The organism is Bacillus sp. 3G2 (genome assembly GCF_044324725.1).
GTDB classification, from domain to species: Bacteria; Bacillota; Bacilli; order Bacillales; family Bacillaceae_G; genus Bacillus_A; species Bacillus_A mobilis.
In genome coordinates this window covers 430343-891715 of record NZ_CP172246.1, presented here as the reverse complement: position 1 = coordinate 891715, position 461373 = coordinate 430343, and the positions used below count along the sequence as shown (strand labels likewise).

Sequence of the window (461373 nt, the reverse complement as noted above, 5' to 3'; positions counted from 1 at the left end):
GTTGTTGTGAAAGGTGCTTTCACATTACCGGATCTTGAGATCAAGGCGAATACTACAAAACCGTGGTCATTTGTCTTCCCTGCTTCATCTATATTAAAAGAAGATATGGATCTATCTTCTTGGAAAGCATTTGTACCACAAGACTAATAAGAGAGGCTGCTTCCAAAGCAGCCTCTCTTATTCTTTTTCATACAAAAAGCCTGTTCAAAAAGATGGTCATCACACCTCCTTGGACAGGCTTTTTCTTTATGTAAAATTTACTTCGTTACTAATAAACGTTCAATATGATATTCAGCTTCTAATTTGCACATTTCATCTGCGTGTTGCACTTTATTTCTCTTTAATTGCTCTACTTGCTCTTCGCTCGGCTCTTCATTAATAAGCTCGTTAATTTTTTCATTCACTTTCACTGCTAATGCTTGATGGAAATCTGGATGTCCTTTCAACTGATCATCTACTTTATTGATCCAAGTTGATTTTGTGTATAAGTATTGTTTCCACTGTTCAACAAATTGCTGCATATCAAATTTTTCTTCATTCCATTCAATTTCTTTCATATACTTCTCAAAAGAAACAACAATTGATCGCGTAATCCCGATCTTCACTCCATGTGGTAACTGTTTGTACATCAAATATTCCCTCCAGCTTAAAGCTCTTCCTTCTGAATATAAAGGAATCTCAAAATTCATATACCTTCTTATAATAGCACATTGATAATCTAAGATGTTACTATACTGTGTAGAAAATCAATTGTCAACAAACCTGTAACATCTAGATATACAAATTTCATATATGAAAAACACAGGAAAAATAATAAAAACTTTCACACTCTACAAAGCATTCCGTGTGAAAGTCCTTATTATTACATCGCTTCAGTTTCCGAAAATTGTAATTTACCTTTTTGCTCATCATTCGCCAACGTCACTATCGTCTTTTCAACGTGCGGATGTACATGTTCTAGTGTCACACTCGCGCCCGCTTTATCCGACTGCTCAACAAAGTTTAACAACGCCATAGCTCCTGATACATCCATATAGCGCACATCTTTCATGCGTAAAACAACGGGAGACTTTACGTCTTGTAAAGCATAAAAAATACGATCCACTGTTAGGAAAGAAAGTGGGCCTTTAATTTTATACGTCGCTTCCTTTTCTTTTACAATAGAAGCTTTACGTTCTTTACATTTCACCATGTATATAATGAACGAAAGAATAATACCGAACGCAACAGCAATCATTAAATCAAACTTCACTGTGACAACCATCGTTACAAGCATAACAATGACATCACCTTTTGGTGCTACATGCATTTTCTTCATGCTTTCCCAATCAAACATGCCAATACCAGTTAAAATTAAAATACCTGATAATACAGCAAGCGGAATATATTGTACGACCGCGCCAAGTCCCATAATGAAAATAAATAATATAACACTATGCATACATGCCGAAAGCGCCGTTTTACCACCGCTTCTTATATTCACGATAGACCTTACAGTCGCTCCTGCCCCTGCTAATCCGCCAAACAATCCGCTTACCATATTACCGATACCTTGTCCGACCAGTTCTTTATTGCTTTTATGACGTGTCCCCGTCACATTATCCATTACAACCGATGTTAACAGCGAGTCAATCGATCCTAATAAAGCAATACTAAGCGCTGGTAAAATAAGTTCTGCGATGCCTGTTCCACTTAAAGATGGAATATGAAGCGTCGGCATCGCTTCTGGAATCGTCCCAATCTTTTCAATCACCTTATTTAATGATAGGTTTCCGATAATCGGTAACTTCACTGTAAGCCCTTCTAACGCAGAAGAAAATAAAGGAAGCAACGCAGTCACACCGACTAATGCGACTAAACTAGATGGAATGGCCTTAATCCATTTCCCAGAAACAATCATTACAATAATCGTTAATACTACGAGTAAAAAACTATTTTGTACATGCTTCATTTCACCTAAAATAATAATTAATGCGATACCGTTCATAAATCCTGAAACGACAGGATACGGAATATACCTCACGTAAGATCCAAGCTTACATACACCAAATAAAATTTGAAATAGTCCCGCCATCATAAAGGCTATAAAACTCGCCTCTAATCCGTGCGTCGCAATAACGCCTGTTGCAATAACCGTAATTGGTCCAGTTGGCCCCGTTACTTGCCCAGGTGTCCCGCCAAATAAAGCCGCAAATAAACCTGCAAAAATCGCACCATACAATCCAACTAGTGCTCCCTCAGACGTTCCTGTTGCAGCAATACCAAATGCAATGGCAAGTGGCAACGCAACAATCGCAACAGTAAAACCTGCTAAACATTCCTTTGCTATTTTTTGAAACATATAAATAACCACCTTCATATAAAGTCCATTTTCCATTGTACACCTAAAAGAATATATTCGTTAGTCCACTTTTTACAGTATCGTGACGTAAACGCATTCAATTATAAGCCTCCCCTTACCTTTGGAAACCATTATAACTGTGCTATAATAAATAAATTAAATCTTTTATTATATATTTGGAGGCACTATGCTAACTTTTGAAGAAAAATTATCGATTATTGAATCTTTCCCAGAATTAGAAAGAAAGAACGTATCATTAAAACGCGTGAACTTTCACTTTGAAGAAAGTCGTTTAGATAAAAAGAACGTTGTATATCATTTACATCCAAACGGAAACGGATTTGTATATGCAAGTGGTATTAAAGGTTATAAAACGGATGATAAAGGTATGATTAACATCCGTGAATTTTCAGAAGAAGAACTGCGTTCATTAATTGAAAAAGTAATTGAACGTCTATCACAGGAGCCAGAAGAAGTTGTTGCACCAATGGAACCTGCTGCAGAAGAAGAATGGAAGAACGAAGACGGCCACATCCTAACTCTTATTCAAGAGGACGATATGTGGAACGTGTACGCTGGTGTAAACTTAGACGGTACATTCAACTCTTATCCAGAAGCTGCGGAATACCTTGATGAAGAAGGATTTTCACGTAAATAATATAAAAAGCGGAGACTTATCGTCTCCGCTTTTTTCTATACATTTGTTCCCAAACTAAAAACATAAGAACTTAACTCTCACACCCATTAATTTTTTTGGCGTCTAAACATGATCGCTCCCAAAATTAATGCGAACATACCTGCAAGAATAGAAGTAGATTCCGCTGCTGCTCCACCTGTTTGAGGAAGTAATTTTGATTGCTTATTACTTTCTTTACTAGATGATACTTCATTTTTATTTTGTACATCTTGTTTGTTTTCTGCTTCTACTTTACCTTGAATCTCTGGTTTGTTTGAAACTTTTGGCTGCTCTTTTACTTCTGACTTGTTTGGTTCTTCTACTTTTTCTTCTTCTGGTTTTACATGAATTTCCGGTTTCTCCGTAACTTCTGGCTTCTCTAGCTCATTTGATTCTTCTGTTACTTTCGGTTCTTCCGGTTTTTCTTCTTTGATTTCTTCTGTCGTTTCTTCTTCTACTTTTTCTTCTTCTGGTTTTACATGAATTTCCGGCTTCTCCGTAACTTCTGGCTTCTCTAGCTCATTTGATTCTTCTGTTACTTTCGGTTCTTCCGGTTTTTCTTCTTTGATTTCTTCTGTCGTTTCTTCTTCTACTTTTTCTTCTTCTGGTTTTACATGAATTTCCGGCTTCTCCGTAACTTCTGGCTTCTCTAGCTCATTTGATTCTTCTGTTATTTTTGGCTCTTCCGGTTTTTCTTCTTTGATTTCTTCTGTTGTTTCTTCTTCAACTTTTTCTTCTTCTGGTTTTACATGAATTTCCGGCTTCTCCGTAACTTCTGGCTTCTCTAACTCTTTCGGCTCTTCTGTCACCTTTGGCTCTTCCGGTTTTTCTTCTTTGATTTCTTCTGTTGTTTCTTCTTCAACTTTTTCTTCTTCTGGTTTTACATGAATTTCCGGCTTCTCCGTAACTTCTGGCTTCTCTAACTCTTTCGGCTCTTCTGTCACCTTTGGCTCTTCCGGTTTTTCTTCTTTGATTTCTTCTGTTGTTTCTTCTTCAACTTTTTCTTCTTCTGGTTTTACATGAATTTCCGGCTTCTCCGTAACTTCTGGCTTCTCTAGCTCTTTCGGCTCTTCTGTTACCTTTGGTGCTTCTGGGTTAGTTGGAGCTTCCATTTCTTCTATTGCTTCTTCTTTACCTTGTCCTTCGACTTCTGGTGCTTCATGTATCTTTATATTTGTAATATCATATCCGTTAACTTTCGATTGATATCCTGATACTGGTTGTTCTTTCACTTCATACGTATAAGCTTTTCCGGCATTATCAACTGCTTGTAACTTTCCAAACTCATATTTCCAATCATTTGCTGCCTTAACTTCTTTCGTTGCAATGACTTTGCCATTTTGCAATAAATCTACTTTAATCGTTTTTGGGCGATCATTTACTTTGTCGCCTTCCCACGTTTTCGTTCCTGCAACAGATGTAGTTTTCAACTTATTTGGAACCATAAGTTTTATGCCGTTTGTAGCATCCGTCTTAATTGTAAAAGGAATTTTCGCATGTAAATCAAACTCTACATAGTTCGGAGCAGAAATTTCTTGTACGTAATAATTACCTGGAGCAAGGTTTGGTGCTTCAACTATTCCGTCTCGATTTGTTGTATAGGAATCACCAATTTGCTGTCCTGACTCTGTAAACAATTTAAAAGAAACACCTGGAATAAACTTCTTCTCGTCTCCTTCAATATGTTTTACAATTTGCAGCGTTCCTTTCGCAGGTAAAACCCCTTCAGCTTCTCCACCAAATGATATATTTTCAACCTTTACACTATTAGATTCAGTACTAGGTTTCTCATATAAAATTTGATAATCAAGCTTGTAGTCATTCTGTAGATATTTCAACTTTTTCCCGCTATCAGTAATCGTTGATGTATAGAAAACGGTAAACGACGTAGCGTTCGCCATATGCCTATAAATTACAACTTCAAATGAGTTATCACTAGTAAGCTTAATGTATCCATAACCTCGGTCTTGAAATTGTTTAAGAGACAAATATTCTTTATTATTGATAGTGATGGTAAAGCTATCTTTATTTAGTGTTTGTCCTTCTTGTAACGTATCTTTTAAAACGATGTTGTCATGTAAATATTGTTTCTTTAAATTTATATTTAAAAACCAACGTACTTCATTACTTTTGTCTGGCTGAATATCACCAGACTTATAGAAAAACATCCCCGGTTCTGTACCTCCCCCTTTTGGATGTGTAATACTTACCGATTGCTTTTCTAAACTTGTTCCTAAATTCGTTTGTACATCTTTCGTTTTTCCTGCTTCTACATTCGTACCTTGAACAGCAAAATTAAACTTTCCTCGAATATTTTGGAGCTGTTCTACTGTATCATTAAATGTACAAACTACATTATTTGTATTAATCTGGCACGTACCAAAAACGCGCCCTGATTCATCTTTTAATGCGATAGTTCCACTATAGCCCTTTAATTCTGAAGGTAGCACTAACGTTAATGTATCCCCAGACTTCATCTTCTTTCCAGGCTTTTCACTAAAGTTTACATGAATGCTAGTCTTTTCCCCATAATTTAATGTTGTCTTTTCAAATGCAAAACTATCAACAAATCCTGTTGTGTTTAATTCTTGAGCATGCCCTATGATAGGCATAAAAACTTGTCCAATAAGAACAGTAAAAATAAAACAAATTACAGATATTCTTTTTAAATATGTACTCATAAACCCTCCATCTTTGGTTACTTCATTTTTCTACCCTAAACTACACTTTAAAATAAAGATTAGTTGCAGCATCAAACTATCTTTACTTGTCTTTTGGGCAGCCAACAATAAATATTAGTCCTTATAAAAGTGCATTACAAGACTGTTCATCCACCATTTAATTTGTTACTATTATAGTAGTAACCGTTTTGAACTGGATGACCACTTTACTCATAAGGTCATATGATGACTGACTATCTTTATCTTTTAAATATACTCCTCCAATCCCTTTATTCCACGCACACTAAAATTATATTATTTCAACATCCATAAAATTCACCTAAGCAAATTACTAAACCCTTATTTAAAGCGGGATATTTGCATTTACAATCAAAGCTCAATGCTACAAAAAAGCATTTTCACATAATAATAAAAGAGAATTTAACTAGAAGGTATACCATTTTTCCAATTGTTTTCAAAAAAATAAAGCTATCTTTTCTTATTAAAAAAGATAGCTTTATCTGTATAGACGACTGCTCTACTCCCTATTGTTTTGCGCCTTTTAACGACTCTCTCAGGACAAATTTTTGTAATTTTCCACTCGCATTACGAGGCAGTTCATCCACAAATAAATAATGACGCGGACGTTTATAATCTGCCAATTCATCACTTTCTTTACAGTATATTTCTAAATCTTCTTCTGTAATCGCTTTATCTTTCTTTACAACAACAGCCACAACACGTTCTCCCCATAATTCATCTGGCTCACCAAGCACCGCAACATCTAATACACCAGGATGACTATGAAGGAAATCTTCAATTTCACGCGGATAAATATTAACGCCTCCGCTAATTACCATATCATCCACACGATCTGCGACGAATAAATAGCCATCTTTATCGAAGTAACCTAAATCACCAGAGTGATACCATCCTTTATACATCGATTTTGCATTTGCTTCTTCTCGGTTATGATAACCAGCCATCATAGTCGGGCCACGCAAAATAATCTCTCCCACTTCATAAGGAGGTAATACATCATCTGGCTCTGCTGGTGCGTCTTCGTTTGGTTTTACGATGCGGATTTCATGACTAAAGCATGGTGTTCCCGCTGAACCTGCTTTCGTAATTTGATCTTCTTCTACGAGAAACGCAACTACTGGTCCCATTTCTGTCATTCCGTAAATTTGGACAAGATCAATATAAAGACGTTCTTTACATTCCTTCACCAGTGCTGGAGCCATCGCTGCTCCTCCATAAACACCAATTTTCATCGACGTTAAATCGTACTGCGCCAAATCTTTTTGCAGTAACATATTCCACATTGTCGGCGCTGCAAAAAACGTCGTAATCTTCTCTTCTTGAATCGTATGTAATACTCTATCCGTATCAAAGTGATGTAAAATCACATTCTTTCCACCAACTTGAATGCGCGGAATAATCCCAGCATTTAACTCGCCACAATGATATAAAGGCGCAACTACAAGCCCAACACTATCTCTATTATATTTTATAAAATACGTACAAATCATACTATGCTCAGTCATTTCACGATGGCGATGCAATACGCCTTTCGGATGACCTGTCGTACCGCTCGTATACAGCATAGAACAATAATCCATTTCATCAATTTCGATATCTACTTTGTCAGAAGATGCCGCATTGACTTTTTCATGGTAAGAACTTGCATAGGAAGGTGTATCGTCTTCTACATACCAAAAAGACGAATTTGGAAAATCTCGTTCAATGATAGCAACAGTAGATTCAACCGCTTTTTCAAAAACTACTACTTTCGAGGCTGCATCTTGAAGAATATACGATAATTCTTTTGCTTTTAAACGGAAGTTAATCGGGTTAAAGATTGCCCCAATTTTCGCACAGGCTAAGTAAACGTTTACAAATTCACGGCAATTATATAAGTAAACAGATACAGTATCTCCCTTTCTTACCCCTTCTTTCAACAGAGCTTGCGCCGTTTTATTTATTTGCTCATCCCACTGTTTATATGTCCAGCGAATATTTTTTTCTGGCTCTACTAACGCCTCTTTATTCGGATACTTACTAACCGCTAAATCAAATATTCTCCCTATCGTCATGTACATGCCAACAATTTCCCCCTTTTCTCTTTCATAAATCTATCATTTCGTCTATAAGTAGACATTGTCCTCTAATGATTTGACTAATTTTTCTGATTATTATCGACATAGTTTTACAAACAGTGCCGTTTATCGGTAAGTGAAATTATATCGGCCACAACTTGAATCAACCCATAAATAGCGGAATAAAAAAGAGGCTGTTCCAAATCGGAACAACCTCTTTCTTCTTATACAAATAGCTCTTCTAAAATTTTCAGTTTATCTTCTGTATATTTTACGAAGCCATCGTTATATGATTTTGGATCTTTCGGATTTGCGAAGTGCGTAATTGCACCTGTCTTCGGATGAACAAATTTACTTGATGCACCACAGCCAAGTCCGATAATTGATTGAACTTCTTCCATAATAACAATGTTATAAATACTTTCTTGTGTCGGCATTGCATAACCAACGTTCTCTAAGTTACCTAAAATATTCTTTTGACGATATAGGTAATATGGTACGTAATTATGCTTTTGCGTCCACTCTTCTGCTTCGTGCATCATCGCTGTGATTTCTTCGCGACCTGCTACTTTATATTTACGTTTGTTTTGCGTCATTTCTGAAGCACGTTTGAATGATAACGTATGAACTGTTAATGATTCTGGCATTAACTTTTCTGTCTCATCTAACGTATGCTTGAAGATATCTAGCCCTTCACCAGGAAGACCAATAATTAAGTCCATATTAATATTGTTCATTCCCATTTCACGAGCTAAGTGATACTTCTCGATTGTTTCTTCTACAGTATGATGACGTCCAATCGCTTTTAATGTCTCTTGATGGTATGACTGCGGATTAATACTAATACGGTCAATATTCCATTTATTTAACACTTCTAGCTTAGCTGGCGTAATTGTATCTGGGCGACCTGCCTCAACTGTTACTTCACGCACATTTTTCACATCTGGGAACGCTTCATACATTTCTTCATACAGCATATCCATCTCTTCTGCTGTAATACTTGTTGGTGTACCGCCGCCGTAATAAATCGTCGTAACTGTTACACCTTTTTCTTTTAAAAACTTACCAATTTCACGAACTTCATAATGTAATCCACCTAAGAACGAATCAACAGATCCTTGGCGTCCGTTAATTGCGTAAGCCGGGAATGTACAATATGCACATTTTGTTGGGCAGAATGGAATACCGATATAAATACTTACTTCCTCTTTCAAACGGTATAAATCTGGAACTACCGCTAATTGGCAATCCACAATACGCTGAAGAAGTTCAATTTTCTCTTCATGAATTAAATAGCTTTCACGAAGTTCTTGATGCGCTTCTTCTTTTGACATACCACTTTGAAGCATTTTATGAAGAAGTTTTGTCGGACGGACTCCTGTTAAAATGCCCCAGCTTTGTTCAAGACCAGTTAACTGCTGAAGAACAGAAAGATATACATAAGAAACAACGTGCTTCACTTGCTTCATACGCTCTTTTTCATCTGTGAAAGCAGATAAATCTTTTGCGAATGTTTCTTCATACACATTTCCAGTAGCAACATCTGTTAAACGAGCAGATGCTTTTACATTCTCTTCCATGTGTATATCAACGATAAGATTTGCTTCCTCTTGTTCAAATCCAATCGTACTATCTTCAAAAAATAAGCCGCCAATATTTTGCAGCGGACGTAAAAAACGATCATCTTGTAACGTTTTAATTGAAATTAACAACATTATCACCTTTTCATTTGCAAACTCTCTTTAGTTTACTTGAAGGGCGTTTGTAGGTCAATACAGAAGGTTTTACCTTATTTCTATATCCAATTTAAAACAAACTGAATATTGGTTTTTCACGAACTTTTCCTAGTTGTATAGACATTAGAATATGCTCTTGTTACAATCTAGAACGTATTAGTACTTACTACTAATTTAAATACATCTAAAGGAGGACTGTTAACACGACATAGATACTATAACGTGTTAAAAAACAACTATGAAAAAAAGGCTTTACAACATTTTAGCACTATCTTTGGCATCACAAGTATTTATAGCACCTACCCATTCATTCGCAGAAAATATAGAGAAAACTGCGGAATTATCTATTGATGAACAAGCTTTAAAAAGCATTGAAGAACATGCAAAGCAGCATAGACATGACGAAGAAAACGACCTTGAAATCTCGGGTGAATATCTTCTCCACTTATCAACAAAACTTCCACTATACGATGCAAACGACTTAAAAACCAAAACAAATATTGAAATTACTGAACCAGTAGTAAAGGCAACGAAGAAAAAGGGTAAAGCATATTACGTACAAACTACATCTGGTTCTGGTTGGGTTAATGAAGACAATAATAGTTTAGAAGTACAAGAGATTCATAAACTCTCGGGGCAAAAACTAATTGTGAAAGACGAAACATCAATATATTTATTCCCTTTCCAATCATTTAAAGAAGAAACAACATTACAGCCACAAACAGTAGCTCCTACTGAACAAGCTGGGAATTGGTTTAAAATTCAAATGAACGGAACTGAGAAATGGATTTATGCTCCTTCAGCTACATTTGAAGGTACGAAAGCATCATTATTTGAAAAAACAGGTTCTATCGAAAAGAGAAGCGCAACTTTCTTCAAAACACCATCTAATCTGCCTACAAATAACATTTATGGTGTTACATTTAAAGAAATGATCGTTCCAAAAGGGAATGAAAACATTCGTCCTGGCTACGCAATGGAACCGAAATACATTACAATTCATGAAACTGCTAATACGAGTAAAGGTGCTAACGCGTTAAATCATGCGAAATACTTAGATAGCCAAGCACGCGGAAATACTGATCGTTCAGCATCTTGGCATTTTACAGTAGATGACAAAGAAATTTATCAACATCTTCCATTAAATGAAGTTGGATGGCATGCTGGAAATAAGACTGGAAACTATGAATCTATCGGAATTGAAATTGCTGTGAATAGTGATGGGAATTATACGAAAGCGGTAGAAAACGCGCGCAAGTTAGCTGCTTATTTAATGAACGAATTAAACATATCTCTAGATCACGTGCAAAAGCATCAATTTTGGAGCGGAAAAAACTGCCCTGCATTTATGATTCAGCGCGGACAATGGGATGCTTTCTTAAAAGGCACGAACGCTTACTATAATGAAAATCGCAAAGAGGTTACTCCGCCGACAGAAGTCCCTCATGAAAAAGACGATATTACAGGTGGATGGTATGAACAAGACATTCGTCAGTTAGCAGCTAGAAAAATCATGTTCGGTGACGGCAATGGTTCTTACTGGCCAAACCGCCTTGTAACACGAGCTGAGTTTGCAAATTTAATGTCGAGAGCTTTAAAATTACCAGCTGGAAACGCTAAATTTACAGACTTAAACGAAGCACATCCATCTTTAGTAGATGGAATTAATAGTGCTGCTAGCGCAGGTATCATTAGTGGCCGTGGAAATAATAAATTTGATCCAACCGCTACAATCACACGTGATGAAGCTGTCATTATGATTGACCGTGCTTTAGCATATAACTCGGTTTATAGAAAAGAAATGAAATTACCATTCATTGACCAAAATTTAGCATACGATAAGAAGGCATTACAAAATGTTTATGCATACGGAATTGTAAAAGGGAACGAACGGAATGAATTCGTACCAAAAGGCACAGCAACACGTGCTGAAGCAGCCGCATTTTTAAATCGAATGCTTAAAGTTATTGAAGCTTAAACATGAAAAAACGTAGCGTTTTCGCTACGTTTTTCTTTCATCATTGCGGTGTATTTTTATGATTCTTCAAAAACGGAAGCGGGAATTACTTGCGGAAATGTTCTTTAATCATATATTCTACGCCGTTCTCACAAAAAACGATCATCCTGTAACTTTTTAATTGAAATTAACAACATTATCACCTTTCCATTTGCAAACTTACTTGAAGAGCGCTTGCATGTCAATACAGAAGGTTTTACCTTATCCTCTTTCATTTTGTTATTTTTAGATCCTTGACATTTAATTTTACAAATGTCATTTTATACTTTCATAAAACATTTCTTTTTCTATTCTCTGTTAATTACTTAATAAACATTTTTAACAAACTTAACTCTTCCTCTGTTAAATTACATAAATGAAACCCCACAATATCTTTATTAAAATCCAGCAGTACTATTAAATCATCTGTATATTCCACGCTTTGTCCATATACATCTGGATAAATGTCATCGGAAAACAAACAATATAAACTATTATTTTTTAATAAATAATTAATCTTGGACATTTTATCCAATACATTAAATTCATCAAATTGGTCTTTCAATTTAAAGATGGGGAACCCTTTACTAATTTGATTTTCAAATGTACTATCTGTTAACCGTAATTTATTTATCAAAAAGGTTATATTTGATATTATAACTCCATCAACTTCTTCTAACAGATCACCGCACAACTGTAAATTTATTGTTACTGGATATGCAGTTTCATTAATAGAGTATGGGATATTCTTCTTATGAAAATAAGGTTTGCTCGGCTTTGGATTTTCTACATTAACATTAACTAATAAAAATCCACCCATATCTTCGAAACTCCTACTAGATTGCTGCAAACAAGGTTTTATTTTTTCCAATATAATAGCCATCTTTAAAACTCCTTAATATTTTTTAAGGGCATGATATACTACCCCTGTTTCACGTGTTATACCAATTTCCCATCCATCAATATTCTTTAAGAAATTTACCACACTTACAGCAACACCAGCATCACGCTTATTTAATATGATTTTATAAGCAATTAAACTCATATATAATTCTTCATTTGCTTGATATAAAACAACAATCACCAAAAACCCTCAGACTTCACACCTCAAATTATTTGAATTTCAATACAATAAAAACACTTAATAAAAATATTAAACCACATATTCAGATTAGTAAATGTTTTCTAATATATTATTTTTAGCATATTAATAGGTTATTCGACTAAAGAGATTGCAAACAAAAAAACGTAGCGTTTTCGCTACGTTTTTCCTTTATCGTTTCGGTGTATTTTTATGATTCTTCAAAAACGGAAGCGGGAATTGCTTACGGAAATGTTCTTTAATCATATACTCTACACCGTTCTCACTATTTGAACGTGTAATCCAATCGGCTGCTTGCTTTAATTCTACAGGCGAGTTCCCCATCGCTACACCAAGACCAACATTTTCAATTACTTCTAGGTCTTCTAAACTATCTCCAATCGCAACCATTTCGTTTAGCGAAATATTTAAATGCTCTCCAAGCAATTGTAATCCACGTAATTTTGATACATTTTGCGGCAAAATTTCTATTCGTTTTGAATCACACTCAACATACTCTATATCTTGGAAGGCTTTTCGTAATGTATTTAGCCCTCGTTCTTTTTCACCTTTACTTTGGAAAATCACATCAATTTTTGGTGCCGCTACTGGATGATCACGAAGCGCATCACCTAACGAGTCTACAAACTGAACCGGATAAAATAACGGATCTGCACTTGATAATACAGTACGAGCAATTAAGTTTGGTGTATTTCTCTCACGATTTCCGATTGAAAACCGTTCATGAGAAATGCGGACGTTACAATCGAAGTGCTCTAACACTTGCACAATGTTAAACGTCTTCTCTTCTGATAATCTTCTTTGAACATACGGCTTATCTAACGTCGCTGAAACGAAAGCACCGCCATGTGTCACTAATATAGAATCTAATTTTAACGCCTTCGCTACCTTATAAGCGGACTGAAAATTACGGCTCGTAAATAATGTAACGTATACATCTTTTCTTTTCACAAATTCAATCGTTTCTCTTAATCCTTTTGCAATTTTTCCGTTGTTGTATAGTAGTGTCCCATCTATATTAAGAGCTAGTAAGCGATAAATCATGTCGCACTCCCCCTCTTCGCTGTTGTACTCTATCCATAATTTATGAAATAAATGTAGCAAATAGAACGAGTTAGAATTACTACTGAAAATTTGGTTTACTATATACATATACACTCAGTAAAGGAGATAGTACAATGCAAGCACCTCCTTCCTTTTATGAAGGCGATACGTTAGAAATCGCAAAGAAATTACTCGGACAAAAACTTGTACATATTGTAGACGGAATAAAGCGAAGCGGAATCATTGTAGAAGTAGAAGCATATAAAGGTCCCGCTGATAAGGCAGCACATAGTTACGGCGGGCGACGAACAGACCGCACAGAAGTCATGTTTGGCGCGCCTGGACATGCTTACGTATATTTAATTTACGGTATGTATCATTGTTTTAACGTCATTACTGCACCAGTTGGCACCCCACAAGGCGTTCTCATTCGAGCCCTTGAACCAGTAGACGGAATAGAAGAAATAAAATTAGCACGCTACAACAAAACAGACGTTACGAAGGCACAATATAAAAATTTAACGAACGGCCCTGGCAAACTATGCCGTGCACTCGGAATTACTTTAGAAGAACGAGGCATATCATTGCAAAGTGACACATTACATATTGAACTCGTCCGAGAAGAAGAACACATATCATCACAATATAAAATAACAGCAGGTCCTCGTATTAATATCGACTATGCAGAAGAAGCTGTACATTATCCTTGGCGTTTTTATTATGAGGGACATCCGTTTGTTTCAAAGAAATAAACATATGTAAAGGGAGAGACTATGAGGGGTAAACCTGAACTAAAAATAGAATCAGAAAAAGTATATAAAACGAAGAAAAATCCAAATGGAATGTTTGTAGCAAGAATACTACAAATTCCAAAAGAAGAAGATAAACTAGACTTTGTCCTTATTTTACAAAATATAAAAACGAAAAATATTACTTATAACAAAGTTTTAGTAACAACAGATAACGACTATTATTCTTTCCGACTCGCTCGTGGGAATATTAAATGGTCATCCTTATATACTGTTACAGTATGGGATGGGCTTGGGCATCAATTAGTAGAAGTATCAGCCTTAACTGGTAAAAAGAACTATTCTATTTCTGATGAGCATTGTTCCACATATCGGGAGTAACCCAAAATAAAAGAGAAGCCGAATCGGCTTCTCTTTTTACTCCGCGCCTTCCGCAGTCGCAATATTATCCTCTAAGTTTTCTCTTGATAATTCGGCCGTCATAAAGTCAGCTGTTTCTGGAAGTGCTAAATGCATATGAGCTTTTTGACAAATTTGGATCGTACAGTTTTCTACAACATAATCGAAAACATGTCCGCCTCCGCTTCTTGCATCGTCAATGTAATGTAAGTGGAAACCAGCTACACCAATACCTTGCGCGTAATCTGGTGTCCAAAATCCAGCAAGCGTACCTTCTGTATGTTTAAATGAAAAGATCGGTTGTGATTTCGTCACTTCAACGAGTGGTGTATACGGTTTTTCTTGTCTTGGAACAGTTCTCGTTCTTACTTCACGGAACGTACCATCCATTCGAATCGCGTAAAATAAGTTTTTACTCGGCAGTAATTCATGTAATAATGCCTCAACTTCTTCACGATTCATCGGACGCTCTACTGTATAACTCATTTCTTTTTCAAAAAACGTTACAGTCGCAAACGGTGTTGTTTCTTCTGGTTCTACTTTTTCTGCTGAACCGTCTGAACGTAAATGATAAAATTCGTTATCAAATGCAATCATTTCACCATCTAATTGATCAAATGTGCCGATACCGAAATCACCACGTTCTTTTAGTTCCTCAAAGCTAATCACACCATCATATATACCATCTAATAGCGCAAGCATTGTAGATGTTTGATATACTTCATTACTCGTTTTCATTTTTTTTGCATCAATATCAATGAATTGCGCAACAGTCATCTCAAATCTGCCTCCATTAGTTTAATTGGTTTGGTAATAATTTTTCGCTTAATTTAATGTTGTCACGATAGTCAATTGGAATATCAATAATGACAGGGCCGTCTGCTGCTAATGCAGATTTTAATACATCTTCTAATTCATCAGGCTTGTTAACACGAAGACCTAACGCCCCGAAACTTTCCGCATATTTCACAAGATCAACATCGCCAAACTCTGTAGCTGATGTTCTGCCGTATTTCATCATTTGTTGGAATGCAACCATATCATATGTGCCGTCTCTCCAAACAAGATGGACGATTGGAGAATTTAAACGTACCGCTGTTTCTAACTCCATCGCTGAGAATAAGAAACCACCGTCACCTGATACAGAAACTACTTTTTTACCTGGTTCTACTAAAGTAGCTGCGATTGCCCAAGGAAGTGCAACACCTAACGTTTGCATACCGTTACTAAATAATAATCTACGTGGTTCATAAGAACGGAAACATCTCGCCATCCAAATAGAATGGGAACCGATGTCACATGCAACGGTTGTATCGTCACTAATTAAAGAACGAAGTGTACGAATGACTTGAAGTGGATGCGTAACACCTTCTGAAGGACGATTTGGAACTTCTGCTTGTTCTGATAATTTCGCACGTAATCGTTCTAACACTGCTTCTGATTTCGTACTTAATACAAGTTTCGGTAATTTCTTCGCGATGCTATTTACAGTTAAGGCAATATCACCAATTAATTCACGCTCTGGTTGGTAATCATGATCGATATCTGCTTGATGATCATCTAGATGAATAATCGTTCTGTCTCCAAGTTTATTCCAGAACTTTGGATCGTACTCAATTGGGTCATAACCGATCGAAATAACAAGGTCTGCTTCTTCTAGTAAAATATCACCTGGTTGATTACGGAATAATCCAACGCGGCCGAAGAAATGATCTTCTAACTCACGTGAAATTGCACCAGCTGCTTGATATGTTTCAACGACAGGAAGTTCTGTATCCGCAATTAATTCACGAACGGCTTTCGTCACTTCATTTGTGCTCGATCTCATACCAAGTAAAATAACTGGTAATTTCGCTGCTTTTATTTTTTCTACTACGTATGTAATATCATGTGTGGGAGCGATTCCAAGCTGTGGCTTAGAAAGCGCACCGATAGACTCTACAGTCGTTTCCGCAGTCATAACGTCTTGCGGCAGACTTACTAAAGTAGCCCCTGGATTTGTGGAAGTCGCACTTCGAAATGCATTTGATAGTGCTTCTGGCACATTATCAGGATGCTCTACTTCTACGCTATATTTTGTGATTGGTTCGAATAGTGCAGCATTGTCCATAGACTGATGTGTACGTTTTAATCGATCCGTACGCGGAACTGCACCAGCTAAAGCAACAACGGGATCACTCTCCGCATTCGCAGTAACAAGACCTGTCGCTAAATTTGATGTCCCTGGCCCTGAAGTTACAAGACATACGCCCGGTTTTCCTGTTAATCTACCAATCGCAGCTGCCATAAACGCTGCGTTTTGTTCATGACGACAAACAATTAACTCTGGTCCTCTTTCTTGCAATACATCAAATACAGAGTCAATCTTCGCTCCTGGAATACCGAAAACATGTGTAACACCTTGTTTAATTAAACAATCAACAACAAGATCTGCTCCTTTTGTTTTTGTCTTCACGTCGTTTGCTTTTACACCTGTACTCAAACTAATCATCCCTTTATTTCATAATGTGTGTAATAAAGATTTTTAATTTCACCTAGTTAATTAATGTGGTGAAGTATCGTTTATCATTATATTACAAATGCATTATTTTTCCAACGATATGAATTTGACAGTATTTTGACAAACAATGAAGAATGCGCTTACAACCCTTTATTTATCCTAAAATAATATTTTTATATCTACTCTAAAAATACACGGAAAACTTTCATCTCATCACAGTATTAAAAACTTCACAGTACCTTGCAAAGAACACTAGTAAATGATATATTTGTAAATATTGGAATACCCATTAATTGGAACATATCTTGTATTTCGTATCCTCCCTTTCAAAAGATAGGATTTTCAGCTTTAATTCATCATTTTATAAAGGAAGTGATTGCTATGAACAAAAAGGAATTTTTGGAACAACTCCATTCTTCCCTACGGAATATGCCTAATGTAGAAAAGAAAGATATTATCTCAGAGTACGAAACTCATTTTATCAGTGGTAAACAAGATGGGAAATGTGAAGAAGAAATTGCTAGAAAACTAGGAAACCCTAAAACAATCGCGAAAGAACTTACTGTTTCCTATGCAATAAGCAATGCTGATAATAAACGAAGCTTTAAAAATATGATAACCGCACTATTTTCTGTTATGAGTTTAAGTGTTTTAAACTTTGCCTTTATCATTATCGCCTTTTTCGTACTACTCTTTTTATTACCGATTCTTCTAGCACTTATCATTGCCACTCCATTATTAATCATCTCACCTATTTTATTAATAGGACTAGGATTCTTTAAAGGGTTTCATCAAATCAGTTATTCCGATGTTTATAATGTGTTCATCGCTTTTTGCAGCGGTTTACTCATATCCGTCATATCTTACCAAATGGTAAAACATCTATACGCAACTTTAGTAAAGTATTTGAAATGGAATGTATCTATTTTACAAAGACAATAATGAATGTAAAAGGAGATTAAAATGAAGAAGTATACTTTATATCTACTCATGTTACTTACAATTTTATTTCTATCAGCTTGTTCAAACAGTGCTCAACCCAAGGAAGAAAACGATGTACAATCTATTAAAGATATTACGGTTAAAATTCCAGAAACTATATTCACTTCCTCAAAAAAGAATGAAACGATTAATGAAAACGAAATGAAACAAAATATAAAAACGTATTTAGATTATAGCGGAGAGTTAGACGAAAACATCGTCCCACTCTCGTCAGCCATGTCTGACGAGAATGTCACGGAATCCGACCGAAAGAAATTACAACAACTAGTAGATTTAGCGCAACAAAATGATACGAATTTCCATAATTTTATTAGTAACAATACGATCCCTGATGATTACAAAAAACCTTCGAAAGAAATGTACGAATTTATTTCAGCATCTACGGCACTTTCAGTAGAACTAGAGAAAGAATTAGATAAACTCGCTCAAGACGGTAACTTATTCAAGACTGATTTTTCTTTTACAAAACGCTTTGAGAAAGTAAATGGTAGGAAGCAAAAAGAAATTGAAAAGTTTTTGAAGGAAAAGAATATTGAGACTGAGTATTTCCACAAATAACAAACAAAAAAGACGCCCCTATCCGAGGGGCGTCTTCCACTATTACGCTTGTTGTTGCGCGTTATATAAATCTTCAAGTGGCTTCATGATAATTTTGTTAACGTCAGTGATAACGATGTTTAGGCGTTGTTCAGTTTCCATTAACTTTGTAATTTTAGCATCTTGTTGAATGCGAGCTACAACTTCTTGTGCTTTTTGGTTATCTTCTTCAGAGATTTCTTGACCTTGCATCATTTTTTGTTGTAGGCCAAGTTGCATTGTACGGAACTCATCGAATAAGTTCTTTGAAGCAGTATCAGCTTGAACTGCTGCATAGCTTGCTTTTAATGTTTGGAAATCTTCGTTTTCAGCGATTGCTTTTTGTAATTCATATGCAACATCATGAATGTTTTTTGTCATTTTATTTTTCCTCCTTTAGAAGGCTAGCGCTTTTCGCTCGCACTGCCTTTTAAGTGCGTTTACATACGCACCTCTTCTTACCATATCAAACTATGCAAGAGATGTGAAGAAATTTCACTTTTATTTCTATGTACTCATCTTATTATTTAAGAAACAACAGTAACAGTCCTTGCACGAGTCCAATCATCCCGCCTAATAAGGCACCTAAATACGTAATCATTTTCAGTTCATTTTTTGTAATGGATAACACTAAATCTTCTAGTCTCTCTGTTGAAAATGTGGATACTTCTTGCTGCACAATTTCCGCAAGATGGAGATTATTTAATATACTCGCTACGTTTTCTGTTCCCCACTTCAAGCCTTTCGTTACTGCACTTGGGACTACCTTTTCCATGATTGTTTCTCGAACTGGCTCACATACTTGTTGCACAGATTGGTTTAAAAACTTGCTCACTGTTTCCTCCACTTTAACTGCTGACAATATAGAGCTTACAATCATTTCTTTCTCTACAAACGTTTCTACTTCTTTTACATCTCTTCCTTTTAACTTCTCCCACTCTTTTTGCAGTACATCAGTTAATAGCTGTTTTGTTCCATCTTGCCCTAAAAACTTAATAACTTCTGGTTGCACACGATCCACTACACTTACATTCCCTAAAAACATTCCGACTAAGTTAAGCAGCGTTCCCCTAGAAGCAAAGAAATCATCAATCATTTTTGAAAGACGAGCTTTCCCTTCTTCACTTTCAAAAAAACTAATTCCTCGATCTAAAATAAACGCCGAAACATTTGGGATCGCATTCTCAATTTTTTCATGAACAGAATGAGGTAAAGCTTGTTCCCATGTATATGTATAGTACTCTTCTAAAAATGCCTGAATTTTTTCTGTAATCACATGCTCGATTTTCTCGGTTGCCTCTTTTTCTACATGCGCTACATTCCATTTTTCTAACATTTGTCGCAGTGATTGTTCATTCGTCATTACTTTATCCACTTCTACTTGTGCCCAGCGAATTAAACTTTTTTGAAACTCTTCATTTGTTAGCTTCTTTCCGATTCCTTCTGGCGTTAACAAATTCTCGACAACCATTTTTCCTAATTGAACAGCAAGCTCATCGCGGCGCTTCGGAATTAATCCTGGTGTAAATGGAACTTGAAACTTCCCAATATAAATAGGGCGATGAGGACGAAATAACATTTTTATCGCTAAATGATTTGTGAATCCCCCAATAATTGCTCCGAGCCCTGTCGTCGTTAACATACTTAACCATATATTCATTACAATCAACCTTTCGCTTCTCCAAAACTATAGCATATCATCATACGGACAAAAGTATAATGGTATAAAAACGTATTTGCAATATATAGCTTCGCCTATTGTGCCAACATTTTGTTAGTAAAGGAGTGATTTCGTTGGTTCTCGGTATTTTAACTTCCCACCCTCATTATGAGCAAACGTATTACACCGAAATCGCTAAACGCGCTCGGCTTTATCATAATGTCGTTGCCCAGTTTACGCCATTTGGTATGGATCCTAAAACAGATCTTATTTCTGGTCTGATTTATGATACTGATACAGGAAAATGGAAAGAGCAAACATTCCCTATTCCTTCTTATATATACGATCGTTCTTCTTTTAACGAGGAAACAGACTTCCAAAAAGCAAAGTCAATTATTCACTCATTACACAACCGTCCTACCACTACCTTTTTAAATAACACACTCATTGACTTAAGCGAACTACATGATGTATTTCTCACGAATAAAAAATTATCTCCTTATATACCAAAATTCGAAATAGCAACGATACAAAACATTTTCAAACTGTTATTAAAAACAAAAGATATTATTATACGTCCTACTAGTGCACATTCCAATGAAAGTCTGTACCGGGTCGCTTACAAAAACAAAACGTTTCATATCGATACGATAAATAACGACTATCACACTTCTACTCCAATCAAACGGACAGATGAATTTATATCTTGGTACAAATCTAATATACGGTCAGCGCGTTACATCACCCATACCATGCTGCAACCACCAAATCAATTAACTTACCCACTCCATATTCGAACCATTTTGCAAAAAAATAAAGAACAGAAGTGGAATGCTATCGGTCAATTTATACAAAAAAGCTCATTTCCGAATCAACTTTTACTTTCGGCAACAGATGATTCCTCGCTGCATTCATTTTCAAAAGTTAAATACGTATTATCTAGTACCGGTGTACAATTATTACAGGACGCTTTACACGATATTATAAATGAAGTGCTCCAAACATTAGATCAATCTTATTCTTCGTTATTCGAGCTAGAGCTTTCCACCATTATGGATCAAAAAGGGGCAATTTGGCTTATGTATGTCAACACGATTCCCCCATACGAACATTACATTCGTCATAGTGATTCATTAGCCGAAAAAATATATCACGGACCACTACAGTTTAGTCGCTTCACACCATAATGAAAGGGGGTAAACCCATTTTGAAAGAGCACATATATACGTTAAATATTTCAAATGAGCATCCAAATAGTATTACTTTACCTTATATTTTTTCCATTACACCACCCATTACATCCCTTTCCTTCGGCGTACGCCATGTTGCAAGTGACGAAGTAAAAATTCATTATTCCTTTACTCGTGAAATCATTATCGGACAACAAATTGCAGAGAAACTTTTGCTTCCTCATTCCACTACTATCCATGCATTCACGCAAAATGAAACCATTATTTTCGGACCATTAATCGGGATTTTCACAACTGGTTTTAACGATGACTCTTCTAACCCTTTAGGAAACCGTTCAACTTCTCTTGGCGAATTACTAACGCCACCATTCACCTTACGACCATTTGTATTCGTTTTTGGTGTACAACATATAAACTGGGAAGATGAAACAATTGAAGGCTATTTCTTTCAAGAAGGGCAATGGATTAAGAAAAAAGTCCCTTTACCGAATGTCATTTACGACCGATTACCAAATCGTAAAGCCGAAAATTATAAACCGATCGTAAGGGCAAAAAGAAAATTAGAGCATGACTATGCTATTCCGTGGTTTAATCCAGGATTTTTTAATAAATGGGAAGTACATCAACTTCTTATGAAAGATGAATCCATTATTCCGTTCTTACCAAACACAGAAACATTTCAACACTTCGAACAAGTAGAACGATTTCTCGGTACGTATAAATCGATTTACATGAAACCGATTCACGGCAGCTTCGGTAGAAATATTCATCAACTATTTTATTCTCAAGCAGAGAATTGCTACTACTGTCGTTATCGCGAAAATGAAGAAAACAAACTAAGAAAGTATCAATCATTAGAAACGCTTCTAAACCATGTATTAAAAGGACATGATTTAAAAAAGTTTATCGTACAACAAGGTATTTCCTTACTTCGCTTCGATGGGCAACCTGTTGATTTTCGCATTCATACAAATAAAAACCATTTCGGCCAATGGATGGTCAGTGCAATCGTTGCAAAAATTGCTGGCAAAGGTAGTTTAACAACACATGTAAATAGCGGTGGCGATACAAAATTACTACAAGAACTTTTTCCTGATTCAACGAAACAAGTTCAAATTGAAAACAAATTAAAACAAACTGCCTTACAAATCAGTTACGCGCTCGATGAACAAGTAACCGGAAATATTGGAGAAATTGGTTTTGACATCGGTTTAGACACGCAGGAAAATCCATGGCTCTTTGAAGCAAACTCTAAACCTGGGCGAACGGTATTCCAAGACGCCAAGTTAAAAGAACAAAGTGAACTGACGCGCCAATTATTTTACGAATATGCCATCTACTTAACTGAACATTCTTTGCGCGACGCAAAAGAAAAAATGTCTCAAGTAAAATCCGAAGCTCCATCAAACACGGAACATATCCCTTCCCCTATGATTCACTCACAAATACGAAAACAAAAACTTCCACCTCATTCATAAGGTGGAAGTTTTCTATTTACACAAGTTTTACTACAACTTCTGTTTCCACATTACATATCCCGCAATAAAAAACATGATTACAGTATTCTTGTGAATTACTATGTGTTAAACCATCTACTGCACTTAATAATTCTTGATCCATATACGCACTATAATCGTCTATGTAATCTACAGTTTTCCCATAATCTTGGAGTATACCTTCGCAATTTTGACAAGAATATGTTTGTGATTCTAATGCGTTGCAAAGCGGGCAAATTCCCATCACGATTCCTCCATACGTTATCATTTACAAGTTGATTGAAGAGAACATCTAGCTGTACATAAGAGTTTTCTGTCCCACTCCTACTCAAAACAGAACTATAAATGTTATAAGTCATACATAAGAAGTTAATGATTTTCCCCGGATTAGCCGGATATAAAAAACATATTTCAAATCGCTCTTAGTTTAGCCTTCTTTCTAAAAAATACAACGATTACTCTTATTTCATACTTTACGAAATCACTAATACTTTTTTACAAAATTTACAAATTATTATTTCGTATATCTTTCTAGGTAACATCCATACTATGAGTACAAACTTAATTACCGATGGATTAGCGCCAAACGGGGCGATAATCTGGTTCAAATCCAGCTATTCCAACCAAAAAAAATTTTTATAACTCTAAGGAGGATATATTCCTATGGCAAACCAAAGTTCTTACAATCAATTAGTAGTACCAGGTGCAACAGCTGCAATCGATCAAATGAAGTACGAAATCGCTCAAGAATTTGGTGTACAATTAGGAGCAGATTCTACGGCTCGTGCTAACGGTTCAGTTGGTGGAGAAATTACAAAACGTCTAGTTGCAATGGCTGAGCAAAGCCTTGGCGGATTCCAAAAATAAATATATATGGCAAAAAGGTCTCAAGGCATATGCCTTGAGACCTTCCTTAGTTTATTGCAACATTTGTAAAAACTTCTTCGTGCGTTCTTCTTTTGGATTTGTAAATACATCTTCTGGTGTACCTTGTTCGACAACAACACCGCCATCCATGAAAATAACACGGTTCGCAATTTGATGTGCAAAGCGCATTTCGTGCGTTACAATCACCATCGTCATGCCTTCTTTCGCAAGTTCTTTCATTACTTTCAGAACTTCTTGAACGAGTTCAGGATCAAGCGCTGACGTTGGCTCATCAAATAGTAACACTTCCGGCTCCATCGCAAGCGCGCGAGCAATTCCAACGCGCTGTTGTTGTCCGCCTGATAATTGGAACGGATATAAGTCTACTTTATCCGCAAGACCAACTTTTTCAAGGAAATAGTTTGCTTTCTTCTTCGCATCTTCTTTCCCCATCTTTTTCACTGTAACGAGCCCTTCCATGACATTTTGAAGTGCTGTTAAATGCGGAAATAAGTTATGGTGCTGGAATACCATCCCTGTTTGTGTACGAAGGTTAACAATATCTTTCTTCGATACTTTTTGAGAGAAGTCGAGCGCTTTGTTACCGATACGAATACTACCAGCGTTCGGCGTTTCTAGCACGTTAAGACAACGTAAGAAGGTCGTTTTACCAGATCCAGATGGTCCGATAATAACAACAACTTCTCCCTTATCAACTGATAAATCTATATGCTTTAGTACGGTATTATCTCCGAAACTTTTTTGTAAATGTTGAATTGAAATCATAAAAACAAAAACTCCTTTTATGAAAGGGTTATTTTAGAGTGTAACGTTCTGAACGTTTTTCTAATATTTGTTGCACGATAGATAATAAGAAGCAAATTACCCAATAAATAAGACCTGCTTCGAAATAAACAATTAAAAACTCGTAGTTCATTGCCGCAATTTCCTGCGCTTTTCGAAACATTTCTGTTACTAAAATTAACGATGCTAATGAAGTATCCTTCACTAAGCTAATAAATGTATTCGAAAGCGGCGGGATCGATACGCGCGTCGCTTGCGGTAAAATAACACGTTTTAGCGCTTGCGGATATGTCATTCCAATTGTGTAAGCTGCTTCCCACTGCCCTTTCGGAATGGAAAGAATTGAAGCACGAATAATTTCAGATGCATATGCACCGACATTTAATGAAAATCCAATAATTGCCGCTGTATATGGCTCAACTTCAATATTAAGAGTTGGCAGACCATAGAAAATAATAAATAGCTGTACAAGAAGTGGCGTTCCGCGAATGATAGATACATAGATACGAGCAATCCATTGTAAAATACGACTACCTGAAATACGTGCAAGCGCCGTTAACGTCGCAAGTATAATCCCGATAATAAATGTAATAAGCGTTAATGGAATTGTCGTAAACACAGCTTCCTTCAGCATAGGCATGAAGGAAGACTGCATAATATCTATCCAAGTAGACAATCGATCTGAAACCAATGCGCTACTTAGATACATTTTCACCGAACCATTTTTTCGCTATTTTATCGTACGTACCGTCTTTTTTCATATCTTCTAACGCTTTATTTACTTCTTGTACTAGCTTGTCGCTACCTTTACGGAATAAGAACCCACTTTGTGACGCTTCTTTTTCTGTATCTACAATTTTAATTTTTGCATCTTTTTTCGTTTCTAAGTAGTTTAACACTGATAATTTATCATTAATTGTGAAATCAACGCGGCCAGTGTTTAATAATTCTGCTGCTTGACTAAAGCCTTCTACATTTGTAATTTCTGCACCATTTTTCTTAGCAATATCCGCATAGTTACTTGTTAAAGATTGTGCTGCTTTTAGTCCTTTTACATCAGCAAATGTAGCAGGTTTATCTTTATCTTTTGCAATAACTAATACCGCTGAAGATGAAACGTATGGGCTAGAGAAGTCATATTTCTTTTGACGATCTTCACGAATACCAACTTCGTTTGCAACCATGTCGAAACGCTTTGCATCTAGACCAGCAAGTAAGCTATCCCATTGTGTTTCTTTAAATACAGGTTTTACCCCTAAACGTTTTGAAACTTCTTCTGCTAATTCAACGTCAAATCCAGTTAATTTATTGCTTGAATCGTGGAATGTGAACGGTGGATATGTACCTTCTGTTCCAATTACAAGTTCACCACTTTGTTTTATCTTTTGTAACGCATCTTGACTAGCTGTATCTTTTTTCTCTTCTTTACCGCAGCCCGCTACAATCCCGATCGCTAATGTAGTTACTGCAAGTACTGAAAATAATTTTTTCATGATGGTAATCCTCCAAGTATTCTGATAGGAATTTAAAAACTATATTGATTGTATGCAATCTTGAACAATTTTTCAATGAAAATGTTCTTATTTAGTTTATCCTTTTTCTTCATAATCAAACAAAAGGGAAAAATAACGCTACATACAAAAAATAAGTAACATTTTTTAATATAGCATTTATAAAGAAAAAGGTAAAACAATACTTCTTATTTAACTACCCTGATTCACTAAAAAAGAACTTGTGAAAATCACAAGTTCTCCTCCACACCTATTAAGCGCTCTGGTTTCCTTCCATTTGCGTTTTGTACATATCGTAATAACGCCCACGCTTTTTCATTAGCTCATCATGAGAGCCTTTTTCTAAAATCTTTCCTCTATCAAGCACAATAATTTGATCTGCGCTTTTAATTGTCGAAAGACGGTGAGCAATAATAAATGTCGTTCTCCCTTTTTTCACAACTTCTAGCGCTTGTTGAATCATCGCTTCCGTCTCCGTATCAATACTAGATGTCGCTTCATCTAAAATTAAAATGGCCGGATCAAAAGCAAGTGCCCTAGCAAACGATATAAGCTGACGTTCTCCGGTGGAAAGTGTACTTCCTTTCTCCGTAATTTCTTCATTTATATTGTTCGCAAATCGTTCAGCACCAACATCACGTAATGCTTTTACGATGCGCTCTTTTGAAATTTTTTCATTCTCTAAGCTAACATTAGATGCTACCGTCCCGCTAAATAAAAACGGATCTTGCAGTACGATTCCCATATGTTCACGAGTTGCTTGTTTCGGCATCTCTTTTACATCATGACCGTCAATCGTAAGCTTTCCTTTTTCAAATTCATAAAACTGAAAGAGTACATTCATAATGGAACTTTTCCCTGATCCAGTATGACCGACAAGTGCCACTGTCTCTCCTTGTTTCGCTTCAAAAGAAATATTTTTTAGTACTTCATCTTTTCCATTATAAGAAAACGACACATTATCAAACTTCACATTTCCTTGTAAGCGAGGCATACGCTCCTCTTCTACCGCTTCCCCTTTTTCCTCTAACAATTCAAAAACACGTTCTGATGCAACACGTGATTGTTCTAAGTTAGCAAGCTGGTTTACCATATTTGTAATCGGTGAGAACAATCGTGTTAAATAATCAACGAACGCATACAGTATCCCTAGAGAAATGACGCCTGTAGCACTTAATGAAGCACCACCGAAATACCAAATCACACCTGTGAAAGCGATATTTCTCAATACAGACACTAAGTTATGCGAAGTTGCTGCATTTAAATTCAAAATTTTATTTTGATATTTAAAATAATCGCCATTTAATTCTTCAAACTCTTTTTTCGTTTCACGCTCTTGACGGAACGCTTGAATAATTGGCATCCCTTGAATAGATTCATTCACCGTTCCGTTAATATCAGATAAACGTGAACGCATTTTATGATTGTATACAGACGCATACTTTCTATAAAGAATCGCCCAAACGATTAAAATCGGGATGATAAGTAAACATAACGTCGCCAATTTTACGTCGAGTAAAAATAGCGCGGCAAATATCCCGATAATATAAATGATACTAGAAACGAATGTCGCAAGCACCGTTACATATAAATCCCGAATGGCTTCCGTATCATTCGTGACACGCGATACAATTTTTCCTGCTGGTAAATGATCGAAATACCGAATCGGCAACGTTTGAATATGAGAAAACACATCTTCCCTCATAATTTGAATAATTTTGTTCGCTGCCTTCTGTAAGAAAAATTGCTTTCCGTATGCAAATAATGAAACGACTACTAATAAAGCGAAATAGCCACCACCAAGTAGAAGTAGACGGTTTATTTCTGGTTTATAAAACGCAAACACTTCTTCTTTCGTTAATGCTTTCGCTTTATACACTTGCACCGCCTTACCATTTTGAACGGTAATCATATCATCTTTTACAGTACGTGATCCTTCAGCATTCACTTTATTCGGCACAAAGTAATATTGAAAACCGACTTGCATCACGCGTACTTCTTTTCCTTTTTTCTCACCTTCTTCAAAGCGATCACTTCGCTTATAAAAGGTACCATTATACGGAACAGCCTCTTCACTCTTTTCTGTTTCATACCAAGGTTTCTCTATTCCAACGATATGATCGTCAATCATCGTTTTTGCGACGAAAGGACCCGCAAGCTCTGCGATGACAAAAATAAATAACATTAGCATCGCTGCAAATATCGTCCCTTTCACTTTCATCGCATATTGAAACAATCGTTTTGAAACGCTCATATTTTCACCCCACTATCCGCACTTTCACTTTCCCCTTGTTGTCTTTCGAACTGCTCAGCATACCAGCCTCCGCTTTTAATAAGCTGATCATGCGTACCCTCTTCCATTACTCCACCTTCATCCATAACGAGAATCCAATCCGCATGTTGTACAGCTGATAAACGGTGCGTCGTAATAATTGTCGTCTTTCCGCTTCTTTCTGTTCTTATATTTTCAATAATCGCTGCTTCCGTACGAGCATCAACAGCTGATAACGAATCGTCCAAAATTAAAATTTCTGGATTTTGAATCACAGCTCGCGCAATTGAAATCCTTTGTTTTTGCCCTCCTGATAAAGAAACACCCTTCTCTCCGACGAGCGTTTCTAACCCTTCTGGTAAAAACTCTAAATCCTTTGTAAACGCCGCAATTTCAATCGCTTTCTCGAGTTCTTCTTCAGTCGCATCTCGGTTCCCGAATAAAATATTTTCCCTCGCTGTTTTTGAGAACAAAATATGTTCCTGAGGTACATACCCAATCCAGCCGAGTACATTTTCATTCGTTATGTTATCTAACGTCACATCAGAGACTGCAATATCCCCATCTCCAAGCGGATATTGACGAAGAAGCTGACGTACGAGCGTTGTTTTTCCGCTTCCTGTTTTCCCAACAACCCCAAGCGTTTCCCCTTGTTTTAATGTAAATGAAACCTTCTTTAAATTTGTTTCAGTTGATGAAGGATATGAAAAGGTAACATCATCAAACTGAATATAATCCGGCTCTTGTACAAGCTTTGGATTTTTCGGATCCTTCACATCTGGTTCATACGCTAACGTTTCATTCACACGGTCGAGTGATGCATTTCCTCTTTGCATAACATTAATTAATTCGCCAATTGCAAACATCGGCCAAATCATCATCCCTAAATACACGTTAAATGAAACAAGTTCACCAAGTGTTACCTTTGATTGAAATACAAGATACGCGCCATACACTAAACCAATTAAATAACTAAGACCAACAAGCATTTTCACAGTTGGCTGGAATAAAGCATCGATTCTAGCTACTTTCATATTTTTTTCGTAGACGTCATCTCCTAAATGATGAAATCTTTCCTGATCTGCGTTCTCTTGTACGTATGCACGAATAACGCGCACGCCAGCGATCGATTCTAATACTTTATCGTTCATATCACCGAACGCATCTTGCGCAACTGTAAATCTTTCATGCAATTTCTTTCCATATATATTCATCGCATACGCCATAATCGGAAGCGGTATAAGCGCCGCAAATGTAAGCTCCCAACTAATTGTAAATCCCATCATAAAGACAATCGTAAGCATATATAAACTCGAATCCACGAGCGTTAATATACCAAAACCAGCTGTCATAGCGATGGCTTTTAAATCATTTGTCGCTCTCGCCATTAAATCACCAGTACGATTCTTTTGATAAAACGTCGGTGTCATTTTAAGTAAATGCCCCATAAATTTAGAGCGCATCGTCTTCTCCAGTACGAATGCTCCCCCAAACAACTGATGTTGCCAAACGAAAGTAAGACCGTATCCAACAATCGTAACCCCTATTAAAATAAGAATAGATTGCATAATTGCTTCATTCGATAACGTTCCTGTTTTTATGTTATCAATCGTAACCCCTAACACTTTCGGGGGAATAACTTCAACTATATTTACAATTAAAAGAGCTCCAATGGCGATACTATATCTCTTCCAATGCTCTTTAAAAAACCATTTTAACTTTAGTAATACTGATAACAATGTAACCTCTCCCTTCTCGTGCTCGTTTCCCTCTCATTTCTTTATCCACTATCCAGACCCATCACATTTACATTTCGTAATCCATACAATCTCATCACATTTTTCCACCTTCCAAAGTTTTATATAGTAACGTGGAAAACAAAAAAAAGCATACCGCCGCTTGACGATATGCACAGAAATGCATAAAAAGCGTACGTTACGATATACGCAACGTACGCTTTTTATAAGACAAAGATGCCCTATATATCCGTACGGGTTGCGTAATGATATGAATGTTTTCTGCCATTTAACAGAGCTAAGTTCATTACATTTACGATTACAATCATTACGCACACCCCCTTCATTTATTTTCCATTTATAATCTTACAACTTTATTGAGTATTCTGTCAATTATTTTTTTACACAACGAATAAAAATATACGCTACATCCGTTTGAAATAAGAGAATGTTCTGTAAGAAAGGGCATACAAAATAAAAAAAGAATAAGAAATCGTTTTCACAAACATTTCATTTGAAAAATGTTATCAAACCCCCTACAATCACCTTATACTCACTCTTACAAGTTGCTATTTTAGGAGGACTAATCATGACAACTAGCAATACGTACAAATTTTATTTAAACGGAGAATGGAGAGAAAGCTCTTCAGGAGAAACAATCGAAATTCCATCTCCATACTTACACGAAGTAATTGGACAAGTACAAGCAATTACTCGCGGAGAAGTAGATGAAGCAATTGCATCTGCAAAAGAAGCTCAAAAATCATGGGCAGAAGCTTCTCTACAAGATCGCGCAAAATACTTATATAAGTGGGCTGATGAGCTCGTAAATATGCAAGATGAAATTGCCGATATCATTATGAAAGAAGTCGGTAAAGGATATAAAGATGCGAAGAAAGAAGTTGTTCGTACAGCTGATTTCATTCGTTACACAATTGAAGAAGCTCTTCATATGCACGGAGAAAGCATGATGGGCGATAGCTTCCCTGGCGGAACGAAATCGAAACTTGCGATCATCCAACGCGCACCACTTGGTGTTGTATTAGCAATCGCACCATTTAACTACCCAGTAAACTTATCTGCTGCAAAACTTGCACCAGCATTAATTATGGGTAACGCTGTTATTTTCAAACCAGCAACTCAAGGTGCAATTAGCGGTATTAAAATGGTTGAAGCACTTCATAAAGCTGGCCTTCCAAAAGGTCTTGTAAACGTAGCGACAGGACGCGGTTCTGTAATTGGTGACTACTTAGTAGAACACGAAGGCATCAATATGGTATCGTTCACAGGTGGTACAAACACAGGTAAACATTTAGCGAAAAAAGCTGCAATGATTCCACTTGTATTAGAACTTGGTGGTAAAGACCCTGGTATCGTTCGTGAAGATGCTGACTTACAAGATGCTGCAAACCATATCGTAAGCGGTGCATTCTCTTACTCTGGTCAACGTTGTACAGCTATTAAACGTGTACTTGTACACGAAAACGTTGCAGACGAGCTTGTTAGCTTATTAAAAGCACAAGTAGCTGAACTATCAGTTGGATCTCCAGAACAAGACAGCACAATCGTTCCATTAATCGACGATAAATCTGCTGACTTCGTTCAAGGTTTAGTTGATGACGCTATTGAAAAAGGTGCAACAATTGTTATCGGTAACAAACGTGAGCGTAACTTAATTTACCCAACATTAATCGACCACGTAACAGAAGAAATGAAAGTTGCTTGGGAAGAGCCATTTGGCCCAATCCTTCCAATCATCCGTGTTTCTTCAGATGAGCAAGCAATTGAAATTGCTAACAAATCAGAGTTCGGCTTACAAGCAAGTGTCTTCACAAAAGACATTAACAAAGCATTTGCAATTGCTAACAAAATCGAAACTGGTTCTGTTCAAATTAACGGACGCACAGAGCGCGGCCCTGACCACTTCCCATTCATCGGTGTAAAAGGTTCAGGTATGGGCGCACAAGGTATTCGCAAGAGCCTTGAGTCTATGACACGTGAAAAAGTAACAGTATTAAACTTAGTTTAATCTTATATGTAGAAGCTGATCTAGTTTTAGATCAGCTTCTTTTTATACAATTGAGTTCACGAGTTGTTTTTCCATAGTTAAATTCACACATTCTACAGAAATTTGATACCCTAGCCATCGCTCAGCAATATGTTCAAATGATGAAACTGAGCCTGTTGTAAAAAATCGATGCTTCGGATCAAGATTGTCAGACAAAATTCCTTTGTGCTGTAAAATTGTGCTTAACTCTATCGCTGTTTCTTCTGCAGAACTAATAATTGTCACAGCCTCTCCTAACTCCTTTTTTATATAGGACTCTAAAAGTGGATAATGCGTACACCCAAGAATTAACGTATCTATATCTTCTTTCGTTAATGGCAGTAAAGCTTGTTTCACTTGCTGCGTTACATATGCTTCATCTTCTAATTGATTTTCTACAACTGTAGCTAAAGTCGGGCAAGCATGGCTATGCACTTCCAAATATGTATCAAGCTCGTGTAATGCTTTTTCGTACATATTAGACTGTATCGTACCTACAGTTCCAATTACTCCAATTTCTCCTTTCTTTGTCACTTTAATTGCAGCCCTTGCTCCCGGATGTATAACGCCAATAACCGGAATGGGAAGTACTTCTTGCAAATCAGTCAATGCAGCAGCTGCACCAGTATTACATGCTACCACTAGGGCTTTTAATGGAAACTGTTTGAGGAACTCAACCATTTCAAATATGAAAGATTGTACCTCCTCTACACTTCTTGGCCCATACGGACAACGCTCATTATCACCAATATAGTAAATACTCTCTTTAGGCAATTGACGGATAATCTCACTCGCAACTGTTAATCCCCCAACCCCTGAATCTAGTACACCTATTACGGAATTTTTATTACATGCAGACATATACTTCATCCCCTTCTCAATCTTCTAGTGCTAATAACATTTATTATATTATGAAAATTCGATATTAGATAACAATCCCTCTCACTTTTAATTACAAACTCTTCTCTATAATCTGATTATTACTATATCCATTGACGTATAAAAATTCATTTGTTACTCTTAAATACGTTAATTTAATATTTAAATCCTCATTCGTATCTCGGTGAGGTAGAGGTTGCAATCATTAAGAGTATCATTTCAGGAGATGTAGTGGCATTGATGAAGGAATGAGAAAGGAATGATTGCCGAAGTAAGTCGTGTCCACCATGCACACTTGCTGGGTCTGCATTTAATAAGTGCAGAACTGTCACAAACGAAACGTTTCGTTTGTGGAGAGCTATCGAGAGGTATGTCGTGGGTTTCTTATAAGATAGAAAGCATGTAGCGGCAAATTACGTGCTTTTTTTGTTTTGTTTGGAACTTCTCTTCTCTACTAAGAAGACATACATATCTCCTCGCTTGACTTGGTTATACTAACTTTGGAGGTATTTTCTATGCAACAAAAAAAATGGGGCTTTTGGGTACTAACAGCTTTCGTTGTCGGTAACATGGTTGGCGCTGGTATTTTCATGGTGCCAAGTACGTTGGCACAAACAGCAAGCCCTCTCGGTGTCACTTTAGCTTGGTTAACAACAGGGTTTGGTGTTTTAATGCTAGCTCTTGTTTTCGGTAATTTAGCAATTCGTCGTCCTGATTTAACGACAGGACCACAAAGTCATGCATATGCTTTATTCTCATCACCAAAAAAGAAAAAAATGGCTGGTTTCAGTATGGTATGGGGATATTGGGTTGCAAACTGGGCAAGTAACGTTGCCATCATTACATCTTTCGCGGGATATTTATCACTCTTCTTCCCAATTATGAAAGATACACGACTACTATTTTCAATCGGTTCTTTTGACATAGAAGTCGGAAAACTAATTACATTTACGATTTGTTCCATCTTACTTTGGGGAACTCATATTATATTAACAAACGGTGTAAGTGGAGCTGGAAAGCTAAACTTCTTAGCAACAACAACGAAAGTAACTGGATTCCTTTTATTCATCGTCGTTACATTATTTGCATTCGAAGCTTCTAAGTTTGGACAATGGTACACACCGATGATCGATAAATCAGGTGTATCACACGGCCTACTTTCACAAGTAAACTTAGCTGCTCTTACAACGCTTTGGGCATTTATCGGAATTGAATCGGCAGTACTTTTATCAAACCGTGCTACCTCTCCTAAAACAGTAAAACGCGCAACAGTTGCGGGATTACTTATTACAGTTGCGATTTACTTAGGAATTACAATTTTAACAATGGGTGTACTTCACGTTGATAAATTACAAGCTTCTGAACGTCCATTAGCAGATGCATTAAATGCTGCAATGGGTCATGGCGGCGGGAAACTAATGGCATTACTTGCTCTGACTTCCCTATTCGGTTCTATATTAGGCTGGATTTTATTAAGCTCAGAAGTACCGTATCAAGCAGCAAAAGAAGGTTTCTTCCCTTCCTTCTTCACGAAAACAAATAAAAAAGGAAGTCCAATTTACTCATTACGATTAACAAACATTATGTCGCAAGTGTTCTTATTCTCAACATTATCAGGAACAATTGCGGAAGCTTATACATTCGTTATTACCGTATCAACACTGGCCTACCTCATTCCATATCTCGTTTCACCAATCTTCCAGTTAAAACTAGTCGCAACTGGTGAAACATATAAAAATGAAATGCGGGCAAGAATTACAGATGGTATAGTCGCAGTGATCGCACTTTGCTACGCACTATGGGTTATTAAAACCGGTGCATCCGATATAAAAACGTTCCTTCTCGGAATTGGTTTATTCGTAATCGGCTTTGCCTTCTATCCATTAATGAATCGTGATCAGAAAAAAAATAACGAAAAGAAAAACGAGCAAGTTGCATAACGCAATTTTGCTCGTTTTTTCTTTTATAAAACATATATAATAGAACAAAGAGGTGAAAAACATGTCAATCGAATCACTATGGAGCAGTCGCTTCCAACAACATATGCAAAATATCATTACATACTTTGCACGTATGATTAACGGTTTACTATATAGCTTTATCTTTATTTCATGCGTTGGCGCATACTACTATGCTCAGTTTCTAAAAGCATCTCCTTCTAAAGGAATATCTTTACTACTCATCACGATTGTACTTACATTCATTATAACGAGATGCTCGATCCGTACATTTATTCAAAAACCTGATGCTGTCTATTTGCTTGCATTAGAAGAGAAACTAACATCTTATTTTAAAAAGTCTCTTCTATATAATTACATCATTCAGCTTTTCCCATTATTATTTACGTTCCTGATTCTCGTTCCACTTGCCCTGCAGTCATTACAAGTAACGGTACCTTTCTTATGTACAATCTTTATCGTTTTAATGATTACGAAAGCTTGGAATATGTACATACATTGGATGTGGCGTGATAGTCATGAAAAAAACATATGGTTCATTATTCGTATTGCTTGTAACGCCCTAATCATTTACATGCTGTTTTACTCAGCACATGTTCTTATATTAGGCGGATTGCTCTTACTACTTGCTTTCCTATTTCTATATACGAAAAAACAGCCTACAAAACGAATACCGTGGGATTACATAATCGAACAAGAAGAAAAAATGAATGTTCGTTTTTATCAATTTGCTAGTATTTTTACCGATGTTCCGCAACTGAATAAGCAAGTAAATAAAAGAAAATGGCTTACAAATTGGATTGAACCTTTATTACATAAAAAGCGAGCAACTTTCTTCTATTTACATACACTCGCATTTTTACGCGGGAATGATTATTTCGGTATATATATTCGCTTAGGCTTAATCGGTGCCTTCGCCTTATATTTTATACCAAACATATACGTAAAAGGCGCTATCGCATATATCGTCCTATATATGATTTCTATGCAGCTCCGTTCCCTGTGGAAATATTTTCCGAGAAATATTATCGTAGCATTATATCCAATTGATACTGAAAAACGAATGAATCAATTTCTTCACTTAATTTTTATATTGCTAAGCATGCAACTCATTGTATTTTCAATTGTTATACTCATTGCTACAGGTCAATTTTTACATAGCCTTATCATTATGATTGTCGGGTTACTCTGGATCAAATTTATTATTGTACCAAAAACGAAGAAACGCATTTCCTCGTTTTAACGAAAAGAATTATCTTAAAAGCCAAGGAGAAAATACATTATCTCCTTGGTTTTTTTATTTTTCTTCCTCAAACAAAAATCACCGGCATAACCGATATTTTATGATTTTACATACAAAAACGATAATACATGTTTACATCCTAATAAAAAGGGTATGTATTAAATTAACAGGGCAAAGGAACTGGAGGGAATGAAAAAACATGAATTAAAGTTTCACTTTATAAAAGACATTGCTCAAGGATGATTCTGAAACCGATAATATAATGTAAGGAGTGGATTAGAATGAGTAAAAAAATTGCTATTTTAATAACGGATTATTTCGAGGACACAGAATACACAGAGCCAGTAGAAGCTTTTAATGAAAAGGGATATGAATTAACAACTATTGAAATGGAAAAAGGTAAAACAGTACACGGTAAACAAGGAAAAAGTGAAGTCGTAATTGATAAAAATATTGATGATGTTTCTCCAGAGAACTTTGATGCCCTCTTCATACCAGGCGGATTTTCCCCAGATATACTTCGTGCAGATGAACGTTTTGTTCGCTTTAGCAAAGCATTTATGGATGAGAAAAAACCTATTTTTGCTATTTGTCACGGACCCCAATTACTCATCACTGCACAAACACTTGAAGGACGCGATGTGACTGGATATAAATCTATTGAAGTCGATTTGAAAAATGCCGGTGGACATTTTCATGACAAAGAGGTTGTCGTATGCCAAAATCAGCTAGTAACAAGTAGACAACCAGAGGATATCCCAGCGTTTATTGAAGAATCATTGCGTATATTAGGATAGTTGCTTTGGCTAACCTCATATATGTATGAAAAAATTTAATCAGTAGGGTTTTGTTCATCCCCTACTGATTATTAGCCCTCACCAACTGGTCGTTTACAGGCAATCCGACCCCCACAAATAGCAGGATAAATAAAAAGAGTGTAACCCAAAAGTGTAGTTTTCATGACCTTTTGGGTTACACTCTTTTCTCATCCCAAAATTTCCAATCACTTTTCATAGGCAATTCTCATATAGTGAAAATGACTATACAATTCCTATCCATAAGCTAAATCATGATTTTACACATATATAAATACAAAAGATGGGAGCCTTATTTATGAATAACAATCCACCTTCAACGCCCCCAAATCCAACGGAAACGAATAATAATGAAGTGAGCTTACAAACGTTACGCGTCATCGGACTTATTGTACTGATTAGTGGCTACATATTAGTAGCTCTTTCTGAAGTAGGAACGTTAAAAAATCTTTTGCTACAACCGAGCACCACTCCAAATTTAGCTGAAGTTGATCCGTTTTAAAGGCCATATGAAAAGCGATTTCTAGCATCGCTTTTCATATCGTTTTATCCAATCTGGGACACATTTCTTTCACCCTCATACTTCTCTTTCCCTATCGCTTTCATAAATAATAAAATACTACTCATACCAACGATAAAGTACAGAGCACTCATGCCCCAAGATGCAAGAAATGAGCCTATCATAACACCTAATGCCCCGTTCATTTTTGCCACTTGAAAAACCATTCCGTTAATCGCCATATAAGAACCTCTCGCCTCATTCGGCACCATATCTGCCATAATAGATTGACGTACTGGCACATACATCATCTCTCCTACTGTTTGGAAAAGCCCTGCGATTAATAAGATCCATAAACTATTGCTCGTTCCGAGTATGGTAAAGCCAATTGTATAAATGAATAAACCTACATATAAGATTTTCAAATCATTGAAGCGTTTCAGCATTTTAATAAGAAGCGCTGAACATAATACAATTAAAATTGTATTTTCTGCTGAAATCCAGCTCATCATGCGAATACCTGTTAAATCAAACGTAACACCATTCCAAAAGAAAAAGTGCACCGTTTCAAATTCCTGCTGCAAACGTACTCCTAAATAATTATTAACCTGAAACTCTAAAGATAATGTGCATATACTTGCTGCACAAAAAATTAGAAACGCTCTATCTTTCATCACGACTTTATAACTATCCGCCATATCTTTTAATACATTTTTCTTCTCTACCGTTTTTCGTGCTACATACACTTCTTCCATATATACGGCCATCACATATAATGTAATAACTGCAATAACTGTTAATCCGATAAACAATTGTAATCTATAGTTCTCAAATAGTAATCCGCCAAATATCGCTCCAATCGCAATGGATAAATTAATTGCCCAGTAGTTAATGCTGTACATCACTTTTCGGTTTTCCGGTGTACTCACATCAATTAACATCGCCTCTGTCGCAGGATTCATAAGTCCAGATCCTAAACTATTCACTAACATAAAGATAAATGTTAGCCACGGTGAGTCTACATAATCCGAATTCGCAACCCCCATACAAGCAATGGAAATGACTTGTATACTTTGACCGATAATCATCACCTTTTTACGACCGAGCCGATCCCCCACATATCCACCGTATAAACCAATTACTAATGAAGCTATGACATTAATGAGTAATAACGCACCTGCAATCGCACTACCTAACTTTATTGAAAAGTAAATCGCCATAAATGGAAAAATCATCGTGGACACAGCACGTGTTAAAAACGAAGTTATAATTCTAATCTTTATATTTCGATGCATACTCCAAAATCCCATTGTTCCCCCTCCTTATGCTTACTTATTTTACTTTGAAAAAGAGGAAGAAAAAGGTTAGAATATTCTAAAGAGTTTCCCCTTTTATTATAGAAGGAAGTGTATATATGAAAATTATGGACTATTACATTAGACTAAGACTACACGCACAAGATCAACAACATATCCGAAATAGCTTACAAGAATTAGCGGATATTTTATATTGCAGTACGAAAAACGTAAAAATTTTATTAAAGAAAATGAGCGAGGAGCAATTCATTCACTGGACTCCAGGGAGAGGCCGCGGGAATAAAACAGAAATTCAATTTATACATAGTCTCGTAGAAGCGATTGAATCCTACACCGATGAACTGTTAGCGCAAGAAAAATTAAAGGATATCTTTCTTCTTTTAAAAGAACCGCTACCTCTTGCACTTCAAAAAAAGATAGAAAATAAACTACATCATCATTTTGGATACGAACCTTCAAATGATATGTACGACATATTAAAAATTCCTATATCAAGAAAGATATTCCCATTAGATCCGGCTTTTGTCGCTGTAACTACAGAGAGCCATCTTACGAGTCAAATTTTTGACACGTTAGTCGTTTATAACGATGTTACTGAAAAAATGGAACCACACATTGCACATACGTGGGAATTAAGTGAAGACGGGCTTACATGGACCTTTTATTTACGAAAGGATATACATTTTCATAACGAAACAGTTTTAACTTCTAAAGATGTACAATTTTCATTTGAACGATTAAAGCAAGTTCACTCTCCTTTCGAATGGTTAACAGAAGAAATTGTTCAAATTGAAACACCATCACCACTGCAAATTCGATTCCATTTAGCAAAACCCAACTTTTTTTTCTTACACTATGTAAGTTCCATGCAACTAGCAATTTTGCCACGTGATGCTAGTATTCAAAATCATCATTATATAGGTACTGGACCTTTCAAACTTGCTCATTACTCTGAAGACAATATCGTACTCGAAGCGTTCACCCATTATTTTAAAGAGCGCGCGTTATTAGACCGTATTGAATTTTGGGGTATTCCTGATCATATACAAATCGATGCTGATTATGAACTACCAAATGAAGAGGGGAATGAAAGGCATGATATACAAATAGAAGAAGTAGGTTGTATTTATGCTAGCTTCAATTTTACAAAACCTGGTCCTCATCACGACATGTATTTTCGAAAAGCTTGGAGAGAAATATATGATGTTGAAACGATACTGCGTAGCATAGAGGGTAGACGAACAATTGCTGCATCAAGCTTTTTCCCTGAAAGAAGCCGCCAAGTTGCTAAAAGGTCCTACTCTTTAGAACAAGCGAAAGAGTATTTAAAAAAGAGCACCTATAATGGAGAAACGATACATATTTACTTCTTCGCATTTAAAGATAGTGCAAATGACGCACATTTCCTAAAGGAACGGTGTGAACAATTAGGAATACACGTAGAACTTCATCCATTTCTTGTTTCAGATTATATGGATCATTCTATCGATAAGCACGCCGATATTATTTTCATGGGAGAAGTGTTTGCTGCTGATCATGAACTTGCATTCTTAAATGTATTTAAAAATAAAAGTTGCTTCGTAAATCGGTTCATGGACCCGCACTATGAAAACCAAATTAACTGTTTACTTGATACCTTTCTATTAGAAGAAAATAAAAAAAAGCGCTATGAGCTCATGTATGAAATCGAAGAATTTTTACAAGCAGAACACATCATTTTATTTAACTATCACGTTTTAAAAAGAAAAACATACCCGTCTTCTTTAAAAAACGTAACAATTGATTCATTCGGCTGGGCAAATTTTGCGAAATTATGGATAAAGCCATCCATGTCTTAAAATGTGAGTCATTATAAAGTGAAACTTTAATCAGTGGTGGTTTTGTTCATCCCCACTGCCCGTTAATGCTGGATAAAAGGAGAGGACCATGAAACGCACCCTAGAAAAAAGACTTTCCTATCTATACACAGGTGAGTTATTTTCAGTCATTACTTTTATTTTCACAAGTTACTTACTTAATTATGCTTATCCTACGTTACATTTATATTCATTATATTCTTTTTGGGTCTCATTTCTTCTTTTAGAGTTTATCTTATTACAAGGAACACTTTACTGGTACCTAAAATGGAAACGACTAAAAAAAGAGAAAACATCTGTTACACCTATTAGGATGATTCAATATTTAAAAATACTTAAAAAGATAAATATAGCATTCATTATCACAGGATTTATTACGTTTACTATTGATTTTGTAATTTGGTATCCCCACTTACCTTTAGGTGGGCTATCATTCACTCTATTTATTTATATTTTCGCATTACTTGAGTACATTAACTATTATCACACTCAGCTTTCATACGATAACATCTCTGATATTAAACATTTAATCAAATCAAAAAAACTAAAACAGTCCTGTATAAGTAAAGACTTTCAACGTATTTCATGAAAGAGAAGGTACTACATCCTTAGTAGTACCTTCTTCACATACTATTATTTAATTACTCCATCTAAGTGATCTTTCAAGTTCAATAAATATTGTTCAATATCCGGATTCTTCACCACATCATAACAAGCAAAACTCTTTAACGGACTCATGCCAAGAAACTTTTGTACGCGGTGTAAGTGGCTAAGCGTTGACTCTAAACTTTCTCCCTCAAAAAACTTCGTCTTATCCCCAAATGCTTTCTCAGGTGCATTCCAAGTTGTAGAAAACATATACTCTTTCTCTTTTAATAAACCACCTGTTCCATATTCATCAGCACCTTTAAAGAACAAACCGTATTCATATACTTCATCCATATACGTTTTAAATAAACCTGGTACACTAAACCAGTAAATCGGCGTTTGATAAATTACAACATCAGCCCATAAAAACTTCTCTTGTTCTTCTTTAATACTATAGCCATCTTGAATCGTTGTTGTTTTCACATGGTGCTTCTCACTTAATACCGTTACCATATAATCAACTAACGTTCTATTTAAACGTCCTTCTTTCGTACCGTATTTTTCATGTCCATTTATAATGAATATTTTTTTCATCGCTTTTCTCTCCCCTATATAATTTACTCTTCAGCTATTAACCCAAGTTGCTGTTTCAGCGTAAGATTATCTTCTAAATGCCAGTCTTCCGTTATCTTTCCGTCTTTCACATGTAAAATATCAATAGCAAAAAAATTGATTTTCTTATCATTATGCGTTCCTGTAAAAGAAAGACGAGCTGTTACTTTATCACCGACGACTAATAAATCTTCAATCTCGCAATGTATGTTAGGAACGACTTTATGAAAATTTTGTGCCGCAAACTTTAATCCTTCCGTGCCTTGTGGTCGCCCTTTCGGCAATGTATTATCGAAAAAATTTTCAGTAACAGTCTGCGGAATAAGCTCCTCCTTACCTGTATCCCAAAATGCATAAAAACGCTGTGCTGCATGAACCATCTCTGTCGCTTCCTTTTTACTTAGTGAGGGATCAATTGTCATTGCTTTTGGCTTTGGCATTTCTTTTAATAACTGGACTTCCGTTTTTTCTTCCACGCCGCATGCTACAAGTACAATACAAACAACAAACAAACTAAGGAATCCAACCAACTTTTTTATCCCCATAAAAATCACCTCCTCCTCATCTAACCCCTTTGTATTCCGTATTGCTATTGTATATGCATTAACTTTCTTAATGGAAGTAGTGATATTTTTTTCATATAGTTACCAAAAGTATAGTTTTGTGATACTATAGAGCAAATTCATTCAAAAAAATTTTATGGAGGCTAGTTCCATGAACAATATAGATCCAGTTGAATTAACGAAAGGTTTACCTGGCATACCTTGTCCTATCGCTAAAACACTTGATGTAATTAGTACAAAATGGACATTTTTAATCATTCGCGACCTTCTTATTGAAGGAACATTGCGCTTTAGTGATTTACAAAAATCAATGGACGGGATTAGTCCGAAAACATTATCACTTCGACTAAAAGAACTAGAGTTTCAAGGAATTATAACGAGAAAAGTATATCCAGAAGTTCCGCCTCGTGTAGAGTACACATTAACGGATAAAGGAAAGCAATTAGAGGGGATTTTCATTGAATTAAAACGATTTGGATTAAGTTTATAAAACAAAAACCCCTTACCGTCGTAAGGGGGTTTATTACTTCGCAAAACTTTCAGCTAGTTGTTTCTCTCTCCACATAAATGTAATGCCGAGACCAACTATTAAAACAACTCCTGAAAATGCATATGGATAATGAATATTCATATCAAATAATATTCCGCCCATCGCTGGTCCTGCGATATTTCCTAAACTCGTATAAGTCGAGTTCATCCCAGCAACGAATCCTTGCTCTTTTCCGGCTGCTTTTGATAAAAACGTCGTTAAAGCTGGACGAAGTAAATCAAATGCTAAGAAAATGAAGCAAGTAACGAGAAGTACAATCCAATAATTAAAGACTACAGTTGAAACGAACGCTAATACTGCACCTACAATTAAACATATTTGAATTAACACTTTTTCACCGAACATGTCGACCAATTTGCCAAACATAAATACTTGCACAACTACCCCAAAGATGGAGCTGATCGTAATAATTGCTGCAATATCTTTCGGTGTAAATCCAAACTTATGATCAGAAAACAGACTAAACACAGTTTCATACGCTGATAATCCGAATGCGAGTACAAATACGATAATAAATGCAATTGCATACATTGGATGTAATGATTTCTTTAAATCACCAATAAAACTCGATTCTTTCGTATTAGCAGAAATCTCTGCAAGCTCTTCCTTCGTTAACGGTTCTTTCAAAATAAAGATCGAAATTACACATGCTATAAAGGCAATTGCTGCTGCAACGAAAAATGGCACACGTATACCGTATTCTGCAATAAACCCGCCAATTCCAGGTCCTATAATAAATCCAGTACTAATTGCCGCAGATAAATATCCCATCGCCTTTGGACGTTCTTGCATAGAGGTAATATCCGCAACATATGCCGTAACACCAGGCATAATAAACGCAGCACTAATTCCGCCTAACACCCGTGCTACATAAAGCATCCACACATCTTTTCCTAATCCAAAAAGAAGTTCTGAAACACCAAAAATAAATAATCCAATGATAATCATTTTCTTCCTGCCGTACAGATCAACCCATCGGCCTGTAATAGGTGACGTAATGAGCTGAGCCATCGCAAACACTGCAACGAGATACCCCATCGTCTTCCCTGTTAAACTCATGTCATTCATAAAGGACGGCATAACCGGAATGATTAATCCAATCCCTAAAAAAGCGATAAATATATTACTCAAAAGAATGACCAATACCATCTTTTGTTCTTTTATCGGTTTCTTCACTTTTTAACACCTCTTCCCGTAAGTTCCTCAAAAAAATAATGCCCAAGAAGCTTTTTCTTTATCCTGCTATTTGTGGGCTAATCATGAGTAGAGATGCCTCTACTCATTAGAATTTCACACTATCCTTCCACACATACATAAGCATTAGGTGAATGACTATCATTCAGTTTTTCTCAAAAATGAACCTACCTTTTCAGACAGGTTCATCTCACTATTTCTTTATATGTAGTGCATGTGTTAAAAAATCTAGTACTTCTGCCTTTTGTAGCTCGACTTGCTCATCATCTTTATGATCATATAAATAAACTTGTTCCGCTGCTGACTCAACAAGAGCGATAAATAACTTCGCTGTTCGCTCCGCATGAACCGAATCACGAATTTCACCAGCTTCTTTCGCCTCATTTAAAAACTCGCTTAGCCACATATAAAGAGGCTCATACACAGCTTCCCATTCTTTTATATGTTCTGTAGATGCAAGACCCGCATACATTAAAGCTTGTATTTCACGATATTCCGCTATAAAGTGAAACACCGCATCTATTACTTGCGTCACTTTATTTGAGAAAAGCGCATCGTTTTGCACTTTTTCTTTCACTGCCAGTATCATCTTTTCAACCATCACTTCTGCTATTGCAGGCATAACAGATAACTTAGAAGGAAAATATAAATAGAAAGTTCCTTGTGCAATGCCAGCTAATTTCACGATATCAGAAATCTTCGTTTTTTCAACGCCCTTTTCCTGAAACACTTCAATAGCTGCATAGACAATTTTCTCTTTTTTATTCATCATCTAAACCCTTTCAAACGCGTATTGAATGACTGTCACTCATTTTATAAAACAACTAGCTGTACTGTCAATTATCGTGCACTTTTTATAACAAAAATCTCCTAACGACTTGTTAGGAGATACAATATATTTTTACGACAGAGCCTTTAATCCTGTCACTCCGCATACAATAAGAGCCACACTAATGATACGTGCTTTACTTTTCGACTCACCGAACAGAAACATGTTTAATAAAACGGCACCTGCTGTTCCAATACCAATCCAAACCGCATATGCGACACTTACTTGTAAGAATAAGAAAGATGTATACAAGAATGCAAAGGAAGTTGCAAACCCGCCTATATAAAGCGCACCATTTGCTAATGTTTTATCTTTACTATACATTTTCAGACCGATCACACCGACTATTTCACTAATTGCAGCACAAAATACGAAAAACCAACCCATCTTTAAACAGCTCCTTCCACAGTTTCTTCTTTATTATCAGCTAACTTTAAACCGATAACGCCAGCTACAACCATCACGATGAAGAATAGTTTTCCTACGCTGAAGCTCCCGCCGAAAAGGAATACATCCATTAAGAAAGTACCTACCGTACCAGCTCCAGCAAAGATGGCATATACAGTTCCTGTCGCAAGATGTTCACACGCTTTAGTAAGAAAGTGAAAATCAACAGCGATAACTCCTAAAATAATAATCCAATGCCACCAAGTATCGGCCGTATTAAAACCAAACACCCAAAAAATTTCAAAGATACATGTTAATATGACATATAACCAAGCTCTATTTTTCATACCTCTCACCTCTTATGACTGACTATCAGTCATTTTTGTTTTAAAAAAATATTCTCTTTCATCACTACTATATATAAACAACTATCATCCTCATTTACCATTATATTTGTTCCATTTCCAAGCTAACTGCATCCTGTCACACAAAATGAATGAATGTCATTCATAAATATTGTACATGAATATTTTAAGAACTGTCAATGCCGAAAGATTATTTAAAATTTCTTTCATCCGATTTGTATATTTCCTAATAATCTGTCAATACTGCTAGTAACATAATATTTTCTCCACTCCCCCTTGGAGAGATCCCTTTAATAGAGCAGTTAGCGTTTGCTAGCTGCTCTTTTTTATTTGCCAACACACTATAAGATCAAATCCATTTTCATCATATATATGTTTTCTATTTATTTTCCAAAGAGGCCTTGTATGCACTAATCTTATTCTCAAGCATCTTCTCTGTAATGACTAAGTTTTCTCTTTGCATCTGAATAGATTTCCTATGATCTTCTAGGAGCTGTAAGCGAGCTTCAGTTGTATGCTCCCCTTCTAAATATAACCTAGCATATTCTCTTATTTTCGCTATTGGCATTTGCGTTTGTTTTAATTTCATGACAAACTGCAACCACTTTATATGTGACTCTTCATAAAGTCGATTCCCATTTGTATCGCGATTTGCAATTAATATATTTTCCTTTTCATAATAACGTAGTGTATGTGTACTCACTCCTATTAATTTAGCCACCTCGCTAATTGTGTACATACTCTAACTCCCTCCACATGCTTATCCTCATATATTTTATAGCCTTATCAAATTTATAAAAAACATTTGACTTAGAGTATACTCTAACAAATAAAATCTAACCATAATATAATTATTTGAACTTAGGGGGATTTTAGATGAAATACACTGTTATTACTGGCGCTAGTTCTGGAATTGGCTATGAATCGGCTTTAGCCTTTGCATCTCGCGGAAAGAACTTAATACTTGTCGCTCGAAGACAAGAAGAATTAGACGGATTAAAATTAAAAATTAACGAAATGAATCCAGAATTGGATGTTGTTATTCGAAGAACTGATTTATCTATCACGGAAAATGTTTATAAGCTTTATGAAAGCCTACAAGCCTTTCAAATTGAAACGTGGATTAACAACGCAGGGTTTGGTAATTTCGCCTCAATTGCTGAACAAAATTTAAATAAAATTGAAACGATGTTACATGTAAATATAGAAGCACTAACAATACTCTCTTCCCTTTTCGTTCGAGATTATTCCACGGTTGATGGCACACAACTTATTAACGTTTCATCAGGCGGTGGATACACAATTGTTGCTGATGCTGTTACGTATTGCGCTACGAAATTCTACGTAAGTGCATTTACAGAAGGTTTATCTCACGAATTGAAAGAACAAGGTGCAAAACTACAAGCAAAGGTTTTAGCACCTGCTGCAACTGAAACAGAATTTGCAAAACGTTCATTGGATATTGATGAGTTCCAATACGATAATGTTGTACCGAAATTCCACACTGCAAAACAAATGGCACAATTTATGCTTGATCTTTACGACAGTGATAAAGTTGTAGGGCTTGTCGATGGTTTCACTTATAACTATGAGCTTAAAAATCCCATTTTTAATTTTGCAGTAAGAAAAACGAATTCAAGTTCTTAATTCCTCTAAAATATAGAGTCCCACTATTACGCAAATAATAGTGGGACTCTATATTTTACCCAACATACCGAATCATCGCCACCTCATCACAATAATCCACCTTTGGACAATGTCTACAATCAATCCATACTTTCTCTGGTAACGCCTCTCTATTCACAAAATCAAACCCGCACTTTTGAAAAAATTCCGTTTCATATGTTAAAGAAATGACTCTATTTACTTTTATTTTCGCTGCCTCATTGATTACATGGTTCACTAACATACGCCCGATTCCTTTCCCTGCATATGTATGCGAAACGACTAACGACCGGACTTCTGCAAGGTCCTCTCCTAACACATGTAAACCAGCAACTCCAACAATTTCTTCCCCTTCTTTCATAACATATAGACATTGTAAATATTGATAGAGAGACAAAAGCGAACGTGGTAAAACAACTCCCTCTTTTGCATAAGCTTCAATGAGACTATAAATTTCTTTCACATCACTCGTAACCGCATTAAAGATTTTCATATTTTATCCCCTTGTCCCCGATATTAATATTTATAAACATAAATGAATTTTAATACACATTTTTATATAATAATACATCTCTCCTTTCTCCCCGTCAATTACTTTATACAAACAAAAAACCAAGCAATCTAATCGATGCTCGGTTCCTCATTTCGTATCGGTAATACGGTCGAATATTTAATTTCACGAAGGGCTAAACTCGTCTGTATCCTTGTGATACCAAGCTTGTTCAGCTTTCTAATAAACTGCTCTAGTTCTTTACGATCACGATTTGCAACCTTTAATAAATAATCATATTCTCCTGTTAAGCAGTGACATTCTAACACTTCCGGCATCGATTCTAATTCTTTTTCCAACACGTCAAGTTTATCCGATTGATGAATATTTGTACTCATAAAAATGAAGCATAACAAATCAAAACCAAGCTTTTCTTGATTTAAAATGGCTACTTGCTTATCAATGAACCCTTCTCCATCTAATCTTTTTATTCTCGCATGCATCGCAGCTGGTGATAAATTAACGCGTCGCGCAAGCTCTGCATTACTTACTTGTGATTCCTTCTGCAATATATCTAAAATTTGTACATCTAAATCATCTAACACTTTAATAACTGACGACTCCATCAAAATTCCCCCTTTTTATTACCGATGATTATTCGAAAAAACACCTTATAATCTATATGAAACTGAATATATTTCCGTAAATAGCATTCAAAACAAAATATCTTATCGACTTTTTCCCATTATACAAAAGAATATATTACATAATAAAGAAAAATGCTAAAATTATTTACAATTCACATTGATTACAACAAAGGGGATTTTAGTATGCCTTATTTTTATGTCTTTTTACTATTACTAACGAGCTTATTATGGGGAGGAAATTTCGTCGTTGGAAAATCGCTCGTTGATCACGCGTCTCCGATGACACTTACAAGTTTAAGATGGATGATTGCGATTGTTTGTTTATTACCGATGGTTTGGTTTAAAGAAAAGAAAATCATTCCACCTCGTGCTGCAATACTTCCGTTAATACTAATGGGGATTTCAGGGGTCGCTCTTTTTAACATCTTTCAATTTCTAGCACTAGAAAAAACATCCGCAACGAATGTAGGGCTTATTTCTACATTAAATGCGATTTCCATTGCACTATTTTCAGTATTTTTTCTAAAAGAAAAAGTAAATACACTTCAAATTCTATCCATGATTCTTTCATTCTTTGGGGTTATTCTTGTCCTATTAAAAGGTAACTTTGCACTTTTATTTTCACTACATTTTAATAGTGGTGATTTATGGATGCTTGCGGCTGTTTGTATTTGGGGCATGTATTCTGTTTGCAGTAAATGGGCAACAAAAACAACTACACCGCTCATGGCAACATTATACTCTGGTATTTTAGGTGTTATTTTATTACTGCCATTTAACATTGGGAGCTTCACTGTTACAAATATAAATACTTCTTTCATCACATCCATTTTATATACAGGGCTTATTTCAACAGTTCTTTGTATGGTATTTTGGAATGTTGGCGTACAAAAATTAGGAGCAACTACATCTGGCATTTTTCTAAACTTCAACCCGATTTTCACAGCTATTTTAGCATTCCTTTTCCTCGGTGAAGAACTAACGTGGATACAAATTTTAGGGACAATGATCGTTGTGACAGGATGTTATTTATTTTCCCATTTCAAAACGGTTGCTGTTCAGCCAACTAGAGCTTTAATGCGAAAGCATTCTTAATGAAAAAACATCGTCATCTGAGTGGCGATGTTTTTATTTACTCTTCATTTCTTTTATATACTGCTTTTCCTCTTCTGGTGTTAAACGTTCCGTTGCCTTGCCAGTATCTCCACCTTGAAGGCTCCATAAAAAGTTATGCTCCTCAACAGTTTGAGAAAAATCTCCTGTTTCCCATCTATTTATAATAGAAAATAACTTCATTTTATATTGAAAACCTGTACTATTTTCAATATCTCTTTTCACATTAGAAATTTCCTTGTTCGTCATTTCTACAAATCCCCATTTTTCAGAGGATTTTACCTTTTGGTGTACCATTTTGTGCATAGTAGAAATAATTTCACCTTCACTAATTTGTGGAGCTTCTTCTGCAACTTTCTTCTCTTTTTCATTTGCCGCTTGCTGGGTTTGAATATTTTTATTTTCTTTTTCCACATATGCCAGCAATTTCTTTCCGCCAACTATAGACGAGATAATTACCATAATTGTAATGCATATACCTACGATCCATTTAAAAAGCATTAGCTCTTCATCGATTCCTTAACAATATAACTGTCTACATACTGCTTAAACTTCACGATTTTTCCGTTTTCCAGCTGCCATACGTGAACAAAATCTGCTTCAAATGATTTTCCCGTTTCTTTATAAACTCCTGAATAAACACCTTCCGCAATAATTACATCTTTTGCGTTTACTTCATGGTACATATTTACTCTCGCTTTATAATCATCCCATTCTGATCCTAATCGGCTAAATACATTTTCCATTATCGCTTCCAAACCTATATAAGTTCCCCCATACGGGAATCCTTCTGCCTCTGTCCATTCTACTTTTTCAGAGAGGGCTTCTGCTAAATGTTTTGCATTCGAAGAAGCCGATCCTTCATATGTACTTCGAATAATTTCTAAATTTGATTTAGGCATGTTACTTCCTCCCATTCTATTTATTTTTTGCACAAGGTGTAACTAATATCGTTACACCTTGTACAAAAAAATATTTAAATTGTTTTATTCTTAATCCACACGTTGTAATCATTATAGTTACAATTATGATTCAAGTCAACAATTTATAAATAAGTTTACTTCGTTTTCATTACTTTCTCTTTTAAGAAACGATCTACATATCCTTCTGCTTTTACAACGAATAAATACGCACCCATTGCTAGTAATGCAAGATCTAATTCATATCCTGGATTCTTTCCATCTCCTAATAAACCTGCTGCTCCATTTACCTTTACGATAGCTCCAGCTAAAATAAGTGCAAATAACAATCCTACATATTTTACGCCTAAACCGATAATTAATAAGATGCCACCAACTAATTCCACAGTTGCCACGCCATACGCAAGACCACCCGGTAAGCCGATACTTGTAAACCATCCTGCTACGTTATCAATTCCTGATTGAAACTTCGCTAAACCGTGCGCAAAGAATGTCACTCCTAACACGATGCGAATAATTAAATTCCCAATATATTGGTTCATTTTGAACTCTCCTTTTTGTTTCGTTATGGTAAACTTTTATTTACAAGTCAAAACAATACGGTATTTCATTTCATTCGTCAAATACTTTTTTAAAGAAAACAAAAAACATTATCCCTTTTACGGATAATGTTTTCTTGCAAAATAGCGCTAATTCAAGCTTTTACTCTATTGCACAAAAAAGTTGAAACATTTTTCCAGCGCCAACATACGGCAATAAAGACAAGTCCTCTTCTACAACCATTCCAACAACATTCACTTTTTCATCTACAGGCAAATCATGTTTGGCAACTTGCATCTCTCCAGCATATCTACCGTATAATTCATTATCAATTGTAATGCTACCTTTCTTTCTTACAATGGTATGCATCGGCTGTACAATCACCTTGTTTTCTTCTCGTGATTCTACAGAGCGAATGACATCACGAGCTGGATCTAGTCTATTTGTATGCACTTGTTCTACCATCTTTAATACTTCATTTTTCTCTATCAATGGCTCATACCGCAGCGGAATAATTCCTCTACTCGCACTCGCTATCTCTTGTACACTTTCTACACTTCCGCTTATATCCCCGATTAACACCTTATCAACACCACAATCTTGTACAAGTTCTAAGTACGCTTCAAGTGGGCGCATATTACGGTGTTTTTCTAACGTTGGTAAGCCTTCATATAGCGGACCACGTTTTTCACCGTCTCCCGGAATAAATGCCATCGTTTTTATTCCGCACTCATGTAAGTATTCGTTTTGTTTTTGTAAGAAAGACTTTGCTAGTCCTGTTTCTGGACGTGGATAAAAATTATGCCATGCTTCCACATTCTCTACCTGTATCTTTTCAGTGATTAGCTCTTTCCAAAATGAATCCGTAATCGTACTCGCATTTAAAGCTACTTTCATTTTATGGGATACGCGTGCGATTTCTTTCGGTGTGATGCCATAGTCCATTCGTAAACCAGTAATGCCCCAGTTTACTAACTCTTCGACATTTTCGTACGTCATACCTAAATGGTGTAACGATTTTGGAGAAATATCGACCATTAATTCCATTTCATTTTCGAGAGCTTGCTTTCCAAGTATTTGAATTAACTCTTTATACGTATTTGGATCATCTTCTGGAATGTGCAATGATGTAAAAATAGATATAAATCCGTTTTCCTTCGCTACTTTTAGCCACTCTTCTTGTTTCTTTACTCGTTCTTTTGCAAGATAAATTGAAACTCCTATCATATGAATCTCCCTTTCTATGAATAGAAAAAGAGAAAGGAATCCCTTTCTCTATATGTTTTCTGCCATTTCTTCTTTGAATCCGAAGAAGTACGTAAAGATGAATCCGAACGTATATGCCACTACTAATCCAAGGAAATATAATAAATATTTATTATCAGCAATTAACGGAATTAAAGATAATCCTGATACGCCAATTCCAAGTGCCGCTGTTTTCATAACTGCTTGGAATGCACCGCCGACAGCTGCACCTAAACAAGCGGTAAGAAACGGTTTCCCAAGTGGTAATGTAACCCCGTATAATAACGGTTCGCCAATCCCTAAAAAGCCAACTGGTAATGCACCTTTAATTACGTTACGAAGTCGTTTGTTTTTCGTTTTTACAAAAATCGCAATCGCTGCTCCTACTTGCCCAGCGCCAGCCATCGCGAGTACTGGTAATAACGGTGTTACGTGCGTTTGATTAATAAATTCCATATGAATTGGTGTTAAGCCGTGATGCAATCCGACCATAACGAGAGGTAAAAATGTTCCCGCAAGCACAGCTCCCGCAAACGCTCCGCCAATACTTAAGATAGCATTAATTCCGCTTGTAATCCCTTCAGATAAGAAACCTGCAACTGGCTGAATTGCTAACATCGTTACGATACTTACAACTAACACAGTAATGAGTGGTGTCACAATAATATCAACTGCATTTGGTACTGCTTTTCGAACTTGTCTTTCCACTACAACCATAAGCCATGCTGCAAAAATAACTGCAAACAATCCGCCCCGTCCGGGTACGAGCGCTTCACCGAATAATTTTACATTCGCCATCGCTGGGTTAAAAATTAATATACCAGCAATTGCCCCAAGAACTGGTGTCCCGCCAAATTCTTTCGCTGTATTCCAGCCGACTAAAATGCCTAAGAATGTAAATATACCGCCGCCAATTAAAAGTAACATTTGTAGCCACGTTGCATTCGGATCAGCACCTGCATTTTTCGCAAAGTTAGCAACCCCGTTTATAATTCCTGATGCAACAAGACCAGGTATTAACGGAATGAAAATACTTCCTATTTTTCGTAAAAAGTTTTTCACTGGCGTATTATTTTTCTTCTTTCTCTCTGACTTCATCTCTTGTCCAAGGTCTTCAAGGTGATGATCTGCCACCTCACCAATTCGCAGTCCCGTTAAACCTTCCATTTCAGCTGCTACTTTATTTACTGTCCCTGGTCCAACAACAACTTGAAGCGTCTCATCTTCAATAACGCCCATAACCCCTTCAACCTTTTTCAAAAGGTCCATATTCACTTTACTTTCATCATGAAGCGTTAATCGCAGTCTCGTCATACAATGAGCAATGCCACGAATATTCTTTACTCCCCCAAGTTGCTCTGAAATTTCTTTGGCCATTCTCTCTTCTTTCTTCATAATAGAATCCCCCTCCCTATTACTTTATAATGCCTTCTTCACAAACCCTTTCGCTTCTTTTAATTTTTCCAGTGCTTCCCCATACTCACACTGCAATAACACCATAACAATCGCAGCTTTTACATTACGTTCTGCTTTTTCATAATACTCTGCTGCTACTTCATAACTAACACCTGTTGCTTCCACAATAATTCGTTTTGATCGTTCTACTAACTTTTCATTTGTGGATTGAACATCTACCATTAAGTTTTTATATATTTTCCCCACACCAATCATAGATGCTGTTGAAATCATATTCAGTACTAATTTTTGCGCTGTACCAGCTTTCAAACGCGTTGAGCCTGTTAAAATTTCTGCGCCTGTTTCTACTTCCACATTTAGTTTTGCATATTTACTTATTTCAGCATTTTTATTACAAGAGACACTTGCTGTACTTGCTCCCACGCTAGCCGCGTACTTCAAACCACCAATTACATAAGGAGTGCGACCACTTGCCGCAATTCCAATCACTGTATCTTTCTCGTTTAATCCAATACTTTTTAAATCTTCTTCCGCTAACTCTTCGCGGTCTTCGGCACCTTCCACCGCTTTGGTAAACGCTTTCAATCCACCTGCTATAAATCCTTGCACCATTTTATCATCGGTACCAAATGTCGGTGGACATTCCACTGCGTCCAGAATACCTAAACGACCACTCGTACCAGCCCCAATGTAAATTAATCGGCCTTCTTTTTCAAAAGATTGAATAACAACCCCTACAACCTTTTCAATTTCTTCTATTTCATTTTCAACTGCTAACGCAACAGTTCGATCTTCTTGATTCATATTTTGTAACACTTCTTTTATGCTCATCTCATCTAAATTCATCGTCTTCTCATTACGATGTTCTGTCGATAAATTTTCTAACATATTCCCACCCTCTTTGAAATTTAATTTCATACTTTTATTATAACTTCAAGAAATTTAAAATCAATATTACTTTATTATTTTATGAAATTTTATTTCTCTTCATGACAAATTTATCCCACTTTAACTGGCAGTAAGACCCCCACCTCAAATTCAGCGAAAGCAAAGAAGATAGGTGGGGGATGAACCCCCCCCACTTATTAAAGTTTCACTTTATGTCAGTATGCAAAAAAAGATGGGTTTCCCCATCTTTTCATTTTAACTTCCGTAACCGCAGAGCTTCTTCTCTTGTCTCCATAAATTGATCCAACACTTTATTACCAATACGATTAAAAGTAATCACATATAAAGCATCAATCATATTCAGTTGTGTCATTCTTGAAGCAATACTCGCAATACGATGATCTTGCTCTACATCTGGCATACAAAGACGAATATCCGCCTCTTTATATAACGGTGATGATTGATCGAGCTTCGTAATTCCGATAACTGTTGCACCTTGTCTCTTCGCATACTGCGCCATTTCAAGTACATCTTTCGTACGACCAGATGTTGAAATCGCAACAAATATATCGCCCTCTTTTAAATTCGTCACAAGCGGCAACATCATATGAAAATCAGATAGCATCATCGCCGTAAATCCGAGTCGTGTAAATTTATAAGCCCCGTCCATCGCCGGTGTAGCCGACCCTCCTACTCCGTAAAATATAATTTTATCCGCATTTACAATAAGATCCGCCGCTTTCTCAAGCTCCTTCTTATCAATAGCAGTAACGCTCGCCTCAATTGCAGCTTTATTCACATACGTAACTTTATTAAATAAATCGTACGGTCCATCTTCCGTATTCATCACTGAAAAATCATTAATATTATAATCAGCAATCGTCAATTCACGAACGAGCGCGATTTTAAATGCTTTAAAACTTCCGATTCCAATCGATTTACAAAAGCGAACAACACTTGCTTCACTTGCACCTGCATTCGTTGACACTTCTTTCGTCGTTAAGTTCGGAACAATCTCTGCATTCTCCATTATGTACATGGCAACCTTCTTTTCAGCTGGTGAAAATTGATCCATATTACTTTCAATTTTAAATAGTAATGTTGAAGCTTTCACTATTTAACCTCCACTTCTTACGGTTGCTTATATTCTTTAATCTCATTTGTATCATATAAATAAAAACCATCATTACCAGGTGGATGGTGAACAATTACAGTTCGATCCCCTTTTTTATATGACGTTATTTCACCTTCAGATTGCTGTTTTTCCCATCCACGTATCCAAATTGCAAAGTCAGGTACAAAAGCAGTGTACTTATAGTCTTTCGGATTTTCGTCTTCTACGTAGGAAGAAATAATAGAAACCGGAAAATCTTTCACTTTTGATTCTTTCCATGCAGTAAATGGTATACATACTGCAATAAGTACGATTACACCGATAACCTTCTCCTTCGTAATCTTCATACATTTTCTCCCCTCGACTTATCATATACGTAGATTTTACCATAATTACAACCTATTCAAGCTAATGACTATTGCTTTTTCCAATAAAAAAAGAGCTTACCTACATTAGATAAGCTCTTCCTCTCTATACAAAATACTTCTTCAAAAGCGGCGGCGTAATAATCGTCGTTAATATAACAACAATAACAATCGCTGTGAAATTTTCTTTCGCTAATAAATTCGCCGCAAGTCCATTCGCTGCGATGATAAGCGCCACTTCTCCGCGCGAAACCATCCCCGCACCGATACTAATAGAAGATTGAAGGTTGAACCCTGTCAGTCTTGCTCCTAAACCTGATCCGATTAACTTTGTGAAAATCGCGATAAGCGTCATGATGATAATGAACCAAAGCTGACTTCCGATACCTTGAAATGTAATTTCCATTCCAATACTTACGAAGAACACTGGCACAAATATCGCATACGCAATCGGTTCAATTTTATGTTCTACTTCGTGCTTATACTCTGTTTGAGAAATGGCAATTCCGGCTGCAAATGCTCCGATAATACCTGCAATTCCCATCATTTCACTGTAATACGAAAAAGAGAAACAAATAATAAGAGCTGCACTAATTAATGCCTCAGTTACACGAAGTGGCACGAGCATTTTCATAATCCAAGGAACAACTTTCCATGCGATAAAAACAATGCTGACAAAGAAAATAATTTTCTTTACGATAACAAGTGTTATATTCACATCTTGCGTTCCTAAAAAACTCATAACAAACGCTAATAAAATAACGACGATGACATCATCAAAGACGGCAGCACCTAAAATCGTTGTACTTTCTCTCGTATTCATTTTCCCTAAATCTCTTAGCGTTTGCACCGTAATACTAACTGACGTTGCGCAAAGTAGTAAACCTAAGAAAATTGCATGAGATTGTATTAATCCAAACAGTAGCCCTGTTACATAACCACCGATGAAAGGAAAAATAATTCCACCAGCCGCTACTGCAAATGATGATTTCAAATTCCGATTTAACTCTTCTAAATCTGTTTCAAGCCCTGCCATAAACATAAGCAGTAAAACACCAATCTCACTCAGTTCATCGATCAATTCAGAACTATTAATAATACCGAGTACAGCCGGACCGATAATAATACCGACAAGCAATTTACCAAGTACAGAAGGCTGGCCGAGTCTTACGCTAATATCGCCAGCTAATTTCGTACAAAGTAAAATGACAACAAGTTCAAAATAAAATAACATAGCATCTGCTCCTACTTTAACTTTAATGAGCGGGTCATTAACCCTCGTCCATTCCTGCCAGTAGTTTCCCCTATTCATTCGCATTTTATTTGTCACATTTTTATTTGACAAAATATTCTGAATTATAATAAACTTAATCCAGCAATTTTAAAAAACTACATACCATAACTGTACCTCCATTTACCTACATACTCTTTTCTAGTGGGCTCATACTATATTCGCAGTTATGGAAATGAAAAAACGGGGGGAGAGTCCAAAGTGAAGTCATTATTACGAAAAAAAGCGCTTAGTACTGAATCACCACGGCAGCTAGATAGAACATTAACTGCACTCGATCTAACATTTTTAGGAATTGGCGCCGTAATTGGGACAGGGATCTTTGTATTAACAGGTATTGTCGCAGCGAAACATTCTGGTCCTGGTATTATGCTATCATTCCTTATTGCTGCATTTACTTGTGCTTGTGTAGCCTTTTGTTATGCCGAATTTGCTTCTTCTATTCCTGTCTCAGGAAGTGTGTATACTTACGCATACATGACAGTCGGAGAAGTCGTCGCCTTCATCGTCGGCTGGTGTTTAATGCTCGAATATTTACTGGCAGTCGCGGCAGTAGCTGTCGGTTGGTCTGGTTATTTACAATCTTTACTACAAGGATTTAACATCCATCTGCCCGCCATAATCGCCTCGGCACCTGGCGTAGGAAAAGGTGGCATTATCGATTTACCGGCTGTTTGTATTTTACTACTCATTACGGGGCTTTTAAGTTTTGGTATACGTGAAAGTGCACGCATTAATAATATTATGGTTCTTATCAAGTTAGCTGTTATTATCGCCTTTATCGTAGCAGGCGCAAAATATGTAAAACCTGAAAATTGGACGCCGTTCATTCCGTTCGGATACGACGGTATCATTACTGGAGCTGCCACTGTATTCTTCGCCTTCTTAGGCTTTGATGCCATCGCAACCGCTGCGGAAGAAACGAAAAAACCACAGCGCGATTTACCAATTGGCATTATCGGTTCCCTTCTTATTTGTACTGTTTTATACATGATTGTATCTTTCGTTTTAACAGGTATGGTTCCGTATACACAATTAGATGTTTCTGATCCAGTTGCGTTTGCCTTACATTTCGTTGGCGAAGATACAATTGCAGGACTACTCGCTGTTGGAGCGATGACTGGAATGACAACCGTCCTCTTAGTCGTTATGTATGGACAAGTTCGCGTTTCATATGCGATGAGCCGCGATGGCCTACTTCCAAAAGCACTGGCACGTGTAAATAAAAGAGTAAAAGTCCCTTTATTAAACACATGGATTACTGGTGTTGTTGCCGCTTTATTAGCAGGACTTTTAGACTTACATTTACTAGCGAATTTAGTGAACATCGGTACGTTAACAGCCTTTACATTCGTTTGCTGCGCTGTACTTATTTTACGAAAAACACATCCTGACTTAAAACGCGGATTCCGCACACCTTTCGTACCTGTATTACCAATTGTCGCGATTCTTTGCTGTTTATATTTAATGATTAATTTGTCTAAAACGACATGGATTAGCTTTATAGCTTGGCTTATAGTCGGCTTATGCTTCTATTTCTTCTACTCTAGAAAACATAGTCATTTAGCTACTGAAAAAACAAAGGATGAAGAGAAAAAAGCATAACAAAATAGCTCGCCGATAAAACGGCGAGCTATCTTTCTGTATTATTATATTTTTTCGTTAACGATTGTAAAATGAAAAATATGCCGATGCAAGCTGTAAACGATGCCCAATTTCCTATTGGTGTAGAATATTTAAAAACGCCAATACCTACAAGCAATAGAAAAATAATCACCTGATATATAAGCTTCCACTTTTGCATATATTCCCTCCTTTACTTCGTTCCCTTCTTTTTCTTCTTCCACGCATTTACACTATCAAAGAAGAAATTAATAAATAACGTGCCTAAACCCGCTAATAAAAACGTCATTAAAAATAAAACCCATATACTTTTCTCTTTTAAGAAATAATATCCTACAAGGAGCACAACCGCGATCCATACATATTCAAGAATTCTTTTTAGCTTTTTCTCTTCCAAATTATTCGCTCCCTCATTCTATACTATTTTTAGTATAACAAAAAAGAAGCCTATCATGATAAGCTTCTTTTCTTCCCTCTTATTTGTTTATAATTTTTCAACTAGTGAAATCGCATACTCTAATGTGCGATTCATCGTATCTACTTGTGCATCTTTTACTTTCGCATCTTTTAATACAGCCTCTGCAACTGTAATTTTTTGCTGTAGTGATTTCACTGCACCATCCGTTACATTCGCATCTTGTGCTTTTTTCACTACCGCTTTTGCAGATTCAATATTGATTTGTAATTTTTCTTTCAGTGTTTTCGGTTGTTCTACTACTTTAGATTGTAAAAACGTTTGATTTGCAGTTTTTAATTCATTATACGTTTGAACGATTTGCTCTCCAGTACTTCCTACATTTTCAAATACTTGCTTTGCATTATTATAGCTTTTCTCTAATTCTTGAAATGCTTCCTTTGAGTATTGACCTGGCTTATCACCAAACTCATACGTACCAGCTAACACTTCTTTTACTTTCCCAAGTTCTTCATATAAAGCGTTTACTTCTTCTAACTTTGCACGGTTAGAAAACTCATTATATGCTGCTAATACTTCTGAAGAACTTAACGCTTTACTATATAATTTCGCAAGCGCAATTTGTCCATTTAACGGGATACCACCATTCCCGTTGCTATCTGGATCTGCACCAAGTGCAAATGGTACGTTCGGGTGATATACTTTCCCTGTAGCTGGTTGGCTATTTACTTTTTTACCATCTACGTAAATAGCTACTTCACTTCCATTATACGTTCCAGTTAAATGGTACGTTTTGTTTGCCGCTAATTGAACGCCAACACGCTTATAGCTACCGCCAATATGAGCCCATAATTCAACATATCCACTTCCTGTAGATTCAAAACCAATTCCACCAGATTCTGTATTTTGCAAAATACCTTGTCCACGGATTTGATTCATTGAAAATACCGTTTCTAACGTAAATGTATTTGCTACTTTTTCTTTTTGTGCTGCTGAAAATGGAAGGTATCCAAATGTATTAGATTGTCCGTTTAGCTTCATCACATTCTTTTTCAATGCTTTATCATATTCAATAGTCACATTGCCCTTCACATCACCTTTTGTACCAAATGGTGAATTGTCTTTAAATGTACCATCTGCAAAGTTTACATCAAAAACGTCCGCCTTTGGCACTTTTACATTCGGGTCAATATTATCTTTTTTCGTAGTGATTTCTGCTGTTAACGGCTGTACACTTTCATTGCCGAATGAATCAATCGCAACGACTTCAAGTAGATATGTTTTCCCGCCATCTAGTCCTGCAAGTGTAAATGTCAGTTCTTTCGGCACTGGATCACGATAAAACTCTGAGAATGCTAACAATTTATTCTTTATTTCTCCTGTTTGCTTATCTCTAGCTTGTACACGGTAGGAATGAACAAGAAGGTTGTCTAACGCTTGCTGGAATGTTACTGTTGCTGCATTTTCAGTTACATTTGATACTGATAACTTTGCATCTTTTGCAAAATAAGGCTTTTCTTTATCACGATCTTCTACATGTGTAAAAGTTTCTTTCTTTGATGGCAACTGAATTTTCCACGGTTCACCTGTCCAAGAATTCGTATGGAAATCACGGCGATTAATCGTTACTTCTTTATCATCTACTTCTACTAATAAACCTTGGCTTAATGTACTAGCTCCTGACGGGATATTTCCTTGTACTTTACCACCTTCAACCTCCATATAACTTACTGAAGATGTGCCAACTGATGTAAAGTCTTTTTGGTGAATCGATCTTGGATCATCTAGCGGATAGTGTGAATGGCCAGAAAACGTAATAACTTGTGGGTATTGTTTTAATACCTCATTAATTTTCGCACTATCCTTTGTTCCCCATTCTTGGCTACCGTATACTGTATCTTTAATATGCTGATGTAAAAATACGAAAATAGGTTTTTCCGGATCATCTTTTTGCGCCTTTGCCATCTCTTCTTTTAACCAATTAATTTGCTTGTCCGAATAATATCCATGAGTTGTTCCATCCTCTGGAGACATAACAAGGAAATGATAACCCTTTACCACATTATGATAATAAATTGATTTCATTCCTGTTTTTTCTAAGAAACGCTTCTGTGCTCCTTCTACAGATAAACCATTCCAATAATCATGATTACCAAGAGAGTTCATTCGTACCGCATCTTTATTTGCATTTTCATTATATACTTGCATAAAACGATCATATTGTTGTACCGATCCTGAATCAGTAAAATCTCCCACAATTACGAACGCATCTTGTTTAGGTGCAAGTGTATTAAGTTGCTCGATTGCTCGTTTCCAGCGAAACGTATCATCTGTTCCACTATTTTTAATATGTACATCACTTACAACTGGAAAAACTATCTTCTTCTCACTTGGTGCCTTTTCTTGCTTTTTCTCTTCCGCTTTGACTGATGTACTCCACGGAAATGATACGAATGCTAATACAAAAACCATTAATAATCCAATAAGACCTTTTACTTTTCGTAAAGCTGTTCTTTCCACGTAAATCCTCCTCATATAATAAATTAATTACAATGGTTATTGTATCGAACATATATTAACTTCATTTAAACTAAAAATGTATTTTGTTTAAATTTTGTAAATATACAGTCAATTTTATATTAAGTGCCACATTTACACAAAACAAGTACTTTTTGTCTAATAGATAACTAATTTTTTCCTATAAAAACTATTAAGAGATATGAGCCTATGAAACTATCACGATTTTATTTTTTTTGTTCATTCTTAACACATCGGCCATGCTGTTACATTTAATAATAATAAATACCTTTTTAAAAGGAGGGATTCCATTGAAGCCCCATAAAAACATCGGTTGTTTTGCTCCTTTATCTATCATTTGTCAACCTATTTGTCCCTGTCCTCCTCCTATTCCGCCACCTGAAAGATGTGATGCTGAACTCATTACTAATGAATTTGCTGGGGATATTCTTATCTCCAATGATTTTATTCCAATTTCCCAAAAACAACTAAAACAAACTTACTCCACAGTAACCATTTGGAAAAACGGTGGAATTGTTTCATTATCTGGTACTATCTCCATATATAACAATAGAAATAGTACTTCTGCATTATCAGTCCAAATAATCGGTTCTACCACAAATATTTTTACCGTTTTACCTGGAAACACCATTTCATACACAGGGTTTGATTTACTATCTGTTTCTATTATCGATATTCCATCAGATCCGTCTATTTACATTGAAGGGCGCTATTGTTTCCAATTAACTTATTGTAAATCAAAGCTAGATTGCCTATAACTACAAAAACTATCCTTTTGAATCTAATCAAAAGACTACAAAAAACGTGCAAACTAATAAATCGTTTGCACGTTTTTTTAAAATTTAAAAATCTATATACACTAAGATAAAGAGTATCGAATTGTCATACAAAATTCCCCAGTTTCAGCTGCTGCTGTACCAAGAATCGTAACAGTATCAAAACGACGAACTGTAAAAGATGCGCTACTTCCAGTTGCTACAACAATCGTTTCCAATGCTGTTCCTGCTATACCCCCAGTATAAAACACAAGTGTAACAGGTCCCGTCCCAGTATCTACTTTCAAATACCCCGATGCATAAATATCTTGAGATATATTATCTGCATAAATTACTTCAGCTGTTGCTGATGCAGTCCAGTCAATACAAACTTTATCTTGAACAATCGTTTTTTGCGAATTTGCACAACATGAAAGGTTAGTACTACAATTCCCCATCTTATTTTTCCCCTCTCTATGAAATTAAATAACGTGTAGTAATACAAAACTCTCCTTGGTAGGTTCCTAACGGAGTAGCTGGTGTCGTAATTTGAATAATATTAAAACGACGGAACGTAAACGCAATACTTGTTCCTTCAGAAACGGTAAATGATTGAATCGTTCCTCCGCCTGAATCGAGCACTGCCACTGTAATTTGGTTTGCAGGGCTCACACCCGGCCCGACATCGTAAGTTAAATAACCTGTTCCAACGATATTTTGATTCACATTATTCGCATACACAGTAAACGTACTAGCAGCGGCACTAGACCATGAATTACATACTTTATCTTGGACGAAGTTGCTACTATTATCCGAACAACACGTTAAAACTGTTCCTGAGCACTCACAAGCCATAGTCTTTCCCCTCTCTCTTACTTATTCCTTATATGTGTATGTCCCTCAGAGTCTTTTGCCTGTACTATTCATCTATTTTCAAAAAATATGCAAATTCCAGTACCAATGACTAGATAGATTCCGTTCTTTTTCTTTTTTTCATAAATTTATAGATTAAAATACCACCTACAACAATAACTACGACTACTAATATCGGTAACATGTACTGGCCAACAACATCCGCCGCTTTTGCCCAATGCGGACCTAATTTCATCCCAAAATAAATATACAAAGTCGTTAACGGAAACATTGCTACAAATGTATATATACTAAATTTCCATATGTTCATTTTCGCCATACCACATGGAACGGAAATAAGAGTTCGAACTCCCGGCACAAAGCGTCCAACAAACGCTACAACTGGCCCATACTTCTCAAAGAAATCATCTGCTTTTTGAATTTGTTCTTCTTTAATAAAGAAGTATTTCCCGTATTTTATTAATAGAGGACGACCACCGTAATAACCGAGTGCGTATAACGTTAACGGTCCTGTCGTTCCCCCCAGTGTCCCAGCTAATACAGCTAGCCAAAAATTCATATCTCCCTCGTATACCCAATATCCAACCATAGGCAAAACGACTTCTGCTGGAATAAATTCAAACGTTAAAGCCAGTACAACTCCAAAATATGAAAACTGCTTTAAAAACTCGATTATATCTAAAATAATTTGCTCCATATTTTTAACTCCTATCCAATATTTACATTATGTTTTTCTTGCAATTGCACTGGCGCCATTTTTACAATTCGGTTCAAAATGAATAATACAATTCCAATATCATCTAAAATACCAATAAACGGTAAGAAGTCTGGAATTAAATCGAGCGGCATCGCTACATACCCAACTAAAAAAGCAATAGATAAGATTTTCTTCTTTATTGAAACCTCTTTTGAAGTAAAAAAGTCAAATAGAAATGGAACAAAACGACGGACATGAAATACAACTCTTAATCTACTAATAAGTTTTTTCATTTTTATTTCTCCTCTCTTTGTATACAAAAAGGCCCCTACCAAGTATGGTAAGGGTCCTAAAAAAGACAAGAAGGGGCCTTTACCATTGCTGGTAAAGGTCTCACTAACAACGAAACGTTGCCAATAAAGCCGAGGGTTTCTCCCTGTAATGACGACTTTACTGTAATAAGTTACTCCCCTTTATATACACAATTTTATACAATCACATTAAAATATTTGCCTAAGCTTGTCAATATTTTTTTCATTCGACATCCAGATTATTACATTACAAAAGGCTCTCTTCCCTGTTCTCTATGGAAAGGAATTGGAGCATATGACCATCTGGATCATGAAATATTATGCTAACTTCTTCACCATGGCGCTTTTCTACAAATGATATTTGATAAAACGTTAACTTTTTCTTTAACCGCTCGATATTTGTAGTTTTTAGCAATAGTTCTTTCACTGATGAGATAACGGTCTCTCTATGTTCTCCCAGTCCCCTATTTACAACAAAACAAATTCTCGTTGAACCGATATCATACCACACACCTGTTACACGTATTTGCGGCCTCTCCTTGCTCGGTTTAAACCCTAGAATTCCTTCATAAAAATATAATGTTTCCTTTAAGTTTTTAGATTCTAATACGATACATGTTGTAACACTTTCCATCCGCACTCCCCCTGCCCCTTTTAGTTTTCTATATGAGTCATAATTTACAATTATGTACGAATACACTATGTAGTGATGAATATTTCATTTATAAAGGAGGCGTGTAACATGGATGAATTTATGAGATCCTACATACCTTTTCATGGCCCAAACGATCCTTGCCCTCCAATTGGAAAGAAATATTACTCAACTCCCCCACACCTATTTATGGGCTTTCAACCACCTAACCTACCCCAATTCCCACCAAAAGAAGCTTTACGAAAAGGAACTCTGTGGCCTGCTTTTTATGATTTTTATGAAAATCCTTATAAAAAAGGACGGTGAATAAAAACGTGACACAGATATTACCTGATGAATATTACAAATGGATTGAAGAACTACAAGAACTAGACTTTGTATTAGTCGAACTTACCCTCTATTTAGATACGCATCCCAACGATACTGCGGCAATAAATCAATTCAACGATTTCTCTTATAAACGAAGAGTATTACAACAAAAAATTGAAGAAAAATACGGGCCGCTTCAACAGTTTGGAAATAGTTATTCTAACGCTCCATGGGAATGGAGCAAAGGACCGTGGCCATGGCAAATATAAAGGAGAGAAACTATGTGGATTTATGAAAAAAAATTACAATATCCAGTTAAAGTGAGTACTTGTAATCCAGCGCTCGCCAAACTATTAGTGGAACAATATGGCGGTGCGGACGGCGAACTGGCTGCTGCTCTTCGCTACTTAAATCAACGCTATACAATTCCTGACAAAGTCGTTGGCTTACTAACCGACATTGGGACAGAAGAATTCGCACATCTAGAAATGATTGCGACAATGATTTATAAGTTAACAAAAGATGCAACACCAGAGCAAATGAAAGCTGCCGGATTAGACGCACAGTACGCTAACCATGATAGTGCCTTATTTTATCATAATGCTGGTGGCGTTCCTTTTACTGCTACTTATATTCAAGCAAAAGGAGACCCTATTGCAGATTTATATGAAGATATTGCTGCTGAAGAAAAGGCAAGAGCAACTTATCAATGGCTCATTGATTTATCTGACGATCCTGACATAAATGACAGCTTACGCTTTTTACGTGAACGAGAAATTGTCCATTCACAACGTTTCCGAGAAGCGGTTGAAATTTTAAAAGAAGAACGCGATCGAAAAATTTATTTTTAATACACGTATCCTAGCGATATGTGTTTTTTTACGTTCAGAGTTAAATCCTTCCTATTAAAGATATAAATAGTATATTTATTCGATTTAATGCATTATTTTTTAATATTTTCAAAATTCCCTATTGCTTTCTAGTCATCAGACCTTTAAAATAGTAACAGTTACTCGACAAATTATTTGAATTTTCGACAAAAACACTCATTAGGAGGATTTTCTTTATATGCGTACAACTTTAAAACCAGCGCAAATACTTTCGATTAGTTTATTACTATTCGCAGTTTTCTTCGGTGCTGGTAATATGATTTTCCCGCCCCTTCTCGGTCTTTCTTCCGGAGAAAATATGTGGATTTCCATTACAGGATTTATTATTACAGACGTCGGTTTATCTTTACTTGCTATCGTCGCTGTTGCCCTTGCCGGTGGTAGTTTTAATACTTTAGCAAGCCGTGTTCATCCAAAATTCGCAGCAATATTCGCTATCATTATTTATCTTTCAATCGGCCCACTATTTGTTATTCCACGAACTGGATCTGTATCTTACGAAATTGGGATTGCACCACTTTTCCCGGACCAATGGTACTCTATGTTAATCTTTAGTGCGATTTTCTTTACAGTCGTCTACTTCTTATCATTAAATCCATCAAAATTAGTAGATCATATTGGAAAAATATTAACGCCAATTTTACTTGGAATTATTGCAATTATGGCAACAAAAGCGATTCTTTCACCAGGAACGTTTGCAGAACCTGTTGGTGACTATAAAGAAATTCCATTCTTCAAAGGATTTCTTGAAGGATTTTTAACGTTAGATGCAATTGGAGCACTTGTATTATCAACGATTGTTGTCAATGCAATTCGCCAAAACGGGATAAAAGAGAAGAAATCGATTGCGAAATATACAATTATTTGCGGAAGCATTGCAGCTCTATTCTTAACAATTGTTTATTTCTTACTCGGTTATATCGGCGCTTCAAACGGCAACTTAGGACAATTTGAAAACGGTGGTCAACTATTAGCTACTGTTATGTACCAATTCTTTGGGACAAGCGGTAATGTTTTATTAAGTATCGCCATTATCTTCGCTTGTTTAACGACAGCAATTGGTGTTGTAAGTGCGTTCGCCAACTATTTCGCAACAGTACTAACAAACGTTTCATATAAGAAGCTTGTACTATACGTTTGTATCTTTAGCTTCGTGATTTCAAACTTAGGATTAAGCTTACTAATAAAAATTACATTACCTGTATTAATCATTTTGTATCCAATTACAATCATTTTAATTTTCGTATCATTTATTGATAAATATACGAAACGTAAACCTTCTGTCTACATCGGAGCAATGATCGCAGCATTCATTATTAGCTGTATTCACGCACTTGATAATGTGGAAATGATACCAAGTTTTATTGCGAATATCGTACACACCATTCCTTTTTACAACCTAGGAATCGGTTGGATTATTCCAGCAATCATCGGTGGTATAATCGGTTACTATATTCCGCAAACAGAAGCTGAAGGTGAAGTTTCTACAAAATAAAGAAAAGAAGCAAGCATGAACTCCATGCTTGCTTCTTTTTATTTTCACATCGTATGCTTAAAAGTAAATAACTCTTCTTTTGATTGCACAGCAGATTGTTCCTCTTCTACAACTTCCTTCTTTACCTCTCCTCCTAACCTTACTTTCATCATCGCCTCTTCTATACTTTTTACAATCATATTTCCTGAAAAAATAGTAAGTCCAAAACATGTAATGGGAACGAGCGGAATCCACGGATTCACTGTTAATGATCTAAAATAGACTCCAATTAAACCTGACCATTCATGCGTGTAAGATTCTATTTCTTCTATCGGTCCTAAAAACTGAACTGTTCCACCAAAGAATATTTCCAGTAATCCTAAGTGCAGTAAAATAGTAAGAGTTTGCGTAAACTGCTGAAAAAATACAAGTATAAACGTCATATAGAGATGCGGGAAAATATGCTTTATAACAATGTGCCTTCTCGATCCACCCAATATGCGCGCAGCTTCAATAAATTCTTCGGTTCTCAATTTACGTACTTCCTTCGCAACATACAGTGCAATAACTGGCGTCACAAGCGTTACAAGTAATAAAACTTGAAACGAAGCCCTTTCAAAGAAGGTTGTTGTTTCCTCTCCACTCCCAAATGCATTTGCAAAATGAAGAAAAAAGTACGCAATCATAACTGTTGGAATAACTGTAAAACTATCAAAGAAAGCCTCGATTTTTGAAAATCCTCTTTTTATGTACGTTCCGAGGACGACACCGAAAAAAACACCTATTACCATTCTAAGTGCCGCAATTAAAATAGAGATACCAATCGTCCACTTTGCGCCTTCAATGACTAAATGTAACAGGTCATACCCTTTCCGGTCGGTCCCAAGTAAAAATTGTAATGAAGGTGAAAACGGTGGTACTTGTGGATTTTCATCCGCATCATATTGCAATGTAACTTGTCTAATATGCCCATCATTCCATATCGTATTTCCGATGCTCAAAAGAACTAATATGAGAAGAAACCCAATGCTTATCCAAAATCTTTTATCGCGTTTTATATACGTCCACATATTATAGTCTCTCCTTCATCGCAGCTGGAATGAGATAATGAAACAATTTAAACACAATAAAAATCGGAATATAAATAAGCAGCACACTAACGATGAAAACTTCAACCCTAATACTCTCATACGATTTCAAAAACATAAAAATACCACCCGTATTAAAAATCCATTCTATAATATATAAATTAGATAACATAAAAAAGATATTTGTTTTCGCAAAGAAAAGTGTACTAAGCAACACATTTCGTAAAACATGACGATTTAAAATATGAAAACGATTTAGCCCTTTCGCCTTAGCAAATAGTACATAATCTTTTTCTAGCTCATTTTCAAAACGAAGCACTAACATTTTTACAAACAGAATCGTAGTCGGTATACTCAAACAAAATATTGGCAATCCTCTAATCGACTCGCCTCCAATTGATGCAATTTGAAAAGGTAAAAAACCTGTTTGTTTAAAAAACCATACAACTAAAATTTGTGATACTAAAATGAGTAGAATATCTGGAATAGATTCTAAGAAGATAAGAAATGATTTAATTCGATGTTGTATACGCGGTGAACTACTCATAATGACATAAACAATACAAAATGCTACAAATAATGAAATGAAAAAAGCCGCCAAAAAAATCACAATCGTTTCTTTATAATGGACGAACAACTGTGGAAATAAAAATTTACCTCTCACATATTGAAAATTGGAGATATCCATTAAGTTCACAAACACTTCTTTTAAACTCTGTATGTACTCTGATGCATGCAGCTCAAATCCGTAAAACAATTTCGGCAATGCCCCTAAACAAATAATACCCAAGATCGAAATAATAAATTGAACCGTCACTTCCATCCCATTCAGAAAAACTTTTTTGACCACGTTTTCCCTTCTCTCTTTATATAATTTACCCCCTAATTTTATTCTTAATTTTCTGAATTGTAAATATACTCACAAAAAAATCACTAGGTTACGATCCTAGTGATTCTTTATGCGCATGCTCTTCTCTTTTCGCAAATGGCATATACAAAATAAAACATCCAATAAGCGCAGCTATTTCTAATGAAATAATATAGTAAGGGTGCGGCCCTAACATATCAAGTAATGAAGCAGTTTCTGGCTTACGAGCTAAAAACATATAATTACCACCTGTTTTGTAGTTCACAAAAGAAACGATTGGAATTATTATGTTTAAAAATATCATCGTACGCTTAATTGATTGCAAGGTCGGTCTATATCCTTCTACCTACGTCATAAAGAGTGGTGCCCAAATGAGTAATACATGTGCAGCGAAGAATTCTATAAAGCGAAAATGCGGAAAAGCATATTGCACGTTCGGCGTTAAAATAGCTTGTGATGCACCAATAATTCCTGTAAAAAATACAATCTCATATATACGGTAACTTTTCGTTACCATCATAATCGACGCTAACAATAAACTAATCGTACATAACTCAAATGGTAATGAAGTGCCTAGTTCAAAAATCCCCGCTTTCCATTCCCACATATGGAGCCCAATTTCACTCCCAACAAATAAAAATGCAATCGCATATCGAACCGTTATATTCCACTCACTTTGACGTAATACATCTTGGTATTGATACAGAAAAAATATCCCCACCAACATAATAAATAATATAAGGACGTGTTGCCTTGAGTATGGAATAAATGGTTTTAATGGATGCGCACTAAAATAAGCTTCCACCTTGCCTCCTCCTCTCCTTCATACAATATTATTGTAAGAATGAAACAACGAGTCAATTCATTTGCTCACACTTAGACAAACTCTACCTTACATTTACATATTCATACCTTACAAAACTGTAAGGTTATTGTAAGCTAAAACGATTTGTCAGATTCTTCACCTCTTTTATACTGAATGTAGATACTAAAACGAACGAAAAGGTGATAAATAGATGAAAAAGAAAAATAAAGTGTTAATTACTAGTGTAGTAGCAATCGGAATTGCAGCTGGATCATACTTTGCATTTGCTGGGGGCGGTTCAGATGTAGCAATGGCATATAGCGGATATAAAGTAACCGAAAAACAAATCCAAAACGCGCAAAAATTTGGCGGTGAAGTCATTCCAAACGGAATTGAAACAATTTCATTTGATCCAACAAAAGGTACGTATGAATTAGCTGTAAAAAAAGGCGATGAAGTGAAAAAGGGTCAGCTTCTATTTAAATACAATGATCCGACTGCGAAACAAGGTGTAACAGAAGCAGAAATGCAAAAGAAAATCGCACAAAAAGAAGTAACCTTGCTCCAAAAACAAATTGATGCAGCGAAACAAAAATTACAAAAAGATAAAAATGCAGGCCTTCCTGCTGAAGCATTAAAAGCATCAGAAGCCGAAGTTGGGCAAGTAGAATCACAACTTGAAATGAAAAAGTTTGAAGTTGAAAAAGCTGATGAAATGATTAAAGCAGCAAAAGAGAAAGTAAACACTCTTTCTGTAACGAGCCCTGCTGATGGCGTAATTGATGATATCGTAAAAATCGCTGATGAAAAAACAGGTATGAGCGGCATTACACTTCGTCATGCTGGTCCATTTAAAGTAAAAGGTCAACTTTCTGAATATGAGCTTGCTAGTATGAAAGTTGGGCAAGAAGTAACTGTTTCATCAAAAACGGTCGCTGGTAAGACTTGGACAGGAAAAGTAACAGAAATCGGTTCTACACCATTAAAGAGCATGGACGAAAACAAAACTGTTTCTAACTATCAATTTACTGTTACATTAGACAACAGTGAAGAATTACAAAACGGCTTCCACGTTTACGTAACAAGTAAATCTGGCGAAGCAACTGGTACAATTGTTCCGAAAAGCAGCATCGTGAAAAAAGGTGACAAAAATGTTGTCTTCGTTGTAAAAGACGGGAAAGCGAAAGAACAAGCGATTACTGTTGAATTCGAGACTGATAGCGAAGCAAAAGTCGCTGGAGTGAAAAAAGGAGAACAAATTATCTCTAAACCGGAAAAAGACTTAAAAGATGGTATGGAGGTTGTCGTTGAATGATTAACTTAAAAGGCATCACGAAATCTTTCCAAAATGGTGCAGAATCCGTACAAATATTACACGGTATTGACGTAACACTGAACCAGGGAGAATTCACTTCTATTATGGGACCATCTGGTTCTGGTAAATCAACATTAATGAACATTATCGGTTGCTTAGATAAACCAACGACAGGTGCGTATGAACTAGCTGGTCAAAATATTTCAAACATGTCTGAAACAGAACTTGCACGCGTTCGTAATAAAGAGATTGGATTCGTATTCCAAAACTTCATGTTATTACCGAGACTTACAGCACTTCAAAATGTAGAGCTACCTCTTATTTACGCTGGAGTTGATAAAAAAGAAAGACGTGAGCGCTCATTAGCCGCTTTAACAAAAGTAGGTTTAGCTGATCGCGCTACTCACTTACCGAACGAATTATCAGGTGGACAAAAACAGCGTGTCGCAGTCGCACGTGCAATCGTAAATAATCCGAAGTTTATTTTAGCCGATGAACCGACGGGTGCACTTGATACGAAAACGAGTACACAAATTATGGACCTCTTTTACGAATTAAACAAACAAGGCTCAACAATCATTATGATTACCCACGATCGTGAAATTGGGGAAGCTGCAGCACGTCAAATTGTAATTCGTGACGGAAATATCGTCCAAGATTGGAGAGGTTAATTTTGAACACGAGTGAAAATATACGCATGGCCCTTTCCTCTATCTTTGCCCACAAAATGCGTTCTATCTTAACGATGCTAGGAATTATTATCGGTATTAGTGCCATTATTACTATCATTTCAATGGGTGATGGCACTAACGCAAAGTTTAAAAAAGAGTTAGGCCAAGGAAAAGATAATGAAGTAACAATTTACTACAACAACCCTGATTATGGAACAGATAGTGCCAAAATCACACCTGATATGCTAAGCCGTCTTCAAACCGTACCAGGCGTTAAAGATGTGTATCCAGATGTAAGTATGAAAGTAAAAGCATCTGCTGGTTCAAAAGATGTAAATCTTGATTTAAAAGGTGGAACAGGCGCCTTTATGACAGATTCGAAAATAAAATTAGTTCACGGTCGTGAATTAAACGACAGCGAATTAAACCAAGCAATCCCTGCTGTTATATTAAATGAAGAAGCTTTCAACAAATTATTTAGTGGTTGGGAATCAAATCAATACACAGATATAAAAGGAAAGCCGTATAAAATAGTCGGTGTATACGAAACGAAAAACGATTTCGGAATGCCTATGCCTGAAGGTTATACGTCACTTGAAAACGCCCCTGTCATTTCAGGAGTAACTGAGTATGATTCTGTAAGATTAACAATGACCTCTCCGACAGATCGTAAAAGTGTAGAAAAACAAGCCGTTTCTGTTTTAAACGAAATGAAGGCTCCTAAATTTGAGCATAAATTCGAAGCACAAGATTTAGGTGAATTTACGAAGCAATTAGACGAATCAATCGGTATGATGAAAATGGTATTCGGTGGTATTGCTGCTATCTCCTTACTTGTTGGTGGTATCGGCGTAATGAACATTATGCTTGTATCTGTAACAGAACGTACACGTGAGATTGGTATTCGTAAAGCACTTGGTGCAACACGCGGTAAAGTATTAACACAATTCTTAATTGAATCTTGTATTTTAACAGGACTTGGTGGTTTCATCGGATTTATGCTTGGTATCTTCTTCGCTTGGATCGTTTCCATCTTTGCCGGATGGCCACTCGTTGTCTCAAAAGAACTTGGACTTCTTGCAGTAGGTATCTCCATGTTAATCGGTATTATATTCGGTCTACTGCCAGCTAACAAAGCTGCAAAACTGGATCCAATTGAATGTTTACGATATGAATAAACAAAAACGTAGGAGCTTACACTCTTACGTTTTTTATTTATCTATTTAATCGTGTTTCTTCTATTATATACGTTTCACGTTATACATACCTTTCACTATTTTAAAGTATTAAAGCTATTATAGAATCCTATTATTGCAAAAATAATATGTGACAGACTAAAATCAAGGCGTAATTTTTTCCATACCTCGACTTATTTTGTAACAATTATAGCGATATTTTATCGATTTTCACCTCATTTATATTTCTCTACAACCAAAATAGTTATTTTTACATAACTACTTTTCTATTCCAACAGCAAAATACGCCATTTTTGTAACGATTAAGAAACATTTTCGTAACGTTACAGAAACATTATTAACAGATTAGAAATTGAAATACTCCTCTTTTTATGTATTGTGTGCCCTAACCTCCCCTATTAACTATAAGAAAGCGCTTTTAGGATATTACTGGAATTATTACAGAATATTAATGACCCGTTACGAATGCTTTGTAGTTTTGTGTTTTCCGCAAATAAGAAAATAATGGTTGCTATAATGAGGTCAACGAAAACAAATGCAATGGAGGCTATTATGAAAAAATTTATGGGTATAGCAACAGCAGCGGTTTTTGGTCTTGGGATTTTCACAACATCTGCTAAAGCAGAAACGATTGTAACAACTGACGTACTAAACGTACGAGAAAACCCAACTACTGAATCACAAGTTGTCGGAAAATTATTAGATGGATATAAAGTTAACGTTTTACATACAGAAAACGGATGGTCAAAAGTGAAATTGAACAGCGGTAAAGAAGCTTTCATTAGCGCTGACTATACAAAAGACACTTACTACGTAACAGCAAACGTATTAAACGTACGTGCTGGTGCAAACACTGACTCAGAAATTCTTGGTAAGTTGAAACAAGACGATGTAATCGAAACAACACACCAAGTACAAAATGACTGGATTCAATTTGAATATAACGGAAAAACAGCGTATGTTCATGTTCCTTACTTAACAGGTAAAGCTCCAGTTAAAGTTCAACCAGCAGTTAAAGTAGAAAAAACAATTAAAGTTCAAGATACAGCTAAAGCAGCGGAAGCAACTAAAGCTCGTGAAGTAGCTGAAACGCAAGCTAAAGCTAAAGTAGTAGAAGCAACTAAAGCTCGTGAAGCAGCGGAAGCTCAAGCAGCGGCTAAGGCTCAGGAGGCAGCTAAAGCTCGTGAAGCAGCTAAGGCTCAAGCAGAAGCTAAAGCTCAGGCAGCAGCTGAAGCTCAAGCAGAAGCTAAGGCCGAGGAAGCAGCTAAAGCTCGTGAAGCAGCTAAAGCTCAAGAAGCAGCTGAAGCTCAAGCAGCGGCTAAAGCTCAAGAGGCAGCTAAAGCTCGTGAAGCAGCTAAGGCTCAAGAAGTAGCTGAAGCTCGTGAAGCAGCTAAAGCTCAAGAGGCAGCTGAAGCTCGTGAAGCGGCTAAAGCTCAAAAACCAGCTACACAACAACCTGTTGCAAAAGAAACTGAAACAAGTGCACCATCATCTTCTCGTGAGTTACAAGTTGTAGCAACAGCTTACACAGCAGATCCACTTGAAAATGGTTATAAAGCAGGTGACCAAGTAAAATCAGCTATGGGTCATAACTTAACAGCTAATCCAAACATGAAACTAATTGCAGTTGATCCAAGTGTCATTCCATTAGGTTCAAAAGTATGGGTTGAAGGTTACGGAGTAGCAATCGCTGGTGATACTGGTGGAGCTATTAAAGGCAATAAAATCGACGTTTTAATGCCAGACAAAGGCACATCAAGTAACTGGGGACGTAAAACAGTTACAGTTAAAGTATTAAACTAGTTAGTTAAAAAGAGTCAGTCTCGTTGAGACTGACTCTTTTTTGGTTCTTACATTCTTTCCCCTTCACTCCCGTCCAATTCTATATACGATAGATTACTATTTCAACAGAAAAAAGAGGATGCCATAGCATCCTCTTCTTGCACTTCCCTATTCCACACAAGTAAACTGCGTCCAAGCTCCTACATAATCTAGTAAGAATAACTCCTCTTCCGCAATTGTACCGACGATATTTTTCCGTTCATCTATCGGCATTTCTTTTAAAATGATTTGCAGTTCACCTTTATACTTTCCAAATAAGTTATTACCAATTACAACTTGCCCTCTTTCCTGTAATACACTTTCGCGTACTGGGAATTCATAGTCTTTGTACTTTTTACGCACTTCTGTAGAACGTACCATATATTCTGTTATGTCGCCGCGTCTTACGTGTAATTCTTGCAGCGTGGCTTTCTTCTCTACTTCAGTCGCTTCGTCTACAAAGTGCACCTTTAGCTGTAACATGTAACGATTTAAGTTTCCTAGTCTCTCTAGCTCTTCTTCACTCGCATAAGCATTTCCGATAATCACATCATCAATAAGCCCTGTTGCCCATAAGTGTTTCGCTTGTACTTCAATCGGTAAGTTACGGTGTTGTTCTAACGTACATAATCCGTCGTTAATATCCCATGGGCCAATGTCAGCTGCATGTGACGTAATAAATGCTGCCGTACGAATACCGTGTTTTTTAAAGCGTTCACTACAGCGAATGAAGTAATCATACGGAAGACCAGTGAACTTTTGCGGATAAAAGTTATGACAACCAATTAAAGCTGGCTTATTCGCCTGGTGCGAAAGAATATTTTCTAAGTATGCAATATCATTACTTACGTTTAGTTCAATTTTTAAGCCATACGGATTATTCGTCATTTTTGCTTCTGTTAATCCGTCAAAACCTAAATCTAAACGAATACCATCTGCACCTAACTCTGCAAAGAATGATAGATCGCTATAGCTAATACCAAGTTGATCGAATACCGCCGGAGCTACATCTAAAATAACTTCCATATTATGATCTTTTGCATGATTAATAATTTCTTTAAATTCAGCTACAATCTCTTCTTTCGGTTGATTCACAGATAATAGACATGTGAATATTCTTGAAAAACCGTGGTGTGCCGCTGCCGAAATATATGCCATATCTTTTTCTTTCGTTGAATGCTCTGGATAAAGTGAAATTCCTAACTTACGCTCCATGCTTTTGCATCTCCTTCACACGTTGTATTAATGCCATGCTCGTAAATCTATATTTTGCAGATAAACATGTTGCACATAAAATCGTTGGTACAATAATTACGTACGGTGATTGTAACCCTAACATTACATAGGCACCCATTGAACTACCGATAAATAAAATTGATACGAGTAGTAACACTAATAAAGATTTACTTTGTACCCATTTTGAATAATGTGCAATACACTGCCCCGCTACGAATGTAATTAAGATGATAATTGCTCCGAGCATTTTTCTTTCTCCTCTCCTGCTACTTGTTGTTTCTCATACATTTTGAAGAATGGATAGTAAATAACGAATGAGATAACAAAGTTAACAAGTACAAGTACACCAGCCATAATTGTCCAGTCCGTACTAATAATCGCTGCAATTGGTGCTAACATCGTAAATGGCAATTTCGCCATCATCATCGGAATCATACCTGAAACAACTGCGAAATATGATACTGTCGTTGTCACTAACGGTGTAATAACGAATGGAATAATTAAAATTGGATTCATTACAATTGGTGCCCCGAAAATAATCGGTTCATTAATATTGAATAAGCCTGGCACGAATGATAATCTACCTAACTCTTTTAGGAACTTAGATTTAGAGAACATAAACATAATAACTAAAGCTAACGTTGAGCCTGATCCACCAATCCATACGAACCATTGAATAAATTGCTCTGTAAATAAGTTTGGTAATTGATGTGCATTTCCTGTAGCTGTGAATACTTCCATATTTTCAAGAATTGCTGAATCCCACATCGGACGAATGATTGGTCCTAAAATCGCAGGGCCATGTATACCGAATGACCAGAAGAACACGATTAAGAATACTGTTAATAAACCGCCGAATAAATTATTTCCTACTAATACTGATTTTAATGGTGCGATTAAATATGTGATTGTTGTATTTACATCAAATTTTAAACCGTAACGAATACCCCAGAATAAAAGAATAACGACTAAAGTTGGAATTAATGCTGCAAACGAATTTGAAACTGCTGGTGGTACACTATCTGGTAATTTAATCGAGATATTATGCTTAATCATAAAATGATAAATTTCTACTGCAATTAAGGCGGTAACAATTGCTCCGAATAAAGATGTTGCACTTAATGTTCCTACTGAAATGTATCTACCTGCATCAATAACACCTGGTACAGCTTTCGTAATTTGAATTGGTTCAACTGATGCTAGTAAAAAGGCGAGTACAGATAACAACCCTGCACTTAACTGATTGAGCTGATAAAAATTCGCGAGTGAAGCTCCTACCCCAAATGCTGCGTATAACGCCATTAAACCTACTGTAAATCGGAATGGAATATCTAAAATATGGCGAAACGGTGCAATCCACTCCATATATGCATCAATTGGTAAATTTAAAAAGATAACGAAAAATGATCCGACAATTGTTAACGGCAATGTAGAAATAACCCCGTTTCGAATTGCTAATAAATGTCGTTGTCCTGCAATTTTTTGCGTTGTTGGCATAATCTTTTGTTCCATAAAACTCATAAAACCATTCATCAATACCCCTCCTCTTTCTCTTTACTATGAAAGAATGAAATAAAGTTATAACATTATAATGTTTATATTTAAAAAAATATCATTATGCTAAAACTAATTGTTCTGCTTGCTTAAGCACTTTCAAACCATCACACATGCCATAATCTCGTTGATTTATAATCGCAACTGGTATATTGTATGAATTTGCAAGAAACTGTACAGCTGGAAATAAATATTTTACTTGTGGACCGATTAAAACGACATCGGCTTCCTTTATTTCAAGTTTCACAAGTTCTGAATCAACCGCCTTAATTTTATAATTCTTACCCTGTTTTTTTGCCTCTTCTTGCATTTTTCTTACGACCATACTCGTTGACATCCCTGCTGCACAACATAATAAAATGTACATCTTATACTGTCACTTTCTCTTCCACTCGTTTATGAAGGGTAATAAATTCTTCAGCCAGTTCTTTCACTGTAATTGCATTCATTAAATGATCTTGTGCATGCACTAACAGTAAACTGATTTCTGCATGATTTCCTCTTGCTTCTTCTTGAATTAAGTCTGTTTGAATGCGATGAGCTGCTGAAATTTCTTCACTAGCAAGTGTCATCTTTTCACTCGCATTCTCAAAATCTCCTTGTCTTGCAAAAGCGATTGCTTCCAGTGACGCGCTTCTCGCGTTGCCGCCATGTAAAATTAACGCAAATGGAGTTTGCATATCAGTCATTTTAAATTCCCCCAAGCTATCTTTTTTCTATATTGTTATCTTATTATGAAAACGCATACAATTAAACATAAAAAACTTCCGTTGTGTAACGGAAGTTTTTACATACTTTTCTTATAACGATAATAATACCTCTTGAAAATCTTCAATTACTTTAGCCTGAGCTAATTTCTCTATCGTGTTTTGACTAGACATAACATCATATAAAAAATCATACAGCTTTTGTAAATCTTCATTATTATTACGCTTTACACTAAATAAAATAATAACTTGTACTTTCTTATCTCCCCAGTCAACCGCTTTATCAAGTGTACAAAACATCAAAAATGTATTCTCACTTAATAACTGCATTGGATGGGGAATCGCAACTAAATTTCCAACTGCTGTAGGAGATGTATTCTCTCTTTCTATAACAGAATCATAAAAGTGTTCTGGTACATAGTTTTTTTCAGCAGCTTTCTCACATAAAAATTGGATAACCTCTTCTTTCGTAGAAGCGCTATGATTTAAAAAGATTAAATCTTCCTTTATATACTGCTGTACACTAGTATTCACATGCGTAAACAACTGCTGACCGATTGACTTAATCTCTTTATCATCAAATATTGAGTTCACTTTTATAACTGGAACAGGCAAGCCACTTGGTATATGAATCGTACTAATAATACAATCTATTTTATCTTTATAAATGTCTTCAACTTTCAACTGATAATAACCTGTAATTCCCACAATCTCTAATTTATCTCGGAACTGTGATAGAATTTTATATTTCAATAGCTGGGCGCTTCCTTGACCAGTCGCACAAACTAATAAACATCTTTTCTTTTGATTCTCTTCCTGTAAACGGCTCATCGCTCCGCCGAAGTGAATCGCAATATAACCAATTTCACTTTCCGGAATCGATTCTCCCGTATATTCACCAATTATATCTCCAACGAGAACCGCAATTTCAAAAGCATACGGATAATTCTTTTTCACTTCTGCCAAAAGAGGATTTCTCGTATTTAACTTATACTTCAAACGATTTAATAACGTTTTTAAATGAACACCAAAACCAAATAATAATTCTTCATCATAATAAAAAATAAGATTCCGTTCTTCCGCTACTTTAAAAAGAATATGTTGCATGAATGCATATAAATCTTTCCCTAATAGCTCTTCCACATTTTCATAACGATCTTTTGCTGTGACAGCAGTACTTAATAAATGCATTGTTACATATAAAACTTCTTCTTCTGGAAATGAAAGATGTAACGCTTTCTCTAAATCTCCTAAAATCTCTTTCGCAATTGTATATTCTTTCTTTATGATAAGCTCAGCTTGCTCTTTATTTAGCCCTTTCATAAAATGTTGATCTTCACAACGCTTTAATGCGATTGCAATATGAATGACTAAATTATCAATTTCTATATCTGATAAATATATCGTCCCTCCCTCGATATACTTTAATATAACCGAACGGATAAGCGGTATATGAGGTAACGATACATATGTATCACTCTGCTCAAATTGCTCATGAAACGGAGTATGGTCATAACGCGGTAAACCATATTGTGATAAACAAGAACGAATATTGAACTCTTCTCCCACAATACGTATACCATAATACGGTCTCTTTTCAATTTGTAATTGATAACGACCACATATATCTGTAACATCTTTCATAATTAAATTTACAGTCGATTTACTCACATAAATCTCCTCTGCTAACTGTGAAAGCTTCACATATCCCTCTGTCGTTAAAATACGTTGCAGAATGTACGCTATTCTTTCTTCATAAGAAGTTGGGATCTTTTCCGTCTGTTTTTGAAATAGACCCACGCAAAACTCTTCAAACTTCTTCGTTTGTATAATTTCTAGTTCGTATCCAGTCCCTCTTTGCGATTCAATTTTCGCCCCGTTTTCTTCCAATATATCATTTAATAATTTTATATCTTTTTGAATCGTCTTCGTTGATACATGTAAACGGCTCGCTAAAAAAGCTCGATTTAACATCGATTTCTCTTCTAAAAATTCCTCTAAAATAGAAACTAATCGCTGATGCACCTTTGTCATAGCTCTTCCTCTCACAATTTATATATAAAAAGGAAAAAGCTGCTGAAGTCAGTAGTTTTTTCCTTTTTTATTTAATCTATTTCTTTAATGTAAACCCGAATTTATCCCATGCTTGTAAATAATCTAATAAGAAAATTTCCTCTTCCACAATTCGGCCAACTACATTTGTTTTTCCTGTATTCACCATATCTTTTAAAGCAATTTGCAGTTCACCTTTATATTGACCATACTGTTCATTATCAATTAAAAGATCACCGCGTTTAATTTCACGTGTATTATGCGGTTTGAACTCTTCTTTCTTATATTTCACACGACTTTGTGTTGAGCGAATCATATATTCAGATACATCTCCGCGGTAAAAATGAGGCTCATCTAATACGATAATTTTTTCTAGTTCCGTTGTTGTATCATATAACCCTATATCAAATGTTTGTTTCTCTTTATTTAATGCACCTAGTGCTTGTAATTCTTCTTCTGACGCATACGCGTTTGCAATAATAACATCATCGATTAATTCTGTCGCAAATAAATGCTTCGCTTGTGTTGTCATCGGTAATTCACGATGCTGCTCTAACGTACATAATCCTTCTGTTACTGGCCAAGGTCCGTATGTTGCATCAAATGATGAAATAAACGCAGCCGTTCTCATACCGTAATCTTTAAATTGTTTCGAGCATTTAATGAAATGATCGTATGATAATCCTGAATAACGATGTGGATAAAAATTATGGCAACCAATTAAATTTTCACGGTTTGGTCTATGGCTCATAATGTTATCTACATATTTCGTACCATTACTCATATTAATTTCAATTTTTAAGCCGTATGGATTGTAAGTCATAATCGATTCTTCTAAACCAGAGAAACCGACATCTAACCGAATACCGTACGCTCCTAGCTCATGGAAGAACGATAAATCATTATATGAAATACCTAATTGTGTAAAGACAGATGGACTAATATCAACTAATACTTGGAACCCTAATGCATTTGCATGCGAGATCGTTTCTTTAAACTCTTCTATAATTTTCTCTTTTTCTCCATCTACAGACAATAAGCATGTGAATACACGATTAAATCCGTATTTACTTGCTAATGTTAAATATTCCTTATCTTTCTCTACTGTTGAATGTTCTGGATAAATAGAAATACCTAATCGTCTCATATGTACACGCCTCTTTCTTCATTGTTTTGTAAACCTTTTCAAATATATGTAGTGAAAAAGTATATATCCCCTTCTCATTCACTACTTTTTGAATCCGCTTTCTTTAAAGAAAAAACAATTTCTATCATTCATAACAACTACAAGTCTATACATCTATACTTTACATCTTTTTTTCATAGTTGTGTAGCTTTTACACAAATTTGTCAGTTTTTCACCTCAAAAATTGTTATACGTTTTCAAGGCACCTTCCTTGACTGTTACATTGACCAATACATATACTCGAAAGAACAGAGATAAAGTGAAACTTTAATCAGTGAGGGGGTTCCTCCCCCACTGATTATTAGTTGAACCAATCGGGCGTTTACGGGCAGCCCCACTCCCACCTAACTTCTTTGCTCCAGCCGGATTTGGAGGTGGGAGTTTTACTGCCCGCAAATAGCGGGGAAATTTTATATAGGGGATGAATATATGGGAGAGGCAATACTCGTAAAACGAGAACCGTTATGGACAAAAGAGTTTGTTGCACTAATTCTAGCAAACTTATGTATGTTTTTAGGATTTCAAATGTTAATTCCTACGTTACCTGTTTATGTGAAAGAAATTGGCGGCACAAGTTCCAATATCGGATTTGTTGTCGGTATGTTTACCGTGGCGGCACTTTTTATTAGACCACTAACTGGAAATGCCTTGCAAAAGTTCAGCAAAAAAATCATTTTAATGATCGGTACTACTATTTGTTTACTTGCTATGGGCAGTTACCTTTTCGCTTCAACCATCTTCCTATTGCTTGCCGTTCGAATTTTACACGGAGCTGGTTTTGGTATTACAACGACTACATATGGAACTGTCGTTTCAGATTTAATTCCGCAAGCTCGCCGCGGTGAAGGTATGGGATATTTCGGCCTTTCTGGAACAATTGCAATGGCGCTCGGTCCACTTATCGGACTTTGGCTGATGCAAACATATAGCTTCACGATTCTTTTTTTATGTGCACTTTCATGTACAATTGTTTCATTAATATTAACGAAACTACTTCAAATCAAAAAATCGCCGCAACCACCGCAACAAACATCTGGTACCTTTCTCGATGGATTTATTGAGCGTAAAGCTTTACTTCCTTCATTATTAATATTATGTATTACATTGATGTACGGAGGAATCGGGAGCTTTATTACATTATTTGCTACGGAAGTCGGCATTGTTGATATAAGCCTCTTCTTCTTATTTAATGCACTTGCAATCGCTGTCACTCGTCCGTTTTCTGGAAAATTATATGATACAAAAGGTCATGCATTCGTTATTATTCCAGGAGTTATTATTACGTTTACAGGGATTATTTTATTGTCGTATACAACTACCATTCCGAGTTTAATTATTGCAGCCGCATGCTACGGAAGTGGTTTTGGAGCAATTCAACCTGCACTACAAGCATGGATGATCGACCGAGTAGCGCCGCACCGACGAGGAGTCGCAACAGCTACATTCTTCTCAGCATTTGACCTTGGAATTGGTGCTGGTGCAATTATATTTGGATTCATTGCACATTTTACAAACTACGCAACTGTATATCGCTATTCCTCCCTGTTACTTATTGCTTTCCTGTTCATTTACATTACAAGTATAAAAAAACAAAAGCATGGAGATAAAAACAGAGAAAAAGCTGCTGGATAATTCAGTAGCTTTTTTATGTGCAAAAGCGGAATGTGAAACAAGAAAAAATTAATACAACCATTTCCCTACATATTTTTTTAACTTTCATCAAAAAATATACGATGAACTCGCAGACGCTTTCCTTCATATTCAACTAAACAATACTATTCTAAAAAGTGTGATTTCTTTACAAAAAACACTGTCTATATAGGTGTTAAACCAATTAAATCCAGCTGTTTCTTTAAAGAATTGTAAACTTTTCATCCCTTTGTAAATTTAGTGTAAATTTTACTAGTAAACCGTTTACAGTACCTCAAGGTTTAGTTAATAATTACAGCGTACATGAAATTTAAGGAGTGGAATGCGTGGAATACAATATTCAAGATATGATCTTCCAGTTCATTGGTGGATTAGGTATTTTCTTATTTGGTATTAAATACATGGGCGATGGATTGCAACAAGCAGCTGGAGATCGTCTTCGCGATATTTTAGATCGCTTTACAACAAACCCACTTATGGGTGTACTAGCAGGTATGTTAGTTACTGTATTAATCCAATCAAGTTCAGGAACAACAGCTTTAACAGTCGGACTTGTAAGTGCCGGATTTATGACATTAAGACAAGCAATTGGTGTTATTATGGGTGCGAACATCGGAACGACAGTTACTGCATTTATTATCGGAATTAAAATCGGAGAATACGCTCTTCCAATTATGGCAGTTGGGGCTATCTTATTATTCTTCTTTAAAAATAAAAAGGTTCATTCTTTAGGTCAAGTTATATTCGGTTTTGGTATGTTATTCTTCGGTTTAGAATTAATGAGTGCAGGTATGAAACCTCTTCGCTCTTTAGAGTCATTCCAAGAGTTAACGGTTAGCATGAGTGATAACCCAATTTTAGGAGTTGTTGTTGGTACAGTCTTCACTTTAATTGTACAAAGTTCAAGTGCAACAATTGGTATTTTGCAAGAACTATTCGGTCAAGGTGCAATCGATTTAAAAGCTGCGCTTCCTGTATTATTCGGTGATAATATCGGTACAACAATTACAGCTGTATTAGCAGCAATTGGTACTTCTATTGCCGCAAGACGTGCAGCATTAGTTCACGTTATCTTTAATATCGTTGGTACAATCATATTTACGATTTTATTAGTACCATTTACAAGCTTAATTCAATATTTCCAAACATCATTAAACTTAAATCCAGAAATGACAATTGCATTTGCACACGGAACATTTAACATAACAAATGCAGTTATTCAATTCCCGTTCATCGCTGTATTAGCATGGATTGTAACGAAACTTATTCGTGGTGAAGATTCTGCTATTGATTTCAAACCACAACATTTAAATCCAATCTTTATTGAGCAATCTCCAGCTATCGCTTTAACAGAAGCTCAAAAAGAAATCATCCGTATGGCGGAGTTCTCATTACATGGATTAAAAGAAGCAAATCAATTTTTAAATACACAAGACAAAAAACACGCTGATATGGCTACTCAATTAGAGGGCGCTATTAACAATTTAGATAAAAAAATTACCGAGTATTTAGTTTTACTATCAGAAAAGCCACTTTCACCAACAGACTCTGAGAAGCATTCTGTTTTAGCAGGTGTCGTTGGAGATATTGAACGTGTCGGTGATCATGTAGAAAACCTTGTAGAACTTGTAGATTTCCAAATTTCAAACCGTGTTTCTCTATCGGATGAAGCACTAGCTGAACTAAATGAAATGCTTGAGTTAACAATTTCAACATTACAAGACGCAGTTGAAGCTTTAACAAACTTCGATACTGAGCTAGCTCAAACTGTTATTGCGAAAGAACGTAAAATCGACCAAATGGAACGTGTTCTTCGTAAACGTCACGTATTACGTCTGAACGAACGTAGCTGTTCAGGTGATGCAAGTATCATCTTCGTCGATATGGTAAGTAACTTAGAGCGTATCGGTGATCACGCTGTAAATATCGCTGATGGTGTTTTAGGTGAACAAGGTAAAATCAATTTAAAACAATCATTATAATAGAAAAGAGACGCTAACGTGAGCGTCTCTTTTTTCATTTCATATTTACAACCGTTCTTCCTTTTAACTTTCCTTGCAATATAAGTGTAAACTTCTCATCTAACTCTTCTAATGTACATTCTTCTGTATAAGATAGTAACTCATTATTTTCCCATTCACTTGCTAAGAGCGTCCACACATCTCTTCTCACATCCAATGGGCATTGCACAGAATCTATCCCTAACAGGCTTATACCTCGCAAAATAAACGGATATACCGTTGTTTGTAATGCCTCGCCTGCCACATTACCACATGTCGTTACACAACCACCATACTTTACCGTTTTTAAAGCTGTTTCTAACATTCTTCCGCCTACAGTATCGATAACCCCGGCGTATATCCCTTTTAACATTGGTCTTCCTGATTCATCATTCAACTCCGTACGATGAATCACTTTTTTCGCTCCTAGATGTAGTAGCATCTCTTCCTCTTCCATTTTCCCTGTCGCTCCTACTACGTTAAATCCTAACTTACTTAAAATACTAACAGCTACACTCCCTACGCCGCCTGTGGCACCCGTTACTAACACATCTCCCATATTAGGCGTGATCCCTGCTCCAATAAGCTTATACACTGATAAGGCAGCTGTAAAACCTGCTGTCCCGTACATCATACTTTCCTTTAATGACATTCCCTCTGGTAAAGGGATAACCCAAGATGCCGGCACGCGAATATATTCTCCGAAACCACCAGAAGTATTCATCCCTAAATCATAACCCGTTACAATGACTTGATCGCCTACTTTAATAGTTTCACCTTTACTACCCACAACTTCTCCTGCTGCATCAATTCCTGGCGTATGAGGATATGTTCTCGTTACACCTTTATTACCAGTAGCTGAAAGTGCATCTTTATAATTTAATGAAGAATAATGAACCTGTATTAATACGTCCCCCTCAGGTAAACTACTTACTTCTCTCTCTACAACGTTTCTTACAAACTGCTTACTTTCTGTTTCGTTCACAACGATTGCTCGGAATGATGTATGATTCATTATGGTCTCTCCTTTATCCGTCAAATTCTTCTTTATTATATAGAAGAAATAAGTAAACCTACTCATTTCTTCTTGGCTATATTTCAACAAATCTTACTTCTCTATTACTTTCTCACAATACATATTTTCATTTCCACTAAAACAACTTATACTTATTCTACATCTCAAAAATAAAATATAAAAAATCTGACTTTTTATAAATATATTGAATTTTTACGAAATGTAAATGATTTGTAATGTTTTTTTTCGTCAAATTTCATTATAATAAGTGGATATGAGTGTCGTATTTCAATCCAAATGAAGGAGTACAAGAAATGGAGCAAAACCCATCTTTGCAAGAAAATACACGCAGTAAACCGAAAAAAGGTAAGAAAAAAACAAAAATTATTATAAGCGTTATTCTATTCTTTTTAATAATAGGTGGCGGTTATACTTGGTTTTTAGTAAATAAAGCATCTTCTGCTGTTCGAAATGCCGCACACGATTTAGCGCGCGGTGATAAATCTGATTTACGTGATAAAGCTGTAAAACCTATTGCGAACAATGTCTCTGTCTTAATCATGGGTGTTGATGAAAGCGATGTCCGTGGGAAAGAATATGGTGAAGCTATAAGAACGGATGCACTATTACTTGCAACGTTTAATAAAGATAGCAAAACTGTAAAACTATTAAGTATTCCACGAGATACATATACTTATATCCCAGTGGAAAAGAAAAAAGATAAAATTACACACGCTCATGCATACGGTTCTACTAAAAACGGAAAAGACGGTGGACCACAAGCAAGTATTGATGCAGTTGAAAAATTAATGAATGTTCCTGTCGATTACTTTGTAAAGTTTAACTTCAAATCATTTATGAAAATTGTCGATGATTTAGGCGGGATTGAAGTCGATGTACCAGTTGAATTTACTGAACAAGATAGCAATGATAATGCTGATGCAATTCATCTGAAAAAAGGTGTTCAAAAGCTAAATAGTGAAGAAGCTCTTGCTCTTGCTAGAACGCGCCACATCGATAGTGATGCAATGCGTGGACAACGTCAACAACTCGTTATTGAAGCAATTTTAAAGAAACTAACAAGCGTTGGATCTGTAACAAAAGTTGGTAACATCATTGATGATATTAACGGACAATTCGTTACTAACTTAACATTCGATGATATGCTTTCATTCTACAAGTACGGATCGGACTCAGAAATTGAGAAATTACAAATTCAAGGTGAAGACTGCTATATGGAAAAAGGTGACGATACATGTAGCAAATCTGCTGGTGGCGGCCGAACGTATTACTACAATCCAGATAAAAAAGAATTAGCAAAAGTTACAAACGAACTTCGTGCTCACCTTGGATTACCTGCATATACAAAAACAGACTCTGATTCGAAGAAAACAAGCACAGAGAAAACAAAAGAATCTAAGTCAGAAAATACAAGTGAACGCGAATCAAGTAACAATGAAGTGAAAAATAAGAATAAAAATAGCAGTGAAGATACAGAAACATCGTCTAACGACAATGAATAAAAAAGAAGTAGTTCTCTATGGAGGTAGAGAGCTGCTTCTTTTTATTTCTTCAATATCAAAAATCAGAACTTTCTAACTATCTTTTTTAATATTTTTAAATTATAATAAATAATAGCAATCTATTCCAATTATCAGGGGGCTCATACATATGAAAGCTGCAGTAAAACATAACATCTCAGATTTTAAAGACTACTTAAAATCCAACGATATATACATGGAAGAAAATATAGATGAAAATGATGGTTCTGTTCATTTTTCAGTAGGATTAGAAACAGAAGCTGGTGCAAAAATTCAACTAATCGCTGCTTTCCAAAACGAACATCCTACTGTGGATATATACTGCTTCAATGTTGCTCACGTACCTGATGCAACATCAACAAATGACATTTTGCACGTTATCAATGAATTAAACACATCTTATCGATTTGCAAAGTTCACATTAAACAAGCAAAATGCAATTGATATTTCAGCATCGCTTGCATTCTCAGAACCAAACTTTAATCCAGCACTTGTCTTTGAACATACGAGAATGCTATATAAATTAGCAAATGACGAATATAAAAACTTAATGAAAGTTATTTGGGCGTAAATAAAAGGATGGGCTGCAAGCAGCACCATCCTTTTATTTCGATATCATATCAATCCACATCTTAACAGCAGTGCCTACAATCAAAATCGATAACATATATTGCAGTGCTTTTTGATTGATCCTCTTCCCAACTCGCGCTCCAAGCGGCGCAGCAAAGATACTTGCAATCGCAATAATGAGAGCTGGAATTACAACTACTTGCCCAGTTATCACTTTTCCAGTCGTAATCCCTACTGAGGAAATAAACGTAATAGCAATAGATGTTGCTATTGTTGTACGTATCGGCAATTTTAAAATCACTAACATAATCGGTACTAATAAGAAAGAACCACCAGCACCTATAATGCCTGATGCTCCACCTACAATAAACGCTAGCAAACTTGCTAACCATTTATTATATTTCACTTTATCACCACTATTTCGCTTCGGTACGAACATCATAATAGCAGCAATTGTTGCTAACACTGCATAAACAACATTGACCGTATGTTCCTCTAATACGTTAGCACCAAAACTCCCGATGAAACTTCCTACTAATATACTAGCTCCCATATACATAACTAACGTTTTATCCATATCATTACTTTTCCGATAGGCCCATGCCCCTGCAAAAGTTGCAAAGAATACTTGCACTGCTGTAATACCACTCACTTCATGTGACGTATAGCCAGTAAATCCTAGCAATACCGGAATGTATAGGATCATCGGATAATTAATAATCGCACCGCCAATTCCAACCATTCCTGATATAAACGATCCGATAAACCCAATTATAAAAAGTAATACGACTAAACTCACCTTATATCCCCCGCCTTCTAAAAAGAAGGTGATTTAAATGAATAAGTTCACATTCCCATCCGAAGCATCTGCTAAATAAGCTCCTACTCCTGCAAACTCTACCCCTTCCATAATCTCTTCCTCTTTTAACCCTAATAAATCTACCGTCATTTGACAAGCTACAAGTTTAATTCCCTGTTCTTTCGCCAAATCCATTAAATCCGGTAAAGGCATCGCATTATGTTTTTTCATAATACCTTTAATCATCTTTGGTCCCATACCGGCAAAATTCATTTTTGATAATCCCATCTTATCCGCACCACGCGGCATCATCTTTCCAAATACTTTTTCTATGAACGTTTTCTTTACCTTCACATGTTCATCTTTCCTTAAAGCATTTAAGCCCCAAAAAGTATGAAAAATAGTCACCTCTTGATCATACGCCGCTGCACCATTTGCAATAATATAAGCAGCCATTGCTTTATCATAATCTCCGCTAAATAAAACGATTGTTGTTTTCTTCTGTTGTTCCATGTTGTTCTCCCTCCAATTACCTATAGGGGTATTTTATTATTTGTAAAAAGGCTCAAATCATTTATCTCTATACTATAAGACTTTACCTTCCCACGCTAACATACCACCTACCATATTGATCGCTTGAAAACCGTAACTCTCTAAAAACTGAACTGCTCTTGCACTTCTTCCGCCAGAGCGACAAACGATAATATACTCCTTCTTTTTATCCAACTCATGCATACGAAATTCTAATAATCCTAATGGAATGTTACATGCTTCTGGGATTTTTCCCTCGGCAACTTCTTCTACTTCACGTACGTCTACGATATTTACTGCTTCTTTACGTAACAATTTTTCTTCTAATTCTTTTGCTGTCATTTCTCTCATTTTAAATTCCCTCCTCACAAACCATTCATACCGCCTGAAACATTAATAACTTGCTGAAACCCTAATTTCTTTAATACTTTTGCTGCTTGCTTACTTCTCATCCCGCTCTGACAAATAACGATTACTTCTTTATTTTTATCTAATTGATTTGCTTTACTAGTTAACTCATTTAACGGGATATTTTGAAATCCCTTCATATGATTTCCTCTGTATTCACCTACTGTGCGAACATCGATAAATTGTTTTCCCTTTTTTCCTGCTATACTCTTTAATTCTTTCCTACTTATATTTTGAACACCTTTCACCGGTAAAAAACGTGAAATAACAAACGCTGCAGCCAGGACAATGAAAAGCGTACTTAATATTGTATTCATATAACCAACCTCTCTACATTTATAAACATGCTACGCCTTCTTAATCCAAAACTTTAGCACATCAGCTTCTTCTTCATGCTTTACGATGTCATGACCACCTTTATTTGCCCACGCTGGAATATCCTTAACTGACCCTTTATCCGTTACATGTACTTCTAACACTTCTCCAGTTTGTAAAGTATCCATCGCTTTCTTCGTTCTTACAATCGGCATCGGACATGCTAAACCTTTCGCATCTAATACTTGTTTTACATTCATCATCTATTCCTCCATTTTTTTATTTATTTATTTCATTATTCATGAACTGCACAACGGTTTGGACCAATCTCCATTTCACGCTCTTCATCCACACTCGGATGGATTTTACCCATATTCGTTTGACGAATTTCTTCGTAAGCATTCGGCTGAGGTGGTAAATTCTCCGTTACAACTTTACGAAACTCTCCCTCATCCTCAATGTTTAGTCCTGCATTATACGCAAATAAATCGTTTAACTTTGCGCTCACAACACCATTCTCATCCATTTCACTTATTTTTGAATAATGAGCTGGTAACACGATTAATTGTTGAGATAGTACTTTATATCGGTTATATAGAGTTTCTCGTAAATCACTCACCCAATCTTCAGCCTTTCCAGCAAGATCTGGACGCCCGATTGAATCAACAAATAAAATATCACCTGATAATAAATAGGAATCATCTACAATAAATGATGTACTTCCAATCGTATGCCCCGGTGAGTATAATGCATCAATTTCAATTTTAGTACCCCCCACCGTAATGATAGATCCTTCAACGAGCGGCTTATATGAGAAAACAACTTCCTCCGCATCTTTTGGCGGTAACCAATACGTACCACCTACTTTTTCAGCTAACTTACGTCCACCCGAAATATGGTCTGCATGTAAATGTGTATCCATTACATTCGTAATCATAACGCCATGCTCTTTCGCAAACTCTTCATATGCTTCAACTGTTCTGACTGCATCAATAACTGCCGCTTCACCATTTGAAACGACCATATAAGATAAACAACCTTTTCCAAGGCGATTAAATTGATATATACTTCCTCCGCCCTGTACATCTCCTACTTTTAGCGGCTTCACATATTCACTCCAAGCTTTCATACCGCCAGCTAAATAATAAATATTTTCTAATCCGGCCTCTGTTAATTGCTCTGCCACAAATATAGAAGACCCTTCTTTTGCACATACTACTAAAATATCTTTATCTTTAGGTAATTCACTTACAATATTTTCTACACCATCTAACAAATCAAAATATGGTTTATTTATAGAAGAAATTTGTCTCCCTTCAATTTTCCAATCTGCATAATCCGTCTCATTACGAACATCTAAAATAAACAACTCTCCGAATAAAACTTTCTCTGCAACATCTTTTGCTTGTAACGGTTTAACATTCATCTAATTACCCCCGTAGGTATATTTTTATTTAAAAAATTTTATTTTGCCACATTCCCTTGCCACTCTAACATGCCTGGAATGACATTTTTCACATTTGCATAACCTTTCTCTTTCAACATGTGGCAAGCTACATCACTACGGTTACCAGTTCGACAAACAACATAAATTTGCTTCGTCTGATCTAACGCTGCACTGCCTAGTTCGCCTAATGGAACTGAAATAGCCGATGGAATATGACCAAAGGCGAATTCTGCTGCTTCACGAACATCTACTACAATACATTCTTCACCACTTAATAATATCTCTTCCAATTCCGCATTTGTAATTATATGAGGATATTTCACTACTTCATTCACTTCATGCTCATGTGCTTTTCTAACGTAATGCATCAATAGATCACCTTCGTGTTTCGTCCCGATATATTGATGACCTACTTTACTCGCCCAACTTTGTATATCTACAGTAGACCCTTTATCTGTTGCCTGAACTTCAATCACTTGCCCTGACATCAACCCTTCCATCGCCTTCTTCGTCTTCACAATTGGCATCGGACATGCTAAACCTTTACAATCTAAACTCATATCCACTTTTATACTCATAGTCGATTCCTCCATAATGTATATACATATACCTGTAGGGGTATATTAAAATGTTTTTGAAAATCTGTCAACACTTATGTTTGACAGATTATCGGCTTTTTACAAGTAATTGAACAGCTTCTTTAATTAACTCTTCATTTGAACCGTTACCACTTTCAAACTGTTCACGTAAACATTGCTCTAAATTTGTCCCAACAACAAGTCCAATTGTACGATCTAGTGCAGAACGAGATGCCGTTAACTGTGTAATAACCTCTCGGCAATCTTTTCCTTCTTCCATCATACGAAGTACACCACGAACTTGACCTTCAATACGTTTCAATCTATTTTTCATATCTTGATTATATTCCATTCTATAATCACCTCATTACCATTATGTCACTATTTATAGCTTATGACAATATATTATACCCTACAGGGTATTTTGTAAACCCCTATTTTTAATGTTTATCTTATATGTGCATAAAACAAGAAGTGAAACCTTACTATATAGGCTTTCATCTTCCACCAAATTTTGAAGTGGAAGATGAAAAAATATTAATATACAACACGTTCTGGTAATACTGTCCCATACAATTTAAAGCCACCATCTACATTCTTTACCTTATATCCTTTTTCCATTAACATGCGCGCTGCAACATACCCTCTCATACCAAGCTGGCAAGTAATATATATTTCTTTATCTACCGGCACTTCATCCAAACGATCACGTAATTCATCTAATGGAATATGAATAGAGCCTTTCATCATTCCTTGTTTGAGTTCATTAGGCTCTCGAACATCAATAAGATATCCACCATTTTCAACAATACGATCTATTTCATGCCATTGTACTGTTTCCACAAAACCATCTACTATATTACTTGCTGCATACCCCACCATATTTACTGGGTCTTTTGCAGAAGAATACGGCGGGGCATATGATAATTCTAAATCTGGCAAATCAATTACAGTTAAATTTGCCTTCATTGCCGTTGCGATAACATCAATACGCTTATCTACACCATCACGTCCTAAAGCCTGAGCCCCATACATTTTTCCGCTTTCTTTATTGAAAATTAATTTTATTAGCACTGGCGTAGCATTCGGATAGTATCCAGCATGCGAATTCGCCTGTACATGTACTACCTCATGGGGTATATCTAATCGTTTTAATATTTTCTCATTTACGCCCGTCGCAGCAACTGTTAAATCAAAAACTTTAGCTATAGAAGTTCCCATCGTACCTTTATATAAAGAATCTGTATGACCATGAATAATATCTGCTAACATGCGACCTTGACGATTAGCTGGCCACGCTAAAGGAATCATCGTTTCTGTTTCTGTAACAAAATCCTTTACTTCAATCGCATCACCAATTGCATATATATGTGGGTCTGATGTTTGAAAACTCTCATTTACCTTTATCGTTCCTCTAACTCCTAGTGCTAACCCTGCATCCTTCGCTAAACTGCTCTCTGGTTGCACACCAATTGCTAAAATAATCATATCTGTCTTTATGATTGAGCCACTTTTTAAACGTACAACAGTCCCGTTCTCTTCTAATGCATCTACACCATCTTCAAAAACAAGCTCAACATTGTGCTTTTTCAAATGCTCATGTACATATGCTGCCATTTCATAATCGATTGGTGGCATTACTTGATTTTCCATCTCTACAAGAGTAACATTAATTCCTCGTTCTCTTAAGTTTTCAACCATTTCAACTCCAATAAATCCGCCACCAATAACCGTCGCATGACGTGGTTTCTTCTCATCAATATACGCTTTAATACGATCTGTATCAGGTACATTTCGTAACGTAAACATCACCTTCGCTTCTTCAATACCTGGAATAGATGGAACAATTGGTTTTGCCCCTGGCGAAAGAATTAAAATATCATATTCCTCGTTATATGTTTCATTTGTAGTTACATTCTTTATCGTAATTGTTTTCTCTTCTTTATTAACCTTTACCACTTCACTCAATACACGTATATCTAAATTAAAACGCTTTGACATCCTTTCAACAGTTTGTACTAATAACTTTTGTCTTTCTGTAATAACACCGCCAATGTAGTGTGGTAATCCACAATTTGCAAATGAAATATATTCACCACGCTCCACCATAATAATTTCATCTTCTTCACTTAAACGACGAAGCCTTGCAGCGACTGATGCCCCGCCCGCAACTCCACCTACTACTACAATTTTTCTAGACATATTTCAAACCTCCATCTTGTTTATTATTTAATTTTCTCATGCACCACAAATATCATATACCTGTACGGGTATATGATAGAGTATAAAAAAACGAATTTCAATATATATGTCTTTCTTTCACAAATTTGAAACAAAAAAGAACTTAGATATCTCCAAGTTCTTTTTCGTATAGTTCTATCACTTTTTGTACGATTAAATCTGCTGTATTTTCCTCCGGTGGCATCAATAAATTCGTAACAGGCCCATATACAACAGGATTTAATTCTACTTCATATCCACCATATGCAAACTCTTCCCTTGTCGGTAAATAACCAATATATCCATTCGTATATCCACCAAGAAAGACTATTTCATTTTGAAGACGTTCTTTCATTTCTAACGCAGTCTCTGAAAAAGGTTCCATCGGTATACCAGAGAATATACCATCATTAACTTGAAACAGTTGAACTTCTAAATCAATATGTAACTGCCGAATTCCTTGCTTATATTTCTCTAAAACGATAGTAAGCCATTCATCCGTATTCACACCCCACTGCTTCTCCGCCAATTGAGCCATGCTTCTTATCTCATTCATTTCAGGAATATCTTTCAACTTCATTTGCATCGTACTCGAAACTGTTCTTAAATTTACAATTGGGCTATATGTAACTGTTGGCAACATCGTTAATACATGTCCACTAAGTGTGTAAGCCATTTGCTTTACTGCTTCCCTTGAACCGCGATACTTCGCATTTACATTACCAGCAGCTCCTTGCACAATAATAACAGGACAGTTTACGATCTTCTCAAGAATCTCCCTCGTCATTCCAGGATAATCCGCTGATAATACATCGCTATCACCTTTTAAAACATTTGGATGCGCAGTACAAAATACTATAATCCCAGATAGCTCCTTCGTTTCAGCATTTCTTATTGCTAACATACCAATTTGTTTATCTACAACACCTTCTATATTTGTTCCCATCTTTGCTCTTCCATCAGATGTTCTCTCTCTTCGGTTTATCCCAATATCACCTGTCGTAACACCCCAGCCAACTTCACATAGCTCCAAGTTATTATTTGCAGTAACCGCACCGTGCACTATATTATTTAGTAAAATCGTTTTATACGACTTTACTAAAGGTTGCTCACCAACAGTTTCCGGACCAGAGTGTGTATGTGTATAAACAACTGTTATTCGCTCAAATGGCACATGAAGCCTGCTAGCTACGCGCTCACGAATCATATTCGTATCTTCTACTAACATCCCAATATTATCAATGCTTATAAACACAGTTTTCATTTCATCTTTTTCAAATACAAAAACTGTCCCATAAATACGCTCTTCAATATTATTTATTCCTGTCTCTCTATGGTATCCAACAAAATCAATACCTACAGGCGGCGTAATATCTACCTTGCATACCCCTATTCTGCTCATTTGAATCGCTCCATTTCTCTATGTAACTCCCTTTTTTCAAGAATAGCATATTTGGCCTTGTGCCAAATAAAAAAGAACGGACATAGCATTCTATGTCCGTTCTTTTCATCACACATACTTCCGATGCACCATCTTCCCATCATAAGAAAACACAACGCCCTTACTCTCCACAATGGACTCCATATGCACTGTTCTTCCCCATAATTGATGAAGGTATGGCAATACTTTTTCTAAGTATTTTAAATCGAGCTCAATTCCTTCGTAACTATGTTTAATGTACAATTCGCCGTTCTTTAAGTAGTCTCCATCTTCTACTACTAAGTATGGGAAGCCGCCATTTGTACGCATATTTACGAGCTGATCACGTACATGTTCCCACTCTTTATCTATTACTTTATATTCTTTTCCTTGGCGCTGGAATAAGTACATATCTTCTCTCATTACGAGATCTTTGTTTAAGTAGTTTCTTAAGAATGATACATCCCATTCAATTTCGCGTACTTCAAAGATTTTGTCGCGACCAGAACCTGGTTTTACACCGCGTCGTTTCATTTCTTCTGTCGGATTGTTGTAGCGTTCTTCAATATCTTCAAACATTTTAATACCGAGGTAGTATGGGTTAATGCTTGTTTTTGATGGCTGAACGACACCTGCATTTAATTTCGCAAATTCAATTGCTTCATCAGATGTTAAGTCCATTTCACGAAGTATGCGTTGATGCCAGTATGATGCCCAGCCTTCATTCATAATTTTCGTTTCAAGCTGCGGCCAGAAATATAGCATTTCCTCACGCATCATCGTTAATATGTCTCGCTGCCAATCTTCTAGCTCACGGCTATATTCTTCAATAAAAAGGAGTAAATCTTTCTCTGGTTGCGGCGGAATTTTCTTCTTTTTACGTACATTAGAACGTTCCCTCTTTTTATTGCGATCATCTAGATTCCATAGGTCATCGTATTGTGATGCCTTTTTCTTTTCTACTTCTTCCTCTTCCAAGTCATCAATACTCCACGCAAGTTTCGGGCGCATAAGCGACGGATCAATATGTTCTTGAATGGCAAGTACGGCATCCAAAAATGTTTCGACTTCTGCCTTTCCGTACTTATGCTCATATGCTTTCACTCGATCAGCCGTTGCCGCCATGCTCTCCACCATATCTCGTTTCGTATTAGAGAAGCGAATATTATTTTTAAAGAAATCACAGTGTGCTAAAACGTGCGCTACAATTAATTTATTTTGAATTAACGAGTTCGTATCTAATAAAAAGGCGTAACATGGATCAGAGTTAATAACGAGTTCGTATATTTTACTAAGACCTAAATCGTATTGTAATTTCATTCTGAAAAACTGTTTTCCAAAACTCCAATGTGAAAACCGCGTCGGCATCCCATATGCACCAAATGTATAAATAATTTCTGCTGGACATATTTCATAACGCATCGGATAAAAATCAAGCCCAAATCCAGTCGCAATTTCCGTAATTTCCGCAATCGCATATTGCAGTGCTTTATCGTCACTTGCTCTCATTATTTTCCCTCCTTACACTTTCCCTTAAGAAAGTGTATGATGAGGAACAAGCTTTCATGAGGATTGATTGCATAATAAAAAGACATCCTCATAAAAACGAGAATGTCTCATCTATTAACCTTCAATAATCTCCATCTTCTCCGTAATCGGCGTACGAGCTTTTCCTTCTGGCGCTTTATCAAAATAGCCAAGGTGAAGAATTCCAACAATGCGTTGACCTCTTGTTAAACCAAGTCCTTCTATAAATAATGGATTGTAGTTTAATCCGCCTGATTTCCAAACAGTACCTAATCCACGTTCCCAAGCAAGAAGTTGGAAGTTTTGCATAAATGCACATGTTGCAGCGTAATCTTCGTCACGTTGAATTTGGCGTGGGTCTTCATTTATATATACGACGATTTGTGCAGGTGTGCTTAAGAAACGATCTGATAAAATTTTACCGCGTTTCGCTCTTTCTTCTTCTGTGAAAGAGTTTAATACTGCGTCTACTAATTTCTGACGGCCTTCTCCAATGTATAATTTACAATTCCATGGCTCACGGTGTTGATGGTTTGGTGCCCAAGTTGCATCGTTTAATAGTTCAATTAATAATTCTTTTTCTACTGCTTTATCTGTAAATGTACGAACAGAACGTCTTTCTTTAATCACATTTGCGATGGAAGTATATGTAGTCATATTTTTCTCTCCCTTATTTTTATTTTTATCTATATGTATACGCTTGTTATTGATATTGATTTTCAATTTCGATTATACCCTAGTTTTTCACTATTAATCAATGTTTTATGTTGGAAAACTTCCAAAAACGTCATTTCATACTGTGAATAAAAAAACTTGATTTGTTCACAAGTATTTCACATTTTATGGAAATGATATGTGTACAGTTTTCCACATTATCCATCTAGGAGGAATTTATATGTACAAAAAAATCGCAGTAAGTATGACCATGGCAACATTATTATTCGGGGCAACCGTCTTCCCTACTTTCGCTGCCACACCAAAAGAAGTAGCATTCCATCATCATAAACCAATTTCAGAAGAAGAAATACAGTCACTCGAAAAACTCGGCTATAACAAACATGAAATTTGGAAAGCTTCTCACATTGCAAAAATGAGTAAAAAAGAAATAAAAGACGTTTTAGCTTACTATAAACAAAATAAATCTTGGGAGAAAACAGCAAAGCATTTCGGTGTAGATCCAAGTAAGTTGAAAAAGCATCATATGAATAAAGAGACGAAAAAAGCACTGCTGCAAGAATTAGCAAATATACAAAAATCGACACCAGACAGCCTAAAACAAAAAATGAAAGATTATAATATCGGATTACGTCAGCTCACGGTATTAACAATCATCTCTCAAAAGAGTAATACCCCTCTCGATGATGTACTAAAAATGAAAAAAGACGGAATGGACATTAAACAAATTGCAGAAAAATTAAATGTTAAAAGAGAAGATATACGAGCAGAGATGATTAAATTAGTGAAGTCTATTAAAGAGAAGAAAACAAATTAACACGCAAAAAAGGAAGAGGTATTCACTGCTCTTCCTTTTCTTTATGAACTTTCAACTTTGAAGTATAAATTCCCGTCTTTCCCAAAAACTAACATAAACAAATGATGTAGTAAGGGGTGAGAAAATGTTTCGTTTATCGTCTAAAAAGAAGAAAAAAATAATCTGTTCCATTCCAGAGTTTATCCTCACTATGAAAGAATCTAGTGATTTCGTTTCCTATAACATCGTAGAAAATGGGACACTATGTTTGTTTTATTATAAATCTACAGCTGAATCACTCCTCATTAATCGATTCATTTTAACACCTATAAAAAGAGAATTAGATCGCATTGAAAATATAAGTGACATAGCAAATATCGTTACACTCGAAGGGATCATCACCAATCCTTCTATTGATGATATTCGTGAAAAATTATTAGTTGGGTATGTACTCATACAGATAAAAAACGATTCTCAAGCAGCAGAATATGCACTTATTCGTGCTGAAAGTTCAGTTTTAGGTACACGATTATATAACGATACGGAAAATGAATATAGTGTAATCGGTCCAAAAGTCGGATTTGTTGAAAATATTGATACAAATACACACTTACTTCGCCGAAATATAGTAACAGAGCAATTGGTTTTCAAAGAAGTTATAGTTGGCTCTATATCAAAAACAAAGGTGATAGTTGCTTACATCGAAGGCATTACAAATGAACAACACATTAATACTGCAATGCAGCGCTTACAAGATGTTGACTTTGATGTTCCTTTTGATGCAACTATGATTGAACAGTTTATTAGCGATAATAGTAACTCACCCTTCCCTGTTTTACTACCTACAGAGCGGTTAGACCGCTCTGTGTACGCATTACTGAATGGAGGCGTTGTTATTTTAACAGACGGTTCACCTTACGCGTTAGCTGGACCAGCGACGTTACTTGATTTCTTCGTCTCGCCAGAAGATTATTATTTACCATGGATAGCAGGCTCATTTCTTCGAATGGTTCGCTTTTTCGGAGCAGCATTCTCGCTATTTTCATCAGCTATTTATACAGCTGTATTAACGTATCACTATCAAATGATTCCTGTGGATTTACTAGGTCCGATTATTTTTTCAAGAGCTAATGTACCCTTTCCGCCCATTTTAGAAGCACTTTTTTTAGAAATCACAATCGAATTGCTCCGTGAAGCTGGAGCACGATTACCTACAAAAGTTGGACAAACAATCGGCATCGTTGGCGGGATTGTAATTGGCCAAGCATCTGTTCAAGCTGCTTTAACGAGTAACATTTTATTAATTGCAGTTGCTTTATCAGCACTCGCTTCTTTTACAACACCAACTGTAAAAATGTCTTCTACTATCCGGATACTACGATTTCCACTTATTCTTTTAGCTGGTGCATTTGGGGGCTTAGGTCTTATTGTAGGATTCGTACTCATATTAGCTCATTTAATTCGCTTAAAATCACTTGGATCACCTTATTTATTACCTCTATATCCATTTCGCGGTTTAGGGACAGCAGAAGGACTACTTCGTTTGCCGTTTAGTCAAACTGCAGAACGCGCTTCTTTTCTAAGACCAAAAAAGAAATGGCGCTATGACCCAAACAAAGCGAAAGAAAAACGCGACGGTGAAGAGAAATGAAGAATATTTTATTATGCTTTTCCATTATCATTTTAATTTTTCAATCTGGTTGTACAGAAACAAATATAGTTGATACACAGCGAATGATTCACGTAGGTGGATTCGATATAGTGAAAGATAAAAAATTTCGCGGGACAATTTTATATCCCGATTACACAAAAGGAGTACAATCGAAACCAGAAACTCAATCAACTCATGCAGGTACAATTGAAACAATCTCTTCCCTTCTAAACGCCAAATCTCCACATACGATCGCTGTAGGTCAAATGCGTGTTGTCCTATTTGGAAAAGCATTTGGTGAACATGGACTTGGAGATGTTATTAACAACTTACAACGTGATCCTAACATTGGCCGTGATGTGCAGCTAGCACTTGTAGATGGTTCAGCAGAAGAATTACTGAAACATGTCAGAATAAATGGATCGCTTTATTTATCTGATTTATTGGAGCAAAATATAAAAAACGAGACAATCCCGCGGACAGCTTTAAATATTTTTTTATATAACTTCTATTCATCTGGATGCGATCCATTTCTTCCTTACATTCAAGTATCAGAAGACAAATCTGCTTCCATTAAAGGACTAGCTTTTTTAAAAAAGGATAAAGTAGCTATGTATACAGATAAAGCAGGATCTTTTTTATTTAAATTGCTCATTAATCCAACGAAAAATGGGCGTTACGAAGTTCCGATACGTCAAGGTAAACATAAAGGATTAATTGCAACCCAAAACTTATCTGGAAATAGTGTTTGTTCCCTTTCCGACACCGGTGACATTCCGAAAGTTCACATTCGGCTGAAATTAAATGGACTTATAAAAAATGCCCCTGACTGGCTTGATTTATCAAAGAGTAAAAATGTAACTTACGTAAAAAAACATGTAGAAAAAACGCTTGAGAAGGATTTAAATGAATTAATAAAACAATTCCAAGAAAAAGAAATTGATCCAATCGGTATACGTGAAGAAATTCGTAGTCACTCAAGAAAATGGAGCATGAAACAAATTCAAGATATGTATCCAAACGTAGCCGTTGCTGTTAAGGTAAAAATTAATATCGTACAATCTGGTATCGGAGAATAGTGAGGTGCTATCATGACTGGACAAGATAAAACACATACTGTTTCCCCTTATTTCACATTCCTTCTATTACACTCCCTTCAAATTGGGGTAGGTGTGCTAGGATACCAAAGGATTATTGCGCAATATGCTGGGTATGATTCTTGGATTTCCCTTATTGTTGCGGGCATTGCAACTCATATCGTTTTATTTTGCATGCTTAAAATGTTAGAAAAAGATAATGATTTGATGAATATTCATACGACATGTTTCGGAAAATGGATTGGAACATTTTTTTCCGTATGCTTTGCTGCATACCTTCTATTATTTTGTCTTACTGTTCTTCGTACATATATTGAAGTTATTCAAGTGTGGGTCTTTCCTACAATTAAGCCATGGAAATTAACGTTATTATTTTTACTTGTGGCTTATTACGTAATTAGAGGTGGCTTTCGCTCTGTAACAGGAATATGTTTTTGGGGCGTTATCATACCGATTTTCGTCCTATTTTTCTTAGTTTTCCCAATGAAATATGCACATGTCCGTAACATTTTTCCAATTCTAACTCATTCACCTTTAGACATTTTAACTGCAGCGAAAGCATCTGCATTAGAGTTTCTCGGGTTTGAAGCAATCCTTATTTTTTATCCATTTATAAAAAAAGAAAAATCGATAAATAAATGGGCACATGGTGGTATTGCTTTTACAACGATTCTATACGTAATACTAGCCATCGTTTCCCTTATGTACTATAGCCAAGGGCAACTACATCATACAATTTGGCCAACATTAACGATGCTAAAAATCATAAAGGTTCCTTTCATCCAAAGGTTTGAGTACATCATTATTTTCCTATGGTATCTTATCATTTTACCTAATCTTTGTTTAACCATTTGGTCCTCATGTTGCATTAGTAAAAAATCGTTTCACATACCGTTTAAAATCACACTACCATTATTTATCGCAGCCATATTTATTTCATCCTTATTTTTCACAAACCGTGAAAGTATTAATACATTAAATACGGTGCTATCTCAAGCTGGTTTATATATTGTATACGCCTATATCCCAATTCTATTTCTATTTCATTCACTACGATGGCGCTTCAAAAATCAGTCGAAAAAATCTTCAACCGATACACCATAATCTCTGATACAATTTGATTAATATATTTGTAAAGGGGACAAGCGTATGAAGAAATATGTATTTTCTTTACTTGCAGTACTGAGTTTAATTCTTGCTGGTTGCGGAGCTACTAGTACAAACGAAAAAAAATCATCTGAATCAAAAGAAGAGCATGACCACGCATCGCATACTCAGCAAGCTGACATTCAAGAAAAAACAAAAGGAGTCGACACACTTCCTACCTTCTTAGACAAGCTTGATCCACAAATGAAAGATATCTACACTGTCGCTGGGCAAAATGCAGAGCTATTAGATTGGATTCCATGTTACTGCGGTTGCGGTGAAAGTGTAGGACATAAAAATAATAAAAATTGCTTTATTCGTGAAATTAAAAAGAGTGGTGAAGTTGTTTGGGATTCCCACGCAACGACTTGTGTCAATTGCCTAGAAATCGCTGTTGAATCTGCTTCCATGAAACAAAAAGGAAAATCAACGCTGGAAATTCGCAACTATATTGACAATAAGTATAAAGAAGGATATGGAAAACCAACACCTACGCCAATGCCAAAAGCTTAAAAACGAGGATACACCTCGTTTTTTCTTTTCATTCACTTTTTTTCTTAACAAATTCTTTCAAGTGTATTTCTCCTTACTTGTCACACACTATATATAACTCCTCAGTAAGGAGGGTACACAGTGCAAACATATAACGACTATGACAAAGCTCTCTATTACACGTATAGCTGTAATTGGGATAAATTACTCGTTCTTATGGTTCAAACGAACGATCAACTATTTTCTAAGCGTATTGAACATTTTTTACACGCTTATCAATACAGTAAAGAACTACCAGAAGTTGATAAACAATTGCAGCTCCTATTTCAATATATTGACCATGCATCCCAGAAGTCACATATAGAAGAAGTAGAACAAATTCAAATGTAAAATATAGCGCTATTCTCTTCAGGAGAATGGCGCTTTTTTAAATATTGATATCAATAAAAGTTTCCTCTTATAAAACTTTTATTGATAAACATATTTTTTCTTTCTTTTCTGTACCACTTCATACTATAATTTAGTATGTAACTATTATAAGAGAGGTATAAAATATGGGACGAGAAAAAAAGCAAGAATATGCTTTACTTACCGCATGGGGAGCTTCTTTTATCGCTACACTAGGCAGTCTTTATTTTTCCGAAATCATGAAATTTGAACCTTGTGTACTTTGTTGGTATCAACGTATTTTTATGTATCCATTCGTTTTATGGCTTGGTATCGCTGTAGCAAAGAAAGATTATCGCATTGCAAGTTACTCTTTACCAATTGCAAGTATTGGTGCTTGTATTTCTTTATATCACTATGCAATTCAAAAAGTCCCAGCATTTTCAGCAGCTGGAGCAGCTTGCGGCCGTGTACCCTGCACCGGAGAATTTATAAACTGGTTTGGTTTTATTACAATCCCGTTTTTAGCACTTATCGGCTTTATTACAATCGCTGTATGTAGTTTTATTGTAATAAAAAACAAATAAGGAGATGAAACAATGAAAAAAATGCTTATATTTGGTGGTATTATTATCGCCCTGTTTGCAGCCATTTTCGCTGTCACACAAATGGAAGAAAAAAATGCTACTAGCCAAAAAATTGATAATGCTACTGATAGTAAAACAAATGGCCCTGACTACTATACAAATAAAATCTCTCTTTCAGATCTTCAAAAGAATTTAAAAGAGAAAAAAGAAGAAACAGTATACTTTTATCAAACATCTTGCGTTCATTGTCAAAAACTATCTCCTGTCGTAGTACCAATGGCTAAAGACTTGAACGTTGATATGAAAGTTATGGATATTGAAAAAATAGATGCTCCTTGGGATGACTATAAAATTAAAGGAACTCCAACAATCATTCACTTTAAAGATGGCAAAGAAGTAAGCCGTATTAGTGGTGAACAACCGAAAGACAAATTACAAGAATGGCTTGAGCAAACGAAAAAATAACGAGAAAAGGAAACTCCTTCTACACATGAAATGGGCGTAAAATCCCAAACTAATGTATAAGGAGGGGGTTTTATGCCAGAAGTAAAATGCTCTGTTTCCAATTGTTCATTTTGGGGACAAGGTAACTTTTGTCAAGCAAGTGCAATCGTTGTTCAACCAGATGCACAAGAATCTGGATCAAATGCAAATGATTCGTATACAGGCGCGGTTTTAACAAACGAGACGCTAGAAAGTTCTGTAACAACGAGTGTAGAAACTTGTTGTCATACATTTAAACCGAAATATTAAACATAAAAAGCATACGATTAACCGTATGCTTTTTTTACATTCCTCTCCAAAAATCATGCATTATAAAAAAGTACAAAATAACGAGAACAACTGTCCCACATAAGGTAATGCGCCGATATATACTCTTCTCTCCTTCTCTTGCTTTTACAAATGCCCAAATAAATCCGAAGAACAATATTAAATCAAAATATGGAACATAAAAAGAAAAGACGAGAAAAGCATACAAATACACGATAAATAAACAGGTCGTTACTAAGAAAACTTTAAAAGCAAATTCACTTTTCATAATGTAACCGCCCCCTATCTGTACTGTATTATATTCAGCAAAATACAATAGTTGCAGTTAAACTCAAAGTAGAAATAAGCTACCGTCCTATAATACGGTAGCCATTACGGAATATTATATTTCCGTTTATATATATTACTTAAAGTCGAAGGAGGAATTTGCTCATAACGAATTTTTTCTCCTGTTTCATCCATAATATACAAATTGTTTCCTATATAATATATTCCATCTTTTCGTTTTGAATACACTGTATATCTTTCGTTTGGCAATACCGTTTTCACTTTCGTTAACTGCCCATTTGGTTCTTGCCAATATATATCGGCGCGGTCTACTAACGTAAGCACGCCAATTTGCTCTTCTTCTACTTTACGACCATTCCAGCTTACAACACGGTAACCAAGCTTATTTGCTTCATATTCAGGACTCGTATGAAAACGAGAAATGATTACTTTTGTTTGTAATTGGACTCGGTCATATAACCACTGTATATCCCTGTCATGCATGCGAATACAGCCATTCGATTCTCGGCTTCCAATCGTCCATTCCCGATTTGTTCCATGAATTGCATATTCATTCTTATCTAGTCCAAGCCATCTCGTACCAAGAGGATTATTCGGTGCACCTCCAGCTATTTTTTTCCGATGGTATTCTTTATTTTTAAATTTAGTTATAATACAAAAATTACCTTCAGGCGTGGGTGTACGGTCTCTTCCAGTTGTTACGGGGAATGACTTTGTATAATTTCCATTTTCAAAAAAAGATAATTGGTTTGTCGTAAGATTCACTAATATTAAATGATCTGTATCAGCAAAAGCACTAACCGGTAGGATGAAAAATAATAGTATGACGAAACATAATTTTTTCATCTATCTCCCTCCCCTAGCGCTCACTATAATAAGTGGAATTTACTTTACTTTGCTCTTATCAATGAAAACTATCCATTTACAATAACGCCTCCATTTACATGTATCATTTGCCCGGTAACATAGGATGAATCCCCAGACGCTAAGTATACGTATGCTGGCGCTAATTCATATGGTTGACCAGGTCTTTGCATCGGAACATTGCTCCCGAACTGAGAAACTTTCTTCTCATCAAAACTCGATGGGATAAGTGGTGTCCAAATCGGTCCAGGCGCAACACCATTTACACGAATCCCTTTTTGCACTAACGACTGAGAAAGTGATCTTGTAAAAGCTACGATTGCTCCTTTCGTTGCGGAATAATCAATTAACGTTTCATTTCCTTCATATGCAACGATAGATGCCGTATTTATAATGACATCCCCTTGCTTTAAATGAGAAAGTGCTGCTTTCGTAATGTGAAAATAAGAAAAAATATTAATGCGAAACGTCTTTTCTAGCTGTTCTGCTGTAATATACTCTAATCCTTGCTGTGGATATTGTTGTGCGACATTATTTACTAAAACATGTAAACTGCCTAGCTGCCGAACGGTCTCTTCTACAATATCTTTACAATGTTGTTCACTACTTAAATCACCCGGTAACAGCACACACTTTACACCTTCTTGTTCTACACGTTGCTTCGTCTCATTGGCATCTTCTTCCTCATCTAAATACGCAATCGCGATATTTGCCCCCTCTTTTGCAAAAGCGATGGAAACAGCTCTTCCAATCCCACTGTCTCCTCCTGTAATTAATATATTTTTTCCTTTTAACTTTTCACTTCCTTTATAATTTGGATCTTCAAACTGCGGAAGTGGATTCATTAATGATTCAATACCAGGTTGTTTATTTTGATGTTGCGCAGGCATTGTTACAAAGTTTTTTTGCTGTGGCATAGCTTCTTTCAACTCCTTTTCCTTATAATGCGCACAATAAAAACTGAAATTCACACATCGGTTTACGATTAATATTCGAATTTAAGACACAAAATATGAATTGTTATAAACTTTTTATGCAAAACTATTGCAAAATAGTTAAAAAACGAATATTATATATAACTGTTGTGAAAATTATTCGTAAACAGAAAGGATGTTTATATGTTTAACCTTTCAAAACATAAAACTTCTATTAAAACTGAAATTATGGCAGGTATTATTACCTTCTTAACAATGGCATATATCATTGTCGTAAACCCTGTCATCCTTGGGGATGCGGGAGTTCCATTTGAACAAGCATTTACAGCAACAATTATTGCTGCTGTTGTCGGAACATTATTTATGGCGATCTTTACAAACTTACCAATCGCAATTGCACCAGGTATGGGATTAAATGCTTACTTCTCTTACTCTGTTGTAAAAGCTCATGAAGGCATGACTTTCGCAATTGCATTCTCTGCTGTATTCGTAGCAGGTATGATTTTAATTTTGTTATCATTTACATCTTTCCGTACAAAATTAATGGAAGTAATTCCTGAAAACTTAAAACACGCACTGACTGCTGGTATCGGTCTTTTTATTGCCTTTATCGGTTTACGTTTAACAGGTATCGTTACAAAAAATGATGCAAACTTAGTTGGACTTGGTGATCTTCACTCTGCTCCAGTACTACTAGCATTAGCTGGACTTGGAATTACAATTGTTCTTATGTCTTTAAATGTAAATGGCGCACTATTTATCGGAATGCTATTAACTGGTATTATTGCTTACTTCACAGGACAATTAACATTCTCAAACGGCGTTACATCAATGCCTGGATTACCAGAAGGAATCATCGTTTCAAATCCAATTACTGCTGTATCTGATGTAATTAACTACGGATTATACGGCGTTGTATTTTCATTCTTCCTTGTTACATTATTCGATACAACGGGTACCTTACTTGGCGTAGCTCAGCAAGGTGGATTTATGAAAGATGGAAAGCTTCCAAAAGCTGGACGAGCTCTTCTATCTGACTCATTCTCAGCAACAATTGGTTCTATGTTCGGAACAACACCATCAACAGCTTACATCGAATCATCTGCTGGTGTTGCAGCTGGTGGTCGTACTGGTTTAACAACTGTTACAGTAGCTGTTCTATTCGCACTAGCAGCATTCTTCGGACCATTAGTAAGTGCCGTTTCTGGTGTATCAGCTATTACCGCACCATCATTAATTATCGTTGGTAGTCTTATGATGGGTTCAGTTCGCCACATCGATTGGGACGCATTTGATGAAGCATTCCCAGCATTCTTAGTAATCTTAAGCATGCCACTTACATCAAGTATCTCAACGGGTATCGCACTTGGATTTATTTCATACCCACTTATGAAAATGGCAAAAGGACAATTCCGTGCTGTTCACCCGCTTGTGTATTTATTCGGAATCTTGTTCGCCTATCAATTAGTTTTCTTACCACATTAAAATCCCTCATAAAGAGGGATTTTTTTATACATAAAAAATAGAGCATCGAATTTCGATGCTCTATTTTCCTTTTGCAACAATCACACGAACTACTTTCAATGCAAGAAGTAAAAGACCGTTCACTATCGCTGCAATCCCTAAAAATACCGCTATTATCAGCTCTCCCATTCCATTATTCAATACAAACATAACAGAAGAAATGAAAGCCAAAATAAACAATATTAACGTTGGTATATATTTAATAACAGGCTTCTTATATGATTTTTTTGAAAGAAGAAACGTAATTACTAATGTCATAATGATCACAAAATATACTACAAATAAGAAAATCATACGAAAGCCTCCACTATTCTGAAACTATGAAAAAGATAAAAGAAGTTAAAGTTGATTAATATTTTTCATTCACCTGTACCTCTTCACATACTTTTATCCATATTATACCACACATCCATCAAGCAAACGTATTGTCCGCTGGCAGTATGCAGCTACCTTTTGATCATGTGTAACAACTAGTACCGTTTTTCCTTGGTTATTAATTTCTTTTAAAATACTCATAATTTTTTCTCCGTTTTCTTGATCGAGAGCACCAGTCGGTTCATCAGCAAGTATAATTTTTGTGTCTTGTGCTAAAGCCCTTGCTATCGCTGTTCTTTGCTGTTCTCCACCTGATAACTCGTAAGGATATTTGTTAATATGCCTCTCAATCCCTACCATTTCCAGCATTTCTGTTGATATTTGTATACGTTTCTTATGAGAAATTTTTCTATATATAAGCGGGAGCATTACATTTTCAATAATTGTATAATCATCTAGTAGCGAAAAGTTCTGAAACACAAATCCAACTTCCTTATTTCTATACTTATGATAGTTTGCCTTTAATGTACTCGTATCCATGCCATCTAAAAAATACTTTCCAGTAGAGGGGCTATCAATTAAGCCAATAATGTTAAGCAAGGTTGATTTCCCTGAGCCAGATGGTCCCATAATGGCTATCATTTCGCCTTTTTCTATTGTAAGGTTAATATCTTTTAAAGCACTAAAATTACTCTTTCCGTATCCCTTAGCCACATTTGCCAGCTGAATCATTTATAACACCTCTTTCATATATGTATTTTTTATTTTTAGTACATTGAAATAAATGATTGCATATATAACGAGGATCATTACAATTGATAGAGCACCTATAACAATCAATGATTCTATAGAGACTGTTAACGTTCCAAAGAAAGATACTACACTATTTTCTAGCCCTTTCTGAATTTCAATTACTCCGCTATTCTCCCATTGGAAATACATAATTCCTATACATATAGATAAAATGAATAACAACATATACTCAATAACAAACGGAAGACATAGTTGAAAAGTACTTGCTCCTAATGCTGATTTAATAGAAATATTTTTACGTTCCATATAAAGCGTGGCCATTGATGTTAATAAAATAGATAGAAATGAAAAAGATAAGACTGTACCACTTAATAATAAGGGATATGACATATTATCAATGCCTTGCTTTTCATTTTCTAACAATTTATCCGGATTTGTAACATAATACGAATACCCCTTACCTTCTGTTACCTTTAATACTTTCTTTTGAAATTCATTTATATTTATCTTCTCATTTGTTTCTATAATTAACCCATTGTATAAAAGTTCTACACTATAGAACTCTATTTCTTCTGTTCCAATTGGTAAAATCGCCATGTCATCTAATAACGTAATACGATTATCCAATATTTCACCGCTCCGTGGATATGTAAATGCTGAATTTTTTTCTAAAAAGCCAATTACTTTTAACTTCATTTTTCCAGATGGTATGATATCACCAATAGATGCCTTTCCTTTATAATTAGCCCCTAATATAACAGGTCTAATATCAAATACTGATTTATGAAATTCCAATTCCTCAAAATATCTTCCTTGTGAAATTCGTATATGAAAGTATTTATTAATATCTTTATCAACAATAAGAGTCTTTATCGTTCCATTTTCTTTTTTTACACTAAGTGAATAGTTACGGAACAAATAATTAGTTTTATTTGTTATTGGTATCGTATTAGATAATCCTTGAATGAATTGTTGATAATCATTTTTCGCTTTTTCTTCGCTAAATAATGTTATATCTTGCGTCGCATAAAGTTCATAGAAATTTTTATGAGTCGATAAATTATTTGCTACTGTCATCATTTTTCGATATCCCGACAGATTACTAATAAATTCGATAGCTGAAGAAAATGCAATGATTAAAGAAATTACTATAATCAAACTTGGTAACAACCGTTTTTTCACAGGCCGTATAGAATCAAATATAAAAAACATGAAGACCTCCTACGTTCTTAAATGTTTTCCGGGATATATATTTATAATGTGCTTGATTGGAATTACAGTAACAAAAATTGTAAGAAAAATTATAAAAACAACATTGCATATCAATACATATAGTGTTAATGGTTTTACTAAGTATGTCTGAAAATAGGTATGAATTGCTCCCGAAAATATTTCTAAAGTAATAAAAACTAAGAACATCGCTGCTAGAGAAATAAACAAAATTTGAATATATAGTTCGCAGTAAATAGATATATTAGAAGCACCTACTGCTTTTTTTAATGAAATCTCTCTTTCTTTTTTATAAATCCAAAATAAAACCGCAGAAATGCCAGAAACAATTGCAACAAGAATGAATTTATAATAATACTTATTTGCTGGATCTATATGTGTCACATGTAGTTCCTGAAGATCTCGTTCATTCAGTATTTGAACATCTCCCGAAAGCACTTCTTTACTCCTATCCATAAACTTTTTTATTTCGTTATGAATAGACGCTGTAGGATTAACAACTGTTAATTGTAATTGTTTACTCGCGATAATACCCTTTTTAGATATAGTAGGTAAGTTTTGAAGTGGAACGTATATGCCGGCTACACCGACGTCACTGTCTTTTCTCGATATAGTTCCTATTTTTTTATATGTATCATCAAATTCATATAACTCTTCTACATTCGTTTGATCGCCAACAACCATATCGTTTACATTTTCACGATGAAAATATTGTCCTTCAGAAATATACGGCTTCCAATAATAATCATCTTTTAGGTTCACAGCTATGATCTTTGTTGCCCCTGAACTATTTAATGCTTTTAAATGCTCTACGTAAATATCACTTGTAACAAAAGTATCTTGTATGAAAGGAATTATCTCTTCCAATTCAGTTGCATTCGCTATCGGAACAGTTAAAGTTTGATTCTTCTCTGGAAAACCGATTTGAAAAGCAGATATAAAGTTTCGTTTAGATTCTGTTAAAAGCGCGGCTACTGATATAGAAAGAAAAGAAATAAAAAATGCCATAAGAAGAATGACTGAAAACAGTTTGTTGTTTTTTATATTTTTAAAAGCTAAATACATGTCTCTGCTCCTTTTAGATAAGAAGGAGATGATAAATATCCCCTTCTCCTTATCCAAATATTTATAAAGACAACTGTTTAATGCTTTTTACCACTGTAATCGTAAGTTACCATTACTATCAAAAGTACCTTTGTGTGTATCTTCTTGATAGTCATTATTCTCATTAGCATAATGCTCAGAGTATAGCCCTTTTGCACCAAAGGCGTTATATGCACCATTACTCACAGTTGCGTTTAATGATCTTCCAGATTCATGGGATCCTAATTTGTCCGAAGCGCTTTCAATATATGAATTATTTCCATTTGATTTAATAAAAGAAATTGCTACTGAACAACGAGATGCATTTTGATTCGTAGTAGTTTGAGCTCTGTAAGATAGTAGGTTACCGCTTTTGTGACCGCTTAGAGTTGGATAGAATGCACTTGTTGAGATTGATGTTGCTAATATTACTAAAGTCGTAATTGAAAAAACTTTTCCTTTCATTAACAATCACCTCATAAATCTAATAGTTTAGTAGCGCTACATCATCATAATATCCTTCAAATAAATTCTCCTCAATAAGAAACCCGATGTTTTACAAACTCTTTAAACACTTAAACATTAATACATTTTTAAAAAGTAACGTATAAGTAGCAATATAAAAAGGCTGCGGAGAAACTCTTCTCCACAGCCTAATCATTATTTTTGTAAAAACGACTGTAAATCTGCAAACTGTCTCTTTGCATCTTCATAGCCTTGCTCATATAAATTTTGTAGTTTTGCCGTATCTTTTTCCATACGATCTACTTGAAGTTGTACTTCTGGACGAATAACAAATAAGTTCCCAGCTTGCTCTTCTTTTTCAATGTAGTGAAGTGTTTCATTATATACTTCATAACGATTCAACATCGTATTAACAAGGTTGGGATATTTTTTATAAGCTTTCGCTGCCACCCATCCAAACTTTGATTTTTTCTTAGCATAACCATGATTTCTCGTTAAAATAACGACTGATTTTTTAAATCCATCTTCCTGTGCTTTACGAACTGGAATCGGATCAGAAATTCCTCCATCTAATAACTGCTTACCACGGTAATTTACTACAGGTGCAATGAAAGGTAATGAACTAGATGCTTGTAATAAATTTAGCGCATCATCATTTGTTCCCTCTTTTTCAAAATAAACAGACTGTCCTGTTTCACAATCTGTTGTGCCTACAAGGAAACGCTCTGGACTATTAAAGTATGTTTCGAAATCAAACGGCACATGCTTTTCTGGAATTTCATGAAAAATGAACTCCATATCAAACAACTGGCGTTTTCTCCATAAATTTTTATACGATAAATATTGTGGATGTGATGCATAATCAATATTTACTGTTTTATTTCTATTTCTTTGTCTGGAAAGATACGACGCTGCATGACAAGCACCAGCTGATACACCGATTACATATGGAAAATATAAATCTTGTTCCATAAAATATTCCAATATCCCGCCTGTATATACACCACGCATACCGCCGCCTTCTAATACTAATCCCGTATTTTCAAGCATGTTATTCTCTCCTCTTTATATATTGACTCTTTAATTATTCACTATGTTAAGTATCTGTTTCTATTATATATGAGTTTTTTTAGAAATTATATTCAAAAGGCTTGAAATAAAGGAGTTTTTTCTTCCAATTATATTTCCAAATGTTCGGAGACATCCTTTATAAACCTTTGAATAAAATCTTGCTCCTCTTTCGTATATCTATCTAACAATAACAGCCACTTTTCTTCAGCTTGTTTATGCAATTTTTCATGAGCTTTATATATTTCATTTCCACTTTCCGTTAAGCGAAAGAAAATTTCTTTTTGATTATCTAACATTTGCATCTTCTCAACGAATTTCTTTTGAAACAACTTTGTACAAATTTTAGAGATTGCCCCCTTCGTCATTCCCATTTCTGTTGTAATAGCAGTTACATTCATCAAGCCATTTTTCCCGATACACTCGATAACATGTAATTCAGATAAAGACATACCACTTATACCCGTCTCATGAAGAAACTTCTCATTTTGCCCTTTCAAATGTTCTTCTTTTTTATGCAAAAGTGTACGAATGTCCGAAAGTATTTCCATTTGTTTCATTGTACGTTCCAATCCGTTCGCCCCCTAAGTTTCCAAAGAAACAATTTAACTATATACCATTTTAAAATCATTTTTTCATATTTACAAGTGAGAAAATCATGTTAAAATAAATTTAGTTTCCAAGGAAACTAAAAAAGGAGGTTAACATAATGAAAAAATCTAAACTAAATTTCATTTTATATGTTGTCTGTATTAGTGCCTTACTCGGTTCCTTTGCTCAAAATATTTACACACCTATCTTGCCCATGATTCAAGGTTCTTTTCACACTTCTCTTTATCTTGTAAATTTAACAGTCTCCCTTTTCACATTTGTTCTTGCGATTATGCAGCTCATATATGGGCCTTTAATTGATACAAAAGGAAGAAAATCTGTCCTTATTCCTAGTTTAATCATTAGTACAATCGGTTCAATCGGATGTGCTTTTTCGCCGAACGTTTATTTATTTCTATTTTTTAGAGCTGTTCAAGCTATAGGAATAGCAGCTATACCTATAGTTGCAGCAACGATTATCGGCGATTTATTTGAAGGAAAAGAACGAGGAGAAGCAATGAGCCTTTATCAAATGTTACTTGCTCTCGCACCTGCAATTGGCCCTCTCATTGGTGGTTATCTCGGCAGTATAAATGGCCACGTATCCGTATTTCTCTTTTTATCTATACTTGCCATTCTTTTATTAATTATAAACATTTCACTACTTCCAGAAACAAAACCAACTGTAATTAAGCAACCGCACTCAAAAAAAAATTACTGGTTTATCTTAAAAAACAAAACTGGATTTTCTATTACTCTTATTGGCTTTATTCAATTTTGTATTTACTTTTGTTTCCTCGTTTTTTTACCGAACATTTTAACAAATTTATTTCACTTAACTACAAGTGAAATTGGTCTTATGTTTGTACCGATGTCCCTTTCTATTATGTTAGGAAGTTATTGCTTCAAGCTTTTGCAAAAGCGTCTCACAACAAAGCAAGCTTTATTCATTACTAGTTTCTTCAATATTATATGTGTCACTTTATTCTCTTTCACATATAACATCAATATCCCATTCATCATTATCGTTACATTTTTGTACGGTTTTAGTATGGGCCTTTCTATGCCAACTCACACTACCTTATTAACAGAAGAATTCGTACAAGAACGCGCAACTGCTATCGGTATGTACAACTTTATTCGCTATCTCGGTATGGGCACAGGGCCACTTGTAGGTGGATTGCTTTTATTTAATCAAAGTTACTTTTGGATTTTCTTCCTAGGTGCAATTATGTTTCTACTCATAATCTTATATGCGATGAAAATGCTACGTTTTCATGTTGTACAAAAAACAAAATAGAGACCTACAAATGGTCTCTATTTTAAACTCTTTGATCCGCAACGATATGAATATCGATATACTTCGTTTGCCTCATAATTTCATTTACGATTGAACCTTTTCGAATTTCTTCCCACCTTGTTCTTGCCGATTGTCCGAGTAAAATTTGCGTTACTTGTAGTTTTTTCGCGACTTCAATAATAACATCAGCCGGCTTTCTACCGTTTGCTTCTTCTAATACAAAACTTGCATCAAATTGATTCGTTAGCGACTTCCACTCTTCAATTGTTTGCTTTTTCCCCGCTGAAAGAGAATCTATATTTTCCCTTTCAACATTTAATACATACAATTCAGCGTTTAGCCGATCAGCCATGCGCCATCCCCGTCTTATTAATTTTTCCGCTGTTGAACTGTATTGTACACAAACGAGAATTTTTTCTTTCACGCCAATCGGTTCTATAACGGTTTGGCTAATTTTCTCGTCCATATCATCTGCCACTTCACGAAGCGATAATTCTCTGAGTGCCCCTAAATTATTGAGCGTAAAGAAATTTTGTAAGCTTTGCTCTATTTTTTCTTCTTTATATATCTTCCCATCTATTAATCTCTTCCTTAATACTTCCGGCGTTGCATCAACGAGCTGAATTTCATTTGCTTTTTGTAAAATGAAATCTGGAATACGTTCTCGCACTTTGACATTTGTAATTTGGGCTACAATGTCATGTACGCTTTCTAAATGTTGAATATTAAACGCTGATAAGACGGATATACCGGCATCTAGCAATTCCTGTACATCCATATAACGTTTCTTATTTTTAGAACCAGGAATATTACTATGCGCAAGTTCATCCACAACAACGACTTGCGGTGCACGTTTTATAATTCCTTCCACATCAAGTTCATAAAATACTTTCCCTTTATACTCTATTTCTTTTAAAGGAACTTTTTCTAAATCAGCAATTGCTTCTTCTGTCTCTTTTCTTCCGTGCGTTTCAATTAAACCAATTACAATATCCGTACCATCCTTTTTCATCTCTCTAGCATCAAAGAGCATTTTATAACTTTTCCCTACTCCTGGAGCCGCTCCTACATATAGCTTTAACTTCCCCCGATTTTGCTGGCGAATATATTCTAAATACTCTTCCGGTGTTCGCCTTTGAAAAGTGGGTTTATAGTCATCCGCATACAAAACACTCACAACCTTTCTTTCGAAACAACGCTACCTCAATCCGTTAGATTGAGGTAGCATTGTTACTATTTCAGTAGTTTCTGTAATTCTAAATTTAACTTTAAGACGTTCACGCGATCTTCTCCAAATAAACCAAGTGCTGCACCTTCTGTTTGATCTTTAATCAACTGATCTAGCGTTTCTTTCGGAATATTCGTTAATTTAGCGATACGATCCACCTGTACAGCAGCTGCCTGTGGACTAATGTCAGGATCTAGCCCTGAACCTGAATTCGTCACTAAATCGATCGGCACTTCTGTAACTGGAACAGCCCCGTTTTGTTTCTTCCACTCTTCAATACTTTTCTCTACTCGTTTCGCCAAATCTGGATTAGACGGTGCATAGTTATTAGACCCTGATGCTTCTGCTTTATATTCAATACTAGAAACACGCCCCTGAAAATAACGTGGATCTGTGAAATTTTGACCAATTAATTTAGAACCAATTACTTCATTTTTATCATTATATATTAGACTTCCATCCGCATTATCCTTCATTACTGCTTGTGCAATACCGGTAACAATAAGCGGGTATACAAGGCCGCACAGCACTAAAAATGTAAAAGTAATACGGATGATTGGTGATAGTATATTTTGTTTCTTCGCCATCTTTTTCCCCTCTCCCTTATATAAACAAGCCGACAATTATATCAATTACTTTAATTCCAATGAACGGTACAATAACCCCACCAAGCCCATAAATAAGTAGGTTTCGGCCAAGTAGTGCGTTCGAACTCATCGGTTTATATGCGATACCTTTCATCGCCAATGGAATGAGTAATGGAATAATAACTGCATTAAATATTAATGCTGATAAAATCGCTGACAGTGGTGATGTTAATTTCATAATGTTTAATGCTTCCATTTGCGGAATCGCAAGTGTAAACATTGCTGGAATGATTGCAAAATATTTTGCAATATCGTTCGCAATACTAAACGTCGTTAACGCACCACGCGTCATTAACAATTGCTTACCGATTCCTACAACCTCAATAATTTTTGTCGGGTTCGAATCTAAATCAATCATATTCGCTGCTTCTTTCGCAGCTGTCGTCCCACTATTCATTGCTAATCCAACGTCAGCCTGCGCTAGTGCCGGAGCATCATTTGTACCATCACCTGTCATCGCTACAAGTTTCCCTTTATCTTGCTCTGCTTTAATAACCGCAATTTTATCTTCTGGTTTACACTCAGCAACAAATTCATCTACCCCTGCTTCTTTTGCAATGGTTGCTGCTGTTAATGGGTTATCACCCGTACACATAACCGTTTTAATCCCCATTTGACGCAATTGTTCAAAACGCTCACGCATACCTGGCTTTACTGTATCCTTTAAATAAATTAAACCGTAAACACGATTATCTACAGCAACGACAAGGGGTGTTCCGCCCTCTTTGGAAATGGAATCTGCTTTTTGATTTACATCTTTCGGAATCGTTCCGCCTTGTGACCTAACCCATTCAATAACAGCACCAACAGCACCTTTTCTCACTTTCGTTCCATCCTGTAAATCGACACCACTCATTCTCGTTTCTGCTTTAAATGGAACAAATTCACCTTGTTCTGCAAGTGCTCTATCATATGATAGAGCTTTCGTTTTTACATATTCGATAACAGATCGGCCTTCTGGTGTTTCATCTAAAACAGAACTAATCGCAGCCCATTTTCCAACTTGCTCAATCGTTTCATTACCTACAGGAAGCAGTGTATGTGCCATCCGGTTCCCGAAAGTAATCGTACCTGTTTTATCTAAAATAATTGTATTAATATCACCCGCAGCTTCTACCGCTTTCCCTGACATTGCTAATACATTGAACTTTGTCACTCGGTCCATCCCAGCAATACCAATCGCTGATAATAACCCACCAATTGTCGTTGGAATTAAACAAACTAACAACGCAACAAGTACAGCTGTATCAATTTGGAATCCTAAATAGTTTGTAAAAATCGGTAACGTCACAACAACGATTAAGAAAATAAGAGTTAAGCTCGTTAATACTGTATTTAAAGCAATCTCATTCGGCGTTTTTTGACGAGCAGCCCCTTCTACTAACGAAATCATTTTATCGATAAATGATTCACCTGGATTACTTGTAATGACAATCGTAATTTCATCACTGACGACCATCGTACCACCTGTTACGGAACAAAAATCACCGCCCGCTTCTTTTATAACAGGAGCGGATTCCCCTGTAATCGCAGATTCATCAACAGACGCTAGTCCTTTTATGACTTCCCCATCACTTGGAATCATTTCTCCTTGTTTTACAATAACAACGTCACCTTTTCTCAGATCAGTTGCTGAAACTTGAACAATATCTCCATTTTCTTTTACAACATTTGCAAACACATCTTTCTTCGATTGTTTTAAAGAATCGGCTTGCGCTTTCCCCCGTCCTTCCGCTAACGCCTCTGCAAAGTTAGCAAATAAAACTGTAAATAAGAGAATGAGAGAAACTGTTATATTAAACCATCCTGGTACACTACTAGAATGACTTGGAAGAAAAGATAAAATAAACGTAATGATAAATCCAATTTCTACAACAAACATAATCGGATTCTTTATCATGACTTTCGGATTCAATTTCGCAAAGGATTGCTTCATCGCGTGTTTCACGATATCACGATCCATCGTTTTTGCTTGTCTAACTTCATCTTCTACAGCATGTATTTGTGACTCATTTACTCTTTTTTCTTTTACTACTACCGGTCTCATCATTTACCCTCCATTACTTCAATGTAAGAAATTCTGCAATTGGGCCAAGTACTAACATCGGGAAAAATGTTAATGCACCGACAATTACAATCGTTCCGATAAAAATACCACCAAATAAACTATTATCCGTACGGAATGTCCCGACTGTTTCTGGTACTACCGTCTTTTCTTTCAATGAAGCTGCAACAGCTAGCATCGTAATTAAACTGAAATAGCGGCCTAAAAACATAACTAAACCAGTTGTAATATTCCAAAACGGTGTATTATCCGCTAATCCTTCAAATCCAGATCCATTATTCGCAGCTGACGATGTATATTCATATACCACTTGCGTCAAACCGTGGAAACCGGAATGAGAAATAGCATCCGTTCCTAAATTTGTTGAAAGAGCTAATGCTGAAAATCCTAAAATAAGCAGTGGATGAAATAGTATTGTTACCGCAATTAATTTCATTTCCTTCCCTTCAATTTTCTTACCTAAAAACTCTGGTGTCCGTCCAACCATCAATCCAGATATAAAGACTGCGATAATCGCATACATAATAATGTTCACAAAGCCTGCTCCAACGCCGCCGTATACTGTATTTAACATCATATTTACGAGTGGTACTAATCCGCCAATTGGTGTTAACGTATCATGCATCGTATTAACGGCTCCGGTTTCAGCAGCTGTCGTTACTGTCGCATAAAGGGAAGAAAATACTGTTCCAAATCGTACTTCTTTTCCTTCCGTACTTCCTTGTACATGCTGGATACCCATTTGATTCAATACTGGGTTTCCATGTAATTCAGATGTCGTAATCGTTATAAATCCTAGTAAGAAAACCATGAACAATGATACGAAAAGGATACGTCCTTGCTTTTTATTACCTACCATTCGTCCGTACGTAAATGGAAGTGCTGTTGGCAGTAACATCATAAGCATCATTTGCAAAATATTACTCATTTGTCCTGGATTCTCGAATGGGTGCGTAGAGTTCGCTCCGAAAAATCCACCGCCGTTATTTCCAAGTTCTTTAATGGAAACGAATGATGCAACAGGCCCGCGTAATATACTTTGCTTTGCCCCATCAATCGTTTGTGCTGTAACTGCACCTTCTAACGTTTGTGGTACACCAAGTGCGACAAAGATTAGTGCCGCGATAAATGCGATAGGAAGAAATACTCTCGTTAAAGCTCTCGTAAAATCAACGAAAAAGTTACCGAGTTCTTTTCCAGCAAGCCCTCTTATAAATGCCATAACGAGCGCTAACGTCGTTGCCGGTGCTGCAAACATTAAAAATGTAATTCCGATTAATTGTGATAAATAAGATAAACCATTTTCACCGCTATAATGCTGTAAGTTTGTATCAGCCATAAAACTAATTGCTGTATTAAAAGCGAGCGTAGGCTCCATTCCTTCAATGTGTGCTGGATTTAATGGCAATACTCCTTGTAGCCTGAAAATGAAATATACGACAACAATCATAAATCCATTTAATAAAACTAATGACAATGCGTACTGTTTCCACGTCTGATTGTATTCTTTTACACCCGTAATTTTAAAAATAAGTTTTTCAAAAGGCCCGAATACTTTATCTAGCTTTTTACTCCCTTGAAAGGCTTTTTCTAAATAAATTCCCGTTGGCTTTGCCACAAGAATAAACAACAGCATTGTAATAACAACTGCGACCCAGATCATAATGAATGACTCCCCCTAATTAAAACTTTTCCGGATTTAATAATGCATACACTAAGTACACCGTAATTGCTCCAACAATAACCGATAAGGCAATCGTCATGATTGCTTCCCTTCTTTCAAAACTTTATCTGACCAACTCGCAAGACTTGCCATCGATGCGACTAACACAACAAAAATCCCGATCATTACAACATCTAACATAGATATCCCTCTCTTTTTTGTAAAAATTTACCATTAAGTTATCAAAAAAAGAACACTAAGCTCTACTTAGTGTTCGAAATGAACAACACAAAGTAAACCTCCTCTCTAAACGCTTACGAGGTTAGCTGTCGGATTCGGGCCTAAAGAGTAGCCCTACTTTCAAAACTGAAAGATTCACCCCAAGTGACGATGCACAAAATTGGTTCCCCCGCTCCATTTCTGGAACTCAGCGATTTTAGGTTTTTTTGGAAATTTTATGAATGATTTATGAGAGTAAATATACTCCTCTATATTTAACTTGTAAAGAGGCAAATTACTGAAAATAAGAAAATATCCATCTATTTAAACGCTTACATTGAGTATTATTAATATTCTTTCATCTGTTTTCTCGTCTTTTCTTTCCTTTTCACAGAAATAGCCTTTTAAATACGAAATAAAAAGAGCGAATGACATGAAGTGCATAGCTTGTTGCACTTCGCATTCGCTCTTTTTTCACTCACTATTTATTCCCCTCGTAAAAAAGCACGTAAATTTCTCCCGCGAATATAAACTTGTGACAATTCTGCATGTAGTTGCTCATATTCGATAACATCTGTTTTTAAATATAAAGCGTCTTTTGTTGGCAATATAATATAGGGCCTTGGAAAAATAGGATCGAGCACCACCAATTCTTGAACTCGCTCTACCGATACCGCCCAACGATTCGCTATATCTCCTAATAACAACACTTTCATCTTCTTTTCCCCCGCCCTATTCAAAAAATAAAAAAGAAATATTATCACAATTCGTAAACACGACAAATGTAGCTCCCATTACTTCATAGAGCCTCGCTGGATATCGTTTATTCCTTGTAACAACAGTAATAGGTGCTTGAAAAGAAAAGCGAATGTGTTCTGTGAAGAAGCTAACGATTGGAAGCTCATCACCTAGTAAAATCACCTTTTTAATACACTCACAAATACTAGTAAAATCCTGCTCCTTACTACAACTATACGTCCAATCAAATCCACAATCCCTAACTTCATCCGCTATTTCTTCATTTGCTGTAAAGATGATTAACTCATGTTGAAATGCTACTAAATCTCTTAAACTATTTACCTTGCTTTCTTCTCCAACACAAATAAGTGTTAGTTCCATGTACCTCATCCTCCTTAGCATAAAGGAACTCAAACATAGATTGATATTCCCCTATACTAATCAGATCGATGAAGTGATGTATCCATTCTGACACCGCCCTCTCTCAAGACGCTTACGAAGTTAGCTGTCGGATTCGGACTTTGAGAGTAGCCCTACTTTCAAAATTGAAAGATTCACCCCTAGTGACACTGCACAAATTGGTTCCTCCGCTCCTTATATTTGGACTCAGCGTATTACAAAAAATATATTCTGGCTGATATATTACTCCTGTATTTGGAAAAAGTAAACAGAAAAAAAGCCAGTTAGCAAACTGGCTTCTCCTGTCTTTATACACGTGTATTATTCATCTTATACGCAAAATGATTCGTCGGCCCATGACCACTTCCAATATTCAATGGCTCTTCAATTGCTATACTAATAAATCGTTTTGCTTCTTGAACTGCCTCTTCAATAGAGTAGCCTTTCGCAAGTCCTGCTGTAACCGCTGAAGCAAATGTGCACCCACTTCCGTGCGTTTGCTTTGAAGGAATTCGCTCACTTCTAAATTCGATAAATTGCTCACCATCAAAGAGTAAATCAATTACTTCATTACCTTGATATTCTGCATGTCCGCCCTTCATAAGCACGTATTTCGCACCTAATTCATGCAGTACTTTCGCAGCTTCCTTGCTATCTTCAACATTATGAATCTCCATCCCAGTTAACACTTCTGCTTCAGGAACATTCGGTGTTACAACGGTTGCTACTGGTAATAAATATTCTTTTAATGCTTGTACTGCTTCTTGTTGTAATAATGATGCACCGCCCTTAGCAATCATAACAGGGTCTAGTACAATATTATTCCAGCCAAATTTATTAATATGTTCTGCTACAATTTGAATAATTTCGCTACTAAATAACATTCCTAGTTTCACAGCATCTGGTGTTAAATCCGTACCAATTGAATTCAACTGTTCCGTAATACCTTCTAACGGAACTGGATATACCCCTTGAACGCCAAGCGTGTTTTGAGCAGTAATTGCCGTAATAGCTGTCATTCCGTACACACCAAGCTCTTGGAATGTTTTTAAATCTGCTTGAATGCCGGCACCGCCGCCGCTATCAGATCCTGCAATTGTTAAAGCTTTATTTACTTTCATCCCACTCATCCTTTTCTATCCAAAATAGCGATGATAAATCGTTTTTGCTTCGCTTATATCTTTCGTTCCATGTACAAGTACACGTCCATCTTTGAAAGCAACTAATCTCTTTTCCTCCACAGAAAATGATAATAAATATGGATTTACATTTAAATCATTCACACGATCATTCAGCAGCTCTTTGTATCGTTCAAAATCCATTTCTTCTTTATGAGGTGGTCTAATTTGAACTGTATTTCTCCCGCATAAAACTGCTGTTTTCGATGTGTTTTCTTTATTTAAATACGGGTATATCGCATTCTCTCCACACGAAGGACAATTATGCTTACGAAGCTTTTGCACATTCATACATGAATATTCATTCTTCCATACATCAAACGACACAAGCCCATCTCTAAGTGATTCGTAATCTTCCACTAACAATTTAAGAGCTTCCGTAACTTGATGAGAAACGACGAGAGATACAGCAGGAGATATAATGCCCGCTGTATCACATGTCGCTCCGCCAAGCGGAATCGATTGTAATAAACAAGATAAACATGGCGTTTTACTAGGAAGAATTGTATAAGAAAGGCCGTAACTCCCTACACATGCTCCGTAAATCCATGGAATAGAATGTTTTTGCGCTATATCATTCACAATGAAACGCGTTTCAAAATTATCAGTTGCATCAATAATTACATGAACGTTTGTAACGAGTTCTTCTAATTCCTCAGCTGTTACATCTTGAACGAGAGCTTCTATTCTTACTTCACGATTGATCTCTTCTAGACGTTTTTTTGCCGCTACAGCCTTCGGAAGATTATTTTCTACATCACTCTCTGCATACAATTGCTGCCTTTGTAAATTACTCCAATCGACATAATCCCGGTCAACAATCGTTACTGTGCCAACACCAGCTCTTACAAACATCTCTGCATTTGCACTACCTAATGCACCTGCACCGATAATGAGTACATGCTTTTCTCTTATCTTTCGTTGCCCCTCTTCTCCAATTGGAGAAAATAATTCTTGGCGAGAATATCGATTATTCAACTACGCTCATTCCTTCTAAAGGACTACTTGCTGTTGCACAACGTTTACGTGCAATACGACCCGCTTCAAAGCCAATGCGCCCTGCCTCGATACCTAATTTCATTGCGTATGCCATCTTAATTGGATCTTTTGCTCCCGACACAGCCGTATTTAATAACACACCATCCGCTCCTAATTCCATCGCAAATGCCGCATCAGCTGGACTACCAATACCAGCGTCAACGATAACTGGTACTGTCGCTTGTTCAATAATGAAGCTTAAATTTAACGGATTTACAATACCAAGCCCTGAACCGATTGGTGATGCTCCTGGCATAATTGCATGCACACCTAGTTCTTGTAATTTACGTGCTAATACAACATCATCAGATGTATACGGAAGAACGATAAATCCTTCTTCTAGTAACATTTCAGATGCCTTTAACGTTTCTACTGGATCAGGTAATAACGTTCTATCATCACCAATAACTTCTACTTTGATCATGTCGCAAAGCCCCGAAGCTTTTGCTAATTTTGCAATACGAACCGCTTCTTCGGCATTTTTTGCTCCAGCTGTATTCGGTAATAACTTATATTTTTTCACATCAAGTTTCTCTAATAAATTAGGCTGCTTTGCATCAAATATGTCCATACGACGTACTGCGAACGTTAAAACCTCCGCCTCAGATACATCAATTGCCTTTTGCTGCACATCAAAATCAGGGAATTTTCCTGTTCCTAATAAAAGTCTAGAATGAAATGAAAATGGTCCAATATTTAACATAATCAACCGCCTCCTACGAAAGTTACAATCTCAATTTGGTCTCCATCAAAAACAGATGTATCTGTATGATCATCTTTTTGTAAAATATCTTTATTACGCTCTACTACAACGATTCTGTTTTCTAACTCTAAATGTGTAAGTAGCTCAGCTACTGTTTTTACACTCTCTGGCACTTCAATTTGATTACCATTAATTTTTAAATTCAAACTTCCAGCCCCTTTCTAAACTGTTTTAGAAAGCAATGAATCTAGCAAGTGATTCTCCTGCTTTCCTTCTATTAAATCCGCCATATACTGACCAGAAACAGGACTTAATAAAATACCGTTTCGATAATGCCCAGTACAAGCATATAAACCTTTTATTTCTTCATGCTCTCCCATATAAGGAGCTTCGTGATTCGATTGTGGTCTTAACCCTGCCCATGTGCTTTCCCACTCTGCTTCTTTTAAAGCTGGTAATATCGTATACGCACGCTCTAATATAGAAGTAATACTTTCTGGCTGCACAGTTTTATTAAACGTATGAGGCTTCATCGTTGCTCCAATTACGTAACGTCCGCCGCGCTTTGGTGCAATATAAAATCTTTCTTGGAAAATAGGAGCCTTTAAAAGTTGGTTTCTACTTCTTACCGCTACTACTTCTCCTTTAACTGGATATGTACCCCATTCGTGGTGAAAATGACGCAGTAACTTCGTGCTCCATGAACCACCCGCAATAACAACTTTTTCACATGTGATACTACCTTCGCTCGTCACAATCCCAGTCACTTTATTATTTTCAATACGAATATCAAAAACTTCTGTCTGTTCATATATATCAGCACCCGAAAATGATGCAGAATGTGCGAATGCTTTCGTAAGCTCTGGTGCAATAACATGACCATCTTTCGGATAATATACAGCACCTATGATTGACTCAGAAAGAAATGGTTCTTTCTCTCGTAAACGATCTCCCGTTAGAAAATAAGAATCTTCACCAGTTTTCTGCTGCCAATCCATAATGTGAAGAATTCTTTCCTTCTCCTCTTCATTTTGGGCAATGCGATAAATGCCTTTCTCTTCATACCCAATATCGATGCCTGTTTTTTCACGTAAAACTTCTGCAAGTTGTGGAAATATAGCACGGCTTTCTCTTGCAAGTTCAAATAGTGGGTCATATGCATCCCATTCTGCCTGAACCCCAAGTAAACCAGCGGCTGCTTTCGAGGCTTCAGATGCAATTCTTTGCTTCTCTATAATCGCTACCTTATGTCCTCTTTCTGCTAGAAAATGTGCAACTGAACTACCAATTACACCACCGCCAATTATCGCTACATCATACTTCTTACACATGTTTTTCCGCCCACTTTCTTATTGATTCCTTATAAGATTTCGCTTTGTTATACGGGTTACTACTACTTATAATTCCAGACATAACAGCAATACCACTGACGCCGTTAGTAAGAACATCCCTGGTGTTTTCTGTGGTAATTCCGCCAATTGCTGTAATCGGTATGGATAAACACTTTACAATGTCTGAAACCTCTTCAAGCCCTCTTGCTGGCACACCTTTTTTACAATCTGTCGGAAATACATGACCATAGACGAGTGAATCCGCTCCATTCTTAAATGCATCAATCGCCTCTTCTAAAGAATGCACAGAATAACCCACATGCAAATAAGAAAACTTTTCTTTCACTGACCTTACATTTGCGCTTCGATATCCTAGCTGTACGCGCGGAATGTTTAATAAAATAGCAATATCAATTCGATCATTTATCACTATCTTCGATGCCGGAAAGCCTTTCTTCAAAAGACTTTCCACACCTTCATACAATTCCTTCGTACTTTTCTCACGCTCACGAATATGCAAATAATCAATCTCACTTTCAATTTGCATCGCTACATTCACTAACTCTTCGAATGACATGTGACCATTTGAGATTACATGAAGCTCATTTTTCATATTCATTCGCCTACTTTAAAATGTTTTCGAATAATTCATCGGCTGGAACGATTTCTTTCGTCATTCCTTTATCCTTCAGCCATTTATTTTGTTTCTCCCATGATTCTTTTGAATCCGATAAGAATGGCTCATCTTTCGTTTCCATCTTCTCTAATAAAATTTTCATACTTTCTTTTTCAACTTCTGGTACAAGTGGGAAGTTTTCTTTTTCTTGGTGATTTAATAAAATATTTAATGCTTCATCTGGATTTTTCTTCATGAAATCATAGCCCTTTTTCGTACCACGTAAGAAAGCTTGCAACGCTTCTTTATCTTTTTTCAACGTTTTATCACCTGTTACAAATACAAGCTCATGATAATTCGGTACACCGTAATCAGCTGGATTAAAGTACGCTGGTTCATGACCTTCATGACGCATAACAGGTACTTCATGGTTAATGTATGCCCCCGTTACCGCATCCACTTTTTTCGTAATTAATGCCGGTACTAAATCAAAGCCCACATCGACTACTTTCACTGTATCTGGATTACCACCAGCTTCTTTTACCATCGTTTTTAAATACATCTCACTTAAAGGTGTTCCAGAATATCCAACTGTTTTCCCCTCTAAATCTTTCGGCGATTGAATGCCTGCTGATTTCAGCGATACAACATGATTTAATGGTGAACGTACGACAGCTCCAATTGATTTCACTGGAATTTGTTCATTTGCTTTTGCCATAACAACATCAGGCTGATAATATAAGCCCACTGTTACTTTTCCTGCAGCTGCTAAAGTTAATGGGTCAGTCGGATTGGAAGGGAATTTAATATTCACCTTTACTCCTTCTTCTTTAAAGTATCCTTTTTCAATTGCCGCATAAATAAAGCTATGTACCGCATTTGGGTACCAATCAAGCATGACCGTTATTTCTTTTTCCTTTTTACCCTTATCTGATGCTGAATTACTAGAACATCCAGCGATCATTGCAACTAATAATGTAAACACAAAGATGCGTTTTAAAAATTTCATGAATGCTTCCTCCAACTAATGAATTTCTTTTCTAATACCGAAATAAGTATGACGAAGAAAATAGCTAATAATGATAACAATACAATCGGTGCAAATACACCTGCTCCGTCTAACTGCGTCATCATTCTTTTACTGAAATACCCTAGCCCAGCTTGTGCACCGAGCCATTCACCAATTGCTGCCCCAATTACACTAAGCGGAACTGCAATTTTTAAAGCTGAGAAAAAATAAGGAAGAGCAGATGGCAACTTTAATTTAAGAAAAACATCTTTTTTCGTTGCCCCGTACGTAACTAAGAGCTCCTCCCATTCTTTTTTCGTACTCCGTAGTCCATCATACGTATTGACCGCAATTGGGAAAAACGTAATTAATACCGTAACAACAACCTTACTCCAAATCGTATATCCAAACCATAAAACGAAAAGCGGAGCAAGCGCTGTAATCGGAATCGTTTGTGAAGCAACTAATAATGGATAAAATGCTCTCTCCATCCAATTACTCGCATTCATTAACATCGCTAGCCCTACTCCAAGTACGATAGAAATAGCTATCCCTATTAAAACGACGTATAATGTTGCCGGCAAATGAACCGTGAATAATATATCTTTTAGTTTCCATATCTTCATTACAATTGCAGACGGTGACGGTAAAATGTACATTTCATCTACGATTCTTGCGCCTACTTCCCAGAAGACAAGTAAGATGCTAGAAAGTGTAAGAGCAGGTAATAGCTCCTTCAACCGGTTCATCATACGAGTACCTGCCTTTGTAACATACTAAGAAGCTCATCTTTAAGCGCTAACACTTCAGGCTTATATAAATCTTTTCTTGTTCGATTACGATCAAGTGGTACAACCCTCTCGGTTAAAGTAGTTATCGGTTGCTGCTCTACTACTAAAATTCGATTAGAAAGAAACAATGCTTCTTCCACATCGTGAGTGATAAATAAGATTGTTTTTTCCCACTCTTTCCATTGTTCAAACAGCCATTCTTGCAAAGATGCCTTCGTTAAAGCGTCCAACGCGCTAAACGGTTCATCTAACAACAATATCTCCCCGCCTGTTAATAAGGTTCGAATGAAAGATACGCGTTGCCTCATACCACCAGATAAATCTTTCGGATATTTTGTCTCATACCCTTGTAAGCCAAATTTATGTAACAGTTCCTTTGCCTTTATTTGTGCTTCTTTCTTCTGTACACCTTGGCACTCTAGCGGCAAAGCAGCATTCTCAATAATCGTTCTCCATGGCAGGAGCATATCTTTTTGGGGCATATAGCCTACAGGATGACTCTTTGTTTCTGTCAGCTCTATCTGTCCAGTACTCGCCTCTTCTAAACCTGTAATAAGGCGAAATAAAGTACTTTTCCCGCATCCACTCGGTCCGATAATACTTACAAACTCTTTATCTTGTATAGAAGCATTTAATTCATTGATGATTGGTTTCTCATCATAATGAAAAGAAACATTATGAAACTGTAGTATGTTCTTGCTCCTCAAATCCCCACATCTCCTTACGATAGGACATATCCCAGAATAAATATTCAAATCGACTGGAATATAGGAAAATCTCCTCTAATCGATCTAGCTCTTTTTCAGACTTTCCAACTGCCATTTCATTTAATAAATCTATTAACCAAATACAAAGATTACCGTATTCTTCAGAACTATATCCTTGAATCCACTCACCAAAGAACTCATGATCTCTTGCTCCAGGAATATCATTTAAACGCTTTCCAATTTCCCAATAGCTCCACATACATGGAAGAAGAGCCGCTATTAATTCCGCAAGTGTGCCATTTTGAGATACAGACATCATGTAATTTGTATAAGCTAAATTTTTAGCAGATGGTTTTGCTGACTCTATCTCCTCTATAGAAATTCCAAGTCTTTTTGCATACTGTTTATGGATTGTCATTTCTCCATTTAATATGCCATCAATTTGTTCAGCGAATTTCCCCATTACTTGTGGATTCGTTGCCTTTACAACACCAATCGCATATAGCTTTGCATAATCTAACAAATATAAATAATCTTGAATAATGTAATACTGAAACTTATCTTTTTCTAACGTGCCATCCCCCATACCTACTACAAACGGATGATTATGACTCATCTCCCAAACTGGTTGTACAGTTTCTAATAATCTATCGCAAAATTTCATTTCCCTATCCCCTTCCTGTATGTGTATATAAATAAAAAACCACTTCTAAATAAGAAGTGGTTACAGCAAATAAAATTATGATTTATTCGTTGCTCCACTTCCCTTCGCTAGTATTACCTAGATCAGGTGTTATAAGGGTTAAGGATTATTCCTCTCTCAGCACAACAAGCACCCCTAGTGGTTTCAATATGAAATTTTCAAACAAAAAAGCCCCGTTTCTATACGCAAAGAAACGGGGACTCATTATTAGTGTCCGAATTGCTTCCCTACGCTAGCATAATCTAGATCAGGTAATGAAAAGGATCAAAGGCTTACGGCCTACTCTCAGCTGGCAACACCAGCTCTCCTAGCAAACTATGAAATTAACACTGTCAGTATAACATCGTAATAAGACATCATCAACTGTTTTAATTTTCTCAATTGTCAACAAAGTAACAAAACTATATAATACTTATATTCTATCTTAAAAATTATTATCCTAATTAATTGGATAAAAAGGAATCATTATCCTCAAAAAATTTATTTTTATATTGATTTCATATTACATTTATGTGAATACACCCACTATATTATATCTTTATACTATAATAAAATTACAACTATACAACTAGAGGAGGTCTCTATTATATGAATATGAAAGCTACTGCTTTAACAGCAACTACTGTCGCAATTGCCTCTTTACTTCCTTCTATGGGAGAAACAAATATACAAACAGCCAACGCTGAACAATTATCTAATGTGAAAATTGGATATGTCAAAGTCGATCAAGTAGCCTTACATACAAAAGATAACGCAAATAGCTCTTCACTTGATACAATTCGCTTTAATACGAAAGTGAACATACTTGAAACAACTAATGGCTGGTATAAAGTATCTGTTAATAATAAAGTAGGTTACGTACAAAAAGATGCTATTCTACTAAAAAACAAACTTCAATCTAATAATCAATACATCGTTAATGCCAATGCATTAAACGTTCGTTCTGAGCCTAATTTAGAATCTTCAATTTTAGATGTATTACCAAATGGGAAATTCGTTACCATTCAAGAAGAACAAGGCGAGTGGTATAAAATTTTACATAATGGCAAAACAGGTTACGTACAAAAAACGTTCGTGTCTAATGGTTCACAGCCTTTAGTAAAAGGCATCACAGTTCAAAATAATACGAAATACACAGTTGCAACACCTAAACTTAATGTACGTAGCAACGCTAGTACAAGTAGTGCACTACTAGGTTCATTACAAAATGGTACACAAATACAAGTAGTGGAAACTGTGGGAACTTGGTATAAAATTCGTTTTGGCACAGGATACGGATACGTGGCAAAACATTATGTGATGCAAAATCAAACACAATCACAAGCTCAAACAGCTCAACCTACTTCCATTCCAGCAGTTTTCAAATTTCCTACTCAAGGAAGAATTAGCTCAACCTTTGATATTCGCTGGGAACAAATGCATTATGGTATAGATATTGCAGCTCAAGGTAATGTCTCTATCCAGGCGGCGGCAGCAGGTAAAGTGGTGAAATCCTATTATTCAGCTAGCTATGGCAATGTTGTGTTCATCGCCCATCAAATAAACGGGAAATTATATACAACAGTCTATGCACACATGAAAGATCGCGCTGTACAAGCTGGTGATCAAGTACAAGCTGGACAATTAGTAGGTCATATGGGAAACACAGGTCATTCATACGGGCAACATCTTCATTTTGAATTACACAATGGAGAATGGAATTTTGAAAAAACAAATGCAGTAAATCCACTGCCATATTTAGTTAGGTAAATTGTATGCCACGCAATATCAATATACCTCTCTTAATTGAATACTTAGCCTTTTTAGGCTTAATCTGTTGTTTAATCATTTACAATACAAATACTGTATTTTTATCTATTATCATTGCTTTTGTTGCTTTAGAAATTATGATGGAATCTTTTCAAGTACAACTAAAACAAAAAATTGCCCATATATATAATGCCATCTTTCTATTAAGTGCCCTAATAACAAATATTATTAGTAATGGTTTTTATTTATCTACCGTATTCCCTGTATTCTTTATGGCTGTTTTATTATTCATAGCCAGATACATCAATGTCCCTACTAACAAAAAACACGAACAAGAAGCTTAGAAAGAGGAGACACTGTGTACCGATCTTTCAAAGATAATCCGATAAAATATATATTGAATTTATACACAAAAATAAATACTTTTTTTGGTATACAAGGAAGCAATACGGCACAATTTCTCCTTTATGGAATGTTATTTCTCGTCTTAATTGCGTTCTCCTTGTTTTACTAATAAAAAAAGGATCTCAAATAAATTTGAGATCCTTTTTAATTTATATAAATTTTTTATATAGAAAATGCTCTTTATCCGCAAGCATATTTTTCATAAATAAAGCTAAGATTATATTTTTTCTCTAAGCTCATTCTTTGCTCATCATCGCACCAATAGAACAGAATGTCATGAATCGTTGCATAACGCTTATTTTTAAGAAATAGTTTAAAGAATGATGGCAAACAATCATGTAATTGTATAAATATATAATTGCGTAATATTTCTTCTTTATATTCAATGCCCTTACAAATATACAGTAATTCTTCACAATAATATGCATGTTGTGGAACTTGAATCATTTCGAAAAATGGCACATATGATAATAACTTCCCGATAAAATGATCATATCGATCCATTATTCCTATCGTCATATGCTCCATCATTTCTTTCATTACATATAAATAATCATCTACATGAGTAGTCTTGAGTGGGTCTAATCGATCTGAAATTTGAGAAAGTACAGCTCTTTGACAAGCTAACACCGCTTGACTAGGTCCATAATATGATAGGAAGTCTGTACACTTACGATATTTTCGTAATAAGTCATGTGTGTATAAGTCATACACAAACGTATTACAATACATCGCTAGACTCATCATATCACTATTTAATTGCTCTTTTGATAGTAATTTAGCTCTCTTACACATATAAAAGAATGTAAATTCCAATACTTCTTTATGAGATAATAGATGCTTACAATCCGTTATACATTTCTCATTAAATTTAACTCTATCCCAAATTTCTACATCCCCATCAGTCAATTCACCAATACGATATTTAATAATTAAATAGTTTAAAGCAACCGCTTGCGTCAAAAGATCCCACGTTTCATATTCCAATGAAGTGTGAACAAACTCAGCTAGTCCTTGAGTTATCATAAAAGTATTTGCTTCTTCATACCAACCAATCTCTTGGCATAAACGAAGAATACGTACTAGAGTTGGAATTTCATCTTTATGAAACTGCGGTAAATTCTTTACTTTATTCATTCCATATACGATAAATGCCGCTAAATTTTCTTCTTTATAAAATTCTTTTTCTTTCCACACTAATATAGTTCGTTCTTTCCCTTCACCTTTTGGATGACAAGGTACAAGTAAAGATAATAATTCAGCGAAATTATTTGGTTCTATATATGTATCTGTAACCAAATTCCAATTTGGATCGCGCTGTACAGCCCTCATATAATTCCCCTTCCCTTTTGTCTACATAGGAAATATTAATCCATTATTACATCATTAACAATGAATATTGTTATATTCGAAATCTTTCATAATACTTATATCTATCAGTATATCATTTTTTCTCTTATTTAAAATTAGGAATGACAAATTTAAATAAACTGTCGAAATTACTAACTATATACTTATTATATAATGTCTCAGATACATCATGCTAACATATTAGTTTAATCCATATACTAGAATAATGCATCTGATTTTGATACGTAACTTATCCCACTAATGAAAGTCTCTCTTCACTCCGTGTGCTCCGAGATTTCACTTAGAGCAAATCCAGCTTGATCATCTGCCGATTCTCTTATGGCTAAATCACCTAGTGCTAGCATCCCAACAAGTTGACCACCTTCAACTACTGGTAATCGTCTAATTTGATACTGTGCCATTAACTCTGTAGCTGTTTCAATAGAATCATCTGGAGAAACTGAAACAATGTTTGTTGTCATTACATTTGTAATTTTATTAGATCCAGGATGTTTCTCAGCAATCCCACGAACAACTAAATCTCGGTCCGTAACAAGCCCAACAACTTGCTCATTTTCAACAACTGGAATCAATCCAATCGATTCTTCTTTCATCTTTACAGCAGCCTCATATACATTGTCTAGCGGTGTACAATGTACAACATGAGTACTCATAAAGTCTCTCACTCGTGTCATTTTGTCTCCTCCTTTTTATACATACCATAGCTTTTCCTAAATTCCTTTATTTATTTCAGGAAAATCAGTTGATAACAGAGGATTCTACAAAATAAAAAAGAGTCAGCATATTGCTGACTCTTTTTTTTATGACCCGTACGGGATTCGAACCCGTGTTACCGCCGTGAAAGGGCGGTGTCTTAACCACTTGACCAACGGGCCATGGCTCCGCAGGTAGGACTCGAACCTACGACCGATCGGTTAACAGCCGATAGCTCTACCACTGAGCTACTGCGGAATAATATATGGTGGGCCTAAATGGACTCGAACCATCGACCTCACGCTTATCAGGCGTGCGCTCTAACCAGCTGAGCTATAGGCCCATATACTTACAGGGGCAGTAGGAATCGAACCCACACTGGAGGTTTTGGAGACCTCAGTTCTACCTTTAAACTATGCCCCTAAAGGATGCCGACTAGAGGACTTGAACCCCCAACCTACTGATTACAAGTCAGTTGCTCTACCAATTGAGCTAAGTCGGCATAAAAAAATGGTGGCTCGGGACGGAATCGAACCGCCGACACGAGGATTTTCAGTCCTCTGCTCTACCGACTGAGCTACCGAGCCAACATAAATGGCGGTCCCGACCGGGGTCGAACCGGCGATCTCCTGCGTGACAGGCAGGCATGTTAACCACTACACCACGGGACCATTTGGTTGCGGGGACAGGATTTGAACCTGCGACCTTCGGGTTATGAGCCCGACGAGCTACCGTGCTGCTCCACCCCGCGACAATATAATATTTTTAAAAAATGGAGGAGGTAGAGGGATTCGAACCCCCGCGCGACTCTCGCCGCCTGTCGGTTTTCAAGACCGATCCCTTCAGCCGAACTTGGGTATACCTCCATGAAGGAAAAAGAAATATTTTATTATTTATGTCTAAACCATTTAAAAATAAAATGGAGGAGGTAGAGGGATTCGAACCCCCGCGCGATTCTCACCGCCTGTCGGTTTTCAAGACCGATCCCTTCAGCCGAACTTGGGTATACCTCCGAGACATATAATAAATAAAGTGGAGCCTAGCGGGATCGAACCGCTGACCTCCTGCGTGCAAGGCAGGCGCTCTCCCAGCTGAGCTAAGGCCCCATGTTTTTGGGAATATCGGGAAGACAGGATTTGAACCTGCGACCCCCTGGTCCCAAACCAGGTGCTCTACCAAGCTGAGCCACTTCCCGTTAATAAAAGCGCGCCCGAGAGGAGTCGAACCCCTAACCTCTTGATCCGTAGTCAAACGCTCTATCCAATTGAGCTACGGGCGCATATGGTGCCGAGGGCGGGGGTCGAACCCGCACGGTGGTCACCCACCGCAGGATTTTAAGTCCTGTGCGTCTGCCTGTTCCGCCACCCCGGCATGTCATATTGAAAATTGGAGCGGAAGACGGGATTCGAACCCGCGACCCCAACCTTGGCAAGGTTGTATTCTACCACTGAACTACTTCCGCAAGACATGTTTGAGTTATTTTATTAAAAGTGCGGGTGAAGGGAGTCGAACCCCCACGCCAAAGGCGCTAGATCCTAAGTCTAGTGCGTCTGCCAATTCCGCCACACCCGCATATTTTGTTAAAATGGTGAGCCATGAAGGATTCGAACCTTCGACCCTCTGATTAAAAGTCAGATGCTCTACCAACTGAGCTAATGGCTCTTAATGGCTGGGCTAGCTGGATTCGAACCAGCGCATGACGGAGTCAAAGTCCGTTGCCTTACCGCTTGGCTATAGCCCATTAATTAAGAATGGTGGAGGGGGGCAGATTCGAACTGCCGAACCCGAAGGAGCGGATTTACAGTCCGCCGCGTTTAGCCACTTCGCTACCCCTCCGACATATATGGTGGAGGATGACGGGATCGAACCGCCGACCCCCTGCTTGTAAGGCAGGTGCTCTCCCAGCTGAGCTAATCCTCCATTTTGCCTGGCAACGTCCTACTCTCACAGGGACAAGGTCCCAACTACCATCGGCGCTAGAGAGCTTAACTTCCGTGTTCGGTATGGGAACGGGTGTAGCCTCTCTGCCATCATTACCAGACTGTATTCATTTAAGACAAGAATCATCATAACTTATTTAACTTTTAAAGTCAACAAGTTTTTTATATTCTTTCAAAACTAGATAACATTGCTTCATATTATATGGTTAAGTCCTCGATCTATTAGTATTCGTCAGCTCCACATGTCACCATGCTTCCACCTCGAACCTATCAACCTGATCATCTTTCAGGGATCTTACTAGCTTACGCTATGGGAAATCTCATCTTGAGGGGGGCTTCATGCTTAGATGCTTTCAGCACTTATCCCTTCCGCACATAGCTACCCAGCTATGCCCTTGGCAGAACAACTGGTACACCAGCGGTGCGTCCATCCCGGTCCTCTCGTACTAAGGACAGCTCCTCTCAAATTTCCTACGCCCACGACGGATAGGGACCGAACTGTCTCACGACGTTCTGAACCCAGCTCGCGTACCGCTTTAATGGGCGAACAGCCCAACCCTTGGGACCGACTACAGCCCCAGGATGCGATGAGCCGACATCGAGGTGCCAAACCTCCCCGTCGATGTGGACTCTTGGGGGAGATAAGCCTGTTATCCCCGGGGTAGCTTTTATCCGTTGAGCGATGGCCCTTCCATGCGGAACCACCGGATCACTAAGCCCGACTTTCGTCCCTGCTCGACTTGTAGGTCTCGCAGTCAAGCTCCCTTATGCCTTTGCACTCTACGAATGATTTCCAACCATTCTGAGGGAACCTTTGGGCGCCTCCGTTACACTTTAGGAGGCGACCGCCCCAGTCAAACTGCCCACCTGACACTGTCTCCCGGGTCGATAAGACCCGTAGGTTAGAATTTCAATACAGTCAGGGCGGTATCCCACCAGCGCCTCCACCGAAGCTAGCGCTCCGGTTTCAATGGCTCCCGCCTATCCTGTACAAACTGTACCAAAATTCAATATCAGGCTACAGTAAAGCTCCACGGGGTCTTTCCGTCCTGTCGCGGGTAACCTGCATCTTCACAGGTACTATAATTTCACCGAGTCTCTGGTTGAGACAGTGCCCAAATCGTTACACCTTTCGTGCGGGTCGGAACTTACCCGACAAGGAATTTCGCTACCTTAGGACCGTTATAGTTACGGCCGCCGTTTACTGGGGCTTCAGTTCAGAGCTTCGCTTACGCTAACCCCTCTCCTTAACCTTCCAGCACCGGGCAGGTGTCACCCCCTATACTTCGCCTTACGGCTTCGCAGAGAGCTGTGTTTTTGCTAAACAGTCGCTTGGGCCTATTCACTGCGGCTTTCCGTTAAGAAAGCACCCCTTCTCCCGAAGTTACGGGGTCATTTTGCCGAGTTCCTTAACCAGAGTTCTCTCGCACACCTTAGGATTCTCTCCTCGCCTACCTGTGTCGGTTTGCGGTACAGGCACCTTTTATCTCGCTAGAAGCTTTTCTTGGCAGCGGGGAATCAAAGACTTCGCTCCATAAGGAGCTTCCCCATCACAGCTCAGCCTTCACGATAAGCGGATTTGCCTACTTATCAGCCTAACTGCTTGGACGTGCACAACCAATCGCACGCTTCTTCTATCCTTCTGCGTCCCTCCATTGCTCAAACGATAAAGAGGTGGTACAGGAATATCAACCTGTTGTCCATCGCCTACGCCTGTCGGCCTCGGCTTAGGTCCTGACTAACCCTGAGCGGACGAGCCTTCCTCAGGAAACCTTAGGCATTCGGTGGACGGGATTCTCACCCGTCTTTCGCTACTCATACCGGCATTCTCACTTCTAAGCGCTCCACCAGTCCTTCCGGTCTGACTTCACTGCACTTAGAACGCTCCCCTACCACTGATACCATTGGTATCAATTCGCAGCTTCGGTGGTGTATTTAGCCCCGGTACATTTTCGGCGCAGAGTCACTCGACTAGTGAGCTATTACGCACTCTTTAAATGGTGGCTGCTTCTAAGCCAACATCCTAGTTGTCTAAGCAACTCCACATCCTTTTCCACTTAATACACACTTTGGGACCTTAGCTGGCGATCTGGGCTGTTTCCCTCTTGACTACGGATCTTATCACTCGCAGTCTGACTCCTAAGGATAAGTCATTGGCATTCGGAGTTTGACTGAATTCGGTAATCCGATGAGGACCCCTAGTTCAATCAGTGCTCTACCTCCAAGACTCTTACACTTAAGGCTAGCCCTAAAGCTATTTCGGGGAGAACCAGCTATCTCCAGGTTCGATTGGAATTTCTCCGCTACCCACACCTCATCCCCGCACTTTTCAACGTGCGTGGGTTCGGGCCTCCATTCAGTGTTACCTGAACTTCACCCTGGACATGGGTAGATCACCTGGTTTCGGGTCTACGACCACGTACTAAACGCCCTATTCAGACTCGCTTTCGCTGCGGCTCCGCCTCTTCAGCTTAACCTCGCACGGGATCGTAACTCGCCGGTTCATTCTACAAAAGGCACGCCATCACCCATTAACGGGCTCTGACTATTTGTAGGCACACGGTTTCAGGATCTCTTTCACTCCCCTTCCGGGGTGCTTTTCACCTTTCCCTCACGGTACTGGTTCACTATCGATCACTAGGGAGTATTTAGCCTTGGGAGATGGTCCTCCCAGATTCCGACGGAATTTCACGTGTTCCGCCGTACTCAGGATACATTCAAGAGAGAATGAAGTTTCGACTACGGGGTTGTTACCCTCTACGACGGACCTTTCCAGGTCGCTTCGTCTACCTCATTCCTTTGTAACTCCGTATAGAATGTCCTACAACCCCAAGAGGCAAGCCTCTTGGTTTGGGCTATGTTCCGTTTCGCTCGCCGCTACTCAGGAAATCGCATTTGCTTTCTCTTCCTCCAGGTACTTAGATGTTTCAGTTCCCTGGGTCTGTCTTCCTTACCCTATGTATTCAGGTAAGGATACCATACCATTACGTATGGTGGGTTTCCCCATTCGGAAATCTTCGGATCAAAGCTTACTTACAGCTCCCCGAAGCATATCGGCGTTAGTCCCGTCCTTCATCGACTCCTAGTGTCAAGGCATCCACCGTGCGCCCTTTCTAACTTAACCAAACTAAAAATTAAAAAATATGAGCTACACTGTTATCTAGTTTTCAAAGAACATACATTTATATATGAGATATAGTTCTCTCAAAACTGAACAAAACGAAACACGGAAACTTATATTGATGAACAGCGTTCATCAATTCTCCATAGAAAGGAGGTGATCCAGCCGCACCTTCCGATACGGCTACCTTGTTACGACTTCACCCCAATCATCTGTCCCACCTTAGGCGGCTGGCTCCAAAAAGGTTACCCCACCGACTTCGGGTGTTACAAACTCTCGTGGTGTGACGGGCGGTGTGTACAAGGCCCGGGAACGTATTCACCGCGGCATGCTGATCCGCGATTACTAGCGATTCCAGCTTCATGTAGGCGAGTTGCAGCCTACAATCCGAACTGAGAACGGTTTTATGAGATTAGCTCCACCTCGCGGTCTTGCAGCTCTTTGTACCGTCCATTGTAGCACGTGTGTAGCCCAGGTCATAAGGGGCATGATGATTTGACGTCATCCCCACCTTCCTCCGGTTTGTCACCGGCAGTCACCTTAGAGTGCCCAACTTAATGATGGCAACTAAGATCAAGGGTTGCGCTCGTTGCGGGACTTAACCCAACATCTCACGACACGAGCTGACGACAACCATGCACCACCTGTCACTCTGCTCCCGAAGGAGAAGCCCTATCTCTAGGGTTTTCAGAGGATGTCAAGACCTGGTAAGGTTCTTCGCGTTGCTTCGAATTAAACCACATGCTCCACCGCTTGTGCGGGCCCCCGTCAATTCCTTTGAGTTTCAGCCTTGCGGCCGTACTCCCCAGGCGGAGTGCTTAATGCGTTAACTTCAGCACTAAAGGGCGGAAACCCTCTAACACTTAGCACTCATCGTTTACGGCGTGGACTACCAGGGTATCTAATCCTGTTTGCTCCCCACGCTTTCGCGCCTCAGTGTCAGTTACAGACCAGAAAGTCGCCTTCGCCACTGGTGTTCCTCCATATCTCTACGCATTTCACCGCTACACATGGAATTCCACTTTCCTCTTCTGCACTCAAGTCTCCCAGTTTCCAATGACCCTCCACGGTTGAGCCGTGGGCTTTCACATCAGACTTAAGAAACCACCTGCGCGCGCTTTACGCCCAATAATTCCGGATAACGCTTGCCACCTACGTATTACCGCGGCTGCTGGCACGTAGTTAGCCGTGGCTTTCTGGTTAGGTACCGTCAAGGTGCCAGCTTATTCAACTAGCACTTGTTCTTCCCTAACAACAGAGTTTTACGACCCGAAAGCCTTCATCACTCACGCGGCGTTGCTCCGTCAGACTTTCGTCCATTGCGGAAGATTCCCTACTGCTGCCTCCCGTAGGAGTCTGGGCCGTGTCTCAGTCCCAGTGTGGCCGATCACCCTCTCAGGTCGGCTACGCATCGTTGCCTTGGTGAGCCGTTACCTCACCAACTAGCTAATGCGACGCGGGTCCATCCATAAGTGACAGCCGAAGCCGCCTTTCAATTTCGAACCATGCAGTTCAAAATGTTATCCGGTATTAGCCCCGGTTTCCCGGAGTTATCCCAGTCTTATGGGCAGGTTACCCACGTGTTACTCACCCGTCCGCCGCTAACTTCTTGAGAGCAAGCTCTCAATCCATTCGCTCGACTTGCATGTATTAGGCACGCCGCCAGCGTTCATCCTGAGCCAGGATCAAACTCTCCAATAAAGTTAGTTTGTCTAGCATCTAAAAATAAAAATTGACGTTTCACGTTGTTTGTTTCGTTCAGTTTTCAAAGAACTTGTCTGCCGCTTCAGAAGCGACTTCATCATATTAACATCTTCATTTTTCGATGTCAACTATGTTTTAAAATTTCTTTTTTGTCGTTTTCTGCGTTTCCGCATCAGCGACGTTTATTAATATACCATCATGTTTTTCAAATAACAAGTGTTTTTATAAAAAAACACAAAAAATATCCAACCTACTTTCTTCTATATAGAAACACCTCACCCCCTCTACAGAAAACAGCCATTTTAAATTGTATACCAATACACACTCTAATTGACCCAACTGCATTTTATAAACCTATTCTCTTCTATATTAAAGCCCATACCATTTACCTCTCTATAGGCCAACAATATAACATTACAAATCAATCCACACTAAAAAAAAGAGATTCAGTACTTCGCTCTCCAATCAGTATGTTCACTTTCTATAATAAAGCGAACATGCTGATTTTTGATTTTGTTCTTCCCCAAGATTATTAACGGATCAGACCGCTCGAATCCAACCGAATTTTAAAACGAGGGTCTTAGCGCCCAGCGAATAGTGGGATAAACAACAAAATTGCACTAAAAACATTAACTTAAGATTATTGTTAGAATTTTTTTACATTTAATTAATGAAAAATATCCATTTTTTGTTATATAGTAAGAAAGGACGTACTCAACTACAAATAAACCGATGGAGGAATTACTTTATGGATAGGTTAACAAAGTTTTCGTTAAAAAACCGCGCCGCTGTTATCATCATGGTGTTTCTCATTTCCATACTCGGCGTTTATTCCGGTTCCAAATTACCTATGGAATTTTTACCAAGCATCGATAATCCTGCAGTCACTGTCACAACCTTATCTCCAGGACTTGACGCTGAAGCAATGACGAAAGAAATAACGGATCCCCTTGAAAAACAATTTCGCAATTTAGAACATATCGATAGCATCACCTCTTCTACTCACGAGGGATTATCACGCATCGATATCGCGTATACGTCCAAAGCAAATATGAAAGATGCAGCACGCGAGGTTGAAAAAGCCATTAATACAATTAAACTACCTAAAGATGCAACGAAACCCGTAGTGAGCCAGTTAAATACTTCTATGATTCCACTCGCTCAAATTGCAATCCAGAAACAAAATGGATTTTCAAAAGCAGATGAAAAACAAATCGAAAAAGAGATCGTACCTCAACTCGAAAACATTGATGGCGTTGCCAACGTTATGTTTTTCGGAAAATCAACTTCCGAATTATCTATCGTACTAGACCCAAATCAATTAAAAGATAAAAACGTAACAACCGAGCAAATATTAAAAGTTTTACAAGGAAAAGAAACGTCCACTCCAGCTGGAGCCATTACTGTTAATAAAGAAGAATATAATCTTCGCGTCATTGGGGATATCAAAAATGTAGATGACATTAAAAACGTCACCGTTGCACCTCAAGTAAAATTGCAAGATGTTGCTCAAATTGAACTGAAACAGCACTACGATACAATCTCACATATAAACGGAGAAGAAGGCACTGGATTAATCATCATGAAAGAGCCTAGTAAAAATGCGGTTGCAATCGGAAAAGAAATCGATAAGAAAATCAAAGATATAAGTAAACAATATAAAGATCAGTTTTCTATTAAACTTTTAGCCTCAACTCATGAACAAGTTGAAAATGCTGTTACTAGCATGGGAAAAGAAGTAATCCTTGGGGCAATTGCTGCAACTCTAATCATCTTAATTTTTTTACGTAACTTCCGAACGACACTCATTGCTGTTGTCAGTATTCCATTATCTATTTTATTAACTCTCTTTTTACTACACCAATCTAACATTACACTTAACATCCTAACTCTTGGTGGTTTAGCTGTTGCAGTTGGGCGTCTCGTCGATGATAGCATCGTTGTCATTGAGAATATTTTCCGTCGTTTACAAAAAGAATCTTTCTCTAAAGATATTATTCTCGATGCAACGAAAGAGGTCGCCGTTGCAATTACTTCTTCTACTTTAACAACGGTTGCTGTTTTCTTACCTATCGGTCTCGTATCAGGGGTAATCGGAAAATTAATGTTACCTATGGTATTAGCAGTTGTATATTCTATACTATCATCCTTAATCGTCGCACTAACAGTTGTTCCACTTATGGCTTTTTTACTACTCAAAAAAACAAAGCACAGAAAGCCAAGTTCTTCACCACGATATGTCGCTACATTAAAGTGGGCTCTTTCACATAAATTCATTATTCTACTTACTTCTTTTTTGTTATTCGCAGGATCGATTGCAGCCTATGTATTACTACCCAAAGCGAATATAAAATCTGAAGACGACACAATGTTATCTATTAACATGACTTTCCCAGCTGATTACGCCCCTGAAACGCAAAAACAAAAAGCTTTCGATTTCGAAAAGAAATTACTTTCTAACTCGGATGTAACGGATGTTATTTTACGAATGGGATCTAGCGCAGAAGATGCACAATGGGGGCAAACGACGAAAAACAATCTCGCAAGTATATTAGTAGTCTTCAAGAAAGGCTCTAATATTGATCAATATATTAAAGAGTTAAAAAAAGAAAATAAAACCTTTGAACCCGCTAAACTTGATTATATAAAAATGAGTTATTCAAGCTCTGGCGGCGGCAACAATTTGCAATTTAACGTAACAGCAACCAACGAAACGAATTTAAAAGAGGCTGCTACTCTCGTCGAAACAAAACTAAAAGATATGGATTCTCTTTCTAAAGTAAAAACGAATTTAGAAGACTCTAAGAAAGAATGGCAAATCCATATTGATCAAACAAAGGCCGAACAACTAGGATTAACACCAGAATTAGCAGCTCAACAAGTGGCATTCCTTATGAAGAAATCACCTATCGGTGAAGTTTCAATCAATAATGAAAAAACAACTATTATGATAGAACACAAAAAAGAAAACGTTACTAAACGAGAAGACATTTTAAACACAAACATATTATCACCTATTAATGGACCAATCCCTTTAAAAAACATTGCAACTATTTCAGAAAAGCAGCTTCAAACAGAAATTTTCCATAAAGACGGAAAAGAAACGATTCAAATTACTGCTGAGGCCTCAAATGAAGATTTAAGTAAAGTAAGCGCAGAAGTAAACGAAACGATAGCTAAACTAGACTTACCTAACGGCGCAAAAGTAACTATTGCAGGCGCAACTGAATCTATGCAAGAAAACTTCACAGATTTATTCAAAATTATGGGGATTGCAATCGGGATTGTATATTTAATTATGGTTATCACCTTTGGACAGGCGCGCGCTCCTTTTGCAATTCTGTTCTCCTTGCCATTAGCTGCTGTTGGCGGTATTTTAGGATTAATCATTTCAGGAACACCCGTTGATATAAATTCCTTGATTGGCGCATTAATGTTAATCGGGATTGTCGTTACAAACGCTATTGTATTAATAGAAAGAGTGCAACAAAATCGAGAACACGGAATGGAAACAAGAGATGCCTTATTAGAAGCGGGATCCACCAGATTACGTCCAATTATTATGACAGCTATAACGACGATCGTCGCGATGCTTCCTCTCCTATTTGGTCAATCGCAAGCAGGAAGCATGGTATCAAAAAGTTTGGCGGTCGTTGTCATCGGTGGTTTAGCAGTCTCAACCGTTCTTACATTAGTAGTCGTTCCAGTTATGTATGAATTATTAGATAAAATCGGGAGAAAAAGACGCTCTCGTAGAAAAATAAGCACTTCTACAGAAACACCTGATATTTAAAAGAAAAAGCGTTATCTTCATTCATGAAGATAACGCTTTTTCTCTACCTACTCATATAAGCCATCATTTTTTGAGCATATCGCTCTAAAAGTTCACCAGAATCTATAATAAGATATTCAGCATTCGAAGGTCTTTCACTACCATCTAACCACTTTTTAAAAGCTACTTCCGAATCCACTCTTCCAATTTGACTGACCATACGCTTACGTGTTTGTAGCCTATTATTAATCTCTTCCATATCATTAAGGTAACATTCAATATATTTATATTTTACACCATGTTTATTAGACAGCTTCATTCCTTTTTCAACCATCCCTTCATATAGACATGGACTATCCAATATCACACTATGCCCTTGTTCTAAATAAGAATCAATCAATACCCATTCAATATCGTATGATACTCCTCCAACAATCGTCGATTCAATCCCTTTCATTTCTAATGATTGTAACAATGCCGATTTCAAAACATCATGATCTACAATTACAGCACCCGTTAACTTTGCTATATACTTAGAAACTGTGGATTTTCCCGATCCTGGAAAACCTGACATTTGCAGAAAAAACAAATTAACTTCCCCTCTCATTCGCACCTATTCATCTATATAATCAATTACAAATTCAACAACCCTTACATCCATTCCTTCTATATTAAAATACAAAAAGAACTCCCTACTTATAAGTGGAGAGTTCCTCTTTATCATTTATGCTGCTTTTACCTTCTTCGTCGTTTTACTTTTTCTTTTCGTTCCTGTAAAACGTTTGTGCAATACAGATGCTACCAATCGCGAAATAACGTTGAATAGTAATACCATAATAATTAATACAGCTGCAGATTTTGTCGCGATCAACTTCGCATCTGGAATAACTCCTTCAGAATTCAACTTCCAAATATGAACCGCTAATGTTTCAGCTGGTCTAAATGGATTTAAAGGATGCGCAGGACTTGAGAAGTCCGCTGCTGAATTTAAAATTGGGGATGTTAAACCCGCTGTGTAAATCAGTGCGGCCGCTTCCCCAAATATACGACCCGCCGCTAAAATAATACCTGTAATAATTTGCGGTAATGACGACGGAATAATAATACGAGCAATCGTTTGCCACTTCGTTGCACCTAAACCAAGACTTGCCTCTTTTACATTATGAGGAACTTCTGAAATTGCATTTTCACAAACACGTGTTAAACCTGGTAAGTTTAAAATAGTTAGAGCAAGAGCACCACCCATTACTGTGTACCCCCAGCCCGTCATTGTAACGAACACTAGCAAACCGAATAAACCAACAACAATAGAAGGTAAAGACGCCATTGTCTCAATACATAAACGAACAAAATTTAAAAAACGCCCTTGTTTTGCGTACTCCGCTAAATATATTCCAGCACCTAACCCAAGAGGAATAGATATAACAAGCGTTATAACAAGCATGTAGAAGGAATTGAATAACTGCGGACCAATCCCACCACCAGCTCTTGTATTACTTGGTTCTCCAAACAAGAAATTAGGATCCCAAAATCCCCAGCCCTTTTGCAAAATTTCAAACACTAAGAATACTAGCAAAGCTACAACTAAAGCTGCAACTGCGTAAAAGATACCTGTCCAAATTTTATTTACCGTTCTTGCGTTCATTATTATCGCTCACCTCTTTGCCCAATCGCTCGAATTACTAAAATAAACAGGAATGAAATAACAAGTAAAATCATCGCTAAAGTCCATAGCGCATTGTTCCAAGCAGTTCCGTTCAATGTATTTGTCATGTCCATTGTCAAAATACCAGTTAACGTTGCTGTCGGACTATATATTCCTTCTGGTAATTTAATCGTGTTTCCGATTACCATTTGAACCGCTAATGCTTCACCAAAAGCACGCGCCAAACCTAAAACAATACCTGTTAAAATCCCTTTTTTCGCAGCAGGAACAATCACTCGGCTAACCGCTTGCCATTTCGTTGATCCTAGACCGTAAGAAGCTTCTAAATAATCAAATGGAACAGAGCGTATTGCATCAGAAGCGATACTAGCAATAGTAGGTAAAATCATAATACTTAATACAACAATACCCGCAATTAAACTAAAGCCCACTCCCCCGAATGAATCACGTAATAGCGGTACTAAAATCGTAACCCCTAATAATCCGTATACAACCGAAGGAATACCAACTAATAATTCTAAAACAGGCTTCAACACTTTATTTCCAAACTTCGGCGAAATTAAATTCATGAATATAGCAAGTGCTATAGCAATTGGCGCACTAATAATAACCGCACCTAACGAAACTACTGTTGAACCTACAATGAAAATCAAAGCCCCAAAGGTTCCTTCGTCAGCATTCGGATTCCACTTTGTCGATGTTAACATCTCAGTAAATGAGATACCGCTTTGTGTAAAAGATTGAATACCTTTACCGCAAATAAACGCAATAATAGCTAATGTAATTAAAACAATAAAAATACCACAAAACGTAACAAGCGATCTTCCTATATACTCACTTTTTACGTAATTAATTTGTTTTTTCCCCTTCATCACAGGTCAGACCCCACTTCATAGATTGAAATGAACAGGACTGGCCTTGCAGCCAGCCCCATAAAATTTTATTACTTATTTAATTTAGACATTGGAATGTAACCCATATCTTCTACTTGCTTTTCAAAATCTTTACCTTTTACATAGTCAATGTAAGCTTTCGTTGCTTCTTTCGCTTCACCTTTTGTTACCATGTATTCATAAGACCAGAATGGATATTTACCAGACGAAATGTTTTCAACTTTTGGTTCAGAACCATCAATTTTCACTGTTTGTAGTGCACCTTTTTTATCGCCAACCATGTAAGACATTGCTAAATAACTTACTGACCCTGGCGTAGAATTGATCGCTTGCTCTACTGCACCGTTAGAATCTTGTGTTGTACCAGTTCCATCATTAATTTTCGCGTCTTTCATAACTGTCTTTTCAAATGTAGCACGTGTACCAGATGAAGCCGGACGGTTAATTACGTTGATTTTTTCATCTTTCCCGCCTACCTCTTTCCAGTTTGTTACTTTTCCAGTGAAGATATCTTGTACTTGTTGTACTGTTAAGTTATCAACTTTTACATCTTTATTTACGACAAGTGCGAATGCAATACCCGCAACCTTGTTATCTACTAATTCTTTTGCTTTTTCAGCATCTTTTATTTTATCTCCTGATGGAACATCTGAATTACCAATTTGTACTGCACCCGATGCTACTTGGTTAATCCCAGTTCCACTACCGCCACCTTGAACTTGAATCGAAACTTTTGAATTTTTCTCCATGAATTTCTTTCCAGCTTCCTCCGCAAGAGGTAGAAGAGCTGTAGAACCAGCCGCTGCAATCGTACCTGATAATTCTTGTTTTGTATTATCGCTTCCTTTAGCAGTTTCTTTACTAGCTGTATCATCTGCTTTCCCACATCCAACTAACGCTCCTGCCACCACTAAAGCTGCTAAAGAAAATTTAATACCTTTTTTCATAACCATGTCTTGTACCCCCATTTGGATTATCACTTTTCGAATTCATTTTCTTTCGAACACAAATTCATTGTAGGACAACAATATTATGTGAGTGTTAAGCAATTTTTAATTTTAAGTAAATGACCATAATAATCTTTAAAAGCTAGGAATCCCAACATTTATAGTTAAAGAACCCAACAAAATCCACACTAATTAAGCAGTAATGTAAATTTATTCTTAACAATGTAAATTCAATGTAAATGTTTTTTGCTCTTTTCCCCTTTTAATTAAAAATACATTTACAAATCCATTATATTTTTTAACTTTTGCACTCTTACTTCATTTACATTCAACAGAATTTCATTAATATTTTTTAGTACAACTAAATAAATTGGAACAATTCTAAAAATAAATGAATATTTTTAAAGTACCAATTGACAGCATCATCCAATGTAGTCTACTATATTACTAACAAAAAGTTTACCTAAGGAAACTTTTTAAACTTAAACTAACAATATAGAGATGAGGTAACTTTTATGGTATCGGCTAATACAAAACCACTTTCCGAATTTAAAACAGGAGAGTTTGTACAGATTGAGAAGATACAATTAGAAGGAACTATGAAACGACGTTTATTAGATTTGGGATTTATCCCTGGGGCAACGATTAAAGTATTACAACGCAGTCCACTTGGAGATCCGGTCGCTTATCAAGTAAGCAATACAACTATTGCATTGCGCAAGGAAGAAAGTTCCCTTATTTTCGGGGTATTAATAGGAGATGATTTCAGATGAGCAAACATCGTATTGCTTTAGCTGGCAACCCGAACACCGGGAAAAGTACATTATTTAATACTTTAACAGGCTTAAAACAACACACTGGAAACTGGACGGGAAAAACTGTTTTAAAAGCTGAAGGGGAATACGAACATAACGGAAATAAATATACATTAATAGATTTACCTGGAACTTACTCACTATATTCAAATTCTGCGGATGAAGAAGTAGCAAGAGATTATATTATATTTGAAAAACCAGAAGTAACTGTCGTTGTTATAGATGCAACTGCAATGGAAAGAAATTTAAATTTAGCACTCCAAGTGATGGAAATGACGAACAACGTAGTCATTTGTATTAATTTAATTGATGAAGCAGAGAAAAAAGGCATCGTTATTGATGAAAAGAAATTAGCAAAATCGCTCGGTGTACCTGTAGTTAAGATTTCTGCTCGTAACCGAGTAGGTATTGGGCATTTGCTAAGTGTTATTGCTAAAGTAGCAAATAAAAAACTAATTCCGACACCAATTAAGGTTTCTTACAGTGAAAAAATTGAAAGTATGATTCAAGAATTAGAACCACAAATTTATAAAGTGTTCGGTGATACGTATCCAGCACGTTGGATTGCGCTACGTATATTAGATGGAGATAAAAATTTCTTAACTACACTTCAAAAACACCATAACGAACCACTTGTAAGGGAGGTCGTAATGAATGGAATCTCACTCAGCCAGTAAAGCTCTTCCATTAGACTATATTATTCAACATGCACAAGCACTTTCAAAAGAAGATATACGAGATGATATTGTCGGAGATATTTATCGAACATCTGCAAGCATATGTAAAGAGTCTGTTCAATATACAAACACTGATAAATTGTATCGTTCTGAAAAACTAGATAAAATTTTCACATCTCCCATCTGGGGATTCCCAATTATGCTCGGTATTTTATCTATTATTTTTTATCTTACAATTGCAGGCGCTAACGTACCGTCTGATATGATTGCTGAATTCTTCGGATGGGCCGAAGGATATTTAACATCTTGGTTCCAGGCAGCACATGCACCTGAATGGTTACATGGCATTTTAATCCTTGGTTTATTCCGTGGTATCGGTGCTGTTATTAGCGTTATGTTACCACCTATGGCAATCTTCTTCCCTATGTTCGCACTATTAGAAAACTACGGATACTTACCACGTGTTGCATTTAATATGGACCGCTTATTCAAACGCTCAGGTGCACATGGCAAACAATCTTTAACAATGGCAATGGGCTTTGGTTGTAATGCAGCCGCTATTATGTCAACACGTATTATTGAATCACCACGTGAACGTATGCTTGCAATCTTAACAAACAACTTCGTTCCTTGTAACGGTCGCTGGCCTATGTTAATTTTAATGGCTTCATTATTTATGGCTGCTGGTTATACAGGTAGTATGCAAACATTAGTTACTGCTGGCGTTGTAGTTGGGATGGTTGTAATTGGTGTTATTATGACATTAACTGTTTCTTGGGTACTATCAAAAACAGCTTTAAAAGGTGTGCCAACTCACTACACCCTTGAGTTACCACCGTACCGTAAGCCAAAAGTTTGGAATACAATTGTACGTGCAACACTCGATAAATCTATTTATGTTTTAAAACGAGCTGTCGTTGTAGCTGCCCCTGCGGCTGCATTAACTTGGTTACTTGCTAACATTTTCATCGGCGACACAAGCTTACTTATGTATTTTGTAAACTTCCTAGATCCATTTGCTAAAATGTTAGGACTTGACGGTTTTATTCTAGCTGCGTTCATTCTTGGACTACCAGCTAATGAAATTGTTATCCCGATTTTATTAATGTCTTATTTATCAACTGGAGCTTTAACTGAAATAGATGATTTTAATCAAATTAAAAATTTATTCTTAGAAAATGGTTGGACTTGGTTAACAGCGTTAAACACAATGTTGTTCTCACTTCTTCATTTCCCATGCGGAACAACACTGGTTAACATATATAAAGAAACAAAAAGTGCAAAATGGACATTCTTATCGTTTGCAATCCCTACCGTTATCGCCATTGTTGTGACATTCCTCTCTACACAATTGGTACATTGGTTAGGGCTTGTATAAAAGCAAAGCATACATAGAAGGTATCCCCCTTCACATTTGCTTTGCGCAAAAGAAACCTGAAAATCATTCAGGTTTCTTTTTTTCTTTCCACGGCTGCGCTCCGTACGTTGAAAATTTTTTATGAAGGAAATATATTGCCCCGGGAAGAACCGCCATTAATATCGTGCAACTAATTCCTAGACCAGTAAACAACTTGCATCACCTTATTTCACTCTTTTCGGTAAGGCTGAACCTGAATGCTCAATTGTCGGATGAACATGAACGGTAATCTCAGCATTACTAAAGTAATTTTCACCTTGATCCCAATTCTTATCTATCTTCTTCCATTCTTTATAATTATGCCGCTTATATACTTCCCCTAACTCTAATACATCTACCTTATATTTTTTTTGAACAAGCTTAATCGATTTTTGAATGCGTTTCTCCATTTCTTCCGTGATGTTTTTCTTTAATCGCTTTTCATCCATAATTTGTTTATGATCACTAAAATGCAACTCAGCCAATGTTCCTTCCAAAAATAAGTGAATATCGAACGTCGGTTTTGTAGCATTTTCTGTAGATACTTTAATCTTCCGATGCATTTTATGAATTTCATATGTAATAAGCTGGTCTTTTTTACGAATGGTAAAGAATCCTCCAATTTTCTTACCTATTATATAATTTATTCCAAATGTTTCTTCTCCATTCAAACTACCTACACACTTATTATCCTCCCCGCGAAACAACGCTGCCCCGTTCATTTGTACCCCTTGCTTTGTTAATTCAAGAATAGGTAATACGAAGCTTCGGTTGGAAATCATCTTTTCCTGAACTTCACCAATTCTTGCAGCCTCAATCATTTGAGCATTTTTCGGAGGATGTTCAGCTAACATATCGATATACTGCGCCGGTAAATTTTCAGGTTTAGCGCTCTGCTTCAAAATAGCTTCTGCATTTTTCTTAGAAACGAACAAACGTATATTTCTTCTCATCTCATGATCACGAATATATACATCTAACGTATTTTGTAAAACATATGGATTCGATAATAAATCTTTAGAAAAAATTATCACTTGTATATGCGGAAAGAATAGTGAGCGACTAATTTTTTTGGCGATAATTCGTATTTGCTCAAAGACACTATCTGCCTTCGCACTCACATTAATATAATTTTCGCTATCTCCACCACCTTGTCCACTTTGTTGCGACAATTTACTGGGGAGTACCATCTGATACGTCCCTTTCATAATTGGATTCGCTTTCTTTTTTTTCACAATATCATAGGCTGCCCCTACTACAAATCCTCTTTCTTCTATTTCTTCTAACTCAGAGCACCCACTTATAGATCCAACTAAAACTATAAGCATTATGATTTTAAGAAGGTGTTTCATTTCTACCATTCCTTCTTTTTATTTTATATACAATAAAAACTAACAAAGGTGCTAACACGACAACCCCCATATCTATCCAAGCTAAATACGTTCCGTAATTTGACAAGTCATTCAAACTACTAGGTATCATATTCACCATAAAAATAATTGGGGCACTTACAAAAATGAAAATATGTTTCTTCACTTTCGGAAACATCGCACAAAATAATAAAGATGCGACGTCGTAATACATGGCTGTGGTGTTATAAATAGTAATAATCCAAGTTGTAAAAAAAATTGCATCAAATCTTTCTAAAAATCCTCCACCAATTTCAATTTCTTTCCCTAATTCAATTGTTGGGTACGTCAATCCACGAGTTGTCATATACGTAAAAACACTAATACAAGTTACATAAATTAAAATGTACGACAGCACATTTACCATTACCGCTTTCGCAACTGCCATTGGTGCTTTTTTTGCCGTCTTATCATTTAACAACACAGCATAAAACAGAGCTACTTCAAATCCAATAAATGTAAAAATAGAATTCTTAACTCCAATAGCATATTGACTCACTTTTGTTTGAAAAGCTGGTAGTAAATTATTTATTTCCATTAAATTTATATTCAATAAAGAAAGAAGCACGATTGCAATTAAAACAATAGGTAAAAATAGAACATTTAACCTTAATAAGGCCGCTCTTGATCCCGCTATTCCATAAATAACAACTAATAAGAAGAAGAAAGACAGTAGTTGTATCGGTGTATCACTAAATAAATACGTTTGGGAAATGACTGAAATCATTCGCGATTCATATGCTGTCAACGCAGCAAACGTTAATACTAAAATGCTACTAATCGTGTATGCAACAGGCTTTGTCAAATGCGCACTTGTATATTGAACAAAGTTTTGCTTCGGGAATAAAATAGCTACCCTCGTTACAAACCAACCTAAAACTGCACACACCAATCCACCCAAAAGCAAAATAATCCAACCATCCGAAAATAAAGTTTGGTTAGCGATATCTCTTGGCATAGACAATGCCCCTATACCAATAATTGTTGAAGATACCGCAAACCCAATTTCCCGAGATCCAATCTCTTCATCGCCATACTCAAATGGTTTCAATTATTCTCGCTCCTTTGGACGTATTGTAGAATCCTTCGTTTGTAAGTATTCCGGTCTCTCTTTCAGCATTGATTTTGGCAAACGAATAAGCTCTTCTTTCCAATCTTTATAAAAAGCTGGAGCTATAGGTGTTGTATAAGGAATACCAACACTCTTCAAATTTGTAATATGAACTGCAAGTGCGATAAGCGCTAAAATAATTCCATACAAACCAAAAGCAGTCGCTGCTAACACAAAGACGAAAAGTAAAATACGAAACGTAATCGTAATGCTATATACAGGAAGAGAAAAGGTAGCAATAGCTGTAACCGCAATAATGATAACTAAAAACGGATTTACAATTCCTGCGTTCACCGCTGCTTCTCCAATGACAAGACCACCTACAATCCCAATTGTTTGCCCCATCGGTTTTGGCAACCTAATTCCCGCTTCTCGTATTAACTCCATCGTTAATGCCATCATTAACGTTTCTATATAAGCAGGAAACGGAACGCCTTCCCTTGCCCCAGCAATTGAATACGCCAGTTTAGAAGGAATAAGTCCTTGATGATATGAGACGAGCGCTACATACATCGCCGGCATTAAAACTGCGACTATACCAGAACCCATCCGCAAAATTCTTAATAAAGTCCCAATTACCCAACGCTCATAGTGATCTTCCACAGATTGAAAAATATCAACAAATACTAGCGGAGCTATAAGAGCAAAGGGTGATCCATCCACCAAAATAGCTGCCTTTCCTTTCGCTAATGAGGCCACAATATTATCAGGCCTTTCCGTATTCAAAAACTGCGGAAACGGTGACAAATTATTATCTTGAATTAATTGCTCAATCGTACCCGTCTCAAAAACGACATCTGTCACGATTGATTGAAGACGCCGATCTAGCTCTTTTACAATGTAAGGATTAATAATGTCTTCTATATATACTAAAGTCACTTCTTTTTGGGATCTCTTCCCCATAATATAAGATTGAAATCTCAGCTTTGGGTCACGTAAGCTACGGCGAATTAACATTTTATTCACGTTAATATCTTCATTTAATCCAACCCTCGGTCCACGGATTAAATCTTCTGTTACCGGCGGTTCTAAACTTCTTTTTTCCCAAGCTCTACTATTAATCACGATAGCGGTTTGAATATTATCAATTAATATAACTGTATCTCCTGCTAAAATCGCATTTATAATATCCGGAAACGTTGTCTTCTTACCGACTTCCGCAATAGAAATCAAACGATCCAATAATGTTTGAACCACATCTGCTTCTTTTTGTACTTCTTCATATTGAAGCGTACGAACTACATACTTATAAACATTATCCTTATCTGTTAGCCCACATAAAAAAACAACAGCACAGCGTGTAAAACTACCAGCAAGAGCAACCTCCCTAATTGTTAAATCATTAGGCGAACCTAACTCATCCCTAATTTCTTTCATAACTTCAAATAAGTTACCTTTTAACTCTAACAATTCCCCCACCTAACTTCCTTTTCAACAAGTTTTTAGTTAGATTCCGCTAATAGAAGAAAATATATACAAAAAAGAGCTATCTCTTTTCAAAGATAGCTCTAGCACACGGATTACTTTTCTACTATTATATTGTCTGTCTTTATAGACACATTTTTCGTGAACCCACTAACGATAAACATCACAATCATATTCATTAACAATGCAACTATACCTACATTTAAATCTTTTATATATTGAGGGAAACCCGGAAACATCGTAGCTATAGTTGAACCAGATAAAGTAATATATGCGACTACTAATAACCCAATCCCCATTCCTGCAATTGCCCCTTGCTTCGTAATAACTTGCCGCGGAAACAAACTACATACAAGTGCAGGGAAAAGTTGTGTCACTATACTATATCCCATTAAAAGAAGTGCTCCTATTGTTTCTCCACCTTTAAAAGTGAACAAAACAGCTACAAGAGTTACTACAGGAACAAATAACTTCGCCACTTTAGCAACTTGTCTGTCTGAAGCAGATGGGACCATTGTTCGGTAAATATTTTTCGCTAATAATGTAGAAGCAGCCATGACAAGCATAGAACCAGGAACTAATGCTGTTAAAACTCCCGCACTACCAATAATCCCAATAAACCAAGGATCAAAAGTTTGAAGAGCCAGTCGGAATAACGAAAGGTCTACATCCCCTCCCTTTAACCCAGGAACTTGCAAGATAGCCGCAAAACCTGCAAAGAATACGAAAAGTAAAACTAAAGAATACAGTGGCATAATTGCCGCATTTTTACGAAATACTTTTTCATTTTTCGCAGAGAAAGCAGAAGCGAATGTATGGGGCCACATATAGAAACCGAGAGCTGTTAATACAATAGTAGAAACAAACCAAGAAATGCTCATTCCTTCATCAGGTAAAGATAAAAACCCTGGCTTCGCTGCTTCTACAGCTTCAAACATTGGCTGAAACCCTCCGTAATAATGGTACGGTAAATAGATACCTAAAAACATAACGATAAACAGGATCATAATATCCTTCAAAGCGGCCGTCCAAGCAGAGCCGTGTATACCTGAAACCATTACATATATCGTTATGACAATTGCACCAATCCAAACTGCAATAACTGGTGATACCCTTCCGTAAGATGCTTCCGAAACGATAATCCCCAACCCTTTTAACTGTAAAACAAGGTAGGGAATTATCGAAATAACCCCAATGATAGAAACGATAATGCCAAGTGTCTGACTCTTATATTTCTTCACAAAAAAATCTGGCTGTGAAACAAGATTATGCTCTTTCGCATACTTCCAAACTGGCGGCAATAAAAAGTAAGATAAAATATAAGCTAATGCACCATAACCTAAAATATAGAACGTAGGCGCACCTTTACTATATGCCCATCCACTTCCACCTAAAAATGTGAAAGTCGTATAAATCTCACCTGCCATCAGAAGAAAAACAAAAATAGTGCCAAATCCTCTTCCACCAACTGACCATTGCTCTAAATTCATATCTTTTCCATGTTGTGCCCGAATCCCTAAAAATAGTGCGAGAAACAAAAATAATATAATGATAAGTAATGCGGTCATTTCACATCCCCCTTATTAGCAGGATCAAATACGTACACAAGTCCCATACAAAGAGACGTAATGAGCACTGATAATAATACCCAAAATAATAAAAATGGCATCCCTAATACGTAAGGAGTAACTGAATTAGCAAATATGGGTCCAACAACTAAACAAAAAACTGGAATAAGCGCTAATACGTGTATTTTCTTCATCTCATTCTCCTTTACTTATAAAATTCATAATGGATGATACAAAGACTTCCACTCCAACTGGTAATGCATCTTCATCAATCGTAAAACGAGGGTGATGGTGAGGATATATAATTCCTTTCTCTTTATTTCCCGCTCCGATAAAAAAGAATGTCCCTGGCGCCTTTTGTAAAAACGCTGAAAAATCTTCCCCAGCCATCGTCGGCTGCAAACGAGTAACTCGTTCCCTTCCATAAAGCTGTAATGCTGTTCGCTCAATAACCTCTGTAACTTTATAATCATTTACTACCGGTCGATACCCATATTCATAAGAAAACGTATATTTCGCCCCGTAAGCTTCCGTCACATGCTTCACAATCCGTTCAATCCTTTTCTCTGTTACTTCTCGCAACTCATGTCTTAAACTCCGCACTGTCCCTTCAATCTCCGCTTGTTCTGGAATCACATTATGGGTTGTCCCAGCATGAAATTGCGTAACAGATACTACAAGAGAATCTAACGGATCTGTAAGGCGAGATACAATTTGCTGAAGTTGCGCAACAACTTGTGTACCGATTGCAATACTATCCACTGTTTCATGAGGGATTCCAGCATGTCCACCTTTTCCTTCTATCGTAATTTTAAAAACATCTGGGGCAGCCATTGCAGGACCATAAATTACACCTATTTTACCAACCTCTAGCGCTGCCCAAAGATGAGCACCAATAATATAATCCACCCCTTCCATTACACCCGCTGCAACCATTTCCTCTGCACCGCCAGGAAAGTTTTCTTCTGCATGTTGGAAGAGAAAACGAACCTCTCCTTTAACCTTCTCTCTTTCCTCTACTAACTTATGTACAACCCCAAGTAATATCGCTATATGTCCATCATGGCCACATGCATGCATCACACCTGGATATGTAGAAATAAAATCAAATTCATTTTCTTCGTGAATAGGAAGAGCATCCATGTCAGCACGAACCGCGATAGTTTTACCAGGTTGTTTACCAATTAACCTTGCCATTACACTATATTTAGTAGGTCTTGACACTTCTAAATGCGGAATTTTCCGAAGTATATCGAATACAAACTGTGATGTTTTTTCTTCTTGAAAAGATAACTCTGGATACTTATGAAAATGCCTTCTCCACTCAATCAACTGATTCTTTAATAAAACAAGTTCCTTTGCGACATCCATTTCTCTTCATCCCTTCTTCACTAAGTTAAATGTTATTATAACGTGAATTGTTAACTTTTAAAAGAATGTTCTGAATTTTCTATCACTAAGAATTAAAAATAAAAAGCCATCAAAAAGATGACTTTTTCATTATTATAAAATAGTGATTGCTTGTTTCCCCATTTGCTCCCAAGCTCTCTCAAACTCTGCTCGCGGAACAGCCAAACGCGGATTATTTTTCAGAGGATCATTTACATACACAAAGTTTTGATCATATCCAATTACTACTACACTATGCTCAAAATATGTAATTTTCACTTCGCCAGAGCTTGTATTCCATGTTTCAAAACTACTCTCAGCTAGTGGTTTAAACGTTGTATTAATAATGACCCATACTGGCGACCCAGAACTAACTACTTTATACATATCTTGCACGTCTCTACCTGTTAAATTAACTACTTTTCCAGGAATATATTTTTCTGCTAAATTAAAAATAGGTTGATTATATACACCATATCCTGGTTCTGCCTTCGTATAAATATTTCCAACGAACCCCTCATAAGGATTTCCACGTAAACCATTTTGCTCAAATGGAACACGATGAATCTCGCTAGCAAGTTGCATCTTATCTACTTGTATACCTTTGTATTGCAGCAACATAGCCAAACTTGTAACTTCACATCCACGAGGTAATTCTGGTAACTGTTTTATAAACGGAACATTTTCAATCATCGTTGCTTCTTTCATTTCAGATAGAAACTCTAAACGGAACACTTGCGCCTTTTGTATAATTTTATCTTTCCCTATAAAAAACGCGGCAGCAAATATAATTCCAAAAACAAAAAGATATTTTAACTTTTTCATTTTAAACAAAACTCCATTAATTATTATTTTACAGACATACCTCCTATCATTGTACCTTTCTTCTTACTAGTTTGCTAGAAAGATTCTGTGAATTATTCTTCACACTTCCACCGTTGTAAAATTCTAATTATTTTTAATAAAAAGAAAAAACAATATACTTTTCTGAATATTTTTGCTAAAATCTAAATAATTAACATAGTGAAGATATCACCTTGTTAATAAAAACATTCTTAGAGTATTTAGTCATAGTTCGCATTTTTACATACTCCATTCATTTCATAATAAATAAACCGAGTATGTGTCACATCCCCCACTAATGATTAAAAACTCGGAATGAAAATCAATTCATACATACAAGAAAATAACGAGGTGAGGGGCATATGAATCAACAAGTAGAACAAACAGATTTAAAACGAACAATGAAAAGTAGACACCTATTTATGATTGCACTTGGTGGTGTTATTGGAACTGGCCTATTTATGGGATCTGGTCAAATCGTCCATAACGCCGGTCCTGGTGGTGCTATTCTTGCATTTTTAGTCGGTGGATTTGTCATGTATTTAACGATGTTATGTCTTGGTGAATTATCCGTTGCTATGCCAGAAGCAGGTTCATTCCAAAGCTATGCAAGCAAATTTATTTCACCTGGTTTTGGATTTGTTGTCGGTTGGATGTATTGGTTAAATTGGGCTGTTACAGTTGGGGTAGAGTTAACAACTGTAAGTATTTTAATGAAACGTTGGTTTCCAGACGTGTCTTCTTGGATTTGGTGTGTTACATTTGCAGCAGCACTCTTTCTTGTAAACGCTTTATCAGCAAAGGCATATGCAGAAGCGGAATTTTGGTTCGCAAGTGTAAAAGTCGCAACCATTGTTGTTTTCATCGTACTCGGTGGTGCAGTTATGTTCGGTCTACTAGACTTTAACGGAAAACCAGCGCCAATGCTTCACAATTTCACTGAAAATGGCGGATTATTTCCAAACGGTGCATTAGCTGTTCTTCTTACGATGATTACAGTAAATTACTCCTTCCAAGGAACAGAATTAATCGGAATTGCTTCAGGAGAAAGTGAAAACCCTGAAAAAACAATTCCAAAAGCGATTAAAAATACCATTTGGCGAACTCTCTTCTTCTTCGTCCTAGCAATATCAGTTGTTGTAGGTTTACTCCCATGGCAAGAGGCTAATCTAGTCGAAAGTCCATTTGTACTTGTATTTGATGTGGCTGGTGTTCCATATGCAGCTGACATTATGAACTTTGTTATTATTACAGCAGTATTATCCGTAGCCAACTCTGGTCTATACGCAAATTCTCGTATGCTTTGGGCGATGGCAAAACAAGGAATGGCAAGTCCAGCTTTTACGAAGTTAACGAAAAAAGGTGTGCCACTAAACGCATTAATTTTCAGTCTAATCTTTGCAAGTTTGTCTCTATTAACAAGTATATTTGCGGCAGATACTGTATTTTTAGTTTTAACATCTATTGCAGCTATGGCTGCTGTCGTAGTTTGGATGTCAATCGCAGCTTCACAGTTTTTCTTCCGCAGAAACTTCTTAAAAAACGGTGGAAACATTAATGATTTAAAATATCGTACACCGCTTTATCCAATCGTTCCAATCGTAGCATTCTCACTCAATTTCATTACATTTGTTAGTTTAGCTTTCATCCCAGATCAGAGAATTGCTCTTTATTGCGGTATTCCATTTATGATTATTTGTTACATTTTATACCATTTAAAATATAAAAAAGTTGTCACATTTGAACAACAAATACATCTAAAAAAAGAAGTAAACTAAATATATTAAATATTCAGCTATCTTTCTTATGATAAGATAGTTTTTTTCTATTTCTTGGGTATCTTGGTATAACTTTATTTATCTTAAAATTTCCACAATCACGTTTTTTACTGGAAAATGGTTTACAATGTTATCAAGTTACAAATGATATTCACCTTAAAAAGTGTGCATTTGTGTCTATTTTTTAACAATATCACAAAAACTATTGCCATCTATAAATTAATAGGTTTATATTGTTTTATTGGCATAGTTTCAATCCAAGGAGAAAGGAGATTTTCAATCGTGCAACTAAAGAAAACGTTTTGGAAGCTGGCTTCGCTTCTTCCGTTATCATTACTTCTGTTCCTCGGCGGCTGTGATAAGAAACTCGCAGTATTAAATCCGCAAGGACCTGTTGCAAAAGCACAGTATGATTTAATTGTTTGGTCATTCTTGCTTATGTCATTAATTATCGCAATTGTATTCATCTTGTTTACAGTCATCTTGATTCGTTATCGTGAAAAACCAGAGAATATGGACTATGAGCCACCTGAACAACACGGTAACACATTATTAGAAATCATTTGGACGCTTGTTCCTGTTATTATCGTTATCGCATTATCGATTCCAACAGTAAAAGCAACTTATGCTTCGGAAGAGGTTCCGGCAGAGTCCAAACATATTAAACCAGTTGAGATTTATGTTACATCTGCAAACTGGAAATGGTTATTCAGTTACCCAGAGGAAAAAATTGAAACCGTTAACTATTTAAACATCCCTGCTGGTGTACCAATTCAATTCAAACTGACTTCTGTCGGTCCAATGAATGCTTTCTGGGTACCAGAACTTGGTGGTATGAAGTACACTATGGATGGTATGATTATGGATCTTTATTTACAAGCTGATAAGCCAGGTTCTTACCTAGGCCGTAGCGCGAATTTCTCTGGTGAAGGATTCACTCACATGGAATTCGAAGTTGAAGCAAAAACTAAAGAGAAGTATGACAAGTGGGTTAAAGAAGTACAACAAACTGCTCCTAAACTAACAGAAGATAAGTACAACGAAATTGTTAAACCTGGTGTAGTTGGTCGTATGACATTCTCTAGTCACCACTTAAGTTATGTAGATCCAAAATCACTTGAGTATTGTGATTACAACTACTACAAAAACAAAAAATAATAGCTATTATTCCAACAGATTGGAGTGAACACAGTGAAGCTTGATGAATTCTTTGTCACAGGTGACCCGATTATTTACGGTGCAGACGCTTCTATCGTTCTTGTGACATTAGCAATCATTTTCGTACTAACAAAGTATAAAAAATGGAAATGGCTTTGGGACGAATGGTTAACAACTGTTGACCATAAAAAGATTGGGGCCATGTATATAATTTCTGCGGTTATTATGTTATTCCGTGGTGGTATGGACGGTTTAATGATCCGTGCACAATTAACATTCCCAGAAACAACTTATTTAAATGCTGAACATTATAACGGAATCTTCACAACACACGGTACAGTTATGATTCTTTTCATGGCGATGCCATTCGTTATGGGATTAATGAACCTTGTAGTACCATTACAAATTGGTGCTCGTGACGTTGCATATCCGTTCTTAAATGCTTTAAGTTTCTGGTTATTCTTTGTCGGAGCAATGTTATTCAACATCGCTTTCGTAATCGGTGGTTCTCCAGACGCTGGGTGGACTTCTTACTTCCCAATGGCAGGTACAGAGTTTACTTCTGGTGTAGGAAATAACTACTACGCAATTGCATTACAGATTTCAGGTCTCGGTACGCTAATGACCGGTATTAACTTCCTTGTTACTATCTTAAAAATGCGTACACCTGGTATGACTTTAATGAGAATGCCAATGTTTACTTGGTCAATCTTAATTACAACGATTATCATTATTTTCGCTTTCCCAGTATTAACAGTTGCTCTTGCATTAATGACATTTGACCGTCTATTCGATGCTCACTTCTTTACGATGGCGAGCGGCGGTATGCCAATGTTATGGGCCAACCTATTCTGGGTATGGGGTCACCCTGAAGTATATATCGTTATTTTACCGGCATTCGGTATTTTCTCTGAAATCATTAGTACATTCTCACGTAAACGTCTATTCGGTTACAGTGCGATGGTATACTCAATGGTTGCAATTTCTTTACTAAGTTTCGTCGTATGGCTTCACCACTTCTTCACGATGGGTGCAGGTCCAGCGGTTAACTCATTCTTCTCGATTTCGACAATGGCGATTTCGATTCCAACCGGGGTTAAGATCTTTAACTGGTTGTTTACGCTGTATAAAGGACGTATTCGTTTTACAGTTCCAATGCTTTGGTCATTGGCATTTATTCCAAACTTCGTAGTCGGTGGGGTTACAGGGGTTATGCTTGGTATGGCAGCAGCTGATTATCAGTACCATAACAGTTACTTCCTAATCGCTCACTTCCACTACGTATTAATCGCAGGTACAGTATTCGCTATGCTTGCTGGATTCACATTCTGGTATCCAAAAATGACTGGTCATATGTTAAATGAACGCCTAGGTAAATGGACATTCTGGATCTTTATGAGCGGATTCAATATCTGTTTCTTCCCGATGTACTTCTTAGGTTTAGACGGTATGACTCGTCGTATGTACACTTACTCTGAAAGTCTTGGATGGGGATGGCTAAACCAAATCGCATCTGTTGGTGCGGTAATGATGGGTATTGGTTTCCTACTTCTTTGTTACAACGTAATTTGGAGTGCTCGTCACGGTGAACGTGACACAACTGGAGATCCATGGGATGGCCGTACACTTGAATGGGCAACTCAATCTCCTGTACAACATTACAACTTCGCGAAACTTCCTGAAATCAAAGAAGCTGATGCTTTCTGGTACATGAAAAAACGCGGAGAAACAGTTACACCAGCAGCAGAAGATATTAAACCAATTCACATGCCAAGTAACTCTGGCGTGCCTATTATTGCGTCTTTATTCTTCGGTCTTGCAGGTTTCGCATTAGTATTTAGCTGGTTCTGGCTTGCAGCAATCGGCGGCGTTGGTATTTTAGCTTGCTTAATCTATCGTTCATTCGATTATGATGATGGCTACTACGTAAGCGTTGATGAAATTAAAGAAACAGAACATATAGCATGAGAGGTGAAATGATATGGCGGCTTTAGATAAAAGCTTACCTTTGGAATATCAATCCGAGCAAAGCAGATTGAATATCCTAGGATTCTGGATTTTTCTTGGGGCTGAAATTATGCTGTTCGCAACACTTTTCGCCTCTTATCTAGTACTTGCTGGTCGTACGGCTGATGGCCCAACTCCAGCGCAACTGTTTGAACTTAAAACGCTTTTAATTCAAACATTACTACTTTTAACAAGTAGTTTCACATGTGGTATCGTAATTCACGAAATGCGTAAGCACAACCAAAAAGCAATGCTTGGATGGTTCATCCTTACATTACTTTTAGGTGCAGGTTTCCTATTCTTTGAAATCGAAGAGTTCATTATGTACATCGGTGAAGGCGCAACAATTCAAACAAGTGCTTTCCTATCTGCATTCTTCGTTCTTCTTGGAACACATGGTGCCCACGTAACAGGCGGTATCATTTGGGCAACTTGTGTTATTATCCAAATTTTAAAACGAGGTTTAACACCAGTTACAGCGCGTAAAGTATTCATTATCAGCTTATACTGGCATTTCCTTGATCTAGTTTGGGTCTTTATTTACACACTAGTTTACTTGAACGGGATGGTGGCGTAAATGGATCAAAATAACAACCAAGCAAACGGGCATGCGCATAGCGGATTCCCTTGGTCACACGTTTTCGGATTTATTTTATCGCTTGCACTAACGTTTCTAGCGTTATACGTGGCACTTTATACAAACTTGCCACTTTCAACGATCTTAACAACTATTATCATAATGGCTGTTGCGCAAGCGTTGTTACAATTAATTATGTTCATGCATTTAAAAGAAGGAGAAGGAAGAGTTCAAATTCTTACTATGATATACAGTTTCTTCGTTGCAACTGCAACAGTTGGTTTAACTGTATGGATCTTCTTCTCAATGTAATGTACATGAAAAAGACTGCTGAGATTACTCAGCAGTCTTTTTTTATCCCCTTCCCTATTACATCCACATTACGGAATTAACAACAGAATCATGAAAAATATACTTATTATGACAAATGTTAAGAAAACTCTTTCTTTATGAAATCGAATCCATATGCGTTGCTTTTCTACCTATTATATGGCTAAATAGGTACTATATTTATTTGAAGGGAGAGAACGCAATGGAACATCATACTTCTGTTCTATCACTTATGGTTGTCGTTGCAATCGCGTTTTTCGTTCCCCTTTTGTTACAACGCTTTAAATTAAAAGCACTTCCTGTCGTTGTTGCAGAAATCATCGCAGGAATCTTTGTAGGTAAAAGTGGGTTTAATATTATTGAGCCAGATATGTGGCTTCAAGTCTTATCGACACTAGGATTTATCTTCTTAATGTTCTTAAGCGGTTTAGAAATTGATTTTTCTATCTTTAAACAAAAAGGGAAAAAGAATACGACAAACGAACCAAACACATTCCAAGCAGCAAGCATTATCTTCTTATTTATTTTCATCTTATCTTATGCCCTATCATTACTATTCGTATGGCTAGGATTCGTGGATAATGCAATGTTTATGACTTTAATTATTTCAACTATTTCTTTAGGTGTTGTTGTACCAACATTAAAAGAAAATAACTTAGGCAAAACGGCAATCGGACAAATCATTTTATTAGTCGCTGTTATTGCAGATTTAGTTACAATGATTTTACTCGCTGTATTCGTCGGATTAAATTCCGAAAGCGGCCAAAGCATGTGGCTCCTTCTTCTTCTATTCGGCGCTGGTATTGTTATTTACTTCGTTGCAAAACGCTTTAAAAACATTCCATACTTAGATAACTTAAAAGCTGGTAGTGTACAAATTGATACACGAGCTGTTTTTGCACTCATCTTAATATTAGTTGGGTTATCTGAATCTGTTGGAGCTGAAAATATTTTAGGTGCCTTCTTAGCAGGAGTGCTCGTATCGTTATTATCACCAAATGAAGATATGGTTGAAAAACTGGATTCCATCGGATATGGTTTCTTCATTCCTATTTTCTTCGTGATGGTTGGTGTAAACTTAGAGGTTTGGTCAATTTTTAAAGAACCTTCTAGTATGCTAATGATCCCAATTTTAATTGTAGGACTCTTTATTTCAAAGCTGTTACCATCACTCGTCTTACGAAAATGGTATCCACGTAATATCGTACTAGGAAGTGCCATCTTATTAACATCGACACTTTCTTTAGTTATTGCAGCTGCACAAATTGGTGAAAAACTAGGGATCATTAGTCCAAGTTTATCTGCTTCCCTTATTTTAAGCGCAGTTATTACTTGTATTTTTGCACCTATATTATTTAAAAAAATGTTTCCAAAAGTAGAAACACCAAAACCAAAAGTTTCTATTATTGGCGCAAGCAGAATTACCCTTCCATTATCACTTGATTTAAAACGAGAAGATTATGACGTAACACTATATATGATGCGTCAAAATAAAATAAATGATGAGGAAGCGAAATCACATGACTTCCCTATCGTAAAATTAGATGACATCACAATCGCATCATTAACTGAACAAACAGCATTTCATGCAGACCGCGTTGTTGTCGCAACAAGCGATGATGAACAAAACTTATTATTAGCAGAACATGCAAAAGAACTAGGTGTTGAACATGTTATTGCAAGTGTAGAAGATCCACTTCTACAAGAAAAAGCAACGCAAGAACATATCGCCGTATTCTCAACAATTAACTCTACACGTATTCTGTTACGTGCACTAATTGATAAACCGAGTCTCGTTCGCTTAATTACAACAGCAAATGAAACAGTTCGTGAAGTTGAACTACGCAGCAATACATATAACGGTGTTGCACTACGTCGCCTTCCGTTTTTAGGCGATGTACTTGTTATTCAAATTTACCGCGGTAATAAAGCATTAATCCCGCATGGTGATACGAGACTACAACATGGTGACACATTACTTGTCACAGGTTCAAAAGAACATATCGATACTTTAAAAAACATATTAGAATAGAAAATGCCCCTCACATAATTGAGGGGCATTTTTTTCCATTTCATATGGTAAAATGTTACTATCACATATTATGAGGATGGATCACATTATGTCTATTGTAACTTTAGCTCTTTTATTATTGGCGGAAATACTCGTTGCCATTATTCTCATCGGTGTTAGCATTGAAATTTGTAGTTACGGATGGAAAAAATCGAATGGAATAAAATACTCTTGCCTCTTACTTTCACTCCTTCTCGGAACTGCTAGCATACTCGGACTTTTCGCAGCACCTGCCTATTTCTTTATACAACTAACAGAAAATGCCTTATAAGAAAGGATGTTAATATGATTACCGTGAAAAATATTGAGGGATCTGAAACTTACGTATTACGTCAAAAAATTTTACGCCCGAATCAAACATTAGCAGATTGTAAATACTCTTCCGACTATGAGACAGACACCTTTCACTTAGGCGCATTTATAAACGATGAACTGATTAGTATCGCTTCCTTCTCAAAAGAAATATATCCTGACTTACTAGAAGGTGTTCATTATCGTCTACGAGGAATGGCCACATTACCTAAATTTCGAAACAAACGCGCTGGAAGCTCCTTAATTCAGAAGGCGGAGCAAATCTTGCAAGAACGCCAAGCAAATATATTGTGGTGTAATGGCCGAATTACTGTAGCTGACTATTACAAACGCTTAGGCTTCCAGGAACATGGTGAAATCTTTGAAATTGAACCGATTGGCCTTCATAAAGTACTATATAAAAGAATATAAGAAAAGCTTTCCCCAATATGGGAAAGCTTTTCTTATATTTCACTCTTCACTTTTTATTCTCTTCATATATATGTATATAAACAAACTAGGAACTAAAAAACAAGCAAACATAATAAGTCCTGTCATACTAATTTCCTTTATCGAAATATCTGGTGTTACAACGATACAAATAGCTAAAATACCAATAATAATACCTACCGGAATGAATAGTAGCTTCATAAAATAACTACGCGATACTCCGCCCGTATGCTCATACACTTCCACCGAATTTTTTAAGTTTAAAAAATTAATAACTATTATCCCGCACATAAATACCATTAATAAATCTGAAACACTTTCATATCCTGCATCTTGCAAAACATAGCGATAAAAAACAATACCTAGTATGACGATATTTTGTAAGATGAAAACGAGTCTAATATGTTTTAGCCCCTCAATCATTAAACGTTCATCTTTCACGATTCTCATCCCCTCACTCCTCTTCCTCCCAAAATAAATCATTTAATGTTTTGTCTACCGCATAACAAATTTTCAAACATAAATCTAAAGACGGGTTGTATTTCCCCTTCTCAATTAAACTAATCGTTTGCCTTGTAACGCCTACTTTTTCTGCTAATTGTTGCTGTGTTAAATCTAACTGAACACGCGCGACTTTTATTTTACTGACAGCCATTCATGTTCCTCCTCTACCTGTATTGTAACATATATATTCCATTAAGTAATTTATATTTTACGCCATTAATTTGATTTTCACTTTATTATACACAAAAAAGGAGCCTCTCATAAGAAGCTCCCTCTCCTATATCTATATTATAAGAATAAATGACATCCAAATAAAATTGTAAATAAGTATAGTAACGGATGTACTTCCATCCCTTTCCCTTTCACAATTTTTAAGACTGGATACACTAGAAATCCAATTGCAATTCCATTCGCAATGCTAGACGTTAACGGAATACCAACGAAAATTAAAAATGCTGGTAATGCATCATCAAATTCATTCCAATTAATATCACGAAGACTTTGCGCCATTAAACTACCTACAATAATTAATGAAGGAGCTGTAATAGCGGCTACACTTGATAAAGAAGCAATGACAGGGCTGAAGAATGCCGTTATAATCGTTAGGCCAACAACGACAATACCTGTTAATCCTGTTTTACCACCTGCAGCAATACCTGCTGACGATTCAATCGTCGCTGCTGTTGGGCTTGTTCCAAAGATAGAGCCTGTAGTCCCGCCAATTGCATCTGCAATAAACGCTTTACCAAAACGTTTCTCAGTATTATCTGTAATTAAGCCTGCTTGTTTAATTAAACCAAGTAATGCACCTGTTGTATCAAATAACAGTACAAGTAAAAATGAAAATACAACACCATATAATCCGTATTCAATTACATCTGAAAAGGCGTTGATTGGGTTTGAAACGATAATTCCCTCTGGTAAATGAGGCATCGCAACAATTTTATCCGTAAACTTCAGTTGCCCTGTAAAGAAGGCGATAACTCCCGTCACAATCATACTAATAAATAATGCACCGCTCACACGCAATGCCATTAATACCGCCGCTAATATTAAACCAATTAAAGTTAAAATAACGGCTGGAGAATGAAAATCACCAATCGTAACTAAATTAGATGGATGATCAACGATAATTCCAGAAAGGCGTAATCCAATAAAAGCAATAAATAGTCCAATTCCACCTGCAATTGCATGTTTTAAACTATCAGGAATTGCGACAATTAGCTTTTGCCTAAATGAAGTGAAAGATAATAAAAGAAAAATGATACCTGTTACAAATACTGCCGAAAATGCAATGACATATGTAATCCCCTCTGCCTGTTGAACAACAGAATAAGCAAAATACGCATTCATTCCCATAGCTGGAGCAATAACAATTGGATAGTTAGCTAAAAACGCCATACATAGCGTCCCTACAACCGTCGCAATAATAGTTGCTGTAAAAGCTTGATCAAATGGTACACCTGCATCAGATAATATTTTCGGATTGATGACAAGAATATACGCAAATGTAAAAAAAGTTGTGATGCCAGCTAAAAGCTCTTGCTTCACAGAAGTGTTATATTTTTGTAATTGAAACATGGTTATGTACCCTTCCTACATCTGAATTATTATCACACATTCTTTTCTTACTAGTATGTGAGAAAATATAATACTTAATCTTAACAATCAATAAAAAGAAGAGTCAATATATTCGCTAATAGTTCGAATTTTAAGTTTAAGTCTGACAAGCACAGATGTAGTACAGTTAACTACGTTTATTTTTGTAGCATAACAGATGGAAATGTTTTATAATTTGAAATAGTTAAATATTTAGTAAACGTATTCAAATATCGTTCACTCTACAAGGAGGATTCTTCTTATGCAGCACACAAACAAATCTGGAACTTTAAATCGAGGTTTAAAAGAACGACATATTACTTTAATGTCACTCGGTTCAGCTATTGGCGTTGGACTATTTTTAGGATCCGCTTCTGCTATTAAGCTAGCTGGCCCTTCTATTCTACTAGGTTATATGATCGCTGGACTCGTTATTTTTTTCATTATGCGAGCGCTCGGAGAAATGGCAATTGAACAACCTGTTGCCGGTTCTTTTAGTAAATATGCTTCTGATTACCTTGGACCACTAGCTGGCTACATTACCGGTTGGAACTACTGGTTCTTATGGGTTGTTACTTGTATGGCTGAAATTACAGCAGCTGGTATCTACATGCAGTACTGGTTCCCAGATATCCCACGCTGGACTTGGGCGTTACTCGCTCTATTATTAATGAGTGCTTTCAACTTCTTATCCGTAAAAGTATTTGGAGAACTTGAATTTTGGTTTGCTCTCATAAAAATTGTCACAATTATCTGTATGATAATTGTTGGAGCTGGTATTATTTTATTCGGATTCGGAAACGGCGGTATCGCTACTGGTATTTCAAACCTTTGGTCACATGGTGGCTGGTTCCCGAATGGTTTTTCTGGGTTATTGCTCTCTTTACAAATGGTGTTATTCGCTTATTTAGGCGTTGAATTAATCGGTGTTACAGCAGGTGAAGCTCAAAATCCGAAAAAAACACTCGCAAAAGCAATCGATAACGTATTTTGGAGAATATTACTGTTCTACGTTGGGGCTCTATTCGTTATGATGGCAATTTATCCATGGAACGAACTTGGTGAGAAAGGAAGTCCATTCGTTTTAACATTCCAGCAAATCGGTATCGCAAAAGCAGCAGGGATTATTAACTTTGTCGTATTAACAGCAGCTCTTTCTTCTTGTAATGGTGGTTTATTTAGTACAGGCCGTATGCTATATACATTAGCTCAGCAGAAGAAAGCTCCTGAAAGATTCGGTCGTTTAAATAAAAACGGCATTCCAAGTCAAGGGATTGTAGCAACAGCTATCGTTTTACTCGTTGGTGTTATATTAAACTATCTTGTACCTGCAAAAGTATTTACATGGCTTACTAGTATTTCAACTTTCGGGGCAATTTGGACTTGGGGCATCATTTTAATCGCTCAAATTAAATTCCGTAAAGGATTGCAAACTGATAAAAAGGACAAGCTATCATATAAAATGCCTTTATATCCATTAAGTTCATATTTCTCACTCGCTTTCCTTGCACTAGTATTAGGTATAATGGCGTATTCAGAAGATACAAGAATTGCATTAATTGTTGGCCCAATTTGGCTTATTGGTTTAGCTATCGTGTATTATATGAAAGGGTTCCATAAAATTGATGAAACACCTAATTCCAAAATTAGTTAAGCCCAAAATCTCTTCCTACTTACTAGGAAGGGATTTTTTCATTATTCACACAAATATTTCTCAATTAAATTAACGATATCTTTACACTATTTAATATTTTCTATCTTTCTTTCCATAAAAAAATAGATTACATTATTAAAGCAAATATGTTTATTAGGGGGATTCTTCTATGAAGAATAAAAAATGGATTACATTTTCTTTAGCAACAGCAATTACACTAAGTATAGGAGCTTCATTCATTCCGTCTACTTATGCCGAAAGCTCAGTAGACTCAGCACCTGAAATTGCTGCAAAAGTTGTAAATCAAAATAGCGGGAAGAAAGTCTTATTCGATAATACACACGGTCAAACTGCCGGGACCGCTGACTGGGTTATCGATGGCGGCTTTTCTGACTTCGGAAACGGTATTGCCCAAAACGGATATCATGTAAAAGAACTTCGCAAATCAACACCGATTACGTATGAAGATTTAAAAGACTACAATGTATTTATCGTTCCAGAAGCTAATATTCCTTACAAGAAATCTGAACAAGATGCAATGTTACAATATGTGAAAAACGGCGGTAGTATCTTCTTTATTGCAGATCATTATAATGCAGATCGTAATAAAAATCGCTGGGACTCTTCTGAAGTATTTAATGGATATAGACGCGGCGCTTGGGATAATCCAGCAAAAGGAATGTCTAGCGAGGAAGCAAATTCACAAGCTATGCAAGGAGTAGAAAGCTCTGATTGGCTATCTGATAACTTCGGTATTCGCTTCCGCTACAATGCAATTGGTGATGTTTCCGCTAAAAATATTGTGTCACCTGAACAATCATTCGGAATTACAAAAGGTGTTTCATCTGTAGCGATGCATGCTGGTTCTACTCTAGCAATCACAAACCCAAAACTAGCAAAAGGACTTGTTTATCTTCCAGAAAACCCGTCAAAATGGAATAATGCTGTTGATAGCGGTGTTTATAACGGCGGTGGTATTGCAGAGGGTCCTTATGCTGCTATCGCTAAAGTAGGACTTGGAAAAGCTGCCTTTATCGGTGACTCTTCTCCTGTTGAGGATGCATCGCCAAAATACGTTCGTGAAGATTCTGGCCAAACAAAGAAAACTTACGATGGTTATAAAGAAGAAAACGATGCTATCTTACTAGAAAATATCGTAAATTGGCTATCGAATAAAGAAACATTTACAAGTTTAGATCAAGTAAATGGTTTACAACTTGATCTACCTACCACTTTACAAACATTTGAACAACCAAGCTTATCAACTGAGCCACAACCTGAACCTTGGAGTGCACCAAATGCAGGTTATCAATGGTTTAATACAAATACTTTTAAAGCAGGTTCATACGGTTATAACGGTGCCGTAACAGCAAACGACTACGTAGTTACACACCCTAGTACTCTACCAAACAATGAAGTGTTCCAAATCAAAATTCAAGTAAATAACTTATTACCAAACACAACATACACTAATTACTCTTTAGGTATATTCACTACTGGCGGTACACAAGTAGCAAAAGTTCAAAATACAAATGGTACTTGGCCATCTACTTTTGGATATAGCAGTGCATTTTCTTTCACAACAAACAGCTTAGGTTCCGCTGAGAAGATTGTAAATGTGCAAATCAATCCAAATACGACTGGACAAGCAACGCTTCGTCTACGCCAAAATACAACAGCGAAATACAATGAAGCTGTAATAATTGATAAGAAATAACAAAAAAGGCAATCCTCATACGGATTGCCTTCTTTTTACTTCTCTTCTTTTGAGAAAAACATCCTTGAAATAACGATACCTATACTACCTACTATTAAGAATAACACTGCCCTGATCATCATCGATACTTCTGGTAAGTCCAAAAGGAATAGCTTCCCTATCGTTACGACTAACACGACTAAGCCGGCATACAATATTTCATTCATATTTTTATTCCGTCCAAGCCAAACGGCAAATAATGCATATACCATCCATAATAACGATACAGATACGCTTATTATACTTCCATCTGTAGAAAGCACTTCACCAACTCTAGTAATTGCAATAAATACGATAACCATAAACCAATAGAGTGCTATAGAATAAACATATTTTCCAAAGCTCCTTAACACATTTTTCGCTTGTTTCATGCAGTAATAAAATGTACCTATTAAAATAATATGAGCAACGAACCCAGCTGAAATGAAATGATCAAATGGGCTAAAAATAGTCTGTATCATTCCAATCGCGTAAATCGTCGCACTAACATACAATTTCACCTGTTGTTTTACTTTAATAGCAGTCACCATACCGAGGAAACCTTGTAATAACAATACAATCGCTGCATTCACTAAACTATATTCATATAAAATCGCTAAACTAAATGCAACCATTGCGAAACCAAATAAAAGATTTGTAAATGTAGAATGTCGATTCTTCCTATATTCAAACACGAACATAATAGCGTGCACGAGTGCGCTAATCATTAATCCCCATGTTGTAAATTCATGTATTTTTGAAATGGCTAATATAAAGAAAACTGCATTCGCACTAAATATCGCCAAACGTGGTTCTACTATAAAACTTCTCTCCGTAAACATATGCCAAAATAATAGTAAGTGAATCAAACCATAAACAACTGTTAACTGTACTTGCAAACCCTCTACTAACATGGACATAATAGCAAAGAAGACGAAAAGGACAATAGCAGCAACAACATAAGAAATCATATATAAATACTGATAACGATTTTTCAACGCATACCATAACAAGCTAAGTGTTAGTATCGTCTCATATCCAAAGAAAATATAAGGATTAGGAGTCGTACTATTTAATAAGAATGGTACGAAGAAAGCTCCTACCGCTACGAAGATAGTCAGATATTCCGATTGATACCTCTTCGCTACATAAATACCTAAGATGACCCATGCAATATTACATACAAACGCAACACTTGCTGGAATAAATCCATATAAATAATGTGCTGCAAATGTCGTTAAAACTATACCCGTAATACTTCCACCTGCTAATACTAAACCCAACGCTTGCCGCTCTCGTTTAATTTGAATATCCCCTATATAATAAAAACCGATTGATAGGACAATACCAAACACAATTCGTATTGCTGGTGTTAATAATCCGGCATCTACCCCTGCTTTAAATAACCATATTACTCCAAGTAACATAATGCCAACAAATATGCGTGGTAACCAAGTTTGGCAAAACTTAATAATATTAAAGGGTTCTGGTTTAAAAGCAGATATATCTACTTGTTTTATCTCAAGTTCTTGCACAGGCTCTTTTATTGTAACTACTTTTTCTTTTTTCTTTTCCTCCATCACCGTTTCAATACATTCTTTCTTTTCCTTCCTAACATGTTGCTGAGCATTTTCTATTTCTCTTTGTTTTGCTTTCAATTCAAAAAGAGCTTCTTGCATCGTTTCAATTGTCGTTTCGAGTGCTTCTATTTTCTTATTTAAATCTTCCTTCATAAGCTCTCCCCTCACCACTGATTTTCACTCAACCTATATATTACCAATTATCTTTATCATACTCTTAGTCTATTCGTTTTCAATACTCTTTTCCCCAAAAAAGAAAGGTGTTTTCCGAAATAGGAAAACACCTCTTGCTTATTTCTTCTTATTTAAAACAATACTCACGATAACGCCAATACAAACACCTATAATAGCCGGAACAATCCATCCCACACCTTCTGTATAAAACGGAATGTATTTCAATACTAATGTCCACTGATTCATCATCACATTTTTATTGAAAATATCAATTGCACTAAATACCGCTACAATCCCGACTGTTACTGCATATACGTATGCATACTTTCCAATATACTTATGGAATAACCCTAAAATAATAAGCGTTAATGCAACTGGATAAATAAATCCAAGAATCGGTACTGATACTTTTAAAATTTGTGTTAATCCTAAATTAGCTAAAATCATACTAACAAAACTTAATATAAATGCCCAAACTTTATAAGTTACTTTCGGAAATGCACTTGCGAAAAATTGACTACAAGATGTAACAAGTCCAATTGAAACACATAAACACGCGATCGTAAAAATAAGACCTAATAAAACGACTCCACCTTGTCCAAATAACGTCGTCATCACTTGTGCTAATACATTTGCCCCATTATCAAATGTACCTAACGAACCGCTAATTGAACCAACATATCCAAGTATGACATAAATAATAGATAATAATAGTCCTGCCCCAATTCCAGCAACACTCATATATTTCGCTAAACCTTTATCATCTTCAATACCTTTTGCACGTAAAGCATTTGCAATAACAATCCCAAAAATTAAAGCTGCTAATGCATCCATCGTTAAGTATCCATCTAAAAACCCTTGGAACATAGGAGCTTGTCCATAGTTTCCAGTAGCCTCTTTCACACTACCTACTGATGTAAACATGCTCTTTATAAAGATAAGGGCAATCATACCTAATAATAACGGTGTCAAAACTTTTCCGAACAACCCCATTAATTTAGACGGTGATAAACTTAACCAGTACACAATACTAAAGAAAATAACCGTGTAACATAATAAAACTATACTTCCCGATTCTGTGAAGAACTGACCTGGTCCCATCTCAAACGCTAAACTTCCTGCACGTGGTATACCAAGTCCTGGTCCAATAAATAAATACACGAGACACGGAAAAATAATGGCGAATGAAGAATGAACTCTACCCGCTAGCGTTTGAAAACTTCCTGCTTTTGCAATCGCAATAACGCCCAATATAGGAAGACCTGTTGCTGATATAATAAAACCTACTAATGAAACCCACACATGTTCTCCTGCTTCATACCCAAGAAAAGGTGGGAATATAAGATTCCCCGCTCCAAAGAACATCGAGAATAACATAAGACTAATAAGTAAAATTTCTTTTTTCTGTAACAATTTCATTTCTTTCTCCTTCTATAATTTCATCTTTTATGAAATCAATTTCACATATAAAAAAGTGCAATAAACCGTATCCTTACAAAGAAAACATAGTCCATAGTCTAACATAAAAGAAACACCCATTCTATAGCTATATCTCTTTTCCAATTTCTTCTGAAAAATCAACCTTTATTGACTTATAATAGTTAATAAGGTAAAATATTAAATGTACAAAATTATTAACTTTGTTTTTGTTTGTGTCAGGAGGAAAATAACATGGAATCAGCGATACAACTAGAAAGAGAACAACAAAGAAAAAAGAAACATCCTCCAGGTTTATACTTACTCTTCTTTACAGAAATGTGGGAAAGATTTAGTTATTATGGATTACGAGGATTATTAACATTATATTTAACAACAGCTTTAGTAAGCGGTGGTCTTGGATTTAGTCCCGCATGGGCACTCTCTATTTACGGATTTTATACTGGAGCCTGTTATTTCACACCAATGATTGGTGGATACTTAACAGACCGGTTCCTAGGTAGACGAAAAGCGATCACAATTGGTGGTATAACAATGGCAATCGGTAACCTTACACTATTTGCCATGCAAAACCAAGTCGGCCTATACCTCGGATTAGCGCTTATTATTATCGGTAATGGATTCTTCAAACCGAATATCTCTACACTTGTTGGAGAATTATACGAAGAGAATGATCCAAAACGTGATAGTGCATTTACCATTTTCTATATGGGTATTAACGTCGGATCATTTTTAGCTCCACTCGTTTGCGGATTTTTATCAGAAAATTTATTCAAAACAACGGTTGATGGCGTCGTACATTACGGATTCCGTTACGGATTCTTAGCCGCTTCAATCGGAATGATCATTGGACAAATTTTATTTACAACACTATCAAATCGCTTCCTTGGTGATATCGGTAAAAAACCAACTCGCGATTTACAAACAACAGATGGACAACCATCAGTAGGAGATACACCGTTAACAAAAAAAGAAAAACAACGTACCGCAGTTATCGTCATTTTAACATGCTTTGTTGTCTTCTTCTGGGCTGGCTTTGAACAAGCTGGTAGTTCATTAACATTATATACAAACAAATTTGTAGACCGCTCTGTGTTCGGATGGGAAGTTCCAACATCTTGGTTCCAATCGGTCAATCCATTATTTATTATTTTACTTGCTCCAGTCATTTCGGCATTATGGGCAAAACTTGCAACTCGCAAGCGCGGGGATTTAAAAATCCCAACAAAAATGGGACTTGGTATGATCCTACTCGGTATCGGTTATATCATTCTCGTTATCGCTACATTAAAAACAGGTAGTGATGAACATAACATTACAGAAAAAGCAAACTTACTATTTATCGTCTTTACGTATCTTTTCCATACATTAGGTGAGCTATTCTTATCACCTGTTGGACTATCAATGGTCAGTGCACTTGCTCCAGTAAAACTTGCTTCTTTATTAATGGGAGTATGGTTAGCAAGCTCAGGAATCGCCAACATTTTAGGTGGACAACTGGCAAGCTTCACAACTTCACTTGGATATGCTGAAGTATTTACCGTAATCGGAGCTGTAGCAATTGTATTAGGTTGTGTTTTATTACTAATTTCTAAGAAACTAGTGAAATGGATGGATTAAAAAAAAGATGAGGGGAAATCCCCTCATCTTTTTTACTTCTTCGCCTTCGTTCCTACTAAATCACCAGCAACAACGTAACGCTTAGAATTATCCTTAACAGATACACATGTAATAAGCGTTATTTCATCTTTCCCATGATCCTCGACAACTTCCCACTTATCAGGAGTTACTTCAGATACACCAGTAACTGCATATTCATATTCGTTTTCATTATCATACAAATAAATTTTGTCACCTTTTTTTAAAGAGGCTACATCACTAAATAAAACACCTTTTTTAGACATGTTATGTCCTGCTAATGCATAATTCCCTTTTCCCATTACTTGATTTTCTTTTACCGTTGCTGCACCTGATAATAGGTTTTTCTCAGTAGAAGATTTTAAAACCGGAAGTTCTAATGAAACACTCGGGATTGAAATACGACCAATTACTTGTTTCTTATCTAATGATGCATTCGCTACTTCCGCCAAGTCTGGTTGATCAATTTTCGAAGCATCTACAAATTCCGTCTCATGTTTTTCATAATCCATCTTTTGAACAGCCTGTACATTTTCAGTCTGTTTCTTTTCAGCCTGATATCCATCATAAAATGGCTTTCCGATTAACACACCACCTACAACAAATAGAAGGATTGCTACTATACTATAAATTCTTTGCTTATTCATATACAATTCCTTTCCCTTACAAAATCTTACTCTATATAAAATGATAAGATAATATTGCTATATGTACAAGTATAAGCTGAAAAGAAACCTTCTTGCATCGGCAAGAAGGTTTCTTTTCAAGCTAATTTATTTCTGTATAGTGATACGTGGAATACTGTCATTTGAATTAAATAAATTAAATACACAACATATAAAGGATATGCCGAAATATATAAATTTGCTACAGGTGTAAATATTAATAAACCGAGTGCACAAGGTAATACAAACCATAATGATACAAATGTTGTGCGGCATGCTTTATCTGTAATATCCTTCTCACGTTCATCCTCTTGGGGAAATAATAAAGGATATAATTGCAATGATGATTTGTTATATTTCTTCTTATGCAATCTTTTAAAATACGCTAATATGATGGCTACAATAAATATTAATACAACAGGTGTCAAACTCATTGTTATTTTAGATGGTAAACTTTCATTTTTAATAACATCAGCAAACTGTATATAAAAATCATAAAACTCTACGAATGCCCAGCATGCCAATACACTGTAAAATAAATTTATAATATACGAAGCAACAATTCTATTCATCCTCTTTCCCCTCCTTATTTAAAACAAACACGTCTTCCATCTTTAAATCAAATACATCACAAATCGTAAGTGCTAATAACAGTGAAGGAACATAATCCCCTTTTTCAATTGCAGCGATTGTTTGTCTCGTCACTCCAACCTTTTCTGCTAATACACTTTGCGAAAAATTAAACCGAGCTCTTAATTCCTTCACCCTATTTAAAATGGACAAATTTACCACCTCTCATTTTCAGTGTATGCTATCCTTAACAAAATGTAAACTCAACTTAACATTGTTTTTGTAAAAAAATCCAACTTTACGTATTGTAAAGTTGGATTACGTGTTAGTTTAAAATTGTAACCTTAACATTTTTTCTGCCCCAATTACTAGACGAAGCTTTATCTGGCATTAAAACATCAATCTTGTGGCCTTTAATTGCGCCACCAGTATCTGCTGCAATTGCTTCTCCGTATCCTTCAACATATACACGAGAACCTAATGGGATAACAGATGGGTCCACCGCAATCAATTTCATTCCTGGGTTTGCAGTTAGATTATAGCCTCCCCATGCAGAATATACTTGTTGACCTGGTGCATAGCCATTTTCACCTGGATCTGCTGTATAAGCTGTTGCATGTACATAAAGTTCTTTTCCACCAGCAGTTGGCTTAGAAGGTTGTGCAGGTTCTACATTTGAATTATTATTTTTAGCTTGTGCTGGCTTACTAGCTTGCTCTTGCTTTTGCTTTTGCTGTTCAGCAACTTCTGCCTGCGCCTTAGCTAACGCTTCTTGCTCAGCCTTTGCAGCTGCTTCTGCTTTTGCACGCTCTTCTGCTGCAATTCTTGCCGCTTCTTGCTCACGAGCAATTGTTTCTTGAACTGCCTTCATATTTGACTCAATTTTAGCCTTTTCTTCTGCTGCTAAATTAAGTTGGCTTGCAATCGCATTATATTTAGCTTGAACTGTTTGCAAGTTATCTTGACGTTTTTTCAAGTTATCTTGCAACTCAGCTTGTGCTTTTGCTAATTTTTGTTTGTCTACTACTAAAGACGCTTCTTTCTCGTCAATTGCTTTCTTATCTTCTTCAATTTGACGAAGATCTTGTTCTTGTAGACGTAAAATTTCTTTATCTGCTTCTAGAATAGTAGAAACTGCGTTCATACGTTGTAAGAAATCTGCAAAGTTTTTTGACTCTACTACAACTTCTACTACTAAACTTGTATTTGAACTGTTTTGAACAGAAACCATACGTTTTCTCATAATATCCTTACGAGCAAGGACTTTATCCTCTAAAACGACAATTTCATTCTTTTTTTGCTCAATCTGCTTATGTGTTTCATCGATTTTACGTTGAATAGCAGCTTGATCCTCTTTATTTTTTGCAATTGTATTATTTAAATTATGTAGTTCGTTTTCGATACCTTGAATTTCTTTATTAACAGCTTGCTTCTCTTGCTCTTTCTTTTGCATATCTGCATCGTTTTGCTGCAATTGCTGTTGCATGTTGTTAAGTTTCTCGTCGTTTGACTCTGCTTTTACAGCGACTGTACTAGAAAGACCGATAATTCCTGCTAATACTAGACTACTGATTCGCTTAAAATAGTTCATAATCCGACTCCCTTCTTATACAGTTATACATGATTTATTTTACAGTTTGTTTACAATACCATTAAATACAGTTTATTTTTCATGACGAAAAAAAGGGAATTATGAATAAAATGTAATAGATTCTTAAATATTTAACAATTCCTATATTTAAAAATTATAAAAGATGCTAAAATCCAAATATAGAGAAAATATAACTTCTAAAGGCGGTTGAAATAAATATATGTTTACGCAAAAAAAATCACTCCAACATAAAATTGATCAATTAGAAAGTCGTATACAAGAACTAGAAGCAGAATTAAAACAAAAAGATATCGAACAACTAGAGACTATTTCTTCTATCCACGATCGTGTACAAAGCGTTGTTCAAGAACATAAACTTGTAAATAACCAGCACAATACACTCCAAAATTTAGTTCAACAATTAAGCTCATGTTTCGAAAATGTTTCAACGCGTACAACACATTCCAATGAATTGAATAATGAAATGTTACAAAAAGAACAAAGCTTAATTCAATCAATTGAAGAAATTATTGACTGTTCTAATGAAGGAAAAGAATCTGTTCATCGCTTACTTATTGTAATTAATAAATTAGGTGAACAATCTCAGCGCACGTCTAACAGTATGAATCATTTAAGTGAGCGCTCAAAAGAAATCGAGCAAATTGTAGAAGTCATCCAAAACATTGCAGCACAAACAAATTTACTTGCATTAAATGCGAGTATTGAAGCTGCGCGTGCTGGAGAGCACGGTAAAGGATTCGCTGTCGTTGCCAATGAAGTAAGAAAACTAGCGGAAAGTACAGCCGAAAGTACAAAAAACATCGGCAACTTAACGAAAAAAATTCAAGAAGAAATCGAAAAAGCATACGATAACACAAAAGATAATTTACACTTAGTCGATGAAGGTGTAGAAATGAGTGCCGATACAAACGCTAGAATTGAAAACATCTTAATTATGATTCAAACGTTACAAAGCGGTGCTACAAATGTTATTAAAGCTATTGAAAATCAAAAATCTTGTAATGATGATATATTACGTGAATTCGCTAATACACAACAAATGTTCCAAAAGTTAAATACGACTATTATGAATCATATTCATGATGCTGAGAAAGTCGATGTTCAATTAACGAAAAGTCTTGAAGAAACAGTAGTTTCTCATTAATAATAAAAATCCCTTATACTGTTATAAGGGATTTTTATTATATTTCGAATATTTATTTCTTCTCAATATTCATCCGTATCTTTGTTATAATGGACAAGTTGTTTCTTTCGACTAATAAACAAGGAGGTTATTATGGAACAATTTTACTACATTTTAAAATATTTAATTCTTGGTCTGTTCCAAGGACTAACAGAACCAATTCCGATTTCTTCAAGTGGTCACCTCGTTTTAGCACAGCATTTGCTAGGACTAAAAATAGAAGGGTTTAGCTTCGAACTACTTGTTAATTCAGCTTCATTATTAGCTGTATTACTTATTTATAGAAACGATTTAATTCGTCTAACGAAGAATGGTCTATCTTATATATTTACAAGAGCAGCAGACGCAAAATCAGATTTCTTCTTTATTATTTACCTTGTTATTGCGACCATTCCAGCAGGCGTTATTGGTGTTTTATTTAAAGACTATATCGACCAGTACTTAAAAGGCGTGAAGATGGTTGGGATTTCCCTTCTTATTACTGCTGTCGGTCTTTGGATTATTAGAAACTTGCGTGGACGTAAAAATGATGGCGACCTTTCTATGAAAGATGCAATTATCATCGGATTAGCACAAGCTTGCGCACTAATTCCTGGAATAAGCCGCTCAGGTGCAACAATCGTAGCAGCGATGTTACTTGGTATGAAGCAAGAAACAGCTCTTCGTTTCTCATTCTTACTATATATCCCTGTTAGCTTAGGTGGTTTATTACTAAGTATTACAGACATTGCAAAAGATCCAAACCTAGATACATTATTCGTACCATATGTCGTTGCATTTATCGCAACATTTATCATGACATATATTTCGTTAAAATGGTTTATGAACATTATGGCAAAAGGAAATTTAAAATATTTCTCTTTCTATTGTATTATCGTAGGTGTACTTACTCTTATTTTCTTATAAAGTGAAACTTACAAAGCGAAAAGCGAGTCATTCTATTAAACTAGGAGGACTCGCTTTTTTATACCTTTATAATGATAAAGCCCCTCTTACTTTTTTGTGCAGTAAGGGGGGCCCTTTTATGCGTATACTTTCTTTTCTTGACAATACAAACGAATAACATGTTTATTTTGTTGAAATACATCATGCGTTAGGCGGATAATAATAAAATTTCGTTTTGTTTGATTATCATGAACAAAAATCTGTTCTCCCTCCTGAAAATGCCATGCACTTTCAAAAGTTGTAATATGATCCCCACTTACAGAAAAAAGCTCATATCGCATATCTTGTACCCTCTCTCAACTAATGATAATCATAATATTCTTATATTAAATTTAGTATAACTTAATTCCATTGAAATTTGTAATTTTTCTATTTCGAAATATTTTAATTTTGTTTTAAGGTTCTTTTAACGTTATAATGATAAACGAATTTTCATTGAAAGGAGCTTCATTTTGACTGCATATTTATTTCCAATAAAAACAGCATTTATTTTATTTCCTATTTTAGCGATGTTTCTATTAATCCCTTTTTTAATATTTAATTATCGCAAATACGGTTATTTGAATAAATGGCGTTCATTTATTTTATATTCACTATTACTCTATGTATTAAATGCCTATTTTCTTGTGATTTTGCCATTACCACAAACGTATGATACTTGTAGCCTACAACCGGCTAATACACAACATATGCAACTCTCGCCATTTTATTTCATACAAGAGATTAGTAATCATACCTCGGCAATTTTAACGAAGCCAGCTACCTACTTCTATTTATTAAAGGAATCTGCGTTTTTACAAGTCGCTTTTAACGTTCTATTAACCGTTCCATTTGGTATGTACTTACGCTATTATTTCCGACGTAGCTTCTTACAAACAGTGTGTATTTCTTTTTGCCTTTCACTGTTCTTTGAATTAACACAAGTAACTGGATTATATGGTATTTATAATTGTGCCTATCGCTTATTTGATATTGATGATTTATTTTTAAACACACTAGGCGGTATAATTGGCTTTATCATTGCACCAATATTTACGTACTTCCTTCCGAAAACAAGTGAACTAGATATTCATATTGATTTAGAAACGAAACCAGTTGGATTTATTCGTCGTCTCATTGCTATGCAAATTGATTGGATTTTCTTATCTATCGTTGTACCGTTCATTAAAAACAAAGGAAATTCACTATTTATCGCTAACATCCAATCTTATACAAATGTATACGAACTTCTTTTCATTACATGTTCAGTCTTCATTTACTTTATTATCATTCCATACTTTACAAATGGAAGAACAATAGGAAAAGCATTGCTTCGGATTTACATTAAAGGCCAAGCAGAGCGTATTACACTAAAAGAATTATTCATCCGCTACGGTATATTCTATTTCATTTTAGGTGGAATTAATTATATTCTTTCGAGTAGCTCTATCTTAAATCTTAAAGAGCCTTTAGTATTAGTAGTTATATTATTATTCCAACTCGTCATTAACGGTCTATTTATTATTCATGTTTTATTACATGTATTTAGTCGTGATAAGTTACTATTTTACGAGCACATTAGTCAAACAAGAAATGCGATCATACTAAAAAAAGCTGACAAATAATACTTTGTCAGCTTTTTTTCATAATCGTAAATAATTTTTCTGTGTAAGGGTTTGAAAACATTTCTGCCTCATCTAATAACTTCCTCACCTTTAGAAACGAATGCAATTCTGGATATATATTTTGTAATTTTTCGTACGTTAACGTATGCATTTTCCCCCAATGCGGGCGGCCTTCATACTTTAGAAAAATTTTCTCCACCTCACCAAAATAAGCCGCATACTTCATACCTTTATACATATGAACAGCAATATACGCTGAATCTCTTCCATACGCTGGACTGAGCCATATATCATCGCTTTTCACATAACGGCATTCAATTGGGAAGTGCACTTTATACTTTTTCTTTTCAATAAGGTTTGAAATTTCTTCTACAACGGCCCGCATATACTTTGAAGGAACACTATACTCCATTTCATAAAATGGAACCGCACGCGATGTAGCAAATACTTCATAACTCGGACCAATTATTTTTGTATTCGGTACAGCTTTAGCCGATAATCGACTTACACCTTTACTGATAAAAGGAAACCATTTACATCCTTTAGATAACAAAGAAAACATCTTATTTTCAAGCAAATCTACCTTTAGTTTATGCCATTTTAAATCACTTTTTTTACCTGTTGTTTCATTTGTAAATTTCACTTGCACTTCATCTGAATAAGGAAAAACGAAAAATTCAAAATGACGATTCTTCTTATATTCTTCTAGCTTGTTCATTACAGTAGATAATGACTGTTTTTCACTTTCATACACAAGTGAATACGCCCTGATAACTTTCAATTTTATCTTTACAATGATACCTAGCATCCCAAGTGACAACTGAAAAGCTCTCCAATATTCCACATTCTCAGTTTCCGAACAAACTATACTCTCACCTGTAGATAAAACTGCGGTAATCTCTATAACTTGTGTTGATAAACTTCCAAAGGTAATACCCGTCCCATGAGTCCCTGTACTAATCGCTCCTGCAATAGATTGTGAATCAATATCCCCTAAATTTTCTTGTGCATAACCTTTTCCTGCAAGTAACTTCCCTAAATCATGTAACTTTGTTCCTGCCCATACTTCGGCAACCATCTTCTCTTCATCGATATTCATAATACCTTTCAATTCATCTAAAGAAACTAAAATTTCTTCCGTTTGTACAAGAGGTGTAAACGAGTGACCTGAACCAACAACACGAATTTTCTTCCCTTTTTTTTGAGCAAGTTCCACCACTTCTACTACATCTTGTATACTTTCTGGATACATCGTATAATGCGGTGTCCCTTCTACATTCCCTGTCCAATTTCTCCATTTTTGTCCCTTTATAGAAAGCATTGGCCATCCCCCCGATATGTTGAATACTCCCCAACAATCTCTCCTTCTTTCACACGATATAAAAAAGGAAAACGCTCACATAATTCTCCAGCTTTACTATGGCGAAACAAGATAGGATCTCCTATCTCTACCCGTTCCTCACCATTATAAAAAATCGGTGTTTGTACCTCTCCAGCACCTTCTAAAGCTAATAGTTTGGCGCCATTTGGCCTCCAAATCTCAGGTTCTTTATCTTTACCAATTGCGCCTGAAGCAATATATCCCCCACCTAGACAAGTGTAAATATACGGGGCTGGTTTACGTACAACTGGTAAAGCAAATCCGACAGCTGGATGAAATTGCACCTCTTTATAATAATCAAACAGCTTCGGGGCATAAAAAGCAGAGCCTATTGTAATCTCTGAAACTGAGTTATCTTGCTCGGTTGTTTTTACACTTCCTGTTCCTCCCCCATTTACAAACCTTAGTTCAATACCTAGGTTTTGTATTTCTTTTACGATATGTCCTCTTCTTTCTTTAACTTCTAACACCGATTTCTTCTTTAAATACGAAATCACTTTACTTTTCACTCGCTGATTCGGTATATGATCTCCTATCCCAGCAATTTGGGCTTCATATCCCATTACACCATCTAGTATTAAAAATGATGATTCTTTCACCCTTTTTACTATTTTCAAAGCACCTTGCACACCTTTTACCGGTGATCTGTTTACCCCAAAATGAAATTGAAAAAAACGACTACTCATATCAATATCCAAACAAACACGAAAACACCCTTTAGACTTCTCAGCAATTTTTTCTAAATAAACAATATGGTCTTCACAATCCACCATACAAGTTATAATGAGCCCTTGCTTTGTTAGCAAACTTATTTCATGTAAAGCTCTTTCATCATAAGCAGGATATCCGAGTAATAAATCATTGAATCCTTGTGCAATTAAAAATAAAGCCTCCCTAGGTGAGAAACACATAATACCTTGAAATCGATCATTTGCTGCTAAAATCTTTTGCATAACCGGAACAGAACGTAACGATTTACTCGCTATACGAATCTTCTTATTTCCACTTAATTCTATAATCGATTGAATATTTCTATCTAAAGCCACTTCATCCAAAAATGCACACGGTAATGGAACTTCTTTAAAAATTCCTCGATCCACAATTTTTCTCTCCTCTTCTCAACATGTCTTATACATATTGGAAAGAAAGTTGGAATTTCCTCTACAAAATAAAAAAGTTTCTTCCTATTTAAGAAGAAACTTTTTTAGGACTACTTCATAGAAATAGTTGCCTCTACTGGATAATGATCAGAATAATCATCATACGTATATTTTTTGAGCCATGATGTAACAGTCCACTGTGGAGATTTCGGTTGTAATACTTTATTCTCTATAAATGATGGATTCGCATGATCTTTACTTGCAATAATATAATCTAAATACTCGGCAGGGCTATCAGGGAAATTATATTTTGCAATACTGTTTGTCGTCGCATCCCAAGTTGCTGTATGTCCTGTATAAGATGGAATAGAAGCGTGCAATGTTTTGAACATGGATGCGTACTCTGAATCACTATTGTTCTCTGCATTTACTTTGTTCACGTTCATATCACCACCAAATAAGACGTACTCGTCATTTGGTATATTCTTATTTTTTATAAAATCTTGAATTTCTTTTAGCTGATTTGTACGTACAGATGCAGGGGAAGTTTTTCCGCACATACTATCTTCAGCCTGCAAATGCGTCCCAATTACATGAACGAAACGATCATTTTTCTTGATTTTCGTGTATACAAATCCTTTATTTGATAAATTATCTGGGCCGCATCCTTTTGCAAATACATATTGAATCTTCTCAACGATCGGCCATTTACTCACGATTGCAACGCCCCCATCTTCAGGCGTTGAAGATGAATAGCTGCCTAACGTTTTATCCCATTCATTTCCGTTACTACGACCTAATACCGCTGTTTGATTTGGATATTCTTTCTTCAAATTCCCTAACAAACGATCTGATGCGCTATTATCAAACACTTCATTTAATATAACTACATCCTGATTCTTTATATAATCCGCTGCCCCAATTAAATCAGCACGCTCGCTTTGTCCCCAGTTCGGATATAAGTTTGTTGATAGCATGTACACGTTATGCGTCATCACTTTCAAAGTGTTATTTTGATTTGTAGCCGCTTGAGCCAAGGATCCACTATATAAAGCCGATAAACCGACTCCGACGCTAAGTATACTTTTTAGCAATTTCCTTCTCACGTTTCATACCTCCATGTGTATAGTGATAAAAAGGCCAAATGCTCTATTATGAGATTTGACCTTTTTTAAATACTTAACGATCTCCGTACGTATCAAACCAAAGCTGAATGTATCCAGCAGTAACACGTTGTGCATCCATTAATCGCTTACCTGTCATTGGTGTAACTTCAGCGCGCCATTTATCTGCATATTCTTGTGATACAGCTGCTTTTACAAACCAATCTTTCGTATTATCATTTACAATTCCAGAGTAATCTTGTTTCGCTGCTACTGCCGCTCCATGAATCCACTCTTCTGGATTTGTACCTTTCCAGTTCCAATATCCATTTCCATCCGTTACTTTATAATTGTCTTTTATCGTATCCACAAAGTTTTCATATTTAGAATGGAATCCTTGTGGGTATGAAAGATTTGTAAAGTTTGCCGCATGCATCGGTTGGTTTACATCTCCCAAATAATGAAGAGATAATCCTAAATAGAAGAATGCTTGTTTCATATCTTTATTTTTGTATGACTCACCAGCTAATTTAAAATATTTAGCCCCAGTTTCTTTTGCCTGCTTTGCAAGTGGAATATATGTTTTTCCATTGTCTGGATCATAGAAATGTGAAGCAAATGTGCTATTATCATAATAAGGATTTTCATAGTCAGCAGCATAAATACCGTTCTCTAGCTCTGTACGCCATTCATTTAATTGTGTAACTCGATCTTGTTTTACAAGTGTTGTATTACGAGACATAATATCAATGGCACGGTTTACAATCCATAAATGAGAGTTTACGCCTTCTTTATGCTTATCTTCAGCAGACCAGCGGTGAACTATTTTTATTTTACTTCCCCCATCATTTTCATGAGCAAATGCAACACTTTGTAACGGAGCTACTAATGTAATAGCTGCTGCTAAAGCAAGTACTTTCTTTTTCATCTGAAATCCTCCATTTTATAATTGAATTATTGTAAACTTTTTGTTAGGATCCTATGATATCGTCCGGTTAACCTATGACTAGAATATCCCACCTTTCATGAAATTTCTATCACTAAATTAAAATATGCAGATTTTCATATCATTATAACTTTATACATAGTGAATATAATGAATGAATGCTCTTATATTGTAATAAAGTATTGTTAAGCTACTGCAAATACTTGTCTAAACTAATGTAAAAAAGAGTAAAGCATCCACATGCTTTACTCTTTTTTTCTACTTGATAATATACTTGGCAGTTGTACATTAACTGCCAACTTATGAATAAATCCAAATACTAGTCCAATCCCAATAAATATGTATAAGATTGTAAATACCTTTCCGAAATCCGTTTGCGGACTAAAATTCCCATCACCTACAGTCGTCAACGTGACCACACTAAAATATAAAGCATCAAGAGGACGTAATCCTTCAACTGTACTATAAAAAATTGTACCAGACGTTAATGTTAAAAATGTTAATACGAATAACACTTGAAATTCTTTATCTTTCCACGCTCGTAAACAAGCTTTTAGCATCCGTTTCAATGTCAACATAAATGAAAGCATTCGACTTCCCCTTCCAAACAAAATACCTGTAGTTAAAGGAAAGTCTATCACCTTTCTGTATAGAAAAAAAGTAGCCCTCCTCTATTTCTAGAAAAGGGCTACTTTTTACTATTCTCTATTATTTAGGTGAAACAAGAATTTTCACTTGTGTTTTATCTTTTACAAGTGCTTCAAATCCTTCTTCAACAACTTGATCTACTGTGATTTTTTTCGTAATTAATTTCTCTGCTTGAATTTGGCCAGAGCTAATTAATTTAATAACAGCTGGGAAGATATGACGGTATCCAAGAATACCGATAACTTCTTTTTCTTTTAATACAAGGTTGTTTGGCGTAATTGTTGCGTCTTTTTCCCATACACTAACAATTACAGTTTGTCCTTCAAAGCTTGTACTTTCAATTGCTTGACGAAGTACTACTTCAACACCTGTTACTTCAAAGCTCACATTTACACCTAAACCATTTGTTAAGTTACGAATTTCTGCTAGTACATCTTGAGTAGCTGGATTTAATACGTAATCCGCACCTGCTAATTTTGCTAACTCTTGACGTTCTTTAGAAAGTTCTACTGCAATAACAGGAGTTGCTCCTGCTGCTTTAGCTGCTTGAATGACAAGAAGTCCAATTGGACCACAACCAAATACTGCTACAGCTTCCCCTTCTTTTAATTTACTTTGACGTACTGCATGAACGGCTACTGCTGCTGGTTCTACAAGTGCACCTTGTTCATACGTCATTTCATCAGGAATATGGTGAACCATATCTTCTGGTACTACTGTATATTCAGAGAAACCGCCGCCTTCTCCGCCAAGACCGTGGAAAACAAGTTGTTCACAAACATTGTAATGTCCATGTTTACAAGCTTCACATTTACCACAAGAATAAATTGGTTCTACAACGACGCGATCTCCCACCTTATGAGAAGTAACTCCTTCACCGATTTCAACTACCTCACCACTAAACTCATGACCTAAAATAACCGGTGCTTTTACGTGTGTTAATGGGTGCTCTTCTGTTGGAATAAAAATAGGTCCTGCTAAATATTCATGCAAGTCTGTTCCGCAGATACCACACCATTTAACTTTAATCTTAACTGCTCCTGGTCTTACAGTTGGTTCTGGTACTTCTTCTACTCGTACATCACGTTGATTATGCCAAAGTAGTGCTTTCATTTTATACATCCCTCTCTACGTATATACTTAACCTGGTGAAGTTTACAAATCTATTATAATACTTTCATCCATATATTTCAAAAAAACAATCTCATTTCCACTAAATTTTAACAAATAATGTTCAATATTTTGTCACTTTGTACTTTTTTCCACATCTGTTAATTCAATTTCATTGCGGTTGAAATTAGCAGTATGCCATAATAGCATAGGAGAGGTGAATATCGCTTGAAATATTTTATTTACTTTATTGTTATCGTAGCGTTTCTAGATACATTTTCACAATTACCTATTATGAGTACGTTCGCTCAAAGTCTTGGAGGATCTCCTCTTATTATTGGGCTAGTTGTCGGTATGTACTCATTCGCTAATATGATCGGTAATATTATTGCTGGCGCTGCTGTCGATAAATTTGGTGCAAAAAAAATACTTTATATAAGCATGGGGCTTACGAGTTTCATAGTCTTGTTATACACCGTTGTTCAAAGTGGTGAACAACTATTAGTTGTGCGCTTTATGCACGGATTTAGTGACGGATTTTTAATTCCTGCTGCCTTTACGTTTTTATCAAAACAAACAAATTCAGCAAGACAAGGTAAGGCAATGGCTCTATCTGGTGCTGCTGTTGGAACAGCGGCAATTGTAGGACCCGCTTTCAGTGGGATTATGAAAGCTACCGCTGGTATAGAGTGGGTGTTCATTACCATTTCTATTTTAATGGTCCTTGGTACAATCGTATCTCTATTCTTCTTACCAAATAACGTATCAAGAAAAGATACTTCAAGAACACAAATGATGAACAAAGAAGATATGATTGAGCTATTGAAATCAGAACCGTTATTGCAAGCATATATTGGTGCTTTCACACTAATGTTTTCACAAGGAATTGTCACGTATATGCTCCCAGTGAAAGTTGAGGCATTAGCACTTAAAGCATCTACAACAGGTATGATGTTAAGTGTATTCGGAATTACCGCTATCCTCTTCTTCTTGCTGCCAACAAACCGTATTTACGATCGATTTAATCGTTCAAAACTAATGTTAATTGGGATTGCAGTAATGGCATTCGCGTTATCTTTACTTGGATTATTTGCAACAAAAGGTATGCTCTTTATCGTTATGATGATTTATGGCATTGGATTCGCTATCCTTTTCCCATCAATAAATGCATTACTTGTTGAAAATACGACAGATGATAAACGCGGAAAAGCATTCGGATTGTTTTATGCTTTCTTCTCATTAGGAGTTGTTGCTGGATCTTTTACAGTTGGAGCAATCGGGGCATCACCTAGCGTCAGCTTCGTTATTGGAACTGCATTCTTATTAACATTTGCCGGTATGATTTACGTAAGAAGCAAAGTAAAAAAGACAATGATGGGTTAATTCCATCATTGTCTTTTTTTAAAATGCATATTGATATAGTCCGTAATATAATGGCAGAGTTGGGATAATACCAATTAATTTGAATATAAAAGGTAGCGGGTCATCCTTATCTTCATATAAACGTAAAACAAAAACTGCAGTAAAAGTCCAAATAACGCTAAACACGAAGATGCACTTCCAAACGAGTGGGATTACTATCTCTACATCAAAAACAAAACCAAATAGCCCAATCCATGTAATGATAGTCACTACAAAATCAAACTTTTGAATTGGTGTTTGAAACATACCTCTTACTAACGAAGTAATAGCCAATATCGCTACAATTACTAAATAAACTTTCCACAACATAGTGATAATCTCCTATTCAACTTTTAACTTTCAATAATCCGTATTTAATAAACAATATGGCATTATATTTTTCATAGAGATAATACAATGGGTAACAAAATAAGAAGAAAATAAGTACAGTTGGTACATCGTCTATAATAGAAAAATATTTTACCAGTAATTCCTTACTACTCTCTCCAATTATAATAAACAGCGGAATGATACAAATTGCCGCTAATATTAAGCATGGTGTGATCCTCATTTCTTTTAGCCTGACCTTACAGTGTGGACACCTGAATGAAAAAGGATGCGGTAAATCAATAATATGTTGCGTAGTAATATTCCCTTCACACTGTGGACATTTAATTATTTCTTCCATTTAACTCACTCCTTTCTATCCATAAAAAAGAGCACTATCTAATAGCGCTCTTTTATTGCCGAATATATTACTTTTGTGTATAGCCAAATAACAATGTAAATAAATTAAACTATAATGGCAATACTACAGTTCTTCTTTTACAAAAAAAGTGTATAAATACCAACGATACTTCGACAATTTCCTCGGAAATATTTCCTTTCTCCACATAATTTGATACACTACATGTGAACAGACATTTGTATTACATAAACTAAAATAATAACTTACTGTACAAATTAAAAAGCACACTCTTCATAGGAAGAATGTGCTTTTATGTTATTAACGCTTAATCCAAACAGCGCCTGCCGATTTATCCTCTGCCTGTCCAACAACTTGGAATTTAAGTCCAAGGTTTGGAACTGTTCTTCCTGCGTCTGCAATTTGTTTGTTACTATATACTTTTGAATCATCAAAAGTGGTAACACCTTGTAACCCAGAATAGTTAAACTGCCCACGTGTTAATGAATTTACACTCCATGCTGGTGTTTGATCAAATGAAAATGCAGCGTCTGCAATTTGCATGCCCGTATTACCGTAAGTTGGTCTTCCGTTTAAATTGCCAACAAGTGCCTCTGGATGAGAATCTACCACACCAAGGAATCCTTCACCTGGATGCACCCCAACCCAGTTATCTTTGAAGCTATCATCTGCATACCAAACGACAAGACCTGTATTATACACAGGGCCTTTTCCTGCTTTTAACCCATTATCTGATCCCGCATAGTTTCTCCACTCTAAGTAGTAATAATGAGCTTTCTTCTCTGTTCCATCAGAAACAACAAAACCATTTAAATTCATTTTAGACTGTCCTTCTGCATCATCAGAAAATACAACTTGTCCATCAACAGTTACATTTACATTATCCATCGCAAAACCTTTATATGTTACAGCTGGATCTGTAATATAATCGAATTGTAGTTTCACCTTTTTCCCTTTAAATTGACTTAAATCATATGATTTATCCATCCATTTCCCATCTGTTGTATCTTTATCTCCTTGGACTACTTTTTCTCCAAGTCTATCAATTAATGTTTTCGTTCCATCTTCTGTTACTGCATGCACTTCGACAAAATCACACTCTGCTTCTAACTCATAATTTGCTTTATAATCGAATTTTGCATTTGTTCCTTTCGTTAAATCAATGAATGGTGTTTCTAATGTTGTATGCATATCATCGCCTCTTGTACTATAATATGCATGCTTTCCAAACTCCGGTTTAATCGTTTCAACACTTTTACCTGGTAAGTTAACACGTACAACGCCTGGACGATTGGATTTCGTAACACTTTGATCAATATATGTAGGAACTCCTACTCCACCCTTAATTTTATCGTAATCTACTTCTAAAATTTTTGCCCAGTTTCCGCCCATATTCTTTTGTAAGAAGTCTTTATTTTGTGGTGAGAAACTAGTTGGCTCTGTTCCTGCAATTTTCCCTGTCCAACTACCTCCACTCATTAATGACCATGCTTCAACAGGTGAACCCATTCCAGTATATTTCGTGTCATATTCATCCGGTAAGCCAAGGTCATGTCCAAATTCATGTGCAAATACACCTACTGCTCCATCTTCTGGTTCAATTGTGTAATCATGTGCTGCTACTTTTCCACCAAAGTAATCTACCTTTGATTTTGTACCTTCAATCGCTACTGGATCTACTGCTAATTTTGAACGATGTGACCAAATTGCATCATCACCTAATTTACCGCCACCAGCTTCTTGACCAACACCAGCATGGATTACCATTAAATGATCAATTACACCATCAGGTTCATTTTGATTTCCATCACCATTTGTATCATATCTATCGAATTGATCAAATTGAGATAAATCTAACCCTTTCTCAGCAGCTGCATGTAAAGCTTCTTTCACTAAATCACGTGCGCCTTTTGGTCCTTTATTATCGTGACCACTGCTACCATCAGCACCGTAGTCAGACGCTTTTCCTGGAACAGTTAGCCATTCCGTTACATATCCATCTGTCGTATAACTTCCGCCAGACTGCTCTTCATAATATTGTTTAAACGTTTTTACTTTTGAACCATCAAATAATGTGTACGGTTCATTACCAAATAACATTTTTTGATAATGCTCTCTACTAAAGTCATTCGAATACATATACCCTGGTGTTTGATCAATATTATTATGTTTATAGTCACTAAATTCAACGAGTAATACTAATACTTTATCAGTTCGAACAGAGCCCTTATAAGGCGCTTGCTTTGCTTTAGAAGTTGGGACTTGTCCATTCAATTGTTTTTTATTTGGTTCTGTTTTTTTCTCAGGACTCACATTTTTTTCAGGTTTCTTTACTTTCTCCTTTTCTTCCATTTTCTTTTCTTTTACTTTTTTCACATAATCAGATGCCTCTTTAGCAGTGTCTGCTGGAAAAATTTCTTTATTTGCCTGATCGCCTTGTTTCTTTTCAATATACTTTTCTACAGCTTTTTGCGTTTCTTCTTTAGATGATGCTGGATTAATTGTTCCTCTTTCTTTCAACGCTTCCGCTAAACGATCTTCTTGAATTAAATTGTAATCAATTGATGTTGTAGATACATTTTCTTTCTCTTTTGCAGGCGTTTCTGCGTATGCTAGCGGAGTACTCATTACAGATGTGCATCCGATAATTGCCGCAATTGCTAATGATGACAACACTTTAAATGGTGCTTTTCTTTTCATTCTATTTCTCTCCTTTTATGTATAAAACTTAAAATTCAGATAAATCGCTACGTTTTTGTCGAAAGCTCTATTTACTACTACCCTCCCTATATAAAAAGGCATAATTCTATAAACATTAAGCTTTCTGTTATAGAATCATGCCCTCCAGTTTTCTGGTCAGACCCTCTATCCTTTTATATCAAAATATGAAAAATAAAGAGTGATTTGTATATATTAAATAGTTTATATAACAAATTTAAAAGACAATATGCAAAATTGCATGAAAATTCTTTTAAATAAAAAAAGAATCCTAGTCAATTAAACTAGGATTCTTGATTTTCTATTATTTCTCTTGTGTTTTTTCCCAATCAGCTAAGAATTTCTCAATTCCTTGATCTGTTAATGGGTGCTTCACTAATGAAGCAATTACGTTTGCTGGGATTGTTGCAATATGTGCACCGTTTAATGCTGCATCAGTTACGTGAACGCTGTGACGTACAGATGCTGCAATGATTTCTGTTTCGATGCCATGAATTGCAAAGATTTCTGCGATTTGACGAATTAAATCCATACCGTTATGACCGATATCATCTAAACGACCTAAGAATGGTGAAACATATGTTGCACCAGCGCGAGCTGCAAGTAATGCTTGAACTGCTGAGAATACTAATGTAACGTTTGTACGAATTCCTAAATCTGAGAATGCTTTTACTGCTTTTAAACCTTCTGTTGTCATTGGAACTTTTACAACAACGTTTGGAGCAATCTTCGCTAATTCTTTTCCTTCTTCAATCATTTTATCAGCTTCTAAGCTAATTACTTCTGCACTTACAGGTCCTTCTATAAAGCTACAAATTTCACGAATACGCTCATGGAAATCTACGCCTTCTTTTGCTACAAGTGATGGGTTTGTCGTTACTCCAGCTACTACGCCTAATGCATTTGCCTCTTTAATTTCGTTAATATTTGCTGTATCAATAAAGAATTTCATTTGTTATTCTTCCTTCCTAATTTTCATTTTATATTTATTTATTTTTCTTAATAAGCTCTAATTCAATCGGAATAGATTTGTCCACTTTTTTACCTTGTGTTATCTCTTTTGCTGTTTGCATCGCCTTCTCTCCGATTAATTCCGGTTTTTGAGCGACTGTTGCAGCCATACGCCCATCGTTAACCGCTTTCACAGCATCTTCTGTTGCATCAAATCCAACAACTACCACATCTGTTTTTCCAGCAGACTTCAATGCTTCAAGTGCACCTAATGCCATCTCGTCGTTATGCGCAAACACGGCTTTAATATCACCATTTGCTTGCAAAATGTTTTCCATAACAGATAATCCTTTCGCTCTATCAAAATCAGCCGCTTGTTTGGCAACTACTTTTAAAGACTTATCGGCTACGTTATGGAATCCTTTCCCACGTTCACGAGCAGCAGACGATCCAGGGATTCCTTCTAACTCAGCAACGTTTGCTCCTTCGCCGACTAATTCACGAATGTAATCACTAGCCATTTGACCACCTTCGATATTGTTAGAAGCAATGTGAGAAACAACCTTACCTGAATTCGCAACGCGGTCTACTGTAATAACAGGAACATTTGCTGCATTTGCCGCACTTACCGCTGAAGCAACAGCATCTGAATCGGTCGGATTAATAACAACTACATCGACACCCTTTTGAATTAAATCTTCAACATCGTTCGTTTGCTTCGCTGCATCATTTTGCGCATCAACAGCAATCAATTCGATGCCGCTATCTTTTGCTTTCTTTTCTGCACCCTTTTTCAAAGTTACAAAGAAGGGATTATTTAAAGTTGAAACAGAGAATCCAACTTTAATAGTTTTATTTCGACCTTTATCGCTAGAATCCTTTGCCCATTCTGGTGGTTCCATTGAACAACCAGCAGTAATGACCATAATACATGCAACGAGTATAAGTAACCATTTCTTCATGAACTGTCCCTCCATTACGCTTCTTTTCGGCGATCAATTAATACAGCTAGTAAGATTACAAGTCCTTTTACAACTTGTTGGAAGAACGAAGATACACCTAATAAATTTAAACCGTTATTTAGTACACCGATAATTAGTACACCGATGAATGTACCAACAATCCATCCTCTTCCCCCAGAAAGACTTGTTCCACCTAATACAACTGCTGCAATTGCATCTAATTCGTAAGAAGTACCTGCAGTTGGCTGTGCAGAATCTAGTCGTGATGTTAAGACAATACCTGCAAGCGCTGCCAAAATTCCGGAAAGACCATAAATCATTACTTTAATTCTCGTAACATTAATACCTGATAGTGCTGCTGCTTCTTCATTTCCACCAATTGCAAATGTACGGCGACCAAATGTCGTTTTCTTCAAAATGAAGTACAATACTGCGAAAGCGATCATCATTGTAACAGCTGGTACCGGAATACCGAGAAAATAACCGCGTCCAAACATTTGGAACATTAAATGATCACCAAGACCAGTGATCGGACGTCCGTCCATATAAACAAGCGTCAACCCACGAAAAATAGTCATTGTTGCTAACGTCGCAATAAATGGAGCTACTTTTCCCTTCGCAATAATGATACCGTTTACAATCCCCATTACAAGACCAGCCAATAATCCAACTGCCATTGCAAGGAACGGATCCATGCCACTTGCCATCATTCCAGCAACAAGTGCACTTGATAATGCTAAAATAGAACCTACCGATAAGTCAATACCCCCTGTTAAAATTACAAAGGTCATTCCGAATGCAATAAGCGCATTAATCGATACTTGACGCAGTATATTAAATAAATTTGGAATTTCAATGAACGCTGGATTTAAAGCTGTAATTACGACGATAATTAATACTAAACCGATTAAAGAACCGAGTTGTTGTAATACATTCCCCTTCTTAGCCATCCTTACTCTCCCCCTGTAGCTAGTGCCATAATAGACTCTTGTGATGCCTCATCTTTCCCTAAAATGCCGCCGACTTTTCCTTCATGAATAACAAGAACTCGATCACTCATCCCTAAAACTTCCGGAAGCTCAGATGATACCATAATAACGGCATCGCCTTGCTCTGTAAGCTTATTCATGATAGAGTAAATTTCTTTTTTCGCTCCAACATCTACACCTCTTGTTGGCTCATCTAAAATGAGTAATTGCGGATGAATGCCTAGCCATTTTGCGATTACAATCTTTTGCTGATTTCCACCAGAAAGAGATTTCACTGCCTGCTCTCCGCTAGATGCTTTCACATTAAGAAGCTTCATCATATCCGCTGTAAACTGCTGTTCTAGTTCGTTACTAAGGACACTTCCCTTTGAAAGACTTTCCAAATTCGGTAAAGCTAAATTTTCTCGAATTGAGAAATCTAACACTAACCCTTCAGATTTTCTATCCTCTGTAATGAAAGCTATTCTTTGTCTAATCGCATCTATCGGACTATCAATCTTTACTTCTTGTCCATTTATGAAAATTTGGCCAGAATCTAACGGTTCGTACCCAAATATCGCTTTCATAATATCTGTACGGCCAGCTCCCATCAAGCCAGCAACACCAAGGATTTCACCTTTTCTCACTTGAAACGAAACATTTTCAAATTTCCCTTTCTTCGTTCCGTTACGCATTTCAAAAATGACATCACCAATTTGACTATTTCGCTCTGGGTAACGTTCACCAATGCTGCGCCCCACCATCATACTCACTACTTCATCAAATGATGTTTCTGGAATTAATCTCTTTCCGACGTATTCTCCATCACGCAAAATCGTAATGGCATCACATATTGAGAAAATCTCTTCCATACGATGCGAAATGTACACGAATGAAACACCTTCTTTACGTAACTTATTGATTACTGTAAAGAGCGTTTCGATTTCACGATCCGTCAGTGCCGCAGTAGGTTCATCCATAATAATAACGCTCGCGTTTGTCATTAACGCTTTCGCAATTTCAATAATTTGCTGTTGTCCAACCGATAACTCCCCGGCCAACATAGCGCCTTTTACATGTAACCCTAACTCCGCTAGTTGCTGCTGCGCAATCGCGTTCATTTGACGCGTACGCAAAATACCTGTCTTCCCATACATTAACTCTTTACCGAGAAACATATTTTCAGCTACTGTTAAATTCGATAATATGTTCAATTCTTGATGTATAAATGCAATTCCGTACTCTTCAGCTTCTTTCGCATTTTTAAAAGTTCGTTCTTGCCCATCAATCGTGATTGTTCCGCCATCTTTTTTGTATACACCTGTTAAAATCTTCATGAGCGTTGATTTACCCGCTCCATTTTCTCCCATCAATGCATGAACTTCTCCTGTTTCAATCATAAACTGTGCATTCTTCAAAACAGGATTGCCATTGAACGCCTTTGAAATATTTTTCATTTCAATACGCATTCCCATCACTTCCCTTTATTAAAAAATCACGCCTGCATGTAAAATTACATTGGCATAAGGAGTAGCCTCTCCTGTACGAATAATCGCCTTCGCTTTCTTCGTATGCTCTTTAAATCGTTCATGAGATACATATTCAAATGCTGGTTCTACTAATTTCAGCTCGATCTCTTTATTTACTTCCACATTATTGTTAATGACTTCTTCTGCTAACGTTACTTTTTCAATTGCCATATCATTAGCTACCACTTGCAATACGTCTAAAAAGCTAGGTTTTCCAAGCTCAACTGCTAAATCAATTCGTTTTACTCCGTCTGGAATTGGTAACCCGCAATCTGCGATTACAATTGTATCTGTATGCCCAAGTGAAGCAAGAACTGATGCAATCTCACTGTTTAATACACCGTGCTTTTTCATCCGACAATCACCTGCACTTCACGTACTTTATCTCTCGTTGGCATACCGCCTTGCGCCCCAAGCTTCGTTACAGAAAGGCCACCAGCAATATTCGCAAAACGAATTGCTTTTTGAAGTGCTTCTCCTTCAGAAAGCGCAACTGCTAATGCTCCATTAAATGTATCACCAGCTCCAGTCGTATCTACTACATCAACAGCAATGCTAGGAACATGTACAATCTCCGTCCCATTATGGAAACGTACACCGTTAGAACCTTCTGTCATCAATAGTTTATTTGGATATTTAGCTAGTAAATCTTCAATTGGTGATGTGAAATCATCTAATACGATGCGGCACTCATGTTCATTTGGCGTAATATAAGTTGCCTTTTCTAAAATATCTTCTGATAACACTTGTGCTGGCGCTGGATTTAGCATAACCGGGATTTTGTGTTCCTCACAAATAGCCAATACATATTTTACTGTTTCAAGTGGAATTTCTAGTTGAAGAACAACCATATCCGCTTTTACAAGAAGGTCTTTGGAGCGATCTACAACTGACTTATTTACAAGAGCATTTGCCCCTTGTACGACAACAATACTGTTATCTTCTTCTGCTAAAACGATATGAGCAATTCCTGTCGTTCTATCTGTAACCGGTACCACATAATCGATAAAAATGCGTTCGTTCTCTAAATTTTTTCTAACTACTGTTCCATAATCATCATTTCCTACCGCTCCAACCATTGCTACATTTGCTCCTAACCTAGCTGCAGCAACTGCTTGGTTTGCCCCTTTCCCTCCTGGGATTGTATGAAACGCTTCACCAATTACTGTTTCTCCTGCTTTCGGCCGTTTTTTTGAAACAGCCACTAAGTCCATTGAAATGCTTCCTACTACTGCAATATTTGGCATCTGTTTCATCTCCTTACTTCGTTGTATTTCGTTCTATAATTTCAATCGGCAAACGATAGTGTTTCTCTTCTAATGTATTTCCTTCCATTTGCTCTAACAACAACTCTGTTGCAATTTTCCCCATTTCATATATCGGTTGTGCAACAGTTGTAATAGATGGATACATCATCTCTGTTAAAGAAATCCCATCAAATCCAATAATTTGTAAATCATCCGGAATAGAAATCCCCTTTTGAAGTGCAGCCTTTACAATACCTATTGCAATTAAATCATTTCCAGCAACAATGCCATCAATATGTGGGTATTCTTCTAATAATTCCACCGCTACACGCTCACTATTAGCTGGATCAAATGTACTCTCTGCGATCATATAAGAAAGATTATTTTGCGTAATAACGTCTACAAAACCTTCAAAACGTTCATTAGCGGTGCTTACGTCACGCGGTCCGCGAATATGTGCAATATGTTTACAGCCTTTATCTATTAATAACTTTGTCGCTGCCTGACTCCCTGCATAGTTATCTGCATATACAGTAGGAATACGCTCATTAAACATACGGTCAATTGCAACAACTGGAACAGACAACTTCATGTAATTAACACTATTTTGTGGATTTGTTGCTACAATAAATCCATCCACATTATTTTGCCTAAGTACATCAATATATTGCTTTTCTTTCTCTAAACTCTCATCAGAGTTACAAAGGACAACTGTGTATCCTTGCTTATGCGCTACATCTTCTACGGCACGTGCAACTTCCGGAAAGAATGGATTCACGATATTGGGAACAACTAAACCAATTAAACGAGATTTTTTATTATACAGTGAACGCGCTACTGTACTAGGTTTATAATCTAGCATCTCAATTGCTCGCTCTACTTTCTTTAATGTATCTTCATGAACATATCCATTTTTATTTAACACTCTGGAAACGGTCGCAACAGATACTCCCGCTAATTTTGCAACGTCTTTAATCGTACTCATTCTCTTCCCTCTCCATTTCATGTAACCGTTTACAGAAAATAATATAACGCATTTCTATAAATACGTCAATCATTTCTCACGAAAAAGCTTTTAAGGTTATACTCAAAAAAAGCACCGCCATAAGGCGATGCTTTTTCATTACGAATATGATACAGTTTGTTCTTTTTCTTCTGCAGCTGGCTCTTCAGCACCTTTTTTACGATCTGATAGTTTAATCTTCTGTAAGAAAATCGTAAAGATGGCACCTACCACGATAAATACTAATCCTGTTAAGAATACAGTATGAAGCGAGTCTACTAAAGAGTTTTTCAAAATAGGTACAATGCTGTTAGCAAACGCTTCTGGCATTTGTTTTAATGCCTCTGGACTAAATAGCATCGAATATAAACCTTGTGGATCTGTGTGAATCATATCTTTAAATTTCGTTACCATTTGTCCCGCTTCTTTCGGGAATGTATCTAATACAGGTACTAATTTATTTGTTAACGTTGTACCTGAAGTGTTATTCATAATTGATCCTAAAATTGTAATACCAAATGTTCCACCAATTTGACGGAAGAACTGACTTGATGACGTTACGACACCAAGGTCTTTTTTCGGGAAGCTTTCTTGTAACGCTAATGTTAATGTCGGCATTACAAGACCCATTCCTAAACCGATAACCATCATATAAGAAGTAGCTGTAAGCTTCGTTGTGTGCATATCCATCGTTGTTAATAACCAGAAACCACCGGCCATAATAAGCATACCTGCGATAATTTGTGGTTTTACACCAACTTTTAATACAAGTTGCCCACCGATAATACTCATTACAATCATTGTAATCATCATTGGAGTCATAATTGTTCCTGATTCAGCAGCACTTACTCCTACAATACCTTGCATGAAGAATGGTACGAACATAATCGCGCCGAACATTCCAATACTCATAAAGAATCCAATCGCATTCAGTATTGTAAATGTGCGATTTTTAAAGAAATGCATTGGTAAAATCGGCTCTTCAGCTTTCGTTTCAACAATAACAAAGCTAACGATACCAATTACAGCTAGTGCGAATAAACCGATAATTTGCCAAGAATCCCATGCATAATCTTTTCCGCCAAACGTTAGCGCAAGTAATAAACTTACAACACCTAGAATCATCGTAAAGATTCCAGCGATATCAATTTTAATTGGTCCTGTTTGTTTATGTGATTTTAATCCCATTGCAATAAAGATTGTTGCTAAAATACCAACCGGTAAGTTAATGTAGAATACCCATCTCCAGTTCACTGCATCTACAATCCAACCACCAACTTGTGGTCCAATTACAGAAGCAAGACCGTATAACGCACCAAAAATACCTTGCCATTTCGCACGTTCTTTTCCCGTGAACATATCTCCAATAATAATCATAGCCATTGGCATCATAATACCGCCACCAAGACCTTGAATACCACGGAAAATAATTAATTCTGTCATACCATTCGCCATACCACATAACGCCGAACCAATCATGAAAATAACTAGCCCTGTTATATATACGTTACGACGACCAAGTAAATCCGCTAATTTACCTGCAATTGGTACAACTGTCGTTGATGTTAACATATAAGCTGTCGTTAACCATGTCATTAAACTTAATCCGCCTAGGTCACCGACGATACGTGGCATTGCTGTACCAACAATTGTTCCATCTAATGCAGCAAATAGCATCGCGATTACTAAACCGATTAACAACAACTTTCTATTTTGATTTTCTTGTTGCTCCATGTAATCTCCTCAATTCCTCTTAGTTATTCTCTTTTTTCTCTTGTGTCCCGCAAATAATGGTTTCTAACTTCTCAAAGAGACGTAATAAATCTTCTCTTTCTTGCAACTCTAAATGTGAAAAGTATTTTGCAATATGCTCGTTGCGAGCTGTCATTGCCTCTTCTACTCTAGCTTTCCCCTTTTTCGTTAACTCGATGATGACAACACGACGGTCATCTTTGTCGTGATAGCGTTCTACAAGTTCTTGATCGATTAGACGATCAATCATCACTGTAATCGCGCTAGGCTTCACATACATCTTTTTTGCTAATGTTGTCGCTCTTGAAGCCCCATAATGATCTAAAATCTTTAAAATATAAAACTGCGGTGGTGTAAGTCCTGTTGCTTGCATTTGTTCTAATAACTCCGTCTGCATTTTCTTTCCAATCGAAAAGGCAAGAGCTTGAATTTTATCGATATGCGTCATATCATTTGGCATGTTATCCACCTCTTATTTAAACAATAAAATATTTAACGTATTTAAATATTAATCCTACGAACAAAATCCGTCAATACTTTTATTTATAAAAACGTTTACATTTTTGTCACAAAGTTGTATAATTTTCGACGAAGTTAATATTGACAGTCACGGAGAAACGGAGTACACGGCTATGAATCATAAAAAAGGAAACTTTTTTATATTTCATGGCCTTTTTATATTCTCTGTCTTAAAACGCTTCGAATTCATTAGGGGAGGATTTTCATTTTATGTTTTTCACACAATTATTTAAACCTGCGCCCCATGCGGAACGCTTACCAGCTGATCGCGTTGATAGCGAATACCGTAAATTACGTTTACAAGTATTCTTAGGTATCTTCATCGGCTATGCAGGTTACTACTTTGTTCGAAAAAACTTTTCACTAGCAATGCCATACTTAATCGAACAAGGCTTTAGTAAAGGGGAACTTGGGGTTATCCTTTCAGCAGTATCTATCGCTTACGGATTAAGTAAATTTCTTATGGGTATCGTATCCGACCGTTGTAATCCTCGCTACTTTTTAGCAGCTGGGCTATTTTTATCAGGTATCATTAATATTATTTTCGGCTCATTTTCTTTCATTACAACGAGCATTATACTTATGTTTGTCCTTCAGTTTTTAAATGGATGGGTACAAGGTATGGGATGGCCTCCTTGTGGTCGTACGATGGTTCACTGGTTCTCTATTAGTGAACGCGGTACAAAAATGTCTATTTGGAACGTCGCTCATAATGTCGGCGGCGCACTTATGCCTTCTCTTGTAACATTAGGCCTATATTTCTTTGCAAATGACTGGCATAGTATTTTTTACTTCCCAGGTATTCTTTCAATTTTAGTTGGTATTTATGTGTTAATTACGATGAAAGATACACCTCAATCTTGCGGATTACCTTCTATTGAAGAACATACTGGCGAATATCCACCAGATGAAAAAGTACAAGACCGCGAACGTGAACTTTCGGTAAAAGAAATTTTATTTAAATACGTACTAAACAATAAATTTTTATGGTACATCGCTATCGCGAACGTTTTTGTTTATTTCGTTCGCTACGGTGTTGTAGACTGGGCTCCTACTTATTTAGTAGAAGAAAAAAGCTTTACTCATAGTAGCTCACGTACAGCTTACGCTCTATATGAATGGGCTGGTATTCCAGGTACACTTCTTTGTGGCTGGATGAGTGATAAACTATTTAAAGGACGCCGCGCACCTGCTGGTATTTTATTTATGGTTGGTGTATTTATCGCCGTTCTTGTTTATTGGCTAAACCCTCCTGGGAATCCAATGGTTGATAGTATCGCACTTGTCGCGATTGGATTTTTAATTTACGGACCTGTTATGTTAATTGGTCTACATGCCCTTGACCTAGCGCCAAAGAAAGCTGCTGGAACTGCAGCAGGATTAACTGGCTTCTTCGGTTACTTAGGCGGAGCTTCTTTTGCTAGTGCCGCTATGGGCTTTATCGTAGATGCATTCGGATGGGATGGCGGATTCATCTTATTACTTGCATCTTGTGTACTTGCAATGTTCTTCCTTGCCCTTACTTTAAACACAGGGTCTGCAAAACAAAAGCAAGCTTAAGTACTAATATTATTCTTATCAAAAAAAGAGAGACTGTTCTTTCCAGAACACCTCTCTTTTTTCTACATATAATACTTTTTTCCTACAAAAGATTTATTTCCCTCTCACATATATGTTAGCGTTTTCAAATAACTTCAGCTACCACTACAACTGCATTCAATTTTTGTATAAAAAGATTTTTGAATATTTTCTCAACTTATGCTTGTCAAACATTGTCAATTTATATTAAAATAACAACAACATACAAAATATTTAGTCTTTTCTGAAAAGATGGAGGGATAGCCATGAAGAATCCACTTCTTCGCATTGAAAACTTACAGACTTCCTTTCGCATACAAGATCACTATCATGCCGCAGTTGATGATGTTTCGTTAACTGTCCATGAAAATGAAATTGTCGCGATCGTTGGTGAATCAGGTTGCGGAAAAAGTGCACTTGCCCTTTCTATTATGCGACTGCATAATGAAGCAAATACAAAATTACAAGGGCAGCTTAACTATAGAGATAAGGATCTACTAACTATGTCAGCCGCAGAGATGAATAAAGTACGCGGATCAAACATCGGTATGATTTTCCAAGAACCTCTTACAGCACTTGATCCTCTCATGACAGTTGGAAAACAAATCGAAGAAAACTTAGACTACCACACAAGCCTTTCAAAAGTTGAGAAGAAAGAACGCACCTTAGAACTACTCCATCAAGTTGGTATTCCAAAACCAGAACTTACATATAAACAATACCCACACGAATTATCTGGCGGAATGAGACAAAGAATTGTTATCGCAATTGCAATTGCTTGTAACCCAGCACTCATTATTGCTGATGAGCCAACAACGGCTCTTGACGTAACCATCCAAGCACAAATTTTAGACTTACTAAAATCTATTCAAGAACAAACGAAAATGGGCATCATTTTAATTACTCATGATTTAAGTGTTGTCGCAGAAACAGCCGATCGTATCGTCGTTATGTACGCTGGACAGGTTGTAGAAACAGGAAAAGTTGAAGAGATTTTTAATAACCCTCTTCACCCATATACTCGTTCTCTATTAAACTCCATTCCATCTGCGTATGCTGAAAAAGAAAAATTGCATGTAATTCAAGGGGTGGTTCCTACGTTAGCAAAGCTTCCTCGCACAGGTTGTCGCTTCCAAGCTCGAATTCCATGGATTAGACCTGATCAGCATGAGGAAAATCCAATTTTACATGAAGTAAAACCAGACCACTGGGTGCGTTGTACTTGCTACAAGCATTTCAACTTCCAAGATAAGAAAGGAGATGACGTAACTCATGGCACTGCTTAAAGTAGAAGACTTAAAAGTACATTTCCCAATTAAAGGTGGTTTCTTCGGCCGCACATTAGATTACGTGCGTGCTGTCGATGGTGTAAGTTTTGAATTACAACCGGGTGAAACATACGGGATCGTTGGTGAATCAGGAAGTGGTAAATCAACAACGGGTAAAGCAATTATGCATTTAACGAAAGCAACAGAGGGTAGCATTCATTTTAATAATAGAGATTTGACAAAGTTAAGTCGCTCTGAGCTACGTGAACAACGAAAAGATATTCAAATGATTTTCCAAGATCCATATTCATCATTAAATCCGAAGAAACGTGTTCTCGACATTATTGCTGAGCCTCTTCGAAATTTTGAGAAGCTCTCACCTGATGAAGAACGTAGAGCAGTTCAAGAATATCTTGATAAAGTTGGTCTAAATCCAGAGTCAATTTATAAATATCCACATGAATTTTCCGGTGGGCAAAGGCAGCGGATTGGTATTGCACGCGCTCTTACATTAAAACCGAAGCTTATTATCGCTGATGAACCTGTATCTGCGCTTGACGTCTCTGTACAGGCACAAGTATTAAACTTCTTGCAGGATCTACAAGCTGAGCTCGGACTAACATACTTATTCATTAGTCATGATTTAGGTGTCATTCGTCATATGTGTGACCGTATCGGTGTTATGTATCGTGGACGCATTGTCGAAGAAGCAACTAGTGCAGAAATTTATAGTAATCCGCAACATATTTATACGAAGCGCCTAATATCAGCAATTCCTGATATTCGTCCTGAAAATCGAGAACAACAACGTAAATTACGTCGTGAGGTCAGCACTGAATACGAAAAATCATACGAAAATTATTTCAATGAAAATGGCCGTGCTTACGATTTAAAACCAATCTCGCCAACGCATCGGGTGGCATTACCATAAGGGAGTGATAAATCATGTGGAAGTTTATATTACGGAGATTTTTAGTAATGATCCCGCAATTATTCGTGTTAAGTGTACTTGTCTTTCTACTAGCTAAGGCAATGCCAGGCGATGCCTTAACCGGCAGAGCAATGAATCCAAAAGCGGATCCAAAAGTAATTGAAGAACAACGTGAAAAGCTTGGATTAAATGACCCAGTTACAACACAATATGTTCGCTGGATTAAAAATGCAGTCCAAGGTGACTTTGGTATTTCCTATGCACATAAAATGAAAGTAACCGAATTAATTGGAGAACGACTTGGAAATACAGTATCTTTAGCACTTGTTATTCTTATTCTTACTTATTTAATTGCCATACCACTGGGAGTTATAAGTGGACGGTGGAATGATACATGGGCTGATCGACTCATTACCATTTACAACTATCTAGGTTTTGCTACACCACTATTTATATTTGCACTAGTTATGCTCTTCCTATTTGGATTTAAGTTTGCAATATTCCCAACCGGCGGTAGCGTAGATCCTCAAGTTGCAACAGGTACATTTGCTTACTATTTAAGCAAATTGAATCACATGCTACTACCAGCTTTATCCGGGGCATTAATTGCAACAGTTGGTACTGTTCAATATTTACGAAGCGAAATTATTGATACGAAACATAAAGATTTTGTTCGTACAGTAAGGGCAAAAGGTGTTCCAGAATCAAAAATCTATTCTAGACATATTTTACGAAATTCATTCTTACCAATTGCAGCCTTCTTAGGCTATGAAATTACGGGATTAGTTGGCGGTGCCATCTTTTTAGAAAGTATTTTTAGCTATCCAGGAATTGGACAACTATTTATACAATCTATCTCTCAACGTGATTTTAGTGTAATAACTGCACTCGTTATGTTTACTGGATTTGCAACGTTACTTGGAACTCTCCTTTCAGATATTATTCTAAGCATCGTCGATCCACGTATTCGTATTGATTAAAGAAAGGAGATGACGTTATGTTAGCAAACCCTGAAAAACAAACTGAAGTTATTCATTACGAAAAAAGCCCTTCTGGTTTCTCTATTATGTGGCGAGAACTTCGTAAAGATAAATTGGCAATGTTTTCACTTATTTTCCTAGCAATCTTATTACTAGCAGTCTACGCAACATCTTTTATTATGAAACAAGAAGATATTGTACGAGTTGATCTATTCGCTATTTATGCTCCTCCCTCTGCTGAACATTGGTTAGGAACAGATTACGGAGGACGCGATATTTTCGGTCAACTTATTATTGGTACACGTAACTCATTTACAATTGGATTAGCAATTACTATTCTTTCTTGTTTAATTGGACTTTCAATTGGATTAATTGCCGGGTATTTTGGAGGAGCTATTGATAATATCATTATGCGCATTATCGACTTTGTTATGGTTTTACCATTTTTAATGCTTGTAATTGTATTCATTACACTTGTTCCTACATTCAATATTTTCACTTTCATTTTAATTATGAGCGTGTTCTTATGGACAGGAAAGGCCAGATTAATTCGTTCAAAAGTATTAACTGAAAAAGAACTAGATTATGTCTCTGCATCTAAAACTTTAGGAACACCAAACTGGAAAATCATTCTTTTCCAAGTACTACCTAACTTAAGTTCAATTATCATTGTTAGCGTTACATTAAATCTTGCTGGAAACATCGGTATTGAATCTGGTCTAACTTTCTTAGGATTTGGTCTACCAGAAAGTACACCAAGCCTTGGTACACTTGTTAGTTATGCTAGAAATCCAGATGTATTACAAGAGAAATGGTGGATTTGGTTACCCGCATCAATCATGATTTTAGCATTGATGCTGTGTATAAATTTTATTGGTCAAGCGCTACGTCGTTCGGCCGACGCAAGACAAAGAAAAGGATAAGGGGTGGAAGAAATGACAAATAAGCCAAAGTTTTTCAAAGTATTAAGTACACTTGCAGTTTCAACATTACTACTTTCAGCATGTGGGGGCAGTGGTGGTAGTGAAAAAACGAGCAGCACAAAAAAAGTAGATACAAATAAATTTAGTGCATCTGTTAAAAATGATAAAAAGGAAATTAAAGATGGTTCATTAACATATGGTCTTGTTTCTAACACACCATTTGAAGGACTTTTAAATTTCGCTGTATATGAAGGAGATCCTGATAACCAAGTCATTACAATTTTTGATGAATCTTTATTATCAAATGACGAAAACTGGGAATACACGAATGATGGCGCTGCTACATATGAAATTTCTAAAGATAAAAAGACAATTACACTAAAAATCAAAGATAATGTAAAATGGCATGATGGAAACCCTGTTACTGCTGAGGATTTAGAATACTCTTATCTAGTGATTGGTAGTAAAAAATATGCCGGTTCTCGCTATGACACTCAAATGCAAATGATTGAAGGTATGGAAGATTACCACAATGGAAAAGCCGAAAAAATTTCGGGTATTAAGGTAACGGATCCGAAAACAATTTCGATTACATTTAAAGAGCCGAATCCTTCAGTGAAAACGGGACTTTGGACATACCCTCTTCATAAAAAATATTTAGCAGATGTACCAATTGATAAATTAGCAGAATCTGATAAAATTCGTAAAAATCCAATTGGTTTCGGACCTTTTAAAGTGAAGAAAATTACACCAGGAGAATCTGTTGAATTTGAACGTTTTGATGACTACTATGGCGGAAAACCAAAACTAAAAAGTATGGTTTTAAAAGTTGTTAACCCTTCCGTTGTTAACGCGTCCTTAAAAAATGGTGATATTGACATTGCTGAAGTAAGTGCAGATCAGTATCCAAATGTAAGTAAATTAAAAAATGCACAATTAGTCGGTAAAACCGATTTATATTATAGCTATATCGGTTTTAAATTAGGACATATGGATAAAGAAAAAGAAGAAGTAGTGATGGATAAGGAGAAATTTAAAGATGTTCGTGTACGTCAAGCAATGGCGTATGCTATTGATCGAAAAGAAATTGGTGAAAAGTTATATCATGGCCTACGCTATCCAGCTAACTCACCAATCCCACCATCTCTACCAAAATATCATAACAATAAAATTGGTGCCTATGATAAAGATGTAGAGAAAGCTAAAAAATTATTAGATGAAGCTGGCTATAAAGATACGAACGGAGATGGATTCCGTGAAGATCCGAATGGTAAAGAATTTAAAGCTAATTTCTTATCAATGAGTGGTAGCGATGTAAGTGAACCACTTGCAAAATTCTTTATTCAATCTTGGAAAGACATCGGTCTAAAAGTAGAGCTGCTTGATGGTCGCTTACATGAATTCAACTCATTCTACGATATGATTAAAAAAGATGATCCAAAAGTAGATCTTTTCGCGGCAGCTTGGGGAACTGCATCTGATCCAGATCCTTCTGGTATTTGGGCTAAAGGCGCATCGTTCAATTACACACGTTGGGCTACTGACAAAAACACAGAATTATTAAAACAAGGTATTTCTCCAGAAGCTGCTGATGAAAAGTACCGTAAAGATGTCTACGACAAATGGCAAAAATTAGTTCATGATGAAGTACCATTAATTCCACTTCATTATAAATTTGACTTAAAAGGTGTAAATAATCGCGTAAAAGATTATAAATATACACCAGAAGATCAATATAAATGGGGTAAAGTTAGCGTAACAAGCGATAAAGCAGAAACAGAGAAATAATAAAATAGCTCCTGGCACTGAGATACATGCCAGGAGCTATTTTTTATTTACAATCCTTTTCTTACTATTTATAACAACCAATTCCTTCCCTACTCTAAGATTAAAAAATTTGATGAATCATCTTTATTACAACGGCTAACGTAACCGATGCAACAAATCCCCCTAAACAAATAAGACCGACACCTTGGCTATATGATAAATTTTGAAGTGTTTTCATCTTTTTCATCCTCCCTATCTCTCCTTCGTTATTTTTATTTTACCAACGGAATAATTTTCATAACATCGATTTTTCTGACAACAAACTTACAAATTTGTAAGTTAACGATTTCTCTTTAAACTTATATATCTAGTATGTCCACACTCTCTCACTTTATACGCAAAAAAAGACCTCGAATTACATCAAGGTCTTGCTTACACTACAGAATATCTCACTCAATTTATTTTATAATCATTACCGGACATTTCACACGTTTTGCTATTTTATGACTGACACTACCAAGCACCATCTCTTGCAGTGTATTTAATCCTCTACTTCCAGCGATAACAAGATCTATATCCCCTGTATTTACATATTGAACGAGCGTATCTCCAGGATCACCATGTAATATCGTAATTGTATAAGAAATGTTCTCTTTCTTTAATAAACCTTCAATCTCTTTTAATTTATCTTTTCGACTAGCCGATATTGTTTCTAAATCTGTTTGACCTTGTATAATATCTGATTTTGCCGTTCTATTATCTACTACGTACACAACTTCAACATTTGTTTCTTCATTAAATTTCGCAATATATGTTGCATGTTCCGCTGCTCGAAGTGCATGTTCAGAACCGTCACATGCTAATATAATTTGTTTGTACATATGCTGAATCCCCTTTTCGTTATCCTACTCGTATTATATAATAAAGCCCCCTAAAAAGGAGGCTTCTAACTTGCAATTCTTTTATTATAAGTAGCTAAATTTGAAATGATTTTCGAGCTTCGTTCATTTAATCCCGTTATACTTACTTTCACGCCACTTTGCTCATACTTCATGATAACTTTATCAATTGCGACTACCGCTGAATCGTCCCATACGTGTGCGTTGGTAAAATTCAACTCAATTTCTTTTACATCTTCATTGAATGAAAAGTTATTTATAAAGTCTGCTGTAGATGCAAAGAACAGTTGACCGTGAATTTCGTATATTTTCTTATTTTCAATATATAAATGTTTCACGTGAATCTTTGCCATATTGAATGCAAATAAAACCGCACTAATTACTGTTCCGATAATTACACCTAACGCTAAGTTATGTGTAATTAGGACAACAACAACTGTTACGATCATAACAAATGCGTTCCCTTTTGGTACTTTATGAATCGTTGTTACAGAGTTCCAATCAAACGTTCCGATTGAAACCATAATCATAACTGCAACTAATGCTGCCATCGGAATATGAACGACATAGTCACCTAAAACAAATAGTAATACGATTAAAAATCCACCCGCTACAAATGTTGATAAACGACCTCGTCCACCTGATTTAATATTAATAACAGATTGTCCAATCATTGCACATCCTGCCATTCCTCCGAAGAAACCAGCGACAATGTTTGCAATACCTTGCCCACGTGCTTCCTTATGTTTATTACTTTCCGTATGCGTCATATCATCTAAAACTGAAGCTGTTAATAAAGACTCTAGTAAACCGATAATTGCAAGCATAACTGCGTACGGTAAAATAATCCCTAATGTCTCAAGTGTAAAAGGTATGTCAGGAATGCTAAAGAACGGTAACTCTTTCGGCAGGCTTCCCATATCCCCGACTGTTTTTAACTGTAATCCGCTCATAAGTGCAATACTTGTCACAATAATAATGGAAATAAGTGTAGACGGTACAGCTGTCGTAATACGTGGAAATACATATATAATTGCAAGTCCTAACGCGACAAGTGCATACATTTGCCAAGTTGCATTTTTAAAATGTGGCAATTGCGCTGTAAAAACTAAAATTCCAAGTGAATTTAAAAACCCACTCATAACGGATTTAGGAACAAACTTCATAAATGAACTCAGTTTGAACACGCCAAAAATAATTTGGACAATACCCGTTAATATTGTTGTAGCAAATAAGTATTGCAAACCGTGATCTTTAACGAGCGTCACCATTAATAATGCCATTGCACCTGTTGCAGCTGAAATCATCCCAGTTCGTCCACCAACAAATGAAATGGTAACTGCAATACAAAAGGCTGCGTATAACCCAACGGTCGGATCCACGCCTGCAATAACAGAGAAAGCAATCGCTTCTGGAATTAACGCTAAAGCGACAACAATTCCTGATAGTACGTCCCCTCTCACATTGGAGAACCAATCATTTTTTATCGTTTGAAACAAAATACCACTCCTCTACTCTTTTATCCCGCATTAACGGGCAGTAAGACCCCCACCTCAAAATTCAGCGGAAGCAAAGAAGTTAGGTGGGGATCAACTGCCCATAAAAGCCCGATTGGTTCAACTAATAACCAGTGGGGGATGAACAAAACCCCCACTGATTAAAATTTCACTTTATCATTTGATTTTCTCCATAAGAAAATCTAAGCCGACTGCACGAAGGCTATTATATAACGAGTAGAGATATTTTTGCTATGTAAAAGTTTCCTAAAGAAAAAGGCACTACCTTAGTAGCGCCCTTGTTCATTATATTAATGTCCACCGTGCCCTTGACCACTTTCTTGTACAATCTCTAACCTCTCATCCAATATACCTTGTGTTTCAAATGAAATATCACTCGTACTTCCTAATAAGAAACCGTGATTATACGGTCCAAGCGTTGGGTCATCTTTAAACTTCGGCTGAATACTAGCAAGGAAATCATACACTGGTTGTGAAGCTTTACCTTCTCCTAACAATACGACAGGTGCGTGTTTACCCATATGCGAAAAAGGTGCTCCTGCAACTGCTAAGTCTGGTGTTTTGCTTGAAACAAATGATAAACCGTGACCTGGTTTTGTGAACCCCCAGCCAAATTTCGTTTTTGTATCTTTAAATTTCGCAAAGGCAACGGAATTTTCTGTTGGGGTTTCACCACTAATACGCGTTACTTTCCCATATTTACTTAACTCTTTTTCTACTGTTTTTGAAATGATTTTTTCTGGTCCTAATACATATATATTCACTTTATCTTTCCTCATCTTTAATGCCTCTATCGTCGCTTCTGGCACCTTATCTTTTTCTGTATATAAAAGCGGTTCTGGCATATGAGAGATCCAATTTACAGCTGGTGTTGTATATAAACGCCCTTCTTCTTCAGACGAACCGATAATAACACTATTTGGATAGCTTCCTGTTATATCGGCATATTCTTTATCCACATCTTTAGCAAATATAGCTGGATCCGTTTCTTTTATTTGCTTTACTTTATACTCTTTCAATTGCTCTAGGATAGATGCACCTACATCCCCCATCACCATAATTTGTGTGCCATCTTTCGTTCCGAGCGGATTTAATCGTTGTATTTCTTTTAACGTCATTTCAGGTACCTTTTCTTTTTCTATAAATAAAATCGGCCCGTTATTCGGATGATGAATAAGATCCGCACTCGCAATGCCTAATTGCCACTCGTTTACTGGTACTAAAATAATAGCGCCTGGCTGATTCTCTTTATGCGTTGCTGGCCATATCGTTTGCGAAGTTAATACTGCCATTTGCAAAGGATCGCTTGCGTTTAATCTCGTTACATTTTTTAAGCTTGTCGTTAATAAATCATTCGATGCCTCTTCGTTCATTTCTTTCGGCGCAGTTACCTCCTGATTCATTTTCATTTCCTTTTGCTCTGTTTTTTTCTCTTCTTTAGATTCATGATTTTTATGATCCGTTTTCGTTTGTCCACATGCAGCAAGACCAACTGCCGTAATTATTGTTATCCCAAAAATTCGGGTCATCTTTTTCACTATACCGCCTCCGTATAAATCGTTTTCGAGCCAATATGATTACCTAAAATGGAATTTCAACTTTACAATAACAAGCAATTCTGAAGAAATTATGCAGATGCATGATAATCTGCACCATTTCTTCATGATTTTGACTTACAATTTAAGTAATAACTACAAATGTGGAGGTACTCTATGGTCGATATACTACTCGTAGATGATGAGCCGAGAATGCTTGAATTATTAACACTTTATCTTACTCCAATCGGATACAACTGCGTATGTGCAGTATCCGGGGAAGAAGCTATTTTACATATAGAAAATCGAAGCTTCAAATTTGTTTTACTCGATATCATGATGCCAAAGATGGATGGTTGGGAAACGTGCAAAAGAATTCGATCATTTAGTAACGTTCCTATTATTATGGTAACGGCCCGTGATCAAACAGTAGATGTCATTCAAGGGTTAAAACTTGGAGCAGATGATTACGTAACGAAACCTTTCCATGAAGAAGAGCTTTTCGCAAGAATTGAAGCTGTTTTAAGGCGGACGAATCAACGTACGCAAATCCAATATCACGGTATTTTATGGGATGAGGCAAAGCATTTCATCTCTGTCGATAATGAAGAACTTCTTCTCACTCCAATCGAATTCTCTTTACTCGGATTATTTTTACGTCATGTGAACTACGTATTAAGCCGTGATCAGCTCATTGAACGAATTTGGGGACTAAATACAAATACGGAAGATAGAACAGTCGATTCACATATTCGTAATTTGCGTGATAAATTACGAAAAGTAAATTTCCCTATTGATCACCATTTAAAAACTGTTTACGGAGTCGGGTATCGATGGGTTGATACTCTAGAGTAAGGAGCAAAACGATGAAGCGAATTTCTATTCAACTCGGATTTTATTTTTTAATTGTTACACTGTTAATCGAAAGTGTTCTATTTGTCTTGCTTTATTATAGCCTTGTCAACAATAGAGTAAATGAAGAAATGACGGCTTTATTAAAGCGTGGAAATAGTCACCGAGATGTCCTTGAAAAGTATTTTGATAAGCAAACAATCTCCCATGTTGCACTAATGGAATCCGAAGCCGAAACCACTGTTGTTATTACAGATGCAAATAAGGGTGTGCTAGCTAAATCCAATGAAATAAATACTACGATAAAAAAGCATATTGAAAAGATGCAAACACGGACAGATCATGACGGAGCAATTATAGAGAATCATTGGAAAACATCTAATTATATATGTACAGTAAGCCCCATTGTAGTGGCTGGAAAAACGGAAGGCTATGTATATATGTTTCTCGGAACAGAATCAATCGAGGAAATGGTTAACGGGCTAACAAAACAATTCATTATTGCCGGAGTCATTACGTTTCTATTAACAGTCATCACCATCTTTCTATTATCACGGTTGTTAACAAAACCATTGTTACACATGAAACATGCCACTGAAAAAATGAGTAAAGGCGATTTATCCGTTTCGTTAACGACTACTCGAAATGACGAAATTGGTGAACTAGCATCGTCTATTCAAACGCTTGCTAATGATTTACATTATATGAAAACAGAGCGAAGTGAATTTCTAGCAAGTGTTGCTCATGAATTACGAACACCGTTAACATACGTAAGAGGCTATGCTGACATTGCTTTAAAAGAAACCACATCTCCTGAGCAACGTTTGCGATATTTATCTATTATAAAAGATGAGTCTGATTATATTACGAACTTAGTTCAAGATTTATTTTCACTTGCACGAATGGAACAACATAACTTTTCTATTCGAGTAAAGGAAGTACATTTACACACCTGCCTTACTCGCATAGCCGAAAAAGTAAATGCCATGTATAAAGAAAGATACATTACAGTTTCTTTCTCTTGTCCTCCTACACTGCTAGTAAATTTAGATGACCAGCGATTTGAACAAGTTATAATAAACATTTTAAATAACGCTTATAGACATTCAAAAGAACATTCTCATATAAACATTTCTGTTACAGAAGAACATAAAAATATCTCTATTACAATTGAAGATGAAGGCGAAGGCATTCCTCCTGAAGACCTCCCTCACATCTTCGACCGCTTTTATCGAGTTGATAAAGCAAGATCACGAGCTACAGGTGGAACTGGTTTAGGACTATCTATCGTAAAAGAAATTGTAGAACTACACGGCGGGAATATTGCTGTAACGAGCGAAGTTGATCACGGGTCTTGCTTTATCATTTCATTACCCTCTATACAAAAACACGACTATTGATGGTAGTCGTGTTTTTGTATCATTTTACTTTATAATATAAATTTACAAATTGCCCAAAACGTTTCGTATCGGTTAAAGTTAAATTAATTTCTGGATTCTTGTCTTGAAATAATGGAACTCCAGAACCTAATATATGCGGTGTAATCGTAACGATATATTCATCAATTAGATTATTTTTAAAGAACTCACTCAGTAAACTTCCTCCACCAACCATCCATATTTTAGATCCTTCTTGTGCTTTTAACCTTTTAGTAAACTCCACTACATCTTCATTTACAAACTCCACGTTTCCGTCTGAGCCTTTTTCTGAACGAGAAAAAACATAACATGCTTTATCTAAGTAAGGGAATGTTTCCGTATGCTCTACTACATAATCGTACGTTCGTTTCCCCATAATTATTGTATCAATCGTTTCATACATTTCTGTATAACCGTTATCTCCCTCTCCTTCGGTTTCCATTAACCACTCTAAATCATCATTCTCTTTCGCAATATATCCATCCAAACTAGCTGCTATAAATAAAACAACTTCACGTGACATCTCTTTTCCTCCTTGCATCTCATCTTGATTACATTATGATGTAAACAATATACTATCAATAAAACACGACAATTTATGTCATGTTTAAAAAGAAAAAGGTGATACATTTGTCAAAAGCTAAACGCTTATTAGATATTCTTATATTCGCTTCTACAAAAAGAACATTTACAGCTCAAGAAATAGCTGATGAATTTAATATTTCCGTTCGTACTGTCCATAGATACATTTTAGATTTAAGCGATATGGGATTACCTATTTATGCAGAACAAGGTCGTAACGGGGGATATAAAGTATTAACGAATAAAGTCATTCCCCCTATTTTATTTACCGAAGAAGAAGCAGTATCCATCTTTTTTGCTTTTCAGTCTTTAAGCTACTACAGGGACTTGCCTTTTAACACAGAAATCAACTCCGTTACGCATAAACTGTATAGCTCTCTACAACATGATGCACAAGCGAAAGTTGATAAAATACGTTCTTATATCGCTTTTTGGAATCCGAAGAGAACAATTGATACCCCTCTATTAAACGAAGTGTTAACCGCGGCTATCGAAAATAAAAATTTACACTTTCAATACGAATCTAAATCAGGGATAAAAACAAAACATGTTCATCCTATCGGTGTATACGCTCACGATGGGCTATGGTACTTACCATCCTATGACTTCAGCAGAAAAAAAGTATTACTGTATCGCGTTGATCGTATTCTTTCCATATTATCAACAGAAGAAAATAAAGATACGTTCATGAATTTAGAAGAATGGTTCGACTCTAACTCTAACGTCATAAAAATTCCTATCCAATTACATGTTTTATTAACAACAGAAGGCGTACGCCAATGTAAAAGTGTTCCTTACCTTGAAGAGTTCGTTGTAGTAAACGAGGACGGGACCGGATATATACATTCAACAATTGATAAAGGTGAAATTAACTTTATTACCCCTCTGTTTTATAGACTTGGAAAAGATGCAAGAGTTTTAAAACCGAAAGAATTAATAGATGGTTTACGTATACGTGCGAAAGAAATTTTACATATGTATGAAGACGAAAAAAGCTGCTAGATATAAGCAGCTTTTTAGTCTAGTTGTTTCTATTTTTTTGAATGTTGACGAATGAAGAAGTAAAGAAAAGCCAAATTCCTCTATTTCAACTGAGAAATTTGGCTTTTTAATATTAAGATTGCCCTAACATTATAAATCCGCATTTTCCTTACTGTACCCCATCGCTATCAAGCAAATATTTTGGTATCTCTGAAACAAAAAAAATGTACATTTTCATCTTGAGATGTCAAGTTTCTCGTTCTGGGATATTTGCTTTTCTTAGATTAACGGGCATGGGGTACTGCCACATCCCCATCAACCTAAGAAAACAAATTAACCCCAAAACAAAAAAATCCTTCACATAATATATGAGAGAAAAGGATAGATAAAGGGATTTTAGCCTTATCTATCCTTTTCTGTATTACAAGTGATTACGTTTACTACTCAAAACTTCTATTACTGTTTTTATACACCATAACAAATTTAATTAGGTTGTGGTGTACTTTAAAGGCGGTAAACTATCATATCTTAATAGTTCAGAATGTCTTCTAATAAAAGGAATAATCCACATTAATCCAATTGTTATTAGCACAACAGACATTAAAAGAATGATAGTTAATTCAGGTTGTGCTGAAGATGTGCTTGTAGTTGTAGATTTTAAAGCAGAAAAGATATCTCTTAAAGCTACAATTATATTATTAACCATGTGAGCTATTATAGAAGGGAATAAACTTTTAGTTTTTAAGTACATCAAACAAGAAATAATCCCGAATATTGTGGTTCCAAATACATTGTTTAGATGCAAAACACCGAAGCAGATGGAAGAGAATATAACTGCTTTTTTTATTCCGAATTTATATGTAAAACGACTAAGAATAAAGCCTCTGAACAAAATTTCTTCACAGATAGGAGCAATGAAAGAAAGAGTTATAGCTTTCATTAAAACAAACCACATGCTTTGTGTTTTAATTATTTCGTTTGTATCCTCTAGCGAAGTGCTCTTTGGTATTAATGAGAATACCATTACGATTAGCAATAACATACCTAACCCGAAAATCATAGTCATAATTGCTGATGCAAAAATTTTTTTGAAAGAAAAGGAAGATGGTTTTGACAAGTAAGTTTTAAACGAGATATTATATCTTTTAAATTTAAAACCAATCCAAAACATAGGAATAGCATAAATTGAAATAATAAGAGCAATATTCAACTTTACATCTTTAGGAATTCCTGTGAATAATAAAGGCAAAATAAACATCATTATTGCAAAAGAGATAATAGCCCACATTAAAATAAACCTGGTTTTCATATGTTCAAAAATTTTATCCATTAATAGCCTCCTGTAGTTTCATGTATAGTATTCTATATTTTATTATATCATTTTAAAGGTATATTTTGGTATTTTATCTAATGTAGGTTGTCCGCCATTTTGGGTCACGTTAGATTGATATCAAGCTAAGATTTTACACTACCCATACAGCAACAATGAAGTGATTTCTATAGAATTATAGGAAAGGATGGCGTTTCTTTATGAATCTTTCAATTCTTGACGAACTTCAACCGATTGCTGAAGAATTACAACGACATATGTCACCTCATAATCTAGAACTCCTAGCCAAAGAAAAAGGATTTGTTCAGCGAAAGAGTAAATATCAAGCACAGGAGTTAGTTGCTTTATGTGTATGGCTTAGCCAACAAGTCGCAAGTACATCACTCACGCAATTATGTAGCTGTCTAGAAGTATCTACAGGTGTTCTTATCAGTCCTGAAGGACTTAATCAACGATTTAATGCTTCCGCAGTAAAGTTTCTTGAACAAGTTCTAGCTAACCTTCTAACCCAAAGAATTCATTCAACACAAGAAATAATTCATCAATATACCACAATATTTAAGCGTATTCGAATTCTAGATTCTACAACATTTCAGCTTCCAGATAGGTTTTCTTCACATTATCAAGGTTCAGGTGGAAGTAGTCATACGGCCGGTGTCAAAATTCAATTGGAGTATGACTTATTGAGTGGGAAGTTCCTGTACGTTTATGTAGGAGAAGGAAGAGAAAATGATAAAACCTTTGGTTCAAAAAGCCTGAAAACCATTCAACCAAAAGACTTGTATATAAGAGATTTAGGCTATTTTGACTTACATGACTTACAGAAGATCCATGATAAAGGAGCTTACTATATATCACGTTTGAAATTAAATTCTCGAATCTATCGTAAGAATGATGAGCCAGAGTATTTTCGAAACGGGACCGTGAAGAAAGGAACACTCTATATTCAATTAGATATGGAAGAACTCATGAATCAATTGCCCCCTGGTCAAACACTAGAAATTTCAGAAGCATACATTGGACAGTATCAAAAATTACCAGCGCGTGTTATTATTCATCGATTAACAAAGGAACAAACAGAGAAAAGATTGAAAGAACAAGCCAAAAAAGAAAAAAAGAAAGGTATTACCTACAAAGAACGAAGTAAACGGTTGAGTGGAATCAACGTGTATATTACAAATCTTTCTGCAGAAAATGTTCCAACGAAACATATCCATGATTTATATTCATTACGCTGGCAAATTGAAATTTTGTTCAAAACATGGAAATCTTTCTTTCAAATTCACAAGTGCAAAGAAATTAAGAAGGAACGCTTAGAATGCCATTTATATGGGCAACTTATTAGCATTTTACTCTGTACATCTACTATGTTTAAAATGCGTCAGTTACTCTTGGATAAGAAAAAGAAAGAGTTAAGTGAATACAAATCCATTTATATGATAAAGAATTATTATCTATTGTTTTACCAAGGATTACAAAGGGGCACCCAAGAATTATCAAAGATTTTCCTACGTCTGTTCAACCTTTTAGAGAAAAACGGACGGAAATCTCATCGTTACGAAAAGAAAACAGTCTTTGATATCCTCGGCGTTATGTATGAGTGTACGTTGTTAAAGAGTTTCAAAGTCGCATAATATTTTTCAAAACACCTCTTGGTAGGTTTATTTGTTATGCACATTTTTAGTGTAGTCGTAGAAATTCCTCAAAAATACACTCGCATATACCGTCATGATACCCTTAGCTTGATGGTGATGGGGTACTGCCAGCATTTCGGAAAAAACCCACACTAAGAGCATGTAGGATTTTATACAGTTTTTCGGCTAATCCAGTAACAAATGAAAATCTTAAAACCCATGCTAAGATAGGAATATATAAAATGAATAGAGTCATAGAAAAAGAAAAAGGATGTTCCCTAATCTCACAAGGAATCTGCTTTTTCTACGCTATTAATAATGAAACGTTATGTTAACTTTACATGAATATCTTATTCATCCAAATTTGTACAAAATTGCCCTTATTGATGGTACAATTAAATTCGCATAGGAATATTATGGGATTTATTTTATGTTTTATTATGGAGTACTGTTTCTTATAATTAGTACAGCATTATTTTTATTTATTATGACTGTATTACCAAAGATTAAGAATAAAAATCTATCATTCGTAATGGTCGGTTTAGAGATAAATATACTTGCCATTCCATTGTCTTTTTTTATAGGAGGGATGTCAACAGATCCACAAGGTAGTACTATGCTCGATTTTTGGGATGGATTTCTCTTTATTCAAGCAATACCGCTCTTCTTACTACTTCTAATTTTGGTTTGGTGGTTTATTCGTCGGAACAAAGAAAAAGTTCGCATGTAGAATTTTAAAATCCCTTAGAGTATCAAACACCAAATAGTTATAATGCATAAACTAAATAATATATTTATGGAATTATGATTTATATGGATATTTTATGGATGTTTTTTGTAAAAAAAAAACTTTACTACCTTTTTTTTCTTGATTATGGTAAAATATGAAATGTTATGTTCTTTAATTTAAATAAAAGGAGGAAATGATATGAAAAAGTTTAATTTCAAAAAGATTTTATCTGCTACTTTAGTTGCAGGCTCTTTAGCCACAATTGTAGGTGTTCAGACAACACAAGCGGCTTATGACTATAACTATGTTTTTAATGCTATGGGTGGAGCTGATACTACTTATTATGCAAAAAAATACTCTGCTTCTTCTGTTCAGCAAAATATTAATAGCTGGACTAATAGAGGAGAAAACTTTAATGCATGGGTAACTGCAAGAAATAGCTCAAATGCAATGTCTAAGACAGTAAATTTTGATGATAGTGATATAGGTAAAGCTTACTATTTTAGTAACCAGGTTTATGAAACTTATGGTATTACAGATTGTAGAATCAATGCTAGAATGTCATCTAATTGGGCATCTAGTACAGTATATGGTACATGGAAACCTGACCGATAAGAACTATATAGCACTATATAATTTTATTAAATAATTCCTTATTGTTCTAAGATTATAAAATTATTGTTGGCATATTTTTACGAAAAAAATGTGTTAACAGTAAAAGGAATGCATAATATGAAATACACTCACATAAAATTTTAAGAATATAACATTTAAAAAAGTGGTGTAATTTTAACATCACTTTTTTATTTTTTAGGAGTGAAAAAATGAATAATATATTAAAATTTGAATTAAAAAGATCTTTTACTAATTATAACTTTATAATTATCTTTGTTTTACTCACCTTATATGGGCTTTACAATATTTTTTTTCAAATTATACCTGTGTCAAAAATTCAATTTATGACTGTTGAATATAATACCCCCACTTATTTATGGCTTAATACACTTATTACAGATATGTTCTCAAGGATTTTTTTATTTTTAACCCCTATTATAGCTGTTTTACCATTCAGTTGGTCATATGGGTCAGATTATAGTACTAACTATGTTTATTTTATTTATTCTCGATCCAAAAAAATCAATTATATATTCTCTAAATTTATAGCGACCTTTTTATCCGGAGGTGTATTGTTTGTATACCCGTTTATTTTACAATTTATTATTCTAACATGCCTTTATCCTAATTGGCCTTCTTATTATGGAACTTATCCAATACCTAGTGGCTCTATGCTAATTGACTTGTTATATACTAATCCAAATACTTATGTATCTGTATATTTCTTACTCATGTTTTTATATGCTGGTTTGTTTGCAGTAATTGGTTTGATTATAGGTTTATTTGTGTCTAAGAAATTTGTTATCTGTTTAGTTCCCTTTTTATTGTGGATTTTTTCTAGTATTGTTTTGGAATTTACTGGTTTTAATTATCTATCACCAGAGCGTTTCCTGAGACCAACTGGAATCTCAGGTTCATCTCTTATATTTGTTATCAGTCTATGGATTATTTTGATGAGTATATGTTTTGGATTATTCTTAAAGGTAGGTACAAAACGTGAATTGGTTTAGAAGAAAATTATATGAACTGAATATGGTTATGATTAATCTTATTTCTGTAATTATTATATTTCAGGCTATATCTCTTACTATGATCTATCTTATGGAACAAATAAGGAATTCTGATGAATCAACATTTATATTTTTAACAACTAATGAAAATATTGTTTCCTTATTGTTAGTTCCAATCTTTTTATTTTTTATAGCATTATTAATTAGTACCTATCAGGAAGATGTTTTTATTATTCGTTTTAAAACAAGGTACAAATTTTGGAGATCACAATCTATAAAAATAGTTTTATCTTCATTTATATTTACTAGTTTATATGGTATTACCATAGGGGTATACTCTTTACTCTTAAATTTAAACTTTGATGAGAATAACATAGATAATTTATTTCGACTATTTCTCCTTTTCATAGGTCTCACAGCTGTGGGATTATTTTTCTTGTTTATGAAACTGTTTATAAATCAAGCTATACTTATTGTTATGATAATTGTTGGATGGTTTATGAGTGAATTATTTATGGTGAATCCTCTAAGATTTTTCATATGGCAAATGACTTTACAAGAAACTGAAAAAGGAAATATAACAACATTCATTCTATCTTCTATATCACTTATATGCCTATGTATTTTCTTCTATATTGTTGGTTCATATATCATTAATAAAGTTTCATTTATAACTAAAAAAATAAGGAGTGAAGAGTAACTATGAATAAGAGAACAATAACAATATCTATTATTATTCTGATTTTAACTTCTATATATATTTTTCGTTATATGACAGTTAATGTAAATACACCTAAAAAACTCAATGTGATAACCCATAAATCAGGTGATTCGATTGATTTTGAAAATACTACTGTTACTGTAAAAAATGAATCTTCAGATACTCCAATTGATAATATGTTTAGTCATGTTTCTTCTTCAAATGTTCATAAGTATATAAAAGTAAGTATTACTTTTAAGAATAATGGTCAGAAAGAACTAGATCTTAAACCTTTTTTTGACAATGAAGATTTAGTTATAGGAAATAAATTACGAACCATGAGTTTCAAAGATGATAATGAAAAAAACATGAAAGTTCTACCTGATGAAAATAAAACTTATGTGAAATATAGTTTTATTAACAAAGATGAAATAAAATATAAAACTTCTTATATTATAATTCCTACACTTAAACCTCTTGGATTTATAAGTGAGGAAGAACAAAAAGAGATACTTATTAATCGTCATATATGGCCAATAATTATTAATTAGATAGAGAGGGAATAAGATATTGTGGAAGTTACTTAGGTATGATATACAAGCTGGTTTTTATTTAAACCGTTGGAAATGGATAAGTGTTATTTTTATATTTAGTCTTATAACTATATTATATTCTAGATTAAACCCAAACATAACTAGTAGTGATTTTATCTATAACTTTTTCAGAGGAGCAATAAGAACAGATTACAATATTGAAATACCTTATATGTTCTTGCTATTACAAATATATTGCATATTTCTAGTCGGTCACTTTGTATACGATGATTATATGACATTTGGAATTTACGTAATTACTAAAGCAGGAACAAAAACTAAATGGTTATTTAGTAAAATATGTTGGATGTGTTTTAATATTACTCTATTTTACATATTAATTTTTTTGATTTTTATATCCATTACGGGTTTTAAAATAGAGTGGGGTATATTTACTAACCTTAATATTTCACCATTTAATGCAATATTAAGTATTATGCTTTTATTATATTCGACATCTTTATTTATGGGCCTAGCACATGTCACTCTAAGTTTTATATTAAAACCAATTTATAGCTATATTATTATTTCAGTTTTATACATACTACCGATATTTAGTGATTCAGTTTACATACCTGGTGCTCAAGCAATGTTGACTAGATATTCACCGTTTACAGTTATACCCATATATGAATCCTATATTTTTAGTTTTTTGTTATTTGTTTTTTCTTCGTTCATTTTGTTTAAAATTATTTACATTAAAGATATTATAAGAGAACATGAATAAGGGGGATATAGAATGAGTTTCTTTGTAGAATTAAAAAATGTTACAAAGACAATTAGAGGTCATAGAGTATTAAATGATATAGAATTAAAATTACCTGCAGGTAAGATTTATGGATTTCAAGGAAAGAATGGATCAGGTAAAACAATGCTATTACGTGCGATAAGTGGTTTAATTAAACCTACTTCTGGAGAAGTTTATATAAATAAAAAAAAATTGCATAATAACTTTCCAGAAGATATGGGACTATTAATTGAATACCCAGGTTTTTTACCATCTTACACGGGATTTAAAAATTTGAAAATTCTAGCTTCAATTCAAAATAAGATAAATGATCAAAAAATAAATGAAGCTCTTAAAAATGTAGGATTAGATCCAAATGATAAAAGAAAAGTAAAAAAATATTCATTGGGAATGAAGCAAAGGTTGGGTATCGCACAAGCCTTAATGGAAGATCCTGATTTAATAATATTAGACGAACCTACAAATGCCTTAGATAAAAGTGCTGTAGAACTAGTTAGAAGTTTATTGCTTCATTTAAAAGATAAGGGGAAAACAATTATTATTGCTAGTCATGACCAAGAAGAATTACAAGCATTATGTGATGAATTGTTTACAATCGAAAATGGTGAAATTATTGAGAGAAAAACTATAAAAATATCAGTCTAAATTAGATTATAGGGTAGCACCACACATCCATCAACTTAAGGATTTTGACTATTCTTGAAATTGAAAGTGCGTTACTATTTTCTTATATTAATGAGAAAGGGTGACGTGCTTTTTATGAATATGCATCAAAAACAAGAATTGTCTTTATTTGCCGAAGAGTTGTATAGATATATGTCTCCCGCTACACTTAATCGATTAGCTATAGAAGCTGGCGGAATGAAACGAAAACGTAAGTGCCATGGGCACCATTTTCTATCTTTGTGTGTATGGTTAAATCAACAAATCGCTACTACCTCTCTTACTCAACTTTGTAGTCAATTAGAAACCTCAACAGGGGTTTTGTTAAGTCCAGAGGGACTTAATCGACGCTTTAACTCAGCTTCGGTAGCCTTCTTTCGAACTGTATTTACTACACTTCTACAAGCTAAGATTGGAGGGTTATCTAAGATTTCTCATTCTCTTTCTGCTTACTTTGAGCGCATTCGCATCCTTGATTCTACAACCTTTCAAGTTCCAGATCGATTCGCATCTACTTATCCTGGTGCCGGAGGATGTAGTCATAAAGCTGGTATAAAAATTCAATTAGAGTATGACTTGTTGAGCGGAGAATTTTCTGATGTGAAAATTGAACCAGGAAAACGAAGTGATCAGGCATATGGTGCAACTCGAACAGGCATGATACAAAAGAATGAACTATATATTCGTGACTTAGGATACTTTCGTTTACAGGACTTTAAGTCTATCCAAGATAAGCAAGGATATTATTTATCACGTCTTAAATTACCAACTAAAATATATAGGAAAGAATTCGAAACAGTGGTATTTAAAACAAAACCTGCTCAATTGAGACCCGTATATATACAAATTCATTTAGAAGATATCATGAAACAATTACAACCTGGTCAAATGTATGAGTTACATGATGTATATGTAGGGAGTAAAGGCAAGTTGCCTACTCGCATTGTGGTTTATAGGTGTACGGAGGAGCAAAAACAGAAACGCTTACGTGATCGAGCTATTCGCGAAAAGAAAAAAGGGATTACATATACAGAGCGTACGAAACTCTTACAAGGAATTACGGTATATATGACAAACATTCCTACGGAATGGGTGCCAAAAGAGAAAATCTATGATTTATATTCATTGCGTTGGCAAATTGAGCTGTTATTTAAAATATGGAAATCTTGGTTTCAAATTCATCGTTGTAAATCTATTAAACAAGAGCGACTAGAATGTCACCTTTATGGACAACTCATTAGTATCCTATTATGTTCTTCTACTATGTTTAAAATGAGAGAACTTCTGTTACGTAAGAAACAGAAAGAGCTAAGTGAATATAAAGCGATATACATGATTAAAGATTATTTCTTACTTTTTTATCAAGCATTACATAAGAACACCCAAGAATTATCAAAGATTCTTCTTCATCTGTTTAACCTCCTACAGCGAAACGGACGAAAATCCCACAGATATGAGAAAAAAACGGTCTTTGATATTTTGGGCGTTGTTTATGAGTATACCACTTCAATCCATCAGGTAGCATAGTTATAGTAAAAAAATTGAAACCCGTCAGGGTTTTTATGATATCTATAAAAGATAATAGAAAACTACATGGAAAGATCAGTTTTTGTATAAACATATAGTTTAAGTTGATGGATGTGGGGTAGCACCACATGCCATCAAGCTAAAGTTTTATTAACCCACAGAACCAAATGATAAATAGGCTTTCTTGTGAAAAAAGCTTATTTATCATTTTGGGGGTAACCTGTTTTCTTAAGTTGATGGCCATGTGACTGTGCCCCTAGAAATCCCTCTTACGCCTTTTCGGTATGCAGTATTCGCTCTATCACTTCTTGTATGTAACAAATACTTTGTCTCTTCCAAGTTATAATTCTTCTTTTCTCCTAGTTGTACCGTATAAAACTCGGCAAACGAGCGCTCTTTATATCTCGGTACGACATGCATATGGTAATGCGTTAACTCATTAAAGATTCCACCATTTTGACAAACTGTAACTCCATCTGGTTTATATAATAGCTTAATCACTTTTGCAATAAGCTTAGAAGCATCCATAATTGCTTTTGCTACAACATCATCTAATTCGTCCACTTCTACAACATGCTGCTTTGGCACAATTAAAGTATGTCCTGGATAGAAAGGTTCATGATCTAAAAGGCATGTTACATACTCATCTTCATATACTTTATATATTTTTTCCTCTTCGTTTGCTAATTTACAGCCTAAACAGTCCATAATACTTCACCCTCTGTTAAAAACATAAAAACGTGAGAGCCGTATTCTCACGTTTTTATGTTTCATTTTATTAGTTCAATTGTTTCCGTAACCTTGATACTATCTTTTACAGATTGAACAATCGTACAATTTTTCACTGCCAGTTGCAGTGCCTTGTCCAACTGCTCTTCTGTAATGTTTTGTGCTTTAATTTTATAGTGCAAATGAACACTTTCAACTGGTTTTGATAAAGCTTCACTTCTACCAATTTCAGTCTCAATTGTAAACGTATCGTATGTAATACGTTTCTTTTCTAAAATTGTTCGAAAGACAATTGCACTGCATCCTGCGATAGAAGAAATGAGTAATTGTAACGGTGAATACCCATTTTCTTTTCCAATTGCTAATGGACCATACGATAAACCTGCTTCTATATCATCGTGTTTGATTGTTAGTTTCATTTGTATTTTCCATCTCCACTTTCATCGGTTTCTTCCGTTTCTTACTCATATAATAATATATATAGCAGAAAATGATAAATGGAATACCACAATATAACGCCATTCTTTGTTCCGGAATAAACGCTAAACTAATAACAACGATACTATTTGTAATTAAAGCTAAAATAGGAACAATCGGATATAACGGTGTTTTATATTTTAAGTCCTCTAACTTTCCTCCGCCTTTTATATATTGACTTCTAAAGCGAAGTTGCGATAGAGCAATAATAATCCAACTTGATACAGCTGATAAACCAGCTATAGATAATAAGTACATGTATACTGTATCTTCTGCAAGGAAACTTGTGAATAAAGAAAGGCCAGCTACCGCAATCGTTACAACTAATGCTGTAATTGGAATACCTCGTTTATTTACTTTCTTGAAAGAAGTTGGTGCCATTCCTTCATTTGCAAGTGACCATAATATACGAGTTGCCGCATATAATCCTGAATTCGCTACAGATAGTAACGCTGTAATAATAACAAAGTTCATAATATCAGCTGCGTACGGAATACCAATTTTATCAAATACAACTACAAATGGACTTTCAATTACGCCAGCTTCTTTCCAAGAAATTAATCCGACTAAAATTGTCATTGTTAAAATGAAGAATAACATAATACGCCATACTGTATTACGAATCGCACGTGGAATTGTTTTTTCTGGATTTTCACTTTCTCCCGCTGCAATCCCGATTAATTCTGTTCCTTGGAACGAGAAGTTAACTGTAATCATTGTAAGTAATACAGCAGCTAGTCCATTCGGGAATAATCCACCATCGCTTACAAAGTTAGAGAAAAGAGGTGCTGCTTCTTTTCCGTCATATGATATAAACCCTAATAATGCACTACCACCGAGAACAACAAATGCAAGAATTGTAACTACTTTAATACTAGAGAACCAAAACTCTAATTCAGCATAACTCTTCGCTGAGATAGCGTTTGAAGCATATAGAATAACGCCGAATACAAGACACCATACCCAAACATCAACATTCGGAAACCATCTTTTCATCATTAAACCGATTGACGTTAATTCTAGTCCTACTGTTACTGCCCAGCCAAGCCAATATAACCAGCCGATCATAAAGCCCGTTCCTGGTCCAATAAACTTCGTCGCATACTTTTGGAAAGAGCCTGAAACTGGCATTGCTACCGTTAACTCTCCAAGACAAAGCATTGTTAAATACATAATAAATCCGCCTACTAAATATGAAAGGATGGCTCCCCCTGGTCCAGCCTGATTAATGGTGTAACCTGAACCTAAGAAAAAACCAGTTCCGATTACACCACCTAATGCGATCATAAATAAATGTCTACTCTTCATCGTACGATGTAATTTCTCATTTGTTGGTTGCTGCATCTAAATCCTCCCCCTACCGATACCCCTATATCTTGTTAAAATTTTCTGATAATAAAAATATACACGAAAGCGGTTACAATTTCTATATAAAATTAAAACTTTTCTGATAAAATAATATAAAAATCGAATTATCGCGAGAATTAGATTCTAATTAGAGGAAAATAAGGTTAAACAAGGAAAAACCTTTACATATATTGTAAAGGTTAACGGAGTTCTAATCTTCTCGATAAAATTGATAAACTATAATTTACGATAAAGTACATACAAGCTACTACTATAAACGTTGGAATCATATAATTTACATTCTGTCCGCTAATAATTTGAGCATTATGCATAAGCTCTGGCAGTGATATACCAACTGCTAATGATGTATCTTTCAGCAATGAAATAAACTGACTGACAAGTGGCGGGACCATTCTCCTTAATGCTTGTGGCAAAATAATATGCCAAAGCGCTTGAACATACGTTAATCCTGAAGATCTTGCGGCCTCAATTTGCCCTTTTTCAATCGATAATAGACCACTTCGAACAATTTCAGATATCATTGCTGCTTCAAATACTGTTAAAGCAACAATTACAGCTGTTATAATTTCTAATTTCAATCCTACTTCTGGAAGTGCAAAATACGTGAAAAATATAATTAAAAGTAGTGGTAAGTTTCGAATCACTTCAACGATAATTCCTAATACTTGTGAGACTACAGGAATTTTCATATAGCGCAATATCCCTATTACACTACCAATAATAAAGCTAAGTACAATTGCTACGAGAGCTACCTCTAACGTTATAAGTAATCCTTTTAATAAAAACAGAATATGATCACCTGTTATTGCTCCCTTAAAATCCATTTACACCGCCTCCTTTGCTAAGCGTTTTTCTAAATAACGCACTAGCATACTGAGCGGAATTGTTAATATTAAATAAAACATCCCTACAAATATATAGACGTCGAACGTAACAAACGTCTTCGTTGAAATTAAATCTCCTTGATACATCAAATCCGTACCAGCGATAATTCCGAGTATGGAAGAGTTTTTTACTAAATTGAGAAATTGATTTCCTAAAGGAGGAATTACGATTTTCATCGCTTGAGGTAAAACAACATGGTACATTGCTTGCGTATAAGTCAATCCTGAGGAACGTGCTGCTTCCATCTGACCTTTCGCGACTGATAGAATACCAGCGCGAATAACTTCCGCAATAAACGCTGCCGTATATACTGTAAGCGTAACTGTCCCTGCTACAAAACCATTTAAAGTGATTCCTATTACAGGTAAAGCGAAATAAAATATAAATGCAATTAATACGAGTGGAATATTTCTTACAAACTCCACAAAAGCTGATCCTATCCAATTTAAAATACGAATAGGTGCAATACGCATTACAGCCAAAATTACTCCCAAAATAAAGCTTCCTATTAATGCAATTACACTAGACATCACTGTATATTTAAAGCCTTCTACATACATATCAATGTTATTCGTTAATATAGAAAAATCAGGCACATATTCTCCCCTCTTTCTTTACAAGAAGAGGATGAGTATCCCTCATCCTCTTCCTATTTATCGATGAGAATAAAGCTCCATTCATGAAACTCTCACTTTACTTCTCTTGTTTTTGCCCAATCCATTTTTCATACAATTTATCGTATTCTCCGTTTGCATTCATATCTTTTAGTAAACTATTAATCTCTTTCGTTAAATCGTCTGCACCTTTTTGTACTGCAATTCCGTACGGCTCATCCGTGAAAATTTTCCCTACAACTTCATAATTTGAATCTTGTTTCGCCATGCCGTAAAGAATTGCGTTATCTGTCGTTAAAACATCCCCTTTTCCTGCTTTTAACGCCGTAAATGCCTCACTATAATTTTCAAATTCTAATACGGTCGCTTCCGGTGACTTTTGACGAATATTATTTGTAGACGTTGAACCTTTTACAGCTAACACTTTCACACCCTTTTTCACATCATCAATACTTTTAATATCGCTTCCTTTTTTTACAAGTAACGATTGCCCTGCTTTAAAATATACATCTGAAAAATCTACTTCCTTTTTACGTTCTTCCGTAATTGTCATTGTTGCGATAATTGCATCAATATCACCGTTTTTCAGTAGTGGAATACGCGTTTTAGACGTTACTTCTTTTAATTCTAGTTTCTTTTCATCTCCAAGGATTTTTTTCGCAAGCGCCTTTGCGATATCGACATCAAATCCTTCTACTTGCCCTGTTGAAGGGTTTTTCAAGCCAAATAAGTTCGTATCATTCTTTACTCCAACTACTAACTTCCCGCGCTTTTTAATTTGCTCCACAGCCCCGCCTTGCTTCGTATTCGTTTCTTTCGCCTCATCTTTTTTACTTCCGCAGCCAGCAACGACAAGTACGAATAAACATGAAAATACGATCAACGTAAACAACTTTTTCATTTTAAGCATGAAATTCCTCCTTTAATGATTTAACACTCTTCTTAAAAACAGACGCGCCCTTTCTTGTTCAGGACTTGCAAAAAATTGCGCCGGTGTTGTATCCTCAATGATCTTGCCATCATCCATAAATAAGATCCGATCTGCTACTTCTCGCGCAAATCCCATTTCATGCGTAACAACGACCATCGTCATCCCTTCATTAGCTAGCGTTTTCATAACATCAAGTACTTCTCCGATCATCTCTGGATCAAGGGCAGACGTAGGCTCATCAAATAGCATAATTTCCGGCTGCATTGCGAGCCCCCTAGCAATTGCTACCCTTTGCTGTTGTCCTCCAGATAGTTGATGTGGGTATACACTAGCCTTCTCCGGGATTCCTACCTTCTCTAAATAAAACATCGCTGTTTTCTCAGCTTCTTCTTTTGAAACTTTATTTACTTTAATCGGTGCTAGTGTAATATTTTGAAGAACCGTTTTATGTGGATATAAATAAAAATGTTGAAAGACCATTCCAATATTTCGGCGTAATTCATTCATATCTGTTTTTGCATTGTGTACCTCCGTACCTTGTACAATCAACGCTCCATCTGTAATTGTCTCTAACTGATTTATACACCGTAGCAACGTACTTTTTCCTGATCCGGACGGCCCAACAACTACTACCACTTCACCTTTTTTCACTTGTACATTAATATCTTTTAAAACTTGAAAGGTACCATAATATTTATTTACATTACGAAACTCTATCAACATACTCCCCCCCTTCCCCTAACAAAGCATGTACATTCTTTTTATATTCAAAAATAGGCAAAAAAATAACTGCCTGCCTCATTTTGGCCATAAAAAAAGCAAAGGGATTTTCCCTTTGCTCCTTCATTTCTATTCGATTAAGATACTTCTTCTTTCTTATCTTTCCCGTATTCATGCTCCCAGAAATCAGCATTTTTAATGCCTAATGGCCCTGGATCGAATACTGGATCTTTTCCTTCTTTTTTCTGCTTTTCATAATCTTTTAATGCGACTAATGCAGGTTTTTGTAATAGTAAAATCGCAATGATATTTACCCATGCCATAATTCCTACACCGATGTCACCTAAAGCCCAAGCCGTTGCTGCTGTTTTGATACAGCCGTAGAATACAGCTCCTAAAAATACAAACTTTAGTACCATAGACATCCAAGGGCGGTCTTTATCACGATTTAAGTACGCGATATTCGTTTCTGCAATGTAGTAATACGCCATAATTGTTGTAAATGCAAAGAATAGCAGTGAGATGGCAACGAAACCGTTTCCAAATCCAGGAAAAACAGATTCTACCGCTGCCTGTGTATATCCTGGTCCTGGCTGAGCACCATTTAATTTATTTACGATAAAGTTTTTTCCGCTTGCATCAAATACGTTATACATGCCTGTAATAATCATCATAAATGCTGTTGCTGAACAAACAAATAATGTATCAATGTAAACGGAAAATGCTTGCACTAAACCTTGTTTAGCTGGATGTGATACTTCCGCAGCAGCTGCTGCATGTGGTCCAGTCCCTTGTCCTGCTTCGTTGGAATAAATACCACGTTTTACTCCCCAAGAAATTGCTAAACCGATAATACCACCGAAAGCCGCTTCTAATGCAAAAGCACTTCTTATAATTAACATAAATGCTTCTGGCAATTTTTCAATATTCATAGCAACAATAACGCAAGCTACTAAAATATAACCAACTGCCATAAACGGTACGACAACCTGTGCAACGTTAACGATTCGCTTTACGCCACCGAAGATGATAATAGCTAATACAACTACTAATAAAGCCCCTGATACGGTAGTGTTAATTCCAAAAGCGGTTTCTAAACTTACGGCAATACTATTTGCTTGCACACCTGGCAATAAGAGCCCCGTTGCAATAATTGTCGCTGCAACGAATACTAATGCATACCATTTCACACCTAAACCTTTTTCAATGTAATAAGCAGGTCCACCACGAAACTGTCCTTGATGTTTCGTCTTATATATTTGCGCGAGTGTTGATTCTACATAAGCTGATCCTGCTCCTAAAAAGGCTACTGCCCACATCCAAAATACAGCTCCTGGTCCACCGAATGCAACCGCTGTTGCTACCCCAGCTATATTCCCTGTCCCAACGCGTCCTGATAACGAAAGTGCTAACGCTTGGAATGAAGAAACACCAGCCTCTGATTTTTCTCCTTGAAATGTCAGCTTCACCATTTCCCCTACATGCCTTACTTGTAAAAACCTCGTTCGAATGGAAAAATATAACCCTACTCCTAAACATAAATAAACAAGTGCTGGACTCCAAACAATATTATTTATCCAATTTACGATAGCTTCCAATATTCCCCCTCCTTCTTTATAAAGAATATTCTGAATATATATAAAATTATAAGTGTATACCGAATCTATAACAATATTATTTTAATAAAACAAACATATTTTTGTATAAAAAAACAAAGTATATATTTATTTTATATACTTTGTTTTGAACAAAATGTATTATATATTCACAATCGCTTCTTTGCTTATAATTCTTTCATATAATTCTCCACATAATTCCCGGAAGTTATCTGGCATATCTTTCCCCTTAAACTTCTTTTGCAGCGTGCCATATAAACCTATATCGCGTAAGCGTAAAAATAGCGGTAACGATTCATACCAACTATCCGCCAGCTGATGTTCATATTCGTACCCTTTTCTTAACACTTGTAGCTGTTTACGAGCAAAATCAGTCTTCTCTTCCACTGTCCACGGTGTAAATAAAACAGAGTAATAGAGAACCATCGCTAAATCATGTATAAAGTAATTATAAGCCGCATCATCAAAATCAAAGATTGTTAGCTCTTTTCCATCATAATGAAAATTACCGGGATGGATATCACCGTGCATAAGACCGAACGTTTCCCTTTCAATTGGCAGAGCCTTTATTTCATCCATTAATACCGCTGCAATCTTTTGCACTTGATCATCTTCTAATTCATTCACAATCCCACTTTCGTCTTCTTCCCACGTATCACGATAGTCTGTTTTAGGATAGTTCATTGTTAGGCGGTGCAGTTGTCCAATCGCTTTTCCCCATGCTTCAAAATAAACATCTCCCCAATAAGGCGATTCTTCTCCTTTTACTTGCTCACCTTTTGCATATGTAAATAAGGAAGCGAAAAAGAAAGTTCCATCCTCTGCCCCGATTTCTTCTACAAGATTTTGAGAAGGTGAATAAAGAGGTCCTGCTACCTTTGCTCCTTTCTCCGCAACATATCGTAAAAAATCTAGTTCAGCCTCTACCTCTTTTTTGGAACGGTGAGAAGAGTGGGTTAAACGTAATACGTACTCTGCACTACTATCACCCTTCGCCTTAAAAATATAATTTTCAAAGTCTCCAAGTGGTTTTTCTTCCACAGTTACATGAAATACCTTTGCTGCCCCTGCTAAAATCTCTCTTGTAAAAACTCGTTCTACAGCTATTTCCATCTATATCCCTCCTATATATCTTCTTAATTCGACACAAATGTGAGAAGTACTGCTATGAAATTGAATAGTGCGTGGGCAATCATAGCTGATAAAATAGAATTTGTTTTCTCATATAACCATGCAAATACTACCCCACTCAAAAAATTAACCGGCAATGTGTTATATGTAGGAATATGGACAACGGTAAATATTATGGAACTTATAAACATACCGCCCCATATACCATATCTATCACGAAAAAATGTATAAAAAACACCTCGATATAAAATCTCTTCATAGATTGGTGATATAACCGCTGCTCCAATTACCGCGATACAGAACGAATAGATTGATTTATCATTTTTAACTGTCTCCGTCTTACTGTTTGCAAAAGAAATACCCATTTTCTCCATTATCACTAATACAGCAATACTAACCCCAATTAAGAGAATAACCGCTCCAACTGTCCATAAGAAATCTTTCCATGAAAGCTTCCGAATTCCGATATCTTTCCACGAGAGTTTATATCTTTTTATACAAAAAAGATAAACTACAGTAGTAAATATCACTGCCATTATAAGTCCCATTAATACTCCAGCATATAATGAGTTACCTATTATTTTTAAAGCATACTCATAAAAAAGAGATTCAACTGTTACTGGAACAATAATGAATACAAACACAAATAAATATAAGATTTCTTTCCATCCCCCACATATTCCTTAAAGTCATCTATCTCATCCCCTATATCCTATTTTCTATAGTATAAAAGGTGACGTAACGTAACTTTCAACTCCCTTTTTTAAAAAAATAATTCAAGCATAAATTTCTCACAAACGACAAAAATTAACAGAAACAATTACACTTTAAAAGAGGTGGAAATTATGACCGAACAAAAAAGTTCACAACAAGATAATAACAAAAAGCATATGTTTCCATCACTTCCGGAGAACATTAATTACATTGAAAATAAACTTTTCCATTCTGATGATATAAAAAAATTAGATCTCCCTTTTCAAAACGGAAAAGGAACGATCTTATATATCGAATCTTTATCAGATCCAAATTTAATTCATCAATTAGCTCTTGAGCCATTATTAACGCGGTCTGATTTATCTTTAGAGAAAGCTTTTTCCACGTTAAATATGAAAAAAGAAACGAATTTGAATTATGGGGTACAGCTTTTATTACAAGGAAAATCCTTATATTTTCATGAACATGTCGACAGTTTTTGTATTTTCGAAACGGCTTTATCTTTAAAGAGAGATATAACAGAACCTGATAATGAAGGTATTGTACGTGGAGCGCATACTGGTTTTGTAGAAGATTTAGCAACCAATTTAGCTTCTATTCGTAAACTCATAAAAAGTCCAAATGTCGTCGTTAAATATTTCACACTTGGTGAAGAAATGCACACGAAAGTGGCAATTGCTTATATGCAAAATATAGCGAATGACGATCTCGTTACAGAAGTAAAAAGAAGGTTAGAAACGATTAAAACGGACGCACTTATGCCTCCAGGATACATACAAGAATTTATAGAGGATACGTCTTTCTCACCCTTCCCGCAGCAATTAAATACAGAACGTCCAGATAGAGTCGCAGCAAATTTAATGGAAGGACGAGTTGCTATTTTATCTGACGGAGATCCAACAGCGCTCATCGTACCTGTTACATTATTCGCTTTCTATCAATCACCAGATGACTATAATAACCGCTGGATTGTCGGTTCTTTCGTCCGAATGATTCGCTTAGTAAGTTTTTTAATTGCCTTTCTCTTACCAGCTTTATATATTGCAACTGTCGCTTTTCATCCTGATGTGTTGCCGCTCGAACTTGTGTATACCATTAAAGCTTCATTAGAGAAAGTACCGCTTCCTCCTATTTTTGAAGCGCTCTTAATGGAGTTAATTTTCGAGTTATTACGGGAAGCTGGTATTCGCCTGCCGAGCCGTGTTGGACAAACGATCGGTATTGTAGGTGGTTTAGTAATTGGGGATGCGATTGTAAAAGCTGGACTCGTTTCTTACACAATGATTATCGTTGTAGCTTTAACTGCAATCTCATCTTTTCTAGTCCCATCAAACGATATGAGTTCAGCAGTTCGAATTCTTCGTTTTCCATTAATGATTCTTGCTGCCATATTCGGATATGTAGGGATATCATTCGGTCTAATTATAACTTTCGTTCACTTATGTCAGCTTCATTCTTTTCATACACCATATCTTTCTCCTGTTGCCCCGATGCGGATTAAAGATATGAAAGATTCTTTCGTAAGACTACCAATTTGGTCATTTTGGGAAAGACCTCATGATCCAAAACCGAAAAAAATGCAGCGCCAACATGTAACGAGAGAGGATGAGGACGGTGACAAACACGCAAAGTAAAATTTCGCTAGTTCAATTTACCTTTTTCGTTATCCAATGCCAAATCGGAGTGGGTATACTTTCTCTCCCAAACCGTCTTCACCCAATAGCAAAAGGTGGTGGATGGATTTCTGCGCTCATCGCTGGACTTGCAATTCAGCTTATTATTTTACTTATGTGGCTTTTCTTAAAACGATTTCCTGATGCAGATATGTATGAAAGTGTTTGTATGCTATTTGGTAATAGATTTGGCAAACTATTAGGTTTTGCTTATGTTTTTTATTTCACTCTTATCGGTATGACGGTTATGTTAAGCGCTTGTAACGTCATTAAAGTTTGGATTTTACAGGCCACTCCTTGGTCTGCCATTCTCATGCTATTTACAATAGCTTGTTGTTATGTAGCTTATAATACGTTTAAAGTCATCGTACGATTTTATGTCATGGCCTCTATTCTCATTTTACCTATGGCACTTTTAATTGCCCTAGGGCTTTCCCGGGCTGATTTTTCTTATATTTTTCCCATTACAGAGGCTGGATGGTGGAATATTATTCAAGCATCGAAAGAAACAATTACAGCTATGTATGGTTTTGAAATTATTCTTATTGCCTTTCCAAAAGTAAACGGGAGTTCTGTCGCAAAACTGAAGGCCATTTCTATCGCTAATGGATTTGTAACACTTTTTTATACTTTTACTGTTTGGATTTGTTTTATCGTATTTAGTCCAAAACAAGTTGAGCTTATTCCAGAACCAGTTGCTTACTTATTACGCTCCTTACATATCGGGATTATAGACCGAACTGATTTATTATTCATACCAATTTGGATGATAACTGTTGTAGCTTCTATTGCTAGTTATTACTGTGCCGCTTCTATAGGAATTGGACATATATTCAACCTTGCTAATCATAAAAAGGCTGTTCCAATCGTTGGTATTATTGCTTTTAGTGTAGCTTTATTTATAGATACACCTGAAGAATTAAAAGTAATTTCAACTTTCACTGATAAGTTCACCTATATTTTTATCGTTGTTCTCCCTCTTTTATTTCTACTTTATTCAGTAATAAGAAAGAAGAAAGGAGAACAGTATGTTCAAAAAAAGAGTTAGACTACTTTTTATATTATGTACTAGTTGCCTCCTTTCTGGCTGTTGGGATCAAGAACCATTAAGAGAAGCTAGATTAGCTTATAGTATTGGATATGATATTACGGAAGAGAATAAGCTTCAGCAAACGCTTGAACTCGTAAAAAGCTCAAGCGGAGAGCAATCTTCATTCGAGAATGAAATACATTCAGCAACCGGGCATAACATAAGGGATACAAGCGATGCCCTAAAAAAAAATGTAACTGGAAATATTCGCTATTTTAAATATGGTGTTCAATTACTAGGAACCAAAATTCTAAAAAAAGGTATACTACCCTATTTAGATGTCAGCTTTCGGGACCCAACAAACCCAACTGCTTTAGTAAAACTTATTGCAGTAAATGGTGAAACATCCGAGATACTAGAAAAAAAGAAAGTAGGAAATTTACTAATTGGAGATTTTCTAAAGAAAAAAGTAAAAAGTTTAGAAGATATGAGTGTATTTCCAAAAGAAACTTTAGAAACAGCTGCTACAAAAATGTTAGATCCCGGTAAAGACTTTACCCTCCCTTCTATAAAAATAAAAGGAAAAGAAGTAATTACAAACGGGTTAGCTTTATTTAACAATGATAAATTAACTGGGCATTTACCTTTGAAACAATCTGTTTTATTCGTATTATTAACCGGAAAAATGGGAACAAGCGCCCGTATAACCCAAAAACTTACTAACGAAGAATCAGAGAAAACATCTGATTATTTAACAATGGAAATTAGCAATCGAAAGTTAAAACGCGACTTAAAAATAACAACAGATAAAAAAGGAAATGTTTATGCTCATATTAAGCTCCAACTAAAAGTAATAGCACTTGAAGCCCCAAGAGATAATATTTATAAAATGGAAGCCAGAAAAAAACTAAATAAGGAACTATCAAAACAACTTACGAAAGAAGCGAAAAGAATAACAAACAAACTACAAAAAGCAAATTGTGATGCTTTCGGAATTGGTAGACATCTCATTGCTTATCATCCTGACTTATGGAAGAAAAAAAATTGGAATAAAGATTATGCAAAAGTAAAATTCAAACCAGAAGTAGAAGTCAGCATTTTGTATAGCGGTGTCTTAAAATAAAAGGTTGTATGCCACGCGGGCATACAACCTTTCTATTTCGTATAACGATATACGATTGATTCATATGGTCTTAAGTTAAGGTTTGTAATATCCTTGCTGGAACCTTTATAATTCGACAGTAGTATTTCTTGTTTCATTCCATCTAATTGAACATGTGCTGATACAGCGTATGTTATTTCTTCTCCATAGAAGTTATTGATAACAAGTAATATTTCATCATTTACAGTACGTGTGTATGCCCAAATCTTAGGATGATTTTCATCTAAAATAGCATATTCTCCTTCTGTAATAACATCATACGTTTTTCTAAGTTCTATTAACTTTTTATAATGATAAAATACAGATTCCTTATCTTCTAATGCCTTCTCTACGTTTATTTCTGTAAAGTTTTCTGCCACTGAAATCCAAGGTGTACTTGTTGTAAAACCACTGTTTATCTTTTCATTCCACTGCATCGGAGTACGGGAGTTATCACGAGATTTTTGTTTTAAAATCCCGATAATCTCTTCTTTTGATAATCCTTCTTCTCGCTTTATATCGTATATATTTAACGATTCTACATCACGATATTGCTCAATGGACTCGAATTTAGGATTCGTCATACCGATTTCTTCGCCTTGATAAATGTAAGGTGTGCCCTGCAACATATGCATAGCTGTCGCTAACATTTTTGCAGATTCATTTCGGTACTTTCTATCATCACCGAAGCGTGACACAATACGAGGCTGGTCATGATTACACCAAAATAATGCATTCCATCCTCCGCCCTTTTGCATTTCAATTTGCCAATTAGACATAATCTCTTTTAATTTAATAAAATCAAAATCGGCTTGCGTCCACTTGTCTCCATTCGGATAATCTACTTTTAAATGATGAAAACTAAACGTCATACTTAATTCATTGCGCTCAGGGTTTGAATATTTAATACAATTATCAATTGTCGTAGATGACATTTCTCCAACTGTAATTACATCTTTCCCTTCAAAAACACTTCGGTTCATCTCTTGTAAATATTCATGAACACGCGGACCATCTGTATAATATTTACGTCCATCGCTTGTCGCCGTACTTCCGTCATCATTTAAGAACTGTTGATCTTTTGAAATTAAATTAATAACATCTAATCGGAATCCAGTTACCCCTTTATCAAGCCAAAAGCGCATCATTTCATATACTTCTTCACGAAGTTTTTCATTTTCCCAATTTAAATCGGCTTGCGTCTCATCAAATAGATGTAAAAAATATTGCTCTGTCTTCTCATCATATTTCCAAGCAGACCCACCAAACTTAGATTGCCAATTATTTTTTTCATCACGCCAAATGTAGTAATTACGATATGGACTATTTTTATCTTCCTCCGCTTCCTTAAACCACTTATGCTCCGTTGAACTATGGTTTACAACGATATCAAGCATAATTTCAATGTTACGTGCCTTTGCTTCTTCTAAAAGCTCTTCAAACTCTTCCATCGTTCCGTAAGATGGATCAATACTGTAGTAATCACTTACATCATATCCATTATCATTTTGTGGTGATTGGTATATCGGTGTTAACCAAATATAATCTACTCCGAGTTCTTTTAAATAATCTAGTTTCTCTGTAACCCCTTTTATATCACCGGTTTCTTTATTGTAATAGCTATTAAAGCTCTTCGGATAAATTTGATAAACTACACTTTTATGCCAATCCTTCATGTTCAACTTCCTCCTACTTCTGTTTTACTCGTTTTGCAAATAACCACGTTAACGTAAATGGGATGACAACTGCGATAATCATTCCGACAATAAACATTGGAATCGATTTCGGAATGATAGAAATAAATGCTGGTAATCCGCCAATTCCGATAGCAGGTGCTAATACACCATTTAACGTAATAAATATAGCTGCAATAGCCGATCCTATAATCGCTGCATAGAACGGGAATTTATTTCGTAAGTTTACACCAAACATAGCTGGTTCTGTAATACCGAAATATGCTGAGATTGCTGATGTAGATGCCATACTTTTATCATTTTGATTTTTAGAAATCCAGAACATCGCAAGTGCCGCACTACCTTGCGCAATGTTAGAAAGAGCAATCATTGGCCAAATGAATGTACCACCGTGCTGTGCAATTAATTGTAAGTCGATAGCAATAAACATATGATGCATACCTGTAATGACAAGCGGTGCATATAATGCTCCAAACAATACTGCTCCAACTACTGGTACTGTTTCATATACACCTACTAATCCAGCTGTTAATAAATCTCCAATATGACGTGTAACTGGACCAATAATTCCTAATGCTAACACACCTGTTACGACAATCGTTGTAATGGGTACAACTAATAATTGAATTGCATTTGGTACATGTTTCTTCAAGAAAATTTCCACTTTACTTAATACAAATGCTGCTACTAAAACCGGTAAGATTTGACCTTGATACCCTACCTTTTCAATTTGAAATAGTCCTAAAATATCGAAGTACTCAATCTTTTGTCCATCTAAACCAGTCGCTGCCTTACCATAGTCCCACGCGTTTAATAAGGCTGGATGCACAAGCATTAATCCCATAACAATCCCTAATATCGGACTACCACCAAAACGCTTCGTTGCTGACCAACCGACAAGTGCTGGTAAGAATACAAATGCTGTATTCGCCATCATATTAATTAAATCCCAAAGCCCACTTAAGTTTGGATACACATCTAATAAATTTTTACCTTCAAAAAATAAGTCCTTTGCCCCTAATAGATTGTTAATTCCCATTAGTAAACCAGCTGTTACGATTGCTGGTAATATCGGCATAAATACATCTGAAAATACTTTTACAAACTTTTGAGCTGGATTTAACTTTTGATTTCCAGAGTCTTTCACGTCAGCTACTGTCGCTTCCTTCATACCTGCAAGCGTTATCAATTCCGCATATACTCGATCCACATCTCCTGGACCAATTACAATTTGAAATACCCCAGCGTTATGAAACGCTCCCTTCACTAATGAAACAGACTGCAATTTATCGTTATCTATTTTACTTTCATCTTTTAAAGCGATACGGAGCCTCGTTACACAGTGCGCAGCTTGTTCAATATTGTCTTTCCCACCAATATACTGCAACACTTCCTCTGCTGTTTGACGATAGTCTTTCCCCATATTCCCGTCCCTCTTTTCTTTTTTTGATACCGTTTACAATTACATATTAACTCGTATATATAAGTTAGTCAACACTCGTATATACGAGTTTGTATTTTTTTTATAAAAAAAGAGATGAAACAATAGTTTGTTCCACCTCTTTACTTCCTCCGCGCCACATCCGAAAAATGAAAAATATCTAAACGATGGCGTGATTCTGTATATTCGAACTGACTTCCATCATAAAAATGCGTAAAGTTTTTCACAACGACAACATAATCTGTTCCATTTAAATCTAAATACTTTCTATCATCCTCTGTACATGACTGCACTTCAATTACCCTCTGTGAGTAACTAATATGAAGATCTAGTTCTTTCTCAATGTATTTATAAATGGAATCCGCTGCAATTTCACTCGTTAATCCAGGAATATATTCCGATACAAAATGATTGATATCCAAAATTACTTTTTCTCCATCAATATTTCGTACGCGTTTAATATGATCTATTTCTGTTTTCTCTTTCACATTTAATAGCTTTGCAACCTCTTTTGTTGCTTTTACTTTCTCCATTTCCACGACTTCTGTAATACAATGGCGTCCTAAACGTTCATTTTCTTCTTGGAAACTTATAATACCACCAAAATTGAATTCAATGTTTTTTCGCTTTAAAACAAATACACCTTTTCCATGTATTTTTTGAACATACCCACGCTCTTGTAATAAATCTACAGCTTTTCTTACAGTACCGCGGCTTGCTTCATACTGCTTCATTAATTCGGTTTCTGATGGGATTTTGCATCCCTCTTTTAATTGTTTATTATCAATAGACTTGCTGATTGCTGTATAAATTTGTTCATACTTACTCATCATCTACAATAGCCCCTTGTCACCTTCTAATTCTATATGTATTATACCATGCTACACTCTTCTGCCAATCTCTCACTTATTTTCCAGTACAGGAAAAATACAGGTAAATATTTAATCTCTAAAACGTATTTTTATAAAAATTTTTATATTTTTCTTTTCATTCAAAAAAACATGTAGTATACTAACTTCAAAATCAGAGGAGAAAGGGAGCAAAGAACTATGCTTACTTATACAACAATTGTAGTTACATTTGCACAAAAACATCATCATCATACGTAACCCTTGAAACCTAGCGGAAAAATTACGCGTAGGTACAAGGGTTATTCCCGTTGTACCTACGTTAGGCGAAGAGCCATGTAGGTATTTTTTATCTACATGGCTCTTTTTTTATTGCCAAAAAGCTAGTAAAAAATGATGTTTACGCAAAACTTACTACAAAGGAGTTAACAAAAATGGAAACGAAAAAATGGGGATTATGGATTTTAACAGCTTTTGTGATTGGAAATATGGTTGGCGGTGGCGTATTTATGCTCCCAGCAAATTTAGCACACGTATCGGGTCCAATGGGTTCTACACTTGCGTGGAGTATTACAGGACTTGGCGTATTTATGATTGCACTCGTATTTGGAAATTTAGCAATCCGAAAACCAGAATTAAAAGCTGGACCACAAAGTTATGCTCAAGCAATGTTCCCTTCAAAAAAAGCGGGTAAAGTTGCAGGATATAGTATGGCATGGGGCTATTGGGCTGCGAACTGGGCTGCAACCGCATCTGTTATTATTTCCTTTGCTGGATATTTATCAACATTCTTTCCAGTTTTACAAAGTAAGCAAATTCTCTTTTCAACGAACGGATTTTCACTAGAACTCGGAAAAGGATTAACTTTCCTCGTATGTAGCCTTATGTTATGGGGAATTCAATATATTCTTTCTCAAAATATTGACCGAGCTGGAAATATGAATCTTCTTGCTACCATTGCCAAGATTATCGGATTTACAATGTTTATTGTAATCACATTATTCATTTTCAATGCCTCTAATTTCGGAGACGGTCAAACATTTATGAATGAAGCAGGACAATCCATTTCGTTAGGTGGACAAATCAATTCAGCTGCTATCGCAACACTTTGGGCATTTATCGGTATTGAATCTGCAGTAATGCTTTCTAACCGTGCAAAATCTCAGCGTGATGTAAAAAAAGCTACCATTTTCGGATTAATTATCGCTCTTCTTATTTACATGTCAATTACTCTACTTACAATGGGAGCTCTCTCACAAGATGCTTTAAAAGAATCTCAAAAACCATTAGTAGACGCGTTAAATTTAGCAATTGGTACTAAAGGTGCATATATCATGGCTTTACTTGCACTTGTATCTTTATTTGGATCTACAGTTGGCTGGATTGTTGTTAGTTCAGAAGTACCTTACCAGGCAGCAAAGAATGGACTTTTCCCTAAGTTTTTCGCGAAAACAAATAAAAAAGGTAGTCCTTCAAAATCATTATTTATTACAAATGTGATGACGCAAATTTTCTTATTCTCAACGATTTCTGGTACTGTGTCAGAAGCTTATAATTTCGCTATCGTTGTCGCAACATTAGCTTATTTAATTCCATACCTTGTTTCTACGCTGTACCAATTCAAATTGGTTATTACAGGAGAAACGTATGATATAATGCCTGGCTCTCGAATAAAGGATGGGATCATTACTACATTAGCATTTGTATACTCTATTTGGGTTATCAAAACGGGAACGGCTGATTTAAAAACATTCTTCTTAGGAATCGGATTGTTCGTACTAGGTCTTATTCTTTATCCAGTACTAATGAAAAACTCACAAAAAATGAATTAAAAAAAGAGAAGCTACCGGCTTCTCTTTTTTATTCAAAATCTGTAATTAACTTTTCTTTTAACTCTCCTACAGATAAAGGTTTCGCATAATAAAATCCTTGTACATAATCACAACCCATAGATTGTAGTAAACTTTCTTGCTCTACTGTTTCTACCCCTTCAGCAACTACTGCTAAATTTAAACTATGGGCAATTTCAATAACAGATTTTACAATCGTTCGCTCTGGCTGTGCATGATCATAATGGAATTCACGAATAAAGTTACGATCAATTTTTACTATATCCAGTGGTAATTGTTTTAAATAATATAAAGAAGAATAGCCCGTTCCGAAGTCATCTAACGCAATTAAAATACCCATATTTCTTAATTCTTGTAATGTAGCAATAATATAATCAAAATGACGAACAGCAATGCTTTCCGTTATTTCTAAAATTAAACGATTCGGTGGAAATCCCGTTCTCCTTAAAATACTACGTACAGATAAAATAAAACGCTTTTGCATTAATTGTTGTATAGATAAATTCACAGATAGCTTTAGACCTTCTTCGTAATCTGGCAATGTTTTAAACAAGCGACATGACTTTTCTAATACCCAGTCTCCTAATTTTATAATAAGTCCAGATTCTTCAGCTACTGGAATAAATTCGCCTGGCGAAATAGGTCCTTCTTCTGTCGAACAACGTGCTAAAGCCTCAATACCAGTATATTTCTTCGTTTTCAAATCAATAATAGGCTGCAGTGCCACGTCTAACTCTTCATCACGAATTGCCTTTTGCAGAGCAAATTCAATTTTCATTCTACGATTTATTTTCGCACGTAATTCATCTGTAAAGAAACACGCGGCATTTCTGCCTTGCTCTTTCGCTCTATACATAGCTAAATCCGAATTTTTCAATAGAGTTTCTACATCTTGTCCATCTTGCGGATATGAACACAGCCCTAGACTAGCTGAAATGTATACTTCATGACCTTCAAGCATAAATGGTGCCTGAAAACACGACAACACAGATGTCGCTAACTGCCTCATTTCATCTTGTGTATGTTTTTTTGTTAACAACACAAATTCGTCGCCACCCAGCCTAGCCAGAACATCTTTCTCTCCTAGCACATAATGCAACCGTGAAGCAACTTCGCTCAAAAGTAAATCGCCTATCATATGACCTAGCGTATCGTTTACTAATTTAAAACGGTCTAAATCAAAGTAAATCATACCAAATTCTTTTTTGCCTGCAATCATCTCGTTTACAGTCGTTATTAACTGTAATCGGTTCGGTAAACTCGTTAAAGCATCATGATACGCAAGCTCCCTATAACGACTTTCGCTTAACCGTAACCTCTGTTCTGCTTCTTTCCTACTACTAATATCATTTCGGATCGCAATAAATTGGTATGGCTCTCCTTTTTCATTTAAAAATGGAACAATTGTTGTTTTAACCCAATAATATGTCCCATCTTTTGCTTGATTTCGAATCTCACCTCTCCATACTTTTCCGCTCAAAATGCGCTTCCATAGAATTTGAAAAAATGTTTTCGGGTGATATGCTGAATTTAAAATACGATGATCTTTCCCTATTAACTCTTCTCGTGTATATTTGGAGATTTCACAAAACTTATCATTTACATATGTAATACGACCATTTCGGTCTGTAATCGCAACAATTGAAGACTCATCTAATGCTAACTTTAAATCTCGCAATGAAGAGTCATATAATGCATGACCTCTTTGTTCTAGCATGCGCATCTCTCCTTGCTTCCTATCTGACTAAAGCACAACTTGTTTCTTTTCATAGAAATAGAGATATTTCATTTCCTAATAATCGTCCTTTACATAAATCACGTTTTGAAATATGCCGATTAAAATAACATAATATTATTTGTAATAAAAAGCAATATAATACCGTTTCAATTATAAATAGTAGTTTCTGATCGTTATAATTAGCTTACTTTATTATACCTTATTCATTCTCTTACATTCCTTTATAGCTATCTCCATACAATCACTGTTTCCTACTAATCCCGCTCACATTTGACCTCTTTGCTTTACTAGCAAAATAGAAATTTGAGCACACTATACAACTATTCACGAATAATAATATAAAAATTAAAATTAGTATATATGTTTTTGAATTACAATAACAAAATATTAACATATTTTCACCTTAATTTTGGAAGTATTTTATAAATAAATACTTTATTAAACGAAAAAAAGAGGATAGCCTCTTTTTTTCGTTTAATACGGATATGGCATTTGCTGATACCCCGGATATGGCGTTGGATATGGTGCTGGGTATGGTGCTGGATAAGTTACTGGGTACGGCGCTGGATAGTAGCCTCCACCTGCTGCACCCGTTAATGCACCAGCTGTAAGTCCACCTAACATGCCTCCAGCAAAACTTCCTGGGAGAAATCCACCACCCCATGAGCCGCCACCCCAGCCCCATCCGCCTCCATGATGGTGGTGATGATCGTGGTGATTGTGTCCTCCATGATTGTGATGTCCACCATTATGATGGTGCCCTCCATGATTATGACGATAATACAATCCGTTATTTTCTATATAATTCATGTTTCCTCTCTCCTTTTCCATTTTCTCATCTTAATAGGTATTATATGAATAGTACGGATCTTGTTAGTAACCTATATAATAAGAAGAAACCACGTAATACGAATAACCATATCCTAAGGTTCATCATGCATCTGCTAAAAATCCACGATATGGTTATCCCCTTTCCTATATAAGGGGCAAAAGTTTTGCCCTTCCTACACCAATAAATAGCGGGATAATGACGTAATGATATACTGTATGTAGGACAAATGCGGAAAGCATGAGGAAACTGCCTATATTTTGTAAAAAAAACAAAACACTTTATAATAAGAATGTCGGATTATACCTTTTTATATTAGAAGTCTATATTTAAGAAAGATTAGAGGAATTTTATAGAAATGAAGAAGCCTATCGTTCAATTATTATTGGTATTTACAATTATATCTATCGTACTCTTACTTTTAGATACGTCTATCCTCTCGCTATATACCTTTGTCGGTGCATTATGGTCTCTTACAATCATAGGGATTTCTTTCGTTATTTTTATTGAAAATAGATCCCCACAAAGCACTTTAGCATGGTTTTTAGTATTAGCACTTCTCCCTGTTGTAGGTGTGCTTTTATATGCACTTTTCGGGCGTAGCCGTTGGAGAAGAAAAAAACATCTACATCGTTCAGAAGAGCAACGAAAATTATTCCGTGAAATATTAGAAGGAAGACGAGTAGAACTATCACTCACAGTCCCCTTACATGAACGTTCTACACATTTGACAAAAGTCGTTCAAAAATTTGGAGGCGGACCTGCCGCAGATAAAACAACTACAGAACTTTTAACAAATGGCGATCAAACATTCTCAGAAATTTTGCAAGCTATCGACCAAGCAAAACATCACATACATATTCAATACTATATTTATAAATCTGATGAGATTGGTACAAAAGTTCGAGATGCTTTAATAAAAAAAGCAAAAGATGGTGTTATTGTACGATTCCTTTATGATGGACTCGGAAGTAATACTTTAAGAAGAAGATTTTTACAACCTATGAAAGAAGCTGGAATTGAAATTGTTGAATTTGATCCTATTTTTTCAGCTTGGTTACTTGAAACTGTCAATTATCGTAACCATCGAAAAATCGTTATTGTAGATGGAGAAATCGGTTTTACTGGTGGGCTCAACGTCGGTGATGAATATCTTGGTCGTTCAAAAAAATTTCCTGTTTGGCGTGATAGTCATTTAAAAATAGAAGGAAAAGCACTATATAAATTACAAGCAATTTTTCTAGAGGACTGGCTCTATGCCTCTAGTGGTTTAAACAACTATTCTTGGGATCAATTTATGAATAGACAATACTTCCCAGGCAAAGAAATTTCAAATGCAGAAGGTGCTGTGCAAATTGTAGCGAGCGGACCAAGCTCAGATGATAAAAGCATTCGTAATACATTATTAGCCGTTATGGGATCTGCAAAAAAATCGATTTGGATCGCTACACCATACTTTATTCCAGATCAAGAAACCTTAACATTATTACGTTTAAGTGCAATATCAGGCATAGATGTACGCATTTTATATCCTGGTAAAAGTGATAGTATTATTAGTGATCAAGCATCACAATCCTACTTCACTCCACTTTTAAAAGCTGGTGCCTCCATTTATAGTTATAAAGATGGTTTTATGCATGCAAAAATTGTACTCGTTGATGATAAAATCGCGACAATTGGAACAGCAAATATGGACGTACGTAGCTTTGAATTAAATTACGAACTTATTAGCGTACTATATGAATCAGAAACCGTTCATGATATTAAACGTGATTTTGAAGATGACTTTAAGCATTCCACTGAAATTAAATGGAACGCTTTCCAAAAAAGAAGTATCAAAAAACGAATATTAGAGTCTTTTATGAGGCTCATCTCTCCTTTACTGTAAGCAATCAATGTACTATTGATTGCTTTTTCTTTTCCATTTCCCCTCTCTCCTTTTCTTTGCATACCATATTAAAACAAGTTATCATAAGATGTATTACTTTATGAAAATAATGTTAGGTGGGAAATACATGTTAGAACAATTTCATATACATGCTGATTTAAAACAACAGCTCTCAAACATTCACGAAAAGAATAAGCAAGAAGCTGGTGAAAATGCACATTTAATTGGTAAGAAAATATATAAAGCGTCTGATAACAGCATTATTGAAGATGCTATCACAGCACTTCTTCTTGGCAAAAACATTCTATTAAAAGGACCAACTGGTAGTGGTAAAACAGTACTAGCGGAAACTCTTTCTTCTTTATTCCAAAAACCAATGCATAGCATTAACTGTTCTGTTGACCTAGATGTAGAAGGTATTTTAGGATACAACACGCTACAAACAAAAGATGGCGCATCTGAAGTTACATTTGTTAACGGTCCTCTTATGAAAGCAATGAAGAGCGGTCATTTCCTATATATTGATGAAATCAATATGGCAAAACCTGAAACGTTACCACTTCTTCACGGTGCGTTAGATTACCGTAAAATGATTACTAACCCGTTTACACAAGAAGTTGTATACGGTGATGACGAGTATCGTGTAATTGCGGCAATTAATGAAGGGTACGTTGGTACAAGTGAACTAAACGAAGCACTAAAAAACCGTTTCGTTATTATTGAAGTTCCTTACATTCAAGGTGATACATTAAAAGAACTATTATTAGCTGAATCAAAATTAAATGATGTTGCAACAATTGAAAAGTTCGTTGCATTTGCAAGCGACCTTATGCCTTTAGCTCGTGATGGACGTGTAAGTGAAGAAGCAGCAAGTATACGTGGTATTATCGATGCATGTGATTTAGGTGTATATATTCCTGTTATGCGTGCAATTGAACGTAGTATTATCGCAAAATTAAACGATGAAACAGAACAAATGACTGTCCGTGAATTAGCAGAAAGTTATTTCTTTGAGGGATAATTCATGAGACAAATTTTTAGTGACAAAAAAATTGATGCGTCGCTGTTTCTACAAATGGAAAACTTAATGTATGCTCTTCTAAAAGAAGACGATGCCTACCTTGAGTATGGCTATAAAGCATACTACGACGAAATTGAAAAAAAGGTTGTCATTAGTCACTTTTGGGATGATCGAAAAGAAGAAGATACAGTAATCGGATTAAAAAGCGAAGTGTTTTTAAAAGCACTTGGTAATAAACATTACTCGGACATGACTTTAATTCGTTCTTATGCGATTGAATTACAAGAATCACCTTTAAAAAAGTTTTTAACACAATTATTTGTTCTATTAGAAGATTTACGTGTTGAGGAAATCGTAAAAAACTTACGCCCTGGCACAAAGCATGTTTTTAAAAGAAGAAAAGAAATGTATCGCAATTACTTCGGCTCACAAAATGAAATCAATCGTGTTCGTAACTATCACGGTGATTGTCTATTTTGTCTCTGCTATCTTTCATTAACGAGCGATAAATATGAAATGTTTAATAATGAATATTTCGAGCAAATTGAAGCAATTTTGCATGAAACATTCCAAGCTCGTAATACGGAAGATATTATGTATATCGTTGAAAAAATTCGCTATCGCTTAGAGGAGCTTCTTGAAAGTGATATGCTTAATAATTATTTCGGACATGCTCCGCTTTATTTATCTGTCATTGCAGATGAAAAGAACTGTCGCGTCGAAGATTTAGCAAATGATGATACGCAGCTCATAGATGACGATGAAAACAAAAACAAAATGGATGAAAGTTTCTCGACATGGCATCGTGAAAATAAAAACAACGAAAACGAGAACTTTTTACGCTTCGAATTAGAAAGCGGAACAAAAACAAATATGATGGGCGATACTGCTCGTGAGTCAGAAGATGGCGACCAAGCACTTGGTTCTGTACAAGGTACTTCTCAAAAGAGTACACAATCCAATTTTGATGGCGCTGATACAGAAGAAGCAAGAGCTTCACACGCTTCTAGCCAAAACGAGGGCGCATACGGTAAGTATAACGTTGGTGCCTCTCATACATTTAAAGAAGCTCGCAAAGCAAATACCGATGAGAAAAAAGATTACCAAGCTATCAAATCAGTCGTTAATAAAGATGTAAAAGAATTAAAGAAAATTATCGAAAAAACGATTGAAAATAAAACGAATGCAAATAGTGATAAATACTACGGAAGACTTCGTAAGAAATTCCTTCGTATTTATACTGAAAAGCAGCCGCGCATGTTTTATAAAAAAGGACAAGAATCACAAGAACTCGATGTTGCATTCCAATTGTTAGTGGACTGCTCTGGTTCTATGTATAACAAAATGGAAGAAACGAAAAAGAGTGTGGTCCTATTCCATGAAGCGTTGAAATCTTTAAAAATCCCGCACGCTATTAGCGGGTTTTGGGAAGATGCTTCTAGTGCTAAACCTGAAGATAAGCCCAACGTTATCCATGAAGTTGTAACGTATAAAAACTCAACGTTACCAAACGTTGGTCCCGAAATTATGCAGCTTCGCGAAGAAGAAGATAACCGCGACGGATATATTATTCGTATCGTTTCTGAAAAGCTTGCGAAAAGACCAGAAAAGCATAAATTCTTACTTGTCTTTACAGACGGTGAACCTTCTGCGCTAGACTATCAACAAGACGGTATTTTAGATACGCATGAAGCTGTCAAACTTGCTCGTAAAAGTGGTATGGAAGTAATCGGAATCTTCATCGAAGAAGGCGAAGCGAAAGAAGCAACTTATCAATTAATGAAGAACATTTATAACCATCACTTCTTAGTTGCAAATCACGCTGAAGATTTACGCTTGAAGATTAAACCACTATTGAAAAAGTTACTACTGAAGACGATTGAATAGAAAAACAGGAGCCTTGCGCTCCTGTTTTTTTCTTTCAATCACTTTGTTTCTGGTTGAAACTTGTATGGAATGACTACTTCTAATAATGCCTCGAATCCTCCATCATAGAATGGGAATCGTTCATTTGCGATCGTTCGATCCACCCACTCTATTGCAGAAATTTCTTCTTCATCTTCCGCAATCAGTTCATCTTTTACTACATTGGCTCGGAATGTAAAAAGTATTGCATGATTCCCTGATGCTTCAAAGAATTTTTCATTGATTGCAACAAGTCCACCTGCCACGGCAGTTAAACCTGTCTCTTCTTTTACTTCTCTTATTAGTGCTTCCTCTAATATTTCACCTTTTCCAACAGCCCCACCTGGCAGTGACCAAACGTTTTGTTCTATATTATGTACCATTAATATTTTATCTGTTTCTTCATCATGTATTAGTGCATATACGACGTCAACTCTTTGCATGTTGCTTTTCTCCTTCAATTAACTCATCCATTGTAAATAAAGAATGTAGCTGTAAGCCATCTTCTAATAAGTTTTCTCTTCCCTCTTTCGTTCGTTCAATAACACCTAGAACATGGTGTACTTTCGCACCCAGTTCCCTTAAATCTTTCGTACTTAATAATATTTGCCCGCCTGTCGTAATAACATCTTCAACAACACAAACATTTTTCCCAGTAATATCAACGCCTTCAGCTAACTTACATGTACCGTACTTCTTCGCTTCTTTCCTTACAAATACAACCGGTATACCCGTTTGTAAAGATAATGCTGTTGCTACTGGAATTCCTCCTATTTCTAAACCCGCGAGTACTTCTGTCTCTGGAGGAATGAACTCTTTCAATTGTTTAGCAATTTCTAATAACAGTACTGGATTAGATTCAAATAAGTACTTATCAAAGTATTGATTTGATACTTGTCCCGATCGAAGTTTAAATGTTCCCGTTAAACGTGACGTATTGTAAATTTCCTTTGCTAATTCCCATTTCTCCATTGTATCTCTCCCCTTTATGCACAAATTATCTCATTCTATCACACTTGTAATTATTTGTATATTTCTAAAATACAAATAAAAGGGCCGATTCCTAAGAATCGACCCTTCCTATTAATTCATCACTAACTCAGCTGTGAGCTTTTTTTTTAACTTAGCCAACATGTCCGTTGTCATTTTGTCTAAATCGTATTCTGCTTTAAAGCCCCACTCTTTCATTGCTGCTGTTGCATCAATAGAGTTTGGCCAGCTATCAGCGATTGTTTGACGAGCAGGATCTACAGCGTAATCCATTGTAAACGTCGGGATGTGTTTACGAATTGATGCTGCAATTTGCTCTGGCTCAAAGCTCATTGCTGTAATATTGAACGCGTTTCTATGCACAAGTTTACTTGGATTAGCTTCCATTAATGAAATGATCGCTTGTAAAGCATCTGGCATATACATCATATCCATGTATGTTCCTTCTGCAATGTATGAGGTGTATGTGCCTTTTTTAATCGCCTCATAATAAATTTCAACTGCATAGTCAGTTGTTCCGCCTCCAGGAGGAGCTACGTAAGAAATTAAACCTGGGAAACGTACACCGCGCGTATCAACGCCAAACTTTTGATGATAATAATCACATAGTAATTCTCCTGCTACTTTGTTTACCCCATACATCGTAGTAGGACGCTGAATTGTATCTTGTGGCGTATTATCTTTCGGCGTTGACGGACCGAATGCACCGATAGAACTTGGCGTGAAAAACTTACAGTTTAATTCACGAGCTGCTTCTAATGCATTTACAAGTCCACCCATATTTAAATTCCAAGCAAATAACGGATTTTTTTCTGCTGTCGCTGAAAGTAAAGCTGCTAAATGAATAATTGTATCTACTTCATTACGCTTTGCAATATCATGTAGTTTTTGTCCATCTGTTACATCTAATGTTTCAAATGGACCGGACGTTACTACTTCACTATCTGTTTCACGAATATCTGTTGCAATAATATTTGATGCACCGTATACATCACGAAGTTTCATTACTAGTTCAGAACCAATTTGCCCTAAAGAACCGGTTACTAGAATTTTTTTCATTTTCCCCACTCCTCATTTGCAAGCTATTCAAAAGATGTCGTTACTTAAATGATGCCCATTTCTTTCCCTACTTTTTCATACTTACGAATTGCTTCATCTAACATTTCTTTCGTATGAGCTGCTGTAGGCATATTACGAACGCGTCCTGTTCCTTTGGCTACAGTTGGGAACACGATAGATTTTGCGTAAACGCCTTCTTCATTTAGACGTTTACTAAATTCTTGTGTCAATACCTCGTCACCAATGATACAAGGTGTAATTGGCGTTTCACTTTCTCCGATGTTAAAGCCAAGTTCTTTTAACCCTTGTTTTAAATAGCGACCATTTTCCCATAAACGATCGTGCAACTCTGTGCTTTCCATTAAGATTTCAATTGATCTCATGCAAGCTGCTGCATCAGCTGGTGTTAATGCTGTAGAGAATAAGAATGGACGTGAACGAACTTTTAACCAGTCAATTAAGTTTTGTTTCCCTGCTACATATCCACCAATTACCCCAATTGCTTTTGATAATGTACCAATTTGGAAATCAACTTTATCAGATAGACCGAAGTGCTTTACAGTTCCTGCGCCTTTACCAAGTACACCTGAACCGTGTGCATCATCTACGTATGTCATTAAATCTAATTCTTCTGCAATCTCAACAATTTCTGGTAGTTTTGCAACATCTCCATCCATTGAGAAGACACCGTCTGTAATTACCATTAATTTATTGTAAAGACCTGATTCTTTCGCCGCGATTGCTTTTTGACGTAAATCTTCCATATCAGAATGTTTATAAACAATAATTTTTGCTTTTGATAGACGACTACCATCAATAATAGAAGCATGGTTTAATTCGTCTGAAAGAATCGCATCATTTTTATCCATAACGGCTGAAATCGCTGCCATATTACAGTTAAATCCTGATTGGTAAGCAATTGCTGCTTCTGTATGTTTAAACTTTGCAATTGTTTCCTCTAATTTAATATGCAAATCTAAAGTACCGTTAATTGTACGAACAGCTCCTGCTCCAACGCCGTACTTATGAATAGCACCAATTGCTGCTTCTTGCAAACGGCTATCTGTTGCTAATCCAAGATAGTTGTTTGAAGATAAGTTAATATATTCTTTTCCGCCAATTGTAATGATCGGTCCATTTGAACTCTCAAGCGGATCAATTACGTTATAAAGCCCCTTTGATTTTAAATCCTCTAAATTTTCTTCTAAAAATTTCGCAAGTGTTTTACTAGACATTGTGAAGCCTCCCATCGTTCATGTAAGCGAATTATTGTCTTAATAGTTCCAATAATCCCTCTACTAGCTTAACACGTTTTCAGAATTTATTATAGAAAAATAGTTTAAAGTAACCGCTTACAATTCTAGATTATATATGATTCATTACAAGAAATCTATCATTTACTTTTCATATTTGGTAGAATAAAAAAAATATTTAGGGGGGCTTCAATCATGGCATTTACTGAATCTGATGTATATAATAACGAAGCATTTTTTGAACAATATATGAAACGAAGATACCGAGAAAATAGCCCAAATGAATCACTTGAAAAACCAGCCTTCTTTCAACTCATTTGTGATGTGAAAGGAAAGCAAATCCTCGATTTAGGCTGTGGGGACGCTAAATTCGGTGAGGAGTTATTAGAAAAAGGCTGCCACTCTTACACTGGTATTGAAGGATCCGAACTTATGTATGAAAAAGCTAAAAAACAACTAGAAAATAAAAATGGGACCGTCCATTTTTTAAACCTCAAAGACTACACATACCCTCCTGCTACTTTTGATTTAGTAACGTCTAGACTCGCCTTACATTATATTGAACATCTTCCTATCATTTTTCAAAATGTGTACGAAACTTTAAAAACAAATGGAACCTTTACTTTTAGCGTTCAACACCCTGTTATTACCTCTTCATTTGAAAGCTTGCAAACGAGCGGAAAAAGAACGAGCTGGCTCATCGATGATTATTTTAAAATGGGAAAACGCGTTGAACCTTGGATTGACCAAGAAGTTATTAAATATCATCGTACAACAGAAGAATATTTTACATTGTTACAACAAGCCGGATTTACGATTACAAACATAAAAGAAGCTACACCAAATCAAACTTATTTTCAGAGTGAAGAAGAATATGAACGTCGGTTACGTATTCCCCTCTTCCTCTTATTCTCTTGCCGAAAATAAAAAGGACGATGAATCCTCATCGTCCTTTTTTATTATCTCATTACTTGAGCAACCTCTTTACGTACACGTCTTCCTTTTCCATGTGGGATACAAAGTGGTGTCCCAAATAACGGGTCCGTACTGATTTGACACTCCATTCGGAATACATCACGTACTAACTTCTCATCTACTACTTCTTCTGGCTTACCTTGTGCATATATTTGTTTATCTTGAATGGCTACAATATTGTCTGCATAACGGCATGCTAAATTTAGATCGTGTAATACCATAACAATTGTTCTTTTTTCTGTTTCATTTAATTCGAATAATAAATCTAGCACTTCAATTTGGTGAGTCATATCTAAATATGTAGTAGGCTCATCCAGTAAAATAATATCGGTATCTTGTGCAAGCGTCATTGCAATCCAAGCACGTTGACGTTGTCCCCCTGAAAGAGCATGCACATCACGCTCAGCAAACTCTGTCATACCTGTTGCTGCAAGGGCTTTTTGTACCATTTCCTCATCTTTTTCTGACCATTGCTTCAGCCACGTTTGATATGGATAGCGTCCTTGTTTTACAAGTTGCAATACTGTAAGCCCTTCTGGTGCTTGCGGTCCTTGTGGTAAAATTGCCATTTGACGAGCGATTTGCTTCGTTTGCATACTTTGAATTGCTTGATTATCTAACAAAATATCACCAGTTGTTGGCTTTAATAATCTAGCTAGTGAACGTAATAAAGTTGATTTCCCGCAACCGTTAGAACCGATAAATATTGTAATTTCGCCTTTTGGAATTTCTAAATTCAGCTCATCAATAATAATTGCTTCACCATAAGACAGCGTCAAACGTTTCGTCTCCAATGCTTTTTGCATATTCATCTCCCTTTATGAATTCCGACTTTTATAAAGTAAATAAATAAAATAAGGTGCACCAATTGCTGATGTAAATACCCCTGCTGGAATTTCAAGTGGTGTGAAAACTGTACGCCCAATTAAATCTGCAGCAAGTACTAAAATTGCACCAACAATCGCCGCAACTGGGAGTAATGCACCGTATAAAGAACCAACTAGTCTTCGTGAAATATGAGGCGCCATTAAACCGACAAATCCAATTCCTCCGGCGAAAGCAACTGCTCCACCAATTAAAGCTGTACTCAGTAATAACATGAATACGCGTGACTTCGTTAAAGGAACACCAAGCCCTACCGCAATATCATCCCCTAGCTCCTGAGCATTTAAATGTCTAGCAGCTATAAATGATATTATCGTTAAAATGAGAACCCACGGCGCAAGTACCATAACGTTTTGCCATGAAGAACCGTAAACTGTACCTGTAATCCATACATTCGCTTGGCTCGCTTGATAAATTGGCGCTAACAACATAAACAAAGTCGTTGCTGCTTTCGTCAATGCCCAAAAACCAACACCAATTAAAACAAGACTAATCGGTGATAATCCATCATTTCTCCATGCGAATAAATATACAAAAAGCGCTACAATTGTGGCCCCAGCAAAGGCTGCTAACGGCATATAATGAATGCTTACAGTTAGCGCATTATTTTTATCACTAAATATAGCTAAAAACAATACAACAGCTACACTCGCACCACCTGTAATCCCGATGATATCAGGTGAAGCCAGTGGATTTCGAACGAGACCTTGTAAAATACATCCTGCTACAGCAAGTGCGATTCCTACAAGGATGGCAATCAAAATACGCGGCATACGAAATTTATTTACAACCATATTTGACATCGCATCGCCATTTCCAGTAATCGCTTGCCATACATCATAAGGAGCAATTTTCATGTCTCCCATACCTGCACTCGCAAAAAATAATCCTATTAAAACAACTAGTAAACTGAATAAGACGAGACAAGCTCGTTTATACATTAAAAACGAGAGCCCGCCTTTTCCTATACGAAACGGAATATACTTCTTCATTTGCTAAGCCCTCTCTTACGTGCAATATAAATAAAGAATGGGGCCCCGATAAATGCTGTCATAACCCCTACTGGTACTTCTTGTGGCATAATGACATATCTTGCTGCTATATCAGCTAAGATTAATAGTATTGCACCTAACAACCCGCTATACGGTACTCTCCACCTATGATCTACTCCAACTAGAAATCTGGCAAAATGCGGGGTAACAATACCAATAAATCCAATTGGACCAGCGACCGCAACTGAGCCACCAGACAACAGGACAATAATAAGTAGTACGAATGATTTCATTAAAATCGTTCGTTGTCCAAGTCCTTTTGCAACGTCTTCCCCCATCATTAATGTATTTACTTTCCCTGCCATCATAAGAGATGCGATCCAGCCTACTAATAAATACGGCAATACAGATTGTAAAATTTCTAACTTTCTTCCTTGCACAGATCCGGCAAGCCAAAATAATACCTCTTCAAGCGCTTTTTCATTTAACACAAGTAATCCTTGTGTTAATGATGAAAATAACGCACTAATTGCGACCCCTGCTAATGTTAACTTAAGAGGCGTCGTCCCTTCTTTTCCTAAAGAACTAGAAGCAAATACAAGCACAGCTGCAATTGCTGCCCCTAAAAAGGCAATCCATGTGAAAGCTGATAATGATGTCACGGAAAAAATAACAATTGCTACAACTATGAAGAAAGCAGCACCTGAATTTAATCCAATAAAATCTGGAGAAGCAAGTGGATTCTTCGTTAAAGTTTGCATAAGGCAACCTGCAATGGCTAAACTAGCACCAACACTAGCTGCAATTAATGCCCTTGGTAGACGCACATTTTGAATAATAATATGTTCATTAGAACCATTAAAATGAAAAAAAGCATCTAACGCTAATTTCCAACTCGTATTTGTATATCCGAAAATAATACTTCCCCAAATACAAATAATGACCGCAATGATTCCAACAAATAATCCAATCCATTTTGCTTGATTTGTTTTTAATAACATGCAGCGTTTCCCCTTCAATGTATAATGATACGTTGTAAGTGTATTTCAACTTAATTCTCATTGTCAACGATATTGAGAATTATTTTCATTGACAATTGGACCATGAAGTATTATTATCATGCTTGCTATTGAAAAAACTTCTCAGTATGTAGGGGGTACATAATGAATTTAACACGAAAGAAATCGTTTACAGTATTTGTATTTTTACTAGCCTTTTCATTACTTTTAAGTGCTTGTGGAAAATCAAATACGCAAGAGGAAACAAAAGAAGATACGAAAAAAGAAATGATTACGGTTGAACATGCAATGGGTAAAACAGAAGTTCCTGCGAATCCAAAACGTGTAGTTATTTTAACAAATGAAGGAACTGAAGCTTTACTTGAACTAGGTGTGAAACCAGTTGGAGCTGTAAAATCTTGGACTGGTGATCCATGGTATCCACATATTAAAGATAAAATGAAAGATGTAAAAGTTGTTGGTGATGAAGGGCAAGTGAACGTGGAAACAATCGCATCTTTAAAACCAGACTTAATTATCGGTAACAAAATGCGCCACGAAAAAGTGTACGAGCAACTAACAGCAATTGCACCTACTGTGTTCTCTGAAACGCTACGTGGTGAATGGAAAGATAACTTCAAATTTTATGCAAAAGCATTAAATAAAGAAAAAGAAGGTCAAAAGGTTTTAGCTGATTACGATAAAAGTATGAAAGAATTAAAAGCTAAACTAGGCGATAAAGTAAATCAAGAAATCTCTATGGTTCGCTTCATGCCTGGTGATGTTCGTATTTATCACGGTGATACATTCTCTGGTGTTATTTTAAAAGAACTTGGGTTTAAACGTCCTGGTGATCAAAATAAAGAGGACTTTGCAGAGCGTAACGTTTCTAAAGAACGTATTTCAGCAATGGATGGCGATGTATTATTCTACTTCACATTCGATAAAGGCAACGAGAAAAAAGGTTCTGAATTAGAAAAAGAATATATCAATGATCCTCTATTTAAAAATTTAAATGCAGTGAAAAATAATAAAGCATACAAAGTTGACGATGTTATTTGGAATACAGCTGGTGGTGTAATGGCTGCTAACCTACTATTAGATGATATCGAAAAACGCTTTGCTAAATAATATTTCCTTAACCAGCTCCCCTTCTATGGAGCTGGTTATTTTTCAATTCACTTAAATGTCACATTATTTCATTTTGTATTTTTATTCCCAATATGTTATATTATAAAAGTAAATAGAATATATTTTCTCTATATCAGAATAAATGTTTTAATCTAAATTTTCTGATTAATCACTATTTTATTTTCTTTTAGAATTCAATTATTACATTTGAAAACGCTTATCATCTCGTTTTCAGGGCAAAATACAGTAACGGTTGAAGAAAAATAGAATTTTTTTAGGAATTTTCTTTCTATTTCCATATAATTCTATTGACTTCTAAATATTTTGTAAATTAAAATGATTACATAAATATCCGTTATACAGGATTAGGGGGAAACAAACATGGATGCAGCTTTAAAATTAGACAAAGCTGGAGAGCAACAATCACCAAAAAAACATCCACCAGGATTATATTTGTTGTTCTTTACAGAGGCATGGGAAAGATTTAGTTATTACGGAATGCGTGGCTTATTAGTTCTTTATTTAACAACGAGCTTAGTAAGCGGCGGTTTAGGATTTGATAAAGCAGTTGCAGTTCAAATTTACGGTATTTTCACAATGTTAGTATACTTCACACCAATTATCGGTGGTTGGTTAACTGACCATTTCATTACGAAGCGCCATGCCATTACTATTGGTGGTATCATTATGGCAATTGGTAACTTTGTACTATTTTCAATGAACACTAAAACTGGACTATTTTTAGGATTAGGATTATTAGTTATTGGTAACGGATTCTTCAAACCAAATATTTCGACTTTATTAGGTCAATTATATAGCGAAAACGATTCTCGTCGTGATAGTGCCTTCACTATCTTCTACATGGGAATTAACTTAGGGGCTCTTATTGCTCCATTCATTTGCGGTTACTTCGCAGATTATAGATACGGTTTCTTAACAGCTTGTATCGGTATGATTATTGGACAGCTTGCCTTTAATTTCTTAGCACCTCGTTACTTAGGGTCTATCGGAACAACTGTTGTTGGTAAAAAATCTAAAGAAAAAAATGCAAAAGCAATTGAGAAAAAGCCTTTAACAACACAAGAGAAAAAACGTACTACTGCAATTTTAATTTTAACTTGTTTTGTTGTATTCTTCTGGGCAGGATTTGAACAAGCTGGTAGTTCTTTAACACTTTACACAGATAAGTTCGTGGATCGTACAATTGGTGGATTTACAATTCCAACACCTTGGTTCCAATCTGTAAACCCACTATTCATTATCTTACTAGCATTACCGGTTTCTGCATTATGGATTAAACTTTCAAAAACGAAAAATGGTGACTTAAAAATCCCAACAAAAATGGCATTTGGTATGATCTTGCTAGGGATTGGGTACTTAGTTTTAACTTTAGCTGTATTAAAAACTGGTAGCGACGAAGGTAACATTACAATGAAAGCAAACTTACTATTCATTGTATTCACTTACATGTTCCATACAATCGGTGAATTATTCTTATCACCAATCGGATTATCTATGGTAAGTGCAATCGCTCCTGTTAAATTAGCATCATTATTAATGGGTGTATGGTTAGCTGGTACTGGCTTCGCAAACTTGTTAGCAGGACAATTAGCTGCTTTCACTCAATCTTTAGGATATTTAGAAGTATTCGCAAGCATCGGTGTTATCGTAATCGTACTCGGATTAGTACTTCTTATGTTCTCTAAGAAAATTGCACATATGATGGAATAAATAAGAAGACGCTTCTAGATACTAGAAGCGTCTTTTCTATTACTTCTCCTCTAAAGCCGTCACGTTCACGTGAACGCTTTCTCCAGGATTAGATACATCATACACTTGAGCAACTCCACTCTGCTCGTCACAGCTCTCAATCCATACTGGGACGCCCTCATATGTAACGTCAATTCTACTTGAAGAAGATAAAATTTGTTTCACACGTTTTACATCCATACTACTATTCCTCCTTTTACTTACTACACTCCTTTCTATCTTTTCTTTCCCCTTTAGAATATATTCCATATAGCAGCATTTTAATGGATAGCCTTTTCTTCCTTTCCTGCTAACATTTTCTCTCCTATTACCTTTCTGACAAATAAAAAAAGACGTATATCCCACACGTCTTTTTCCATAATATTCAAATTTTAAGAAAATAATGTTTTTACAACTTCACTTACTTTATCATTATGAATTTGATAATACACTTCTAGTCCTCGTCGTTCAAAGCGCACTACTTTATTTTGTTTTAATTTCGTTAAATGTTGCGAAACCGTTGATTGTGGAATTTCTAGCACTTCCTGTAATTGTGTTACATTACAAGTTCCACGTTGCATTAGTTCCATTACTAGGCGTAAACGTAACGGATGCGCTAACGCTCTTAACATTTGTACATCTTCTTCTGAAATACGACATTCGAATTGATTTTGGCTCATAAAGTTCCCCTCATTTTCGTTTTTATTTTCTTTTTATTTATTTATATATCTGTTCTTATATTTCCTGTTACGACATAACTTTATCAACCTAAAAAGCTGAAAATTTTTTCCACCTTAACCAGCAAAGAGCTCAGGAAAAATTCCTTGCTGATTTTGAATATTATACTATATGATATAACGAAAAAGCAAAACAACGAGCTGCAAATACTTTGCTTGCAAACGTTGTTTTATCAGGCTTTTTGTTATATTTTCACCTCACTGCAACGTATAGTAATGATATTGTAAAATACCGTCTATAATTGATAACCTATCGTAACGTATTTGGGTTATATTTAACCTCTTTGTTATGCTAAAAGGAATTTTAAGTAAAAAAATAATATAATATTAAAAATTAACTTATTGTTGTTTTAATTCGTATTGTACTTGCTCAGACTGTTATTCAAAACTTCCTATTAAATGCATTTGCTTTCTCTTTCTTACTAGATCAACTCGGACCAGAATATGACACCTATCAAATTTCAACTATTCCAACATCCTATATACTTAATGCAAAGACTTCATCTAACATATGGAATCAATGATATATGAACAGACAAAACAATATGGAAATAACTTCAAAAAGCGCACTCAAATCCATTTGAGTGTGCTTTTTGTCTACTTTATGAACAAAGTATTTCTTTTAACACTATTATGGAATAATTATACTTTTTTACGTTGACAATAGTGTTGAAGGAGAATATACTAAGCATGTAAGTTGATTGTGAATAGTTTCACAAATAATGTGAATTTCTTCACATAAAATAGATAGGAGTTGTCATTATTATGAGTACTTGGACACAAATTTATGACCCATTAAACAATATTTGGTTATCTGCACTAATCGCAGCACTTCCAATTTTCTGCTTCATCATTTGTTTAATGGGACTGAAAATGAAAAGTTACATGGCTGGCCTTTACAGTGTGATTGTCGCTATTATTCTTGCTATATTCGTTTATAAAATGCCAGCAACTGTAGCTGTAGCATCTGCCGGATTCGGTGTTTTATCTGGATTTTATCCAATTTGTACTATCGTTATCGCAGCAATTTTCCTTTACAAATTAACTGTTAAAACAGAGCAATTCAATGTCATTCGTGATAGTATTTCAAGCATTACAAATGACCAACGTTTACAAGTATTATTAATCGCTTATTCTTTCGGTGCTTTCTTAGAAGGCGCAGCTGGTCTAGGTGTTCCAGTTGCTATTACAGCAGCATTACTGGTAGGTATGGGCTTTAACCCATTAAAAGCAGCAGGTATTTGTTTAGTAGCAAACATCGCTGGTGGTGCTATGGGGGCTATGGGTATCCCAGTTACAGTACCAGCACAATTAACTGAACTAGATGCATTAACTATCGGTCGTCAAACTGTTCTTATTTTACCTTTCATTAGTATTGTTTTACCTTTCTTACTTGTATCAATGGTTGATGGAATTAAAGGCATTAAAGAAACTTGGCAAGGTATTCTTGTAAGTGGTGTTTCTTTCGCAGTTACTCAGTTCCTTGTAACTTACTTCTTAGGTGCAGAACTTACTAATATTTTCGCAGCCGTTGTAAGTATGATCTCTCTTGCATTATTCTTACGTGTTTGGCAGCCAAAATCTTCTACTAAAGAAGAAAAACAAGAAGAAAAAGTATCTCATACATTCAATCAAATTTTATATGCTTGGTCTCCATTCGTATTCTTAACTGCATTCGTAACAATCTTTAATTTAAAACCAATTAAAGCTTTATTTGCTCCGGATGGCGCACTAGCAAACTTAGTATTTAACATTCAATTCCCTGGTCTTCATAATGCTGTTATGAAAACTACACCTATTACAAAAGCTGATACACCTTTCGCAGCTGTTTTCAAATTTGATGTATTCTCATCTACAACTACTGCAATCGTATTAGCGATTATCGTTTCACTTATCGTGTACCGCGTAAAAGGTAAAATGGTTAAAGAATTAGTAGTGGAAACAATGAAAGAACTAAAAGCTCCAGTATATACAATCTGTAGCGTTATCGCTTTAGCTTACGTAGAGAACTACTCTGGTATGTCATCTACACTTGGACTTGCATTCTCTTCTACTGGTAATGCATTCCCAGTTCTCTCTCCAATCTTAGGATGGATTGGCGTATTCATTACAGGGTCAGTAGTATCAAGTGGTTCATTATTCGCACCTCTTCAAGCAGTAACTGCAGATCAATTAAACATCGTTCCTTCTACACTTGTTGCATTAAACGTAGTAGGTGGTACAATGGCAAAAATGGTTTCACCACAATCTGTAGCAGTTGCTTGTGCAGCAGTTGGACTAGTTGGTAAAGAATCTGCCCTATTTAAAACAGCAATGAAATACAGTTTAATCTTCTTGGCTATTATTAGCTTACTGCAATTAAACTCTGTATTTAATATCTTTTAAAAATAAAACACCGATCCAAATGGATCGGTGTTTTTTCACATTACATCTTCTTATTCTTTAGTAAAGAAGCTCCAGCAATTTCAGGATGCGTCATTTCGAATGGATCTAAAATAATATCCAATTCTTCTTCTGTCAGTACACCATGTTCTAAACATAACTCCCTAACAGATTTTCCTGTTTCAATTGCTTCACGCGCAATACGAGATGCTGCTTCATAACCAATATGAGGGTTAACTGCCGTAATAATTCCAACACTCTTCTCCACATATTGCTTCAGCAATTCTTCATTTGCTGTAATTCCTTTAATACAATATTCACGGAATACACGGAATCCGTTATTCATAATACTAATAGATTGAATTAAATTAAACACGAGTACAGGCTCCATTACGTTTAACTCTAATTGTCCTGCTTCTGATGCTAAGCAAATTGTATGATCATTACCAATTACTTGGAAAGCAACTTGATTAATTACTTCTGCCATAACAGGATTTACTTTCCCTGGCATAATAGATGAACCTGGTTGACGAGCTGGTAATTGAATTTCCGCCAATCCAACACGTGGACCAGATGCCATAATACGAAGGTCATTCGCAATTTTAGACATATTCATCATACATACTTTTAATGCTGCAGATACTTCTGTGTATGCGTCTGTGTTTTGCGTTGCATCAACTAAATGCTCTGCACCAACAAGTGGGAATCCGCTAAATGTTCGCAAGTGTTTAACCACTTGTTCAATGTACATAGGGTTTGCATTTAATCCCGTCCCAACAGCTGTCGCCCCCATGTTCACTTCATATAAATGTTGGCGAGACTGTTTAATTCTTTTTATATCACGCTCAAGCACGCGGCTATACGCTTCAAATTCTTGTCCAAGACGAATCGGAACAGCATCTTGTAAATGTGTACGTCCCATTTTAATGACGTGATCAAACTCTTTTGCTTTTGCACGGAAAGCAACATGAAGTTCTTCCATTGTAATAAGAAGTTCTTCTAACATCATAAGAGTTGCAATATGAATTCCCGTTGGAAACGCATCATTCGTGGATTGAGCCATATTCACATGCGTGTTTGGGCTAATCTTTGCATACTCGCCTTTTTCATATCCCATACGTTCTAACGCTCGATTAGCGATTACTTCATTTGTATTCATATTAATAGAAGTTCCAGCACCGCCTTGGATCGGATCCACGATAAATTGATCATGGAATTTTCCATCAACAATTTCTTGCGCTGCTTCTGCAATTTCATGTCCAATATCTTTAGATAAGTAACCAGTATCCATATTTGCAAGTGCCGCCGCTTTTTTCACAATTGCCATTGCCGTAATGAGTGACGGATGAATGCGATATCCTGTAATCGGGAAGTTTTCAACAGCACGTAATGTTTGTACACCATAATAAGCTACACTCGGTACTTCCTTTTCACCTAAAAAATCTTTTTCTATACGTATATCCTTCGTTGCTATCATTTTCATCACCTATGCTTTTCATTCTAAATCCTTATCTAAAAAATTCGCCATCTAAAAATACGAGTATCATTCAGAAGAATTTTTCAGTATCCACCTTCACTATATAGCACCTCTTTTGAAAGCGCAAACATTTATTTTTCTATATATACTTTTTATAAAGTGAAACCTTAATCAGTGGGGATTTTGTTCATCCCCCGCCTAAATTCTTCGCTTTCAATGAATTTTGAGGTAGGGATCTTACTGCCCACAAATAGCGGGATAACAATTTATAGAAAATCATTCTTCTACCTTCTTTATTTCCACTCGTTTAATTTGATGCATATCCTTTTCGAGAACTTTAAAAGAAAAGCCGTGTTTTTCAATAACATCTCCTTCAGCAACAATTTGCTTTTGTACCATAATCCAGCCACCAATTGTATCTACATCATCAGCAATTAAGTGTATGCCAAATAAATCATTTACTTCACTAATAAGCACTTTTCCCTCTACGATTTTACACCCTTCACTTATATGCTCTATAGGCGGGTGCTCGTCTTCATCATATTCATCTCGGATTTCTCCAACAATTTCTTCTAAAATATCTTCTAATGTAACAATCCCCGCTGTACCACCATATTCATCATATAATACAGCTAATGGAATTCGTTTTCTTTGCATTTGTAATAGCAAATCATGTATAGGAATATTTTCTAGTACCTCAATAACTGGCCTTGTATACGGTATAATCGAGCACTCCTCATCTCGATTACCATCCATATAACGAATAAATAAATCCTTTACATTAACCATCCCAACAATTTCATCTTTATCTTCACCAAATACGGGATACCTCGTATATTTTTCTTGTGCGATTATTTTAATATGTGTTTCAAATGATTCGTCCTCATATAAACCTACAACTTCCGTACGAGGTACCATAATTTCCTTTGCGACTCTATTATCAAATTCAAAAATATTATTTACATATTTAAATTCCCTTTGATTAATCTCTCCACTCTCATAACTCTCAGATAAGATCAATCGTAATTCTTCCTCCGAATGAGCTACTTCATGTTCAGAAGCCGGATGTAATCCGAATAAACCTGTTACAAGCCTTGCTGAACCATTTAAAGCCCAAATAAACGGATACATTACTCGGTAAAAGTAAATAATTGGCTTCGATAATAATAAGCTAACTTGCTCTGCCCTTTGTATAGCGAGCGTCTTCGGAGCAAGTTCACCAATGACAACATGTAAAAACGTAATCACTGCAAAGGCAATAATAAACGAAACTGTACTTGCAATTGCAGGAGATAAATGTAGTTTTAAAAACAACGGCTCGAGTAAATGTTTTATAGTCGGCTCGCCTAACCACCCAAGCCCTAAAGCAGTAATTGTAATACCTAACTGACATGCTGATAAATATTCATCTAAATTCGAAGTTACTTTTTTTGCTGCCAATGCTCCTCGTCGTTTTTCACTAACGAGTTGATCAATACGACTGCTACGCACCTTAATAATTGCAAACTCAACAGCTACAAAAAAACCTGTTAATGCAATAAGAATGACTACCATCAATAATTTTAAAATATCCACATATACCCTTTAGCTTTCTTAGCTAAAGTTACACCTCCTTTAAAAAAGAAGTTTCACTTTAGTTTCTTCATTTACGCAAAAGCAACCCTATATAAAATTCACCAATTTCAAACCTCATACAATTCTAAAGGTAGTCCATCAGGGTCCTGGAAAAAGACGAATTTTTTTCCGGTTATTTCATCCATACGTATCGATTCAGTCTCTACACCACATTCATTTAAATGTTTCACAGCTTCTCCTATATTTGTAACAGCAAATGCTAAATGTCTAAGTCCAGCCGCTTCCGGGAAACTTGAGCGCTCAGGCGGACTTGGAAATGAAAATAATTCAATTTGATACTCTTCCCCTACACATAAATCTAACTTATAAGAATCTCGTTCCTTTCTATATACCTCGTTTATCGCTTTAAAACCTAATATCCGAGTATAAAAATCCTTTGACGCTTCATAATTCGAACAAATAATTGCAACGTGGTGCACTCTACATATATTCATGCTCTCTCTATTCCTTTCTTTACCAAAGATGCATATTCTCCCTTGAAATGAAAAACATATATAGCAGAATATCTCTTTTAGGGGGCTTACTATGAAATTTATTACTTTTTTCGTGGGACTTATCGTTGTTTTCTTCCTTGCTTATATTGCTAGCAACAATAAGAAACATATTAAATTTAAACCAATTTTCATCATGCTTATTATACAGTTGATCTTAACTTATTTATTATTAAATACAGAAATCGGCCTCATACTTATTCGGGTCATTTCCAGTCTGTTTACAAAGCTACTCGAGTATGCTGCTGATGGTATAAACTTCGTATTTGGCGGTCTTGCCAATAAAGGTGAAATGTCATTTTTCCTTACTGTATTATTACCAATTGTCTTCATTTCTGTCTTAATTGGTATACTACAACATTTCAAAATACTACCATTTTTTATTCATTGGATCGGTTACTTCCTTAGTAAAATAAATGGTCTTGGGAAATTAGAATCTTACAACGCTATCGCCTCTGCCATTGTCGGCCAATCAGAAGTTTTTATTACGGTAAAAAAACAATTAGCTCAAATTCCAAAACACCGTCTGTATACACTTTGTGCTTCTGCTATGTCAACCGTATCTATGTCTATCGTAGGTGCCTATATGACAATGATAGAACCTAAATACGTAGTAACCGCACTCGTTCTCAATTTATTTAGTGGTTTTATTATCGTACTTATCATTAATCCTTACGACGTTAAAGATGACGAAGATATTTTAGAAATTAAAGGCGAAAAGCAAAGCTTTTTTGAAATGCTTGGAGAATACATTCTAGATGGCTTTCGCGTAGCTATTGTTGTCGGTGCTATGCTCATCGGATTCGTCGCATTAATTAGCTGTATTAATGACCTATTCCTCATTATATTCGGCATTACTTTCCAGCAATTAATCGGCTACGTATTTGCGCCTGTTGCATTCCTTATCGGTGTACCAAGTTCTGAAATTGTCACAGCTGGTAGCATTATGGCAACGAAGCTTGTGACGAATGAATTTGTAGCAATGATGGACCTTAGTAAAATTTCTAATAATCTTTCTCCCCGTACAGTTGGTATTATTTCTGTTTTCCTCGTTTCTTTTGCCAACTTTTCTTCTATCGGCATTATTTCAGGTGCGGTAAAAGGATTAAACGAAGAACAAGGAAACGTCGTTGCCAGATTTGGCCTTAAATTACTATACGGAGCTACTCTCGTTAGCATTTTATCTGCAATTATCGTAAGCATTATGTTGTAATCAGGTAAAATTTTATCATTTTCTTATCCCTATCTTTTGTATACAATAACGAATAGATGTCTTTATAAATAATCAAGACATCTATTTTTTATACATGTACAATCGCTTTTATTTAGCGTACAATATTTTTTATGTGTTTGAATACGCTTCTAGATGTATACACTTTGATAGCTTTAAAGGAGAAAAAATGATGAAATCCGATATGAACAAAGATACTCGAGCCAAAAAAGGACGCTCAAAGAAAAAACGCCTCCTTTGGTTCCTTCTTATTCCATTACTGATTATAGCACTTGGAGCAGGAGGCTATTCCTTCCATATATACAGTAAAGCAAAGTCTGTATTAAGTAATGCTTATTCTGAACTGGGCCGCGGGGATAAATCCAACAAACGTGAAAAAGCCGTGAAACCTATGACTGACAACATTTCCGTACTTATTATGGGTGTTGATGAAAGTGAAATTAGGGATAAGAATTACGGAAAAGCAACTCGTACGGATGCGCTATTACTTGCAACAATTAATAAAAACGACAAATCTGTTAAACTTGTCAGTATTCCACGTGACTCACGTGTCTTCATTAAATCACGTGATAAATACGATAAAATTACACACGCGCACGTATTCGGTGGTGTAGACAGCACGATTGATACCGTAGAGAACTTTTTAGATGTTCCAGTTGATTACTATGTAAAATTCAACTTTAAATCATTTATTAAAATTGTCGATTCCCTTGGTGGTATTACTGTCGATGTTCCAGTTGAATTCACAGAACAAAATAGTAAAGACGAAGCAGATGCTATTCATTTGAAAAAAGGACGTCAACATTTAAATGGAGAAGAGGCATTAGCACTAGCTAGAACTCGTCATATCGATAGTGATTATATGCGCGGTCAACGACAACAGCTTGTTTTAGAAGCTATTGCTGAAAAAGCACTATCTCTTAATTCCATTAATAAAATCGGTGGTCTACTCGATGCTGTCGATAAAGACTTAAAAACAAATTTAACTTTTGACGATATGATGACCATTGCCAAAAATTCAATGGATTCCAATTTGAAAATGGACAAAATGCAAGTAGAAGGTACTGATAAATATATAGGTGGTATTTATTATTACGTTCCAAATGAAAAAAGCGTCAATACTATTTCGACAACATTACAAGAACATCTCGGTGTGACGAATAAAAATGAACATAAAAAATTATAATAAAAAGGCTGCTAGATCTTTCTAGACAGCCTTTTTATTATAATTTTCAACATATTTCTCGTGCATATTGTGACAAAAAGAGACAATTATTACAACAGTGTAACATTTTTTATAAAAACATTACACAGATAGTGGAAATAATAGTATACTAGTACGTATATAATGTTATTTTCATCATTTTTATACAAAAAATGTAATACATATATTTATACAAAAATTTCTGGGGGGAAATAAATGAAGCTAAGTAAAATACTGATCGGTTCTGCAATTACTGGAGGCATATTACTTTGTGTAGGCGGTGTTGGTGGATATCAATATGTATCCAAACTAAACAATCAATTAGATACTACTGCATTACCAAATACTACATTTGAAGGTATTTCTCTCGATGGAAAAAACAAAAAAGATATTCAAGCAATTATTAATCAAAAGGTAACTGAATTAGATCAAAAATCTCTTACGTACATATTCCAAAATGATAAACAAACGTACACATGGAAAGATTTAGGGATAAATTATAAGGAAAAAGATATTATCGACAAAATCTTTAAAGAACAAGAAGGAAATGCCATGAGTCGTTACAAAATGCGGAAGCAGGCTGAAAACGGTCAATTAAAACGTGATTATAAATTAACAGCTCAATTAAATACAACTGCCTATGAAAGCTTTATGAAGGATAAATATAATGACACATTAAAAAATCCTGTTAATGCAGAATTAAATGTTGAAGGCTCTACAGTAAATATTAGCCAAAGTCAAAATGGAGAAAAAATTGATAAAGGAAAGTTAACTGATTTAACGAAACAGGCCATCACTTCTGGCACATCAGACGTTACGTTACCAGTTACACTCTTAAAACCTGAGCGTTCTACAGAAGATATACAAAAAATGGGGATTAAAGAAGTAATTGCTGAATATTCAACTCCAATGGCTGGTCGTAATGGCAACCAATCCTATAACGTAAATAAGTCAGCTAATACTTTAAGTGGAGTTATTGTCGCACCTGATGAAACGTTTAGTTTTAATGGCCGCGTTGGCGTAACGGATGCTGCACATGGTTATAAATCCGCAGCAGTATTTTCAGAAGGTAAAGTTATACAAAGTGCAGGTGGAGGCGTTTGCCAAGTTAGTAGTACTTTATATAGCGCAGCTTTAAGGGCAGATTTAGGAATTGTTTCTCGAAGCAATCATTCTATGCCCGTAAATTATTTACCACTTGGGCAAGATGCAGCAGTGGCAGATTATGGTCCGGATTTAAAATTTAAAAACAATACAGGCAATCATATTTATATTCAAGCATTTTCAAATGGAGGTAGTATTACTACTCGTATTTTCGGTACCAATACTGGTAAAAATGTTGAAGTTTCTTCTCAAGTAATTAGTAGAGCTAATGACAAAATAACAGCGGTAACGTATAAAAAAGTAACACAAAACGGTGAAGTGATCTCAAATGGACAAATTTCAAAAAGCGTATATAAAAGCGCTCCAAAACAATGAGGTGCTAATAAACAGGCAAATTTCAAAAAAGAAAAAGGCGTGATCTACTCACGCCTTTTTCTTTTGCAATAATAGTAAAAAAGTTTCAAGATGGTCTTTCGTTTCTTCTAAAGACCACATGCGATTTCCTTGCTTCGCAGCTAATACGCACGCCTCTTCCCAAGCATTCTTTTTCTTCATATATAATAATTCATCGCGTAATTTCAAAACAATTTCTTCATCCTCTTGCTCTATAAACTCTTCCATCACGCCTACTATTTCATCTTCATGAACACTTAACGTACAGTACGATTTAAGAAAGTATTGTAATGTCGTATACATATGTACTCCCCCTTCTTATTTGTCAGATGGATAAGAAGTAATGATCTTATATCCTAAATCTCCTGACTTATCTCTCGCCAAAACAGTAACAGTTTTTACTAGCTTGTCTTTTACATTCATATTTTTCTTTATTACCGTTTTTCCAACCGGGAATGAATGAGTTGTATTTAATACGAGACGAGCCTCTTTAGAATTTTTTAACCAATCTTGAATTTCCTTATCATGCTGCTTCAAACTATCTTTTACAGCTTTCGTCGCTGTTTCCTTATCATAGTATGTACTTGCCGCTGATACTTTATCTGTCTTCAAGCGATTCTTCAAATCCTCTTCTGATTTCCCTACATGTCTTTCAATCGTATGACCATTTTTTGGTGGTCCTTCCATTTCATCTAAAATATTATCACTAATTTTTTCTACTGATGTCGATTGATTTCCTGTTTGTTTCTCTGTTTTTTGTTCTTTTCCTGCACATCCACTTAAGATCAGCATGAATGCCATTAAACCACTCAAGAAAAGACTACTTATTCGTTTCATCATATCACCTCTTCCATGATTATTATCGTAACTTCACTAAAAGTCAATTTCACATAGAAAAAACATATACATTTTTAAAATTCCACGCCTATTTTGCCATATTATCACCCCAATTTCATAAAACTACTATTTCGGCCCTCATCTGTAATATACCCCTATATTTTTTCGATTATTTCCCGAATCAAATCACCTCTTAAAACATCAAATAAACCTTTTAAATACAAGGTTTATTTGATGTTTTTTAAAGCATAAAAATATACCCCTGTTTTTATATACCCAATACCCTTATAAGGTATGTAGATGGTGTTTCATCAACGTTTTCCTACATTATGTAAATTTGCACTTGCCTACACAATAGAAATATGGTGTAATGCAAAAAAAGATAAAGGATTTTAAACAATGGCTGAAACAATTCAAAACTTCTTAACAGACTATTATTCAATCGCAATTCCACTTAGTATCTTAATCAACATCATCATCAGTCTTTTAGGTTTTATCCCTAGTATTTTTTTGACCGCCATTAACATACAGCTCTTTGGCGTAGTAAACGGTACAATCATTTCGATCATAGGTGAGGCCTTAGGGGCTATTATCTCGTTTTATATTTATCGTCTAGGCCTTCAAAAGCTCACTCACGATAAAGTAAATAAGTATCCTAAGGTAGAACGCCTTCTTTACGTAGAAGGTAGAGAGGCCTTTCTACTCGTCCTATCTTTTCGTTTTATTCCATTTATTCCGTCCAGTATCGTGACTTTATTTGCGGCTCTAGGCAAAATGTCATTACTATCCTTCAGTATTGCCAGTACAATAGGTAAAATACCGTCCTTATTGATTGAAGTATATTCTGCATACCATGTCATGAATGGTACAAATGAAGCGAAGTGGATTGTAACAATCGCAGGTTGTATCGGATTGTATTATTTGTGGAAAAAATGGAGAAAAAAATAAAGAAGGAGCCTATGCTCCTTCTTTATTTTTGAGGTATTTTATTAATAGCTATCTCTTACAGCCTTAGTTTATACCAACAGCACTAAATGATTGCTTAACTGCTGCTACTTCAGCAGAATTTGCACCATATAAATCAGCTGCAGCTTGTACTGCACCAGCACGCGCTTGGCTAAATGTAGTAGATTGCGTGAAATATTGTGTGTTTGCACGGTAATAAATTGCACCTAGCTTATCTTTACCGATACCAGTTACAGTTACACCAGAATGCGTACCGCCATTTGCTAATAAATACGCTTGTTTGTTAATAATACCACTGTTTGTATGAACTCCACCGTTATCGCTAGTACCTGTGTAACGCTTAGAGTAGTGGTCTGGATCACCATATTTCGTTGGATCACTCATAGAGCGAAGTGCATCTCCCGCTTTTCCAGGCGTGTAAATGTCTTCACCAATCTCCCAATCTGGATTACGATTATCATAGAATTCTACTAAAGTACCAAAGATATCAGAAATTGCTTCATTTAGCGCTCCTGATTCGTTTTGATAAATTAAATTCGAGCTATTTTCCGTAACCGCATGCGTTAATTCGTGACCAATTACATCAATACCACCAGATAATGAAGTGAATGTTACACCATCACCATCTCCGTATACCATTTGTGAGCCGTTCCAGAATGCATTATTATACTTACTTCCATAATGCACAGTTGATTTTAACGGAGCTCCTGCATCATTAATAGAGTTTCTATTAAATGTAGCTTTATAATAATCATATGTTCTACCTGCATAGTAATGAGCATCTACTGCCGCCGCATCATATGCTGCATTGAAAACATTATCTGCATCTGCCCATAATGTTCCTGGTAATGTTGAACGGTTTTTCGCATCATATGTGAAAATCGTTGCTCCGCGCGTATTATCTTGTAAGTAGTAAGATGATCCAGATAATGTTGTATTAAGCGACTTCGTATCTCCTAATACACCTTTACCAGTTCCTACTTTATTTGTTCCTGTTACAGGCTTTATAACCGCTTTTGCATCCTGCTTAGGAGCATCTTGTTTAACTGGAGACTTATCATCATTCGTCACATGATCAATTGTATTAAATTTATTTAACACTTTACCGCTGTCTGCTTCAATGAAATAGTAGTAATTTCCTGGACTTGGATCTAAGAAGTTCAGGTTTACAACGTATGCATATGTTGTTTCTTCACCGTTTTGATATACATATAAGTCCGCTTTTGGTTCTACCTCATATTTCGGCGTTACACCTAAATCTTGCTGCGCGATTTCAATTGCCTTTGCGCCTTCAATCTTATTTTTATTTTTCAGCTTGTCCTTTTTGTCTAAATCAGGCGCAACCGTTCCAGACAATACTTTTAAAGAGCCATCTTTACTTACGTGAGCTACTTGAGTAGACCCCCATACAGGTACTCCTTCGTAAACCTGTTGCAAACGTACTACTGTTGAATCAGTTACAGCATCTTTCTTCACTTGTTTCACTTTGAAAGAATCTTGCGCACTCTTTTCCCCTAGCTTGTAATCACCTTTCGCTGCGTTTAAGTAATCAAACACAACAGATTCCGCTTTCTTCCCAGTTGCTCCAGTTAAATCACCAGAAATAAACTCCGGTGACTGCACCGTCTCATTATACTTCTTCGTAGAGAGTACATTTTTAGAATCCGCAAATGCAGAGCCTGTCCCTCCAAACGTTGTAACTGCCATTCCTGTTGCTAACACTAATGCTAAACTCTTCTTTTTCATATAACCTTCCCCCTAATAAAAAATTTTTGTGAAAAAGAGTAGCTTTATCGTAGCATTATGTTTCCACTATTAATATACTAAAAATTCAATTAATTATTTTCTCAAGTTTTGTAGATTTTTGAGGAACAAATATTGAAAAACCCCTTTCCGGTTGGAAAGGGGTTTTTCAATATTATACATTTACAGTTTGTGATACACTAGAATCCAATCCATAAGTATCTGGCTTACTCGTATACTGTACTCCACCGACAATTGTAAGTACTACTGCAACTGCTAAAATCCCAGCTAATGCTTTTTTCATTTTTCATCCTCCTTATGATTTTCTAACATTTCAATAACTAGCTTATAATAGTGATTACTTTGCTCAAAATTCAGTGATTTTGAAAAGTATTCCGCAAGCTCCACATATACTTTCTTCAGTTCTATTTTATTACCTGCTGATTTATAAAACGGAATAGCTTCTAATTCCAAAAATTGTTTATACTCTCGCGCCTCTTCAAAATACTTATTTCTAAGCATAAGCAGTAAATATAGTTTTGTATTAAATCTCTCTTCACGTTTGGCAGCGACAATGCCTTTATCGATCCATTCTCTCGCTTCTTCAAACTGCTCTAATTTAATACAAGCTAATGCCATTTCATATAATGTGTCTATATAATTTAAATCTATTTGTTTTTGAAGTTGCAAACTCTCTAAATAATAATCTTTCGCTTGATTATATTTTTTCTTTTTATAATATATATTCCCAATATTACTTAAAGTAATAGCCATTAGAACGTCTTTATCCGCAAAAGCCTCTGATTCCCTAAGTATGCTCTCATACATTTCTAAAGCTTCTTCATATTGCCCTTGTTCCGCATAACTTAATGCAATAAGAATTTGACAGTTTATCACGTTCCGAAATTTATACTCATTTCTAAATGCCTCTAGTGCAATATTTGCAAAGTGCAACGTAAGATGTTGAATTTCCAAATGACTATAAGTAAGAGCGATATTATAATAAATTCCTGTCTCATGATACCCTAGATTTTTTGCCATAATTTCTGTCTCTAATAAATAACCTAATCCCTGTTTCCACTTATATTGTAAACAGCATAATAATCCTTTACTATACGTATACAACAACTTCTGAAAAGGCGAGAATTTCTTATATGCCTTCTTAAGCTGCTCTAATTCTTCTGCGATTACCGGCAAGTCCCTTTTCATCAGTAAATAACGTATATTAAGTAGTTTATAATAATTTATAATTTCAAAATCTAAAACGTGTTGCATATCCTCTTGCAATTCATTATAGATGCGCTCAACTTGCGCCTTCTCCAAACGGATTAGTGCATTCAACCACTCATCCAGCTTCCCCTTCACATCTTCTTCTACATCTCTCAAATCCGTCACGGCAATTTCTAACCTTGTGCAGAGCAATTGTAGAATCTCTTCTGATGCTTCGATCTTTCCATTTTCGATTTTACTTAAGTATGAGACAGAACAAATGCCCTGACATAATTCTTCTTGTGTCATTTTTTGCTGTAGCCGTTTATAAAAGACTTGTTTGCCTATTTTTTCTAATGTTTGTTGCATTGTCCTCCTCCATTCTCATTACCCCCATTACTCTAATAATACATAAAATCTTGAGAAATATAAATTGATAAATGTTAATTTTCTAAAAAATATGCAATATTTCATTTTTTTCTTTCTTGACTATACTTTCATATCCATTCTTTGCTACGAGCGATGAAAAATTGGTATACTATAACCAAATTATGGAGGTGTTTTCGCGATGACTTATTATAAAGACGATAGCTATGCCTTACATACAGATTTATATCAAATTAATATGGCTTATACATATTGGAAAGATGGTATTCACAATCGCCGCTCAGTGTTTGATTTATACTTTCGAAAGCTTCCATTTGAGAACGGTTATGCTGTTTTTGCTGGTCTTGAAAAGATTGTAGAGTACATAGAAAACTTCAGCTTTACCGAAAGCGATATCGCTTATTTAGCAGAATTACAATTTGAAGAAGAATTCCTTCAGTATTTACAAAATATGAAATTCACTGGGACCATTCGAAGTATGCAAGAAGGTGAAGTTGTATTTAATAACGAGCCTTTATTACGTGTTGATGCACCGCTCGGTGAAGCACAAATTATTGAGACTGCCCTGTTAAACATTGTGAATTACCAAACATTAATTGCAACAAAAGCTGCTCGTATGAAGCACGCTGCAAATAATGATGAACTTTTAGAGTTTGGCACAAGACGTGCTCACGAGTTTGACGCTGCTCTTTGGGGCACACGTGCTGCCTTTATTGGTGGTTTCTCATCTACGAGTAACGTTCGTGCTGGAAAACGATTCGGGATACCTGTAGCCGGCACACACGCTCACTCTTTCGTTCAAGCGTATCGCGATGAATATGTCGCGTTTAAGAAATACGCTGAAACTCATAAAAAATGCGTCTTTCTCGTTGATACATACGACACTTTAAAATCAGGTGTTCCAAATGCGATTCGCGTCGCAAAAGAGTTTGGAGATCGTATCGATTTTTATGGCATTCGCCTTGATAGTGGTGATATGGCTTATTTATCTAAAAAAGCAAGAAAACTACTAGATGAAGCTGGATTTACACATACAAAAATTATTGCTTCTAGCGATTTAGATGAATACACAATTATGCATTTGAAATCTCAAGGAGCAAAAATTGATGTATGGGGCGTTGGAACAAAATTGATTACATCCTTTGAGCAACCGGCATTAGGAGCTGTTTATAAACTAGTTGCGATTGAAGATACGGATGGAAAGTTAAATGATACAATTAAAATTTCATCTAACCCTGAAAAAATTACGACTCCAGGACTGAAACGAATTTATCGCATTATCAATCGAGTTAATGATCATGCCGAAGGCGATTATATTGCATTAGATTCTGAAGAACCCGGAAAAGAAGAACGCTTAAAAATGTTTCACCCTGTTCACACGTATATAAGTAAATTTGTAACAAACTTTGAAGCTCGTGAACTGCATAAAGACATTTTTGTTAACGGCGAAAGAACATATGAACTACCAGGTATATTAGATATTCAAAAATATAATGAACAAAGTCTCGCGCTATTTTGGGAAGAATATATGCGAACTTTAAATCCCGAAGAGTACCCTGTCGATTTAAGTCAAGAATGTTGGGATCATAAAATGAATTACATTCAAACTGTTCGAGAACAAGTTGAAAAAAATATACAAAAATAAAACAGAGAAGCTTCTCCTTCTCTGTTTTTTCAATACGATATGTATCTTTGCGAAAAATATATTAAAATAATAAGACAAATATTTTTTATTTGTAAATTTTAATATTACGTTATTTATTTACAAAATAATATTTGCTATTATTTTATTGAGTCAATTTCAACAAAATAACCTAAAAAAGAGGACGCAGGTTGCGTCCTCTTTTTTATAAATCTTTCACTCGTAGTACACGCATTGCATTTAACACTGCAAGTAGTGTCACACCAACATCTGAGAAGACAGCTTCCCACATTGTTGCGATACCAAAAGCACCAAGTAATAAAACTAATCCTTTTACCCCTAATGCAAAGATGATATTCTGCCATACAATGCGTCGTGTACGTTTTGCGATGTGTAAGGCTGTTGCAATTTTTGAAGGCTCATCAGTCATAATAACGATGTCTGCCGCCTCAATCGCTGCATCTGATCCTAAACCACCCATCGCAATACCAACATCTGCTCTTGCTAATACCGGTGTGTCATTAATACCATCACCAACGAAAGCAACTTTTTCTTTTCCGCTCTTCGCCGCATCAATTTTTTCAATCTCTTCTACTTTTTGTTGCGGTAATAGTTCCGCGTGAACTTCATCTAAACCTAATTCCTTACCGACAGCTTCACCAACTGCTTTTGCATCACCAGTTAGCATGACTGTCTTCTTAATACCTAGTTCTTTTAATTTTTGAATTGCTTGTTTTGAATCTTCTTTTACCTCATCAGAGATAACGATATAACCTGCATATTCCCCATCTACAGCAACGTGAACTAATGTACCTACCGTTTCTGGTTGCTTAAATGTAATATTTTCTTTTCTCATTAACTTAGCATTACCTGCAAAAATTTCTTTTCCTTGTACTTTTACGACTGTACCGTGACCAGAAATTTCGTTATAATCATCGATTATTTTTTCATCAATTGATTTTCCATATGCCTTTCGAATCGATTGTGCAATTGGATGATTAGAATACACTTCAGCAAATGCTGCATACTCTAATAATTCTTCATTTTTAATGCCTTCGCTTGGTTCCATTTTTGTAACTTTGAAGACACCTTTTGTTAATGTTCCCGTTTTATCAAAAACAATATATTTCACATCATTTAAAGCTTCTAAATAGTTACTTCCTTTTATTAACACACCACTTTTAGATGCACCACCAATTCCTCCAAAGAATCCAAGAGGTATAGATACAACTAACGCACATGGACAAGAGATTACTAAGAACACTAAAGCTCTATAAATCCATTCTGAGAATGTAGCTCCTTCTAAAATAAGTGGTGGAATAAACGCCATGATCGCTGCTGTAATAACTACAACTGGAGTGTAGTAACGCGCGAACTTCGTAATAAAGTTTTCTGTTGGCGCTTTTTTACTGCTTGCATTTTGAACTAAATCTAAAATTTTTGATACAGTTGATTCACCAAATTCTTTTGTAACTTCAATTGTTAATACACCATTTTGGTTCACAAAACCACTTAATACATCATTTCCAACTTCGACTTCACGTGGTACAGATTCACCAGTCAATGCTGAAGTATCTACCATTGATGTTCCTTCAACTACTTTGCCGTCTAACGGTACTTTTTCACCAGGCTTCACGATAATATAATCGCCGATTTGTACATCTTCTGGTGATACTTGTTTCGTTTCATTTCCAGCCTTCACATTCGCATAATCAGGACGGATATCCATTAATGAAGTAATTGATTTTCGGGAACGATTGACAGCAATACTTTGGAATAGTTCCCCTACCTGATAAAATAGCATTACCGCAACAGCTTCTGAATATTGTTGAATCGCAAAAGCTCCTAGTGTTGCAATTGCCATTAAGAAGTTCTCATCGAAAACTTGACCGCGAGTTATGTTCCTTACCGCTCTCCAAACAATATCTCCACCTATTAATAAATACGCAAGGACGAATAACGGAATTGTTATCATTTGTGGTAATCCAGCTAATGCAGCAGTTGCTGTCAAAATTCCGCCGACCACTAATCGTCCTACCATCTTTTTCACATTTGCTTCACCATGGTCGTGACTATGTCCGTGGTCATGACCACCTTTTTCTTCACGAACAACTTTCACATCTGGTTCTAACTTTTGAACAACATTCGTTATATTTGCTACAGTCGCTTCTAATTCTCTTTTATTCGCTACTTCAACTCTTAATTTCTTTGATACGAAATCAACAGTTGCTTCTGAAACGGTCGGCATTTCTTTCACTTTATTTTCAATTTTCATCGCACAGTTCGCACAATCTAAACCTTCTAATATAAACACTTCTTTTGCTACTTTTGTGTTTTTTTCTTCTTGTACTTTAATATGCGGTTCTAATTTTGTAACGAGTTGCTTTGCTTCTGTAACAACTTCGCTTTCTTTATTTTGTGCTGTTTCTAAAACCATTGTTTTTGTCGCGAAATTTACAGAGCAAGAATTTACTCCTTCTATATTTCCAACACCTTTTTCAATTTTCATTGCACAGTTCGCACAATCTAAACCTTCTAACATCAGTTTCTTTTTCACTAATGCTTCAGCCATCGTTCTCCCTCCTCGCGTTCTTTTTTATTCTTCCTCGTTTACGTGTTCAAACGCTTGCTCGAAGATATGAATTACGTGCTGGTCAGCTAACGAATAATAAACGACCTTTCCTTCTTTACGATTCTTTACAAGTTTTGCTTGCTTTAACACACGAAGCTGATGTGAAATAGATGATTGTGTCATTCCTAATAAATACGCTAAATCACAAACACACATTTCAGCTTCAAATAACGCATGTAATATTCTCGTACGTGTACGATCACCTAATACTTTAAATAATTCTGCTACTTTACTTAAACTTTCATCAGTTGGAATTGTTTGTTTTACTTGATCAACAACTTCTTCATGAATTATCGTTTGAGAACATGTCTCTTGTGGTGTTTCTACTTTATTTCCAGCCATTATAGCTCACCTCTTCATTTGAACATATGAACAATCATTCATATATCTTATACTCTTATTATATGAGCGCCTATTCATATGTGTCAATGAAATCTCATACATTTTTTTGAACATTTCGTTCACATTTAAAAAAGATCTATCCATATTTTCCGCATCCATTACATTCTCATACAAGAAAAGATGTACGTTTTGCACAAAAGAAAAAGCCTTGCGCGTTCCCTAGACGCACAAGGCTTACTTATACTTATATCCCTTTTAATTAGCTGTTAATTAGCTTGTTCTAAATTATCCTGCGAACTTCCATCGTCTTTTAAATGACTATGTTTTTTCGAATAAACAAAGTATACAACCACTCCGATTGCTAACCAAACACCGAAGTATATCCATGTTTTTAATGGTAAATTTACCATTAAGAATAGACAACATGCAACTGAAATAATCGGTAAGATCGGTACAAGTGGTACCATAAATCCACGTTGTAATTTCGGATGCGTTTTACGAAGAATGATAACAGTTACACCAACCATGGCGAATGTTAATAACGCTCCAATATTCGCTAAATTCGACAATTCTTTTAAATCGATAAATCCAGCAATTAAAGCACTACCAATTCCTGTTAACCAAACTGAAAATGTTGGTGCTTCAGTCTTCTTGTTAATTTTCGCGAAAGATTTTGGTAATAAACCGTCACGGCTCATTGCGAAGAATACACGAGTTGTTGCATAAATGTAAGCGAAAATTACAGCCATAATACCGATTACAGCTCCAATAGCAATTACACCAGCCACTTTATCTTGTCCTACAACTTCTAACACATATGCCATAGCTTCAGGTACATCTAATTCCTTATAAGAAACCATACCTGTCATAACAAGACAAACTACAACATAAATGATTGTACAAATCACTAACGAAGCAATAATACCAATCGGTAGATCACGTTGTGGATTTTTTACTTCTTCAGCAGAAGTTGCTAATGCATCAAATCCTAAGAAAGCAAAGAATACTGCTGCTCCCCCTGCGAACACTCCACTTAAACCGTACGGTGCAAATGGTATCCAGTTTTCTGGTTTCACGTAGAATACACCAACTGCAATGAATAAAACAACAATACCAATTTTAATTAATACCATTATGTTATTCACACGCTTACTTTCTTTCGTACCTCGTGATAATAACCAAGTTATCACTAACGTAACGATAACTGCTGGTAAGTTTACCATACCACCTTGTGCTGGAATCGTTAGCAATGCTTTTGGAATTTCAAGTCCCAATCCACTCACTAGGTTATGGAAATAACCCGTCCATCCTCCGGCTACCGCCGCAGTCGTTACGACGTATACGGATAGCAGTGTCCACCCCATTAAGTGGGCAACAAACTCACCAATTGTTGCATACGAATATGTGTACACACTACCTGAAACAGGCAGTGTCGATGCAACTTCTGCGTAACATAAAGCTGCAAATCCACAAACAATCGCTGCAATCATGAATGAAAAAATAACTGCTGGACCAGCATCTCTTGCTGCTACTAATCCTGTTAATACTAGAACTCCTGTACCGATTATCGCACCAATCCCTAGCATTGTTAGGTCGAATGCCCCTAGCGTTTTCGTTAAAGTTTTACTTTTACTTTCCCCTAACAATTGCGTAACGGATTTCTTTTTAAATAGGTTGGCCACGATGTATGCCCCCTTTTGCCAAGAAGAGCTAAGAGATATTCACTCTTAGCTCTTATCATGTTGGTTTATATATTGTTCGATTTTGTTTTGTATAATGCTTCTATTAGCAAGATACTGTTTCTGCTTCTAATAATTCTTTAGCACCTTTGTATTCTACACCGTGAGCTTCTGCAACTGCTTCGAATGTTACATAGCCATCTAATGTGTTAATACCTTTTAGTAATGCAGAGTTGCCTAGGCAAGCTTCTTTGTAGCCTTTGTTAGCAATTTGTACTGCATATGGTACTGTTACGTTTGTTAATGCAAGAGTTGATGTACGTGGAACCGCACCTGGCATGTTTGCAACTGCATAATGAACAACGCCGTGTTTTTCGTAAGTTGGGTTATCATGAGTTGTAATACGGTCAGTTGTTTCGAAAATACCACCTTGGTCAATCGCGATATCTACAACAACAGAACCTGGTTCCATTGATTTAATCATTTCTTCTGTTACAAGTTTTGGCGCTTTTGCACCTGGGATTAATACTGCACCGATTACAAGATCAGACTCTTTTACAGCTTCTGCAATATTGTAAGGATTAGACATTAAAGTTTTTACTTGGTTTCCGAAAATGTCATCTAATTGACGAAGACGTTCTGCACTTAAGTCGATGATTGTTACATCCGCACCTAGTCCAACTGCAATTTTAGCAGCATTTGTACCAGCTTGTCCACCACCGATGATTGTTACTTTACCACGTTTAACCCCTGGAACACCTGCAAGTAAGATACCTTTACCGCCTTTGTTTTTCTCAAGGAATTGTGCACCAATTTGTGCAGCCATACGACCAGCTACTTCACTCATAGGTGCAAGTAATGGTAGAGAACGATTTTCTAATTGTACTGTTTCATATGCAATCGCAACAACTTTCTTCTCGATTAACGCTTTTGTTAATTCTGGTTCTGGAGCTAAGTGTAAGTATGTGAATAAGATCAAACCTTCGCTGAAGTGTTTGTATTCGCTTTCAATTGGTTCCTTAACTTTCATAACCATTTCCATGTTCCAAGCTTCTTCAGCTGTATCAACGATTTTTGCTCCCGCTTCAACATACTGAGCATCTGTGAAACCAGATCCTAAACCTGCACCCTTTTGAATGAATACTTCGTGATTGTTACGAATTAAATGTACAACACCTGCTGGTGTCATTGCCACACGGTTTTCGTTGTTTTTAATTTCTGCTGGTACCCCAATACGCATAATGAAATGCCCCCTTATAATTAACAGAAAAAAGAAAGTCTTTTTTCTTTTTGTAATAATTAATAACTTATGTCCTTATTCTAGCATAACTTAAAAGTTATGAAAACGCTAACATATCATTTTTTTAAAGTTTATATATTTAGAATAGTGTAAATATATGGAACATTGATTCTATTAGCCTCTTCGTTACATTCCATTATCTATCACCCTATTTTCATTATACTCCTTAAAAATAAGCAGCAATCATTTATTATTCAACAATAATGTAACAATGTAAAAAACCCCAATAATGCCGTATACATATACAATTATTAATTTACACAATACTTTAGGGATATATTCTTTTCATAAAAAAACAGCTGCGGGCATCTAGCCAGCAGCTGGGTAACTTATAAATAACTTGGAAAATAAATCATCTGTTGTTTCACTAATTTTATCAAACAGATCACTTTCTTCCGCTTCTTGTTCTTTTAGCATCTTAATCGTTTCACGTGCATCTTCAGGATAATCGGTAATGATACCATCTACGTTTAGCTTATAATATCCCTTTAAACTTTCCATATCATTTACTGTCCATACGTAAATTGGCTTATTTAACTTCCTTGCTTCTTTTACTAACTTCTTATTTAACATATATTCTTCCGCTACATAAAAATCAGCTTTCACATTCTTTAAGTTAGCTCTACTTGCATACAGTATATATCCGACTTTTATATCTGGATTTGCACGCTTAAATTCTTTAATAAGCGGGTAATGTAACGTTTGAATGACACATTGCTTCTCAAATTCATTATCTTTAATCGCTTTTAATACTTTGTCTACGAAGTCTTTTTCGCCACCATGAAGCTTCACTTCAATATTAAGCTTAATTTTCCCCTTTGCCAGCTTAATGATTTCATCAAGTGTACTGATTTGTCCTGAAAACCCATCTTGACTAAGGGTAAGCTGTCTTAACTCGTCCATCGTTAAATCTGACACATGAACATTAGCATTAGCAAGGCGTTTCAGCTTCAAATCATGTATAACTGCTAGTTCACCGTCTTTTGTTTGCAGTACATCAATTTCAGCATAATCTGCTTTCGCATCAATAGCCCCCTGCACAGCTTCTTTCGTATTCTCTACACCTTTTGAAATATAACCACGATGAGCCATAATAATTGGTTCTTTATATGTGTTTGTAATAAAGGTCACAATGAAAGCAACTACCATCCCCGCAGTAATAATTCCTACAATATATACACCAATAAATTTCCAACGATGTTTTTGGAAGAAACATTTATCTGCTTTCGTTTTTGAATAATCTAATCCTTCTTCTAATAAAACATCTTCAACCGGAACCTTTTGTAAATACAATCTTGTTAACGCCATAATGTAAAACGGCGTCATAATAAAGCTAAATAGATACAATGTACTTGTTAAGAAGACTGAAATAGTTGACTCTGCTAGCAGCGCAAATGTCCCTTCTGGGTTTGTAAATTCATATACTCCCCACAGACAAAGTAAATAAATTCCTACACATAAAAGAAAGACGATTCCTACAGATATGAAAAAACCTACTAAAAAGAACAATACTTTAAAGAAGCTTTCTTTTACTAAGTTTGCGCTTTTTCGTGCTGCCGTGCGGAACGGCTTTTCCTCTAAAACAATAATAGGTAAAACAAAAATCCAACGAAGATTTAAATAGGCAACTACAGCGAAGAAAGTATAATACCCCACTTGCCCCATTGTTGTCTTAAATAGTTCACCTGTAATAAAATTAGGAATTTGAATTTCAGGAATCAATGCCGATTTATACCCCATACTTAATAGCGGTAATAGTACAACTGCATACAAAACAAATCCAGGTAAGCAATATGTAAACAGGGAAGGTAAATACGTTACTGTTTTATACAAAATTGGACGTAATCTCACCTTTTGCCTTTTATGAGCGAAGTACGAAATGATAATAAGTACTGCAAACTCTGTAAAGATAAGAAACAATGCCAATATAGATAAAATTACAATCGCCAAAATCCCGTATGGTGTTTTCAAAAATGCTAATAACTCATCATTTGTTGCATTTGCATACCCACCAAAGTACAACAACTTATTGAAAATAATACCGAAAAGTGGGATAAACACAATCGCTGCTAACAATTTATAAGCAAGTTGGAATGTTAACACATTCCAAAAGGCAAATCTAACAGTTTGAAAGGAATGTCTCATTACTCCTGGTATAGATAGTCTTTTACGGTGTTGCATATATTCCTCCACATTCTAAAACAATATTTGAGATGGATTCCATATTTCCATTTCTAATCCATCTTTTTAATAATAATATATTCCGCCTAACATGAACACTCTTATACATACATTGAAAAAAGTGATGGCTACTTCCCATCACTTTTTTCATTTACTCTATTTTTTCTCTAACCCTTGTCCAAATGCTTTCAAGAAGCTAAAACCGAATGTAATGGCTCTATTGATATCTGGATCTTTTAACACTTTAAAGAAATCCATCACTTTTGTTTTTTTACCATTATTTAATTCATCTGTTGCAAATTGCAATCCAGTAACTAGACTCGATGTGATTTGCTTCGTTACTTCTGGGTCAACTGCGGATAGCGCTTCTCCCGCTCCCATCATATTGTTGAGTGCATTTTTAACTGGTTCACGATTTAATTGCTCCACAGCGATTTTTGAAACATCTTCCTTCGCAGCAAGTAAACTAATCGCCGCATCTAATATCCCAGCCTTCTGCAACTGTGCTAAAAGCTGCATCGTTTCCTCTACCGCTTCACGATTATTAGATAGCTCATTTAGAAGTTCATCTGCTACTTGTTGTTTCTGTTCTTCCTCTGTTACAACTTTCTTTTTAATTAACGTAATTTCTTTCGCCACTATCTTCGCCCCCTAGTCCACAAGTGATACGTATTGTTTTCTTTGCCACTTTTGCTCGATTTCAACACCATTTTGCGGATTACGCTTTTTATCTCGCGGGTTTGAAGATGGTAACGGACGATTTCCTTTTTCACGTAATACACGCATTTTCACCATCGTTTGTTTATATGCTGGTGTACACGTATAAAGGTCTGTTGCCGTCCCAGTTAAAATATTAATCGCTTCTTCATTTATCGTTGCATGCATCGGTAAATATAGCTCTTTCCCCGTTACACGATCTGTAATAAGCGCTTGTACTTTAATTTTTCCAAATGGTGATGCTAATTCCACAAGACCACCATCTTTCACATTGCGCTCTATAGCGAGTTCAGGCGAAATCTCAACGAATACTTCAGATACTTTAGATAAAATACCAGCCGATTTATTCGTCATATTCCCTTCATGGAAATGTTCTAGCATACGACCATTATTTAAAAGTAAATCATACTCATCTGGTGCTACAACCGGTGGTACCCATTCATCTAATGATAAACGAGCAAGTTTATCTGGGAAGTTAAATCCGTCTACATATAATAACGGTGTATCGCTACCATCATGACTACCCCAACATAAACTATTCCATCCTTCTAGACGGTCGTACGTTGCTTGAGAGTATAACGGTGCAAGTGATGCGATTTCGTCCATGATTTCACTTGGACTTTCATAATTCCAATCCCCGCCCAGTGCACGAGCAACTTTTTGTAAAATCCACCAGTCTGGTTTGGAATCACCTAGTGGTTTCAATACTTCATATAATCTTTGAATACGTCGCTCTGTATTCGTAAACGTTCCTTCTTTTTCTAAACTTGGTGCCGCTGGTAAAATAACATCAGCAAAGCGAGCTGTTTTTGATAGGAACATATCTTGCACAACGAGGAAGTCTAAATTCGATAAAATATGTTGCACATGGTTCGCATTGGAATCGACTAAAGCCATTTCTTCCCCCATGACATACATACCACGTAGTTTTCCTTCTTCCGCCGCAAGTAACATTGCAATATTATTTAATCCTGGTGCTTTCGGAATAGTTGTACCATATGCTTTTTCAAACTTCGCACGAAGCGTATCATCTGATACTGCTTGATAACCTGGAAGCCAGTTTGGTAATGTTGCCATATCACAAGCACCTTGTACGTTATTATGCCCTCTTAATGGATATGCACCTGCACCAGGACGACGATAGTTCCCCGTAACAAGCAGTAAATTTGAAATTGCAGCGGATGTTGTACTTCCTCCTGTATTTTGCGTTACACCCATTCCCCAAAGTATACAAGTACCATCTGCTTCATATACCATACGAGCCATGTCTTTCAGATTTCCTTTCGAAATCCCCGTAATTTCTTCTGTATAATCAAGCGTATACTTTTCTAACATTTTTCTATATTCATCAAAGTTCTTCACATTTTCAGCTAAAAACTTTTTATCGTGCCAATCTTGATCAATAATATATTTCGTAATACCAGCAAGCCATACGTAATCCGTACCTTGGCGCGGATGAATAAATAAATCCGCACGCTCTGCCATTTCATGTTTACGAAGGTCGGCTACGATTAGTTTTTGCTCGTGTAATTTATGAGCACGTTTTACCCTCGTAGCAAGTACAGGATGTCCTTCTGTTGGATTCGCACCAACGATAATAACAAGGCCTGCTTCCGCTATATCTTTCACTGTTCCAGCATCCCCGCCCATACCGACAGTTTTAAATAAACCGTCTGTCGCTGGAGATTGACAATAACGAGAACAGTTGTCCACATTATTCGTTCCATATATTTGTCGAGCTAGTTTTTGCATAAGGTAATTCTCTTCATTTGTTACTTTCGAAGAAGAAATGAACCCAAATGCATCGCTGCCGTATTCAGATTTAATATGCTGCATGTTAGAAGCAACAACCTCTAATGCTTCTTCCCATGAAGCTTCAACAAACATATCTCCTTGGCGAATTAATGGCTTCGTAATTCGATCTTCACTATTTACAAAGTCCCATCCAAATTTACCTTTTACACATGTGGAAATACCATTAACCGGTGCATCTGAAACAGGTTGAACTTTTAATATATGGCGATCTTTCGTCCATACTTCGAAGGAACAACCGACACCACAAAATGTACAAACTGTTTTTGTTTTATTCACTTTCGTCTTACGCATCGCAGCCTCTACTTCTGAAACCGCTAAAATACTACTATATCCTGGCTCAACATCCTTTACAAAATCAATCATCGGATCTAACACATCTGATTTTAATCCTGTCATAAACCCAGCTTCACCTAACATTGATTTTTCCATTAACGCATTACACGGACATACTGTTACACACTGTCCACAACTTACACAAGATGAGTCATTTATGCTTACACCATGATCCCATATAACACGTGGACGATCTAAGTTCCAGTCTATCGATATAGTTTCATTAACCTGTAAGTTTTGACATACTTCTACACACTGTCCACAAGCAATACATTGATTTGGATCATACCGATAAAACGGATGTGACATATCTACTTCACAAGCACTTACTTTCGGCTCATACGGATATTTCTGTTCTTCAATTCCCATCATATGTACGGTGTTATGGACTTTACAGTTACCATTATTGTTATCACAAACGGTACAATACAATAAATGATTCTCTAATATACGATCCATCGCCTCAGTCTGTGCCTCTTTTGCACGCTGGGACTGTCTTTCGATATGCATACCGTTCTCTAATTTCGTTGAACAAGCACGCAATAACTTCCCATTTACTTCTACAATACACGTATCACAAGTTTGAATTGGATCTACTTCTGGTACATGACAAATTTGAGGATGTTCCAAATTACTCTCGTTAAATAATTGTAGTATCGTCTTTTCACCCGATGTGGAAAATTCTTTACCATCCACGGTTACACGGACTGTCTGTTCTGCCATAGTTTCCCCTCTCCTTACAACCAACTGTACAACACAATTATGAATCCGTTTTCAAAATCGCATTACTGTACATATTTTTGAAACGCTCTGCCCGAATACTTTTCTTATGAAGTCGATTCTAGATGTTATAAGGTATAACTACGAAAGCTTGAAAATATCACTATTCTACAGTTCTATTATATCGTACATATACAATAATAACCAAAATAATCTGTGATCTTCTTCCTAATAGGTGTTTTTATTTTTCCCATTGTTTTATGATAAATATGGGAGAGAAATACATAAAAAAAGGGGAATTTAATATGGAGCCTACGCAAGAAACTTATACAATTGTGCGCTATCAATCTGGTACATTTTCAAAACAGCTTGATGAAATTGTTACAGAATCTCCTATTACTATTAAATTGAATGGTGAAGAATATGTAACAGTCGTATGCACACCAACCTATATTGAAGATATGGTAATTGGTTTTTTAATTTCTGAGGGAATTATTTCTTCTTATAAAGATGTGGAAGAACTATGGGTGCAAAAAGATAACGGAATTGTCCATGTAAAATCATCAAAAGTAAATCCGCTCTATCAAACTTTATATAATAAGCGATACATCACTTCTTGCTGCGGAAAAGGTAGACAAGGTTTTATTTTCGTTAACGATGCAGCAAAAGCAAAAGATTTACATGATATACACGTGAAAATTACTCCTGAAGAATGCTTTTACTTAATGAATACTTTACAACAATCTTCCACTACATTTCGCCAAACCGGCGGTGTTCACAATACCGCTCTATGTGATCGAAACAATATTCTCCTATCAAGAATGGATATCGGGAGACATAATGCATTAGATAAAATATATGGCCATTGTTTGCGCAACGATATATCCGTTAAAGGAAAAATCATTGCATTTAGCGGGCGCATCTCATCCGAAATTCTACTCAAAGTTTCAAAAATCGGATGTGAAATTGTTCTATCTAAATCCGCTCCAACAAAATTAGCATTGCAACTCGCTCACGATTTAGGCATTACAGTCGTAGGATTTATTAGAAATGAATCTTGTAATATTTACACCCACCCAAAGCGAATTGAAGGTTATCAATCGAATAACTAAAATAACTCCTCAACCGAGGAGTTATTTTAGTTATAAAAATGTAATATATTAAAAGCTTGAATAGTTAATAAAGTTAATATATAATTTCATTACATATTAAAAAACAAAACATTGTAGCATATATCTTTTCATTCTTTTACAAATTAAAAGAGACTGCTAACAATACACATACTCAATCTTATAAAAGTAATGAATTTATTTTATTTGAAATCGACCAAGGAGGTTACAACTATGGAAATTCGCTTATTAACGACAGAGGACGCAGAAATATATTTAAAAGTTTGTATGGAAGGTTTAACGAAAAATCCGGAAGCTTTTAGCTCTTCTTATGAAGATGTTCTGAAACATGAGGATCCTGTAGCTGCTATGGCAAAACGATTAAGCAATCCGGATAAGTATACTCTCGGGGTCTTCAAAGATAACGATTTAATCGGCATTGCTACTTTAGAAACAAAGCCTTTCATTAAACAAGAACATAAAGCAAAAATCGGTTCCGTTTTTGTTTCCCCAAAAGCGCGTGGCCTTGGAGCAGGAAGAGCTCTCATTAAAGCAATTATCGAAAATGCCGATAAATTACATGTAGAACAACTTATGCTCGATGTTGTTGTTGGTAACGCTGGTGCCAAAAAATTATATGAGTCATTAGGTTTCCAAACTTACGGCGTACAAGAGCGTTCATTAAAACATAACGGTCAATATTGGGACGAGGAACATATGGTTCTGTTCTTAAATGATTAATACTTCAATATAGTTTTTTTAAAGCATCTTCTTATTAAGAAAGGTGCTTTTTTCATTACAACAATGTAATCTTCATGTCACCTTTATCGATCGTACCAAACCTTTCCATTCATTATACTAAAAGTATAAAGTAAGGCACCAATCATGAAATGAACGTATAGCATTCAATTGATATATAAAGGAGAATGTGACATGAAACAAAACAAACGAGCTATGCTTTTAATATTTACTACAGCAATCGTAACTTCTGGGTTAGCAATTTTACCTTGGTTTATTATATAAAAATACTCCCCCTAACAACGAAAAAAGCTTATTGCTTCTTAAGAAGCAATAAGCTTTTTTTATATTATAAAATCCCCAAAATTTTATTTACACAACTTATAATAATAACCATAGATACGGCAACGCACATGACAACCGTATTACGATCTTGCTTTTCTTTTTTTGAAATTTCTTCTTTTGGATTCATGTGTATGATCTCCTTTTAAAAAAAGTGTGAGATAGGAATTTTTTCTTATCCGATGCGAGGTGAATACGAAAAACCTCTCTATCTCACATACACAATAGAATGGAATTGTCATTTTATAAATAAAATGACATGACGTTATGTCGCAACATAGGGTATTTTGTGTCGCTACGTTTTCTATTATAAAAAATAGTTGTGCAAAACTAGTGCATTTTTTATGTCAATTACTCTGAGCGAGAAATCACTCTTCCACTCAATCACATAAAAAGAGTTTTTTATTATTTTCATGTAAACTATACAAGTAGAATGAACAGTTTGGGGTGCACAAGATTATGGTAAAAATTTTATTAGTAGACGATGAAGAACGTATGTTACGATTATTAGATCTGTTCTTAAGTCCTCGTGGCTATTTTTGTATGAAAGCTACCTCTGGCCTTGAAGCGCTAAAGTTAATAGAACAAAAAGACTTCGATATTATTTTGTTAGATGTTATGATGCCGAATATGGATGGATGGGATACTTGCTATCAAATCCGCCAAATTTCCAACGTTCCAATTATTATGCTAACAGCTCGTAATCAAAATTACGATATGGTGAAAGGCCTTACTATGGGCGCGGATGACTATATTACAAAACCATTTGATGAGCATGTATTAGTTGCACGAATTGAGGCTATATTACGGCGTACAAAGAAAGATGGATTTGTTAGCTTCAATGGTATCGAGTGGGATAAAACGAAACATACTGTCACAGTATATGACGAAAAAATCTCACTAACACCTATCGAGTTTTCGTTACTTGGACTATTTTTACTAAATACAAACCGTGCTTATAGCCGAGATGATTTAATCGAAAAAATTTGGGGTTATGAAACAGACATTGAATATAGAACAATCGATTCACATATTCGCAATATCCGTGATAAATTACGCAAAAAAGGATTTCCAATTGAAAATCACTTAGAAACTGTTTATAAAGTCGGATATAAATGGAAAAGTGAATAATTACTTCGGTCAGTGGACAATAGTATACCACTGACCCTTTATATGAAATAAGGTATGGTGAGAAAATGAGTAAACTTTCACTTAAAATTGGGACATACTTTTTAATATTAGCTTTATGTATTGAAACAATTGCTTTCGTATCTTTTTATAAAAGTATTTCAACAATGCGGATTGAAGAGGAAACGCTCGCTCTTTTAGAGAAAGGAAATCGTTATAGTAAAACACTAAAAAAACGTGCAGAGTGGAATGAACGTGCTAAACAACAGCCATACACTGAACGTCCAAAACGTTATGGGTATCAAGAGTTCACTATCGAACATGCGGCTGAAGGATTAATTGAATCCGAGTTAATTGCTAACTCGGATATATCTATCATTATCACTGACAATGAAGGGAAAATTATTTCTAACTCAGAAACCGTAACAAAAGAAATGAAAAAACAACTTACTTGTAAAACAGAACCTATCCCAAAAGACGGATTAATCATTGAAAGAAATTGGAAAAAATCAAAATTCATCTCAACAGTAAGTCCAATTGAAATTCAAGGATTTCAAGGTAAGTTATATATGTTATTAAAGACATCTTTCTTAGAAAAAATGTTACTTAAACTCATGAATCAATTTCTGATCATTAGTGTTTTAACGATTATTTTAACGACTATTTCTGTCTTTGTTTTTTCTCGTGTTATTACAGAACCGCTTATAAAAATGAAGAGGGCGACAGAAAAAATGTCAAAATTAAATAAGCCAATTCAATTAGGTATTAAACGGAATGATGAACTTGGAAGCTTAGCAAAAACGATTGAAGATTTATCCAGTGAATTGACTTATATGAAAAAAGAACGCAATGAATTTCTCGCTAGTGTCGCCCATGAACTATTAACTCCATTGACCTATATGAAAGGTTATGCGAAGGTAGCAAAAAGGGACTCTTTAACGAAAGAAGAGCGTGAAGAATACTTACAAATCATTGAGGATGAAACAGATAGTGTGACTGATCTCGTCCAAGATTTATTTATGCTGGTGCAATTAGAACAACACCAGTTTGTTATCAAAAAACAAAAAGTGATTCTTAAGCCATTTTTAGAACGAATGGTTGAAAAAACAAAAACAACATTAACAAATAGACAAATGCAACTCCATGTATATTGCAAAGATAATTTAGAAGTTTGCATAGACGAAAGACGTATGGAACAAGTTATGTTAAATTTGTTACACAATGCTTATCAACATTCGCCAGAAAACACATCTATTACGATACGTGTACTCACGGAAACAAATTCTTTTACAATAAGTGTAGACGATGAAGGAGAAGGTATTCCTGAAGAAGATATCCCGCATATTTTTGATCGTTTTTATCGTGTTGATAAATCCAGAACGAGAGCGACTGGAGGAAAAGGTATCGGGCTTGCTGTTGCAAAAGAAATTGTAGAATTACATAACGGTTCCATTCTAGTAACAAGCCAATTAGGAGTAGGAACAAACTTTATAATTGAGCTACCTTTTGAATAAGATGCGTGTGAAAACACCAGTAGTAGTAAACACTACTGGTGTTATTTTGTTCATAAAATCAGCTCATATAAGCTAAGCTTTTGAAATTATTCTTATTTCAATATAAAATAAAGGTACATTTGCAAAGATTTGGAGGGTGATATAATTGGATATCCATGTATTAACAAAAGACGAAGCGGAAATTTACTTAGAACTTCGTGTAGAAGGATTAAAGCAAAACCCTGAAGCTTTCAGCTCTTCTTATGAAGATATTATTAATAAAGAGTGTGCGATTGAATATAAAGCACAAAAATTAGCACAAGATGAAAACTATACGCTAGGTGCATTTAAAGATGGACAATTAATCGGGGTTGCAACACTGGAAACGAAACCATATGTAAAACAAGAACATAAAGCTAAAATCGGTTCTGTATATGTGTCTCCAAAAGCACGCGGACTTGGGGCAGGAAAAGCACTTATTAAAGAATGTCTTGAACTTGCTAAATCTTTAGAAGTAGAACAAGTTATGCTTGATGTTGTTGTTGGCAACGATGGAGCAAAAAAACTTTATGAATCATTAGGATTTAAAACATTTGGTGTACAAGAACGTTCGTTAAAATATAACGGACAATATTGGGACGAAGAGCATATGGTCTTATTCTTAGATGAAAATAAATAATAAAAAACATCCTCATGCTTGGAGGATGTTTTTTTACTTTCTTGTATACCATGCCTTATGTAATAATTGAATCGCTTTCGCAATTTCTTCTTCTGATAAAATCGCAAACCCAAGTAAAACTACATTTTCAGGTGCAGTACCGTCCTTATAGTACGTAGAAACAGGATATAGTTTAATACTATATTTCGCAGCTTCTTTAATGAGTTCTTCTTCTCGCATTCCATTATGCACTTGTAATAAAATGTGTAATCCAGAATCTTCTCCTATTACTTCAACACGATTAGAGAAATACTTTTCTATTTCAAAAACAAGTCGATCTCTCTTTTTCCGGTAGACGACACGCATTTTATGAATATGTTTTTCCCAATAACCTTCATTTAAAAACTTTCTAATCACTTCTTGGTCCATTCTTGAAACACTTTGCGTATAAAACAAATATTCCTTTTGATACTTGTTAATTAAATTCTTCGGTAATACTATATAGCTCATCCGTAATGAGGGCAACAAAGCTTTTGATAGCGTCCCCATATAAATAACTTTCCCATCTGTATCTAACCCTTGCAGTGCCGGAATTGGCTTTCCTGAATAACGAAATTCACTATCGTAATCATCTTCAATAATATACCTGTCTTTTTCTTTCTTTGCCCATTGTAAAAGCTGCGTCCTTCTCGTAATAGGCATAATCATTCCATATGGGAATTGATGAGAAGGCGTTACAAATACAACATTTGCATCGCTATTCTCTAAATCCGCCATACAAATTCCATCCCTATCTAAAGACAACATTTGAACCTTCTTTTCTCCCTGTTCAAAAACGACCATTTTCCTATGATAACCTGGGTTTTCAACGGCATAATTACTTCCCTTCAACAATTGAAAAAGTAGCTTCACTAATATTTGCGTTCCCGCTCCTAATACAATTTGACTAGCTGAACAACGCACACCTCTAGATTCATACAAATAGCTCGCAATTTCCTCCCTTAAGCTCAATTCTCCTTGAGGGTGTCCAAGAAAAAGCAACTCATTATTATGTGGCTGCCATACATCATTTATAAGCTTGCGGTACATAGTGAATGGAAACGTATTCGTATCAACCCCTGTTTGGGTGAAATCAAATGTATAGTTCTCCTCCCGAAACGGCACTTCTTCTACTTTCACTTCGCTTCCTTCTACATCAATCATTTGTTCAACTTTACATACAAAATAACCTTTTCTCGATGCCGACTCAATATAACCTTCTGCAAGTAATTGCTCGTAAGCCGCTTCTACTGTATTCTTACTCACTTGTAAATAGCTCGCCAGCTTTCTTTTCGCAGGTAATTTTGTTAAAGCCGGAATCGTTCCATCTTTAATCTCTTTTTTTATATACTCATACAATTGCACGTACAATGCTATTTTACTTTTCGTATTTAAATTAGGCGTTAATTCTAACACAATATCTGACCCCTTAATAAAACTAATATCTGATACTTTTTACAGTACCAGAAGTTATATATAATTCCTTTTATCATGTCACACATAAAAAATCAAATACCGGAGAGGAGAAACATGATAATGAACAATGGTAGACGTATCGGACTCATTATGATTATTACAGGGGCTACATTATGGGGGTTATCTGGTCCAATGATTCAGTGGCTATTTCAGCATACTAATGTATCCTCAATTGATTTTTTAACAATTCGCTTGTTGCTTGCGGGAATATTTATTTTATCTTTCTTGCTTATAAAGAAACAAAACATATTTCAAATTTGGAAACATCCTAGACATTCTATACAACTTATTATTTTCTCGATTCTCGGCATGCTCGGTGCCCAATATGCCTTTATCGAAACAGTTCATATTAGTAATGCTGTCACAGCGACATTGTTTCAATTTCTAGGTCCTGTTCTTATTACCATTTATGTCGCATTTGAACAACGAAAATTCCCTGCTTCTCTGCAACTACTCGCAATTATAACAGCACTAACAGGGACGTACTTTATTATTACAAACGGTTCAATTGAAAATATTGTTTTATCAAAAGAAGCCATTATTTTTGGTCTATTAACAGCAATTGGCTTTGCATTTTATACCCTTCATCCAGCTTCTCTTATTAAAGAATGCGGAACAACTGTAGTAATTGGCTGGGGGATGTTAATCGGCGGCATTGCCCTGCTTATTTGTAATCGCTCGTTTGAATGGAATCAGCTTTCACAAACTTTTACACCAAAAACTTTTTCTATGCTTATTCTTATCATCATAAGTGGCACCCTTTCTTTCCTTCTTTATATCGGTAGTTTGAAATATTTAGCCGCAACTGAAACAAGCATTTTATCTAGCATCGAACCGCTTGTAGCTGCCATCGTTTCAATCGCTTGGCTAAATGAATCCTTTGGAGCATATCAATTACTAGGCGGCGCATGTATCGTTCTTTCTGTTATTTTCTTAACGATGCCGCAAAAAGAACGAGAACCAACCTTTACAACTGAGCAAATATAAAAAATGTCAAAAGAGGTCGTACAAAACTTACGACCTCTTTTGACGTTTTAAAGGAATTGTCCCGCTTTCTGGCAAATACAATTACACTAACAGTCAACTACCCCCACTGAGATGAAACGTTTCAGTGGGGGCTTGAGTTCAAACGCTAGGTCTTTTCATCTATCGCTAGACAGTTTGACGCTCTAGCATTCATGCAACCTTACGGTAACACCCCAAGTATGTTTTTGGTTGGTACTGGCAACGAACGATTGTTTTCCCACTTGCACCACCCTTTCGAAAAAAAGCAGTTCTTCCTTGTAGAAGAAGCCACCACTCAGATGAATCCGGCGTGTGCTACAAGCCCCGACAAAGTCGAGTACACATGGATGGTTGACGCACCCACTAAGCTATGCACGAGGCAACAGCCTTACGTTTTTGCACTTCTAATAGAATCGGCGCTTTCACTTTGAGGTTGTCATCCAATTGTACAACTTTTGATTTTTGCAATATATTCAATGCACCATAAAATTATTTCTTTCCTAAGATAATATTTGAAACGAAACGGAACAAAATGTGAATATAGTCTTCATCGTAATTCCTTTTGGCTCAAGTAACCGAATGATTATGATTATCATTATTCAATTTCGTTGTCCTACGATCTATTCCCTCCTTATCTAAGGGTATATTGTATCGTAAGACAAAAAGAAACAAAAAAGTTCAGCCTTATTGACTGACGGCAATTCATCTCCATCTGAATTGCCGAAAAGGATAAAAATTAGGAGTGTGAAACCATGAAAAAAATTGGAACTATGCTACTTTTCTCCTTTCTCATCGCTGGATGTACACAAGCGCAGCCAGATTCAGAAGCACCTAAAAAAGAAGCTATCGCAACGTCATCCACTCAAGTTAATGCACCTTCCTTCTTTCACCTTAGCGTTTTAAAAGATGTAAATTGGGAAGAAACACCCTCCTTCATACAAGAAAAAATACCTTTAAAAGGCATCGAAGAAAAAGTCGCAATGGCTGATAAACCTATTATCGCAAATGAACACAATGAAATGATGTGGTACTTTTTAGATCCTGAAATGCCAACTGGAAAACTATCTATTGTTGCACTAAAACAAGGATCAGTAACCCCAACACCCGTACTCTTTCAACAAGAAACTTCTAAACCAACTTGGACTACTTCAAATACAATTGATTCTACTACAACCGAACTCCCACTCACTATGTCACTACCTTCATCTGGATTATGGGTATTAAACATATATGTAAATGAAAAATATTATGAGCAATTTGTAATCACCGCTAAGTAAAGTGACAAAAATAAAGCACTTTCTTACAACAATGTAATTTCTACGTCATGTACTTCGATAGTTGAAGTATCTCTCTTCTCTTATACTTAAAGTAAGAAATGAAACGAGGAGAGATGAGAGATGAAAAAAGTGATAGAAGTGATCGTAGCAGTAACTGAGGTTTTAGTAAATGGTAAACAAGTTGCAATGGAATTAAATAAATAGTGAAGAAACATAAATAATTCTACACTTCTTCATTATTTTGATTTCTTATCTCAAAAAAGCAGTGCCTTTTAGGCACTGCTTTTTGCTATTAATAACTTGGTATTGTCGTAATTTGCGCCACGCCTGAATCAATAGCTGCCTTCGCTACTGCTTTCGCAACACTTGGAACAACTCTTTTATCTAACGGATTCGGGATTACATAATTCGTATTACGTTCTTCGTCCGTAATGATGTTAGCGATCCCATATGCTGCCGCTAATTTCATCTCTTCTGTAATATCCGTCGCGCGCACATCTAACGCACCACGGAATATCCCTGGGAACGCCAATACATTATTTACTTGATTCGCATAATCCGAGCGCCCGGTTCCTACTACAGCTGCCCCAGCCTCTAATGCATCCTCTGGGAAGATTTCTGGAATTGGATTCGCCATAGCAAACACAATTGCTTTCTCATTCATCGTTTGTACAAGTTCTTTCGTTAATACGTTAGGAGCAGATACGCCAATAAAAATATCAGCTTGATGAATCGCTTCTTTTAACGTTCCACGCACATATTCTCGATTTGTCTTTTTAGAAACTTCAATTTGTGCTTCGTTCATCCATGATTCACCTTCACAAACAATACCTTCTAAGCTAACTAACGTAATGTGTTTTGCACCAGCCTTTAATAATAATTTTCCAATTGCAATTCCTGCCGAACCCGCACCGTTAATAACAATTTTTACATTATCCATTTGTTTGCTAACAACTTTTAATGCATTAATAACAGCTGCCAAGACGACAATAGCGGTTCCATGTTGATCATCATGGAATACAGGAATATTTGTTTCTGCTTTTAATCGCTTTTCAATTTCAAAACAACGTGGTGCCGCAATATCTTCTAAGTTAATTCCTGCAAACGTAGGCTCTAGATTTTTCACAAGGGTAACGATTTCATCCACATCAGTCGTACCTAAACATAACGGGAAAGCATCTACATTCGCAAATTTCTTAAATAAAATACTCTTCCCTTCCATAACAGGCATAGCTGCTTTCGGTCCAATATTCCCTAAACCAAGTACCGCTGTTCCATCTGAGACAACTGCCACCATATTACCGCGTGCTGTATAGTCATACACTGTTTCTTCATCCGCCGCAATTGCTTTGCAAGACTCCGCTACACCTGGTGTATATGTCAGGCTTAAATCATCCGCTGAATTTACTTCTACTTTACTTGTAATTTCAATTTTCCCTACTAATTCTTTATGCAATAACAATGATCTTTCATTAATTTGATTCTCTAACATACTTATAATCTCCCCTTAATTTGACAAGCTAGCTATATGAATATAGCTAGCTTGTTTGATCATGAAAACATTTTTAATAAAATTGTCGCTGTTACAACCATTGCTGCCCCGCCTAAACGTGTTGAAATTTGCGCAAACGGCATTAATTCCATACGATTTGAAGCTGATAAAATAGCAACATCTCCAGTTCCACCTAAACCACTATGACATCCCGTTACAATTGCTGATTCAACTGGATACATTTTCATCATTTTCCCTACAAGAAAACCTGATGCTACCATTGTAAGAACAACTGATGCGCACACAACAACATATCCTACTGAAAGAACTGCTGCTACGTCTTTTAGCGGAATATATAGCAACCCTAATCCGACCATTAACGGCCAAGTTAAATTCTTCGAAATAAATTTATATAAATGGAATGCTCCTTGCTCCATTTTTGCTGGCATTAATTTAAAATATTTCACAAGTGCTGCTGAAAAAATCATAATGATTGCTCCAGGAATACCGATGAACTTAGAAGCAAATCCTCCAAAAATGAAGAACGTACACGCAATTAATAAACCTGCTCCCATTAATGAGAAATCAATTGGCTTCTCTGTATTTTGTTCTTTTAATAACTCTGCTTGATTATCTGTTTTCACTAATACACCGTTACCACTAAGTTCCGGCTTCTTCTCACCTAAACGCTTCATATACCCTGCACTCACGATTGCGAACATATTTCCAATAATAGCCGCTGGAATAAGCTGCGATACAAACGTTGCTGATGATTCATTTAAAATATCACTATAAGCTAATGACAATGGTAAAATCCCTTCCCCGATACCACCACTCACAATTGGTACGATGATAAAGAAAAATGTTTGCTTCATTTCAAATCCAAATAGTGAACCGACCAATAATCCTACTGCTACAGAAGCTAACGTCCCTACTACTAAGGGAATAAACATACGAACGAAACCTTGTACTAACACTTTACGGTTCATTCCTAAAATACTTCCGACTACTAAACAAGAAATATATAAATATAAAAAGTTCGATTTTTTCATTAACATAGTTGCAGCTTCCATTGAAGCTGGATTCATCCAGTTAAAGAATACAAGTAATGATGGAATAAATAACGAAAGTATTGCTGGACCACCGATATTTTTCAAAATTGGAATTCTCATCCCAATGTCGCCTAAGAAAATACCCATGATCATAATAACTGCAAATCCACCAATCATATCTGCTGGCAATTTATTATATACAGATGCCCCATAAATAATAGCAGCCAATACTACATATAACGGTAAAGGTATAACACCGATTTTTACATTCATAATTTTAGAAGCGAACGATTCTCTTTGTGCTTCATTTCCTCCAGAAAATGATACCGCTTCCACATTCTTTTGAATTCCCATATGGCACCCCCTTGTTTTCTTAATAACCATATTAAAACGCTTTCAATAGTAAAAATAGTTTTTGTAAGTTTTGTAATTGATTTTGTAATTAAAAAAAGTATAAGCGACTTATAATAAGTCGCTTATACGTAAAACTCTATTTTATTTTGGTCAATACATCTTAATTTACTCACTGGTCTTCCCACATTTTGATACACCATTTCGTTTTCTAATACTCCAATTTCAGTCAAAAACATTACATACTTTCGAATAGACACTCTTGAAACTCCTACTAATTGCGCCATTTCATCTGTTGTAAACGCTCGTCCATTCAGCGAATCAATATTCTGCCAAATTAATTGCATCGTTTGCTTCGTTAATCCTTTCGGAAGCTCTTTAGTAACAGTAGGCTCTCTTTTTTCTTTTTGTAAAATTAACGAATCTAATTCCGATTGACTAATTTTTTGTTGTTCTTTCATGAAAGTTAGTTTTTCTCGATATATAGTTAATGCCTTTTTAAATCGTTCAAATGTAAATGGTTTAATTAAATAATCTACTACACCATATTGTAATGCTTTTTTAATACTTCCCATGTCATGTACAGCTGAAATCATCATAATATCGATTTCTTTTTCTTGGTTCCGAATATACATTAAAAGCTCAAATCCAGTTTCTTCAGGCATAAAAATATCAAGTAATACTAAATCTACTCGTGATTCCTTTAATACTTCTATCGCTTCTTTAACGGAGTTAACTGCTTGAACAAGTTCAAACCCTCCTACTTGCTGTAAATAATGCGTATTTAACATCGCTACCATCGGGTCATCTTCTACAATTAAAACTTTAATCATATTTGCCTCTCATCCCTACCTCTAGGTATTTCAATTGTTATCGTTGTTCCCTTTCCTACTAATGAATGCATATGAATTTCCCCATTTATTCTCTGTATACTTTCTTTTACAAGATACAAGCCATAACCACGGTTATCTCCCTTTGTGGAATAACCTTTCGTAAATAATGCCCCTATTTCTTCTTCTGGTATACCTTTCCCTGTATCTCGTACTGTAATGGTTAATGTATCCCCATATTGTATCTCAAGTTCAACTTGCTTCTTTTCACAATTCGTCACTGCCTCTAATGCATTATCAATTAAATTTCCGACAATCGTAATTAGTTCATGAATAATACTTTCATCATCTATTTCCGGCATGTAAGAATCTTCACTTATGATTAATTTTATATTTTTCTCTCTAGCATAGCTAAGTTTCCCAAGTAAAAAACCAGCAAATACTGGACTTTTTATTCTTTCCATAACCCCACCAATTTCATATTGATGCTCTGATACCATACCGCTTATATACTTCTGTAATTCTTCATACTGCTTCATGTGTGTAAGCCCTAATACGACATGCATTTTATTCATAAATTCATGCGATTGTGCCCGTAATGCTTCCGCATATAGTCTAATACCAGTTAATTCTTCTGCTAATTTTCTAATCTCTGTTTTATCACGAAATGTTGCAATCGCACCAACTATTTCTCCTTTTACATATAAAGGAACACGATTCGTCACAATCGTAATTCCATAAATATTTTGTTCTTCGTTTAATTGCACCTCTCCCGTTTGTAATACTTCTTTTATACGTGAATTAGGCATATATAACTCAACATCTTTACCAATAAAATCTTCTTCAAGACCACTTTTCTTAAACAATCGTTTTGCCTCATTATTTATTAAAGTTACATTGGCCTCTTTATCTACAGCAATAATACCTTCCTTTACAGATTGTAGCATCGTATTTCTTTCTTCAAGAATTTTTGCTATCCTGTGAGGTTCAAGACCAAATAAACTTTTCTTTATATGTCTAGCTAGTAATATTGCTCCTATAATTCCGACTAGTACTCCAACTCCAACTCCAATATAAATGATATGTCTACTTTCCTTAACTCTCTCTTTTACATTATCTGCTGAAATACCAACGGCCACCGCCCCAAGTTGTTCACCTGTTTCAGAAAATACAGGTACAAACACTCGCATTGAAATACCTAAAGTTCCTTCTGCCAGCGATACATGTTCCTTTCCTTTCAATGCAGGCCCTTCATCTCCCCCAATAAAATGATGACCTATTTTTTGAGGATCTGGATGTGATTTTCTTATTCCATTCATGTCCATAACTACAATAAATTGAACACCTGTGTTTTTTAATATTCTATTTGTATACGTTTGGATTGCAGAAGTATCTGCTTTCCCAGTCAAACCATCGATTACAATCGAATCATTCGCCACAATGTGTGCAATTGTTTTCGCTTTCTCTGCTTGGCTATCCTCCGTCGTCCGTTCTACATTATGACTAATTAATATATCTGTCACAAGTAAAGAAAAAATTACAACTGTACAAACTAACAATGTAATCGTTTTCCATAAATTCCATAGTCTTTTTCTTTTTTTCATCCCGTTAATGACTCCCCTAATTGCTAAATAGAAAAATAAGTAAGGTGATATTATTTTCACCTTACTTATCTGCTGTTATTATACTTTAAATTTACTAGTCATCGCTTGTAGTTCTTCGGCCATCTCAGCTAAATTTTGCGAAGCTGAACTAATTTCTTCCATTGAATTCATTTGTTCCTCTGTTGAAGCAGCAACACTTTGCATACTAGCTGTATTTTCTTCTGCAGCCGCTGCAATTTCATCAATAGCATTTGTCACTTCATTTGCATCTCCAGCAATTCTCTTCGTTGTTTCTACCATTTGATTTACTTGAGAAACAATATGTGTAGTAGAACTTAAAATTTCCGTAAAACTTACTTTCGTCTTTGTTACAACATCAAGGCCTTGTTGAACTTCCCCATTCACATTATCCATCGCCTTAACAGTATGTTCAATATCAGCCTTAATTTCTGCAATTAAATTTGCAATCTCTCCAGATGATTCTCCTGATTGCTCCGCTAATTTTCTAACCTCATCTGCTACAATAGCAAACCCTCGGCCCTGTTCACCTGCTCTTGCTGCTTCAATAGCCGCATTTAAAGCTAATAAGTTCGTTTGAGTAGCGATGTTTTGAATTGCTTCAGAAATAGCTCCTACCTGTTTTGATTTCTCATCAAGAAGTTTAATAATAGCATCTGACTCGGATACCGATCTAGAAATAGACTGCATTTGTTTTGCTGTTTGTTCAACCAATTCTTCCCCTTCTTCAGCTCTTTCTCTCGCATGTAATGAGGAGATAGAAATTGATTCCGCGCTTCCATTTACATCTTGAATTGCTTTATTTACTTGTTGTAATGTAGCCGCACCTTCTTCAACACCTTGACTTTGTGATTCAGCCCCACCTGATACTTGTTCCATTGCAATTGTAATTTGATCTGTCGCATCATTCGCTTGCTGTACGCTCGCTGTTAACTCTTCAGCCGATGCAGCGACATGTTCTGCTGAAAAACTAATTTGAGTAATCACATCTTGTAAAGAGGCAGACATTTCATTGAAGGAATCCCCTAATTTCCCTATGTCATCCTTGGAATGGATTGTAATTTTCTCTGTCAAATCTCCCTTACTAATTTTATGTGCCGAGTCAGCTATTCTTCTTAATGGTCTTGTAATAGACTTTGTAATGAAATAAATTAATACACTACCAAATACAATAGCGATAGCTATGACAATAAAAGTCTTATAAAATACTGGATTCGTAGCTTGGGTAATTTCTTCGTCGAACATAACTCCAACTACTTTCCATCCTGTTTTCTCATTTGTTGCAAAGATTAAATTTTTTTTATCACCTTGTTCTGTATAAGACACATTTCCTTGTTTATCTTCATAAATTGGTTTAATCCAAGGATCAGTAACTTTTGCACCTGGTTTTCTGGATGGATGACTAACAATTTGCTTATTTTGATCTAAAATAACTGCATAACCTTTTTCACCAATATTAATCATTTTGGAAATTTTTAAGATATTATCTAAATTTAAGTTAATTCCTATAACACCTTTACCATCTTTTACTTCTTTAGCAATTGTCACTACCATATTTTTGGTAGATGCTGATTGATATGGTGCAGTAACAATTACTTTCCCTTTATTTTCATGCGCTTCTTTATACCAAGATCTATCTGTTGGATTATACCCATCAGCCATTTGAATAAATGGTTCTCTTATAAACTTTCCCGTCTGCGTTCCAATATAAATACCTTCTACTTCTGGATGAAGTTTTATATATTGTGCTAACTTCGTTCTTACTATTTCTTCTTGCCCGTTTGGATATGTATCCTCTGTTAAGATGTCTGCAAAGTATGCTGCATCAACAAATTTCTCTTCTATATTTTGAGAAATAACAGTATTTAAAATCGAAATGTTTTCCTTTGCTTTACCTGTGATTTGTTGTTCAAAATTTGTTTTGGCAGTTTGATATGAAACACCACCGATAATAAGTCCTGGTATAGTTAAAATAAGAAAGAATGAAATGATTAATTTTTTCTTGATACTCATACATTTAACCCAGTTAAATATTTTTTGCATAATAAGCCTCCTTTATGTAATGTGAATACTTGTGTAATTTTATACAATCAACATATATAAAACAATATATAATGATAACATGTAATTTTTTCGTCAATTATGCATTTTTACATATTCACTACTTCTAAAGATTTAATCATAAAAAATAAGAGAACTTCAGCTTATATAATAAGCTGAAGTTCTCTTATTTCTTAACAAAATATACCCACACAAAATCCTCTTATAATTCCTTACATCCCCTTCCTTATTAATTGCTTTTCACATAACTAATCGCCTGACTCCCCATTTGCATCCATGCCTCTTCAAAACGATCTCTCGGTACTTTTACATCCAAACTTTCACTGAGAGGATCTCGAATATATACAAATTCCTTATCATATCCAACAAGCACAACACAATGCTCATTATACGTAATAGAAACATCTCCGCTATTTGTTTCCCATGTAGTAAATTCATCCTCATCTAATGGTGCAAATGTTGCATTTGTAATCATAACTACCGGTTGTCCTGCTTTTACACTCTTATACATTTCTTCTATACTCTTCCCTGTTAAGTCTACAGCTTTATTAGGTAAATATTTTTTTGCTAATTGAAAAAGTGGTTCATGATATACACCATATCCAGATTCAGAAAAAGTATAAATATTTCCTACAAATCCTTCATTCGGATTCCCTCTTACACCGTCATCTAAAAAATTAACCTTTTTGATTTCACTTGCCAATTGCATCTTATCTACTGAAACACCTGCATATTGTAATAACATCGCTAAGCTCGTTACTTCGCATCCTCTATCTAGCTCTGGTAATTGCTGAATTAAAGGTACATTTGATAAGATAACCTTTTCATCATTATTACTAAACTCCGCTTCTTTTCCGCTTTGTATATTGAAAAATGTTAACTTCTCCATATACTTTGTAATTCCATTTGTATATACGTTCCATACTGCTATACCGAGTAAGGCCATACATAAATACCACTTCCATCTCCGTATCACTCTCACGCCCTTTTTAGTTCGTTAAATAAGAATAAAACGCGTCAGCATCCGTGCGAATCACCGGTACAAAATTTAGTTCTTTTCCTTTTTCAGGCTGATCTTTTTTTATTTTTTCGGCTAATTCTTGAACGTTCATATTCGTTTTATCCACATTAAGCTCATCTGCCATTTGTAATACTTTTTGCTCATTAATTTCTTTTAATACTTGATATATATCTTTACCATACAAATCAATATGATATTTTTTTGCTTCTTCCTGTACTTTTTGTTCATACACTTCTTGTGCTAACGTTTCTATCTCTTTTCCTTTTTGGGAAATACCTAACTCCCCTGCTTCCTCTCTTACTTTCGTTCCATAGATCTCTTCCTCAATGTCCTCTATTTCTTTTCCATTTGCCGAAATTCCTAATTTATCCGCTTCATTGTTAATTTTAATCGTATTAATTTGATTAATTAAATTTACAATCGTTGTATTCTCTATAGATATGCCTAGCTTTAACGCTTCTTGCTTTATTTTTGTTTCATAGATTTCTTCTGAAAGAGTTCCAACGTCTTTTCCTTCAATCGAAATTCCTAACTGTTCTGCTTCCCTTCCTACTTCCGTCTCATGGATTTCTTTTTCTAGCGTGATTTGTTCTTTCCCTTCCGTTTCAATCCCTAAATTCTCTGCCTTTTCTTCTGTATGTACCGCATGTATCTTTCCATTATTTAATTGTTCTTTACTACGCTGCGTGTAATTTGTCTTTCCTTTTGGTGTTTCAGAAGGAGAGGCACCGCCTAATATACTTAAACTCATTACTCCAATAGTGAATACCGTCATCATTTTCTTTTTCAAAATTAATTCCTCCCTCTTACACTTTCTTTTACATCATTCCCTATACATAATCGAAATAACGTTATGATCGATATAATCTGCTCAAATACCTTTTTATAATTGCTTCTTCATACGGCGAACTTTCTGTATATCATACATGTTATAAATAGTTTCTTAACTTTCCCTTAAAAAAAGACGACCTTGTAAAAACAAGATCGTCTTCTCACTTATATTCTTTGGTTTTTAGGAAGAATCACTTCAAAACAAGTACCCTCTTCCCATTTGCTCTCTACTAATATTTTTCCATAATGCTTGTCTACAATCCAATTCGCGATTGAAAGGCCTAATCCAGCTCCTTCTGACGCACTTCTCGCTTTATCCCCTTGATAAAAACGATTAAATAGTTTGGGGATTTCCTCATCTTTCACTCCTATCCCATCATCTTTCACTCGTATACGAATCGAACTGTTCGTTTGCGTACAATCGATTTGAATATGACCACCTTCATTCGTATACTTCATCGCATTGTCTAACAATATGACCATCATTTGATGAATTCTCTCTCTATCACCCATAAATGATATACCATGCTCTACTTTTAATATCATCTCTTTTTCTTGATAAGAAGCAATCTCCTTATATGGATCTACTATTTCTTCTAACAATGTATCCATTTCAAATGTTTTCTTATCCATCTCAATTTGATTAGAATCCGAACGTGCTAACAATAATAAATTAGCTACAAGCTTAGATAACCGTCTACACTCCTTTGAAATCGTAGAAATATCCATCGCTTTTTCTTCTATTGTCGCAGATGGTGACTGAAATAATATATCTGTTTTGGATTGAATAACCGCAAGCGGTGTCCTTAATTCATGCGATGCGTCCGAAACGAATTGTTGCTGCTTTTCCCATGAATTTTGAATGGGTACGAGTGCCCTGCCAGCTAAGAAAAAGCCGATTCCTATTGCAAATAGGCTTCCTACACTACAACCTATAACAAGAATTAAAAATAAAGTATTTAACATTTCTTCTTCAGCTGTTATATCGCGTACGATTTGAACAATTTTTCCACCTTGTTGAAATGCAAATGTTCTAAAATATATTCCTTGCACCTCTATATCTTGCAAAGTTCCTAATTTCTTTGGCGAAAACTTTTCCAAATTGTCTTCAAAGATAAAACGGCGTTTGCCGTTTTCAACACCTATCTCCACTGTGTTTCCATTCCAAGTTAATTCCATTATCCTCGTATCCCCAATTGGAGGATATCCTCTAATTTTTTTAGGTAGTTTTTTATCATCTGCATTCTCTCTATATTGAACGGCTTTTTCTATCGATTCATTTACTCCACTATAAATCCGCTTATATGTGTACGAATAAATGATACTACCTAATACGCCTATCAAAATGATAAATACTAACGAATTCAATATAGTCAATCGAATGCGCGTCTTCTGAAACATACTTCCCTTTTTCATTGTTCTTTTAATATGTATCCAATACCTCGAACGGTTTGAATATCTTTCTGATAACCGAATGGCTCTAGTTTTTTACGTAAATGATGTACATATACTTCTACAATTGCTACTGTCGTATCTGAATCAAATCCCCAAACACGATCAAAAATTTGTTCACGCATTAAAATTTTACCGCTATTTTGAACAAGGTACTCTAGAAGCTCATATTGTTTTAATGTTAACTTAATACCTTGCCCATCTACTTGAACATCTTTATCTTTTCCGAACAGTTCAATCCCTTTATATCGAATGGTCTGCTTTGTTGTTAGACTACCGCTTCGTCGTAACAAAGCGCGAATTCTCGCCTTTAATTCTGGGGCCTGAAACGGCTTAACGATATAGTCATCCCCACCAAAATCTAACCCTTTCACTCGATCCTCTAAAGAATCTCTCGCTGTCAAAAATAAGACAGGTGTTTCAATCTTTTCATCACGTATTTTTTGAATTACTTCAAAACCATCCATTTCTGGCATCATCACATCAAGCAAAATGGCATCATATATATTTTGTAACGCTAGAAATAATCCATCTTCTCCATTCAATGCTGTATCTACTTCAAATTCATCGCGTAATATTTGGACAATAGACTCTAATAACGAAGCATTATCTTCTACTACGAGTAAGCGCATATTCTCACCTTCCACCATAGGGTTCAATTCTATTTAGTATTACATTTCTTCTCTTCATAACGAAAGAATGTAGTCGCATTATGTAATTTCATTTTTAACTATTTCCTTCTGAAGTTTTGCTTTATATAAAGTTTTATTATAAAAGCTTTGTCTTAAATTTAGCTTAATAAAAAATTGAAAGAAATACGATTCCTCTTATCTCTTTCAATTTTTTATTACATATACCTTTTTACTCGGCAACTCCAAACAATTTAGCTGACCACCATACACAGCTCCACCATCAATTCCAATAATACGATTACTACCAAAATATACTCCGCAATCCTCACGACCATGAAGCGTTTTTGTTTCCGTATGACCGAATACAACAACCTTTTCCCCACTATATCCATTATGAAATTCATTACGGATCCACATTAACGTGTATGGTTCAGATTCAGAAACTCGTTTCATTGGCTCAACACCAGCATGTACAAATATATATTCTTCTGTTTCAATGTAATGATCTAATTCTTGAATAAACTTTACATGTTCATCTAATACACGAGATTGTAAAATCGTTTTTTGAAAATCTCCCTCATTAACCACAATATCTTCTTCTACAAAGCCATAGCTATATAAAGTCTTATCTCCACCATTCCTTTTTACCCAATGATTCCATGAACGTTCCTCATCAGTCGTTAACGCCTTAATCATCATATCTTCATGATTTCCTTTTAAAACAAAGGCACCTTCTTCTTTTAAATCTTTTACCTTTTCAATTACAGCACGCGCATTTGGACCACGATCTATATAATCACCTAATAAAATTAATTGATCCTGTCTTGCATCGTATTGAGCTGCTTCTAATAACTGTTCGAACTTTTCTATTTCTCCATGAATATCACTAATAACAAGAATTCTTTTCATATTATCCCCTTCTTTCTAAGGCACTCTCTTTCTAATTATAGTTCAAAACAACAGAAATTTCTGAACTCAACTTCATTTCAAATAAAACGCTTATCCTTACAACAATGTAAGTCTCTTGTCATCCAATTCGATAGTTGCAAGTGTAATATTTCCTTATACTAAAAGTAAGAAATGAAACAAAGAACAAGGAGAGATGAGAAATGAAAAAAGTGATAGAAGTTGTAGTAGCAGTGGCAGAGGTTTTCGTAAATGGCAAACAAGTTGCAATGGATTTAAACAAATAATGAAAAGGACAAAATTCACTCTAGACCCTTTACTCATATAAAAGAGATAAGACTTCTTCATTTTTTTGATCCCTTATCTCCTTGTAAAGAAAACCGCATTCCGAAAAAGAATGCGGTTTTCTTATTGCCATCTTCATTTACGCACTTTATTATTCCTAGTTGATTATAGACAAGTAAAACCTCTGCTTACATTGTTTTTAACTCAAGTTCTGAAAATCTCACTTTTCTCCTCCTTAGTCCCTATGTATCTATCCCTCTCTTCAAACAATTTGTCCAACAAAAAAATCCCATTCAAATACACATTACTGAATCCATCATACTAAATGACTTCTTCATTCTGTCTATCTAAATGAGATTATTTCGTACTTTTTATTTCTTTGTTTTGTTATTCCACCGGTTGTGGTTGTGGCTGTACGACTTCATTCGCTCCAGCTACCCTCAACATAGTTGCAATATCTTTAAAACCTCTTTTTTCAGCATATTGCAGTGGTGTAACATTTTCCTTATTGGCCATATTTACATCTGCCCCGTGGTCAATAAGCATTTGAATTACTTTCTTATGGCTTTCACTACCATTTCCTAATACGATTGCTTCTACTAAAGCTGTTCCACCACGAGCATTTCTATAATTCACATCAATATCCGTATGCTCTAATAACTCTTTTACTACCTCTACATGGCCACGTTCAGATGCGGAAATGAGTGCTGTTCCACCTGATTTAGTAATTTCTTTCGTATTAACCCCTGCATTAATTAGTAGCTTTACTATGTCTGTATAGCCTTCTCTACTTGCATAAAGAAATGGATTACTTTGTTTCTCATCTTTACTTTCAAGATTAGCCCCTGCACCAATTAACGCTTTAACTGTCTCTACATGATTTTGATACGTTGCTGCAAGGATTGGCGTTTCTCCATTGTCACCTTCTACGTTTATATTGGCTCCATCTTGAATCAACTTCATAGCTGTTTCAGTGTCTCCAAGAGTCGCAGAAAGTAGCAACTGTTTGTCCATTAAATTTATACTTTTTTCTTCTTTAGGTTCTTCCTGTTCTTTATGCTTTTCTTTTTTCTTTTCGTTTTTCACATGAACCGGTTTCGATTCTGGCTCCTCTTGCTTATCGCAAGCCACTACCGTCATTAAAAGTCCTAATAACATACATAATAAAATTTTTTGTTTTCTCACAACTACAGCTCCTATGAAAGATAATGTTTTCTTAACCATTCCTCCATCACATACAATAACTCTTCTTGATTACATTTATCCATAAGCCCTTTATATTCCTTCTTTAATCGGATTATCTAAACTTATATCTACGTTTCTCAACCTATATTAGCGAAGCAATTAGTTTAGCACGATTTTACCGCATTTGTATACATTTCTAAAAAGTACATACATGATTGCTTTAGGTTACTATATTCCATTGTAACCGTTCTTCTAAAAATTTTACACCTTTTCTATATTTGCACCTGAGTAATAATAAAAAAAGACAACTATGTAGTTGCCTTTTTTATTATTAATGGTGCCCACCGTGATTTCCTTTTTTCGGGTTCCCCATCATCTCTTTATTCATTTCCCATTTATGCGCTGCTAGCTCTTTATATGAAAGAACTTTTCCTTTATAGTTAGACACAAAATTCTCTGCATCCTTTTTACTTTCAAATGAAATGACATTATAAGCCATCGGTGTCGTTATTGTTTTATCATATACGTAAGTCGCATCTTCTAATGAAATCCACTCTTTCGAATCATAATCGCGAACAAATTTTTCTTTCGTCTTTTCTCCTGGATTAATCTCCATCCATTTATACATACAACCGATATCATCAAACTTTAACGCTTTTCCATTTTCTAAAATAACTTCTGTTGCAAATTGATTATCCATTACCCCAATTTGGCAAATATCACATTTATCATGTTTCTCATCAATTGCCACAGCCTCTACTTGTTTCTTACCACATCCTGCTATTGCAAAGACAAAAAATAAGCATATGGCAAGCATCACATACTTTGTTCTCATTTTATTTCCTCCCTAACCGTATCTTCCACTAGGAGAATATCAAAAACTTGTGTGAGATTTGTGAAAAAACAATGTTCTTTTTGTAATATATGGAACAAAAAAGATGTGTAGTCATATCTACACATCTCTCATCATTCACAACCTGTAATTAATAAATCATCTTCTAACTTAACTAATAATGTATCTGTATTAATTTGCTGTCCAACAACTACATTTACTAACCTTATATTTCCACTGATACCGATCGCAACTTTTTCAAGTTCACCGTTATTTTTTCGGATCATCATTAATTTTTCCCACTCATATACGTAAGAAGATTCTTTAACAAAAATCTCTTCTACTTTTCCTTCATAAGAACTATAAATCTCTTCCATTCTCGTTTTCATATAAAATCTACTCCCTATTTCACACTTCAATATTTTCATCTTATTCTACCATTCTTACGGAGAGTAGCTTACTTTTTAAAAATTCAAATTAACTCCTGTGAACAAAATGACCAAAATAAAAACTATGCTTCTAATGATGTTATTTTTCAAATTATTTACCATTTGAATGATTGATTTTATGATAAACAAAAAACATTTTATCTGAATTTTCACTACTTTTTTTGAAAGCGCAATCATTTTTGAGGGGGAGATTACATGTTAGCACTACTTGGATTTGCGATGGTATTTGTCTTTATGTTTTTAATTATGACGAAACGTATGTCGGCACTAGTAGCATTAATATTAATTCCAATTACTTTCGCATTAATTGGCGGTTTTTATGCAAATATGGGACCTATGATGTTAGAAGGGATTCAAAAACTAGCACCTACTGGTATTATGCTTATGTTTGCTATTTTGTATTTTGGAATTATGATTGATAGCGGTTTATTCGATCCTGTCATTAGTAGGATTTTGAAATTTGTAAAAGGAGATCCTTTAAAAATTGTTGTTGGTACAGCGATTCTTACGATTATCGTTTCATTGGATGGGGATGGAACAACAACGTATATGATTACTGTTTCCGCAATGTATCCACTATATAAACGCCTAGGAATGAATCCACTTATATTAGCCGGGGTTGTTATGTTAGGGGCAGGAGTAACAAATCTTACACCGTGGGGTGGACCGACAGCTCGGGTTATGAGTGCTCTTGGGCTAGATGCATCAGAACTCTTTACACCACTTATACCAGGAATGATCGCTGGTGCAATTTGGGTCGTTTTCGTTGCTTACTATCTTGGAACAAAAGAAAGAAAACGATTAGGAATTATGGATGTACAATATTTAAAGCAAATGCAAACGATGGATGAGCAAGCTGCAACAGTAGAAGCTGCCGTTCATAAACGCCCTAAGCTTCTATGGATTAACTTTTTATTAACTGTTACCTTACTTGTCTGTCTTATACTAGAAGTTATGCCGTTACCTGTTTTATTTACAATTGCTTTCGCTATTGCTGTTATGCTTAACTATCCGAACTTAGAACAACAGAAAGAACGTATTGCTTCTCACGCAGGAAACGTATTAGCAGTTGTTTCTCTCGTATTTGCCGCTGGAATTTTCACTGGTATTCTATCAGGAACAAAAATGGTAGATGCAATGGCTCAAAGTGTAGTCACTCTTATACCAGACGCTCTTGGACCACAACTACCAATTATTACCGCTCTTCTTAGTATGCCGTTCACATTTTTCATGTCCAATGATGCATTTTACTTCGGAGTATTACCTATTTTAACGAAAGCTGCCGCTGCTTACGGAATTAGTGCAGCCGAAATGGGACGCGCTTCTTTACTTGGTCAACCTGTTCACTTATTAAGCCCTCTTGTCGCATCCACTTATTTATTAGTCGGAATGGCCAAAGTTGATTTTGGTGAACATCAACGCTTCACTTTATTGTGGGCAGTTGGAACAACAATGGTGATGTTGATTACTGGAATTGTAATTGGGATTATTCCAATATAAGATAAAAAAGAGTAGAGGACATATATCCTCTACTCTTTTTCTATTATGAAGAAACAAGAAAATACCGTCTCTCAGGTCTACCTACACTCCCATATGTAAGCTCCGCATGGACTTTCTTTCCAGATATTAAATACTCTAAATAGCGCCTCGCTGTTGACCGGCTTACTCCGACCATTGTACTTAACACTTCTGCTGTAATTCCTTCTTCATTCACTATTAACATATGCTTTTTTATTTTTGCTAAAGTTAAAGGATCGATCCCTTTCGGGGCATATTCTATTTCATTTCCCTTTACGCCTCTTTGAGACCATAAATATTCTATTTGTTCTGTAGATAATTGATTATTTTTCTTCAGCTGCACAACCTTTTTTTGATAACCTTCCAAACTTGCTTTAAATCGATCAAACATAAGTGGCTTTACGATATAATCTGTTACTCCGCCCCGTAAAGCATGCCTTACTACATCTGTTTCCGATGCAGCTGTAATCATAATAATATCTGTATCATGTAAATTACGCCTAATATATGTGACAAGTTCCGTTCCTTGCATATCAGGTAAATACACGTCTAATAAAACGAGCTGCGGCTTCACAAGATCTAGCCATTCTTTCGCTTGTTCTCCAGTCGTCGCTGTTCCAATTACTTTAAATCCCTCAACTTTTTCAGTAAAACGACGATGAATGTCCGCAATTCGAATATCATCTTCTACAATCAATACTTCAATCTCCTCACCCATTACAATTCGCCTCTCTCTTTTGGTAATGCGATAATAAATAATGCACCACCTAAATCCCCTGTTTCGATTGCAATACTTCCATTTAAATCTTCTACTAACTCTTTCACTTTTGCTAATCCATATCCTCGCTTCCCGCCCTCTTTCGTCGAGAAGCCTTTATAGAATATGCTAGTAATGACTTCATCATGAATCCCTTGTCCTGAATCTTCCACTTCAATTACTATTTCTTCTCCGATATCAGTTACAAACATTCTTACCTTCTTATCATTCTCTTCATTTCTTTCAATCGCTTCAAATGCATTCGTAATTAAATTTCCTAAAATAGAAACGACATAATTACTCTCAATGTGCGGACTTAATTTGTCTAAGCTACTTTCTCGATCTAGCATAAAATCAATCTTTAACTCTCTTGCTCTATTATAGAATCCAATTAAAATCCCACCTAACCACGGATTTTGAATTCGCTTCATAATAAATTGAACAAAATCTTGATATACCGCTGTTTCCTTATGAATAAGTTCTAAAGCATCCTCATATGATTCTAGCTGAATAAGACCTGAAAGCGTATACAACAAATTGTTATATTCATGTGTTTGCGCTCGTAATGCCTCTGTATATTGCTTCGTCTGAGATAATTCTGCTGTTAATTGATCCATTTCAGATTTCAAACGCAAGCTCGATACAACGCCAGTTACTTTATTCTTTACTTTAATAGGTAGACGGTTCGCAATCACAGCCTGCCCTTTTATATTTAATTGACGATCAAACTGTTCTTCTCCAGTTTGAAATACATCTAGTATTGTTGAATTAGGAATTACATTTAAAATAAATTCTCCAATAATATTTCGTTGTCTATCTAGCGAAAGAATATCATAAGCCGCTTGATTGACTAAACTAATCATGCCATTTTGATCAATAACAATAATCCCTTCACGTACAGATTGAATCACTGTACTATGCTCTTCATATAAAGATGAAATTTCTTCTGGCTCCATCCCAAACATCATTCTTTTTATACTTCCCGCTAAATATATAGAGCCAATTATTCCAATTAAAAGACCGATTATTGTAATCCAAAATACACGCTTTCCATACACTTCTACCGCTCCATGAATATCATCCATTGAAAATCCAACAGACACCACGCCAATAATTTCATTTTCCTGATTACGGATTGGAACTTTGCCACGTAATGAAGGGCCTAATGATCCAGTTGCTCTCGAAACATATGATTTTCCTTCTAATAGAACCCCTTCGTTATCTCCACCAACCATTTCTTCTCCTATTTTATCTCGCTTAGGATGTGCATATCGAATCCCCTCTTTGTTTCCAACTACAATAAAATCAGCATCTGTATCAATTCGAATTTTTTCTGCAATTGGCTGAATAATAGAAGCTGGATCTTCTTTTTGAAAAGCTTCCGTTATTTCAGGTATAGCAGCAACTGTTTTCGCAACGTGCAAAGCCCGTTTCCCAATTTGCTCTTCTACCGTTTCAGACAATATGTAATAAAATAAATAACTTGTTAATAGAAGTACGACTAGAATAAGCGTACTAATTGTTATTGTAATTCTCGGTTGTAGTTTTAACTTTTTAAATTTCAAAACCATTCCCCTAACATAATTAAAGATAGAATTTAATGAATTTACAGTCTTTTGTAATTACACCTAATCATAACACGGTTACTCTATATTTCTTTATTTTTTATCTTCATAAAGCGAAACTTTAATCAATCCACAAATAGCGGGATAAAAAAAGAAACGAAGTACAATTACTACCTCGTTTCTTAACATTTTTTATTACACTTTAAATTTCCCGATCATCTCTTGTAATTCTTCTGCCATTTGCGATAGATGAACTGCTGCTGCATTGATTTCATCTACTGAAGCTAATTGTTCTTCTGAAGAACCAGCAATATTTTGAACGCTTGCTGCATTTTCTTCAATCGTAGCTGCAATTTCATTAATAGATGCACTAACTTGCTTTGCATCTACTGTCATTTGTTCCGCTACTTCTACCATACTATCAATTTGTACAACTGTATCATCTGTAGACTTCAATATTTCAGCAAAGCTTTGCTTCGTTTCATTTGCAACTACAAGTCCTGATTGTACTTCTGTTCCAACTTGCTTCATAGAACTTACTGTCTCTTTTATGTCAAATTGTATCTCTTTTACTAGTTTTCCAATTTCCGTAGAAGACTGTCCTGATTGTTCTGCTAACTTTCGCACTTCATCTGCTACAATTGCAAATCCTCTTCCTTGCTCTCCAGCTCTCGCAGCCTCAATCGCAGCATTTAATGCTAGTAAATTTGTCTGCTCTGCAATATGTTGAATTACCTCAAGGATTGCTCCAATTTGTTTCGATTTATCATCTAACAACACAATCACTTTATCAGATTGTGAAACAGACTCATGGATTAATTGCATTTGATTCACAGTTTGTTCAACTAACTTCCCACCATCTTCAGCCTTTTTCTTCGTATACATAGATGCTGTGGATACTAATGAAGAACTATCTGCAACACGCTGAATTCCTTCTGTAACTTCTTCTAATAATGTTGCGCCTTCTTCAACTTCTTTCGTTTGTATTTCCGCTCCACTCGATACTTGCTCTATCGCTTGTGTGATTTGTTCCGTCGCTTCACTCGTCTGCTTCATACTAGCTGTTAATTCTTCTGAAGATGCCGCTACATGACTTGCTGAAGTATTTATATTGGAAATGACATTCTGTAATGATGTTGCCATCTCGTTAAAGCTTTCTCCTAGCTGTCCAATTTCATCTTTAGAATGAACTGTAATGGATTCTGTTAAATCGCCTTCACTAATTTTTTTCGATGATATAACAAGTTGTTTTAATGGATTAATAATAGAAGCGATGATGAAGTAAATTAAAATCCCGCCAATTATTAATGAAATACCAATAACAGTTATCGTTTTATAGAAAATAGGTTCAGCTGCTTCAATAATTTCTTTTGAAGGCATAATTCCTGCTATTTTCCATCCAGTTATCTTATTCGTTTTAAAAGTGATATGACGCTCTTCACCATCTAATGTGAAATTAAACTCACCTGTTTCTTGTTTATACAACTCTTTTTCAAGCTTCTCTTCTACCTTATCCCCTGGCTTCATCGTTGGATGTGCTACCACATTTTTATCTTGATCAAAAATTGCTACATATCCACTTTTACCGATATTAACCATCTTTGAAGTGTTTACGATATCATTAATAATTAAATCAATACCGAGAACACCGCTCTTATCCTCATTTTGTTTTGCTATTGTAATAACAATATTTCCTGTCGTTTTTGATTTATATGGAGCTGTAATAATTACTTCTCCACTTTTTTTCGCTGCCTCTTTATACCAATCTCTTTCTGTAGGATTATATCCTTCTGGCATTTGAATAGACGGTGATTGAATAAACTGCCCATTGCTGGTTCCAGTATAGATGGCTTCCAGTTCTGGATGTAACTTATTATATTCTTCTAGTTTATTTTGGATATTTTGTATTTGATCCGCTTGGTAACTTGATTGTGTAAATAACTTCGTAAAATAAACTGCATCTACTTTTTTACTATCCAATTCTTTATTAATTACATTATCCAAAATTTTTATATTGTCTTTCGCCGATTGTGAAATCGTTTCATTAAAATTTGTCTTCGCTTGCTGATAAGACGTCCAACCAATTACAATACTTGGAAGAATCAAAATGATAACAAATGATACAAGTAACTTTGCTTTTAAGCTACTACTCCTTAATTTTCCTTGAAACATGTTTCTACCCCTCCATACCGTTTTAAATGTAATTGCCTTACATTTAATTTCTTTATATAAATCTTACGATTGAAATGTATCAATGTGACTCTCTATATCTTTCTCTATTGAAGAATTGATACATACCTTTTTCATTCTATATAATTTATATAATTAAAACAATATATAAAAATGTATATTATTCGAAATATTATAATTCACAGAAGAACCTCTAGTATCTCACTTACTAGAGGTTCCTCACTTTGCTATTCTTTATCTTTTGCTACTTCTTTTTTCTCATCTTCTACTACAGATACAACGGGTTTATCGTTTGATAATTGTTGTACTGCTCCTTTTCCAGCAAATCCTTCTAATAACTCTTTTAAGTCAATGCCAGAAGAAGCTTTTAATGTTTCTTGCATCGTTGCCATTAAATCAGTCGCATAACCTGCAACTTTTCCGGCACCGCTATTTTTACCACCGCCGCCTGTATCGACAACTGTAATTTTATCAATGTTGCTAAGTGGGCTTGCAACTTCCTTCGCATAACTTGGAAGCATGTTAAGAACCATATCCATAATTGCCGCTTGGCCATATAACTCAAATGCCTCTGCAATTTTTTGTTTCGCTTCTGCTTCTGCTAAACCTTTTAACCTAATAACATCTGCTTCCGCTGTACCTTGTGCTTTTTGTACTTCTGCTTTTGCTTGACCTTGCGCTTTTTCGATTTCCGCTTTCGCTAAACCTTCTACACGTACTTCTTCTGCACGAGCTCTCGCTTCAGCTTCAATCTTATATTGATCCGCATCTGCCTTTTTAATTTGTTTTACTTTCTCTGCTTCCGCTGATTGCTCAACAGCATAGCGATCTGCATCTGCTTTTTTCTTTACTTCTGCATCGTATTGCTTTTCACGACGCGCAATCTCTTTTTCTTCTAATTCAATTTGTTTCTCACGCTCAATGATTTTAACGCGCATCTGCTCTTCTGTAACACCTTGTTGCGCTTTCGCTTGTTGTAATTCGTAAGAAAGATCCGCATCTGCGCGAGCTTGTTCTTGCTCTCTCTTATAAGATTGTACTTTTAACTCTTTATGTTTTTCAGCTTCAGCGATTTGGGCATCACGTTGGTATTCAGCTTCTTTCGCTTCTTTCTCAGCACGAGCTTTTTCAATACGAGCTTCTTTTTCACGCTCTGCATTCGCAATTGTTGCATCACGCTTAACTGTCGCAATTTGCGGCTGACCAAGTGCATCTAAGTAACCGTTCTTATCCATGATTTCTTTAATTGTAAAGGAAACGATGCGAAGACCCATTTTCTTTAAATCTGTAGAAGCTACTTCATGCACCTTCTGAGCAAATTGCTCTCTATTACTATACGCATCTTCTACTGTCATAGAAGATAAGATAGCACGTAGATGCCCTTCTAAAACCTCTTTTGCTTCTATTTTCAATTCTTCTGTTTCTTTTCCTAAATATTGTTCAGCTGCTGTAGAAACTTCTTCAATGGTAGATCCTACTTTAATAATAGAAACACCGTTTACTGTAATCGGTACCCCTTGTTTCGTATACGTATCACGTGTTCCCACTTCTAATTTGTAGTTTAATAGACTTAAAGGCTCTGCTCTTTGCATAATTGGAACTACGAAAGTACCGCCACCACGAATAATCTTAATCTTCTTTCCATCATCAGTGGTAACTACATTTTTCCCGCCACCAAGCCAGTTTCCAGTAACAATTAATGCTTCATCTGGTCCAACTGTTCGATACTTTGTAATGAATACTAAAATGAGTAGAATTAAAATTGCGAGTAATACTCCACCGATAATTAATGGAATCGTCATGTAAATTCCCCCTTATAATTTTGGTTTCTTTAAAGAATAAGCGATGTTCTGTACAAGCAAAACACCATCTTGGACTCCCTCGATAATAACTTCAGTTCCTTGTGAAATATCTTTCTTCCCAACTGTTTTAGCTAGGATTGCATTGTTTCCAAACTGAGAGGAAATTAATACTTCACCAAATCCTTCTGTAGGAATAGTCGTAATGACCTCTCCCTTACAACCAATGAATTCATCCATACGCTGCACAGTGTTTTGTTCTGCTTCTGCGATTGGCTTTAAAATTAATATTTTCATTATGAAAACACCAATAAAAGATATAGCAAATGCAGCCCCGAAAATAAGAATACTATTAAAGGAAAATAAATATTCTCCTATATAACTAAGTCCACATAACATGGCGAAAAAACTAAGTAATAAAGTAACAACGGATACAGATCCGCCTCCAAAACTAAATATGGATTCAAATATATCTCCAAAAAAGATATAAATAACAGTGAGTATAGTAGCAATAATAAATCCGTATAAATAAATTGTTTCAAGTGGATAACCAAACAAAGCCATTTCTTATCCCCCTCTCTTAAACAATCCTTTTTTGTTATGTGTATGCCCCACCTCTTTCAAAGATTATTGTTCTTAATTTTCAGTTATTTACTTTTTAAAGAAAAGCCTGTAAGATAGGCCTCTAAAAAAGAACAGGAGAAACCTATTGTGACAGGCTCCTCCTAGTAAATAACCGATATATTGTATATCTATATAATATACTATTTTCCACAAAAAGTAAAGTTAAACATACATTGGAAAAGCGCTTATTTTATTGATAATTTGTACGTTCCATCGCTATTATCATATTTATATACATACAAATAATACTTCCCTGGTTTTGCATTAAATTTTGCTTCTATATGATTTCCATTAGCTTGACCGTAAGCTGCATAATTTTGCATGTCTGATTCATGGTGAAGTACCCATGTCATCCCGATTCCATACTCATTTAAAACGGAAATATCGATATCTTTCGCTGATGCTACATTAAATGTATAAACATCAGTGTGATCTCCGCCGATAAGGCTACCTTTTATAGTAGTGTTTAGCCCAATACGATTTGCTTCCTCTGGACGATTATTTGGTTCTGATTCTGTTAAACTTCCATCTTTAATCGTAACAGTTGTTTCGCTTCTGCTCTCTTTACCTTTATCATCTTTTACTCTTAACGATACTTTATAAGTTCCTTCTCTTTCATACGCATGTACTGGATTAACTTCTGCACTTGTGCTTCCATCACCAAATTCCCATAAATAAGAAACGATTTTTCCATCTTCATCATTTGAGCCATCACTTTTAAATCGAATACCTTCTTTTACAAGTCCGTTATAAGGCCCATTTATATTAACTGTTGGGGCTTTATTTTCTCCGTCATCTTTTGCGATACCGTGGAAGACTACATCATATTCAAATTGCTTTGAGCTATTCACACGGTAATTGACGAAGTATGCTGTAATAGTTTTGTAGCCACTCCATTCTTTTTGTGCCAGTTGTTCTAGCGCTTCATTTACTTTCTTACTCATTGCATTCCAATCTTCTGCCTCACCTTTTGTTGCACTACCCGTATACGTACCTTCTAATGTAAATGTATTAAAGAATTGTGAGCTATGTTTTGTCATTTTCCCATCTTTCATAGGCATCGTATCACTAATTTCTTTCTCTACTGCTGTTAGTGATTTCGGTGCATGTTCAGCTAAATAATCATTTGCTACTTCCGGCACATTATATTTATCTTGATTATCAATTAGCTGTTGCATATAATCTTGATACTCTTTATTTAGTTTAGAATCTTTACTTAGCTTTTCACGATATACATCATAATTTTTCACATCATTTGCACGAATTAAATCTTGAATTTTATCAAATGTTTCAAATTGATGTGTATATAAATAAGACTGCAATGCGAATGAGTAATTATAGAAATCCCAAGAACCATATTTAGCAAATAATGTGCGCTCTGCTGTATAACGGCTTGCAGGATCAGATGATAATCCACTAATAATGCTCTTTCTCGGTACTACATTATTTGTACGGGTAGATCCTGCGAAAAATTCTGCATTTCCTTCTTGGAACCAAGTTAATCTTTCATTTTGATACATATCCCCTCTTCCAAATAAACCTGGCACTTCATATCTCCCTTGAAGATAATGAGTAAACTCATGACGGAATAACTCTTCTAAACTATAAATACTTTGCTCTGGCGTACGCTCATATGTAAAGAATGTTCCTGTTTCTTCAATATAAATTCCACCGTTGTTTGTTTCATATCCATACAGTTGTCTATTTAACTGATACTCCTCTGGACTGTTATAAATTACTATCGTTAATACATCATCTGCATTGCCTGGCTCTAACGCTTTGTCATTTCCAATTACACGATGATACTGTGCTTTTACTTCCTTTGCAGCCCAGTATAGTCTCTTAATTTTTTCTTCTGATACTTTATCCCCTGTTTTAAACACAATAGATCCATCATCGAATGTGTACGTTTTTGGTAAGTACTGTTCTTTTCCTTCTTTACGTATTTTCTCTAAATCTACTGTATTCCCGCTATAATCTTTCCCGTTATAATTTGTTGTAATTTGTTCTACTGCAACAAAATATGGCTCACTTAAACGCGGGTACATATGCATTGCTTTTGTAACAACCTCTAATCCTTTATTAGGATTACTATGAAACTTCCCTAAACGACTAGCGAAATAAATTCCATTATTAACGAGCCACTTGTTTTCTGGTGTTACTTCATTTAGAAGAGCGATACGATTTATTTCATTAATAAACCCATCTACTTTCCCATACCACATTGTATCTTTTGCCTCTTTACGAGTTTCAAATAAATAAGATTGCATATCATAATCAATACCCTGCATCATATCGTATACAGCTTGTCCTTTCATACGATCGTCTACATACGTACGAAGATTATCATTGTATTGTTTTAAAATATTAGCTGCGTATTGAACCGTTTCTACATCACTTGAAGCATTGCTGATTAATTTACCGTATGCAGATACGACTGAATCTTGCTCATATGTACCTAGCTTAAAGTTTGGATTTGTTGCGATTGCTTTTAAAGCAGGTAAACATTTATCCTGGAAGCTTCTCTCATTTAAATCGCTTAATTCATTATTGTAAAATGCAAGATAAAAAGCTGAACGTAACACTTCCGTAAACGTTTGAATTCCTTTTGAATCATCTTTCGTAAATGTACTACCTCGATGAGCTAATTCATCTATAATCACTTGCATTTTTCCTTTGTCTTTATAAAAAGCCTTTGCATCTTCATTGAACTGGAATAAGTCTGTAATTTGGTGCCACTTAATACTGCCTAACGTTTCAACTAACTCTTGATCATTCATTTTGTTTAAATCAGCCATTGAATAGCTTTCTTTAACTTGCTTTACTGCCGCTTTGTTCGGAATAGATGCTGGTCGCTGTGAAAAGTCTCCTACTTTTAACCGTTCTTCAAACGATAATGTTTCCTCCGCTTTAGAAACGTGTCCAATCTCATCTACTGGTTTTTCAATTCCAACTGGTTTCGAATGCAATACATTATATGGCACCTTTTCTTCTGCTGATGCATGAGTTTGAATTGCCCCCAGCGATAGAGCCATTGTACTAATGCTAAGCATTACTTTATTAATTTTTGATTTCTTGTTCATATCCTTGCCCCCTATTCAAATATTCCATTCACGAATTTAACATAAAATCTAGATACAACAATATAAAATGCAATATTTCATATTATTTCTTCTTACATTTTGTACATATCGTGAACAAATTCCCTTTTTTCTCCCGAAAGTAATCCGAATCCTTTCACGTAATAAAAAGAGAATTTTTTGACAATTATCCCTTTAATTGTTATGATTAATATAATTGTTAACTTTATTAAACAAGGGTGGGATTCTATGATAAAAAAAGAGAACAGTGTATTTTATATCTCCATCTTGCTAACAACATTATTCATCATATGGGGAATTACCCCGGCAAGTTGGATACAAGGCTATGATTTACAAAGTGTTACATCTTCCTTAAATTCATTTATCCTCAATAAATTTGGATGGTTTTACTCTCTACTTATGACCGCAATGATTATTTTAGCCACTTATTTAGCATTTTCTAAGTACGGTTCTATTCGTCTTGGTAAAGATGGAGAAAAACCAAAGTATAGTTATCCATCTTGGCTATCCATGTTGTTTGGAGCAGGAATGGGAATTGGACTCCTCTTTTATGGGATTGCTGAACCAATTTCACATTTTACAGATCCATTAATCGGAAAAGCAGGTACAGAGGAAAGCGCCAAGCTCGCTATGCAATATTCATTTTTCCACTGGGGTCTCTTTCCATGGTCACTATACGCAATGGTTGCTTTAACAATTGCATATTTCACATTCCGCAAACAAAAAGGTAGCACAATTGGGGCTACAGTTACTCCATTATTTAATCGATCGAAAAATTCTCCTATCGGAAAAACAGTCGATATTTTAGCTGTTTTAGCCACAGTATTCGGTATTGTGCCATCTGTTGGGATTGGTGCTCAACAAATCGCCGGAGGATTAAGCTATTTATTCCCTTCTATTCATAACACTTTACTTACACAGCTCGTACTTATCGCCATCTTCGCTGTTTTATATTTAACAAGCGCACAAACGGGCTTAGATCGTGGGATTAAATATTTGAGTAACTTAAATTTCTCTCTTGCAGGTATATTACTCATCTCCTTTTTACTTTTAGGACCAACTGTATTTATTATGAAATATTTCACATCTACACTCGGTTCTTATATCGGAGCTTTACCTAGTATGGGATTAAATTTAGGAGCATTTAATGAAAAATCTTCTTCTTGGATTGAAAACTGGACTATTTTCTATTGGGGATGGTGGATCTCTTGGTCTCCATTCGTCGGTACATTCATCGCTCGTATTTCTAAAGGACGCACAATAAAAGAATTTATTATTGGAGTTGTATTAGTCCCAACTCTTATATGTACATTTTGGTTTGCAGTATTTGGCGGTACGGCTATCCATATGGAAATGTTCCAATCGCTTGGAATAGCTGATGAAATTGCAAAAAACGGTACAGAGATTGGATTATTTGCTGTTATTTCACACCTACCATTCTCTACATTTTTAACGGTTATCGGGTTAATTTTAGTAGCCACATTTTTCGTTACTTCTGCCGACTCGGCAACGTTTGTTGTTTCAATGCAAACGAGTAACGGAAGCTTATCACCGAAAAATAGTTTAAAACTTATATGGGGATTAACGATCGCGATCATTGCAGCTCTTTTATTACAAGCTGGAGGATTAAATGCACTACAAATTGCAGCTGTAATCGCAGCACTACCATTTTCTATCGTAGTCGTTCTTATGGTTGCTTCGCTCTTTAAAGAGCTGCGAAAAGAAGATGTTAATTCGCAAACGAAAGAAGTTCCGAAAAAAATAAAAAAAGTTATGTAACGATTAGCACCCAAATCCGTTATTACTGAGGGCGGCAAAGTAAATTAAATAAAACCCATTCGTATGAATTATAATCTTCATACGAATGGGTTTTTACTCTATTATATAGTGTTGTAAACATGCTTTCTCCTCAAAACCTACTTTCTTGTACAACTTCATCGCACGATCATTATTCGTATTCAAACATAACTCTATCTCTCTCATCCCGTGGAACGAGAAAATATACTGAATAGCAGCTTGTAATAACCGCTCTCCGACACCTTTTCTTCTACTATTTTCAGCAGTTGCAATAAATTCGATATTCGCTTCTTGAAACTCCGGATTTACTTCAACATATACGTAACCTTCTAACTTATCATTCTTCATACTTACAAATAATTTATTCGTATCACTTAAACGTTCGATAATTTCATTTCCTTCATAATATGTATTAGGAAAAGCATTATTGTGTAAAGAGATAAACTGCTCAAATACTTTTGGTAAGGCTTCTTCTACATTACATATACTACGTTCTTCCACAATACTATGGCTTAAACTGAAAATACTATGTCGATCTTGTTCTTTTGCATATAATTCCTTCATTAAGCGGGTACAATTATTATTTTCTACATGATAAAAACCATAAAACTTTTCAATATGAAAAGGCACCTTTTCGATAAGTTCCTTCCACATATGTAAAGCAACTTCTTCCCAATTCGCTGAAAGAATAAACGGTCCCCAAATCTCTGCACATTTTTTTACTTCATCCACATCAAATCCTAATACACCTATTAAATTATTATTCTCATAAGTAGCAACAAAAGATTGTTCCCATCCTATATCCGAAAAATCATGAATAATTGTCTGCAACAACTCCTCTTTCTCATCTCCACAATAACCAACATGATGAGTAGCATCTTTATTCATATTCGCAATAAATGCTGCCACCTCTTCAATTTTCAAAATAGAACTAACATGCATAGCCTCTCCTCCTTCTCTAATACATTTACACTTTTTCCATTTATATCCTTCAAAAAAAGACATTATCATAAGCATATTTCAAAATGAAATCGCCATAATAATGTCTTCTCAAAAAATCATATAATTATTTTACGTTATAGCAAGATAAAACGTTTTTATTTCTTAAATAATTTCTTTCTAAATACAAACATACTTAATGCTGAAAGAACTAATGCTAGGCCACCAAATAAAGATACATTATTTTCTTTCCCACCTGTTGCTCCTAGTGATTTCTTACTTTCTTCTTTCTTAGTAACAACTGGTTTATTTTCTTTCACACTTTGATTCGCTACTACTTTTTCTGCCACAACTTGATTATTCACGTTTTGTTCTTGAACTACTGCGGATTGATTTACTGCGTCTTTTGAACCTTCAACTCCTGGTGTTGGTTCTTTTGGCTCTTCTTTCGGACTTTCAACTTCTTTTGTTGGTTCTTTTGGCTCTTCTTTCGGAACTTCAACTCCTGGTGTTGGTTCTTTTGGTTCCTCTTTCGGAACTTCAACTCCTGGTGTTGGTTCTTTTACTTCTTCTTTCGGAACTTCAACTCCTGATGTTGGTTCTTTTGGCTCTTCTTTTGGAACTTCAACTCCTGGTGTTGGTTCTTTTGGCTCTTCTTTCGGAACTTCAACTCCTGGTGTTGGTTCTTTTACTTCTTCTTTCGGAACTTCAACTCCTGGTGTTGGTTCTTTTGGCTCTTCTTTCGGAACTTCAACTCCTGGTGTTGGTTCTTTTGGCTCTTCTTTTGGAACTTCAACTCCTGGTGTTGGTTCTTTTACTTCTTCTTTTGGAACTTCAACTCCTGGTGTTGGTTCTTTCGGTTCTTCTTTTGGAACTTCAACTCCTGGTGTTGGTTCTTTCGGTTCTTCTTTCGGTTCTTCTTTCGCTACTATATTTTGCATAACCGTACCACTGAATAATAGAGATAGACCGTGATAATTTCCATTTAAGGAGAATGCATAAACTTTTTCTCCTGGGGTTTTCCATACGACTGTTCCTCTATCGGTCACGATACCGTCTTCACTCTTCAGTTCAATATCTTCGAAGATTTCTCCCTCTAAATCGTAGATAGGAATTTGGATTTCTTGATTCATTTGTCCATCTTCTAAAACAATTTTTTGGTTTTTAATATCAACTGTTATCCATTGAGCCAATTGAATGACCGGTCGTACATCACGAATCTCATTTCCAGCTAATTTTAAGCTAAGTAAATCAAGCATAGAAGATAAAGTAGAGATATCTTTAATCTTATTATCAGATAAATTTAACCACTGTAAGTTTTTCAGGCTAGCTAATGGAGAAATATCTCGTACTTTATTGCCCATCATTTCAAGCTTATTCAATTTGCTAACTTTGCTAATCTCATCTAAATTATTGATTTCATTATTATTTACTAACAATGCATCTAGATTTTCCAATTGATGAATTCCATCCAAAGCAGCATTATCCAGTTTATTATTTGAGAGGTCTAGAGTTTTTAATTTCTGCATCTTAAATAGTTCGGGAACATTTTTTATACCGTTATTGCTAATATTTAATTTTTCAAGATTCTCTAATGAATGAAGTGGTTTAATATCTTCAATTTGATTATAGGACAAATCTACTGACTTCAAATTTCTCAAACCTGAGATAAATTCCACATTTTTCATATTAACATTTTGTAATGTCAATTCTTCCATATTTGTCATTAATTCTAATCCAGAAAAATCTGTTATGCCCTCTTTTTTCCCATCCGTAATTTTCAAAGCCTTAACTGTTAATAAATCTTCTTTCGTTATAGGTGTATTTACATTTTTACGTTCAAAATTATGTTTATTCATGTATTGTCTTAGTTTCATATCTTGAATTACGTTCGAACTCTCTTCTCGTTTTTCAACGATATTTTGTATTATCCTTCCTTGGAACCTTATCTTACTTTCGCCAGTATCCATCTTAAATTCATACGTTTTTTCTCCAAGGCTATTCCATTTTATTGCTCCGTTCATAATACTTCCGCCTTCACTCTTCCACTCAATATTTTGAAGTGCTGTCCCATTTAAATCATATACAGGAATTTTCACTTCTTCATTCATGTAGGCTTCATCTAAAAAGACTTTTTGTCTTTGAGCATCAATCTTAATTCGTTTTCCTAATTCATGAATAGGTCTTATATCACGAATCTCATTTGTCGCAAGTTTTAAATCATATAAATTGTTCAAATTACTAAGTGGTGATACATCCGAAACATAGTTTTCTTCTAAGTTAAGTGATTGTAAGCCAGCTAGTTTAGATAATGATGTAATATCTTTAATATCATTTTTTTGAAGATCAAGTTCCACAATGCCACTCATCTTACTAATTGGTTCAATATTTACAAGCCCATTACTTCCTACCCCTAATGTCCCTAACTTATTCATTTGCTCAATGCCTGTAAGATCAGTAATCTTATTATTACTTACATATAGCTTTCTTAAAGAAGAAACATTATATAAAGGCTTTATATCACTAATTGTATTACCTGATAAGTTAATTGTTCTAACCTTTTTAAGTTGACTCAGTGGAGTAATATCAGCAATTCTATTATTTTGTAGCTCTAATATATCCAGTCTTTCTAAGTTTACAAGCGGCTCAACATTTTCTATTTTATTAAAAGATAGATCAACTACTTTTAAACGTTTTAGCTGTGAAATAGGAGCTATATTTCGTACATCAGACCCTTGTATTATTAGTCTTTCTAGATTTTCCATATACTCTAATCCTTTTAGACTCTCAATTCCTTGACCTGCATATATATTTAACTCTTTAATTTCTTTTAAATCTTCTTCAAATATAGGCTCATTTACATCTTTTCTATTTAATACATTTTTATTAATTACTTGTTGTAATCGTTTATCACGTATGATATTTTGTGTATCTTCAATTTGTTCTTCTTCATCCTCTTCTATATCGCTTTCTACAAATGTACGCATATTTACTTCAAACTGAATTTTGAATTCCTTATCGTACCCTAAAGTGGGAATTAAAATATGCATTTGCATATTATATCTTTTTCCTAACTCACCTACTTCGAATTGTATAACTTTCGTTCCATGTTTTCTTTTATCTTCTGAAAGCACCTTTACATCATGGAAGACACCTGGCTCTTTACTATCTTCGACTTTCAGATAGTCAAAGAAATCACTATCTTTTAATGTTGCTGTAATTATTCTTTTCCCATTTTCAATCGTCAGCTTTGGATCTTTTATATATATAGTTGCATATGACTCTTCATTTGAGTTATCTTTATAAGCCTTAATTACCGCATCAAAAACATGCTTTTTTGAACTTTGTGCAGCCATATTCTCTGTAACAGCAGTAGCCGCTAAGACCGGTGTAGCATAAACCGCAAACGGCAACGATAATGTCGCAGCCACTAACATTGCATTTATATGTTTTCTTTTATTTTTGTTCAACTTTACATCTCCTCCAAAATATATAAATCTAAATGTAATCACATCTCGAATAAATGATAATGATTTTCATTTTCATTGTCAACTAGAAAAATAAAAAGTTTACAAAAAAATAACCCCTTTTTTTAAGGGGTTATGCCATTTTCTCTCCAGATTCTTCTCTAAAGAAGCTCTTCATCGCGTGGAATACATCTGCTTTTTGCTTTAAAATATAATATCTGAAATTCTCATCTTTAATATTTTTATAGGCTGACATGAGGGTACTGTGGCGATTGTATTGGTTCACTTCCCCATATCCAAACATGTTACACTTCTTCATCAACTCTTCAACAAGCTTTACGCATCTAGCGTTATCTGATGTTAAATTATCACCGTCTGAAAAATGGAATGGATAAATATTATAGCGGTCTGGTGAATATTTATTATCGATTAACTCGAGTGCTTTTTTGTATACAGAAGAACAGATTGTTCCGCCACTTTCTCCTTTTGAGAAAAACTCTTCCTCTGTAACGACTTTTGCTTCCGTATGATGGGCAATAAACTCAATATCTACTGTTTCATACTTCGTTCGTAGAAATCTTGTCATCCAGAAAAAGAAGCTACGTGCCATATACTTCTCCCATATTCCCATCGATCCACTCGTATCCATCATCGCTAATACAACTGCTTTTGAATCTGGTTTTAATACTTCATTCCAAGTACGGAACTTTAAATCTTCTTGGTGAATTGGATGGAAGGATGCTTTACCACGCATTGCATTTCGTTTATATGCAGATATCATCGTTCGTTTCTTATCAATATTTCCCCATAATCCAGTTTTTCTAATATCATTAAATTCAACATGTTCAATCCGGTTTTCATCCATTTCTTTTCTCTTTAAATTAGGCAGCTCTAACTCTTTGAAAAACGCTTGCTCTAATTCTAGAATAGAGACTTCAGCTTCATAATAATCTTCTCCTGCCGCATCTCCTGCTCCTTGCCCTTTTCCTGGTCCTTTTTGCTTTTGACCACCTGATCCATCTCTCGCAACGACATCACCAACTTTGCTGTCACCATTTCCTTGCCCAACGTGTTTGTTTTTATCATAATTGTATCTAATCTTATATTCATCTAGAGAACGAATTGGTATTTTTACAACATCCTTGCCATTAGACATAACTATACTTTCCTCTGTTACAAGATCGGGTAAATTATTCTTAATTGCCTCTTGTACTTTTTCTTGATGGCGTTGTTGGTCGTCATATCCTTTGCGATGGAGGGACCAGTTTTCCTGTGAAATCGTATAATTTGGTTGGTTTTCTTCACCCATTTCTTTCCCTCCTTACTGTAATTGTCTTTCTATATGAACAGCAAACTAGAAATTTTATTTTATACTGTGCAAGCAAGAATGAAAGGTAACTGCCCATCGAAATTCATCCCATAAACATATATAACGTTTTTCATATAATACCCCGAGCATTCTAAACAAAATTTTGCCGCTCACATACTAGAAAGAAACATTCAGCCGTTGATAAGAAAGAAACACAATGCATAGTTGCACACATTTACACTTTGCAACATATTGTATTGTGTTGGCTTTTTTCGTATGAATGGTTGGTTACTCTATCATATGCATATTGTAAAAATAATTGACAATAAATTCATGAAATTGCATCTTAATTTATTATATTTGGACAAGGTATGACACTTTACACATATAAATGGATAATAAAACGCTGTCCCGCAAAATACAAGAGACAGCGTTTTGTTATCAAACTATCGGTTTAGCAGGCTACCTACATAGCGTAATAATTCATTCGCAGATGAAGAATTATAGCCGTGCTCATCAATTAAGCGTGCAACAACATCATTGATTTTCTTAAGCTGATTTTCGTCTGGCGTTTTCGTTGATGTTGTAATTTTCACTATATCTTTTAAATCAGCAAATAGTTTTTTCTGAATCGCTTCGCGAAGACGCTCGTGTGAATTATAATCAAAGCGTTTTCCTTTACGCGCATAAGCAGAAATGCGAATTAAAATTTCTTCACGGAATGCTTTCTTAGCATTTTCTGAAATTCCAATTTGCTCTTCAATTGAGCGCATTAGCTTTTCATCTGGACTCATTTCTTCACCTGTTAATGGATCACGTAATTTTGATTTATTGCAATATGCTTCAACGTTGTCTAAGTAATTATCCATAAGTGTCTTCGCTGATTCTTCATATGAATACACGAATGCTTTTTGTACTTCTTTCTTCGCAATTTCATCATATTCTTTTCTCGCTAATGAGATGAAATTCATATAACGCTCTCGATCTTCATTACTAATTGACGGATGCTGATCCAACCCGTCTTTTAGCGATCTAAGTACATCTAATGCGTTAATAGATGGTACCTCTTTTCGAATAATTGTAGAAGAGATCCGGTTAATAACATAACGAGGATCGATACCTTTCATACCTTCATCTTGATATTCACGTTGTAGCTCCTCTACATCAATCGCATTATAACCTTCTACTGTTTCTCCATCATATAAACGCATCTTTTTAATTAAATCAATATCCGGACGCTTCGGATCTTTTAAACGAGTTAAAATCGTAAACATTGCTGCAACGCGAAGTGTGTGCGGTGCAATATGCACATTGGATACATCACTTTCACGAATCATTTTTTCATAAATATGTTCTTCTTCACTCACTCGTAAATTATATGGAACTGGCATTACAATAATTCTTGAGTGCAATGCTTCATTTTTCTTGTTTGCTATGAAAGAACGATACTCCGTTTCATTCGTATGCGCTACAATTAATTCATCTGCTGAAATAAGCGCAAATCTTCCTGCTTTGAAATTCCCTTCTTGCGTAAGCGATAATAAATGCCATAAAAACTTCTCGTCGCATTTTAACATTTCTTGAAATTCCATCATCCCACGGTTTGCCTTATTCAATTCTCCATCGAAGCGATATGCTCGTGGATCTGATTCTGAACCATATTCTGCGATTGTTGAAAAGTCCAGACTACCTGTTAAATCGGCGATATCTTGTGATTTAGGATCAGACGGGCTAAATGTACCAATCCCTGTACGGCGATCTTCTGAGAAGAAAATACGCTCTACAACTACATCCTCAATTCTTGAACCATATTCTTGCTCTAGGCGCATAACGTTTAGTGGTGATAGATTCCCTTCAATTCTAACTCCATACTCATCAAAGAAATCATCACGTAAATGATGCGGAATTAAATGAAGTGGATCTTCATGCATTGGGCAACCTTTAATTGCAAAAATTGCTCCTCGATCTGTTCGAGAATATGTTTCTAATCCTCGTTTCAACATCGTAACTAATGTTGATTTCCCCCCACTAACAGGACCCATTAATAATAAAATACGTTTTCTAACATCTAATCGTTTTGCAGATGGATGAAAATATTCTTCTACAAGACGTTCTAAAGCATCCTCTAATCCAAATAGCTGATTACTAAAGAAGTTATACTTTCTTCTACCATCTACCTCTTCAATTCCAGCATCTTTTATCATATTGTAAATGCGAGAGTGTGCTGTTTGAGCCACCCATGGTCTTTCCTTCACAAGCTCTAAATACTCCGCAAACGTACCTTCCCATTGTAAGCGTTCTTCTGCTTCTCGATGCTGTTCAATTTTTTTTAGAATATCCATTATAGCTCCTCCCCCATCTCCTTGTTCAATCGGATTATTATAAAAGGTATGCTAGGATGTCCTCAAACATTCTTTAAATCAAAATGAAATATACAGTAGTGCAATAAAATTCTCTCCAAAATTCAAAGAAAATTCTGTATAATATAGGTATTAAAGATTTTACACCGCTATTCATTTTAAATAAATTCTTTTCTTCCAAGAACCTTACATACATTTCGATTCATATTTAAGATTCATAAACTGAAAAATTAGGAGGGATATTAGTATGAAATTATTATTAATTTTAGGTGTATCACTCACATTTCTTACAGCTATTTTTACATCTGGTTACAATGATAAACCCGGTACACATAAAAAGTGATGTGCTTTTGGCACATCACTTTTTTTATGAATTATTTATAATACACATTTTCCACATCGTATTTTGATAGTGGTTTGCTATAATAATAACCTTGTACAAACTTCACATTCTTTTCCTTCAAAAATTGTATTTGTTCTGCTTTTTCTACTCCTTCTGCAATTACATTCAATTCCAAAGTATGAGCTAAATGAATAATTGCAGCTGTAATATTCGTATCACGTTCATCTACATGTATACCTTCCATAAAGGAACGATCGATTTTCAAAGTATCAATTGGATACGTTTTTAAATAACTTAAAGATGAATATCCCGTCCCAAAATCATCTAAATGAATCTTTAAATTTTGTTCTTTTAATTGTAGCAATACTCTTTTCGATATGTCTTTATGTATAAGGGCTCCTTCTGTAACCTCTATTGCTAATAGATGAGCTGGTACATTGTACTTATGTAACGCTCGTGTAATCATCTCTATTAGTGTAATAGAACGAAAGTGCCTGGCTGAAATATTAACTGCAATCGGGACCACTTCATATCCTTTATTTAACCATTCACGTATTTGCTGACACACTTCATTTACTACCCATTCATCAAGCTTAATAATAAATCCTGTTCTTTCGGCTAACGGAATAAATTGATTTGGAGAGACAAATCCTAATTCTTTATTCTCCCACCTTATTAAAGCTTCCATACTGACTATTTTTTTCGTTTCAATATTCATTTGTGGCTGATAATATAAGAAGAATTCGTTTTTTTCTATAGCACGATGTAATTGGTTTTCTATTATAAATCTTTGTTCACGTTCACAATCTAATCCATTGCAATAAAAATGATAGTGCCCTTTTCCTTTTTCTTTTGCTTTTTCCAAAGCAGCATCAACTCTTTGGAATAATATTTTTTCATCCTCTCCATCTGTTGGAGCCATTACAATTCCGATTGACGCACTTAAATACACGTCCTCTTCTTCGATTACAAAATGTTCACTAATCTTTTTTAGTATGCTTTTTGCAACTACCTCTACACGTTCTTTCGTTATATTTTCTATTAACATAACAAATTGATCATCGTGTTCTCTAAATAAGTGCATACCGTCTATTTCAAAACTGCTTAAACATTCTGTAACTTTTTGTAATACTTTATCTCCTTCTTTATGGCCAAAAGTATCATTAATAAGATGAAATTCATCTAAATCTATAAAAATAAACGCAAAATCTATCTTCTCATTTAAAATACCATTTAACTTATTTGTACATGAAATTCTATTCATTAATCCTGTTAACTGGTCATAATAAGCTAAATATTCCGTTCTCATCTCATTTAATACTTGCCTTGTAACATCCCTCGTAACAATATATATCCCGACAATTTCCCCGTTCACAATAATTGGAATAGTTCTTAAAGAAATATAGAGCTCGTACCCTTCTTTATGAACATATTTCTTTGAAACAATTTGCTTCGCTTTTCCTTGCATGGATCCTTTAAATATAATTTTGAAATCTTTTTCATATTCTTTATTAATAAATTCAAAAATAAATTTATTGTTTAATTCTTCATATCGGTATCCAAATATTTCATACGTCGCTGGGTTTGCATATGTAATTCTACCTATAGAATCTATAGATATAATGGAGTCATTATTATATTCTAGTAATGACTTAAATAGCATTTGTTTTTCCTCTATTTCAATCTTCTCCTCAATTTGAGCTGTAATATCCCTCGTAATACAAATAATAAACTGACATACTCCTTCTTCATCAAATACAGGATTAAGTGAAGATTCATAATGTAAATTACCAGTTGGTAAACTAACTACATCACAAAAGGTATGTGCTTTCGCTTCGCTCGCTACTTTTGCATACTGCACTTGTAATATTTCCGCCGTATCTTTCGGTAATACTTCAGCGAACGTTTTTCCATAACATTCTTCGCTTAGCTTCGCATAATCCATACCTATCTTATTTACATAAATATATTTAAAGGTTTCCTCATCAATAACTTTCACAATAAATACTAAATCTTGAATAGCGTGTAATAGTCCTCTTCTTATTAAATCCATATCTATCATACTTAAAAAGGTATTTTGATTATTATATTGTTCCTTCATATTTATCTCAACCCGTCTGATCTATTTTTATTCATATATCCCATTCTATATGAATATGCACCCTTTTTTAAATGTATGATTATATATTATTTTTATTTTTAGAAAAAAAGTCGCCATATGGCGACTTTTAATAAACAATTTCTAAATCTAATCCTGGATAATTTTGTTGACGAAACGCTTCATAAATTAAAATAGCCGCTGTATTGGATAAATTTAATGAGCGCACTTTATCAGTCATTGGAATACGTAAACAATGATCGAAATTTTCTTCGATTACATTAGCTGGTAAGCCGTTTGTTTCTCTTCCAAATACAAAATAGTAATCCTTCTCACGTTTGCTGTAATCAAACGCTGTATGAGCTTTCTCGCCATACTTTGTTAAATAGAAGAATTCACCGTCTTTATTTTTCTCATAAAATTCTTCAATTGAATCATAATACGTAACTTTCACGTGCTGCCAATAATCTAATCCTGCACGCTTTAACATTTTATCATCCGTTGAAAATCCAAGCGGTCTAATCAAATGTAATTCTGTTCCAGTTGCTGCACAAGTACGAGCAATATTCCCTGTATTTGCTGGAATTTCTGGTTGATATAAAACAACATGTACTCCCACGCGATATTCACCTCTATTTTTTGTCTACTACGTATTATACCACTTGAGCGAAAAATCTCTACCCATTAATAATGTGAAAGAATTTATATTTCATTTGTGGTGTATATTTACTAGAATCTTCATAGTTCCAATAACGCCGACGGCTATTCGCTGAATGTGCATTTACAAGTGGCATACCATCTGCGTCTTTTGCTACTACAATCGTCGTATGATTCCACCTACCATCATCCTCAAAATCATAAGCAATGACATCACCAAGAATAAGATCCTCTGGCCTTTCTACCGCTTCTGCTCGAAGCCCTGTTGTAGAACCTGATAAATACCAATAAAAAGAGTGTGCGACAGCCCAGCTCCAACTCCACTGATTCTCCCTTTGCCACCATCCTTTACGAATATTAGGATATCCATTCATTGGTACTTCTCCAGTATGAAGACATTGAGAAATAAAATTCGTACAATTATCAGGGAAATTACGATATACAGGGTTTCGATCATCCCACCAACGCTCTGCATATTTAACTGCCTCTAAACGATTATACTGATAAGAACCATACTTCTCTTTTATAACTTCTCTTTCTAAGGTCTCACTCATGCCAACTGCTTCTGGCACTTCAATATCATAATCACCTATTATCCGGCTATTATTTAAACAAACTCTTCGTTTTAGTTGTTCCTCTTCGATATAAAATAATTCTTTATGCTTAATTAAATATTTAAAATGTATTTGATAATCAATTTCTTGATGATTGCTATTATTTAATTGTCTCATGAAAGAAACGTCCGCAGTTGCTTTCACTATATGTGCATTACGCTTTTGAAACAATTGTTTCTTTCTCTGTGCTATCTGGAATAAATCTTCAGCAATCCCCTCTACATTTGTTCTTTTTTCTGTTATATAGGCTAAAAATTGTTGTACTTGCTTTTCAATATTTATTTTTACAACCATTTCGTCTCCCTCCCATATTACAATATGAAAAAGGGAGATATTATCTACTCTTTTTTCTGCGCTAACAATTCAAGTCCGCGATTCATTTCATGAAGAACCTCTTCATCTTTCTCACGCTGCATTGCTTTTTCAATGGCTTCGCCCACGCCATCTCCACCAATTTTCCCAAGTGCCCATGCTGCCGTTCCGCGAAGTACTGGTCTTGGGTCATCTTTCATAACACCTATTAAATCAGGAATTGCTGATGCCTCTTTAAAATGAGCAAGTGCCAAAATTGCATTTCGTTGCAACGGCTTTTTACCTCTCCATGAACCAGACATAATTCCATATTTCTCTTTAAAATCACGATTACTAATTGTTAAAAGTGGTGTTAATAGCGGCTTAACTAACTCAGGATCCGGTTCCATCTCAGGGTGGTTATGAAAATCCATTCCCTTGTTTTTTGGACAAACAGTCTGACATGTATCACATCCATATATACGGTTTCCTATTTTGTCACGATATTCTTCCGGTAGGAATCCTTTCGTCTGTGTTAAAAATGCAATACATTTCTTCGAGTCTAACTGTCCTCCTTGTATTAAAGCACCTGTAGGACAAATATCAATACATTTCGTGCAGCTCCCGCATTGATCTTCTATTGGCTGATCTGGTGGGAATGGAACGTTTGTAATCATTTCTCCTAAATATACATACGAACCAAATTCGGGTGTAATAATAGCGCAATTCTTACCGCTCCACCCAATACCGGCACGCTCTGAAACAGCTCGATCACTTAACTCTCCCGTATCAACCATTGACTTAACTTCTATATCGGGAAGTTTTTCGATTAAATATGCTTCTAATTTTTGCAAACGATCTCGTAAAACAAGATGATAATCTTGTCCCCAAGAAGCACGACAAAAAATCCCGCGGCGTTCTCCACGCTTACTTAATGGTGCATTTTTTAATTTTGAAGGATACGCTAATGCAATCGCAATAATTGATTTTGCACCAGGTAGTAAAAGTTGTGGGTTCGTTCTTTTTTCTATATCAGGCTCTTCAAATCCAGATTGATAATTTAATTGTTGCTGTTGGATTAAGCGCTGCTTTAATTCCTCAAATGGTGAAGCACTAGCAAAGCCTATTTTATCTATACCAATTGTTTTACTATACGCAATTACATCTTGCTTTAATTGTTCAAAATCCATTCCTAATCGCCTCCTCAGATGAATTCACCCTTTATGTAACGTCTATATTAGTTAGCAATTCACTTTTGGAATACTATTCTTTACTTCTATTTTCGCATACAATTATCTTTTTCAAACATTAAAAAACGCAATGCCTCGTTTATCTTAGAAACGAAACACTGCGTTGATCACAATTTATAGAAAAACATTTAATAAAATTTGGAGCGGGTGAAGAGAATCGAACTCTCGACCAGAGCTTGGAAGGCTCTTGTTTTACCACTAAACTACACCCGCAAATATGAAATAAATATAAAATATTAGAATAACTTATGTAAAGTAGTATAGCATGTTAAAAAAACGGAAGCAAGAATTTTATCGAAAAAAGTCGAAAAAGTGATGAGTAGCTCATCACTTTTTCAATTCTTTATCAATCGCCTTCTTCATACTATCGAAATCAGGGTTTGCAAGATTTCCGTTTATGTATACTGAAGGAGCACCTTGAACTTTTAATTTTTGAGCACGATCTGAATCTTTACGTACTTTTTCTTTTATTTCTTTACTGTGTAAATCTTTCTTAAATTGTTCTACATCAACTTTCGGAAGCTTCTCTTTCACAATGTTAAGAAGTAATTCTTCTGTAATCCATTCTTCCGTGTCTTTCTTTTGACTTTGATAAATCTCATCATAGAAAGTCCAGAATGAATCTTGATCTTGTTTATAAATTGCTTCACCAGCTGCTGCACCTAAATCAGAGTCTTTTCCAATAAACGGGAAGTTAATAAAATATAACTGCACTTTACCTTTATCAATATACTCTTCTTTTAATCGTGGTAATACTGTTACATCCCAAGTACGACAAGCAGGACATTTGAAGTCTCCAAATTCAACTACCTTAACTGGTGCATCATCTTTCCCTAAAGATTGTTGTGTGGAATAAGCAAACATCTCATTCCCTTTATCTTTTTTGTCATTTATGATGCTATACGCAATTGTTCCAATTACAATCAATACTGCGATAGAAAAAACTATACCAAGAGCCATGAGTTTGTTTGATTTCATATACATTCCTCTTTAAATTCATATTCTGTATACAGCATTGTACACAATACACATAATATCAACACTTATATGCGTCACGCAATGAACACGCTCACATAAATTACAAAAACAGAACATTTGTGACAATATTGTGTCGCCTTTTGTCACAATTTATTCAAAAAAAGAAGCTCCTATGTAGGAACTTCCTTTAGCTTACTGCTTTTTCACGCGCATTATTTAACATCGACTGCTCTGTTTTGATATCATGACGAATGACTAACTTCTCACTAACTGCTTGCACATACTCATCATGACTGATATAGCCTTCTTTCTCCATCAATCTCAAAACGACATTTCGTCTCTCTACGGCCTTATCATAATTTTGTGCAGGCGAGTAATAAGCAGGTGCCTTTACTACAGCAGCCATCATTGCACTTTCAGCCAGCGTTAATTGGCTTACTTTTTTACCGAAGTAAAGGTTTGCCGCTTTTTCAATTCCCCATGCTCCTTCTCCGTAATAAATATTGCTTACATACAATTTTAAAATTTCATCCTTCGTAAATGTGCGTTCAATTTTTTTCGTATAGAAAATCTCTTTCCACTTACGAGAAAATGTACGTTCATTTGTTAAAAAAGCATTTTTGGATAACTGCTGTGTAATTGTGCTTCCGCCTTGCACAACACCACCAGCCTTTATATTCTCAACAGACGCTCTGACAATCGCTATATAATCTAAACCGTTATGATGATAAAACCTTTTATCTTCTGTCGCAATAAATGCATGTGTTAATGATTCTGGCACCTCTAACTTAGCCGGTACATGTAATTTACTAATATCACTTTGCTCGATCATTACATTTCCAACGAATAATAACGTACAACTTAACAATAATAATAAAATAATGGCTTTATAAAAGAATTTAGTCATTGGATTTAATGCAACTTTTTGATGATAGTTCACCCTAGATAATACTCGTTCTTTCATCTTAAACACCTCTTTTCCACACAGCGTATAACTCTTACTTTAAGAATACCTTGTTGTAAAAAAATATCCCATCGATTTCTCTTACACGTACCTTACATCATTGTAAGGTATAAAGTGAAACTTTAATCAGCCCTCCCCAATCGGGCTGTCCGGCAAATAACGGGGTAAAAAAGTATTGTATCACAGTCTTTTTTTATCTACTATTCATCTGAAATATTGAATATAGAGTATGCTAAACCAATAGTAGAGTATACCTTAAGCCTATACTTCCCTATTAAAACACCCTATTTTCATTATATCATCTACAAATATATATATTTGTAATTATCTAGTAATCTAAATGTATACAATATATCATACATTATACAGAACGAACGTTCTTGAAATCAATATTAGCACTATTATTATTTTGACCTTTTTCTTAAACAGTATACAAAAAAGAGTAGTGATTTGATTGTATCTCAAACCAGCTACCCTTTTCTTTATAATCTAGCTATTAAATTATACGGCTGCACTTCCCACGTTTCGTATGGAATAAAATGTGTCGCCCTCATCGCATCAATCGTTCTGGATTTCATATGAGGACGCGTTATGTACTCATCTATGTTCTCTTCATTTAAAGCAACAAATTTAGCCTCTTGTATTTCTTCAGACTGAATTTGTATTTCACCGCTCACGTATGCCACTTTAAAAACGACAGCTAGAATGTGCATGGAAGCATTATAATAAACTCCTGTAATACCGATAGGCTTCACAGTTAAACCCGTTTCCTCAAACATTTCCCTGCAAACTGCTTTATCGAGCGCTTCTCCTTCTTCCACCTGTCCTCCTGGCAACTCCCACGTATCCGCTCGCCAATGTACTTTAGCCAATAACACTTCACCTTTTTCATTTGTTAAATAGCCCTGCTACGGCAACGATATGCTTCGGTGTTTTATGCTCCATATTAAGCCTCCTAGCAATAATGAATATTTCACATATCCCTATAAGCATATTCCCTGTCTACAACAAAACCCCTTTACTAATTCATCAGCTTAAAATTAACCTCATAAAAAAAGCCCCCTATCCGTTAAACGAACAGGGGGCTTCTATCGAATTATTCTCCTAAGTCTACGTTGTGGTAAACTTGTTGCACATCTTCTAGATCTTCTAATGCATCAACCATTTTTTCAAATTGTACTTGAGCATCTTCAGGAAGTTCTACATCACTTTGTGCAAGCATTGTTAATTCTGCAACTGTGAATTCTTCAACACCTGCATCTTTAAGTGCAGATTGTACAGAATGGAATTGATCAGGTTCAGCATACACGATAACAGCATCTTCTTCTTCAAGAATGTCACGTGCATCTACATCTGCTTCCATTAAAATTTCAAGAACTTCATCTGATGTTTTACCTTCAAGACCGATAACAGCTGTCGCATCAAACATGTAAGCTACAGAACCGTTTACACCCATGTTACCACTGTTTTTGCTAAATGCAGCTCGTACATCTGCTGCAGTACGGTTTACGTTATTTGTAAGTGTATCTACAATTACCATAGATCCATTTGGTCCGAAGCCTTCATAACGAAGCTCGTCATAATTTTCTTCTGAACCGCCTTTTGCTTTTTCAACTGCACGATCAATAATTGTTCTTGGTACATTGTATGTTTTCGCACGTTCTAATACGACTCTAAGCGCTTGGTTTGATTCTGGATCTGGCTCACCTTGCTTGGCTGCCACATAAATTTCACGTCCAAATTTCGCGTATATACGGCTTGTATTTGCATCTTTTGATGCTTTTTTATCCTTAATATTATTCCATTTACGACCCATACTTTCCACTCTCTTTCCCGTTTTAAATCTACATAAAAATATTAATATGAAATATAATGTGTATTCAACACATTTTTAAAAGAAATATAAAAAGTTCATTTTTGATTCATATTACAGACATAATATAAATCACTATCATTTTGTTCTTTCGACAAGTTATATTATACATGAATTCCTACGTTTATTACGAATTTTAGAAGCACATAGCACAATTTAACAAAAAAAACTCTATACAGTTAGTATAGAGTTTTTTACGCCGTTCATGATACCGATGGTCGGGGTCGAACCGACACTCCCGAAGGAACACGATTTTGAGTCGTGCGCGTCTGCCAATTCCGCCACATCGGCACAAAAGAAAAGGCGGCAACCGGATTTGAACCGGTGATAAAGGTTTTGCAGACCTCTGCCTTACCACTTGGCTATGCCGCCATATGAAATTTTATTGGAGCGGAAGACGGGATTCGAACCCGCGACCCCAACCTTGGCAAGGTTGTATTCTACCACTGAACTACTTCCGCGAAAATGGCTGGGCTAGCTGGATTCGAACCAGCGCATGACGGAGTCAAAGTCCGTTGCCTTACCGCTTGGCTATAGCCCATCGATTTCTTACTTAATTATATGTAAGTATCCATTAGATTATTTGTAATTTTTAAAATAAAAATGGGGCGACTGATGGGAATCGAACCCACGAATGCCGGAGCCACAATCCGGTGCGTTAACCACTTCGCCACAACCGCCATGTTGTGTAAATATATTTGGCAGGGGCAGTAGGAATCGAACCCACACTGGAGGTTTTGGAGACCTCAGTTCTACCTTTAAACTATGCCCCTATGTAAATGGTGGAGGGGGGCAGATTCGAACTGCCGAACCCGAAGGAGCGGATTTACAGTCCGCCGCGTTTAGCCACTTCGCTACCCCTCCGAAACTTACATGGTGCCGGCTAGAGGACTTGAACCCCCAACCTACTGATTACAAGTCAGTTGCTCTACCAATTGAGCTAAGCCGGCGTATATTATTAAGATAAATGGTGGCTCGGGACGGAATCGAACCGCCGACACGAGGATTTTCAGTCCTCTGCTCTACCGACTGAGCTACCGAGCCTTATTAAAATGGCGGTCCCGACCGGGGTCGAACCGGCGATCTCCTGCGTGACAGGCAGGCATGTTAACCACTACACCACGGGACCATTTGGTTGCGGGGACAGGATTTGAACCTGCGACCTTCGGGTTATGAGCCCGACGAGCTACCGTGCTGCTCCACCCCGCGATAATACTATTTATATAATTTATATGGTGGAGGATGACGGGATCGAACCGCCGACCCCCTGCTTGTAAGGCAGGTGCTCTCCCAGCTGAGCTAATCCTCCAAAGTGGTGACCCGTACGGGATTCGAACCCGTGTTACCGCCGTGAAAGGGCGGTGTCTTAACCACTTGACCAACGGGCCAAATATTATAAATCCTATGGCGGAGAGCAAGGGATTCGAACCCTTGATACGCTTGTGACGTATACACGATTTCCAATCGTGCTCCTTCGGCCAGCTCGGACAGCTCTCCAATGGCTCCGCAGGTAGGAATCGAACCTACGACCGATCGGTTAACAGCCGATAGCTCTACCGCTGAGCTACTGCGGAATAATATTGCCTGGCAACGTCCTACTCTCACAGGGACAAGGTCCCAACTACCATCGGCGCTAGAGAGCTTAACTTCCGTGTTCGGTATGGGAACGGGTGTGACCTCTCTGCCATCATTACCAGACATTATTCTTTTGAGACAATCATTATTATAACTTATTCACTTTAAAAGTCAACAAGTTTTTTATATTCTCTCAAAACTAGATAACATTTGCTTCATATTATATGGTTAAGTCCTCGATCTATTAGTATTCGTCAGCTCCACATGTCACCACGCTTCCACCTCGAACCTATCAACCTGATCATCTTTCAGGGATCTTACTAGCTTACGCTATGGGAAATCTCATCTTGAGGGGGGCTTCATGCTTAGATGCTTTCAGCACTTATCCCTTCCGCACATAGCTACCCAGCTATGCCCTTGGCAGAACAACTGGTACACCAGCGGTGCGTCCATCCCGGTCCTCTCGTACTAAGGACAGCTCCTCTCAAATTTCCTACGCCCACGACGGATAGGGACCGAACTGTCTCACGACGTTCTGAACCCAGCTCGCGTACCGCTTTAATGGGCGAACAGCCCAACCCTTGGGACCGACTACAGCCCCAGGATGCGATGAGCCGACATCGAGGTGCCAAACCTCCCCGTCGATGTGGACTCTTGGGGGAGATAAGCCTGTTATCCCCGGGGTAGCTTTTATCCGTTGAGCGATGGCCCTTCCATGCGGAACCACCGGATCACTAAGCTCGACTTGTAGGTCTCGCAGTCAAGCTCCCTTATGCCTTTGCACTCTACGAATGATTTCCAACCATTCTGAGGGAACCTTTGGGCGCCTCCGTTACACTTTAGGAGGCGACCGCCCCAGTCAAACTGCCCACCTGACACTGTCTCCCGGGTCGATAAGACCCGTAGGTTAGAATTTCAATACAGTCAGGGCGGTATCCCACCAGCGCCTCCACCGAAGCTAGCGCTCCGGTTTCAATGGCTCCCGCCTATCCTGTACAAACTGTACCAAAATTCAATATCAGGCTACAGTAAAGCTCCACGGGGTCTTTCCGTCCTGTCGCGGGTAACCTGCATCTTCACAGGTACTATAATTTCACCGAGTCTCTGGTTGAGACAGTGCCCAAATCGTTACACCTTTCGTGCGGGTCGGAACTTACCCGACAAGGAATTTCGCTACCTTAGGACCGTTATAGTTACGGCCGCCGTTTACTGGGGCTTCAGTTCAGAGCTTCGCTTACGCTAACCCCTCTCCTTAACCTTCCAGCACCGGGCAGGTGTCACCCCCTATACTTCGCCTTACGGCTTCGCAGAGAGCTGTGTTTTTGCTAAACAGTCGCTTGGGCCTATTCACTGCGGCTTTCCGTTAAGAAAGCACCCCTTCTCCCGAAGTTACGGGGTCATTTTGCCGAGTTCCTTAACCAGAGTTCTCTCGCACACCTTAGGATTCTCTCCTCGCCTACCTGTGTCGGTTTGCGGTACAGGCACCTTTTATCTCGCTAGAAGCTTTTCTTGGCAGCGGGGAATCAAAGACTTCGCTCCATAAGGAGCTTCCCCATCACAACTCAGCCTTCACGATAAGCGGATTTGCCTACTTATCAGCCTAATTGTTTGGACGTGCACAACCAATCGCACGCTTCTTCTATCCTTCTGCGTCCCTCCATTGCTCAAACGATAAAGAGGTGGTACAGGAATATCAACCTGTTGTCCATCGCCTACGCCTGTCGGCCTCGGCTTAGGTCCTGACTAACCCTGAGCGGACGAGCCTTCCTCAGGAAACCTTAGGCATTCGGTGGACGGGATTCTCACCCGTCTTTCGCTACTCATACCGGCATTCTCACTTCTAAGCGCTCCACCAGTCCTTCCGGTCTGACTTCACTGCACTTAGAACGCTCCCCTACCACTGATACCATTGGTATCAATTCGCAGCTTCGGTGGTGTATTTAGCCCCGGTACATTTTCGGCGCAGAGTCACTCGACTAGTGAGCTATTACGCACTCTTTAAATGGTGGCTGCTTCTAAGCCAACATCCTAGTTGTCTAAGCAACTCCACATCCTTTTCCACTTAATACACACTTTGGGACCTTAGCTGGCGATCTGGGCTGTTTCCCTCTTGACTACGGATCTTATCACTCGCAGTCTGACTCCTAAGGATAAGTCATTGGCATTCGGAGTTTGACTGAATTCGGTAATCCGATGAGGACCCCTAGTTCAATCAGTGCTCTACCTCCAAGACTCTTACACTTAAGGCTAGCCCTAAAGCTATTTCGGGGAGAACCAGCTATCTCCAGGTTCGATTGGAATTTCTCCGCTACCCACACCTCATCCCCGCACTTTTCAACGTGCGTGGGTTCGGGCCTCCATTCAGTGTTACCTGAACTTCACCCTGGACATGGGTAGATCACCTGGTTTCGGGTCTACGACCACGTACTAAACGCCCTATTCAGACTCGCTTTCGCTGCGGCTCCGCCTCTTCAGCTTAACCTCGCACGGGATCGTAACTCGCCGGTTCATTCTACAAAAGGCACGCCATCACCCATTAACGGGCTCTGACTATTTGTAGGCACACGGTTTCAGGATCTCTTTCACTCCCCTTCCGGGGTGCTTTTCACCTTTCCCTCACGGTACTGGTTCACTATCGATCACTAGGGAGTATTTAGCCTTGGGAGATGGTCCTCCCAGATTCCGACGGAATTTCACGTGTTCCGCCGTACTCAGGATACATTCAAGAGAGAACGAAGTTTCGACTACGGGGTTGTTACCCTCTACGACGGACCTTTCCAGGTCGCTTCGTCTACCTCGTTCCTTTGTAACTCCGTATAGAATGTCCTACAACCCCAAGAGGCAAGCCTCTTGGTTTGGGCTATGTTCCGTTTCGCTCGCCGCTACTCAGGAAATCGCATTTGCTTTCTCTTCCTCCAGGTACTTAGATGTTTCAGTTCCCTGGGTCTGTCTTCCTTACCCTATGTATTCAGGTAAGGATACCATACCATTACGTATGGTGGGTTTCCCCATTCGGAAATCTTCGGATCAAAGCTTACTTACAGCTCCCCGAAGCATATCGGCGTTAGTCCCGTCCTTCATCGACTCCTAGTGTCAAGGCATCCACCGTGCGCCCTTTCTAACTTAACCAAACTAAAATTAAAAAAATATGAGCTACACTGTTATCTAGTTTTCAAAGAACATACATTTATATATGAGAGATAGTTCTCTCAAAACTGAACAAAACGAAACACGGAAACTTATATTGATGAACAGCGTTCATCAATTCTCCATAGAAAGGAGGTGATCCAGCCGCACCTTCCGATACGGCTACCTTGTTACGACTTCACCCCAATCATCTGTCCCACCTTAGGCGGCTGGCTCCAAAAAGGTTACCCCACCGACTTCGGGTGTTACAAACTCTCGTGGTGTGACGGGCGGTGTGTACAAGGCCCGGGAACGTATTCACCGCGGCATGCTGATCCGCGATTACTAGCGATTCCAGCTTCATGTAGGCGAGTTGCAGCCTACAATCCGAACTGAGAACGGTTTTATGAGATTAGCTCCACCTCGCGGTCTTGCAGCTCTTTGTACCGTCCATTGTAGCACGTGTGTAGCCCAGGTCATAAGGGGCATGATGATTTGACGTCATCCCCACCTTCCTCCGGTTTGTCACCGGCAGTCACCTTAGAGTGCCCAACTTAATGATGGCAACTAAGATCAAGGGTTGCGCTCGTTGCGGGACTTAACCCAACATCTCACGACACGAGCTGACGACAACCATGCACCACCTGTCACTCTGCTCCCGAAGGAGAAGCCCTATCTCTAGGGTTTTCAGAGGATGTCAAGACCTGGTAAGGTTCTTCGCGTTGCTTCGAATTAAACCACATGCTCCACCGCTTGTGCGGGCCCCCGTCAATTCCTTTGAGTTTCAGCCTTGCGGCCGTACTCCCCAGGCGGAGTGCTTAATGCGTTAACTTCAGCACTAAAGGGCGGAAACCCTCTAACACTTAGCACTCATCGTTTACGGCGTGGACTACCAGGGTATCTAATCCTGTTTGCTCCCCACGCTTTCGCGCCTCAGTGTCAGTTACAGACCAGAAAGTCGCCTTCGCCACTGGTGTTCCTCCATATCTCTACGCATTTCACCGCTACACATGGAATTCCACTTTCCTCTTCTGCACTCAAGTCTCCCAGTTTCCAATGACCCTCCACGGTTGAGCCGTGGGCTTTCACATCAGACTTAAGAAACCACCTGCGCGCGCTTTACGCCCAATAATTCCGGATAACGCTTGCCACCTACGTATTACCGCGGCTGCTGGCACGTAGTTAGCCGTGGCTTTCTGGTTAGGTACCGTCAAGGTGCCAGCTTATTCAACTAGCACTTGTTCTTCCCTAACAACAGAGTTTTACGACCCGAAAGCCTTCATCACTCACGCGGCGTTGCTCCGTCAGACTTTCGTCCATTGCGGAAGATTCCCTACTGCTGCCTCCCGTAGGAGTCTGGGCCGTGTCTCAGTCCCAGTGTGGCCGATCACCCTCTCAGGTCGGCTACGCATCGTTGCCTTGGTGAGCCGTTACCTCACCAACTAGCTAATGCGACGCGGGTCCATCCATAAGTGACAGCCGAAGCCGCCTTTCAATTTCGAACCATGCAGTTCAAAATATTATCCGGTATTAGCCCCGGTTTCCCGGAGTTATCCCAGTCTTATGGGCAGGTTACCCACGTGTTACTCACCCGTCCGCCGCTAACTTCATAAGAGCAAGCTCTTAATCCATTCGCTCGACTTGCATGTATTAGGCACGCCGCCAGCGTTCATCCTGAGCCAGGATCAAACTCTCCAATAAAGTTAGTTTGTCTAGCATCTAAAAATAAAAATTGACGTTTCACGTTGTTTGTTTCGTTCAGTTTTCAAAGAACTACTTGGTCGCTCATTTGCGACTTCCTTATGTTAACATCTTCGTTTTTCGATGTCAACTAAGTTTTTTAATTTCTTTTTTGTCGTTTTCTGCGTTTCCGCATCAGCGACGGTTATTAATATATCATGCAGTACATACAGGGTCAATACTTTTTATAAAAAAATTTCACATCCCGTTAAAATCTTAAAATCATGTTCCAAAAACCATTATAGCCTCCCTTCATTCTTCATCATACTCCATATCTCATATCTTATCGGTTTATCACATTTACGAACGAGTGAAAATTCTAAATTTTATGTTATATTATTATTATAGGGGAGTGGTGAGAATGAGCATTAAGTATTCAAACAAAATCAATAAAATCCGGACCTTTGCATTAAGTTTAGTATTTATCGGCCTCTTCATTGCATACTTAGGAGTCTTTTTCCGTGAAAACATTATTATTATGACAACATTTATGATGGTTGGCTTCTTAGCTGTTATCGCTAGTACTGTCGTTTACTTTTGGATTGGCATGTTATCTACTAAAACTGTACAAATTATTTGTCCAAGCTGCGATAAGCCAACAAAAATGCTCGGTCGTGTCGACGCATGTATGCATTGCAACCAACCTTTAACAATGGATCGAAATCTAGAAGGAAAAGAATTTGATGAGAAATATAATAAGAAGAGCTATAAATCATAGGTATATACGGGTACAATGTAGCCTTACAAAACTAAACAGTAAAAGGTGATTTCTTAACCAAGAAATCACCTTTTGTATTTATCCTTAACTAAATTAGGTTCTTCACTGAACATTGTAAACCCTCCTGAACCTAACGCAATTCCCATATATAATAAAGAAAGAGGCTGACGTAAAGCCGTCAGCCTCTTTCTTTATTATATATTACGCCTTATGACACTCTGGACAAACGCCATAAATTTCTAAGCGATGACTATTAATAACGAAGCCTGTCGTTTTCGCAGCTTCCTCTTCAAGCTGTTCCAAACCTCCATAAGGAAAATCAACAATCTTACCACATTTTTCGCAAATCACATGATAATGTTGACTTGTAACATAATCAAATCTACTTGAAGCGTCTCCATAAGTCAATTCCTTTACAAGTCCAACCTCTTTAAATACACGTAAGTTATTATAAACAGTTGCAACACTCATATTTGGAAACTTACCTTCTAATGCTTTATAAATGTCATCCGCTGTTGGGTGCGTCATAGATTCCACAAGGTACTCTAAAATAGCATGACGCTGTGGAGTAATGCGTACACCCGTATTTTTCAGCATTTCTAGCGCTTCTTTTAATTCTTCTTTGACCACCGTCATGCACCCCGATTCTATACGGATTATTATTTTATAATTCTTATAAAGAGTGTACTCCTTTTCTTATAAATCGTCAATATTTCTACTATAAGTATGTGGTTTATTTTTGTATATAGCCTTATTCTTATATATCTTTCCCCATTTTCTATACATTTACATAGAAAAAAAGTGCGACATAATCGCACTTGGAATACTATCATCTGAGGAGGTATGCCCTACACTTCACTTTATGTAAGACGATAAAATATGTATAGACACTTGCCTTACTTCTATATATTTTATCTCCACAGTGAATTTACTTTATATAAGAAAGAACATCCTCAATATGTCCTTTCACTTTCACTTTACGCCATTCTTTTACAAGCTCACCGTCTTTATTAATAAGGAATGTAGAACGCTCGATTCCCATGTACTCTTTCCCAAAGTTCTTTTTCAATTTCCAAACATCGTACAATTCTGCTACCTTATGATCTTCATCTACTAAAAGTACAAATGGAAGTTCATGCTTCTCAATGAATTTCAGATGTCTGTTCGCTGAATCAGGGCTTACACCAAGAATAACTGTATCTTTCTCTTGAAATAATCCGTATGCATCTCGAAAATCACACGCTTCAGTTGTACATCCTGGAGTCATATCTTTCGGATAAAAATATAGAACTACGTTTTTACCACGAAAATCAGCTAAGCGAACTTCTTCCCCGTTACTTCCCTCTAATGTAAATTCTGGAGCCATTTCTCCTACTGTGATCATTGTTATCACTCCTACTCTTTTCTTTTACTATATCAAATGCTATCTTATTTTTCATTGTCTATTACAGACCTCATGACAAAAGCAAACGGTAATGTATATCCAATTAGCGCTTCTGCAATCGCAATCCATCTCCCTATTCCAATCGGAGCTATATCACCGTACCCAACGGACAATAAAGTAACTGCGCTAAAATATAAGCAAATTTCTACAAGTTGAAAAGATTGGGCATGCAAGCTTTCTCCATCTTCTTTCAAAACTGCAAAGCCCATTTCTTCTAATACAACATAACTTAACCCAAACGCAATCAATACCGTTGTATAAATTAAAAATAAGGAGGCTAAATTATAAAGCGAAAAGAAACGCCTAGAATCTGAATATGAACTCCATAACAATTGGACACTTCTCAAAATAGCAATTGCTACAATTAATAGAATAAATCCCCATAACATGTCCTCCACCTCATTTTATATGTATGAGACAGCTATTGGATTTATCCCTTAGAAACAAACAAGCTTCTATAATTAATTCCCAGCACCACGGTACCTTTTTACCCCTTGATTCCAAAGAGTAATTGCAATCGTAAAACAGATAACACCAACGAATGGTGTTGCAAATGCATAGCTATTCCACTCTGTTTTTCTTAAAAAGTATGCTGCTGGATACACTCCGACAAACGCAAATGGTAAAACAAACGTTAAAATGAAACGAATCACACGGTTATAAATGTTAACAGGATAGCGACCATAGTTACCTATGTTATACATTAGCGGCATAATTGAACTTTTCGCATCCGACCAAAAACCAAGGCTTGCAAGCGTAACAAATATCCCTCCGTATACAAGGGCGCCCCCTCCTACCATCAGTAAGAATAAGAAGAAATCGTACCAGTAAAAAGATAATTGCAACTCCACCGCTGCGTAGCCCATTACAATTATTCCTGTAATCGCTCCAATTAAAGATTCAAGCTCCATTCTTTCTAATATAATTTGGAACAAACTATGAATCGGTCTCGTTAATATACGATCCATTTCTCCTTTAATAATGTAACGATCATTAAAGTCCCATATGTTAAAGAAAGCTGAGAAAATGGCAAACGGCACTAAAAAGAAACCATAAATAAAGATAACTTCTTCTCTACTCCAGCCTTTTAATGCTTGCGTATGCCCAAACACAACGAGAATAAAGATTAAATTAACAGCCTGCAGTGATAAATCAGAAAGTAATCCAACGATAAAATCGCCCCGATACTCCAATTTTGTTTTTATATATTGGCTTGCATATTGTAAAAATAGGTTTATATATATCATCTCATCATCCCCCTTGTACAATTAGACGTTTTCTCGCCGTTCTCCACATGAGTACAATTGGAATAATAAGTACAATTGCCCAAATTACTTGGAATAATAATGCCTCATACAATTTACTTCCTTGTATACCTTCTGAAAAAATCATACTCGGAATATAACTAATGGCCTGAAACGGTAAAAATACCATTGCCTTCTGAGCCCATAACGGATAAAAACTAATTGGTAATAATAGACCTGAAAATAAATCAATAACAACACGTTTTGCATACATAATTCCACTATTATTAAATAGGAAGAACGTGAGCATTCCCGTCATTAAATTAATTTGTGTATTAATAATAAAACTAAATATTAAAGATAAGAAGAAATATAACCACGTTTGAAAATTCGTTGTAATTTGCAATGAAAATAATAAGGTAACGATAACCATACCTGGAATTGAAAAGAAAGCAAAACGAAATATCCCTTCACCGAGACCTTGCATTACTTTCATCCCTAAATAGTTATATGGACGAATCAGTTCTACCGCTACACGCCCTTCTTGAATTTCCATCGCAATTTCCCTATCTATATTATTAAAATAAAAGGCACGTGCCATCCACGCAATTGCGATATACGTAGTCATTTGCGAAATAGATAAACTTTCAATATTCTCTTTTCCACTATAAATTGCTTGCCATAAAAAATAATACGCACCGATATTAATTGTATAAATTAAAATCCCGCTATAATAGTTTGTACGATACGCAAGCATCATTAAAAAGCGAATCCGAATCATTTCAATGTACTTACCCATGTTTAATACCCTCTTCATAAATGTTACGAATGATTTCCTCTGTAGACACTTCGTTAATTTTTAAATCTTTAATTTGAAATGCTTGTACTACTTTAGAAATAAGCATTGAAATGATAACTTCTTCATTCGGTATTTTTGCAACCCACGCGTTTTCCTCTTTCGCTTTCGACCAAACGACATGACTATCTGGCATAACCATTGATAAAGCCTGATAGGAAACTGGTGCAATAAATTGAAAGTGTATTTCCTTCTCCGCTCCCCACTGCGTACGAAGATTATTTAAAGAACCGTCATACATAATATTTCCTTCATCCAGCATGATAACGCGCTCACACAAAGCTTCAATATCAGTAATATCATGGGTTGTTAATAAAATTGTTGTTTTATAACGCTCATTCATTTCTTTTAAAAATTCACGTATTTTCAATTTCACAAGAACATCTAACCCAATTGTAGGTTCATCTAAAAATAATAACGGCGGATTATGAATTAATGCTGCCGCTAATTCACAACGCATTCTTTGCCCTAGAGATAACTTTCGAACTGGCTTATCTAATAAAGGACCAATATCTAACGTTTCAATTACGTGCTCCATATGCTCTTTATACTGAGCGTCTGATACACCGTACACCTTTTTTAATAAACGAAACGATTCTTGTACAGCAATATCCCACCAAAGTTGCGAGCGTTGACCGAAAACAACACCAATTGTTCTTACAAATTCTTCTCTCTGCTTGTGTGGGTTCATCCCATTTACTAAAATCTCTCCTGATGTCGGAGTCAAAATCCCCGTAAGCATTTTAATTGTCGTTGATTTACCGGCACCATTCTCACCAATATACCCAACCATTTCACCTTGTTTCACAGTAAAAGATACGTCATTTACTGCTGGTACTATTTTATAATTACGATTTAATAAATCGCGAAATGCACCCTTTAAACCTGGACGACTTGAATAGGCTGTAAACTCTTTACGTAACCCTTGTACCTCAATTACCGATTTCATAACCGGACCCCCTTCCTAAATGTCACAACGAATAGTTTACCCAACTGCCTTCTCTATCACAAACAATACGTCTTTTCGAAAAACATGTTAGAATAATACATAGATTTTTGTAAGGAGATGAATTGTAGTGAAATTCACAAAATCAGAAGCATTACATAAAGAAGCTTTAGAACATATTGTTGGTGGCGTTAATAGTCCTTCTCGTTCTTTTAAAGCAGTTGGCGGTGGCGCTCCTGTTGCTATGGAACGTGGAAAAGGTGCTTATTTCTGGGATGTAGACGGAAATAAATATATCGATTATTTAGCAGCATACGGTCCTATTATTACTGGACATGCTCACCCGCACATTACAAAAGCAATTACAACAGCTGCTGAAAATGGTGTACTTTACGGAACACCAACAGCGCTAGAAGTAAAATTTGCAAAAATGTTAAAAGAAGCAATGCCTGCATTAGATAAAGTCCGCTTCGTAAACTCTGGTACTGAAGCAGTCATGACAACAATTCGTGTCGCTCGTGCTTACACAGGCCGCACAAAAATTATGAAATTCGCTGGTTGTTACCACGGTCATTCTGATTTAGTACTTGTAGCAGCTGGATCAGGCCCTTCTACGCTAGGAACTCCTGACTCAGCCGGTGTACCACAAAGTATCGCTCAAGAAGTTATTACTGTTCCATTTAATAATGTAGAAACTTTAAAAGAAGCATTAGATAAATGGGGACATGAAGTAGCAGCTATCCTTGTAGAACCGATTGTTGGAAACTTCGGTATTGTAGAGCCAAAACCTGGCTTCCTTGAGAAAGTGAATGAACTTGTTCACGAAGCTGGCGCACTAGTAATTTATGATGAAGTTATTACTGCTTTCCGCTTCATGTACGGTGGTGCTCAAGACTTACTTGGCGTAACACCAGACTTAACAGCGCTTGGTAAAGTTATTGGCGGCGGACTTCCGATTGGTGCTTACGGTGGTAAGAAAGAAATTATGGAACAAGTTGCCCCGCTTGGACCTGCCTATCAAGCTGGTACAATGGCAGGAAATCCTGCTTCTATGGCATCTGGTATTGCTTGTCTAGAAGTTCTTCAACAAGAAGGGCTTTATGAGAAATTAGATGAACTTGGTGCAATGCTTGAAAAGGGAATTTTAGAGCAAGCTACAAAACATAATATCGATATTACATTAAACCGACTAAAAGGTGCTTTAACTGTATACTTCACAACAAATACAATTGAAGATTACGATGCAGCACAAGATACAGACGGTGAAATGTTCGGTAAATTCTTCAAGCTTATGCTGCAAGAAGGCGTTAACTTAGCACCTTCGAAATATGAGGCATGGTTCTTAACGACAGAACATACAAAAGAAGATATTGAATATACAATCGAAGCTGTAGGCAGAGCATTTGCTGCTTTAGCAGAGGATAAATAATCCCGTCATTACAAGGAAAAAAGAAAGCACATCTTTCTTTTTTCCTTTTTTCTATTTCATAAATCCCTCATTAATAGTATAATTATTCATAATTATCTGTTTAATTTTTCTTTTATATCCTTACTATCCTTGTATACAAGGCTGCTCACGCCTTAAATAGTAAGATTATTCAAACTTCAATAAGAGGGGGGATTGACGGATGCTCAATAAAACAAATACATGGACACCGTCTTTATTTCGAGGTTATAAAAATGCAGAACACGATGCGTGTGGAATCGTTTCCGTTATGGAGAAACGAAAAATTCCTACAAAAGAAAACATTGACCTTTGTATACAATCACTAGTCAAAATGAATCACCGGGCTGGCTTCATTAATGGTGAAGGAGATGGAATCGGCATTCACATTGATGTCCCAAAAGCACTTTGGAATGAAAAACTAAAAAGTAGCGGATATAATCCAACGATCGTGGATCATCCCCACTTTATCGTTGGACATTTTTTTCTAAACAAAAATGCAAATATAGTTAATTTAAAGAATCATATTCGTACGCAATTAAATAACGAAAATTTCACTATGATTTTCGAAAGTGACGACGTAATAAATTCCGATGCACTCGGTCCACTTGGTAAACAGGAAGAACCTTTATTTTGGCAAGTTGCTCTTATCGCGGAAAATGAAGTTAAACATATTGAGCAAACATTATTTTCAGTAACGATTAAAATAGAGGAAAACGAAGCGATTCATGTTGCTTCTTTAAGTCGTGACCATGTTGTATATAAAGTTCTAGGTGCTGGGGATACACTGGTTGCCTATTACAATGATTTACAACACCCACTTATCGCTTCAACTATGACACTTGGACATAATCGCTATTCTACTAATACATTATCTAATTTTTTTCGTGTACAACCATTTAGCGTTCTCGGACATAATGGTGAAATTAACACAATTGCAAAATTACGCGATCAAGCTGAAATGATCCATGTTCCACTTACTGCTGGGGGCAGTGACTCCCAAGATTTAAACCGCACCTTAGAAACTCTACTTGTTCAATACGACTACAGTTTATTTGAAGCAATGGACATACTATTCCCACCAATTATTAATGAAATTAAACTTTATGAACCACATTTACAAGATTTATATACGTATATACGTGAAGCTTGGGGCCATTTTGCGCAAGGTCCAGCTGGCATTATTTCACGTTATAAAGATGAAGCTGTTTTCAGCGTTGATTCCCTTGGACTACGACCAGTATGGAAAGTTGAAACAGAAAGCTCTTATATTTTCTCTTCTGAACCTGGAGTTGTATCACCAACTGAATATGTAGCAGAACCGAAACCACTCGCTCCTGGAGAAAAAGTCGGCCTAAAGTGGAATGAACAAGATGAGCTTGTACTCTACGAATACGATGACTACCAAACTCAAGTATATAACCGTTTAAAAAAACGAGTGGATACGAAAGGTTATCATTTAAACTTATCTACCCCTGAAACGAAAGAAACCTCGGGACTATGTGATTCTATGCAAGTTGAGACGAAGCAATATGTTGCTTTTGGATGGGATCGAGAGCATATTCAACTTCTTGAACAGATGGCAACAAAAGGCGTTGAGCCAATTCGCTCACTTGGGCATGACTCACCACTTGCCGCACTCGATACTGATAGACGAAACATCGCTGACTTCATTAAGGAAAGTGTAGCCGTTGTTACAAATCCAGCAATCGATCGCGATCGAGAGGTCGAACACTTCTCCACACGGACGATACTTGGAGAGCGTCCAAGTTTATTAAGCGGCGCTAAACAGCCATTTGTAGTTGAGATGCTTTCCCCCGTTATTTTAGAAGGAAGTGTAGCACAATCTATCGCAGAGGAATTACAAACAATTACGTACGAACAACTTATACAGCTATTCAATACTCATAGCTCTATCGCTACAATCTCTGCTACATTCAGTCCGGCAGAAACTTTACAATGCGCCTTAAATCGAATTAGTTCTGAAGCGATAACAGCCGTGAACGATGGAGCTTCCCTACTATTAATAGACGATGCCGACGCTCATCTAAATGAACGGTTATGGATTGATCCGCATTTAGTTACCGCTAAAGTACATCAAGTATTAAGCGAAAATAAATTACGCCGAAACTGCTCTCTCGTTATACGTTCTGGTGCCCTTCGCTCCTTACATGATATCGTCACACTGTATGGATTAGGAGCAGATAGTATTAATCCATATTTATTATTTGCAACCGTAAATGATGGGACAAAAACACCCATTACAAATTTATATCACGCTCTTAATAAAGGGCTGGAAAAAGTCATTTCAACAATTGGAATTCATGAATTACGCGGTTACGGTCGCCTCTATTCTTCTATCGGATTACATGAGGAAATCGCAAATATATTACAAATTACGAATTTCTTGGGTTCAAATAATTTAGCCTTTTCGCTTGCTTCACTTGCTGAAGATGCACAAATGCGCGCAGATGATTACAACGATCCTAAAGTTAGAATGCGAAAATCTTTTCATATATTCCCGCGAATTTGGAAAGCAATCGGCGATGTCGCAAAAGGAAACTCTTATGATGATTATCGTGACAAATTAAGTGAATTAGAAGAAAATAACCCAATTGCAATTAGACACCTTGTTCAAATGAAAGAAACAAAACATATCGTTCCGGCTGAAGAAGTGTCGATCCGCATTCAAAATCATGATTTACCATTTATTATTAGTTCCATGTCATTCGGTTCTCAAAATGAAGTTGCCTTTCGTTCGTATGCAGAAGCAGCTGACCAGCTAAATATGATCAGTTTGAACGGTGAAGGCGGCGAAATTAAAGACATGATCGGAAAGTATCCACATACACGTGGACAACAAGTTGCATCTGGGCGATTTGGTGTAAACGCCGAACTACTAAATTCATCAAACTTAATTGAAATAAAAATTGGTCAAGGTGCAAAGCCTGGTGAAGGTGGACATTTACCAGGTTCAAAAGTAACAGCCAAAATCGCTGAAGCACGTAACGCTACAATTGGCTCAGATTTAATTTCACCTTCTAACAACCATGATATTTATTCCATTGAAGATTTAGCTCAAATGATTACAGAAATTAAAACCGCCAATCAACTTGCGAAAGTAGCTGTAAAAGTTCCTGTTGTCCCTAACATTGGAACAATTGCTGTCGGTATCGCAAAAGCTGGCGCTGATTTTATTAACATTAGCGGATTTGATGGCGGTACAGGAGCTGCACGTATTCACGCATTGCAACATGTAGGCCTTCCTGTAGAAATCGGTGTGAAAGCCGCTCACAATGCTTTATTAGAAGCAAATATGAGACACAAGGTAGAAATTTGGGCAGACGGTGGTATTCGAAGTGTGAATGACGCCTTGAAAATCATGCTCCTTGGGGCAAACCGTATTGGATTTGGTACATTATCCATGATTGCAATCGGCTGTACAACTTGCCGTGGATGTCATCTAGATACTTGTCACGTTGGAATTGCAACACAAATTGAGTCTGAAGCTCAGGCGAAAGAACACGGATTACGCCGCTTCGTCCCACGCGAATTAGAAAGCGCCGTTGCTGGATTATTACATTTATTCACCACTTTTGGTGTAGAACTAAAACGATTAACAGGAAATCTTGGTTATACAAATTTACAAGAAATTGTCGGGCGTTCCGATTTATTAGAACAAGTTCGAGGCGAAAATTTATTAGACTTATGTAATTTACTACAAACGATAGAACATCCATCTGTTACACAAACAGAATACGTACCGGAAAAACAATTTGAAACAGTTCATTCCCCTCATTCGAAAGAATTAGTAGGAGTTGGCGTAGAGCAACGCGTTATGGGTGGTCTAGAATCTTGCTATCGCGTTCGTAGTAAATTATATGAAGACACGAAGCTTGAACCACTTACATTAAAGTATACGAATGGTTCTATTCCTGGAAATGGATTAGGTGCTTACAATAGCGAGAACTTATTTATACACGTAAATGGCGGTGCACAAGATGGCATTGGTAAAACCTCCTTTGGTGGTGGTATTTATATAACGAAAGCAAAAGGAAAAGACGGCATATATTATAACGGTTCTGTCGGAAAAGGTTTTGGATACGGTGCACAAAAAGGATCGCTATACGTTCAAGGTAATGCTGATGCTCGCGCTGGTATTCGCCTCTCTGGAGCAGACATGATAATTGGAGGGCGTATGACAAAGCCACTCCGTGAAAAAGAGCAAGGGAATATAGGGGCATACTCTAATATTAAAGGTTTCGCTTTTGAATATATGACAAATGGGCGAGCGCTTGTTTTAGGGGATCCTGGTCCATGGATCTGTGCTGGTATGACTGGCGGTGTTGTATATTTACGTCATGATTCAAGCTTAGGTTTAACTGAACAGGCTTTAAAAAGAAGAATCGCAAAAGGAGCAAATGTTACATTACAACCAATTAGTAAAAATGGTGTGCAAGATGTAACTGAGTTATTGCTAGATTATATTCGTGTATTAAATGAGCATGAGCAATACGAGGAAGTTGCTTTATTAACACCGTTACTCGATGATATGCAGCAACAGTTTTTTGAAATTATCCCGAAGAAGGAGCAGGCTGATCCATCTATCTCAACAGAGTGATATACCTAACTTTCATTTTCAAGAATAAATTGACGAAGTACACTTCTCATAGTAATCTATAGTAACAATTTGAAACCTGCTGAAATTCAGCAGGTTTTTTTACTAAAAATTGATGTTTAAAAAGAATTAGGAAAAAGTATAAATGAATCTTAATTTCTTATTAACGTCACTAAAATATCACTTGCTAACATATTGTAATGAATGTATAGTATCATGTTGTACATTCATTATGACAAGAGAAAGGATCTTATTAAGGGTATGAAACTTGGTGCTCGCATTTTAAAAACGGGTATTGCCATCACATTAGCTTTATTTGCTTGTATTTTACTTCAATTACCGAGTCCGGTATTTGCGGGAATCTCAGCTATATTCGCTGTTCAACCGTCTGTATACCGCTCGTATTTAACTGCTCTTGAGCAAATTCAAGCAAACGTCATTGGCGCGGTATTCGCTATCGTATTTGCTACTGCTTTTGGACATAATCCTTTTATTATTGGATTAACATGTATATTAGTAATTGCGCTTACGTTACAATTACGATTAGAAAACACAATATCAATTGCTTTAGTAACAGTTATCGCCATTATGGAGTATCAAGGCGAAGATTTCTTCAGTTTTGCCTTACTTCGCTTTGCGACGATTATGATTGGAATTATTGCGGCTTCACTTGTAAATTTAGTGTTTATGCCGCCAAAATACGAAACAAAATTGTATCATCGTATCGTTGATAATACAGAAGAAATTGTAAAGTGGATTCGAATGAATAGCAGGCAAGCTTCTGATTTTACAACGCTAAAAACTGATATTGATCGTATGAAAGAAAAAATGATCAAACTAAACCATTACTATTTGCTGTATAAAGAAGAAAGAAGCTACACGAAAAAAGTACAGTTCGCCAAAATTCGGAAGCTCGTTTTATTCAGACAAATGTTAGCGACGACAAGCCGTGCTTTAAGTACGCTAAAATCATTACATCGTACTGAAAATGAACTGCGCTATATGCCAGAAGAATTTCAAGAATCTATCCAAAACGAACTTGATTCATTAACGCATTATCATGAACAAGTGCTATTAAAATTTATTGGTAAAGCAAAAAAACAACAATCCGTTGAAATGCTTGATGAAGTTGAAACAGGTAAACAAGAACTAATTGATATCTTTATGGATTATCAAAACAAAGACGATGAGGAAGCGTATAAAACATGGCTACACCTCTTTCCTCTAATTTCTGCCATTATTAACTATAGTGAAGAAGTAGAGCATTTAGATTTACTTGTGGATAGCTTCTACACATACCATAAACCAGAAGCAGAACTCCAAATCGAAGATAAAAAAGAAGACGAATAAAGAAAACAGCTCCTTTTACGCTAAAGGAGCTGTTTCTGTTATATGTTGAAGTTGATATAAATTGTAATAAAACCCTCTTTTTTTCATTAACTCTTCATGAGAACCTGTTTCTTTAATTTCACCATCTTCAATATAAATAATCGTATCCACATGCGTAATCGTCGCCAATCGATGTGCGATTATGATCGTCGTTCGATCAGCAGCTAACGTCTGAAGCGCCTCTTGAATATACCGTTCATTTTCTAAATCTAAAGCGGATGTCGCTTCATCTAATATAAGTAACGATGGATTCTTTAGAAACACTCGTGCAATCGCTACACGTTGCCTTTGCCCACCAGATAACTTCACACCGCGTTCCCCAACGACCGTATCATAACCATCAGGTAACTCTATAATAAAATCATGAATTTGCGCAGCTTTGGCAGCTGAAATCACTTCTTCCTCTGTAGCTTTCGGATTTCCATATAAAATATTTGCCCCGATTGTATCACTAAATAACAAATTATCTTGCAGTACAATTCCAATATGACTACGTAAATTTCTCATATCATACTTTCTAACATCTATCCCATCTACATAAACTGCGCCTGAAGAAACATCATAGAAACGCGGGATTAAACTAGCAAGAGATGACTTCCCTCCCCCACTTGCTCCTACAAGTGCTACCTTTTCTCCTGGCAACATAGTTAATGAAATGTTATGTAATACCTCTCTTTCATCTGAATTGTAACGAAAAGATACATTATCAAATATCACTTCACCGTTTAATTTTTTCGTTTGTACCGCACTTGGCACATTCACAATATCGTATTTCTCATCTAACAATTCAAACACTCGATCCATCGATGCGAAAGACTGCGTTAATGTCGTAGAAGAATTAACAAGTCGGCGAAGCGGACTATACAAACTATCCATATATCCAACAAAGGCAACCATAGTCCCTAATGTTAATTGCCCCTGTATCACTTCGTACGCTGCAAAACCGATCACAAGTAACGGTCCTAAATCTGTTAACGTATTCACTGCCGAAAATGTTCTCGCCGTCCAACTCGTATGTGTTAATGCTTTCGTCAAAAACTCATTATTTCTTTTTTCAAACTGCTTACCCTCATACTCTTCTAATGCAAAGCTACGTGTCACTTGCATCCCTTGAATACGTTCATGTAAATACCCTTGCATCGTTGCTAAAGCTTGTGAACGCTCTTTCGTCAATTTCCGAAGACGCCCGAAAAAATATTTCACTGCCACTACATAAATAGGTAAAATTAATAGCGCAACAAATGTTAATTTTACATTCATAGAAAACATAACAATAATAGCAATAGCAATTGTTGCCGTATCTAACCAAACATTCATCAAACCAGTAATTACAAAATCCTTCGTTTGTTCTACATCATGAATGACACGTGAAATAATCTCTCCTGTTTTTGTATTCGAATAATAGCGTAAACTCAACTTTTGCAAATGACCAAAAATATGTTTTCGCAAATCATATAGTATTGTGTTCGCGATACGCTGCGCGAAATATTGACGATAATATTCAATCGGCGGTCTTACTACTGCAAAAATAAAAAAGGCAATCCCAACAGCTGTTACTAATTGATAGGTTTTATCTTGAAGTGACCCTCCGCCTTGAATCACATCATCGATAATATATTTTAATAACCACGGCATAATAAGCGGGATGCCGAATTTAACTAGACCAATCATAATCGTAATAGCAATAAGCCATCGATATGGTTTAACAAATTGCAAATATCTTTTTATACCTTGCACATAATCCCCCCTCTAATAGGACAAACCTGCCGGGAAATCCCCTGCAGGTTTGTTTTAATTTCTGTACATTAAATATCTTTCATACCACATATCTACGAAATCTGGCGCGAATGGCCCTTTTCTCTGATGAATCCATTGTGTTAATTGTGCTACATTTCGTTTTAAAATAGTATCAATAACAGGTGGGTACTGCATAATTTGACTATGCTTTTCATACTCATCTTCATCTAAAAGCGTATATGTCATATCTGGATACACTTTAATATCTAAATCATAATCAATGTACTTCAATGCTTCAGAATCATATGCAAAAGGTGAGCCTAAATTACAATAATAATATACTCCCTCTTCCCTTAGCATCCCAATCACATTAAACCAATAGTTTGCATGAAAATAACAAATTGCTGGTTCACGAGTAATCCATGTTCGGCCATCTGATTCTGTCACTACTGTACGATCATTTGCTCCGATCACAAGACTCTGTGTCCCTTTTAAAATTGTTGTCTCTTCCCACATTCTATGAATGGAGCCATTATGTTTATAACTATGTATTTGTACTCTTTCTCCTTCTTTGGGAAATCCCATATATGCTCCCTTCTTTCAACTGCAAATGCCCTTTGAACTGCATCCACTTTTTTTCTATTATAACTTTTTTGTCGAAATTTTAAAACTAAAGCGACAAGACTCTGTTTTTTCACACTGCATACCATATCTCTAAGCTTCTTAGGGGCTAGATCCTTCGCTACATTATTTAGACACGCGGAAGTGAGAATAGAAAAAGCCCTTCCTTATTTCTATCTAAAGAAGGACCTTTCACCGAAAGGTAACAATATGTCTTACCCTAAATTCGAAATCATTTTTTCAGTTTCAAAAGATTGAATCACACTATTTGTTTGCTCTTCAAATTTCTCATGTAACAGTTTTAACGCTAATTCTGTTCTATATATTTCTTGGCGGATAAAATGTAATTCCTTTTTATCGCACGTATCCTTTTCGCTCATTTCAATTTGCTGATACTTCTCTAGATGAGCTTGTAACTTTAACAACTCATCCATCGTTTCCAATTGCTCTCCTACCAACTTATCAAAATCGTTCATTACTTACCCCCTTTTGGACTTATTTACCAGTTATTATTCCTCATTACATATTTCTAATCTTTAGCTTCCTTCTCCTTTGACTACATTTGTTGACTTATTAGAAGTTATGTCGTTCACTTTTTTTTCATTACCATGACCCAAGCACAAAGAAAACACTTCTCTTGAGTTAGAGAAGTGTTTTTCTTTCATTACTGATTTGAACTAGAAGATTGTGATTGTTTTGCAGCTGATTTTGCATTTTGTTTTTGTACAGCGTGCACATCTGTTTCAGTTGCAAATTCTGTACCATAACTAGCGTTTGCACTTTGTGCACCAGAAGCTTGCGCTTTCTTCGCTTCTGATTGTGCGTTTGCTTGTTTTACTGCTTGTACATTTGTTTCAGTCGCAAACTCTGTACCATAACTAGCATTTGTACTTTGAATGCTAGCGCCAGAAGTTGCCTTGTTATAACCTTGTTGTTTTTTACTCATCTTTCTCACCTCCACAACCAATAATGTAACCAATTCCTTTAGAAGCTATCCGTCATTTTCTTTCGAAAAAATTTTGTATATATCTCTCATCACCCATTCAAACTATAGAAAATGGAGGTGGAAATATGTATATAGGACGCGATATGACTGAACTAACGATGGTTTCAAAAAGTGAATGGCAAGAAGATGAATTGGCTTATTTTCATCATTCATTACAACAGATTCTGCCTTATTTAAATGCAGAAGGTCAAAGTATTTACAAAGAAATTGTAATAGAAATTGAAACAAGAGGCGGCTTACAAGAAGGTGAGGCTAGTTGGACTCATGGGACAAAAATTTCTTACGATTAAAAAAGTGTTCCCAATATAGGGAACACTTTTTTATTTATCCCGCTTTAATGGGCAGTAAGACCCCCACTGATTAAAGTTTCACTTTATTGCATCGTAATTTTCTCAACGCAATTCTCATAAATCGTACGATGCGATTTCGAGAAAGGTAACTGCTCAAATGCTTCTTTCGATACAAATTTCAATGTATCTGTTTCAACAATATCACCGGTTACTTTTCCGTAAAATACGAATATATCCCAAGTACGATGTGTAAACGTATGTTGTACATTCATTGCGTATTCTTCAATAGAAATCGAAAGCTCAAATTTTTCTTTCATATAATCTGTAAGCTGCTCTTTCTGGTTCCGAATCCCTTCGCCAAGTTCAGCATTTGGAAACTCCCACATGTTAGCTAATAACCCGGTACTTGGACGCTTATTAATGACGTAACGACCATCTTCTGTTTGAAGCACCCCTGCAACAATCGGTACCATTGTCGGAGCCTTCGCTTTACTTTTTACTGGTAACTCTTTTTGAACGCCTTCAGCATATCCTCGGCAATGCTCGCGTACAGGACAAAGTAAGCAAGATGGATTTTTTGGAATACAAATTAGTGCACCTAATTCCATCAAACCTTGATTAAAATAAGATGGGTTTTCAGCCGAAATAATTTCACGTACAATCTCTTCAAACACTTTTCTAGTTTTCGGTTTTGCAATGTCATCCCATACTGATAAAATACGGGATAATACACGCATAACATTTCCATCAACTGCCGGCTCTGGTATACCATATGCGATACTTAAAATAGCACCTTTTGTATAGGGGCCGACTCCTTTTAATTTTTCGATTTTCTTTACATCACTCGGTACGATTCCGCCGTATACTTCTTTCACTTCTTTTACGGCCGCATGTAAATTACGTGCTCTAGAATAATACCCTAAACCTTCCCACGCTTTTAACACTTCTTCATCATCTGCATTTGCCAAAGCTTCTAGAGTAGGAAACTTCCCCATAAAATTCGCGTAATATGGTTTTACAGCTTCTACCCTTGTTTGCTGCAACATAATTTCTGAAACCCAAACGCGGTATGGATCTTTATTTTTACGCCACGGTAAGTCGCGTTGCTCTTTTTCAAACCAACCAATTAAATCATTTTGAAACTGCTCTATGTTAAAATTATTTAATATTTCAAGTGTCAAACTTGATCCCCCTCATTTTTTTGCATATAAGTACTATTATAAAGATTTTAGGAAAAAATTTAAGTAAGATGACATAGGAAATAGAAGGCAAAGGACTTGAGGTATCGAATAAAAAGAGTTACATTAATAAAAAACGGAGGTGTATTTCTATGGACACAGCCACTCACCTTGTTATGGGCGTTACTCTAGGCAGTTTGGCAACGTTAGATCCAGCCATAGCACAAAGTGATATTGGGCCACAAGCAGTTATGCTCGCTACAATTGCCGGTTCCAATATTCCTGACATCGATACAGTTTTAAAATTGCGTAATAACGCTAAATATATAAGAAATCATCGTGGGATTACTCATTCCATTCCTGCAGTGATTCTTTGGTCATTCCTTATAAGTGGCATCTCTTTCGCCTTCTTTTTAGACGCCCCATATTTGCACCTACTACTTTGGTCATTTATTGCCGTCTTTCTTCATGTCTTTGTAGATATTTTTAATGCCTACGGTACACAGGCATTACGACCCTTCACAAAAAAATGGGTAGCGCTCGGTATCATTAATACATTCGATACCGTCATTTTCTTTATTCATCTACTCGCTATTGCATGTATGCTCGTAGGTTCCCATAAAGGGTATACTGCCTTAGCAGCGTATATATTGATGATCGTTTACTATATCGGACGGATTATGATGCATAGAAACATACGTAGCGTCGTATATAAACGTTTCAATAACGTTGAGAAGATAATCATTTCCCCTTCTTACAGATTTTATCATTATCATTTAGCAATCGTTACAACTGATTATTACTACGTTGCTAGATGGCATCGTGGTAACATCATGGTCTATGATAAGTTCGACCGGGTACCGTTCCCAGATAACGCTATTATGCGCGCAGCGAAACAAGATGAAAACATCTCAGCATTTCTATCTTTCTCCCCTGTGTATCGCTGGGACGTTTTCGATTATGATCATTATTACGAAGTTCGATTCATTGATTTGCGATATCGCAGTAAAGATTATTATCCATTCGTTGCAATCGTTCAACTCGATCATAATTTAAATATTATTAGTTCCTATACAGGATGGATTTTTAGTGAAGAAAAACTCCGCAAAAAGCTGGAGTTACTTCCACATTAAAAAAAGCGACTTAAGTCGCTTTTTTTAATGTTTCAAATGATCTTCCTGATTGATTAAATGGCTATATTTCGGATTATTTGTACGCATTTCATGAAGACGCGCTCCATGATTATTAATCCATGTTCTTACCACTTGTTCAGTCATTTCATCACCTTGGTAACGACCTGACTTCGCATAAGTTGTTTGAAAATCTTCCCATAGTAATTCAACCCACGCACGAGCCTGCGCGTAAGAAAGCTGGTCATTTTTGTCTAATAGTTCTTTCGTTAATGCTTCATACATATCATTCATGTTCTAATCTCCTTTTACCTATTTATCCCTTCATTTCTAAAGGATAGTTTCTTCAATTTTGCACATTCTATAATTGATACTTCTTCAAGAGGTATCAACTGATGATGAGGAGGGCGTTCGCAATGGGTAAACAAGCCGAATTTTGGTCTGAGTCAAAAAACAACAGCAAAATCGACGGTCAACCGAAAGCGAAATCACGCTTCGCTTCGAAACGACCTAACGGCACAATTAACACGCACCCACAAGAACGTATGCGTGCTGCAAATCAGCAGGAAGAGTAGTACAAATTAAATTAACTTCCTACACGAGGTGATAAAGATGAGCTACCGTGATCGCTTAGATAGTCGTTCTGAATTATTTAACCATACGTGGACTCGTCCGAAACATGCTAAAGCGCAGGTTAACGGACAGACGCAACAAACCCAGTCTCTCATTATATTGGCGAATGAATGTAAAAAGCGCCAATTTTAGAATCTCCTATCTCCTGTAACGCCTACCAAAGATGAAAACCAGAGAGATATTCGCTCTCTGGTTTTTATTTTTCTTGCAATAAGGAAATCGGTATTCCAATCTCTTCATTATCATTTTGCTTATGTCCCCAAGCAAATACCCCATTGAAATACGTAATTTTAAATAATATACCAGGTTCTTCTACCAATTCATATGTCTCACCAATATGGAATTTATTTATGTCAGTCATATAAGCGCGAGCCATTGCCATCTTTCTCATTAATACATCGAACTCATTTACAATTCCAAGCTGCTCTGCCTTTATCGATTGCTCTTTCAAAAGGCCAATTTCTTCCCTTAGCTCATGTGGTGTCATTTCACTGTAGCGCTTTGGCATATTCATCTTATTCCCCTCATCCCTCTTCGCGTTTCATCTGCAAAAATATCTCTATCTCATCAATAGAGAATCCTTTGCGATATAACGCTTGTTTCATCTTATTTTCGAATGTCCATCCATCATACTTCTTATATTTCTCATAATATTTATTCCCATGATAGTGTAACGCTTCTTGTTGCTGTTCGTCATCTTTTTCGTCTTTCAATTCTTCCAAACAAATTTGAATCACATCTCTAGAATATCCTTTACGAACGAGCATTTCGTCTAACTTTAGCTTCATTTGTAAAAAGGAATGCTTTTGATAAGACCTTTTCTTCTTTTCTATAAGAATTAAAGCATTCTCAATTTGCTTTTCCTTCGGATATTCTTGTAAACTATGCGTAATAATTAGATCCTGAACACCCTTATTTAACAACTCTCTTTTAATAACAGTGGGACCTTTTCGATTCACATTACTTTGCGTTCTCGTATATAAAACAGCGTACTCTTTATCATTAATATATCGGTCATGTAATAATTTCGAAACGACTTCAGAGATGATGGCCTGTCCCGCTTCTTTTTTTCGTAAAAAATCTTCTATTTCTTGTTTCGTTCTCATTTGATAGGATAAATAGGAGACTGCTTGTAAATATGCTTTTTGTACCTCTTCATTGTACAAAATATTTCCTAACGCTATTTCATCAATTTCTAAGCCCTTTTGTAATCCGTGTTTTATTAAGATTACTTCATTCACACTAAACCCGTACTCTTCACCTTGACCTTTATCAATATAAATATTAAACCGTTCTTTCGATCGTTTTTGCACTTCTATTTTTGTAATGACAGCCATACTCTCACCTCTCTATTATTTTACCATAGTCAAGGAACGTTTTTGCTTTTCAAGAATATATATAATGAGGAGGAAATAATTGTGAGAATCGCAATTTCTGGTGGTACCGGCTTTATCGGTAATTACCTTTCTACTTTTTTTATTCAAAAAGGATATAATGTTTACATTCTTACTCGAAACAAAACTATTGAAACTTCATCGCCTAACCTTCAGTATGTACAATGGTCACCAGATTTACAAACCTTCCCCCTCTCTTCTATCGATGTAGTTATTAATCTAGCTGGAGAGTCTATTAATAGTAGATGGACAAAGAAACAAAAAGATTCCATTTTAAACAGTAGAATTCAAACAACAAAAGGGCTCATTAAACAATTGCAAACACTTGATACAAAACCAAATACATTTATTAACGCAAGTGCTATTGGATATTATGGAACGTCTGAAACTGATTCTTTTACAGAACAGCATGAGATTCCTGGAAATGACTTTTTAGCAAATACAGTATATGCATGGGAACAAGAAGCATCTAAAGCACGTTCTCTTGGAATGCGAACAATCTACGCAAGACTCGGAGTTGTATTAGGCGCAGACGGAGGAGCTCTTCCCAAAATGCTACTCCCTTATCAATTCTATATCGGAGGTACAATTGGATCTGGAAGCCAATGGTTATCATGGATTCATATAGACGATGTCGTTCGCCTTATTGATTTCATCATACACAAAGAAGAAATTGATGGACCTCTTAACATTACAGCTCCCCTACCTATAAGAATGAAGGAATTTGGAGAAACCATTGCAACTATAATGAAAAAACCTCATTGGTTACCTGTCCCTTCATTTATGCTTCACACTTTATTGGGTGAGATGAGTATTCTTGTACTAGAAGGACAACATGTATTACCTAGTAAAGCAATTGCACATGGGTATCAATACACATTTCCGACAGTAGACCATGCATTACAAAATATACTTTCGCATACAATATAGTACTTCTAAAACACAGTTTTACAGGGGCCCCTTTCAAAACTTTCATTTTCTAGAATCCGGAGCATTATTACACAAATAATCTTTCAGTTACTTTCCCTTAAATTCCATTAGCATTGTAAAGTAACAGAAATGAGGTACCTATGAAAATATTGCTCAAACAAGCCATTGTCTATCCTATTACATCCCAAAAATTTCAAGGGGATGTACTCGTTATAGGAGAAAGAATTGCCGAGGTCAAGCCTTCCATTCAACCTACCCAAGATATGACAGTTATAGACGCTCGTGCTCTTCATCTTTTACCTGGATTTATTGATGTTCATACTCATCTTGGTCTCTATGATGAAGGTACTGGTTGGGCTGGCAATGATGCAAATGAAACATCTGAAGTATCAACACCACATATCCGTTCCTTAGACGGAATCCACCCTTTTGATATTGCCTTTCAAGATGCTGTACAAAACGGAATCACAACTGTTCACGTTATGCCAGGAAGTCAAAATATTATCGGTGGTACTACTTGTGTAATAAAAACAGCTGGAACTTGTATTGATCATATGATTATTCAAGAACCTGCCGGCTTAAAGATTGCCTTTGGAGAAAATCCTAAAAAGGTCCATAGTAACGGAACAAAAGAATCCATTACACGTATGGGAATTATGGGGTTACTTCGAGAATCATTCTATGAAGCACAGCACTACGGACATGAAGCTGATTTTCGAATGCTTCCGATCTTAAAAGCATTACGCCGAGAAATACCCGTACGTATCCACGCTCACCGAGCAGATGATATTAGTTCTGCTCTACGCTTTGCAACAGAGTTCAATCTCGATCTACGTATTGAACATTGCACAGAAGGACACTTTATTGTTGAAGAGCTTTCAAAACACAATTTGAAGGTTTCAGTTGGCCCCACTCTTACACGCCGTTCTAAAATCGAACTTAAAAACAAAACATGGGATACTTACCATATATTATCGAAAAATGGAGTGGAAGTTTCTATAACAACAGATCACCCTTATACACCAATTCAATATTTAAATGTTTGTGCTGCTGTCGCAGTAAGAGAAGGATTAGACGAAAAAACTGCACTAGAAGGAATCACTATATTTCCAGCACGAAATTTACGTTTAGAGGATAGAATTGGAAGCATTGAGGTTGGAAAAGACGCTGATCTCGTGTTATGGACTCATCATCCCTTCCACTATTTAGCCAAGCCTGTACTAACCATGATTGATGGAAAAATAATTTACAAAAAAAATAAAAAAAACTAGTTTATTTTTTTGACTAGATAAAGTATTATACGATTATAAACTGAATGAAACCATAATCAATTTGTGTCGTGATTATCATTTTCAAATTGATGAATGGGGAAGGCAAATGGTGCGCCACCAGCGTTAGAAACTGGTTCTAGTGGGTTCGATTCCCACCCCGAAATTTTTTAAAGATTGATATAAAAATTTCGAGGGTGGGGTGCTTTTTCGTCATGCTACCCTCGTGTGAGGAGGAGTTAGTATGTTGAAAAAACGCGACTTACACGACAGCCACGTTCTATACGAGTTAATGGTGGATCCAGCTGTCTTCCCTTTTGTGCGTCAAAAGGCTTATTCTTACGAGGAGTATTTATTTTTAACGAAACAAACGATTGAAGCTGAAGAGCGTGGGGAATTAATTTCACGCACAATTTTAGATGAATGGGGTAACCCTATCGGAACAATTACTTTATTTGATGTGCAAGAAAAAGCCGGATTTCTCGGAACATGGCTTGGCAAACCCTATCATGGAAAAGGTTATAATAAATTGGCGAAAGATTCATTTTTTAGTGAACTTTTCTATGAATTAGATATTGAAACAATCTTTATGCGTATTCGGAAAATAAATATTCGTTCTATTAAAGCTGCCGAAAAACTACAATATGTTAATCTAGCAAACGAAACAAGAAAAGCCGTTTATGATGAAATTAACGCAAATGAAGAAGTATATAACTTATATGAAATTCCAAAAGATCAATATACACTTGCTACAATGCGAGATACAACGTTCCAAGATGCTCATCAATTAAAAGAAGCGTAATCTAAATTTTTAGAAAAAATAATTAACCATTAACATTTTGCCATATACGTATATCACCCCATGTCTTTGGAAACGATAGATAGTGACTTTAGGACACGAGGTGATTTGTAATGGATAAAAAGAAACGTGACAAAGCAAAAAATACATTATCTAGTACACAAGAGGTTCTCTACCAACGAGAATTTCGCAAAGCAGATCGCGCAGCGGGTTATCGCTCGAAAAGTATTTAAAGTGAGAATGAATAATTAGAAGTTTTCCCCCCTAATTATTCATTCTCATTACATATCTTTTCTACGTGATAGAATACACAAAAAAGGGTTCCTTATAAATAAGGAACCCTTTTTTGTGGATAACGTTATCCACAAAATTTATAGAATTGTGAATAAATTCCGCAAACCCTTCACAAATTTATATGTTGTAACGCATAGTAAATGTTAGAATTGTGGATAATTTTCTAAAAATTGTGGACAATGTGGATATAGTTGTTAATATTTAGACTTTACTGTTTAATGGAAGCGCAATCTTCATGTGGATAAGTTAATACTTACTTTATCTTATAAAGTGAAACTTTGATCAGTGGGGTTTTCTTCATCCCCCACTGATTATTAGTTGAACCAATCGGACTTTTATGGGCAGTTGATCCCACACCTAACTTCTTTGCTTTCGCTGAATTTTGAGGTGGGGGTCTTACTGCCCATTAAAGCGGGATAAAACATAAAGAACCCTCTTTAAACATATAAAAGAGGGTTTCATATTAAGTAAATAATTGTGCAAGAGCAGGTGATTTAATAGGTATATGATTCGGTTCTACATGATTTTCTGCCAAAATTGTATCCACAATATGACCAGCTGGCTCCGGACGATAAATGCTTTTCATCGCTTCTTTCATTTGAAGAAGCTTCATATCATCTTGTAATACCGCCTCTGTCTTTGCAAAAACCTCACTATCATCACGAATGACAACTGCAGCTCCTTTTCTTTCAAAGTACATTGCATTTTCATTTTCTTGTCCTGGAACAGGCTTATATAAAATGACAGGTACTTGCAATGCTGCCGCTTCACTTAACGTAATACCGCCGGGCTTCGTAATCATACAAGAAGTAACACGGAATAATTCATCAATATTTTCAACATAACCAAATACTTTTAATGCATCAGGATTTTTTTCCTGTAACCCTAATAAATCCTGCTTTAACGCTTCATTTTTCCCACAAACGACAACTACTTGTAAGTCAGGTACTGACATAAATGATTGGCATAGTTCTTTTACACTTCCTAATACCCCATGAGCACCTGCTACAATTAGTAAAATCTTCTTATTCTTACATAACTGATATTTATTATATATAATGTCTGGATTGATCTTTAGCTCAAAACTACTACGAATCGGAATTCCAGTTTCAACAATTTGCTCCGCGGGCACACCGATATCAACCATAACTTTTTTCACGTGATCAGTTGCTACAAAATAACGATCTACTTCCCGATGAATCCATATTTTGTGCACACAAAAATCCGTTAATACGTTATACACAGGAATTGAAATACCTGTTTGCTTTTTTAACTCTGGTACAGCTATGATCGGAAAAGTATTAATAACAATATCCGGTTTCTCTGTTTGTAAAAGTAATTTCAAACGTTTTCTTCCAAAGTTCGCATACCAAGATGCTATTTTTTTATCATAAATTTTTTCTACGCCGTAATAAAACAAGCGGTACAATTCTTTTCCTATTGTATAACTTTTCAAATATAAATATTTTGTAATATCGGTTATAACTGGATGTGATTCTCCGAACAAATCACATACAATTACATCTTCAATTCCTTTTTGGCGAAATGTTTGTTCTAATGTTTTCGCTACTTGCACATGACCATTACCGTAATGTGCAGTTAATATTAAAACCTTGGGGTTTTTTATCAAACAAATCCACTCCTAGCTTATTGTTTCTCCATATTGCATATACGACAATAGGAAAAACATTTTCCTTAAAAATTACATAAACAGATTCTAATACTTCTCTTTCAGCTATGTACCTGTCGTGGATATGCAAAGCATATAAGATTGACCCCTTAATCCTATCTGTGCTCATATCTTTACATTATACTTTCCTATAAGAGCTTTCGCAATAACTTACAAATGTTCTCTATTCCATGATACTCACTCTTTTACTTCTTAATTCTTTTTACTATTTTGATTTCCCTTTACAATTATGTAAATTTCTCCACTTATTCCTTACAAAAATATGGATATTCTATTTTCAGTATACTCTTTTCTATATACATACTCTAGGTTTTATTGTAAAGAAAGCAAAAAGCCTAATCCAATATTTGGATTAGACTGCTTGTAAAATATGTCTTGCTTGTTCTACATTTTTTTCAGTAGGTGGTTCTACATTTGCAAGTGGATACTTATGCCCAAGTGCCTCCCATTTATATACACCAAGCTTATGATATGGTAGCACTTCAACTTTTTGAACATTAGATAGGCTTTGAATAAAACTAGATAATTTTTGCAGATCCTCTTCATTATCCGTAATACCAGGAACTAATACGTGTCGTACCCAAATCGGTTTATTTTTATCCGATAAATAACGAGCAAATTGTAAAATATGTTCATTTGGTTTTCCTGTTAATTTACGATGTTTCTTTGAATCAATATGTTTCAAATCCAATAAAACTAAATCTGTGTAATCCATTAAAGTATCTAGCTTATTTTGGAATTCTGGTTCTTCAGAATAACAACCACCCGAAGAATCGATTGTTGTATGAATTCCAGCTTCCTTACATTTCTTAAATAATTCAATTAAGAAATCTAGCTGTAATAATGGTTCCCCACCACTAACTGTTATACCGCCTCCAGAAGCTTCAATAAAAGGAAGGTAACATGTCACATCCTGCATTACTTCTTCAACTGTTATTTCTTTTCCTTTACCGATCTCCCACGTATCAGCATTATGACAATATTGACAACGTAATAAACACCCTTGTGTAAATATGACATAACGAATTCCTGGGCCATCAACAGTACCACAAGACTCTACAGAATGAATTCTTCCTTTTACCATGTTACTTCCTCCTTTATTGAAGCAGCCTCCCTCTGCTATTTATATAAAGCAGAGGGACACTTTTTCACTTACATACTTTCATGCATTGTGCGGTTAATTACATCGATTTGTTGTTCACGTGTTAATTTAATAAAGTTTACAGCGTAACCAGATACGCGAATTGTTAATTGTGGATATTTTTCAGGATGTTCCATTGCATCCATCAATGTTTCACGATTAAATACGTTAATATTTAAGTGATGACCTTCTTTTACTGCATAACCATCAAGCATTGATACTAAGTTACGTACTTGTACATCATCTTCTTTACCAAGTGCTTTTGGAATAATAGAGAATGTATTAGAAATACCATCTTGTGCATCTTCATATGGTAATTTAGCTACAGATAATAATGAAGCTAATGCACCTTTCGTATCACGGCCATGCATTGGGTTCGCACCTGGTGCAAATGGTTCTCCAGTACGGCGACCATCTGGAGTGTTACCAGTTTTCTTACCGTATACAACGTTAGATGTGATTGTTAAGATCGACATTGTATGAACAGAATTTCTGTATGTTTTATGTTTACGAAGTTTATTCATAAATGTTTTCACAAGATTTACAGCGATTTCATCTACACGGTCATCATTGTTACCGTATTTAGGGAAATCTCCTTCAATTTCAAAGTCAATTGCGATTCCGTTTTCATCACGAATTGGTTTTACTTTTGCGTGTTTAATTGCACTTAAAGAGTCTGCTACTACAGATAGACCCGCGATACCTGTTGCCATTGTACGCAGAACATTTGTATCATGAAGTGCCATTTCAATACGTTCGTAGCTATATTTATCGTGCATGTAATGAATAACATTTAATGTGTTTAAATATAGACCCGCTAACCATTCCATTGTCATATCAAACTTATGCATAACTTCTTCATAATCTAATACTTCAGAAGTAATTGGTGCGTACTCAGGACCAACTTGTGCTTTAGATTTTTCATCTTTACCACCGTTAATCGCATATAGTAACGCTTTTGCTAAGTTTGCACGTGCACCGAAGAACTGCATTTGTTTACCAATTCTCATTGCAGATACACAACAAGCAATTCCGTAGTCATCACCGTAATCAGCACGCATAATGTCATCATTTTCATATTGAATTGCTGATGTTTTAATAGACATTTTCGCACAGTAGTTTTTAAAGTTCTGTGGTAATTGTTTAGACCAAAGAACTGTTAAGTTTGGTTCTGGAGCTGGTCCTAAATTATCTAGTGTATGCAAGAAACGGAATGAGTTCTTTGTTACTAATGGACGACCATCTAATGCCATACCACCGATAGACTCAGTTACCCAAGTTGGGTCACCAGAGAATAATTCATTATAATCAGGTGTTCTTGCAAATTTCACAAGGCGTAATTTCATAATGAAGTGATCCACAATTTCTTGTACTTCTTCTTCTGTTAAAGTACCATTTGCTAAATCTCTTTCAATATAAATATCTAAGAATGTAGAAGTACGTCCAAGACTCATCGCAGCTCCGTTTTGCTCTTTAATTGCTGCAAGATATGCGAAGTATAACCATTGGAATGCTTCTTGCGCGTTTGTGGCAGGCTTAGAAATATCAAAGCCATGAGAAGCAGCCATTTGTTTTAACTCTTGAAGTGCACGCATTTGCTCAGATAACTCTTCGCGTAAACGCATTGTATCTTCGCTCATTACACCGCCAGTTAAATTCAAATCAGCTTTTTTCACTTCAATTAAATGATCAATACCATATAAAGCTACGCGTCGGTAGTCACCGATAATACGTCCACGTCCGTATGCATCTGGAAGACCAGTAATTACACCTGATCTACGAGCCGCTTTCATTTCTGGTGTGTATGCATCAAATACACCTTGATTATGCGTTTTTCTCCAGTCTCTGAAAATACGACTAAGTTCTTTATCCATTTCGTATCCATAAGATTCACAAGCTTGTTCCGCCATACGAATACCACCATATGGTTGTAAAGAACGTTTAAATGGTTTTTCAGTTTGGAAACCGACTACTTTTTCAATATCTTTATTTAAATATCCTGGTTCATGTGATGTAATAGAAGAAACAATTTTTGTATCCATATCAAGAACGCCACCGTTTTCACGTTCTTTCGTTGTTAAATCCATTACTTGATCCCAAAGTTGTTTCGTTGCTTCAGTTGCTCCCGCTAAGAAAGATTCATCTCCTTCGAAAACGTTTACATTATTTAAAATGAAATCGCGAACATCAATCTCTGCTTTCCATTTTTCACCTTTAAAGTTTTCCCATGCGTTTTTAACATTTTCTAATACTTGAGTCATCCTAATCTCCTCCATTTTTGATTAGTACAGGACTAAGATTTTTTATATAACAGCTTACACACTTAGAATACTACTTTTTGGCGAAAGTGAACGAAACAGTTGTGACATGTTTGTGAAACATTGAGCAAACTACTATATGCATAGTGTTAACTTCACTTAAAAGTCTTTATAATTAACCCTTTCCTTAATTGTATTTTTTTGGTATCCTTATATACGAGTCCTATTTTGTAATACAAAAACAATACCCATTGTAGAGCTGTAATACTCTTATCTCCTAAACTGTTATAGTTTTTATAACAGAACAAAAAAGTGTACATATGTTGTACACTTTTTTTGTTACTACTCTAAAACATCTCTTTTTCTATTCCCATCATAGAATCCACCGCGACTACCTTCTAATACAATTAATTGCTCTAATCCTTCTATATGATCACCTATAATTCGCAAGACAGCTGGAGGATGACCTATTTTTGCAAAATGTTCACTGGGACGAATACGGTTCATCTTATCGACCTCTACACGACTTACACACGCAATCTCGAACCCTGACAGAATAGCTTTTACTTGAGCTACACAAGGTGAAAGTAAAGATCTATATCCGATTTCTTTCAAGCACTTACGACTAAACGCATTCGGTACAGCGATAAGAGAGCCTACTCCTAGATCTTTTCTATCACAAGCTAAATTTAATGCATATTTAAATGCAGTTACAAGATGAAGCGGTACTCTTAAATCTAAATAATGATTTAGATCATTTAAGGCGACATCCATTCCATCTGCAATAGCTTTTGCGAAAGGATATAATTCCCTAGCTGGAATAACAAAGTCACCATCTATAAATAACACAATCTCCCCTTTTGCAAAATAAGTTCCAAGTGAACGCCCCACATCATTTCCAAGTGCTTCTTTATATACAATTGTTGTTGCTCCCTTTTCTTTTGCAATCGTTGCTGTTTGATCAGACGAACCATTTACAACAACGATAATTTCAAAAGGTTCAATTTTGCGGAGCTCTTCTATAACGTTTCCAATTGTTTTCTCTTCATCTTGTACAGGAATAATGACCGATAATTGCTTTCCTTTATACAACTTAGATGTGACGCCCCATCCTTGATAAAAATCTTCGAAATCTAAAGTATGATAAACACTATCTCTTTTCCTATTTCCATCATAATATCCTCCGCGCTCATCACTACCCACTATTTGCTCCGCTACAGCTTCTATATGATCACCTATCATCCGTTTTTCAGATTGAGAAAGACCCGTGCCATACGCTGCATGCTCGGTCGGCCGAAATTTATTCGGCGTAATAACGTCAATTGCACAATGACGACTAATTCTCCATTTGCTTTGTACTAGGCGTAAATGAGCTACAATCGGATTAATAAAACTTTCATATCCAATGCTTTGAACAACTTCTTTCGTCAACGCATGAGGTACAGATAATAAAGAATCAATTTTTAACTCTTCACGTTCTAACATCGCATTTAATATTTGGCGCCATACTGTCACAGAGTGTGGTTTTTGTTTCTTTAAAAATAATGCATCCAAATTATTTAAAACGATGTCGGCCTGATCATGTAAAATTGGGTTCAGGAATAATTGTAATTTTGAAGTTTGAATAGCAAAATCTCCATCTATAAATAGTAGCACATCACCTATCGCGTGTTTTGCGCCGACTGCACGTCCAACATCGTTCCCGAGTAGATCTGTATACTCGATTACTTTACACCCTAAACGACCAGCAACCTCTTCTGTACCATCGTTACAACCGTTTGCTACTACAATAATCTCTACTGGATTTAATCCTTTTACCGATTGAATAACGTCTGAAATCGTATCTGCTTCATTACATACAGGTATAATAATTGATAGCGACTTAGCCATTGTTTTCTTCACGAAACCATTTAATAGTTTCTTTCAATCCTTGTTCCCACGTTACTATCGCTTCAAACTGCACAAGTTCTTTTAATTTCGTTACATCTGGTCTTCTATTTGGAATTTCTTCAAAGCCATGTGGGTATACCTCTTCGAAAGGAACTTGGACAATCTTTGAAGAAGATTTCGTTAACTTTTTAATTACTTCTGCTACTTGTTTTATACTCTTTTCATTCTCAGAACCTATATTAATAATCTCACCATTTACCTTCTCATCCATCGCTCGAATCGTTGCCTCTACCGCATCACTTACATACGTAAAGCAACGTGTCTGCTTTCCATCTCCATATACGAGAATGTCTTCTCCTTGCAGTGCCGCACTGATAAATCGTGGGATTACCCCTGCATACGGACCATCTTTCGCTCTTGGACCATAAATATTAAAATAACGAACAATCGTTACAGGTAAACCTTCTAAAGCGTATCCTAAACACAATGTTTCTTCTAACGTTTTACAAATTGCATAACTCCAACGTATTTTGGAAGTCGCCCCGTATAATCGATCCCCCTCTTCAGAGAAGGGTGGCTTTGCCTTACCATATACTTCTGAGGTAGATGCAAAGACTACTTTCTTCTTTTCTTTTAGCGCTGCTTGTAAAATATTTCTCGTTCCATCAAAATTCGTTTCAATCAGCTCTATACTCTTTTCCATTGTCGTTTTCACACCTAAAATTGCTGCTAAATGAAACACGACATCATGTTGATTTACTAATTCATAAATTGAGCTTTTATCTAAAACGCTTATTGGAATAACCCGGATCTCTTTCATTAACTCATCATGATATTTATTTTTTCCTTTATAGAAGTTATCAACGATTGTGACCCCATAACCTCTTTTCACCAATTCTTCAGCTAGATGCGATCCAATGAATCCTGCTCCACCTGTAATTAAACATTTCTTACTCATACACTCACCTTCTTTACAATTCCACGTGTATCTATTACTCGCTTCATTCCTTTAAAAAGCTTCCAATCGATATTAGAGTGATCAGTTAAAATTAAAATACAACCGGCTTGTTTCATGGCTTGTTCATTCAAAGAAACAGATTGGTACACCTTATCTCCAAATTTTGCAGAAGAAATATATGGATCATGATATTCTATCTCATAGCCTTCTTCTATTAACAATTCAATAATTGGCAACGCTGGTGATTCTCTTAAGTCATTTACATCTTTCTTATACGCAATTCCTACAATTAAAACTGATGCGGGTGATTGCACCATGCCTTTTACTTTCCGAACTATTTTCTCTGGCATTTCTTCATTAATTACATGTGCCGCCTCAATTAATTGACTAATTGCTCCATTCTTTTTTATTCTCCATTGAAAATATAAAGGGTCTACTGGAATGCAATGTCCCCCTATCCCTGGCCCTGGCCAATATGGAGTAAATCCAAATGGCTTTGTAGATGCAGCTTCAAGCGCCTCATAAAAATCAATTCCTAAACTTTCACATAGTGTGTTTAACTCATTTACTAATGAAATATTGACTAGACGCTGAATATTTTCAAATAACTTACACATTTCCGCTACTTTCGGAGAACTAACTGGAACAACTACATCAAATATAGTGCTATATAACTCCTGTACTTTTTGTTTACACTTTTCTGTTTGTCCACTAATAACTTTTGGAATCGTTTGAACGGAATAGTGACTATTAGCCGGATCAATTCTCTCAGGGGAATATCCGATATAGAAATCTTCTCCTACCTTTTGGCCTGCTTGAGAAATAATCGGAATGATAACTTCCTCGAGCGTACCTGGATATGTGGAGCTTTCGAAAATGAAGGTTTGTCCTTTTTGAAGGTGTTGTTGTATATAATGCGAGGCTGAAATGAGGGCACTTAAGTCTGGTTCTCTTTTTTCATTAATTGGAGTCGGAACAGTGACAATAACATAATCACTATTTTGAAAATCAGCAATACCTTGATCCGGTGTATTTACTATTAATTTTTTTTTAGACAATAAACTTTGTAATAATTTAGAAGAAACATCTGGAATATAACTTTCTCCTTTTATAATTGATTCTATTTTTCTAGTATCTTTATCTAATCCAATTACTGTATGTCCTCTCTCTGCAAAATGAACTGCCAAAGGAAGGCCAACATATCCTAATCCGATAATAGCGACTGTACTACTAACATTCATCTGTATTCTCTTCTTCCTTTCTCAATTGTTGAATTATATTTCTATCCCGCTCTCCATCTGTAAAACTCCCGCGTTCATCTGTGGATTGTAATAAATATGCAATTGCCTCAAGTTGGTCACCGAAAATACGGTCAAATGCTGGAATACGTCCATTTACAAATCCGTGTTGCTCTGGGCGTACCCGATTTGTTTTTATAACATCTACAAACTCTACCGCTGTAATAGAGAATCCCTCCAAAATAGCTTTCATTTGAGCTAGTGGCGGAATGATAAGAGAATCGTATCCTATTTTCTCTATTACCTTTTTATGCATAGCATGTGGTACTGCCGTTAATGAGTTATTCCATAAATCTGGTCGTTTCGCTACCAAATTCACAAAATATTTTCCCATGCTAATTGGATCTGCCGGATGAAACATATCTAATAAGCACTGTAAATCATTTAATGCCACATCATGCCCATCTTCAATCGCATGTAAAAATGGAATTAGTTTTTTTCCCGGAATAACAAAATCACCATCGACAAATAAACAAATATCGGCCGTGGCATGCATAGCTCCTATCGCTCGGGCCACATTATGTCCGAGCGCTTCCTCGAATTCAATAACGATAACATTCTCTAACTTTGCTTGTTTAATTGTCTCAATATCAGCTCCATTCGCAACCACTATAATTTCATCTACACCTGCTTTTTTTACTTCTTGTATAACAGATTTTATAGTCATCTTCTCTTCTGATACTGGGATAATCGCACTATATTTCGCTTTTCTCTTTTGTAATACAACTGGTTTATACTTTCCTACAAACTCTCTATCCCTATTTCCTTCTGAAAAACCACCGCGCTTACCATATATTTCGATTACGTATTGCAAAGCACGTAAATGATCTCCCATAATACGACTAGTCGCTTTCGGATAAGGCGAACCGGGCGATGTACCAGTATGAACAGGACGCACTTTATTGGTATGAATAACATCGACCGAAGCCATATCGACAATATCTACTCCTCTAGACATCGCCATCGCTTGAAATAGTGCGGGGTCGGCTAAATTCCACCAACCAAATTTCTGAATAACTTCTCTACTCATTGCATGTGGAATTGCGATTAAAGAACCAACAACAAGCTCTTTTTTATCCAAATAACGATTCAACATAAACTTTCCAACTGTCGTATAATGTGGCCTCATCTTTAAATAAACGGACCATGTTAAATTATTCACAACAATTTGGTTGCCTTGCTGAATTCCTTTTACGAAACGTTGCAGCTCTTTATTATCAATAACGATGTCACCATCTAAAAATAAAACAATGTCACCTCTCGCTTCTCTTGCTCCGATTGCCCGTCCAACATCATTGCCAAGAGAATATTTATAATAAATTACTCGGCAATGGTGTTGTAACGCTATTTCCTTTGTCCCATCTGTCGATCCATTATCTACTACGATAATTTCATAAGGTTTCAATTTCTCTACTTCTACTAAAACTTGTGATACAGTACTTGCTTCATTATGCACTGGAATAATAACTGATACTCTCATACTTGTATCACTCTTACCCTTCCAAGCGAACATAAGAAATAATAGGAATACGTACAACTACATCTTCTGGTGGTCCATAAGAGGGAGAAGTACGAACACTTACTGCCCCGTCTGTCACAGATAACAGAATACCCGCAACAATTTCAACCGCTGTCACAATTTGCACTAACTCACCAACATGGTTACGCAATTCATCAGTAAATAACATATATAAGTCTCCTTTCTTACGCCTCTTTAATTGATATAATACTTGTAAATGGTAATAAAACTTCCGTTCCTATTCCTTCTTGCAGTGTTAAGAAATCATCACCCACTGCTACAATCACACCTGTTAACTGTCCCACCGTCACAGTAATTTCAACGTTTTTACCTAAATATTGCTCTGCAATTTCTTTAAAAGGTGATGTATTACATTCTTTTAAAATGTTACAAATAATAGATTGAAATCTACTTGATTCAATAAATTCTTCCGTAGCTTGCTTAGAGTTTCTTTGAATAAACCTTGCAAAGTTTTGCGAAAATAAAAGTCGTTCCACAGCAGGTAATAATTTGTCATCTAAAAAATAGCCTAATTGTCTATTAAATAATCGGGATAATTTATGCCAATATTTTTTGAACAGACACATATACTTCTCCTCCTATTATTTTTTAAAGTTTAAAAATTACATCCATACATCTTAATGTATACAAATCAGGCTTTTTTTGTGATAGGTAAGGCATACATTTTTCAAAGAAACAATATGTTCTAATCACAAAAAAAGATAGATGGTGTCCCATCTATCTTTATATATATCTTAATTTTTAATTGTAATTATGGCAGAGACGCTATAATAAACCGCTCGTGGTAATTCTGCCTGTTCACTTATAGAAGCTGTAACTAGTGAACCACCACTTGCCGAGAAATACTTAACAGCTTCTAACGGAATACCATCTTCTTTCACATCAATATGCGTTCCATCTCGCCAATCTATTTTCTGCATTGTTGCTGAAAGGTCCCCAGTCACTTTAGCACATTCTTTACCATCCACCCCTAAAAAAATCCATTCCCACTTTGTTAAACTTAGTACTTGTTTCAATTCTCCAATTTTCTTTCCCTCTACATCAGAAAAAATATAGAAATTGCGTACTCCCGTCTTCTTTTGAACACGCAATAATTTTTCTCCCGAGTGATTATACAAATAAAATTGTTGCTTATGTAGTCCCTTAACAAAAAAGGAAAGTACAGCTTGCCATACACGTTGCATAATAAAATCATACTCTTCTTTAAAAAACCCTACTGCACTGCCATCTAATCCAAAGTACGTTATTACTTGAAATACCCCTACCTCTTTGCGAACAACAAATTTTTTTTGCTCAAATAATTCAGAGGCTTCTATATTATAATTTTCCTGTTTCAGCATTTTTGATCTTCTTTTTTCTGTAAAACTATATATTAACAATCCAAATGCTGGTAGTACAACACCTATTAATTTTAGATTTTCTTTCTCGGAAGTGAATAGCATCCCTTTTTTATATTCCATCATTAATCCAATTGCGACGATAATCCATACAATGACGGATACAAAAAAAATGCGTTTCGCGTTACGTGCGTGATGCTTATGTATACTCATATCCCTCCCCCTTTTCCATTTATCCCACTATTCGCCGGGCAGTAAGAATCCCACTGATTAAAGTTTCACTTTATTTCATTATCTCATTGCCCCCTACACTTCCTCAATAAAAAAAGACCATCCAAAAGGATAGCCTCTTACACTTCAACATTTCGCAACATCGTGTAAATGTCGTTATTCACTTTACCAAATGATTTAATGTTGTTTTGAATGTTAGATAATAAAACGACATACACACTTCCGTTTTTACTAAATCCATTTAAACAATTCCATCCTGGCATTACACCGTGATTCGAATAACTTCCTGGGTCTACATACCAACCAAATCCGTAATCCTTTTTCACGGCCGTAAACATTTGATCATAACTCTCTTTTGAAATCAACTTTCCAGAGAAGAGTGCTTCATTAAATAAATATAAATCATGTGCACTTGTATATATATCACCACAACCATATAGTTGTGACATACTTGGAATATTAGGTGTTGTCATATTGTTATTTACTATTTTATAACCTGTCGATGGAAATCTTGTTTGCTCTAGTGCTTTGCCGAAACCAGACTGCTTCATACCCGCAGTAGCAAAAATATGTTGTTTAATATACTCTTCTAACGGTTGTCCACTTACCTTCTCAGCGATGTAGGCAAGTATCGAATAGTTCGAATCGGAATATTTCCATTTCTCCCCTGGACTCCCAATACGCTTTTGTTTTCCTATTCGTTTTATCAATTCTTCATGAGAAATATCCTCTGTTCCCTGTTCATACTCTGGAATCCCTGATGTATGCGTTAGTAAATGTTTTAACTGAATACCATTACCTTGAGGGAAATCTGGAATATACTTTGCAACCGTATCCTCTACGTTTAATTTATTTTGATCTTTTAATTGCATAATAGCCGTCGCTACAAATGCCTTTGAAATAGAACCAATATAAAAAGTTGTCTCTGAATTATTCGGTACTTGTTTCTCTTTGTTCGCCATACCGTATCCTTTATTCAAAAGAACTTTTCCGTTCTTCACAATAACAGCTGTCCCGCTAAATCCTGCGTTTTGTAAATATTGATCTAATTGAGCGTTTTCATTAATTTCTTGAGGTGGTCCCTCAGCAGGCTTTTCCACAGCTTGTACTTGCTTCACTTGTTCTTCCTGCTCTTTTTGTTTTTGTGCTTCTTGTTTCTTTTTTTCTTCTTCTTTCTTTTTCAGCTCTTCTTGTTTCTTCATTTCTGCTGCTGCTTTTAAAGTTTCTTCTTTTTTATTATCCGCAACAATTTTTGTATACATGAAATATACAACTGAAAATAGTAAGACGAGAATGATTGTTCTTTTTATGTATACAATCGGCCGAAGTGACTTCCCATTCGCATTAATTTTTTCCTGATCCATGATTGCTTTTTTCCCCTTATTTACCGATAATTTAATTCCACTACACAAGATTCATTTCGGATCTTTTTCATAGATTTTCGACATTCCATTCGACGTCATCCCTACTTTATCACGCACTGCACATATTACCAACCTATATGTATAAAAAAGAAAAAGAAAATTTACAAAAGTAAGATTGCTGTTAAAATTTTAATATAAAAAAGAGGATACCCACAAAAAATTGATGTTATCAATCTTTTGGGATATCCTCTTATCTCATTATTTATACGTGTTTTTTCATATCATCGGCAACAGATTCAACATTTGTGCCTACGATAACTTGGACACTCGTGTTACTTAATTTCATAACACCTTTTGCACCAGCACGTTTTAATGCTGCTTCGTTTACTTGACCAGCATCTTTCACTTGTAAGCGTAGACGTGTTGCACAGTTATCAATAACTGTTAAGTTTTCTTTTCCACCTAAAGCTGCTACGTAAGTTTCACCAATTGAACCTGCAACTGGAGCTTCTTCACCTTCAGCTAGCTCCTCTTCGTCTTCACGACCAGGAGTTTTTAGGTCGAACTTCTTAATTAAGAAGTAGAATACTACAAAGTAAATTGCTGCGTAAATTAAACCGATACCTGCTAGTAACAATGGTTTTGTTGCAATACCGAAGTTTAAGAAGTAATCGATTGCCCCGGCACTAAATGAGAAACCATCGTGAATGCCGAGAGTTGTTGTAATGAATAGAGACAGACCTGTTAATACAGCATGAATTCCATATAATACTGGTGATAAGAACATGAATGAGAATTCAATTGGTTCTGTAATACCAGTTAAGAATGAAGTTAATGCTAGACCACCTAACATACCTGTAACCATTTTACGTTTTTCTGGTTTAGCAGCTGCAATCATTGCGAAACATGCTGCTGGTAAACCGAACATCATGATTGGGAAGAAACCAGTCATAAACATACCTGCTGATGGATCTTTTGCAAAGAAGCGTGCAATATCACCATGAACGATATCGCCAGCTGCATTTGTAAAGTCACCAAGTACGAACCAGAAGTATGTGTTCATTACGTGGTGTAAACCGATTGGAATTAATAAACGGTTTAATAATCCGAATAAACCAGCACCAACTGAACCTAAGTTCACGATGCCATGTGCTACCGCATCAATACCACTTTGAATTGTTGGCCAAATTTGACCGAATACTAATCCTAAAAGAAGCATTACGATTGAAGTAATGATTGGTACGAAACGTTTTCCTGCAAAGAATCCTAACCATTCTGGTAATTTAATCTTATGGAATTTGTTGTATAGTAACCCAGCAACAACCCCTGCAATAATACCACCGAGTATGGCCATATTAATCTTCGGCGTTAACGCCGCTGCTTTTGAAACCTTTGTCATTGTATCTGCTAATTTAGTTGGATCTACTGAACCGACTAAATCTTGAACACCTTTTAATTTATCATTTAACTCTGCTGCTGAATATGTCTTACTTAGAGCATTCGTTGTATTTTGTAAAACAAGATATCCGATTGCTCCGGCAAGTCCAGCTGCTCCACTACCATCAATAGACAAACCGATTGCAACACCAATTGCAAAAATAAGTGCTAAATTATCAAAAATTGCTGCACCGGCCTGTGCCATAACAGGAATGTTAAATACGTCTTCTTGTCCTAAACGAAGCAATAATCCTGCTGCTGGTAGTACGGCGATTGGAAGCATTAACGCTTTACCAATACGTTGTAGAAACTGCAACATTTTAATTCCCCCTATCAAATTTATGAAATCGTTATCATTATAAGTACGCCTTAGAAAACGCTTTCTATTTACATAACCATAATAACATATAGTTGTATAGATGTGTAGTTTTTATTTTCGAATTTTTTATGGATAAATCTCCTATTTCCAAACTGTTATATAAAAGGGAAATTCTCCTTTTTTTATACAGAATACTCAAAACAAAAGACCTACTATAGAACATGTAACTTTCGTTTTATCATTCCACTTTTTCATGTTATTATTTATTTCCGAGCATATCGGGAAAAGTAAACTTAGTTAATTCGAAATAGGAGCGTTGGTACTATGCAGTGCATTGAGACAAACAACTTACAACAGTTGTTAGAACAAGTAAAACCATATACGAAAAAAGGAAATCTTGCTACTTATATCCCCGAACTAGGAAATGCAAATCCAGATGATTTAGGGATTGCCATTTTCCATAAAGAAACAGAATACATCCATGCTGGCAACTCACAAACACTATTTACTCTTCAAAGTATTTCAAAAGTAATTACACTTGCACTTGCCCTTTTAGATCGTGGTGAAGAATATGTATTTTCTAAAGTTGGAATGGAACCAACTGGTGATCCATTTAATTCTATTATTAAGTTAGAAACGACAAGTCCCTCTAAGCCACTTAATCCAATGATTAATGCAGGGGCACTAGCCATTACAAGCATGTTAACAGGAAAAGATAATGAGGAAAAAATGGAACGTATCCTTCATTTTGTACGTGAAATAACAGATAATCCTACTATTAATTATTCTTCTAAAGTTGCCAATTCAGAATTAGAGACAGCGTACTTAAACCGTTCACTTTGTTACTATATGAAACAAAACGGAATTATCGATTGTGACATTGAAGAACTTATGGATTTATACACTCGTCAATGTGCAGTAGAAGTAAACTGTATCGATCTAGCACGTATCGGGTTAATTTTTGCGATGGATGGATATGATCCATATAAGAAAAAACAAATTATCCCTAAACATATTACAAAAATCTGTAAAACATTTATGGTTACATGTGGTATGTATAACGAGTCTGGTGAATTTGCGATTCGTGTTGGTATTCCAGCAAAAAGTGGTGTAGCTGGTGGCATTTTTGGCTGCGTAAAAGGAGAAATGGGAATTGGTATTTTCGGACCGGCTTTAGATGCAAACGGAAATAGTATCGCTGGTTTTAAAATTCTTGAACTTCTTTCTGCTCAAGAAGGTTGGAGCATTTTTTAATTGAGAGTTATCCTGCTATACTAGCAGGATTTTTTTATTTCATAAAATCCTCAACTTTATCAGCTATCCGTTCCCCTACAAAAACCGTACTGAAAGTTTCTCTATATCATGCATATTTGCTCCCCCCTCCTGAATAATATAGTACAACCTAGCGCTATATGTGGAGGTGTGAAAGATGAAACTAATATTTCAAATGGAAAAACAGCCTGTTCTTGAAAAAACAATTCTTCTTTTTATATTGAGTATTGTAGAAAGCTTGAAGTTAAAAGTGGTTTCACTCGATGAAGCTCACCGATACATATTCAATTTAGAAGTACTTGAACTATTAATGGATCGGAACATCGATGATCAAGTGCTTGAACTTATTCATTTCGGAATGGGACTTGAAGACATTCATCACGTGCTTCCTGAAGAACTTGAACATACTATCGAAGAACTAAAGTGGCTCTGCATTCAAGTTTTAAGTGAGTACAGTATGCATGAAGAAACGGAACAATTAATTGAAGATATACGTTGAAAAAGCACCTATGTAGGTGCTTTCATATTTATAGAAACAGTAACGTCTCGGTAATTGCGCATCCGATGTCGATATATGCAATTCATTCGAGTATTTCCGAGGAAATGCTCGAACATTGTATGTTACAATAACTGATCTATCCCAATAAGAATTAATAGCACGCCCGCAATCACAGTAGCCCATTTCCCTAAGTATGCTGCTAAAAATCGTTTCCCTACATACGCAAAACCACTAATACAAATAAAACTAAACACCCCAGAAATACATGCCGTAAGCCACAGATTCAAGTTTGTTACCCCAGCATCAAATCCACCTGCGATATTATTAATAGACAACGCTACACCTAACACAATTGCTTCAGAAAAACTAATTGTTTTAGAACCATCAAAATCTGCTTTTTCTGGATCACGTAAAATCTCCATAAGTACATTATCATCTTTACAATCTACGGTCTCTTTTTTACTCAAGAAAGGCTGACATAAAATAAACACTCCAATTATTCCTAAAACAATTGCCCCAATCAAATTTGCCGTAAACTCTGAAATAAATAATGCGATCCAGTTCCCAAAAAATCCAGCTAATAAAGTAAATAAAAATCCAAAAAATGCAATGATAAAATTATTAAACCACGAAATTCGAATTTTACGAATGCCATATGCAATCCCAACACCTGCATTATCTAAATTAGAAGCAATTCCGATTAAAAAAATTGAAAACAAACCTGCCGTACTCATCAACATTCACCCCTTTTTCTCACTTTTCCATGCATCTTATGAAAATGTTGAGCAACTGTGCCTGTCTATTTCATATACATGTAATAAATGCTCAACATTTTTTCAACAATAAAAAAGGAGTGCCTTCACAATGCCTAAAGAAAATCCAAATGAACGGCTTAGTACATTAATAAAAAAACTTTTGAAAGAACGTGCCTTATCCATGCGCCAATTAGGAATGCATACAAATATTGATCCCGCAACAATCTCAAGAATTATGAATGGTAAACAACCGCCAAAACAAAAACATATACAAAAATTTGCAGAATGCTTGCAAGTTCCACCCCAATTGTTATTTGATGAGATGTATCCTGATTCTCCTCACATTAATAAAGAAAAGACGGATATGTACACATCTCTTGATACAATTCAGCAAACACTACAATCCTCTAACTTATTCGATTTCGACTATACAACTACGCGCGTAAAACAAGAACTTGAAAACTATGAACGCTATGCTCAAACAACAGAAGGTGAAAAACGTATTCATGAAAGTTTCGCGAGTAAATTAGAACAAATCGATAGCGCTGGCCCTTTTATTGAACAATTAACAGATATGTATCAACAATTTTGCAATGAGACTATTTCAAATGAGGAACGTGCGGTTCTCGGAGGCGCATTACTGTATTTCATTTTATCAACAGACATTATCCCTGATTATCTCTTTCCAATTGGCTATTTAGATGATGCAATTGCTGTTGAGTTAGCGAAAGAGAAATTAATCGAACTAAAACGAAAGACATAAAAAAACAAAAAACTATTTCAGTTGTTTCTGTTCAGCTCTGAAATAGTTCACTAAAAAATCGTACAAGTATACATACCTGTACGATTTCAACATACTAATCTATTTTTTTGTGTGACACCATTCATATATAAATGCTGTTATTACTTTTGTAAATTCAATTAACTGTTCTACTTCAACTTTTTCATTTATTGAATGAGCTTCTTCCAATGTACCTGGTCCGTAAATAACAGCTGGAATATGAAATTCACTAAACCAACCACCATCCGTTACCGTTGCAGACATATCTAAAATTGCATTTTTAGATAGAATGGATTCGTGTACTGAGCTAAGAGTTTTTACTGCTGCATGTTCACTATCTACTTCTAAAGAAGGGAAAATTTCGCCACGATCCACAATCATTGATTCTCCGCCCCACTTAAATTGTGGTGGATTTTCACTTAACCATGGGTCAGCAGCTGCTACTTTCCCAATGTACTCTTCAATCTCTTTTATTATTTGTTCATGTGTTTCATTCGGATAGAAGTGCACTGTTATCCATAACCGGCACTCATCCGCAATAAACGCTGCATGCCGTCCGCCTTCAATAACAGCTGGGTTAATTGTTGTTGTTCCAGATGGATAACCTTCATATGTTTTCATAACTGCCCAATGACGCTCTAAGTCTTGTAAACTTTGCACAATTTTCATCATTTTTTCAATCGCACTCGCTCCGAATAAACGTCCTCCAGCATGGATCATTTGCCTGCGTGTTGCATCATGAAACGTTTGAGGGCTTTTCACAGTAATCCATCCAGTAATTACGCCGCCCTGTCCTTGCATATGTAAATCACTCGTATCCACTACGACTGCAAAATCAGCATCATACCCCCTTTTGCAGCATTGGAGTGTACCTGCCTCTCCAACTTCTTCCCCAATTACTGATTGAAAGATTAAATCTCCAGGTAATTCAATACCTGCTTCTTGTAAAATCTGAATAGCAAATAGCGCTCCAGCCAGTCCACCTTTCATATCTGCCGCACCACGTCCAACTAGCCAACCATCTTTTATAAACGGATCAAACGGATTAGTCTCCCATGCCTCATCTGCTGATACTTCAGCTACATCCATATGTCCGTTAATAATAAGGCTTTTATGTGTGTCACTTTCTATCCCTTTTTTCACCCCAACAACGTTCGGGTCATTCGGATATACATCCCATTTATCAACACAAAAATTTCGATTTCTTAGAAAATCCGCAACAAATTCTTGTGCCTCATTTGTGTTTCTCGCCGGCGGTGCTGGTGTTTCAAAACAGATTAAATTCTTTGTAAGCTCTAGTAACTCGTCTTTTCGTAAATCAATCTGTTCTAATAGCTGTGAAACTTCTTGATTCATCGCTAATTCCCCTTTGCATACATAGTATATTTGCAGCTTTATTGTCACAAAAAAAGAGACTGTTTACAATTTTACAGTCTCTTTTTTCAGCATAAGTTTCTAATATATTTATAAACTTTCTGCTTCTGTTGTATTTACTTTTTCAACATGTTCTATCTTGCTTCCCTTATTCTTTGTCGCACGGTAAAACAGTAAACAAACAATCATAAATGGAATTCCACAATATAACGCCATTCTTTGCTCTGGGATAAAAGCCATAGCAACTATAACTGTTACATTTAATGTTAATGCAAGGAGTGGTACGAATGGATATAGCGGGGTTTTAAATTTCAAGTCCTTCACATCCCCGCCCCGCTTAATATATGACCTTCTAGCTAATAAGTTAGATAGAGCAATAGATGCCCAAACTAATATTGCCCCAAATCCGGCAATAGAAAGTAGCCATAAATAAACAGTATCTTCCGCATAAATACCTGATAGTAATGAGAGACAACCTACAATTGTACTTACAATCAATGCATAAATAGGAACTCCATTTTTAGATAACTTACCGAAAATTGGACTAATCATTCCTTGATTAGACATAGACCATAGCATACGAGAAGTTGCATATAACCCTGAATTCGCAACAGATAGAACTGCTGTAATAATAACGAAATTTATAATATCAGCCGCATAAGGAATACCAATTTTATCAAATACAACTACGAATGGACTTTCTATTACTCCCGCTTGCTGCCAAGGGAATAGTCCTGCAAGAATAAAAATAGATAATACAAAGAACACCAGTATACGCCAAACTGTATTATTAATTGCCTTCGGGATCGTTTTTTCTGGATTTTCACTCTCTCCAGCCGCAATACCAACTAGTTCCGTGCCTTGGAAAGAAAAATTAACTGCAATCATCGTAATTAAAATGGCTGATAGTCCATTTGGAAACAACCCACCATAATCAGTAAAGCTAGAGAACATCGGTGCTGGTTCGTTTCCTTTCATATCTAGAAAACCAAACATCGCTGCCCCGCCCAAAATAATAAACGCAATGATTGTAATGACTTTAATACTTGCAAACCAAAATTCAACTTCTGCAAAACTTCTTGAAGATAATGCATTGATAGCAAAGAGAAGCACCGCAAACGCTACACACCAAATCCATGACGGTACATCAGGAAACCATCGTTTCATTAAAATACTAACTGCAATCAGTTCAATACCTATCGTAGCAGACCAGTTTAACCACGACATCCATCCGACTACATAACCCGCTGCAGGGGAAATGTGCTTTGTAGCATACGTTTGGTAAGATCCTGCGTCAGGCATCGCAACAGCTAACTCTCCAAGACAGAGCATCGTTAAATACATAACAAATCCTCCAACAAGATACGCTACAATCGCTCCTCCAGGCCCAGCTTCATGAATGGTATACCCAGATCCTAAAAAAAGACCGGTACCAATAACTCCTCCAAGTGCAATCATAAATATGTGCCTACTTTTCAATTCCCGTTTTAACCCTTGGTTTTGATCCATCATATAAATCCCCCCTTTTCCCTTTGGAAACCCACTTAATGTAAGCGTTTTTAAAATTATTCATCATAAAAATAATGATTGAAAAGAGCAAAATACGTAGCACTTATTAATCACTACCTGTTATTAAAAGATCATCCCTCACTGTTATTAATAATTTTTTATCAGCGATAGCTTGTCCTTCTACTACTTCTAATGATTCGATATATCCACTGATTCCTACCCTAATTTCTACTTTCTGTTTATCTATTGTTTCAATTAACGCTAATTTCTCCCACTCGTATACGTATGAACTTTCCGCAACAAATAGCTTCTCTACTTTCCCGTAACAAGGACTATACACGCCTTCTATAACCATCTTCACTTTATAAACTCCTCCTTCTTATTAATTGCTACTGAAACGTTGCATATCCCTCCTTTAGAGATTTCAACTATTATTTATGCAAAATACGTACCAATCTCCAATTTCTATTTAAAATGATGGTTTCTCCCAAAAAAATCTTCATAACCGCAAAATTTTTCTATCATTTGAGAAGTTTTAAAAGGAAAATAGCAAAAAAATTTTGCGATTTTATAAGAATTTTAATAAAATTATAAAAAGTCAGTCTTCATAGGGTGAAATGAGGAGAAGATAATCTATGCGTACAGAAGAAATTAATTTTAAACAGATCATTGAAATGAATATGCTATATGAGACTTTGCTCAATGAGCTCGATATCGGGATTCATATTATTAATGAGGAAAGTAAAACGATTATCTACAACCGCAAAATGATGGAAATTGAATCAATGGAACGCTCAGATGTGCTATATAAAAGTCCTTTAGAAGTATTCGCATTTGAAGAAAATAAAAATAGTACTCTTATAGAGGCATTAAAATTAGGAAAAACAAACAAAAATATAAAACAAACGTATTTTAACAATAAAGGACAAGAAATTACGACGATTAACAACACTTTCCCTATAATAGAAAATGGAAAAATTAAAGGCGCTATTGAAATTTCAACAGAGATTAGCCATTCCAAACAAACAATAAAAACAAACCTTTCTCGAAAACCAAATAATAAGTTTACCTTTGATCACATAATCGGTGATTCTAGTGCTATTCAATCCGTCATTACAGAAGCGAAGAGAGTAATTCGTACATCCTCATCCATACTTCTCGTAGGAGAAACAGGGACCGGTAAAGAACTATTTGCACAAAGCATCCATAATGAAAGTCAGCGTTCAACAAAACCATTTATTTCACAAAACTGTGCCGCTATACCTGATACACTCATGGAAAGCTTATTATTCGGTACGAACCGAGGTGCATTTACAGGAGCCATCGATAAAGCTGGTTTATTTGAAGAAGCAAACGGAGGCACTTTATTATTAGATGAAATCAACTCATTAGGTCCAGCTCTTCAAGCTAAATTACTACGAGCTATACAAGAAAAAACAATACGAAGAATCGGAGGCACACAAGAAAAAGAAATTGATGTTCGTATTATAGCAACTATTAATGAGGACCCTCTTGAAGCTATTACACACAATCGATTACGGGAAGACTTATATTACCGATTAAGCGTTGTTACTTTATGTCTCCCGCCTTTACGCGAGCGAAAAGAAGATATTCCAGCTCTTGTTCAGCACTTTATCGAAAAGTACAACATTCAATTTGGGCTCAGCGTGACGGATCTAGATGTACATGTAAGAGAATTCTTGTATGCATATGATTGGCCTGGAAACGTACGAGAATTAGAACATATCATTGAAGGTTCAATGAATTTAGTTGAAGAAGAAAATATCATTACAGCGTTTCATCTTCCCACTCGCTTTCGCGAACGAATAAAAAAAGAATTCAATATGCAACCTTGCCTAACTAATAACGATGCTGATGCACCTAAAACGTTAAAGCACACAATAGAGGCAATGGAAAAGAACTACATCAATCAAATTCTGAAAGAGTATCACGGTAATATCTCACAAGCTGCAAAGTTTTTGGGATTAAGTAGGCAAAACTTACAATATCGAATTAAAAAATTGCATTTACACATATGAAATGAAGTGAAACTTTAATCTGTGGCGGTTTTGTCCACCCTCACTAATTGGACCTTTATTTCCTGTTAATGTAGGATAAATCTGCTTCCAAGTGTAAATATAAATTGGTAAAATATGCTACAATAAACATATAACGTATTAGAAAGGGATGATATATATGAGTAATGATAACAAATTAAAGTTATTACAATACTTAGCCTTCTTCCCCACCCTTGTATGTATGATGTTACTCATGGATATGAACAGCTTTCCTTATGCAAAGCTATTCGCAACAATTAGCGGCTCCTTTGCAGCCATTATGCTTGCTGTTTTTTGGAATTTGAAGATACGTATGAAAAACGAGAAATCTTCTTAAACCGACAAAGTTACTTATCCTATTTAAACACGAGATGTTTACTACTCTCGTGTTTTTTCTTTATATCCCCCTCTACCCCACAACTTTAAAATTTAATTTAAAATTGATTATATACAGAATAAATGCTTTTTAATTTAATCGACAAATTCCGACATTTAGTATTCATTAAGTTTGTTATTATGTAAGTTCTAAATCTGACATTTCAACATCTAGGAGGAAGAATTTATGTATAAAAAACTTTTACTTACATTAGCATGTAGTTCATTAATTTTCGGATTAGCGGCTTGCGGATCAAATGAACAAAAAGATAATGGTGTACAAACAAAAGAAAAAGAACAAGCTCCAAAAGAAACACCAAAAGAAAAAGAATCCAAAACAGAATCAGCTAAAGGAAATCGTTCTAACCCAATCGATTTTAATGAAACTGCTACTGTTAATGATGTTATCTTCAATAGTGAAGATGGCAATTTTGAAAAATTCAAGACTAAAGTCGAATTATCTATTTTAGAAGTAATTCGTGGCGAGCAAGCCTTTGAAATATTAAAAAAGGAAAATCAATTTAATGAGGCTGCTCCAGAAGGAAAAGAATGGGTTCTAGTGAAAATTAAAGGTAAAGTTACTGATGCTGAAACACAAGATCACGAATATGATTTATTCGGTTCGAGTTTCAAACTCGTTTCAAATGATGGACATGTTTACAATAATGACCAGTACGCTGTAACACCAAATGAACTACATCAAAAACTTTATAAAGGCGCTGAAGGAGAAGGGTACATCTCTCAATTGGTTAACACTGGCGATGATTTTAAAATTCAATTCGAAACTCACGAAAGTAAAAAAGTTTTCTTTAACTCTAAATAAAATATAAAAGGTGATTACTATGAAAAGAACGACAGAATTTGTATTAGGATTAATCGGTGGTATATTCGGGATTTTATGTGCATTTATCGCTTTATTTATCGGAGGCGTCGGAGCAGCAGTTGAAGCTGACGGAGCTAATCAAATTATTGGATTAGGCTGGGCTGCTGTAGCTCTTTCTATTTTAGGAATTGTTGGATGCGTTATGGTTAAGAGCAAAGCTAAAGTAGGTGGCATTATGATGACGATCGCCGCCATTGGTGGATTTATTTGTATTTCTATCGTTTACTTATTACCAGGAATTTTATTATTAATCGGAGGGTTAATGGGGATTTTCCGAAAAGATAAAACGGCTGCATCAGCATAAAAAAAGCACTCACATGAGTGCTTTTTTTATATCCATATCTTTTAAAACTCAACATTCTCCAAATACAAACCACTTGCCTCAGCAAGGCAATTAATTTGATTGCGTTGTTTCGCCTCTAAAATATGTGGAATTGCTTCTGCATCTAATTGTCCTAATCCAACTTCAATTAATGCTCCAACAATTTTCCGGACCATATTATGAAGGAATCCGTTACCACTTATTCTAATTTGTACGAATCCTGCTTCTTCCATCACTTCAAGTGTATATACTTCTCGAACCATAGACTTTTTCTTTGATTTCGCATTCGAAAAAGCAGTAAAGTCATGTGAACCAACTAAATGTTTTGCAGCTTCTTTCATGCTTTTCACATTTAATTTTTTATTCACATGCATGCTGTATTTACGCATAAATGGATTTGTATGCTCTTCATTCCAAATCTTATAAAGATATGTTTTTGCTTTAGAATTGTAACGAGCATGGAAACGATCTTGTACTTCTTCTACATTCGTAATGCTAATATCGTTGGGTAAATATTGATTTAAATATTTCTTCACTTTATGTTCTACTAACTTCTCATCACTTTGGAAGTTAGCAACTTGATTCAAAGCATGTACACCAGCGTCTGTTCTACTACAACCGATAATTTCAATTTCTTTTCCGACCATTTCAGATATGACACTTTCGATTTTTCCTTGAATCGTATTATCGTTATTACCGAGACGTTGCCATCCTTTAAAACGTGCACCATCGTACTGAATCGTTAATTTATAATTATTCATTTTACTCTCCTTCATAGAAAATATTCCCTCATTTCATGAGGGAATATGAATACACTTTACTTTCTAACAAGCTTCACTACATTTTCTACATGAGCTGTATGAGGGAACATATCAACTGGTTGCACATACTCCACTTCATAACTCTTCATTAATGCTTGTACATCACGTGCTAATGAGGAAGGATTACAAGATACGTAAACAACTTGTTTCGGCTTCACTTTTAAAATTGTTTCCAGTAATTTATCATCGCAACCTGTACGAGGTGGATCGACAACAATTACATCTGGACGCCATCCTTCTTTTACCCATTTCGGTAACCACTGTTCAGCTTTACCTGCTTCATATTTCGTATTTGTAAATCCGTGACGCTTCGCATTTTTTCTTGCATCTTCAATCGCTTCTGGAATTACATCCATACCACGTACTTCCGCTGCATCATTTGCAAGCCAAAGACCGATTGTACCAACACCACAATACGCATCTACAATTTTCTCATCGCCTGTTAAAGCAGCTGCTTTTTTCGCTTCATCGTATAAAACAACTGTTTGTTCTGGATTTAACTGGAAGAATGCACGCGCTGATAATTCAAATGATAAATCACCTAGTGTTTCTTGAATTACTTCTTTTCCAGCTAATTTAAATGTTTTATCACCGAAAATAACAGATGTTTTACGCCAGTTTACGTTTTGCATAATTGATTTCACACTTGGCATTTGCTTTTGTACTTCTGCGATAAACTGCTCCTTATTTGGCAATTCTTCTTTTGTTGTAATAAGTGTAACTTGTACTTCCCCTGTTTGAACCGCAGTACGTGTCACAATTGTACGTACTAAACCTTTTTGTTTTTTCTCATTATAAATAGAAACATTTAACTTTTCTAATATACGTCTTACAACTTTTGTCGCTTCATTCGTTGCTTTATGTTGAATCATACAATGAGCAATATCAATTAACTGATGTGAGTTTTGCTTATACAGCCCTGTAATAACCTTTTCGTCTTTACGTCCCACTTGTAGTTGACTCTTATTACGATAATGCCATGGATTTTCCATACCAAGCGTTGGACGGATTTTCTCTTCCAAACTGTTATTCATATACTTCTCAAATGCTTGTACAACGATATCACGCTTTTGATTTAATTGTTCTTTATAATCTAAATGTTGCAGTTGACAACCGCCACACTCTTCATATACCGGACATGGTGCTTTCACACGATGTGGTGAAGCTTTACGAACTTTTTTCACTTTTGCTTCAGCGAAGCCACGCTGAATTTTCGTTGTTTCTGCAACAACTTCTTCTCCTGGTAATGCCCCTGGAATGAAAACGACTTGTCTCTTAAAATAACCAACGCCTTCTCCGTTAATCCCAAGACGTTTAATTGTCACAGGAAATGTTTGACCAACTTCCAACTTACTCTCATGTTGCTTTTGTATCATTATTACACCTCTACTCTATACTTTTCCATAAATATAACGCTGCATAACTGCAGTATGGTTCACACTCTTGTTTCACTTTTTCTAAAAATACATCATCAGGTTTATCATCTAATTGAAATATCCCTTGCACCGCACGCTGGATCCCAATGTCCGTTTTTGGAAACATATTTTTTCGTCCAAGCCCAAACATTAAAAAGTTTTGCACTGTCCATGCACCAATCCCCCTAATCGGTAACAATTGTGCCGAAACCTCTTCTTCCGCCCTGGTTTCTATACTCGCTAAGTCTAATGTACCACTGACAATACTTTGACCTAATCCTACTATATATTCAGCCTTTCGTTGACTAAACTTCTGCTCTCTCAATTCTTCTATTGAAATATTTGCTACTATTTCCGGAGTGGGGAAAAAGAATACACCATTCTTCTTTGTTCCATATCGTTTCACAAACTGTTCTGTTAACACAGTAGCAAATTTCAAATTTATTTGTTGATGAATGATACAGCGAAGAAGACAAGCGAAATAATCAAATTCTAAAATAATTGGAGTATAAGCATATGTTTCAAATAGTGGACGTAATGATGTGTTTAAAAAATGATTTTGTATATCTTGAAACGGTTCATTCCAATGAAAAATGGCTCTCATTCGTTTCATGACCTTCTCCGGATCTCCTGTTTGACTAGAAATCCAAAACTGTGGATTTTGCACAGTACCAATCCCCTGCAAGCGAACAACAACCTGTTCCTCATCTATACAAAGCGGGACATAGATAACTTTCTCATCTAATTGAATGACGTTCAGAGGATCAAAAGATAACCGTTTTAATACCTCTTCAAAATGATACGGATACTCTAACGTAACATGTTCGCTCCACATACGTTTCCCCATCCTTTTTACACATCATTATAGCATGAGAAAACCGCAAGCATACATGCTTACGGTTGATCGCTTTTTACTAAGTCATCTAGACTTTTAAAATGATACCCTTTCTCGCGCAAATCATCAATGATTTTCGCAAGTGCTTCTGCATTATCTTTCGAGATTGCATGAAGTAATAAAACAGATCCTGGATGAATCATCGTCATGACATTATTATGCGCATATTGCCATCCTCTTTGTTCATCCACTTTCCAATCCAAAAATGCAAGTGACCAAAATACATTATAATAGCCCATTTCTTTCGTAAGAGCTAACGTTCTTTCACTAAACACGCCTCGCGGTGGGCGTACATATTTTACTTCTTTTTGCCCAGTTACTTTTTTAATTTCCTCTGTTACACTCGTTAATTCTTCACGAAGTTTCGCATCATTTACCGTTGTAAAATCAGGATGACTCCACGAATGGTTTCCAATAATATGTCCTTCATCCTTCATTCTTAATAACAAATCTTTTTGTGTTTTAATATAATGACCCGTTACAAAGAAAGTTGCCGGTACTTTTTTCTCTTTTAATACATCTAAGATTTTCCCTGTGTATCCATTCTCGTACCCATTATCGAATGTTAAATAAATATCTTTTTTCTTTGTATCCCCTAAATAAAACCCACCATTTTTTTGTAGTAAATCTGTATATAACTTTCCTGCATCTGGTACTGTTTCATTTTTAGGGCGCGGGATTCCCCAGTTATGTGGAGTATTTGTATAAGCTAATGCCGAAACTGGAACAAGTGCCATCATAATTGAAAAAATGAGACCGATATATAACCATTTATATTTCATAAATAGTCTCCTTTCCATATATAATCGTACTTGTAGTTTCTGTTGCTACGCATTCTTTCATGCTGAGCATGTTTTTCTATATATACCAAAAAAATGCATCTCGAATAATTCGAGATGCATTTTTTTTTACTTAAATACTGGCTCTTTAAAGCTAGCTAATTTTTCAAGTGATGTTTTATCAACATCTGCATGTAAGCTATTACCATGAGAATCCATCGTTACAACTGCTTTAAATCCTTCGATACGTAAATGCCACATTGCCTCTGGAATACCAAATTGTAAGAAATCAACATCTTTTACTTCTTTAATACATTCAGCATAATATTGTGCTGCACCGCCAATTGCATTTAAATATACACCGCCGTGCTCTTCTAAAGCCGCTAATGTTTTCGCACCCATACCGCCTTTTCCAATGACAGCGCGAATACCGAATTTCTTCATAATATCGCCTTGGTACGGTTCTTCACGAATACTTGTCGTTGGACCTGCCGCTTTAATTTGCCAGTTTTCATTTTCATCTTTCACGACAACTGGACCACAGTGATAAATAACTTGTCCATTTAAATCTACCGGACAATCGTTATCCATTAAATGCTTATGGATTGCGTCACGACCTGTATACATCATGCCATTAATTGTTACAACATCACCAACGCGAAGTTCACGAATCTGTTCTTCTGTAATTGGAGCTTGTAATACAATCTCACGTTGCTCTGTTTTTTCTTGTGCTTCTTGCTGAAGTGTATCGTCACCTTCTTGGTATAGCCAATCCATAATTTCACCTGTTTCAGGATGGATTGTTACGCCAAGGCGGCGATATGCCCAGCAATTATATGCAACAGATACATAGAAGCTAGCTGGCAGACGGTTATACACGCCAATTTTACAGCCAAGCAAAGTTGTTTCTCCGCCAAATCCCATCGTACCAATGCCAAGCTTATTCGCATTTTCTAATACGTACTCTTCAAGTTTTTGTAACTCTGGTACTGGATTGACATCATCTAATGTACGGAATAATTGATTTTTTGCTAATTCGTAACCTGATGTGCGGTCTCCCCCGATACCAACACCAATTACACCTGCACTACATCCTTGGCCTTGTGCTTGATATACTGCATGAAGAAGGCATTTACGAATCCCTTCTAAATCACGGCCAGCTCGTCCAAGTCCTTCTAATTCACACGGTAAGCTATACTGAATATTTTTATTCTCACAGCCGCCACCCTTTAGAATTAAACGTGCATCAATATAATCTTTTTCCCATTGTTCAAACTTAATAACCGGTGTACCTGGTCCTAAATTATTTCCACTATTGTCTCCAAAAAGAGAATCAACAGAATTAGGACGAAGTTTACCATCTTTTGTCGCCCGCTCAAGCGCATGATAGATAGCTTCCTTCAACTTTAGTTGATTCACACCAACTGGTGTATAAATTTTAAACGTTGGCATCCCTGTATCTTGGCAAATTGGTGAGATGTTATCATCAGCCATTTTAATATTATTCGTAATTGTGCCAAGTGCCATCGCAGAACGGGTTCCTGCATTTTCTCGTTCTTTTGCTTGTTGAATCGCACGACGAACATCTTTCGGTAAGTTCGTTGACGTTTCAACAATTAGTTGATACATGCTTTCTTGAAGCTTTTCCATTGTTACTTCCCCCTCAATTGTGAACGCTACCAAAACGTTATGAGATGAAAATCCCATTGTTATGCTCTTCAGCTTTTTATTTGTTTCACGCTATTCAAGCATAAATGAAATTTTTCACAACTTGATTATACCTCTTTTTCTATCGTCCTTCTATTATCCGTACAGAAAAAGGCTACCAAATTGGAATTGGCAGCCTTTTTAATATATTATTCGTCTTTTTTAAATTGCTCACATTTTAATTCTAATTCATCTAACATTGCAAGAAGACGATCCACATCTTCTAATTCTACTTCTTCAGGTTCAATTGTATCAATTACTTCAATGAACATATTTAAACGTTCTTTTAAATATACTAATTGTGTATCTTTATCTTGAATTGCTTTTCCCATGAAGGCACTCTCCTTTTAATTCGAGTTGCTTTTATTATACCGCAAAAATGATTGCTGTGGATATGTAATTTCATCAATTTTGTCACAGTAATTCATTCAAATGTAAGCCCTATCTCTTTTTTCACAAAAAAGTTTCACTTTATAAAAAGCACATATTCTTCTATTATAGAGAATGGACAAATTGTTATTTCAATAGTCAAAGGAGTATTTCATATGACGATATCACAAAAAATGAAGCCGATTACTCCTTCTTACGATCCATGGGAAGCGTATATGGACCTTGAAGAGTACGGCAAACTACTATTAACAAATGTTGAGTTTACAACGACGACGTTATGCAATATGCGCTGTGAGCATTGCGCTGTTGGTTACACGTTACAGCCGAAAGACCCGAATCCGCTTCCGATGGATCTTTTATTAAAACGATTAGATGAGATTCCTCATTTACGTTCTTTAAGTATTACTGGCGGAGAACCTATGCTTTCAAAAAAATCCGTCGACAACTATGTAACACCACTCTTAAAATACGCCCATGAACGAGGCGTTCGCACTCAAATCAACTCAAACTTAACTATAGATTTAGCACGTTACGAACAAATTATTCCTTATTTAGACGTATTGCATATATCTCATAACTGGGGAACAATTGATGACTTCGTTGAAGGTGGATTTGCAATGATGGAGCGTAAACCTACGTATGAACAACGTGCAAAATTATTCGAAAGAATGATTACAAATAGTAAAGCTCTATCAGATGCCGGTGTACTCGTATCAGCCGAAACGATGCTGAATAAACGAACTCTACCACACATCGAACATATTCATCGTCAAATTGTCGAAGAGATGGGCTGTAAACGTCACGAAGTTCATCCGATGTATCCGAGTGATTTTGCGAGCAATCTAGAAATTTTAACAAAAGCTGAAATTCGTGATGCAATTGAGCATTTACTAGAAATTCGCGATGAAAATGTATGGATGTTATTTGGGACTTTACCTTTCTATGCTTGTAGCGATGACGAGCGAGACATCGCCACATTTAAGAAATTACAAGAAAGCAAAAATGTAACAGTTCGTAACGATCCAGATGGCCGTTCTCGTTTAAACGTCAACATTTTCGATGGAAATATTATTGTAACTGATTTCGGTGACGTTCCCCTTCTAGGTAACATACAAACAAACACACTACAAGAAGCATATGACAAATGGAGTGCCTCAAAAACTGCAAAATCATTAAGCTGCCACTGTCCTGCAGTAAAATGTCTAGGACCAAATGTTCTTGTAAAAAATAGCTACTATCCAACAGAAGATTTCTTATCAAAAACAGCAAATATTACATTATAAAAAAACGTCAGCTTATAAGCTGACGTTTTTTCATATTATTGCGAATGAGAAGAAGAAATGAATTTAAAATACAAATGATCATGAATTGGAATAGCAGCTCCGATTCCTTGTGAGGTAATGTTTTTTACAACAAGCCTTTTTTGATTTCCTTTTAACACAAGATACACTTCTCCAAACGTTACTTTTCCTTTTTCATTTACTGCTGGTGTATAAGCGTATAAATATCCAAGCTGACTCGGACTAATATTATACACGCGCTCATGCCCTGTACCATACCCAATGGTCGTTTTAAATGAAAGTGGCAATTGTACTTTTTCAAGCGCCTTGAGGAGCATCATTTTTTTCACATCCGCAGTATCTTTCATATCTGCTGTTAAATCACCCTCAACCGTCTTTTGTGTTTCTTGCTTATAGCGTAACGGATATAGGCGATCTCCTCCGCGATTATCGTACACATTACGATTTACTTGTTTATATTCCCAATTAATCGATGTATCAACCGATTCATAATTTAAAGCCCATTGACCTAAATAAATTTTTGCTCGGTACCCTACCGCAAGCGGCGCATTCGAAATTGTCGTTTCATTAAACATTCGAATTAAGTCCGGATTTTCAATTTTAATATTTGCTGTTTTCAATAATTCTTGAGCAAACTTACTCGGCTGTAAACGCGGTAAATCTTGCGCATCATTTGGAAATGTGTTGTCTTTAGAAATATTTAAAACAGATGAAGGCATTTTTGTTTCTACCGTTGTCTTTGCAAAACTCATGTTAGGAAATAATAGAATAAACGAGACCATAGTTGAAAGACATATGCTGTATACTCGTTTCACCTGTCTGGCTCCTTCCTACGTAAAGGTATATATACTACTTTGTTTATTGTTTTCTCTCAATACAATTGTTATGCCTATTTTTCATAATAAATAAAAACCAATTCCCATAATGACATACGCTGCTAGTAACGTACCGCCTTCAAACCAGTTTGTATCTCCATCATTCGAAATTGCAATCGTTAAGAAAACAGCTGTAATCATAGAAACAAGTTCTGGTATTGTAAATACTAAAGGCATCCTTTGCGTGAAGAACATAGAAAGCAGTACTAATACAGGAGCAACAAACATGGCAATTTGTAACGTAGAACCTATTGCAATCTCAACTGCAATATTCACTTTATTTTTATACGCCATAATAATTGCAGATGCATGTTCCGCTGCATTCCCAACAATCGCAACAATAATAACCCCTATAAATAATTCTGACCAACCAAATGATTTTGCAACTGTCTCAAATGTATGCACAAGCGCCTCTGACACATAAGCTACCGCAATTGTCGCTATCGCTAAAACGAGTAACGCTTTACCTTTCGACCACTCTGGTTCTTCCTCATGAGCTACTTCATCCGTTTTATGTTGATATACACCACGATGCGTAACGAGCTTAAATAACAGCGCAGCAAGGTACATAATAATCATAATGATAGAAACTCCGATACTTAATTGATACGTCTTTCCAGCGTCCATTTTCATTGAAAAAATCTCTGGAATAACAAAAGCTACTACAACAGCAAATATTAATAAAGCTGAATTATGCCTTGCATCATACACATTAAAACTTTGTCTTTTGTATTTAAGCCCTCCTACAAAGAAGGATAGCCCTCCTACTAATAATAAATTTCCAAGTACAGAACCCGTTAAAGAGGCTAACACAACCTCAATTAACCCTGCCTGAAGTGCAAAAATTGAAATGATAAGTTCAACTGCATTACCGAAAGTAGCATTTAATAATCCACCTATTCTAGGGCCAGATACAATTGCCAAACTTTCTGTCGCTCTTCCCATAAAACCAGCTAATGCGATAATCGTAATACAATACACAGCGAACATAATTGTTTGAGGCCAATGAAGTGTTTTCCCAAGTACAGAAAGTGGTACACCTATAAGCGCTACGATAAGAAATATTTTGTTAAACATGCTTTTCATCCTTCCATCGTATGTATTTCTCCTCGTTATTAATATTATTCTTCTCCTAACTTGTCCGATTTCATCACAATTACGTTTAAAAAATCATGTTGATGAAAAGAGTATGAAAGATACTTCATTTTTATTTAGACGAAGAAAACTACAAAGTATGAAAAGAGGCTAAAAGCATGCATTTAAAAGAAAAAATTGAAACAATTATTTGCGGTCAACGAACCGGTGTATTATCTACTGTACGTGAAAATAAACCTCACAGCGCCTTTATGATGTTTTTCCATGAAGATTTTGTACTATATGTTGCAACAGATCGAAAATCAAAAAAGATAACAGATATCGAAAAAAACCAAAATGTATATGTACTACTTGGGCGTGAAGGAAAAAAATTAGATGAAGATTATATTGAAGTTGAGGGCTTAGCCTCCATCGAGGAAGACTCCACATTAAAAAACAAATTTTGGAATAATAGCTTAAAACGCTGGTTACTGGGTCCTGAAGACCCTAATTATGTACTAATTAAAATCAATCCTGACACAATTTATTACATCGATGGTGCTGGTACGACGGAGCCCGAGTTTTTACGACTATAAAATAAAACAAGCCCCCTTTAGGTGGGCTTGTTTTGTCGAAAAGTTCTTCTGAAAAAAACAATAAAATAGGTGGAACTTTCTAAAGATTCTGTTATATAATAGCAGTAACTTAAATAAACTGTATTAAAACAGATTGAGAGGAGAAATAAAATTGATGAAAAGAGAAGAACGCAAAAACATGATTGAGTTTATTGAAAAGAAAAAAGGGATTGAGCGTGACGAATTATTGTTTATGACAGACGATGAAGTAGAACATATTTATAATGTAACGTACTTTTTATATGAAGAAATTGCAGAGTAGTATAATAATCCCACCTTATTAAAAATATAAGGTGGGATTATTTCGTTATCTATCCAGCTATTTGGGAGGCAGTAAAATCCCACTGATTAAAGTTTCACTTTATACATGAGAATGATTTTCATGTATAATAATGTAAGATTGGAGGAATTTTACTATGAGTTCATGGCTCTTATTCGCACTATTATCAGCAATTGCTGCTGCTCTTGTATCTATTTTCGGAAAGATTGGTTTAGATGGAATCGATGCCAATGTTGCAACAACGGTTCGTTCTATTATTATGGCATTATTTATGGTGGGTGTTATTATTATACAAGGTAAATTTCAAAATATTGGCGACGTACTGCTAAATAAAAAAGCACTGCTCTTTATCACATTAAGTGGGGTTGCAGGTGCTTCGTCATGGCTATTTTATTTTCTCGCCCTCAAAACAGGGAAAGTTTCACAAGTGGCTCCTGTCGATAAATTAAGCGTCGTATTTTCTATCATCCTAGCTATGATTATACTCGGTGAAAAGTTAAACTTTATGACTGGTGTTGGTGTAGTCTTTATTACAGCTGGTGTACTATTTATTGCTTTCAGCTAAAAAAACCGCTATTAGCGGTTTTTCTTTTTCTTTATGTAAAACCACACAATACCTGTAACAACTACTGAAATGAATAAAATCCATATTCCATAATGATGTAAACTATACTCAACGAAACGCCATTTCTCTCCTAACTTCCAGCCAAGTCCAATAAAAACACTTATCCAAATAAGCGCACCACCGTAAGCATACAAGCAAAAACGCCAAAGTGTTAAATTCGACACCCCAGCAAAATATGCTGTTAAATGACGTACTCCCGGGATGAAGTAACCAATCATTAAAAGAAATGGTCCATATTTTTCAAATAAAATGTGTGTTTTTTCAATATGATGTTCCTTAATTCTAATTTTCGGCCCATATTTTTTTAAAACAGGGAGTCCAAGTTTTAAGCCTAATATGTAGCTTAATGTAATACCTAACATCGCACCAGCCATCCCACTTAAAAAAGCAGCCGTTCCTGACATAACTCCTTTTGAAACGTTATAACCAACAAAGGTCAATAAAAACTCGTCTGGTATCGGTAATCCGACAATCCCACCTGCCAACGCTATAATAATTCCAAAATACCCATAATGCGCGATTAACTCGCCAATATGTTGTTCCATTCGGAAGACACATCCTATGCACGATCGTTATTCCACATTGTGCCCTTTCTATCTTTCAGACAAACATGGTATACATATTCACTATACATTGTTTTTATAATGAACTCTACTTCTATCCATTCCTTTAGCAGGAAGAAAGTGAGTCATTAATCGTGCACCCAACTCCCGCCTACTTCCCCTGTATTCGCCGCTTTTTGAAGTGCTAGTCTTATTATTCGTAAATAGCCGGATTAAAAAATAAAAATTCATATGCTTGTTTTTTTGTTACAATAAAGGAAAGTTACTTTTCGCAACGGTTTAACTCTCAGGAAAAATGATATATCTAGCAAAAACGTAGTTTGGTCGATATAATGCAACTTCTACCTATAAAAAGAACATGCACCCTTTACATACAACATCATTTTTCTAAATTATACAGGGGGAACGAACATGACCATTGAAAATCAATTTATCCAAAAGGTTTACTATAAAACATTTTTAACAGAAGAAACTTCTACTCCAGTATCGGAAGTACTCGGTGAAGCATATATAAATGAATCTACAAACGAATTCTCCAACATTTCTAATATCCGCTTTGCTCAAGGTGAATTTTATTACCAAAATAAAGACTTTGAAGCCGCGATATTTAAATGGGAGAAAGTAAATAACGAACTTGCACTTTGGGCAACCAAAAATATTGCAGATTCTTATTTTGAACTAGGATTCTTGCCAAAAGCAGAAGAAATTTATCAATCTATCCAAACGGAAGATACAACTCTTACAATGGAAGTTTCCTTACAACTTCTTTCTCTTTACATCGAACAAGATCGTTTAGGTCTAGCATTTAAGACAATTAGTGAGGCTGTTGCATTTCAACCTGACTATCCAAATATTACTGCAATTGCTCGCTCATTCTATGAAAAACAAGAAGATTGGAATAACGCTATCGAACTTGCCGTTCAAGAAGGAATTCGAACACAATCATTACACTGGTTCGATACTTTAATCCATTATGTGAATCAAGGATTTACGAAACAAATCAAACCAGAATATTTCTATGAATCTTTAAAAGCTTTATATGCAATTGATCAAGTCCAATTTAAAGAACTTGTTATTGCTCTTTGGAACAGCTATCAAAATGAAAACTTGCATCTACCTTGGATTCAAACAATAAATCATTTATTCTTACATATCGAAACAGACAACAATGACGATTGGCATGAAATTATTGAACGCTACCAAGATACGTACTTTAAATTAATTACTGGTGAACATTTCATGCATGAAATGCAGGGACTTGTACCAGATTTATTAACAAATTGGTTTAGTTTAACGAAAGCAAAAGATGCCCTATTTGTCTCTGCTGCAGTGTTAGCATGGAATGAAGTTTCACCTACAACTTTAGAGTCATTACTCGTAAAAAGTGCGGGAGCCCTACTCTCTAATTCAACAGCTGAAACAAATGTAAATATGGAAACCGTTTCTCATTTATTCGAAACAATTGCTGTATGGGCTGAAAAAAATGATGTGGATTTAAGTCATCAATTTACGTTACTCGTTCATGAACTATGTGATTTAAATGTTACACAATTACTAATAGCGGGAACTAGTGACCATGATAAGTCATCATTCATCAATTCAATATTAGGAGAGAACATCTTAACTGAGACTGTAACAACTCCTATTCTATTTAAAGATGATAGCCAAACTGAAATAACAGAATTCACTGCTTTAGATGTACACAATATACCGAACTTTGATGAATTCCATCAAATAATGGCTACACCTTCCGATTCCGAGTCAGAACTTGAGAAGAAGTGTATAGAAATTAAGTTACCAAGTAGATTTTTAAGAAAGAATAAATTTGCATTCCTTGTTACGCCATCTGTTCAAGGGCAAGTGGATAAAAATAGCTCATACTTTGAATACTTACAAGCAGCAGATAACCTTATTTACGTATTAAATTCTGCTTCACCATTGCATGGTGAAGAGCTTGATACATTACTTTATTTACGTGAACAAGTGCCAAACTTACAAATTCATTTCGTATTACACACAAATAATGCGGCCAATAATGAAAAACTAATGAGTAAGATTAAAGTCCATTTCCCAAATGCAAAGTTCTTCCCATACTCTCCTTCACAAGAGAGTAGCCAGCAACTTGGAGACGTGACAGAGTCTATTCTTTCTAATCTAGCAGAACGCGACATAGAACAAGAACGTATAAAAAAACTAATATGGTTCACTCAAAAAACAATCGCATACCTTGTAAATGAACGTGTGGAATTAGAAAATACATTAGTGAAATCCGTACGCTGGAATAAACATATCTCAGTAAAACTAAACGGATTTATTAACAATCTTACTGCTCTTGAAAAAGATAAAATTCGTTCTATTACAGAATCTTATCTTTTAACGAAAGAAGAAATCACACGAGATATCCATTCTCAAATTCCTGAATTATTACAGAGCTGTTCTGACCTTGTTCAAGAAGATAGTGATTTCAAATTAGTTCATGAAGAATTAAATGCTGCAATGAACGAACGAATTCAAAAACATGTACAGCAAGTGCTTCTTCCTAAATTTACTGGATTTATTCAAGAGTGGATTGAAACAGCGCATAATGAATTTATTCAAGCTCAATCTTATTTAGATGAAATGAGTGAAACGTTTAATAAATTATATAAAGAAGAACGCATGAAACTTCCTTGCGATTTCAAATTACTAGATGATTGGCATCGAGATGTTGTACGTATGACAAATCGAATTACAGTATCGAACATCAATATTTTATTACGCTTTACACCAACACAATTTTTCTTAAAGAGTGCGGGAAAACTATTTGGTAACATGCAAAAAAATCAATCTATGCTCGCAAACAAATATAAACAATACATTGAAACGGAAGATTATACGGAAATTGCTCAAACAATCTCAAAACAATTCTTCCTTCAATTTGAAGTATTTGAAGGCGCATTAGAACGAGATATCATGATGTTCTTTAAAGATCCACTTAGCATACTGAAACAAAATGTAGAATCAGCTCAACTTGAAATACAGGAAGACGAGCAAACATTAGCAACGTTAAGAAGCAACCCAGAAACTTATCACGATCCGTTAGCATTCTTTAAACTGCAACTATTGCAGCACAAATTCGTTTTAAGTACGAATAAAAACAATGAAGACGTCTATGAATTTAATGAGTCTCCTACGATTTAACATAAAGTGAAACTTTAATCAGTGGGGGTTTTCTTCATCCCCCACTGATTATTAGTTGAACCAATCGGACTTTAATGGGCAGTTGATCCCCCACCTAACTTCCTTGCTTTCGCTGAATTTTGAGGTGGGGGTCTTACTGCCCATTAAAGCGGAATAAAAAACCAAGCAAATGAAATTTGCTTGGTTTTTTACTTTAATTCATTATTTTCATATGTTCAAATGGATAATAAATTGCCGCTAATTCTCCTAATACATCCGCTTTATCAATAAGTCCTAAACCATTTCTACTATCTCTGCTTATTAAGCGATTATCTCCCATAACAAAAATCTTATTTTTAGGAATTGTAATCGGTCCAAAGTCCTCTGTTAAATTCATAAGTTTTTTTTCAGCTTGTTTTTTATTACTATACAAATACGCTTCCTGTATCACTTCATGATTCACATATAATTGATCATTTCTCACCTCAATGACATCACCAGGCAAACCAATAACCCTTTTCACATAAAAATTATCTGTCTTCACAACAATAATATCTTCTCGCCCATAACTTTCAAATTGCTTTGCCAACTTATTAACAATCACCTTATCCCCATCTTGTAACGTTGGCTTCATGGACGCTCCTTTTACAGTCGTAGGAAAAAACAAAAAGATTTTTGCCAAAAACACCAACAAACATGCAATTGCAATTGTTCCAAAGAATTCACGCCAACGTTTTTTCTTTTGCATCATTCCACCATCTCATCATCTTTTTACTTTTATTATAAGGACTTCAACCACTTAATTTCCACAAAATTCTGAATTGTAAAATTATAATATTGTAAACTCAGAATAACCACCATAAACTTCTTATTTTATATAATTTATATTTATCTCACTATGTGTCAGCAGTAAAACTCCATCTCAAAAATCGGCTGAAGTAAAATAGTAAAAAAGATACTCTCAAAATAGTCTATCTACTATTTTGAGAGTATCTTTTTATATTCCCACATATACAATACACATTTGGGCCGCTACATATGTAAACCAAATCCAAAGTGGTTCATACTTTAATTTGCGCCCTCCAATATCTGTCACGCCTATAATAAAATCAGAAATCACAAATAGTAAACCACCAAAAGCCGGTATCCACCATATTCCTGTATTTTCATAGTATAAGGCGAATGCAAAGCAAGCCATTCCCCCAACCCACAGTCCGTAAATTAGAGCTCCTATCGTAAACAATTTATCTTGCTTATCATTTCGGATAAAGAAGAACCATCCTATAATGAGAAAGAGTCCGTATACGAGTAAACCAATCCAAAAACCATTCCATGAGATGCCTGTTTGCAAAAATGCTTTTACATAAAAACAATGCGCAAGAGCGAAAGTAATCATCCCTCCAATTAACCTGTGACCAATTGGAATCAAACCTGCCATAAATAAATCTCCTACAGTTGATAACGTCATACCTAGTGCAACCCACGTACTATACTCCACCGATGGATCTTGTAACCATATCCAAATTGCACTTGCTGTTAAAGAAAAACTAAGAATAAGACGCACCGCTAAAGGTAGCGGCATATTATTTCTTGTCTTTTTTGTCTGTCCTATTGCGTACATTGCACCCATTAAAAAAAGAATGATTTGTCCAATTAACACCATGTAAAGTAGATTCATAATATGTTCTCCCCAATAAATGCTTTTTGTATCTTTTTTCGTTATACCTAGTCTATTATCCTTTTTCTACATAAAAAAAGAAGAACAGTACTGTTCTTCCATTGTAATCGTTTTCCTGTTATTTATGCTACTTGTTTTTCTTGCTCCATTTTCTGCTTAGCTGGCGTACGATTCACCACGATAATTCCCGCGGCTACACATGCTAAACCGAATAGTACAAATGAATGAATTGCTTCTCCTAAGATCATGCTCGATAATAACACACCAAATACGGGTATAAAGAACATGTACATTGATACTTTTCCAACTTTGTTGTACTTCATAATTGTATTCCAAATACAAAAGCCTGCTGCTGATAAGAAAGATAAGTAGATAAGCATAAGTATTGCATGTACACTAAATGTAAATGGCATGACTCCAACTTGCAAAGCCCCTATACATAATAACCCGATAGAACCAAAAATCATTTGGTATGCTGTCATATAGCCAACATCTAATGTTTTGCTACCTTCTTTCGCCAATATGTTTCCATATGAATACAACATTGCTGCACTAAGAAGTAATAAGCTACCAATTCCGAAATGGAATGATAAACTACCATCACTCGGTACATTTACTAAAATGACACCACAAAAGCCGATAGAGACCCCAATTATTTTTCTCATATTGAGAGCGTCATCTTTATATAAAAAGTGAGCAAGTAAAATTTGAAAGAATGATGATGTTCCTGAAATGATAGCTCCTTCAATGCCAGAACTATAACTCATTCCAATATAAAAACATATATACTGAAGAAATGTTTGAAATAAACCAATTTGTACTAACTGCTTCCCCGTTCCTTTTTTGAAGCTCATATCTTTTCCTAACACTTTAAAGAATAATAAGAGCATGACTCCAGATAAAAAGAAACGATAACCAGCAAATAATATTTGCTCCCCAACTTCTTGTGGCTGAATTCCAAGTTCAGCATAACTTAATTTAATAAAAGGGAATGCGCTCCCCCATAAAAAAGTCGCTACTATTGCAGCAATCAGTACGCCAATCGGATGGGTAAAAAATTTCTCTGTCTTCACTTGCTGTCTTCCTTTCCGATCTTTTTATGAACAATATTCATATATACCAAAGGGAGTGTGAAAACACAAGTTTTCAGTTTATACGCAAACAAAAACATATCATCTAACGAAAACATATGCTATACTATAGAATAATTACAACATAATAACTATTAAAATCAGATTCAACAGAAATGCTGCTATCCATTATGGATGGCAGCTTTCGTCGTTTTATAGGGCTTTCGATTTTGATTCTTTTTCTCAATAAGAATTTGGAAGGAGCGAGCAGTAATGAACTCAGAAGTAAAAACATTACAAGTACAAAAGTCTATTTCTCATCCCTCTTTATGGGATACATTAAAGAAACATTATGAACTTATCTTTGCAATCTCATCTGGTATTTTCATTTTAGCTGGTTGGTTATTCACAAAGAACGATGCAATGAATGTAGGTATTACTTGCTATATCCTTGCTTATATAGTTGGTGGATATGCAAAGGCGAAAGAAGGTATTGAAGATACCATTGAAGAGAAAGAGCTAAATGTCGAAATGCTCATGCTCTTTGCTGCTATCGGCGCTGCAATCATTGGCTACTGGGCAGAAGGCGCGATTTTAATCTTTATCTTTGCACTGAGCGGTGCGATGGAATCTTATACATTAAGTAAAAGTCAAAAAGAAATTTCAGCGCTTCTTGATTTGCAACCTGAAGAAGCATTACGTATTTCTAATGGAACCGAGGAACGTGTTCCTGTAGGACGATTACAAATTAACGACATTATTTTAATTAAGCCAGGTGAGCGTGTTCCTGCTGACGGTACGATTCATAACGGTGAAACAAATATCGATGAAGCTGCTATTACAGGGGAACCTATTCCGAATGAGAAAAAATTCGGTGATGAAGTATTTGCCGGTACTGTAAATTTACGCGGTGCTATCGAAGTTAAAATTACGAAGCCGAGCGATCAAACATTATTCCAAAAGATTATCCGTCTTGTCCAAAGTGCACAAAGCGAAAAATCACCATCACAACTATTCATCGAAAAATTTGAAGGAACATACGTAAAAGGTGTACTACTCGTTGTTGCGCTTATGATGTTCGTTCCTCATTTCTTACTGGACTGGAGTTGGAATGAAACCTTTTATCGCGCTATGATCTTACTTGTAGTCGCATCTCCTTGTGCACTCGTTGCTGCCATTACGCCAGCAACGTTATCTGCAATTTCTAACGGAGCAAGAAATGGAATTCTCTTTAAAGGTGGCATACATTTAGAACGCCTCGCTTCAGTAAAAGCAATCGCTTTTGATAAAACAGGAACATTAACACAAGGAAAACCTACCGTAACAGATGTATATGTTCGAGAAAATATGACAGAAAAAGAAGTACTTTCTATTACAGCAGCAATTGAAAGTCACTCTACACATCCTTTAGCTGAATCTATTGTCAAATATGCACAACATACGTATAACATTGCATTACAAAAACCAGAAAATGTTGAAGATGTAACCGGTTTTGGGCTAAAAGGAATATTCGAAAACAAAGCTTATAAAATAGGTAAAGCTGATTTTATTGGTGAAGAAACAAAGACATTCCATAATGGCATTTCTGCCTCACTTGAAAAAGAAGGTAAAACTGTCGTTTATATTCGTGATGAAGAAGGCATTCTTGGACTTATCGCTTTAAAAGATACACTTCGCCAAGAAACAATAGCTGCTATTCGCGAATTACAAAGCATAGGTGTCGAGGCCATTATGATTACTGGAGATAATGAGGAAACGGCAAAAGCAATTGCCTCTGAAAGTAATATACAGGAATATTACGCATCATGCTTACCAGAAACAAAAGTTGAAACGATTAAGAAGCTAAAAGAAAAATACGGGACAGTAGCAATGGTCGGAGACGGTATTAATGATGCCCCTGCACTCGCTACCGCGAGCATTGGTGTAGCAATGGGTGAAGGAACAGACGTGGCTTTAGAAACTGCAGACGTTGTACTTATGAAAAACGAATTATCTCGACTTTCCCAAGCAATCCGCTTATCAAAACGAATGAACCGTATTGTAAAGCAAAACGTAATCTTTTCGCTAGCTGTAATTGCAATGCTGATTTGTTCAAACTTTTTGCAATTTTTAGCTCTTCCGTTTGGTGTTATTGGACATGAAGGAAGTACAATTCTTGTCATTTTGAATGGCTTACGATTATTAAAAGGAAACAAATAAAAACGGGTCCCTCATAGAGGACCCGTTTTTTTTTAATGATAGCTATTATGCCCGTTCGCACTACTACTCGTTTTATGCTTTGGATGCGAACTGCTCTTTTGCTTATTGTTATTTTTATTGTTGTGATTCTTTTTATTATTACTCATGAAATATCCCCCCTGTTCCCTTTTATTATGGAACAAGAGCTCACTTTTCATTACGGGAATTATTGTCACCCGTTCTATAATGATGGAGTAAACCATTAATTTCACCGCCAAGTAAAATTACCCATCCAGTTAAGTAAAACCATAACATTAGAATAATAATACCACCGAGACCACCATATGTATTGGCGTAATTCGCAAACTTATCTACATAATAAGCAAATGAGTACGATACCACAATCCATCCTACAGTAGCAAATGTTGCTCCTGAAATGACTTCTCTTCTTTTTAACTTTCGATCTGGTGCAAATGTATATAAAAAACTAAACAATGCGAATAAAACAAAGAAACTCGCTACTAACCGCGTAATACTCCACACGTAAGAAAAACTATCTGATAAACCAATTGCTTTAAATACCGCTGCCCCAATTACTTGTCCAAACACTGGAACAATTAGCGCAAACACAATCATAAAAATGATTGCTAACGTAAACACAATTGATAAAGCTCTCGTTTTAATAAAAGAACGTGTTTCTGTTACATCATACGCACGGTTAAAAGCATTCATAACCGCATTTACCCCGTTTGAAGCAAACCATAGCATTGATAATAAACCAAATGATAATAAACCACCATTTTGCTCATTTACAACCTTATCAACATTTACTTCAATTAAAGACATTGCATCTTCCGGCACGTACGGTTCTAATAAATTGAGCACACTTTCTGTTTGAAGGTCAATGAATCCAAGAAGCGTAATTAAGAAAACAAGCCCAGGAAAAATTGCAAGCAAGAAGAAATAAGCGAGCTGTGCTGCCAAGCCCGCTACATCATCGCGCATCGTCCGGTCATACAAATCTTTACCAAACGAATAAGTACGATTTCTTCTCACCTTTTCTAAAATTTTTCTCATATATGTTTAAACGCTTTTCTTCTCTTCTTTATCTTGCTTTAACTCAATGTACGCTTCAGTTTTTTTTCCCTCTACATTTGAGTCTGTCATAAATAATTCACGCGCTTCCTTCATACCGCCATCTTCAGCAACTATCGGCTCTTCCTCTGCTTTCAGCTCATCTACCTTTGTAGATACAGCTTGAATTTCAATTGTTTCTGGCTTCTCTGCTGGCTCAACCTTTTTCTTACTAAAAATTTCTTTCGTTTCTTTTAACGTCTCTACAACAGACGGCGTCAATTTTTTAATTTCTGCTACTTTCGCTTTTACTACATTGAAGTCAGCGAGTTCGCGCCCTTTATCTGTAACAGTTTGCACTTTTTCTTTGATTTTTGCATTTTCACCGATTTCAATCATCTTTGTTTTTGCTTTTTCCGCAGTATTTTTTACTTTTTCACGATTTTCCTTCTTCAACATAGATACAGCTACACCTGCAGCTACACCAATCGCAATGTTTCGAGCAATATTATTTTTCTTTGCCATATTCCTTCACCCTTTCATTTCTTATGTTAGAAAGTATTTCTTTCTAAGCTTCCTCATATTCCTTGTTCATTTCGAATGAAAGCTAATAGCTTTGCACACCCTTCTGTTACAAGGTCATATACTTCTTGGAAATTCCCTGTATAGTAAGGGTCGGGAACGTCTGTCCAGCCACCGTCTGGAACAAAATCGGACAGTCTACCAATATAGCCTCCAGTTTTACCTAAACTTTTTAAATCTGCTATATTCTTGTTGTCCATGGCAATAATATAATCAAACTTTGTTAAGTCTTCTTTTTCTACTTGCCTTGCTTTAATTCCTTCAAAAGTGACTGCATTTTCTTTTAAAATTTTTTGTGTTCCTTTATGTGGCGGATGGCCAACATGCCAATCTCCAGTTCCTGCAGAATCAATGACAATTTTCTCTTCGAGTCCCTCTTTTACGACAAGATCTCGAAAAATCGCTTCTGCCATCGGAGAACGGCAAATGTTCCCAAGACAAACAAACAATATTTGAACCATATTTTTGTTTCTTCCCTTCTTGGTGCATTTCTTAATATATACTTATAGTATAAACAACCAATTATTAAATATAAAGGAAATCCCTACTAATTTAATAGGATTGAAAAGATTCATTAACGAAAATGATAAAAAATGTTAAGATATCCTTATGTTATTTTAAAGGGGGACACTTCGGTGGATTTATCCGTAAAGTCAGAAGAAAACGTTGAATATATGGTCGAAGCTATTAAAGAAAAATTACGTATGGTTAATGCTGGCGCGATGAGAGCTGCTAGCTTTAATGAAGAAATGTACGAAGACTTACGTGACATTTATGATCATGTTATGAAACGTGAAACATTCAGCATTAGTGAAATGCAAGCTATTACAGAAGAATTAGGTACATTAATTAAAAAGTAAAAAAAGCCTCGCTTATGAGGCTCTTTTTTTATTTCCAACAAATTCATGACAACTCTTCTCTTTCACTCAACCAACTGTAAAATATTGTACAATGGAAGTAGAACCTCACCTTAGATTTTTTCTCCATACATACTACTCACAAATAATAGCAACACTACCATTGCTAACTGTTTTTACTGGAGGTGCTTACTTATGAGCAATTGGTACAGTAAGACGAAAGATCAAACATTAATCGACCTAGAAACAAACGAACAACACGGTTTAACAGATGAAATCGTAAATGAGCGTTTAAAGCAATACGGCTCTAATGAATTAGCTACAAAACAAAAACGCACGTTATGGCAGCGAATTTTCGCCCAAATTAATGATGTCCTCGTATATGTCCTTATTATTGCTGCTCTTATTTCTGCCTTTGTAGGTGAATGGGCTGATGCAAGTATTATTGCGCTCGTTGTAGTTTTAAATGCTGTTATCGGTGTCGTCCAAGAATCGAAAGCAGAACAAGCTTTAGAGGCATTGAAAAAGATGGCGACACCTAAAGCTATCGTTAAACGAGATGGTGAACTACAAGAAATTCCATCTGAGCACGTCGTTCCAGGTGATATCGTTATGCTCGACGCCGGACGATATATCCCATGCGATTTGCGACTTATCGAAACCGCAAATTTAAAAGTTGAAGAATCTGCTCTAACTGGTGAATCCGTCCCTGTTGATAAAGATGCAATCTACCACCCTTCTATGCAAAGTGATGAGCAAGTACCATTAGGCGATCAAAAAAACATGGCCTTTATGTCTACTCTTGTAACATATGGCCGAGGCGTCGGTGTTGCTGTTGAAACTGGAATGAACTCACAAATTGGTAAGATTGCTACCCTTTTACATGAAGCAGACGATGATATGACACCACTTCAAAAAAGCTTGGCACAAGTCGGAAAGTATTTAGGCTTTGTCGCTGTAGCTATTTGTATCGTTATGTTTCTCATCGGATTTTTACAAGGCCGGGATACGTTAGAAATGTTTATGACTTCTATTAGTTTAGCAGTTGCAGCTATTCCAGAAGGGTTGCCAGCTATCGTTTCCATCGTTCTTGCAATTGGTGTACAGCGCATGATTAAACAAAATGTTATTATTCGGAAACTACCAGCTGTTGAAGCTCTTGGTTCTGTCACAATTATTTGTTCAGATAAAACAGGTACGTTAACACAAAATAAAATGACCGTTACTCACTTTTATAGCGATAACACATACGATTACTTAGAAAATTTAAATGTAAATAACGATGCGCAACGCCTATTGTTAGAAAATATGGTGCTATGTAACGATGCGTCTTACGGTTCTGACTCACAAACAGGGGACCCTACAGAAATCGCTCTTCTCGTTGCGGGAAGCACTTTTAACATGCAAAAAGATCATTTAGAAAAGATACATGAGCGTGTTAACGAGATGCCTTTCGATTCCGATCGTAAAATGATGTCAACCGTGCATACATACGATAAAAGCTACTATAGCATGACGAAAGGTGCTATTGATAAACTCTTACCTCGATGTACCCACATATTTAAAAACGGTAAAATCGAGGGTCTAACAGAGGCTGATAAAACTCAAATATTAGAAGTTGCCGGGTCAATGTCTCAAGGGGCTTTAAGAGTACTTTCATTCGCATTTAAACAATACAATTCAAGCGATGTGGAGATAGATCATCTCGAAGAAAACCTCATCTTTATTGGTCTTGTCGGTATGATTGATCCACCGCGAACTGAAGTAAAAGATTCAATTACAGAATGTAAAAAGGCCGGTATTCGCACAGTTATGATTACTGGTGACCATAAAGATACCGCCTTCGCCATTGCCAAAGAACTTGGCATTGCTGAAGACATATCTGAAATTATGATTGGAACTGAATTAGATAACATTTCAGATACAGAACTAGCAAGCAAAATTGATCACTTACATGTATTCGCTAGGGTCTCTCCAGAACATAAGGTAAAGATCGTAAAAGCATTACGTACAAAAGGCAATATCGTTTCTATGACTGGTGATGGCGTCAATGATGCACCATCTTTAAAACAAGCAGATGTTGGTGTAGCGATGGGCATTACAGGAACAGACGTTGCAAAAGGAGCAGCGGATGTCGTTTTAACGGATGATAACTTCTCATCTATCGTGAAGGCTGTTGAGGAAGGTAGAAATATTTATCGGAACATAAAAAAATCAATTCTCTTCCTACTCTCTTGTAACTTCGGAGAAATTATTACTTTATTTTTAGCCATTTTACTCGGCTGGGCAACACCACTACGACCTATTCACATTTTGTGGGTGAATTTAATTACAGATACACTGCCTGCATTATCACTTGGGGTTGATTCTGAAGATCCAGATGTGATGAAGGAAAAACCACGACATGCGAAAGAAAGTTTATTTAGTGGTAGCGTTCCTTTTCTTATTTTCAATGGGGTTGTCATTGGACTTTTAACGCTAATAGCCTTTATCGCCGGAGCAAAATTCTATACCGGAGATACAAATTTATTCCCTCTTTTCCCAGAGCGAATTGATGAGGATGCTCTATTACACGCTCAAACGATGGCATTTGTCGTTCTGAGTTTTTCTCAGCTCGTTCATTCATTTAACTTGCGTTCGAGAACGAAATCCATTTTTTCAATTGGGATTTTTACAAATAAATATTTAGTCTTCTCCCTTCTTATCGGTATTCTTATGCAAGTGTGTATCATCTCCATCCCACCTCTTGCAAATATATTCGGTGTGCATGCATTAACGATGCGAGATTGGGGATTTGTTCTCTTATTAAGTATCATCCCGCTTGTTGTGAATGAGATTATTAAATTAGTGAAGAGAAACTAAAAGGCAATGAGGACTGCTCCTCATTGCCTTTTCATTTATTTCACTATTTTTGGGAGATGTCCCCGCTGATTAAAGTTTCAATTTATCCTTGTAATTCTTTTTTAATGTTCTCAGTTAATGTGGCCATACGTTTGCGGCTTTCTTCACGCTCACGTTTATTTTGTTCTTCAATTTGTTGTGTTTCTTGCATACCTCTTGAAATAATGTTCCAAGTTTCCTCAAGTGTTTCCATCTTAATACTAGAAGAACCCGATAATCTCGCTACTTCCACACTTTGCGTTGCGATATTTTGTGCATTTTTCTTAAGTAATTCATTTGTACGGCGATCCAGTTCAGCCATAGAATCTGCAACAAGCTTTTGACGCTTCGCATTTACCGCCTGAATGATACCATTTTTAAAGATAGGAATCGTTGTAATAAATGCTGTATTGATTTTACCGATTAATTTATTGTTACCACGCTGAATCATACGAATTTGTGGTGCTGTAAGTAACGCAACCATACGTGCTTTTTCTAAATCATCAATACGCTGCTCTAAAATTTCAACAGAGTTTTTCAGTGATTCTAATTCAATACCTGCTAATTGGTCATTGTTACGTACACGCTCTTCATACATCGGAACTAACTCTGTATTTAAACGATCTAATAACATTTCTCCTGCTACTACGTATTTTTCTAAGTCTAAATAATATTTTAAGTTTTGCTCATATAAACCGTCTAACGTACCAATTGATTTTTTCATTTCATCTTGATACTTCGTAATTTCCACATACACTTTATCAATTTCGCGGCCCATCGTTTGATACTTGCTAAAAATTTGTTCAATCATTTTATCCGCTTTTTTGAACATACGTGAGAAGAAACCACTTTTCTCTTCCGCAAAGTCTTTGCTATCGAATCTGTCCATAATTTTACCAAGCTGTTTTAATAATTCTCCAGAGTCTTCTATTTTTGATAAAGACATTGTATGTAAGATTTGATCAGCAAAACGTGAAATTTCCATAGAAGGTTCTTTTCCAAGTTCGATTAATTCTAACTGATCCTTAATATCTACCGCATTATAAATACGTTGCACATCTGCATCTTGTCTAAGTTGCAAGCGAACATCTTGTGCTGTTTGCTCATTTAATTCTGTTTTCGAATCTAGTACGACTGGGTTATTCATATGGTATTCTCCCTTTCCTTATAAAAATGGACGAAATAGTCCTTTTATTGTTTGTGATAAATTTTTATAGGCTGATGAACCATGAAACTCAAGATCGAAATTAACTTCTTCAAGCCAATGTGAATCAAATGCTGCTGCATCAATATACGGTTCAATATCATTTCGTCCCGTTGGATTGAAGTGGAATACATCTACTCCTATTTGATTTAAAAATAGCAATAAAACAGCATCAGAACGAGTTAATTCTCCGCTCTTCTCATTATTAAATATAACAATTTTCGGTACATCTTGTGAATAATCAAATTTCTCAAGCTGTTCTAAAATATTTGGTGGTATTTGAGAAAGTTGTGCGAAAACATATAGCGCTACATCTTGTTTCGTCTCTTTTGCAATTGGTTTACACATTTCACTTTCGCACGCATGAATGATCGCCTCTGCAATACCATGTTGTAATCCTTCTGGCAATCGTTTATGTGGCCACCAATGACTGTTCATAATTAAATCTGGATGTAATTTCCCCCCGCGGTCTAAAGCATCTCGGTAATGATATTGGAAATTTGCTTTTTGTTCCTTCGTAAACGGGAATGTATTAATTAATAAACTGTTATCAAATGATGTAACAGCCTTTAATCGCTGAAAATACTCTTTATCATTTTTTGAAACACCTGATATTTTCGCAAATAAAGAAGGGATATAAATGTGTTTATTCTCAACAAAGAATGTCGGGCGTACAAACGCCTTTTCTTTCGTAATTAAAAAGAGTTCATCATACGTTGTTTTGAGCGTACGAGCTACAGGCGTATATGAACGGAATTGCCACGGCTTGTACAGCAGTGAATTATCGTGGTGAAGTACTTGCTCAATTTCTTTTGAAGCTTGATACGCTACTGTTGCAACACGTTCGCGGCGACGATCTGGAAATGGCTCAAGAGAAATGCGACCTGAATGAGACACAACAAAACTTCTTCCTTCCTCATCAACATTCTCAAATCCATCTTTTCCTTCTGGATGATAATAAAGTACATCACAGCCGAGCATAATAAGGAAGTATAAGAAATATATACGGCTTTCCGTCGCATCACCGTACCAAACGATACGCGGCATTTGTTTCTTATAATTAACCGTGGAAAACCACTTCGCTACGTAATTTTCACTTAATTTAATTATATCAATTAAGAAACGACGGAATCCCTCTGTTTTTAACGATTGGTTATGTTGTTTCTCATACAATTTCAATACAGAAATAAACGTCGTATGTATATAATGCTGTAAGTCAGGATTGTCTACTTTCGGTAAAAGTTGTTTCCCAGATAAGTGTGCCACTAGCCTATTTACTGTCAGACCGTTTGGTGCTTCTTGATGTAATCCGAACACTTCTTGAATATGACGAAGCTTTTCCGAATCAATCACTTTGTTTAAATTTTGTTCGTGTAAAACTTCGATTCCTTTTGCTTCACTATAATCAAATAGCTCATTAAAATATTCATCTACATCATTAGGAACGCCAAGGATTCGACATGCTATATAACTAAATTTCATCTCATTCTCTGTCAGTTCATATTGTGGGCGTTTTTCTAAAAGTGTTTCAAATTGCTTTAAATCTGATTCATCTTTTAATCCATATGGTTGAAGTGTAAAACGTGAAAACACAACAGTTCACCTCCAAAAACATTTACGTTTTTTCTAAGTCTTTCTTCTATTATAAACTATTTTTGGTTATAAAAAATGGGCGCTCGTAAAACGAGCAAACCCATTTCAATTATTTATTGTCTTCTTTAGTAGCTGCAACTTCTTCTTTAGCTTGTCCAGAATTCTTCATGTAGTGAAGTATAAATGTTGCTCCAAATGCTACAACTAAAATGATAAAGAACACTGCATGACTTATTTCAATATGAATAACAGACAGTAACATTTTTGCTGCAATAATTAAGATTAAAATATATGCTGTCGTTTCAAGCTCTGGAATACGCTCTAACAATTTTAAGAATACACCAGCGATACCACGCATCATTAAAATACCAAGCATTCCACCTAATAATAGAATCCAAACTTCATTTGATACACCAAATGCAGCAAGTACGCTATCTACAGAGAACGCGATATCCATTAATTCAACCATCGCAACTGTTCCCCAGAAGACACCAAACATTCTGAAGAGAATACTGTTTTGGTTCATACCATGAGCTTCCTCTTCTTCTGCATTACCTTTTCTTTTATCAATGAAGTATTTAACTGAAAGCCAAGCTAAGTAAAGTGCACCTAACACTTTTACCCACGCTAATTTAATTAAGAACATTCCAATTCCAATCGCAATAAATCGGAATACATAAGCTCCAATAAGTCCATAGAATAATGCCTTTTTACGTTTTTCTTCCGGAAGGTGTTTTACCATTACTGCTAATACAAGTGCATTATCAGCAGATAACAAACCTTCAAGTACAACAAGTGTACCTATTAATCCCCAAGATACTGGATCTTGCAACACTTTAATCCACATGTCCAAGTCGAAAAACTGAGCATACGTATCAAGGATTCCTTGCAAAATACTCATCTTACCTTTATCCCCTATTCTTTGCTAGATTTATAGAAAGGTCAAAAAAAGGAAACGAATATCGTTTCCTTTCTATGCATCCAAGCCATACGCTCTTACAAGCGCACCTAGGCCACCTTGGAAACCGCTTCCTACTGCATTAAACTTCCACTGTCCATTATGACGGTATAATTCACAAAAGACAACTGCTGTTTCGATGGAGAAATCTTCCCCTAAATCAAAGCGAAGAACTTCTTCATTCGTTTCTTCATTCGCTAAACGAACGAACGCATTTCCTACTTGACCAAAGTTTTGACTACGGCCTTCTGCATCATAAATCGTAACTGTAATAGCAATTTTGTGCACATCTGCTGGAACTTTCTTTAAGTCCACAACAAGTTGCTCATCATCACCTTCGCCTTCACCTGTACGGTTATCCCCTGTATGCATAACAGATCCACAAGGAGACTGTAAATTATTATAGAAGATAAAATCAGTTTCCTTCGTACATTTTCCGTTCGCATCTAATAGGAATGCTGATGCATCTAAATCGAAATCTGATCCACCGTCATAAGATTTAATATCCCACCCAAGACCAATTACTGCTTTCGTTAAACCAGGACTTGTCTTACCTAAATCAATCTTCTGTCCTTTTTGTAATTGAATAACCATTTATATTCACCTCTATATTTTAATCTTAAGAAATATATCCATCAGTAAACATCTGTTTCACCGATGGATATACGAAGCTATTACTCTACATCTAAACCGAAATTGTTACATAGAGACGCTAATCCACCTTGGAATCCACTTCCGATTGCATTAAACTTCCAGTCACCTGCATGACGGTATAATTCCCCTACTACAACAGCTGTTTCAATAGAGAAATCTTCTCCTAAATCGTAACGAATTAGCTCTGCATTCTTTTCTTCATCTAAAATACGTACGAAAGAGTTAGAAACTTGTCCGAAGTTTTGGCTACGTCCTTCTCCATCGTAAATTGTAATTGTGAAGCAAATACGTTCAATATGTGCAGGTACATTTTTTAAATCTATTTTAATTGATTCATCATCGCCTTCACCTTCACCAGTTCGGTTATCTCCTAAATGCTCAACAGCACCATTCGCACCTTTTGGGTTATTATAGAAGACAAAATCCTCTGCACCTGAAACTTTACCGTTAGCACCTACTAAGAAAATACTAACATCTAAATCGAAATCGTTTTGTCCGTCATAACGATTCGTATCCCAACCAAGTCCTACAAGAACTTTTGAAAGACCTGGATTCGTTTTTGTTAAGTCTACCTTTTGTCCTTTTTTCAATGAAATTGATGCCATATTCAATTCCTCCTCGGTTTATTTTATTGATAACGTGATACAATCTCACTTAAGTTTTTATCTTGTGTGCCTTCTCCAACAGCTGAAAACTTCCATTCACTTCCGTGACGATACATTTCACCTGCAATTAGAGTCGTTTTGCCAGCATAATTATCCGATAAATTATAGCGTGCTAATTCTTCACCAGTTTGCGGGTTTTGAATTCGAATATATGCATTACGAATCATCCCGAAATCTTGACGACGATTTACACAGTCATAAATATTTACAACGAATACTAATCGATTAATACGGCTCGGAACTTTATGTAATTCTACGAAAATTGTTTCGTCATCACCAGCGCCTTCACCTGTTAAATTATCTCCTGAATGAATAATACTACCACAAGTAGAAAGCTTGTTTCCGAAGTAAACTAAATCGTTTTTGTTTAAAAAGCGATCCCCTTCTAACATAACAACAGATGCATCACAATCTACATTTGGTTTACTTCCAAATAATGAAGACAGAAACCCACCTGATTGCCCAATTGGATCCCAGCCTAAGCCAACCTGTAGTTTCGCTACTTTCGGTTGTCCTTTCGTTAAATCGATCTTTTGACCTTTTTCTAAAATAATAGGCATGCAGTTTCTTCCTTTCTACAAAGCATTTTCCAAGGCGGAAAATATTGTATTCTTCCCTTATATTGTAGCATTATTTACCTAGTGATAAAAAGGATAAATTCTCAGTTATATGAAAACATTCATATAATTTACTTATGATGATGTAAGAAGTGGTAAATAGCACCAATCATTCCTGCGCAATTACCGTTTTGTGCAAGTTCAATCTCACAATTACTATAAATCTCTTTGTTTAAATATTTTTCTATCTCTTCTTTTACTTCTTTTAAGAACTGATTTCCTCTACCAGTAATTCCTCCACCTATAACAATCATTTCTGGATTAAAAATATAAGCAAGATTACTAATTCCAATCGCTAAATGTTTAAAGAAAACCTCAACCGCTTGCGTAACTTCTCTATCTCCTTTATCATACAGTTCGAAAATCGTTTTTCCATTCCAATCACTTTCACCTTTATATTTTCGCACAAGACGAATTAACCCTGAAATGGAAGCGACCTCTTCAAACTGCTTTCCTTCTATTAACATATTTCCCCATTCACCAGCACTAAAAGAATGTCCCCTGTATAACTCTCCATCTATAAAAATCGCTCCTCCAATACCAGTTCCAAGAGTAAGCATAATAAAATTTCTTTTTCCGTTTCCAATACCTTTCCACTTCTCACCCAAAGCTGCACAATTCACATCATTTTCAACGGACACAGGAACTTGTAATACCTCTTGCAATCTATCGATAATAGGAATAGTCGCGTAGTTCGGAATATGCTCCACCCCTCCCGTTACAACTCCTTTATGAATATTAACAATTCCCGCAGTACTAATGCCAATTCCTGAAATCGTATGTTCATTCATTAATTGTTTGGATAGAAGAATAAGTTTTTGAATGATTTGTTCCCCACCCAAATGAATTTCTGTTGAAACTGTTTTATGCTTTCGTACTGTTCCTGTTTCTGAAACAATTCCATATTTGATTTGTGTACCACCAATATCAAATGCAATATATTCTTTCATCTGCTGTCACTTCCTCTATTGTAATGCGTGTAACATTCTCACCACTCTACTATTATAAAGAATTTACACTAACTCTTTTCTCTCTTCAGAAATACACCACCTTTTTCTATATATAGTTTTTTTTGCATAAAACTCTTTTTCCTAAGAAATATTACAAAGGGATGTATTTTAGATGGAATATTAATTTCTTAGGAGGAAAACAATGACGAAAATCTTCATTTTAGCATCAACACTCTCTTTATCTTTTTTTAGCGGTTTAAATATCGGTAATGCAGCAACGGAAAACTTCTCTCCAGCAACAAACGCAATTGTACAAAATAACGATCATTTAGCAGAAGGCAACTCAAAAGATAATAATAAACCACCAGGAAACAATGGTTCTCAGGACGATAGTGGTTCGGGCGGTAGCGGTTCTGGTGGTAATGGCTCCGGTGGCAGTGGTTCGGGTAGTAACGGTTCGGGCGGCAACGGTTCCGGTGGTAACGGTTCGGGTGGCAACGGCTCCGGTGGCAGTGGTTCTGGTGGCAGTGGTTCCGGTGATAACGGCCCTGGTGGCAATGGCTCCGGTGGCAACGGTTCGGGTGGCAATGGTTCCGGTGATAACGATTCTGGCGGCAACGGTTCGGGCGGCAACGGCTCTGGTGGCAATGGTTCTGGCGGCAACGGTTCTAGCGGTAACGGTTCGGGTGGCAGTGGTTCTGGTGGCAGTGGTTCGGGCGGCAACGGTTCTGGTGGTAACGGTTCTGGCGGTAACGGATCTGATGGCAGTGGTTCTGGTGGCAATGGCTCCAGTGGCAGTGGTTCTGGTGGTAATGGTTCTGGTGGTAACGGTTCTGGTGGCAATGGCTCCAGTGGCAGTGGTTCTGGTGGTAATGGTTCTGGTGGTAACGGTTCTGGTGGTAACGGTTCGGGTGGCAATGGTTCGGGTGGCAGTGGTTCGGGCGGCAACGGTTCTGGTGATAACGGTTCGGGTGGCAGTGGTTCGGGCGGCAACGGTTCCGGTGATAACGGTTCTGGTGGCAATGGTTCGGGTGGTAATGGCTCCGGTGGCAATGGTTCGGGTGGTAATGGCTCCGGTGGCAGTGGTTCTGGTGGCAATGGCTCCGGTGGCAGTGGTTCTGATGGCAACGGCTCTCAAGGTGGGAACCGTGTTAAAGGCGATAACAGTTCTCAAGGTGGCAACGGCTCTCAAGGCGGCAACCGCGTTAAAGGCGATAGCAGCTCTCAGGGGGGGAACGGTTCTCAAGGTGGCAATGCAAAAGATAATGAGAAAAAACAAGGCGATAAGTTGCCTAATACGGCAACACATTATCCTGCATCTATTTTAATGGGACTTTCAACATTCCTAATCGGTATGTTACTATTTATTCGCCGTAAAAATGTAAAATAAAACACATCCTTCCACCTAAAACATACATGAAACAAATTGGAAAACTCAAAAGGACTTTGGATTGCATTTTATTATGCAGCCCAAAGTCCTTTTCATCCTCTATCAACAAAAGCATTAATACGCTTTTCCCCAATACACCATTTGCTTAGCTTCTTTCCCACAACAAATACATTCATCAGCTACATGCTCTTGCTCAAAAGGCATACAACGTGAAGATACTCCAACCTCTTCTTTTAGTTTCTCTTCACAAGCCAATTCTCCGCACCACATTGCCTTAATAAATCCTTGCTTTTCATCCGCTACTTTTTTCATCTCTTCGAAATTCGTCGCACTATACGTATTCTCATCGCGAAATACTTTTGCCTTATTAAATAAAGAATTATGAATTTCCTCAAGTAATGCTGGAATACGTTCTTCTAATTGATCCATTGATATAAATTCTTTTTCTTTCGTATCTCTTCTTACAAGTACGACTTGATTCTTTTCAATATCTTTAGGGCCAACTTCTAATCGAATTGGAATGCCCTTCATTTCATACTCATTAAATTTCCAGCCTGGTGTTTTATTACTAGCATCTATTTTTACTCGTGCAACCTTTTGAATATGTTCTTGTAACTCTGTTGCTTTCGCTAAAACTCCTTCTTTATGCTGAGCAATTGGTACAATAACAACTTGCACTGGTGCGACTTTAGGAGGCATTACAAGCCCATTATTATCGCTATGAACCATAATAAGTCCACCTATCATTCTTGTTGATACACCCCAAGATGTTTGGTGTACATATTGCCACTTACCGTTACGATCTAAAAACTTAATATCAAATGCTTCAGAAAAATTCGTTCCAAAGTTATGAGATGTTCCTGTTTGAAGTGCTTTCCCATCATGCATTAAGCTTTCAATCGTATAAGTCGCCTTTGCGCCCGCAAATTTTTCTTTCTCTGTTTTTTGTCCTTTAATTACTGGTATCGCTAAGTAGTCTTCACAGAAAGAAGCATATAGATTTAAAATATGTAACGTTTCAGCTTGAGATTCTTCTGCTGTTTCATGAATTGTATGACCCTCTTGCCATAAGAATTCAGTTGTGCGAAGGAATGGTCGCGTCGTTTTCTCCCAACGAACTACTGAACACCACTGATTATATAGCTTTGGCAAATCATTATAAGATTGCACAATTTTTGAAAAATGTTCACAGAATAAAGTTTCAGATGTAGGGCGTACACAAAGTCTCTCCGCTAATTTTTCATCCCCGCCATGTGTCACCCATGCTACTTCAGGAGCAAACCCTTCTACATGATCCTTCTCTTTTTGCAATAAACTCTCTGGGATAAACATTGGCATATACACATTTTCATGACCAGTTGCTTTTAACTTCTCATCCATAACTTTCTGCATATTTTCCCATAAGGCATAACCGTACGGACGTAGAATCATACATCCTTTTACACTTGAATAATCAACAAGTTCTGCTTTTTTTACAATATCTGTGTACCACTGTGCAAAATCCTCTTCCATCTTCGTAATCGCTTGTACTTGTTCTTTTGCCATAGTCAGTCTTCCTCCTTTTGAAAATACAAAAAAGCCCGCGTCCCTAAATAGGGACCGAGCTTTGCCGGCGTTACCACCCTGATTCATGCACAAAAATTGCGCATGCTCTCTTTTTGATAACGGGAAATTCCCGCTGCATATGCAGAACGCAAAGGTAGGTTCCATATCGCCTTTTTAAGAATCTTTCAGCCTGCTGGATTCTCTCTCTGCTAAAAAGGTTGAACATGTACTAGTCCTTTTTCATCGTTATAACGAAATAAATTTGTTGATTATCATAATACAAATTCTTTTTTAAAACAATAGATAATTTTCTCATTTTTATATATTCTTTTCGTTTTTGGCAGTTTTATACGTAGCTTTTTCTCGTGATTTTTAAAAGTTGATGTGCAATCATACCGATAAGTGTACCAAGTAGAACGAAGAAACCAATAAATCCATATCCCATTCCTTCCCATCCACCAATCACCATCATTGTAACCGGAAAGGATGCTAAGCAAAGAAGTATTAAACTAAGTGCAAATATAATATCAAACTGTTTGTTTGGAAACCGTTTCTTTAGTAAATATGAAATAGCAAATACAAGGATAATCGTAATTCCGCCAATGATATAAAAGATACTAAATCCATCTAGCCAATCCACAGTATTCCCTCCTTCCATTCATTCCCTTATACTTAATTATATATTTAACTTTTCTGAAAATAAATAATAAATTTTCACCGAAAAATATATTTTTATTACTAGGTATTAATAGTAATATATAAGAATAGGTTTTATATAATCAGGAGGGAACTTTATGGATAAAGCATTAACAAACCACGTCATTATTTTATCTTTCGATTGCTTATCAGCTTTAGATTTTCCTATATTACAAAAGCTTCCTAATTTCCAAACATTAATAAACAAGGGTGCGATGGCGAGAAAAGTGGAACCTATTTATCCTTCTGTAACATACCCAAGTCACTCAACAATCGTTACTGGAAACTACCCTAATAAACATGGCGTAGTTAGCAATACGTTACTTCAACCTGGACGCGAGTCACCAGATTGGCATTGGTACCGAAAATCCATTAAAGGAACAACGTTATACGATGAAGCACGTAAAGCAAATTTAACGACCGCTGCCCTTCTATGGCCTGTTACCGGCAGAGCAAATATTGATTACAATTTACCTGAAATTTTTCCAAATAGACCGTGGCAAAATCAAATTTTAGTTTCATTATTTAGCGGTAGCCCACTATATCAATTAGATTTGAATCAGCGTTTTGGTTATATAAGAAATGGCTTATCACAGCCTGAACTCGATGATTTCGTACTTGCTTCTGCTGTGCATACAATTCAGACGAAAAAGCCTAATGTCATGTTCGTACATTTCACCGATTTAGACACCCAAAGACACTATCACGGCTTTGAATCCAAAGAAACAATAGCTGCAATTCATAGACATGATGAACGGCTAGGGAAAATTATTCAAGCTTTAAAAAACAGTGATCTATACGAAGAGAGTACAATTATCGCTCTTGGTGATCATAGCGCTTTAAGTGAAAACAAAGCCATTCAATTAAATGCACTATTTCATCAACAAGGGCTTATATCTATAAACTCAAAAGGAAAATTACTAGACTGGAAGGTCTATTGCCAAAGTTGCGACGGCTCTGCCTATGTATATGTGAAAGACAAAAATGATACAGATACAATTCGAAAAGTACAACTACTACTTGAAGAATTACTTCAAAATAAACGAAACGGTATTGAATTTATACTACATGATGAAGCTGCAAAAGACTGCGGTGCAGATGGTAATTGTTTATTTATGTTGGAAGCACAAGAAGGCTATTATTTTACTGAAAACTATACAGGCGATTTTATAAAAGAAATTACCGAAAAAGATGTTACGCCTAGTAAAAAATATACATTTGGTACGCATGGATACTCTCCAACAAAACCTAACTATGAAACGATTTTTATCGCTGCTGGGAAAGGGATAAAAAGCGGTGTTACCATCCCGTATATGAGACTTATTGATGAAGGTCCGACTATCGCTAGACTACTCGGTTTACACTTAGGTGAAACAGACGGATCAATTGTAGAGGATTTACTTCAATTGTAAAGAACTGTGTATATATGTAAAAGTTATGTAAAAATCATCACTGTTTCTCTTTTTATAATTTTTATTTTTGTACACTGTTAGTAGAACAAATTTAAGGGGGAACATTATATGAAAAAAATGTCCAGACAAGAAAAAAGCTGGATATTATACGATTGGGCGAACTCAGTATATTCGCTCGTCATTACAACTGCATTATTCCCAATTTACTTTAAAGCAGCTGCAAAAGAAGCTGGACTATCTGGTGCAACTTCAACAGCATACTGGGGATATGCAAACTCATTCGCTACACTTTTAATTTCTATACTTGCTCCTATTCTCGGCACAGTTGCTGATTATAAAGGGTTTAAAAAACGATTTTTCACATTCTTCTTTGGACTCGGCATCGTATTTACAAGTATGCTAGCAGTCGTCCCAACATCTCAGTGGTACTTATTACTAGGCTGCTATATGCTAGCACTAATAGGTTTTGCGGGAGCAAACATTTTTTATGATGCATTTTTAGTAGATGTTACCTCTAAAGATAGAATGGACCGAATTTCTACAAGAGGCTTTGCATTAGGCTATATTGGGAGCACAATTCCTTTTATCGGTTGTATCGCTCTTATTATTCTTGCTCAAAAAGGAACTATCCTTTTATCAGTCGGCATTGCTAGTCAAATTTCATTCGCAATAACAGCTCTTTGGTGGGGATTATTTACAATTCCAATGCTAAAAAACGTAGAGCAAACGCACTATATTGAGCGCGATCCAAGACCGATTGCAATGAGTTTCAAACGCCTTGCTGATACTTTTAAAAATATTAAAGAATATAAAACAGTCTTTATGTTCCTAATCGCCTATTTCTTCTACATTGACGGGGTCGATACAATTATTACTATGTCTACCGCTTACGGAACAGATCTCGGTATTAGTGCAACGAATCTATTAATCATCTTATTTGTCACACAAATTGTAGCTTGTCCATTCGCTTTATTATACGGAAAATTATCAGAAACATTTACAGGGAAAAAAATGCTATATGTCGGTATTATTACTTATATTATTATCTGCACATATGCTTATTTCTTAAAAACAACACTTGATTTCTGGATTTTAGCAATGTTAGTTGCCACTTCTCAAGGTGGTATTCAAGCGCTTAGTCGTTCCTATTTTGCAAAACTAGTACCTAAAGAATCTGCAAATGAATTCTTCGGATTTTATAATATATTTGGCAAGTTCGCAGCGATTATGGGTCCCGTATTAGTCGGTGTTACGACGCAATTAACGGGAAAAACAAACGCTGGTGTCCTTAGTATTATTGTACTGTTCATTATCGGTGGATTTTTATTAACTAGAGTTCCTGAAAATAGTACATCCGTTACACCACCTAGTCCAAAAACGAAAACGCTATAAGAAAAGGATCCTCTTCATATCAGAAGAGGATCCTTTTCTTATTTTATCGATAACGTCTTACAATTAAAAATTCTACAGCCGGCTTTACAACTATCGCAGCACATAACGCAAATAAAAGCGGTATGTTATGAAAATCAATCCATTTATTAAAACCTACCGATGCGAAAAACAAGCCAAAAATTAACACAACAAGTACATAATACGTAACATTTGCACTTGTTTTTAATACATGCTTTTCTACATCTTCTTTCTCCTCCGTTGTCCCTTCCACATTATGCGATGCCAAACTTTTAAACATATAATGTAATGCGATGCTACAAATAAATAGTGCATACCAGTTTACTTGAAGTTCAATTAACCAATAATACAGTGCAAACACTAACGTACTTATAGCCACTAATGTCGTAACTACAAGGCTTATTTTCTCTTTCCCCAACAACTATTCCCCCTACAGCTTGTACAAAAATAGTTTATCAACAGTTGTTCCTAATACTTCAGCTAAACGGAATGCTAACGCTAAGCTTGGATCATATTTATTATTCTCAATTGCATTTATCGTCTGTCTTGAAACTTGACACTTATCAGCTAATGCACCTTGTGAAATATTGTTTTCAGTGCGTAATTCATAAATTTGATTTTTCACATCTTTTCTCCTAACATGTAAAATCGTTTTTACAACATTAGTATATAGTCGGTACATTTCATTGTCAAAAGACTGCCACAAGAAAAGGGAGCAATTCCGCTCCCTTACAATGGTTATTTCGAGGCTAACGAATTTGTTAATTCCTCTTTATTAGCGACATCTTCTTTATTTATTTGCATGCGTAGAACTGGCCCTATCGCAAATAAAATAAGTGCCATCGCTATACAAAATACAGTAACTAGTGAGGTCATCTCCTTCAATCCTCCAGCTAGTGAAGTTCCAATTAACATTGCCCCCATAAACAGTGGCAAAATTGTTCCATTTACTCTTCCAATCATATTTTCTGGTACAAGTTGAATCATAAGCGTACCGACAACGATATTAACACAAGCTAAACAAATACCTGTGCCAAATCTCATGAAACTAGTAATCCAAAATGATGTAGATAGCCCTTCTACTAAAAATGACATCGCTAATATGCTCATACCAAATACAAACATCTTTTTCGGATTCACTTTTGAAGCGAAAACTGCAGCAACAATCCCACCGACTAACATACCGATTCCATCAGCTGCGGCTAAATATTGAACTGCTTCTTTTTCCATTCCAAGCCGTTCTATTACAAGAAACACTTCTAATGGATTCGTTAGTCCAACAGCTAAGCCCATAATGGTGAAAGTGATCGTAATCATACGTAAATTTTTCGTATGAAGAACGTATTTCCAACCCTCTTTTATATCATTTTTCAATGAATCTCTCACCACTTGCTCTTGTTCCACCCATTTTGGTAAAAACGAAAGAGCAATAGCAGATAACAAAAATAAAATGATTAAGCTATATAGTGACGTAAATAAACCAAGTTGTGTGTATACAAGCGATCCTACTACTGGTCCAAAAATCAGAAATAATGACTGTAATGTTTGGTTAAATGCAATCGCATTTGCTACCTGTTCTTCTTTTACATAGCGCTTAAATATACGCGAAGATGATGGCTGAGAAAACTGACCTACAATCGCGGAAATGAGTGTTGCAAAAAATATAGCCTGCCAATAATCTAACTTTAACAACAAGACAATTCCTACAATAGACAGTACACTTAATACATCTCCAGCAACCATCGTTCTTTTCGGATTCCAGCGATCAGCTAGCGCCCCACCGATAAACGAGAAAATAAAAATAGGTGCATATTCCATAACCGATAACAAAGAAACTGAAACTGGATCATTATTCGTTCGCTCCATTATGAAATATAAAAGAGCCATATTTCTGATCCAAATTGCAAATTGTTGTAAAATATCAGACGCCATAACGAGCATAAATGCTCGGTTTTTAAATAAAGCGTTCATTTTCATCCCCCTTTCATAAACCGACCGTTCGGTCTAATTTATTTTGTAAGAAAAGCAACTGACTTATTATTCAGCTGCCATTCCTTTTAACAATACATCTATTGCCTTTTTATAAATACGTTGCAGCTCTTTATAATCTAACTCGTAGTAAAGTACTCCAAGCCCCGATAATAATCCATTTACAATATACATAAGATCACGCGTATTATCTTCACGAAACTCTCCAGACTGTATGCCTGCTTCAATTAGTTTCTCAAACATAACATATGATTCTCTAGTTAAAGCCAATAGTTCATCCAAAATCTCTTTACTTACAACTTGGCTCATAGAGAATTCCTCTATTGCATTTGAAATGGGCTGCTGTATGTCCTCGACATGATATTCCGCGAGACCATATAATTTTTCAGTATTCGTACTATACAACTTCTCTTTTTCATTCCATTTTTCAAGCCAATCATACGTATGCTGTTTTACTACAAATAAAAATAATTCTTCTTTACTTTTAAAGTGATAATAAATGCTTCCTTTACTTCTCTCTGTAATTTCACAAATCTCTTCCATAGATGTAGCTGCATAGCCCTTCTGTGAAAACAGACTTTCTGCTTTATAGGCAATTTCTTTCTTTATCTCTTCTGCGCTTCTTCTCATATTCACACCTCTTTAAACCGACCGTTCAGTCTAATAATAACAAATAAAAAACCTCTATCGCAAGAGGCTATACTCCTTATTTAAGAAAACGTACTTTCAAACCACGTTCGAATCATATGTATGATTCCAATTTTAAATCCTAATTTAACAAGAACTACGCCTCCCGCAGCTAATAAAAATAACACTACTTTCCCCTTGTTTTTCACTTTCAGTTCCCTTTTCATTTCTATTCCCCTTAGTACGTTAAAAATATTTAATCAAACGTTTGTTTAACTGTCGTTATGCATATGTAAGCCAACTAATCAAACGTTTGTTTAAAAAGAAATACGCCCGTTATAGGGCGTATTCTCATCAATCACCGCCGCCTCCGCCACCATCGCAACTACCTCCGCTATCTCCACCGAAAGATCCCCCACAATCATGTGATCCTCCATGCGAGCTATCATTATCAGATCCAGCAAAGAAAAATAATGGTGATGAGTTGTTAGATGAATTATGAATGTTATTTTGTTTCGTAAGATTTACCTTCTTTTTGTTCGATCGAACTGCTGTTATGATCGTTCCAACTACAACAAATAATAGTATGACAATAATAAATTCCATATAAAAGCCTCCCTTAGTCTTCGAATAATTGAATGGTTCTTTCTAGATTTTCAAGTGAAATGAAGCGCGATTCACGAAGGATCTCTTTTCCATTATAAAATAATAAAACTGTTGGCCCTGTAAATACTGCATATCGCCCCGCAATTTCTTGCATGTCTTGTAGTAATATTTCTACTTTCTCTACGTATTTATAATTCTCTAGTACGCCATTTACTTTTCTTAGCATAACATCACAAACACCACAATTTTCCGTTTTAATAAACAGTAGTACTAATTGTTGTCCTTCAATATATGTCGCTAATTCTTCTATCGTTTCAAATGTATTCATCTTATCCGATACGATAAACTTAACTAAATCTATACAATTCAATCAAATTTATACAAGTTAGTGCTTCATCGTGTTCTCGCAACCCCGAAGGGACGAGGGGTATAACACTCCACACGAGGCAGTATCGTTACCTCCTATTATCAAGCATTTATTTTACCCATCTTGATAAATTTATCGCAGCATTTACATCCCTATCATGATGGCTATTGCATGAAGCACAACACCACTCACGTATTTTTAAACTCCACTGTCCTTCTGGTTGAACTGAATGGTCGTATTGAACTCTACAACATGAGCAAATCTTGCTTGAAGCGAACCATTTATCAGCTTTTACATACGCAATGCCATACTTCTCGCACTTGTATGATAAACATTGAAAGAAGAAGTTTAATTTTTGAAATGAAAATGCTTTCGATAGTTTTTTGTTTTTTAACAGGTTTGAGATAGATAAGTCTTCCACAACAATTCTCATTGGTTTGGTTTTCACCAATTTAGCTGTTGCTTGATGGATATGGTTATTTCGGATATTCATAATTTTCCTAGATAACCGCAGGTGCTCGATTTTTGCTTTTTCATATCCGGCAGATTGAATTTTCACACCTTTTTTAAATCTCCTAGACATATCTCTTTGCGCTGACTTTTTCCTTTTCAAAAGTTTTTTAACCTTGGCGTCTTTGTTTATATTTCGTTCTTTCGTACCATTAGAAGCTACAAACAGCTCTTTTAAACCAACATCCACACCGATTGACTTATTGGTTAGTTCTTGTGATTCAAAGTCTTCTTGGAACCCCACACTAATCCACCAGTGACGACCATCAAATGTAACTCTTGGATTGGATGGTTTTTTATTTTTTGGTAGTTGTTGGCTTGTTTTCACTTCTCCAATAGACTGAATATGAACTACTTTCTTTCCTATAATCAGCCTTTCATAATTGGCATAAAATCCTTGGATTACATCTTTTTTAGATTTATAAGAAGTGTGATAACCATTTTTGTACTTTTTGAACGAATGCTTCCTTGCCTTATCAAAATCTTTTGAAGCCTGTTTGGGAACTTGTGCGTTGATGTCTTTTAACCACTCATAATTCTTTCGCTTCTTGATCTTTGTAAATCGTTTCTGTAAAGCTAACTGTGAAACAGATTTTCCAAATAGCTTATAGTATCTATCACTCATTCTTTTACAATAGTTATAAGCGAATCTTGCAGCACCAGCATGGTTTCTAAGCACTTTTTCTTGTTCAGGCGTTGGAATCAGTCTGACTTTCTTCGCCAATATCATCAGAATGTAACTCCTTTAATGAAAGATTTGTTCTTCTGAATCGTAGCGTGTTCCACCAGCATTCTCCTAAGACTACTCGAATACAAACCTGTTAATTCTGATACTTAACTAACTCGTAAAAATTTCATTAATATTCTCACTTCATTGAATCCACCATAACACATACGTTCGATAGATTCATTAAAGTTTGATAGATTTAATTAAATTTATCTCGTTCAACTAAGGGCGCAATTCCTTAGCCAGTTCTCTTATGAACTTCTCATGTTTTCACATGAGCGCAGACTATATGTTTATCTCTTTAGAGATAGAGGATTTTTCCACCACCATAGGCTTGTGATGTACTCTCGTCAGTTATACGAGATAGTCGTTGAACGTTCATCTTATCACTTTTGACTTAGATGATTCGAGGCGGAAGACCCATTGTTCTAGTGTTTAGGATTTAACCTTGCACGATCTGATTGATTTTTTCTGCTTTCGCGACATTCACGCTCGCCATTTCTAGCCACGTTGTAGTTCAATCAGCTTTAGGGATTGCCCGCAGTTAACCCTCACTACTAGCCAATCACTTGACAAGCAGGGCTGACTGATATATTTAATTAACTTTCGTTATAATTGGTTAAATAAATCGTAACAGTTAGTTACCCTCTTAGCGTAATTTACTAAATACTTTACCTTGATACATACGAAAAGCTGAACTATCTTTAATCTTTCTCTTTTCCATTACCTGCTGAAAACGAAGCATTTTTGCTGTTAACTCTTCTTGTAATTCTTTTCTCTCTGCTTCATCATAACAGCACGCAATTAAGTCTTCTATTTTTAATATATCTTTTTGTAGTTCCATTTCTGGTGGAATCATACCCGCATTTTTTAAAATTTTATAACTCATTCTAAGTTCTGGAGGTACCATTGAAAGGTCTTCTAATTGTAGTGGTTTTCCTTTTCCCGGAATATGATCAAGGTCTCCATTCCGTATTGCTTGTCGAATTTTTTCTTCAGCAATGTTCAAAAAGACATCCACACCACTCGCTCCTTTACATATTTTTACTATTATTTTACATGATATTTTCTCATCTCGCTACGCTATTACAAATTGACTTCATACAATTTTTTCTCAAATTTAATTACAAGAAGCCTTTTCCCCCCTAATCAATATTTTATTTTCATGTGTAATCCGTATTAGAGCCACTTCATATTGAGAAAGTCTTTTCGAGTCCAATAAAGCGTTTACACCAAATCTTACATTTGCTACGATTTAATCACCCCCAGCTCCCTTGTATAGACTTCGTGATGTCTGATCATTTTTTATCTAGACGTTTCATACGTCTAGATTCATTTTGGTTTATTGGCGCATGCCTTTAAATATATTTTTTATTTTGAAAGGAGAAATGACTATGAGATCAAAAAAATTCACGTTGCTATTACTATCCCTACTACTCTTCTTACCTCTTTTTCTCACAAACTTTATTACTCCAAATTTCGCATTAGCAGATTCACCAAAGCAAGGTCAAAAAATTGTTGGGTATTTTCCTTCGTGGGGCATTTACGGACGTAATTATCAAGTTGCAGACATTGATGCATCAAAGCTAACTCATTTAAACTATGCTTTCGCTGATATTTGCTGGAATGGAAAACATGGAAACCCTTCTACTCACCCCGATAATCCAAATAAACAAACATGGAACTGTAAAGAATCTAGTGTACCACTGCAAAATAAAGAGGTCCCTAATGGCACTCTCGTACTCGGTGAACCATGGGCTGATGTCACAAAATCTTATCCGGGATCGGGTACAACTTGGGAAGATTGTGATAAATATGCCCGCTGCGGAAATTTCGGAGAACTGAAACGATTAAAAGCTAAGTACCCTCACTTAAAAACAATTATTTCAGTTGGTGGCTGGACTTGGTCTAACCGTTTTTCTGATATGGCCGCTGATGAAAAAACAAGAAAAGTATTCGCTGAATCTACAGTAGCTTTTCTTCGCGAATATGGATTTGACGGCGTGGATTTAGACTGGGAATACCCGGGTGTTGAAACGATTCCTGGTGGTAGTTATCGTCCTGAAGATAAACAAAACTTCACCCTACTCCTTCAAGATGTTCGAAATGCACTAACGAAAGCTGGTGCAGAAGATGGGAAACAATATTTACTAACAATCGCGTCAGGTGCAAGCCAACGTTATGCGGATCATACAGAGCTAAAGAAGATCTCTCAAATACTGGATTGGATTAATATTATGACATATGATTTCCACGGTGGATGGGAAGCTACTTCTAACCATAATGCAGCACTATACAAAGATCCAAATGACCCAGCAGCAGATACGAAATTTTACGTAGATGGTGCGATAGATATTTATACAAATGAAGGGGTTCCAGCGGATAAACTCGTATTAGGTGTACCTTTTTACGGACGTGGATGGAAAAGTTGCGGAAAAGAAAATAATGGGCAATACCAACCTTGTAAACCAGGTAGTGACGGAAAGCTAGCTTCTAAAGGTACTTGGGATGATTATTCTACCGGTGACACAGGTGTGTACGATTATGGTGATTTAGCAGCTAATTATGTGAATAAAAATGGTTTTGTTCGCGGATGGAACGATGTAGCGAAAGTACCTTATTTATATAACGCGACTACAGGAACGTTTATTAGTTATGATGACAATGAATCTATGAAATATAAAACAGACTATATAAAGACAAAGGGTTTAAGTGGTGCAATGTTTTGGGAACTAAGCGGGGATTGCCGTACAAGTCCAAAATATAGTTGTAGTGGACCAAAATTACTTGATACGTTAGTAAAAGAATTACTTGGTGGACCTATTACTCAAAAAGATACTGAGCCCCCAACAAACGTAAAAAATATTGCTGTTACAAATAAAAATTCAAACTCAGTTCAATTAAACTGGACTGCATCTACTGATAACGTAGGCGTTACTGAATATGAAATTACTGCCGGAGAAGAAAAATGGAGTACAACAACAAATAGTATTACAATTAAAAACTTAAAACCTAATACAGAATATACATTTTCAATATTAGCTAAGGATGCTGCTGGGAATAAATCACAGCCTACTTCCATTCTTGTAAAAACAGATGATGCTAACACAACACCTCCTGGTGGAAATGGCAATGCTACCTTTTCAGTCACTTCAAATTGGGGAAGTGGTTACAACTTCTCGATTGTTATTAAAAATAGCGGAACGACCCCTATTAAAAACTGGAAATTAGAATTTGATTATAACGGCAATTTAACACAAGTTTGGGATTCTAAAATTAGTAGTAAAATAAATAATCATTACGTAATTACGAATGCAGGATGGAATGGTGAAATTCTTCCTGGTGGGTCTGTTACAATCGGAGGAGCAGGAACAGGGAATCCTACTGAACTTTTAAATGCATCCATTAGCGAAAACTAAACGTAACCTCCATTAATTATTTCACTAAAGTTTGAATTTAGGTTTGAGTACTCTGACCTAAATTCAAACTTTTAATTTTACGAAAAATCACAAATCTATATTACGATAACTTATTATAATCATATTTAGTTTTTAATATGAAGTTCATGTGAAGTTCATCTGAACTTTACATGAATTTCCTTTCAGTTCTATTGTCTTCTTATACTAATCACTTTATCCTTTACATATAGGAATTATTTTTCATTCCACTTCAAACTATCTATATATATAAAGAAAAGATAGTGGCCTATTAGGGAAAGGCATCTAAATATAAACATAATATAAGAAAAAGCACGCTTATAAGCGCACCATAAGAGTGCTTCTTCATACAATTCTCATGTAAGAGTTCTCGAAAATCATGTTAATCACAAAGAAAAGGCATTAGCTTATATAAGCTAATGCCTTTTCTTTATTCATATTGTTCAGCGTTCCATTCTTCTATATTCCATACTTTTGTGATCCACGCTTCATAGAAAGAAGGCTCATGTGAGACAAGTAAAACTGTTCCTGTATATTGTTGTAACGCTTCCTGCAAAGACTTCTTTGTTTCTATATCCAAATGATTAGTCGGTTCATCTAAAATTAAAACATTGCTTTTCGTTACGATAAGTTCACATAAACGCACTTTCGTTTGTTCTCCACCGCTTAATAAACGAATAGGTTTCAATACGTGCTCTTCTTTCAAGCCACACTTTGCTAATGCTTGGCGTACTTCTTTCCTTGTCATATCTGGTCGTTCTGCCCAAACTTTCTCTAATGGTGTTGTTTCTGAAGCAAACTCTTCCTGTGCAAAATAGGCAGGATTTACTCGCTCGCCAACAGAAATTGAACCACTTAGCGGCTTTATTTGGCCTAATAACGTTTTTAACATCGTCGTTTTTCCGATTCCATTATGTCCAACAATCGCTATCTTTTCTCCCTTTTTCACTTGTAAATTCAACTCTGGACATAACGGATCACTATAACCTATCCTTAGTTTCTCAGCCTGCAATATACGACTTACTGGCTCCTCATAAACAGTAAAATCAAAACGGGATCGAGTTACATGATTAACCTTTTCAATCCTTTGCATTTTCTCTAATACTTTCTCTCGACTCTTAGCCTGTTTCGCTTTTCGAATTTTATTTTTTTGAATAAACGTTTCTAACTGAGCAATTTCTTTTTGTTGTTTCACATGCGCCGATTGTAATTGTTTCCTTTGTAATTGATAACTTTGCACAAATTTTTCATAATTTCCTACGTACCGCTTCACTTTCCGTTCTTCTAGATGATAAATAACATTCGTAATACTGTTCAAAAATACTTCGTCATGTGAAATGATCACATAAGCTTTTTCATACAGTCTCAAATACGATTGCAACCATTCTATATGAGCTGTATCTAAATAGTTTGTTGGCTCATCTAGCAATAAAACATCAGCTTTTTCTAAAAGGAGCTTCCCAAGTAATAACTTCGTTCGCTGTCCCCCACTTAACTGTGAAACATCCTTTTTCAAACCTATTTCAAGTAAGCCTAAGCCGATTGCTACTTCTTCAATTTCTGTATGAATTTGATAGAAATTAGAACTTTCCAATATAGTTTGTAATTCTCCATACCTTACTAACAGTTTTTCTATCTCTCCTGCTCCATTCATTTCTTCAGCAATTTTTAACATTTCACACTCAATCGCATACAAATTAGAAAATGCACTTTGTAAGTATCCCTGAATTGTTATTCCTTCTTGTAAATCCATATGCTGCTGTAAAAAACCTATCTTCACATGTGGAAACCATTCAATGTTTCCGTCATCATGTATAAGTTCTCCTGTTAAAATCCTTAACAATGTTGATTTTCCAATTCCATTTTCCCCAACTAACCCAACATGCTCGCCCTTTAATAGTCGAAAACACGCATTATATAAAATGGTTTTCTCACCATACGAATGACTTAAATTTTCTACTGTTAATATACTCATTTTTTCTCTCCTTTACTTATAGTTCATAAGCTAAATAGAGAGAACAACAGTATAAAGCCTTATTTAATTGTATATATAAAAAATGGGTAAGGTGAATACACCTTACCCATTACATATTATCGTAAAAAAGGATTAAGGTTCTTTACCTGCTGTCTTCAATTTAGCTTATTCGTTAAAAATGGGCAGACTTCTCCCGCATCAAGCTAAAACCATTTGAAGAACAGTTGATAAAGTCATTTTATCCTTTCACTCCTTTAACATTTGTTATATTAAGAGTATAAACTACTCTGTTATATTCTATTCTCTATTTTTTCTTTTGTTCCTTCTCCGTTTTTTCATTTTCTGCGTAAATTTCTTTATACATTTTTTCTAATGCATATGGACTTGTAAAGATGAGTGTTAACGATTTCCACATATAAATTCTTCTTTGTAGTTCTATCCCATACTCTTTACTAACCATATTTTTCACTTCTGGAATATGTTCTTCGTTTTGAAATTGTTGTACAGATTTCAATTCCTTCGTCTTAAAATCCGTTAAAAGGCCTATTACAGTTCGTCCATGTTCCTGCGACCTTTCTTCTAAATCAAACTGAATGGAATGAACAAAACCTAAAACGTGAAAGGTTTGAGCATGCAACCCTACAGCAGCACGCTGTTCCATTAAGCTGTAGCATTCTCGTTTTAACTCTTCTACCATTTCTAAAGAATTTCTATTAACTTTCCTTTTGCCAACAAACATAATTTTTACAATATGAGCGACTGCTCCCATACTTTTTAATACACTCTCTAAAATTTCTACCGCATCTTCCACATAACCATTTGAAATTATAGAATGAATAAATTCATCTAATAGCACTTGAAACTTTTTAACTAAATGTAAATCACGTAATTCTGGAACATCTTTTCTCAATTGATCCCGGCCTTGAACCCACTTTAAAACTTCTGTCATTTCTTCTTCTCTTAATTCATGATGTTCCATACCATACTTCATTAATAAGATATGATTTTTTAATAAGGACTTTCCTTCTTCAAGATTATCAGCTGTTAGCGAATCAACTATTTGCTCTATAGATTTCATCTTTCTCCCCCTATATAAAAAAAGCCTCTTAACAGTAATTATACCAAAAACTGTTAAAAGGCTTTTTCTATTTTTTCATATACGGGGCTAATACTCTCAGAATTTCTTCCTTATCCTTCTTTAACTCAAGTGATGTTAACATATCCATCGTTCTCGGCCTAGTTAATTTCACTTGTACCTCACCAACTATTGATGCTGGTCTTTGAGATAATATAAATATGCGGTCCGAAAGCAAGATTGCCTCATCTAAGTCATGTGTGACCATAACGATTGTTTGCTTCTCTTGGTGCCAAGAGTTTAAAAGCCAGCTATGTACTTCCATTTTTGTAAAGGCATCTAATTTTCCAAAAGGCTCATCAAGTAGCATAATTGGCTTTTCACATAAATATGTGCGCAGAAAACTAATTCTTTGACGCATACCACCAGACAATTCATCTGGATAATGGTCTGCATATTCATCTAGTTCAAACTGCTTTAATGCTTCCATTCCCTCTGTCAGCCTTTGTTTTTTCGGTTTCCCTTCGATTTCTAATGGAAGAACTATATTTTGCAAAGCTGATCGCCACGGCAGTAATAAATCCTGTTGCGGCATATAACTTACAACATCTTGCTCTTGCATTTGCTTATCGTTATACGTTACATTCCCACTTGTTGGATTTTCAACATTTGCAATCATATTTAATAATGTGCTTTTCCCGCAACCACTTGGGCCTACAAAAGAAACGAACTCTCCCTCTCGTATAGAAGCACTAATATTTGCTAATACATTCTTGCCATCGAAAGATTTCACAATATCTTTTATTTGTAATCCGCTCATTTTTCGCTTGGAAGGAACTCATTTGTAAAGGCATCTTTTACATCAATTTTCTTCTTAATTACTTTGTTATCATATAAGAAATTCATGTAATTCGTCCAAACATCTTCCTTCTGTACTCCCCATGCTTTTGCATCATCTTGATACTTCGTGCTTAACCACTTTTGACTTTCTTGTACTAAGTCTTTATTTACATCTGGAACAGCTTTAATTAAAATATCAGCAGCTTCTTTCGGTTCTTTAATTGCAAAATTATACCCTTCTGTCGTTGCACTCATAAACTTTTTCACAAAGTCTTTATCTTGCTTCGTATGTTTTTCACTCGTAATAATAACAGGACTATAGAAATCAAGCGCTGGGTCTAAGTCTTTCACCATAATCGTATTTAACTCTTTTCCTTGGCGCTTCGCTTCAATTCCATCCCATCCGTAATAAATCCATTCAAAGTCTGCATCACGGCCGATTGATTTAAAGAAATCGGTTTGTCCTAAGATGATTTTTTCAACTTTATTAAAATCAGCTTGATGTTTCTCCATAATTGTCTTCAACGTTGCTTCTTCTGCTGGTCCTCCCCAGCCTCCGTAACGTTTACCTTCAAAATCTTTCGGTGAAGTCATGTTATCCTTCTTAAGCGATGCAAAAGCTGAAGTGTTATGTTGAATAATCGCTCCGACAGATACAACAGGAATACCTTCTACACGAGCCAATGTTACATTTTCTTGTGCGCTTATTGCGAAGTCAGCTTTTCCTGAAGCTATCATTTGCTCCGCTGTCACATTATCACCAGGCTGAATAATTTCTACATCTAAGCCTTGCTTTTTATAATAATCTTTCGCTTGCGCTACATATAAACCAGTATGATTCGTATTTGGAAACCAATCCAATACTACTTTTACTTTTTGATCTTTACTTGCACTATCTTCTTTCTTCGCCGGATTACATCCAGCCACACCTACTGCTAATAAGGCAGCCAACATAACTTTTAAACCTTTTTTCATTTTCTGCCGTCCTTTCTATATATCCATGGTGCTGTTATTCTTGCCATAAACTCCACGATAAAATACAGGCATAATGTCACCATAACAATAATTGCTGCCACACCAAATACTCGGGCTGTTAAAAAGGATTTTGTAGCTCTCGTAAGCATAACTCCTAATCCTTCACTGGCACCGAGCCATTCCCCAATAATCGCTCCCATTACGCTATATGTAACTGCAATTTTTAACCCTGAGAAAAAGTATGGAAGCACTGCTGGAAACTTTACTTTCTGGTAAACTTGCCATTTCGTTGCCTTCATCGTTTGCAACAACTTCAACAGATTTTTATCTACCGTTTGAAAACCTTCTAAAATGCTAAGCGCAATCGGGAAGAAACAAACGAGTATGACTACCATTACTTTCGGTAGCATTCCATATCCAAACCAAATAATAAATAACGGTGCAAGTACAACGATTGGAATCGTTTGCGAAATAACAAGCAACGGATTTATTAAAATACGAAATAAAGGAATAACATCCATAATAATTGCAATACTTGTCCCAATTAAAATCGCAAAAAACAGTCCGATTAGAACCTCTTGTAACGTTTGCATCGTATTCGGTAATAGTAAATCTTTCATTCCAATTAATTCTTGAACAATGGCAGAAGGCTTCGGTAAAATCCACGGTTCAATTTTAAATAATGAAACAGATCCTTCCCATATCGCAATGAGAAGGATAAGCCAAATAGTTGTAATTATTTTAGATTGCTTCTGGTTTTGCATATTCATCACGGTACTTCCAAACCTTTTCATCTATCGTTACACCAGTGCTTGGACGATAATGGATTTTAATAGAAGTAATCACTTCCTCTGCTCCAGCATCCACACAAGCTTGTTGCGCACGTTTAATGACATCAAGAAGTACATCTAATTCTCCTTCCAGCGTTGTTTCCATTGCCCCTACTTCATAACGAACTCCCGATTGTTGTACAACCTCAATTGCTTTATCAACAACAGAATACACATCTTTGTGCTTCGCTTGTGGTACTACTGAAAATGAAATTGTAACTTGTTGTGACATAGTAAAATCCCCCTTATGAAATTAAATTTTAAAACAAGAAAAGGCTTTCCTACTACGTAGGAAAGCCTTGTATGCAAGTTATTATAGAATAACATATGCTACATCACTTTAAGTAACTCCCTACGCTGGCATTATCCAGATCAGGTTGAGGGTCGATGTTTGTTTACATCCTCTCAGCCAATTGGCTCCCCGGTCCTTAATTCGTTTTCATTGTAGCATGATTTATTTTATTGAACAAACAAAAGCGCGTATAATCATTTCATTTAACTTTTGAATTCTCCTATTAACTCTTGTAACTCCTGCGAAAGCCAGCTTAAAGAACTAGCTAATTCCGCAATATCTTGTACAGACATTTCCTGCTCTTTCATACTTTCTTCAACATTACTACTACTATTCGCATACGTATTTGCAATAAGTGATAGTTCATCTACAATCCGCACAATATTTTGGCTATTTTGCAATATATCACTTGAATTGTCAGAAACAACTCTAACCTGATTTGTAACAGATTGTGCTGATTTTGAAATTCCACCAAAGAAAGCACCACTACTTTCAACAAGTTTCATACCCGATTCTACTTCCTTTAAAGCATTTTTCATTGAAACAACAGCTTCTTCCGTACCAGCTCGCGTTTCCTCTATTAATTTTGCTATATCTTTTGCTGATGCTTCCGTCTGCTCTGCTAATTTACGCACTTCATCAGCAACAACAGCAAATCCCCGTCCGGTTTCCTCAGCACGTGAAGCTTCAATAGAAGAATTTAAAGTTAGCGAATTCGTTTGATTTGAAATACCGGTAATTACTGTTACAATATCACTAATTTCATTTGATCTTGTTTCCAAAGAATAAATAATAGAAGATAAGTCCTGTACTGTATTTTGTATTATGTTCATTTGATTAATCGTCTGTTCAATAATACCATTTCCTTTTACTGAATGATGCTTTGTACCTTCAGACTCTTTCGCCATTTGTTTTGCAGCATCCGTTATCTCTTCCATCCTATCTTCCATTTCATATATAATATCTAAATACTTTGGTACTGCAGTTTCTTGTAATTGAACGCCAGCCCTTAACTCCACTATAGAACTTACGATTCCTTGGACTGCCATGCTATTCTCTTTCGTACTCACTGACAATTCTTGTGAAGATGAGGAAACCTGTTCTGCTGTCTGCTTCACTTTGTCTATAATCCCTTTAAACTTCTCGATAGTATTATTAAAATACGCATTAATAATACCAATATCATCTGGTCTTTCCTCTAATTTAATACTTAAGTCTCCTTCACCGACTTTGCGCAATCCTTCACGTAAATCTCGCAATGGAGCAAGTGCGTTACGTACGATTAGGAATTGAATAACCGTTGCAATTAAAACAGAAATACAAATAAACATTAAACCTTGTATAATGAATTTTTCCTTTGTAATAGGAACAATAGAGGCATCTACATCGGCTGCAACAATTGCCACAATATTACCTTCCTCATCTTTAATTGGCTCTAATATCGTTACCCATGATCCCAATGCGTCTTCATATACTACTGTCATGTTTGCTTTTTTTGTGCTCATTACTTTATCATATGCTTCCATCCAAAGATCTGGTTGTTTATAATATTCCCCCGGTCTTACTTCAACAACATTTGCTAAACCTGTGGACAAATCAATGATTTGTAGCTCACCTTTTTCATTTTTTTTCGCTCCAACAATATACGTTTGTCCAACACTGTTCAATTCTTCCGTTGATTCATCTAATTTCTCTGTTAACTTCTCTCTTTTTTCTCTTTCTGCGGTTGGATTTTTTGCAACATCCCTTAATATTTCTGCGTCTAATTTATGTAATACCGTATCTCCTGTTTCAAAAGAATGCCTTTCAAATATAGACATCATGCTATTTTGAAACATGTTAAAACTTAACGCTCCCATAGTACCAACAAGCGTCAAAATAACTAATATAGTTAGCAATACATTTTTTTGAAGAAATGATAGCTTGTGCCAATATTTTTTCATTAACATCACCTTTCTTAATTAACTTACTATAAAGTAACGCTATTAAAATATACACCTTATTAATAAATGATAATTATCCTCATTTGTTTACACACACAAAAAAAAGACCAATGAAAAGAGCATTGGTCAAGACCAACCCTATCCGTCCGGTAACTGGCTAGCATAGCCTTTCGGCCTTAGCTCC

The 461373-nt window shown here is 36.0% G+C and carries 421 protein-coding genes, 36 tRNA genes, 6 rRNA genes, 7 pseudogenes, 7 riboswitches and 1 other annotated feature (2 of these 478 only partly in view); of the genes and pseudogenes, 139 read left to right on the top strand and 331 right to left on the bottom strand.

Features of this window, described 5'->3' with window-relative positions; translation table 11 throughout:
- Positions 1–147, top strand: the 3' end of a protein-coding gene (locus ACHZK0_RS04545; protein ID WP_270607229.1) for an accessory Sec system S-layer assembly protein. Its footprint begins 735 nt before the window's first position; 147 of the gene's 882 nt are visible here — the last part of the coding sequence; the start codon falls outside the window, past its left edge; the stop codon is at positions 145–147.
- Between the two features lie 110 nt (positions 148–257).
- On the opposite strand, the gene ACHZK0_RS04540 is transcribed toward ACHZK0_RS04545, so the two are convergent.
- On the bottom strand, positions 258–629 hold the full coding sequence (locus ACHZK0_RS04540) for a hypothetical protein (RefSeq protein ID WP_073518873.1): 372 nt from the start codon (positions 627–629) through the stop codon (positions 258–260).
- A 233-nt stretch (positions 630–862) separates the two neighbouring features.
- The gene (locus ACHZK0_RS04535) at positions 863–2341 is read right to left on the bottom strand and encodes a SulP family inorganic anion transporter (RefSeq protein ID WP_395761212.1); all 1479 of its coding nucleotides are present in this window, start codon (positions 2339–2341) and stop codon (positions 863–865) included.
- A gap of 187 nt (positions 2342–2528) precedes the next feature.
- Here ACHZK0_RS04535 and ACHZK0_RS04530 point away from each other — a divergent pair, with 187 nt between their 5' ends.
- Positions 2529–2999: a hypothetical protein gene (locus tag ACHZK0_RS04530; protein WP_262742395.1), complete on the top strand. Its 471-nt coding sequence runs from the start codon at positions 2529–2531 to the stop codon at positions 2997–2999.
- Positions 3000–3085: 86 nt separating this feature from the next.
- On the opposite strand, the gene ACHZK0_RS04525 is transcribed toward ACHZK0_RS04530, so the two are convergent.
- From ACHZK0_RS04525 to ACHZK0_RS04515, 3 genes are all read right to left on the bottom strand, one after another.
- Entirely contained in the window at positions 3086–5698 is a 2613-nt protein-coding gene (locus ACHZK0_RS04525; protein WP_395761211.1) for a Cna B-type domain-containing protein, read from the bottom strand.
- 524 nt (positions 5699–6222) lie between these two features.
- Positions 6223–7779, bottom strand: a complete 1557-nt coding sequence (locus tag ACHZK0_RS04520) for a fatty acid--CoA ligase (RefSeq protein WP_395761210.1) — start codon at positions 7777–7779, stop codon at positions 6223–6225.
- A gap of 221 nt (positions 7780–8000) precedes the next feature.
- Positions 8001–9491 (bottom strand): coproporphyrinogen III oxidase, encoded by a 1491-nt coding sequence (locus ACHZK0_RS04515; protein ID WP_327803358.1) that lies wholly within the window; start codon positions 9489–9491, stop codon positions 8001–8003.
- A 259-nt stretch (positions 9492–9750) separates the two neighbouring features.
- Here ACHZK0_RS04515 and ACHZK0_RS04510 point away from each other — a divergent pair, with 259 nt between their 5' ends.
- Positions 9751–11490 carry an S-layer homology domain-containing protein gene (locus tag ACHZK0_RS04510; protein ID WP_395761209.1) on the top strand — a complete coding sequence of 580 codons (1740 nt, stop codon included), beginning with the start codon at positions 9751–9753 and terminating at the stop codon, positions 11488–11490.
- A 40-nt stretch (positions 11491–11530) separates the two neighbouring features.
- Here the strand turns inward: ACHZK0_RS04510 and ACHZK0_RS04505 are convergent.
- The 4 genes and pseudogenes from ACHZK0_RS04505 to ACHZK0_RS04490 form a co-directional block, all read right to left on the bottom strand.
- Positions 11531–11620, bottom strand: a pseudogene (locus ACHZK0_RS04505) (haloacid dehalogenase); the annotation flags it as partial.
- A 210-nt stretch (positions 11621–11830) separates the two neighbouring features.
- A complete protein-coding gene (locus tag ACHZK0_RS04500; protein ID WP_395761208.1) occupies positions 11831–12391 on the bottom strand; it encodes a hypothetical protein in 561 nt (186 codons plus the stop codon).
- 12 nt (positions 12392–12403) lie between these two features.
- Positions 12404–12592: a hypothetical protein gene (locus tag ACHZK0_RS04495; RefSeq protein WP_395761207.1), complete on the bottom strand. Its 189-nt coding sequence runs from the start codon at positions 12590–12592 to the stop codon at positions 12404–12406.
- Positions 12593–12781: 189 nt separating this feature from the next.
- Positions 12782–13654, bottom strand: a complete 873-nt coding sequence (locus ACHZK0_RS04490; protein WP_242242405.1) for a Cof-type HAD-IIB family hydrolase — start codon at positions 13652–13654, stop codon at positions 12782–12784.
- 134 nt (positions 13655–13788) lie between these two features.
- On the opposite strand from ACHZK0_RS04490, the gene ACHZK0_RS04485 reads away from it, so the two are divergent.
- Positions 13789–14406 (top strand): DNA-3-methyladenine glycosylase, encoded by a 618-nt coding sequence (locus ACHZK0_RS04485; RefSeq protein ID WP_395761206.1) that lies wholly within the window; start codon positions 13789–13791, stop codon positions 14404–14406.
- 21 nt (positions 14407–14427) lie between these two features.
- The gene (locus tag ACHZK0_RS04480) at positions 14428–14784 is read left to right on the top strand and encodes a hypothetical protein (RefSeq protein ID WP_001214383.1); all 357 of its coding nucleotides are present in this window, start codon (positions 14428–14430) and stop codon (positions 14782–14784) included.
- Between the two features lie 36 nt (positions 14785–14820).
- Here ACHZK0_RS04480 and alsD read toward each other — a convergent pair whose 3' ends face one another.
- Positions 14821–15579, bottom strand: a complete 759-nt coding sequence (gene alsD / locus ACHZK0_RS04475) for an alpha-acetolactate decarboxylase (protein WP_395761205.1) — start codon at positions 15577–15579, stop codon at positions 14821–14823.
- A 16-nt stretch (positions 15580–15595) separates the two neighbouring features.
- On the bottom strand, positions 15596–17284 hold the full coding sequence (gene alsS, locus ACHZK0_RS04470; RefSeq protein ID WP_395761204.1) for an acetolactate synthase AlsS: 1689 nt from the start codon (positions 17282–17284) through the stop codon (positions 15596–15598).
- Positions 17285–17683: 399 nt separating this feature from the next.
- Between alsS and ACHZK0_RS04465 the strand changes: the two genes are divergently transcribed.
- Together ACHZK0_RS04465 and ACHZK0_RS04460 are read left to right on the top strand one after the other, a co-directional pair.
- Positions 17684–18244, top strand: coding sequence for an HAAS signaling domain-containing protein (locus ACHZK0_RS04465; RefSeq protein ID WP_395761203.1), 561 nt, complete (start codon positions 17684–17686; stop codon positions 18242–18244).
- Positions 18245–18265: 21 nt separating this feature from the next.
- Entirely contained in the window at positions 18266–18862 is a 597-nt protein-coding gene (locus ACHZK0_RS04460; RefSeq protein ID WP_395761202.1) for an NDxxF motif lipoprotein, read from the top strand.
- A gap of 42 nt (positions 18863–18904) precedes the next feature.
- Here the strand turns inward: ACHZK0_RS04460 and ACHZK0_RS04455 are convergent, their stop codons facing one another.
- Together ACHZK0_RS04455 and ACHZK0_RS04450 are read right to left on the bottom strand one after the other, a co-directional pair.
- The gene (locus ACHZK0_RS04455) at positions 18905–19261 is read right to left on the bottom strand and encodes a YlbF/YmcA family competence regulator (RefSeq protein ID WP_000164617.1); all 357 of its coding nucleotides are present in this window, start codon (positions 19259–19261) and stop codon (positions 18905–18907) included.
- 142 nt (positions 19262–19403) lie between these two features.
- On the bottom strand, positions 19404–20540 hold the full coding sequence (locus ACHZK0_RS04450; RefSeq protein WP_395761201.1) for a DUF445 domain-containing protein: 1137 nt from the start codon (positions 20538–20540) through the stop codon (positions 19404–19406).
- 134 nt (positions 20541–20674) lie between these two features.
- On the opposite strand from ACHZK0_RS04450, the gene ACHZK0_RS04445 reads away from it, so the two are divergent.
- Both ACHZK0_RS04445 and ACHZK0_RS04440 read left to right on the top strand, forming a co-directional pair.
- Positions 20675–21727, top strand: a complete 1053-nt coding sequence (locus ACHZK0_RS04445) for a YheC/YheD family protein (RefSeq protein WP_262740845.1) — start codon at positions 20675–20677, stop codon at positions 21725–21727.
- A 20-nt stretch (positions 21728–21747) separates the two neighbouring features.
- Positions 21748–23208, top strand: coding sequence for a YheC/YheD family protein (locus ACHZK0_RS04440; RefSeq protein WP_395761200.1), 1461 nt, complete (start codon positions 21748–21750; stop codon positions 23206–23208).
- A gap of 16 nt (positions 23209–23224) precedes the next feature.
- On the opposite strand, the gene ACHZK0_RS04435 is transcribed toward ACHZK0_RS04440, so the two are convergent.
- On the bottom strand, positions 23225–23470 hold the full coding sequence (locus tag ACHZK0_RS04435) for a hypothetical protein (RefSeq protein ID WP_061677876.1): 246 nt from the start codon (positions 23468–23470) through the stop codon (positions 23225–23227).
- 419 nt (positions 23471–23889) lie between these two features.
- On the opposite strand from ACHZK0_RS04435, the gene sasP reads away from it, so the two are divergent.
- Positions 23890–24093, top strand: a complete 204-nt coding sequence (sasP, locus tag ACHZK0_RS04430; RefSeq protein ID WP_000013349.1) for a small acid-soluble spore protein, SasP family — start codon at positions 23890–23892, stop codon at positions 24091–24093.
- Between the two features lie 51 nt (positions 24094–24144).
- Here the strand turns inward: sasP and ACHZK0_RS04425 are convergent, their stop codons facing one another.
- The 5 genes from ACHZK0_RS04425 to ACHZK0_RS04405 form a co-directional block, all read right to left on the bottom strand.
- Complete coding sequence (locus tag ACHZK0_RS04425) at positions 24145–24879, bottom strand: amino acid ABC transporter ATP-binding protein (RefSeq protein WP_377922645.1); 735 nt, start codon at positions 24877–24879, stop codon at positions 24145–24147.
- A 28-nt stretch (positions 24880–24907) separates the two neighbouring features.
- Entirely contained in the window at positions 24908–25606 is a 699-nt protein-coding gene (locus ACHZK0_RS04420) for an amino acid ABC transporter permease (RefSeq protein WP_262740847.1), read from the bottom strand.
- Positions 25593–26390 carry an amino acid ABC transporter substrate-binding protein gene (locus ACHZK0_RS04415; RefSeq protein ID WP_000732853.1) on the bottom strand — a complete coding sequence of 266 codons (798 nt, stop codon included), beginning with the start codon at positions 26388–26390 and terminating at the stop codon, positions 25593–25595. The genes ACHZK0_RS04420 and ACHZK0_RS04415 overlap by 14 nt, the downstream gene beginning before the upstream one ends.
- A gap of 271 nt (positions 26391–26661) precedes the next feature.
- Positions 26662–28662 carry an ABC transporter ATP-binding protein gene (locus ACHZK0_RS04410; protein ID WP_395761199.1) on the bottom strand — a complete coding sequence of 667 codons (2001 nt, stop codon included), beginning with the start codon at positions 28660–28662 and terminating at the stop codon, positions 26662–26664.
- Positions 28659–30419, bottom strand: coding sequence for an ABC transporter ATP-binding protein (locus ACHZK0_RS04405; RefSeq protein ID WP_270606395.1), 1761 nt, complete (start codon positions 30417–30419; stop codon positions 28659–28661). The genes ACHZK0_RS04410 and ACHZK0_RS04405 overlap by 4 nt, the downstream gene beginning before the upstream one ends.
- Positions 30420–31005: 586 nt before the next feature.
- Between ACHZK0_RS04405 and gapN the strand changes: the two genes are divergently transcribed.
- Entirely contained in the window at positions 31006–32445 is a 1440-nt protein-coding gene (gene gapN, locus ACHZK0_RS04400) for an NADP-dependent glyceraldehyde-3-phosphate dehydrogenase (protein WP_395761198.1), read from the top strand.
- Between the two features lie 42 nt (positions 32446–32487).
- Here the strand turns inward: gapN and racE are convergent, their stop codons facing one another.
- Positions 32488–33324 carry a glutamate racemase gene (gene racE / locus ACHZK0_RS04395; protein WP_395761197.1) on the bottom strand — a complete coding sequence of 279 codons (837 nt, stop codon included), beginning with the start codon at positions 33322–33324 and terminating at the stop codon, positions 32488–32490.
- A 200-nt stretch (positions 33325–33524) separates the two neighbouring features.
- Positions 33525–33711: riboswitch (Lysine riboswitch) on the top strand.
- A 146-nt stretch (positions 33712–33857) separates the two neighbouring features.
- Here racE and ACHZK0_RS04390 point away from each other — a divergent pair.
- The 4 genes from ACHZK0_RS04390 (at position 33858) to ACHZK0_RS04375 (ending at position 37860) form a co-directional block, all read left to right on the top strand.
- Complete coding sequence (locus ACHZK0_RS04390) at positions 33858–35282, top strand: amino acid permease (protein WP_088095289.1); 1425 nt, start codon at positions 33858–33860, stop codon at positions 35280–35282.
- Between the two features lie 61 nt (positions 35283–35343).
- Positions 35344–36543: an ABC transporter permease gene (locus ACHZK0_RS04385; RefSeq protein WP_395761196.1), complete on the top strand. Its 1200-nt coding sequence runs from the start codon at positions 35344–35346 to the stop codon at positions 36541–36543.
- A 281-nt stretch (positions 36544–36824) separates the two neighbouring features.
- Positions 36825–37340, top strand: a complete 516-nt coding sequence (locus ACHZK0_RS04380) for a type 1 glutamine amidotransferase domain-containing protein (protein ID WP_395761195.1) — start codon at positions 36825–36827, stop codon at positions 37338–37340.
- A 316-nt stretch (positions 37341–37656) separates the two neighbouring features.
- Positions 37657–37860 (top strand): hypothetical protein, encoded by a 204-nt coding sequence (locus ACHZK0_RS04375; RefSeq protein ID WP_001063864.1) that lies wholly within the window; start codon positions 37657–37659, stop codon positions 37858–37860.
- A gap of 44 nt (positions 37861–37904) precedes the next feature.
- Here ACHZK0_RS04375 and ACHZK0_RS04370 read toward each other — a convergent pair whose 3' ends face one another.
- Positions 37905–39167, bottom strand: a complete 1263-nt coding sequence (locus ACHZK0_RS04370; RefSeq protein WP_375808038.1) for an MDR family MFS transporter — start codon at positions 39165–39167, stop codon at positions 37905–37907.
- A 104-nt stretch (positions 39168–39271) separates the two neighbouring features.
- Here ACHZK0_RS04370 and ACHZK0_RS04365 point away from each other — a divergent pair, with 104 nt between their 5' ends.
- Both ACHZK0_RS04365 and ACHZK0_RS04360 read left to right on the top strand, forming a co-directional pair.
- Positions 39272–41011, top strand: a complete 1740-nt coding sequence (locus tag ACHZK0_RS04365; RefSeq protein ID WP_395761194.1) for an SgrR family transcriptional regulator — start codon at positions 39272–39274, stop codon at positions 41009–41011.
- An 88-nt stretch (positions 41012–41099) separates the two neighbouring features.
- Positions 41100–41618, top strand: coding sequence for a general stress protein (locus tag ACHZK0_RS04360; RefSeq protein WP_262740856.1), 519 nt, complete (start codon positions 41100–41102; stop codon positions 41616–41618).
- A 44-nt stretch (positions 41619–41662) separates the two neighbouring features.
- Here the strand turns inward: ACHZK0_RS04360 and ACHZK0_RS04355 are convergent, their stop codons facing one another.
- Both ACHZK0_RS04355 and ACHZK0_RS04350 read right to left on the bottom strand, forming a co-directional pair.
- The gene (locus ACHZK0_RS04355) at positions 41663–42211 is read right to left on the bottom strand and encodes an NAD(P)H-dependent oxidoreductase (RefSeq protein WP_395761193.1); all 549 of its coding nucleotides are present in this window, start codon (positions 42209–42211) and stop codon (positions 41663–41665) included.
- Between the two features lie 23 nt (positions 42212–42234).
- Positions 42235–42774 (bottom strand): ester cyclase, encoded by a 540-nt coding sequence (locus tag ACHZK0_RS04350; protein WP_262740858.1) that lies wholly within the window; start codon positions 42772–42774, stop codon positions 42235–42237.
- Between the two features lie 169 nt (positions 42775–42943).
- On the opposite strand from ACHZK0_RS04350, the gene ACHZK0_RS04345 reads away from it, so the two are divergent.
- Positions 42944–43282 (top strand): winged helix-turn-helix transcriptional regulator, encoded by a 339-nt coding sequence (locus ACHZK0_RS04345; RefSeq protein ID WP_262740859.1) that lies wholly within the window; start codon positions 42944–42946, stop codon positions 43280–43282.
- 33 nt (positions 43283–43315) lie between these two features.
- On the opposite strand, the gene ACHZK0_RS04340 is transcribed toward ACHZK0_RS04345, so the two are convergent.
- From ACHZK0_RS04340 to ACHZK0_RS04320, 5 genes are all read right to left on the bottom strand, one after another.
- On the bottom strand, positions 43316–44518 hold the full coding sequence (locus ACHZK0_RS04340; protein ID WP_061677864.1) for an MFS transporter: 1203 nt from the start codon (positions 44516–44518) through the stop codon (positions 43316–43318).
- A gap of 211 nt (positions 44519–44729) precedes the next feature.
- Positions 44730–45308: a TetR family transcriptional regulator gene (locus tag ACHZK0_RS04335; protein WP_262740860.1), complete on the bottom strand. Its 579-nt coding sequence runs from the start codon at positions 45306–45308 to the stop codon at positions 44730–44732.
- Positions 45309–45437: 129 nt separating this feature from the next.
- Positions 45438–45752, bottom strand: a complete 315-nt coding sequence (locus ACHZK0_RS04330) for a DMT family transporter (protein ID WP_000539674.1) — start codon at positions 45750–45752, stop codon at positions 45438–45440.
- 2 nt (positions 45753–45754) lie between these two features.
- Positions 45755–46099 carry a DMT family transporter gene (locus ACHZK0_RS04325; RefSeq protein WP_262740861.1) on the bottom strand — a complete coding sequence of 115 codons (345 nt, stop codon included), beginning with the start codon at positions 46097–46099 and terminating at the stop codon, positions 45755–45757.
- Positions 46100–46496: 397 nt separating this feature from the next.
- Complete coding sequence (locus tag ACHZK0_RS04320) at positions 46497–46856, bottom strand: MerR family transcriptional regulator (protein ID WP_270340775.1); 360 nt, start codon at positions 46854–46856, stop codon at positions 46497–46499.
- Positions 46857–46993: 137 nt separating this feature from the next.
- On the opposite strand from ACHZK0_RS04320, the gene ACHZK0_RS04315 reads away from it, so the two are divergent.
- On the top strand, positions 46994–47764 hold the full coding sequence (locus tag ACHZK0_RS04315) for an SDR family NAD(P)-dependent oxidoreductase (RefSeq protein ID WP_395761192.1): 771 nt from the start codon (positions 46994–46996) through the stop codon (positions 47762–47764).
- A gap of 55 nt (positions 47765–47819) precedes the next feature.
- Here the strand turns inward: ACHZK0_RS04315 and ACHZK0_RS04310 are convergent, their stop codons facing one another.
- The gene (locus ACHZK0_RS04310; RefSeq protein ID WP_073518840.1) at positions 47820–48275 is read right to left on the bottom strand and encodes an N-acetyltransferase; all 456 of its coding nucleotides are present in this window, start codon (positions 48273–48275) and stop codon (positions 47820–47822) included.
- Between the two features lie 128 nt (positions 48276–48403).
- Positions 48404–48898: an Lrp/AsnC family transcriptional regulator gene (locus ACHZK0_RS04305; RefSeq protein WP_048545677.1), complete on the bottom strand. Its 495-nt coding sequence runs from the start codon at positions 48896–48898 to the stop codon at positions 48404–48406.
- Positions 48899–49102: 204 nt separating this feature from the next.
- On the opposite strand from ACHZK0_RS04305, the gene ACHZK0_RS04300 reads away from it, so the two are divergent.
- Positions 49103–50014: a DMT family transporter gene (locus ACHZK0_RS04300; RefSeq protein WP_395761191.1), complete on the top strand. Its 912-nt coding sequence runs from the start codon at positions 49103–49105 to the stop codon at positions 50012–50014.
- A gap of 33 nt (positions 50015–50047) precedes the next feature.
- On the opposite strand, the gene ACHZK0_RS04295 is transcribed toward ACHZK0_RS04300, so the two are convergent.
- The 9 genes from ACHZK0_RS04295 to ACHZK0_RS04255 all read right to left on the bottom strand — a co-directional run bounded on the left by ACHZK0_RS04295 (position 50048) and on the right by ACHZK0_RS04255 (position 57832).
- Positions 50048–50533 (bottom strand): PRK06770 family protein, encoded by a 486-nt coding sequence (locus ACHZK0_RS04295; protein ID WP_395761190.1) that lies wholly within the window; start codon positions 50531–50533, stop codon positions 50048–50050.
- Entirely contained in the window at positions 50533–50934 is a 402-nt protein-coding gene (locus ACHZK0_RS04290) for a nuclear transport factor 2 family protein (protein ID WP_262740867.1), read from the bottom strand. Before ACHZK0_RS04290 ends, ACHZK0_RS04295 begins: the two co-directional genes overlap by 1 nt.
- Positions 50935–51089: 155 nt before the next feature.
- Positions 51090–51494: a DoxX family protein gene (locus ACHZK0_RS04285; RefSeq protein WP_001077744.1), complete on the bottom strand. Its 405-nt coding sequence runs from the start codon at positions 51492–51494 to the stop codon at positions 51090–51092.
- A 160-nt stretch (positions 51495–51654) separates the two neighbouring features.
- Positions 51655–52719, bottom strand: a complete 1065-nt coding sequence (locus ACHZK0_RS04280) for a DUF871 domain-containing protein (RefSeq protein WP_395761189.1) — start codon at positions 52717–52719, stop codon at positions 51655–51657.
- A 48-nt stretch (positions 52720–52767) separates the two neighbouring features.
- A complete protein-coding gene (locus ACHZK0_RS04275; protein WP_262740869.1) occupies positions 52768–54132 on the bottom strand; it encodes a PTS transporter subunit EIIC in 1365 nt (454 codons plus the stop codon).
- 24 nt (positions 54133–54156) lie between these two features.
- Positions 54157–55041: an N-acetylmuramic acid 6-phosphate etherase gene (gene murQ, locus ACHZK0_RS04270; RefSeq protein ID WP_262740871.1), complete on the bottom strand. Its 885-nt coding sequence runs from the start codon at positions 55039–55041 to the stop codon at positions 54157–54159.
- A 250-nt stretch (positions 55042–55291) separates the two neighbouring features.
- Complete coding sequence (locus ACHZK0_RS04265; RefSeq protein ID WP_088351129.1) at positions 55292–56155, bottom strand: MurR/RpiR family transcriptional regulator; 864 nt, start codon at positions 56153–56155, stop codon at positions 55292–55294.
- A 17-nt stretch (positions 56156–56172) separates the two neighbouring features.
- Positions 56173–56502, bottom strand: coding sequence for an outer surface protein (locus ACHZK0_RS04260; protein ID WP_395761188.1), 330 nt, complete (start codon positions 56500–56502; stop codon positions 56173–56175).
- A gap of 124 nt (positions 56503–56626) precedes the next feature.
- Positions 56627–57832 carry a cation:proton antiporter gene (locus tag ACHZK0_RS04255; RefSeq protein ID WP_262740926.1) on the bottom strand — a complete coding sequence of 402 codons (1206 nt, stop codon included), beginning with the start codon at positions 57830–57832 and terminating at the stop codon, positions 56627–56629.
- Between the two features lie 180 nt (positions 57833–58012).
- Here ACHZK0_RS04255 and ACHZK0_RS04250 point away from each other — a divergent pair, with 180 nt between their 5' ends.
- Complete coding sequence (locus ACHZK0_RS04250; protein ID WP_262740872.1) at positions 58013–59416, top strand: amino acid permease; 1404 nt, start codon at positions 58013–58015, stop codon at positions 59414–59416.
- A 28-nt stretch (positions 59417–59444) separates the two neighbouring features.
- On the opposite strand, the gene ACHZK0_RS04245 is transcribed toward ACHZK0_RS04250, so the two are convergent.
- The 3 genes from ACHZK0_RS04245 to ACHZK0_RS04235 form a co-directional block, all read right to left on the bottom strand.
- Entirely contained in the window at positions 59445–59615 is a 171-nt protein-coding gene (locus ACHZK0_RS04245) for a hypothetical protein (protein WP_016716549.1), read from the bottom strand.
- A gap of 12 nt (positions 59616–59627) precedes the next feature.
- Positions 59628–59831 (bottom strand): hypothetical protein, encoded by a 204-nt coding sequence (locus tag ACHZK0_RS04240; protein WP_242253711.1) that lies wholly within the window; start codon positions 59829–59831, stop codon positions 59628–59630.
- A gap of 87 nt (positions 59832–59918) precedes the next feature.
- The gene (locus tag ACHZK0_RS04235) at positions 59919–62369 is read right to left on the bottom strand and encodes a LamG-like jellyroll fold domain-containing protein (protein WP_395761187.1); all 2451 of its coding nucleotides are present in this window, start codon (positions 62367–62369) and stop codon (positions 59919–59921) included.
- 308 nt (positions 62370–62677) lie between these two features.
- On the opposite strand from ACHZK0_RS04235, the gene ACHZK0_RS04230 reads away from it, so the two are divergent.
- Positions 62678–63145 (top strand): S-Ena type endospore appendage, encoded by a 468-nt coding sequence (locus tag ACHZK0_RS04230; RefSeq protein ID WP_048545694.1) that lies wholly within the window; start codon positions 62678–62680, stop codon positions 63143–63145.
- Between the two features lie 101 nt (positions 63146–63246).
- Here ACHZK0_RS04230 and ACHZK0_RS04225 read toward each other — a convergent pair whose 3' ends face one another.
- From ACHZK0_RS04225 to ACHZK0_RS04205, 5 genes are all read right to left on the bottom strand, one after another.
- Positions 63247–63600 carry a DUF3992 domain-containing protein gene (locus ACHZK0_RS04225; RefSeq protein WP_132134254.1) on the bottom strand — a complete coding sequence of 118 codons (354 nt, stop codon included), beginning with the start codon at positions 63598–63600 and terminating at the stop codon, positions 63247–63249.
- Between the two features lie 16 nt (positions 63601–63616).
- Positions 63617–63997 (bottom strand): DUF3992 domain-containing protein, encoded by a 381-nt coding sequence (locus tag ACHZK0_RS04220; RefSeq protein ID WP_048545698.1) that lies wholly within the window; start codon positions 63995–63997, stop codon positions 63617–63619.
- 109 nt (positions 63998–64106) lie between these two features.
- The gene (locus tag ACHZK0_RS04215) at positions 64107–64712 is read right to left on the bottom strand and encodes a DedA family protein (RefSeq protein WP_270340785.1); all 606 of its coding nucleotides are present in this window, start codon (positions 64710–64712) and stop codon (positions 64107–64109) included.
- Between the two features lie 11 nt (positions 64713–64723).
- On the bottom strand, positions 64724–65005 hold the full coding sequence (locus ACHZK0_RS04210) for a YkvA family protein (RefSeq protein WP_000733843.1): 282 nt from the start codon (positions 65003–65005) through the stop codon (positions 64724–64726).
- A gap of 265 nt (positions 65006–65270) precedes the next feature.
- Positions 65271–65657: a VOC family protein gene (locus ACHZK0_RS04205; protein WP_262740877.1), complete on the bottom strand. Its 387-nt coding sequence runs from the start codon at positions 65655–65657 to the stop codon at positions 65271–65273.
- Positions 65658–65765: 108 nt separating this feature from the next.
- On the opposite strand from ACHZK0_RS04205, the gene ACHZK0_RS04200 reads away from it, so the two are divergent.
- The 4 genes from ACHZK0_RS04200 (at position 65766) to brnQ2 (ending at position 68369) form a co-directional block, all read left to right on the top strand.
- Positions 65766–65981 carry a spore coat associated protein CotJA gene (locus tag ACHZK0_RS04200; protein WP_097818459.1) on the top strand — a complete coding sequence of 72 codons (216 nt, stop codon included), beginning with the start codon at positions 65766–65768 and terminating at the stop codon, positions 65979–65981.
- Between the two features lie 8 nt (positions 65982–65989).
- The gene (locus ACHZK0_RS04195) at positions 65990–66253 is read left to right on the top strand and encodes a spore coat protein CotJB (RefSeq protein ID WP_375807984.1); all 264 of its coding nucleotides are present in this window, start codon (positions 65990–65992) and stop codon (positions 66251–66253) included.
- Between the two features lie 12 nt (positions 66254–66265).
- Positions 66266–66835, top strand: coding sequence for a spore coat protein CotJC (gene cotJC, locus ACHZK0_RS04190; protein ID WP_002170510.1), 570 nt, complete (start codon positions 66266–66268; stop codon positions 66833–66835).
- A gap of 217 nt (positions 66836–67052) precedes the next feature.
- Positions 67053–68369, top strand: a complete 1317-nt coding sequence (gene brnQ2 / locus ACHZK0_RS04185) for a branched-chain amino acid transport system II carrier protein BrnQ2 (protein ID WP_395761186.1) — start codon at positions 67053–67055, stop codon at positions 68367–68369.
- A 44-nt stretch (positions 68370–68413) separates the two neighbouring features.
- Here brnQ2 and ACHZK0_RS04180 read toward each other — a convergent pair whose 3' ends face one another.
- The 3 genes and pseudogenes from ACHZK0_RS04180 to ACHZK0_RS04170 form a co-directional block, all read right to left on the bottom strand.
- Positions 68414–69418, bottom strand: coding sequence for an ABC transporter permease (locus tag ACHZK0_RS04180; protein WP_395761185.1), 1005 nt, complete (start codon positions 69416–69418; stop codon positions 68414–68416).
- A 1-nt stretch (position 69419) separates the two neighbouring features.
- Entirely contained in the window at positions 69420–70286 is an 867-nt protein-coding gene (locus ACHZK0_RS04175; protein ID WP_395761184.1) for an ABC transporter permease subunit, read from the bottom strand.
- An 88-nt stretch (positions 70287–70374) separates the two neighbouring features.
- Positions 70375–71109 (bottom strand): annotated as a pseudogene (locus tag ACHZK0_RS04170) (TIGR02206 family membrane protein).
- Between the two features lie 211 nt (positions 71110–71320).
- Between ACHZK0_RS04170 and ACHZK0_RS04165 the strand changes: the two are divergent.
- The 4 genes from ACHZK0_RS04165 to entC all read left to right on the top strand — a co-directional run bounded on the left by ACHZK0_RS04165 (position 71321) and on the right by entC (position 76094).
- Complete coding sequence (locus ACHZK0_RS04165) at positions 71321–72424, top strand: efflux RND transporter periplasmic adaptor subunit (protein WP_395761183.1); 1104 nt, start codon at positions 71321–71323, stop codon at positions 72422–72424.
- Positions 72421–73095, top strand: coding sequence for an ABC transporter ATP-binding protein (locus tag ACHZK0_RS04160; protein ID WP_000609098.1), 675 nt, complete (start codon positions 72421–72423; stop codon positions 73093–73095). Before ACHZK0_RS04165 ends, ACHZK0_RS04160 begins: the two co-directional genes overlap by 4 nt.
- Before the next feature lie 26 nt (positions 73096–73121).
- Complete coding sequence (locus ACHZK0_RS04155) at positions 73122–74273, top strand: ABC transporter permease (protein ID WP_416351278.1); 1152 nt, start codon at positions 73122–73124, stop codon at positions 74271–74273.
- Between the two features lie 447 nt (positions 74274–74720).
- Positions 74721–76094: a cell wall-binding protein EntC gene (entC, locus tag ACHZK0_RS04150; RefSeq protein WP_270340861.1), complete on the top strand. Its 1374-nt coding sequence runs from the start codon at positions 74721–74723 to the stop codon at positions 76092–76094.
- A gap of 147 nt (positions 76095–76241) precedes the next feature.
- Here the strand turns inward: entC and ACHZK0_RS04145 are convergent, their stop codons facing one another.
- The 7 genes from ACHZK0_RS04145 to ACHZK0_RS04115 form a co-directional block, all read right to left on the bottom strand.
- The gene (locus ACHZK0_RS04145) at positions 76242–77327 is read right to left on the bottom strand and encodes a DUF871 domain-containing protein (RefSeq protein WP_395761181.1); all 1086 of its coding nucleotides are present in this window, start codon (positions 77325–77327) and stop codon (positions 76242–76244) included.
- Complete coding sequence (locus tag ACHZK0_RS04140) at positions 77317–77595, bottom strand: hypothetical protein (RefSeq protein WP_061680153.1); 279 nt, start codon at positions 77593–77595, stop codon at positions 77317–77319. The genes ACHZK0_RS04145 and ACHZK0_RS04140 overlap by 11 nt, the downstream gene beginning before the upstream one ends.
- Positions 77571–78881: a PTS sugar transporter subunit IIC gene (locus tag ACHZK0_RS04135; protein WP_061680154.1), complete on the bottom strand. Its 1311-nt coding sequence runs from the start codon at positions 78879–78881 to the stop codon at positions 77571–77573. Before ACHZK0_RS04135 ends, ACHZK0_RS04140 begins: the two co-directional genes overlap by 25 nt.
- An 82-nt stretch (positions 78882–78963) precedes the next feature.
- Positions 78964–79269, bottom strand: a complete 306-nt coding sequence (locus tag ACHZK0_RS04130) for a PTS sugar transporter subunit IIB (RefSeq protein WP_395761180.1) — start codon at positions 79267–79269, stop codon at positions 78964–78966.
- A 1-nt stretch (position 79270) separates the two neighbouring features.
- On the bottom strand, positions 79271–79591 hold the full coding sequence (locus ACHZK0_RS04125) for a PTS lactose/cellobiose transporter subunit IIA (protein WP_000131338.1): 321 nt from the start codon (positions 79589–79591) through the stop codon (positions 79271–79273).
- Positions 79592–79702: 111 nt separating this feature from the next.
- Positions 79703–81643 carry a BglG family transcription antiterminator gene (locus ACHZK0_RS04120; protein ID WP_395761179.1) on the bottom strand — a complete coding sequence of 647 codons (1941 nt, stop codon included), beginning with the start codon at positions 81641–81643 and terminating at the stop codon, positions 79703–79705.
- A 76-nt stretch (positions 81644–81719) separates the two neighbouring features.
- Positions 81720–82808 carry a DUF871 domain-containing protein gene (locus tag ACHZK0_RS04115; protein ID WP_061680157.1) on the bottom strand — a complete coding sequence of 363 codons (1089 nt, stop codon included), beginning with the start codon at positions 82806–82808 and terminating at the stop codon, positions 81720–81722.
- A gap of 468 nt (positions 82809–83276) precedes the next feature.
- Here ACHZK0_RS04115 and ACHZK0_RS04110 point away from each other — a divergent pair, with 468 nt between their 5' ends.
- Both ACHZK0_RS04110 and ACHZK0_RS04105 read left to right on the top strand, forming a co-directional pair.
- Entirely contained in the window at positions 83277–84479 is a 1203-nt protein-coding gene (locus ACHZK0_RS04110) for an MFS transporter (protein ID WP_395761178.1), read from the top strand.
- A 344-nt stretch (positions 84480–84823) separates the two neighbouring features.
- A complete protein-coding gene (locus ACHZK0_RS04105) occupies positions 84824–86479 on the top strand; it encodes a Na/Pi cotransporter family protein (protein ID WP_098585766.1) in 1656 nt (551 codons plus the stop codon).
- A gap of 34 nt (positions 86480–86513) precedes the next feature.
- Here the strand turns inward: ACHZK0_RS04105 and ACHZK0_RS04100 are convergent, their stop codons facing one another.
- Positions 86514–87512, bottom strand: a complete 999-nt coding sequence (locus ACHZK0_RS04100) for a YhdH/YhfP family quinone oxidoreductase (protein ID WP_395761177.1) — start codon at positions 87510–87512, stop codon at positions 86514–86516.
- Between the two features lie 314 nt (positions 87513–87826).
- On the opposite strand from ACHZK0_RS04100, the gene ACHZK0_RS04095 reads away from it, so the two are divergent.
- The gene (locus tag ACHZK0_RS04095; protein ID WP_270606420.1) at positions 87827–89035 is read left to right on the top strand and encodes an LCP family protein; all 1209 of its coding nucleotides are present in this window, start codon (positions 87827–87829) and stop codon (positions 89033–89035) included.
- A 148-nt stretch (positions 89036–89183) separates the two neighbouring features.
- Entirely contained in the window at positions 89184–89624 is a 441-nt protein-coding gene (locus tag ACHZK0_RS04090; protein ID WP_000642361.1) for a hypothetical protein, read from the top strand.
- Between the two features lie 33 nt (positions 89625–89657).
- Here the strand turns inward: ACHZK0_RS04090 and ACHZK0_RS04085 are convergent, their stop codons facing one another.
- The 12 genes from ACHZK0_RS04085 to ACHZK0_RS04030 all read right to left on the bottom strand — a co-directional run bounded on the left by ACHZK0_RS04085 (position 89658) and on the right by ACHZK0_RS04030 (position 99525).
- Entirely contained in the window at positions 89658–90422 is a 765-nt protein-coding gene (locus tag ACHZK0_RS04085; RefSeq protein WP_262740891.1) for a sulfite exporter TauE/SafE family protein, read from the bottom strand.
- 33 nt (positions 90423–90455) lie between these two features.
- Entirely contained in the window at positions 90456–90935 is a 480-nt protein-coding gene (locus tag ACHZK0_RS04080; RefSeq protein WP_000437730.1) for a DsrE/DsrF/DrsH-like family protein, read from the bottom strand.
- 72 nt (positions 90936–91007) lie between these two features.
- On the bottom strand, positions 91008–91304 hold the full coding sequence (locus tag ACHZK0_RS04075; protein ID WP_262740892.1) for a rhodanese-like domain-containing protein: 297 nt from the start codon (positions 91302–91304) through the stop codon (positions 91008–91010).
- 14 nt (positions 91305–91318) lie between these two features.
- Positions 91319–91678 carry a rhodanese-like domain-containing protein gene (locus tag ACHZK0_RS04070; protein ID WP_395761176.1) on the bottom strand — a complete coding sequence of 120 codons (360 nt, stop codon included), beginning with the start codon at positions 91676–91678 and terminating at the stop codon, positions 91319–91321.
- A 30-nt stretch (positions 91679–91708) separates the two neighbouring features.
- Positions 91709–91939: a sulfurtransferase TusA family protein gene (locus ACHZK0_RS04065; protein WP_048526303.1), complete on the bottom strand. Its 231-nt coding sequence runs from the start codon at positions 91937–91939 to the stop codon at positions 91709–91711.
- Between the two features lie 32 nt (positions 91940–91971).
- On the bottom strand, positions 91972–93102 hold the full coding sequence (locus ACHZK0_RS04060; RefSeq protein ID WP_270606422.1) for an MBL fold metallo-hydrolase: 1131 nt from the start codon (positions 93100–93102) through the stop codon (positions 91972–91974).
- Between the two features lie 38 nt (positions 93103–93140).
- On the bottom strand, positions 93141–93701 hold the full coding sequence (locus ACHZK0_RS04055) for a sulfurtransferase TusA family protein (protein ID WP_270606423.1): 561 nt from the start codon (positions 93699–93701) through the stop codon (positions 93141–93143).
- Positions 93702–93789: 88 nt separating this feature from the next.
- On the bottom strand, positions 93790–94053 hold the full coding sequence (locus ACHZK0_RS04050) for a metal-sensitive transcriptional regulator (protein WP_000456206.1): 264 nt from the start codon (positions 94051–94053) through the stop codon (positions 93790–93792).
- Positions 94054–94238: 185 nt separating this feature from the next.
- Positions 94239–95903 (bottom strand): CoA-disulfide reductase, encoded by a 1665-nt coding sequence (gene cdr / locus ACHZK0_RS04045; RefSeq protein ID WP_395761175.1) that lies wholly within the window; start codon positions 95901–95903, stop codon positions 94239–94241.
- A gap of 142 nt (positions 95904–96045) precedes the next feature.
- Positions 96046–97323 (bottom strand): neutral/alkaline non-lysosomal ceramidase N-terminal domain-containing protein, encoded by a 1278-nt coding sequence (locus ACHZK0_RS04040; protein WP_395761174.1) that lies wholly within the window; start codon positions 97321–97323, stop codon positions 96046–96048.
- Between the two features lie 108 nt (positions 97324–97431).
- Positions 97432–98850: a stage V sporulation protein SpoVR gene (gene spoVR, locus ACHZK0_RS04035; RefSeq protein ID WP_144612996.1), complete on the bottom strand. Its 1419-nt coding sequence runs from the start codon at positions 98848–98850 to the stop codon at positions 97432–97434.
- A 114-nt stretch (positions 98851–98964) separates the two neighbouring features.
- Positions 98965–99525 carry a nitroreductase gene (locus tag ACHZK0_RS04030; RefSeq protein WP_270340806.1) on the bottom strand — a complete coding sequence of 187 codons (561 nt, stop codon included), beginning with the start codon at positions 99523–99525 and terminating at the stop codon, positions 98965–98967.
- 238 nt (positions 99526–99763) lie between these two features.
- Here ACHZK0_RS04030 and ACHZK0_RS04025 point away from each other — a divergent pair, with 238 nt between their 5' ends.
- The 9 genes from ACHZK0_RS04025 (at position 99764) to ACHZK0_RS03985 (ending at position 106452) form a co-directional block, all read left to right on the top strand.
- Positions 99764–100360: a hypothetical protein gene (locus ACHZK0_RS04025; RefSeq protein WP_395761173.1), complete on the top strand. Its 597-nt coding sequence runs from the start codon at positions 99764–99766 to the stop codon at positions 100358–100360.
- Positions 100361–100484: 124 nt separating this feature from the next.
- The gene (locus ACHZK0_RS04020) at positions 100485–101990 is read left to right on the top strand and encodes a spore germination protein (protein WP_270340811.1); all 1506 of its coding nucleotides are present in this window, start codon (positions 100485–100487) and stop codon (positions 101988–101990) included.
- Positions 101987–103069, top strand: a complete 1083-nt coding sequence (locus ACHZK0_RS04015; protein WP_395761172.1) for a Ger(x)C family spore germination protein — start codon at positions 101987–101989, stop codon at positions 103067–103069. Before ACHZK0_RS04020 ends, ACHZK0_RS04015 begins: the two co-directional genes overlap by 4 nt.
- A gap of 12 nt (positions 103070–103081) precedes the next feature.
- Positions 103082–104191 (top strand): GerAB/ArcD/ProY family transporter, encoded by a 1110-nt coding sequence (locus ACHZK0_RS04010; protein WP_375810965.1) that lies wholly within the window; start codon positions 103082–103084, stop codon positions 104189–104191.
- 45 nt (positions 104192–104236) lie between these two features.
- A complete protein-coding gene (locus ACHZK0_RS04005; protein ID WP_078417724.1) occupies positions 104237–104746 on the top strand; it encodes a PCYCGC domain-containing protein in 510 nt (169 codons plus the stop codon).
- A gap of 120 nt (positions 104747–104866) precedes the next feature.
- Positions 104867–105115: a YhdB family protein gene (locus ACHZK0_RS04000; protein ID WP_048562501.1), complete on the top strand. Its 249-nt coding sequence runs from the start codon at positions 104867–104869 to the stop codon at positions 105113–105115.
- Positions 105116–105279: 164 nt separating this feature from the next.
- Positions 105280–105699, top strand: coding sequence for a disulfide oxidoreductase (locus ACHZK0_RS03995; protein WP_000532264.1), 420 nt, complete (start codon positions 105280–105282; stop codon positions 105697–105699).
- A 12-nt stretch (positions 105700–105711) separates the two neighbouring features.
- Positions 105712–106164: a thioredoxin family protein gene (locus ACHZK0_RS03990; protein ID WP_097818492.1), complete on the top strand. Its 453-nt coding sequence runs from the start codon at positions 105712–105714 to the stop codon at positions 106162–106164.
- A 72-nt stretch (positions 106165–106236) separates the two neighbouring features.
- Positions 106237–106452, top strand: coding sequence for a DUF1540 domain-containing protein (locus tag ACHZK0_RS03985; RefSeq protein WP_098273367.1), 216 nt, complete (start codon positions 106237–106239; stop codon positions 106450–106452).
- A gap of 34 nt (positions 106453–106486) precedes the next feature.
- On the opposite strand, the gene ACHZK0_RS03980 is transcribed toward ACHZK0_RS03985, so the two are convergent.
- The 3 genes from ACHZK0_RS03980 to ACHZK0_RS03970 form a co-directional block, all read right to left on the bottom strand.
- Entirely contained in the window at positions 106487–106738 is a 252-nt protein-coding gene (locus ACHZK0_RS03980; protein WP_088062008.1) for a hypothetical protein, read from the bottom strand.
- A 104-nt stretch (positions 106739–106842) separates the two neighbouring features.
- Positions 106843–107604: a L,D-transpeptidase gene (locus ACHZK0_RS03975; RefSeq protein WP_262740906.1), complete on the bottom strand. Its 762-nt coding sequence runs from the start codon at positions 107602–107604 to the stop codon at positions 106843–106845.
- A 68-nt stretch (positions 107605–107672) separates the two neighbouring features.
- Positions 107673–108539: an SDR family oxidoreductase gene (locus ACHZK0_RS03970; protein ID WP_270340817.1), complete on the bottom strand. Its 867-nt coding sequence runs from the start codon at positions 108537–108539 to the stop codon at positions 107673–107675.
- Between the two features lie 201 nt (positions 108540–108740).
- Here ACHZK0_RS03970 and ACHZK0_RS03965 point away from each other — a divergent pair, with 201 nt between their 5' ends.
- Entirely contained in the window at positions 108741–110042 is a 1302-nt protein-coding gene (locus ACHZK0_RS03965) for an NCS2 family permease (protein ID WP_061679163.1), read from the top strand.
- A gap of 60 nt (positions 110043–110102) precedes the next feature.
- Here the strand turns inward: ACHZK0_RS03965 and ACHZK0_RS03960 are convergent, their stop codons facing one another.
- The 7 genes from ACHZK0_RS03960 to ACHZK0_RS03930 all read right to left on the bottom strand — a co-directional run bounded on the left by ACHZK0_RS03960 (position 110103) and on the right by ACHZK0_RS03930 (position 115555).
- Entirely contained in the window at positions 110103–110375 is a 273-nt protein-coding gene (locus ACHZK0_RS03960; protein ID WP_395761171.1) for a sugar ABC transporter ATPase, read from the bottom strand.
- A gap of 102 nt (positions 110376–110477) precedes the next feature.
- Positions 110478–111128, bottom strand: coding sequence for an ABC transporter ATP-binding protein (locus ACHZK0_RS03955; protein ID WP_270340819.1), 651 nt, complete (start codon positions 111126–111128; stop codon positions 110478–110480).
- Complete coding sequence (locus ACHZK0_RS03950) at positions 111129–112361, bottom strand: ABC transporter permease (RefSeq protein WP_395761170.1); 1233 nt, start codon at positions 112359–112361, stop codon at positions 111129–111131.
- Between the two features lie 9 nt (positions 112362–112370).
- The gene (locus ACHZK0_RS03945; RefSeq protein ID WP_395761169.1) at positions 112371–113444 is read right to left on the bottom strand and encodes an ABC transporter permease; all 1074 of its coding nucleotides are present in this window, start codon (positions 113442–113444) and stop codon (positions 112371–112373) included.
- 87 nt (positions 113445–113531) lie between these two features.
- Positions 113532–113927 carry a hypothetical protein gene (locus ACHZK0_RS03940; RefSeq protein ID WP_141434947.1) on the bottom strand — a complete coding sequence of 132 codons (396 nt, stop codon included), beginning with the start codon at positions 113925–113927 and terminating at the stop codon, positions 113532–113534.
- Positions 113928–114122: 195 nt separating this feature from the next.
- A complete protein-coding gene (locus ACHZK0_RS03935; protein ID WP_063263456.1) occupies positions 114123–114977 on the bottom strand; it encodes a patatin-like phospholipase family protein in 855 nt (284 codons plus the stop codon).
- 128 nt (positions 114978–115105) lie between these two features.
- Positions 115106–115555: a MarR family transcriptional regulator gene (locus tag ACHZK0_RS03930; protein WP_395761691.1), complete on the bottom strand. Its 450-nt coding sequence runs from the start codon at positions 115553–115555 to the stop codon at positions 115106–115108.
- A gap of 149 nt (positions 115556–115704) precedes the next feature.
- On the opposite strand from ACHZK0_RS03930, the gene ACHZK0_RS03925 reads away from it, so the two are divergent.
- Positions 115705–116886: an MFS transporter gene (locus ACHZK0_RS03925; protein WP_395761168.1), complete on the top strand. Its 1182-nt coding sequence runs from the start codon at positions 115705–115707 to the stop codon at positions 116884–116886.
- Between the two features lie 22 nt (positions 116887–116908).
- On the opposite strand, the gene kdpDN is transcribed toward ACHZK0_RS03925, so the two are convergent.
- The 18 genes from kdpDN to tenA all read right to left on the bottom strand — a co-directional run bounded on the left by kdpDN (position 116909) and on the right by tenA (position 131882).
- A complete protein-coding gene (kdpDN, locus tag ACHZK0_RS03920; protein ID WP_395761167.1) occupies positions 116909–118063 on the bottom strand; it encodes a KdpD-like non-kinase potassium sensor in 1155 nt (384 codons plus the stop codon).
- A 56-nt stretch (positions 118064–118119) separates the two neighbouring features.
- On the bottom strand, positions 118120–118701 hold the full coding sequence (gene kdpC, locus ACHZK0_RS03915) for a K(+)-transporting ATPase subunit C (RefSeq protein ID WP_270607034.1): 582 nt from the start codon (positions 118699–118701) through the stop codon (positions 118120–118122).
- A 16-nt stretch (positions 118702–118717) separates the two neighbouring features.
- Positions 118718–120808, bottom strand: coding sequence for a potassium-transporting ATPase subunit KdpB (gene kdpB, locus ACHZK0_RS03910; protein ID WP_262740929.1), 2091 nt, complete (start codon positions 120806–120808; stop codon positions 118718–118720).
- Positions 120809–120821: 13 nt separating this feature from the next.
- Positions 120822–122489, bottom strand: a complete 1668-nt coding sequence (gene kdpA, locus ACHZK0_RS03905; RefSeq protein ID WP_395761166.1) for a potassium-transporting ATPase subunit KdpA — start codon at positions 122487–122489, stop codon at positions 120822–120824.
- 19 nt (positions 122490–122508) lie between these two features.
- A complete protein-coding gene (kdpF, locus tag ACHZK0_RS03900) occupies positions 122509–122589 on the bottom strand; it encodes a K(+)-transporting ATPase subunit F (protein WP_000150657.1) in 81 nt (26 codons plus the stop codon).
- Positions 122586–122690: a signal peptide protein gene (locus ACHZK0_RS03895; RefSeq protein ID WP_395761165.1), complete on the bottom strand. Its 105-nt coding sequence runs from the start codon at positions 122688–122690 to the stop codon at positions 122586–122588. The genes kdpF and ACHZK0_RS03895 overlap by 4 nt, the downstream gene beginning before the upstream one ends.
- 96 nt (positions 122691–122786) lie before the next feature.
- Positions 122787–122932: riboswitch (cyclic di-AMP (ydaO/yuaA leader) on the bottom strand.
- A 261-nt stretch (positions 122933–123193) separates the two neighbouring features.
- Complete coding sequence (locus ACHZK0_RS03890; protein ID WP_262740920.1) at positions 123194–123424, bottom strand: hypothetical protein; 231 nt, start codon at positions 123422–123424, stop codon at positions 123194–123196.
- A gap of 16 nt (positions 123425–123440) precedes the next feature.
- Positions 123441–123827 (bottom strand): hypothetical protein, encoded by a 387-nt coding sequence (locus tag ACHZK0_RS03885; RefSeq protein ID WP_262740921.1) that lies wholly within the window; start codon positions 123825–123827, stop codon positions 123441–123443.
- Between the two features lie 93 nt (positions 123828–123920).
- Positions 123921–124068: riboswitch (cyclic di-AMP (ydaO/yuaA leader) on the bottom strand.
- A gap of 85 nt (positions 124069–124153) precedes the next feature.
- Entirely contained in the window at positions 124154–124975 is an 822-nt protein-coding gene (gene thiD, locus ACHZK0_RS03880; protein ID WP_131934209.1) for a bifunctional hydroxymethylpyrimidine kinase/phosphomethylpyrimidine kinase, read from the bottom strand.
- A 6-nt stretch (positions 124976–124981) separates the two neighbouring features.
- Positions 124982–126001 carry a thiazole biosynthesis adenylyltransferase ThiF gene (locus ACHZK0_RS03875; RefSeq protein WP_061679175.1) on the bottom strand — a complete coding sequence of 340 codons (1020 nt, stop codon included), beginning with the start codon at positions 125999–126001 and terminating at the stop codon, positions 124982–124984.
- Positions 125994–126764 (bottom strand): thiazole synthase, encoded by a 771-nt coding sequence (thiG, locus tag ACHZK0_RS03870; RefSeq protein WP_063263448.1) that lies wholly within the window; start codon positions 126762–126764, stop codon positions 125994–125996. The genes ACHZK0_RS03875 and thiG overlap by 8 nt, the downstream gene beginning before the upstream one ends.
- Positions 126765–126766: 2 nt before the next feature.
- Positions 126767–126970, bottom strand: a complete 204-nt coding sequence (gene thiS, locus ACHZK0_RS03865; protein ID WP_001049508.1) for a sulfur carrier protein ThiS — start codon at positions 126968–126970, stop codon at positions 126767–126769.
- A gap of 15 nt (positions 126971–126985) precedes the next feature.
- On the bottom strand, positions 126986–128095 hold the full coding sequence (gene thiO / locus ACHZK0_RS03860) for a glycine oxidase ThiO (protein WP_097863268.1): 1110 nt from the start codon (positions 128093–128095) through the stop codon (positions 126986–126988).
- Complete coding sequence (gene tenI / locus ACHZK0_RS03855; RefSeq protein WP_262740924.1) at positions 128088–128708, bottom strand: thiazole tautomerase TenI; 621 nt, start codon at positions 128706–128708, stop codon at positions 128088–128090. The genes thiO and tenI overlap by 8 nt, the downstream gene beginning before the upstream one ends.
- 10 nt (positions 128709–128718) lie before the next feature.
- Entirely contained in the window at positions 128719–129720 is a 1002-nt protein-coding gene (locus ACHZK0_RS03850; protein WP_270607033.1) for an ABC transporter substrate-binding protein, read from the bottom strand.
- Positions 129717–130469, bottom strand: coding sequence for an ABC transporter permease (locus tag ACHZK0_RS03845; protein WP_262740930.1), 753 nt, complete (start codon positions 130467–130469; stop codon positions 129717–129719). Before ACHZK0_RS03845 ends, ACHZK0_RS03850 begins: the two co-directional genes overlap by 4 nt.
- Entirely contained in the window at positions 130469–131218 is a 750-nt protein-coding gene (locus ACHZK0_RS03840) for an ABC transporter ATP-binding protein (RefSeq protein ID WP_001256807.1), read from the bottom strand. Before ACHZK0_RS03840 ends, ACHZK0_RS03845 begins: the two co-directional genes overlap by 1 nt.
- A complete protein-coding gene (gene tenA / locus ACHZK0_RS03835; RefSeq protein ID WP_000666826.1) occupies positions 131187–131882 on the bottom strand; it encodes a thiaminase II in 696 nt (231 codons plus the stop codon). The genes ACHZK0_RS03840 and tenA overlap by 32 nt, the downstream gene beginning before the upstream one ends.
- Positions 131883–131964: 82 nt before the next feature.
- A riboswitch (TPP riboswitch) is annotated at positions 131965–132068 on the bottom strand.
- Positions 132069–132128: 60 nt separating this feature from the next.
- Positions 132129–132240: riboswitch (TPP riboswitch) on the bottom strand.
- A gap of 269 nt (positions 132241–132509) precedes the next feature.
- Here tenA and ACHZK0_RS03830 point away from each other — a divergent pair.
- Positions 132510–133670, top strand: coding sequence for an SH3 domain-containing protein (locus ACHZK0_RS03830; RefSeq protein WP_262743563.1), 1161 nt, complete (start codon positions 132510–132512; stop codon positions 133668–133670).
- 5 nt (positions 133671–133675) lie between these two features.
- Entirely contained in the window at positions 133676–134014 is a 339-nt protein-coding gene (locus ACHZK0_RS03825) for a hypothetical protein (RefSeq protein WP_262743562.1), read from the top strand.
- A gap of 241 nt (positions 134015–134255) precedes the next feature.
- Here the strand turns inward: ACHZK0_RS03825 and ACHZK0_RS03820 are convergent, their stop codons facing one another.
- The 25 genes from ACHZK0_RS03820 to ACHZK0_RS03700 form a co-directional block, all read right to left on the bottom strand.
- On the bottom strand, positions 134256–135407 hold the full coding sequence (locus ACHZK0_RS03820) for a DUF3965 domain-containing protein (RefSeq protein WP_262743561.1): 1152 nt from the start codon (positions 135405–135407) through the stop codon (positions 134256–134258).
- Between the two features lie 293 nt (positions 135408–135700).
- Positions 135701–136120: a CBS domain-containing protein gene (locus ACHZK0_RS03815; protein WP_262743560.1), complete on the bottom strand. Its 420-nt coding sequence runs from the start codon at positions 136118–136120 to the stop codon at positions 135701–135703.
- 129 nt (positions 136121–136249) lie between these two features.
- Positions 136250–136321 (bottom strand) — tRNA-Glu (locus ACHZK0_RS03810).
- 1 nt (position 136322) lies between these two features.
- Positions 136323–136397, bottom strand: a tRNA-Asn gene (locus ACHZK0_RS03805).
- An 8-nt stretch (positions 136398–136405) separates the two neighbouring features.
- Positions 136406–136482, bottom strand: a tRNA-Ile gene (locus tag ACHZK0_RS03800).
- A 9-nt stretch (positions 136483–136491) separates the two neighbouring features.
- Positions 136492–136562 (bottom strand) — tRNA-Trp (locus ACHZK0_RS03795).
- Positions 136563–136568: 6 nt separating this feature from the next.
- Positions 136569–136641, bottom strand: a tRNA-Thr gene (locus ACHZK0_RS03790).
- A 9-nt stretch (positions 136642–136650) separates the two neighbouring features.
- A tRNA-Phe gene (locus ACHZK0_RS03785) sits at positions 136651–136726 on the bottom strand.
- An 8-nt stretch (positions 136727–136734) separates the two neighbouring features.
- Positions 136735–136810, bottom strand: a tRNA-Asp gene (locus tag ACHZK0_RS03780).
- Between the two features lie 3 nt (positions 136811–136813).
- Positions 136814–136890: transfer RNA gene (locus ACHZK0_RS03775), tRNA-Met, on the bottom strand.
- Positions 136891–136912: 22 nt separating this feature from the next.
- Positions 136913–137005, bottom strand: a tRNA-Ser gene (locus tag ACHZK0_RS03770).
- 54 nt (positions 137006–137059) lie between these two features.
- Positions 137060–137152 (bottom strand) — tRNA-Ser (locus ACHZK0_RS03765).
- A 20-nt stretch (positions 137153–137172) separates the two neighbouring features.
- A tRNA-Ala gene (locus ACHZK0_RS03760) sits at positions 137173–137245 on the bottom strand.
- A gap of 15 nt (positions 137246–137260) precedes the next feature.
- Positions 137261–137334 (bottom strand) — tRNA-Pro (locus ACHZK0_RS03755).
- A gap of 10 nt (positions 137335–137344) precedes the next feature.
- Positions 137345–137418, bottom strand: a tRNA-Arg gene (locus tag ACHZK0_RS03750).
- A 3-nt stretch (positions 137419–137421) separates the two neighbouring features.
- Positions 137422–137510, bottom strand: a tRNA-Leu gene (locus ACHZK0_RS03745).
- A gap of 16 nt (positions 137511–137526) precedes the next feature.
- Positions 137527–137601: transfer RNA gene (locus ACHZK0_RS03740), tRNA-Gly, on the bottom strand.
- A 29-nt stretch (positions 137602–137630) separates the two neighbouring features.
- A tRNA-Leu gene (locus ACHZK0_RS03735) sits at positions 137631–137711 on the bottom strand.
- Positions 137712–137725: 14 nt separating this feature from the next.
- Positions 137726–137801, bottom strand: a tRNA-Lys gene (locus ACHZK0_RS03730).
- Between the two features lie 4 nt (positions 137802–137805).
- A tRNA-Gln gene (locus ACHZK0_RS03725) sits at positions 137806–137880 on the bottom strand.
- Positions 137881–137891: 11 nt separating this feature from the next.
- A tRNA-Tyr gene (locus ACHZK0_RS03720) sits at positions 137892–137975 on the bottom strand.
- 8 nt (positions 137976–137983) lie between these two features.
- A tRNA-Val gene (locus ACHZK0_RS03715) sits at positions 137984–138059 on the bottom strand.
- Between the two features lie 5 nt (positions 138060–138064).
- Positions 138065–138180: ribosomal RNA gene (gene rrf / locus ACHZK0_RS03710) — 5S ribosomal RNA — on the bottom strand.
- A 101-nt stretch (positions 138181–138281) separates the two neighbouring features.
- Positions 138282–141203 (bottom strand): 23S ribosomal RNA (locus ACHZK0_RS03705).
- A gap of 146 nt (positions 141204–141349) precedes the next feature.
- Positions 141350–142901: ribosomal RNA gene (locus tag ACHZK0_RS03700) — 16S ribosomal RNA — on the bottom strand.
- The 16S, 23S and 5S rRNA genes sit together here with 20 tRNA genes alongside, the layout of an rRNA operon.
- Positions 142902–143652: 751 nt before the next feature.
- Here ACHZK0_RS03700 and ACHZK0_RS03695 point away from each other — a divergent pair.
- Positions 143653–146697, top strand: coding sequence for an efflux RND transporter permease subunit (locus tag ACHZK0_RS03695; protein WP_395761164.1), 3045 nt, complete (start codon positions 143653–143655; stop codon positions 146695–146697).
- A 43-nt stretch (positions 146698–146740) separates the two neighbouring features.
- On the opposite strand, the gene ACHZK0_RS03690 is transcribed toward ACHZK0_RS03695, so the two are convergent.
- From ACHZK0_RS03690 to ACHZK0_RS03675, 4 genes are all read right to left on the bottom strand, one after another.
- On the bottom strand, positions 146741–147265 hold the full coding sequence (locus tag ACHZK0_RS03690; RefSeq protein WP_270606200.1) for an AAA family ATPase: 525 nt from the start codon (positions 147263–147265) through the stop codon (positions 146741–146743).
- Positions 147266–147400: 135 nt separating this feature from the next.
- Positions 147401–148321, bottom strand: a complete 921-nt coding sequence (gene pstA / locus ACHZK0_RS03685; RefSeq protein ID WP_097917667.1) for a phosphate ABC transporter permease PstA — start codon at positions 148319–148321, stop codon at positions 147401–147403.
- Positions 148322–148323: 2 nt separating this feature from the next.
- Positions 148324–149214: a phosphate ABC transporter permease subunit PstC gene (gene pstC / locus ACHZK0_RS03680; RefSeq protein ID WP_000676674.1), complete on the bottom strand. Its 891-nt coding sequence runs from the start codon at positions 149212–149214 to the stop codon at positions 148324–148326.
- 71 nt (positions 149215–149285) lie between these two features.
- Positions 149286–150188 (bottom strand): phosphate ABC transporter substrate-binding protein PstS family protein, encoded by a 903-nt coding sequence (locus tag ACHZK0_RS03675; protein ID WP_000245096.1) that lies wholly within the window; start codon positions 150186–150188, stop codon positions 149286–149288.
- Positions 150189–150697: 509 nt separating this feature from the next.
- On the opposite strand from ACHZK0_RS03675, the gene ACHZK0_RS03670 reads away from it, so the two are divergent.
- Genes ACHZK0_RS03670 through ACHZK0_RS03660 form a run of 3 tightly spaced genes read left to right on the top strand, consistent with a single transcriptional unit; the run spans position 150698 to position 153052 of the window.
- A complete protein-coding gene (locus ACHZK0_RS03670; RefSeq protein ID WP_000252989.1) occupies positions 150698–150955 on the top strand; it encodes a FeoA family protein in 258 nt (85 codons plus the stop codon).
- Positions 150952–151674, top strand: coding sequence for a FeoB small GTPase domain-containing protein (locus ACHZK0_RS03665; protein WP_270606199.1), 723 nt, complete (start codon positions 150952–150954; stop codon positions 151672–151674). Before ACHZK0_RS03670 ends, ACHZK0_RS03665 begins: the two co-directional genes overlap by 4 nt.
- The gene (locus ACHZK0_RS03660) at positions 151652–153052 is read left to right on the top strand and encodes a nucleoside recognition domain-containing protein (RefSeq protein ID WP_061676309.1); all 1401 of its coding nucleotides are present in this window, start codon (positions 151652–151654) and stop codon (positions 153050–153052) included. Before ACHZK0_RS03665 ends, ACHZK0_RS03660 begins: the two co-directional genes overlap by 23 nt.
- A 203-nt stretch (positions 153053–153255) precedes the next feature.
- Here ACHZK0_RS03660 and ACHZK0_RS03655 read toward each other — a convergent pair whose 3' ends face one another.
- The 7 genes from ACHZK0_RS03655 to ACHZK0_RS03625 form a co-directional block, all read right to left on the bottom strand.
- Entirely contained in the window at positions 153256–154422 is a 1167-nt protein-coding gene (locus ACHZK0_RS03655) for a Ger(x)C family spore germination protein (RefSeq protein ID WP_270606198.1), read from the bottom strand.
- The gene (gerLB, locus tag ACHZK0_RS03650; RefSeq protein WP_262741547.1) at positions 154406–155530 is read right to left on the bottom strand and encodes a spore germination protein GerLB; all 1125 of its coding nucleotides are present in this window, start codon (positions 155528–155530) and stop codon (positions 154406–154408) included. The genes ACHZK0_RS03655 and gerLB overlap by 17 nt, the downstream gene beginning before the upstream one ends.
- Positions 155531–157009 carry a spore germination protein GerLA gene (gerLA, locus tag ACHZK0_RS03645; protein ID WP_262741548.1) on the bottom strand — a complete coding sequence of 493 codons (1479 nt, stop codon included), beginning with the start codon at positions 157007–157009 and terminating at the stop codon, positions 155531–155533.
- 101 nt (positions 157010–157110) lie between these two features.
- Positions 157111–158583, bottom strand: a complete 1473-nt coding sequence (locus tag ACHZK0_RS03640) for a sodium:solute symporter family protein (protein WP_098586375.1) — start codon at positions 158581–158583, stop codon at positions 157111–157113.
- Positions 158580–158777: a DUF3311 domain-containing protein gene (locus tag ACHZK0_RS03635; RefSeq protein ID WP_061676314.1), complete on the bottom strand. Its 198-nt coding sequence runs from the start codon at positions 158775–158777 to the stop codon at positions 158580–158582. Before ACHZK0_RS03635 ends, ACHZK0_RS03640 begins: the two co-directional genes overlap by 4 nt.
- 1 nt (position 158778) lies before the next feature.
- Complete coding sequence (locus ACHZK0_RS03630; RefSeq protein ID WP_262741550.1) at positions 158779–159954, bottom strand: amidohydrolase; 1176 nt, start codon at positions 159952–159954, stop codon at positions 158779–158781.
- A 132-nt stretch (positions 159955–160086) separates the two neighbouring features.
- The gene (locus tag ACHZK0_RS03625; protein ID WP_270342012.1) at positions 160087–160797 is read right to left on the bottom strand and encodes a C39 family peptidase; all 711 of its coding nucleotides are present in this window, start codon (positions 160795–160797) and stop codon (positions 160087–160089) included.
- Between the two features lie 380 nt (positions 160798–161177).
- Between ACHZK0_RS03625 and ACHZK0_RS03620 the strand changes: the two genes are divergently transcribed.
- From ACHZK0_RS03620 to ACHZK0_RS03585, 8 genes are all read left to right on the top strand, one after another.
- Positions 161178–162593: an amino acid permease gene (locus ACHZK0_RS03620; RefSeq protein ID WP_262741552.1), complete on the top strand. Its 1416-nt coding sequence runs from the start codon at positions 161178–161180 to the stop codon at positions 162591–162593.
- Positions 162594–162875: 282 nt separating this feature from the next.
- Positions 162876–163751: a cytochrome aa3 quinol oxidase subunit II gene (locus ACHZK0_RS03615; RefSeq protein WP_046957295.1), complete on the top strand. Its 876-nt coding sequence runs from the start codon at positions 162876–162878 to the stop codon at positions 163749–163751.
- 33 nt (positions 163752–163784) lie between these two features.
- Complete coding sequence (gene qoxB, locus ACHZK0_RS03610; protein WP_000762374.1) at positions 163785–165719, top strand: cytochrome aa3 quinol oxidase subunit I; 1935 nt, start codon at positions 163785–163787, stop codon at positions 165717–165719.
- A 13-nt stretch (positions 165720–165732) separates the two neighbouring features.
- Positions 165733–166335 carry a cytochrome aa3 quinol oxidase subunit III gene (gene qoxC / locus ACHZK0_RS03605; RefSeq protein WP_000729314.1) on the top strand — a complete coding sequence of 201 codons (603 nt, stop codon included), beginning with the start codon at positions 165733–165735 and terminating at the stop codon, positions 166333–166335.
- Complete coding sequence (qoxD, locus tag ACHZK0_RS03600) at positions 166336–166647, top strand: cytochrome aa3 quinol oxidase subunit IV (protein WP_098586378.1); 312 nt, start codon at positions 166336–166338, stop codon at positions 166645–166647. It abuts the gene before it with no gap.
- 220 nt (positions 166648–166867) lie between these two features.
- Positions 166868–168697 (top strand): monovalent cation:proton antiporter family protein, encoded by a 1830-nt coding sequence (locus ACHZK0_RS03595; protein WP_395761163.1) that lies wholly within the window; start codon positions 166868–166870, stop codon positions 168695–168697.
- A gap of 52 nt (positions 168698–168749) precedes the next feature.
- Positions 168750–169007, top strand: coding sequence for a DUF4022 family protein (locus ACHZK0_RS03590; RefSeq protein WP_000926994.1), 258 nt, complete (start codon positions 168750–168752; stop codon positions 169005–169007).
- Positions 169008–169021: 14 nt separating this feature from the next.
- Complete coding sequence (locus tag ACHZK0_RS03585) at positions 169022–169459, top strand: GNAT family N-acetyltransferase (protein ID WP_262741553.1); 438 nt, start codon at positions 169022–169024, stop codon at positions 169457–169459.
- A 39-nt stretch (positions 169460–169498) separates the two neighbouring features.
- On the opposite strand, the gene ACHZK0_RS03580 is transcribed toward ACHZK0_RS03585, so the two are convergent.
- From ACHZK0_RS03580 to ACHZK0_RS03570, 3 genes are all read right to left on the bottom strand, one after another.
- A complete protein-coding gene (locus ACHZK0_RS03580; RefSeq protein WP_262741554.1) occupies positions 169499–169927 on the bottom strand; it encodes a hypothetical protein in 429 nt (142 codons plus the stop codon).
- 4 nt (positions 169928–169931) lie between these two features.
- Complete coding sequence (locus ACHZK0_RS03575; protein WP_000301181.1) at positions 169932–170132, bottom strand: helix-turn-helix transcriptional regulator; 201 nt, start codon at positions 170130–170132, stop codon at positions 169932–169934.
- 137 nt (positions 170133–170269) lie between these two features.
- Positions 170270–171562, bottom strand: a complete 1293-nt coding sequence (locus ACHZK0_RS03570; RefSeq protein ID WP_061676320.1) for an NCS2 family permease — start codon at positions 171560–171562, stop codon at positions 170270–170272.
- Positions 171563–171842: 280 nt separating this feature from the next.
- On the opposite strand from ACHZK0_RS03570, the gene ACHZK0_RS03565 reads away from it, so the two are divergent.
- Entirely contained in the window at positions 171843–173234 is a 1392-nt protein-coding gene (locus ACHZK0_RS03565; RefSeq protein WP_071721050.1) for an amino acid permease, read from the top strand.
- A 169-nt stretch (positions 173235–173403) separates the two neighbouring features.
- Positions 173404–174951, top strand: coding sequence for a DNA-binding protein (locus ACHZK0_RS03560; protein WP_395761162.1), 1548 nt, complete (start codon positions 173404–173406; stop codon positions 174949–174951).
- Positions 174952–174986: 35 nt separating this feature from the next.
- On the opposite strand, the gene ACHZK0_RS03555 is transcribed toward ACHZK0_RS03560, so the two are convergent.
- Complete coding sequence (locus ACHZK0_RS03555) at positions 174987–176702, bottom strand: DUF2339 domain-containing protein (RefSeq protein WP_395761161.1); 1716 nt, start codon at positions 176700–176702, stop codon at positions 174987–174989.
- Positions 176703–176840: 138 nt separating this feature from the next.
- Positions 176841–178142 carry a branched-chain amino acid transport system II carrier protein BrnQ1 gene (gene brnQ1 / locus ACHZK0_RS03550; RefSeq protein WP_395761160.1) on the bottom strand — a complete coding sequence of 434 codons (1302 nt, stop codon included), beginning with the start codon at positions 178140–178142 and terminating at the stop codon, positions 176841–176843.
- Positions 178143–178394: 252 nt separating this feature from the next.
- Between brnQ1 and ACHZK0_RS03545 the strand changes: the two genes are divergently transcribed.
- The gene (locus tag ACHZK0_RS03545; protein WP_000443151.1) at positions 178395–179780 is read left to right on the top strand and encodes a peptide MFS transporter; all 1386 of its coding nucleotides are present in this window, start codon (positions 178395–178397) and stop codon (positions 179778–179780) included.
- A gap of 32 nt (positions 179781–179812) precedes the next feature.
- Here the strand turns inward: ACHZK0_RS03545 and ACHZK0_RS03540 are convergent, their stop codons facing one another.
- The 4 genes from ACHZK0_RS03540 to ACHZK0_RS03525 all read right to left on the bottom strand — a co-directional run bounded on the left by ACHZK0_RS03540 (position 179813) and on the right by ACHZK0_RS03525 (position 182624).
- Positions 179813–180445: a class A sortase gene (locus tag ACHZK0_RS03540; RefSeq protein WP_071721043.1), complete on the bottom strand. Its 633-nt coding sequence runs from the start codon at positions 180443–180445 to the stop codon at positions 179813–179815.
- Between the two features lie 116 nt (positions 180446–180561).
- Complete coding sequence (locus ACHZK0_RS03535) at positions 180562–181035, bottom strand: RNA polymerase (protein WP_071721041.1); 474 nt, start codon at positions 181033–181035, stop codon at positions 180562–180564.
- The gene (locus ACHZK0_RS03530) at positions 181028–181246 is read right to left on the bottom strand and encodes a helix-turn-helix transcriptional regulator (protein WP_262741559.1); all 219 of its coding nucleotides are present in this window, start codon (positions 181244–181246) and stop codon (positions 181028–181030) included. Before ACHZK0_RS03530 ends, ACHZK0_RS03535 begins: the two co-directional genes overlap by 8 nt.
- Positions 181247–181358: 112 nt before the next feature.
- Entirely contained in the window at positions 181359–182624 is a 1266-nt protein-coding gene (locus ACHZK0_RS03525; RefSeq protein ID WP_270342008.1) for a 3D domain-containing protein, read from the bottom strand.
- Between the two features lie 646 nt (positions 182625–183270).
- On the opposite strand from ACHZK0_RS03525, the pseudogene ACHZK0_RS03520 reads away from it, so the two are divergent.
- Positions 183271–183789: pseudogene (locus ACHZK0_RS03520) on the top strand (methyl-accepting chemotaxis protein); the annotation flags it as partial.
- Between the two features lie 132 nt (positions 183790–183921).
- Positions 183922–184734 (top strand): undecaprenyl-diphosphate phosphatase, encoded by an 813-nt coding sequence (locus tag ACHZK0_RS03515; RefSeq protein WP_262741562.1) that lies wholly within the window; start codon positions 183922–183924, stop codon positions 184732–184734.
- 116 nt (positions 184735–184850) lie between these two features.
- Here the strand turns inward: ACHZK0_RS03515 and ACHZK0_RS03510 are convergent, their stop codons facing one another.
- Positions 184851–185054, bottom strand: a complete 204-nt coding sequence (locus ACHZK0_RS03510) for a hypothetical protein (RefSeq protein WP_262741563.1) — start codon at positions 185052–185054, stop codon at positions 184851–184853.
- Between the two features lie 171 nt (positions 185055–185225).
- Here ACHZK0_RS03510 and ACHZK0_RS03505 point away from each other — a divergent pair, with 171 nt between their 5' ends.
- On the top strand, positions 185226–186377 hold the full coding sequence (locus tag ACHZK0_RS03505) for a VanZ family protein (RefSeq protein WP_262741564.1): 1152 nt from the start codon (positions 185226–185228) through the stop codon (positions 186375–186377).
- 7 nt (positions 186378–186384) lie between these two features.
- Here ACHZK0_RS03505 and ACHZK0_RS03500 read toward each other — a convergent pair whose 3' ends face one another.
- The 6 genes from ACHZK0_RS03500 to bdhA all read right to left on the bottom strand — a co-directional run bounded on the left by ACHZK0_RS03500 (position 186385) and on the right by bdhA (position 192668).
- Complete coding sequence (locus ACHZK0_RS03500) at positions 186385–187698, bottom strand: D-arabinono-1,4-lactone oxidase (RefSeq protein WP_395761159.1); 1314 nt, start codon at positions 187696–187698, stop codon at positions 186385–186387.
- Positions 187686–188858 carry an amino acid deaminase/aldolase gene (locus tag ACHZK0_RS03495; protein ID WP_262741566.1) on the bottom strand — a complete coding sequence of 391 codons (1173 nt, stop codon included), beginning with the start codon at positions 188856–188858 and terminating at the stop codon, positions 187686–187688. The genes ACHZK0_RS03500 and ACHZK0_RS03495 overlap by 13 nt, the downstream gene beginning before the upstream one ends.
- Before the next feature lie 110 nt (positions 188859–188968).
- Positions 188969–189964 (bottom strand): sphingomyelinase C, encoded by a 996-nt coding sequence (gene sph / locus ACHZK0_RS03490; protein ID WP_395761158.1) that lies wholly within the window; start codon positions 189962–189964, stop codon positions 188969–188971.
- Between the two features lie 73 nt (positions 189965–190037).
- Positions 190038–190889 (bottom strand): phospholipase CerA, encoded by an 852-nt coding sequence (cerA, locus tag ACHZK0_RS03485; RefSeq protein WP_270342006.1) that lies wholly within the window; start codon positions 190887–190889, stop codon positions 190038–190040.
- A 263-nt stretch (positions 190890–191152) separates the two neighbouring features.
- Positions 191153–191497 (bottom strand): potassium channel family protein, encoded by a 345-nt coding sequence (locus ACHZK0_RS03480; RefSeq protein WP_073517263.1) that lies wholly within the window; start codon positions 191495–191497, stop codon positions 191153–191155.
- Between the two features lie 118 nt (positions 191498–191615).
- Positions 191616–192668: a (R,R)-butanediol dehydrogenase gene (gene bdhA / locus ACHZK0_RS03475; protein WP_000645834.1), complete on the bottom strand. Its 1053-nt coding sequence runs from the start codon at positions 192666–192668 to the stop codon at positions 191616–191618.
- A gap of 225 nt (positions 192669–192893) precedes the next feature.
- Here bdhA and ACHZK0_RS03470 point away from each other — a divergent pair, with 225 nt between their 5' ends.
- Complete coding sequence (locus tag ACHZK0_RS03470; protein WP_063261557.1) at positions 192894–194048, top strand: MFS transporter; 1155 nt, start codon at positions 192894–192896, stop codon at positions 194046–194048.
- Between the two features lie 18 nt (positions 194049–194066).
- On the opposite strand, the gene ACHZK0_RS03465 is transcribed toward ACHZK0_RS03470, so the two are convergent.
- The 12 genes from ACHZK0_RS03465 to ACHZK0_RS03410 form a co-directional block, all read right to left on the bottom strand.
- The gene (locus ACHZK0_RS03465; RefSeq protein WP_262741569.1) at positions 194067–194396 is read right to left on the bottom strand and encodes a hypothetical protein; all 330 of its coding nucleotides are present in this window, start codon (positions 194394–194396) and stop codon (positions 194067–194069) included.
- A 16-nt stretch (positions 194397–194412) separates the two neighbouring features.
- Positions 194413–194754, bottom strand: coding sequence for a hypothetical protein (locus ACHZK0_RS03460; RefSeq protein ID WP_395761157.1), 342 nt, complete (start codon positions 194752–194754; stop codon positions 194413–194415).
- A 318-nt stretch (positions 194755–195072) separates the two neighbouring features.
- Complete coding sequence (inhA2, locus tag ACHZK0_RS03455; protein WP_262741571.1) at positions 195073–197472, bottom strand: M6 family metalloprotease immune inhibitor InhA2; 2400 nt, start codon at positions 197470–197472, stop codon at positions 195073–195075.
- Positions 197473–197794: 322 nt separating this feature from the next.
- Complete coding sequence (gene fsa, locus ACHZK0_RS03450) at positions 197795–198442, bottom strand: fructose-6-phosphate aldolase (protein ID WP_000667666.1); 648 nt, start codon at positions 198440–198442, stop codon at positions 197795–197797.
- A gap of 34 nt (positions 198443–198476) precedes the next feature.
- Positions 198477–199403, bottom strand: a complete 927-nt coding sequence (gene rbsB, locus ACHZK0_RS03445; RefSeq protein ID WP_000758975.1) for a ribose ABC transporter substrate-binding protein RbsB — start codon at positions 199401–199403, stop codon at positions 198477–198479.
- A 14-nt stretch (positions 199404–199417) separates the two neighbouring features.
- Positions 199418–200353 carry an ABC transporter permease subunit gene (locus ACHZK0_RS03440; RefSeq protein WP_001074641.1) on the bottom strand — a complete coding sequence of 312 codons (936 nt, stop codon included), beginning with the start codon at positions 200351–200353 and terminating at the stop codon, positions 199418–199420.
- A gap of 2 nt (positions 200354–200355) precedes the next feature.
- The gene (gene rbsA / locus ACHZK0_RS03435; protein WP_270606188.1) at positions 200356–201840 is read right to left on the bottom strand and encodes a ribose ABC transporter ATP-binding protein RbsA; all 1485 of its coding nucleotides are present in this window, start codon (positions 201838–201840) and stop codon (positions 200356–200358) included.
- A gap of 18 nt (positions 201841–201858) precedes the next feature.
- Positions 201859–202254: a D-ribose pyranase gene (gene rbsD / locus ACHZK0_RS03430; protein WP_395761156.1), complete on the bottom strand. Its 396-nt coding sequence runs from the start codon at positions 202252–202254 to the stop codon at positions 201859–201861.
- Positions 202251–203147, bottom strand: coding sequence for a ribokinase (gene rbsK, locus ACHZK0_RS03425; RefSeq protein WP_262741574.1), 897 nt, complete (start codon positions 203145–203147; stop codon positions 202251–202253). The genes rbsD and rbsK overlap by 4 nt, the downstream gene beginning before the upstream one ends.
- 13 nt (positions 203148–203160) lie before the next feature.
- Positions 203161–204132, bottom strand: a complete 972-nt coding sequence (rbsR, locus tag ACHZK0_RS03420) for a ribose operon transcriptional repressor RbsR (RefSeq protein ID WP_395761155.1) — start codon at positions 204130–204132, stop codon at positions 203161–203163.
- Between the two features lie 138 nt (positions 204133–204270).
- On the bottom strand, positions 204271–205884 hold the full coding sequence (locus tag ACHZK0_RS03415) for an MDR family MFS transporter (RefSeq protein ID WP_262741576.1): 1614 nt from the start codon (positions 205882–205884) through the stop codon (positions 204271–204273).
- Positions 205885–205903: 19 nt separating this feature from the next.
- Entirely contained in the window at positions 205904–206362 is a 459-nt protein-coding gene (locus tag ACHZK0_RS03410) for a MarR family winged helix-turn-helix transcriptional regulator (RefSeq protein ID WP_001132365.1), read from the bottom strand.
- 269 nt (positions 206363–206631) lie between these two features.
- On the opposite strand from ACHZK0_RS03410, the gene glpT reads away from it, so the two are divergent.
- The 6 genes from glpT to opp4A all read left to right on the top strand — a co-directional run bounded on the left by glpT (position 206632) and on the right by opp4A (position 213889).
- Positions 206632–207981: a glycerol-3-phosphate transporter gene (glpT, locus tag ACHZK0_RS03405; protein WP_270341995.1), complete on the top strand. Its 1350-nt coding sequence runs from the start codon at positions 206632–206634 to the stop codon at positions 207979–207981.
- 284 nt (positions 207982–208265) lie between these two features.
- Positions 208266–209285 (top strand): ABC transporter ATP-binding protein, encoded by a 1020-nt coding sequence (locus ACHZK0_RS03400; RefSeq protein WP_262741578.1) that lies wholly within the window; start codon positions 208266–208268, stop codon positions 209283–209285.
- Positions 209272–210198 carry an ABC transporter ATP-binding protein gene (locus ACHZK0_RS03395; RefSeq protein ID WP_048541747.1) on the top strand — a complete coding sequence of 309 codons (927 nt, stop codon included), beginning with the start codon at positions 209272–209274 and terminating at the stop codon, positions 210196–210198. The genes ACHZK0_RS03400 and ACHZK0_RS03395 overlap by 14 nt, the downstream gene beginning before the upstream one ends.
- Positions 210199–210212: 14 nt before the next feature.
- Positions 210213–211178 (top strand): oligopeptide ABC transporter permease, encoded by a 966-nt coding sequence (gene opp4B, locus ACHZK0_RS03390; protein WP_098090640.1) that lies wholly within the window; start codon positions 210213–210215, stop codon positions 211176–211178.
- A gap of 17 nt (positions 211179–211195) precedes the next feature.
- A complete protein-coding gene (locus tag ACHZK0_RS03385) occupies positions 211196–212101 on the top strand; it encodes an ABC transporter permease (RefSeq protein WP_237981610.1) in 906 nt (301 codons plus the stop codon).
- Between the two features lie 12 nt (positions 212102–212113).
- Positions 212114–213889: an oligopeptide ABC transporter substrate-binding protein gene (gene opp4A / locus ACHZK0_RS03380; protein WP_237981609.1), complete on the top strand. Its 1776-nt coding sequence runs from the start codon at positions 212114–212116 to the stop codon at positions 213887–213889.
- A 100-nt stretch (positions 213890–213989) separates the two neighbouring features.
- On the opposite strand, the gene ACHZK0_RS03375 is transcribed toward opp4A, so the two are convergent.
- The 4 genes from ACHZK0_RS03375 to ACHZK0_RS03360 form a co-directional block, all read right to left on the bottom strand.
- Positions 213990–214115, bottom strand: coding sequence for a DUF4027 family protein (locus ACHZK0_RS03375; protein ID WP_237981608.1), 126 nt, complete (start codon positions 214113–214115; stop codon positions 213990–213992).
- Positions 214116–214326: 211 nt separating this feature from the next.
- On the bottom strand, positions 214327–214749 hold the full coding sequence (locus tag ACHZK0_RS03370; RefSeq protein ID WP_395761154.1) for a universal stress protein: 423 nt from the start codon (positions 214747–214749) through the stop codon (positions 214327–214329).
- A gap of 65 nt (positions 214750–214814) precedes the next feature.
- Entirely contained in the window at positions 214815–216266 is a 1452-nt protein-coding gene (locus tag ACHZK0_RS03365; protein WP_395761153.1) for a SulP family inorganic anion transporter, read from the bottom strand.
- A gap of 308 nt (positions 216267–216574) precedes the next feature.
- On the bottom strand, positions 216575–217822 hold the full coding sequence (locus ACHZK0_RS03360) for a cell wall-binding repeat-containing protein (protein WP_395761152.1): 1248 nt from the start codon (positions 217820–217822) through the stop codon (positions 216575–216577).
- 174 nt (positions 217823–217996) lie between these two features.
- On the opposite strand from ACHZK0_RS03360, the gene ACHZK0_RS03355 reads away from it, so the two are divergent.
- The gene (locus tag ACHZK0_RS03355; RefSeq protein ID WP_262741864.1) at positions 217997–218674 is read left to right on the top strand and encodes a response regulator transcription factor; all 678 of its coding nucleotides are present in this window, start codon (positions 217997–217999) and stop codon (positions 218672–218674) included.
- An 11-nt stretch (positions 218675–218685) separates the two neighbouring features.
- On the top strand, positions 218686–220071 hold the full coding sequence (locus tag ACHZK0_RS03350) for a sensor histidine kinase (RefSeq protein ID WP_262741863.1): 1386 nt from the start codon (positions 218686–218688) through the stop codon (positions 220069–220071).
- 19 nt (positions 220072–220090) lie between these two features.
- Here ACHZK0_RS03350 and ACHZK0_RS03345 read toward each other — a convergent pair whose 3' ends face one another.
- On the bottom strand, positions 220091–220612 hold the full coding sequence (locus ACHZK0_RS03345) for a dihydrofolate reductase family protein (RefSeq protein ID WP_000085843.1): 522 nt from the start codon (positions 220610–220612) through the stop codon (positions 220091–220093).
- 80 nt (positions 220613–220692) lie between these two features.
- On the opposite strand from ACHZK0_RS03345, the gene ACHZK0_RS03340 reads away from it, so the two are divergent.
- A complete protein-coding gene (locus ACHZK0_RS03340) occupies positions 220693–221673 on the top strand; it encodes a helix-turn-helix transcriptional regulator (protein WP_395761151.1) in 981 nt (326 codons plus the stop codon).
- A 466-nt stretch (positions 221674–222139) separates the two neighbouring features.
- On the opposite strand, the gene ACHZK0_RS03335 is transcribed toward ACHZK0_RS03340, so the two are convergent.
- Positions 222140–222982 (bottom strand): lysostaphin resistance A-like protein, encoded by an 843-nt coding sequence (locus ACHZK0_RS03335; protein WP_395760591.1) that lies wholly within the window; start codon positions 222980–222982, stop codon positions 222140–222142.
- 200 nt (positions 222983–223182) lie between these two features.
- On the opposite strand from ACHZK0_RS03335, the gene ACHZK0_RS03330 reads away from it, so the two are divergent.
- From ACHZK0_RS03330 to ACHZK0_RS03295, 8 genes are all read left to right on the top strand, one after another.
- A complete protein-coding gene (locus tag ACHZK0_RS03330) occupies positions 223183–224616 on the top strand; it encodes an IS4 family transposase (RefSeq protein WP_395760592.1) in 1434 nt (477 codons plus the stop codon).
- Positions 224617–225046: 430 nt separating this feature from the next.
- A complete protein-coding gene (locus ACHZK0_RS03325) occupies positions 225047–225346 on the top strand; it encodes a hypothetical protein (protein ID WP_395761150.1) in 300 nt (99 codons plus the stop codon).
- Between the two features lie 198 nt (positions 225347–225544).
- Complete coding sequence (locus ACHZK0_RS03320) at positions 225545–225961, top strand: hypothetical protein (protein ID WP_395761149.1); 417 nt, start codon at positions 225545–225547, stop codon at positions 225959–225961.
- A 209-nt stretch (positions 225962–226170) separates the two neighbouring features.
- Positions 226171–226971, top strand: a complete 801-nt coding sequence (locus ACHZK0_RS03315) for a hypothetical protein (RefSeq protein WP_395761148.1) — start codon at positions 226171–226173, stop codon at positions 226969–226971.
- The gene (locus ACHZK0_RS03310) at positions 226958–227671 is read left to right on the top strand and encodes a hypothetical protein (RefSeq protein WP_395761147.1); all 714 of its coding nucleotides are present in this window, start codon (positions 226958–226960) and stop codon (positions 227669–227671) included. Before ACHZK0_RS03315 ends, ACHZK0_RS03310 begins: the two co-directional genes overlap by 14 nt.
- Positions 227672–227673: 2 nt before the next feature.
- Entirely contained in the window at positions 227674–228222 is a 549-nt protein-coding gene (locus ACHZK0_RS03305; protein ID WP_395761146.1) for a hypothetical protein, read from the top strand.
- A 781-nt stretch (positions 228223–229003) separates the two neighbouring features.
- Positions 229004–229657, top strand: a complete 654-nt coding sequence (locus ACHZK0_RS03300; protein ID WP_395761145.1) for an ATP-binding cassette domain-containing protein — start codon at positions 229004–229006, stop codon at positions 229655–229657.
- A 114-nt stretch (positions 229658–229771) separates the two neighbouring features.
- The gene (locus ACHZK0_RS03295) at positions 229772–231202 is read left to right on the top strand and encodes an IS4 family transposase (RefSeq protein WP_395761144.1); all 1431 of its coding nucleotides are present in this window, start codon (positions 229772–229774) and stop codon (positions 231200–231202) included.
- 269 nt (positions 231203–231471) lie between these two features.
- Here the strand turns inward: ACHZK0_RS03295 and ACHZK0_RS03290 are convergent.
- From ACHZK0_RS03290 to ACHZK0_RS03245, 10 genes and pseudogenes are all read right to left on the bottom strand, one after another.
- A pseudogene (locus ACHZK0_RS03290) lies at positions 231472–231910 on the bottom strand (HIT family protein).
- A gap of 62 nt (positions 231911–231972) precedes the next feature.
- Positions 231973–232350, bottom strand: a complete 378-nt coding sequence (locus tag ACHZK0_RS03285) for an OsmC family protein (RefSeq protein WP_262741858.1) — start codon at positions 232348–232350, stop codon at positions 231973–231975.
- A complete protein-coding gene (locus tag ACHZK0_RS03280; RefSeq protein WP_132134739.1) occupies positions 232325–233752 on the bottom strand; it encodes an amino acid permease in 1428 nt (475 codons plus the stop codon). Before ACHZK0_RS03280 ends, ACHZK0_RS03285 begins: the two co-directional genes overlap by 26 nt.
- 203 nt (positions 233753–233955) lie before the next feature.
- Positions 233956–234600 carry an amino acid ABC transporter permease gene (locus ACHZK0_RS03275; protein WP_242255419.1) on the bottom strand — a complete coding sequence of 215 codons (645 nt, stop codon included), beginning with the start codon at positions 234598–234600 and terminating at the stop codon, positions 233956–233958.
- Positions 234601–235257 carry an amino acid ABC transporter permease gene (locus ACHZK0_RS03270; RefSeq protein ID WP_262741857.1) on the bottom strand — a complete coding sequence of 219 codons (657 nt, stop codon included), beginning with the start codon at positions 235255–235257 and terminating at the stop codon, positions 234601–234603.
- A 97-nt stretch (positions 235258–235354) separates the two neighbouring features.
- The gene (gene glnH / locus ACHZK0_RS03265; protein WP_262741856.1) at positions 235355–236185 is read right to left on the bottom strand and encodes a glutamine ABC transporter substrate-binding protein GlnH; all 831 of its coding nucleotides are present in this window, start codon (positions 236183–236185) and stop codon (positions 235355–235357) included.
- Positions 236186–236197: 12 nt separating this feature from the next.
- Entirely contained in the window at positions 236198–236929 is a 732-nt protein-coding gene (locus ACHZK0_RS03260) for an amino acid ABC transporter ATP-binding protein (protein WP_270341977.1), read from the bottom strand.
- Between the two features lie 134 nt (positions 236930–237063).
- The gene (locus ACHZK0_RS03255) at positions 237064–238524 is read right to left on the bottom strand and encodes an alanine/glycine:cation symporter family protein (RefSeq protein ID WP_097908131.1); all 1461 of its coding nucleotides are present in this window, start codon (positions 238522–238524) and stop codon (positions 237064–237066) included.
- 159 nt (positions 238525–238683) lie between these two features.
- Positions 238684–239655 carry a phosphotransferase enzyme family protein gene (locus tag ACHZK0_RS03250; RefSeq protein ID WP_395761143.1) on the bottom strand — a complete coding sequence of 324 codons (972 nt, stop codon included), beginning with the start codon at positions 239653–239655 and terminating at the stop codon, positions 238684–238686.
- Positions 239656–239678: 23 nt separating this feature from the next.
- Complete coding sequence (locus ACHZK0_RS03245; RefSeq protein WP_395761690.1) at positions 239679–240353, bottom strand: CPBP family intramembrane glutamic endopeptidase; 675 nt, start codon at positions 240351–240353, stop codon at positions 239679–239681.
- A gap of 165 nt (positions 240354–240518) precedes the next feature.
- Between ACHZK0_RS03245 and gerKA the strand changes: the two genes are divergently transcribed.
- From gerKA to gerKC, 3 genes are read left to right on the top strand one after another with little or no spacing between them, the layout of a single operon-like run.
- The gene (gerKA, locus tag ACHZK0_RS03240) at positions 240519–242021 is read left to right on the top strand and encodes a spore germination protein GerKA (RefSeq protein ID WP_262741852.1); all 1503 of its coding nucleotides are present in this window, start codon (positions 240519–240521) and stop codon (positions 242019–242021) included.
- On the top strand, positions 242002–243108 hold the full coding sequence (locus ACHZK0_RS03235) for a GerAB/ArcD/ProY family transporter (RefSeq protein ID WP_270341971.1): 1107 nt from the start codon (positions 242002–242004) through the stop codon (positions 243106–243108). The genes gerKA and ACHZK0_RS03235 overlap by 20 nt, the downstream gene beginning before the upstream one ends.
- The gene (gene gerKC / locus ACHZK0_RS03230; RefSeq protein WP_262741850.1) at positions 243089–244213 is read left to right on the top strand and encodes a spore germination protein GerKC; all 1125 of its coding nucleotides are present in this window, start codon (positions 243089–243091) and stop codon (positions 244211–244213) included. Before ACHZK0_RS03235 ends, gerKC begins: the two co-directional genes overlap by 20 nt.
- A 32-nt stretch (positions 244214–244245) precedes the next feature.
- Here the strand turns inward: gerKC and treC are convergent, their stop codons facing one another.
- The 3 genes from treC to treR all read right to left on the bottom strand — a co-directional run bounded on the left by treC (position 244246) and on the right by treR (position 248199).
- Positions 244246–245907, bottom strand: coding sequence for an alpha,alpha-phosphotrehalase (gene treC, locus ACHZK0_RS03225; RefSeq protein ID WP_395761142.1), 1662 nt, complete (start codon positions 245905–245907; stop codon positions 244246–244248).
- A 13-nt stretch (positions 245908–245920) separates the two neighbouring features.
- The gene (treP, locus tag ACHZK0_RS03220; RefSeq protein WP_212957983.1) at positions 245921–247348 is read right to left on the bottom strand and encodes a PTS system trehalose-specific EIIBC component; all 1428 of its coding nucleotides are present in this window, start codon (positions 247346–247348) and stop codon (positions 245921–245923) included.
- 140 nt (positions 247349–247488) lie between these two features.
- A complete protein-coding gene (gene treR / locus ACHZK0_RS03215) occupies positions 247489–248199 on the bottom strand; it encodes a trehalose operon repressor (protein WP_063261586.1) in 711 nt (236 codons plus the stop codon).
- A 449-nt stretch (positions 248200–248648) separates the two neighbouring features.
- Between treR and ACHZK0_RS03210 the strand changes: the two genes are divergently transcribed.
- Positions 248649–250046: an amino acid permease gene (locus tag ACHZK0_RS03210; RefSeq protein WP_262741847.1), complete on the top strand. Its 1398-nt coding sequence runs from the start codon at positions 248649–248651 to the stop codon at positions 250044–250046.
- A gap of 28 nt (positions 250047–250074) precedes the next feature.
- On the opposite strand, the gene ACHZK0_RS03205 is transcribed toward ACHZK0_RS03210, so the two are convergent.
- Positions 250075–251781, bottom strand: coding sequence for a putative bifunctional diguanylate cyclase/phosphodiesterase (locus tag ACHZK0_RS03205; protein ID WP_395761141.1), 1707 nt, complete (start codon positions 251779–251781; stop codon positions 250075–250077).
- A 495-nt stretch (positions 251782–252276) separates the two neighbouring features.
- On the bottom strand, positions 252277–252612 hold the full coding sequence (locus tag ACHZK0_RS03200; protein ID WP_395761140.1) for a cobalt transporter: 336 nt from the start codon (positions 252610–252612) through the stop codon (positions 252277–252279).
- Between the two features lie 377 nt (positions 252613–252989).
- Here ACHZK0_RS03200 and ACHZK0_RS03195 point away from each other — a divergent pair, with 377 nt between their 5' ends.
- The 3 genes from ACHZK0_RS03195 to ACHZK0_RS03185 all read left to right on the top strand — a co-directional run bounded on the left by ACHZK0_RS03195 (position 252990) and on the right by ACHZK0_RS03185 (position 257427).
- Positions 252990–254519: a cardiolipin synthase gene (locus ACHZK0_RS03195; protein ID WP_395761139.1), complete on the top strand. Its 1530-nt coding sequence runs from the start codon at positions 252990–252992 to the stop codon at positions 254517–254519.
- 127 nt (positions 254520–254646) lie between these two features.
- Positions 254647–255540: an ATP-binding protein gene (locus tag ACHZK0_RS03190; protein WP_060629515.1), complete on the top strand. Its 894-nt coding sequence runs from the start codon at positions 254647–254649 to the stop codon at positions 255538–255540.
- Positions 255541–255543: 3 nt separating this feature from the next.
- On the top strand, positions 255544–257427 hold the full coding sequence (locus ACHZK0_RS03185) for a vWA domain-containing protein (protein WP_395761138.1): 1884 nt from the start codon (positions 255544–255546) through the stop codon (positions 257425–257427).
- A 38-nt stretch (positions 257428–257465) separates the two neighbouring features.
- On the opposite strand, the gene ACHZK0_RS03180 is transcribed toward ACHZK0_RS03185, so the two are convergent.
- From ACHZK0_RS03180 to ACHZK0_RS03165, 4 genes are all read right to left on the bottom strand, one after another.
- The gene (locus tag ACHZK0_RS03180) at positions 257466–257888 is read right to left on the bottom strand and encodes an NUDIX hydrolase (RefSeq protein WP_262741839.1); all 423 of its coding nucleotides are present in this window, start codon (positions 257886–257888) and stop codon (positions 257466–257468) included.
- A complete protein-coding gene (pyrE, locus tag ACHZK0_RS03175) occupies positions 257875–258417 on the bottom strand; it encodes an orotate phosphoribosyltransferase (protein ID WP_262741838.1) in 543 nt (180 codons plus the stop codon). Before pyrE ends, ACHZK0_RS03180 begins: the two co-directional genes overlap by 14 nt.
- A gap of 111 nt (positions 258418–258528) precedes the next feature.
- Positions 258529–259494 carry an L-threonine 3-dehydrogenase gene (locus tag ACHZK0_RS03170; RefSeq protein ID WP_395761137.1) on the bottom strand — a complete coding sequence of 322 codons (966 nt, stop codon included), beginning with the start codon at positions 259492–259494 and terminating at the stop codon, positions 258529–258531.
- 44 nt (positions 259495–259538) lie between these two features.
- Complete coding sequence (locus ACHZK0_RS03165) at positions 259539–260729, bottom strand: glycine C-acetyltransferase (RefSeq protein ID WP_000095906.1); 1191 nt, start codon at positions 260727–260729, stop codon at positions 259539–259541.
- Positions 260730–260942: 213 nt separating this feature from the next.
- Between ACHZK0_RS03165 and ACHZK0_RS03160 the strand changes: the two genes are divergently transcribed.
- Positions 260943–261674, top strand: a complete 732-nt coding sequence (locus tag ACHZK0_RS03160; RefSeq protein ID WP_395761136.1) for a class I SAM-dependent DNA methyltransferase — start codon at positions 260943–260945, stop codon at positions 261672–261674.
- A gap of 32 nt (positions 261675–261706) precedes the next feature.
- Here ACHZK0_RS03160 and ACHZK0_RS03155 read toward each other — a convergent pair whose 3' ends face one another.
- From ACHZK0_RS03155 to ACHZK0_RS03145, 3 genes are read right to left on the bottom strand one after another with little or no spacing between them, the layout of a single operon-like run.
- Positions 261707–262528 carry an ABC transporter ATP-binding protein gene (locus ACHZK0_RS03155; protein ID WP_262741836.1) on the bottom strand — a complete coding sequence of 274 codons (822 nt, stop codon included), beginning with the start codon at positions 262526–262528 and terminating at the stop codon, positions 261707–261709.
- Between the two features lie 12 nt (positions 262529–262540).
- Positions 262541–263599 carry a FecCD family ABC transporter permease gene (locus ACHZK0_RS03150; RefSeq protein ID WP_132134781.1) on the bottom strand — a complete coding sequence of 353 codons (1059 nt, stop codon included), beginning with the start codon at positions 263597–263599 and terminating at the stop codon, positions 262541–262543.
- Entirely contained in the window at positions 263596–264600 is a 1005-nt protein-coding gene (locus ACHZK0_RS03145) for a FecCD family ABC transporter permease (protein WP_262741835.1), read from the bottom strand. The genes ACHZK0_RS03150 and ACHZK0_RS03145 overlap by 4 nt, the downstream gene beginning before the upstream one ends.
- 162 nt (positions 264601–264762) lie before the next feature.
- Here ACHZK0_RS03145 and ACHZK0_RS03140 point away from each other — a divergent pair, with 162 nt between their 5' ends.
- Positions 264763–265728: an ABC transporter substrate-binding protein gene (locus tag ACHZK0_RS03140; protein WP_395761135.1), complete on the top strand. Its 966-nt coding sequence runs from the start codon at positions 264763–264765 to the stop codon at positions 265726–265728.
- Between the two features lie 381 nt (positions 265729–266109).
- Positions 266110–267459 (top strand): peptide MFS transporter, encoded by a 1350-nt coding sequence (locus ACHZK0_RS03135; RefSeq protein WP_017560398.1) that lies wholly within the window; start codon positions 266110–266112, stop codon positions 267457–267459.
- Positions 267460–267498: 39 nt separating this feature from the next.
- On the opposite strand, the gene ACHZK0_RS03130 is transcribed toward ACHZK0_RS03135, so the two are convergent.
- Positions 267499–267678, bottom strand: coding sequence for an acid-soluble spore protein H (locus tag ACHZK0_RS03130; RefSeq protein WP_000382683.1), 180 nt, complete (start codon positions 267676–267678; stop codon positions 267499–267501).
- Positions 267679–267869: 191 nt separating this feature from the next.
- Positions 267870–268157 carry an ArsR/SmtB family transcription factor gene (locus ACHZK0_RS03125; protein ID WP_000081429.1) on the bottom strand — a complete coding sequence of 96 codons (288 nt, stop codon included), beginning with the start codon at positions 268155–268157 and terminating at the stop codon, positions 267870–267872.
- Positions 268158–268979: 822 nt separating this feature from the next.
- Here ACHZK0_RS03125 and ACHZK0_RS03120 point away from each other — a divergent pair.
- On the top strand, positions 268980–270599 hold the full coding sequence (locus tag ACHZK0_RS03120; protein ID WP_063261601.1) for an L-lactate permease: 1620 nt from the start codon (positions 268980–268982) through the stop codon (positions 270597–270599).
- A gap of 40 nt (positions 270600–270639) precedes the next feature.
- Here ACHZK0_RS03120 and aspA read toward each other — a convergent pair whose 3' ends face one another.
- The 3 genes from aspA to ACHZK0_RS03105 form a co-directional block, all read right to left on the bottom strand.
- On the bottom strand, positions 270640–272073 hold the full coding sequence (gene aspA / locus ACHZK0_RS03115) for an aspartate ammonia-lyase (protein WP_262741832.1): 1434 nt from the start codon (positions 272071–272073) through the stop codon (positions 270640–270642).
- A gap of 276 nt (positions 272074–272349) precedes the next feature.
- The gene (locus ACHZK0_RS03110; protein WP_262741831.1) at positions 272350–273648 is read right to left on the bottom strand and encodes a hemolysin family protein; all 1299 of its coding nucleotides are present in this window, start codon (positions 273646–273648) and stop codon (positions 272350–272352) included.
- Between the two features lie 107 nt (positions 273649–273755).
- On the bottom strand, positions 273756–274142 hold the full coding sequence (locus ACHZK0_RS03105; protein WP_270341958.1) for a VOC family protein: 387 nt from the start codon (positions 274140–274142) through the stop codon (positions 273756–273758).
- 91 nt (positions 274143–274233) lie between these two features.
- Between ACHZK0_RS03105 and ACHZK0_RS03100 the strand changes: the two genes are divergently transcribed.
- The 3 genes from ACHZK0_RS03100 (at position 274234) to ACHZK0_RS03090 (ending at position 278113) form a co-directional block, all read left to right on the top strand.
- Positions 274234–275412 (top strand): NupC/NupG family nucleoside CNT transporter, encoded by a 1179-nt coding sequence (locus tag ACHZK0_RS03100; RefSeq protein WP_262741829.1) that lies wholly within the window; start codon positions 274234–274236, stop codon positions 275410–275412.
- A 187-nt stretch (positions 275413–275599) separates the two neighbouring features.
- Positions 275600–276616, top strand: coding sequence for an LCP family protein (locus ACHZK0_RS03095; RefSeq protein ID WP_333490577.1), 1017 nt, complete (start codon positions 275600–275602; stop codon positions 276614–276616).
- A 234-nt stretch (positions 276617–276850) separates the two neighbouring features.
- The gene (locus tag ACHZK0_RS03090; protein ID WP_262742875.1) at positions 276851–278113 is read left to right on the top strand and encodes a VanW family protein; all 1263 of its coding nucleotides are present in this window, start codon (positions 276851–276853) and stop codon (positions 278111–278113) included.
- A gap of 48 nt (positions 278114–278161) precedes the next feature.
- Here the strand turns inward: ACHZK0_RS03090 and ACHZK0_RS03085 are convergent, their stop codons facing one another.
- The gene (locus ACHZK0_RS03085) at positions 278162–278434 is read right to left on the bottom strand and encodes a hypothetical protein (RefSeq protein WP_262742876.1); all 273 of its coding nucleotides are present in this window, start codon (positions 278432–278434) and stop codon (positions 278162–278164) included.
- A 15-nt stretch (positions 278435–278449) separates the two neighbouring features.
- Positions 278450–278968: an RNase A-like domain-containing lipoprotein gene (locus tag ACHZK0_RS03080; RefSeq protein ID WP_061676970.1), complete on the bottom strand. Its 519-nt coding sequence runs from the start codon at positions 278966–278968 to the stop codon at positions 278450–278452.
- A gap of 399 nt (positions 278969–279367) precedes the next feature.
- Here ACHZK0_RS03080 and ACHZK0_RS03075 point away from each other — a divergent pair, with 399 nt between their 5' ends.
- Positions 279368–279916: a TVP38/TMEM64 family protein gene (locus ACHZK0_RS03075; protein ID WP_262742877.1), complete on the top strand. Its 549-nt coding sequence runs from the start codon at positions 279368–279370 to the stop codon at positions 279914–279916.
- A 63-nt stretch (positions 279917–279979) separates the two neighbouring features.
- Here ACHZK0_RS03075 and ACHZK0_RS03070 read toward each other — a convergent pair whose 3' ends face one another.
- The 3 genes from ACHZK0_RS03070 to ACHZK0_RS03060 all read right to left on the bottom strand — a co-directional run bounded on the left by ACHZK0_RS03070 (position 279980) and on the right by ACHZK0_RS03060 (position 283255).
- Positions 279980–281680 (bottom strand): M4 family metallopeptidase, encoded by a 1701-nt coding sequence (locus ACHZK0_RS03070; protein ID WP_262742878.1) that lies wholly within the window; start codon positions 281678–281680, stop codon positions 279980–279982.
- A gap of 172 nt (positions 281681–281852) precedes the next feature.
- Complete coding sequence (locus ACHZK0_RS03065) at positions 281853–281981, bottom strand: NprX family peptide pheromone (RefSeq protein WP_000709401.1); 129 nt, start codon at positions 281979–281981, stop codon at positions 281853–281855.
- Positions 281978–283255, bottom strand: coding sequence for a tetratricopeptide repeat protein (locus tag ACHZK0_RS03060; RefSeq protein WP_270341956.1), 1278 nt, complete (start codon positions 283253–283255; stop codon positions 281978–281980). The genes ACHZK0_RS03065 and ACHZK0_RS03060 overlap by 4 nt, the downstream gene beginning before the upstream one ends.
- Positions 283256–283454: 199 nt before the next feature.
- Here ACHZK0_RS03060 and ACHZK0_RS03055 point away from each other — a divergent pair, with 199 nt between their 5' ends.
- The gene (locus ACHZK0_RS03055) at positions 283455–284918 is read left to right on the top strand and encodes a nicotinate phosphoribosyltransferase (RefSeq protein ID WP_063261612.1); all 1464 of its coding nucleotides are present in this window, start codon (positions 283455–283457) and stop codon (positions 284916–284918) included.
- A 202-nt stretch (positions 284919–285120) separates the two neighbouring features.
- Here ACHZK0_RS03055 and ACHZK0_RS03050 read toward each other — a convergent pair whose 3' ends face one another.
- The 7 genes from ACHZK0_RS03050 to fdhF all read right to left on the bottom strand — a co-directional run bounded on the left by ACHZK0_RS03050 (position 285121) and on the right by fdhF (position 296637).
- Complete coding sequence (locus ACHZK0_RS03050) at positions 285121–287487, bottom strand: heavy metal translocating P-type ATPase (RefSeq protein ID WP_395761134.1); 2367 nt, start codon at positions 287485–287487, stop codon at positions 285121–285123.
- A gap of 24 nt (positions 287488–287511) precedes the next feature.
- Positions 287512–287889 carry an ArsR/SmtB family transcription factor gene (locus ACHZK0_RS03045; RefSeq protein WP_000918377.1) on the bottom strand — a complete coding sequence of 126 codons (378 nt, stop codon included), beginning with the start codon at positions 287887–287889 and terminating at the stop codon, positions 287512–287514.
- Positions 287890–288155: 266 nt separating this feature from the next.
- Complete coding sequence (locus tag ACHZK0_RS03040) at positions 288156–289571, bottom strand: amino acid permease (protein WP_001284886.1); 1416 nt, start codon at positions 289569–289571, stop codon at positions 288156–288158.
- A gap of 103 nt (positions 289572–289674) precedes the next feature.
- Positions 289675–290808 (bottom strand): alanine dehydrogenase, encoded by a 1134-nt coding sequence (gene ald, locus ACHZK0_RS03035; RefSeq protein WP_001219741.1) that lies wholly within the window; start codon positions 290806–290808, stop codon positions 289675–289677.
- 369 nt (positions 290809–291177) lie between these two features.
- On the bottom strand, positions 291178–293049 hold the full coding sequence (locus ACHZK0_RS03030) for a glycerophosphodiester phosphodiesterase (RefSeq protein WP_262742881.1): 1872 nt from the start codon (positions 293047–293049) through the stop codon (positions 291178–291180).
- A 156-nt stretch (positions 293050–293205) separates the two neighbouring features.
- Complete coding sequence (locus ACHZK0_RS03025; protein WP_071720958.1) at positions 293206–293688, bottom strand: DUF1641 domain-containing protein; 483 nt, start codon at positions 293686–293688, stop codon at positions 293206–293208.
- Positions 293689–293700: 12 nt separating this feature from the next.
- A complete protein-coding gene (gene fdhF, locus ACHZK0_RS03020) occupies positions 293701–296637 on the bottom strand; it encodes a formate dehydrogenase subunit alpha (protein WP_262742882.1) in 2937 nt (978 codons plus the stop codon).
- A 302-nt stretch (positions 296638–296939) separates the two neighbouring features.
- On the opposite strand from fdhF, the gene fdhD reads away from it, so the two are divergent.
- Together fdhD and ACHZK0_RS03010 are read left to right on the top strand one after the other, a co-directional pair.
- Positions 296940–297746: a formate dehydrogenase accessory sulfurtransferase FdhD gene (gene fdhD, locus ACHZK0_RS03015; RefSeq protein WP_262742883.1), complete on the top strand. Its 807-nt coding sequence runs from the start codon at positions 296940–296942 to the stop codon at positions 297744–297746.
- Positions 297747–297977: 231 nt separating this feature from the next.
- The gene (locus ACHZK0_RS03010; protein WP_000405874.1) at positions 297978–298484 is read left to right on the top strand and encodes a GNAT family N-acetyltransferase; all 507 of its coding nucleotides are present in this window, start codon (positions 297978–297980) and stop codon (positions 298482–298484) included.
- Between the two features lie 346 nt (positions 298485–298830).
- Here the strand turns inward: ACHZK0_RS03010 and ACHZK0_RS03005 are convergent, their stop codons facing one another.
- Entirely contained in the window at positions 298831–298953 is a 123-nt protein-coding gene (locus ACHZK0_RS03005; RefSeq protein ID WP_001068392.1) for a hypothetical protein, read from the bottom strand.
- A 329-nt stretch (positions 298954–299282) separates the two neighbouring features.
- On the opposite strand from ACHZK0_RS03005, the gene ACHZK0_RS03000 reads away from it, so the two are divergent.
- From ACHZK0_RS03000 to ACHZK0_RS02990, 3 genes are all read left to right on the top strand, one after another.
- Positions 299283–299954, top strand: coding sequence for a response regulator transcription factor (locus tag ACHZK0_RS03000; protein WP_395761133.1), 672 nt, complete (start codon positions 299283–299285; stop codon positions 299952–299954).
- Positions 299955–300019: 65 nt separating this feature from the next.
- Complete coding sequence (locus tag ACHZK0_RS02995; protein WP_395761132.1) at positions 300020–301465, top strand: ATP-binding protein; 1446 nt, start codon at positions 300020–300022, stop codon at positions 301463–301465.
- Positions 301466–301610: 145 nt separating this feature from the next.
- Positions 301611–302123 carry a GNAT family N-acetyltransferase gene (locus tag ACHZK0_RS02990; protein ID WP_000351216.1) on the top strand — a complete coding sequence of 171 codons (513 nt, stop codon included), beginning with the start codon at positions 301611–301613 and terminating at the stop codon, positions 302121–302123.
- Positions 302124–302156: 33 nt separating this feature from the next.
- Here the strand turns inward: ACHZK0_RS02990 and ACHZK0_RS02985 are convergent, their stop codons facing one another.
- Positions 302157–303557, bottom strand: a complete 1401-nt coding sequence (locus ACHZK0_RS02985; RefSeq protein ID WP_395761131.1) for a PLP-dependent aminotransferase family protein — start codon at positions 303555–303557, stop codon at positions 302157–302159.
- A gap of 120 nt (positions 303558–303677) precedes the next feature.
- Here ACHZK0_RS02985 and ACHZK0_RS02980 point away from each other — a divergent pair, with 120 nt between their 5' ends.
- Together ACHZK0_RS02980 and ACHZK0_RS02975 are read left to right on the top strand one after the other, a co-directional pair.
- On the top strand, positions 303678–304604 hold the full coding sequence (locus ACHZK0_RS02980) for a DMT family transporter (RefSeq protein WP_185914095.1): 927 nt from the start codon (positions 303678–303680) through the stop codon (positions 304602–304604).
- Between the two features lie 770 nt (positions 304605–305374).
- Positions 305375–305899 carry a DUF4871 domain-containing protein gene (locus ACHZK0_RS02975; RefSeq protein WP_071710173.1) on the top strand — a complete coding sequence of 175 codons (525 nt, stop codon included), beginning with the start codon at positions 305375–305377 and terminating at the stop codon, positions 305897–305899.
- A gap of 292 nt (positions 305900–306191) precedes the next feature.
- Here ACHZK0_RS02975 and ACHZK0_RS02970 read toward each other — a convergent pair whose 3' ends face one another.
- From ACHZK0_RS02970 to ACHZK0_RS02910, 13 genes are all read right to left on the bottom strand, one after another.
- Positions 306192–307391 (bottom strand): NAD(P)-dependent malic enzyme, encoded by a 1200-nt coding sequence (locus ACHZK0_RS02970; protein ID WP_395761130.1) that lies wholly within the window; start codon positions 307389–307391, stop codon positions 306192–306194.
- 59 nt (positions 307392–307450) lie between these two features.
- Complete coding sequence (locus ACHZK0_RS02965) at positions 307451–308797, bottom strand: 2-hydroxycarboxylate transporter family protein (protein WP_262742371.1); 1347 nt, start codon at positions 308795–308797, stop codon at positions 307451–307453.
- Positions 308798–308919: 122 nt separating this feature from the next.
- Entirely contained in the window at positions 308920–309627 is a 708-nt protein-coding gene (locus ACHZK0_RS02960) for a response regulator (RefSeq protein WP_395761129.1), read from the bottom strand.
- Positions 309624–311228 (bottom strand): sensor histidine kinase, encoded by a 1605-nt coding sequence (locus ACHZK0_RS02955; protein WP_395761128.1) that lies wholly within the window; start codon positions 311226–311228, stop codon positions 309624–309626. The genes ACHZK0_RS02960 and ACHZK0_RS02955 overlap by 4 nt, the downstream gene beginning before the upstream one ends.
- Before the next feature lie 78 nt (positions 311229–311306).
- Entirely contained in the window at positions 311307–313148 is a 1842-nt protein-coding gene (locus ACHZK0_RS02950; RefSeq protein ID WP_395761689.1) for a methyl-accepting chemotaxis protein, read from the bottom strand.
- A 388-nt stretch (positions 313149–313536) separates the two neighbouring features.
- Positions 313537–314283, bottom strand: coding sequence for a C39 family peptidase (locus tag ACHZK0_RS02945; protein WP_270343296.1), 747 nt, complete (start codon positions 314281–314283; stop codon positions 313537–313539).
- 13 nt (positions 314284–314296) lie between these two features.
- Positions 314297–315118, bottom strand: a complete 822-nt coding sequence (locus ACHZK0_RS02940; protein WP_395761127.1) for a transporter — start codon at positions 315116–315118, stop codon at positions 314297–314299.
- Between the two features lie 206 nt (positions 315119–315324).
- Positions 315325–316560, bottom strand: a complete 1236-nt coding sequence (locus tag ACHZK0_RS02935; RefSeq protein ID WP_395761126.1) for a sensor histidine kinase — start codon at positions 316558–316560, stop codon at positions 315325–315327.
- An 11-nt stretch (positions 316561–316571) separates the two neighbouring features.
- Positions 316572–317243: a response regulator transcription factor gene (locus ACHZK0_RS02930; RefSeq protein WP_063261630.1), complete on the bottom strand. Its 672-nt coding sequence runs from the start codon at positions 317241–317243 to the stop codon at positions 316572–316574.
- 204 nt (positions 317244–317447) lie between these two features.
- Entirely contained in the window at positions 317448–318152 is a 705-nt protein-coding gene (locus tag ACHZK0_RS02925; protein WP_270343299.1) for a metallophosphoesterase family protein, read from the bottom strand.
- A 669-nt stretch (positions 318153–318821) separates the two neighbouring features.
- Positions 318822–319658 (bottom strand): ankyrin repeat domain-containing protein, encoded by an 837-nt coding sequence (locus ACHZK0_RS02920; RefSeq protein WP_395761125.1) that lies wholly within the window; start codon positions 319656–319658, stop codon positions 318822–318824.
- A 292-nt stretch (positions 319659–319950) separates the two neighbouring features.
- On the bottom strand, positions 319951–320454 hold the full coding sequence (locus ACHZK0_RS02915) for a nitrous oxide reductase accessory protein NosL (RefSeq protein WP_270343303.1): 504 nt from the start codon (positions 320452–320454) through the stop codon (positions 319951–319953).
- A gap of 131 nt (positions 320455–320585) precedes the next feature.
- Positions 320586–320840 carry a hypothetical protein gene (locus ACHZK0_RS02910; protein WP_000857649.1) on the bottom strand — a complete coding sequence of 85 codons (255 nt, stop codon included), beginning with the start codon at positions 320838–320840 and terminating at the stop codon, positions 320586–320588.
- A gap of 255 nt (positions 320841–321095) precedes the next feature.
- Between ACHZK0_RS02910 and ACHZK0_RS02905 the strand changes: the two genes are divergently transcribed.
- Positions 321096–322400 carry a CitMHS family transporter gene (locus tag ACHZK0_RS02905; RefSeq protein WP_000880453.1) on the top strand — a complete coding sequence of 435 codons (1305 nt, stop codon included), beginning with the start codon at positions 321096–321098 and terminating at the stop codon, positions 322398–322400.
- 43 nt (positions 322401–322443) lie between these two features.
- Here the strand turns inward: ACHZK0_RS02905 and ACHZK0_RS02900 are convergent, their stop codons facing one another.
- The 7 genes and pseudogenes from ACHZK0_RS02900 to colA form a co-directional block, all read right to left on the bottom strand.
- Positions 322444–323136: a response regulator gene (locus ACHZK0_RS02900; protein ID WP_088028834.1), complete on the bottom strand. Its 693-nt coding sequence runs from the start codon at positions 323134–323136 to the stop codon at positions 322444–322446.
- Positions 323136–324740 (bottom strand): ATP-binding protein, encoded by a 1605-nt coding sequence (locus ACHZK0_RS02895; RefSeq protein ID WP_262742380.1) that lies wholly within the window; start codon positions 324738–324740, stop codon positions 323136–323138. Before ACHZK0_RS02895 ends, ACHZK0_RS02900 begins: the two co-directional genes overlap by 1 nt.
- 195 nt (positions 324741–324935) lie before the next feature.
- Positions 324936–325796, bottom strand: a complete 861-nt coding sequence (locus ACHZK0_RS02890) for a methyl-accepting chemotaxis protein (protein WP_371399490.1) — start codon at positions 325794–325796, stop codon at positions 324936–324938.
- A gap of 129 nt (positions 325797–325925) precedes the next feature.
- A pseudogene (locus tag ACHZK0_RS02885) lies at positions 325926–326912 on the bottom strand (cache and HAMP domain-containing protein); the annotation flags it as partial.
- Positions 326913–327157: 245 nt separating this feature from the next.
- Complete coding sequence (locus ACHZK0_RS02880; protein WP_000155003.1) at positions 327158–328732, bottom strand: flotillin family protein; 1575 nt, start codon at positions 328730–328732, stop codon at positions 327158–327160.
- Positions 328733–328744: 12 nt separating this feature from the next.
- A complete protein-coding gene (locus tag ACHZK0_RS02875) occupies positions 328745–329293 on the bottom strand; it encodes an NfeD family protein (RefSeq protein ID WP_001173143.1) in 549 nt (182 codons plus the stop codon).
- Between the two features lie 245 nt (positions 329294–329538).
- Positions 329539–332436 carry a collagenase ColA gene (colA, locus tag ACHZK0_RS02870; protein ID WP_395761124.1) on the bottom strand — a complete coding sequence of 966 codons (2898 nt, stop codon included), beginning with the start codon at positions 332434–332436 and terminating at the stop codon, positions 329539–329541.
- A 246-nt stretch (positions 332437–332682) separates the two neighbouring features.
- On the opposite strand from colA, the gene opuD reads away from it, so the two are divergent.
- Positions 332683–334233, top strand: coding sequence for a glycine betaine transporter OpuD (opuD, locus tag ACHZK0_RS02865; protein ID WP_395761123.1), 1551 nt, complete (start codon positions 332683–332685; stop codon positions 334231–334233).
- Positions 334234–334326: 93 nt separating this feature from the next.
- Here opuD and ACHZK0_RS02860 read toward each other — a convergent pair whose 3' ends face one another.
- The 31 genes and pseudogenes from ACHZK0_RS02860 to ACHZK0_RS02710 all read right to left on the bottom strand — a co-directional run bounded on the left by ACHZK0_RS02860 (position 334327) and on the right by ACHZK0_RS02710 (position 357796).
- The gene (locus ACHZK0_RS02860; RefSeq protein WP_395761122.1) at positions 334327–335193 is read right to left on the bottom strand and encodes a GNAT family N-acetyltransferase; all 867 of its coding nucleotides are present in this window, start codon (positions 335191–335193) and stop codon (positions 334327–334329) included.
- Positions 335194–335348: 155 nt separating this feature from the next.
- Positions 335349–338660, bottom strand: a complete 3312-nt coding sequence (locus ACHZK0_RS02855; protein WP_395761121.1) for a leucine-rich repeat domain-containing protein — start codon at positions 338658–338660, stop codon at positions 335349–335351.
- Between the two features lie 130 nt (positions 338661–338790).
- Entirely contained in the window at positions 338791–339966 is a 1176-nt protein-coding gene (gene yhbH / locus ACHZK0_RS02850) for a sporulation protein YhbH (RefSeq protein WP_063263516.1), read from the bottom strand.
- 446 nt (positions 339967–340412) lie between these two features.
- Complete coding sequence (locus ACHZK0_RS02845; protein ID WP_000353281.1) at positions 340413–342308, bottom strand: PrkA family serine protein kinase; 1896 nt, start codon at positions 342306–342308, stop codon at positions 340413–340415.
- A gap of 392 nt (positions 342309–342700) precedes the next feature.
- Positions 342701–344770, bottom strand: coding sequence for an EAL and GGDEF domain-containing protein (locus ACHZK0_RS02840; protein WP_262743118.1), 2070 nt, complete (start codon positions 344768–344770; stop codon positions 342701–342703).
- Positions 344771–344897: 127 nt separating this feature from the next.
- Positions 344898–345386: a tRNA (uridine(34)/cytosine(34)/5-carboxymethylaminomethyluridine(34)-2'-O)-methyltransferase TrmL gene (gene trmL, locus ACHZK0_RS02835; RefSeq protein ID WP_000538149.1), complete on the bottom strand. Its 489-nt coding sequence runs from the start codon at positions 345384–345386 to the stop codon at positions 344898–344900.
- A 58-nt stretch (positions 345387–345444) separates the two neighbouring features.
- A complete protein-coding gene (locus ACHZK0_RS02830; protein WP_395761120.1) occupies positions 345445–346332 on the bottom strand; it encodes an amidase domain-containing protein in 888 nt (295 codons plus the stop codon).
- Positions 346333–346376: 44 nt separating this feature from the next.
- Positions 346377–347519: a tRNA epoxyqueuosine(34) reductase QueG gene (gene queG / locus ACHZK0_RS02825; protein ID WP_060629454.1), complete on the bottom strand. Its 1143-nt coding sequence runs from the start codon at positions 347517–347519 to the stop codon at positions 346377–346379.
- A gap of 199 nt (positions 347520–347718) precedes the next feature.
- Positions 347719–347792 (bottom strand) — tRNA-Gly (locus ACHZK0_RS02820).
- Positions 347793–347906: 114 nt separating this feature from the next.
- On the bottom strand, positions 347907–348557 hold the full coding sequence (locus ACHZK0_RS02815) for a DsbA family protein (protein ID WP_000841317.1): 651 nt from the start codon (positions 348555–348557) through the stop codon (positions 347907–347909).
- A gap of 187 nt (positions 348558–348744) precedes the next feature.
- The gene (locus tag ACHZK0_RS02810) at positions 348745–349521 is read right to left on the bottom strand and encodes a transglycosylase domain-containing protein (protein WP_262743119.1); all 777 of its coding nucleotides are present in this window, start codon (positions 349519–349521) and stop codon (positions 348745–348747) included.
- A gap of 482 nt (positions 349522–350003) precedes the next feature.
- Positions 350004–350466, bottom strand: a pseudogene (locus tag ACHZK0_RS02805) (NUDIX hydrolase).
- A gap of 151 nt (positions 350467–350617) precedes the next feature.
- Positions 350618–351337, bottom strand: a complete 720-nt coding sequence (locus tag ACHZK0_RS02800; RefSeq protein ID WP_000532956.1) for a YebC/PmpR family DNA-binding transcriptional regulator — start codon at positions 351335–351337, stop codon at positions 350618–350620.
- 266 nt (positions 351338–351603) lie between these two features.
- Positions 351604–351685 (bottom strand) — tRNA-Leu (locus ACHZK0_RS02795).
- Positions 351686–351695: 10 nt separating this feature from the next.
- Positions 351696–351766: transfer RNA gene (locus ACHZK0_RS02790), tRNA-Cys, on the bottom strand.
- Between the two features lie 14 nt (positions 351767–351780).
- Positions 351781–351855, bottom strand: a tRNA-Gly gene (locus ACHZK0_RS02785).
- Positions 351856–351860: 5 nt separating this feature from the next.
- A tRNA-Gln gene (locus ACHZK0_RS02780) sits at positions 351861–351935 on the bottom strand.
- Between the two features lie 63 nt (positions 351936–351998).
- Positions 351999–352074, bottom strand: a tRNA-His gene (locus ACHZK0_RS02775).
- Between the two features lie 19 nt (positions 352075–352093).
- Positions 352094–352167 (bottom strand) — tRNA-Trp (locus tag ACHZK0_RS02770).
- 7 nt (positions 352168–352174) lie between these two features.
- A tRNA-Tyr gene (locus tag ACHZK0_RS02765) sits at positions 352175–352258 on the bottom strand.
- 10 nt (positions 352259–352268) lie between these two features.
- Positions 352269–352344: transfer RNA gene (locus ACHZK0_RS02760), tRNA-Thr, on the bottom strand.
- A gap of 18 nt (positions 352345–352362) precedes the next feature.
- Positions 352363–352438 (bottom strand) — tRNA-Phe (locus ACHZK0_RS02755).
- 9 nt (positions 352439–352447) lie between these two features.
- Positions 352448–352523, bottom strand: a tRNA-Asp gene (locus ACHZK0_RS02750).
- 3 nt (positions 352524–352526) lie between these two features.
- Positions 352527–352603, bottom strand: a tRNA-Met gene (locus tag ACHZK0_RS02745).
- A 24-nt stretch (positions 352604–352627) separates the two neighbouring features.
- Positions 352628–352703, bottom strand: a tRNA-Val gene (locus ACHZK0_RS02740).
- 4 nt (positions 352704–352707) lie between these two features.
- Positions 352708–352782, bottom strand: a tRNA-Glu gene (locus tag ACHZK0_RS02735).
- A 17-nt stretch (positions 352783–352799) separates the two neighbouring features.
- A tRNA-Ser gene (locus ACHZK0_RS02730) sits at positions 352800–352891 on the bottom strand.
- Positions 352892–352893: 2 nt separating this feature from the next.
- A tRNA-Asn gene (locus ACHZK0_RS02725) sits at positions 352894–352968 on the bottom strand.
- Between the two features lie 8 nt (positions 352969–352976).
- Positions 352977–353092, bottom strand: a 5S ribosomal RNA gene (gene rrf, locus ACHZK0_RS02720).
- Positions 353093–353193: 101 nt separating this feature from the next.
- Positions 353194–356098: ribosomal RNA gene (locus tag ACHZK0_RS02715) — 23S ribosomal RNA — on the bottom strand.
- A 146-nt stretch (positions 356099–356244) separates the two neighbouring features.
- A 16S ribosomal RNA gene (locus tag ACHZK0_RS02710) occupies positions 356245–357796 on the bottom strand.
- A 400-nt stretch (positions 357797–358196) separates the two neighbouring features.
- Between ACHZK0_RS02710 and ACHZK0_RS02705 the strand changes: the two genes are divergently transcribed.
- Entirely contained in the window at positions 358197–358553 is a 357-nt protein-coding gene (locus tag ACHZK0_RS02705) for a YgzB family protein (protein ID WP_000025063.1), read from the top strand.
- Between the two features lie 201 nt (positions 358554–358754).
- Here the strand turns inward: ACHZK0_RS02705 and perR are convergent, their stop codons facing one another.
- The 6 genes from perR to ACHZK0_RS02675 form a co-directional block, all read right to left on the bottom strand.
- Positions 358755–359183 (bottom strand): peroxide-responsive transcriptional repressor PerR, encoded by a 429-nt coding sequence (perR, locus tag ACHZK0_RS02700; protein ID WP_000237831.1) that lies wholly within the window; start codon positions 359181–359183, stop codon positions 358755–358757.
- A gap of 298 nt (positions 359184–359481) precedes the next feature.
- Positions 359482–359937: a thioredoxin-dependent thiol peroxidase gene (gene bcp / locus ACHZK0_RS02695; RefSeq protein ID WP_262741341.1), complete on the bottom strand. Its 456-nt coding sequence runs from the start codon at positions 359935–359937 to the stop codon at positions 359482–359484.
- A gap of 44 nt (positions 359938–359981) precedes the next feature.
- On the bottom strand, positions 359982–360386 hold the full coding sequence (locus tag ACHZK0_RS02690; RefSeq protein ID WP_061676758.1) for a potassium channel family protein: 405 nt from the start codon (positions 360384–360386) through the stop codon (positions 359982–359984).
- A 72-nt stretch (positions 360387–360458) separates the two neighbouring features.
- Positions 360459–361244 carry an ABC transporter permease gene (locus ACHZK0_RS02685; RefSeq protein WP_061676757.1) on the bottom strand — a complete coding sequence of 262 codons (786 nt, stop codon included), beginning with the start codon at positions 361242–361244 and terminating at the stop codon, positions 360459–360461.
- Between the two features lie 4 nt (positions 361245–361248).
- Entirely contained in the window at positions 361249–362040 is a 792-nt protein-coding gene (locus ACHZK0_RS02680) for an ABC transporter permease (RefSeq protein ID WP_000521523.1), read from the bottom strand.
- Positions 362033–363046, bottom strand: coding sequence for an ABC transporter ATP-binding protein (locus tag ACHZK0_RS02675; protein WP_000843649.1), 1014 nt, complete (start codon positions 363044–363046; stop codon positions 362033–362035). The genes ACHZK0_RS02680 and ACHZK0_RS02675 overlap by 8 nt, the downstream gene beginning before the upstream one ends.
- Positions 363047–363173: 127 nt before the next feature.
- Here ACHZK0_RS02675 and hemL point away from each other — a divergent pair, with 127 nt between their 5' ends.
- The 3 genes from hemL (at position 363174) to ACHZK0_RS02660 (ending at position 370455) form a co-directional block, all read left to right on the top strand.
- Positions 363174–364472, top strand: a complete 1299-nt coding sequence (gene hemL / locus ACHZK0_RS02670) for a glutamate-1-semialdehyde-2,1-aminomutase (protein ID WP_262741342.1) — start codon at positions 363174–363176, stop codon at positions 364470–364472.
- Positions 364473–364671: 199 nt separating this feature from the next.
- Positions 364672–369108: a glutamate synthase-related protein gene (locus tag ACHZK0_RS02665; protein WP_395761119.1), complete on the top strand. Its 4437-nt coding sequence runs from the start codon at positions 364672–364674 to the stop codon at positions 369106–369108.
- A 258-nt stretch (positions 369109–369366) separates the two neighbouring features.
- A complete protein-coding gene (locus ACHZK0_RS02660) occupies positions 369367–370455 on the top strand; it encodes an aromatic acid exporter family protein (RefSeq protein ID WP_061676753.1) in 1089 nt (362 codons plus the stop codon).
- 15 nt (positions 370456–370470) lie between these two features.
- Here the strand turns inward: ACHZK0_RS02660 and ACHZK0_RS02655 are convergent, their stop codons facing one another.
- From ACHZK0_RS02655 to ACHZK0_RS02640, 4 genes are all read right to left on the bottom strand, one after another.
- A complete protein-coding gene (locus ACHZK0_RS02655; RefSeq protein ID WP_270606491.1) occupies positions 370471–372231 on the bottom strand; it encodes an ABC transporter ATP-binding protein in 1761 nt (586 codons plus the stop codon).
- A 54-nt stretch (positions 372232–372285) separates the two neighbouring features.
- On the bottom strand, positions 372286–372816 hold the full coding sequence (locus tag ACHZK0_RS02650) for a DUF402 domain-containing protein (protein WP_061676751.1): 531 nt from the start codon (positions 372814–372816) through the stop codon (positions 372286–372288).
- 251 nt (positions 372817–373067) lie between these two features.
- Positions 373068–373328 (bottom strand): YgaB family protein, encoded by a 261-nt coding sequence (locus tag ACHZK0_RS02645; protein ID WP_000997582.1) that lies wholly within the window; start codon positions 373326–373328, stop codon positions 373068–373070.
- A gap of 188 nt (positions 373329–373516) precedes the next feature.
- The gene (locus ACHZK0_RS02640) at positions 373517–373798 is read right to left on the bottom strand and encodes a gamma-type small acid-soluble spore protein (RefSeq protein ID WP_071724351.1); all 282 of its coding nucleotides are present in this window, start codon (positions 373796–373798) and stop codon (positions 373517–373519) included.
- Between the two features lie 125 nt (positions 373799–373923).
- Here ACHZK0_RS02640 and ACHZK0_RS02635 point away from each other — a divergent pair, with 125 nt between their 5' ends.
- Positions 373924–374148 (top strand): hypothetical protein, encoded by a 225-nt coding sequence (locus ACHZK0_RS02635; protein WP_061676749.1) that lies wholly within the window; start codon positions 373924–373926, stop codon positions 374146–374148.
- An 83-nt stretch (positions 374149–374231) separates the two neighbouring features.
- Here the strand turns inward: ACHZK0_RS02635 and mutY are convergent, their stop codons facing one another.
- Positions 374232–375329 carry an A/G-specific adenine glycosylase gene (gene mutY, locus ACHZK0_RS02630; RefSeq protein WP_061676748.1) on the bottom strand — a complete coding sequence of 366 codons (1098 nt, stop codon included), beginning with the start codon at positions 375327–375329 and terminating at the stop codon, positions 374232–374234.
- Between the two features lie 149 nt (positions 375330–375478).
- Here mutY and ACHZK0_RS02625 point away from each other — a divergent pair, with 149 nt between their 5' ends.
- Positions 375479–376459, top strand: coding sequence for a metal-dependent hydrolase (locus tag ACHZK0_RS02625; RefSeq protein WP_061676747.1), 981 nt, complete (start codon positions 375479–375481; stop codon positions 376457–376459).
- 24 nt (positions 376460–376483) lie between these two features.
- Here the strand turns inward: ACHZK0_RS02625 and ACHZK0_RS02620 are convergent, their stop codons facing one another.
- Positions 376484–376750 (bottom strand): YfhJ family protein, encoded by a 267-nt coding sequence (locus ACHZK0_RS02620; RefSeq protein ID WP_395761118.1) that lies wholly within the window; start codon positions 376748–376750, stop codon positions 376484–376486.
- A gap of 122 nt (positions 376751–376872) precedes the next feature.
- On the opposite strand from ACHZK0_RS02620, the gene ACHZK0_RS02615 reads away from it, so the two are divergent.
- Both ACHZK0_RS02615 and ACHZK0_RS02610 read left to right on the top strand, forming a co-directional pair.
- Complete coding sequence (locus ACHZK0_RS02615) at positions 376873–377031, top strand: small, acid-soluble spore protein K (protein ID WP_000517891.1); 159 nt, start codon at positions 376873–376875, stop codon at positions 377029–377031.
- A 37-nt stretch (positions 377032–377068) separates the two neighbouring features.
- Positions 377069–377221: a YpzG family protein gene (locus ACHZK0_RS02610; RefSeq protein WP_000122093.1), complete on the top strand. Its 153-nt coding sequence runs from the start codon at positions 377069–377071 to the stop codon at positions 377219–377221.
- Between the two features lie 64 nt (positions 377222–377285).
- Here ACHZK0_RS02610 and ACHZK0_RS02605 read toward each other — a convergent pair whose 3' ends face one another.
- Positions 377286–377603, bottom strand: coding sequence for a YfhH family protein (locus ACHZK0_RS02605; RefSeq protein WP_262741346.1), 318 nt, complete (start codon positions 377601–377603; stop codon positions 377286–377288).
- A 10-nt stretch (positions 377604–377613) separates the two neighbouring features.
- Entirely contained in the window at positions 377614–378426 is an 813-nt protein-coding gene (gene recX, locus ACHZK0_RS02600; protein ID WP_097819913.1) for a recombination regulator RecX, read from the bottom strand.
- An 81-nt stretch (positions 378427–378507) separates the two neighbouring features.
- Here recX and ACHZK0_RS02595 point away from each other — a divergent pair, with 81 nt between their 5' ends.
- The 4 genes from ACHZK0_RS02595 to ACHZK0_RS02580 all read left to right on the top strand — a co-directional run bounded on the left by ACHZK0_RS02595 (position 378508) and on the right by ACHZK0_RS02580 (position 381713).
- Positions 378508–379413, top strand: coding sequence for a TIGR01777 family oxidoreductase (locus ACHZK0_RS02595; protein ID WP_270606490.1), 906 nt, complete (start codon positions 378508–378510; stop codon positions 379411–379413).
- Positions 379414–379553: 140 nt separating this feature from the next.
- On the top strand, positions 379554–380684 hold the full coding sequence (locus ACHZK0_RS02590) for an amidohydrolase (protein WP_000698308.1): 1131 nt from the start codon (positions 379554–379556) through the stop codon (positions 380682–380684).
- Between the two features lie 241 nt (positions 380685–380925).
- Positions 380926–381483 carry a GNAT family N-acetyltransferase gene (locus tag ACHZK0_RS02585; RefSeq protein ID WP_000914737.1) on the top strand — a complete coding sequence of 186 codons (558 nt, stop codon included), beginning with the start codon at positions 380926–380928 and terminating at the stop codon, positions 381481–381483.
- Positions 381484–381593: 110 nt separating this feature from the next.
- Complete coding sequence (locus ACHZK0_RS02580) at positions 381594–381713, top strand: YfhE family protein (protein ID WP_000358484.1); 120 nt, start codon at positions 381594–381596, stop codon at positions 381711–381713.
- 524 nt (positions 381714–382237) lie between these two features.
- On the opposite strand, the gene ACHZK0_RS02575 is transcribed toward ACHZK0_RS02580, so the two are convergent.
- From ACHZK0_RS02575 to nagE, 12 genes are all read right to left on the bottom strand, one after another.
- Positions 382238–383404: a diglucosyl diacylglycerol synthase gene (locus tag ACHZK0_RS02575; protein WP_262741348.1), complete on the bottom strand. Its 1167-nt coding sequence runs from the start codon at positions 383402–383404 to the stop codon at positions 382238–382240.
- Positions 383405–383816: 412 nt separating this feature from the next.
- Positions 383817–384548 carry a pyruvate formate-lyase-activating protein gene (gene pflA / locus ACHZK0_RS02570; protein ID WP_073518173.1) on the bottom strand — a complete coding sequence of 244 codons (732 nt, stop codon included), beginning with the start codon at positions 384546–384548 and terminating at the stop codon, positions 383817–383819.
- A 68-nt stretch (positions 384549–384616) separates the two neighbouring features.
- A complete protein-coding gene (gene pflB, locus ACHZK0_RS02565; RefSeq protein WP_262741349.1) occupies positions 384617–386866 on the bottom strand; it encodes a formate C-acetyltransferase in 2250 nt (749 codons plus the stop codon).
- 339 nt (positions 386867–387205) lie between these two features.
- Entirely contained in the window at positions 387206–388753 is a 1548-nt protein-coding gene (locus tag ACHZK0_RS02560) for a glycosyltransferase family 2 protein (protein ID WP_395761117.1), read from the bottom strand.
- Positions 388746–389711 (bottom strand): NAD-dependent epimerase/dehydratase family protein, encoded by a 966-nt coding sequence (locus tag ACHZK0_RS02555; protein WP_063263178.1) that lies wholly within the window; start codon positions 389709–389711, stop codon positions 388746–388748. Before ACHZK0_RS02555 ends, ACHZK0_RS02560 begins: the two co-directional genes overlap by 8 nt.
- Positions 389708–390952, bottom strand: coding sequence for a nucleotide sugar dehydrogenase (locus ACHZK0_RS02550; protein WP_270342713.1), 1245 nt, complete (start codon positions 390950–390952; stop codon positions 389708–389710). Before ACHZK0_RS02550 ends, ACHZK0_RS02555 begins: the two co-directional genes overlap by 4 nt.
- Entirely contained in the window at positions 390942–392522 is a 1581-nt protein-coding gene (locus ACHZK0_RS02545) for a glycosyltransferase family 2 protein (RefSeq protein ID WP_395761688.1), read from the bottom strand. The genes ACHZK0_RS02550 and ACHZK0_RS02545 overlap by 11 nt, the downstream gene beginning before the upstream one ends.
- Entirely contained in the window at positions 392503–392697 is a 195-nt protein-coding gene (locus ACHZK0_RS02540; protein WP_262741353.1) for a hypothetical protein, read from the bottom strand. Before ACHZK0_RS02540 ends, ACHZK0_RS02545 begins: the two co-directional genes overlap by 20 nt.
- Before the next feature lie 16 nt (positions 392698–392713).
- Entirely contained in the window at positions 392714–393115 is a 402-nt protein-coding gene (locus ACHZK0_RS02535) for a DUF2642 domain-containing protein (protein ID WP_262741354.1), read from the bottom strand.
- 168 nt (positions 393116–393283) lie between these two features.
- A complete protein-coding gene (locus ACHZK0_RS02530) occupies positions 393284–394099 on the bottom strand; it encodes a sugar ABC transporter ATP-binding protein (protein ID WP_270606489.1) in 816 nt (271 codons plus the stop codon).
- Positions 394100–394236: 137 nt separating this feature from the next.
- On the bottom strand, positions 394237–395481 hold the full coding sequence (locus tag ACHZK0_RS02525) for a serine hydrolase domain-containing protein (protein WP_270342709.1): 1245 nt from the start codon (positions 395479–395481) through the stop codon (positions 394237–394239).
- Positions 395482–395743: 262 nt separating this feature from the next.
- The gene (gene nagE / locus ACHZK0_RS02520; protein ID WP_098871395.1) at positions 395744–397237 is read right to left on the bottom strand and encodes an N-acetylglucosamine-specific PTS transporter subunit IIBC; all 1494 of its coding nucleotides are present in this window, start codon (positions 397235–397237) and stop codon (positions 395744–395746) included.
- A gap of 324 nt (positions 397238–397561) precedes the next feature.
- On the opposite strand from nagE, the gene glsA reads away from it, so the two are divergent.
- Together glsA and ACHZK0_RS02510 are read left to right on the top strand one after the other, a co-directional pair.
- Positions 397562–398491, top strand: a complete 930-nt coding sequence (gene glsA / locus ACHZK0_RS02515; protein ID WP_061676732.1) for a glutaminase A — start codon at positions 397562–397564, stop codon at positions 398489–398491.
- Between the two features lie 175 nt (positions 398492–398666).
- On the top strand, positions 398667–399008 hold the full coding sequence (locus ACHZK0_RS02510; protein WP_262741357.1) for a DUF3969 family protein: 342 nt from the start codon (positions 398667–398669) through the stop codon (positions 399006–399008).
- A gap of 122 nt (positions 399009–399130) precedes the next feature.
- On the opposite strand, the gene ytaF is transcribed toward ACHZK0_RS02510, so the two are convergent.
- Positions 399131–399742 carry a sporulation membrane protein YtaF gene (gene ytaF / locus ACHZK0_RS02505; RefSeq protein WP_262741358.1) on the bottom strand — a complete coding sequence of 204 codons (612 nt, stop codon included), beginning with the start codon at positions 399740–399742 and terminating at the stop codon, positions 399131–399133.
- Between the two features lie 130 nt (positions 399743–399872).
- Here ytaF and ACHZK0_RS02500 point away from each other — a divergent pair, with 130 nt between their 5' ends.
- A complete protein-coding gene (locus ACHZK0_RS02500; protein ID WP_262741359.1) occupies positions 399873–400526 on the top strand; it encodes a DUF1232 domain-containing protein in 654 nt (217 codons plus the stop codon).
- Positions 400527–400625: 99 nt separating this feature from the next.
- Here the strand turns inward: ACHZK0_RS02500 and ACHZK0_RS02495 are convergent, their stop codons facing one another.
- From ACHZK0_RS02495 to ACHZK0_RS02485, 3 genes are all read right to left on the bottom strand, one after another.
- Entirely contained in the window at positions 400626–401900 is a 1275-nt protein-coding gene (locus ACHZK0_RS02495; RefSeq protein WP_262741360.1) for an acetylornithine deacetylase, read from the bottom strand.
- A 108-nt stretch (positions 401901–402008) separates the two neighbouring features.
- Positions 402009–403430, bottom strand: coding sequence for an amino acid permease (locus tag ACHZK0_RS02490; RefSeq protein WP_262741361.1), 1422 nt, complete (start codon positions 403428–403430; stop codon positions 402009–402011).
- A 103-nt stretch (positions 403431–403533) separates the two neighbouring features.
- Positions 403534–403788 (bottom strand): biotin/lipoyl-containing protein, encoded by a 255-nt coding sequence (locus ACHZK0_RS02485; RefSeq protein WP_262741362.1) that lies wholly within the window; start codon positions 403786–403788, stop codon positions 403534–403536.
- Positions 403789–404062: 274 nt separating this feature from the next.
- On the opposite strand from ACHZK0_RS02485, the gene ACHZK0_RS02480 reads away from it, so the two are divergent.
- The 4 genes from ACHZK0_RS02480 to ACHZK0_RS02465 all read left to right on the top strand — a co-directional run bounded on the left by ACHZK0_RS02480 (position 404063) and on the right by ACHZK0_RS02465 (position 407046).
- Complete coding sequence (locus ACHZK0_RS02480; protein WP_270342702.1) at positions 404063–405466, top strand: sigma-54 interaction domain-containing protein; 1404 nt, start codon at positions 404063–404065, stop codon at positions 405464–405466.
- A gap of 157 nt (positions 405467–405623) precedes the next feature.
- Complete coding sequence (locus tag ACHZK0_RS02475; RefSeq protein WP_061676726.1) at positions 405624–405821, top strand: hypothetical protein; 198 nt, start codon at positions 405624–405626, stop codon at positions 405819–405821.
- 225 nt (positions 405822–406046) lie between these two features.
- On the top strand, positions 406047–406682 hold the full coding sequence (locus ACHZK0_RS02470; RefSeq protein WP_270342698.1) for a hypothetical protein: 636 nt from the start codon (positions 406047–406049) through the stop codon (positions 406680–406682).
- Between the two features lie 19 nt (positions 406683–406701).
- Positions 406702–407046 (top strand): DUF4064 domain-containing protein, encoded by a 345-nt coding sequence (locus ACHZK0_RS02465; RefSeq protein WP_061676724.1) that lies wholly within the window; start codon positions 406702–406704, stop codon positions 407044–407046.
- 41 nt (positions 407047–407087) lie between these two features.
- Here the strand turns inward: ACHZK0_RS02465 and truA are convergent, their stop codons facing one another.
- The 6 genes from truA to ACHZK0_RS02435 form a co-directional block, all read right to left on the bottom strand.
- The gene (gene truA / locus ACHZK0_RS02460; protein ID WP_262741364.1) at positions 407088–407825 is read right to left on the bottom strand and encodes a tRNA pseudouridine(38-40) synthase TruA; all 738 of its coding nucleotides are present in this window, start codon (positions 407823–407825) and stop codon (positions 407088–407090) included.
- Positions 407826–407881: 56 nt separating this feature from the next.
- Complete coding sequence (gene rlmD / locus ACHZK0_RS02455; RefSeq protein WP_061676722.1) at positions 407882–409261, bottom strand: 23S rRNA (uracil(1939)-C(5))-methyltransferase RlmD; 1380 nt, start codon at positions 409259–409261, stop codon at positions 407882–407884.
- 10 nt (positions 409262–409271) lie between these two features.
- Positions 409272–410135 (bottom strand): DNA-3-methyladenine glycosylase family protein, encoded by an 864-nt coding sequence (locus ACHZK0_RS02450; protein WP_098375305.1) that lies wholly within the window; start codon positions 410133–410135, stop codon positions 409272–409274.
- Positions 410136–410194: 59 nt separating this feature from the next.
- Positions 410195–410977, bottom strand: a complete 783-nt coding sequence (gene pdaA, locus ACHZK0_RS02445) for a delta-lactam-biosynthetic de-N-acetylase (RefSeq protein WP_063263192.1) — start codon at positions 410975–410977, stop codon at positions 410195–410197.
- 126 nt (positions 410978–411103) lie between these two features.
- Positions 411104–412624, bottom strand: a complete 1521-nt coding sequence (gene fumA / locus ACHZK0_RS02440) for a class I fumarate hydratase (protein ID WP_080467825.1) — start codon at positions 412622–412624, stop codon at positions 411104–411106.
- Between the two features lie 206 nt (positions 412625–412830).
- Positions 412831–413013, bottom strand: coding sequence for an SE1561 family protein (locus tag ACHZK0_RS02435; RefSeq protein ID WP_000513558.1), 183 nt, complete (start codon positions 413011–413013; stop codon positions 412831–412833).
- 213 nt (positions 413014–413226) lie between these two features.
- Here ACHZK0_RS02435 and yfkAB point away from each other — a divergent pair, with 213 nt between their 5' ends.
- The gene (gene yfkAB, locus ACHZK0_RS02430) at positions 413227–414354 is read left to right on the top strand and encodes a radical SAM/CxCxxxxC motif protein YfkAB (RefSeq protein WP_000156022.1); all 1128 of its coding nucleotides are present in this window, start codon (positions 413227–413229) and stop codon (positions 414352–414354) included.
- 35 nt (positions 414355–414389) lie between these two features.
- On the opposite strand, the gene ACHZK0_RS02425 is transcribed toward yfkAB, so the two are convergent.
- Positions 414390–415187, bottom strand: coding sequence for a YfkD famly protein (locus ACHZK0_RS02425; protein ID WP_061676717.1), 798 nt, complete (start codon positions 415185–415187; stop codon positions 414390–414392).
- 81 nt (positions 415188–415268) lie between these two features.
- A complete protein-coding gene (gene cax, locus ACHZK0_RS02420) occupies positions 415269–416324 on the bottom strand; it encodes a calcium/proton exchanger (protein ID WP_061676716.1) in 1056 nt (351 codons plus the stop codon).
- A 176-nt stretch (positions 416325–416500) separates the two neighbouring features.
- On the opposite strand from cax, the gene ACHZK0_RS02415 reads away from it, so the two are divergent.
- The 3 genes from ACHZK0_RS02415 (at position 416501) to ACHZK0_RS02405 (ending at position 417801) form a co-directional block, all read left to right on the top strand.
- Entirely contained in the window at positions 416501–416917 is a 417-nt protein-coding gene (locus tag ACHZK0_RS02415; RefSeq protein WP_262741365.1) for a pyridoxamine 5'-phosphate oxidase family protein, read from the top strand.
- A gap of 154 nt (positions 416918–417071) precedes the next feature.
- Entirely contained in the window at positions 417072–417218 is a 147-nt protein-coding gene (locus ACHZK0_RS02410) for a BH0509 family protein (protein WP_000817786.1), read from the top strand.
- 154 nt (positions 417219–417372) lie between these two features.
- The gene (locus ACHZK0_RS02405; RefSeq protein ID WP_000100307.1) at positions 417373–417801 is read left to right on the top strand and encodes an EamA family transporter; all 429 of its coding nucleotides are present in this window, start codon (positions 417373–417375) and stop codon (positions 417799–417801) included.
- A gap of 11 nt (positions 417802–417812) precedes the next feature.
- Here ACHZK0_RS02405 and ACHZK0_RS02400 read toward each other — a convergent pair whose 3' ends face one another.
- Positions 417813–418406, bottom strand: coding sequence for a DedA family protein (locus ACHZK0_RS02400; protein ID WP_262741366.1), 594 nt, complete (start codon positions 418404–418406; stop codon positions 417813–417815).
- A gap of 429 nt (positions 418407–418835) precedes the next feature.
- On the opposite strand from ACHZK0_RS02400, the gene ACHZK0_RS02395 reads away from it, so the two are divergent.
- Entirely contained in the window at positions 418836–421604 is a 2769-nt protein-coding gene (locus ACHZK0_RS02395; protein ID WP_262741367.1) for a tetratricopeptide repeat protein, read from the top strand.
- Positions 421605–421797: 193 nt separating this feature from the next.
- Here the strand turns inward: ACHZK0_RS02395 and lepB are convergent, their stop codons facing one another.
- The 3 genes from lepB to ACHZK0_RS02380 all read right to left on the bottom strand — a co-directional run bounded on the left by lepB (position 421798) and on the right by ACHZK0_RS02380 (position 424334).
- On the bottom strand, positions 421798–422334 hold the full coding sequence (lepB, locus tag ACHZK0_RS02390; RefSeq protein ID WP_098124268.1) for a signal peptidase I: 537 nt from the start codon (positions 422332–422334) through the stop codon (positions 421798–421800).
- A gap of 246 nt (positions 422335–422580) precedes the next feature.
- Complete coding sequence (locus ACHZK0_RS02385; protein WP_262741368.1) at positions 422581–423261, bottom strand: lysoplasmalogenase; 681 nt, start codon at positions 423259–423261, stop codon at positions 422581–422583.
- Positions 423262–423383: 122 nt separating this feature from the next.
- Complete coding sequence (locus ACHZK0_RS02380) at positions 423384–424334, bottom strand: DMT family transporter (protein WP_097844096.1); 951 nt, start codon at positions 424332–424334, stop codon at positions 423384–423386.
- 270 nt (positions 424335–424604) lie between these two features.
- Between ACHZK0_RS02380 and ACHZK0_RS02375 the strand changes: the two genes are divergently transcribed.
- On the top strand, positions 424605–426530 hold the full coding sequence (locus ACHZK0_RS02375) for a heavy metal translocating P-type ATPase (RefSeq protein WP_395761116.1): 1926 nt from the start codon (positions 424605–424607) through the stop codon (positions 426528–426530).
- Between the two features lie 186 nt (positions 426531–426716).
- Here the strand turns inward: ACHZK0_RS02375 and ACHZK0_RS02370 are convergent, their stop codons facing one another.
- From ACHZK0_RS02370 to ACHZK0_RS02360, 3 genes are read right to left on the bottom strand one after another with little or no spacing between them, the layout of a single operon-like run.
- Entirely contained in the window at positions 426717–427586 is an 870-nt protein-coding gene (locus tag ACHZK0_RS02370; RefSeq protein WP_001226530.1) for a YihY/virulence factor BrkB family protein, read from the bottom strand.
- Between the two features lie 6 nt (positions 427587–427592).
- On the bottom strand, positions 427593–428108 hold the full coding sequence (locus ACHZK0_RS02365) for a DUF4075 domain-containing protein (protein WP_262741370.1): 516 nt from the start codon (positions 428106–428108) through the stop codon (positions 427593–427595).
- Between the two features lie 53 nt (positions 428109–428161).
- Positions 428162–428626, bottom strand: coding sequence for a low molecular weight protein-tyrosine-phosphatase (locus ACHZK0_RS02360; protein WP_262741371.1), 465 nt, complete (start codon positions 428624–428626; stop codon positions 428162–428164).
- 174 nt (positions 428627–428800) lie between these two features.
- Between ACHZK0_RS02360 and ACHZK0_RS02355 the strand changes: the two genes are divergently transcribed.
- Together ACHZK0_RS02355 and ACHZK0_RS02350 are read left to right on the top strand one after the other, a co-directional pair.
- On the top strand, positions 428801–429025 hold the full coding sequence (locus ACHZK0_RS02355) for a DUF1128 domain-containing protein (RefSeq protein ID WP_000366196.1): 225 nt from the start codon (positions 428801–428803) through the stop codon (positions 429023–429025).
- A gap of 192 nt (positions 429026–429217) precedes the next feature.
- Positions 429218–431884, top strand: coding sequence for a cation-translocating P-type ATPase (locus ACHZK0_RS02350; RefSeq protein ID WP_395761115.1), 2667 nt, complete (start codon positions 429218–429220; stop codon positions 431882–431884).
- Between the two features lie 82 nt (positions 431885–431966).
- Here the strand turns inward: ACHZK0_RS02350 and ACHZK0_RS02345 are convergent, their stop codons facing one another.
- From ACHZK0_RS02345 to ACHZK0_RS02315, 7 genes are all read right to left on the bottom strand, one after another.
- A complete protein-coding gene (locus ACHZK0_RS02345) occupies positions 431967–433049 on the bottom strand; it encodes a toxic anion resistance protein (protein WP_001064411.1) in 1083 nt (360 codons plus the stop codon).
- A gap of 18 nt (positions 433050–433067) precedes the next feature.
- A complete protein-coding gene (locus tag ACHZK0_RS02340; protein ID WP_061676706.1) occupies positions 433068–434699 on the bottom strand; it encodes a YceG family protein in 1632 nt (543 codons plus the stop codon).
- A gap of 109 nt (positions 434700–434808) precedes the next feature.
- Entirely contained in the window at positions 434809–435600 is a 792-nt protein-coding gene (locus ACHZK0_RS02335; protein WP_262741374.1) for a TerC family protein, read from the bottom strand.
- Positions 435601–435672: 72 nt separating this feature from the next.
- Positions 435673–436251, bottom strand: a complete 579-nt coding sequence (locus ACHZK0_RS02330; protein WP_061676704.1) for a TerD family protein — start codon at positions 436249–436251, stop codon at positions 435673–435675.
- A gap of 80 nt (positions 436252–436331) precedes the next feature.
- Positions 436332–436916 (bottom strand): TerD family protein, encoded by a 585-nt coding sequence (locus tag ACHZK0_RS02325; protein WP_061676703.1) that lies wholly within the window; start codon positions 436914–436916, stop codon positions 436332–436334.
- 23 nt (positions 436917–436939) lie between these two features.
- On the bottom strand, positions 436940–437536 hold the full coding sequence (locus ACHZK0_RS02320) for a TerD family protein (RefSeq protein WP_001121586.1): 597 nt from the start codon (positions 437534–437536) through the stop codon (positions 436940–436942).
- 128 nt (positions 437537–437664) lie between these two features.
- The gene (locus ACHZK0_RS02315) at positions 437665–438543 is read right to left on the bottom strand and encodes an ROK family protein (RefSeq protein WP_390259088.1); all 879 of its coding nucleotides are present in this window, start codon (positions 438541–438543) and stop codon (positions 437665–437667) included.
- A gap of 202 nt (positions 438544–438745) precedes the next feature.
- Here ACHZK0_RS02315 and ACHZK0_RS02310 point away from each other — a divergent pair, with 202 nt between their 5' ends.
- Positions 438746–439933: a cell wall anchor protein gene (locus ACHZK0_RS02310; protein ID WP_395761114.1), complete on the top strand. Its 1188-nt coding sequence runs from the start codon at positions 438746–438748 to the stop codon at positions 439931–439933.
- 114 nt (positions 439934–440047) lie between these two features.
- On the opposite strand, the gene proS is transcribed toward ACHZK0_RS02310, so the two are convergent.
- Positions 440048–441478 carry a proline--tRNA ligase gene (proS, locus tag ACHZK0_RS02305; RefSeq protein ID WP_063262166.1) on the bottom strand — a complete coding sequence of 477 codons (1431 nt, stop codon included), beginning with the start codon at positions 441476–441478 and terminating at the stop codon, positions 440048–440050.
- Between the two features lie 46 nt (positions 441479–441524).
- Positions 441525–441731 (bottom strand) — a binding site (T-box leader).
- A 93-nt stretch (positions 441732–441824) separates the two neighbouring features.
- Positions 441825–442118 carry a YesK-like family protein gene (locus ACHZK0_RS02300; RefSeq protein WP_131933323.1) on the bottom strand — a complete coding sequence of 98 codons (294 nt, stop codon included), beginning with the start codon at positions 442116–442118 and terminating at the stop codon, positions 441825–441827.
- A 154-nt stretch (positions 442119–442272) separates the two neighbouring features.
- Here ACHZK0_RS02300 and ACHZK0_RS02295 point away from each other — a divergent pair, with 154 nt between their 5' ends.
- Together ACHZK0_RS02295 and ACHZK0_RS02290 are read left to right on the top strand one after the other, a co-directional pair.
- The gene (locus ACHZK0_RS02295) at positions 442273–443586 is read left to right on the top strand and encodes an ectonucleotide pyrophosphatase/phosphodiesterase (protein ID WP_262742087.1); all 1314 of its coding nucleotides are present in this window, start codon (positions 442273–442275) and stop codon (positions 443584–443586) included.
- A gap of 108 nt (positions 443587–443694) precedes the next feature.
- Complete coding sequence (locus tag ACHZK0_RS02290; RefSeq protein ID WP_395761113.1) at positions 443695–444978, top strand: MFS transporter; 1284 nt, start codon at positions 443695–443697, stop codon at positions 444976–444978.
- A gap of 43 nt (positions 444979–445021) precedes the next feature.
- Here the strand turns inward: ACHZK0_RS02290 and ACHZK0_RS02285 are convergent, their stop codons facing one another.
- The 10 genes and pseudogenes from ACHZK0_RS02285 to ACHZK0_RS02245 all read right to left on the bottom strand — a co-directional run bounded on the left by ACHZK0_RS02285 (position 445022) and on the right by ACHZK0_RS02245 (position 450843).
- Complete coding sequence (locus ACHZK0_RS02285; RefSeq protein WP_061676696.1) at positions 445022–445414, bottom strand: hypothetical protein; 393 nt, start codon at positions 445412–445414, stop codon at positions 445022–445024.
- A 12-nt stretch (positions 445415–445426) separates the two neighbouring features.
- Complete coding sequence (locus ACHZK0_RS02280; protein WP_262742124.1) at positions 445427–445678, bottom strand: helix-turn-helix transcriptional regulator; 252 nt, start codon at positions 445676–445678, stop codon at positions 445427–445429.
- A gap of 56 nt (positions 445679–445734) precedes the next feature.
- Complete coding sequence (locus tag ACHZK0_RS02275) at positions 445735–446967, bottom strand: MFS transporter (RefSeq protein WP_262742090.1); 1233 nt, start codon at positions 446965–446967, stop codon at positions 445735–445737.
- 66 nt (positions 446968–447033) lie between these two features.
- Positions 447034–447615 carry a TetR/AcrR family transcriptional regulator gene (locus tag ACHZK0_RS02270; protein WP_001254436.1) on the bottom strand — a complete coding sequence of 194 codons (582 nt, stop codon included), beginning with the start codon at positions 447613–447615 and terminating at the stop codon, positions 447034–447036.
- 80 nt (positions 447616–447695) lie between these two features.
- Positions 447696–447839, bottom strand: a complete 144-nt coding sequence (locus ACHZK0_RS02265) for a hypothetical protein (protein ID WP_000817921.1) — start codon at positions 447837–447839, stop codon at positions 447696–447698.
- Positions 447840–447966: 127 nt separating this feature from the next.
- Complete coding sequence (locus ACHZK0_RS02260) at positions 447967–448218, bottom strand: hypothetical protein (protein ID WP_016716355.1); 252 nt, start codon at positions 448216–448218, stop codon at positions 447967–447969.
- Between the two features lie 13 nt (positions 448219–448231).
- Positions 448232–448546, bottom strand: coding sequence for a thioredoxin family protein (locus tag ACHZK0_RS02255; RefSeq protein WP_088094994.1), 315 nt, complete (start codon positions 448544–448546; stop codon positions 448232–448234).
- A gap of 148 nt (positions 448547–448694) precedes the next feature.
- Positions 448695–449825 (bottom strand): RNA-guided endonuclease InsQ/TnpB family protein, encoded by a 1131-nt coding sequence (locus tag ACHZK0_RS02250; protein WP_395761112.1) that lies wholly within the window; start codon positions 449823–449825, stop codon positions 448695–448697.
- Positions 449826–449843: 18 nt separating this feature from the next.
- A pseudogene (locus ACHZK0_RS26815) lies at positions 449844–449953 on the bottom strand (IS607 family transposase); the annotation flags it as partial.
- A gap of 518 nt (positions 449954–450471) precedes the next feature.
- Positions 450472–450843 carry a DUF1992 domain-containing protein gene (locus ACHZK0_RS02245; RefSeq protein ID WP_088094992.1) on the bottom strand — a complete coding sequence of 124 codons (372 nt, stop codon included), beginning with the start codon at positions 450841–450843 and terminating at the stop codon, positions 450472–450474.
- A gap of 373 nt (positions 450844–451216) precedes the next feature.
- Between ACHZK0_RS02245 and ACHZK0_RS02240 the strand changes: the two genes are divergently transcribed.
- Complete coding sequence (locus tag ACHZK0_RS02240) at positions 451217–453241, top strand: glycosyl hydrolase family 18 protein (RefSeq protein WP_088094991.1); 2025 nt, start codon at positions 451217–451219, stop codon at positions 453239–453241.
- Positions 453242–453689: 448 nt separating this feature from the next.
- Here ACHZK0_RS02240 and ACHZK0_RS02235 read toward each other — a convergent pair whose 3' ends face one another.
- From ACHZK0_RS02235 to ACHZK0_RS02205, 7 genes are all read right to left on the bottom strand, one after another.
- Positions 453690–455234 (bottom strand): ABC-F family ATP-binding cassette domain-containing protein, encoded by a 1545-nt coding sequence (locus ACHZK0_RS02235; protein ID WP_395761111.1) that lies wholly within the window; start codon positions 455232–455234, stop codon positions 453690–453692.
- Between the two features lie 304 nt (positions 455235–455538).
- Positions 455539–456312, bottom strand: a complete 774-nt coding sequence (locus ACHZK0_RS02230; protein WP_395761110.1) for a hypothetical protein — start codon at positions 456310–456312, stop codon at positions 455539–455541.
- A gap of 67 nt (positions 456313–456379) precedes the next feature.
- Positions 456380–457129, bottom strand: a complete 750-nt coding sequence (locus ACHZK0_RS02225; protein WP_262742095.1) for an ABC transporter ATP-binding protein — start codon at positions 457127–457129, stop codon at positions 456380–456382.
- Entirely contained in the window at positions 457126–458124 is a 999-nt protein-coding gene (locus ACHZK0_RS02220) for an ABC transporter substrate-binding protein (RefSeq protein WP_088094988.1), read from the bottom strand. The genes ACHZK0_RS02225 and ACHZK0_RS02220 overlap by 4 nt, the downstream gene beginning before the upstream one ends.
- Complete coding sequence (locus tag ACHZK0_RS02215; RefSeq protein WP_142331711.1) at positions 458121–458894, bottom strand: ABC transporter permease; 774 nt, start codon at positions 458892–458894, stop codon at positions 458121–458123. Before ACHZK0_RS02215 ends, ACHZK0_RS02220 begins: the two co-directional genes overlap by 4 nt.
- Positions 458866–459186, bottom strand: a complete 321-nt coding sequence (locus ACHZK0_RS02210) for an MTH1187 family thiamine-binding protein (protein ID WP_061676686.1) — start codon at positions 459184–459186, stop codon at positions 458866–458868. Before ACHZK0_RS02210 ends, ACHZK0_RS02215 begins: the two co-directional genes overlap by 29 nt.
- A 100-nt stretch (positions 459187–459286) precedes the next feature.
- A riboswitch (TPP riboswitch) is annotated at positions 459287–459388 on the bottom strand.
- A 61-nt stretch (positions 459389–459449) separates the two neighbouring features.
- Entirely contained in the window at positions 459450–461189 is a 1740-nt protein-coding gene (locus ACHZK0_RS02205) for a methyl-accepting chemotaxis protein (RefSeq protein ID WP_395761109.1), read from the bottom strand.
- Between the two features lie 145 nt (positions 461190–461334).
- Positions 461335–461373: riboswitch (cyclic di-GMP riboswitch) on the bottom strand; it runs 46 nt beyond the window's last position.

What these genes read in the sequence shown, in the direction of transcription:
- ACHZK0_RS04460 (WP_395761202.1), top strand. Translation starts at nt 18,266, where the DNA reads ATGAAGAAGTATACTTTATATCTACTCATGTTACTTACAATTTTATTT.
- ACHZK0_RS03570 (WP_061676320.1), bottom strand. Translation starts at nt 171,562, where the DNA reads ATGTTTCAATTACAAAAATATAACACTTCTGTGAAGCAAGAGCTTTTA.
- ACHZK0_RS02580 (WP_000358484.1), top strand. Translation starts at nt 381,594, where the DNA reads ATGGATAAAAAGAAACGTGACAAAGCAAAAAATACATTATCTAGTACA.
- ACHZK0_RS03060 (WP_270341956.1), bottom strand. Translation starts at nt 283,255, where the DNA reads ATGCAACAAACATTAGAAAAAATAGGCAAACAAGTCTTTTATAAACGG.
- thiG (WP_063263448.1), bottom strand. Translation starts at nt 126,764, where the DNA reads ATGTTAAATATTGGACCATTTTCATTTCATTCTAGACTTTTATTAGGA.
- fdhF (WP_262742882.1), bottom strand. Translation starts at nt 296,637, where the DNA reads ATGGCAGAACAGACAGTCCGTGTAACCGTGGATGGTAAAGAATTTTCC.
- kdpA (WP_395761166.1), bottom strand. Translation starts at nt 122,489, where the DNA reads ATGATCTGGGTCGCAGTTGTTATTACAATGCTGTTGTTTATTCTTGTG.
- ACHZK0_RS04165 (WP_395761183.1), top strand. Translation starts at nt 71,321, where the DNA reads ATGAAAAAGAAAAATAAAGTGTTAATTACTAGTGTAGTAGCAATCGGA.
- ACHZK0_RS03660 (WP_061676309.1), top strand. Translation starts at nt 151,652, where the DNA reads ATGGAATCTCACTCAGCCAGTAAAGCTCTTCCATTAGACTATATTATT.
- pstC (WP_000676674.1), bottom strand. Translation starts at nt 149,214, where the DNA reads ATGAAGGGGAAAAAACAAATTAATTACGTAAAAAGTGAGTATATAGGA.
- ACHZK0_RS03320 (WP_395761149.1), top strand. Translation starts at nt 225,545, where the DNA reads ATGAAAAAGTTTAATTTCAAAAAGATTTTATCTGCTACTTTAGTTGCA.
- ACHZK0_RS02525 (WP_270342709.1), bottom strand. Translation starts at nt 395,481, where the DNA reads ATGGATCAGGAAAAAATTAATGCGAATGGGAAGTCACTTCGGCCGATT.
- ACHZK0_RS02385 (WP_262741368.1), bottom strand. Translation starts at nt 423,261, where the DNA reads ATGAATCTACTTTACATGGTGTTAATTGGACAAATCATTCTTTTTTTA.
- ACHZK0_RS03555 (WP_395761161.1), bottom strand. Translation starts at nt 176,702, where the DNA reads ATGAAGGAAGATTTAAATAAGAAAATAGAAGCACTCGAAACGACAATT.
- ACHZK0_RS04530 (WP_262742395.1), top strand. Translation starts at nt 2,529, where the DNA reads ATGCTAACTTTTGAAGAAAAATTATCGATTATTGAATCTTTCCCAGAA.
- ACHZK0_RS03585 (WP_262741553.1), top strand. Translation starts at nt 169,022, where the DNA reads ATGATTACCGTGAAAAATATTGAGGGATCTGAAACTTACGTATTACGT.
- ACHZK0_RS03985 (WP_098273367.1), top strand. Translation starts at nt 106,237, where the DNA reads ATGCCAGAAGTAAAATGCTCTGTTTCCAATTGTTCATTTTGGGGACAA.
- ACHZK0_RS04325 (WP_262740861.1), bottom strand. Translation starts at nt 46,099, where the DNA reads ATGAAAAATAGAGCTTGGTTATATGTCATATTAACATGTATCTTTGAA.
- ACHZK0_RS03125 (WP_000081429.1), bottom strand. Translation starts at nt 268,157, where the DNA reads ATGAGCCAAAATCAATTCGAATGTCGTATTTCAGAAGAAGATGTACAA.
- sasP (WP_000013349.1), top strand. Translation starts at nt 23,890, where the DNA reads ATGGCAAACCAAAGTTCTTACAATCAATTAGTAGTACCAGGTGCAACA.
- ACHZK0_RS04095 (WP_270606420.1), top strand. Translation starts at nt 87,827, where the DNA reads ATGGAGCAAAACCCATCTTTGCAAGAAAATACACGCAGTAAACCGAAA.
- ACHZK0_RS02905 (WP_000880453.1), top strand. Translation starts at nt 321,096, where the DNA reads ATGTTAGCACTACTTGGATTTGCGATGGTATTTGTCTTTATGTTTTTA.
- ACHZK0_RS03280 (WP_132134739.1), bottom strand. Translation starts at nt 233,752, where the DNA reads ATGCAGCAACCAACAAATGAGAAATTACATCGTACGATGAAGAGTAGA.
- ACHZK0_RS03885 (WP_262740921.1), bottom strand. Translation starts at nt 123,827, where the DNA reads ATGGAACTAACACTTATTTGTGTTGGAGAAGAAAGCAAGGTAAATAGT.
- ACHZK0_RS02935 (WP_395761126.1), bottom strand. Translation starts at nt 316,560, where the DNA reads ATGTTTCAGAAGACGCGCATTCGATTGACTATATTGAATTCGTTAGTA.
- ACHZK0_RS02220 (WP_088094988.1), bottom strand. Translation starts at nt 458,124, where the DNA reads ATGAAAAAAGGTTTAAAAGTTATGTTGGCTGCCTTATTAGCAGTAGGT.
- ACHZK0_RS03055 (WP_063261612.1), top strand. Translation starts at nt 283,455, where the DNA reads ATGACTTATTATAAAGACGATAGCTATGCCTTACATACAGATTTATAT.
- ACHZK0_RS02685 (WP_061676757.1), bottom strand. Translation starts at nt 361,244, where the DNA reads ATGATATATATAAACCTATTTTTACAATATGCAAGCCAATATATAAAA.
- ACHZK0_RS04335 (WP_262740860.1), bottom strand. Translation starts at nt 45,308, where the DNA reads ATGATGAATAAAAAAGAGAAAATTGTCTATGCAGCTATTGAAGTGTTT.
- ACHZK0_RS02640 (WP_071724351.1), bottom strand. Translation starts at nt 373,798, where the DNA reads ATGAGTAAAAAACAACAAGGTTATAACAAGGCAACTTCTGGCGCTAGC.
- ACHZK0_RS02235 (WP_395761111.1), bottom strand. Translation starts at nt 455,234, where the DNA reads ATGAGTATATTAACAGTAGAAAATTTAAGTCATTCGTATGGTGAGAAA.
- proS (WP_063262166.1), bottom strand. Translation starts at nt 441,478, where the DNA reads ATGGCAAAAGAACAAGTACAAGCGATTACGAAGATGGAAGAGGATTTT.
- ACHZK0_RS04080 (WP_000437730.1), bottom strand. Translation starts at nt 90,935, where the DNA reads ATGGAACAACAGAAGAAAACAACAATCGTTTTATTTAGCGGAGATTAT.
- ACHZK0_RS03180 (WP_262741839.1), bottom strand. Translation starts at nt 257,888, where the DNA reads ATGCAAAGAGTTGACGTCGTATATGCACTAATACATGATGAAGAAACA.
- ACHZK0_RS02960 (WP_395761129.1), bottom strand. Translation starts at nt 309,627, where the DNA reads ATGATTAAAGTTTTAATTGTAGAAGATGACCCGATGGTAGCGATGTTA.
- ACHZK0_RS03190 (WP_060629515.1), top strand. Translation starts at nt 254,647, where the DNA reads ATGTTAGAACAATTTCATATACATGCTGATTTAAAACAACAGCTCTCA.
- ACHZK0_RS03305 (WP_395761146.1), top strand. Translation starts at nt 227,674, where the DNA reads ATGAATAAGAGAACAATAACAATATCTATTATTATTCTGATTTTAACT.
- rbsR (WP_395761155.1), bottom strand. Translation starts at nt 204,132, where the DNA reads ATGAGTACGATTAAAGACGTTGCAAAATTAGCGGGAGTATCTGTTGCG.
- ACHZK0_RS03960 (WP_395761171.1), bottom strand. Translation starts at nt 110,375, where the DNA reads ATGATTTTCTTATTTGTAGTATATTTTGTGATCATTATGACATTAGTA.
- ACHZK0_RS03510 (WP_262741563.1), bottom strand. Translation starts at nt 185,054, where the DNA reads ATGCGATATGAGCTTTTTTCTGTAAGTGGGGATCATATTACAACTTTT.
- ACHZK0_RS04280 (WP_395761189.1), bottom strand. Translation starts at nt 52,719, where the DNA reads ATGATAGGAGTTTCAATTTATCTTGCAAAAGAACGAGTAAAGAAACAA.
- ACHZK0_RS04220 (WP_048545698.1), bottom strand. Translation starts at nt 63,997, where the DNA reads ATGGCTTGTGAGTGCTCAGGAACAGTTTTAACGTGTTGTTCGGATAAT.
- ACHZK0_RS04520 (WP_395761210.1), bottom strand. Translation starts at nt 7,779, where the DNA reads ATGTACATGACGATAGGGAGAATATTTGATTTAGCGGTTAGTAAGTAT.
- ACHZK0_RS03170 (WP_395761137.1), bottom strand. Translation starts at nt 259,494, where the DNA reads ATGAAAAAAATTCTAGTAACCGGTTCTTTAGGGCAAATTGGTTCTGAA.
- ACHZK0_RS04125 (WP_000131338.1), bottom strand. Translation starts at nt 79,591, where the DNA reads ATGACTGATATGCAAACTCCATTTGCGTTAATTTTACATGGCGGCAAC.
- ACHZK0_RS04350 (WP_262740858.1), bottom strand. Translation starts at nt 42,774, where the DNA reads ATGGGGATAAAAAAGTTGGTTGGATTCCTTAGTTTGTTTGTTGTTTGT.
- ACHZK0_RS02495 (WP_262741360.1), bottom strand. Translation starts at nt 401,900, where the DNA reads ATGAATCAAGAAGTTTCACAGCTATTAGAACAGATTGATTTACGAAAA.
- ACHZK0_RS04285 (WP_001077744.1), bottom strand. Translation starts at nt 51,494, where the DNA reads ATGAACCAATATATTGGGAATTTAATTATTCGCATCGTGTTAGGAGTG.
- ACHZK0_RS03010 (WP_000405874.1), top strand. Translation starts at nt 297,978, where the DNA reads ATGGAAATTCGCTTATTAACGACAGAGGACGCAGAAATATATTTAAAA.
- ACHZK0_RS04075 (WP_262740892.1), bottom strand. Translation starts at nt 91,304, where the DNA reads ATGAGAGAAATGACAGCAAAAGAATTAGAAGAAAAATTGTTACGTAAA.
- ACHZK0_RS03300 (WP_395761145.1), top strand. Translation starts at nt 229,004, where the DNA reads ATGAGTTTCTTTGTAGAATTAAAAAATGTTACAAAGACAATTAGAGGT.
- ACHZK0_RS02295 (WP_262742087.1), top strand. Translation starts at nt 442,273, where the DNA reads ATGGATAAAGCATTAACAAACCACGTCATTATTTTATCTTTCGATTGC.
- ACHZK0_RS02615 (WP_000517891.1), top strand. Translation starts at nt 376,873, where the DNA reads ATGGGTAAACAAGCCGAATTTTGGTCTGAGTCAAAAAACAACAGCAAA.
- ACHZK0_RS02375 (WP_395761116.1), top strand. Translation starts at nt 424,605, where the DNA reads ATGAACTCAGAAGTAAAAACATTACAAGTACAAAAGTCTATTTCTCAT.
- ACHZK0_RS03830 (WP_262743563.1), top strand. Translation starts at nt 132,510, where the DNA reads ATGAATATGAAAGCTACTGCTTTAACAGCAACTACTGTCGCAATTGCC.
- ACHZK0_RS03820 (WP_262743561.1), bottom strand. Translation starts at nt 135,407, where the DNA reads ATGAGGGCTGTACAGCGCGATCCAAATTGGAATTTGGTTACAGATACA.
- ACHZK0_RS03415 (WP_262741576.1), bottom strand. Translation starts at nt 205,884, where the DNA reads ATGGAGCAACAAGAAAATCAAAATAGAAAGTTGTTGTTAATCGGTTTA.
- ACHZK0_RS04415 (WP_000732853.1), bottom strand. Translation starts at nt 26,390, where the DNA reads ATGAAAAAATTATTTTCAGTACTTGCAGTAACTACATTAGCGATCGGG.
- ACHZK0_RS03090 (WP_262742875.1), top strand. Translation starts at nt 276,851, where the DNA reads ATGAAGCTAAGTAAAATACTGATCGGTTCTGCAATTACTGGAGGCATA.
- ACHZK0_RS02900 (WP_088028834.1), bottom strand. Translation starts at nt 323,136, where the DNA reads ATGGGTGAGGAGATTGAAGTATTGATTGTAGAAGATGATATTCGAATT.
- ACHZK0_RS02255 (WP_088094994.1), bottom strand. Translation starts at nt 448,546, where the DNA reads ATGAATACATTTGAAACGATAGAAGAATTAGCGACATATATTGAAGGA.
- ACHZK0_RS03480 (WP_073517263.1), bottom strand. Translation starts at nt 191,497, where the DNA reads ATGCTTTCATTTATGTTGACATTGAAACGGATGCTAAAAGCTTGTTTA.
- lepB (WP_098124268.1), bottom strand. Translation starts at nt 422,334, where the DNA reads ATGATGCAAAAGAAAAAACGTTGGCGTGAATTCTTTGGAACAATTGCA.
- ACHZK0_RS04370 (WP_375808038.1), bottom strand. Translation starts at nt 39,167, where the DNA reads ATGGGATTTTGGAGTATGCATCGAAATATAAAGATTAGAATTATAACT.
- ACHZK0_RS04135 (WP_061680154.1), bottom strand. Translation starts at nt 78,881, where the DNA reads ATGAATGGTTTTATGAGTTTTATGGAACAAAAGATTATGCCAACAACG.
- ACHZK0_RS02465 (WP_061676724.1), top strand. Translation starts at nt 406,702, where the DNA reads ATGAAAAGAACGACAGAATTTGTATTAGGATTAATCGGTGGTATATTC.
- opuD (WP_395761123.1), top strand. Translation starts at nt 332,683, where the DNA reads ATGATAAAAAAAGAGAACAGTGTATTTTATATCTCCATCTTGCTAACA.
- ACHZK0_RS04255 (WP_262740926.1), bottom strand. Translation starts at nt 57,832, where the DNA reads ATGAATAGGGGAAACTACTGGCAGGAATGGACGAGGGTTAATGACCCG.
- ACHZK0_RS04200 (WP_097818459.1), top strand. Translation starts at nt 65,766, where the DNA reads ATGGATGAATTTATGAGATCCTACATACCTTTTCATGGCCCAAACGAT.
- ACHZK0_RS02225 (WP_262742095.1), bottom strand. Translation starts at nt 457,129, where the DNA reads ATGAGCGGATTACAAATAAAAGATATTGTGAAATCTTTCGATGGCAAG.
- nagE (WP_098871395.1), bottom strand. Translation starts at nt 397,237, where the DNA reads ATGTTGCAGTTTCTACAACGTATTGGTAAAGCGTTAATGCTTCCAATC.
- treP (WP_212957983.1), bottom strand. Translation starts at nt 247,348, where the DNA reads ATGGGGAAAGACTATCGTCAAACAGCAGAGGAAGTGTTGCAGTATATT.
- ACHZK0_RS02370 (WP_001226530.1), bottom strand. Translation starts at nt 427,586, where the DNA reads ATGAGAAAAATTTTAGAAAAGGTGAGAAGAAATCGTACTTATTCGTTT.
- ACHZK0_RS04060 (WP_270606422.1), bottom strand. Translation starts at nt 93,102, where the DNA reads ATGAATGTTAAACCGTTACAAGCAAAAGATGTTGCAGAGAAAGTTTTA.
- ACHZK0_RS04210 (WP_000733843.1), bottom strand. Translation starts at nt 65,005, where the DNA reads ATGAAAAAACTTATTAGTAGATTAAGAGTTGTATTTCATGTCCGTCGT.
- ACHZK0_RS04050 (WP_000456206.1), bottom strand. Translation starts at nt 94,053, where the DNA reads ATGGAATATAATCAAGATATGAAAAATAGATTGAAACGTATTGAAGGT.
- ACHZK0_RS02880 (WP_000155003.1), bottom strand. Translation starts at nt 328,732, where the DNA reads ATGACGATTCCATTAATTATCGGTGGAGTATTACTCGCAATTTTAATT.
- ACHZK0_RS03140 (WP_395761135.1), top strand. Translation starts at nt 264,763, where the DNA reads ATGAATTTAACACGAAAGAAATCGTTTACAGTATTTGTATTTTTACTA.
- ACHZK0_RS02635 (WP_061676749.1), top strand. Translation starts at nt 373,924, where the DNA reads ATGTATATAGGACGCGATATGACTGAACTAACGATGGTTTCAAAAAGT.
- ACHZK0_RS03670 (WP_000252989.1), top strand. Translation starts at nt 150,698, where the DNA reads ATGGTATCGGCTAATACAAAACCACTTTCCGAATTTAAAACAGGAGAG.
- ACHZK0_RS03580 (WP_262741554.1), bottom strand. Translation starts at nt 169,927, where the DNA reads ATGAGAATCGTGAAAGATGAACGTTTAATGATTGAGGGGCTAAAACAT.
- ACHZK0_RS04535 (WP_395761212.1), bottom strand. Translation starts at nt 2,341, where the DNA reads ATGTTTCAAAAAATAGCAAAGGAATGTTTAGCAGGTTTTACTGTTGCG.
- ACHZK0_RS02215 (WP_142331711.1), bottom strand. Translation starts at nt 458,894, where the DNA reads ATGAATATGCAAAACCAGAAGCAATCTAAAATAATTACAACTATTTGG.
- cax (WP_061676716.1), bottom strand. Translation starts at nt 416,324, where the DNA reads ATGTTTAACAAAATATTTCTTATCGTAGCGCTTATAGGTGTACCACTT.
- ACHZK0_RS02325 (WP_061676703.1), bottom strand. Translation starts at nt 436,916, where the DNA reads ATGGCATCAATTTCATTGAAAAAAGGACAAAAGGTAGACTTAACAAAA.
- ACHZK0_RS03500 (WP_395761159.1), bottom strand. Translation starts at nt 187,698, where the DNA reads ATGCTTTCTATAAAGGGACAAAAATGGAGAAATTGGACAGGGAATGTA.
- ACHZK0_RS03065 (WP_000709401.1), bottom strand. Translation starts at nt 281,981, where the DNA reads ATGAAAAAAGCATTAGCTGGGATTTTAGCAGTTGCAGTAGTACTTACA.
- ACHZK0_RS03000 (WP_395761133.1), top strand. Translation starts at nt 299,283, where the DNA reads ATGGTAAAAATTTTATTAGTAGACGATGAAGAACGTATGTTACGATTA.
- ACHZK0_RS04155 (WP_416351278.1), top strand. Translation starts at nt 73,122, where the DNA reads ATGGCCCTTTCCTCTATCTTTGCCCACAAAATGCGTTCTATCTTAACG.
- ACHZK0_RS03345 (WP_000085843.1), bottom strand. Translation starts at nt 220,612, where the DNA reads ATGTCACGTGAAGTTGTTTTATTTATAGCAGCTAGTTTGGATGGATAT.
- ACHZK0_RS03155 (WP_262741836.1), bottom strand. Translation starts at nt 262,528, where the DNA reads ATGCAAAAAGCATTGGAGACGAAACGTTTGACGCTGTCTTATGGTGAA.
- ytaF (WP_262741358.1), bottom strand. Translation starts at nt 399,742, where the DNA reads ATGAGTACGGCAGGTTTGTTTTCAATTTTTTTAATCGGAATTGCTTCT.
- ACHZK0_RS02910 (WP_000857649.1), bottom strand. Translation starts at nt 320,840, where the DNA reads ATGAAAACGAGAATGGAAGAGATTTATAGTTCTTATGAAGGAAAAGTA.
- ACHZK0_RS02330 (WP_061676704.1), bottom strand. Translation starts at nt 436,251, where the DNA reads ATGGTTATTCAATTACAAAAAGGACAGAAGATTGATTTAGGTAAGACA.
- ACHZK0_RS03210 (WP_262741847.1), top strand. Translation starts at nt 248,649, where the DNA reads ATGGAAACGAAAAAATGGGGATTATGGATTTTAACAGCTTTTGTGATT.
- ACHZK0_RS03135 (WP_017560398.1), top strand. Translation starts at nt 266,110, where the DNA reads ATGGATGCAGCTTTAAAATTAGACAAAGCTGGAGAGCAACAATCACCA.
- ACHZK0_RS02675 (WP_000843649.1), bottom strand. Translation starts at nt 363,046, where the DNA reads ATGAAATCGGTAATTGAGGTACAAGGGTTACGTAAAGAGTTTACAGCC.
- ACHZK0_RS03930 (WP_395761691.1), bottom strand. Translation starts at nt 115,555, where the DNA reads ATGAAACAAATGGAAATACTTTCGGACATTCGTACACTTTTGCATAAA.
- ACHZK0_RS02620 (WP_395761118.1), bottom strand. Translation starts at nt 376,750, where the DNA reads ATGAATGATATGTATGAAGCATTAACGAAAGAACTATTAGACAAAAAT.
- inhA2 (WP_262741571.1), bottom strand. Translation starts at nt 197,472, where the DNA reads ATGAAAAGAAAAGCACCATTTAAAGTGTTGTCATCATTAGCAATTGCG.
- ACHZK0_RS03335 (WP_395760591.1), bottom strand. Translation starts at nt 222,982, where the DNA reads ATGGATAAAATTTTTGAACATATGAAAACCAGGTTTATTTTAATGTGG.
- ACHZK0_RS04490 (WP_242242405.1), bottom strand. Translation starts at nt 13,654, where the DNA reads ATGATTTATCGCTTACTAGCTCTTAATATAGATGGGACACTACTATAC.
- ACHZK0_RS03655 (WP_270606198.1), bottom strand. Translation starts at nt 154,422, where the DNA reads ATGAAACACCTTCTTAAAATCATAATGCTTATAGTTTTAGTTGGATCT.
- ACHZK0_RS03075 (WP_262742877.1), top strand. Translation starts at nt 279,368, where the DNA reads ATGGCTGAAACAATTCAAAACTTCTTAACAGACTATTATTCAATCGCA.
- ACHZK0_RS04245 (WP_016716549.1), bottom strand. Translation starts at nt 59,615, where the DNA reads ATGCAAAAGTGGAAGCTTATATATCAGGTGATTATTTTTCTATTGCTT.
- ACHZK0_RS04390 (WP_088095289.1), top strand. Translation starts at nt 33,858, where the DNA reads ATGCAACAAAAAAAATGGGGCTTTTGGGTACTAACAGCTTTCGTTGTC.
- ACHZK0_RS04510 (WP_395761209.1), top strand. Translation starts at nt 9,751, where the DNA reads ATGAAAAAAAGGCTTTACAACATTTTAGCACTATCTTTGGCATCACAA.
- ACHZK0_RS04055 (WP_270606423.1), bottom strand. Translation starts at nt 93,701, where the DNA reads ATGAGTATAAAAGTGGATATGAGTTTAGATTGTAAAGGTTTAGCATGT.
- ACHZK0_RS03965 (WP_061679163.1), top strand. Translation starts at nt 108,741, where the DNA reads ATGTTTAACCTTTCAAAACATAAAACTTCTATTAAAACTGAAATTATG.
- ACHZK0_RS02510 (WP_262741357.1), top strand. Translation starts at nt 398,667, where the DNA reads ATGAAACTAATATTTCAAATGGAAAAACAGCCTGTTCTTGAAAAAACA.
- ACHZK0_RS03120 (WP_063261601.1), top strand. Translation starts at nt 268,980, where the DNA reads ATGAGTACTTGGACACAAATTTATGACCCATTAAACAATATTTGGTTA.
- thiD (WP_131934209.1), bottom strand. Translation starts at nt 124,975, where the DNA reads ATGAGTGGGATGAAAGTAAATAAAGCTTTAACAATTGCAGGATCTGAT.
- ACHZK0_RS03260 (WP_270341977.1), bottom strand. Translation starts at nt 236,929, where the DNA reads ATGTTGATAGAGTTTCGTAATGTAAATAAATATTATGGTACCTTTCAA.
- ACHZK0_RS02925 (WP_270343299.1), bottom strand. Translation starts at nt 318,152, where the DNA reads ATGAAAAGAATTCTTGTTATTAGTGATATTCATGGAGAAATAGAAAAG.
- ACHZK0_RS04485 (WP_395761206.1), top strand. Translation starts at nt 13,789, where the DNA reads ATGCAAGCACCTCCTTCCTTTTATGAAGGCGATACGTTAGAAATCGCA.
- ACHZK0_RS02665 (WP_395761119.1), top strand. Translation starts at nt 364,672, where the DNA reads ATGCTCAATAAAACAAATACATGGACACCGTCTTTATTTCGAGGTTAT.
- fsa (WP_000667666.1), bottom strand. Translation starts at nt 198,442, where the DNA reads ATGAAATTCTTTATTGATACAGCAAATATTAACGAAATTAAAGAGGCA.
- ACHZK0_RS03940 (WP_141434947.1), bottom strand. Translation starts at nt 113,927, where the DNA reads ATGAAAGGAAAAGTTTTTTCAATTACGACTTTAGTAATATTAGCAACA.
- ACHZK0_RS04375 (WP_001063864.1), top strand. Translation starts at nt 37,657, where the DNA reads ATGAATAACAATCCACCTTCAACGCCCCCAAATCCAACGGAAACGAAT.
- ACHZK0_RS04040 (WP_395761174.1), bottom strand. Translation starts at nt 97,323, where the DNA reads ATGAGCAGAATAGGGGTATGCAAGGTAGATATTACGCCGCCTGTAGGT.
- pyrE (WP_262741838.1), bottom strand. Translation starts at nt 258,417, where the DNA reads ATGGAGAAATGGGAATTAGCAAAGGAAATTTACAATACGTCACGTTTA.
- ACHZK0_RS02210 (WP_061676686.1), bottom strand. Translation starts at nt 459,186, where the DNA reads ATGTCACAACAAGTTACAATTTCATTTTCAGTAGTACCACAAGCGAAG.
- aspA (WP_262741832.1), bottom strand. Translation starts at nt 272,073, where the DNA reads ATGATAGCAACGAAGGATATACGTATAGAAAAAGATTTTTTAGGTGAA.
- ACHZK0_RS02265 (WP_000817921.1), bottom strand. Translation starts at nt 447,839, where the DNA reads ATGAAAAGGGAACTGAAAGTGAAAAACAAGGGGAAAGTAGTGTTATTT.
- rlmD (WP_061676722.1), bottom strand. Translation starts at nt 409,261, where the DNA reads ATGATACAAAAGCAACATGAGAGTAAGTTGGAAGTTGGTCAAACATTT.
- kdpF (WP_000150657.1), bottom strand. Translation starts at nt 122,589, where the DNA reads ATGACGATTGCCTTATCGGTTATTGTTGGAGCAATTACGGTGTACTTA.
- truA (WP_262741364.1), bottom strand. Translation starts at nt 407,825, where the DNA reads ATGAATAATTATAAATTAACGATTCAGTACGATGGTGCACGTTTTAAA.
- ACHZK0_RS04345 (WP_262740859.1), top strand. Translation starts at nt 42,944, where the DNA reads ATGAACAATATAGATCCAGTTGAATTAACGAAAGGTTTACCTGGCATA.
- ACHZK0_RS03250 (WP_395761143.1), bottom strand. Translation starts at nt 239,655, where the DNA reads ATGGAAATAGCTGTAGAACGAGTTTTTACAAGAGAGATTTTAGCAGGG.
- ACHZK0_RS02660 (WP_061676753.1), top strand. Translation starts at nt 369,367, where the DNA reads ATGAAACTTGGTGCTCGCATTTTAAAAACGGGTATTGCCATCACATTA.
- ACHZK0_RS02360 (WP_262741371.1), bottom strand. Translation starts at nt 428,626, where the DNA reads ATGGTTCAAATATTGTTTGTTTGTCTTGGGAACATTTGCCGTTCTCCG.
- thiO (WP_097863268.1), bottom strand. Translation starts at nt 128,095, where the DNA reads ATGTGTAAGAAGTATGATGTAGCGATAATTGGCGGTGGTGTAATTGGT.
- ACHZK0_RS04420 (WP_262740847.1), bottom strand. Translation starts at nt 25,606, where the DNA reads ATGTATCTAAGTAGCGCATTGGTTTCAGATCGATTGTCTACTTGGATA.
- ACHZK0_RS03895 (WP_395761165.1), bottom strand. Translation starts at nt 122,690, where the DNA reads ATGTTAGATGTTGTAATGATCGGGATTTTTGTTGTGTTAGTCGCATCG.
- ACHZK0_RS03560 (WP_395761162.1), top strand. Translation starts at nt 173,404, where the DNA reads ATGAAGAATAAAAAATGGATTACATTTTCTTTAGCAACAGCAATTACA.
- ACHZK0_RS02610 (WP_000122093.1), top strand. Translation starts at nt 377,069, where the DNA reads ATGAGCTACCGTGATCGCTTAGATAGTCGTTCTGAATTATTTAACCAT.
- ACHZK0_RS03845 (WP_262740930.1), bottom strand. Translation starts at nt 130,469, where the DNA reads ATGAACCGGTTGAAGGAGCTATTACCTGCTCTTACACTTTCTAGCATC.
- pflB (WP_262741349.1), bottom strand. Translation starts at nt 386,866, where the DNA reads ATGACTCAAGTATTAGAAAATGTTAAAAACGCATGGGAAAACTTTAAA.
- ACHZK0_RS03890 (WP_262740920.1), bottom strand. Translation starts at nt 123,424, where the DNA reads ATGAAAGTGTTGTTATTAGGAGATATAGCGAATCGTTGGGCGGTATCG.
- ACHZK0_RS02395 (WP_262741367.1), top strand. Translation starts at nt 418,836, where the DNA reads ATGACCATTGAAAATCAATTTATCCAAAAGGTTTACTATAAAACATTT.
- ACHZK0_RS02965 (WP_262742371.1), bottom strand. Translation starts at nt 308,797, where the DNA reads ATGGGAATTCAAAAGAATGTGGAAGCGGTATCATTTTCTGGAGGAAAT.
- ACHZK0_RS03465 (WP_262741569.1), bottom strand. Translation starts at nt 194,396, where the DNA reads ATGTTGTGGAAAGTTTATTTAGTAATTGTAGCGATATTGGCTATTACT.
- ACHZK0_RS03825 (WP_262743562.1), top strand. Translation starts at nt 133,676, where the DNA reads ATGCCACGCAATATCAATATACCTCTCTTAATTGAATACTTAGCCTTT.
- ACHZK0_RS03285 (WP_262741858.1), bottom strand. Translation starts at nt 232,350, where the DNA reads ATGAAACTAACAATCAAACACGATGATATAGAAGCAGGTTTATCGTAT.
- ACHZK0_RS02405 (WP_000100307.1), top strand. Translation starts at nt 417,373, where the DNA reads ATGAGTTCATGGCTCTTATTCGCACTATTATCAGCAATTGCTGCTGCT.
- ACHZK0_RS03975 (WP_262740906.1), bottom strand. Translation starts at nt 107,604, where the DNA reads ATGAAAAAATTATGTTTCGTCATACTATTATTTTTCATCCTACCGGTT.
- ACHZK0_RS04300 (WP_395761191.1), top strand. Translation starts at nt 49,103, where the DNA reads ATGCCTTATTTTTATGTCTTTTTACTATTACTAACGAGCTTATTATGG.
- rbsB (WP_000758975.1), bottom strand. Translation starts at nt 199,403, where the DNA reads ATGAAGAAATGGTTACTTATACTCGTTGCATGTATTATGGTCATTACT.
- glsA (WP_061676732.1), top strand. Translation starts at nt 397,562, where the DNA reads ATGCAGTGCATTGAGACAAACAACTTACAACAGTTGTTAGAACAAGTA.
- pdaA (WP_063263192.1), bottom strand. Translation starts at nt 410,977, where the DNA reads ATGAAATATAAATGGTTATATATCGGTCTCATTTTTTCAATTATGATG.
- ACHZK0_RS04260 (WP_395761188.1), bottom strand. Translation starts at nt 56,502, where the DNA reads ATGAAGATTACGAAGGAGAAGGTTATCGGTGTAATCGTACTTATTGCA.
- ACHZK0_RS02435 (WP_000513558.1), bottom strand. Translation starts at nt 413,013, where the DNA reads ATGGGAAAAGCAATTCAAGATAAAGATACACAATTAGTATATTTAAAA.
- gerKC (WP_262741850.1), top strand. Translation starts at nt 243,089, where the DNA reads ATGTTCAAAAAAAGAGTTAGACTACTTTTTATATTATGTACTAGTTGC.
- ACHZK0_RS03620 (WP_262741552.1), top strand. Translation starts at nt 161,178, where the DNA reads ATGAATCAACAAGTAGAACAAACAGATTTAAAACGAACAATGAAAAGT.
- ACHZK0_RS03410 (WP_001132365.1), bottom strand. Translation starts at nt 206,362, where the DNA reads ATGCCAAATGATATGACGCATATCGATAAAATTCAAGCTCTTGCCTTT.
- ACHZK0_RS03950 (WP_395761170.1), bottom strand. Translation starts at nt 112,361, where the DNA reads ATGTTTTTTATATTTGATTCTATACGGCCTGTGAAAAAACGGTTGTTA.
- qoxD (WP_098586378.1), top strand. Translation starts at nt 166,336, where the DNA reads ATGGATCAAAATAACAACCAAGCAAACGGGCATGCGCATAGCGGATTC.
- ACHZK0_RS02415 (WP_262741365.1), top strand. Translation starts at nt 416,501, where the DNA reads ATGCATTTAAAAGAAAAAATTGAAACAATTATTTGCGGTCAACGAACC.
- bdhA (WP_000645834.1), bottom strand. Translation starts at nt 192,668, where the DNA reads ATGAAAGCACTACTTTGGCATAATCAACGTGATGTACGAGTAGAAGAA.
- ACHZK0_RS02315 (WP_390259088.1), bottom strand. Translation starts at nt 438,543, where the DNA reads ATGAAAGAATATATTGCATTTGATATTGGTGGTACACAAATCAAATAT.
- cerA (WP_270342006.1), bottom strand. Translation starts at nt 190,889, where the DNA reads ATGAAAAAGAAAGTACTTGCTTTAGCAGCAGCTATTACATTAGTAGCT.
- ACHZK0_RS03070 (WP_262742878.1), bottom strand. Translation starts at nt 281,680, where the DNA reads ATGAAAAAGAAGAGTTTAGCATTAGTGTTAGCAACAGGAATGGCAGTT.
- fdhD (WP_262742883.1), top strand. Translation starts at nt 296,940, where the DNA reads ATGGAGCCTACGCAAGAAACTTATACAATTGTGCGCTATCAATCTGGT.
- ACHZK0_RS02875 (WP_001173143.1), bottom strand. Translation starts at nt 329,293, where the DNA reads ATGGCTTTGTTTGGTTATCCACTTGAAACAATTTATTTATACGGATTT.
- ACHZK0_RS03395 (WP_048541747.1), top strand. Translation starts at nt 209,272, where the DNA reads ATGGCACTGCTTAAAGTAGAAGACTTAAAAGTACATTTCCCAATTAAA.
- ACHZK0_RS02260 (WP_016716355.1), bottom strand. Translation starts at nt 448,218, where the DNA reads ATGGAATTTATTATTGTCATACTATTATTTGTTGTAGTTGGAACGATC.
- ACHZK0_RS02955 (WP_395761128.1), bottom strand. Translation starts at nt 311,228, where the DNA reads ATGAAAAAAAGAAAAAGACTATGGAATTTATGGAAAACGATTACATTG.
- ACHZK0_RS02995 (WP_395761132.1), top strand. Translation starts at nt 300,020, where the DNA reads ATGAGTAAACTTTCACTTAAAATTGGGACATACTTTTTAATATTAGCT.
- ACHZK0_RS04455 (WP_000164617.1), bottom strand. Translation starts at nt 19,261, where the DNA reads ATGACAAAAAACATTCATGATGTTGCATATGAATTACAAAAAGCAATC.
- ACHZK0_RS03640 (WP_098586375.1), bottom strand. Translation starts at nt 158,583, where the DNA reads ATGACCGCATTACTTATCATTATATTATTTTTGTTTCTCGCACTATTT.
- ACHZK0_RS03165 (WP_000095906.1), bottom strand. Translation starts at nt 260,729, where the DNA reads ATGTCTAGTAAAACACTTGCGAAATTTTTAGAAGAAAATTTAGAGGAT.
- ACHZK0_RS03525 (WP_270342008.1), bottom strand. Translation starts at nt 182,624, where the DNA reads ATGAACTATTTTAAGCGAATCAGTAGTCTAGTATTAGCAGGAATTATC.
- brnQ1 (WP_395761160.1), bottom strand. Translation starts at nt 178,142, where the DNA reads ATGAAATTGTTACAGAAAAAAGAAATTTTACTTATTAGTCTTATGTTA.
- ACHZK0_RS04410 (WP_395761199.1), bottom strand. Translation starts at nt 28,662, where the DNA reads ATGAGCGTTTCAAAACGATTGTTTCAATATGCGATGAAAGTGAAAGGG.
- ACHZK0_RS04005 (WP_078417724.1), top strand. Translation starts at nt 104,237, where the DNA reads ATGAAGAAATATGTATTTTCTTTACTTGCAGTACTGAGTTTAATTCTT.
- ACHZK0_RS03105 (WP_270341958.1), bottom strand. Translation starts at nt 274,142, where the DNA reads ATGAATATATGTAGAGTGCACCACGTTGCAATTATTTGTTCGAATTAT.
- treR (WP_063261586.1), bottom strand. Translation starts at nt 248,199, where the DNA reads ATGATGAGTAAGTATGAACAAATTTATACAGCAATCAGCAAGTCTATT.
- ACHZK0_RS02920 (WP_395761125.1), bottom strand. Translation starts at nt 319,658, where the DNA reads ATGGTTAAGAAAACATTATCTTTCATAGGAGCTGTAGTTGTGAGAAAA.
- queG (WP_060629454.1), bottom strand. Translation starts at nt 347,519, where the DNA reads ATGGATTTTGAACAATTAAAGCAAGATGTAATTGCGTATAGTAAAACA.
- ACHZK0_RS02650 (WP_061676751.1), bottom strand. Translation starts at nt 372,816, where the DNA reads ATGGGATTTCCCAAAGAAGGAGAAAGAGTACAAATACATAGTTATAAA.
- cotJC (WP_002170510.1), top strand. Translation starts at nt 66,266, where the DNA reads ATGTGGATTTATGAAAAAAAATTACAATATCCAGTTAAAGTGAGTACT.
- ACHZK0_RS04465 (WP_395761203.1), top strand. Translation starts at nt 17,684, where the DNA reads ATGAACAAAAAGGAATTTTTGGAACAACTCCATTCTTCCCTACGGAAT.
- ACHZK0_RS02410 (WP_000817786.1), top strand. Translation starts at nt 417,072, where the DNA reads ATGAAAAGAGAAGAACGCAAAAACATGATTGAGTTTATTGAAAAGAAA.
- ACHZK0_RS03130 (WP_000382683.1), bottom strand. Translation starts at nt 267,678, where the DNA reads ATGGATGTAAAACGTGTGAAACAAATTTTATCTTCTTCAAGTAGAATT.
- ACHZK0_RS04205 (WP_262740877.1), bottom strand. Translation starts at nt 65,657, where the DNA reads ATGGAAAGTGTTACAACATGTATCGTATTAGAATCTAAAAACTTAAAG.
- ACHZK0_RS02690 (WP_061676758.1), bottom strand. Translation starts at nt 360,386, where the DNA reads ATGTTATGGGGATTTATTCTATTAATTGTAGCAATTGCTATTTTGAGA.
- ACHZK0_RS02975 (WP_071710173.1), top strand. Translation starts at nt 305,375, where the DNA reads ATGAAAAAAATTGGAACTATGCTACTTTTCTCCTTTCTCATCGCTGGA.
- ACHZK0_RS02540 (WP_262741353.1), bottom strand. Translation starts at nt 392,697, where the DNA reads ATGTTATTTACTGATGAATTGCGTAACCATGTTGGTGAGTTAGTGCAA.
- ACHZK0_RS04450 (WP_395761201.1), bottom strand. Translation starts at nt 20,540, where the DNA reads ATGAATATATGGTTAAGTATGTTAACGACGACAGGGCTCGGAGCAATT.
- ACHZK0_RS02250 (WP_395761112.1), bottom strand. Translation starts at nt 449,825, where the DNA reads ATGATATTGGCGAAGAAAGTCAGACTGATTCCAACGCCTGAACAAGAA.
- ACHZK0_RS02830 (WP_395761120.1), bottom strand. Translation starts at nt 346,332, where the DNA reads ATGGTTGTAAAAATAAATATTGAAAAGCAAGTACAACAATTTTTAGCC.
- ACHZK0_RS02840 (WP_262743118.1), bottom strand. Translation starts at nt 344,770, where the DNA reads ATGAAGGAACAATATAATAATCAAAATACCTTTTTAAGTATGATAGAT.
- gerKA (WP_262741852.1), top strand. Translation starts at nt 240,519, where the DNA reads ATGACCGAACAAAAAAGTTCACAACAAGATAATAACAAAAAGCATATG.
- ACHZK0_RS04425 (WP_377922645.1), bottom strand. Translation starts at nt 24,879, where the DNA reads ATGATTTCAATTCAACATTTACAAAAAAGTTTCGGAGATAATACCGTA.
- tenI (WP_262740924.1), bottom strand. Translation starts at nt 128,708, where the DNA reads ATGAAAAATGAGCTTCATGTAATCTCAAATGGTCACATGTCATTCGAA.
- ACHZK0_RS03925 (WP_395761168.1), top strand. Translation starts at nt 115,705, where the DNA reads ATGAAAAAATCTAAACTAAATTTCATTTTATATGTTGTCTGTATTAGT.
- ACHZK0_RS02535 (WP_262741354.1), bottom strand. Translation starts at nt 393,115, where the DNA reads ATGTGTCTGTTCAAAAAATATTGGCATAAATTATCCCGATTATTTAAT.
- ACHZK0_RS03295 (WP_395761144.1), top strand. Translation starts at nt 229,772, where the DNA reads ATGAATATGCATCAAAAACAAGAATTGTCTTTATTTGCCGAAGAGTTG.
- ACHZK0_RS03100 (WP_262741829.1), top strand. Translation starts at nt 274,234, where the DNA reads ATGAAATTTATTACTTTTTTCGTGGGACTTATCGTTGTTTTCTTCCTT.
- opp4A (WP_237981609.1), top strand. Translation starts at nt 212,114, where the DNA reads ATGACAAATAAGCCAAAGTTTTTCAAAGTATTAAGTACACTTGCAGTT.
- gapN (WP_395761198.1), top strand. Translation starts at nt 31,006, where the DNA reads ATGACAACTAGCAATACGTACAAATTTTATTTAAACGGAGAATGGAGA.
- ACHZK0_RS04355 (WP_395761193.1), bottom strand. Translation starts at nt 42,211, where the DNA reads ATGAAAAAAATATTCATTATAAATGGACATGAAAAATACGGTACGAAA.
- tenA (WP_000666826.1), bottom strand. Translation starts at nt 131,882, where the DNA reads ATGAAATTTTGCGATAGATTATTAGAAACTGTACAACCAGTTTGGGAG.
- ACHZK0_RS04160 (WP_000609098.1), top strand. Translation starts at nt 72,421, where the DNA reads ATGATTAACTTAAAAGGCATCACGAAATCTTTCCAAAATGGTGCAGAA.
- ACHZK0_RS02270 (WP_001254436.1), bottom strand. Translation starts at nt 447,615, where the DNA reads ATGAGAAGAAGCGCAGAAGAGATAAAGAAAGAAATTGCCTATAAAGCA.
- ACHZK0_RS04145 (WP_395761181.1), bottom strand. Translation starts at nt 77,327, where the DNA reads ATGGAGCGTAAGTTAGGAATTTCACTTTATCCAGAGCATTCAACGAAA.
- ACHZK0_RS02350 (WP_395761115.1), top strand. Translation starts at nt 429,218, where the DNA reads ATGAGCAATTGGTACAGTAAGACGAAAGATCAAACATTAATCGACCTA.
- rbsD (WP_395761156.1), bottom strand. Translation starts at nt 202,254, where the DNA reads ATGAAAAAGCACGGTGTATTAAACAGTGAGATTGCATCAGTTCTTGCT.
- ACHZK0_RS03440 (WP_001074641.1), bottom strand. Translation starts at nt 200,353, where the DNA reads ATGGCTAAGAAGGGGAATGTATTACAACAACTCGGTTCTTTAATCGGT.
- ACHZK0_RS04010 (WP_375810965.1), top strand. Translation starts at nt 103,082, where the DNA reads ATGACTGGACAAGATAAAACACATACTGTTTCCCCTTATTTCACATTC.
- ACHZK0_RS02860 (WP_395761122.1), bottom strand. Translation starts at nt 335,193, where the DNA reads ATGCATGTTAGTTCTATTTTGAAAATTGAAGAGGTGGCAGCATTTATT.
- ACHZK0_RS03945 (WP_395761169.1), bottom strand. Translation starts at nt 113,444, where the DNA reads ATGTATTTAGCTTTTAAAAATATAAAAAACAACAAACTGTTTTCAGTC.
- ACHZK0_RS04030 (WP_270340806.1), bottom strand. Translation starts at nt 99,525, where the DNA reads ATGACTACATATACTTCCATCGCAAATGTGATTAAAGAAAGACGTTCT.
- ACHZK0_RS04360 (WP_262740856.1), top strand. Translation starts at nt 41,100, where the DNA reads ATGAAACGCACCCTAGAAAAAAGACTTTCCTATCTATACACAGGTGAG.
- ACHZK0_RS03315 (WP_395761148.1), top strand. Translation starts at nt 226,171, where the DNA reads ATGAATAATATATTAAAATTTGAATTAAAAAGATCTTTTACTAATTAT.
- ACHZK0_RS04020 (WP_270340811.1), top strand. Translation starts at nt 100,485, where the DNA reads ATGTTTCGTTTATCGTCTAAAAAGAAGAAAAAAATAATCTGTTCCATT.
- yfkAB (WP_000156022.1), top strand. Translation starts at nt 413,227, where the DNA reads ATGACGATATCACAAAAAATGAAGCCGATTACTCCTTCTTACGATCCA.
- ACHZK0_RS03695 (WP_395761164.1), top strand. Translation starts at nt 143,653, where the DNA reads ATGGATAGGTTAACAAAGTTTTCGTTAAAAAACCGCGCCGCTGTTATC.
- ACHZK0_RS02480 (WP_270342702.1), top strand. Translation starts at nt 404,063, where the DNA reads ATGCGTACAGAAGAAATTAATTTTAAACAGATCATTGAAATGAATATG.
- ACHZK0_RS04515 (WP_327803358.1), bottom strand. Translation starts at nt 9,491, where the DNA reads ATGTTGTTAATTTCAATTAAAACGTTACAAGATGATCGTTTTTTACGT.
- ACHZK0_RS02530 (WP_270606489.1), bottom strand. Translation starts at nt 394,099, where the DNA reads ATGAGTATACATAAGCATCACGCACGTAACGCGAAACGCATTTTTTTT.
- ACHZK0_RS03630 (WP_262741550.1), bottom strand. Translation starts at nt 159,954, where the DNA reads ATGGATGTCGCAAAGGAACTTGTTTTATTAAAGAATCAGTTGATTGAG.
- ACHZK0_RS03815 (WP_262743560.1), bottom strand. Translation starts at nt 136,120, where the DNA reads ATGACACGAGTGAGAGACTTTATGAGTACTCATGTTGTACATTGTACA.
- brnQ2 (WP_395761186.1), top strand. Translation starts at nt 67,053, where the DNA reads ATGCGTACAACTTTAAAACCAGCGCAAATACTTTCGATTAGTTTATTA.
- ACHZK0_RS03400 (WP_262741578.1), top strand. Translation starts at nt 208,266, where the DNA reads ATGAAGAATCCACTTCTTCGCATTGAAAACTTACAGACTTCCTTTCGC.
- ACHZK0_RS04180 (WP_395761185.1), bottom strand. Translation starts at nt 69,418, where the DNA reads ATGTGGACGTATATAAAACGCGATAAAAGATTTTGGATAAGCATTGGG.
- ACHZK0_RS04100 (WP_395761177.1), bottom strand. Translation starts at nt 87,512, where the DNA reads ATGAATCATACATCATTCCGAGCAATCGTTGTGAACGAAACAGAAAGT.
- ACHZK0_RS04130 (WP_395761180.1), bottom strand. Translation starts at nt 79,269, where the DNA reads ATGTACATTTTATTATGTTGTGCAGCAGGGATGTCAACGAGTATGGTC.
- ACHZK0_RS04365 (WP_395761194.1), top strand. Translation starts at nt 39,272, where the DNA reads ATGAAAATTATGGACTATTACATTAGACTAAGACTACACGCACAAGAT.
- ACHZK0_RS02280 (WP_262742124.1), bottom strand. Translation starts at nt 445,678, where the DNA reads ATGTACCGACTATATACTAATGTTGTAAAAACGATTTTACATGTTAGG.
- ACHZK0_RS02625 (WP_061676747.1), top strand. Translation starts at nt 375,479, where the DNA reads ATGGACACAGCCACTCACCTTGTTATGGGCGTTACTCTAGGCAGTTTG.
- treC (WP_395761142.1), bottom strand. Translation starts at nt 245,907, where the DNA reads ATGAAGGATTGGCATAAAAGTGTAGTTTATCAAATTTATCCGAAGAGC.
- ACHZK0_RS02400 (WP_262741366.1), bottom strand. Translation starts at nt 418,406, where the DNA reads ATGGAACAACATATTGGCGAGTTAATCGCGCATTATGGGTATTTTGGA.
- ACHZK0_RS03340 (WP_395761151.1), top strand. Translation starts at nt 220,693, where the DNA reads ATGTTTAAAAAGAAAAAGGTGATACATTTGTCAAAAGCTAAACGCTTA.
- ACHZK0_RS02815 (WP_000841317.1), bottom strand. Translation starts at nt 348,557, where the DNA reads ATGAAATCAAACAAACTCATGGCTCTTGGTATAGTTTTTTCTATCGCA.
- rbsK (WP_262741574.1), bottom strand. Translation starts at nt 203,147, where the DNA reads ATGCCAAATATTGCAGTAGTAGGAAGCATTTCAATGGACTTAGTGGCT.
- murQ (WP_262740871.1), bottom strand. Translation starts at nt 55,041, where the DNA reads ATGTTAGAAAATTTATCGACAGAACATCGTAATGAGAAGACGATGAAT.
- ACHZK0_RS02275 (WP_262742090.1), bottom strand. Translation starts at nt 446,967, where the DNA reads ATGAACGCTTTATTTAAAAACCGAGCATTTATGCTCGTTATGGCGTCT.
- ACHZK0_RS03030 (WP_262742881.1), bottom strand. Translation starts at nt 293,049, where the DNA reads ATGCAACACCGTAAAAGACTATCTATACCAGGAGTAATGAGACATTCC.
- ACHZK0_RS03535 (WP_071721041.1), bottom strand. Translation starts at nt 181,035, where the DNA reads ATGAATAGAATTGTTGCTTCGTATATTATAAATTTATTTTACAGTGTA.
- ACHZK0_RS03370 (WP_395761154.1), bottom strand. Translation starts at nt 214,749, where the DNA reads ATGTACAAACAAATTATATTAGCATGTGACGGTTCTGAACATGCACTT.
- ACHZK0_RS04275 (WP_262740869.1), bottom strand. Translation starts at nt 54,132, where the DNA reads ATGAAGAAAGAAGAGAGAATGGCCAAAGAAATTTCAGAGCAACTTGGG.
- ACHZK0_RS02450 (WP_098375305.1), bottom strand. Translation starts at nt 410,135, where the DNA reads ATGTGGAGCGAACATGTTACGTTAGAGTATCCGTATCATTTTGAAGAG.
- ACHZK0_RS02230 (WP_395761110.1), bottom strand. Translation starts at nt 456,312, where the DNA reads ATGAAATCTATAGAGCAAATAGTTGATTCGCTAACAGCTGATAATCTT.
- ACHZK0_RS03095 (WP_333490577.1), top strand. Translation starts at nt 275,600, where the DNA reads ATGATGAAATCCGATATGAACAAAGATACTCGAGCCAAAAAAGGACGC.
- rbsA (WP_270606188.1), bottom strand. Translation starts at nt 201,840, where the DNA reads ATGCGTATTGAAATGAAAAATATTTCAAAGGCGTTCAATGGCAATCCT.
- alsD (WP_395761205.1), bottom strand. Translation starts at nt 15,579, where the DNA reads ATGACTGTTGCGCAATTCATTGATATTGATGCAAAAAAAATGAAAACG.
- ACHZK0_RS03325 (WP_395761150.1), top strand. Translation starts at nt 225,047, where the DNA reads ATGTTTTATTATGGAGTACTGTTTCTTATAATTAGTACAGCATTATTT.
- kdpC (WP_270607034.1), bottom strand. Translation starts at nt 118,701, where the DNA reads ATGGCGAAGAAACAAAATATACTATCACCAATCATCCGTATTACTTTT.
- ACHZK0_RS02890 (WP_371399490.1), bottom strand. Translation starts at nt 325,796, where the DNA reads ATGAAGCAGACGAGTGAAGCGACGGAACAAATCACACAAGCGATAGAG.
- ACHZK0_RS04070 (WP_395761176.1), bottom strand. Translation starts at nt 91,678, where the DNA reads ATGAATACAATATTAAGTACGCTTTTCATTGTCCTGGCTGCAGCGTTT.
- ACHZK0_RS04120 (WP_395761179.1), bottom strand. Translation starts at nt 81,643, where the DNA reads ATGACAAAGGTGCATCAGCGATTAGTTTCTATTTTAGAGGAATTTTTA.
- ACHZK0_RS02550 (WP_270342713.1), bottom strand. Translation starts at nt 390,952, where the DNA reads ATGAATGTTAGTAGTACAGTCGCTATTATCGGATTAGGATATGTTGGC.
- opp4B (WP_098090640.1), top strand. Translation starts at nt 210,213, where the DNA reads ATGTGGAAGTTTATATTACGGAGATTTTTAGTAATGATCCCGCAATTA.
- ACHZK0_RS02290 (WP_395761113.1), top strand. Translation starts at nt 443,695, where the DNA reads ATGAAAAAAATGTCCAGACAAGAAAAAAGCTGGATATTATACGATTGG.
- ACHZK0_RS04385 (WP_395761196.1), top strand. Translation starts at nt 35,344, where the DNA reads ATGTCAATCGAATCACTATGGAGCAGTCGCTTCCAACAACATATGCAA.
- ACHZK0_RS04090 (WP_000642361.1), top strand. Translation starts at nt 89,184, where the DNA reads ATGAAAGCTGCAGTAAAACATAACATCTCAGATTTTAAAGACTACTTA.
- ACHZK0_RS03665 (WP_270606199.1), top strand. Translation starts at nt 150,952, where the DNA reads ATGAGCAAACATCGTATTGCTTTAGCTGGCAACCCGAACACCGGGAAA.
- ACHZK0_RS02705 (WP_000025063.1), top strand. Translation starts at nt 358,197, where the DNA reads ATGAGCATTAAGTATTCAAACAAAATCAATAAAATCCGGACCTTTGCA.
- ACHZK0_RS03635 (WP_061676314.1), bottom strand. Translation starts at nt 158,777, where the DNA reads ATGAAGAAAATACACGTATTAGCGCTTATTCCAGTTTTTTGTTTAGTT.
- ACHZK0_RS04115 (WP_061680157.1), bottom strand. Translation starts at nt 82,808, where the DNA reads ATGAGACGATTAGGTATTTCTATTTATCCAGAACATTCAACAGTAGAG.
- ACHZK0_RS03080 (WP_061676970.1), bottom strand. Translation starts at nt 278,968, where the DNA reads ATGAAACGAATAAGTAGTCTTTTCTTGAGTGGTTTAATGGCATTCATG.
- ACHZK0_RS02335 (WP_262741374.1), bottom strand. Translation starts at nt 435,600, where the DNA reads ATGAGTATTTTGCAAGGAATCCTTGATACGTATGCTCAGTTTTTCGAC.
- ACHZK0_RS03160 (WP_395761136.1), top strand. Translation starts at nt 260,943, where the DNA reads ATGGCATTTACTGAATCTGATGTATATAATAACGAAGCATTTTTTGAA.
- bcp (WP_262741341.1), bottom strand. Translation starts at nt 359,937, where the DNA reads ATGATCACAGTAGGAGAAATGGCTCCAGAATTTACATTAGAGGGAAGT.
- ACHZK0_RS04320 (WP_270340775.1), bottom strand. Translation starts at nt 46,856, where the DNA reads ATGTACACAATTAGCGAGGTGGCTAAATTAATAGGAGTGAGTACACAT.
- ACHZK0_RS02365 (WP_262741370.1), bottom strand. Translation starts at nt 428,108, where the DNA reads ATGGCAAAGAAAAATAATATTGCTCGAAACATTGCGATTGGTGTAGCT.
- ACHZK0_RS03995 (WP_000532264.1), top strand. Translation starts at nt 105,280, where the DNA reads ATGGGACGAGAAAAAAAGCAAGAATATGCTTTACTTACCGCATGGGGA.
- ACHZK0_RS03545 (WP_000443151.1), top strand. Translation starts at nt 178,395, where the DNA reads ATGGAATCAGCGATACAACTAGAAAGAGAACAACAAAGAAAAAAGAAA.
- ACHZK0_RS03375 (WP_237981608.1), bottom strand. Translation starts at nt 214,115, where the DNA reads ATGAAAAAGATGAAAACACTTCAAAATTTATCATATAGCCAAGGTGTC.
- ACHZK0_RS04305 (WP_048545677.1), bottom strand. Translation starts at nt 48,898, where the DNA reads ATGGAGTCGTCAGTTATTAAAGTGTTAGATGATTTAGATGTACAAATT.
- ACHZK0_RS04380 (WP_395761195.1), top strand. Translation starts at nt 36,825, where the DNA reads ATGAGTAAAAAAATTGCTATTTTAATAACGGATTATTTCGAGGACACA.
- ACHZK0_RS03005 (WP_001068392.1), bottom strand. Translation starts at nt 298,953, where the DNA reads ATGAATCCAAAAGAAGAAATTTCAAAAAAAGAAAAGCAAGATCGTAAT.
- ACHZK0_RS04065 (WP_048526303.1), bottom strand. Translation starts at nt 91,939, where the DNA reads ATGATGAATGTAAAACAAGTATTAGATGCGAAAGGTTTAGCATGTCCG.
- ACHZK0_RS04290 (WP_262740867.1), bottom strand. Translation starts at nt 50,934, where the DNA reads ATGCCTAAATCAAATTTAGAAATTATTCGAAGTACATATGAAGGATCG.
- ACHZK0_RS03050 (WP_395761134.1), bottom strand. Translation starts at nt 287,487, where the DNA reads ATGGCTGAAGCATTAGTGAAAAAGAAACTGATGTTAGAAGGTTTAGAT.
- ACHZK0_RS03275 (WP_242255419.1), bottom strand. Translation starts at nt 234,600, where the DNA reads ATGGATTTTAAGGGAGCAATAACAGGTGATCATATTCTGTTTTTATTA.
- ACHZK0_RS03970 (WP_270340817.1), bottom strand. Translation starts at nt 108,539, where the DNA reads ATGCCACAGCAAAAAAACTTTGTAACAATGCCTGCGCAACATCAAAAT.
- glpT (WP_270341995.1), top strand. Translation starts at nt 206,632, where the DNA reads ATGTTTTTCACACAATTATTTAAACCTGCGCCCCATGCGGAACGCTTA.
- ACHZK0_RS04310 (WP_073518840.1), bottom strand. Translation starts at nt 48,275, where the DNA reads ATGAAAATCTTTAATGCGGTTACGAGTGATGTGAAAGAAATTTATAGT.
- ACHZK0_RS04140 (WP_061680153.1), bottom strand. Translation starts at nt 77,595, where the DNA reads ATGCTCGGAGCAATTATCATCTTAATTACATTCGTAGCGGGGCAGTGT.
- colA (WP_395761124.1), bottom strand. Translation starts at nt 332,436, where the DNA reads ATGAACAAGAAATCAAAAATTAATAAAGTAATGCTTAGCATTAGTACA.
- ACHZK0_RS03085 (WP_262742876.1), bottom strand. Translation starts at nt 278,434, where the DNA reads ATGTATACGACATTACAATACTTTCTTAAATCGTACTGTACGTTAAGT.
- ACHZK0_RS02645 (WP_000997582.1), bottom strand. Translation starts at nt 373,328, where the DNA reads ATGAACGATTTTGATAAGTTGGTAGGAGAGCAATTGGAAACGATGGAT.
- ACHZK0_RS02475 (WP_061676726.1), top strand. Translation starts at nt 405,624, where the DNA reads ATGAGTAATGATAACAAATTAAAGTTATTACAATACTTAGCCTTCTTC.
- ACHZK0_RS03980 (WP_088062008.1), bottom strand. Translation starts at nt 106,738, where the DNA reads ATGAAAAGTGAATTTGCTTTTAAAGTTTTCTTAGTAACGACCTGTTTA.
- ACHZK0_RS03460 (WP_395761157.1), bottom strand. Translation starts at nt 194,754, where the DNA reads ATGGAAGAAATAATTAAATGTCCACAGTGTGAAGGGAATATTACTACG.
- ACHZK0_RS02585 (WP_000914737.1), top strand. Translation starts at nt 380,926, where the DNA reads ATGTTGAAAAAACGCGACTTACACGACAGCCACGTTCTATACGAGTTA.
- yhbH (WP_063263516.1), bottom strand. Translation starts at nt 339,966, where the DNA reads ATGGGTGAAGAAAACCAACCAAATTATACGATTTCACAGGAAAACTGG.
- ACHZK0_RS03565 (WP_071721050.1), top strand. Translation starts at nt 171,843, where the DNA reads ATGCAGCACACAAACAAATCTGGAACTTTAAATCGAGGTTTAAAAGAA.
- ACHZK0_RS03515 (WP_262741562.1), top strand. Translation starts at nt 183,922, where the DNA reads ATGGAACAATTTTACTACATTTTAAAATATTTAATTCTTGGTCTGTTC.
- ACHZK0_RS02345 (WP_001064411.1), bottom strand. Translation starts at nt 433,049, where the DNA reads ATGAATAACCCAGTCGTACTAGATTCGAAAACAGAATTAAATGAGCAA.
- ACHZK0_RS04315 (WP_395761192.1), top strand. Translation starts at nt 46,994, where the DNA reads ATGAAATACACTGTTATTACTGGCGCTAGTTCTGGAATTGGCTATGAA.
- ACHZK0_RS02500 (WP_262741359.1), top strand. Translation starts at nt 399,873, where the DNA reads ATGCCTAAAGAAAATCCAAATGAACGGCTTAGTACATTAATAAAAAAA.
- ACHZK0_RS03675 (WP_000245096.1), bottom strand. Translation starts at nt 150,188, where the DNA reads ATGGTTATGAAAAAAGGTATTAAATTTTCTTTAGCAGCTTTAGTGGTG.
- ACHZK0_RS04540 (WP_073518873.1), bottom strand. Translation starts at nt 629, where the DNA reads ATGTACAAACAGTTACCACATGGAGTGAAGATCGGGATTACGCGATCA.
- ACHZK0_RS02490 (WP_262741361.1), bottom strand. Translation starts at nt 403,430, where the DNA reads ATGATGGATCAAAACCAAGGGTTAAAACGGGAATTGAAAAGTAGGCAC.
- ACHZK0_RS02845 (WP_000353281.1), bottom strand. Translation starts at nt 342,308, where the DNA reads ATGGATATTCTAAAAAAAATTGAACAGCATCGAGAAGCAGAAGAACGC.
- ACHZK0_RS02320 (WP_001121586.1), bottom strand. Translation starts at nt 437,536, where the DNA reads ATGCCTATTATTTTAGAAAAAGGTCAAAAGATCGATTTAACGAAAGGA.
- pflA (WP_073518173.1), bottom strand. Translation starts at nt 384,548, where the DNA reads ATGGTAAAAGGAAGAATTCATTCTGTAGAGTCTTGTGGTACTGTTGAT.
- ACHZK0_RS03195 (WP_395761139.1), top strand. Translation starts at nt 252,990, where the DNA reads ATGAAGAAGCCTATCGTTCAATTATTATTGGTATTTACAATTATATCT.
- spoVR (WP_144612996.1), bottom strand. Translation starts at nt 98,850, where the DNA reads ATGAGAGCAAGTGACGATAAAGCACTGCAATATGCGATTGCGGAAATT.
- glnH (WP_262741856.1), bottom strand. Translation starts at nt 236,185, where the DNA reads ATGCTTAAAATGAAAAAGTTGTTTACGTTGATCGTATTTTCATGTTTA.
- ACHZK0_RS04295 (WP_395761190.1), bottom strand. Translation starts at nt 50,533, where the DNA reads ATGCTTTTTAAATGGATCGTAGGTATATGCATTACAATTATGGTAATT.
- ACHZK0_RS03205 (WP_395761141.1), bottom strand. Translation starts at nt 251,781, where the DNA reads ATGCTAGAACAAAGAGGTCATGCATTATATGACTCTTCATTGCGAGAT.
- ACHZK0_RS02970 (WP_395761130.1), bottom strand. Translation starts at nt 307,391, where the DNA reads ATGTTAGAGAATCAAATTAATGAAAGATCATTGTTATTGCATAAAGAA.
- ACHZK0_RS03625 (WP_270342012.1), bottom strand. Translation starts at nt 160,797, where the DNA reads ATGAAAAAGTTAAAATATCTTTTTGTTTTTGGAATTATATTTGCTGCC.
- ACHZK0_RS03330 (WP_395760592.1), top strand. Translation starts at nt 223,183, where the DNA reads ATGAATCTTTCAATTCTTGACGAACTTCAACCGATTGCTGAAGAATTA.
- ACHZK0_RS03540 (WP_071721043.1), bottom strand. Translation starts at nt 180,445, where the DNA reads ATGAATAAGCAAAGAATTTATAGTATAGTAGCAATCCTTCTATTTGTT.
- ACHZK0_RS02915 (WP_270343303.1), bottom strand. Translation starts at nt 320,454, where the DNA reads ATGAGAACAAAGTATGTGATGCTTGCCATATGCTTATTTTTTGTCTTT.
- ACHZK0_RS02240 (WP_088094991.1), top strand. Translation starts at nt 451,217, where the DNA reads ATGAGATCAAAAAAATTCACGTTGCTATTACTATCCCTACTACTCTTC.
- ACHZK0_RS03575 (WP_000301181.1), bottom strand. Translation starts at nt 170,132, where the DNA reads ATGGCTGTCAGTAAAATAAAAGTCGCGCGTGTTCAGTTAGATTTAACA.
- ACHZK0_RS03990 (WP_097818492.1), top strand. Translation starts at nt 105,712, where the DNA reads ATGAAAAAAATGCTTATATTTGGTGGTATTATTATCGCCCTGTTTGCA.
- ACHZK0_RS03850 (WP_270607033.1), bottom strand. Translation starts at nt 129,720, where the DNA reads ATGAAATTTTTAAAACGCATCTTTGTGTTTACATTATTAGTTGCAATG.
- ACHZK0_RS02555 (WP_063263178.1), bottom strand. Translation starts at nt 389,711, where the DNA reads ATGAGTAAGAAATGTTTAATTACAGGTGGAGCAGGATTCATTGGATCG.
- ACHZK0_RS03045 (WP_000918377.1), bottom strand. Translation starts at nt 287,889, where the DNA reads ATGGCTGGAAATAAAGTAGAAACACCACAAGAGACATGTTCTCAAACG.
- recX (WP_097819913.1), bottom strand. Translation starts at nt 378,426, where the DNA reads ATGGCTGTCATTACAAAAATAGAAGTGCAAAAACGATCGAAAGAACGG.
- ACHZK0_RS04435 (WP_061677876.1), bottom strand. Translation starts at nt 23,470, where the DNA reads ATGGGAATTTGCCCGCTTTGCAACGCATTAGAATCACAAACATATTCT.
- ACHZK0_RS04225 (WP_132134254.1), bottom strand. Translation starts at nt 63,600, where the DNA reads ATGGGGAATTGTAGTACTAACCTTTCATGTTGTGCAAATTCGCAAAAA.
- ACHZK0_RS04110 (WP_395761178.1), top strand. Translation starts at nt 83,277, where the DNA reads ATGGGAGAGGCAATACTCGTAAAACGAGAACCGTTATGGACAAAAGAG.
- ald (WP_001219741.1), bottom strand. Translation starts at nt 290,808, where the DNA reads ATGCGTATTGGGGTACCAGCAGAAATTAAAAACAACGAAAACCGTGTG.
- ACHZK0_RS02310 (WP_395761114.1), top strand. Translation starts at nt 438,746, where the DNA reads ATGACGAAAATCTTCATTTTAGCATCAACACTCTCTTTATCTTTTTTT.
- ACHZK0_RS03355 (WP_262741864.1), top strand. Translation starts at nt 217,997, where the DNA reads ATGGTCGATATACTACTCGTAGATGATGAGCCGAGAATGCTTGAATTA.
- ACHZK0_RS04500 (WP_395761208.1), bottom strand. Translation starts at nt 12,391, where the DNA reads ATGGCTATTATATTGGAAAAAATAAAACCTTGTTTGCAGCAATCTAGT.
- ACHZK0_RS03200 (WP_395761140.1), bottom strand. Translation starts at nt 252,612, where the DNA reads ATGAATTATATAGAAAATAACGGATTGTATTATCGTCATAATCATGGA.
- ACHZK0_RS02800 (WP_000532956.1), bottom strand. Translation starts at nt 351,337, where the DNA reads ATGGGTCGTAAATGGAATAATATTAAGGATAAAAAAGCATCAAAAGAT.
- ACHZK0_RS02545 (WP_395761688.1), bottom strand. Translation starts at nt 392,522, where the DNA reads ATGTTCGCTTGGAAGGGTAAGAGTGATACAAGTATGAGAGTATCAGTT.
- ACHZK0_RS02930 (WP_063261630.1), bottom strand. Translation starts at nt 317,243, where the DNA reads ATGCGCTTACTCGTAGTAGAAGATAATGCTTCGTTATTAGAGTCTATT.
- ACHZK0_RS02605 (WP_262741346.1), bottom strand. Translation starts at nt 377,603, where the DNA reads ATGAATATGCCAAAGCGCTACAGTGAAATGACACCACATGAGCTAAGG.
- ACHZK0_RS03590 (WP_000926994.1), top strand. Translation starts at nt 168,750, where the DNA reads ATGTTACTATCACATATTATGAGGATGGATCACATTATGTCTATTGTA.
- ACHZK0_RS03955 (WP_270340819.1), bottom strand. Translation starts at nt 111,128, where the DNA reads ATGATTCAGCTGGCAAATGTGGCTAAGGGATACGGAAAGAGTAATTTT.
- ACHZK0_RS02470 (WP_270342698.1), top strand. Translation starts at nt 406,047, where the DNA reads ATGTATAAAAAACTTTTACTTACATTAGCATGTAGTTCATTAATTTTC.
- ACHZK0_RS04025 (WP_395761173.1), top strand. Translation starts at nt 99,764, where the DNA reads ATGTACAAAAAAATCGCAGTAAGTATGACCATGGCAACATTATTATTC.
- ACHZK0_RS03595 (WP_395761163.1), top strand. Translation starts at nt 166,868, where the DNA reads ATGGAACATCATACTTCTGTTCTATCACTTATGGTTGTCGTTGCAATC.
- qoxC (WP_000729314.1), top strand. Translation starts at nt 165,733, where the DNA reads ATGGCGGCTTTAGATAAAAGCTTACCTTTGGAATATCAATCCGAGCAA.
- ACHZK0_RS02590 (WP_000698308.1), top strand. Translation starts at nt 379,554, where the DNA reads ATGAAAATATTGCTCAAACAAGCCATTGTCTATCCTATTACATCCCAA.
- fumA (WP_080467825.1), bottom strand. Translation starts at nt 412,624, where the DNA reads ATGGAAAAGCTTCAAGAAAGCATGTATCAACTAATTGTTGAAACGTCA.
- ACHZK0_RS04480 (WP_001214383.1), top strand. Translation starts at nt 14,428, where the DNA reads ATGAGGGGTAAACCTGAACTAAAAATAGAATCAGAAAAAGTATATAAA.
- ACHZK0_RS04215 (WP_270340785.1), bottom strand. Translation starts at nt 64,712, where the DNA reads ATGGAGCAAATTATTTTAGATATAATCGAGTTTTTAAAGCAGTTTTCA.
- ACHZK0_RS03385 (WP_237981610.1), top strand. Translation starts at nt 211,196, where the DNA reads ATGTTAGCAAACCCTGAAAAACAAACTGAAGTTATTCATTACGAAAAA.
- cdr (WP_395761175.1), bottom strand. Translation starts at nt 95,903, where the DNA reads ATGTCTAGAAAAATTGTAGTAGTAGGTGGAGTTGCGGGCGGGGCATCA.
- ACHZK0_RS04525 (WP_395761211.1), bottom strand. Translation starts at nt 5,698, where the DNA reads ATGAGTACATATTTAAAAAGAATATCTGTAATTTGTTTTATTTTTACT.
- ACHZK0_RS03350 (WP_262741863.1), top strand. Translation starts at nt 218,686, where the DNA reads ATGAAGCGAATTTCTATTCAACTCGGATTTTATTTTTTAATTGTTACA.
- ACHZK0_RS02680 (WP_000521523.1), bottom strand. Translation starts at nt 362,040, where the DNA reads ATGGGTAAGTACATTGAAATGATTCGGATTCGCTTTTTAATGATGCTT.
- racE (WP_395761197.1), bottom strand. Translation starts at nt 33,324, where the DNA reads ATGTCTGCATGTAATAAAAATTCCGTAATAGGTGTACTAGATTCAGGG.
- ACHZK0_RS04330 (WP_000539674.1), bottom strand. Translation starts at nt 45,752, where the DNA reads ATGGGTTGGTTTTTCGTATTTTGTGCTGCAATTAGTGAAATAGTCGGT.
- ACHZK0_RS02810 (WP_262743119.1), bottom strand. Translation starts at nt 349,521, where the DNA reads ATGAAAGAACGAGTATTATCTAGGGTGAACTATCATCAAAAAGTTGCA.
- ACHZK0_RS03145 (WP_262741835.1), bottom strand. Translation starts at nt 264,600, where the DNA reads ATGTTATTAAAAACAAATCAAGCAAAATGGATTGGATTATTTGTTGGA.
- ACHZK0_RS03150 (WP_132134781.1), bottom strand. Translation starts at nt 263,599, where the DNA reads ATGAAGAAGTATATTCCGTTTCGTATAGGAAAAGGCGGGCTCTCGTTT.
- kdpB (WP_262740929.1), bottom strand. Translation starts at nt 120,808, where the DNA reads ATGAGACCGGTAGTAGTAAAAGAAAAAAGAGTAAATGAGTCACAAATA.
- pstA (WP_097917667.1), bottom strand. Translation starts at nt 148,321, where the DNA reads ATGAACGCAAGAACGGTAAATAAAATTTGGACAGGTATCTTTTACGCA.
- ACHZK0_RS04015 (WP_395761172.1), top strand. Translation starts at nt 101,987, where the DNA reads ATGAAGAATATTTTATTATGCTTTTCCATTATCATTTTAATTTTTCAA.
- ACHZK0_RS03185 (WP_395761138.1), top strand. Translation starts at nt 255,544, where the DNA reads ATGAGACAAATTTTTAGTGACAAAAAAATTGATGCGTCGCTGTTTCTA.
- ACHZK0_RS03935 (WP_063263456.1), bottom strand. Translation starts at nt 114,977, where the DNA reads ATGCTTGAAAATACGGGATTAGTATTAGAAGGCGGCGGTATGCGTGGT.
- ACHZK0_RS02980 (WP_185914095.1), top strand. Translation starts at nt 303,678, where the DNA reads ATGAACAATGGTAGACGTATCGGACTCATTATGATTATTACAGGGGCT.
- ACHZK0_RS02205 (WP_395761109.1), bottom strand. Translation starts at nt 461,189, where the DNA reads ATGAAAAAATATTGGCACAAGCTATCATTTCTTCAAAAAAATGTATTG.
- ACHZK0_RS02560 (WP_395761117.1), bottom strand. Translation starts at nt 388,753, where the DNA reads ATGGCTAAGTCGCTATCAATTATTATACCTGTATGTAATGAAGCAGAT.